Origin of the sequence: Pseudoduganella lurida (assembly GCF_007830455.1) — a bacterium.
GTDB classification, from domain to species: domain Bacteria; phylum Pseudomonadota; class Gammaproteobacteria; order Burkholderiales; family Burkholderiaceae_D; genus Rugamonas; species Rugamonas lurida.
Map to the genome: position 1 here is coordinate 56,484 of NZ_VLLB01000005.1, position 433,019 is coordinate 489,502.

Genomic DNA, 433,019 nt, shown 5'->3' on the forward strand with positions numbered 1-433,019 from the left:
CAGCGTGCGCACGCGGCCGATGTAGGCGGCGCGTTCCGTCACGGAGATGGCGCCGCGCGCGTCCAGCATGTTGAAGCTGTGCGAGGCCTTCATGATCTGCTCGTAGGCCGGCAAGGTGAGCTGCAGTTCGACCAGGCGCTTGGCTTCCGCTTCGTGGTTCGCGAACTGGGCGAACAGCAGGTCGGTGTTGGCGTATTCGAAGTTGTAGGTGGACTGTTCCACCTCGTTCTGGTGGAACACGTCGCCGTATTTCAGCGTCTTCGTTTCGCCGTTCTCTTCCCAGGTGGTCCACACCAGGTCATACACGTTCTCGACGCCCTGCAGGTACATTGCCAGACGTTCCACGCCATAGGTGATCTCGCCCAGCACGGGCTTGCAATCGAGGCCGCCCACCTGCTGGAAGTAGGTGAACTGCGTGACTTCCATGCCGTTCAGCCAGACTTCCCAACCCAGGCCCCAGGCGCCCAGCGTCGGGCTTTCCCAGTCGTCCTCGACGAAGCGCACGTCGTTCTGCTGCAGGTCCAGGCCCAGTGCCGCCAGCGAACCGAGGTACAGGTCGAGGATGTTTTCCGGCGCGGGTTTCAGCACCACCTGGTACTGGTAATAGTGCTGCAGGCGGTTCGGGTTCTCGCCATAGCGGCCATCCTTCGGCCGGCGCGACGGCTGCACGTACGCGGCGCGCCATGGCTCCGGGCCGATCGCGCGCAGGAAGGTACCGGTGTGGAACGTGCCCGCACCCACTTCCATGTCGTACGGCTGGAGCAGGGCGCAGCCCTGCTGGTCCCAGTAGGTCTGCAGGGTCAGGATGATTTGTTGGAATGTCAGCATTGAATGGATACGGTGCAGTGGTCGCGCGCGGACGCGAGCGTGATTGGTTCTCTAAAGCGGCTCAACTGAAGCGACTTCACTGAGGTGGCTAAACTAAAGCGACTTGACTGAAGCGGATTCGCTAAAACGGCTCATTTTAGCGGGTTTTGCGCTGAACCAGTAGAGATCAGGCCGCGGCCTGCTTCCGGCGCGACGTCAGCCATGCCGCCAGCAGGCTCGCGCCGGCCAGCGCGAACAGCAGCCAGTTGCGCAGCACGATGTACGGCGTGCGGCCCGTCATGCCCTGCACGCTGGTGTGCAGCACGCCCGCCTCGTAGTACGGCAGGCTGGCCTTCACGGCGCCATGCGGGTCGATGGCCACCGTGGGCCCCGTGTTGGTGGCGGCCAGCATCGGGCGACCCGTCTCCAGGGTGCGCATCTGCGAGATCTGCAGGTGCTGCGGGATCGCCACCGAGGTGCCGTACCACGCCAGCTCCGAGACGTTCAGCAGTACCGTGCCGCCCGAGCCGTCATCCAGTTGTTCGGCGATCTCCTCGCCGAACAGGTTCTCGTAGCAGATGTTCGGCAGCACGCGCTGGTCCTTCACGGCGAACGCGGGCTGCAGCACCTTGCCGCGCGCCTGGTCGCCCAGCGGAATCTGCATCATGTCCGTGAACCAGCGGAAGCCCGCCGGGATGAATTCGCCGAACGGCACCAGGTGGTGCTTGTCGTAGCGGTACGGCCTGGCCAGCGTGGTACCGAGACCGAGCACGCTGTTCGAATAGCTGGTGGGGCTGTCCGCCATCGGCATGCCCAGCACGATCGCGCTGCCCGTCTTGCGGGCGAAGGTGCCGTACGCGTCCAGGTAGCCGGCCGGCAGCTGCTGCGGGAACAGGGGGATGCCCGTTTCGGGAATCGCGATGAGGTCCGCCGGCACGCTGGTCACGGCGTCGCGGTAGTAACGCAGCGTGTTGCCGATGTGGTCCGGATCGAACTTGTTGGACAGGGCGATATTGCCCTGCACGAGGCGCGCCGTGAGCGGCTTGCCGACAGGCGTGGTCCACGTGATGGATTGCAGGGCGAAGCCGCCGATCCAGATCGCGGCGATCAGGCCCAGTGCAGCCTTGCGGGTACGGTGCATGAGCAGCAGCAGGGCGCCAGCCGTGAGTGCGGCGAGCCCGCCGATACCGTACACGCCCACGATCGGCGCGTACCCCGCCAGCGGCGTGACATTGTGCGCGTAGCCGCTGGACGCCCACGAGAAGCCCGTGAACAGCCAGCCGCGCGACCATTCGGACAGCGCCCACAAGACCGGCAGCACCAGCAGGTTGGCAGCCGGCAGGGACAGCGCCCAGCGCTTGCGCAGCCAGGCCGCGGCCCCCATCGCCACGGCGGCATGGCCGCCCATGTACACGCACAGCAGCACGAGGGCGATCCAGGCCAGCACGGGCGGCAGGTTGAAGCGCACCAGGGTGATCGTCAGCCAGTGCACACCGGCCAGGCACCAGCCGAAGCCGAACGCCCAGCCGACAAAGGCCGCGGCCTTCACGGAATCGGCGCGCAGCACCTGGTAGAACAGGATGGCGAGGGTGATGAGCTGGACCGGCCACCAGCCCCACGGCGCGAACGCCAGCACGCTGGTACCGCCGGCGAGGGCGGCGATCAGCATGCGGCTGCGGGTGCTGCGGGGTGGGGCGGGAGGGGCGTCGGGGGCGGCGCGGCGCAGGCGCATCAGTCCTGCTCGTCGATGGCCGGTGGCAGTTTCTCGACCGTCAGCACATGGATCTGGCGTGCGTCGGCACGCAGCACTTCGAAGCGCAGGTTGTCGATGTCGAAGGTGTCGCCCTTGTGCGGCATGCGCGCCAGGTGCTTCGAGACGTAGCCGCCGATGGTGTCCACGTCGTCGTCCGGCAGATCCGCATCGAGTTCCTCGTTGAACTGGCTGATTTCCGTCAGCGCCTTGATGCGCCAGCGCGGGCCCAGCTGGCCTTCCTTGATGGAGAGGATATTGTCCTCCTCTTCGTCGAAATCGTATTCGTCCTCGATGTCGCCGACGATCTGTTCCAGCACGTCCTCGATCGTGATCAGGCCGGCCACGCCGCTGTATTCGTCGACGACGATCGCCATGTGGTTGTGGTTGGCGCGGAAGTCGCGCAGCAGCACGTTCAGTCGCTTCGATTCGGGAATGAAGATCGCCGGACGCAGCATGCTGCGCACGTCGAACGCCTCTTCCGCGTAGTAGCGCAGCAGGTCCTTCGCCAGCACGATGCCGACCACCTTGTCGCGCTCGCCCTCGACGGCCGGGAAGCGCGAGTGCGCCGTCTCCAGCACCAGCGGCAGCCAGTCCTCGATGGGCTTCGAGATGTCGATCACGTCCATCTGCGAACGGGGCACCATGATGTCGCGGGCCGACAGGTCGGACACCTGGAACACGCCTTCGATCATCGACAGCGCATCGGCGTCGATCAGGTTGCGTTCGTGGGCTTCGTGCAGGACTTCGAGGAGCTCGGAGCGGTTTTCCGGCTCGGGGGAGATCAGGGCGGTGAGTCGCTCGAGGAGGGAGCGGTGGGGTTTAGCGTCATTTCTGACGCTGGTAGAGTGCTCTTGCATGGCAGGCATAAAGCCGTTTGTTTCGAAGGGATACAGGATACACCAAACGGCCCGGTCGGGCCGTTTTTGTCAAAAAGTTATCCCCTGACATCGTCCGGTCATGTTTTTATGCAAGACTGGACCCCGGAGGATGGTCATGCACGCAACAATCAAACCCGCTACCTTGGAATACGGCTCGGACCACAACGGCCTGGTCTGCGGCTACCTGTTCGGCCGCGGCGCGGCAGCGCTGCCGATCGTGGCCGCCGATGCGCTGGCCTGGCTGCAGGAGCGCGCCGCGTACCCGGACGAGTTCCTGTGGCTGCACTTCAACCTGGCCAACGCGGCCAGCGAAAAATGGCTGCGCGAGCACCTGCGCCTGGCCGACGAGTTCTACGACTGCCTGCACGAGGGCTCGCGTTCCACGCGCATCGAGCAGGCCGACGACACGCTGGTGGCCGTCATCAACGACGTGCTGCGCGACTTCTCGTTCGAACCGTCGGACATCGCCAGCCTGTACCTGTCGGTGGAGCGGCAGGTGGTGATCAGCGCGCGGCGCAGCCCCCTGCAGGCCGTCGAGCGGCTGCGCCAGGCGGTGCGGCGCGGCGAACCGATCGCGTCGACCGTGGTGCTGCTGACCCACCTGCTGCGCGACCAGGCCGACGTGCTGACGCGCATCGTGCGCATGGCCACCGGCAAGGTGGACGGCATCGAGGACAACCTGCTGTCCGGCCAGCTGAAGCACCAGCGCGCCGAACTGGGCTCGCTGCGCCGCGTGCTGGTGCGGCTGCAGCGGCTGCTGGCGCCGGAGCCGGCAGCCATGTTCCGGCTGATGCAGCGGCCGCCGTCGTGGGTGTCGGTGGCGGACCGCCAGGAGGTGCGCGAGGCCAGCGAGGAATTCGTCGTCACGCTCAACGACATCGCCTCGCTGCAGGAGCGCATCAAGCTGCTGCAGGAGGAGATCGCCGCGCTCGTCAACGAGGCCAACAACCGCAGCCTCTACGTGCTGACGATCGTGACGGTGCTGGCGCTGCCGATCAATATCATCGCCGGCCTGCTGGGCATGAACGTGGGCGGGATTCCGCTGGCCCAGGACGGCGCGGGGTTCTGGATCATCGCCGGGATCGTGGCGGTGTTTACGTTTGTCGCCGGGTGGATCGTGCTGCGCAAGCAGCGGGAGCTGGCGTAAATGAGTCCCCGATGTTACTTCTCGGCGGCGTAGGGATCGGCGTAGCCGAGCGAGGCGAGGATCTCGGTTTCGATGCCTTCCATCTCGTCGGCCTCGTCGTCGTCCTCGTGGTCGTAGCCCTGGGCGTGCAGCACGCCGTGCACGACCAGGTGGGCAGCATGTTCGGCGACCGTCTTGGACTGCTCGGCAGCTTCGCGCTGCAGCACGTCGGTGCACAGGATGATGTCCGCGCGGGTGGGCTCGTCCTCGGCGATCTCTTCGCCTTCGTTGTAGGCGAAGGTGAGCACGTTGGTGGCGTAGTCCTTGCCGCGGTACTGCAGGTTCAGCGCCTGGCCTTCGGCGGCATCGACGAAGCGGATGGTCAGCTCGGCCGGCGCGAACAGCGCGGCCTTCACCCACTTGCGCAGGTCGGTGCGCGGCACGATCTCCTGCAGCCGCGCATCGGGGTACTGCACGGACAGGGTCAGCTTGTTTGTCGGCTTGTTTGTCAGCTTGTTTGTCACGTTACTTTTTTCGGACATTGCGGGTCTTCACGGTCGTCAGGAGCGGGGCGATGTCTGCGGTGTTCTGCTGCGCCGCGTCGTAGGCATCGACGATGCGCGCCACCAGCGGGTGCCGCACCACGTCTTCGCTGGAAAAATGCGAGAACGCGATGCCGCGCACGTCGTGCAGCACCTGCACGGCGTCCACCAGGCCGCTCTTCTGGCTCTTCGCCAGGTCGACCTGCGTGACGTCGCCGGTGACGACGGCCTTGCTGCCGAAGCCGATCCGCGTCAGGAACATCTTCATCTGTTCGACGGTGGTGTTCTGCGCTTCATCCAGGATGACGAACGCGTGGTTCAGCGTGCGGCCGCGCATGTAGGCCAGCGGCGCGATCTCGATCACCTGCTTCTCGAACATCTTCTGCGTGCGGTCGAAGCCCAGCAGGTCGTACAGCGCGTCGTACAGCGGGCGCAGGTAAGGATCGACCTTCTGGTTCATGTCGCCCGGCAGGAAGCCCAGGCGTTCGCCCGCCTCGACGGCGGGTCGGCACAGGATGATGCGCTTGACGGCATCGCGCTCCAGCGCATCGACGGCGCAGGCCACCGCCAGGTAGGTCTTGCCGGTACCGGCCGGACCCACGCCGAAGCTGATGTCGTGCTCGAGGATATTGCGCAGGTAGCGGATCTGGTGCGGCGTGCGGCCGCGCAGGTCGCTGCGGCGCGTCTTCAGCGCGGGGCTGGCGATCTCGGGATCGTTGAACGGCGGCTCTTCGGCGCCATCGTCGGCATCGGCCTTGGCGGCGCTGGTGCGCTGCTCGACGAGGCCCAGCTGCACTTCCTCGATCGGCACGGCCTTGTCGGCCACCGCATAGAATTTTTCCAGGATCTGCACGGCGCGCTCGGCGTTCGTGCCGGTGACGATGAATTTCTCGCCACGCCGGAAGATGGTCACATCGAGCGCCGCCGAGATCTGGCGCAGGTTCTCATCGAGCGGACCGCACAGGTTGGCCAGGCGCGTATTGTCCAGCGGCTCGGGCGTGAAGTAGTGGGGCTGTACGGGAGTCTTGGTTTTCAATGGGCTTCGCTCAGGGATGCATCGTGCGCGACAAGATTGCCACGCAGGGAATATGACAACGATTCGGTAATCAGGATATCCACCATCTTGCCATGCAGTGCGGCCGGCGTGTCGCCACCATCGAACAGCACGGTGCGCGTATTGCCGGCGCGGCCCGTCAGTTCGCTGCCGCCGTTCTTCGACGGCCCTTCGACCAGCACGCGCATGGTGCGGCCCACCATCGCCGCGCTGTGCCGTTTCGTGTTGGCGTCGATGAGCGCCTGCAGCCGCTGCAGCCGGGCCAGTTTCGCTTCGTGCGGCGTGTCGTCGGCCAGGCTGGCGGCCGGCGTGCCGGGGCGCTTGCTGAAGATGAAGCTGAACGAGTTGTCGAAGTCCACGTCCGCCACGAACTTCATCATGGCCTCGAAATCCTGCTCCGTCTCGCCGGGGAAGCCCACGATGAAGTCGGAAGCGATCGTGATATCGGGCCGCACCGCGCGCACGCGGCGGATGATCGACTTGTATTCAAGTGCCGTGTAGCCGCGCTTCATCGCGCCCAGCACATGGTCCGCGCCGTGCTGCGCCGGCAGGTACAGGTGATCGGCCAGCTGCGGAATGCGCGCGTAGCAGTCCACCAGGCGCTGCGTGAATTCCTTCGGGTGGCTGGTGACGAAGCGGATCCGCTCGATGCCGGGCACCGCGGCCACGTATTCGATCAGCAGTGCGAAGTCCGCGGCCTCGCCATCGGCCATCGCGCCGCGGAACGCATTCACGTTCTGCCCCAGCAGCATCACTTCCTTCACGCCCTGGGCGGCGAGGCCGGCCACTTCGGTCAGCACATCGTCGAACGGGCGCGAGACTTCCTCGCCACGGGTGTACGGCACCACGCAGTAGCTGCAGTACTTGCTGCAGCCTTCCATGATCGACACATAGGCGAATGCGCCTTCCACGCGCGCCGGCGGCAGGTGGTCGAACTTCTCGATCTCGGGGAAGGTGATGTCGACCTGCGCCTTGCCGGTCTGGCGGCGCATCTCGATCATCTTCGGCAGGCGGTGCAGCGTCTGCGGTCCGAACACGACATCGACGACGGGCGCGCGCCTGACGATCGCCTCGCCTTCCTGCGATGCCACGCAGCCGCCCACGCCGATCACCAGGTCCGGATTCTTTTCTTTCAGCTTGCGGAACACGCCCAGGTCGGAGAACACCTTTTCCTGCGCCTTTTCGCGCACCGAGCAGGTGTTCAGGAGGATCACGTCCGCATCTTCCGGGGAACTGGTGCGCACCAGGCCGTCCGTGGCACCCAGCAGGTCGGCCATCTTGTCCGAGTCGTACTCGTTCATCTGGCAACCGAAGGTCTTGATAAATACTTTTTTCTGCATGGCGGGCAGTTTACCGTACTTTGCCGCCCGGAGGCGACGTAGTGGGTTCGCCAAAAATAGCCGATGCCAGCAGGCATGCGCGTTGTACGCTCATCAATATCGGATCGACAACTATGTCTCGAAGAATTTACTGTTGAGTTGTCTGTTGTAACAATTTCCTAAAATCTCTATCGTGCGCTGTCCCTGTGGCGCGTGTGATGAAATGGCATTGTTGTCAAGTTTTTCAGCGAATACTTGATATTAATTAAATATTCGCTTGGCATCGCTAGGCTGGAGCGTGCTTGTTTGGGCATAGAATTTTGCTGCATGTGCAAGTTTGTCCCCAATGGTCGCCGGCCCTTGCGTCCGTTTCTTGGGCGTACTCGTTACGGAGCCGTTTGGAAACCTGTTTTTGACAAATGCGGTCTTTCCTTATGGTCGGAGCAACATCTTTACATCAACTATATAGACGAGGATCAATCATGGCACACCACGCACTGGCTTCCCAAGAAAGCTATAACCCGAATCACCTGCTGGACATCCTGCTGGGCAAGATGCAGCTGAAGAACGATGCTGCCCTGTCGCGCCTGCTGGAAGTGGCGCCACCCGTCATCAGCAAGATTCGCCACCACCGCCTGCCGGTCGGCGCTTCGCTGCTGATCCGCATGCACGAGGTGACGGGCATGAGCATCCGCGACCTGCGCGACCTGATGGGCGACCGCCGCACCAAATACCGTCTGTCGGACGCGCAAGGCCGCCCGAAGCCAGAGGAAAAGGCTGCACAGCAGGCGCAGGCTGCCCAGGCGCAGCAAAAGCCGGAAGGCAACTACACCCACTAAGCAGTCCGGAGGGTGTCGCGCCGGCCGGGGTTCAACGCCCCGGCCGCGTTGCGTTTACGGCCCTGAAATGGCCTTCTCTCCGGCCGGTCTTCCACAAGTGTCTCGCCCCGCATTGCCCTTCTTGCCATAAAGAATCTGTTCGCTTACATTGAGGCATTCACCGGGAGAACCTCATGTTCGGAATCCAGGCCAGGCTGACGTGCGTGTTCGTGATCGTCGTAACGGTGGTCCTGGGCATTTCGGGCGCGTATTCCCAATACCACCTGGCCCATGACCTGGAGAGCGCCGACCGCCAGATGCGCGACGGCCTGCTGATGCGCCTGCAAACGAGCCTGCCGTCGGCCCTGTGGGACCTGGACCAGCCCAAGGTGGACACGCTCGTCGCTGCCGAAATGACGCCGCCGGAAGTGGTGGCGATCCGCGTCTACGATACGTCCGTGGGCCTGTTCGCCGGCAAGCGCCGCCTCGATGACGGCCGCATCGCCACCTTCGGCACGGCCCCCGCCACGCTGGCCGGCGACGTGACGGGCACGCCGGTGGTAGCCGACCTGGCGTACCGCCCCGCAGGCGGCGACGCGCGCCCGGCGATCGTCGGCCGCGTGGTCGTCAACTTCAGCCGCGCGCAGATCGAAGCCCGACTGGAAGCGGAGATCCGCCGCCGCCTGGCCGAGGTGCTGCTGCTCGACGCGCTGCTCGTGCTGGCGCTGGCCCTGTCGCTGCGCATCGTCTTCGACCCGCTGCGCCAGCTGCGCGACGGCCTGGCCGAACTGGCCACGCGCGACAGCGACGAGATCGCCGAGCTGCCCGACAAACGCCGTGACGAACTGGGCGAAGTGATCCGCGGCTTCAACGCCATCCAGCGCCGGGTGCGCGCCATCATCCAGCGCACCCGCGCCGCCGAAGACGCCGCGCGCCAGTCCGCCAGGGCCACCGAGCAGGCGCTGCACGACCTGCGCGACGCCCAGGAGTCGCTGCTGCAGGCGGAGCGCCTGGCCTCGCTCGGCGCGCTGGTGGCCGGCGTGGCGCACGAAATCAACACGCCGGTGGGCATCGCGCTCACCAGCGCCTCCGTGCTGAAGGAAGCAACGGACGAGATGCACGCCGCGATCACGCAGGGCGCGGTGAAGAAGTCCGACATCCTGAAGTACATCGCCACGGCCGGCGAGGGCGCGCGCCTGATCATGAACAACGCCTACCGCGCCGCCCACCTGATCCACAGCTTCAAGCAGATCGCCGTCGACCAGGTCAGCGAGGCGCGCCGCCGCTTCGAACTGCACGAGTACATCGACGAAGTCGTCTCCAGCCTGCAGCCGCGCCTGAAAAAGACGCAGCTGGCGCTGGCCATCGACTGCCCGCCAGGCATCCTGCTCGACAGCTATCCCGGCGCGCTGGCGCAGGTGCTCACGAACCTTGTGCTGAACTGCGCCGACCACGCGTTCGAGCCCGACCAGCCGGGCCATGTGACGATCCGCGCCCGCGCCGATGGCGACTGGGTCGAAATGGCCGTCACGGACGACGGCCGCGGCATCCCCGCCACGCTGATCGACCGCGTGTTCGACCCGTTCGTGACCACCCGCCGCGGCCAGGGCGGCACGGGACTGGGGCTGAACATCGTCTACAACCTGATCGTCAAGCAGTTCGGCGGCAGCATCACCGTCAGCAGCGCAGCGGGGCAGGGCGCATCGTTCATTTTCCGCATGCCGCGCATGGTGGACGAAGCGATGCCGGCCCTGGCGCCCGAGCCGGCGTGACACGCCGAACCGGGCGCCCGCCATGCCGGGCCTGACGCATACTGCGCGACAAAGGAGACCATGATGGACCAGCAGGGCAAACCACCGGCCGCGCGGAAGGCAGCGCGCAAAGACGGCGAGGGAAATGGACAGAAGGTCGTGCCGAAGGATGGGCAGCACGAGGGACGGCAGCTCGCGCGAAAGGATCGAGACGGCGGCGGCCAGCGCCAGATCGCCCTGCTGCGCGGCGTGAACGTGGGCCGCGCCAAGCGCATCGCGATGGCGGACCTGCGCCAGGTGCTCGGCGAACTGGGCTTCACCGGCGCCCGCACGCTGCTCAACAGCGGCAATGCCGTCTTCGACTGCGATGGCCTCGATGCAGCGCAGTCGTCCACCAGCATGTCCGCCACGCGCATCGAGGAAGCATTGGTGCTCAAGCTCGGCGTGGGCTCGCGCGTGACCGTGCTCGATGCGCAGCAGCTCGACGACGTCGTCGCCGACAACCCGCTGGGCGCGATCGCCGTCGATCCCGCCAGGCTGATGGTATCCGTCTTCAGCAACCCGGCCGACCGCGCGAAGCTCGAGCCGCTGGCACACCAGCCCTGGGAACCCGAGGCATTCGCCCTCGGCCGCTGGGCCGCCTACATCTGGTGCGCCGACGGCGTGCTGGCCAGCCGCGCCGCGGCCGCGATGGGCAAGCTCCTCGGCGACGGCGTCACCACCCGCAACTGGGCCACCATCAGCAAGCTCCACGCTCTGGCCCGCGCTGACGCTTGACGCGGCTTCCCACAGCCGAGCTCGTGTCACCTGGGGTCAGGCACCATGCCACGCATGGCACGGTGCCTGACCCCAGGTGACACGGACTCATCAGGACACTTCGGTTAGACTGGAATTTTTCCGGCAACGAAGAACACATGAAACGCATCACACTCGCCGTACTCGCTGCCAGCGTCCTGCTGGCCGGCTGCGGCATGATCAAGAAGGACACGGCCGGCGGCCGCCTGACCGGCATGCAGGAAGCGGCCAACCCGCAGGTGCTCCTGCTGGGCGAGGTGCACGACAACGCGCAGGGCCACAAGCAGCGCTTCGCGGACCTGAAACGCCGCGTGGATGCCGGCTGGCGCCCCGCCATCGCGATGGAGCAGTTCGACCACGAAGACCAGGAGCTGCTGGACCGCGCGCTCAAAGGCTGCCTCGATGCGGGCTGCGTGATCCGCGTGATGGAGAAGAAGGGCTGGGACTGGCAGCAGTACTACCCCGTGCTGCAGCTGGCGATCGATCACGCGCTGCCGGTGGTGGCCGTCAACCTGTCGCGCGCCAACGCATCGAAGGTGGTGCGCGACGGGATCGCCTCCAGCTTCGACCCGAAAACGGTGGCCGAGTACAGGCTGGCCGAGCCGATTTCCGCCGACTGGCGCAAGGCGCAGGAACGCGAGATCCGCATGGGCCACTGCGACATGCTGCCGGAGATGATGCTGCCCGGGATGGTCAACGCGCAGTTCGCGCGCGATATCTGGATGGCCAAGCTGATCCGCGACCAGCAGCCGCGCGACGTGGTGCTGATCGCGGGGAACGGCCATGTGCGCAAGGACCTGGGCGTGCCGCGCTGGCTGAACACCATCGGCAGCAAGCTGACGGTGCGCTCGGTCGGCTATGTGGAGGATGGTGCAGCGAAGGATCAGTTCGACGAGGTGCGGAAGATTCCGGCGCAGAAGCGCGCGGATCCGTGCGCGAAGTTCAAGAAGTAACCTGCGGAAGGCACTTCGGGGGCTTTGTCGGCTCGAAGATGCGCTCTGCGGCCGGGAGGAAGCGCCAGTCCCAGGGCTGGATTTCTTCCGGCGGCGGCAGGGGCTTGCCGGCCCTCACGGGAGGACGCGCTTCGGAAAAGATGCGCCACCGGCGATCCCGTGCGCAGAACCAGCGTTTTTCGCCCGGCATCAGCAGGCTGATCTCGAGCCAGGCATTGCGGATGGTGCCGGTGCACCCCAGTACGAACTTGTTCGGCGATGTGTGTTCGCCCTTGAACACCAGCCGGTCGCCGATCACCTCCGCCTGGCCATACTCCGGATAGCGCCACAGCTTGACCAGCGTGCCTTCCGGCACATACAGGCACTTCCAGTGATACCCCTTCGGCACCAGCCGTGGCGCGCCGGGTGCGGCCCGGTCGCCTTGCCGCTCGAGCCATTGCCGGATCGCTTCATCCGCCACCTGCGAGGCATCGACCGCCCCGCACGCCGCTTCGATGTGCTGCAGAAACGCGATCATTGTCGTGGGGGACAAGTGGATGGTCACTGGAGGAAACATGCTGAAATCTCCGGGGGTGGATTTGGCTTGACTTCGCCGGAAGGCGAAATCCTCGGGGCGTGCGTACCTGTTTGACTTGACGGCGGGGGAAAGGTTCAAAAAAATCAGATGGTTTGCTAAACCGTTTCAGATGATTTGCTAGACGGGGTCGCGGCGGATAACCGCCCCGAGGTGCCAGCTGGCGAGCTCGGCTTTAGTGCGGTCCGAGGTGCCTGCAATGCCCCGCAAATCGCGCTGAACTCTGGCGTCACCAGCGGCGCTAACCCTCGGCTCGGCGCCGCCGCCAATTCAACTGCCAGCGCCACCGCCACCGCCACCGCCACCGCCACCGCCACCGCCACCGCCACCGCCACCGCCACCGCCCACGCCACCGCCCACGCCACCGCCCACGCCACCGCCACCGCCCACGCCACCGCCACCGCCCACGCCACCGCCGACCCCACCGCCGACCCCACCGCCGACGCCGCCGCCGACGCCGACACAACCAACGGCACCGCGCCACGACGCCACCAAGCCACCAAGCCACCAAGCCACCAAGCCACCAAGCCACCAAGCCACCAAGCCACTGCGTTAGCGCCGCCGCCGCGTCAGCACGTCGGCGCACCACCGCACCACTGCATAAGCGCTGCCGTCGTCACGCCAGCACCGTGCCACCGCGCCACCGCGCCGCCTCCACTATCCTGCACCGTCCCCACGGCCGCCCTTCTACGCGACAGTACACCGCCCCGCATCCATTCCCAGGCATCCATCCCCGCAACGCCCGCATACCGCCATCCCTCCTGCCCGCCCAAAGCATGCACACCATCGTCATCGACCCGGCGCCGACCGCCGGCCACGAAAGTCGACCCATCAACCCATGCCGCGCAGGCCCACAAAACACCAGCGCAAAAAAAACGGAGCGCATCAAGCGCCCCGTCCCTTATCCATGCTGTATCAAGCTACCGGCATCAAGCCATCAAGCCATCAAGCCATCAAGCCATCAACCTCAATCCTTGTACATCGGCCCATCAAAGATGAACTTGCCACCATGATAGTTCGCCGACGCATCGTCCTCCGCCGGATACACGCCCGTCTCCGGCACATCGCCGCGGAACTGTTCGGACGAATCCTTCGGCTGGAAGCCCAGGTGCGCAGCCTTGCGGTTGTCCCACCACTGGCGCTTGTTGTTCGAAGCGCCGAACAGGATCGTGTGGCCCACGCGCGGCGTGAGCAGCGACACGCGCAGTGCTTCCACCAGGTCATCGTAAGACAGCCAGGTACTCATCATGCGCGGATTGTTCACGGCCGGGAACGACGAGCCGATGCGCAGGCAGACGGTCTCGATGCCAGCGCGGTCGAAGTAGTAGCGCGACAGCTGTTCACCGAACACCTTCGAGATGCCATACATGCTGTCCGGACGGGGCGGATCGTCCGCATCGATCACCTGCGTCTGCGGATAGAAGCCGATCGCGTGGTTCGACGACGCGAACACGATGCGCTTCACGCCGTGGCGGTGCGCCGCTTCGTAGATGTTGTACGTGCCCTGGATGTTCGCGAACATGATGTTCTCGAACGTGTTCTCGGTGGAGATGCCGCCGAAGTGCAGGATCGCATCCACGCCCTCGACCATCTTCAGCACGGCGGCTTTATCGGCCAGGTCGGCCTGGAAGATCTCTTCGCCTTCGCCGGCCTCGCCCATGTCGCCGATGTCGGAGAGGCGCACCACGTCCGCCCATGGCTTGATCCGCTCGCGCAGGATTTTACCCAGGCCGCCGGCAGCGCCCGTCAGCAGCAGGCGCTTGAAAGGTTTTTTCGTCGTCGTCATCGTCGTCTCTGTTTTCTTTAATCTTGTCGAACATCGCAAAAGGGCATGCTAACCCAATCCGTCCCGGCAAGCGGCTCAACCGCTTGATCAGATGCCTGGATAGATGCCTGGATTTACGTCACCGGCGCCGGGTTGAACAGCACGAGCGCGTTGTACAGCTTCCACTGCTCGGCCCAGGTCTTCTTGCCGCTGGCCGTATCGAGCAGCAGCTGGAACAGTTCCCAGCCCACGCTTTCGATGGTGGCGTCGCCGGTGGCGATGCGGCCCGCGTTCACGTCCATCAGGTCGTGCCAGCGGCGCGCCAGGTCGTCGCGCGTGGCGACCTTGATGACGGGGCACTCGGCCAGGCCGTACGGCGTGCCGCGGCCGGTGGTGAACACGTGCAGGTTCATGCCGGCGGCCAGCTGCAGCGTGCCGCAGATGAAGTCGGAGGCCGGCGTGGCCGTGTAGATCAGGCCCTTCACGCCCTTGGTCGTGAGCTTCTCGCCCGGCGACAGCACGCCGGTGATCGGCACGCTGCCGGACTTGACGATCGAGCCCATGGCCTTCTCGACGATGTTCGACAGCCCGCCCTTCTTGTTGCCCGGCGTGGTGTTGGCACTGCGGTCGACGCCACCGCGCGTCAGATAAGCGTCATACCATGCCATCTCGCGGATCATTTCTTCCGCCACTTCCGGCGTGGCGGCGCGCGAGGTCAACTGGTCGATGCCGTCACGCACTTCCGTCACTTCGGAGAACATCACGCTGGCGCCGGCCCGCACCAGCAGGTCGGTGGCGAAACCGACGGCCGGATTGGCCGTCACGCCGGAGAACGCATCGCTGCCGCCGCACTGCACGCCCACCACCAGGTCGGAAGCAGGGCAGGTCACGCGCTGGCGCTTGTTGAGCACTTCGAGCTGCGCCTCGGCCGTCTTCATGATCGATTCGATCATCGACATGAAGCCCACGTTGCCGGCATCCTGCAGGCAGACCACGGGCGGCTCGGTGGCGATCGTGTCGTCCTTGCGGCGGATCTGGATCGAATTGGCGGGGAACAGGCGCGTCGGCTGCAGCTTCTCGCAGCCCAGCGACACGACCATGGCCTGCCCACCGAAGTTCGGGTTCTTGCTGATGTTGTGGATGGTGCGGATCGGGATGTTGGCGCCGGGCGCCTCGATGGCCACGCCGCAGCCGTAGGTGTGCTCGAGGCCCACCACGTCGTCCACGTTCGGATAGCGCGGCAGCAGCTCGGCCTTGATGCGCTTCACGGCGAAGTCCACCACGCCGGCAACGCACTGCACGGTGGTCGTGATGGCCAGGATATTGCGGGTGCCCACGGTGCCGTCTTCATTGCGATAACCCTGGAACGTGTAGCCTTCCAGCGGCTCGAGCGGCGGCACCTTCACGGTGCTGATCGGCAGGTTGTCCAGCTCGCGCGCCGGCGGCATCTCGATCAGCCCCTCGGCAACCCAGCTGCCCTGCGGGATGTCCTGCACTGCACGCCCGATGATCACGTTGTAGCGCAGGATCGGCTCGCCCTTCGGAATCGCCTTCAGCGCCACCTTGTGGCCCTGCGGGACGTTTTCGACGAGGGTCAGGCCATCTTCGAAGACGGTGCCCGCCGGCAGGCCGCCATCGTTGACGACGATCGCCACATTGTCGTTGACGTGCATGAGGATACGGCGCGGGGTGCTCGCTGAGGGGATGCTGGCTGTCATTTCGTATTCCTGGAGGGAAGGCCGGCCGCGCGTCGTATTTTGTTGTGTTCTGGCAACGAAGGGGAACATGCCGGCGGATTGTCTGTGAGGGCAGTATGCCAGATGCCAAAAAATTTGGCTAGTCCACATTGCGGTTTTGGTCTGACCGCTTTAGAATGGCCTGACCAGATGAAATCTTCAAAAACAATAGCTTCATCCGGAAAATCGTAACACCAGAAGCAAGCCAAAAAAATACGCAAAAAATACCTATAGAACAATGCTGTAAAAGCAGTCTATATAAGTAACGTAAATAAGTAATGCAAAGCGGTGCCCGCCTCGCGGAGCCCGAAGGAGACACGATGTACCAGCGAACCACCCCTCCAGCCAGCCGGTCCTGCGCGCCATTGCGCGACAGAACCGCGCGCTGAGTTCTACCCAACCCCACATTCCCGTCAGCCAGCCAGGCCGCGACTGCACCACCCGGTGCCGCCGACGGCACACGCATGCGCCCGGCGCGGGACCTTTGAAATGCCTCAGGAGACAAGCATGAACAAGCGTGAAACCCTCGGCCAGCCACGGCTGGTACTGACCTCGATCGCCCTGGCCGTACTGGCCATCGCGAACCAGGCCGCCGCACAGGAGGCCGCCCAGGAAGCCTCCATGCAGCGCGTCGAGGTGACGGGTTCCTCGATCAAGCGGCTGGCCAGCGAAGAAGCGCTGCCGGTCACGAGCATCAAGGCGGAAGAATTCACCCAGCGCGGCATGACCACGCTGGCGGACGTGATGATGGCGCTGCCGCAGTCGGCGTCGCTGGCCCCGTCGAACGCGGGCTCCGGTACCAACATCAACCTGCGCGGCCTGGGCGTGAACCGCACGCTGGTGCTGCTGAACGGCCGCCGCCTGGCCAACGAAGCCATCTCGGCAGGCTATGCCAACCTGGACGTGATCCCGTTCTCCGCGCTGCAGCGCGTCGAGATCCTGCGTGACGGCGCCTCGTCGATCTACGGTTCCGACGCGATCGGCGGCGTGGTCAACTTCATCACCAAGCGCGAATTCGAAGGCGTGCAGGTCACCGGCCAGTACGTGACGCCGGAACGCAGCGGCGGTGGCGACGAACGCCGCGCCACCCTCACGTTCGGCAAGGGCAGCCTGAACCGCGACGGCTGGTCGGCCTACGCCACGGTCGATTTCCACGACCGCAACCGCCTGTCCGCCCAGGACCGCGCCGAATTCAGCTCGGACGAGCTGCTGGCATCGCTGGGCCGTCCGCGCACGCTGGGCAGCGGCGGCTACGCCACGCCGGCCAACTTCACCACGCCGACCAACAAGAACTCGCAGAACCCGTACGCCACCACCTGCCTGGAGCCGTACTCCACGATCGGCGCCAAGAACACCTGTACGCTCAACAGCAACGAATACGGCACCGCGCTGTACGAGAACCAGCAGATCAGCTTCTACGCCCGCGCCGCCAAGCAGATCAGCGAAGACCACACGTTCACCGTCGAATACACGCGCGGCCAGTCGTACATCATCGCCGCCCGCAACCCGACGCAATCGGTGGCCGTGAACGGCGTGTCCGCCACGCTGCCGTCGTCGTCCAAATGGTATCCAGGCAACAGCGGCGGCGTACCTGCCGTGGCGGGCCTGAACGGCGCACCGCTGACGGTGCAGTGGTCGGTGGCCGACTACGGCCTGGCCACGCAGAAGGACAAACAGGTCAACCAGCGCCTGGCCTTCGTCGACGAAGGCAAGTTCGGCGAATGGGACTACCGCAGCGGCCTCGTGATCGGCATCTCCGACCGCGAGAACTACTACCAGAACGGCTTCTTCCGCGGCCAGGGCATCCTCACCGGCCTGTCGAACGGCACGCTGAACCCGTTCGGCCTGCAGGACCAGGCCGGCCGCGACTACCTGCAGTCGATCTCGGTCGACGGCCAGAAGAACCGCGATTCGCGCACCACCTACACGGGCCTGGACCTGACCGGCAGCCGCACGCTGTTCGCCATGGCCGGCGGCGACGCCGCGATCGCCGTGGGCGCCGACATGCACCACGAAACCACCCGCGACGACAAGCTGGCGATCCAGAACGAAGTGCAGTACCTGAACAGCACCTCGTCGCATGGCGAAGGCCAGCGCAATGTGTACGCCCTCTACACGGAGCTGGACCTGCCGGTAACAAAAACGCTGAATGTCAACGTGGCCGTGCGCGACGACTATTTCAGCGACTTCGGCAACACGATCAACCCGAAGGCCTCGTTCCGCTGGCAGCCGAACAAGACCGTGATGTTCCGCGGTTCGGCCAACACGGGCTTCCGCGCACCGACGCTGTTCGATGCCTACGGCTACCGCCTGCCGGGCGCCACCGGCAAGACCTCGTCCCGCTGGGATGACCCGGTGCTGTGCCCGGGCGGCCGTCCGGGCGTGACCGGTACCGGTACCGCGCTGCCAGGCTATGTATCGTCGGAAGTGTGCAACGTGCAGCTGCCGAAGCAGGTGGGCTCGAACGCCAACCTGGAGCCGGAGAAGTCGCGCGGCTACACGCTGGGCGTCGTGCTGGAACCGACCAAGTCGCTGACGATGTCGTTCGACTACTGGAACATCCGCATGAAGAAGATGCTGGCGAACCTGCCGGAGCAGGTGTACTTCACCGATCCGGCCAAGTACGCGTCCTACTTCGTGCGCAATGCCGACGGCACGCTGGCGTACCTGAACAACACCACGATGAACCTGGGTGGCCAGAAGGCGGCCGGTATCGACATCTCCGGTGCTTACCGCTTCCCGGCCACGCCATACGGCGACTTCAAGGTGGAGCTGGACGGCACCTACCTGACGCAGTTCGACAACCAGCTGTTCGACGGCGAGGCGTGGGTCGACAACGTGGGCCGCTTCGGCGCCGCGTCGAACGGCACCACGTCGAGCTTCCCGATCATCACCTACCGCTGGAAGCACGTGCTGAAGCTGTCGTGGGCGAAGGGCGACTTCACGGCGCAGGCCACGCAGAACTACAATTCGAAGTACGAAGACCAGAACCTGGTGGCCGAGCAGTACTGGCGCGACATCAACTCGTACAAGCCGTGGAACCTGACCGTGGGCTACAAGGGCATCAAGAACACGCAGCTGACGTTCGGTGTCACCAACGTGTTCGATTCCGCCCCGCCGGTCACGAACCACAGCGGTTACTCGTTCGGCTACCTGTCGAGCGCGGCCAGCCCGATCGGCCGCTCGTACAACCTGCGCGCAACGTATAACTTTTAATTGAGTCTGCGGCCGCCGACCTGCCAGCTTCCGCGGAAGCTGCGCAGCCGGCGGCTGTTTTGCATTCGGCTCCAGTGTCGCAGACCTGGGGTCTGACCCTCCGGGTCTGACCCGATTTTTGCATCCGCGGTTTTTGCGTCCAGATTCAACCTGGCTTTGATCCATCGGGAGGTTCGACATGAAACAGGTTCTCCTCGCGGCCGCCCTGGCCGCATGCTCGTTCGGCGCCACGGCAGCCGATACAAAACCCGTCCGCTTCATTCTCGTGGGCGATTCCACGATGGCCAGCAACAGCGGCTACGGCGATGCGTTCTGCGCGCGCGTGGAACGCGCCAACACCTGCATCAACCTGGCCAGGGGCGGCCGCAGCTCCGGCAGCTTCCGCAAGGAGGGCCGCTGGGACGAGGTGCAGGGCCTGCTCAAAGGGAGCAGCGCCTACAGCACCACCTACATCCTGATCCAGTTCGGCCACAACGACCAGCCCGGCAAGCCGGGCCGCACGACCGACCTGAAGACCGAATTCCCCGTCAATATCGCCCGCTATGTGGACGAGGCGCGGGCGCTGGGCGGCGTGCCCGTGCTGGTCACGCCGCTGACGCGCCGCCGCTTCATCGACGGCACCGTCGAGAACACGCTGGTGCCGTGGGCCGATGTGATCCGCGCCACCGCCAGCGCAAAAAAAGCGCCGCTGCTGGACCTGAACGCGGAGAGCGTCGCCGCCGTGCAGGCCATGGGCGAACAGGAAGCCGACACGCTTGCCGTCGAGCCGAAGCCGCCCGGCTACGTGCCGGGGCCGACGCCAGGTGCTGCTCCTGCTCCCGCCACCGCGCCTGCTCCCGCTCCCGCCACCACGCCCGCCACCGCTGCCGCCCCCGTCATGCCTGCTGCTTCTGCTACCGCCGCGGCCGAACCGCAAGGTGCGCCGAAAAGCGCGTTCGACTACACGCACGTGGGCGCCAAGGGCGCGCAGTATTTCGCCACGATGGTCGAGCGCGAGCTGAAGGCCGCCGTGCCGGCCACCGCGCGCTACTTCAAGCCGGAGGCGCGCTGATGGCCGTCACGCGGCGTGGCGCGCTGGCGTTCGCGCTCATCGCCGGTGCCGTGGGCGCCGCGCAGGCGCAGGCACCGCGCCAGGACAAGCCGGCAAGGCCGCGCCCCGTGGTCTCGGCCGACGTCGCGCAGCGCTTTGCCATTGCCGAGGTGCTGAAGACCACCGGCCGCGCCGGCAGCGAGATCACCGACCCCTGGAATCCACTGGCCGATCCCCTCGTACAGAACAAGCCCTTCAAGGCCGACTACACGGTCGCCACCACCGGCAAGCCGGATGGCATCAAATCCTTCACCAGCGTCCAGCAGGCCGTCAACCGCGCCGTGCTGGATGCGGCAGCGCAGCCGAACGGCAAGCGCCAGTACATCCTCGTCAAGCCCGGTACCTACCGCGAGATCGTCTACATTCCCGCATCGGCCCGGCCCATCACCCTGTATGGCGAAGGCAAGGCCGCGCAGGACACGGTGATCAGCGCCGGCCTCGATGCCGCCGTGCCCGTGGCCGATTACGTGAAGGGGTACGGCGCGCAGTTTGAAAGACTCGATCCATCGATTCGCGACATGCACGCGGTGATCACGGCGCGCGCACCGACCATCTCCACCAGCGGCACGATGACGGTGTGGGTGCGCAACCCGGGCTTCCAGGCCCGCAACCTGACCATCGAGAATTCGTACAACAAGGCCACCGGCAACGGACGCGACGAGTGCAGCGAAAACCGCGATTCGCCGGCCTGCACCATCGCGCCGGGCGGCGCCTCCGTGGCGCGCGTCAGCCACCAGGCCGTGGCTTTGACGGTGGAGGGCGCCGACAAGGCGCAGTTCGAGAACATCCGCCTGATCGGCTTCCAGGACACGCTGTACCTGAAGTCGGCCGAGACGCGCGTGACGGCGCGCAGCTTCTTCCACAAGTCGTACATCGAAGGCGATATCGACTTCATCTTCGGCGACACCACGGCCTACTTCTACCGCAGCGAAGTGCGCTCGCTGGGCGACCGCACCATGTCGTTCGTGGGTGCGCCGAACACCAACTGGAAGACGAAGTATGGCTTCGTGTTCAACGAGGTGCACTTCACCAGCGACGGCAGGAACCATTCGCTGGCGGGCAAGTTCCACCTGGCGCGCCAGTGGTTCCACAACTCGCGCTGCTCGCCGTATGCGCCCGTGAATGTACCGGGCTACGCGTGCACGTTGGGCGAGACGAGCGTGTTCAATGCGCCGAAGGGCACCATCACGCCGACCGTGCTGGAAACGGTGGGCAAGATGGCCGTGCTGAACTCGCGCATCGGCCGGCACATCGACCGCAACGACGTGTGGACGGACTGGAACGCGCCTGGGATGCTGTCGTACCGCCCCGCGCAGTTCGACTCGAACGATTTTTATACCAACTTGAAGAACGCGGGCTTCGACCCCGTCAACGCCCTGGGCTACGGGAAGCAGCCCCTGCCAGCCGAGATCTACCTGGCAGAATTCAACAACGCCGACGAATAGTCGGCAGCATGAGTGGAGACAGCATGAACAATGTAAATCGGGTCGATGCAAATCAGGTCAACGCATCTGAGGTCAATGCATCCAGGGTCAACGACAAGCGCCGCGCGATGATGCAGGCAGCCAGCCTGGCCCTGGCCGGCGGCGGCTTCGGCATCGCCGGAGGCGCGCACGCCGCCATCGCGGACGACCCGTGGGGCCGCGCGCAGGACATCACCAGGCGCCTGAGCAAGCCGCTGAAGTTCCGCGAGCAGGACTTCCCCATCACCCAGTTCGGCGCCAAGCCCTGCAAGGTGGTGCAGGTGAAGGGCTGGATCTCGCACGACGACCAGGAGATGATCGGCACGCACGCGCCGGGCTCGTTCGACTGCTATCCCGCCATCGCGGCCGCCATCGCCGCCTGCCACAAGGCCGGCGGCGGCCGCGTGGTGATCCCGGCCGGGAACTGGTTCGTGGCCGGTCCGATGGTGCTGCTGTCGAACGTGCACGTGCACCTGAAGAAGGGCGCGAACGTGCTGTTCTCGAACCAGCCGACCGATTACGCCAAGTACGGCGAATTCGATTGCGGCAAGAAGGGCAGGCTGGTCATCTCGCGCTGGCAGAGCAACGACTGCCTGAACTTCGCGTCGATGGTCTACGCGTACGGCGCCGACAACATCGCGCTGACGGGCGAGGACTGGACCAGCATCCTGAGCGGCCAGGGCGGCATTCCGTTCAACGGCAAGGATGGCGACTGCTGGTGGACCTGGAAGGGCAAGAACCGCACGATCAACCCGGCCTCGCAGGCCAATACACCGGGCTACAAGGAAGGCCAGCTGACGCAGCGCGTGCCGAACCCGCTGAACCCGATGTCGCTGAAGGACGTGGCGCCGCACCTGACGGAAGAAGAGCGCCTGCACATCCAGGGCGAAGGCGACCGCTGGCGCGCGGACGAGCAGTACCTGCCGGCGCTGTCCGAAGCGGGCGTGCCGCTGGCGCAGCGCGTGTTCGGCCTGGGCCACATGCTGCGCCCGCCGATGATCCAGCTGATCGGCTGCACCAATGTGCTGCTGGAGGGCTACCACGTGAAGGACACGCCGTTCTGGCAGCACCACCCGGTGCACTGCCGTAACCTGGTGATCCGCAACGTGCACTGCAACAGCAAGGGCCCGAACAGCGACGGCTTCGATCCGGAAGCGTGCGACACCGTGCTGGTCGAAGGCTGCACGTTCGACACGGGCGACGACTGCATCGCCATCAAGGCCGGCAAGGACCTGGACACGCAGTACGGCCCGTCGCAGAACATCGTGATCCAGAAGTGCATCATGCAGAGCGGCCACGGCGCCGTCACGCTGGGCAGCGAGATGGCCGGCGGCATCCAGAACGTGTATGCGCAGGACCTGGTGTTCGAGAACATCCACTGGGCCACCGATCCGCTGAACACGGCGATCCGGCTGAAGACGAACATGAACCGCGGCGGCTACCTGAAGAACTTCTACGTGCGCAACGTGAAGATCCCGCATGGCGTGCAGACCAGCCCCTCGTTCTACGCATCGCTGCCCGGTTCGCCGATCGAATCGCGCACGGTGGCCACGGCGGCCGGCGCCGTCGTCACGTTCGACTGCGACTACACGCCGACCGCGGACACGGTGCGCACCCGGCCGCCGGTGGTGCAGAACGTGCAGATCTCGAACGTCACGGTCGGTAACGTGGAGGTGAAGAAGGGCGACAAGAAAGGCCAGAAAGCCTCGTGCTTCCAGGCGATCGTCATCCTCGGCCCCGTCGCCTCCGACTACAACGGCCCGCAGCCGATGCCCACCGTCGTGCCGGTGCTGGACGTGACCATCAGCGACTGCGACTTCGGCACCCCCGTCAACACCGAGCAGCCCTGGTTCCTCTACAACGTGAAGGGACTGAAGCTCAATCGCGTGAAGATCGGCGGCAAGGAGTACAACACCACGCTGTCGGCGTAGCGCCACCGGAGCCGGATGCACATCGGGGACAGGCACCTGCCGCAGGCGGCAGGTGCCTGTCCCCGATTTTGTGGAGTCGCCAGTTTCCCGTGCGTCCGCCACCACGCAATCGCCGGATGTCGCACATGGCGCCGGCGCACCGGGGTCTGGCACCGCCATCCATGGCGTCCGCAGAATCCGCGGCGTCCGCAGCGGTGCCTGACCCCAGCCGTTCCGGTGCGTACACCACGACCGCCCCCATGGTAAGGTTCCATCAAAACCACCGGAGCCCCCACCATGGAACGCACCTACCAAGAGTCCGCCCCCTCCCGCGCCGACATCGACGCCCTGACCGGCCCCGCCCTCCTCGAATTCGGCACCAACTGGTGCGGCCACTGCAGCGCCGCGCAGCCGCTGCTGGCCGAGGCCTACGCGGACCATCCCGACATCAGGCACTTCAAGGTGGAAGACGGGCCCGGCCGCTTGCTGGGCCGTTCCTTCCGTGTCAAACTGTGGCCGACCATGATCTTCCTGCAAGACGGGAAGGAAGTGGCGCGCGTGGTGCGTCCGGCAGATGCGGGCGAAATCCGCGACGCGTTTGCCATGATCGGCTTACCCGGCTGATGGCTTTCACCGCATGACCATGGAGGTCATGTCCCTGCCTGTACCGGAGTCACCATGCAAGAACCCCAAACCGGCCGAGTCAACTCGCCCGGCACCGTGCTGTTCGCCAGCCTGATCGGCACGACGATCGAATTCTTCGATTTCTACATCTACGCGACGGCCGCCGTCCTCGTCTTCCCGAAACTCTTTTTCCCCGCCGGCGATCCCACGGCGGCCACGCTGCAGTCGCTGGCCACGTTCGCCATCGCGTTCTTCGCGCGGCCCGTGGGCTCGGCCGTGTTCGGCCACTTCGGCGACCGCATCGGCCGCAAGGCCACACTGGTCGCGGCACTGCTCACGATGGGCATCTCCACGGTCGTCATCGGCATGTTGCCTACCTACGCATCGATCGGCGCCGCCGCGCCGCTGCTGCTGGCGCTGTGCCGCTTCGGCCAGGGCCTGGGCCTGGGTGGCGAGTGGGGCGGCGCCGTGCTGCTGGCCACCGAGAACGCACCGCCCGGCAAGCGCGCCTGGTACGGCATGTTCCCGCAGCTGGGCGCGCCGATCGGCTTCTTCCTCAGTGGTGGCATCTTCCTGCTGCTGTCCGAAACGCTGACGGACGAGCAGTTCTTCAGCTACGGCTGGCGCATCCCGTTCCTGGCCAGCGCGCTGCTGGTGCTCGTCGGCCTGTACGTGCGGCTGAAGATCACCGAGACGCCCGACTTCCAGAAGGTGCTAGACCAGGGCGAGCGCGTCGAGGTGCCGGCCATGGCCGTGCTGACGCAGCACACCCGCGTGCTGGTCCTGGGCACGCTGATGGCGATGGCCACCTTCGTGCTGTTCTACCTGATGACGGTGTTCGCGCTGAACTGGGGTGTACAGGGCCTGGGCTTCTCGCGCCAGCAGATGCTGGTCCTGCAGCTGATCGCCGTGGTGTTCTTCGGCCTGACGATTCCGGCCGCCGCGCTGCTGGCCGACAGGCATGGCCGGCGCATCACGCTGATCTGGGTGTCCGCCGCGATCGCGCTGTTCGGCCTCGTGCTGGGTCCCCTGTTCGATTCGCACAGCGCCGTGCAGGTGACGGTCTTCCTGTGCCTGGGCCTGGGCCTGATGGGCATGACATACGGCCCGCTGGGCACGATGCTGTCCGAGCTGTTCCCGGCCGAGGTGCGGTACACGGGCGCTTCGCTGACGTTCAACCTGGCCGGCATCCTGGGGGCCTCGCTGGCGCCGTACATCGCGACCAAGCTGGCCACCACCTACGGCCTGCAGTACGTCGGCTACTACCTGTCCGCCGCCGCGCTGCTCAGCCTCGTCGCGCTGGTGCTGACACGCCGCTCGAGCTGATACTTTCGGCATGGGCAGGGCGCGCTCCCTGCCGACTTGGCGAATTCGGCTGATTCTTCCTTTGGGAAGAGGGGAGGCGTGCTCCGTATAGGGATGACGGGGCGCGCCAGCTGCGTATGATGAAGCGGTTCCTTCCTCACTCGCCGCTACCATGCTGATCCTCACCAACGGCCGCTTCCACACGGCCGACAAAGCCAAGCCCTTTGCCACCGCCGTCGCCATCGACGACGGCAAGTTCCTCGCCGTCGGCGACATCGAAGACGTGATGCGCCACGAGTCGGTACGCAACAGCGCGGCCGCCCAGGTGATCGACCTGAACGGCCGCACCGTCGTGCCGGGCCTGAACGACTCGCACCTGCACCTGATCCGCGGCGGCCTCAATTACAACCTGGAGCTGCGCTGGGAAGGCGTGCCCTCGCTGGCCGATGCGTTGCGCATGCTGAAGGAGCAGGCGCTGCGCACACCGAGTCCGCAGTGGGTGCGCGTTGTGGGCGGCTGGAACGAATTCCAGTTCGCCGAGAAACGCATGCCGACGCTCGACGAGCTCAATGCCGCCGCGCCGGACACGCCCGTGTTCGTGCTGCACCTGTACGACCGCGCGTTGCTGAACCGCGCCGCCTTGCGCGCCGTCGGCTACGATAAAAACACACCCGAGCCGCCGGGTGGCGAGATCACGCGCGATGCGCACGGCAATCCGACCGGCATGCTGATCGCGCGGCCCAATGCGATGATCCTGTATGCCACGCTGGCCAGGGGACCGAAGCTGCCGCTCGACCAGCAGGTGAACTCCACGCGCCAGTTCATGCGCGAACTGAACCGCCTAGGCCTGACGAGCGCGATCGATGCGGGCGGCGGCGGCCAGAATTATCCCGAGGATTACGCCGTCGTCGAGCAGCTGGCGCGCGACCACCAGCTCACCATCCGCATCGCCTACAACCTGTTCACGCAGAACAAGGGCCGCGAGCTGCAGGACTTCCAGCAGTGGACCGAGATGGTCAAGCCGGGCGATGGCGACGACTGGTACCGCCACAACGGTGCCGGCGAGATGCTGGTGTTCTCGGCCGCCGACTTCGAGGACTTCCTGGAACCGCGTCCGGACCTGCCGCCGGAAATGGAAGCGCAGCTCGAGCAGGTGGTGCGCCACCTGGCCGAACAGCGCTGGCCGTTCCGCATCCACGCCACCTACGACGAATCGATCAGCCGCATGCTGGACGTGTTCGAGAAGGTCGACCGCGACATCCCGTTCGACGGCATGCACTGGCTGTTCGACCATGCCGAGACGATCAGCCCGAAGAACATCGAGCGGGTCAAGGCGCTGGGCGGCGGCATCGCCATCCAGCACCGCATGGCATTCCAGGGCGAGTACTTCGTCGAGCGCTACGGTGCCGAAGCCGCTGCACACACCCCGCCGATCGGGCGCATGCTGGCGAACGGCGTGCCGGTCGGCGCGGGCACCGATGCCACGCGCGTGGCCAGCCACAACCCGTGGACGGCACTGTACTGGCTCGTCTCCGGCCGCACGGTCGGCGGCCTGCGGCTGTATGACGCCGGTGCGAAACTGGACCGCGAAACCGCCATCGAGCTGTGGACCGCCGGCAGCGCGTGGTTCTCGAACGAGCAGGGGAAGAAGGGCCGCATCCAGGAAGGCATGCTGGCCGACCTGGCCGTGCTGTCCGCGGACTTCTTCCGCATCGACGAGGAAGCGATCAAGTCGATCGAATCCGTGCTGACGGTCGTGGGCGGGCGCATCGTGTTCGGGCAGGCCGAGTTCACGAAGCTGGGTCCTCCGGAGATTCCCGTGCTGCCCGACTGGTCCCCCGTCGCGACGACCGGTGGCCACTACCGCGCCGCGCCGCCACAGGCCGCAAAGTCCACGCTGCCGCACCAGTGCGCCGGCGCCTGCGCCGTCCACAAGCACGCGCACGACGTGGCCCGCAAGTCGACCGTCCCCGTCTCCGACTTCGCCGGCTTCTGGGGCGCCTTCGGCTGCAGCTGCTTCGCGTTCTGAGCGGCGCTGCGACCTCGAGAGCACGAGGTCGCACATAGCGGCAGAGAGCCGGGGTCTGACCCACAGCGCCGCTAGCCTTCGCCCGGGTTGCTAGCTACCCCGCGGGTCTGACCCCAGCAGTAAAAGCCAGCAATCCGGCGAAGCAGGCCCCAGCAGTAAGAGCCAGCAATCCCGCGGCGCAGGCCCCAGCAGTAAAGCCAGCAAGCCGCAGCGCAAACCCCAGCAGCAATGCCCCCAATCCCGCGACCCCAAGGACCCCCATGAACCCCCTGAAAATCCTCGCCGGCCTGATCCTCTCCTTCCTGGTCGGCCTGGCCTGCCGCCACTTCGCCATCCCCGCCGCCTCGCCGCCCGTGTTGTCCGGCGCGCTGCTGGTCTTCATGATGAGCACCGGCTACTGGCTGGTGGACCGCTACGTGGCCCGCCGCGCAGCGCAAAACAAGCAGCACTGCGGCGGTCACGCCATCGAAGCGCCGCGCCGGAGTACCCCATGACCGCGCTCGTCATCGGCGCCGTCCTCGGCCTGGCCCTCGGCGCCATCTGCCGTGCCTGCGACATTCCGTCCCCCGCGCCACCCACGCCGATCGGCGCACTGCTCGTGGTGGCGATGACCAGCGGCTACGTGGTGGGCGGGATGTTCTAGGCCTGTCGTGATGTCACGCCGCCCGCGGACCGGGCGGCACCAGCTGCGCCAGGATGCGTTCGCGGTTGTTCAACATGAAGGTGCGGAACGCCGGTTCCTTCACCGCCAGCCGCACAAGGCCGGGCAGCAGTTCGTAGCAGCAGCGGATGATCGTCTCCATGGCCTGGTCGTTCTGCAGCGCCGCGGTGGTCCATTGGCCCGCGCGCGCGGCGCCCGGGCTGCCATCGATCGCCTTCAGGATCCTGTCACGGTGTTCGCCAATCACGCGCGACACGGGTTGCATCAGGTCAGCCATCACTTCCTCCTGTCGAAAAAACTCCAGTCTCGTCCAGCGCTGGCGGGCAGCAGATGACCAGACGCAACAAGCCGCGTCGATAGCGCAAGGGCCGCAAAGGAAGTCATGGAATGCGCGACAGCCGAGTCCGTGTCCATGTCGGGGTCTGACCCCGACATGGACACGGACTCGGCAGGAAATGAAAAAGCCGCCATTCTCGCGAACGGCGGCTTGTCGATCTGGTGGTGATAGGTGGACTTGAACCACCGACCCCAGCATTATGAGTGCTGTGCTCTAACCAGCTGAGCTATATCACCGGAACGGGGCGCGGCAAAAAACGCCGCAAAGAAAAATGACCTGCACCGTTGCCGGTCAGGCCATTTTGTCTGGAATTTGGTGGTGGTGATAGGTGGACTTGAACCACCGACCCCAGCATTATGAGTGCTGTGCTCTAACCAGCTGAGCTATATCACCGCAACGGCAAGCATTATGGCGGCTCGCCTGCGTGCTGTCAAGGACGGCTCGGAATTTCGGTCGCCCGTGGCCAATCGAACAATATACCTCAAATCGCCACGGTCGCTCAAAATTGCGCGGGCAGGCGGGCCAGGATCTGCGCCGGGGCATCCGGCGCGAGGCAGTCGATGACGATCCGGTCGGGCATCGACCGCAGCCAGGTGAGCTGGCGCTTGGCGAGCTGGCGGGTGGCGATGATGCCCGTCTCGCGCAGCGCGGCGCGGTCGATGCGGCCGTCCAGGTATTCCCACGCCTGCCGGTAGCCCACGCAGCGCATCGATGGCAGGCCGGGATGCAGGTCGCCGCGGCGGCGCAGGTGGTCCACTTCGTCGAGCAAGGCATCGTCTTCCAGCATGAGGTCGAAGCGGCGCGCAATGCGCGCGTGCAGCACGGCGCGGTCCTGCGGCTCCAGCGCGAACGACAGCAGCTCGAACGGCAGTGCCTCGGGTGCGCGCAGCGCCAGCAGTTCCGACATCGGCCGGCCCGTCAGGCGGATGATCTCCAGCGCGCGCTGCAGGCGCTGCGCATCGTTCGGCTTCAGGCGCGCGGCCGTTTCCGGATCGAGCGTGGCCAGGCGCGCATGCATCGCCGGCCAGCCCAGCCGCGCCGCATCGTCTTCCAGCTCGGCGCGGATGGCCGGATCGGCACCGGGCAGGTCATCGAGTCCGTCGACCAGGCCCTTGAAGTACAACATCGTGCCGCCCACCAGCAGGGGCAGCCTGCCGCGCGTCACGATGTCGTCGACGAGCTGCAGCGTCGCGGTGCGGAACTGCGCGACCGAATACGCGTCCAGCGGATCGATGATGTCGATCAGGTGGTGCGGCACGGCCGCCCGTTCCTCGCGGGTGGGCTTGGCGGTGCCGATGTCCATGCCCCGGTACACCAGTGCGGAATCGACGGAGATGATCTCGGCCGGAATGCGTTCGGCAATCGCCAGCGCGGCGGCCGTCTTGCCGGACGCGGTCGGGCCCATGATCGCGACCGCGAGCGGCCGCCGGGGTGTTTCGTTCATTGAGGTTACTGCCCGCGGAGGAAAAGTTTGTCGAGCGCGTTGATCTCGACCTGCACCCAGGTGGGCCGGCCGTGGTTGCACTGGTCGGCGCGCTCCGTGCTTTCCATCTGCCGCAGCAGCGCGTTCATTTCGGGTTGGGAGAGGATGCGGTTGGCGCGTACTGCCGTGTGGCAGGCCAGGGTGCCCAGCAGTTCGTTGCGTCGCTCGATCAGCACGCGCGAGCCGCCGTATTCGCGCACATCGCGCAGCACGTCGCGCGCCAGCGTCTGCGCATCGGCGTTCTTCAGCAGCGCCGGCACGGTGCGCACCGCCAGCGTCGTCGGCGACAGCGCGGCGATGTCGAAGCCCAGCTTGCGCAGCGTGTCGCCATGCTCCTGCACGGTGCCCACTTCCACCGCATCGGCATAGAACGTCACGGGGATCAGCAGCGACTGCACCTGCATGTCCGTGCCGGCGATCTGCGCATCGAGCGCGTTCTTCAGCTGTTCGTACAGGATGCGTTCGTGCGCCGCATGCATATCCACCAGCACCAGGCCCTTGGTGTTCTGCGCCAGGATGTAGATGCCATGCAGCTGGGCCAGCGCGAAGCCGAGCGGGAATTCCTCGTGCGCCAGCGCGGCCGCGTTGGCCGTGTACGACGTCGGCTGCGGCATCGTGTACGGTGCTGGCGCGGGCGCGGCGCCGTCGGCAAACAGTGCGCCGTAACGCTCGGTGCTCTGCGCCACGCCACCCTCCCTGGTAAATGGCGACGGCGAGAACGTTGGCGCGTACGAAGGATTGAGCATCGCGCCGAACGAGGCCTGCTGCTGCGGGCGCCACGCGCCGGGACCGGCATTGCCACCACCTGCGCCCAGGGTATCGGCGGCCGGCAGGGGCGACGGCACGCTGCCGTGCGCCGTGGCGGACGTTTGCGCCAGCGCCCGCTGCACCGCGTGGAACACGAACTGGTGCACCGCGCGCCCGTCGCGGAAGCGCACCTCGATCTTCGACGGGTGCACGTTCACATCGACCAGCGCGGGATCGAGTTCCAGCGCCAGCACGTACGACGGGAAGCGGTCGCCATGCAGCACGTCCTCGTAGGCCGCGCGCACCGCGTGCACCAGCAGCTTGTCGCGCACATAGCGGCCGTTCACATAGAAGTACTGCGAGTCGGGACGGCCTTTCGATGCCGTCGGCAGGCCGGCGAAGCCGTGCAGGCGCAGCACGCCGGCGCCTTCGTCGATGCCCAGCCGCGCCTCGGCAAACGCCTCGCCCAGGATCTGCGCGCTGCGCCTGGCCATATCGCTGGCCATCCAGTGGTCGACCGTGCGGCCGTTGTGCGTGAGCGTGAACGCCACGTCCGGCCGGGCCAGCGCGATGCGGCGCACGACCTCGGCGCAGTGGCCGAATTCGGTCTGTTCGGACTTCAGGAATTTGCGGCGTGCCGGCGTGTTGTAGTACAGGTCCTGCGCGTTGACGGTGGTGCCCGGCGCGCCGGACGACGGCTGCACCGTGCCCAGGTGCGAACCTTCCAGTTCCCAGGCATGCGCGCCATCGGCCGTGCGCGAGGTCAGCGTGACGACGGCAACCGATGCGATCGATGCCAGCGCCTCGCCGCGAAAGCCCAGCGTGTTCACGTTCTCCAGGTCGTCCAGCGAGGTGATCTTGGAGGTGGCATGGCGCGCCAGCGCCAGCGGCATCTGCTCGGGCGGGATGCCCTTGCCGTTGTCGGTGATGCAGATGCGCTTGACGCCGCCTTCCTCGAGCCGCACCGTGACCTGCGTGGCACCCGCGTCCAGCGCGTTCTCCAGCAGTTCCTTCACCACGGCGGACGGCCGCTCGACAACCTCGCCGGCCGCGATCTGGGAGATGAGCTGGTCGGGCAGGGCGCGGATCGGACGCGGCGGGGAGGGAGTGTTCATGCGGGCATTCATGGTGGGCGAAATTATACTAGGCGGCGGCGATAGGCTCGCCCATGCCGCCAAACGCCGCGCCCTGTTCGACGGCGATTGCGTCGGGCCGGCTCAGCGCCGTTGCCACTGCTCGCTGGCCGGCGGGCAGTTCACGGGCACCGGCGTTTCCTTCGAACGTTCGATGGCACGGGGCTGAAACGACTGCGTCCTGAAGCAGCGCACGCCGCCGCGGCCAGAGTGGCGGGCGATGTGCACGCCGTCCGGCGACACGTAGTCGTCGATCGTGAAACCGTTGCTGGCGCCGTTGATGGCAGCATTGTTGGCATCCTCGAAGGCGCTCGTGTTGGCGGCGCCGAAGCGCACGTAGCCGCCGGGCTGGGTCACCTCCGGCACGGGTTCCGGTTGCGGCGGCAGCTCGCGGGCCGCCTGCGCCGCGCTCCGCCTGGCCAGGTCGGCCGCGGACAGCGGTTGCGCGGTCTGCGCGGCGGCCGGCAGCGCGGCCGCCAGCAGCACCAGCGCCAGGCAAAGGGGCCGCATCATTCGGCACTCCGCTGCCGTACCGGGATCGGCACATTGCACAGGTCCACATGGCCGGCCGCCACCTTCGTCCACGGGCCGCCGCGGTTGCGCTGCGCTTCCGCCACCGCCTTGAAGCTGGCCGAGTCGGTGCGCATCACTTCCCACCGGGCGCGCTGTACCTCGGGCACGTCGGCTGCCAGCTTCACGCTGGCGACGGGCACGCGCTGTTCGGCCCTGTCGTAGAAACCCATCGGACCGGGGCCGCGCGGCAGCACGGACAGCAGCGGCATGCCGTCCACCACGCGGCCGACGACGGTGATGTTGCGATCCAGCTGGCGGGGCGCCTGGCCGATCACGGCATACAGCGCGCCGCCGTTGCCGCTGTCCGCGCCCGTGTCGCGGCCCACGCCCACCATGCCGTAGCAGTGCGCCAGCCAGGCCTGGCCCGTTTTCGGATCGCGCGCGGACGGGAAGCCGTTCGAATGGCCCACCTGCGGCGCGTAGCCGTCGCGGTCCGGCAGGCGCGTGAAGGCCGTGTCGTTCCTGAGAGGGATGGTGAATTCGCCGGGCAGCGCAGCCTTTGCTGTCTTCAGCGCGCGCGGTTTGTCTTCATCCGGATCGCCCCACTGCACCACGTAGTTGTCCTGCGCGCGCAGGATCGCCAGGCCGTCGAAATAGCCGTCGCGGACCAGTGCGCGGATGTTGGCCGCGTGATTGGGCGCGAACACGGGCGCCAGCTCGATGACGACGCGGCCGGCCGGGATCTCGAGGTACAGCGTGTTCTGCGGATCGAGCGGGCGCCAGGCGCTATCCGGCGCCGCCTTGACGACGTCCGCGACGCTGGGCCGCGGCGGCAGTTCCTTCGCTGCCAGCGGCAGGGTCAATGCGATCGAGAGTAAAAACAGCGGCCGGCGCGTCATGGGCTCCTCTTTGCTTGCTGGACAGGGATGAAGAATTGTAAACTGCAATATGGACGAATTGGAAAGTCCTTGATCCGCCCGCGCTGTATGATGCCTGCCCATGGTCATAGGCGCCCCCGCCGCTCTTTTTAGGAATGTTATGGATTTCGTTCAATTGCTGGACATGCTGGTCCACGTCGACAAGACGCTGGACACGCTGATCGCGCAGTACGGCCCGCTGGTCTACGCCATCCTGTTTGCCATCGTCTTCTGCGAGACCGGCCTGGTCGTGCTGTTCTTCTTCCCGGGCGACACGCTGCTGTTCATCGCCGGCGCCTACTGCGCCACGGGGCACATGGACCTGGGCCTGCTGATCTTCCTGCTGCTGACGGCCGCCATTCTCGGCAACACCACCAATTACTGGATCGGCAAGGCGCTGGGGCAGCGCGTCTTCACCCATGACTACCGCTGGCTGAACAAGGATGCGCTGCGCCGCACCCATGACTTCTTCGACAACCACGGTGGCAAGACGATCATCCTGGCCCGTTTCGTGCCCGTGGTGCGCACCTTTGCACCGTTCGTGGCCGGCGTCTCCGCCATGCCGTTCGGCCGCTTCCAGATGTACAACGTCACGGGGGCGCTGGCCTGGGTGGTGTCGCTGTGCGTGGCCGGTTATTTCTTCGGCAATATCCCGGCCGTGCGCGACCACCTGACCACGATCGTGCTGGTCGGCGTGGGCGCGGCGGTGGTCCCCGTCGCACTGGGCGGCCTGTGGAAGTTCAGCCGCCGGGTGCTGAACAAGTAGTCAAGCCTTGGATTTTCTGGGGGAAATCAAGTTGGTTTCCCTCAAGTTTTGCCGTACGGCATCCGTTAATCGGGGCAAGTCTGTTTTTACTTTTCCCGATCAATGCGCAAGCTTTTCGCTTTCACACTCTTCTGCCTCGTCATGGGGACGGCCGCGGCCGAGCCGCCAGCGGCGATCGCGGGCGTGCGTCCGTCTTCGCCGGCACGGGACGATGCGATGGCAGTCGGCGACGGCAAGGCCAAGCCGGCCAAGCCGGCCCGCAAGCTGACCGAACGCGAGCAGGAAGAAGAGGCCGAGGCAGCCCTGTCGGCCAGGATCGCCGAGCGCCTGGCGCAGATGAAGGCCAACCAGGCGGCCCGCTATGCCGCCGCGGCCAAGGCCCGGAAAGAGGCGAAGGCGAAGCCGGTTCCCGCTGCCTTCGTGCCGGCCACGCCCCCACCCGCCAGCACCTTCTGGACTTATGAAGGCGAGTTCGGCCCGGCCAACTGGGGCAAGATCAACGCCGCCTGGAACAAGTGCAGCGCCGGCACGCGCCAGTCGCCCATCGACATCCGCGACGGCATCAAGGTTGACCTGGAGCAGATCGCGTTCGACTACCGCCCATCGGGCTTCTCCGTCACGGACAATGGTCATACTGTCCAGGTACAGCTGGGCACCGGCAATTTCCTCACCGTTGGCGGCCGCACCTACGAGTTGCAGCAGCTGCACTTCCACCGGCCGGCGGAAGAGCGCGTCAACGGCAAGACATACGAGATGGGCATCCACCTGGTGCACAAGGATATCGAGGGCCACGTGGCGATCCTCGCGCTGATGCTGCAGCGTGGCAAGCCGCAGCCGGCCGTGCAGACCGTCTGGAACAATCTGCCACTGGAAAAGAAGGACACGTTCACGCCGTCCGTCGTGTTCGACCCGAACGACCTCCTGCCGCAGCGGCGCGACTACTACACCTACATGGGCTCGATGACGGAGCCGCCGTGCAGCGAAGGCGTGCTGTGGCTGGTGATGAAGGAGCCGCTGCAGGCCTCGCCCGAGCAGATGGCGCTGTTCTCGCGGCTATACCCGCTGAACGCGCGGCCCGTGCAGGCGGCCGGCGGGCGGATGATCAAGGAATCGCAGTAACGACGTTTTTGTTGTGGGGTAGTGACTTTCGGGCGCCGCGTGGCGCCCGTTTTTTTTTGCCCCTACTGCCCAGCTCGTGTCACACCCTGGGGTCAGGCGTAGTGACACGAGCTGGGCACTAGGCCCGTTTCGCCGGTTCCGCACGGGCGCGACGCCGCTACGCATGAGTGCGTGTCACTACGCCTGACCCCAGACGGTGACACGAGCTGGACAGTAGCCCGTTTTTCAGCTGCGGGCGGTGAGCGTGTGGAGGCCGGTCCAGCTGGCGCCGGCGGCGAGGGGCTGCTGGTCGACGCGGGCCGGTTCGATGCACACGAAGCGCTGCCACTCGTCGTCGCGCAGGTCGGTCAGCCTGGCGGCCGCTTCGGCGCCGGGGTTCCAGACGACGAATTCCGTGAAGCCTTCCTGCGCCAGTTCGAGCGTGCCGTGGCCGGAGGCGAGGGTCAGGCTGGCGGTCGACGGGTAGATATTGTCCAGCGGGGGGCCGAAATGCAGGGGCGGCTCGTCGCGCAGGCCGCTCAAGCTGGTGCGCGTGAAGTCGTCGACCAGGTAGTAGGTGTGCAGCGCGCAGGCGAAGTCGAATGGTGCGTCGCCCGTGTTCGCGGCATGGAAGCGCATCTCCAGCGCGTCCGGTTTCAGCGTGAAGCGCAGCGTGAGGGCGAACGGATGCGGCCAGGCCGCAGCCAGCGCTGGCGGCACATCATCCTGTGTCAGCGCGAACTCGGCCCAGGCCGTGGTGTCCGTGCTGCCCTGGTCCGCCAGGCGCCAGTGCGACAGCCGCGCGAGGCCGTGCCGCTGGCCGGTACCGCGCGTGGAGAACTGCGGGAAGATGACGGGCACGCCGCCGCGGATCGCCGCGCTGCCGTCGCGGGGCGAGGCCGCGCTCATGAAGAGACGCTCGCGGCCATCGGCCGTCGTCCATGACGCCAGGTGCGCGCCGTACAGCGCGATCAGGGCCTGTGCGCCATCGGGCGCGGTGATGCGGACGGCCGGCAGCTGGCCGAACGTGTCGTTGCTCATGCTTGGATCCTCAGGTCAGCCGGTTCTTGGCGAGCGGCGGGTTCTTGGCGAAATACGAGCGGATGCCTTTCACGATGGCGTCCGCGATCTGGTCCTGGTAGCCGTTGTCGAGCAGGCGCGCTTCCTCGTCCGGGTTCGAGATGAAGGCCGTCTCGATCAGGATCGACGGAATGTCCGGCGCCTTCAGCACGGCGAAGCCGGCCCGTTCCACGGCGCCGTTGTGCAGCCGGTTGATGCCGCCGATCTGCTGCAGCACGGCCTTCCCGACCTTCAGGCTGTCGTTGATCTGCGCCGTCGTCGACAGGTCGAACAGCACGCTGGCCAGCTGCGGATCGTGGCCCTTCGTGTTGACGCCGCCGATCAGGTCGGCCTGGTTTTCCTTGTTGGCCAGCCAGCGCGCGGCGCCCGAGCTGGCGCCTTTTTCGGACAGCACGAACACGGACGATCCCCGTGCCGAGGGCGACACGAAGGCATCGGCATGGATCGACACGAACAGGTCGGCATCGACCTTGCGCGCCTTTTCCACGCGCACCGGCAGCGGCACGAAGAAGTCGCCGTCGCGGGTGAGCATCACGCGCATGTTCGGGTGCTGCTCGATCTTTTCCTTCAGGCGCTTGGCGATGGCCAGCACGATGTCCTTCTCGCGGCTGCCCTTGGCGCCGATCGCGCCGGGGTCCTCGCCGCCGTGGCCGGGGTCGAGCGCCACCGTCAGCATGCGTACCAGCTTGCCGTCCTTCTGTGGGATGGTCGGCCTGGCCTCGGGCTTCGGCGGCTCCGTCTTCAGCTCCGGTTTCGTGGCTGCGGCGATGTCCGGCCGGGGCAGCGCCTGCGAGGGCACGCCCGGCGCGGGAATCTTGTTGTCGGGCAGGGGCAGCGGAATGGCCGGATGCTGTTCCGCCACGGGCGGCTGGCCGACCGGCTTGCCGTCGCTGGACCACTCGCCCTTTTCGATCATCGCCGCGATCGGGTCCACCTCGTGCACCGGATACAGGTCGAAGATCAGGCGGTGCTTGTACTCGGCCACCGGCGCCAGCGTGAACACCTGCGGACGGATCTCCGACTTCAGGTCGAACACCAGGCGCACCACGCCCGGCCGGTTCTGGCCCACGCGCACCTGCTTGATGTACGGGTCGTTGGACTGGATCTTGGCCACCAGCGTCTTGAGCGTGGCATCGAGTTCCAGGCCTTCGATGTCGACCACCAGGCGCGCCGGATCCTTGACGATGAAGTGGGTGGCTTTCAGGTCCGTGTCGTTTTCCAGCGTGACGCGGGTATAGTCGTCCGCCGGCCACACGCGCACGGCGAGGATCTGCGCGGCGCGTGCGGACAGGGGCACCACGACCGACAGCAGCAGCGTGCCGCCGGCCTGCAGGAAGGTACGGCGGTTCTTGCCGCGACGGGTATCGGGGGGCGCACTCACAGGATGGGCGGGAAGTGGAGGCGTTGCAGGCATGACGTACCCAGGGCGGAAAACGCCTGCAATTCTACATCACGGCCCTCGCCAGCCACGCTCAGCGTGATCGCCAGGTCCGGCGGCGGCAGCACGCCTGCGGCCTTGTCCGGCCATTCGACGATGCAGATATTGTGGCCGTCGAAATCCTCGCGGAAGCCCGCGTCGAGGAATTCCTCCGGGCTGCCCATGCGGTACAGGTCATAGTGGATCACGTTCACCGGCGCGCCGTCGAGCGTGATGCGGTACGGTTCGGACAGCGTGTAGGTGGGGCTCTTGACGTTGCCGACATGGCCGGCCGCATGCAGCAGCGCGCGCGTGAGCGCCGTCTTGCCGGCACCCAGGTCGCCGTGCAGGTGGATCGCCAGGCCGGGCAGCAGGGCGCGGGCCAGCGCGAGGCCGAGGGCCGCCGTGTGGGCGTCGTCGCGCAGGTGAGCTTTCATCGTGGATCGCATAGAATGGAGGATTGATGCCTGGTGGATTGCTCCGCCATTGTACCGTCCATGTCGTCTTCCGCAGGGTTATCTTCCGAGGCACTCGCCGCGCTGGCCGCCGCCGTGAAAGGCTGGGGGCGCGAGCTGGGGTTTGCCGAGGTGCGCATCGCGGACGCGGACCTGTCCGCCGCCGAACCCGGCCTGCAGGCCTGGCTGGATGCGGGCATGCACGGCGAGATGGACTACATGGCCAGCCACGGCATGAAGCGCGCCCGTCCCGCCGAGCTGGTGCCGGGCACCGTGCGGGTCATCACGGCGCGGATGAATTATCTGCCCGCATCGCACCAGGGCGACTGGCGCGCCCGCGAACGGGCCCGGCTGGACGATCCGCAGGCCGCCGTCATCTCCGTCTATGCGCGGGGCCGCGACTACCACAAGGTGCTGCGCGCCCGGCTGCAGGGGCTGGCGGAGCGCATCCAGAAGGAAATCGGCGCGTTCGGCTACCGCGTGTTCACGGATTCGGCGCCCGTGATGGAGCTGCCGCTGGCGGAAAAGTCCGGACTGGGCTGGCGCGGCAAGCACACCCTGCTGCTGAACCGCGCGGCCGGCTCGATGTTCTTCATGGGCGAGATCCTCGTCGACCTGCCGCTGCCGGTGGACGCGCCGGCCGAGGCCCATTGCGGCCAGTGCAGCGCCTGCATCGCCGTGTGCCCCACGCAGGCCATCGTCGCCCCGGGCCGGCTGGATGCGCGGCGCTGCATCTCCTACCTGACCATCGAGCTGAAAAGCGCCATTCCCGTCGAGCTGCGTCCCCTGATCGGCAACCGCGTGTACGGCTGCGACGATTGCCAGACCATCTGCCCGTGGAACAAGTTCGCCCAGCGCGCCACCTTGCCGGACTTCGACGAGCGCCACGGCCTGGGCAGCGCCTCGATGATCGAGCTGTTTGCCTGGAGCGAGGATGACTTCAACCGCCGCATGGAAGGCAGCCCGATCCGCCGCATCGGCCACGAGCGCTGGCTGCGCAACCTCGCCGTCGGCCTCGGCAACGCCGCCACCCTGGGCGCCGCCGGCGACCCCGCCATCGTCGCCGCCCTGCGCAGCCGGCTCGACCACCCCTCCGAACTGGTGCGCGAGCACGTCACCTGGGCCCTCGACCAGCACGGTTACTGCTGAGCTCGTGTCCACCTTGGGGTCTGACCCCGACAAAGACACAGCCTCAGCCATGTTCTACAGCCGGGGCCGTGTACAGGTCAGGGTCTGACCCCATGGTGGACACGAGCTGGGCCGTGGTCAGGGCCGGGCGCGCCACTGGCCGCGGCGGCGCGTGAGCGTCAGCAGGAGGACGGTGGCGATGCCCCACGCCAGCACGGTGACAACGGAGGCCTCGATGCCGTACGCGCCCCCGCTCAGCCACGCCGGGCCTGACGATGTCACTTGGATCCAGCCGCGTGCGGCATGGCCGGAGACGGGCACGGCGAACACGGCGTCGAACAGGAAGTTCCACGCGAAGTGCATGCCGACCGGCAGCCACAGGCGCCGGGTGACGAGGTAGGCGCCGGACAGCGCGGCACCCGCCACGGCCGTGGCCAGCGCGCCCAGCATGGTGAAGCTCTCGTTCGGCATGTGCGCCAGCGCGAAGAGGAGCGTCGACACCACCAGCGCGACCGCCGTCCCCCACGATTTCTCCAGCAGCCGGAAGACGATCGCACGGAACAGGATCTCCTCCAGGAAGGCAACGAACACCTGCTCCGGCAGCGGCTTGACCAGCGCCGTCCAGTGCGACGTGCCGGTGATGGTATAGACGCCGGCCCCCAGCAGCACCACGCTGCAGACGACCACCAGCAACGCGCCCAGCCCCAGTCCGCGGCCCAGTTCCCGGCCCATGCCGTTCCGCCCCAGTTCGGCCAGCGGACGCTTCTCGACCCAGCGCACATACGCGCTATAGCCACCGATCACGGAGACGGCCATCAGCAGCATCGGCCACCCGACCCGATAGGCCTTCGGCACCTGTTCCGACAATGCACCGGCCAGCACCATGGTCACCAGCACGCTGAGCACTGCCAGCACGAACCGCACCAGTGGATGCGCCAGCAGGCGCTTGCGCAGCGGCGGCGTGGCGATGGCGGTGTCAGGGGAGGGCGTGGCAAAGGTGGCGCTCATGAAGTCTCCTTGAGATCGGGTGGGGTGGCAGTCGCTTCGAACCCGGCCCGCGCGGCGGCGATGCGGGCGCCGAACGGTTGGCGGTCCAGGGCGAGGATCGCCTGGGCCAGCGTCTCGGACAGCGGAAAGGGCAGGTCGGCATCCAGGCTGGCCGCCGCCTGGGCAGTGGCGGCCCAGCACTGCTGCAACCGGGGCAGCAGTTCGCGACCCCGCTGCGACAGCGTGACTAGTTTCTGCCGGCCGTCATGCGCGGCGGGCGTCGTCGCCACCAGATCTTCCTTCAGCATCAGCGCCACTGTCTGCGTTGCGGCCGGTTGCGTGATGCCGGCTGCCGTGGCGATCTGCCCGACGGTGCGTGCCTCGCCTGACGCCAGCGCCCGCATCACCGGCGTATAGCGGGGGCGGTAGTCGATGCCGGCCGCCACGTAGGCGTCGGCCACGGCACCGTCCAGCAGTTCGATCAAATGGCGCAATTGGGTACCGAGTCCTTGTTTCATGGCGCAATGATACACAAACTACATAAGCACTTATGTATATTTTTGCGCTGTTGTTTTATGGCCGAGTTCGTGTCCGTGGCGGGGTCTGACCCCAGGGTGGACACGAGCTGGGCTGTCAGGCCTTCAGCCGCAGCGCGGACCAGTCGGCGTCGAGGGCGATCATGGCGACGGAGTCGAGGCCGAGCGTGGCAGCAAAGGTGCGGATGGTGTCCCGGTGCAGGCCGGCCGCGTGGGACTTCGAGGTGCCTTTCAGGTAGGCGACCCACAAAGCGCCCTTCGGTGCCAGGCGCGTGCGGGCTTGCGGCAGCAGCGCTTCGAGTTCGGTCGATGCGTGCACGAACAGCAGCACCAGGTCGGCGGGCCCGCTGTCCACCAGCTTCTCGGCCGGCAGCTGGCCGGTGACGAACGCGTGGCGCGCGTCGGCGTTCAGCACGGCGATGGTGGCGGCGTTCTTCACGTACAGTTTTTCGGCGATGGTCTTGTCGCTCATGTCAGTCCTCCTCACCCAGCAGCGCTTCGAGCGCGCGCTGCGGGTCCTGCAGAAAATCGTGCATCACCTGGTATGGCTCGGTGTCCGTATAGTCGGTGCGACGCAGGCCGTCCGGCAGGCAGGCGTAGATGCGCGCGTCCGGATAGGCGGTCAGGATCGGCGAATGGGTGGCGATGATGAACTGCGATCCGGCGCGCACCAGCTGGTGGATGCGGGCGAGGGCGGCCAGCTGGCGCTGCGGCGAGAGGGCCGCTTCCGGCTCGTCCAGGATGTACAGGCCGTTGCCGCCGAAGCGGTGCGTCAGCAGCGCCATGAACGACTCGCCGTGCGACTGTTCGTGCAGCGATGTGCCGCCATAGGAGTTCAGCGCGCCCGGGCCCATCTCGTCCAGGTTGGTCGCCAGGTTGAAAAAGCTTTCGGCGCGCAGGAAATACCCGTCGCGCGGCCGGCGGTAGCCCCGGCTGATGCGCAGGTACTCGTGCAGCACCGAGTGCGAGGCGCGCGTGCCGAAGTTGAAGTTGCGCCCGCCGCCTTCCGCGTTGTAGCCCAGCGCCACGGCCAGCGCTTCGAGCAGCGTCGACTTGCCGCTGCCGTTCTCGCCCACGATGAACGTCACGTTCGGATGGAACGTCAGCACGTCCAGGTGCTGCACGGCCGGCAGCGAAAAGGGATAACGGTCGAAATCCGGCACCGCAGCGCGCCGCAAGGCGGCACTGATGGCGAATGTCGGCTTGAGCATGGCAGCGGTTCGAACGTTATTTCAGCAGCCCGGCCAGCTCCACGGCCGTCTTCACCTGCATCTTGTCGAAGATGTGCGCGCGGTGCACCTCGACCGTGCGCATGCTGATGCCCAGCTCGTCGGCCACCACCTTGTTCATCTTCCCCGCCAGAATGAGGTCGAGCACCTCGCGCTCGCGCGACGACAGCGTGGCCAGCCGCGCATGCACGGCCGCGTTGGCGCTGGCATCGAGGGATCTGGCCAGGCCCTGCTCCACGCGGTCCATCAGCTGGTTGTCGTTGAATGGCTTTTCAAAGAAATCGAAGGCGCCGCGCTTGAGGGTATCGACGGCCATCGGCACGTCGCCATGGCCGGTCAGGAAGATGACGGGCAGCCGTTCCGTCAGGCCGCGCGCGGCCAGCTGGTCGAACACGGCCACGCCGTTCATGTCCGGCATGCGCACGTCCAGCAGCACGCAGTCGCCGTGCGGATCGAATTTGCCGGCCTCCACGTAGGCCAGGAACTTGGCGCCGCGATCGTAGACCGCGGCGGGAATCGCGCGCGAGGCGGCCAGCCACGACAGCGAGTCGCGCACCACTTCTTCATCATCGACGATATGCAGCATGGGTGATTCTCCGGTTTGGCGCCGCTGCCGTCAGGATTCCGAAGCGGGCAGCGTAAAGGTGAATATGGTACCGCCTTGCGGGTTGTCGCGGTGGGTGAGCGTGCCGCCGTGGAACTCGATCGCCGTGCGGCAGATGTTCAGGCCCATGCCCATGCCCTCGGCCTTGGTGGAGAAGAACGCCGAGAACAGCCGCTCGGCCACCTCCTGCGGAATGCCGTGGCCGCAGTCGATCACGTTGACGGCCACCTGGCCGGCATCGACGTCGTGATGGGCTTCCACGCGCAGCACGCGCCGCGCCGGCGGCATGCCGGACATCGCCTCGATGCTGTTGCGCGTCAGGTTCAGCAGCACCTGCTCGATCAGCATGCGGTCGGCCCGCACGTCCGGCAGGTTGGCCGGAATGCTGGTCTGGAACACCACCTGGTGCGGCCGGGCCTGCAGGTCGATCAGCGCGCGGATGCTGTCCACCATCGACACCACCGATACATCCTGCCGTTCCGGTTCGCGCTTCTTCACGAATTCGTGCACGCTGCGGATGATCTGCCCCGCGCGCCGCGCCTGCGCGCCGGCCTGTTCCAGCGCCGGCTTCAGGGTGCCGGCATTGACCGACCCGTCGACACCCGGCCGCTCCAGAAGATTCAGTGCCCCCGTCGTGTAGCTGGAGATGGCGGCCAGCGGCTGGTTCAGCTCATGCGCCAGCATCGACGCGATCTCGCCCATCGTCGCCAGGCGGCTGGAGGCCTGCAGCTTCTCCTGGTGTTCGCGGTTCAGTTCCTCGATGCGCTTGCGGTCGGAGATGTCGAGGATGGAGCCCATCCAGCCCGTGTGCCGGCCCTCGTTGTCGACCAGCGGCGCCTCGAAGATCAGCACGGGGATGCGCGTGCCGTCGGGTCGCTGGAAGATCGTCTCGAACTGCGGCGTCACGGTCCCGGCCAGCACATTGGCCAGGCGGTGCTGGTACTCGGCCATCACTTCCGGCGCCCAGTAAGGCATCGGCGGCGAGCGGCCCACCAGTTCTTCTTCCGGGTAGCCCACCATCTGGCTGAACGCCGGATTCACATACGTGATGCGGCCTTCCAGGTCGCGCGCGCGCAGGCCGGTGACGAGCGAGTTCTCCATCGCCGTGCGGAACGCCATCTGCTGGCGCAGCGCTTCCTCGGCCGCCAGCCGGCGCGAGATGTGGCCCCACAGCGCCAGTAGGCTCCACAGCAGCGCCAGCGACAGCGCGATGACGGAACCGACCAGCAGGTTGGGCAGCAGCTTCGGTTCGCTCTTCACGCTGTCCGTCATCAGCGTGACGGCGGCGCCCGGCAAGTCGAGCGCGCGCTTGTGCGTGTAGACGCCGTGGCCGGGACCGGCCGCCGCGCGGCGCGCCAGGATGCGGTCGTCGCGGTCCAGCAGCGTGATCTGGTTGTCCTGCGCGAACCACCACGGCACCATCTCGTCGAGGATGGCCGACAGCTGGTAGGTCGCCACCAGCGACCCGAGGTAGGTCTCGCCGCGGAACAGGGGCAGGTGGTAATCCATCAGGATCGCGCCCGGCGCGCCGGCCGGGTCGACCGTCTGCGTGCCCGGTTCGCTGTACACGGCATGGCGGCTGCGGCGCGCCCGCTCGGCCGCATCGCGCGAGGCTGGCGTGAGGTTCGCCTGCGGCAGCGGCGCCTCGTCGCTCGACGCGGCCACCATGCCCGCCGGCGTGACCCAGCGCACGCGCTTCAGTTCCAGGCCCGTTTTGAGTTCGCTGGCCATGCGGTCGTGCAGCCGTGCGATCGAGGCGCCGGCCAGGATCTCGTTGCCCACGCCGCGCAGGTCTTCTTCATGGCGGCCCAGCTGGAAGCGGATGGTCTGCTCGACCCACAGCGTGTCGGCGATCAGCTGTTCCTGGCGTTCGCTGCTCTCCATCTGGCGCGCCTGCCAGGGCAGCCAGATCAGGATGGCGAGGAAGAACAGCACGAGCACCACCGGCAGCAGCCAGCGCACGGTGTTGGGGAAGGGAAGGCGCGGGGCGGGCCGGGTCACGGTAGTCATCGTGGCAGGGTAGGTGTTCTGGTCCGGCACGGTATTGTGGTTTTCCACAGTTGCCCCTTGCAAAAGCGTTCTATAGCCTGCAATGGCAGGAATAATAAATGCAATTCTCAGAAATGCAATTTCCTATAACAGGAGACACCATGCAAGTGAAATCCTTCCTGGCCACGGTCGCCGTTGCCGCCTGCTTCACCTCCTCCGCGTTCGCGCAAGCCCCCATCGTCATCAAGTTCAGCCACGTCGTCGCCACCGACACGCCGAAGGGGCAGGCCGCCGCCCGCTTCAAGCAGCTGGCCGAGAAGGCCACCAATGGCCGCGTGAAGGTGGAGGTCTATCCGAACAGCCAGCTGTACAAGGACAAGGAAGAGCTGGAAGCGCTGCAGCTGGGCGCCGTGCAGATGCTGGCGCCCTCGCTGGCGAAATTCGGTCCGCTGGGCGTGAAGGAATTCGAGGTCTTCGACCTGCCGTACATCTTCCCCACCAAGCAGGCGCTGTACAACGTCACGGAAGGCCCGATCGGCAGGAGCCTCCTGAAGAAGCTGGAGCCGAAGGGCATCACGGGCCTGGCCTACTGGGACAACGGCTTCAAGGTCATGTCCGCCAACAAGCCGCTCAACACGCCGACGGACTTCCGCGGCCTGAAGATGCGCATCCAGTCGTCCAAGGTGCTGGACGCGCAGATGCGCGCGCTGGGCGCCAACCCGCAGGTGCTGGCGTTCTCCGAGGTGTACCAGGCGCTGCAGACGGGCGTGGTGGACGGCACGGAGAATCCGCCGTCGAACATGTACACGCAGAAGATGCACGAGGTGCAGAAGTACGGCACGCTGTCGAACCACGGCTACCTGGGCTACGCGGTCATCGTCAACAAGAAGTTCTGGGACGGCCTGCCGGCGGACATCCGCACGGCGCTGGAAGGCGCGATGCGCGAGACCACCACGTATGAAAAGGCGATCTCGCAGCGCGACAACGACCTGGCGCTGGAGGCGATGAAGAAATCCGGCCGCACCCAGTTCACCACGCTGAACGCCCAGCAGCAGGCCGAATGGAAGAAGGCCCTGCTGCCGGTGCAGAAGCAGATGGAGAGCCGCATCGGCGCGGACCTGATCAACGCCATCAACAAGGAAGGCGTGAAGTAGGCACGCGCCGGTAAATCACGGACGGCGTCCTGTCGTCCTCCTTCGCATTCCGCTGCAATCATGGCCAGGGCAGACCCCGGCCGTGATCCGTCACGTCCATCATCGTCACGTCCATGATCTTCGGGTCCATGATCGTTACGTTCATGCGTGGCCCATTGCCGAGAACCGCCCATGAAATTCCTGGATCACCTGGAAGAGTGGCTCATCGCGTCCCTGATGGGCGCGGCCACCCTCATCATCTTTGTCGCGGTGGTGCACCGCTACCTCTCCGGCCTGCCGATCCCGTGGCTGCAGGACCAGCTCATCCGGATCAACGCCAGCTGGGCCCAGGAGCTGTGCATTTACATGTTCGTGTGGATGGCCAAGTTCGGCGCCGCGTACGGCGTGCGCACCGGCATCCACGTGGGGGTGGACGTCGTCATCAACCGCCTGTCGCCGCGGTGGCGCGACAAGTTCATCGTGTTCGGCCTGCTGGCCGGCGCCGCGTTCACCGGCATCGTCGGCGCGCTGGGGGCCTCGTTCGTGTGGGAGATCGGACACACGGACCAGACCTCGGCCGACATGGAAGTGCCGATGTGGCTCGTCTACCTGGCAGTGCCGGCCGGCTCGTGGCTGATGTGCTTCCGCTTCCTGCAGGTGATGGTCACGTTCGTGCGTACCGGCAGCCTGCCGAAGCACGACCACGCCCATGTCGAGGGACTGGACGAAGAACTCGGAGCCAGGGCATGAACGCGCTGGTCATCTTCCTGCTGCTGCTCGTGCTCATGCTGACCGGGATGCCGATCTCGATCTCGCTCGGCCTGACGGTACTGACGTTCCTGTTCACGATGACGCAGGTGCCGGTCGAATCGGTGGCCCTGAAGCTGTTCACGGGGATCGAGAAGTTCGAGATCATGGCCATTCCCTTCTTCATCCTGGCCGGGAATTTCCTCACGCATGGCGGCGTGGCGCGGCGCATGATCAACTTCGCCACCTCCTGCGTGGGCCACTGGCATGGCGGGCTGGCGCTGGCCGGCGTGATGGCCTGCGCGCTGTTCGCGGCCGTGTCGGGATCGAGTCCGGCCACCGTCGTGGCGATCGGTTCCATCGTCCTGCCGGCGATGGTCAAGCAGGGCTATCCGCGCCGCTTCGGCGCCGGCGTCATCACCACGTCCGGTGCGCTGGGCATCCTGATCCCGCCATCGATCGTGATGGTGATGTATTCGGTCACCACCAATACCTCGGTGGGCGCGCTGTTCATGGCCGGCGTGGTGCCGGGCCTGATGCTGGCCTTCCTGCTCGGGCTCACCACCTGGGTGCTGGCGAAGAAGCACAACTATCCGCGCCTGCCGAAGGCGACATGGGGCGAGCGGCTGGTGGCGTTCCGCAAGAGCGCCTGGGGACTGCTGCTGATCGTCGTCGTGATGGGCGGGATCTATTCGGGCGTGTTCACGCCGACCGAGGCGGCGGCGATGGCGGCCGTGTATGCGTTCATCATCGCCGTCTTCGTCTACAAGGATCTGAAGCTGTCGCGCATCGGCAAGGTGCTGCTCGATTCCGCGTCGATGTCGGCCATGCTCCTGTATATCATCACGAACGCCGTGCTGTTCTCGTTCCTGATGACGAGCGAGAACATCCCGCAGCAGATGGCGGCCTGGCTGACGTCGCAGGGCCTGGGCCAGGTGGCGTTCCTGCTGGTGGTAAACGTGCTGCTGCTGTTGGCCGGGAACTTCATGGAGCCGTCGTCCATCGTGCTGATCATGGCGCCGATCCTGTTCCCCGTGGCCGTCGCACTGGGCATCGATCCGATCCACTTCGGCATCCTCATCGTCGTCAACATGGAAGTGGGGATGTGCCACCCGCCAGTGGGGCTGAACCTGTACGTGGCCTCGGGCATCACCAAGATGGGCATCTCGGAACTGACGGTGGCCGTCATGCCCTGGCTGCTCACGATGCTGGGCTTCCTGGCGCTGGTGACCTACGTGCCGCAGATCTCGTTATGGCTGCCGCGCCTGGTCTACGGCACGCCCGGATGAGGCAGATTCTTGTCGGGTTACCACATACGATTGATGAATACCAGTCATTCCCGTAACGTGATTGAAATATTTTATTGCTACAAAAAAACAGGAGAAATGCCGCGATGGATCAGTTATGATCGCTCCTGTTTGGTGCAGCAAATAAGCTTATGCACCAAGGTAGCAAAGGGCTCGGCCCAAGAACATGCAGCGATGAACATCAGAGTCAGTGGGGAGTGGTAAATAAGAACGGGGCCGGAGACGGCAGATAAAGCGAGGAGACACGCGGTTCACAGTATGTTGTTGGATCACTGCTGAAGGCGGCCACAAGCCAGCCGCGGCGGGACCAAACAACCGGGATCGCGACCAGACTTAAAACGCACCTGATGGTGCGTTTTTTTTTGCCCGTACCCTTTGTCGCCACTCCCTGATCTGGCTCAGCGCAAAAGCTTGGTGTAGCATGGATGCCACAGTGTCTTGCCTTGAAAGGGCGTTAAGTGTGATGCAAATACAACAGCCGGACGATCTCTTCGCGGCCATCGTGGCCACGCCGTTTGGCGCACTCGGCATCCGTACCGGCGGCAGCGTCGTCACGGAGCTGGTCTACCTGCCGGCCAGCTTCGCCGAGAAGGCGGCCCAGGATCCGGTAGCAGAGCAAGCCGCGTACCAGGTGCTGCGCTATTGCGACGATGCGGACTTCCGCTTCGACCTGCCGCTGGCCCAGGTGGGCAGCACGTTCCAGCGCAAGGTGTGGGATGCGATCCGCGCCATTCCCCGCGGCGAGGTGCGTACTTACGGCGAGGTGGCGAAACACGTTGAATCGATGCCGCGCGCCGTGGGCCAGGCCTGCGGCGCCAACTACTTCCCGCTGGTGATCCCCTGCCACCGCGTGACGGGTGCCCAGGGCCTGGGCGGCTTTGCCGGCAGCGACGACCGCAACGGCTTCACGCTGGACGTGAAACGCTGGCTGCTGGCCCACGAAGGACACCGCGAGTACGCATGGCAGCAAACGACTCTGCTCTGATCGACGAGTTCTGCGACACGCTGTGGCTGGAGGACGGCCTGTCGAAGAACACGCTGGCCGCCTACCGCCGCGACATGAAGCTGTTCCATGACTGGCTGGCGGAGACGAAGCCGGGGAGCGGGCTGCTGGAGGTGCGGGGAGCCGACATCGCCGCCTACTTCGCGGCCCGCCATGGCGACACCAAGCCCAGTTCCGCCAACCGCCGCCTGTCGGTGCTCAAGCGCTTTTATGGGCTGGCGCTGCGCCAGGCGCGCATCGGCGTGGACCCCTGCCTGAAGCTGGCCTCGGCGAAGCAGCCGGCGCGTTTCGTCCATACGCTGGGCGAGGCGCAGATCGATGCGCTGCTGGCCGCGCCGGACACGCGCGAGCCGCTCGGCATCCGCGACCGCACGATGCTGGAGCTGATGTATGCGAGCGGCCTGCGCGTCTCGGAACTGGTGGCGCTGAAGATCACGGAGCTGAGCCTGAACGACGGCATCGTGCGCATCACGGGCAAGGGCGCCAAGACGCGCCTGGTGCCGTTCGGCGCCGAAGCGCGCCAGTGGATCGCCCGCTACGCCAGCGAGGCGCGCGGCGCGATCCTCAACGGCCAGCAGGACGATGCGCTGTTCGTCACCGCGCGCGGCGGGCCGATGACGCGGCAGATGTTCTGGGTGCTGGTGAAGAAGCATGCGCAGAAGGCCGGCATCACGGCGCCGCTGTCGCCGCACACGCTGCGTCACGCGTTCGCCACGCACCTGCTCAATCACGGCGCCGACCTGCGCGTGGTGCAGCTGCTGCTGGGGCACTCGGATATTTCGACCACGCAGATCTACACCCATGTGGCGCGCGAGCGGCTGAAACAGCTGCATGCGGTACATCACCCAAGGGGATAGCTTTTCCGCGATCCTTGAACTGACGCATAATGGAGGGGAAAGGGAGGCTACCATGGCAAAAACAAATTTCAGCTACGAGAAACGGCAGCGGGAATTGGAGAAGAAGCGCAAGGCGGATGAAAAGGCCCGGCGCAAGGCGGAAGCGAAGAACCGGCCGGAAGGCGAACAGCAGGCGGACGAGGCTGGCGCGGAGAATGCCGACACGGACGCCACCGAGACCGAGGCCGCCGACACGGACAGCACGGTGGCAAGGCAGGAATAGCGCTGCGCCAGCGACGGCGGGCAACGACGAAGAACAGGGGGACAGGCACCCGCCCGGCAATCCGGGCAGGTGCCTGTCCCTTCCTTGTTCCGGCGGCGTTGTTTTTTGGAAATGAAGCGTCGCCCCGAGCATCGGCTGGCGGGGCGGCTTGAGACAGCGCAAGCGCGCGCCGGGGCGGGGCGGGAAGAATGGCACGATGGGCCAGCACCATCTCACCTCCGCCGCCGCCGACGGGCCAGCCGCCACGGACCTGTCCAGCCTGGCGCTGGACGTGGTTGCACGCCTCGTCGCTGCGCTGGAGCGCACGCCGCTGGTGGCCATCTGCAGCATCGACCGGCAGGGCGTCGTCCGCTTCTGCAATGAAGCCTGCGCCGCGCTGTGCGGCCGGGACGCGGCCGACGTGGTGGGCCGCCCCTTGAACGAACTGTTCGAGCGCGGCGCCCGCCAGCCGGACTACGACGCGCTCATCGAGGCCGCCTGGCACAGCGGCCGCAACGCCCCCTGCGGCGACTGGCCGGTCCATGCCGGCGGCCGCGACCTGTGGCTGCAGTCCACGCTGGTGCCCGTGTTCCACGATGGCGCGCTGGCGCAGGTGGTCTGCATGGAGGTCGACATCACGGCCCGCAAGCAGGAAGAGCAGGCGCTGGTGGCGGCCGGCAGCAACTTCCGCCAGATGTTCCTGAAGTCCGGCGACGCCATCCTGCTGGTGCGCGAAGGCCTGATCGAGGAAGCCAATCCGGCCGCGCTGGCGCTGTTCAGGTGCCCGCACCAGGAAACCTTCGTGGGCCGCCGGTTGGCCGACTTCTCGCCCCTGCAGCAGCCGGGCGGCATGCTGTCCGAAGCGGCCGCACTCGATTACCAGACGCAGGCGCACGCGCAGGGCAACTGCCGCTACGACTGGCGCTACCTGGACTGCCGCGGCAACCTGTTCTGGGCCGAGGTGCTGATCACCTCCGTCACGCTGGACCACGAGTTCCTGTTCTACGTGCTGGTGCGCGACATCTCGGCACGCAAGAACGCCGAACGCACGCTGTACCTGGCCGCCCAGGTGTTCGAGAACAGCCGCGATGCGATCCTGCTCACCGACCGCGAGCGCCACATCATCGCCATCAACCGCGCCTATTCCGAGATCACCGGCTTCGGCAGCGACGAGATGCTGGGCAAGCCGCTGTCCGTCTACCGCTCCGGCGTGGAGGACGACAGCTTCTTCCGCGAGGTGTGGAACCAGCTCGATGCCACCGACCACTGGCAGGGCGAGATCTGGTCGCGCCGCAAGAGCGGCGAGCTGTTTCCCGCCTGGCTGGCGCTCACCGCGATCCGCGACAGCGCCGACCATATCAGCAACTACATGGCGATCGTGTCGGACATCACGGAACGCAAGCGTTCGGAGGAGCACACCCGCCACCTGGCCGAACACGACTTCCTGACGGACCTGCCGAACCGCGTGCTGCTGCTGGACCGGCTGTCGCTGGCGCTGTCCACGGCCAGCCGCAAGGGCAGCATGCTGGCCATCCTGTTCCTCGACCTGGACCGCTTCAAGCACATCAACGACACGCTGGGCCACCAGGTGGGCGACCAGCTGCTCAAGGAAGTGGCGGCGCGGCTGCTCAAGTGCGTGCGCAAGGTGGACACCGTGAGCCGCCAGGGCGGCGACGAATTCGTCATCATCCTGGCCGACATCGGCGACATCGACCATGCGGCCCACGTGGCGGCCACGGTGCGCGCGGCGATCTGCCAGCCTTACCACATCGGCACCCATGAACTGAACGTATCGACTTCGATCGGCGTCTCCATCTACCCGAGCGATGGCGACGACATCGACACGCTGGTGAAGAACGCCGACATTGCCATGTACCACGCCAAGCAGAGCGGCCGGAACAACTTCCAGTTCTTCAGCGCCGCCATGAACGAGCGCATCATCGAGCGCGCCACGGTCGAGAACGGCCTGCGCCGCGCGCTGGCGGAAGGCCAGTTCGAGCTGGCCTTCGAGCCGGAGCTGGACATCGCCAGCGGCGCGCTGGTGGGCGCCGAGGCGCTGATCCGCTGGCGCCATCCGGAGCTGGGCGTGCTGCTGCCGGAACGCTTCATCCCGGTGGCCGAGGATGCCGGCCTGATGGTGCCGATCGGCGACTGGGTGCTGCGCGAAGCCTGCCGCCATGCGCGCGCATGGCATGACGAAGGTCACCCGGTGCTGGTGGCCGTCAACCTGTCGCCCGCGCAGTTCGTGCAGCACGACCTGGTCGACAATGTGCGCGCGGCGCTGGAGGTGTCCGGCCTGGAAGCGCGCTACCTGGAGCTGGAACTGACGGAGGCGATCATCATGAAGGGCGGCACGGGCACGGCCGACACGCTGCAGGGCCTGCGCGCGCTGGGCGTGCGGCTGTCGCTGGACGACTTCGGCACCGGCTGGTCGCGCCTGGGCCAACTGAAGGACTACCCGATCGACAAGCTGAAGATCGCCCAGGCCTTCATGCGCAACGGCGTGGACACGACCATCATCCGCACCATCATCGCGATGGCGCGCAGCCTGGAGATGACGGTGATCGCGGAAGGCGTGGAAACGGCCGAGCAGCTGGAATTCCTGCGCGGGCAGGGCTGCGACCAGTACCAGGGCCACCATGCCGCGGCGGCCGTGAAGGCCATCGGCATGGACGGGGTATTACATTGAACGCCTAGAACAGCCGCATGCGCACCAGTACCTGGCCGTGGTCGGACGCCTCGGGCGGCGCCAGCTGCAGGTGCTCGTTGAAGTAGCTGACATCGACGACTTCGCCGATCGCGCGCGGCGAATTGCGGTTGAATTCCTCGGAGACGAGCACGTGGTCGATGGTGGACTGGTGGCCTTCGTGGACGCTGGTGAAGGCGGTCGGCGCATCCTGGCGCAGCTGGATCTGGCGGCTGTCGTACAGGCGGCCGCGGCGCTCCTCGGCGGCGGCCAGGTGCGGATCGGCGGACGTCGCCACGCTGCGCGTGCCGCCGCTGCCGAGCACGATCGTGGTCGTCACCGCATCGGCCGTGTCGTTGAAGTCGCCCAGCACCACGCAGGGACGACGCGATTCGCGCATCATCTTCGACAGCAGCACGCGCAGCGCCACCGCCTCCGTGCCGCGCCACACGAGCGAGCGCAGGCTGGCCATCGCGTAGTGCAGGGGATCCTCGCCGCTGTCGCCGCTGCGGTAGTCGGGGCGGCGCGATTTCAGGTGCACCACGATCACGTCCACCGCCTGCTCGTTGGGCAGCAGGACCTGCACGTGCAGCGGCGCGCGCGCGAAGCGGTCCGAGTCCGGGCTGCCGGTATCGCACGGCACGTCCGCCGGATAATTCACGTAGACATTGGGCGGGCTGGCCAGCGGCAGGCGCGAGACGAGCGCCACGTTCGGCGTCATGCGGGTGGCATGGGGATCGGGATCGAAGCCGGCGTGCACGGCATCGCGGTAATGACGGGTGCGGCTCAACACGTCGCGCAGTGCCGCCTGGGAGAAGATTTCCTGGAAGCCGATCACGTCGGCATCGAGCTGGTCGAGCTGCTGCGCAATCCACTCCACCTTCGCTTCGTAGCCCGCCGGGGTGAGGGGCTCGAGGTTGTCGTACAATTTCGCGCCGGGCGGGGCGAGGTTGCAGACATTGAAGGTGGCAAAGCGAATTTCTTCCTGCATAATGAGAAACTCCTTTTCACTCGATCGTAACACGCATGGCCAGGAAAGAGCATATTTCAGAAACCCCCGCGACGGCGCTGCTCAAGAAGCACAAGGTGCCCTTCAGCGAGCATCCGTACGGGTACGAGGAACATGGCGGCACGTCCGTCTCGGCCCGCGAACTGGGGGTCGACGAGCACCACGTGGTCAAGACGCTGGTGATGCAGGACGAAGCCGCCAAACCATTGATTGTGCTGATGCACGGAGATTGCAAGGTCTCCACCAAGAACCTGGCGCGCAATATCGGCTGCAAGTCCGTCGAACCGTGCAAGCCGGAGGTGGCGCAGCGCCATTCCGGCTACCTGGTGGGCGGCACGTCGCCGTTCGGCACGAAGAAGGACATGCCGGTGTACGTGGAGGAATCGATCCTCGCGCTAGAAACGATTTATATCAATGGCGGACGGCGCGGCTTCCTGATTGGCATCGCGCCGGCGGTGCTGGGGCAGGTGCTGGGGGCGAAGGCCGTCAACTGCGCGCTGGCGGATTGACCGCTACGCCAGCAAAAAATGGGGACAGACCCCATTTTTGAAGCAACGAAAAGAAGCAACCAAAAGAAGCAGCAAAAAGAAGCAGCAAAAAGAATCAACAAAGCACATAGGATTCACGGGGAATGATTACAGTACTGCTGGCGCTTGCCGCCTACCTGATCGGTTCGATCTCCTTTGCCGTCGTCGTGAGCAAGGTCTATGGCCTGTCCGACCCGCGCACCTACGGTTCCGGCAATCCGGGCGCCACCAATGTGCTGCGCAGCGGGAACAAGGGCGCCGCCATCTGGACGCTGGTCGGCGATGCCTTCAAGGGCTGGCTGGCGGTCTGGCTGACGATCCACTTCGCCGCCCGCCTGGGGATCGGCGACGGCACCATCGCGCTGGTGGCGCTGGCCGTGTTCCTGGGCCACCTGTGGCCCGTGTTCTTCCGCTTCCAGGGCGGCAAGGGCGTGGCGACGGCGCTGGGCGTGCTGCTGGCGCTGGATGTCTGGCTGGGCCTGGCCACGCTGGCCACCTGGCTCGTCATCGCGTATGCGTTCCGCTATTCCTCGCTGGCCGCGCTGCTGGCCGCCGTGTTCGCACCGTTCTACTATGGGCTGCTGTTCGGCGTCGAGCCGCAGCTGTTCGCCGTCGTGGTGATGAGCGGGCTGCTGGTGTGGCGCCACGCATCGAACATCGGCAACCTCATGGCGGGCAAGGAGAGCCGCATCGGCAGCAAGAGCAAGGCGGCCGCCGCGGCCGCGAAAAAGAAGTAACCGTCTTGCAAATCGGCGGCCGGCCCATATCATCTGACGATGGGCCGCCGCCGGCGGCCACCGCACTGAAAGGCCGCCATGTCCACACCCCTCCGCATCGACTTCGTATCCGACGTTTCCTGTCCCTGGTGCGCCATCGGCCTGAACTCGCTGGAGAAGGCCATCGCCAGGATCGGTCCCGATCTCGCCGTCGAATTCCACGTCCAGCCCTTCGAGCTGAACCCGAACATGGGCAAGGGCGGCCAGGACATCGGCGAGCACATCGCCGAAAAATACGGCAGCACGCCGGCGCAGCAGGAGCAGTCGCGCGAGATGATCCGCCAGCGCGGCGAGATCGTCGGGTTCCAGTTCGCGATGGACAAGCGCGGCCGCATCTACAACACCTTCGATGCGCACCGCCTGCTGCACTGGGCCGCGGAAGTCGATGAAGAAGAAGTGGGCCAGCAGCGCGCTCTGAAGCACGCGCTGCTGGAAGCCTACTTCACCAACGGCGAAGACCCGAGCTCGCACGAGGTGCTGCTGCGCGCCGCCGAGAAGGTGGGCCTGGACCGCGCCGCCGCGGCGGAAGTGCTGGCGTCGAACGAATATGCCGACGAGGTGCGCGAGCTGGAAGCGTTCTGGCAGGATGCGGGCGTGCGCTCGGTACCGGCCGTGGTCGTCAACCAGAAGCACCTGATCTCCGGCGGCCAGCCGCCCGAGGTGTTCGAGCAGGCGCTCCGGCAGATCATGGCCGAAGGCTGACCGGGCCGCATTCCCTTCCTCCCTCTCCAGTCGAGCTTACCACCTGCTAGCGATTGCGCTACACTGCCGCCATCGACGGCCGTCCTTCGGCGGCCTTGCAGCGCACACAGGAGAACCGCCATGCCGACCGCCATCTGGAACGGAACCGTCATCGCCGAAGCGAGCGACGCGGAAGTGGAAATCGTCGAGAACAATGTCTACTTCCCGCCGCAGAGCGTGAAGCGCGAACTGCTGCGCGACAGCACGCACACGACCATGTGCCCGTGGAAGGGCGTGGCCAGCTACTACGACGTGGAAGTCGATGGCCAGCGCAACCGGAACGCGGCCTGGTACTACCCCACGCCGAAGGACGCGGCCAAGGCCATCACCGGCCGCATCGCGTTCTGGCACGGCGTCGAGGTCTGCCGCTAGGCGGCGTCCGTTCGACTGAGTGGACAACCTTACCCACACCTTCGTCGGCCTGGGCGTCGGCGAACTGGTGCAGCGCTCGCTGCCGGCCGAGGCGGACGCGCCGCGCCAGCGCACCCGCCACCGCCTGCTGCTGACGGCCTGCGCGGCGGCCAGCAACTTCCCCGACCTGGACCTGTTCCTCACGCACCTGCTGCCGGCACCGCTGGGCTACCTGCTGCACCACCGCGGCCACACGCACACGCTGCTGTACGCGATTCCACAGGCCTTGCTGCTGCTGGCGATGCTGTGGGTGTTCTGGCCGAACGCGCGCCAGCTGCTGCGCACCAGCCCTCACGCGCGGCTCGGGCTGGGGCTGGCCATCGTCCTCGGCTTCCTGCTGCACATGTCGATGGACCTGCTCAATTCCTACGGCATCCACCCGCTGTATCCGTTCGATCCGCGCTGGTTCTACGGCGACCTGGTGTTCATCGTCGAACCCGTGTTCTGGGTGGCGTTCGGCGTGCCGCTGGCGCTGGCCATCCCGAACCGCATCCTGCGCGGTCTCGCGCTCGGCGCGCTGACGCTGTTCCTGGCCGGCGCCACGTGGCGCGGCTATTTGGGCTGGCCGTCGCTGGCGGTCCTGCTGGTGCTGGGCGGCGTGCTGGCCGCGCTGCGCATCACGCGCCGGCAGAGCCGCCGGGCCCCGGCACTGGCGGCGCTGCTGAGCGTGGGCTTCATCGCCGTGCAGGGCGGCGCTTCGTCGGCCGCACGCAGCCAGGTGGAAGCCACATTGCACGGCATCGATCCCGCTTCGCGCGTGCTGGACGTGGCGATGACGGCGTTCCCCGCCCAGCCGCTGTGCTGGTCCTTCGTGTCGATCGAGGAGAACGAACAGGCCGGCAGTTACCGCCTGCGCCGGGGCATGCTCAACCTGGCGCCGGGAGCGCTGGCCTCCTGTCCGGCGGGCCTCACCGATCCGGCCGCGACGGAAGCTGCTGCACCGGGCATCGCGCTGGCCGCACCGTGGACCGGCGATCTGGCCATGCTGCGCACGCTGGCCGGGCGCGACTGCCATGTGAACGCGTGGCTGCGCTTCGCCCGCATGCCGGCCGTGGACGGCGACAGCGCCACCGACGTGCGCTTCTCGGCCACCCCGCGGGGCAATTTCGCCACGCTGGACATCGCCGACAGCGCGCGCACGCCGTGCGCCGACGTGCCGCACTGGGGCTACCCGCGCGCCGACCTGCTGGGCCCCGCACTACAATGAGCGCCCCGCATCGTCGCGATCACCCCACGCCACCGGCGCCATGAACGACCGTCCCCAGCCCGCACCGCCCGTCCGCTCCACCGATCCGCACCAGTACTACGGCAAGCCCGATGGCGGCTGGCGCGCCAGCCTGTACGAGATCATCTTCGAATCGGAGACCCGCAAGGGCCAGCTGTTCGACCTGGGGCTGATCGGCGCGATCCTGCTGTCCGTGCTGGCCGCGGTGCTCACATCCATCGCGCCGATCGCGCGCGAGCACGGCACCTGGCTGGTGGCCGCCGAGTGGTTCTTCACGATCCTGTTTACGATCGAGTACGTGGCGCGGCTGCTGTGCGTGCGCCGGCCGGTGCGCTATGCGCGCAGCTTCTTCGGCGTGATCGACCTGCTGTCCATCCTGCCCAGCTATATCTCGCTGTTCCTGCCCGGCGCGCACGTGCTGCTGGACGTGCGGATCCTGCGCCTGCTGCGCATCTTCCGCATCCTGAAGCTCACGCTGTACATCCAGGAATACAGCATGCTCAACGAGGCGCTGATGGCCAGCCGCCGCAAGATCCTGGTCTTCCTGTCCGTCGTGTTCCTGGTGGTGTTCATCCTGGGCACGGTGATGTACGTGGTGGAGGGGCCGGCGCACGGCTACACGAGCATTCCCACGGCTGTCTACTGGGCCATCTCGACGATGACGACGGTGGGCTTCGGCGACCTGGTGCCGAAGACGGACATCGGCCGGTTCATCGCCTCGTTCATGATGCTGCTGGGCTGGGGCATCCTGGCCGTCCCCACCGGCATCATCAGTTCGGAGATCGCCGCGCAGCGGGGCCTGCGCACGGTGCTGGGCCGCAGCTGCACGCGCTGCCTGCTGACGGGACACGACGCCGACGCGCGCTTCTGCAAGGCCTGCGGCGAGGCGCTGCCGCCGGCGCAGGGCTGACCCGGCCGTTGCAAGAACGTTCACGGGCGTTGCAAATTCGTGGCCATGGCACGCGAATTGCTGGTACATTGGCTTGACTAGACATTTCCGCCAGGAGCAAGCCATGAACGAGTCCGTTCCCACCAACCAGCCCGCGATCGATCCGCGCACGGGCAAGCCATGCCGCAGCGAGCGCATGGCGGCACGCGGGGTCGACCTGCAGAAGAAGCATGTGCGCACCGGCGCGGTGGCGGCCGGCGGCCTGCTGGCCCTGGTCGGGCTGGCAGCGATGCTGCTGGGTAGCTGAAGAAGCTTAAATCACGCGCAGTTCATCGAGGGGCCAGCGCGGCCGCACGTTGAACGCATACTCGCGCCGGGCCGCCTGCGGGTTGATCTGCAGGCGCTGGGCACCGGCAAACGCGATCATCGCGCCGTTATCGGTGCAGAACTCCAGCTCGGGATAGTAGACGCGGAAGCGCTTCTTCGCGGCCGCCGCATTCAGCGCGGCGCGCAGCTGGCTGTTCGCGCCCACGCCGCCGGCGATCACCAGCCGCTTCAGGCCCGTCTGCTTCAGGGCCGCGACGCACTTCGCCACCAGCACATCCACGATCGCGTCCACGAAACCGCGGGCGATATCGGCCTTGCTCTGCTCGCAGACGTTGGCGGCATCCTGCTTCTTCACCACCGTCAGCACGGCCGTCTTCAGGCCGGAGAAGCTGAAGTTCAGGTCCTTCGAGTGCAGCATCGGCCGCGGCAGTTTATAGGCCGCGGGGTCGCCGAATTCGGCCAGCCGCGAGATGGCCGGTCCGCCCGGATAGCCGAGGCCCAGCAGCTTGGCGGACTTGTCGAACGCCTCGCCGGCCGCATCGTCCACCGTCTCGCCCAGCAGTTCGTACTGGCCCACGCCATCGACGCGCATCAGCTGCGTGTGGCCGCCGGAGACGAGCAGCGCCACGAACGGAAACTCGGGCGGGTCCGACGCCAGCAGCGGTGACAGCAGGTGGCCTTCCAGGTGGTGCACGCCCAGCACCGGCTTGTCCAGCGCCAGGCCGAGGCTGCACGCGATCGACGAGCCCACCAGCAGCGCGCCGGCCAGGCCGGGGCCCTGCGTGTAGGCGATCGCATCCACATCCCTGGCGGCGATGCCGGCATCCTGCAGCGCCTGCTGGAGAAGGGGGATGGCGCGGCGGATATGGTCGCGCGACGCCAGCTCCGGCACCACGCCGCCATATTCCTCGTGCATGGCCACCTGCGAGTGGAGGGCGTGCGACAGCAGGCCGCGGTCCGTGTCGTACAGGGCCAGGCCGGTTTCGTCGCAGGAGGATTCAACGCCAAGAACGATCATCGCAGGAGGGGAAAGAAAAGGGCAATCCGCCATTGTAATGGAAAGCGGGGGCGGCTTCATCCGGTCACCATGGCCCGATGGCCCTGGATTCTGCGCTGCCGGATCGGGACTGGCCGCAGCAGCGGATTGCGGCCATGCCGGCTTCACTGGCGTCACCTGCGGCCCTGTCGCGGGGCGTGGCCGCACCGTGGCAGTGCGGCGGTCCGCGTGGCGGTGTCCGTTTCCCGCTGCGGGCATGGCATCCGTCTTGCTAATACCTTCCAGCGGCAGGCGCCGCCGAAGGAGAAGCAATGCCCGAACAATGGAAACTGATTTGCAAGCTGAAGGACATCCCGCCCGGCGGCACGCGCCACGTCCCGCGCGGCCTGGCCTGGCAGGAGCTGCCCGGCGTGGCCCTGGTCCGCACGGTGGACGACCGCGTCTTCGCGCTGCTGGACAGCTGCCCGCGTTCGGGCGGCACGCTGTCGGCCGCCGCGCTGTACGCCGGGCCGATGCAGTGTCCGCTGCATGCGGAAACGATCGATCCCGCCACCGGCTGCCAGGGCGCGCCGGAGCAGGGCTGCACGCGGCGCTACAGCGTCAAGCTGGAGGAGGGCAGGATCTACCTGGATGTGCTGGAGCTGAATGCGCCGGCCAGCCGGGCCGAGGCGGCGCTGGCGGGCACGTATGGCGTGGCGCCGCTGGTGCAGGCGTTTGTTTGATGTCCTGGGGCCAGGCCCCGGGACACGCATGCAGCCGCCGCCTCAAGGCCGGCGCCGCAGCTCCGCATCGGCCGCCTTCAGCATCGTCACGGTCGTCTCCCAGTCGATGCAGGCATCGGTGACCGAGCAGCCGTACTGCAGCTGCGACAGGTCCGCCGGGATCTTCTGGTTGCCAGCGACGATGTTCGATTCGACCATCACCCCGACCAGCGACCCGTTGCCATGCACGATCTGGTTGATCACATCGGTCATGACCAGCGGCTGCAGTTCCGGTTTCTTGTAGCTGTTGGCGTGCGAGCAGTCGACCACGATATTGGCCGGCAGCTTGGCTTTCGCCAGCGACTGTTCGGCGATCGTCACGGAGACGGAATCGTAGTTGGGACGGCCATCGCCGCCGCGCAGCACCACGTGGCCGTACTGGTTGCCGCGGGTGCGTACGACGGACACATTGCCGGCGCCATTGATGCCCAGGAAGGCATGCGGGTTGGCAGCCGACAGGATGGCGTTGATGGCGATGCTGATGTCGCCATCCGTGCCGTTCTTGAAGCCGACCGGGGTCGACAGGCCGGAGGACATCTCGCGGTGCGTCTGCGATTCGGTGGTGCGTGCGCCGATCGCGGTCCAGGCGATCAGGTCGCCCAGGTACTGCGGCGAGATCGGGTCCAGCGCCTCAGTCGCCGTCGGCAGGCCCAGTTCGCACACGTCCAGCAGGAACTGGCGCGCCTTTTCCATGCCGATGTCGACGCGGAACGAGTCGTCCATGAACGGGTCGTTGATGTAGCCTTTCCAGCCCGTCGTGGTGCGCGGCTTTTCGAAGTACACGCGCATCACCAGCAGCATCGTGTCCTTCACTTCCTCCTGCAGGGCCTTCAGGCGGCGCGCGTAGTCCAGGCCGGCCACCGGGTCGTGGATCGAGCAGGGGCCCACGACGACGAACAGGCGCTTGTCCTTGCGGTCGAGGATGTTGCGCAGGTCCTCGCGGCCCTGGGTGACGGTGGCGGAGGCCTTGGCCGTCAGCGGCAGTTTGTCGTGCAGCTCGGCCGGCGTGGGCATCGAGGCGAACGAGGTGACGTTGATGTTTTCGAGATCGGGGGCGGTCATGGCTGGCTTGGGTCTGGTGGCGGGTTGTGCTGGTGCGGATGACGGTACTGCTGCTGGGTTTTGTTCGGTTTTTGTCCCGGCTAGCCAAATAGTGTAGCGCAAATGCGGTAAGCTGTTTCCATGAGTACTGAAAACACCACGATTCCATTCCCGGCTGCCGCGTTCATCAAGGAGATCGGCCGGGGCGTCAAGGGCGCACGGAGCATGAGCCGTGCCGATGCGTTCAACCTCTACCAGGCGATGCTGGACGGCCGCGTCTCCGACTTGGAACTGGGCGGCATCCTGCTGGCGATGCGCATCAAGGGCGAATCCGTCGACGAGCTGGCGGGCTTCCTCGATGCCGCCGAAGCGTCGTTCGCGCCGCTGCGGGCCCCGGCCGGCGAGTTCGCGCCGGTGCTCATCCCCACCTACAACGGCGCGCGCAAGATGGCCAACCTGACGGCGCTGCTGGCCCTGCTGCTGGCGCGCGAGGGCGTGCCGGTGCTGGTGCATGGCGTGTCCAGCGACGTGGGCCGCGTCGCCACCGCCGAGGTGCTGGCCGCGCTGGGCATCGCGCCGGCCGCCTCCGCCGATGACGCCGAGCGCGCGCTGGCCGATGGCAACGTCAGCTTCATCACCATCGACACGCTGGCGCCGAAGCTGGCCCACCTGCTGTCGCTGCGCCGCGTGCTGGGCGTGCGCAACTCCACGCACACGCTGGTGAAGATCATGCAGCCGTTCGCCGGGCCGGCGCTGCGGCTGGTGTCGTACACGCATCCGGAATACCTGGAAACGCTGGGCGAATACTTCCTCACCGCCGCCCCGCAGGCCAGGGGCGACGCGTTCCTGATGCGCGGCACCGAAGGCGAGACGATCGCCAACGCTACCAAGGCGCAGAAGATCGACTGGTTCCACGACGGCGAACGCACCGTGCTCGTCGAACGCCAGATGATCGCCGAAGCCCAGCCCGTCCTCCCGGACGACAGGAGCGCGGCCGCCACCGCCGCCTGGATCGGCGCCGTGCTGCGGGGCGAAACACTGGTCCCCGACCCGATCGCCCAGCAGGTCGCCCACTGCCTCGCCGTCTCCCGCGCGCTGCGCACCCGCCACTACAGCTGACCCCGTGTCCACCTTGGGGTCAGACCCCGACAAGGACACGGCCTCATCCATGCGATAAGGCAGAGCTCGTGTCCAAGTTGGGGTCTGACCCCGAAGTTGACACGGGCTGAACAGTAATGCCTCGCGTAGAATGCCCGGTTTGATGCGAAGGATGGATATGGCGGAGCTGGTGGATGTGGTGGTGATCGGCGCGGGTGCGGCCGGGATGATGTGTGCGGCGGCGGCCGGGCAGCGGGGCAGGCAGGTCGTGCTGGTCGACCATGCCGGCAAGCTGGCGGAGAAGATCCGCATCTCGGGCGGCGGGCGCTGCAATTTCACCAATGTGAATACGACGCCGGCCAATTTCCTGTCCGAGAATCCGCACTTTGCCCGCAGCGCGCTGTCCCGCTACACGGCCCAGGATTTCGTGGCGCTGGTGAAGAAGTACCGCATCGCCCACCACGAGAAGCACAAGGGCCAGCTGTTCTGCGACGACTCCGCCGAGCAGATCATCGCCATGCTGAAGGCCGAGTGCGATGCCGGCCAGGTGCAGTGGCACATGCCCGTCAAGGTGGAGGAGGTGACGCAGGAGGCCGACCACTTCATCGTCCACACCAGCACCGGCCCCATCCCGACGCAGGCGGTGGTGATCGCCACCGGTGGCCTGTCGATCCCGAAGATCGGCGCGACCGACTTCGGCTACCGCATCGCCAGGCAGTTCGGCCTGGCGATCGTCGAGCCCCGTCCCGCCCTCGTGCCGCTCACCTTCGACGAGGCGCAGTGGCAGCCCTTCGTGCCGCTGGCCGGCATCTCGCTGGAAGTCGATGTCGAAACGGGCAGCCTCAAAGGTAAAAAGCCCACCGGCGCCCGCTTCCGCGAAGACCTGCTGTTCACGCACCGCGGCCTGTCCGGCCCGGCGATCCTGCAGATCTCCAGCTTCTGGCAGCCGGGCACGCCGATCACGATCAACCTGCTGCCGGAGATGGATGTTGCCGCCACCCTCATCGAAGGCAAGGGCACGATCAAGAAGCAGCTGGACAACGTGCTGTCCCAGTGGCTGCCGTCCCGGTTGGTGGATGGCCTGCTGGGGGCCCACGGCTTCCAGCCCGATGCCCGCCTGGCCGACATGCCGGATGCCCAGCTGCGCCGCCTCGGCCAGGCCATCAATGCGTGGACCGTCACGCCCAATGGGTCAGAGGGCTACCGCAAGGCCGAAGTGACCCGCGGCGGCGTCGACACGAAGGAGCTGTCCCAGCAGACGATGATGGCCAACAAGGTGCCCGGCCTGTACTTCATCGGGGAGAGCGTGGACGTGACGGGGTGGCTGGGCGGCTACAACTTCCAGTGGGCCTGGTCGTCCGGGATGGCGGCAGGGCTGGCAATCTGATATGATTCTGGTCCCCAAGGCGCCGAGGCGCTGCGGTTTCTGATGTAGCTACGCACTTTGTTGTTAGTTAGCGGGTCGACAGGTTTCGGCGTGAAGCCCGCATAAAGCCTATTGTCTGTCTGGACAAATGCTGCTAATATCGCTGTCTTCCTAAAAACCCTCTAACGGTTTGAATTTTTACATGACCACTATTCGCCTTAAAGAAAACGAGCCGTTCGAAGTCGCCATGCGCCGCTTCAAGCGCACCATCGAAAAAACCGGTCTGCTGACCGAACTGCGCGCACGCGAGTTCTACGAGAAGCCAACGGCAGAGCGCAAGCGCAAGCTGGCCGCCGCCGTGAAGCGCCACTACAAGCGCATCCGCAGCCAGCAACTGCCGAAGAAACTGTACTAATTCCGCCGCGTGGGCGGACCCGCCGATGGCGCCTCTCGCCTCCGGTCCGCCCGTGTTCGCGCCCACCCGCTCCGGCTAGTCCGCAGCGGGTTTTCCGTTTTTACGACCCACGATTCACGATCCTATTGGAAGGTGCCGCCATGAGCCTGAAAGCCCAGATTACCGACGACATGAAAGCCGCGATGCGTGCCAAGGAAGCCGGCAAGCTGAACACCATCCGCCTGATCCTCGCCGACATCAAGCGCAAGGAAGTGGACGAGCAGATCGAGCTGAACGACACGCAGGTGCTGGCCGTCGTCGAAAAGATGATCAAGCAGCGCAAGGATTCCATCACGCAGTTCGAAGCGGGCGGCCGTGCCGACCTGGCCGACATCGAAAAGGCCGAACTGGCGGTGCTGGCGGCCTACATGCCGGCCGGCCTGTCCGATGAAGAGATCGCCGCCGCGGTGAAGGCCGCCGTGGCCGAGTCCGGCGCTGCCGGTCCGCAGGACATGGGCAAGGTCATCGCCATCCTGAAGCCGCAGCTGGCTGGCCGTGCCGACATGGGCGTGGTTTCCGGCCTGGTCAAGAAAGCCCTGGCCGGCGCCTAAGCCGATGCCACCGCTGCGTGTTGAGCTGGATCAAGTGTCCAGCAAGCGCAGCGGTATAGCCTGACCTGGCATAAAGCAGCGATCCCAAACAGATGATTCCACAGTCTTTTATTTCCGACCTGCTGAACCGCGTCGACATCGTGGACGTCGTCGGCCGCTACGTGCAGCTGAAGAAGGGCGGCGCCAACTTCCAGGGCCTGTGCCCGTTCCACAACGAAAAATCCCCCAGCTTCACCGTCAGCCCGACGAAACAGTTCTATCACTGCTTCGGCTGCGGCGCGCACGGCACGGCGATCGGCTTCCTGATCGAATACTCCGGCATGGGGTTCGTCGACGCCGTGAAGGACCTGGCCCAGAACGTGGGCATGATCGTGCCGGAGGCGGATGACAAGATCCCGCCCGCCCAGCGGGCCCAGATGCAGGCGCAGAGCATGGCGCTGTCGGACGCGATGAGCACCGCCGCCGACTTTTACAAGGCGCAGCTGCGCAAGGCGCCGAACGCCATCGGTTACCTGAAAGGCCGTGGCCTGACGGGCGAGATCGCTGCCCGCTTCGCCCTCGGCTACGCGCCAGAAGGCTGGGACAACCTGAAGGCCGTGTTCCCCCAGTACGACGCCCCGGTGCTGCTCGAAGCCGGCCTCGTCATCGACAAGGTGGACGAGGAAGGCCGCTTCATCAAGCGCTACGACCGCTTCCGCGAGCGCGTCATGTTCCCGATCCGCAACACCAAGGGCCACGTCATCGCCTTCGGCGGCCGGATCATGGAGCAGGGCGAGCCAAAGTACTTGAATTCCCCGGAAACGCCTTTATTTTCAAAGGGTTCTGAACTGTATGGCCTGTTCGAGGCGCGCCAGGCGATCCGCGACGCAGGCTATGTGCTGGTGACGGAAGGCTATATGGATGTCGTCGCGCTGGCCCAGATGGGTTTCCCGCAGGCCGTGGCCACCCTCGGCACGGCCTGCACGACGATCCACGTCCAGAAACTGTTGCGCCAGACGGACAATGTGATCTTCAGCTTCGACGGCGACAAGGCCGGCCGCCGCGCTGCCCGCCGCGCGCTGGAGGCCTGCCTGCCCCACGTGGCGGACGACAAAACGCTGAAATTCCTGTTCCTGCCGCAGGAACACGATCCGGACAGCTACATCCGCGAATTCGGCGCCCCCGCGTTCGAACAGCAGGTGCACGAAGCGATGCCGCTGTCCCAGTTCCTGCTGCGCGAGGTGGCTGGCGAGCACGACCTGGACGAGCCGGAAGGCCGCGCCCGCGTGCAGTTCGACGCAAAGCCGCTGCTGCAGGCGATGACGCCGTCCGGACTGCGGCTGCAGATCGTCCGCGGCCTGGCCTCGATGACGCAGAGCACGCCCGGCGAGATCGAGGCGCTGTTCGAACTCAGCAAGCCGGTGGCCACCGCCCGCAAGGCGCCGCCGAAAACCAAGCGGCAGGAGCCGGTGGGGCTGGAGCTGAAGATCATCCGCGCCGTCGTCACGCACCCGTCGCTGGCGCTGCAGCTGGACGAGGCCGCACTGGCCGCCTTCCGCCAGTTCGGCCCCGAGCAATGCGAGCACCTGGTGCACCTGGTGCAGCTGGCGCAGGGTCTGGGCGAGCACAGCTCTTTTGCCGCGCTGGCCCAGCAACTGAAGGAACAGGGCGAGGAATACGACGCGATCATCGGCGAAATCGCCGCCGCGCCGGAACCGGATCTGGGCACGGAACAGATGTGGCTGACGGCCACCGTGCGCCAGCTGAAGCTCGATATCCTGAAAGCCGAACTGAACCAGCTGTTCGCGGCCGGATTGTCGTCGGAGGAATTGGGCGTGCGCTATCGCGAGATAACGGCAAAGCAGGAGATGTTATTGCGCGAGGAGCAGTCGGAATTGGCGAATCGTTGAATATCGCCGTCCCCGGCACCATCTGCATTATCCCCGGAAGTACGAAGCCGGGGCAGTACTTCTGGTATTGTAAAAGTGGCGTGCTATAATAAAACGCTAAGTATTTCAATACCTTGGCAAGGTTTTTCAGTTCAGGATTTGTGTTTGTTTTCAGTAAGTTGGGCTCAATGGCCGGCGCTTTGACAGCGTCTCGGCGGCAGGGTTCGAACTTGTGTAAGACGGCGCGAGTTTCTTGTCGCCCGCCAGGCGCAACAGCCTGCGTCCCACACGGTTCATGCCCCTAGCCCCATAGCGCTGTCATACAGTAGAATTTCTGCTAACCATGGTCGTTTGCCTATAAAAAATCTGGCAAACCCGGTCAGCGGATGACTGGTCGCCGCTGTGAGCGGCAGTACGTGCAGCAAGTGATAGCAGTGCCGGATGGGAGGGGCCCGAGCATCGGCCCTTACGGCATCATCCTCAAACCGTAAAGCAAGTCGTTGTGACATCGAAAGCGCCTGTGCCAGCAAAGAAACCTGAAACCCAAGCGGCTGCAAAGCCCAGCAAAGTGACCGCCCGCGCCGCGAAGACGGCCGACAAGGCAGAGACCAGCGCGGAAGCCATTGTGGACGCGGGCGATGCCGCGCGCGCCGCTGCCGCGCCGCCGGCGGTCAGTCAGACCACGGATGCCGCCACCCTGGCCGCCATCGACACGTCCGGCTACGTGCTGCCGAGCGTGAAGGTGCCGGGCCGGCGCGGCCGCAAGCCAAAGGAATTCCAGCCGGAGAACGAAGAGGTTGCCGCCCTGAACGCCGTCGAGCGCGCCGAACTGAAGGCCGTCGACAAGGCGAAGGCGAAGGACCGCAAGGCCAAGGAAAAGGCGCTGCTGAAGGATGCATTCTCGTCGGACACGGAAGCGACGGAAGAAGAGCTGGAACGCCGCCGCCAGAAGCTGAAAACGCTGATCAAGTTCGGCAAGGAGCGCGGTTTCCTCACGTACGCCGAGATCAACGACCATCTGCCTGACAACATCGTCGATCCGGAAGCGATCGAAGGCATCATCGGCACGTTCAACGACATGGGCATCGCCGTCTACGAACACGCGCCCGATGCCGAGACGCTGCTGCTGTCGGACAACGTTGCCACCGTCACCAGCGACGACGAAGCGGAAGCCGCCGCCGAGGCCGCGCTGTCCACCGTCGACTCCGATTTCGGCCGCACCACCGACCCCGTGCGCATGTACATGCGCGAAATGGGGTCCGTGGAGCTGCTCACCCGCGAAGGCGAGATCGAGATCGCGAAACGCATCGAGGACGGCCTGAAGGACATGATCCAGGCGATCTCCGCCTGCCCGGTGACGATCGCCGAGATCATCGCCACCTCCGACCGCATCCGCCACGACGAGATCAAGATCGACGAGATCGTCGACGGCCTGGTCGACGAGATCGAGGAAGCGCCGGCCCCGCCGCCGCCGCCCGCCCCGTCCGAAGATGACGACGAGGAAGAGGAAGAGGAAGAAGAGGCGGAAGAGGAAGGCGAGGAAGCCAACGCGTCCGGCGCCGCCGCCGGCTACTCGGCCGAACAGCTCGAAGCGCTGAAGAACAATGCGCTGGGCAAGTTCGACGAGATCGCCAACCAGTTCGACAAGATGCGCAAGGCCTTCGAGAAGGAAGGCTACAACTCGAAATCCTACGTGCGCGCGCAGGAAGCGATCTCGAACGAGCTGCTGAACATCCGCTTCACGGCGAAAGTCGTGGAAAAGCTGTGCGACACGCTGCGCGGCCAGGTGGACGAAGTGCGCCACATCGAGAAGCAGATCCTGGACGTGGCCGTGAACAAATGCGGCATGCCGCGCGCCCACTTCATCAAGGTCTTCCCGGGCAATGAAACGAACCTGGAATGGGTGGACGGCGAAGTGGCTGCCGGCCACGCGTACAGCGCGATCCTGGGCCGCAACATCCCGACGATCAAGGAACTGCAGCAACGCCTGATCGACCTGCAGGCCCGCGTCGTGCTGCCGCTGCCGGACCTGCGCAACATCAACCGCCAGATGGCGGCCGGTGAAATGAAGGCGCGCAAGGCGAAGCGCGAAATGACGGAGGCCAACCTGCGCCTGGTGATCTCGATCGCCAAGAAATACACCAACCGCGGCCTGCAGTTCCTCGATCTGATCCAGGAAGGCAATATCGGCCTGATGAAGGCCGTGGACAAGTTCGAATACCGCCGCGGCTACAAGTTCTCCACGTACGCCACGTGGTGGATCCGCCAGGCGATCACGCGTTCCATCGCCGACCAGGCGCGCACGATCCGGATTCCCGTGCACATGATCGAGACGATCAACAAGATGAACCGGATCAGCCGCCAGATCCTGCAGGAAACCGGCGCCGAGCCCGATCCGGCCACGCTCGCGATCAAGATGGAAATGCCGGAAGACAAAATCCGGAAGATCATGAAGATCGCCAAGGAACCGATCTCGATGGAAACGCCGATCGGCGACGACGACGACTCCCATCTGGGCGACTTCATCGAGGACAACAACACGCTGGCACCTTCGGATGCGGCACTGCATGCCTCGATGCGCGGCGTGGTGAAGGATGTGCTCGATTCCCTGACGCCGCGCGAGGCGAAGGTGCTGCGCATGCGCTTCGGCATCGAGATGTCGACCGACCACACGCTGGAAGAGGTCGGCAAGCAGTTCGACGTCACCCGCGAGCGGATCCGGCAGATCGAAGCAAAGGCGCTGCGCAAGCTGCGGCATCCTTCGCGGTCGGACAAGCTGAAGAGTTTCCTCGAAGGGAATTGAGGGCTTCGACAGGGCTGCCGTGCTCCTGACAGGCCAGCAAGTAGGCCTTGACGGCAGGCGGTCCAGACCCTATTCTGCCGTGTTCGTTGGCGGATGTTTTGCTAACGAAAATACGGCAGGATAGTGTGTCTTGTCTCAGTAATACGTTGTACGCATTCGGCGCTCGCCGGATGTTCTGGCAGTACTCTGGGCCTCTAGCTCATGCTTGGTTAGAGCAGCGGACTCATAATCCGTTGGTGCCGTGTTCGACTCACGGGAGGCCTACCAATTACGCATCGTCATGATCAATAGATTGGCTGAGTTGCACTCCAAATCTTTCAGCATTCCACCTGGTCGTGATTGCCAGGCCCGGCCGATGCAAATTTCTGACAAATCCGATCGTACGATACCCAGCGCAATACTGCGCGCGCCGAGCATCGTCAGCGCCTAAGCTGGCCGCATCAGAAGCCAGGTTTAAATGGATGACGATCCGGTCGCGATCGCGCGCAACGCCCCTTATTCCCCGCATCAGAAGGCCTGCCGCTGAGCGGTTATCTGAAAACAGGGGCCAATATGGTGGGTGGGGTTGTTCTCATTGCAGGGTCTATAGGCATTCTGTATTTCAGCGGCGGACTTTCCACCCCAGCCAGTGCCGAGGGCGTCGTATTTATAGTGACTGGAGTCGCCGTCCATTCTGCGGCCCAACATCATCCAACCAAGGATAATGAAGCATGAGCACTCTGGAAGAACTTGAATAGCTTGTTGATACACGGTCGCTATCGCCCTCCCGGTTTTGGCCCGGCGCAGGACGACGATGACGATGCACCGCAGGTGGTGTTACTGCCCGGAGACATCGCGCCATACTGGCTCAAACTCGGTCCTCGCGGCGAACACATCGGTCGTGAACCGGTGACATGGGCATTGGCAGCCGAGTTATGACCTACCGGGACGACAAACATTTTTGTGAAGTGCGCGACCGCATCCCTAAGACCCCCCACGCCAGCTCGCCGCCTGACTCTCCAGTACATCCAGAATATTCCCCAGTACCAGACTCATATCCAGCCGATGCAGCCCCCATCCCGGCTGGGCTTCGCGTAGCGCCGCCGCCGGTCCGGCAACCCGCAGTACATTCCCCTGCCGGTCCGCGACGCATTCGGCGCTGTACATGCGCTGAGGTGCGATCCAGCCCGTCCCCGACGGCGCCGGCAAATAGGGCTTGAGCATGCCGGCTCCGCCGGAAGGCGCGGCGGGATTCACGCACACGGTTTCCCCGCCCCCGCTGGCCCGCCGCCCGAACAGCCGCAACCGCGCGGCATTTCCCGCGCCATAGCTGCCCCACACATACACGCACCCCGTGTCGGTGGCCGAGCGGCACGGCCCGATGTGCGAAAACGCTTCGCCCCGCGGCGAGCCGGCGAGGAACGCGGACACGAGCTGCCGTTGCGCGGGCCGGCCATCGATTTCATGCTCGATCAGCTGGCGCAGCAGCATCGTGCCCTGGCTATGGCCGAGCAGGACCACGCCGCGGCCGTGGTTGTCGTGCGCCATGTACCAGCGCCATGCGGCCAGTACGTCCCCATACGGCACGCTCCAGTCGATGCCGGCGCGGTCCCCCATGCGCGTGCCAAGGCCGGTCAGCGTCAGCTGCCGGTACAGCGGTACGTAGAGTCGGCAGCGCGAGGCAAGGCGGCCGGCCTGCGCACGCACGGTGGTCACGATCTCCGGCGCGGCGACGGGCGCGGCATAGGTGCCCTGGTCGCGCGACGCGGTCGGATAAATGTAGAAGCAGTCGATCGAAGCATCCGGCGCCGGCACGAACGGCAGCGGCGTGCGCCGGCCGTCCGCGGACAAGGCCGTCGCATCCAGGCCCGTGGTGCACGCGGCGTCCTGGCCGGGGCGGCACAGCCAGGCGGACGGCTGGGCATAGTCCGGCGCGGCAGGGACATCGGCGCGGGCGTGCAGCGCACAGCAAAGCAGCAGCAGGGTGGCGATCATCCGTTTGGTCATATCGGTTCTCGGTTGATTAGTAACGCCGCCAGTGTGCCGCCCACCTGTTACGCAACGATGTGGAATCCCTGCCCGATTGTTACCAAACGCTGCCATCGGAACGCCGTGTAACGGTTTGTCATGGGTTTGCCGCAAACCGGTTGTGAAGCTTGCGGTAGCATGCACGCATCCCAGCCATTGAACAGAGGACCATGACCACTCCCGCCGGCCACCTTGTCGTGATCGACGACGATGCCGAGATGCGCGCGCTGCTGCAGCGCTATCTCGGCGAGAACGGCTATGCCGTGCGTGCGCTGGCGGACGGCACGGCGCTGGAGCGCGCGCTGGCGCGGCAGCCGGCCGATGTGCTGATCCTCGACGTGATGCTGCCCGGCGAGGACGGCCTGGCGATCTGCCGGCGCCTGCGCGCGGCGGGCGAGCAGACGCCCATCATCATGCTGACGGCGAAGGGCGATCCGGTCGAGCGCGTACTGGGGCTGGAGATGGGCGCGGACGATTACCTGGCCAAGCCCTTCCTGCCGCGCGAGCTGCTGGCGCGGGTGGCCGCGCTGCAGCGCCGCAACCTCAAGGCGGGCTATGTGCGGCAGGGTGGCCGGCAGCTGCGCTTCGGCCAGTTCGTGCTGGACCTCGATGCATTGAGCCTCACGCGCGAGGGCCGGCAGCTGGACATCTCCACGCGCGAATTCCGGCTGCTGGCGGCGCTGGCGCAGCAGGCCGGCCGGCCGCTGTCGCGCGCCCAGCTGATCGACCTGGCGATGGGGCGCGACGCCGGGATCACCGAGCGGGCGATCGACGTGCAGGTGGTGCGCCTGCGCCGCCTGCTGGAAGACGATCCGGCGCGGCCCCGCTGGATCCGCACGGTGTGGGGACACGGCTATGTGTTCGCCAAGGCGGACGAAGCGCCATGACGTGGCCACGCAGCCTGCTGGGCCAGACGCTGCTGTCGACGACGTTGATCGTCGTGGTGGCGCAGGCCTGCAGCCTGGTGCTGTTCTACCTGCTGGCGCTGCGGCCCGCGCTGCTGCAGGTGGCGCAGGTCACGGCGCAGAGCGTGGCGGTGCTGGCCGACACGGTGGCGCGCGTGCCGCCGGCGGAGCAGGGGATGCTGGTGCGCCGCCTGTCCGCAGGATCGGTACTGCGCATCTGGAACGGCGCGGCACCGCCGGACGACCTGGGGCCCCGTCCCCGGCCCGTCGAGCGGTTGTTCATGCGCGCGCTGGCGCGCACGCTGGCCGAGCGGGGGGCTCCGGACTGGCGCATCGACCATGCGCGGCGCCTGTGGGTGCGCGTACCGCTGGGAGAAGAGCGCTACTGGATCAGCATCCGCACCGAGCCGCCGCGCGCCACGGGGGCACTGCTGGGCAGCACCGTGGCGGCCATTCTGCTGGCGCTGGCGGCGTCGTGGCTGGTGTACCGCCGGGTACTGCGGCCCCTGCATGCGCTGAACCGGGCGACGGACAGCTATCGGCTCGGCGCACCCCTGCCGCCGCTGGACGAGGATGGGCCGCGCGAAGTGGCGCAGCTGTCGCGCAGCTTCAACGGCATGACGCGGCGGCTGGCGCAGGCCGATGCCGACCGCGCCATCGTGCTGGCGGGGATTTCGCATGACGTGCGCACGCCGCTCGCGAAACTGAAGCTGGCGCTGGCCATTATGCGGCACGAGGACGAAGCCCTGCGCGACAGCGCGCAGCGCCAGGTGGACGCGATCGATCGCATCCTGTCCCAGTTCATGGCGTTCGCGCGCGGCTTCCAGGCGGAGGCCATCGCGCTGGCCGACCCGAACGCGTTGCTCGAGGAGCTGGCGGCGGATCCGGAGCGGGACATCCGCGTGCTGCCCCTGCAGCCGTCCGTGCTGCTGCGCTGCCGTCCGGAGGCGCTGCGCCGGGCGATGGGCAACCTGCTGGAGAACGCGCTCACATATGGCAACGAGCCGGTGCAGCTGTCCGCGCAGGCCACGGCAACGGAGCTGTACCTGGCGGTGCGGGATCATGGCGGCGGTGTGCCCGCCGTGCTGTTGTCCACGCTCGCCGAGCCGTTCGTGCGCGGCGATCCGGCCCGCGGCCAGGCCGGCGGTAGCGGGGGGACCGGGCTCGGGCTGGCCATCGCCGAGCGCGTGGCGCAACTGCATTGCGGGAGGCTGCTGCTGGAAAATCTCCCGGATGGATTCCGGGCTACCCTGGTGCTGCCGGCGGCCATCGCTAACGCCGTCCAGGTCCCGGGAACAGCATCGACCACCACGGAGCCACATCGCCCGCTGCGCTGATCAAGGCCTGAATCATGTGCGGCGTGATCTCCACCACGGAGTCGCCCAATGCCGGTCTCGTTCAAACAGAACCAAGAGCGCGCGGCGGAACCACATTCATCCCTGGCGCTAGCGGCGACGGGTACTGCGAGCACCCACCCTGACCGCATCGAAGAACCACCCTTTCCAGTGGATTACCAACCGGTCCGGGCCGCGGACAAATGCGATCGTGCAGCCAAGCTGGACCACAGTAACGGGATTCGGCAAATGGATATCGTCGTTGCTGGCATGGGCTTGCTCTCTCAAATAAAGACGAGGCTCGACGCTCATTGCTGCGAGGGAGGGCGGTAGACAGACGTCTTTGCCAAATTGCACTCCGCTTCTGCTGATCGTGAAAACCTTGCCGACGAGAAGCTGCACCTCATTTTCGTCGAGCGCGGTAATCTCCGATGAGTCCAGCGGAACGGTCAGGCGCCACTTACCGAGCACGTCTTTGCTTTCGTCTGCGGCTTGCACAGGAAGTGCAAAAAGCGCGGCAATGATTGTAGCGGTCCCGATGAAGCTGACTCTGCGGGCTGCCGGCTGCAGCCTGGGGAAGCGAAGGAACATTGGTTGGCTCCTATTCACTGGTGGCTTCGAAAGGCTGCTTGGCTTCGGCACGAAAAGGCGCGCTTTCTTCTTTGCGACGTGCAATCAGTCCGGGCGCAACAACTTTCTTTTTTTTGCCGCGGACGACTACCGACACTTTTATGAGCCTTGAAATGTTGTCGGCAGCGCCCGCGAAATCGCCGCGGTTCACGTACCGGAACGTGTCACTTGCTCCCGAGACGCCAGTGTTGTAAGTCAGGCTGCAAAGGGCATCGAATTGCGCCTGGTTTAGCGGCGTCGAAACGTTATCGCGAACGCCCCTTTCAGCCTCAGCTACCCGTCTTTCGAATTCCATCGCCACTTGTGTAGCACTGACCGTTCTGCCCAACTCTTCGATACTGCACACGCCTCTATGCGCAAGTATCCCGGCGCCCCAAGTACAGTGTCCTTTGTTCTTCCCCATGTCGTTGTAATAGCGGTAGACGTCCTGCTCGCGAGCGCGCATTCTGGCTCTCGCTGTTGGACTCATGCGCATGCTTGCGACCTCTTTACTCGGAAGAGCGGGGGGGGGCGTGTCGTGGAATGACCTTTGCCAGTCATGCTCATCTCCTCAATGTTGGGGAGAACCAATCTAGCACCGGAGCCACGGTCAGTTGTTGCGATCAAGCGAACCCTGGCGTATGACTTGTGAACGGAGAATTGGCTGGCCTGGCTTGCAGATGGGCGTCCTGCAGAAGAAAGAACGCCAATCGATAGAGGTACGGGAGCAGGATGAAATCCGAAAGTCGAACCCCACCGCACTCGCCTTCATGGAGTTATACCGCACCATCAGTGCTCAATCTGTGGGCGTTTATTCAACTGCAAATAGTAACGCGAAGAGAGCATCTCTCGTGCTCCAACGATGTTACAGGAAGCCAGATTTTCACATGGGCAGAGAAAATTGCTGGCGAATACCGGCTGGACCGGCTACCTAATGCTTTTGGCGGACGGCTCCGCCATCTCGGGTTTGATCGGATATTCGATGAGCATCATCGCGCGGGCCGCATGGTAAAACCGCCCGCGCGGGTGTTTATTTCTTGCGCCCGCCATCCTGCAATACATCCTTCCTGAACCAGTCCTCCAGCATCTGCCGCTCGTACCCATACAGATCGGTCTTGTACATATTGATCCCCATCTGGTAATTCGGATTGGCCAGCTTTTCCTCGCCGCTCCTCAGCACCTGCCCATCCTGCTCCAGGCTATAACGCAACGTCATGCGCGGCCAGTCGGCCCGGCCCTTCATGATCCGCACATCCTGGATCGGTACGCGGGGAAAAACATCTCCCGCCAGGTCAATATCGAGAAACTCGACCTTCAGATCCTGTCCGGCCGGCAGATCCTTGCCCAGCTTCTCCAAGTGCTCCTTGAAAATCCACTCCATCGATTCCCGGTCGCTCACGAAGCGGGGCACATCGGTCATCTTTTCCGTATTGACGTACGTAACAGTCACCGCAGCAGACGCTGAAGCGCCCGCGACGAGCAGAGCAAGCGCCGCCCCGGTTTTGCGTAACAACGTGTTCATGGCAGTCCCCTCAATATGAAGTCTTATCGGTTGCTCTTGAATATACGCCCAATCGGTCACGCTTCAAGCCCGCGTGGAAACGGCACGTCCCGCCGCCCCAGCGGACGCTTCGTAGAACTGTGCAGGAGACAAAAACGCAACTAACCGGATGAAAGTGGGAGGAGAGTGGTTTCAGCGCCGCGTCGGCACGAACCGCACGAGGTAGACAGTGACGCCGAGCCCGATCAGCACCAGCATCGCAGCCAGGGAAGGGCTACCGACTCTGACCATCGAATACCCCATCGACCCCCACATGAACAGCAGGATGACGACCTTCCCGCGCACCGGCAAGCCGCGCCCATCCTCCCAGTCCCGCAGGTACTTGCCGAACACGGGATTGGTGCGCAGCCAGTTATGCATGCGCACGGACCCGCGGGCGAAGCAGGCGGAGGCCAGCAGCAGGAAAGGCGTCGTCGGCAGCAGCGGCAGGAAGATGCCGAGCACGCCCAGCACCACGGCCAGCACACCGACCACGTTGTAGAGAAATCGCATCCGGCGATCGTACCATCGCCTTGCCATCTGGCTGGCAAGCGGGACGGCACACGACGGGAAGGGCACATGCCCCGGCAGCAGGAAAGATGCACTGCCTTTCTTTTTTATCGTGCCGATTGATGAATCCTGCGCATGAACCCATGCGCCCCAACAGTGTTTATCTTTATAAGGTTATGCACTTATCATGACTCCAGGTTCCCCTGCCGGCCAAGAGCCGGCATCGCGCATTTGGGCCTTTGGGACCATCCCATCCACCAGCCTAAGGATCACCATGCAAGACATCAATCAAACCCGGCGCGACGTCATGATCGCCGGCGCGCTGACGGCCACCGCGGCCGCCGTGCCTGGCATGGCCGGCGCACAGCCCGGACCAGCCAACGCCAACAACAACAGTACGGCGGAAGCCCCGAAACCACCCGTCACGGCCAACGTCACGCTGAAGGTCAACGGCCAGGAGCACACGGTGGCCGTCGATACGCGCACCACGCTGCTGGACCTGCTGCGCGAGCAGATGCACCTGACCGGCACCAAGAAGGGCTGCGACCATGGCCAGTGCGGCGCCTGCACCGTCATCGTCGACGGCCGCCGCATCAACTCCTGCCTGTCGCTGGCCGTGATGCACAACGCCTCGGAAGTCACGACCATCGAAGGTCTCGGCACGCCGGACAAGATGCACCCGATGCAGACCGCCTTCGTCAAGCACGATGGCTACCAGTGCGGCTACTGTACGCCCGGCCAGATCTGTTCGGCCGTCTCCGTCATCAATGAGATCAAGCAGGGCATCCCGAGCCACGTGACGGGCGACATCACCAAGGCACCGCTGCTGACGGAAGCGGAAATCCGCGAGCGCATGAGCGGCAATATCTGTCGCTGCGGCGCCTACTCGAACATCGTCGATGCGATCGTCGAAGTGTCCGGGAGGCCCGCATGAAGGTCTTTACCTACGAGAAGCCGAAGACGCCGGCCGAAGCGGCAGCCGCCGTCGCCCGCGTTCCTGGCGCGCGCTTCATCGCCGGCGGCACGAACCTGCTGGACCTGATGAAGCTGGAGATCGAAACGCCGCCGCACCTGGTGGACGTGAACGGCCTGAAGCTCGACACGATCGAGGCCACCCGCGAAGGCGGCCTGCGCATCGGCGCGCTGGTGCGCAACACGGACCTGGCGTCGGACCAGCGCGTGCGCCGCGACTACGGCGTGCTGTCCCGCGCGCTGCTGGCCGGCGCATCGCAGCAGCTGCGCAACAAGGCAACCACTGCCGGCAACCTGCTGCAGCGCACCCGCTGCCCGTATTTCTACGACACGAACCAGCCCTGCAACAAGCGCAAACCTGGCAGCGGCTGCACGGCGATCGGCGGCTTCACCCGTCATAACGCCATCGTCGGTGTCAGCGATGCCTGCATCGCCACGCACCCGAGCGACATGGCCGTGGCAATGGCCGTGCTGGATGCCGCCGTCGAGACGGTGCAGCCGAACGGCACCACGCGCGTCATCCCGATCGCGGACTTCCACAAGCTGCCGGGGAACACGCCGCACATCGAGAACGCGCTGCTGCCGGGTGAGCTGATCACCGCCGTCACGCTGCCGAAACCGATCGGCGGCACGCATATCTACCGCAAGGTGCGCGACCGTTCGTCGTATGCGTTCGCGCTGGTCTCCGTCGCTGCCGTCGTGCAGGCCGATGGTACCGGCCGCGTGGCACTGGGCGGCGTTGCCCACAAGCCGTGGCGCATGCCGTCGGCGGAACAGCACCTGCCGCATGGCGCGAAGGCCACGGCCGACGCACTGCTGGCCGACGCGAAGCCGCAGCACGACAACGCGTTCAAGGTTCCCCTCGTCCAGCGCACGCTGGCCGGCGTCCTCGCCGAAGCCAAGAAAGGATGATGCGATGAAGTTCACCACGCCCGCCACCACCAACCCGATCGACCAGCTGAAGGTCGTCGGCAAACCGACGGACCGCGTCGACGGTCCCAATAAAACCACCGGCACGGCGCGCTATGCGTACGAGCGCCACGATGTCGCACCGAATGCCGCGTACGGCTACATCGTGGGCGCCAGCGTCGCCAAGGCCATCATCAAGTCGATCGACATCTCGGCCGCGCGCGGTGCGCCCGGCGTGCTGGGCGTCGTCACGTACGAGAACGCCGGCAAGCTGGAAAAGGGCAGCAAGAACACCGCCAGGCTGCTGGCCGGCCCGGAAGTGCAGCACTATCACCAGGCCGTGGCGCTGGTCGTCGCCGAAACGTTCGAGCAGGCCCGCGCGGCTGCCGCGCTGGTGAAGGTGGAATACTCGCCGATCAGCGGCAGCTATGACCTGGCCAAGGAAATGGCGGCCGCCAAGACGCCGAAGAAGGACGAGAAGCCGGCCACGAAAGTGGGCGATTTCGATGGCGCCTTCGCCAGCGCACCCGTGAAGCTGGACGCCACCTACACCACGCCGGACGAATCGCACGCGATGATGGAACCGCATGCCTCGATCGCGCAGTGGAACGGCGACAAGCTCACCGTGTGGACCGCCAACCAGATGATCGACTGGGGCGTCTCCGACATGGCGCAGACGCTCGGCATCAAGAAGGAGAAGGTCCGCTTCGTGTCGCCGTACATCGGCGGCGGCTTCGGCGGCAAGCTGTTCCTGCGTGCCGAAGCCGTGCTGGCCGCGCTGGGTGCCAAGCAGACCGGCCGCGCCGTCAAGGTGGCCCTGCAACGCCCGCTGATGATCAACAACACCACGCACCGTCCCGCCACGATCCAGCGCATCCGCATCGGCGCCACGCGCGAAGGCCGCATCACGGCGATCGCGCATGAAAGCTGGTCCGGCGACCTGCCGGGCGGCCAGCCGGAAACGGCCGTCAACCAGACGCGCCTGCTGTACGCGGGCCCGAACCGCCTGACGCACATGCGCCTGGCGGAGCTCGATCTGCCGGAAGGGAACGCCATGCGCGCGCCCGGCGAGGCACCGGGCATGATGGCGCTGGAAATCGCGATGGACGAACTGGCCGAGAAGCTGAAGATGGATCCGGTCACGCTCCGTATCATCAACGACACCACCGTCGATCCGGAAAAGCGCACGCGCAAGTTCTCGCAGCGCCGCTACGTGGAATGCCTGCGCACCGGTGCCGAGCGCTTCGGCTGGAGCAAGCGCAATGCGGAACCTGCCAAGGTGCGCGAAGGCCGCTGGCTGGTCGGCTACGGCGTGGCTTCCGCCTTCCGCAACAACATCGTCATGAAGTCGGGCGCCCGCGTGCGCCTCGACAGCAAAGGCATGGTCACGGTCGAAACGGACATGACGGACATCGGTACCGGCACCTACACCATCATCGCGCAGACGGCTGCCGAGATGATGGGCGTGACGCTGGACAAGGTGGTCGTCAAGCTGGGCGACTCGGACTATCCCGTGTCCGCCGGTTCGGGCGGGCAGTGGGGCGGCAACAGCTCCACCGCTGGCGTGTATGCGGCCTGCATGAAGCTGCGCGAAGCCGTCACGAAGAAACTGGGCCTGGCGGCCGATGCGGAGTTCGCCGATGGCACCGTGAAGGCGGGCGGCAAGTCGGTCGCGCTGCATGAAGCAGCCAACGGCGGCGAGCTGGTGGTCGAGGACAAGATGGAGTACGGCGACCTCGACAAGAAATTCCAGCAGTCGACGTTCGGCGCCCACTTCGTGGAAGTGGCGGTCGATGCATACACTGGCGAAGTGCGCCTGCGCCGCATGCTGGCCGTCTGCGCGGCCGGCCGTATCCTGAACCCGAAGGCGGCGCGCAGCCAGGTGATCGGCGCGATGACGATGGGTGCCGGCGCGGCGCTGATGGAAGAGCTGGTGGTCGACGAGCGCGTGGGCTTCTTCGTCAACCACGACCTGGCCAGCTACGAGGTACCGGTGCATGCCGACATCCCGCACCAGGACGTGGTGTTCCTCGACGAGACCGACCCGATGTCGTCGCCGATGAAGGCGAAGGGCGTGGGCGAGCTGGGGATCTGCGGCGTCGCCGCGGCGATCGCCAACGCGATCTACAACGCCACCGGCGTGCGGGTGCGCGAGTATCCGGTCACGCTCGATAAACTGATCGAGAAGATGCCGCAGGTGGCTTGAGCATCCTGCGGTGGATGAAAGCGGCGCATTGATTGCGCCGCTTTTTTTTTGGTTTTCTCATCCGGCACCGAAACTGTCGTAGAGTTATGCATGCGGCCCGGCCCATGGCGCGCCGCCTCCAACACTATCGATACGAAAGGCACCGCACCGCATGAAGACCTCCGCTGCCCTGCTGTTCTCCGCCATGCTCTCCGCCCTGTTCTCCGTCTCGTCGCATGCCGCCGCGCAGGCCGCGCCCACCGAAACCGAGGCGATCGCCGCGGCCAGGGAAGCGGCGCAAACCTGGCTGGCGCTGGTCGACGCGAACCAGTACGCGCAATCGTGGCAGCAGGCCGCGGCGCCGCTGCGCAACGCCATCAGCACGGCGCAGTGGGAAAAGGATGCGCGCAATGTGCGCCTGCCGTTCGGCGCATTCCAGGGCCGCGAAGTGACCTCCGCCACGTATTCCACCACGATGCCCGGCGTCCCGAAGGGGAGCTTCGTGGTGATCAAGTACGCGAGCCGCTTCGCCGATCGCGCGAATGCCGTCGAGACGGTCACGCCGATGCTGGAACCGGACGGACAGTGGCGCGTGTCCGGCTACTTCATCCGCTGACGACAAAACGGGGAAAAACGGGGGACATCGTGCGCAAACCGAACCAACTGGCGTGGACGGGCGCGCGGCACGACTTCCCCGGCACCACCTACATCCATCCCTACGGCTACTTCGGCGGCATCACGTCCGAACTGGAATTCGAGGACGACACGCGCACGCTGTTCCTGATCGACTGCAACCAGTGGCCGCCCGCGGAAGTGGATTTGTCGGAACTCCGGCCGGACGTGGACGGCGCCAACCTGCTGCTGGTCGGTGCCGAGGGCGAACGGCGCTACTGGCGCCGGCTGCTGCAGGAAGGGGCGCCTGGCACCGGCGACGTGTTCCAGTATGAGGTCTCGACCGGCGCGCACTTCGAAAACCTCGGCCCGCCGGTGCGCGGCGATTTCCATCACCTCGACTGCATCGTGGACGCGGGCGTGCTGTATGGCCTGCACCGGGTGGACGACAGCGCCGACTGGCCGGTGCGCCGCTGCGTGGCGCGGATCGATGGCGCCGGCGTCACCACGGTCCTCGTGCCCGGCCAGGACGTGGTGCTGACCGGTCTCGGTCCCGGCCGCATACTGGTCAGCGCGAGCAACCAGCACATGGCGTCGCTCGACGAAGCCGTGTACTGGCTGTGGGACGAGGGCAGGGCGGAAGCCCTGACCGGCCCCCATCGCTATCCGGCCATTCCCGTGCAACCCTACGAAGCGCTGGCCTGGCTGGGTGGCGACGGGATCCTGTTCTGTTCGAAGACGAGCGTGCCGCACGAGCACAATATCGTCGGCCATGAGCACACGCTGCAGCTGCACCGCTTCGACGTGCTGACCGGCGCGCACGCGGCCGCGGCGCTGGAAGGCTTCGGCAGCACGCTGAAGGTTCCCACCACGATCTACAAGACCGAGCCGCGCCAGACTGCCCTGCTGCAAAGCTTCGAGGGCAAGATCGATATCGTCGCCGGCGGTGCCGGCTGGTGGATCCTGAACTACGGCACGCAGATGCCGGGCAAGAAAACGGTGTGCTGGCTGTGGCACCAGCACACCAACGCCGTCGTGAAGATCATGGCCAGCGACCTGCCGGGACTGGACGTGCTGGCGGTGCTCTACGCCCCCGGTATCGACCGCTACTTGGTATCCGTGCCGAACGCGATCCTGCAGCTCGCCGGCATCGATGCGATCACTGAAAAGCAAGGCACCGCCACGCTGTCATGGACGTGAATCACGCGTGCGTCATGGCGGCAGGAATTCCGGTAAAAGAGTCGCCTCGACGTTGAAACAATGAAAACATGTCACGCCCGGGCCGCATCGTCATCTCCCTCGCCATCGTCGTTGCCTTTGCTTCTGCATTGCCCGTCACCGCGGCTGCCAGCGATCCCGCCGGCACGCACTTCAGCGACCTGGCGCAGGTCACCGCCGCCAATGTCCGCCAGCTGAAACCCGCGTTCACGTTCGACGTGGGCGTGCAGCGCGGCCAGGAAGCGGCGCCGCTGGTCGTTGGCGACACCATGTATGTCGTGACCCCCTTCCCGAACTACCTGTATGCGCTGGACCTGCGCCAGAACGGTCGCCGCAAGTGGACGTTCGAGCCGCAGCCGGACGTGGGTGCAGAAGGCGCCGCGTGCTGCGATGCCGGCACCGCGGGCGTCGCCTATGACAATGGCCGTGTGTTCATGGTCACGCTCGACGGCCAGGCCATCGCCATCGATGCGGCGAGCGGCAAGGAACAGTGGCGCGCCAGGCTCGCCGACGTGGCGAAGGGCGAGACGGTGACGATGGCGCCGCTCGTCGTGCGCGGCAAGCTCCTGGTGGGGAACAGCGGTGCCGAATTCGGCGTGCGCGGCTGGCTCGCGGCGCTCGATGCCGCCACCGGCAGGGAAGCCTGGCGCGCCTACAGCACGGGGCCGGATGCCGATGTGCTGATCGGCGCCGATTTCAAACCCTATTATGAAACACAGCGCGGCCGCAACCTGGGCGTCACCTCGTGGCCGACCGATGGCTGGAAGACCGGCGGCGGCACGGTGTCCGGCACACTCTCGTACGACGCGGCGGCGGACCTGGTCTACTACGGCACCGCCAGTCCCGCGCCGCGCAACCCGGAGCAGCGCGCCGGCGACAACCAGTGGACGGCCGGGATCTTTGCCCGCCAGCCCGATACCGGCGCGGCGCGCTGGTTCTACCAATGGAGCCCGCACGACCTGCATGGCCATGACGGCACGAACGAAAACGTGCTGGTCGACCTGCGGGTCGGCGGCAGGCCGCGCAAGGTGCTGCTGCACCCGGACAGCAACGGCTACCTGTACGTGCTGGACCGCCTGAGCGGGCAGGTGCTGTCCGCCGATCCGTTCGTCGATGCCAACACGATCCAGCGCGTCGATCTGGTCACCGGCAAGCCGGTACGCAATCCCGGCAAGGACCTGCGGGTGGGCGAACCCACACGCCACGTCTGCCCCGGCGCGGCCGGTGCCAAGGGGCGGCAGCCGTCGGCCTGGTCGCCGCGCACGGGGCTGCTGTACATCCCGCACCAGCATGTCTGCGAGGATGTGTCGCCGTATGACGTGGCCTACATTGCCGGCACCCCATACCTGGGCGTCGACAGCGAGATGTACGCGGCGCCGAACCGTTCGCGCGGTGCGCTCACTGCATGGGACCCTCTGGCGCGCAAGCCCCGCTGGTCGGTTGCGGAACGCTTCCCCGTCGTGAGCGGCGCGCTGGCCACGGCCGGCGGCGTGGTCTTCTACGGCACAATGGATGGCTGGTTCAAGGCCGTGAACGCGGCGGACGGCAAGCCCCTGTGGCAGTACAAGGTCGCCTCCGGCGTCGTCGGCCAGCCGGTCACCTACCGGGGCCCGGACGGCCGGCAGTACGTGGCCGTGCTGGCCGGCGTGGGCGGCTGGGCCGGCGCCATCGTGTCGAACGAGCTGGATGCCCGCGATGGCACGGCGGCGCGTGGCTACGTGAACGCGATGAAGGATTTGCCCAGCTTTACGCGCAAGGGAGGAATGCTGTATGTCTTTGCGCTGTAGCCTGATGATCGCCCTCGCTTTACTGGTGGGCTGCGAGCGCGAGACGCGGCCGCTGTCGCCGCCGGCCGCGGCATCGATGCTGCCGGGCGGCGCGCCGGAAGGGATGCGCGATGCGGCGCCGGGCGGCCGCAGGACGCCGGCGCCGCAGGCCGCGCTGCCGCCGATGGCGAACCACTACGAAGACAACGCGTATGCCGTCAACCAGGGCAAGCGCCTGTACCGCGCCTACAACTGCAATGCCTGCCATGGCCAGGGTGGCGGCGGCATCGGTCCCGCGCTGATGGACCGGGAATGGCGCTACGGCGCCGATGCCGCCAGCGTCTTCGCCAGCATCGCCCATGGCCGCCCGCGCGGCATGCCGGCCTATGGCGCCCACGTGCCGGCCGAGCAGCTGTGGCAGCTGGCGGCCTACGTGCGCTCGATGAGCGGCCAGGTCAGGGCGGACGTGGCACCGTCGCGCGGCGACACGCTGCAGGCGTCGCCACCGGAAGGGCGGCGCGAGAAGCAGGTCCCGAAACAGGAAACACCCGCCACACTGGAGCCGAGCAAATGACGGGAACCGCAGTATCCACCCAGACCGCCGCCACCCAGCAGGTGCTGCAGAATGCGCTGCAGCCGGAAGGCCCGCAGGCGCAGGCGATCTTCGGCCTGTGGAACTTCACGCTGGCGCTGTGCACGGTGGTGTTCGCCGTGATCGTGCTGGCCTTCCTGTATGCGCTGTGGCGCGCGCCGCGCGGCCATGCCGGCACGGCGCCGGACCTGGGCTCGCTGGCCCGTCCCGAACGGCGCGTGCACGGCATCGTGCTGTGGGGGACCGTGATCTCGGCCGTCGGCCTCGTGATGCTGCTGGTGGCCGATGTGTGGACGGCCCGTGCGCTGGCCCGGCTGCCGCTGAAGGAGGCCGTCAACATCGAGCTGGTGGGCCATATGTGGTGGTGGGAAGCGCGCTACCTGAGCGACGATCCCACGCAGCGGTTCACGACGGCCAACGAGCTGCGGCTGCCGGTCGGCCGCCCCGTGCTGGTATCGCTGAAGAGCCGCGACGTGATCCACACGCTGTGGGTGCCGAACCTGGCGGGCAAGCGCGACATGATCCCCGGCCGCAGCACCACGATCGCACTGCAGGCGGACAGGCCGGGCGTGTACCGCGCCCAGTGCGCCGAGTTCTGCGGCCTGGAACACGCGCTGATGGCGCTGCCGGTCACGGCGCAGGCGCCGGCCGACTACGAACAATGGGCCGCCGCGCAGCGCAAGCCGTCCGTCGAACCGGATACCGACCGGCGCCGCCGCGGCCGGGATGTGTTCCTGGGCACCACCTGCGTGATGTGCCACACGGTGGCCGGCACTACGGCGCGCGGCACGCTGGGACCGGACCTGACGCACTTCGCCAGCCGCCCCACGCTGGCCGCCGGCGCGCTGAAGAACGACCGCGCCAACCTGCAGGCGTGGATCGTCGATCCGCAGCGCTTCAAGCCGGGCGCGAACATGCCCGCGCACCCGTTCCCGGCCGATGACATGACGGCACTGCTCGATTACCTGGAAAGCCTGAAATGACGCCGTCCACCAATGCACAACAACGCGAAGCCGAGCTGCTGGAGCAGTCCTGGCGCGATCCACCCGGCTGGTGGGGCTGGCTGTGCGCCGTCGACCACAAGGCCATCGCCGGGCGCTTCATCGTCACCACGTTCGTCTTCTTCGTCCTGGGCGGCATCCTGGCGCTGCTGATGCGGCTGCAGCTCGCGAAGCCGGACAGCAGGTTGATCAGCCCGGACATGTACAACCAGCTGTTCTCGATGCACGGCACCACCATGATGTTCCTGTTCGCCGTGCCGGTGATGCAGGCCGTGGCCCTGTGGCTGCTGCCGCTCATGCTGGGCAACCGCACGGTGGCGTTCCCGCGCATGAACGCCTTCAGCTACTGGATCTTCCTGTTCGGCGGCGTGATGATCTATGCCGCCTTCTTCGTCGGCATCGGGCCGGACACGGGCTGGTTCGCCTACGTGCCGCTGTCCGGCCCGGATTACTCGCCCGGCAAGCGCGTGGACTTCTGGGCGCAGATGATCACGTTCACGGAAACCTCCGCGCTGATGGGCGCCATCGTCATCATCGTCACGATCTTCAAGATGCGCGCGCCGGGCATGACGCTGAACCGCATGCCGCTGTTCGTGTGGACGATGCTGGTGCAGTCGTTCATGGTGCTGTTCGCCATGCCGGCCGTGATGCTGGCCAGTACCGCCCTGATCACGGATCGTCTCGTCGGCACGCAGTTCTACAACCCGGCCGAGGGCGGCGACGTGCTGCTGTGGCAGCACCTGTTCTGGTTCTTCGGCCACCCCGAGGTGTACCTGATCTTCATTCCGCCGCTGGGCTTCATCTCGTCCATCATCGCCACGTTCGCGCGGCGTCCCGTGGTGGGCTATCCGGCCATGATCCTGTCGCTGATCGCCACCGGCTTCCTGGCCTTCGGGCTGTGGGTGCACCACATGTTCGCCACCAACCTGCCGGAGCTGGGCAAGACGTTCTTCACGGCGGCCAGCCTCGTCATCGCCATCCCGACGGCCGTGCAGATCTTCTGCTGGATCGCCACCTTGTGGACGGGCCGCCTGAACCTGCGCACGCCCCTGCTGTTCGTGCTGGCCTTCTTCGTGATCCTGCTGTGCGGCGGTTTGACGGGCCTGATGCTGGCCTCCGTGTCGCTCGACACGCAGCTGCACGACACCTACTTCGTCGTGGCGCACCTGCACTACGTGCTGATGGGCGGCGCCGTGTTCCCGCTGTTCGGCGCGTTCTATTACTGGTATCCGAAATTCACCGGCAGGCTGCTGGACGAAACGCTCGGCAAATGGCACTTCTGGCTGTTCTTCGTCGGCTTCAACGTCGCGTTCTTCCCGATGCACGTGCTGGGCCTCGAAGGGATGCCGCGGCGCGTCTACACCTACCCGGCCGGCATGGGCTGGAGCGGCATGAACTTCGGCGCGACGGTGGGCGCGGTGATGATCGCCGCGAGCGTGCTGCTGTTCATCGTCAACGCGTGGCGCACCCGCCGGCATGGCGCCATTGCGGGAGCGGATCCCTGGGGCGCGGGCACGCTGGAGTGGGGCACGTCGTCGCCACCGCCAGCTGCCAACTTCGAGAAGCTGCCGGTGGTGCATGGACGCTACCCGCTCTGGCAAGCTGCGGCGCTCCCTGATCACGTGGCCGGCATCGATCCGGCACTGCGCGAAGTGCTGCTGACGAGCGTGACGGAGGCGCATCCCGAATCGCGCATGCTGTCGCCGTCGCACACGCCGTGGCCGTTCCTGACGGCGATCGCGACGACGGTGCTGTTCGTCGGCTCCATCTTCACGCCGTGGGCCGTGGTGTGGGCGATGATTCCGGTGGCGATCGGCGCCACGCTGTGGTTCTGGCCCGTGAAGAGCGAAAGCGACACGCGGCGCGAACGCGAGGTGGCACCATGAGCGACGAGCGCAAGGACCCGGGCGCGCTGCAGGTCGGCCACCTGCCCACCTTCGTGTTCGGCCACCGCAGCCCGATGTGGTGGGGTTCGATGGGCCTGATCGCCATCGAGTCCACCGTGTTCGGGCTGGCGATCATGATGTACTTCTACCTGCGCAGCCATGCGGACGTGTGGCCGATGACGCACAGCGGCGATGCGCCGGACCTGTTGTGGGGAACGCTGAACACGCTGGTGCTGCTGCTGTCGATGATCCCGAACGAGATCGCGCGGCGCGCCGCCTGCCGGATGGACCTGCGGCTGGTGCGCATCAACCTCGTGCTGTGCCTGCTGTTCTCGATCGCGTTCCTGGTGCTGCGCGGGTTCGAATTCACCACGCTGAACACGCGCTGGGACAGCGACGCCTACGGTTCCGCCGTGTGGATGCTCATGGGCCTGCACACGCTGCACCTGCTCACCGACACCTGGGATTCCGCCGTGCTGACGGTGCTGATGTTCACGGGTCCGATCGACGGCAAGCGCTTCGTCGATGTCAGCGAGAACGCGGTGTACTGGTACTTCGTGGTGGCGAGCTGGCTGCCGATCTATGCCACGGTCTATTTCGGCGCGAGGATCTGATGGCGCGCGTTCCACTGTGGCTGAGCGGATTCCCGAACTGGCCGGCGATGCTGGTGGCGCCGTCGCTCGCGCTGGGCAACCTGTCGGTGGTGTACGCGCTCGTGACGCCCTCCTGCGCGTTGCAGACTACCACGCTGCTGCATGTCCTCTCGGCGATTGCGGTGGTGCTGTGCGTGCTCCTGTCGCTGCCGCCGTTCCTCCGCTGGCGGCGGCGTGGCGGACACACGGGCTCCGACGATCCCGCCGTGCGCGACCGCTTCATGGCGCTCATCGCCTGGGTGGTCGGCGCGCTGTCCGCGTTCATGGTACTGGCGCAGTGGCTGCCGGTGTGGGTGCTGTCGCCATGCTTCGCCTGAAAAGTTGCCTGAAAAATGGGGTCTGTCCCTATTTTCTGCTGGCGGCGCCGGTCCAGGCCCACGTCATCACGACCGGGCAGCCGGCCCCTTTGAGCTGGGGCGCGGAGCCGTGGGTGCTGGCCTGCCTGCTGCTGTCGCTGGGCTTCTACATCGCCGGGCTGCTGAAGCTCTGGCCCCGCCAGGCGCTGGGCAGGAAGGCCATCCTGGTCCGGGCCGGCTGGTTCGCGGCCGGCTGGCTGGCGATGGTGGCCGCGCTGGTGTCGCCGCTCGATCCGGCCGGCTCGATGATGTTCTCGGCGCACATGGTGCAGCACGAGCTGCTGATGATCGTGGCCGCGCCGCTGCTGGTGATGGGCCAGCCGTTCGGGCCTTGGCTATGGGCGTTGCCGGCGGCGTGGCGCAAGGGTGTCGGCCGCGCCGTGCACTGGCGGCCGTGGGCGGCGGTGTGGGACTTCATCACGCTGCCATTGCCCGCCTGGCTTGTCCACTTCGCCGCGCTGTGGGTGTGGCACGCGCCGCCGCTGTTCCAGGCCGCGCTGCGCAGCGAGACGGTGCACGCCTGGCAGCACGCCAGCTTCCTGTTCCCGGCACTGCTGTTCTGGTGGGCCGTGCTGGGGGCGCGCGGGCCGAAGCTGGGGCCCGCGCTCGTCTACCTGTTCACGACCATGATGCACACGGGCGCACTGGGGGCGCTGTTCGCCATGTCCGCCACCGTGTGGTATCCGGCCTACGGCGACGGGCCGCTGGCGTTCGGCCTCACGCCGGTGGAAGATCAGCAGCTCGGTGGCCTGATCATGTGGGTGCCCGGCGGCCTCGCTTACGTGATTGCCGGGCTGGTGCTGTGCCTGCGCTGGCTGACGCCTTCCGTGGCGACTAGAAATGCCGCGACAGGTAGTTCGCCCCTGAATCCGGAAAGATCGTCACGACCCGTCCCGTGATGCGCGGCAGCAGCTGCGCGATGCCGGCCGTGACGCAGCCGGACGAGCCGCCGGCCAGGATGCCTTCCTCGCGCGCCAGGCGGTGCAGGTACGAGAGCGCATCGTCGTCGTTCACGCGGATCACATCGTCGACCACGCTGGCATCGAAGGAGGCGGCCACCTTGCGCTTGCCCACGCCTTCCAGCGCGGTGCGGAATTCCCCTTCGTCCGCTTCGCCCGTGACGGCTTCCCGATAGGCGGAGTGGGGCGGCTCGACGCCGATCACGATGATGTTGGGGTTGCGGTCCTTCAGGAAGCGCCCGACGCCGGAGATCGTGCCGCCCGAGCCGATGCCGCACACGAAGTAGTCGATGCGGCCGTCCAGCTGGAACCACATCTCCGGCGCGGTATCGGTATAGTGGGCATTGCGGTTCAGGCCGGAGCGGTACTGGTCCAGGTGCAGCGCGCCCTGTTCGGCGGCGATGCGGGTGGCGAGGCTCTGGTAGCTGTCCGCGTGCGCTTCCGGCAGGCTGGCATCGCAGACATGCACCGTGGCGCCGTACGCCTCGATGCGCTTGATCTTTTCCGGACTGGTGCGGTCGGGCACCGTCACGTCGCAGCGCAGGCCCTGCACGGCGGCGGCCATCGCCAGCGCAGCGCCCGTGTTGCCGGACGAGCTCTCGACCACGTGGGTGACGCCCTCGGGGCGATGGCGCAGCATGTAGCGCACCATGCGGTCCTTGATGCTGCCGCCCGGGTTCATGAACTCCAGCTTGGCCACCACGTCATGCCCGCCGAAGAGGCGGCCGAGCTGCACGACGGGCGTGTTCCCGATTGCGTCCAGCACGGAACCACGGATCTGGGACGAATATTGAAAAGCAGTCATCGCTACTCCTCGTTTATTGTTCTCGCTGACGAAAAGGCTATCAGCTTTGTATCCGGGGTAGCGCCCGCTTGCATGCGGATGCAGGAAGGCCGTTGACGTTCAGGCAAGGACTGGCCCTGGCGCAGCCGGCGCGCACAAGCTGCGTTAGAATGGCCGGTTTCGGCATTCCTGAGGTAAGCGCAATGAAATGGGCCGTCATCGGTTTTTATATCTTGTCCGTGCTGCACATCCACTTCCGCGGCAAGGTGCGGCTGCCGATCGGCCGCCAGCTGTTCGACCACTCGTCGTTCATGGCGCCGATTAACATCTTCATGCACTTCTTCTCGCGGGTACCATCCACGCCCTACCTGCCCGTCGCCGAGTTCAAGGACCTGGTGCCGCTGCAGCAGAACTGGCAGGTGATCCGTGAAGAGGCCGAAAACCTGATTCGGCTGCAGAAGATCAAGGCGTCGGAGAAGAACGACGATGCCGGCTTCAATTCCTTCTTCAAGGCCGGCTGGAAGCGCTTCTACCTGAAGTGGTATAACGCCAGCCACCCGTCCGCGGCCGAGCTGTGCCCGCGCACCTATGCGCTGCTGCAGGCGATTCCGTCCGTGAAGGCCGCCATGTTCGCCGAGCTGCCGCCGGGCGGCAAGCTCAATATCCACCGCGATCCGTTCGCCGGCTCGCTGCGCTACCACCTGGGCCTGGCCACGCCGAACGACGACCGCTGCTTCATCGATGTCGATGGCGTGAAGCAGAGCTGGCGCGATGGCGAGGGTTTCATTTTCGACGAGACCTACCTGCACTGGGCCATCAACGGCAGCGAGGGCGACCGCATCATCCTGTTCTGCGACGTGGAACGCCCGATGCGCTACCGCTGGGCGCAGGCCGTGAACCGCTTCCTGGGCCGCACGATGATGACGGCCGCCGCCTCGCCGAACGAGACGGGCGACCAGGTGGGACTGGTGTCGAAGCTGTTCCGGGTGTCGTACTACGCGGGCATTTACCGCCGCCGGTTCAAGGCGTGGAACAAGACCGTGTACAAGATCACCAAGGTGGCGCTGATCGTGGCCGTTGCGGCGCTGATCTACTACATTTGATTGGATGGGGGAGAGCGGTGCCGGATGTCGCGTTGGCGGCGGCGCACCGGGGTCTGACCATAGCGCCCGGGACCTTTGCCCTCGTTGTTAACGGGATCGCGGGTCTGACTCCAGCCGTTTGCCGGCGTCATCGAAACGCTGGTCAAAGGCTGGGGTCAGACCCGCGATCATTTGATCGACCGGGATGACCGCGGCGCTATGGGTCAGACCCTGTAGCTCGCCAGCCGCGGGCGGACCCGAGCTCAATGATGTCAGACACCACGCAGCCGCCGATGGCACGTTGACGGCGGCGCACCGGGGTCTGACCCACAGCGCCCGGGACCTTTGCCACGTTGTTAACGGGATCGCGGGTCTGACCCCAGCCGTTTGCCGGCGTCGTCGAAACGCTGGTCAAAGGCTGGGGTCAGACCCGCGATCATTTGATCGACCGGGATGACCGTCAGCGGCGCTATGGGTCAGACCCCGTAGCTCGCCAGCCGCGGTCAGCCCCCGTAGCTCTCCAGCCGCGGGCAGACCCCGTAGCGCGCCAGCGCGGGCAGACCCGCAGCTCGGCGGCGGCGGGCAGTCAGCCCGCAGCCCACCGCATCAACTCAATCCTCGCCCAGCAGCACCTTGTCAGGCGTCATCGGCGTGCTGCGCAGGCGCCTGCCGGTGGCATGCCAGATGGCGTTGCTGACGGCGGCCGACACGCCCACCAGCCCGATCTCGCCGACGCCTTTCGCGCCCAGCCGGCTGACGATCCGGTCATCCTCTTCCGCGAAGATCACGTCCAGCGCGTGGATGTCGGCATTGACCGGCACGTGGTACTCGGAGAAGTTGTGGTTCATGAAGCGGCCCAGCCTGTGGTCCGTGTAGCTTTCCTCATGCAGCGCCTGGCTGATGCCCCATACCACGCCGCCCACGATCTGGCTGGTGGCCGTCTTGGTGTTCATGATGCGGCCGGCGGCGATAGCGCTCGTCACGCGCGTCACGCGTACCGTGCCCGTCTCCTCGTCCACGCGCACTTCCACGAACACGGCGGAGTGCGTGAGGCGGCGATACTTGCGCTGCTTGAGCATGTTCGGCAGCATCAGGTACTTTTCCTCCAGCCGCACCATGCCGGCATCGTTCAGGATCGCCGTCAGCGCCATGCCGGTGGCCGGCGAGCGCTTCAGCCGCAGCATGCCGGCCACGAATTCCACGTCCTTGAACTTGGCGTCCTCGAACGGCGAGCCGGCGACCTTCTTCGCGTGCTTGAACAGCGTCTTCTGCAGCTTCTCGCACACGCCCGCCACGGCCGAACCGACGGTGGCCACGTGCGACGAACCACCTTCGATCGGCGCCACCGGCAGGGTGGAGTCGCCCAGCTGGAACGTCACGTCCTCCAGCGGCATGCCCATCGCCTCGGCGGCGATCATGCCCATCACCGTGTACGTGCCGGTGCCGATGTCGGTGGCGGCGCTGGAGACCACCAGCTTGCCGTCCGCATGCAGCACGGCGCTGGCGCGGGCGAACATCTGCATCGCATCCCACACGCCGGTGGCCATGCCCCAGCCGATCCACTCCGTGCCTTCCTTGCGCGAACGGGGTTCCAGCGGACGCTGGTCCCAGCCGAACTTCTTCGCACCCAGCTCGTAGCATTCGCGCAGCGCCTTGCTGGAGAACGGCTTGTCCTCGACGGGGGCGCGCTCCGCGTAGTTCTTCAGGCGCAGCGCCAGCGGGTCCATCTTCAGCTCGTACGCCAGTTCGTCCATCGCCACTTCCAGGGCGTGCACGCCGTGCGCCGCGCCCGGCGCGCGCATGTCGATTGGCGTGTACTGGTCGAGTTTCACGAGCTTGTAATCGAGCTTGATGTTGTCGCACTTGTAGAGCAGGCCGGACCAGTTGACGACGACTTCCACGTAGTCCTCGATCGGCGACGTTTCGGCGATCGCCTGGTGCCAGATGGCGCGCAGCGTGCCGTCCTGTTCGGCGGCCAGCTTGACGCGCTGCACCGTCTCGGGCCGGTGGCCGAAGGTGAACATCTGCTGGCGCGTGAGCACCACGCGCACCGAGCGCTTCAGGTGCAGGGCGCCCATCACGGCCAGCGTCAGCTGGTACTGGGGACGCAGGCCGGAACCGAACGCACCGCCCACGTACGGATTGCGCACGGTGACCTTGTCTTTCGACAGGCCGAACGCATGCGACACGTACCAGCGGCTGTTCTGCGAGCTCTGCGTCTTGTCGTAGATGGTGAGGTGGCCGTCTTCATCGCGGATGACCGTCGAGGCGAACAGCTCCATCGGATTGTGGTGTTCCACGCCGCTGTAGAACTGCGCATCGATCTTCACCGGCGCGGCGTCGTACGCGGCATCGGTGTCGCCCTTTTCGTCCGGCGGCGGCTCGTAGCCGGCCTTCAGCGGCTTCGGCTTGTAGGCCCGGTCCAGGTGCGACATCAGCGCCGTTTCATGCGGCTCCTCGGCGATCTCGAAGGTCACGAGCGAGGCCGCATAGCGCGCCGCTTCGAAGGTCTCCGCCACCACCAGTGCCAGGGGCTCGCCGCTGTACATGATGCGGTCCGTGTGCAGCGGCTTGAATGGCGAGCCGGCCGGCGCCGTCATGTCCTTCCAGGCGATGTCGAAGGAGCGGATCTTCGGGCGGTTGGCGTGGGTCAGCACGTCGATCACGCCCGGCACGGCCATGGCGGCGCTGGTGTCGAGCGAGACGATGCGGCCCTTGGCGGCCGGCGAGCTGACGACCACGCCATAGGCCAGGTCTGTGGCCGGGTATTCGGCGGCGTACTGCGCCTGGCCGGTGACCTTGGCGCGGCCGTCCACGCGCGAGACGGGCGTGCCGGTGCGCACCTGGCCCGTGCCGGCGTCCGCGGACGGGGCGCGCAGTGCTGGGATCAGATCGGTCATTGGGTTCCTCCATCGTTTTCAAGGATGGTTTGATTGGTTCGGGTGCCCTCGGCCGCCACGGTCAGTGCGCGCACGATCGTGTTGCGGGCCAGGGGAATCTTGAAGTCGTTGGCGCCGCGGCCCAGCGCGCCGGCCAGCAGCGCGTCGGCCACCTGGCCGAACACGGCCTCGCCGGGCAGGGCGCCGACCAGCAGCGCCTCCGCTTCCGGCTTGCGCCATGGCTTGTGCGCGACGCCGCCCAGCGCGATGCGGGCAGCGGCGATGCGGCCGTCGGCACCGATGTCCAGCGCAGCGGCCACCGAGACCAGTGCGAACGCATACGACAGGCGCTCGCGGATCTTCAGGTAGGCGGAGTGCTGGATGAACTGTGAAGCATCGGGCAGTTCGATGCCGGTGATGAGTTCATCGGCGGCCAGCGTGGTGTCGATGTCCGGACGGTCGCCCGGCAGGCGGTGGAATTCCGCGAACGGGATGCTGCGCTTGCCGCGCGACGATTCCACGTGCACCACGGCTTCCAGCGCGGCGAGGGCCACGCACATGTCGGAAGGGTGCGTGGCGATGCAGTCCTCGCTGGTGCCCAGGATGGCGTGCTGGCGCGTGATGCCGCCATTGGCGGAGCAGCCGCTGCCCGGCTCGCGCTTGTTGCACGGCGTGGCCACGTCATAGAAGTACCAGCAGCGCGTACGCTGCAGCAGGTTGCCGCCGTTGCTGGCCATATTGCGCAGCTGCGGCGACGCGCCGGCCAGGATCGCGGCCGCCAGCAGCGGGTAGCGCTCTTCGACGATCGGGTGGTACGCCGTGTCGGCATTGCGGGCGAGGGCGCCCAGCAGCAGGCCGCCCTCGGGCGTCGCTTCGATCCTGTCGAGCGGCAGGCGGTTGATGTCGACCAGGTGCGGCACGCGCTGCACGCCTTCCTTCATCAGGTCGAGGATATTCGTGCCGCCGGCGATGAAGCGGATTTCTTGTTGATTCGCGACGCCGGTAGCGCTGTCATTTCCCGCGATGGCCTGCAGCGCGGCGCCGACTTCGGTCGGACGGTCGTAGGCGAACGGGTTCATGCTGGCACCGTGCCGATGGTGATGGCGTGTTCGGCGTTCTCGCTGTCCGGCGCGATGCCGGCCACTTGCGAGACGGCGCGCAGGATCTGCGGGTACGCGCCGCAGCGGCACACGTTCCCGCTCATCAGCTCGCGCACATCGGCCGAACATCGGGCGCGGCCTTCGCTGATCAGGCCCACGGCCGAGCAGATCTGGCCCGGCGTGCAGTAGCCGCACTGGAAGGCATCCTGCTCGATGAACGCCTGTTGCAGCGGATGCAGCTGGTCGCCCTTGGCGAGACCCTCGATCGTCTGCACCTCGCGGCCGTCGTTCATCACGGCCAGCGTCATGCAGGAGTTGATGCGGCGGCCATCCACCAGCACGGTGCAGGCACCGCACTGGCCGTGGTCGCAGCCTTTCTTGGTGCCGGTCAGTCCCATGCGCTCGCGCAGCAGATCGAGCAGGGTGACCCAGGCTTCCACTTCCATGGTGTGCTGTTGGCCGTTGACGGTGATCGTCAGCGGGCAGCGCGCGGGAGCTTGCATGATGGCCCTTTTAATATCAGTGTTAAAAGAGCCACGGTAACGTGTCACATGGAAGCACTGCCGTGCGTTCGCCAACATAGCGCGGGAAATATGGCAGGGTCGTGCAGACAGCGCCCATAAAAAAGCCCGCGGCTTGCGCTGCGGGCTCGAGGGTAGTGCTGAGTATTGTTGCTGTTATCCGGCTGGTTGCCTGTTGGGGATACACGGCGACCGATGGGATGATCTTAATCAAGCGGGTAAATAATTTCAAGGAGGAAACGTGGATTGTCCTTTCTGAATGTCTGTTGTGCGCAACAGCCGGGGGTTACAGCCCGTTCGGACACCAGCGCCAGCATTATGCCGCCGGGAGCTTCTGCTTCGCTTCCTCGGCCGTGAGGATCCACACACGGTCGATGTCCCCGTCGCCATTCACGGTGTAGTTGACGAGGATATTGCTGCCTCGGATCGCGGCGGGCAGCTCCACCATATTGTCCGCATTGAAGATGCGCGCCGCGGGCGACAGCCGCCGCACCTTGCCGTCGATGACGATCTCGGGGAAGTACCCGGGCGTCATCTTGCCGCGGCGTACACCCGGCGGAAATTCGCGCGGATCGGCCAGCGCGATGGCAGGGGCGATGGCCGCCAGCGTGGCGGCAAGGCAGAAGGTTCGACGGTTCATCCCCACAGCTTACACGCGACACCGCCAGCAAGGCCGGTCGGCCGCGCATTCCATTCCTTTTTTGCAATGATCTGCCCCCAAGTTCGTGGTTTCTGTGCGTATCACGGCTGAAACGGGTATCATCCGGGGTTGGCCGTTCCGGCCATTTTCAATCCGGAAAGCATCTGAGCCTGAGGTCCCGGCTCTCACCAATCATCTATGTCCGACATCGAATCAACTGTCCAGCCCGCGGCACCCGCCCAGGTGCGCTTCTCCGACTTCGGCCTGTCCCCCGACATCCTGCGTGCGCTGACCGACCAGGGTTACGAGCACCCGACGCCGATCCAGGCGCAGGCGATCCCCGTGGTCCTGCAGGGGCGCGACGTGATGGGCGCGGCCCAGACGGGCACCGGCAAGACGGCCGGCTTCTCGCTGCCGATCATCCAGCTGCTGCTGGCGCACGCCAATGCGAGCATGAGCCCGGCGCGCCACCCGGTGCGCGCGCTGATCCTCACGCCGACCCGCGAGCTGGCCGTGCAGGTGGCCGAGAACGTGCAGGCCTATTCGCGCCACACGCCGCTGCGCGCCACCGTCGTCTACGGCGGCGTCGACATCAAGCCGCAGGCCGCGATCATGCGCGGCGGCGTGGAGATCGTCATCGCCACGCCGGGCCGCCTGCTCGATCACGTCGAACAGAAGAACATCTCGCTGTCGCAGGTGCAGATGCTGGTGATGGACGAAGCGGACCGCATGCTGGACATGGGCTTCCTGCCGGACCTGCAGCGCATCATCAACATGCTGCCGAAGGTGCGCCAGAACCTGATGTTCTCGGCCACCTTCTCGCCGGAGATCAAGCGCCTCGCGTCGACCTTCCTGACCGATCCCGTCACCATCGAAGTCGCGCGCAGCAATGCCACGGCGGACAAGGTCACGCAGGTGGTCTACAAGGTGAACGAGGAGCACAAGCGCGATGCCGTCGCCCACATCCTGCGCGCGCGTGAACTGAAGCAGGTGATCGTGTTCTCGAACACGAAGATCGGCGCCTCGCGCCTGTCGCGCGGCCTGGAACAGGAAGGCATGAAGGCCTCCGCGATCCACGGCGACAAGACGCAGCAGGAACGCATGGCGGCACTGGAAGCGTTCAAGCGCGGCGAGATCGACGTGCTGGTGGCCACCGACGTGGCGGCCCGCGGCCTGGACATCTCCGACCTGCCGTGCGTGATCAACTACGACCTGCCGTACAACGCGGAAGACTACGTGCACCGCATCGGCCGCACCGGCCGTGCCGGCGCCTCGGGCGACGCCATCTCGATCTATTCCGAGAAGGACGAGCGCCTGCTGGCCGATATCGAGAAGCTGATCAAGCAGACCATCAAGCGCGGCGAGCTGGAAGGCTTCCGGCCCGGCGCATCCGCACCGCGCAGCTTCGAGGATCGTGGCGAACGCCGTCCGCCGCGCCGCGATGCGGAACGTGCCGAACGTGCGGACCGCGGCGCCAGTGCGCCGGCCTCGAATGGTCCGGCCGGCCGCCCCTCGGAACGCGGCCCCCGTCCCGGCGGCCCGCGCCGCGACAAGGTCGATCCGTGGTTCCTGAAGCCTTACGAGCCGGTGCGTTCGAGCAGCCCCGCGCCGGTGGCCACCACCTCGTCCAGCCCGTCGAAGCCGAAGGGCCAGGTGGCGGCCTTGCTGGGCGGTTTGCGCAAGGAGTAAAAGAGCAGCGAGGAGCAGGCAGCTTCGACGCATCACGCTGAAAAAAAAGGCCGCCCGGTTTTCGCCGGGCGGCCTTTTTTGCGTGGAAGGGCAGTCGTTGTTACAGCGCTTCCGTCAGCGCCGTCACCACGCGCTGCAGGTCCGGCTCCAATCCCACCCACAGCGGCAGGCGCAGCAGCCGGTCCGCGATATCGTCCGTGACGGCCAGCGTGCCGTGCGCGCGGCCGTGGCGCAGGCCCGCCGGGGCGCTGTGCAGCGGCACGTAATGGAACACGCTGAGGATGCCCTGCTGCTTCAGGTTGGCGATCACGCGCGAGCGGTGCTCCAGCGAGTCGAGCAGGATGTAGTACATGTGCGCATTGTGCACGCAGCCTTCCGGCACGCGCGGCCGGCGCAGGCGGCCCTGCGCTTCCAGCGGCGCCAGCAGCTCGTGGTAGCGGTGCCACAGGGCCAGCCGGCGCGCCGTGATCGCATCGGCTTCCTCCATCTGCGCCCACAGGAAGGCGGCGATCACTTCGCCGGGCAGGTACGAGGAACCGATGTCGACCCAGGTGTACTTGTCCACCTGGCCGCGGAAGAACTGGCTGCGGTTGGTGCCTTTCTCGCGGATGATCTCGGCGCGCTCGGCATACAGCGGGTCGTTCACCAGCAGTGCGCCGCCTTCGCCGGCGATGATGTTCTTCGTTTCGTGGAACGAGTAGGCCGCCATGTGCCCGATCGAGCCGAGCGGCCGGCCCTTGTAGGTAGACATGATGCCCTGCGCCGCATCCTCCACTACCACCAGGCCATGGCGCGCGGCGATGTCCATGATCGTGTCCATCTCGCAGGCCACGCCGGCATAGTGCACCGGCACGATCATGCGCGTGCGCGGCGTGATGGCCGCCTCGATCTTCGTCTCGTCGATGTTCATCGTGTCGGGCCGCACGTCCACGAACACCGGCACGGCGCCGCGCAGCGCGAACGCGTTGGCGGTGGAGACGAAGGTATACGAAGGCATGATCACTTCGTCGCCTTCCTTCAGGTCGGCCAGCAGCGCGGCCATCTCCAGCGCGGCGGTGCAGGAATGGGTCAGCAGGGCGCGCCGCGTGCCGGTGGTCTGTTCCAGCCACGCGTGGCACTTCTTGGTGAACATGCCGTCGCCGGACAGGTGACCATTGGTGTGCGCCTGGGCGATATGCCACAGTTCCCGGCCGGTCATGAAGGGCTTGTTGAAGGGGATCGGTTGCATGGAAGGTTCCGGTCAGGTGACGATGCGGTGATAGATGTCCTGCGGAGCGTCGAAGGCAAAGCCCAGCGAGGCATACAGGTTCAGGACGGCCACGTTGGCGGCCGAGATGGAGCTGGTGACTTCGGCATGGCCGGCATCGAACAGCGCGGCCGCGGCCAGGTGCCACCAGTGCCGTGCCAGGCCCTGGCCGCGGAACTGCGGCGCCACAGCATGCAGCACCAGCGAAGCGCCGTTGCGGGCGATGAAGCCGGCCGGCACGCCGTCGGCATACAGGCCCCACACGCCGTCCGCCGCGAGCAGCTGCGCCAGCCAGTTGTCGTAGCGGCGGTCGGCGCCGGCCCGGTCCAGCCGGAAGTCGCGGTGGAAGCGCCCGTGCGCGAAGGCGCCGTGGCAGATCGCCAGTAGCGCCGCCGCATCCGGGTGCTGGGTGTCGACGCGCCCGATCGACAGGCCGGCGCGGGCCGGCACGTCGCGCAGCCGCTGGCGCGTGGCGCGGGTGGCGAGCAGCGTGTCGCAGTAGTGGAAGCCGTGCCGCTGCAGCAGCGCCTTGTCGGCCAGCGGATCGACCTTGATCGTCTGCAGGCCCGGCTGGCCGTCGGCCGCGGCCAGTGCCGGCGCCGAGTACTCCGTCAGCTCCCAGGCCGGCATGCCGAAGGCCGCGGCGTCGTAGGGCGAGGGCCTAATCATCGAGCGTTCCCGCATTGGAGGTCAGGCGGCGCACGATGTACAGCGGGCGTTTCTTGGCCTCGTCGAACGCCTTGCCCAGGTAGATGCCGATGATGCCGAGAATGCCGATGATCAGGCCGCCGATGAAGTACAGCGAGATGATCAGGCTGCTCCAGCCCGGCACCGGCGAGCCCTGCAGCAGCGAGCGGCCCAGGATGAAGCTGCCGAGCAGGAAGGAGATGCCCGCCATCGTCAGCCCCAGCCGCGCCGCCATGCGCAGCGGCTTGTCGGAATAGGCGATGATCGTGTCGGCCGCCAGCTTGAACAGCTTGGCGAAGGTGTAGCTGGACGTGCCTTCCAGGCGCTCGGCATGCTGCACGCGGATGCCGGTGGTGGGAAAGCCCATCCACTGCACGTGGCCGCCGAAGAAGCGCAGCTGCTCGCGCATCTTCGTGAAGTTCTTCACGACCTTGCGCGACATGATGCGGAAGTTGCCGCTGTCGCCGTCGAAATCGATGTCGGCCAGGTAGCTGAAGATGCGGTAGAACAGCCACGAGGTGGCGCGCTTGAGCAGCGGGTCGCTGCGTGCGCCGCGCAGGGCCAGCACCACGTCGTAGCCTTCCTGGGCCTTGGCATACAGGCGCGGGATCTCTTCCGGCGCATCCTGCAGGTCGCAGTCCATCACCACCACCCAGTCACCGCGGCAGATGTCCAGGCCGGCCGTGATGCCGTAGTGCTGGCCGAAGTTGCGCGAGAACTGCAGGCCGACCACGCGCGGGTCGGCGGCGGCCAGGCGCTCGATCACGTCCCAGGAACGGTCCGGGCCGCAGTCCTCCACCAGAACGATCTCGAAGTGGGGCGACACGGTCTCGATGGCGTCGCGCAGGCGGGTGTACAGCTCGTCGAGCATCTTCTCCGCGCGATAGACGGGGATGACGACGGAAATCAGGGGAGGGGTCATGCAGGCTCCTGCGGGCCGGCGCTGGCGCGGGCCACGGGTGGTTGGGATCGCTGCGCAGCAGGCGCAGGGGCAGGGACCGGCGCGCGGGCGCGCACCAGTTCCACGCCGCGCATCACGACCGTGCCCTGGCCGCTGGCAAAGACGCGGAACTCCACGGCCTGCAGCGCCTTTGCAGCGCTGAACGTCAGGCTGATGCGCTGCCTGCCCGTGCCCGTCAGGCTCTGGCGGGCCAGCACGTGCTTGCCACCGTCAGCCGTGACGTCCAGCGAGCCGAAACCGGCCGTGGCAGTGCCGCGCGTGTCGATATCGAAGGTGGCGGTGTAGGTGCCGGGCGCCAGCGCGCGGAACGGGCCGAAATACAGCGTCCCCGCTTCGCCGGGGCCGGCAAGCAGGCCGCCTTCGGCCAGCCGGCCGATCTGGTGCGGCGTGGTGGCCGAAACCGGATAGGCGAGCGGCAGGCGCACCAGCGGGTCCCATTCCGGCAGCATCGCCAGGTTGCGCGGGTAGACGATCACCTGCCAGTCCTCGAAACGCAGCACGCGTGACGGCGCGCCAAGGCGTTGCGCCAGCGCGGCAAGGTCGGCCTGCTGCTGTTCGCTGTCCTGCAGCAGGAGGAAGGCGGGCCCCTGGTAGTACTCGCGGGTGTACCACCGGTCCGACGACAGCTTGCGCATCGGCATCGGCAGGCCCTGCTCGAAGTTCACCGCGCGGATACGGACCTGGTGGTCGGCCAGCACCGTCAGCTTGCCCGCGTTCCAGAAGGTGGCGTAGCCGTAGCGCAGGCCGTTGTCGCGCAGGAACGTGGTCAGGCGCGCGCTCTGCGTGGGCAGCTTCAGTGCCGGCGGCACCTTGAAGAACAGCCGGTAGGGGAAGGTATAGCTGACCAGGCTGCTCGTGGCCAGCAGCGTCACCACCAGCAGGCCGGCCACGCGCTCCGGGCGGCGCAGATGCAGGCCATCCACGGCGGCAGCGGTGAACAGCAGCAGCAGGCACACCAGCGACGGCACCAGGTAGCGCACCGCACCGTCCGGACTGGCGCCGTCGATCAGCGTGGTGGTGAGCAGCACCAGCAGGTTCAATCCGGCGGCAGTTACGGCAAAGGTGGCACAGAACAGGCGTCCCGGATGGTCCGGTCCCAGCAGGCGCAGCACCGCGCGCGGCAGCAGCCATGCCAGCGCCAGCGCGCCAAGGAGGCGCAGCACGCGATAGGCGCCCATCGGGCTGGCCACCGCCGAATCCCAGCGCGGCATGCCGTCGAACAGGATCAGGAGTCCCTGCACGGTCAGCTTGATGTTGTTCAGCACGCCGTCATAATCGAGCCACAGCAGCGGCGGGGCGGGGTGGTTGTGGACCGAACGCAGCACGGCTGCATTGAGCAGCGCACCGACCGCGCAGGCGGCCAGGAACAGCAGTGCCGTGCGCCAGTGGCGGCGGGTGTCGCCCCGTGCCGGCGCGGCCAGCTTCAGTGCCGCGGCCGCGCACAGCAGCGGCACGGCGTAGAAGATCGCGCCGCGCAGCGGGTTGGCCCAGAACAGCACGATGGCCAGCAGTGCCGTGCCCAGCGCCCAGAGCCAGTAGCCGCGGCCCGCGCCATGCAATTGCTGCCAGTAGCAGTACAGCAGGAAGGCGCCGCAATAGAACATGGAGCCGTAGGCAGCCTGGCCGAACACGTGTTCCGCCATCAGCACGGAGATACCGCCCGTGAGCACCGCAAGACCGGCCAGCCGAGCCAGGCGCGATACGCCGAGCAGCCCGGTAAAGGTCCAGGCACCGGCCAGGATCAGCAGCGCACAGAGAATATCGGACAGGACATGCAGGCCGATGCCATTCGGCAGGAATGGCAGGAACAGCAGCACGAAGGTGTGCGTGAAGAATACCCACAGGTCGCCATTCGCATAATTCCAGTCACGCGGGAAATACTGCCCCGTTTCGGCGATTTCCTGTGCCAGCTGATTACGGACCGCTGCGTCCGAATGGAAGATCACCTGGTAATCGAAGGCCAGGAAAAACAGCAGCATTGCCAGGTTCACGGCAAGCAGCCATGGCAGCACGCGGTGCGCCAGCTGTCGCAAGTCGGTGGAAGTGGTAACTCTCATTGTTTTAGTTATTCGTGCTGCCGTCACGGCGGTTTCCAGCGGTTTCAATCACCGCATGCCTGGCGGAAAACGCCCGGCAATACGCCGTTTCATGCGGAGTTTCAAAGCCGGCAAACGCGCGCGCAGCCGGAACCGATAACCCGGCAGTATAACACCGGGATTATGGAAATAATAAGCGGGAGGGAGGCCAATAAAATGCGGCCGCGGGTTTTATTATGCCCGCGGCAACAGGAACGGCGCGGTAACGGGCAGGTTGCCGTCAAGGCAGTCGAGGAATGCCCGGGCGCTTTCTGCCCAGGTCAGGCAGGGCATGCCGGCCGAAGCGGGTGCCATGCCCTGCGCGTGCAGATCGAGCCAGCGCTCCAGTGCATCGGCCAGGGAAGCAGGGTCGCCTGCATCGAAATACCAGGCGTGCGGGCCACCCACTTCGCGGAACACGGGCAGGTCGCGAGCGATCACGGGCAGGCCGTGCTGCGCCGCTTCGATCAGCGGCAGGCCGAAGCCCTCGCCAGCGGAGGCGGCCAGCAGCGCGGTGGCATCGCGGTACAGTGCCAGCAGCAGTTCGTCCCCGGCGCGTTCCAACCAGTGCAGCAGGCGCCCCCGGTGCGGGTGCCCGCGCAGACGTTCGGCCAGCCCCTCGACGTTCCAGCCCAGCTTGCCGACGATGACGAGGTTGACCTCCACGCCGCGCTGCCACAGCAGTTCGAAGGCATCCAGCGCCTGCGCATGCATCTTGCGCGGCTCCAGCGTGCCCACCATCAGCAGGGTACGGCGGGCGTGCACGGCATCGAGCACGGCGCCATCGGCCGGTGCCATGTCACGTGCCGCTTCCAGCGGGGGCATGGTCGCCTGCAGGTCGGCGCCAAGCCGGGCATGACCGAGGCGCAGCGGTGCAGTCCGGCGCGGCGGATGGCGCTCGAGCCAGTCGGCCAGGTCGTCCACGGTGGCCTGCGCATTGCAGATCAGGCCGTCCGCCAGCTGCGCGGCGTGGCCGAGCCAGCGCTCGAACCAGGGCTGGGCACCGGCAAAGAACCATTCCGGATGCAGCGCCGGCAGCAGGTCGTAGACGACAAAGTACAGGCGCACGCCGTGGCGGCGCAGGCTCTCCAGCAGTGCCGCGTTGCGTGGAATCTGCTCGGGCGCCAGGTCCAGGCCCAGGAAGATGTCGCCGGCGCGCACGGCGATCGGCTGTTCCGTGCCCGGTGCCGCCGGCGCGAAGCGGCCTTCCGCATCGGCTGCCGGCGCATGGGCATAGAATCCATCCGCGTCATAGACGGGCACCACCCGCAGGCCGGCCGGCGGGGCCGCCAGCAAGGCGCCCAGCACGCCGCGGGTAGCGCGCTGGATGCCGGAACGGGCGTCGGTGCGGATCAGCTCGGAGAGGTCGACCAGCAGCTGCCGCTCGCCGCCCCCGCTGCCGGCCCCGCTACCATTCCCCGTTGGGTGGTCACTGAACATGCTCGGCACCCTCGCTGAACGCGGCCGGCAGTTCTGCGACCAGCCCGTGCAAGGCGGGCGGCAGCAGCCGTGCCAGGGCGGTGGCAGCGGCGGCATCGGCCACGGCGCCCGGCGCCGTCAGCAGCGTGAACTGGGCAATGCCGCGGTTGCTCACGGCGCGGTCAGCCGGCAGTGCGCTGTCCGTGCCGGGCACCAGCAGCACATCGCCGGGCTGCAGCACGGCCACTGCGTCGCCCAGCGCCAGGTCGTCCCGCCCGATCACCGCCAGTGCCTGGCCGCGCGCGTAGCGGTAGCGGCCGTCGTCCAGCCGCACGGGTTCCACGCGCCAGCCCGGTACCGGTGCCTCCAGCAGGCGTTTGAGCAAGGGCGTCACCGGCCCGTCCTGCGCGAGCGTGCCGGTCACATCGACCAGCAACTGGCGCGCCCCGCGCACCGGCGCGTTGGCGGCGATGCTGTCGGCCACCTGCAGCCAGTCCTGCTCGCCCGGCGCCATCGGACAGGCGATGTGGCCCAGGCCGTCCAGCAGCGCCGCGTAATGGCTGTGCCGGCCACCCTGCGCAAACGCTTCGATGGCTGCGTGGTAGAGCTGCGCCACGCGGGCCGGATGGTGTTCGGTGGACATGTAGGCGTAGCCGGCATCGCCTATCGTGCGGGCCAGTTCCGGGTCGCAGCGCAGGCGCGTCATGGCCTCGGCCAGCTCTTCGGTGGTGAAGGCATCCGGCAGGCGGATGGCCACGTGTTCCGGCATCTCGGCCGCGGAACCGTGGCGGTTGATCACCGTGGGGATGGCATACGACAGGCAGTCGAGAATGGTGCCGGACGTCTCACCGCGCGTGCGGGTGCGCAGCTGTACCGCCACATCGGCCGCGGCCAGGTAGGTGCGGTACAGCTCTTGCGAGGCGAAGCCGGTGATGCGGATGCGCGGGTGGCCGGCCATGCGGCCCGTCAGCGCGTCGCCGAACGGGCCCACATGGTTTTCGCCCACGAACACCAGGTGGCACTTGGCATCCCGGTGCAGGGCCGATTCCAACCAAGCTTCCAGGATGCGTTCGTTGCACTTGGTGACCGACAGCAGGCCGAAGCTGCAGACCAGGAATTCGTCGTCGGCGATCCCCAGGCGGGCCCGCGCCGCGGCGCGGTCGACCGGCCCCGGCAGCAGGCGCGGCAGGGCCACCAGCTGCCAGTCGTCGGCGCGCTGCGGACCGTACCAGTGCTGCGCCAGCTCCTTCGAGTGTGCCGAGTGGACGATGATGCCGGCCGCGTTGTCGAGTACCGCGCGGTTGCACGGGTAGGCGTAATACGAGGCTTCGCGGCCTGCATCCCGTTCATGCGCCAGTGCCGCGTAGCCATGCGAGTGGTACAGCGCGCCCGGATAGGCTGCCGGGTCGCCGCCTGCGGCCGAGATGTAGTGCAGCGCGCCGCTCAGGTAGAAGTCGTGCAGCGCCACCACGCCGGGATGCCGCTCGAGCAGGCCGAACATGTGTGCGTGGTAGGCCGAATTGCCGAAGTGGTAGAGGATGCGGTCGTAGCTGGCCGCGTTCTCCTCGAACCAGGCCACGCTGCGCTGCGTGAAATTAGCCAGGATCCAGCGGTCGTTCACTTCGAACTGCTGCTGCACGATCACGTCGATGTCGTAGTAGCGCGCCAATTCCGGCAGCATTTCGCCGCTAGTATCGGCGATGCCGGTGCGTTCCGGCGGCAGCGGCGACAGGTAGGCCAGGCGCGGCCGGCGCGGTCCGGCCACGGGCACGCTGACGGCGGCCGCTGCCATCTGGCGCTCGTGGGCCGCCTCGAAGGCGCCCAGCGCCTTGCGCGCGCTGGCATCCCAGGAGAATTCCTTCGCCTGCACCAGCCCGTGTTCGCACAGGCTGGTGCGGAAGTCCGCGTCCGTCAGCACGTGCTGCATCTTGGCCGCGATGGCCTTCACGCTGGTCGGATCGAACAGCGCGTCGGCCCGGCCGATCACTTCCGGGATGCTGCTGTTGTTCGAGCCGATCGTCGGCACGCCGCAGGACATCGCCTCCAGCGCAGGCAGGCCGAAGCCTTCCTGCAGTGACGGGAAAACGAACAGCGCCGTGCTGTTGTAGAGCGAGACCAGGTCGTCGTCGGACACGAAGCCCGTCATCACCATGTCGCCGGCCGGAATGCCGAACGAACTGGCCAGGGCCAGCAGGCGCTGGCGCTCATGGTCGGGCACGCTGCACACGACGGCCAGTTGATACTGGCGGCGCAGTTCGCCCGGCAGCAGCGAGTAGGCCTCGATCAGGCCTTCGATGTTCTTGCGGTAGTCGATGCCGCCGGTGTACATGATGTACGGGCGCGGCAGGCCGAATTTCTCGCGCAACGCGGCCTCTTCGCCTGCCGTGAGCTGTTTCGGCACGAAGATGTCGTCCACCGCCGACGAGATGTTGACCACCTGGTCGGGCGGCAGCTGCAGCGCGTCGATGGCTTCCTGGCGCGAGTGGCCGGAGATCGCCAGCAGGATCTGCGCGTTCTTCAGGCTCTGCAGCTTGCGGTGGTACCAGTTCGCCACATGGGGATCGGTCAGGTAGGTTTCCTTGCGCACCAGCGGGATCAGGTCGTACAGCGTCACGGCCGTGTTGTGGCGGTGCCGTTCATGCAGCACCGAGACGCAGGCATTCTCGCCCAGCCCCTCGAACAGGCTCGAGACGTGCACCACGTCCGGCGCCAGGCCGGCCAGGTAGGCTTCGCGCACGCGCTCGGCCGCGCGCACCCGCCAGGCATTGGCGACCTGATGCTCCCAGATCGCGTCCGGCAGCTGGTAGGCGCTGATGTGCGACTGCGGCACCAGGCCGTCGAACGTCCTGCGCAGGTTGGCCACGCTGTCCGGGAAATGGTTGTTGACGGCGATGCGGAATTCATGGCTGCCGCCCTGGCGCAGCATGCCCAGTGTCAGGGCCATCGAATAGCGGCCGATGCCGCGATGGGTGCTGGAGCCCTGGCAGGCCTGCAGGTCAAGTACGATACGCATAGAGTCGATTCAGGTAAAAGGGAACGGCCGCGGAAGATCAGCTGCGGCGCTGCAGGTCGCGCAGCACGCGCAGCGCGGTATCGGGCAGGTCGTGGGCGGCGGCGGCCGGCGGCACGTCCGGTACCGGCGCGGGACCGGCGGCACCCGGCTGGCTGCGCAGCAGCACGCGCCGCGCCAGGTTGACGAGGCCGGGGAAGCGGTTGATCTGGCGGCGCACGAAGAACGCCAGTTTCGGGCGCGACAGCACGAACAGCACGCCCCGGCGCAGCACGCCACGCACGATGCGCACCGCCACGCGGCGTGCGCGGTGCGGCTGGCTGCGCAGCCAGTGCCGGGCGCGGCGCGTGAACGTCACGCCATCGCGCAACGGCCGCGTGATGCGCCACGACGTGCTGTCGTACACGCTCCACAGCTGGTGCTGCACGGCCGCGGCGTCGCGCTGGCTGCCTTCGAGTGCCGTCTGCAGCTGCGCCAGGTCCGCGCGGACCTGCGCCAGTTCCGCGCGGACCTGCGCCAGGTCCTTGCGGCTCTCGCCCAGCTGCGCTTCGGCCACGCCGGCCTGGGCGGCCCGTGCGCTGAGCGGCGGGATCTGTCCTTCGGCCTTGGCCGCCCGTTGTGCCATGCCGCCCAGCTCGCCCTGCAGGCGTACGGCCTCCTGTTCGAAGTGTTCCAGCTGGGCGTATTTCTCGCGCCATTCGCGCACGTGCGCCTTGGCCCATTCGCGCGCTTCGGCCGCATCGGCTTCCGCCGCGGCGGTGCGGGTGCGCCATTCGTCGAGCGGGAACGCGTAGTGGTGGCCTTCGCACAGCACGAAGCCGTCGGCCGGGTGGGGCGGCAGCGCCAGCGCCTGGCGCAGGTCGTCGTGGCCGGGTGCCGTGTAGAACACGTTCCTGCCGTCGGCATAGGCAAGCGCATAGCCGGCCGCCTGCAGCTGCGCATCGATGCCGGCGCCGGCATCGGCCACCACGACCCAGGGCCGGCGGCCGGCCAGGTCGAAGCCTTCCAGCACCGCCGCTGCGGGCGCACCGGTGTCGATCTTGAGCAGGTGGATCACGGCCGGTGCATGGGCTGCGCAGACCGCTTCCAGCGTGTCGATGCCGGCGCGACGCAGCAGCACGTCGCGGCCGGCCGCGCCCAGGGCTTCGGCACGCGCCGCGTCGAACGTGGAATCGGGCTGGCCCGGCGTTTCGTAGAAGGGCGCTTCGCCAGGCCGGGCACCGGCGGCCACGGCCAGGTTGATGTCGGCCGGGCGTTCGATGCGCAGGCGCCGCAGCAGGCCCTGGGCCGGTTCCAGGTTGATGCCGTGCCAGCCGGCGTCGTACAGGGCCTGCGTGACCGAGTGCCGGTGCGGGTCGCCCGCGCCCACGTCCACGTAGAAGCCCTGCGGCAGGTGGCGCAGCGCGCGCCACAGCAGCACGTCCTCGAAATTCTCGGCGTAGCTGGTGATGTTCTTGCTCATCGTCGTTTGGCTCATGGTGTCGCGGCCCCCTCATGCAGCACCACCTGCGGATCGAGCCAGGTGCTGCCTTCGAAATAGCTCTGTTTCAGGTTCATCACTTCGAACACGAGCGCCAGGTCGCGCCATTCGTAGTTCGCCAGCAGGTGGTTGTCGGAGCTGTGCAGCGCGGTCGCCACCGAGTAGGTGCCCGGGCCGAGCCGCAGCGGGAAGGCGAAGTCGAACACCAGGCGCCGGCCCGCCTTCAGGTCGCGCACCTGCAGGCCCTTGTGGAAGGTGTTGGTGCCGAAGATGTTCTGGCCCAGCCGGTCCTTGATGCGAAAGCCCAGGGTCAGCTCGGGCAGGTCGGCGTTGATGTCGACCTCCACGCGCAGCGTGACCGGATTGCCGGTGCCATGCACCTCGGCCGGCTGGCCCGCCGCATCGAGCAGCGCGATGGCCGCCACGGTGGCCTCGCCGGTGCCGGAGATGGTGCGCGTCTTGCCATTGCCGTCGGCTTCCTGGCGCACGTTCTCGCCTTCGCGGTCGGCCAGCATGGCGTTGTAGTAATCCATGATCTCTTCCGGCGTGCCTTCCTTGCGCACGCGGCCGGCATCCAGCAGGATCGCGCGGTCGCACACCGACTGGATCGCGCCCTTGTCGTGCGAGACGATCAGCAGCGTGGTGCCCTGCTGGCGGAAGGAACGGATGCGCTCGAAGCTCTTGTGCTGGAAGTAGGCATCGCCCACCGACAGCGCCTCGTCGACGATCAGCACGTCCGGCCGCCGCGCCGTGGCCACGCTGAAGCCGAGGCGCATCTGCATGCCGCTGGAGTACACGCGCACCGGCTGGTCGATGTATTCGCCGATCTCGGCAAAGGCCTCGATCTCCGGCATCAGCGCGTGCAGCTCGTCCATCGTCAGGCCGATCAGCTGGCCGGCCATGAACACGTTCTGGCGCCCCGTGAAGTCGGGATGGAAGCCCATGCCCAGTTCCAGCATCGCCGCCACGCGGCCGCCGATCTGCACGCTGCCGGCGGACGGCATGGCCGTGCCCGTGATCAGTTTCAGCAGCGTGCTCTTGCCGGCGCCGTTGATGCCGATGATGCCGAGCGCCTGGCCCGGTTCCACGGTGAAGTTAATGTCCTGCAGCACGTGCACCACCTGGTGGCGCGGCTTGCCGCCCGGGAGGATCCACTCGAGCAGGCGGGCCCGGTGGGTGGGGTAGCGCTTGTAGGCTTTGCCAAGCCGGCTGACATGAATACGGCCGTTCACAGTTCGTCCACCATTTCTCCCGCACGCTTGCGGAACAGATGCATGCCCAGCAGGCACAGCAGGATTGCCAGCACGGCGGCCGGCAGCAGGCTGCCCCAGTGCGGCAGGGTTTGTTTTACGAGGATGTCCTGGTAGCCCATGATCACCGGCGCCATGGGGTTCCACAGCAGCAGGGGTCGCACGTTCTCCGGCAGCGCGGTGACCGGATAGACCACCGGCGTGAACCAGAACCAGAACTGCAGGCTGATGTTGAAGAACTGGCCCACGTCGCGGAAGAACACGTTCAGCACGCCCAGCACCATGCCCAGGCCGATCGCCAGCAGCACCTGCAGCGCCAGCAGCGGCACCAGGGCCAGGAACGGCCAGCCGGGGAAGTTGCCCGACACCAGCAGGAACAGCGTGAACAGGCCGAAGATGATGCCGAAGTTCAGCAGCGCATTGAGCACCACGATGATCGGCAGGCACAGGCGGGGGAAGTTCAGCTTCTTGATCAGGCCGGCGTTATCGATGAACACGCTCTGGCCCTTGGTGGCGATTTCCGTGAACAGGTTCCAGGTCAGCACGCCGGCGCACAGGTAGATGCTGTACGCGTAGGCCGAGCCGGCGCCCGGCAGGCGGTTGCGCATCACCTGCGAGAAGATCACCGTGTAGACGACGATCATCGCCAGCGGATTGAGCACGGTCCACAGCGCGCCCAGGATGGAATTGCGGTACTTCGATTGGAATTCGCGCTTCACGCTGCCGGCGATGAAGCCGCGGTATGCCGCGATGTTGCGCAGCCGGCCCAGCACGATCATGGCTGGACTCCGGCGCGGCGGGATGGGAAAGGTCGTTGCATGGATGATTTTGTTGTCGTTTGGGCCATAAGCGGGGCGCGCGATTATACTGCACGCGCCCGTGCGATCGCTGTGGATGGCGGGTTCAGGTGGCGCCGTCGACCAGCTTCTGCAGGTCCTGCGGCTTGAGGATGATGAGGCGGTGCGTGTCCTTCTGGATGATGCCCTGCTGGGTCAGTGCCATCAGCGCGCGGGTCACCGTTTCGCGGCTGGTGTTGATCATGTTGGCGATGTCCTGGTGGGTCGGCAGGTTTTCCACCACGTCCGGCGCCCCCGGCTGGCTCTTCTTCATCTGCACCAGGAAGGTGTAGATGCGCCGCGTGGTGTTGTTAATCGAGAGCAGCGAGCGGAATTCCGAATCGCGCTGGATCTTCTCGGCCAGGTGCCGCAGCATCTTGTTGGCCACCGACGGCGCGTGCGAGAACAGGTGCAGCGCTGCCGGCGCCGGCAGGAACGCTACCAGCACCGGGCTCATGGCCACCACCGAGGCGGTGCGCAGCGAGCCGCTGATGACGGCGATCTCGCCGAAGAAGTCGCCCGGTGACAGCATGCGCAGGCCGATCGCGCGGCCGTCTTCCGTCACGTCGATCACCTGCAGCTGGCCGGACAGCAGGAACAGCAGGCCGTCGCCGGCGGCGCCCTTCTGCAGCACGATGTCGCGCTTGGCATGCTGGCGGAAGCGCAGCTGCGTTTTCACGCGGGCCATGTCGTCCTCGCTGAGCTCGGCCAGCAGGGGAATCTTGCGCAGGTGGACCTGGACGTTCTGGGCCGGCACGGGCTCGTCGACCGGCTGGGCTGCAGGCACCTCGGGGGCCACCGGTTGATCGGAATGCGTTGTCATTTGGCTATATTACAGAAAGAAGCGGCCTGCGCCGGTCTGGCGCAGCAGGCCGGTGGCCAGCATCGCACAGCCGATGCCCGCGGCATTGGCCAGCTGGTCGCGCCAGCTGAAGCCCCGTCCCGGCACCAGCCGCTGCAGGCATTCCACCAGCCACCCGGCCACGGCCAGCGCGGCCGCCCAGCACGCAAACTGGCCCCAGCCGTCCGCGATGCGTGCCGCCAGCAGCGTCAGGCCCGCGTAGGCCACGAAATGCAGCAGCTTGTCGTTGGGCAGGGTGGGCAGCCATTCGTTCGGCACGAGACAGCCCGCGAAGACGCACAGCAGGGCAACGCTGAACAATATCATTTCTGGCAGCATGGGGATAAACCGACAACGTAAGCAAATGTAAGACCCATCAGCGGCCTTCCCAGCGCCAGTTCAGCGAAACCTGCCGGCTGTCGTACTGGAAGATCGAGATGTTTTCGTGGTTGCGCGTGGCGCGCCATTCCAGCACCAGCGACTGGTTGGCCGCGAAGCCGTAGGAGAGGGCGGCGCGGGCCGTGCTGGTGCGCTGCTGCCGCGTCACGTCGATCAGGCCGGGCGAATAGGCGCTGTCGCCGTGCCAGCGCTGGCGGCTCCAGTCGAGTTCGCCGTCCAGCGCACCCGCCAGGTTGCCGCGCACCAGCATGCGCACGTTCCAGCCGGCCCGGTCGCCGCCCGGCCGCGTGCCGGTTGCCCGGTCGTCCAGGTAGCCCAGGCTGGCCTGGCCCCAGCCGCGCCTGGCGCGGTAGCCGAGGATGCCGCGCAGTTCCAGCGTGGCAGCGTTGAAGTTGCTGAGGGTGCGGTAGTGCGAGTAGCCCACGCCGCCCAGCAGTGCGAAGTCGACGTTCTTCGGCAGGGCCAGCGGCGGCGTGGCGCGCAGCTGCAGCTGCGCCTGCTCCTGGTACAGCTGGCCGCCCAGCGTCAGCAGGCCGCCCAGCGCCACGCTGCGCATGCGCCAGCCGCCGGCGCGCCACGGGTGCTCCACGCCACCCAGCAGCGACAGCGTGTCGTAGTCGGATACATGGTCGTTGCGGCGCAGGTGCACCTGCACGAAGCCGATGTCGCCGCGCTCGTTCAGGTCGGCCAGGTAGTCGCCCGCCACCACCGTGTAGTGGTCGGCGCGCGGCAGGTATTCCGGCAGCAGCTGCAGCGGCGTGCCGTCGCCGGCGGCAAATTCCGGATTGGCCGCGCCCTGGTTGACGTTGCTGTCGTAGCCGCGCTGCGCCTGTACCGACCAGAGCCGCACGCGCTGGCTGTTGCGGCAGCCCTGCCGGCGCTGTTCCTCGATCAGCTGGCGCACCCCGGGTGGCGGGTCGAACTGCGCCTCGATGCGGGTGAACAGCGCGAGCGCCTCGGCGGACCGGCCCAGCGAGCACTGCAGCATCGCCAGGTCCAGCCACTGGGCCGGGCTTTCCGGGCCGGCGGCGATCATGCGGTCGAGCGCCTCCGTGGCGTCGGCCATGCGGCCTTCGCCGAGCGCGCGCATGGCTTCCATGTACAGGTCCGGGCCCGCGGGCGCGGCGGGAGCCGGCGCTTCCTGGGCCTGCCCGCCCACCGCGAGCAGCAGCGACAACAAGACAAACAAGACGTTCTTCAAATCGTTCCTTTGGCCGCCAGCGCGGTCAATGTGTAAAGCATCGTGAGGCTGTCTCGCCCGCGCAGCACCACCTGGCCGACCGGCGCCAGCGCATGCCGGCGCGCCAGGGCGAACGTACCCGGCCCCACCAGCACGTCGCAGGGCAGGTCGCGCGCTGCCGTTTCCAGCCGCGAGGCCACGTTGACGCTGTCGCCGACGGCAGTATAGATGCTGCGTGCGCTCGAACCGAAATCGCCCGCCATCGCCTCGCCGCTCTCGATGCCGATGCGCACCCGCACCGGCGCCTGGCCCGCTGCCCTGCGCGCTGCGTTGAATCCGTCCAGCGCCGCCATGATCGCCAGGGCCGCACCGAGCGCCTGGTCGGCATGGTCCGGCACCGGCAGCGGCGCGCCCCAGAAGGCCACCAGGCCGTCGCCAGTGAATTTGTCCAGCGTGCCGCCGGCATCCAGCACGGGACCCGTCAGGCAGTTCAGGAAGTCGCGGGTCAGCCGCGCCGCCTGCTCCACCGGCAGGGAGGCCACATGCGTGGTGTAGCCCTCCATGTCGGCAATCAGCGTCGTCACCTGGCAGCGGGTCGGCGCCAGCGGGTCGGCCAGGTTGCTGCGCAATAGTTCATCGACCACGGCGTCGGCGACATACTGGCGCAGCGTGCCCAGCAGCTTGCGCGACTGCTGCTGGGCCTGTTGCCAGGCGAGCGGCACGGCGATCGCCAGCAGCAGCAGGCAGGACAGCAGCGGCCCCACCGGCGAAAACGCCGCATCGTGCGGCACCAGCAGCCACACCAGCGCCAGCCACGCCAGCGCGGCCACGGCCAGCAGCGCCACGTTGGCCCATGCCGCCAGGCGCGGCAGCGTATATAAAGTGAGGCCGGCCAGCAGCGCGGCGAATGCCACCGCCACGGTCCGGCCGGGCCAGGGAGCCGGCGCGCTACCGTCGCGCACGTCCAGCAGCGCGGTGAGCGCCTCGGCATGCACCAGCAGCCCGCTCGTGTTCGGGCTGAGCGGCGTGGCCACCCGGTCCGCCAGGCCCAGCGCGGAGGAGCCGATCAGCACGTACTTGTCGCGCAGCCATTCGGCCGGGACGGCCAGGTCGAGGATGTCCGCCGCCGGCACCACCGTGTAGGCTTCCAGCTGCCGGGCGTAGGGAATGCGGCGCAGTCCATGGCCGCTCTGCATGCCCGCCACCGGCCCGGCACCCGCCACCGCGCCACCCAGCATCGCCAGCGACAGGGCCGGGTAGGTGCGGCCCTGGTAGAAGGTCTGCATCGGCAGGCGGCGCAGCATGCCGTCCATGTCCGGCAGGAAGCCGATATTGCCGAAGCGCGCCGCACCGGCCAGGCCGGCATGGTTGGCCACGAAGCCCCGCGCCGGCACCGCATCGCCGGCGGCAGCCGGCCGTCCGCCGCCCAGCGTGCCGACCTGCAGGCTGCCGCTGCCGTCGAACACGAACGACTGCGGCAGCACCAGCGGGCCGAACCGGCCCAGCAGCGCCAGCCGCTCGTCGCCCGCCGCGTCGGCCCGCTCGGGCAGCACGATGTCCAGCCCGACCACGCGCGCGCCATACGGCCCCACCAGGTTTTCCACCATGTGCGCCAGCCGGTCGCGCGGCCAGGGCCAGGCGCCCGCGCGGCGCAGGCTGGCCTCGTCGATATCGACCACCACCAGCCGTTCTTCCGGCACGGGGCTGGCCTGGGCCCGCACGATCACGTCCCGCAGGCGTTCGTCGCCGGGCAGGGTGGCGCCGGGCCACTGTGCCGCCGCCGCGATTGCGACTGCGAACGCAGCCACGCACCAGCGCGCCAGCAGGGCGGCGGCACCGTCGCGACGGGAGGCACGCAGGAGCTTCATCGACGGGCTGGGGAGCGCAAAATGTTTCGCATAACCTATAAGTATAACCCCCGCACCCTCTCCGCGCCGCCCCATCGGCCCGGCGCCGGCCATGTGTGGCGGGCGTTCCACGCTATAAGCCTTCATTGGTAACATCGCGTAACAGCCATGCGTGTGGTATTTCCTGTGCGTTACAGTTCGGGTGTCGGGATACGTCCGTGCGGATGTGACGGCTGTCACAGCTTTCCCCGCGCAGTGCCGCACAATAGCAAGCTCAAGGAGTCCACCATGCCGTTCCCAATGCCCGTCCACCGCCGTTTTTCCCCCCTGCGTGCCGCCTGCGGCGCCGTGCTGCTTGCTGTCGCGGCCTGTGCCACCCCGGCCTGGGCGGGCGAAGCCGGCCGCGCCGTGTTCGTCAGCGGCGACGTGCGGATCGGCCGGGCCCCGGTGGCGCTCAACGGCGTGGTGCAGGAAGGTGACGAGATCACCACTGGCCGCGACGGCTATATCTATGTGAAGACGGTCGATGACGGCCTGCTGGTGCTGCGCCCTTCGAGCCGCGCGCGCATCGCCGCCTATCATATCGACCGCGAAACGCCCGCGAACACGCGCGTCAAGCTGGAGCTGCTGGAAGGCGTGGCGCGCAGCGTCTCCGGTAACGGCGTCAAGGCGGCGCGGCAGAATTTCCGGTTCAACACGCCCGTGGCGGCGATCGGCGTGCGGGGCACCGACTTCACGGTGTTCACGGACCAGGAAACGTCGAACGTGACGGTGCTGTCCGGCGCGATCGTCGTCAGCGGCTTCGGCGGCAGCTGCCAGCCGGGCGGCGCAGGCCCATGCGAACACCCGGCCAGCCGGGAACTGGCCGCCAGCCAGGCGGGGCAGATGCTGCAGGTGCGCCGCGGCCGCGCCGAACCGAACGTGCTGCCAGGCGGCCCGCTGGCGCCGGATGCGGTGACGCCGCCGCGCGGCGACGAGCCGGGCAAGGGCGCCACCACCCCCGTCGCATCGGCCGAGCCGAGCCTGGATCCGCAGAAGGCCAGCAACGTGCTGCAGCAGGGCCTGACGGTGCGCACGCCCGTGCTGCCGCCCGAGCCGCCGCCGGTGCCCCCGGTGCAGGCGGCCACGCCGGAAGATCCGCTGGTGTCGGCCCCGGCCGAGCAGCCCGTGGTGTCCGTGCCGGTGGAGACGGTGCCGCCGCCCCTGCCGCCAAGCAATCTGGTATGGGGCCGCTGGGCCGCCGTGGCGGGCGCCGCCGGCACGGTCGACGGCACCAAGCTGGTTGCTCAGGGTGCGCGGCTAGTGGGCTCGAACGCGTATTACTCGGTGTACCGCGATGCCAGTACGGAGTACCAGATGCCCCAGTCCGGCGCCGCCGGCTTCTCGCTGAGCCAGGGCGAGGCGCTGGTCAGCACGAGCGGCAGCCTGACCCCGAGCGCTGCGGCGCTGACCAACGGCCAGCTGAACGTGGACTTCGGCGCACGCACCTTCACCACCGGTTTCGACCTGACCACCGGCAAGGACACGTTCCGCCTGCAGGCGGAAGGCAACCTGGGCAGCAATGGCGACATGTCGGCCATCAACCGCTTTACGCCGGCCAGCAACATGACCGTGAGCGGCAGCCTGGGCACGCGGAACGACGCCGCCTATATTTTCACGACGCGGCTGGATGAGCGCCGTACTGCGAATGGCGTGACTTACTGGGTTAAGTGATCATGCTGCAGGTGATCATGCTGCAAGTGATCACGTTGGGAGTGATCTGGCGGATCGAATGGCCACTGAATAAATAGCAGGCGAACGGATGTTTTAAATTCCTGTACTTGCCGATTCGTCATTGACTGAATATCATTATAAAAGCGCCGCATATGCGGCGCTTTTTTTTCGTGCGCCACCCCGGCAGCAGTTCCCCTACACTCATGCGCAAGGCGGGCAGACCCGCTTTAATTCCCCTGAGTCCGCATTGCCTGATTCCGCGATAATGCGGGCCGGTCCACCATGATTACCGGAACGTGATGCTATTGCATTCCAAACAGTCATCTCTGATAATGTGTCGCGGAGTTTTCTCAATATATTTGCGAAAAAAAACGACAAAAGCTCAAGGCGTGTGACGAACGTCACATTCCGAGGCATTCGTCTTCTGCCATCATGGCTGCCGTAGTACTGCGAACAGTGCAACGCCAGCAGCTAATCTTAATCCCTAGGAGAGTACCTTAATGACCACCGCTACCGAAATTCAACAACTGTACGTTGCCTATTTCAACCGTCCAGCTGACGTGCTGGGCCTGTCGTTCTGGCTGGACCGTGCCAACAAGAGCAGCATCTCTGCCGTGGCCAACGAATTCGCGAACTCGACCGAGTACACCGACGTGTACGGCGGCAAAACGGCTGCTGAGCAAGTCAACGCCATCTACATGAACCTGTTCGGCCGTCCTGCAGAAGCCGCTGGTCTGGTCTACTGGGCCAACAAGCTGATCGCCGGTACCGAAACGTTCGGTTCGATCGCCCTGACGATCGCTGGCGCCGCCCAGAACGCCGACAAGATCGCCATCGACTCCAAAGTCGCTGCCGCTTCCGCATTCACCGCTTCCCTGACCGATGGCGCCGAAATCGTCGGTTACTCGGGTGATGCCGCCAACTCCGTCGCCCGTGCCTTCCTGGCCGGTGTGACCGACGCAGCTACCCTGGCAACGGCAACGACCGAAGCCAACCTGAACGCCGTTGCTGCTGCTGCTGTTGCTGCGCACGATGGCACCGCCACGACGACGACCAACCTGACCGCTGGCGTTGACACGCTGACCGGCACCGCTGGCGCCGACATCTTCAACGCACTGAGCGTGACTGCAAGTGGTGCAGCTGGTTCGACCCTGGGCAACTTCGACTCGATCGATGGCGGCGCAGGTAACGACACGCTGAACATCTACACCGATGCTGGCGCTACGACCCCGATCAACACCACGATCGGCTCCAACACGACCATCCGCAGCATCGAAACGATCAACATCTTCAACAGCAATGGTGCTGTCGCTGCTCTGGCCGATGGTTCGAAATTCACGGGCGCAACCGCTCTGTGGCAAATCGGCGCAGCCGCCAACGTCACGAACCTGGAATCCAGCACGACCGCCGGCTTCCGTGGCCTGACCACCGCTGCTGCCCGTTCCGTGACCGCTACCGACGCAGCTACCAGCGCTTCGATCGCTGTTGATGGCGTGGTTGAAGGTTCGACCTTCAACGTGATCTCCGGCACCAGCGGCAAGCTGGCCGCTGTAAACCTGTCCGGCGTCGTGACCGACTCCACCGGCGGCGACGGCGTGATCGGCAACACGAACCTGGGCGTGACCGTCGGTAAAGACGTGCAGACCCTGACCCTGAACACGTCGGTTGCAACCAACCTGTCGATCACCGACAACGCTGGCAGCGCCACGACCAAAAAGCTGACCACGATCAACGCTGCTGCAAGCACCGGCGCGATCACCTACGCTGACAGCGAAACCACCGTTGCCAACATCACCACCGGCTCGGGCAAGGACGACATCACCCTGGTCACCGTGACCGCCAAGGACAACGCCACGACGACGACCGTTGACGAAACCGTGACCGCCACCGTCAACACCGGCGCAGGCGACGACACGATCCGCATCAACGTTACCGGCAACGGCATCGTTACCGTCAACGCCGGCGAAGGCAATGACACCGTCAACATCATTGGCCGTGACGCTGCAACGCTGAACATCAACCTGGGCGCAGGCGACGACATCTTCACGAGCGCTGTTGCAATCAACGGCACCGACTCGATCGATGCTGGCGAAGGCTACGACACTCTGCTGCTGAACCTGGTTGGCTCCGCCAACGTGGGTGCCTTCAGCAACTTCGACGCATTCGATGCGAAGAACCTGGCGAAAGCCCTGGACGTCGAAATCCTGTCGCAGAAAAACACCGTGTCCGAAATCATCACCACCGGTGACGTCGGCACGGGCGCAGTCCTGCAAAACGTGGGTGCTGGCGTTGGCTACCGCATCACCGGCGACACCGGTACCGTCGTGGGTGGCGTTGAAACGGCGCTGAGCGCACTGACGATCAACCAGAAGGTCGCTGGCGACCTGACCGTCACGCTGGACATCGACGAAACGGCAACGACCGCTGCTACGACGACGGCAACCTCGGCCAACGCATCGGTCATCACCAACGCGACCGGCGTCAAGGCTGTGTTCGATTCTTCCTTCGTGGGCGAAGCTGTCAACGCAACCGGCGACAACGTTGCTGCGCTGACCGTCGCTGGCACGGCTCTGAAAACGATCGCTATCACGTCCGGTGGCGACAATGCTCTGAACACGCTGAACGTCGCTAACGGCGCGGGCGAACTGACTGCCATCACCTCGAGCGGCGATCAGGACGTAGTCATCAACGTCGGTACGGGCGCTGCCAAACTGGCATCGATCACCGCAACGGGCGAAGAGCACGTGACGGTCACCGTCGGCACCGGCGCAATCAAGCTGGCAACGATCGACACGTCCGGCGCAACCGGCGGCCTGACGGCTTCGCTGGCCAGCGTCATCGACGGCGGCACGATCAAGCTGGGTTCGGGCGCTGACCTGATCTCGGTGACCAGCGCTTCGTCGATCGCTGGTGTCGAGTCGATCCAGGGCTTCGAAAAAGCACTGGCCGTTGCAGTCAGCACCGCAACTGGCGACGCTTCTGCCAAGGCCGATGCAATCGCCGACGCAGACATGATCTCGCTGGGTGCTGCTGGTGACACGTACACCGTCGCTGCCAACGCCACCAACCTGACGAACGGCGTTCTGACGTTCACGGGCGCTGGTCCTTCGACGCTGGCTGATGCTGCTGGCCTGGCCGACACCGCAACGACCGCTACGGCTGGCGCCGCTCTGGTGTTCGAATACACCGGCAGCACCTACCTGTTCGTCCAAGGCGGCGCAACCGACACCCTGGTGCAGCTGACCGGCGTGACGGGCGTGACCAACCTGGTCGAAAACGGCACGACCAACCACTTCTTCATCGTGTAAGAAGTCTTCCCTCACCATCCGCCCCGGCGGATGGTGTCCGGATCAAAAAGCCCCGTCCCCGGACGGGGCTTTTCCATTTATGCCACCGCAACCGTTGTTTCTGTAAGAAAATGTGATGCACATCACATTTGAAGTGGCTTTTGATGGATAATGTCACGTTCCTAGACGTGGCGCCGATACCCGCGCGCCGTTCCCGCAGGGTTTTATCGGCATATCAATGAAAAATCTCCTCACCAAACGTAACGAGATCGAGCAGATCCTGCTGGGTTTCAAGCGCACCTTCTATACCGTCGGCGCCTTCAGCGCGATCACCAATCTGCTGATGCTGGCGCCATCGCTGTACATGCTGCAGGTGTACGACCGGGTGCTGCAGAGCCGTAACGAATACACGTTGCTGATGCTCACGCTGCTGATGCTGGGCGCGTACATCCTGATGTCCACTCTGGAAATGATGCGCAGCTTCGTGCTGATCCGCGTCGGCGCCAAGTTCGACATGCAGATGAACAAGCGCGTCTACACGGCCGCCTTCGAGCAGAACCTGAAGCGCGCCGGCACCAATGCCGGCCAGTCGCTGGCGGACCTGACGAACCTGCGCCAGTTCCTGACCGGGAACGCACTGTTCGCCTTCTTCGATGCGCCGTGGTTCCCTATCTACCTGATCGTCATCTTCGTGTTCGAGCCGTCCCTCGGCCTGTTTGCCCTGGGCGGCACGGCCATCCTGGTGATCCTGGCGATCGTCAACGAAAAGGTCACGCGCAAGCCGCTGGCCGAGGCGAACGGCATGTCCATCGTGTCCGGCACGCTGGCCACCAACAACCTGCGCAATGCCGAAGTCATCGAGTCGATGGGCATGCTGCCGAACCTGCAGAACCGCTGGTTCCGGCTGCACAGCAAGTTCCTGAACCTGCAGGCCGAAGCAAGCGAGAAGGCCGGCCTGATCGCCGCCATCACCAAGTTCGTGCAGGTGTCGCTGCAGTCGCTGGTGCTGGGCTTTGGCGCGCTGCTGGTGCTCGAGAACAAAATGACGCCGGGCATGATGATTGCCGCGTCGATCCTCGTCGGCCGTGCGCTGGCGCCCGTGCAGCAGGTGATCGGCGTGTGGAAGAGCTGGTCCAGCACGCGCAGCGCCTACGAGCGCCTGACCAGCCTGCTGCAGACGAATCCGCAGCGCGAAGCCGGCATGGAACTGCCGAAGCCGACCGGCCACCTGGCCGTTGAAAACGTCTCCGCCGCGCCGCCGGGCGTCACCGTGCCGGTCGTGCGGGGCCTCAGCTTCGCGATTGCCGCCGGCGACGTGCTGGGCGTGGTGGGCCCGAGCGGTTCCGGCAAGTCCACGCTGGCGCGGCTGCTGGTGGGCGTGTGGCCGGCGCAGGTCGGCAAGGTGCGCCTCGATGGCGCCGACATCTATCACTGGAACAAGGCCGAGCTGGGCCCGCACCTGGGCTACCTGCCGCAGGATATCGAACTGTTCAGCGGCACGATTGCCGAGAACATCGCCCGCTTCGGTGAGGTGGATTCAGCCAAGGTCGTGGAAGCCGCCAAGCGCGCCAATGTGCACGACATGATCCTGCACCTGCCGGCCGGCTACGACACGCAGCTGGGCGAGGGCGGTGCCGGCCTGTCCGGCGGCCAGAAGCAGCGCCTGGGCCTGGCCCGCGCGATGTATGGCGATCCGTCGCTGATCGTGCTGGACGAACCGAATTCGAACCTGGACGACGTGGGCGAAGCCGCGCTGGTGGCGGCCATCAACGACCTGCGCCAGCGCGGCAAGACGATCGTGCTGATCACGCACCGCACCAGCGCGATCAGCGCCACCACCAAGCTGCTGGTGCTGCGCGACGGCGGCGCGGCCATGTTCGGCCCGACCCGCGAGGTGCTGAACGCCCTCAACGAAGCCAACCAGAAACAGCTGCAGACGCAGCAGGCACAACAACAGGCACAGCAGCAGGCCCGCGCGCAGGCGCAGGCCCAGGCCGAAGCCCAGGCGCGCGCCGCCGCTGGCGTCCCGCCGGTTCCGGCCGCACCGAAAGCTGCCGATGATGCCGCCACCGCACAGGAGCAAAAATGAGCGATCTGATTACCAGGACTGCACCAACGGACGTGATCAGCCATGACGTGAGTCCGCTGGTCGTCAATACCGACGCCTCGAAGTTCGCCCGCATCGGCTGGTTCGTCGTGATCTTCGGCGTGCTGGGCTTCATCCTGTGGGCCAGCTTCGCGCCGCTCGACAAGGGCGTGCCCATGTCCGGCTTCGTGTCGAAGGAAGGCAACCGCAAGGCGATCCAGCACCTGGCCGGCGGCATCGTCGACGACATCCTCGTCAAGGATGGCGACGTGGTCAAAAAGGGCCAGGTACTGGTGCGCATGAACAGCACGCAGGCCCGCTCGGCCGCCGAATCGACGCGCGCCCAGTACATCACCTCGCGCCTGATGGAAGCGCGCCTGCTGGCCGAACGCGATGGCAAGTCCAGCCTGGAATTCCCCGCCGCCCTGGAACAGTTCAAGAGCGACCCGCGCGTGATCGAAGGCTTCGAGCTGCAGAAGCAGCTGTTCTCGTCCCGCCGCATCTCGCTGCAGAGCGAGCTGGCCGCGGTGGACGAGAACATCGCCGGCCTGAAGGTGCAGATGAAGGGCCTGCAGGAATCGCGCGACGCCAAGAAGGAACAGCTGGCGATCCTGAAGGAACAGCTGGACAATATGCGCGACCTGTCGAAGGAAGGCTACATCGCCCGCAACCGCATGCTCGACCAGGAGCGCACCTATGCGCAGCTGACCGGCATGATCTCGGAAGACATCGGCAATATCGGCCGTTCGCAGCGCCAGGTCACCGAACTCACGCTGCGCCGCATGCAGCGCGTGCAGGACTTCCAGAAGGAAGTGCGCGCCCAGCTGTCGGACACGCAGCGTGAAGCGGGTGCGCTGGAAAGCCGCATCCAGGGCCAGGACTACGACCTGTCCAATACCGAAGTGCGCGCGCCCGTCGATGGCACGGTCGTCGCACTGAACGTGTTCACGCGCGGCGGCGTGGTCGGTTCCGGCGCGCGCATGATGGATATCGTGCCCGCCAACGATCCGCTGGTGATCGAGGGCCAGCTGCCGGTGAACCTGGTGGACCGCGTGCACGACGGCCTGCCGGTGGAGCTGATCTTCTCGGCCTTCAATACCAACCGCACGCCGCACGTGCCGGGCGTGGTCACCACGGTCTCCGCCGACCGCACGGTGGACGAACGCACCGGCAATGCGTTCTACAAGGTGCGCGCCCACGTGTCGCCGGCGGGCCAGAAGATCATCGCCGAGAAGAAGCTCGACATCCAGTCCGGCATGCCGGTGGAGATGGTCGTCAAGACGGGTGAGCGCACGATGATGAGCTATCTGCTCAAGCCGATTTTCGATCGCGCCAAGTCCGCGATGTCGGAGGAATGATCTGATGAAGTTCACCAATACCAGGCTGCGTGGTGCGCTGGCTGCCGCCCTGCTGGCGGGCTTCGGTGCCGCATCGGCGCCGGCCAGCGCGCTGGGCCTGATGCAGGCTTACCAGGCCGCGCTGGCCAACGACCCCACGTTCCGCGAGGCCGTGCAGGATGCGGCGGCAGGCCGCGAGAACCGCATCATCGGGCGCGCCAACCTGCTGCCCAATGTATCCGCCAACTACGGCGCCAACAAGAACTTCGCGGACCTGGTGGTCACGACCCAGCAGGGCCAGCGCGTGCCGAGCGAGCCGGAATACATCAGCCGTACCGCCAGCGTGCAGCTGCGCCAGCCGTTGTTCAACCTGGATGCGCTGGCCCGCTACAAGCAGGGCAACGCCCAGGCCAACTACAGCGAAGAGCAGTTCCGCCTGCGCGGCCATGAGCTGATCCTGCGCGTGGTCTCGGCCTATGTCGACGCGCTGTTCGCGCGCGAGCAGGTACGCCTGAGCAAAGTGCAGCGCGATATGTATGCCGAGCAGCGCGCCGTCAACGACCGCCTGTTCACGGGCGGCGAGGGCACGAAGACGGACATGCTGGAGACCCAGGCACGCCTGGACCTGTCCGAAGCGCAGCTGCTGGAAGCGCAGGACAACGAGCAGGCGGCCCTGGCCACGCTGTCCGGCGTGGTGGGCCAGCCGGTCGAAGGGCTGGACGAACTGGCCGAGCGCTTCCGCATCGCGCCGCTGCCGGAAGGCGGCTACGAACAGTGGCGCAAACTGGCCTTCGACAACAACCCGGACCTGGTGAGCCAGACGTTCGCGATCGAGGCAGCGCAGCAGGAAGTCAACCGCAGCAAGGCCGGCCATTATCCGCGCGTGGACATGGTGGCCAGCGTGAGCAAGAACACGGCGGAAACGCTCAATACCTACAACCAGGAATCGAAGAACCGCGCGATCGGCATCCAGGTCAACGTGCCGATCTATGCGGGCGGCCAGATCAGCGCCGTCAGCCGCCAGTCCGTCGCCGGGCTGGAAAAGGCCCGTGCCGAATACCAGGTCAAGACGGACAAGATCACCGTCGAACTGAAGAAGCAGTATGCCGCGGTCACGAGCAGCACGGCGCGCATCCAGGCGCTGGACAAGGCGGTGATTTCCGCGAAACTGCTGGTGACGGCCACCACCCAAAGCATCCGCGGCGGCGTGCGCATCAACCTCGACCTGCTGAATGCGCAGCAGACGCTGTTCACCAGCGAGCGCGACCTGGCGCAGGCGCGTTACAACTACCTGTTGGCGAAGCTGCGGTTGCGCGCCGCGGCCGGTACGCTGGGCGATGAGGATGTGCGGGACATGGCTTCGTACTTCCGCTGATGCGGGCGTTGCGCTGTTAAAGAACCCCGGCAGCTCGCGTTGCCGGGGTTTTTGTTTGGTTGCGCGAGGGCGGTGCGTGCCGGGCTGCCGGCACCGGGCGGCCGCGATGGGTGGCTGGCACGCTGCAGACCGCCGCATCCTCCGCACCGCAGTTCTCGCGTGCCGCAACCCGTCGCACCGTGCGCACACGGTGCTGAGGGCTGCAGACTATCGCAGCATGCGCCCCTTGGCTTACGGCGCCGTGGCCGCGCCATACGCGCCAGCCTGGCCCTTCGAAAACCGGCTCCCCAGCCGCTTGCCCAGCGCATTGGTCGGCCCCTCGACCGCCTTGTGCACCAGCCATGCCAGGCCGATGGTGGCGGCCATCGTCACCAGTACCGCGGCGCCGAACGGCAGGCCGCGGTGCATCAGCACCTTCAGCAGGCTGTAGCCGAACAGCGGATGCACGCAGTACAGCGGGTAGCTGATGCTGGCGAGGAAATCGAGCACGCGGCGCTGGCGGAACGCGCCGCGCCAGCGGTAGCACAGGCCGAACACCAGCACGGCGCTGTAGTACCACACCGTCACCCACGGGAACTGGCCGGGCTGGGGACCGAAGGCCCAGGTGCCGGTGAAGGCGGCCAGTACCAGCAGCACGCGGGCGTACAGTGCGCCGGTCGACAGCTGGCCGGTGGCGTGGTGATGGAACTGGGTGCCGGCCACCATGAAGGTCAGGTAATTGGCCTCCATCGCCAGCAGCGTGCCGTGGCCGGAATGCTGGTGCCACGCGGTGGCCAGCAGCGCGCCGCCCAGCAGCGCCAGCAGCCAGCCCAGGCCCGGGCGCAGCAGCGCCATGGGTACCAGCGCCGCCAGCAGGTAGAACTTCAGCTCGATGGAGAGCGTCCAGTTGACTTCGTCGAGCGTGGGCACGCCCAGCAGGTTGTGCACCAGTGCCGCATTGGCGGCGTAGTCGTGCCAGGTGAACGGAAATGGCTGCTGCCAGTAGCGCGCGTTCAGCCACACGGCCAGCAGGCCCAGCCCCAGGCAGCAGGCATAGGTGGGGAAGATGCGGAAGAAGCGGTTGACGAGGAAGCCCGCGCGCGACAGGCGCCGCAGGCTGAAGGGAATCACGAAGCCGCTGATCAGGAAGAACACGGCCACGCCGGTGGGGCCCTGGTAGGGCAGCTCGAAGGCCCGCACCCAGGGGGGCGGCGTGAAGCCTAGGTCGGGCGACGCCGTCATGCGGCCGATCATCGGCTGTGCCGCGAAATAGACGCCGAAGTAGTGCGCCATCATCACCAGCAGCGCCGCGATGCCGCGCAGCTGGTTGGCGAAGATGAAGCGGTCCACGCCGTCAGGCCGGCTGGCTGGCGGGGGCTTCGGGCCGGTCGGCCGGCTGGTCCGCGCAATGCGGGCAGGAGACTTCGTACACGTACTGCGGGGAGAGCTGCTGGCGCGGCGTGACCACGGCTCGGCACGCGAAGCACTGCACGGTCTCGGTCGGCTGCAGCTGCGGGTTCAGCGCGGTGCGGTAGTCGAACACGAAGCAATCGCCCGTGTAGTGCGCGCCGCCCACTTCCTCGAAATACTTCAGGATGCCGCCTTCGAGCTGGTAGACATTGTCGTAGCCGATGTTCTGCATGTGGATGGCGGCCTTCTCGCAGCGGATGCCGCCGGTGCAGAACGTGACCACCGTCTTGCCGTCGAAATCGGCCTTGTGCTTCTCGATCACCTGCGGGAACTCGGTGAACTTGGCGATGCGGTAGTCCACCGTGTTGTCGAACGTTCCCACGTCCACCTCGAAGTCGTTGCGGGTATCGACCATCACCACCGGCTTGCCCGTGTCGTCATGGCCCTGGTCCAGCCAGCGCTTCAGCGTCTTCGCCTCGACGAACGGTGCGCGGCCTTCTTCCGGCTTGATCAGCGGCATGCGCATGGTGATGATCTCGCTCTTGATCTTCACCAGCATGCGCTTGTGCGACTGTTCGGCCGACAGGCTTTCCTTCACCTCGATATCGGCGAAGCGGGGATCCTCGCGCAGCCAGGCCAGGTACTCGTCGATGTGGGCGCGCGTACCGGACAGGAACATGTTGATGCCTTCGGGCGTCAGCAGGATCGTGCCGCGCAGGCCGAGGCGGGCGCAGATATCCTGGAAGCGCGGGCGCTGCGCTTCGGTGTCGTCGAAGGTGATGAACTTGTAGGCGGCGATGTTGACGAAGGCCGGTTCCCCGCCCGTGACAGGAGCGGCGGCAGCGTGGGTTGGTGTGGCGTTGGACATGATAATTCAGTACAGTGGGAAGCCTCCATTATAAAGCACGGCCGTCGCTGCAAGCGCCAGGCCGGCCCGCCGCCAGCCGATGAAATCGCTCAATATCGCCTACAACCCGCGCATCGACCAGCTCCGCTGGCTGGCCGCGCTGATCGTCTTCCTGTTCCATTTTCATATCGAAGCGCGTGGCCACGGCGCGCCGCCGCTGGCCGGTTCCTGGTGGGGCATCGTCACGGAAGGGCAGACCGGCGTGGGGCTGTTCTTCACATTGTCCGGCTTCCTGTTCATGCAGATCGCGCAGCACCAGAAGACCATCGTGTACAGTGATTTCCTGCGCAACCGCATCCTGCGCATCATGCCGCTGTTCCTGGTGGTGTTCCTGCTTGCCACGTCGATCGGGCGCGACCGCTTCCAGCCGCAGGATGTGCTGTACCTGCTCACGACGAATCTCGGCAATTCGCCCACGTCGGCCAGTGTCGTGACGGGCGCCGCCTGGTGCATCTCGCTGGAGTTCCTGTTCTACCTGGTGTTCCCGTTCATCGCGCGCTTCACGCTGGAGCAGGGGCCGCGCTACCTGGTGCGCCTGCTGGTGCTGATGCTGCTGTTCAAGCTTGCCGCATATGGCGAGAACGGGCGCAGCACGCTGATGTACTTCAGCACCTTCGTCGGCCGCTTCGACCAGTTCCTGGTGGGGATGCTCGCCGCCACGCTGTACCCGCGCGTGCAGCCGTGGCTGGAACGGCACGCGGCCTGGCTGGCGCCGCTGGCCCTGTTCCTGGCGGTGGCCAATACGGCACTGCAGGCCCGCGTGGCCCCGTTCGGCGACACGCATGCGCCGTTCTGGATCACCTGGTCGCTGCAGGAAAGCGTGGTGTGGGCGGGGGTGATCGTGGCGTGGGTGTCGCTGCGGCGCGCGCTGCCGGGCTGGCTGGAACGGGCGCTGTGCCATGGCGGCAAGGTGAGCTTTTCCTTCTACCTGCTGCATGCGGCGGTGATCCACACGCTGGGCCGCACGTTTGGGCTGCCGGCACTGACCGGCAATGCGGCGGCCGATACGGTGCTGCTGGGGATACTCGTGTATGCGCTCACGTGGGCGATCGCCACGCTCTCCTACCGCACGGTCGAGGAGCCGTTCCTGCGCATGCGGCGCAGCTACGGCGTGGCGGAAGGGGTGCCGCGCAGCAGCATGTAGCGGTTCAGCAGGAACGAGACAGGGATCATCACCACGCTCACGATCAGCGGCGCGACCGTCGCCGGCACGTGCAGCCATTCGACCAGCACGGCCAGCATGGGCGCCGAAATGAAGTACTGCACGATGTAGATGGCCGGATAGGCCAGGAACGTGCGCCACGCCAGCCGGGTGCGGAACACGAACAGCGTGTTCAGGCAGTAGGCGCCCACCACGCCGGCCACGAACGCCAGGAAATAGGCCACCTGGTACGGCAGCACGAGTTGCAGCAGCAGGTACAGCAGATAGCCGCCCAGCGTGTTGACGGCACCCGCGACGAGAAAGCGCAATTGCGGGGCGTAGCGGAGGGCGAACGTGCGGACTGGCATGGGAATCGGTGCGGGATGGCGGAGCAGCCGACATTATAGAGCAGGCCGGCGCCGGTCCCGCTGGCTGGCCGACGTGCGCGCGGAAGGGGAAAACTAAGCCGGCAGTGATTGGCCGGCCGGCGTTAAAATAGCAGGTCCACCCGCATCACCAGCCACCGAGCGTTAGCATATGAGCACTGAAATCCTTGATCCGCATCTAGCCGAACCCGTTGTGCAGCCCGACGATACGTCCACCCCGACGGGGCCGGCCTTCGTCCACCTGCGCGTGCACTCGGAATACTCGATCGTCGACGGCCTGGTGCGCATCGACGACGTGGTGAAGGCGGCGGCGAAGGACCAGCAGGGCGCGCTGGCCGTCACCGACCTGTCGAACCTGTTCGGCATGGTGAAGTTCTACAAGACGGCGCGCGGCAAGGGCGTCAAGCCGATCATCGGCTGCGAAGTGTGGATCACCAACGACGACAACCGCGAGAAGCCGTGCCGCCTGCTGCTGCTGGCGAAGAACCGCATGGGCTACCTGCAGCTGTGCGACCTGCTGTCGCAGGCGTGGCTGACCAACCAGTACAAGGGCCGCGCCGAGGTGCGCGTGGAATGGCTGGAAGCCCTGAAGGACCGGACCTTCGACGTGATGCCGGGCGAGAGCGGCGCCAACGGCCTGATCGTGCTGTCCGGCGCGCAGTTCGGCGACATCGGCTGCGCCATCGACAACGGCAACCTGGAACTGGCCGAGAAGCACGCGCGCAAATGGGCGGCGCTGTTCCCCGGCCATTTCTACATCGAGATCCAGCGCGCCGGCCAGCCGAACCAGGAAGCCCAGGTGCGCCAGTCGGTGGCGCTGGCGGCCAGGCTGCGCCTGCCCGTGGTGGCGACGCACCCGGTGCAGTTCATGTCCGAGAAGGAGTTCATCGCGCACGAGGCGCGCATCTGCATCGCCGAAGGCGAGATGATCGCCAATAACAAGCGCCAGAAGCGCTTCAACGAGCAGATGCGCTTCATGACGCAGGAAGAGATGGCGATCCTGTTCGAGGACCTGCCGAACGCGCTGGAAAACTCGGTGGAGATCGCCAAGCGCTGCAACGTCACGCTCACGCTGGGCAAGCCGCAGCTGCCGAACTTCCCCACGCCGGGCATGACGATCGACGAGTTCCTGGTCGCCGAAACGAAGAAGGGCCTGGAAGAACGCCTGCTGCAGCTGTTCCCCGATCCGGTGAAGCGCGAGCAGCAGCGGCCCCGCTACGAGGAGCGCCTGGCGTTCGAGAACAACACGATCATCAACATGAAGTTCCCCGGCTACTTCCTGATCGTGGCGGAGTTCATCCAGTGGGGCAAGAACAATGGCGTGCCGATCGGCCCGGGCCGGGGTTCGGGCGCCGGCTCGCTGGTGGCCTACGCGCTGAAGATCACCGACCTCGACCCGCTCAAGTACAACCTGCTGTTCGAGCGCTTCCTGAACCCGGAACGGGTCTCGATGCCCGACTTCGACATCGACTTCTGCCAGGAGAAGCGCGAGCTGGTGATCCAGCACGTGAAGGACCTGTACGGCCGCGACGCCGTGTCGCAGATCGCCACGTTCGGCACGATGGCGGCCAAGGGCGCGATCCGCGACGTGGGCCGCGTGCTGGACTTCGGCTACAACTTCTGCGACGGCATCTCCAAGCTGATCCCGTTCAAGCCGGGCAAGCCTGTCTCCATCGCCGAGGCGATCGAGGAGGAGCCGCAGCTGAAGGAGCGTCTCGAGAACGAGGAGGAAGTCAAGCAGCTGCTGGACCTGGCGCAGCAGGTGGAGGGCATCACGCGCGGCATCGGCATGCACGCCGGCGGCGTGCTGATCGCGCCGGGCAAGCTGACCGACTTCTGCCCGCTGTACACGCAGTCCGGCGACACCGGCGTCGTGTCGCAGTACGACAAGGACGACGTGGAGGCCGTGGGCCTGGTGAAGTTCGACTTCCTGGGCCTGACCACGCTGACGATCCTGGACCGCGCGGTGAACTACATCCGCGAGCTGGACCCGGCCGACAAGGACTTCAACCTGGAGTCGCTGCCGCTGGACGACCGCGGTTCCTACGACCTGCTGACCAAGGCCAAGACGGTGGCCGTGTTCCAGCTGGAGTCGCGCGGCATGCAGGGCATGCTGAAGGATGCGCGGCCCGACCGCTTCGAGGACATCATCGCGCTCGTCGCGCTGTACCGTCCGGGCCCGATGGACCTGATTCCCGACTTCTGCAAGCGCAAGCACGGCGAGAAGTTCGACTATCCGGATCCGCGCACCGAGGGCATCCTGTCCGAGACCTACGGCATCATGGTCTACCAGGAGCAGGTGATGCAGATGGCGCAGATCATCGGCGGCTACTCGCTGGGCGGCGCCGACATGCTGCGCCGCGCGATGGGCAAGAAGAAGGCCGAGGAGATGGCCGAGCACCGCGAGATCTTCCGCAAGGGCGCGGGCGAGCGGGGGCTCACCACCGAGAAGGCCGACGAGATCTTCGACCTGATGGAGAAGTTCGCGGGCTACGGCTTCAACAAGTCGCACGCCGCCGCCTACGCGCTGCTGTCGTACCACACGGCCTACCTGAAGCAGCACCACACGGCCGCGTTCATGGCGGCCAACATGTCGCTGACGATGGACGACACCGAGAAGGTCAAGATTCTCGTCGAGGACTCCATTGAAGTTTGTGGTTTAACCATCCTGCCGCCGGACATCAACCTGTCCGCCTACCGCTTCCGTCCGGACGGCCAGCCCCGCTCCGTCACCGGCAAGAAGGTGATGGCGATCCGCTACGGCCTGGGCGGCGTGAAGGGCGCCGGCCAGAACGCCATCGAGGCGATCATCGCGGCGCGCGAGGCCGATGGTCCGTTCACCAGCCTGTTCGACTTCTGCAAGCGCGTGGACAAGCGCCAGATCAACCGCCGCACCATCGAGGCGCTGATCCGTTCGGGGGCGTTCGACTGCTTCAAGGTCGATCGCGCTGTGCTGTTCGCCTCCGTCGGCTTCGCCATGGAGTGCGCCGAGCAGGAACTGAAGGCCGCCAACCAGGTCAGCCTGTTCGGTGGCGACGACAGCGACCTGGTGGCGCCGCCCGAGTACGTGCAGGCCACGCCGTGGACCGACCGCTACAAGCTGAAGGAAGAGAAGATCGCGCTCGGCTTCTACCTGTCCGGCCACATGTTCGACGGTTATGCGGCCGAGGCGCGCCGCTTCGCGCGCACCAAGCTCGCCGAACTGGAGCCGTCGCGCGAGCCGCGCATGATGTGCGGCGTGATCACCGGCATCCGCACGCAGCTCACGCAGCGGGGCAAGATCCTGATCGTCTCGCTGGACGACAAGAGCGCCGTGGTCGAGGTCACCGTCTACAACGAAGTCTACGAGGCGAACAAGAAGGCCTTCACGGAGGACGAGTTCCTGGCCGTGACGGGCAAGGTGTCGGAAGACCGCTTCACGGGCGGCCTGCGCATCTCGGCCGAGAAGGTATACGACATCGTCTCCGCGCGGCTGCAGTTCGGCCGCCAGATGGGCTGGGTGCTGCCGAACGCCGTGCCGCCGGCGAAGCTGCAGGAAGTGCTGACCCCGCACCGCGACGACTACGGCCTGCCGGTGCAGATGCGCATCCGCCCGCAAGGCATCGACTGCACGCTGCAGCTGGGCGACGACTGGCGCGTTGCCCCGTCCGACGAGCTCACGCTGGCGCTGGAGCGGGTGCTGGGCGCGCAGGAAGTGGCGGTCGAGTACTAAATTTCCAAAAAAATAGGGACAGACCCCATTTTTCTGGCAACTTTGCAGGTAAGCTGAACGCCGGTCCGCCCACGCGGTGCACAACTTTCGGCTCCTTCCATGCATTCAAATCTTCTCGTTTCAGGCGGTATCGGTCTGTTGATCGCGTGGCGCCTGTTCGCCCGCATCCGGCGCAACTTTGGGCGGCAGACGCTGTCCGTCGCGCGCCAGCGTTTTTCGCTGTTCTTCATGCCGCTGCTGGCGCTGGGGATGGGCTGCGGCGCCGTGGCGCAGGGCGCCGTGCCGTACGGCCTGGTGCCCGGCATCGCGGCCGGCCTGGCGCTCGGCTGGTATGCGCTGGCGAAGATGCAGCTGCATGCGCCGGCACCGGGCGGCGCCTTCTGCTACACCCCCAATCCCTACATCGGCACGGCATTGACCCTGGCGCTGGTGGGCCGCATGGCCTACCGCTTCGGCCCGATGCTGCTGGGTGGCGAGGCGCCCACCGGCACGTCGCAGCTGACCTTCACCACGCTGGCGATGGTGGGCATGCTGCTGGCCTATTACTGGACGGTGGCGTTCGGGCTGCTGCGCTGGCGGCGCCAGGTGCTGGCTGGCTAAGCGTCGCCGCCGATTTCATTGCTGCGATTTCGTTGCTTTAAAAATGGGGTCTGTCCCTATTTTTGAACGCGGGATTTATTGCCGGTAAACAGGGGTCTGGCCCTATTTTTGGCTGCGGATCGCGGCAACCAGGTTGCGCACGAAGGCCTTCATGCAGAAGCGCTCGTCGAATGCCGCCATCGCGCGGTCGGCCATCTGCGCCGTGTACGCGGGATCGTCGAGCAGGCGCACGATCGCGGCGCGCATGGCGGTCGCGTCGCCCTGCGGCACCAGCAGCGCTTCCACGCCGTCCGTCGCGTAGTCCGCCACCGTGAGGGTGTGCGTGATGACGGCCGCCTTGTGGAACGCCATCGCCTGCAGGAGCACCATCTGGCCGGCCGAGATGTCCGCCACGCCCAGCGGCACCACCACGAAGCGGGCGTTCTTCAGCTGCTCGACATAGTCGCCGTCATAGCACTGGCGCAGCACCGTCACGTTGGCCGGCACATGCAGGCCGGCCAGCGGCGCATCGCTGTCGCACACCACGTGCAGCGCCACCGGCAGGCCGTCCACCGCCGCGAACAGCGTGCCGTAGTCGCGCCCGGAGCGGCCCGCCGTCAGGATGTACGGCTCCGCGGCAGGGGCGGGCGCTTCCTCGCGGCCGTGGATGTGCGTGCCGTGCGGGATGTAGAACACTTCCGTGCGGCCGTTGGCGAACAGCGCCCGGTAACGCTCGCGCTCCGTGGACGAGTGGCAGATCAGCTTGTCCACGAAGGCCATCACGCAGCGGAAATAGGCCAGCCGCAGCCGGTTGGCCAGCGGCGTGGTGCGCGGCGTGAGGATGAACCCCAGCAGCACGATCTGCGTGCGCCGCGAGAACAGGGCGCGCAGGGGCGCGAAGATCAGCACTTCGATGTCCGAGCCCAGCACCACCGCCTCGGGCCGGGTACGGCTGGTGACCAGGGAACGGATGCCCGCACGCAGCGCGAACCAGGCCAGCTTCGGCCAGCCGACGAACAGCAGTTTCAGGCGGGAGCGGTAGCGGAAGCGCACGTCGTCCGCGAACAGCCGGTAGTCGACGCCGAGTTCCTGCAGCCCGAGGGCAAACGGGGAGCGCGTGCCGTCCTTCGTGTAGGTGGGGAAGAAGTGGATCACGCCAGGCTCCCGGTCGGGGTGGGATGATCGATTATACAAGCTGGTGCGGCCGTAAAATCGGCCCGGTCTTTCGCGATGCGCAAATGTGGCGAAGCCGCCGCGCAGGTCCAAAACCCGGGCGGCGGCTTCGCAAGAAACCGGGTCCGGCAGCGCGCCGGACCTTACATATCCTTACATGTTTTACATGTCTTTCAGGCTCGTGATCGCATAACCCTTCAGGCTGATCTGCTGTGCAGCGCCTTCGATATGGAATTCGGGCAGGGCATCGGCATCGTCGGCGACTTCCAGCGACTTCTGCTGGGGTTCCCAGTCGGTGTTGATGGCTTCCTGCGGAATGGGCTTCCCTTCGGGGACAGCCAGATAGGAAAAGATGCCGTCGTGTTCGGGTCGTCGGTAAATATCCAGGCGCATCGCGTTTCCTCCGTTTTGATAGACAAGTCGCCAGCTTGGCAGCACCGGCCCGCGAGCTCCGTACGGTACCGCACATGCGCGGGGCTTAGCCGATTGTACGCCGCCCGTTTTGCGGAGCGGACCTAGGCGACGGCGGCCAGTTCGCGCAGTCCGGCGCTGGCCTGGGTGGTGCCGTCCACGGCGCGCTGCAGCACCACCTTGCGGTTGCTGGTGGCCTGGTCGCGCAGGTTCTGCTGGTGCCACAGGTGGTAGACCTCGGTGGCGAAGGCGCCGTCCTTGCGCAGCACGCCGGCATTGAACAGGCGCACCACCAGATCGGAATCCTCGTGGCCCCAGCCGGTAAAGCTTTCGTCGAAGCCGTTCACCTTCTCCAGGTCGCTGCGCCAGACGGCCAGGTTGCAGCTCTTGATGCGCCGCCAGCTGAACTTGCGGCGCACGCGGCCCACGTCCGGCAGCACCAGCACCGTCTGCAGGAACTTGTTGAAATGGCCCGCCAGGCGCAGCCGCAGGCGGGTGAGGGCGCCCAGCGCCTGCAGGTTCAGGTGGCGCGTCAGCACCGCCTGCGTGTATTCCTCGGAGAGCAGCACCCGGCTGCCGGAGACCAGGAAGCCGGGCCGGGCCAGCCGCCGGTGCTGCGAGACGAAGTTCCTGGCCGGCACGCAGTCGCCGTCGAGGAACACGATGTAGTCGCCGCTGGAGGCCAGCGTGCCCAGGTTGCGCACGCGCGCCGCGCGGAAGCCGGCATCCTGCTGCCAGACATGCCGCAGGGGCACGGGGGAGCGCGCCTGCAGGGCCGCCACGCATTCCCTCGTGTTGTTCGCGGAGCCGTCATCAGCGATAATGATTTCGAAATGGTCATCATCCTGCGTGAAGCAGCCCTCCAGCACCGCGGCGAGCGCATCCGGGCGGTTGTAGGTGGTGATGATGACCGAGATTGTCGCCGCTTGTTGCATGAAGTCGTGAACCGAAGGAACGTGGAATATGACGAAAGTGATGGGGAGCGTCGACCGGCATCGCTCGAATGATTTTGATGAATAATACTTTAACCAAGAATGCCCACGTAAAACTTGTAACCGTCACCTGCCTGGTTTTCCTCCTGCCTTTCCTGTCCCTGATCGCCGGCGCCGGCGTTGGCCTGTGCAGCTTCGGGTTCCTGCTGGCCGCCATCTGGTGCCGCGAACCGGGCTGGCCGCGATTCCGGCGCCATGTTAGCGAACTCCGTCCGGTTTTGACAGCTTTTGCCGCCGCCTGCGTCTTCAGCGGCCTGGTGGTGCTGCTGCACGATGGCGTCAGCCTGCGCGTCTGGGAGAAACCCACCCGCATGCTGCTGGCCTTCACGGCACTGGTGGCGGTGGTGGCCTGCCGCCCCAGCCGCAAGGCGCTGTGGTGGGGCCTGATCGGCGGCACGGTGGCCGGCGCCTGCGTGGTCGGCTACCAGCGCGTGATCGAAGGCATCGACCGCCCGGGCGGCATGATGAACGCCATCACCTTCGGCGACATCGTGCTGTGCATGGGCCTGATGTGCCTGGCCGCCGTGCTGGACTTCCGCGGCCGCCAGCGCCTCTGGCCCGCGCTCGGCGTGGTGGCCGGCCTGGCCGGTTCGCTGGCCACGGGCACGCGCGGCGGCTGGGTGGCCATCGTGTTTGCCGCGCTGCTGTTCCTGAAGTATGGCCATTACCTGCGCGGCGTGTTCGCCAAGAGCGCCGCCGCGCTGGTGGGCGTGCTGGTGGCCGGCGCCTTCCTGGTACCGCAGACGGGCATGGGCCAGCGCCTCGAGCAGGGCGTGAGCGACGTGCAGACCTACTTCAATGGCGGCAGTGCCTACACCAACGTGGGCGTGCGGCTGGAGCTGTGGAAGGGCGCCACGCTGCTGATCGCGCAGCACCCGCTGGTGCCGGTCGGCCCCGTGCAGGTGCACGAGGAACTGGGGGCGCTGGTGAAGGCCGGCACGCTGCAGCCCTTCGTGCTGGAAGCGGAGCATTTCCACAACGATGCGCTGCAGGCGCTCGTGTACGGCGGCGTGCTGGGCCTCCTGATCTGGTTCGGCACGCTGCTGATGCCGTTCCTGTTCTTCCTGCGCATGCTGCGCTCGCACGAGTCGGCACCGGCCGGCCTGGTGGCCACCGCGCTGGCCGGCATGCTGCTGGTGCTGGGCTACTTCGGCTTCGGCCTGACGGAAGTGATCTTCTATTCCACCCGCAGCGCGATGTTCTACGCGCTGATGCTGTTCGTGCTCATGGGCCTGTGCCTGAACGCGCGGGAAGAACAAGCATGATGGCGGGGCAGCGCATCCTCGTCATCTCGCCGAACTGGATCGGCGACGCGGTGATGGCGCAGCCGCTGCTGCAGCGCCTGCGCGCCGCGCATCCCGAGGCGCCGATCGACGTGCTGGCGCCGCCCGCCGTGGCCCCCGTCTGGAAGCAGATGCGCGAAGTGGCCGAAGTGCTGCAGACGCCGTTCCGCCATGGCCCGCTGCAGCTGCGCGAGCGCTGGCGCTACGCCCGCCTGCTGAAACGGCGCGGCTATGGTGCCGCCTACGTGCTGCCCAATACCCTGAAATATGCGCTGATTCCCTGGCTGGCCGGCATCAGGCGCCGCGTGGGCTACAAGGGCGAGAGTCGCTATGGCCTGATCAACGTGATGCACCACGACGACGTGCCGCCACGGCCGATGGTGCCGTTCTACGCGGCGCTGGCCAACGCGCCGGAGGCGCCCTTGCAGCCGGCGCCGCGGCCCGTGCTGCAGGTGACGGCGGAGCAGATTGCCGGCGCCTGCGCGAAGGCCGGCCTGGCGCTCGAGCGGCCGCTGGTGGTGTTTGCGCCCGGCGCCGAATTCGGCTCGGCCAAGCGCTGGCCGCCCGCCCACTTCGCCGCGCTGGCGCAGGCCATCGTGGCGCAGCAGCCGGCCGCGCAGGTGGCGCTGCTGGGATCGCCGAAGGACCGCGCGGTGTGCGACGAGGTGCTTGCCGGCGTGGCCGGCAGCGCCGCGGCCGTGCACAACGTGGCCGGGCAGACCAGCCTGGCCGAGGCGGTGGCGCTGATCGGCCATGCCGCCGCGGTGGTCAGCAACGACTCCGGCCTGCTGCACGTGGCTTCCAGCCTGAACCGGCCGGTCGTCGCCATCTACGGCCCGACCGATCCGGACCACGCGCCGCCGTTCTCCGACCTGGCGGCGGCCCTGTCGCTGCGGCTGGACTGCTCGCCCTGCCGGCAGCGCGAATGCCCGCTGGGCCACCACGACTGCATGCGCAAGCTCGACGCGGCCACCGTGTGGCGCACGCTGCAGCCGATGCTGGGTGCGGCGTAAGCGGCTGCCATGAAGCGGCTGCCCATCACCTTCTGGACGGGCGCCTTCGTGGCGCTCGTGTGCGTGGCGATGGTGGTGCTGGAAGCCTCGCGCAGCTGGGGTGCGCGCACCGCGCTGCTCGACCAGGCCGAACGCAGTGCCACCAACCTGGCGCACGCGATGAGCGAGCATGCGGACGACACGCTGCGCACGGCGGACACCTGCCTGTTCGACCTGGAAGAACGCATCGAGACGGACGGCATCGGCCCGGCCCAGTTGGAACGGCTGCACCGCCTGATGGTGGACGACGCCCGCCGCCTGCCCCAGATCGACGTGATCTCGCACTACGACGAGCGCGGCAACTGGGTCGTCAATTCGCAGGCCACCAAGGTCCGCAACATCAATATCGCCGACCGCGAATACTTCGTGCGGCATATGCAGGTGGCCGATGCCGGCACGTATATCGGCCTGCCCGTGATCAGCCGTGCCAGCGGCCGCTGGATCATCCCCATGACGCGCCGCATCGACAAGCCCGATGGCAGCTTCGGCGGCGTGGTGATGGCGGCGGTGGACATGGGCTACCTGAGCCGCTTCTCCGGCCGCTTTGACGTGGGCCGCAACGGCGCCATCGGGCTGCTGTCCGACCGCGGCGTGCTGCTGCTGCGCCAGCCCTACAGCGCGCGCAGCATCGGGGCGGACGTGCGCAGCTCGCAGCTGTTCCAGGCCTACCAGCGCGGCGGCCGCGTGGCCGGCACCGGCACCTTCGTTTCGCCGCAGGATGGCCAGCTGCGCCTGAACAGCTACCGGCCGGTGGAAAACTATCCGCTGTTCGTGACGGCGGCCCTGTCGCGCGAGGACATCATGGCGCGCTGGCGCCACGACACGCTGGGTCGCTCCGCCGCCGTGCTGGTGCTCACCGCGCTGCTGGCGCTGTTCGGCAACCGGCTGGTGCGCCAGATGCGGCGGCGCCTGCAGGTGGAGGCGGAACTGCGCCAGACCCGCGACGCGCTGGCCACACTGAACGCCACGCTGGAAAAGCTGGCGCTGCAGGATGGCCTGACAGGCCTGGCCAACCGGCGCCAGTTCGACGTCTCGCTCGGCAATGAATTCAGCCGGGCGATGCGGCAGGGCGCGCCGCTGGCGCTGGCCATGATCGATGTCGACCACTTCAAGGCCTACAACGACCGCTACGGCCACGCCGCCGGCGACGACTGCCTGCGCGCCGTGACCGAGGCGGTGCGCCTCCAGACGCCGCGCCGCGCCGGCGACCTGGCGGCCCGCTACGGCGGCGAGGAACTGGCCGTGCTGTTGCCGAACACGGATGGGGAAGGTGCCCTCGCGGTCGCCGAACGCATCCGCGCCGCCGTCGAAAACCTGGCGCTGGAACATGCCGGCAGCCCGCTGGGCATCGTCACCATCAGTGCCGGGGTTGCCACGCTGGTGCCGCGCCGCGGTGCCGACCATGCCAGCACGCTGCTGGAAGCGGCGGACCGGGCCCTGTACGCGGCCAAGGCTGCCGGGCGCAATCGCGTCATGCGGCATGGCGATACCGCGACTCCTGGCTGACGATTCCGCCCCGTCGACGTGCAAGGCGCTGCTTTCCTGTTACCTACGCCCGGACTTAAGCTTTACTTATAGTCGCTATTTGGCGACGTCTCAGCCCGCCTCAGGGCTACGTAGGATAAATCCTACGTAAAATGCAATACCATTTTCACGCATGGGTAAGTGCCTGATTTTACTGACTCAACGGCGGCGAAAATGCTCCCAAAACACGCCAAATACAGCCGAACAACTTGTAAGTAGTTGTATCCGAAAAGTTTGCGGACGGATTTTTCTTGCTACCTTGTCCATGCCTCGACGGCCCCCGACCCCCTCAAAGCAGACTATCTATTAGGAGCAAGGAATGATGAAGACCAAGCAACTCGCAGCATCGCTGGCGCTGGCATGCGCCGCCCTCACGACCGGCGCGGCGTATGCTGCCGATGTCAGCACCCCGTCCTCCACCGTGGATGTGGCGGAAGGCAGTGCCTTCTTCGGCCGCTGGGTGCAAGGCGTGGCAGGGGACAGCTTTGCCGACCGGTATGCCTTCACGCTGACGAGCAGCAGCAACATCACGGCCGACCTGTTCTCGTATACCAACGGCCCTGGTACCGGCCTGGACATCACTGCCCTGGGCCTGTACAGCGCGGACGGCACGCTGGTGCTGGGCGGCACGCAGATTGGCGATGCCGCCACCACCAGCCACTGGCAGCTGACCACGACCAACCTGGCGGCCGCCAGCTACTACGTGCAGGTAAGCGGCAACGTGCTGGCGCAGCCGGCGATCTATTCGGGCGGTGTCGTCTCCGTCAGCGCCGTGCCGGAACCGGCCACCTACGGCATGCTGCTGGGCGGCCTGGGCCTGGTGGGCTTCATGGCGCGCCGCCGCAAGGCCGCGTAACACCGCAGCTCTCGCGGTACCGCAGTTCCACCGCAATACCATCGCTCGCAGCACACGCTGCAATGTCCGCGGCCGCGCCGGCATCCTGCCGTCGAGAGGCCGCGCCGCGGACCGTCTTATCGCGCTGCCTGCTCTCCCATGCTTCTTTTCTCCCATGTCTTCTTTTTGGCGGCCATCCCCGCTTCCCGGCCGACGCGCCTGCGCAGTGCTGCCCGCCGGTCCGACGAATAGGGGATCCGCGCGCCTGCCAGAAGGCCGGCCGGCGCGGTATCGCCCAGATCGCGGTCATTTCGCTGCTAGCATCGGTGCCAGGTACTGACCTGTCGACCGTTCACTGGAGCTTCCATGAAAAAACCGTTCATATCACTGGCGACCACGCTGCTGGCCGCCGTGCTGGCCGCTCCCGCGGCCGGTGCCGCCGACGCCAAGCCCACCATCATCCTGGTCCATGGCGCATTCGCCGATTCGTCGAGCTGGGACGGTGTCATGGCCAGGTTGCAGAAGGATGGCTACCCCGTCATCGGCGCCGCCAATCCGCTGCGCAGCGTGAAGGGCGACGCGGCCTACGTGGCCGGGATCGTCAAGAGCGTGCCGGGTCCCGTGATCCTCGTCGGGCACTCGTACGGGGGCTCCGTGATCAGCGCCGCAGTGCAGGGCAATGCCAACGTCAAGGGACTGGTCTACGTGGCGGCGTTCGCGCCGGAGAGCGGCGAGTCGGCCGCCGGGCTGTCGGGCAAATTCCCGGGCAGCACGCTCGGTCCTGCACTGGCGCCGCCGGTCGCGCTGGCCGATGGCGGCAAGGATCTGTATATCCAGCCAGCCAGGTTTCGCGACCAGTTCGCCGCCGATGTGCCGGCGCCGAAGGCACAGCAAATGGCGGCGGGGCAGCGTCCGATCACGGACGCCGCATTGAACGAAGCTTCGCCGGCACCGGCCTGGAAGACGCTGCCATCGTGGTTCATCTACGGCAAGGCGGACAAGAACATTCCGGCCGCGGCGCAGGACTTCATGGCCAAGCGGGCCAGGTCGAAGAAAACCGTGGTCGTCGATGGCGCCTCGCACGTGGTGATGACGTCGCATCCGACCGAAGTCGCTGCGCTGATCGAAGAGGCGGCAAGCAGCGCGAAATAGCGGGCCTGCATGGCTGGCTCGCCGTCCTCAACGCGATTCAGTGCGAGCCAGTTCTCCTCGACGCGCAGCGATGGCGGAAGGTGCCGGACGAAATACGGCCAGGCCGCGCTGGCAGACGGCGACAAAGATACGGATGGCGGGGCTGCGCCCGTCGCTCCCGCAACGGTTTATAGTTCAGCTCCCGTTACGCTTCCTTCAGCCCATGAAACGTTCAACCCTGCGCGGACTGCTGCTGCTGCCTTTCCTTGCCCATGTCGCCGGCGCCGCCGTTGCCGGCCCCGAAACCATCGCCACATGCCAGGACGACAAGGTGCCGGTCATTCGCTGGTCGCCGCCAGGTGCCGACACGGTGGTCTGCCACCAGCGCGTGTTCGGCGCCGGGCTGGACCAGGGCCTGACCAGCCGCGATGGCGAGATGATGGCGGCCCTGAAGAACAATGTGCTGGTGGGCGTGCGTCCCGGCGACGAAGCCACCCCCGGCCCGCTGCGTGCGGCGGAGTACCAGCCAGGCGACTGGCTGGAGAAGGGCAGCACCGGCGTGCCGGGCGAGCTGTGGTGGGGCCGTACGGCCGACCGGCACATCTTCGTCGGCCAGGAGTCGCCCGTGCGGCTCAGGAAGGCGACGACGCAGGTGCCGGCTGCCGTACGCCCCGCGCTGCAGGACTTCCACATGCGGCGGATGATGGCGCTGGTACAGAAGAAGCCGATGGTGGCCAAGCCGGGCGACGAGCGCTTCAAGGTGTTCCCGAAGGCGGTGATGAACTACGGCCAGCATGCCGCCACCATGGCCACCTTCGACGGCGGCCTCGGCGGCGATGGCAAGATCCCGCCGGGTCAGGTGTCGAATGCGCGCCTCGAACTGGCCACCTCGCCCGGGATCAAGGGCACGCTGCAGTTCGACCTCGTCATCGACGGCCAGACGCGGCATTTCTCCTTGCCGGTGGCTGTGGAATCGGAAGAGCAGCACCTGCGCGCCACGCAGGCCGGCGACCCCAGGGTTCAGTGCAACCTCGGCTGGGAGGCGCTCAATGTCGTTTCGCGGAACGACTGCGTGATCCCCAACGGCGCGACGTTCAAGGAAATGTACGATGCCACCGGCGCGTTCTTCGGCGACCAGGCAGCGCTGGCCGCCGTGCACTTCAAGCTGCGCGTGAACTCGCCCTCGCGCCACCGCACCGGCGCCAACGCGATCGGGGTGATCGTGCTGAAGGTGCAGTGAAGTCGGCCGGGCCGCAGTGCGTCACATCAGAATGACGTCGTACTGCTCCTGCGGATAGCTGGTCTCGACCTGCAGCGAAATCTTCTTGCCGATGAAATCCCCCAGCATCGCCAGGTGCTGGGATTCCTCTTCCAGGAACATGTCCACCACTTCCTGCGAGGCGAGGATGCGGAATTCGCGCGGGTTGAACTGCTTCGCTTCGCGCAGCAGCTCGCGCAGGATCTCGTAGCAGATGGTGCGCGAGGTCTTCACCTGTCCCTTGCCGGCACAGGCGGGGCAGGGCTCGCACAGGATGTGGGCCAGCGATTCGCGCGTGCGCTTCCGCGTCATCTCCACCAGGCCCAGGGCCGAGAAGCCGGAGACGGACACCTTGGTGCGGTCGCGCGACAAGGCTTTGCGCAGCTCCGCCAGCACGGCGTTGCGGTGCTCGGCGTTCTCCATGTCGATGAAGTCGAGGATGATGATGCCGCCCAGGTTGCGCAGCCGCAGCTGGCGGGCGATCGCGTGCGCCGCTTCCAGGTTGGTCTTGAAGATCGTGTCGGCGAAATTGCGGCCGCCCACGTAACCGCCCGTGTTGACGTCGATGGTCGTCATCGCCTCGGTCTGGTCGACGATCAGGTAGCCGCCCGACTTCAGGTCCACGCGCCGGCCCAGCGCGCGCTGGATTTCTTCTTCCACGCCATACAGGTCGAACAGGGGCCGCTCGCCCGTGTAGTGCTGCAGCCGCGCCAGCACGCTGGGCGTGTAGGTCTTGCCGAATTCGGTCAGGCTCAGGTAGTTCTCGCGCGAGTCCACCTGGATCGTCGCCGTCTCTTCATGCACGAAGTCGCGCAGCACGCGCTGGGCCAGCGACAGGTCCTGGTGCAGCAGGCTGGTGGGCGGCCGCGTCTTCGCGCCGTGCGTGATGGCGCCCCAGGTCTTGCGCAGGTAGTCGATGTCGGCGGCCAGGTCGGCGTCGCTGGCGTCTTCCGCCTGGGTGCGCACGATGAAGCCGCCTTTTTCTTCCTTCGGCAGCAGGGCCTGCATGCGCGTGCGCAGTGACTCGCGTTCGGACTCCTTCTCGATCTTCTGCGAGATGCCGATGTGCGCATCCTGCGGCAGGTAGACCAGCATGCGGCCGGCGATCGAGATCTGCGTGGACAGGCGCGCCCCCTTGGTGCCGATCGGGTCCTTGATCACCTGCACGGTGAGCACCTGGCCGTCGAACAGCAGCTTCTCGATCGGCGTGGGGGTGGCACCGGTACCGTCGTGGGGACGGGCTTCCCAGATGTCGGCCACGTGCAGGAAGGCGGCGCGTTCCAGGCCGATGTCGATGAAGGCCGACTGCATCCCCGGCAGCACGCGCACCACCTTGCCGAGATAGACGTTGCCGGCCAGGCCGCGCGTGAGGGTGCGTTCGATGTGCAGTTCCTGCACGGCGCCCTGCAGCACCAGCGCCACGCGGGTTTCCTGCGGCGTGATGTTGACGAGGATGTCTTCGTTCATGGCAGTTTCAGGCCGGCCTGGCGCAGCAGCTGCGCCGTCTCGAACAGGGGCAGCCCCATGATGCCGGAGTGGCTTCCTTCGATGTGTTCGATGAACACGGCGGCCAGGCCCTGGATGCCGTAGCCGCCGGCCTTGTCGAACGGCTCGGTGGTGCTGCAGTAGGCCAGGATGTCGGCCGGGCTCAGCGTGGCGAAGCGCACCTGCGAGACCTGCGTGATGCTGTCGCTGAAGTCGTGCGTGCGCACGGCCACGGTGGTCAGCACCTCGTGCGTGCGGCCGGACAGTCGCGCCAGCATCGCTTCGGCTTCGGCGCGGCCGGTGGGCTTGCCGAGGATGGCGCCATCGACCGCCACGGTGGTATCGGCCGACAGCACGGGGCGGGGCTTCAGGTGGCGGCGCCGTACCAGGTCGAACGCGTAGTCGGCCTTTTCGTTGGCCACGCGGCGCACGTAGTCCTCGGCGCTTTCGTCAGGGCGTACTTCTTCCGTCACGTCCGCACCGCGCGGACCGTCGCTGCGCAGCAGCATCAGTTCGAAATCGACGCCGATCTGGCGCAGCAGTTCGCGCCGGCGCGGGCTTTTGGAGGCAAGGTAGATTTTGCGTTCGACCAGTTTCATGGCGTTGTTCTAGTTTTGTCAGACGCGATGGTAGGGATGATTCTGCGTGATGGTGTAGGCGCGGTAGAGCTGCTCGGCGAGCATCACGCGCACCATCCCGTGCGGCAGCGTCATGCTGGAGATACGGATCAGGCCTTCGGCGCGGGCCTTCAGGCCGGGATCGAGGCCGTCCGCCCCGCCGATCAGGAAGGCCGTGTCGCGGCCGTCCTGCTGCCAGAGTTCCAGCTGCTGGGACAGGCCCACGCTGGTGAGATCCTTGCCGCGTTCGTCGAGGGCGATGATGCGCACGGACTTCGGCAGCGCGGCCTCGATCCGTTCGCGTTCCAGCGCCATCGCGGTGGCGGCAGTCTTGCTGCCGGACCGCTCGACGGGCTTGATCTCCTTCAGCACGATGCGCAGCTCGGGCGGCATGCGTTTCACGTACTCGGCATAGCCGGCTTCGATCCACGCGGGCATCTTGTGCCCGACCGCAGCGATGATCAGCTGCATGCTCGACCTTTTCGCTTACTCTTCGGCGGCAGGCTTGCGGATCCGCTTGATCACGGTCTTGGCAGGCACTTTCGGCTCGGCCGCTTTCGCTTCCTTGGCGGCGCGGGCGGATGCCACGGACGCTTTCGGCGCGGCGACTTTCACCTTCTTGCCTTCGGGCGCCACGACTTTCGGTGCGGCCTTCTTGGCAGCGGCCTTCTTCGCCACGGCGCCGGCAGCAGCGGCAGCCTTCACGGTGCCGGGCTTGCGGGCCGCGACTTTTTTCTCGGCCTTTTCGATCACCGGCTCGGCGGACTTCTGTGCCTGGTTGGCGGCGAGGTGGCCCGATTTCTTCTTCGGCGCCGCATCCAGCTCTTCGGCAGCCTTGCCCTCGGCGGAGGTCTTGCGCTTGGCGGCGCCCAGCTTCACGGGCTTCTCGCCCCAGATCTCTTCCAGGCGGTAGTAGGCGCGGATCGGCGCCTGCATGATGTGCACGATCATGTCGCCCAGGTCGACCAGCACCCATTCACCGGTGTCCTCGCCTTCCACGCCGATGACGTCGCCGCCGGCTTCCTTGATCTTGTCGCGCACCGATGCGGCCAGGGCGCGGGTCTGGCGGTTCGACGTGCCGGAGGCGATGGCAATGCGGTCGAACAGGCTCGTGAGCCCCGTGGTGTCGAACACGACGATGTCCTGGGCCTTCACATCTTCCAGCGCGTCGACGACGAGGGATTGCAGTTTTTTGATTTCCATTCAGTTGTACTTCTTATAAAGTTTGTGTTGTTCGATATAGTCTAGCACCAGGGGGGGCAAAACCCCCGGAATCGGTCCGCCGGTATTGTGCCGATGGTCCTTCCCATCCTCACCCGCGTCCTCTTCTCCATGCCGTTCTTCCAGTGCCGTGCGAATCCGGGTGGACGAGATGTCCATGGCCAGCTCCGCGGCGATGCAGGTCAGTCCGGCCGGCTGGCTGCATAATTGTTCGGGTGGCGCCCTGCGCGCCGCGAATTCCGCCGCCACGGCGGCGGGAATGCCGGGTCCGTCGAGCGAGAAGCCGGGGCGCGCCGCCACGCACAGATGGGCCAGCGCGAACAGCGCGCGCCAGTCGCGCCAGGTGTCCAGCCGCGCCAGCTGGTCCGCGCCGATCAGGAAGCACAGCGGCGCGTCGTCGCCCAGCTCGGCCCGCAGTTCGCGCAGCGTCTCGACCGTGTAGGAAGCGTGGCCCCGCTCGATCTCTCGGCGGTCCACCACCACGCGGTAGGGCTGGCCCCGAAACGCCAGCTCGGCCATGTCCGCGCGCTGCGCCGGCGTGGCCACCAGCGCGCTTTTCTGCCACGGCACGGTGGGAATCACGCGCAGTTCGCTCGCGCCCAGCAGGGCCATGAACGTGCTGCCCAGCGCCACGTGGCCGGCATGGACGGGATCGAAGCTGCCGCCCAGCAGCAGGGTGCAGCCGACGTTGCCGCTGCGGTTTCTGCCCGGGTCACTGCCGGGGTCACTGCCGGTCATGCCAGCCAGTCGCGGTGCGGCAGGAAGTCGGTGTACAGCGCCGCTTCCGGCGTGCCGTCCGCCGGCTGCCAGTCGTAGCGCCACTTCACCACCGGCGGCATCGACATCAGGATCGCTTCCGTGCGGCCGCCCGACTGCAGGCCGAACAGCGTGCCGCGGTCGAACACCAGGTTGAACTCCACATAGCGGCCGCGCCGGTAGGCCTGGAAATCGCGTTCCCGCTCGCCGTATGCGGTATCGCGGCGGTTCTGCACGATCGGCAGGTAGGCGCCGAGAAAACCGTCGCCCACGCTCTGCAGCATGGCGAAGCTGGTGGCGAAATCGGCGTCGTTGAAGTCGTCGAAGAAGATGCCGCCCACGCCGCGCGCTTCCTGGCGGTGCTTCAGGTAGAAGTAATCGTCGCACCAGGCCTTGAAGCGCGGGTGCAGGTCGGCGCCGAACGGCTCCACCATCGCCTTGCAGCTGCGGTGGAAGTGCCGCACGTCCGCCAGGTTGCCGTAGTAGGGCGTCAGGTCCAGGCCACCGCCGAACCACCACACCGGCGTGCCGTCCTCCATCGAGGTGGAGAAGAAGCGCACGTTCATGTGCACGGTCGGCACGTACGGATTACGGGGATGCAGCACGAGCGAGACGCCCATCGCTTCCCACGCACGTCCGCCGATGCCGGGCCGGTGCGCCGCGGCCGATGCCGGCAGCTTGGCACCCGTCACGTGCGAAAAATTGCAGCCGCCCCGTTCGAACAGGTTGCCTTCCTCGACCAGCCGCGAGATGCCGCCGCCGCCTTCCGGCCGCTGCCACGCATCGCGCAGGAACGGCGTGCCGTCGGCCTCCTCGAGCGCGGACACGATGCGCTGCTGGAGGTCGATCAGGTAGGCCTTGACGGTGTCGGGAGCGGGCAGGGACATGGGTTCTCGAAAAGGGAAAATCGGGGACAGGCACCGATTTTCCGGAAATCTTTCTGGAAAATCGGTGCCTGTCCCCGATGTCGGGTCAGTGTTTCAGGCCGCGCCAACCGATGTCGCGGCGGTACTGCATGCCGTTGAAACGGATCTTGTCGACCACCTCGTAGGCCTGCTTCTGCGCCAGTTTGACCGAATCGCCGAGACCGACGACGCACAATACGCGTCCGCCCGAGGTCAGCAGCTGGCCATCGCTCTCCACCGTGCCGGCGTGGAAGGTGACGGATTCCGGCGTTTCGGCCGGGATGCCGTCAATGGCATCGCCCTTCACGGGATTGTCCGGATAGCCGGCGGCGGCCAGCACCACGCCCACGGCGGTGCGGCGGTCCCATTCCAGGCCCACGGCGTCCAGCGTGCCGTTCACGGCATGTTCCATCACGCCCACCAGGTCCGTCTTCAGGCGCGCCATGATGGGCTGCGTTTCCGGGTCGCCCATGCGGCAGTTGAATTCCAGCGTCCTCGGGTTGCCGGCCGCGTCGATCATCAGGCCCGCGTACAGGAAGCCGGAGAACGGAATGCCGTCCTTCGCCATGCCGGCAATCGTCGGGTTGATGATTTCGCGCATCACGCGGGCATGCATCGCCGGCGTGACGATCGGGGCGGGCGAATACGCGCCCATGCCGCCCGTGTTCGGGCCCTGGTCGGCATCCTGCAGGCGCTTGTGGTCCTGGCTGGTGGCCAGCGGCAGCACGTTCTTGCCATCGCACATGACGATGAACGACGCTTCCTCGCCGGCCAGGAATTCCTCGATGACGATGCGCGCGCCGGCGTCGCCGAAGCGGTTGTCCGACAGCATGTGCTCGACCGCCTGGTGCGCTTCTTCCAGCGTCAGCGCCACGACCACGCCCTTGCCGGCGGCCAGGCCGTCGGCCTTGATGACGATCGGTGCGCCTTTCGCGTCGATGTAGGCATGGGCCGGTGCCGCCTCGCTGAACGTTTCGTATTCGGCGGTGGGAATGCCATGGCGCTTCATGAACGCCTTGGCGAAGTCCTTCGACGATTCCAGCTGCGCCGCTTCCTTCGTGGGGCCGAACACCTTCAGGCCCCGCGCACGGAACAGGTTGACGATGCCGCCGGCCAGCGGCGTTTCCGGGCCGACCACCGTCAGCGCCACGTGTTCGCGGATCACGAACTCGGCAAGCTCGTTCAGGTCCGTGATGGCCACGTTCTGCAGCCGGTCATCGCGCGCCGTGCCGCCATTGCCGGGCGCCACATAGACGATCTGCACCCGTTCCGATTGGGCCAATTTCCACGCCAGCGCATGCTCGCGGCCGCCGGAGCCGACTACCAGGATTTTCATAAGAATTGATGGTTTGGGTGTTGGGAAGCTGCTTGCGGATGGCGGCGGGGCGGGTGCGCATCCGGAAACGGCCTCGGTGTGGATCGGGTTGGGCCTGTCCGGCAAGGACAGGCCCGGGCAGGTCATCTGCCGCGTCAGTCTTCGATGACGGCGTTGGTATAGACTTCCTGCGTGTCGTCCAGGTTCTCCAGCGCATCGAGCAGCTTCTGCATCTTGATGGCCTCGTCGCCCGTGAACGTGGTTTCGGTGGCGGGCTTCATGATGATCTCGGCCACCTCGGCCTTGAAGCCGGCCGCTTCCAGCGCTTCCTTGACGGGGGCGAAATCGTGCGGTGCGCACAGCACTTCGAAGCCGCCTTCGTCGTCCGTCACCACGTCTTCGGCACCCGCTTCGAGCGCCGCTTCCATCAGCTTCGCTTCATCGGTGCCGGGGGCGAACAGGAACTGGCCGCAGTGCTGGAACAGGAACGACACGGAATTTTCCGTGCCCATGTTGCCGCCGAACTTGCTGAACGCGTGGCGCACTTCGGCCACGGTGCGGACGCGGTTGTCCGTCATGCAGTCGACGATGATCGCGGCGCCGCCGATGCCGTAGCCCTCGTAGCGCACTTCCTCGTAATTGGCGCCGTCGTCGCCGCCGGTGCCACGCGAGATGGCGCGCGCCACGTTGTCCTTCGGCATGTTGGCGTCTGCCGCCTTGTCGATCGCAAGACGCAGGCGCGGATTGGACGTGACATCGCCGCCACCCATGCGTGCGGCGACGGTGATCTCCTTGATCAGGCGTGTCCAGATCTTGCCGCGCTTGGCATCCGTGGCAGCCTTTTTATGCTTGATGTTGGCCCATTTGCTGTGTCCAGCCATGTTCGGTCTTCCTTGGAGGGTATGCAATCGAGGGCGGTATTCTAGCATACCGTCCCTCGGCATTTCCGCCGCCGGGAAGCCGCGGCCGGGGGCTCCGGCCCCCGTCAGGAAGTGGTCAGGCCGGGGTGAACAGCGTGTACTCGATGCCATCCTTGATGGCGCCGATCACCTGGGCCTGGTTCTCCGCACTCTCGGCAAAGCCCAGCAGGATGTTTTCCCGGGTCTGGCCCAGCGAGATGGCATGCAGCCAAGAATCCAGGCCCGGCTGGTCCGGCTCGCGGTGCAGCGCGTTATGGTACAGCTTGGTCAGGAATTCCGTATCGGTGGCATTGCCGTACTCGGCGCGGAATTCGTCGCTGTTGAAGAAGCCGGAAGCGATGTCGTTCATGCTCCAGCCGCGGTCCTCGCGGATGCTCATCCAGAAGCCCTGGCCTGCCAGGTCCGGTTTGCGGTCGAACGCCGCCTGGTACAGGCGGTAGATCTGGCCGGCGTTGCCGTCGATGTCATAGGCGATCGACACGTTGTCGAAGCTCACGCGTTCCACGGAAGTAAGGCTGTCGCTCACTCCGCTGCCGTTGACACTGACCGGCATGCCGTTCTGGCGGGCGATCGTGTAGTCGGCCATATTGCCGGCATAGATGGCGGTGTCGTAGCCGCCGCCGCCGATCAGCTGGTTTGCACCGGCGCCGCCGATCAGGAAGTCGTGGCCCGAGCCGCCCGTCAGCACGTCGTTGCCGTTGCCGCCATCGAGGCGGTCGCCCATGTAATCCGGCACCGAGACACCGTTGACGCTGTATTCCGTGCTGTTCAGGTTGTCGTCGCCGCCGAGGCCGATCAGCCAGTCGTGGCCGCCCTGACCATACAGCACGTCCGTGCCGTCCGTACCGGTAATCTTGTCGTCGCCACTCGTACCGCCTGCCACCAAGCCTTCTGCCATGATCGTTCCTTTAAATGAGGTAATAAAAGTGCAATGACACTTTTGTAATAAAAAAATGCTACGCTGAACCGGCCGCGTTGTCGAATGGCGGTATTCAATCGTGCGCGGCCCGGCAGTCGGTGCAACGGCATGCCGCTCGGCCACCACAATTGCCGCGGTTGAATAGTTGAGCAGTCGGCAACACCACGGGTTTCGCCGTACAATGGGGGGATGGACAAAACGATCACGAGCACGCCGGCGAGCGTGCGCACGGCGTACCTGGGCGGGCTGGCGATCGCCGTCGGCGGGGCCGTGCTGTTTTCCACCAAGGCCGTGGTGGCCAAGCTGCTGTACCGCTACCACATCGACGCCGTTACGCTGATCGCCTTCCGCATGCTGTTCTCGCTGCCCGTGTTTGCCGCCGTGGCGCTGTGGCAGATGCGCACCGCGCCGCCGCTGTCGAACGGCGACCGCTGGCGCCTGGTGGCGCTGGGCCTGGTTGGCTACTATCTCTCCAGCTTCCTCGATTTCCTCGGCCTCCAATACATTACGGTGGGCCTCGAACGCCTCATCCTGTTCCTCACGCCCACCTTCGTGCTGCTGATCTCGGCGACCTTCCTGCGCCAGCACATCGGCCGCGTGCAATGGCTGGCGCTGGCCGTCTGCTATGTGGGCATCGTGCTGGTGTTCGTGCACGACCTGGTGGGCGGCAGCCCGAACGTGATGCTCGGCTCGCTGCTGGTGCTGGGCTCGGCCGCCGCCTATGCGGCCTACCTGTTGATGTCCGGCGAGATGGTCAAGCGCATCGGCTCCCTGCGGCTGGTGGCGTATGCGATGTGCGTGTCGAGCGCCGCGTGCCTGCTGCAGTTCTTCGTGCTGCGGCCCGTTTCGGGGCTGGTGCAGCCGCTGCCCGTCTATGGCCTGTCGCTGGTGAACGGCCTGCTGTGCACCGTGGCGCCCGTGTTCATGACGATGATCGCCGTGCAGCGCATCGGCGCCGGCGTGGCCTCGCAGGCCGGCATGATCGGCCCCGTCTCCACGCTGTTCCTCGGTGCCGTGATCCTGGGCGAGCCCGTCACCAGCTGGCAGCTGGGCGGCACGGCGCTGGTGCTGGCCGGGATCTATTTGCTGTCCCACGCCAAACCTACGCAGTCCAAACCCGGATAACAAGAGACAAAGACATGACCGCTCCCCGCATCGCCCTGATCGCCCACGACCGCAAGAAGGACGACATGATCGCCCTGGCCGGCCAGTACGTGGACTTCCTGCGCCGCTGCACGCTGACGGCCACCGGCACCACCGGCGGGCGCCTGGCTGCCGAACTCGGCCTGACGGTCGACCGCAAGCATTCCGGCCCGCTGGGCGGCGACCTGCAGATCGGCGCACTGCTGGTGGAGGACCGCATCGATGCCGTGATCTTCCTGCGCGACCCCATGACGCCGCAGCCCCACGAGCCGGACATCAACGCGCTGGTGCGCGCCTGCGACGTGCACGACGTGGCCTGCGCCACCAATGTATCGACGGCGCATCTCGTGCTCGATCAGCTGCAACTGCAGTTTGCAAACGAATCCACTGCGAAGGAGTCACCATGAGCAAGGCAATCCGCGTAGCCCGGACCGGCGGCCCGGAAGTGATGGAGTATGTCGACGTCGAGGTGGGCGCGCCCGGTCCCGGCGAAGTCACCGTGAAGCACGAGGCCATCGGCGTCAACTTCATCGACGTCTACTTCCGCACCGGCCTGTATCCGCAGCCGCTGCCGAACGGGCTGGGCATGGAAGGCGCCGGCACGGTGGAAGCGGTGGGCGAGGGCGTCACCCACGTCAAGGTGGGCGACCGGGTGGCGTATGCGGGCCGCCCGAACGGCTCCTATGCGCAGGTGCGCAACATGCCGGGCGACCTGCTGGTGGTGCTGCCGGACCATATCGCCTTCGACACGGCCGCCGCCATGATGCTGCAGGGGATGACGGCCCAGTACCTGCTCCATCGCACCGCGCACCTGAAACCGGGGGACACGATCCTGTGGCATGCGGCCGCCGGCGGCGTGGGCCTGATCGCCTGCCAGTGGGCCAGGGTGATGGGCGTGAACCTGATCGGCACCGTGGGCTCCGAGGAAAAGGCCGCGCTGGCGATCGAGAACGGCGCCACGCATGTCATCAACTACCGCAAGGAGAACTTCACGGAACGGGTGAAGGCGCTGACGGGCGGCGAGGGCGTGTCCGTCGTCTACGACTCGATCGGCAAGGACACCTTTACCGGGTCGCTCGACTGCCTGAAGCCGCTGGGCCTGATGGTCAGCTTCGGCAACGCCTCCGGCACCGTGCCGCCGTTCGCGCCGAGCGAGCTGCAGTCGCGCGGCTCGCTGTTCCTGACGCGCCCCACGATGATGCATTACACGGCCAAGCGGGAAGACCTGGAAGCCACGGCCAAATCGCTGTTCGGCGTGGTCTCCAGCGGAGAGGTGAAGATCGCCGTCCACCAGCGCTACCGCCTGCAGGACGTGGCGCAGGCGCACAGTGACCTGGAGTCGCGCAAGACGACGGGTTCTTCCATCCTCATCCCGCACTAAGCATGGGCGGCCCCACCGACGATGACGACGGCAGCCCCAAGTTCGGGCGCCTCTTGATCGTGCTGCTGCTGGCCGTCGCGCTGGTCGGCGTGCTCACCTTTGCCAGCGAGGCCTATTTCTCGTGAGGCGCCTGCTGCTTGCCCTGGTACTGCCGGGTGCAATGGCTGCCACGCCGGCCGCCGAACCCGTCCTGCCCGCCACGCCAGCCGCCTGGCAGGCCGCCGCCATGCGCGACATCGCGGCCGGCTACGAGGTCACGCTGGCCAAGCATGCCGGCGCGCTCGATCCGCACAACCCCGCGTTCACGGCCGACCTGGCGAAGGCGCGCGACCATGGCCTGGCGCTGGCCGCGCGCGTCACGAATGCGCAGGGCTATGCCGCGGCGCTGCAGGGGTTCACCGTGCGCATCCACGACGGCCATGCCGGCCTGCGCGAGCGGTTCGACCTGGCCGCCAGCGTACCGCCACGGTGGCCCGGTTTCGTGGCGGCCTGGCGCGGCGACCTGTTCGTGTATGCGGCCGAGGGCGATGCGGCCCGGGCCGGCGAGCGCATCGTGTCATGCGACGGCAGGACCGCGCGCCAGCTCATGGAAGACAACGTGTTTGCCTTCCAGGGCCGCAGCGACGAGGCGGGGCAGTGGTGGAGCGAGGCGCCGTACCTGTTCAGCGACACGCACAATCCCTTCGTGGCGCGGCCGCAGCGCTGCGTGTTCGAACAGGCCGGCCGACGTGTCACGCGCGAGCTGCACTGGCGTCCGGCCACGGCTCAGGCCCGCACCTGGCAGGAGGGCACGATGACGGCCGATACGCTGCCGGTGGGGCTGACGGAACCCCGCCCGGGCCTGTTCTGGATGGCGATGCCCACGTTCAAGCCGAACGATGCCGAACGCGCCGCCTACCACGCTGTGCGGACACGCATCGCCACGGGGCGTGACGCCTTCCTGCGGGCGCAGGCGGTGGTGGTCGACCTGCGCCGCAACAGCGGCGGCAATTCCACCTGGAGCCGCGATTTCGCCATGGCCCTGTGGGGCGAGGACCGGGTGCGCCGGCGTGCCGCTGCCGCCACGCGGGACGAGCGCACGTGGTATCGCGCGTCCGCCGGCAACATCGCGCACTACCGCCAGGCGCGGGACATGTTCCAGGCACAGGGCGAAACGGCGACCGTGCGCCTGCTGGAGGAAATCGGCACGGGCATGCTGGCCGCGCAGGCAGCCGGCCAGCCCTACTGGATCAAGGGTGATGCCGGCGACGACGCGCCCCCGCCCCCGGCGGACCCGGCGAGCGACCAGCCGGGCGACCCCGCGCCGTTCACCCGGCCCGTGTACGTGATCGTGCCCGGCGACTGTGCCAGCGCCTGCCTGGATGCGGTGGATGTGTTCAAGCTGTTCGCGAACACGAAACTGGTCGGCGCCCCCAGCTCGGCCGATTCGACCTACATGGACGTGCGCCGCCAGGAACTGCCGGGCGGCCTGGCCCGCGTGCTGGTGCCGACGAAGCTGTATGTGAACCGGCCGCGCGGCAATGGCCAGTTCTACCGGCCGGACATTCCCGTCACCACCGTGCAGTGGAACCGGGCGGACTTCCAGCGCGTGATCGAGGATGACCTGAAACGCTGAACGCGGCAGGCACGGACAAAAAAAATGCCTCCGCTGGCGGAGGCATTCGATACGGCTGGCAGGCTTACTGCAGGTCGAGATCGACGCGCTTTTCCTTGCCGCTCTCGCCCGGGAACCCCGTGAAGGCACTCTGCACCAGCAGGGGCATCACGGCCGGCGTGGACTTCTTGCGGCTGGTGTTCTGCACCGTCACGTCGTACAGCTTCTTGCCGTACTTGTCGTTGATCTTCACGTTCAGCTTGCGCTCGTAGTCGTGATAGATCACTTCGCGATAGTCGGTCGGGCCGTACATCCACGGATCGTAATACGGCCGGAAGCCGTAGTAGCGGTAGCCGAAGCGGCTCGGGTAGAAGCCCCGGTAGCGCGGGCCGTAGAAGCCGCCGCCGTACATGCCCCAGTAAGGGCTGGTCATGAACGGATCGCTGGCGACCAGGCGGCGCGACTGGCGGTCGATGGTGGAAAAGCCCATGTCCACCGTCAGCTTGGCCTGCTCGATCGATGGCGCCTGCGCGAAGCCCAGCTTGGCCAGCTCATTGGCCACCAGGCCCTGGTAGCTGCGGTATTCCAGCGTGTCCTCGCTCGGCGTGGGTGTATCGAATACGTAAGTCTTGTCCTGCAGTTCCGCCGGCCACTGGTGGAACACCGTGACATCGCTGCGGATCGTCGTTGCACACCCGCCGAGCAGCAGGCTGCCCGCTGCGACGAGGATGGCTAAGGATTTCATGTTTCGCTCCCAGAAAATTTATTTTCCCACGTTCCAGTGTAGGCCCGCCGTGGTGCGACCGTTCGATTATTACAGAATGTTACGGGGTGCAACGTTCAGGAAAAGATTCAGGCACCGCCGGACGAATCGGCACGATTGGGGCCATGCCCGTACCCGGTGTTGGTAAAATATTCTTTTGTCCCCATCGAAGGTGACTGCCTCATGAGAACCGACAGCCCGCAGACGATCTACCGTAAAGATTACACCCCGCCCAGCTATCTGGTCGAAACCGTGGAACTGGGCTTCGACCTCGATCCGGCCCGCACCATCGTCGCCAACCGCATCACGCTGCGCCACAATCCGGAAGCGGCGCAGGACCACCGCGACATCGTCCTGCACGGCGAGGACATCGAACTGGTGGCGCTGCGCCTGAACGGGACCGAGCTGAACCCTGGTCAGTACATAGTGGGGACGAGCACGCTCACCATCAAGAAGGCGCCATTGAATGTGGTGCTGGAAATCGAAACGACCTGCGCGCCGGAACAGAACACCACGCTGTCCGGGCTGTACGTGTCGAACAACAGTTTCTATACGCAGTGCGAGGCGGAAGGTTTCCGCCGCATCACCTATTTCCCGGACCGCCCGGACGTGATGGCGAAATTCACCGTCATGCTGCGCGCCGACAAGCAGAAGTATCCCGTGCTGCTGTCGAACGGCAACCTGGTGGAAGAGGGCGACCTCGACAACGGCCGCCACTACGCCAAGTGGGAAGACCCGTTCAAGAAGCCGTCGTACCTGTTCGCGCTGGTGGCGGCCAGGCTGGTCTGCCAGGAAGAGACGTTCCGCCTGGCCGATGGCCGCAATGCGCTGCTGCAGGTGTGGGTGGAAGAGGGCAACCTGGACAAGACCGACTACGCCATGCAGTCGCTGAAGAATTCCATCCGCTGGGACGAGGAGCGCTGGGGCCTGGAGCTGGACCTGGACCGCTTCATGATCGTGGCCGTGGGCGACTTCAACATGGGCGCGATGGAGAACAAGGGCCTGAACATCTTCAACACCAAATTCGTGCTGGCCAATCCCGCCACTGCGACAGACGTGGACTTTGCCGGCATCGAGGCCGTGGTCGGCCACGAGTACTTCCACAACTGGACCGGCAACCGCGTGACCTGCCGCGACTGGTTCCAGCTGTCGCTGAAGGAAGGCCTGACGGTGTTCCGCGACCAGGAATTCTCGGCCGACATGATCGGCACGGACAGCGGCCGCGCCGTCACCCGCATCGACCAGGTGCGCACGCTGCGCCAGGCACAGTTCCCGGAAGACGCCGGCCCGATGGCACACCCGGTGCGTCCCGACTCCTTCGTCGAGATCAACAATTTCTATACGGTGACGGTGTACGAGAAGGGCGCCGAAGTCGTCCGCATGTACCAGACGCTGCTGGGCCGCGATGCCTTCCGCAAGGGCATGGACCTGTATTTCGAACGCCATGATGGCCAGGCCGTGACTTGCGACGACTTCCGCGCCGCGATGGCCTCCGCCGCCGGCCGGGACCTGGCGCAGTTCGAGCGCTGGTACAGCCAGGCCGGCACGCCGATCGTGACCGCCAGCGGCACGTATGACGAGGAAGCGCAGCGCTACACGCTGACCCTGGCCCAGCGCTGCCCGCCGACGCCAGGCCAGGCGGAGAAGCTGCCGTTCCACATCCCGGTCGCCGTCGGCCTGCTCGATGCTAAGGGCCGCGACCTGGCGCTGAACGGCGAAGGCGACACCACCGTCGTGCTGGAGCTGACGGAAGCCGAGCAGACCTTCACGTTCGACGCCATCGCCGAACTGCCGGTGCCCTCGCTGCTGCGCGACTTCTCGGCCCCCGTGGTGCTGGAATATCCGTACACGGACGAAGAGCTGCTGCACCTGTTCCGCCACGACAGCGACCCGGTGAACCGCTGGGAAGCCGGCCAGCGCCTGGCGATGGCGCGCCTGCTGCGGCTCACGGCCGCCGTGCAGAACGGCGAGAAGCTGGAGCTGGACTACACCTTCATCGCCGCGCAGCGCGCCCTGCTGGTGGACGAAACGCTGGAAGCGGCGTTCCGAGAACAGGCGCTGATCCTGCCATCCGAATCGCTGATCGCCGACCAGATGGAGGCGGTCGACCCGCAGGCCATCCACACGGCGCGCCGCTTCATGCGCGAGACGATCGCCAAGGTGCTGCGCAACGAACTGCAGAATGCCGTGGCCGCGAACGCCACGCCGGGCCCCTACAGCCCGGACGCCGTCTCGGCCGGCAAGCGCGGCCTGAAGAACCTGGCGCTGAGCTATCTGCTGGCCGCGCCGGACGACTTCACGCTCGACCTGGCCACCCGCCAGGTGGCAGAGGCCACCAACATGACGGACCGCGCTGCAGCACTCGTCGCGCTGATCCACAGCGGCGCCGACGTGGAAGCGCAGCTGCAGTCGTTCTACGACGAGTTCAAGGGCGAGGCGCTGGTGGTCGACAAGTGGTTTGCCATGCAGGCCAGCGCACCCACGACGGACGTGGCACGCATCCGCGAACTGATGACGCACCCGGCCTTCACGCTGAAGACGCCGAACCGCGCCCGCAGCCTGATCTTCAATTTCACCAACGCCAATCCGTCGCAGTTCCACGCGCCGGACGGCAGCGGCTACGAGTTCTGGGCCGAGCACGTGATCAAGCTCGATGCGCTGAACCCGCAGGTGGCCGCGCGGCTGGCGCGCAGCATGGACCGGTGGCGCCGCTACCTGCCGGACCTGCAGCCGCACATGCGCCGCGCGCTCGAAACGGTGGCCGCCGCGCCGAAGCTGTCCAATGACGTGATGGAAGTGATCTCCAAAGCGCTCGCAAACTAAGTAGTCCAACCAGGGAAATCCATGAAACGTATCAGCCTGACCCAATACCTCGTCGAGCAGCAGCGCGAGCACCACAACATCCCCGCCGAGCTGCGCCTGCTGATCGAAGTGGTCGGCCGGGCCTGCAAGACCATCAGCCACTCGGTGGGCAAGGGCGCGCTGGGCGACGTGCTGGGCGCGCTCGAGAGCGAGAACGTGCAGGGCGAAGTGCAGAAGAAGCTGGACGTGATCAGCAACGAGATCCTGCTGGAGGCGAACGAGTGGGGCGGCCACCTGGCCGCGATGGCGTCCGAAGAGATGGAATCGATCCACCTGATTCCGAACCGCTACCCGATGGGCGAATACATGCTGGTGTTCGATCCGCTGGACGGCTCGTCGAACATCGACGTGAACGTTTCGATCGGCACGATCTTCTCCGTGCTGAAGGCCCCGGACGGCATGACGACGCCGACCGAGCAGGACTTCCTGCAGCCGGGCAGCAAGCAGGTGGCCGCCGGCTACGCCGTGTACGGCCCGCAGACGATGCTGGTGCTCACCACCGGCCACGGCGTGAACTGCTTCACGCTGGACCGCGAGATGGGTTCGTGGGTGCTCACGCAAAGCAATATCCAGATCCCCACGACGACGAAGGAATTCGCCATCAACATGTCGAACCAGCGCCACTGGCAGCCGCCGGTGCAGCGCTACGTCAGCGAACTGCTGGCCGGCAGCACGGGCCCGCGCGGCACCGACTTCAACATGCGCTGGATCGCCTCGATGGTGGCGGACGTGCACCGCATCCTGAACCGCGGCGGCATCTTCATGTACCCGGCCGACGTGCGCGACCCGTCTAAGCCGGGCAAGCTGCGCCTGATGTACGAAGCGAACCCGATGGCCTTCATCGTCGAACAGGCCGGCGGCATGGCCACCGATGGCAAGCACCGCATCCTGGACATCCAGCCCGAGAAGCTGCACCAGCGCGTGCCGGTGTTCCTGGGCTCGCGGGATGAGGTGGCGCTGGTGACGGGGTACCACCACGAGTGATCCTGGCTGAGTTCGTGTCAACTTCGGGGTCAGTCACCAAAGTTGACACGGGCTCTGCCGTCATACGCGGTGTCGAAGGCGTTCAGGCGGCAAGCTAAAATTTTCTCGGAAGATACCCTAGTCAACCGTGAAAACCGTTGCTATAATGTGGCCTCTTTCGGCGCGGTGCAGCTCAGTTGGTAACGAGATGCAGCAGTCGGAACAAGGTTAAATCGTTGTACAGGTTTAGCCGCTGTAGCTCAGTCGGTAGAGCAGCGCATTCGTAATGCGAAGGTCACCAGTTCGATTCCGGTCAGCGGCACCAAGTTGTTGTGTTAGGTAGTCCAAAGATGTTTAAAAAACCCGCTTCCTCATAGGAGAGCGGGTTTTTTTTTGTCCAATGCCGTCCCGTGGTGTACGCTGAAATCTCGGAAAAGTACCGTCGGATTACACGGTATCTGCCTGCAGAGCTCGCTCGGAGATACCGTCACGGAGGCAGCCATGGCTCTCACTGATCTTTTCATCCGCCGTTTAACGTCAAGCAAGCCAAACGGTGAGAAGCACGCCGATGGCGGCGGGATGTATCTTCTGGTCAAGGGCGACAGCAAGTATTGGCGGATGGCTACATTTACTTCGGCAAGCGCAGGACGTTGGCCCTTGGGGTCTACCCGGCCGTGACGCTGGCCAGCGCCCGCAAGCGACGCGATGAGGCCCGCACCCTGCTGGCCGAAGGCATCGACCCGAGCCAGGCGAAGCAGGAGGCCCGGCGTGCGAAGATTCTTGCGGTCCGCGAGACGTTCGAACTTGTCGCCAGGGACTGGCTGCGCAAGATGGCGGCCACCCGCTCCGTCAGCACGCAGGACAAAATCAAGGGCTGGCTAGAGAACAACATCTTTCCCGTCCTGGGGAGACGACCGATCTCCGAGATCAAGCCACGCGACGTGCTGCTCGCTGTCCAGAAAATGGAGGCGCGTGGTTCAGTCGAGTCGGCCCACCGCGTCAAGCAGGTGTGCGGCCAAATCTTTCGATATGCAGTGGCGACAGGCCAGGTCGAGCGTGACGTCACCATCGACCTCCGTGGCGCAATCGCCCCGCCCAAGAAAGGAAATTACGCTGCCATTACCGACCCCGAGGACGTCGGCCCGCTGTTGCGTGCGATTTATGGCTACAACGGTTATCCCGCTGCGGTGGCAGCCCTCAAGCTGGCGCCCTTGCTGTTCGTGCGCCCAGGTGAGTTGCGGGCCGCCGAGTGGACGGAATTCGATCTGGAGGCCGCGGAGTGGCGCATCCCGGCGGCGAAAATGAAGATGAAGATCGATCACCTGGTGCCATTGGCCACGCAGGCCGTTGCGATCCTGCGCGACCTGCAGCTGATCACCGGGGATGGCCGTTATGTGTTCCCCAGCCTGCGCAGCAAGGCCTGCATGAGCGAAAACACGGTCAACGCGGCCTTGCGCTATATGGGGTATGAGAAGGAGGTCATGACGGGGCACGGCTTCCGTGCCATGGCCCGGACCATCCTCGATGAGGTCCTGGGCGAGCGCCCGGAGCTGATCGAGCACCAGCTCGCGCATGCGGTCCGCGATCCGCTGGGCAGGGCTTATAATCGCACGTCGCACCTGCCGGCGAGACGCGCGATGATGCAGCGCTGGGCGGATTATCTTGACCAGCTTCGATTGGGAACGGAGGTCACTGCCTCTCCAACTGATCCGAAATAGGAAGTAGCAAGCGACTTCACGGGCACTGGATGCCATCTTGATCGCTGGGCTTGCCGGGGTACGGCCGCGATGGCACTCGGCCCTGTCCAGGAATATTCATTCGGCGCCGAACCGCATGATCGATATAAATCGTATAAACGATTTATTATTTTATGAGCACGCCCGCCGATTCGCCTGCGGCAATGAGCTGGCAAATCAATTTCTGCTATGCGATGCACTTGAATTGCCTATCGTAGAAGGCGTCCGCAGGCACTGATGTCCAGCGTCTGCGCTTGACGAGTGGGGCAGGGCTTACATGTCGATTCGGTCCAGCTGCTGGAAGATCGCATCCCTTGTCATCTTCAGGCGCTGCCGCGGCATGATGTGAAAGTCCTCCGATTCCAAGGCTTCCTTGAATGTCATCTTCCGCACCAGCATGAGCTCCAGGTCTTTGGCGAACGTGTCGGCATTTCCCCTGCCGATCCTGACGATGCCCCTGATCCGTTCGGCGTGATTCGCGTAGAGCTGCGACTGCTCGAACGACCGTCCTTCACGTTCAACCGGGCCGAAATATTCGTTGACCCAAACGACCGCCGGCGCATCGTAGGCCGACAACAGCGTCTCGAGTCCGTGACAGGTATCCGCGAATGCCTGACCGCCAGCCAGGACCGAATGCAGGATCACCGGACGGGCCGATGCCTGCAGCAGCTCCACCACCCGGTTTTCGACCATGTAGGCCATCAGTGGGACGAACGTCGCCGCGCCGTTGTCGATGACCGTGACGCGATCGCTTCCCAGTAGCGCCTTGATCAGGCCATCGAACACACGCGGGTTGATGTCGCTGGCAGTGCGGAGAATTTCGCAACGCGCCACGTTCAGGGCGGCGTACTGGCTGAAGGTGTCGTTGACAGGATCCGTGTCATAGCAATCGACCTGCACGCCTTTGTCGACCAGGTATTGGGCCAACAACGTGGCGGCGAGGGATTTGCCAACACCGCCCTTGCCCTGCAAGGTGATGTGGATTGGTTTTGCGTCTGAGTTCATGGTGATCTCCTACCAACTTGAGTTAGGGTCGGCCCGCGGATTCCACTTGAATTCGGGCAGCCCGTCGGGACCAATCGACGCTCCTGGCGTATCGGATATCGGAGAGGGGGCTGGCGATCTGGCGATGGTCAGTTTGTTGCGACCGCAGCGGTGCATATAGGCGTGAACTTCGGCCGGCGTCGCGGTCACGCCGCATTCGGCGAGGTAGCGGCAAACCGCTCGGTAGGACGCACCTTTTTTACGCAGCTTGACGATGTCGTCCAGCCAGGGCGCTAGCTTGCCGTGCCCCTTCTTATCGCGTTTCAGGAATTCGTCGACATGGCTCATGGGTGCTCCTGATTGCAGCCTCACTGTAGGTTGCAGGGATGACGCTGCCTTGAGCGCGCTCAGGCACGAAAGGTGGCTTTTTCGGGTTGGACAATGCTGGAGGACCCTGGACTAAAACATTGAAGAATTAGGCGGTAGCGCTTTGCGAAGGGATGTCAGCAGTTGCTGCATGGACCTAATTCGACCCCATGGAAGAGCTCGTTGGCGGTTTGTTGGCGGTTTTTCCACGTTCGTCTACCCGACGTTCGCACTTCGTCAGTCGAACCGTTTCTGGTTGTTCGTTATCCTGTATGTGTTTATCACTGAATTCGTCTCTAAAATCGGATGGGGCAACTTAAAAATGCCGGTAGGAACTTAAAACCTTAATGTAAGACAACAATTGGATGTGCGGGGACACCCCACAACCCCATTAGGCTGTCTCACACATCACGCAACCTGCGGTTGCTGAACGGCGCCTTTCGGCGTCTTAGTAGACGGGTGATACGCTGCCTTCGTCCTTAGGGGATTTAGCTTGTTCCGCTTGGGGAAGTACTAAGTGAGTAGCGGTCTTGCAAAAGCGATGAAAATCGCGGTTGTAGCTATTGCAGAGATAAGCGCGCACGTATAAATTGCGGCAGCTGCAACACGCAGCGCGGGCGAACTCAGCTGTGCTAACCTAGCGACGTTATTTGATGGCCAACATGTCGATCCAGAACCCGACTTTGCCGCTCCCGATCCATGCTGCGCTTGCCGAATTCGATCTGATCGCCCAGACTTATGTCCTTGAAAATACCGCTTCGGCAAAGCCCGCGAATACCTGTAGCGCGACTCTGTCACGGGACGTTTGTACGATTTAAGGCAATTGTCGGCCCCCAATATGGCCCGGCCTTTCCGATCGCAAACCCTTAGGTCCAGAAGAATTCTCTGGCGGCAAGGCGACGGTTGAGCGCCTGCTTTTTTCGCCGGGCTGGCGTTGTTTGACAGGCCTGGCATTAGGCTGGGGTCGATGGGACATCACCTCGGTTGAGTGTGTCGTCGCTGGGCAGCTTCGAACCCATCGCAGTGAGACGTGCTAGGCAAACGCCGACAGTTTCTGCAGAGGCACCTACATGGCATGCTCACTCTCAGGAGTACAGATACGAAGGCTGTTCGATGCGGATATTGGGACGAGCAGCATTGGAACCCGCTTAGCGACTCCTTGGCGCCTGTAGGAAATGTGTACCAAACAGTGGTAGCAGAAGTGAATAGAAGATCAAGCTCAAGCGCCAGACTTTTGCAACGTTTGACAGGCACTCCGGCCGTCGAGTCTTTTGGTAGTTGGAGCTGACGTGCCTGTGCATGCTACTTTTGAATCAATACTTCATATTATCGTCACGCAGGTAGAAAGCCAGGGCAGTTTTTCTCATCTTTGTCAAGGTCCGCTGCTTAGCGTTCGAGATGCCAGTTTCCTCCGCCTAAACTCGTCGTTCTAGCGATGCATCTTATTGACAATAGGCAGTTTTAACAAAATACTTAGAGCGTAGTTGCGATATGAAGAATCTAAGTAGGATGAAATATTTCTATAATGCAATATATTTGAAGAAATTTAGATCTTCGGATGTAATTCATAGTTAACAGCTCATTGAGTAGGCCAACGAGCATAATCAGACCAATATGTAAGGAATAAGAATGGCGACGGCTGCAGAAATGTTACACGGTAAAGTCATCAACGGCTGGACTGTCATTGGTCAACTAGGAACTTATGTAGGGATGAGCGGGGGAAATTTCTCGACTGGTTATCAAGTCACCAAGGAGGGCAAGATAGCATTTTTGAAAGCTATGGACATCCAAAATGCATTTGTCAGAGGTATCGGGGCAATGGGAGAGGCCATAAACCAGTACTTATTCGAACGAGATGTGCTGCAGTTTTGTTCTGATGCTCGTTTAAGTGGCATTATTACCCTGCTTGAGTCAGGGCAGTTCGATGCATCTCCTCAAGCTAATCCGATGACAACGATTTATTACCTCGTATTTGAGTGGGCAGACGGGGATATCCGCCGTGCAATCGCTACCGGCGGCGATAAAGCGAGTTCTTGGAAACTGCGTGTGCTGCACAAGTCAGCGGTGGCGCTCGTTCAACTGCACAGCAATGATATCGCACACCAGGATCTCAAGCCCTCCAATGTGCTTGAATTTAATGCGAAATCTGACTTCAAGCTCGGGGACCTTGGCCGTTGCAGGACTAAGCGTTTTGTAGCCCCGACGGATGCCCTTGATTACCCAGGCGACTATAGCTATGCGCCGCCTGAATATCACTATGGCGAAGTGCCAACCTCGTTCGTCAACGGTAAAATTGGCAGCGATGCTTACCTCCTCGGGAGTCTGATTTCATTCCTGTACACGGGTCTGGGCGCATTGCCGTTGACGGTTTTCAATTTGCCTCAAGCGTATCAACCCAAAGCATGGCAAGGTACGTATAGAGACGTGTTACCCTTTCTCGTGAGGGCGCATACTGATGCGACCGAACAGTTGACCAATTCGCTACCTAGCGAGGCGCGTATACGTGCTGAGCTGCTCGAGGCGTATTTCCGGCTGTGCCATCCTGATCCTGAACAGCGCGGCCATCCTGCTGCGCGCATGCAGAGCGGAACGCCGATTGGGCTAGATCGTTACCGGTCAATTTTCGACCGGATGAGCAGACAGGCGGAAGTATACGAACGCATCGAAGCAAAGAAAGCAAGTAATGGATAATCAATGGTCCCGCCAAGTCATTCCACGCTGGCGATCATCGTCAACATCATCGCGACTACCTGAAAGCCTGCCGACCGCAGTCAATCCTGCCGCTCCGGCGAATACCCCTGTCCCTCAACACGTCAAGGCGTATTTCGATGAGCAGCTCAAACAATGGCACAGCGCACCTAATTTTGGTGGTGCTGCTGACCTGCTCAATTACGGACACGATCCGGAATTTCGTGAAAAGCTCATCGAGCCTGCAAAGTTCATCTTGCAAGAGCAGGATGGGGTATCGGCGCAATTGCACTCAGTCGCCAGTCTAGTTCTTGGCACACCGTTCTTTGCGGAATATATGCCGCAAAAGGAGTTCCAACAGAAGGAGATCGCTAGGCTGAAAAGGCATTTATCCATAAATCCTCGTAATTCTATTGCATTGATAGACATGGCGAGGATGTATGCCATTTTGGGCCAGAACGAACAGGCGGGCGAAGCAATCATGATGGCATGTGCGCTTGAGCCGAATAATCGATTCGTACTGAGATCGGCCGCAAGATTTTACACACATCTTAAGCAGGCCGACCGTGCACTATTCGTTCTTCAGAAGTCGGCACGAACCCAAGAAGATCCTTGGCTGCTGGCCGCGCTGGTCGCTGTCGAAACTGTCCTTGGTAAATCTCCATCCCTATTTAAAAAAGCTCAGCGAACGGTGGAGGGCAGCCGCTTCGCCCCAATGCACTTGGCAGAGTTAGGAGCGGCGCTTGGCACCTTGCTTATGGAAGAGGGACATGCAAAGGAGGCCAAAAGAACTTTCAACGTTGCCTTACGATCGCCCAATGACAACGCAGTAGCGCAAGCCGTATGGTTCGTTAATCATCATTCTATACAGATGAACATTATGCCGGAATGGCTGACCGACAAATACTCGTCCGAAGCCCAGTATTACGATCTGGAAAAGCGTGGTGATTACGCCGGAGCACTAACGGCTGCGCATAATTGGTTTGAGGATGAGCCATTTTCCAGTCGCCCTCTAAGGGCATCCTCACATGCCGCATCGATCATTGGCAAGTACTCCACTGCGGAAGACTGTATGCGTCGCGCCCTTTTCCTAGGACCTTATGAAACAGAGTGCGAAAACAATTTGGTATTCGCACTGGCAGCGCAAAACAAAATGGAGGAAGTTGGAAAGCGGCTACAAAATATTATTCAGCTGGAGATTGCTGAGACCGGGGTTGTATCGGGACATACTCTGGCTAATCTAGGTTTGTACTATTACCGACTCGGAGTTCACGATAAGGGCTATGACTTTTACCAAAGTGCCTACGAACTACTCGATTCAAAAAAAGAAAATAGTTCAAAAGCGCTTGCCATGGCTTTTTGGGTGCTAGCTGCTAAGGAGGCAAATGATCCGCGGGCTGAAGATGTGATCGAATTAGCCGAGAGTAGGATAAAGGGGGATCACAGCCAAGGGGCTCAAATTGTTCTCAGTCGTGCAAAGAAGGAGGCTCTAACGAAAGATAAAAATTTAGGCTATTTGAAATCTGCTGTTATATGGGAATATGATAAAATTGAAAATACATTGGTATCTAGCAAGGCATTGCCTTTCAACGTCGTCTCGAAAAAATAAATGATTCATGATGCATTTCGGCGTTGCGTAGCATTTCTTAGCGTGGAGCTAATCCGCAAAAGCTTATCGAATATTTTTCGCATTCGCGGTTCCTATACTTCTACTCAACTTTTGCACCATATTATTTTCCCATCTCGGACCCAAAAATGAGACCGGCATCCTGTTTTGAGCCAAACAGAGGGCGATAGGGTTGGCCTTTCTTTATTTATTGTGAGAACCCAGTGCGGTGTTGCATCCGGTATAAGAAGTAATTCAATTGTTCGAAAACAACCGCACGGACATGCAAAGCCAACGCTCCAATCTTGGTTTCCTTCTCGCAACAAAACTATATTGCGTGTTGGCATTTTAACGGGTAGGATTTCGCTATTGCAAATTTCTATTCGGCGCGTGTAATATCGATTTTCGCAATATGATTTGAGGCGGCGCCACCACAGTTTGATCATAGATTACCACTGCAGGTGGGTTCGGTCAGTTTTGCTGCGAATGGCTCCGACAGCGACGGCAAGCCGATCAAAGGCTCTTGAAGCCCCCGCGCCAATACGAAGTTATCTCCAAGCGTGAAAGTATTTTCGGAAAAAAATTCTTCTTCACCTGCCCCAAGTCTTAGCTCACGGCGAGCGCATTCGCTATTAGAGTAGTGCCGAAAGGGATGTATGCGTGCAATTAGTTCGAGCATGAGATCAGAGGCCGCACGCATGTTCAGGCTGATCACTGACGGCGCTTCTTCCGGCACGCCTTTAATATAGCCGTCCAGAAGTTCCTGTTGATATTGAAGAGGCGCGCTGCGCTTGAGACTTTCAGCGCGTAAGCTCGCGTGTGAATAAACACCGCGATCTCTGAGAGTGGGGCCGCCTGGTCGAATGTAGTCGATACGAGCGTACACATCCAAGATTGCAACGCCATTAGGTGCCTGACGGGTTGGCACGCTGACGCCTACGTCGAACAACGGAATCAGAAAGGCCGAGGCAATCAGATCAGCGATCTGACGCCCTTCTTTCGTGTCTACGCAGCACAGGATGACATCTGCCTGACTGACTGCTAGCACGGCGTCGCGGTTCAGAATCGTGGTTGGAATCGTAACGGCGACATCTTTGCCACGATAGGCCTCAATCGCCTCTGAGAGTACCTTCACTTTGGATACGCCCACATCCTTAGAGCGGCTATTGAGGATTCGATTCAAGTTTTTTGTCTCAACCTCGTCGAAGTCCACCATGGTAATCCGGCCGAAGCCCAATCGGGCAGCCTGCTCTATGACAATGGATCCGGTACCAGACGCGCCTATCACTGCTACGCTCAAGCGATTTAATTCGCTGCGCGCCTGTGCGCCAAAAGCCATCGGCCGGTCGCGGAAGGCGCCATCTGCCCAGTAAAGATAAATGTCGTCGGCAGCGACCTGGACAAGTTCAACATCCCGTGCCCGCATATCCGCCGCGTATATTCGAGCGCGCATCTCGCCTGAGGGGACCATGATGGCCGTACCGTGCAATGACCCAAGTGCCTGGAAAATGGCGGGAATGGTCGCTTGGTCGCTACGGTTGTCCTGCTGGGAGAACGCAAGATAGCCACCGGGGTGGGAATGCAGCAATATCAGGCACAAATCATCTGCGCTCGCAGCGTCGATGGCGTTTTCAATTGCCATTCCTGGCCAGCGGAGGAAGTCCGCCTCTCGGATGCAATCAGCGTGGGCAACCAGCATGGTGCTGCGAACGAGCAGCCTACGTCGGGGCCCGGGCCCTTGTGCGCACAGGAGAATCGCTGCAGCTTCGAGACCGTCGCCGGGAAACAAGTGACGATGCAGTTGCTCATGCTGGTCTTTTGTAAGCACCAGTGTGGATGACGGCATCATTGCTGTATCTCCTTGAGCAACGCCGCTTCGACCAGGGCGAGGTGGCTTATCACGTTATCGATTCCGGGGCGCCACTGCGAGCGTCCGCCGCGGTGTCGTGACCAGCGTTGATACGGCAGTCCCTGAATTGTCTCCATCATCTCTGTAGCTGGAATAGTTGCGCCGCTGGCGAGAGTGGCTGGTGGGTTCACGTAGAACATATCGAGTTGCGTCATGGGGTACGTCTGCGGCACTTCCACAGCCAACGAAGTAGCGCTGGTCAGGTATCCAGTCGGCATATCGTACGTGGGCAGTAACAGCCATTGACGACCGTTTTCGACAATCGCCATCCATTCCGGGTGGTTAGAGTCGAGATACGTTTCGTCAGAGGGCAGGAGCCTGAACTGCCGGACCGCCGAAGGACTTGCTTCGCCGTTGTCGACATCCTTGGGGGTAAGGCGTAACTTCTCGATGCCAGGCGTGGTCAGGTCGATGACATCGTCGAGTTGCACCTCGCGTTTATCCTGATCTTGAACGATCAGAAAAATGTGCCAGCCTTGGTCAGTGCTAATGCCTGCCAACTGCAGTGCATTACGTACCACCACCGTGGGCGCATTGATAGACAACAGAACCCCTTGCACATTGAGTTTGAAGGATGGCGCATGGGTTACCAACGCCTCGACCCCAGGGGCAGTCAGGTCGAGTTCGGTGTCATCGGCAAGGTAAATTTCGCCTTGGTCGGGGTCGGTCAGAAAGATGCTCTTCGTTGTCGGAACGGCGGCCAGCGTACGTAACACCGAGACCAGGATACGTGGCGACGGCCAGTCGAAGCGGATGCCATCGATGATCAGGCGCCAGGTAGCTTCGCTTTCCGCAATGATGAAGCGATTAAGGCCATCACGCAGGTTGACCACCTCTGTCGGCCGTACGTCCTCGAGTCCGTGCATCAGCCATTGCAGCACTGAGATAAGGGGAGTGGGCGCGTAGCCGGCGGCCTCTGCAATCTGCATACCGGTCGGAGTCGTATCGTGGATAGCAACCGGGCGAAGGACCAAGTCGAGACCACAGACTTCAATCGCCCCCACACCAGGATGTTGCGAAAGTTGTTTAGTTTCCATCTAGCTTACCTCGTCGTTTGGAAGTTACGTTCGGTCCGTCACGGGCAATGAGGACCGCTTGACCGATACCAAAGCACCTTTCCTGTTATTGCATTAGAAAAAGTTCGGAATTGCGGTAGTTCCTAGTGTCATTTTTTTCTTCCGACGTGTCAAGAGAAAAAGTTCGGAATAGTGTTACAATGGTGATATGTTAAACTTGGAGGAATCCGTCTATGGCCACCCAATTAGGAGAAAAGCTACGCGCGTTACGTAAGGAACGAAAGCTGACCCTCGAACAACTCGCTGCCCAAGCGAAGCTCAGCAAGAGCTATTTATGGGAGCTCGAAAACCGGGAATCCCAACGTCCTTCAGCCGAGAAGCTGACGGCATTGGGCGATGTGCTAGGTGTGACAACGGCCTACTTTCTGGAGGAAGACGTGCGGGCTCCAGAGGAAAAGCACCTTGACGAGGCCTTCTTTCGTGGCTATCAGCAATTGAATGCTGAAGGCAAAGATCATCTGAGAAAGATTCTTGAGACATTCAAACGATCGTGAGTCTGGATACGTCAAGTCCGCAACGAGCGGCGATTCAACTGTATAAATTCATTGAAGCGTTCCACGCGGCGTTCAATTCCTCGCCGTTTCCAGTCGCGGTGGAACAGATTGCGTTAGCAATCGCGGAGCAGTTTGGTTGGCCTGATCCAATCGTCGCAGTGGAGCCGGCCGATGTTCCAACGTTCGAAGGCGCTCTGATGGCCAACGATCGTCGTGACAAGTGGATGATTCTCTACAACGGCAAGCTCGGCTCGCCCGGCCGAATTCGCTTCACGCTGGCTCATGAGCTTGGTCACTATGTGTTACATCGGGTTCGCCGACCGACGTTTGAATGTGGCGAAAAGGACATGTTGAGCGGGAGGACTGATGATAAGGACCTCGAGGTGCAGGCCGACAAGTTTGCCTCGTACCTGTTGATGCCGCTGGGAGACTATCGTCAGCAAATCACAGCGCCTGTGGATTTCGATTTGCTAGGTCGATGCAGTGACCGATATGGCGTGTCATTGACTGCCGCGGCACTGAAGTGGATTGATTTCACAGATGAGAAAGCTGTGCTAATTCGGCACAACGACGGTTTTATCGATTGGTCGTGGTCGAGTGAATCGGCACGCGAGGTGGGCGCGTTTTTCAAAGCCAGCGCGGGACCTGTAGAGATTCCCGCAGGATCGGTGGCTGCCGACGCTACGGTCCGCCATCACCGCGCTGGTATTCAGTTGCCATTATCGGTCTGGTGGCCGAAGGCGGAAGAGGACGGGATGCTACGGGAAATGAAGATCTCTGCGGACCAATATGGCAACGTCCTAACTTTGCTGGTCTTATCTCGGCACGCCAAGGTGTGGCCGCAGTGGAAGCCCCGATAGCGCAAAGGTGCGATGCAGTATCGTTAGCGGGGGTGCCAGCGAACTTTGCGATTGTAGTGCCGATTAAATTGTGGCTGAAGATATTCTCGTCCAGATCCGACGAAGTTGTTTGAACCAGCACAACGAACTCGACGAGCAAAATGTGAATCGAACTCAGTAACTTAGCGTATCTCGACGGTACTCCTGCCGGTATCTTAAGGATGAGCTCGCCTTGCGCACTCTGCCGTAGGATTCCGGTCAGCCCTCCTAAGAGCCTAGTTGTACGGCGTCCACGTCGTCTCCTACTGCAAAATTTCACGCCCTGGCGTGTTCTGACTGCTATTCCCGGTAAAATGCTTCTTTCCTTTAGGAAGCTTTGTCCTCGGCAACGTGGAACCATTCTGCTGACACTGAGCGTTGTCGCATAGAGCCTTCTAGCTCAGCAAACGCATTGCCTCCCCCGCCATCTCATGCCCCTCCCTCGACCTCGCCAAACCCCCACCCAACGCGGTTTCACGCTAATCGAACTAATCGTCGTCCTGGTCATCCTCGGCATCCTGGCCGCCACCGCGCTGCCGAAGTTCGTCAACCTCGGCAGCGATGCGCGCCGGGCGGCTGTCAAAGGGGCGCGCGGCGCGCTGGCGACGGTCAGCGCCATGGCACGTGGCAAATCGCTGATCTCTGGCTCCCAGAACGCGGCGGTGGACATGGATGGCACCAGCGTGGCGATGGTCAACGGCTACCCGTCATCCGCGGTCACCACTGCCACGGCGGCCGGCCTGATCGCGGAGGAGTGGACCATCACCGTCAATGGCCGTGACCTGCACGTGTCGCCGAAGAGCGCGGCCACGGCGTCGACCTGCCGGGTGACCTACTCGGAAGCAGTGCTGGCAAGCGGCGTGTTCACGCCTGCCGCATTAACGCTTGTCGATACCGGCTGCTGAGCAACATCTCCCGGCACCCGACCTGGCAGCGTTGCCGGCTTTTTCGTCCAGCCTGAACATCAAACCACCTCCCAACCGGGCCCCACAAGCGATGGAACTTGCGCCGAACAGCGCGCGCACCGCCTTCGTTCGTTCCGGCACCAACGCCGCCGTTTTTCAGCGTTGTCGTCAAGATGTGGACCTTTGCGTCCAATAATCGTGCGTACGCGCAACTTTCGCCGAAATTCTGTCTCGAAGTGTGAGTTTCTGTGAGATAAATATTGGGTAGCATCAATTACAATACTCGATTGCCCTGGACATGGGGCCTGGTACAGGAGGAGCGGTGTCATTTCCGGTAAGCGACGCGGCCTTCGCGATTTCTCCCCTGACGGCGGAATTCAGGGACAGGACAGTGGAGGCGCACTTCAGCCACCACCTGCTTCCTCAGAGCAAGGCCCAGCTGCGAATGACCGTGATGTTCTGCGCTTCGTGCTTCGTCCTGTTCGGCATCACGGATGTGATGTCGCTGGGCTGGAACGAAACGACGATGCTGCTCGTGGCGTGCCGCATCCTGGTTTTCTTCATCGCTGCCGCCGGCTGCGTCGTCAACTACCTGCATCCCCATTCGGTCGGCAAGGCCTACCTGACGGCCAGCGTGACCGAGATCATCTGCCTGCTGGCCTTTGCCCTGGCGGTCGTGTCCCGGCCGGCCGAACTGCCGTGGCACGCGATGGCCATGTCCATCATGGTGCTCGTCATCTACCTGTACATCCCGAACCGGCTGATCTACGCGATCGCGATCGCGATCGTCTCCACCATCGTGTTCGTCATCGTCGCACTGATCCTGGACCGGCTGAAGGGCGAGGAGATGCTGACGATGACGATGCTGCTCACACTTGCCAACGGCTTCGGCTGCATCGCCGCGCGCCGCTACAGCCTGATCCGGCGCGAGGAATTCCGCGTGCAGTCGGTGCTGAAGAACCTGTCCGAGCGCGATCCGCTCACCGGCTGCCACAACCGCCGCTACCTGCAGCAGGAACTGCTGAACATGGAGCTGTCGCGGGCGCGCCGGTTTCGCCTCAGCCTGGCCGTGATCGTGTGCGACATCGATTACTTCAAGTCCGTCAACGACAACTATGGCCATCCGGCCGGTGACCGGGTGCTGGTGGCGTTCGCGAACATGATGCGCGGGATGATCCGGGAGAACGTCGACAGCCTGATCCGCTTCGGCGGCGAGGAGTTCCTGCTGGTGCTGCCGGAAACGGACCTGGCGGGCGGCATGCACCTGGCCGAGCGCATGCGCGCGGCGCTGTCGGCCATGTCGACGCAGGTGGCGCCCGGCGAGCACGTGGGCGTGACGGCCAGCTTCGGCGTCACCGCCGTCAACTTCGCCACCGTTTCCGCGCGCTTCCCGCAGGAGGCACTGATCGAGCTGGCCGACCAGTTGCTGTACGCCGCCAAGAACGGCGGCCGCAACACCGTCAGGGCGCTGGACTTCCATGGCCGGCAGGGCGTGCACGCGCCGCGCCGCATCGGCAACGGCACCACCAGCTGACGCGGCCGGCGTCGCGCCGGCGTCACATTAGCGTCACACCTGCCCAATGGCAGAGGCACTGCCATTCCACGCCGTGCTACCTTGGTATTTCATCGTCGTCCGCTTCGCGTTCCAGCACGCCCGTGCCTGACAGGAGGTCGCCACAGTGGAAGCCGTTCGCCCGGTCCTGTTGCGGGTCTGCCGCGTCGTACTGGTGGCCACGCTGCCTGCCACAGCTTGGCTGAACGCCCCTGAGGCGCGCGCGCAGGCGCCTGCCGCCGAACGTGCGCCGGACACGTTGGAGGAGCGCGTGCGCGCCTGCATCGGCTGCCACGGCGTGCAGGGGAGAGGGGTCGAGAACGTGTACTTTCCCCGCCTGGCCGGCAAGCCCGCCGGCTACCTGTACAACCAGCTGGTGGCCTTCCGCGATGGCCGCCGCAAGTACGTGCCGATGAATTACCTGCTGGCCTACCTGCCCGATCCCTACCTGATGCAGATGGCGCAGCACTTCGCGCGGCTCGATCCGCCGCCGCTGGCGCAGCCGGCCGTCGATCGTCCCGCGCAGCAGCTGGTGGACGGGCGCCGCATCGTCACGCAGGGCATCCCGGCGCGGAAGATCCCGGCCTGCGCCAGCTGCCACGGCGCAGGCCTGGGCGGACGCGAACCGGGCATTCCCGGCCTCCTTGGCCTGCGCGCCGATTACGTGAGCGCGCAGCTGGGTGCGTGGCGCTACGGCCTGCGCACGGCACTTGCGCCGGACTGCATGCAGGTGATCGCGGCCAGCCTCACGGAGCCGGAAGTGGCGGCCGTGTCGGCCTGGCTCGCGTCCTTGCCGGTCGATCCCGGCGTGCGGCCGGCGAAGACGGGCGGTGCGCTGCCGATGGGCTGCGGCAGCCAGGCACGCTAGGAGGCGGCATGCACCTGCTGCGACCCTCCCGCCTGCCCTTGCCGGTACTGCTGGCCGCCTCGCTTGCCGGGCCGATGGCGCAGTTGGCCATGCCCGCAGCCGCGCAGGCCCGCCCACCGGCCGCGGCACGGGCACCGGCAGCGGCCCTGCTGGAGCGGGGCCGCTATCTCGCCCAGGCCGGCGACTGCATCGCCTGCCACACGCAGCCCGGCGCGAAAATCTTCTCCGGCAACCGGCCGATGCCCACGCCCTTCGGCACCCTGTACGCGCCGAACATCACGCCGGACGTGGCCACCGGCATCGGCCGCTGGAGCGCGGACGATTTCTACAGGATGATGCACACGGGCCGCGGCCGGGACGGCAAGCTGCTGTACCCGGCCATGCCGTTCGCCAGCTACACGAAGGTCACGCGCGCCGACTGCGACGCGCTCTTCGCCTACCTGCGCTCGGTGCCGCCGGTGCGGCTGGCCACCCGCGAGCACGACCTGCGCTTCCCCTACAACAACCGCAACCTGCTGATCGGCTGGCGCACGCTGTTCTTCAGCGAAGGCGAGTACCGGCCGGACAAGGGGCAGTCGGCCGAATGGAACCGCGGCGCCTACCTGGTCGAAGGGCTGGGCCACTGCGCCATGTGCCACACGCCGATCAACGCACTGGGCGGCTCGTCGCAGGAACAGGCGTTCCGCGGCGGCCTGATCCCCATGCAGAACTGGTATGCGCCCTCGCTCACGTCGAACCGAGAGGCAGGCCTCGGTACCTGGGAGATCCGCGATATCGTCGACCTGCTGCAGGCGGGCGTGTCGCAGCGCGGCACCGTCTACGGGCCGATGGCGGAGGTCACCTACAACAGCCTGCAGCACCTGAGCGATGCCGATATCCGCGCCATGGCGGTGTACCTGAAAAGCCTGCCCGCGGACCAGCCGGCGCAGCCGTCACCGGCCAATGCGCCGCAGCGCGCGGACGTGAGCCAGCTGTTTGCCGAAGGCCGTGGCCTGTACGCGCAACAGTGCGCCAGCTGCCACGGCGCGGCGGGGAAGGGCAAGCCGCCGCACTATCCGCCGCTGGCGAACAACCAGTCGATCATCATGACGTCCGCCGTCAACCCGGTGCGCATGGTGCTCAATGGCGGCTACCCGCCGGGCACGCGCAGGAACCCGATGCCGTACGGGATGCCGCCGTTCGCGCACGAGCTGACCGATGCGCAGGTCGCCGCCGTCGTCACCTACATCCGCAACGCGTGGGGCAATCGCGCCGGGGCTGTCGGCCCGCGCGATGTCAACGCGCTGCGGTCCGCCACCGTCGACTAGGAGAGAGCAGATGTTCACCGAACCGGACGAGTCTTCGGACCAGCAGGCCCGCGTGGAGGCCGTCGTCGCGCGCGGGCCAGCTGGCGCGTTTGCCGTGGCCGGTGCTGCCGTCGCCATCGTGCTGGCCCTGTGGCTGGCGTTCTACCTGTTCGTGTTCCTCGCACGGGGAGGGGCCTGAGATGGACGGCCACGCCATGGCGGTGGGCGCCGAGCGCCGCTGGGCGGTGGTCACGGGCGCCATCATCCTGTTCCTGACGGGGATGCTGGCATATATGAGCCTGCACTGGGCAACCATGCCGCCGGCGCGCATGGAGACCATCGATCCGGCCACGCTGCACCTGTCCGGCGAATTCGTCGAGGCCAACCTGGGCACGGCGCGCGAGGCGGATGGCGCCGTCACCGTGCGGCTGCTGGCGAGCCAGTATGCGTTCACGCCGCAGTGCGTGCTGGTGCCGCGCGACACGCCGGTGCGCATCCGCGCCACCAGTTCCGATGTCGTGCATGGCTTCTCGGTGGCCGGAACCAACGTCAACATGATGCTGGCGCCGGGCTATGTGTCGCAGTTCGCCACGCGCTTCCAGCGGGGCGGCGAGTTCCTGATGCCGTGCCACGAGTTCTGCGGCATCGGCCACGCGGCCATGTGGGCGAAGGTGCGGGTGGTGGAGCCGGCGGCGTTCGCGGCGGCGCTGCAGGGCGGGAGGGCCAGCTGTGTCGGACCTTGATCCCGCTGTCGGGCCGCGAACGGGGTTGCCCGCCGACGCGCGCACCGATCCGCTGTTGTCGTCGCGCCGCCTGGTGCTGTGGCACTTCTGGGTCGCGTTCATCGCCTTCTTCGTCGCGCTGCTGCTGGGCGAGTGGCAGATGTACGTCCGCAGCCCGCTGCGCGACTGGATCGGCAATCCGGAGCTGTACTACCGCTCCGTCACGGCACATGGCACGGCGATGGGCTATGTGTTTCCCACGCTGGTGGCAATGGGCTTCGGCCATGCGATCGTGGCGCTGTCGCTGAAGCAGCCGCTCGTCGGACGGCGCTGGGCCTGGGCCGGTTTTGCCCTCGTCGTGCTGGGCACCGTCACGGCGATGGTGCCCGTGTCGATGGGACTGGCGTCGGTGCTGTACACGTTCTATCCGCCGCTGGTGGGCAATCCGTTCTACTACATCGGCGTGGTGCTGGTGGTGGCCGGTTCGTGGATCTGGGTGGCGCTGATGGCGGTGAACCTGCGTGTGTGGCGCAAGGCCCATCCCGGCGCGGTGGTGCCGCTGCCGATGTTCGCCAACTTGGCCGGGGCCTATCTGTGGGCGTGGACGTCGCTGGGCGCCGCCATCGAGATCCTGTTCCAGATCCTGCCGGTGGCGCTGGGCTGGCGGCACACGATCGATGCGGGCCTGGCGCGCGTGTTCTTCTCGTGGACGCTGCATGCCATCGTCTATTTCTGGCTGATGCCGGCCTATATCGCCTTCTACACGCTGGTACCGCGCGCGATCGGCGGGCGGCTGTACAGCGACACGATGGCGCGGCTGTCGTTCGTGCTGTTCCTGGTGTTCTCGATGCCGATCGGCGTGCACCACCTGTTCCAGGATCCGCAGGTGGGGTCCGGCGTGAAGTTCCTGCATGCCGTCTTCACGGGCATGGTGGCGGTGCCGACGCTGCTGACGATCTTTACCATCACCGCGTCCGTGGAAATCGCCGGACGGCTGCGGGGCGGCACGGGACTGGTCGGCTGGGTGAAGCGGCTGCCGTGGCACAACCCGATGATGCTGGCGCTGGCGTTCTCCTTCGTGCTGCTGGGCTTCGGCGGCGCCGGTGGCCTGATCAACATGAGCTACCAGCTCGACTTCGCCATCCACAACACGCAGTGGATCACGGGGCACTTCCACCTGATCTTTGGCGGCGCGATCGTCATCATGTATTTCGCCGTCGCCTACGACCTGTGGCCGCACCTGACGGGCCGCGAACTGGAAAACGGCCGTGCAATCCGCTGGCAGCTGTGGCTGTGGTTCGTGGGGATGATCGTGCTCACCTTCCCGTGGCACGTGGTCGGCATCCTCGGCATGCCGCGGCGGATGGCGTATTTCGACTACGCCGATCCGGCCATCGCGCCGCAGGCCATCACGGTCATCATCACCTTCCTCGGCGGGCTGCTGCTGGTCGTCTCCGGGCTGCTGTTCCTGCTGGTGCTGGCGCGCGGCCATCGCGGCGCCACCGTCACGCTGCCCGAATTCACGTTCAGCCGGAGCGCGCATGCCGAGCACACGCCGGCCGCGCTGAACGGCTACGGCATCTGGCTGGCGCTGATGATCGGGCTGTCGGTCGTCAACTACGGGTACCCCATCAGCCAGCTCATGCTGCTGCCGCAGACGTCCGTGCCGGCGGTGCCGATCGGCGGACCGCCATGAGCGCATTCTCTTTTCGGAATAGCTGGCGCTCGGGCAGGGTGCCGTCGGGAGGGCCGCCATGAGGACGTTCCCTTCCGGACGTGGCTGGTGCGGGGATGGGGTCCCGTCGGGAGGGCCCCCATGAGCGAACGGACCTTCTCGCTGAAGAACCGCTGGTTCACCGGCAGCGTGCTGGCGGTGCTGGCGATCGCCCTCGTCGCTGCGCTGATCGGTTTCGTGTGGATGCCGCGTGCCCATGCGCGCGATGCGCTGGCCGGCATGTGGGAATCGATCTGCCGCGCGGCTGGCGTGCCGGTGCCGTACACGGGTCCCGGCCTCGACATCGACACGGCGCAGCGCTCCACCGGCGTGATCGTGATGGCGCAGATGATGGCGCCGGCGGACGGTGCGTCGATCGGCCGCGGCGCCACGCTGGCGATGCGCTGCACGATGTGCCACGGCGCGCGCGGCATGAGCCCGGCCGGTTCGCCGCACCTGGCCGGACAGCCGGCCGCCGCCACCTACAAGCAGCTGCGCGACTACCGGTCCGGCCACCGCGCCAGCGCCATCATGCGTCCCCTGGTCGAAGAGCTGTCCGACGCCGACATGCGCGACCTCGCCGCCTACTACGCCTACCTGCCGCGCGAACGGCTGGCCGATCCGATCGACCAGTCCACGCCGCGCCTGGTGCGCCACGGCGACCCGCTGCGCAACGTGGGCGCCTGCGCTTCCTGCCACGCGGTCGAGATCCGCAAGCCCGCCTCGCCGTGGCTGGACGGCCTGCCGGAATCCTATCTGCACCAGCAGCTGCTCGCCTTCCGCAACGGCACCCGCCACAACGACGTCAACGCCCAGATGCGCAACGCCGCCCGCCACCTCACCGACCAGGAAGTCGCCGACCTCGCGCGCTACTACGCAGCCCGGTGATCTAAGGCCGAGCCCGTGTCCACCTTGGGGGTGGAGCAGGGAATTCGCGAAATATATTTCGCGCCTGCGCAACGGAGCTGCCTTGCAAGGCAGCTCTCCTTCCTGACCCCAAAATCGGACACGGGCTGGACCGTGGGGCGTATCAGTAGCTGGTGATGGCCACCGGCTGCCCGCCCTTGAAGGAGAAAATCGTGACCGGCGAGGATTTCATGTCGCCCTTCGCGTCGAAGGCGTAGGTGCCGGCGACGCCCTGGTAGGTGCCGGCGGAGATGGCAGCGCCCACCTTGGCGGGGTCGAGCGAGTTCGTCTTCTGCATCGCCTGGGCGAACAGGTTGGCGGCGTCGTAGTAGGAGGCGGCGTAGACGTCCGGCTCGGCGTTGAAGCGCTTCTTGAACCTGGCCTTGAAGGCCGGGCCGCTGGCGGCCTTGTCGAGCAGCGCGCCGCCCTGCGAGCACAGCACGTTGGCGCCGACCGCATCGCCACCCAGCTTGCCCATTTCGGACGTGCAGATGGTGTCGCCGCCCAGCAGCTTGGCGTTGATGCCCAGCTGGCGGATCTGGCGTGCCATCGGGCCGCCCTGCGGCGCATAGCCGCCGAAGAAGATGGCTTCCACGTTCTTCGATTTCAGCGTGGTGAGGATGGCGGTGAAGTCCACGGCCTTGTCGGTCGTGTACTCGTGCGCGACGACGTTCATGCCGGCCGCGCGGGCGCTCTTCTTGAATTCCGCCGCCAGTCCCTGGCCGAAGGCGGTGCGGTCGTCGATCACGGCCACCGTCTTGAGCTTCAGTTCCCTGGCCGCGTACAGCGCCATCTTCGATCCCAGCTGCGTATCGCTGGCGTTCACGCGGAACAGGTTTTTATAGCCCTGTTGCGTGAGCTTCGGATTCGAGGCCACGCTGGCCACGACCACGCCACTGCCCGCATACACGCGGGAAGACGGGATCGCCACGCCGGAGTTGTACGGCCCGACCACGTACTTGACGCCGCCGTCGGCCAGCTTCTGCGCCACGGCCACGCCGGCTTTCGGGTCGCCCTGGTCGTCCTCGGACACCAGTTCGAACCTGATCTTCTTGCCGCCGACCGTGACCGGCTTCGCGTTCAGATCTTCCAGCGCGAGACGCGCGCCGTTTTCGTTGTCCTTGCCCGAAAACGCCTGCGCGCCGGACAGCGGGCCGCTGTGGCCGATCTTCACCACCGTCTCCTGCGCCAGCGCGGACGATGCCAGTGTTGACGATGCCAGCGCAATGGCGCCGAGGCCCGCGAGCACGGTGCGCAGGCAATGGTGCTGGTTCTTCTGATTGTTCATGGACTGCTCCCGTCATGGTCGAGTAGCGTGGATTATCCACGTTTTCGTCCCGGCCGCCAGCCCTGCGGCATGCAGGGAAGGAGCAGGGCGCGGCTAGTCCGCCACGGCGGCATTCATGCCGGGCTGGTAGAACTGGAAGTTGTGCTTGCCCAGCTCCTTGGCGTGGTACATGGCGGCGTCGGCGTTCGTCATCAGCGTGCGCGGATCGTCGCCGTCGCGCGGGTAGACCGCCACGCCCATGCTGCAGCCGACCGAGGCGGCCTGGTCGCCGATCTGCACCGGCTCCGCCACGGCCGACAGGACGCGTTCGAGCAGCGGGCCGATGGCCGGCACGCTGTCTGCCACGCTGTCCGCCACATCGGGCAGCAGGATCACGAATTCGTCGCCGCCCAGCCGGCCCAGCGTCTGGCCCGGGCCCAGGCAGGCCTGCATGCGCTGGCCGATCACCTGCAGCAGCACGTCGCCGGCCTGGTGGCCCAGGCTGTCGTTGACCGCCTTGAAGCCGTCCAGGTCGATGAAGGCCAGCGCCAGGTGCGTGCCGCCCCGCTGCGCCTCGTGCACGGCCGCGTCGAGGCGCTCGCGGATCAGGCTGCGGTTCGGCAGGCCTGTCAGCTCGTCGTGCTGGGCCATGTGCCGTGCGCTTTCCTCGGCCTGCTTGCGCTCCGTGATATCGCGCACCATCAGCACCGCGCCATCCTGGACCGGCACGATCTGGCGCTGCAGCCAGCGGCCCGTGTTCGGTCCGCTGCCGGCCTGCCATTCCGTTTCCACCGCCACCTTGCCCGTCACCACGCGGGCCAGTTCGTCGTACATGCCGTTCGTGCGTGAATAGGGCAGCAGTTCCACGAGCGGCCGGCCCCGCTGGGCGGCTTTCGGCACGCCGGTGAGCAGCTCGGCGCGCCGGTTGCTGTCCTCCACCAGGAAGTCCGCGGCGTGCCCGTCGTGGCCGGCCACGCCGCGCAGCACGAACACGGCATCCAGGCTGGCTTCCGATGCGGCCTGGTAGGTCTCCTGCGCGCGCCGCTCCCGCCGGCGGGCCTTGGCGAGCTGCCAGGACCAGGCGCTGATCAGTGCCACGACCACCAGCAGCAGCGCGCTGGCCGCCGAAGCCGCCAGGATGTAGGTCCTGCGATGCTGTTCGAACGCGGCCATCTGCTCGTCGGCGGCCAGGCCCACCACCGCCGTGAGCGGGAAGCCATGCAGGCGGTGCGCGCCGCCGTAGCGCACCACGCCGTCCGGTGCCGTCGCACGCGGCGTCAGCACGTCCAGTCCATCGATCGCGAAGCGCCCGCCGGCCGACACCTTGTCGCCGATGCGCACCGAGCGTGCCGTGCCGTCGTCGCCCACCAGCGCGAGCAGTCCCCGTTCGCCGGCGCGCGAACGTTCGTAGGCGCTGGTGAAGTACGCCGGATCGACGGCGACGATGGCCACGCCGGCAAACCGGCCGCTGCCGTCCTTGATGCCGCGCGTGAAATACAGCAGGGCCTCCTGTCCGGCCACGGCGTGGATCGGCGCACTGACGAAGGACGCTCCCGCCTTGCCGGTCGCATGCGCGGTGAAATAGGCTTCCTGCGAAATATCGGGTGCCGGGGTGGGTGGATTGCTGTCGACGATGCGGCCGTCGCGGTCGCTCACGCTCACCTGGAACAGCAGGCCGGGCGGCAGCAGGCCCTGCGTGCGCAGCGCGGGCAGGGCGGCGCGCGGGCCGTTCATCTGCACCGAATAGGCCACCACCTTCAGCGTCTGGTCGATCGCGGTCAGGCTGCGCACCATCTGCGCTTCGTAGGTGTCGAGCTGCTCGCGCGTCGCATCGCTGGCCGCATTGCGGGCCGCCTCGCGCTCCACGTCCACGAAATGCAGCGTGGCGATCCAGATCGCGGCCAGCGACAGCAGCGCGAACAGCGGCAGCGCGACGTACGTCTCGAGCGTGCGCGCGAAGCGGCCGAACCGGCTGCCGGGTGTCACTGCACCACCAGGACCGCGCGCACGCTCGGGTCGAGCAGGCTGCTGTCGATGTAGCCGATGGCCGCCGGGTCGCCGGCCACGCGGCGCCGGATGGCGGCACCATCGGGCAGTTCGGCGGGCGGCTGGCCGCGGCCGGTGAACACCAGCTTCGACCAGTGCGCCTTGACCAGGGCCCGGTTCTTGTTGGTGAGGCGCAGGTAGAACTGGTCGCGCAGCGGCGAACCGATGGTCTGGTCGAGGGGCGCCGCTTCGGTGCCGTCCGGCAGGCGCGTGGTCTGGCCCAGGAAGATCGCGGCGGCCTGGTCGGCACGCAGCGTCGTCACGGGACTGGTGGACGACACGATGACCACCAGGTCGAACGCGGCGGCGGGAACGGCAGCCGCGACGGCGCCGAGCAGGAAGGCTGCGCGCAGACAGGCTGAAGGCTTGAGCATGCGCATCCTAGTAAACGAAATCGACGGTGACACTGCCGACCTGGAAGGCGCGGCCCTGGCGGAAGGCCGGTGTCGTGTTGATCAGCGTGCCGCGCGAGCCGGCCAGCGGCTTGACCCGGTCCAGCTGCAGCTTGAAGGCGACATTGTTGTAGGCATCCCAGCGCACGCCGATGGCGGTGGAGGTCTGGTGCGGCGCCGCCTGCAGCAGGCTGCGCAGGCCGGCGTTGAGCGCCGCCGTCTGCGCGGCCAGCACGGGCGGCAGCCCGGCCAGCGGCAGGCCGGCATCCGCGGTCGAGCCGGCGGGACGCACGCCCGACACGGTGGCATACGGGGTGAGCGCATGCCAGCGCCAGCCGGCGGACAGATAGGCGTTGCTGATCTCGCCCAGCAGCGAATGGGTGGTGAGGTGGCCCACCTCGCCCATCACGAACCAGTTGCCGGGATCGTAGTTGACGCCCACGTTGAGCAGGGTGGCCTGCTTGTGGTCGACCGCGTAGCGCGACGTCAGCGCCTGGCCCGCCGGGCCGAACCGGTCGAGGATGGCGAACAGTCCGCTGCCGATATTGGTCGTGATCTCGCCGCGCATCATATTTACCCGCACGTTGAGGGCGCCCCAGTCGCTGGAGTTGGACAGGCCGAGCAGCTTGCGGCCATACGCTTCCAGGGGCTCGGGCACGGCCACCTTGTCGTGGCCCACGAACACCTGCGAGATATTGCGCACCGGACCGAACTCCCAGTGGAGCGTGGCATCGACGCCATCGCTGCTCGACAGCGGCAGGCTCGCATAGCCTTCCACGGGCGGGCGCACCCAGGGGTAGGCATAGCCCACCTTGCGGTAGTCGGCGGTCAGGAACATCGGCAGCGCGATCCGGCCGATGCGCAGTGCCAGGTCCGGCGTGGCCTGGTACTTCACGTTGGCCCACTCGACCTGTGGGCGGTAGCCGTGTTCGAGCCGCTGCTCGCTCACCAGCTGGATCACCGCCGACCAGCGCCGGTCCAGCTTCACGTCCAGCTGCGCGCCCAGGCGGCTGTCGACATCGGGGCTCCAGGACCGCGTGGCACCGGCGCCCGACCGTTTCAGCACCGAGGTGTTGTAGTCGGCATCGCGCGACGTGCTGTGGGCGGCGCCCAGCGTGCCGAAGCCCGACACCGCCCAGCTGCTGGTGCCATCCGTGCTGCCGTCTTCCTCTGCCTCGACACCGGTCGGCGACGCGGCCGGCTGCTGCGCGTGCGCGCTGCCGGCCAGGGCGGCAAGCAACAGGGGAATGGCCCAGCGGTGGGCGGGATGAGGGCTCGGCATGTGCGTCTTGAGTGGCGCCCGCCCGGCATGCCGGAACGGATCCGGAATGCCGCGCGGGCTATAAGTTGTCCTGAACATCGCCGCAAAGTCCGGCGGGGGCGCTCGACTTTAATGGGCCCGGCGAAAGATGTCGACAGTTTTTGACGCGTGCGGGTATCAACTGACCATATTGTTGCCGTAAGCCAACGAAAGTTGTCTTCGTTTCAGTACGGCGGATGCTGTTGATCGCATGCTTGCGCCGAATGCTGCCGCTGCCCGCTCCGGGACGCCAAGACCATTCCGGGGCAGGGCGAGGCCACGCGGGATGGAATGCCAAGGCGGCCAGCTCGCAGGAAATCGCCCTGGACAAGGGGATGACAGTGATGACGAACCTTGATGACGAACCTTGATGACGAACCTTGAAGACCAGCCGTGAAGTCGAGCCGTGACGATGAGCCGTGAAGACGCCCTGAACCCGCAGCCATGCGGCGGGCGCGCGTGGGCGGGCCCGTGCACCGATCCGGAAGTGGCGGCGGCGCTTGCGGCTGCCGCCGCGGGTCCCCGGGATGCCGCCGCCGGTCCCTGAGCTGCCGCCGCCGGACCGTGATTTCCCCCATTACACCGGCGGCACCGTCCCCGTGCGCACGACCGGCCGTACCGCCGGATTGAGTTCCTCGCGCGGCGCCGCCCCACCGCCGCCGCCGCCACCGCCACCGGCAATGCCGCCGGCCAGGTGCTGCGCCGCGATGGCTGCCGCGATGGCAGGATCGGCCGAATTCGGTGGCGGTGGGGCGGCGCCGGGCGTTCCGGCAGAACCGGGTGCCGGTGCCGCTGCGGTTGCCGGTTCCGTCCCGGCCGGCAGGCCGTTGGCCGTGGTGCCCGTGGCCGTTGGCGTGCCGCCTGCCGTGGTGCCGGCCGCCGGATTGGCCGGGGTGGTGAGCGATGCCTGCGCCGCCGCGGCCGCATCGGCGGCCACCGCGGCATTGCCCGCCGTGGCCGCGCTGGCGGCGATCTGCGCATCGGCCGCGGCGCCGGCGGCCGCCTGTTCGTTCGCCAGACCCGTGGCCGTCGTCGCGCCGGCCGTGGTACCGAAGCCCGCGGCCGCTGCGGCCTGCTGGGTGCGCAGTGCCGTGCGCTGCTGCTCCAGCGTGGCTTCCGCCCGTGCCGTGGCCTGTTCCTGCAGGGCACGCAGGGCATCCTGCTGGCGTCCCGTCTCCGCTTCCGCCAGCTCGGCATTGCGCTGCGCCGTGGTGGCCTGCTGTTCGACGGCGAGCTGCATCGCCGCGCGGCGCGCCTGCTGCAGCCGCTGGTCCAGCAGCGCTTCTTCCTGGTTCGCCGCCAGTTGCCCGCTGGCCGTGCGGCGGGCCGCCAGCAGCTGGTCCTGCGCCACGCGGTCGGCCTGCGTGAGCGCCTGCTGCTGTTGGACGGTGCGCTGGTCCGCGGTGTTCTGGTCGATGATGTTCTGGTCGCTCCTGCGCGCGGCATCGAAACGGTCCGCCAGCTGCTGCGCGGCGGCGTCTTCTTCCCGGGTGGTGTCCAGCTGGCGGGCCGCGGCGGCGCGCGCTTCCTGCAGCCGCTGGTCCTGCGTTACCGTGTCCTGTTGCGCAGCCAGCTGGGCATTGGCGGTTTCGCGCGCGATCGACAGCCGTTCGTTGGCCTGGCGTGCCTGCTGTGTCAGTGCGGCCTGGCTGACGGCGCTCTCCTGGGCCGCCAGGCGCTGCGCATCGATGCGGGCCTGCTCGGTACGGATTGCGTCGTCGCGCTGCGCCTGCAGCTGGCGGTCGGCGGCCAGGCGTTCCGTCAGCGCCGTCTGGTCGCGCAGCGCCTGGGCGCTGGCTTCGAGCGCTGCCCGGTTGGTGGCGGCGCGTTCCAGGGCCAGCTGCTGCGCGCGCGCGTCGGCGTTGGCCTGGTCGATGGAGGTGGTGGCGGCCGGCGGCGTCTGCACCGTGTTCACGGCCGCGGCGCCCGGTGCATTGGTGAGGTTCTGCGCCGGCGGCTGCACCTGGTCGCGCACCGCCTGCGTGGCCGCTTCCGTCTGCGAGGCCGTGCGCGTGCCGGGATCCTGTTCGTTGACATTGAGGTTGCCGGCACCATTGTCATTGGCCGGGCCGATGGCGCCGCTGGCGCTGTTGCGGGCCTGCGCGGCCGTCAGCTCGGCGGCCTGGTTGTTGACGAAGGCGGCCGGCGTGCCGGAGCCGGCGATCAGCGGCGCTTCCGGCGATCCGGCCGTGCCCTGGTCGTTGTCGGCAGCGCTGGTGGCGTTCTGCTGGCTGGCCTGCACGGTGCTGCTGTCGCGCAGCGCGTTCTGCAATGCGGCGTCGCTGATCGCGCTGGGCGGCAGGCCGCTGGTCTGCGGCGTCTGCAGGGTACTGCCGCCTTGCCCCGCGATCTCCTGTTGCTGCGCCAGCGCACCGCCCGCCGCGTCGAAGCTGCCCGCCGCGCGCGTCAGCGTGTCCAGCGTGCCCTGGCGGTCCGTCTGGAACGCGGCCAGCAGCCGTTCGCTGTCCACCGACAGGATGTCGCCGGCATCGGCCAGCAGGGAAGGGGAGAGGTCGATGCCGATCTGCGCGAGCGCCGTACGCTGGCCGTCGAACGCCTGTGACAGGCCATTGGCCAGCGCCGAGGCCGTCATCGGTTGCGAGGAGGGCGAGGTGAGCGTATCGATCGCCCGGCCCACATTGAACGCTTCGACCAGTTCGCCGGCCGCGGTGCCCAATTCATCGAGGTCGGCACGCGGATCGCGCCCGCCGGCGGCCGCCGCCAGCTCGCCCAGCCGTTTCTGCGACAGGGCCAGCGTGCCCATGAACTGGCCCAGCGACGACACGGCCACGTCCGAACTGGGCGCCACGGCCTGCTCGGCCCGTGCCGCGCTCACGCTGCCCATATTGAAGAGCGGCGACATGCCGGACGGTTCGGAAACGGACGAGATCGGGAACATGGCGCACCTCGGAGCAAAACCCCACCTTGCCACAAAGCGCGCCTCGGCGGCGCCCGCCGTGCGCACGGCGGGCGCGCAGATTGATTCCACGGTCGCGTAACACATTGTTAAGTGCCGCACTGTGAAGGGGCGGTCCGGGGTCTATTGTTGTTCACGCAAGCCTTCATTCACCAACACAGAGGATCCGATCATGGACAACGACAAACAGAACACGAACGCAACCGGCACCGTCACCCCGATCGGCAACGGTACCCGCAACGACGCCCACAACTCCATCGACAAGGCCGCCGACAAAGTCGCGGACAAGGTCCAGCCGGCTGCCGACAAGGCCGCTGCCACCGCGCACGCCGCCGTCGACAAAGCCGCCGAGAAAGTCCCGGCCGCTGCCGACAAGGTGCACAGCACCGTCGACAAGATCGCCGACAAGGTGCCCGGCGCCGTCGACAAGGTGCACAGCACCGTCGAGAAGCTGGCCGACAAGGTGCCGGCCGCTGCCGACCGCCTGGTGGACAAGGCCCATGAAACCGTCGACAAGGTCACCGACACCGCCAACGATGTGTCCGGCCGCCTGAGCCAGAAGGCCGCCGACCTGAACGTGGCCTACCAGAAGATCGCCGAAACGGGCCGCGGCTACGTGCGCAACAGCCCGGCCACGTCCGTGCTGGTCGCCCTGGCCGCCGGCTTCGCCGTGTCGAAGCTGCTGGGTTCGCGCCGTCACTGATCCGATCTGCCATACCGCCCGCCATCGCTGAGGTGGCAAGGGAGACCCGGCCATGTGTCCTGCGACGCATGGCCGGCTCGCGTTATGGCGCCGAAAATATAGAGAAGGGGAAATAGATGATCACATCCGGAAATACCGTCGGCACGTCCGGCATCGCGGCTGCGGAGCTGTCGGCCGCCGCGCCCGCGTCCGCTACGTCCTGGGGCGCCATCATTGCCGGCGCGCTGGCCGCCGCGGCACTGTCGTTCATCCTGATCATCCTGGGCCTCGGCCTGGGCCTGTCGTCCGTGTCGCCGTATTCGTACAACGATGCGCCGCTGGGTACCGCCGCCATCGTCTGGCTGGCCTTCACGCAGCTGGCCGCGGCCGGCATCGGCGGCTACATGGCGGGCCGCCTGCGCACGCGCTGGGCCGGCGTGCATACCGATGAAGTCTACTTCCGCGACACGGCGCATGGCCTGCTGGCCTGGGCCGTTGCCACGCTGCTGACGGTGGCCCTGCTGGCCGGCGGCGTGCGCGCTGCCCTGAGCGGCGCGATCGATGCCGGTACCGCGGTGGCCGGTGCGACGGCAGCCGGCGCCACGGCTGCCGGCAAGGCTGCAAGCAACGGCGACGCAGGTCAGGGCGTGGCCAGCTACTACGGCGACATGCTGCTGCGCGGCGACGGCACGGCTGCGGCCGGCGACGACGGCACCCGCGCCGAAGTGAACCGCATCGTCACCGCGGCCCTGCAGGGCAATGCGCTGCCCCCGGACGACCGCCAGTACCTGGCCACCATCGTGGCCAAGCGCACCGGCATCGCCCAGCAGGACGCGGAACGCCGCGTCGACGACGTGTACAACCGCACGACGAAAGCCGTCGCCGATGCGAAGGCCAAGGCCAAGGCCGCGGCGGAAGAAGCCCGCAAGGCTGCCGCCCACTCCGCCCTGTGGATGTTCGTGGCCCTGCTGCTGGGCGCGTTCGTTGCCAGCCTGGCGGCCACCTTCGGCGGCCGCCTGCGCGACCGCATCAACTAATCAGTACCTAGACAAGGAGACTCACATGCGCTCGATTCTTTTGTGGATGCTGGGTGTGCCGCTGCCCATCATCATCCTGATCGCCCTGTTCCGATAACTGTTCAACCTCTGACGAGAAAACGCAAATGACCAAACCAAAGAAGGGTAACGGCGTCGACGGCGCCGGTTCGATCCTGTCCACCGTGAGCGGTCCGTCCACCGCCACGCCGCCCGCTTCGCTGGGCAACGGCAATCCGCAAGGCGACGTGCTGCTGGCCAAGCAGGCCGGCGGCATGGACCTCGCCGCCAAGGTTGGCTACAACGCCAACAAGGCCGGCGAATATGGCGATGCCGCGCGCACGCCGCAGCCCGGCCAGACGGCCAAGCCGGATGCCGACATCGTGACCGCCAGCACGGCCGTCGAGAACGTCGCGTCGCCAAAGACGGGCAGCGGCCAGCCGCCGATCGGTGTCAACAACACCATCGCCCCGCTGGACCGCGTGCGCGCCGATTCGAACGACCGCGTGCTGACGACCAACCAGGGCGTGCCCGTCGCCAGCAACCAGGATTCGCTGAAGCAGGGCCTGCGCGGCCCCACGCTGATGGAAGACTTCATCCTGCGCGAGAAGATCACGCACTTCGACCATGAGCGCATTCCCGAGCGCATCGTGCACGCACGCGGTTCGGCCGCGCACGGCTATTTCGAAGCGTACAAGGACCTGTCGGACATCACGCGCGCCGCGCCGTTCCAGCAGGCCGGCAAGAAGACGCCCGTGTTCGTGCGCTTCTCCACCGTGGCCGGCGAACGCGGTTCGACCGATACGGCGCGCGACGTGCGCGGCTTCGCCGTGAAGTTCTACACGGACGAAGGCAACTGGGACCTGGTGGGCAACAACATCCCCGTGTTCTTCATCCAGGACGCGATGAAGTTCCCGGACCTGGTGCACGCACTGAAGCCGGAGCCGCACAACGCCATGCCGCAGGCGGCCAGCGCGCATGACACCTTCTGGGACTTCGTCTCGCTGATGCCGGAATCGATGCACATGCTGATGTGGGCCATGTCCGACCGCGCCATCCCGCGCAGCTACCGCACCATGCAGGGCTTCGGCGTGCACACCTTCCGCCTGGTGAATGCGGCGGGTGCATCCGTGTTCGTGAAATTCCACTGGACGCCGCTGCAGGGCACGCACTCGCTGGTGTGGGACGAAGCCGTGAAGATCAGCGGTGCCGATCCCGACTTCCACCGCCGCGACCTGTGGGAAGCGATCGAAGCGGGCGAATTCCCGGAATGGGAACTGGGCCTGCAGGTGTTCACGGAAGAACAGGCCGACAGCTTCCCGTTCGACGTGCTCGATTCGACCAAGCTGGTGCCGGAAGAACTGGTGCCCGTGCAGCCGGTCGGCAAGATGGTCCTGAACCGTAATCCGGACAACTTCTTTGCCGAGACCGAGCAGGTGGCCTTCTGCACCGCGCACATCATCCCGGGCATCGACTTCACCAACGATCCGCTGCTGCATGGCCGTATCCACTCGTATGTGGACACCCAGCTGTCGCGCCTCGGCGGTCCGAACTTCCACGAGATCCCGATCAACGCGCCCGTCACGCAGGTCCACAACAACCAGCGCGACGGCATGCACCGCCAGACGATCAACCGCGGCCGCGTGTCGTACGAGCCGAATTCGCTGGGCGGCGGCGTGCCGTACCAGGCCGGTACGGCGGGCTTCACCAGCTACCCGCAGACCGCGGTCGGCGAAGACAAGGTGCGCGGCCGGCCGGAACTGTTCGCCGACCACTACTCGCAGGCGCGCCTGTTCTATCACAGCCAGACGCCGGTCGAGCAGGCGCACATCGTGGGCGCCTTCCGCTTCGAGCTGACGCGCGTGACGGTGCCGGCGATCCGCGTGCGCACGCTGGCGATGCTGGCCAACGTGGATGCCACGCTGGTCAACGCGGTGGCCGATGGCCTGGGCCTGGAAGTGCCGGAACCGCAGCCGCTGGCCACCACGCGGCCGCTGCACGACTACGAGCCGTCGGCGGCGCTGTCGCTGCTGGCCCGTCCGGGCAGCACCGGCGTGCACACGCGCCGCGTGGCGATCCTGGTCGGCAACGGCACGGACCTCGATGGCGCCCGCGCGATCTACGCAGGCCTGCTGGCCGATGGCGCCGTGCCGCGCTATGTCGGCCAGAAGCTGGGCAAGATCACTGGAGCCGCGGGCGACACGCTGGACGTGGAAATCACGCTGGAAGCCGGCCCTGCCGTCATCTACGACGCGATGGTGATCCCGGGTGGCGAGGCGGCTTCCGCCGCGCTGGCCATGGATGCGCATGCGCTGGAGTTCGTGCGCCTGCAGTACCGCCACTGCAAGCCGATCATGGTGGTCGATGGCGGCGGCAACCTGCTGGCCAAGGCCGACATTCCGGCCAACCTGCCGGACGGCACGCCGGATCCGGGCATCATCGGCGCCACGCCGGCCGATGCCGCCGCCGCGCTGACCGCGTTCAAGCTGGCCATCGCCGGCCACCGCGTGTGGGTGCGCGAGACCGATCCGCCGATGGTGTAATCCGCCGTTAGCATCGCGCAGCAGGGCCGCTCTCCGCAGGGAGGGCGGCCCTGCTGCATTGTGGCGGACCGGGCTCCGGCTCTGCCATAAGCACCGGTTCCCCTGCCGGCAGCCAAGCGGGCCCGAAGATGGCGCCCGCCGGTGCTATGCTCATCCTGCTCGTCATCACATCGTCATTCAATTTTTCATCACGCATGGACGTCTACGCTCCCCAGGCCTGGAAGCCGCACGAACGCCCCAATCTGCCGGGCTCCCCGTCCACGCCCCTGCATTCCACGCCGCGCCGCATCGCCTACCTGATCGTGGGCTTCATCGTGGCGATCACGGGTGGCCTGGGCAATGCGCTGGTCTCCGTCAACCTGCTGTATGCGCAGGGATCGCTGGGCGTGTTCCAGGCGGAGATCCAGTGGCTGCCGGCCGCCTACGTGATGGCCAATGTCTCCATGAACCTGCTGCTGGTGAAGTTCCGCCAGCAGTTCGGCCTCCGGCTGTTCACCGAACTGTTCCTGGTGCTGTATGCGATCGCCACGCTGGCCCACCTGTTCGTGCACGGGCTGGGATCGGCGATCTTCGTGCGTGCGGCCAGCGGCGTGTGCGGCGCCGCGCTGACGGTGCTGGGCCTGTACTACACGCTGCAGGCGTTTCCTGCCCAGCACCGCCTGAAGGGCGTGGTGCTGGGCGTCGGCTTCTCGCAGCTGGCGCTGCCGGTGGCGCGGCTGTTCTCCACCGAGCTGCTGGAGATCGCCGAATGGCGCGGCCTGTATTCGTTCGAGCTGGGCATGGTGCTGCTGTCGCTCGGCTGCGTGCTGCTGCTGAAGCTGCCGCCGGGCGACCGCATCCGCGCGTTCGAGAAAATGGACTTCCTCACGTTCGCCCTGTTCGCGCCGGGCGTGGCGCTGCTGTGCGCCGTGCTGGCGATGGGCCGCGTGTACTGGTGGTTCGAAACGCCGTGGCTGGGCTGGTGCCTGGTCGGCGGCATCATCCTGTTTACCGCCGCCGTCACGATCGAGCACAACCGCCGCAATCCGCTCCTGAACATCCGCTGGCTGACGACGGCAAACATGGTGCGGCTGGCGCTGGCCGTGCTCCTGATCCGCATCGTGCAGTCGGAGGCCACCGGCACCGTCGGCTTCCTGCAGGCGCTGGGCCTGCAGAACGACCAGATGCGGGGGTTGTGGCTCGTCACGCTGGTGGCCAGCGTCGCCGGCATGGCGGCCAGCGCGCTGACCATTTCGCCCGGCCGCATCAACGTCTCGCTGATGTTCTCGCTGGTGCTGATGGCGATCGGCGCCTGGATGGATTCGCATGCCACCAATCTTACGCGGCCCGCGCAGATGTACGTCAGCCAGGCGCTGCTGGCGTTTGCCGGCGTGTTCTTCATCGGCCCCGTGTTCGTCTCCGGCTTCGGCGCCATCATCGCGCAGCCGAAGAACCTGATCAGCTTCTCGCTCATGTTCTCCATGACGCAGAACCTGGGCGGCCTGCTGGGTTCGGCCATCGTCGGCACCGTGCAGGTGCTGCGCGAAAAATACCATTCCAGCCAGCTGGTGGAACACCTCACGCTGATGAACCCCCTGGTGGCGGCGCGCGTGCAGTCGGGCGGGGCGGCCTATGGCGGCACGCTGATGGACCCCACGCTGCGCAGTGCCGAAGGCGTGGCCGTGCTGGGCGCGGCGGCCACCCGCGAAGCCAATATCCTGGCCTACAACGACGTGTTCCTGCTGATCGCCATCGTGGCCGTCGGCACGCTGGCGTGGATAGTGCTGCAGCACCTGTGGCAGCTGTTCACGGCGCGCCGCGCCGCCGCGCCCGTGCAGAACGCCCAGACGGGCATGGCCAAGGTCTCACTTAACAACTCCGGATCCTGATAAAACGAGCACCAATGAGCGCCAACGACACCACCAACACCACCGACACCAAGGCACCGCCCATCATCACGCCCGTCTCGCCGGCCGAGCCGGTGGCGCCGCCCGCCCAGCCGGACCGGCCGCACCAGTGGTTCGCCATCGTCGGCTTCGCGCTGATCGCGCTGATCGGCGTACTGGTCGTGCTGTACGCGTGGCGGCTGCCGCCGTTCACCAGCCCGATCGTGTCGACGGAGAATGCGCTGGTGCGGGGGCAGGTGACGGTGATCGGCACGCAGCTCTCCGGCTATGTCACCGAGGTCCATGTGCAGGACTTCCAGTTCGTCAGGAAGGGCGACCTGCTGGTGGAGATCGACCGCCGCATCTACGAGCAGCGCTACGAACAGGCCGAAGCGCAACTGGCGGCGCAGCAGGCCGCGCTGGCCAACTGGCAGCAGACGCGCCGCAGCGCCGCCGCCACCATCGCACTGCAGGAAGCCGCTTTGGCCAATGCGCGGGCGCAGGCCAGCCGCGCCAACGCCGACCTGGGCCGCGTGGAGCAGCTGGTGGAAGACGGCTCGCTGTCGCAGCGCGAACGGGATGCGCAGCGGGCTGCGCGGGCACAGGCCGTGGCGGCCGTGGCGCAGGCACAGGCCAATGTGGAGATCTCGCGGCAGCAGTCGACCTCCGTGACCGTCAACCGTGCCTCGCTGGAAGCCGCGGTGGAGAATGCCGAGGCGGCGCTGAAGGCGGCCAGGGTGGACCTGGACAACACGCGCATCGTCGCGCCCGGTGACGGCCAGCTGGGCCAGGTCTCCGTGCGGCGCGGCGCCTTCGTCAATTCGGGTGCGCAGCTGATGGGCCTCGTGCCGCGGCAGATGTGGGTGATCGCCAACCTGAAGGAGACGCAGATGAACGGCGTGCGCGTGGGCCAGAGCGCCACGTTCAAGGTCGATGCGCTCGACGGTGCGCTGCTGACGGGCCAGGTGGAGCGCATCTCGCCGGCCACCGGCTCGGAATTCTCCGTGCTGCCGGCCGATAACGCCACCGGCAACTACGTCAAGATCGCCCAGCGCATCCCGGTGCGTATCCGCATCGATGGCGGCCAGAAGCTGGCGGAGCGGCTGCGGCCCGGCATGTCCGTCATCGTCAGCATCGACACGTCGGCCGTGCTCAATGACGCGGAGACCAATCCGGCACCGGCACCTGCCACGGGGACGAAGCGATGAGGGCAGTACCACTGCTGCTGGCAATGCTGTCCCTGGCCGGCTGCGCCGCACGGGTCGCGCCGCCGCCCGCGTCCACGCTGCAGGTGCCGCAGCAGTGGCGCGCACCGCTGCCCGATGGCGGCAGCGGCCTGCCCGTCGATGCCGCGTGGTGGCAGTCGTTCGACGATCCCGCGCTGGCGGCCCTGGTGAGCACGGCGCTGGCCAACAATGGCGACCTGCGCGTGGCGCGCGAACGGATCGAGGATTTCCGCGCGCGCGTGCGGGCCGCTTCGGCGGCGCTACAACCCACGCTGTCGTTCGATACGAGCGCCACGCGCACGCGCACGCTGTCGGCCGTGACGGGCCAGCCGTACGTGACGAACGTGTTCCCGCTGGAAGTGCAGGCGGCGTATGAACTCGATGTGTGGGGCCGGCTGGCCAATGCCACGGCAGCGGCGGCCGCCACCTTGCGCGGCGAGCAGGCGAACCTGGAGGCGGTGGGGCTGTCGATCGCGGCCAATGTCGCCAGCGGCTACCTGAACCTGCGCGGGCTGGATGCGCAGCTGGAGCTGGCCCAGGCCACGCTGGCACTGCGCGCCCGTTCGCGCGACCTGGCGCGCCGGCAGTTCGAAGTGGGCTACAGCTCGCGGCTGGAATGGCTGCAGGCGCAGGCCGAGTACGACACGGCGGCCGAGCAGGTGCCGCAGCTGCAGCGGCAGATCTTCGAGCAGGAAAATGCGCTGGCGCTGCTGTCCGGCGCCTCGCCCGGCCCGATTGCACGGGGCCGCACGCTGGCCGAGCTGGTGCCGCCGCCGGTGCCGTCCGGCCTGCCGTCGGACCTGCTGCGGCGCCGGCCCGACATCGCCCGCGCCGAGCAGGCGATCGTGGCCGCCAACGCGCAGCTGGCCGCCACGCGCGACCAGCTGCTGCCCACGTTCCGGCTGACGGCTGCGGGCGGCATCCAGTCCGGCGAGCTGTCCGACCTGCTGCATGCGCCGGCGCGGCTGTGGCGCCTGACGGGCACGCTGGCCGCGCCGCTGTTCGATGCCGGGCGCGTGCAGGCGGCCACCGATTCCGCCGCGGCCGTGCGCAACCAGGCGCTCGTCACGTACGAGAACACGGTGCGGCAGGCGTTCGTGGAAACGGAAAACGGCCTCGATGCCGTCACGCGCCTGCGCGAGCAGGTGGTGCAGAACGACGCGCGCCGTGCCACGGCGGCCGAAACGCTGCGCATCGCGCACAACCGCTATGCCAACGGCTATGCGGCCTATCTGGAAGAACTCGATGCGCAGCGCAGCCTGTATGCGGCGGACGTGGCACGGTTGCAGCTGCGGGCGCGGCTGCTCACGGCATCCGTCGATCTGTATCGGGTGATGGGGGGCGGGTACAGCGCGCCGGCAGGGACGGCCCGCTGATACAGCCCGGCCCGTGTCCACCGTGGGGTCAGACCCCGACATGGACACGGCCTCGACAATTAGCCGGTAGGCGTGTCGCTGCTGGAAAAGCTGGGGCCAGAGGTTAGCGCACACTTTTATGCATGCGTTCGCTTGTCAAGGTGCCTGGGACCAGGACAACGCTATCTAGGGGGTTGGAAGGAGTGCATCCTCGTATGGATGCACCGTTCGGCAGGCGCGAAATAGATTTCGCGAATTCCCAGCCTCACCCCCAAAGTGGACACGAACCCGGCTGCAGTGAAAATCAGGCTGCTTCGAGCTGGAAGGTGTGCACGACGCCGGCCAGCTGGTCGGCCTGGGTCTGCAGCGACTGGGCGGCGGCGGCGGCCTGTTCGACGAGGGCCGCGTTCTGGATGGTCATGTCGTCGAGCTGGGCGATGGCGGTGTCGACGGAGTCGATGTCCTCGCTCTGCGCGCGGCTGACGCTGGAGATGTCCTGCACGATCTGCGTCACCCGGGCAATGCCGTCGACCACATTCTTCATCGTCTGGCCGGCGTCGTCGACAAGGGCGGTGCCGGTGTTGACCTTGCTGACCGAATCCTCGATCAGCGCCTTGATCTCCTTGGCGGCGGCGGCCGAGCGGTGCGCCAGGCTGCGCACTTCGGTGGCGACGACGGCAAAGCCGCGGCCCTGTTCACCGGCCCGCGCGGCTTCGACCGCGGCGTTCAGCGCCAGGATATTGGTCTGGAACGCGATGCCATCGATGACGGCGATGATGTCGACGATCTTCTTCGACGACTCGTTGATCAGGTTCATCGTGGTGACGACGCTTTCCACCGCCTCGCCCCCCTGGCGCGACGTGGCCGATGCCTGCTGCGACAGCTGGCTGGCTTCTTCGGCGAAATCGGCATTGGCGCGCACCGACGTGATCAGCTGCTTCATGGACGTGGCCACCTGCGACAGCGCGGCGGCCTGGGCTTCCGTGCGGTTCGACAGGTCCAGGTTGCCGGAGGCGATTTCGGCGGAGGCGGAAGCGATGGCATCGGTGCCGCCGCGCACATTGGTGACGATGCCCGACAGGCTGTCGCGCATCGTGCGCATCGCCGCCAGCAGGCTGTTGCCATGCGCCGTGCCGGTGTCGACCTGGCGATGCAGTTCGCCGCGGGCGATGGCACGCGCCACGCTGGCCGCATAGGCCGGTTCGCCGCCCAGCTGGCGCGCCAGGCTGCGCACGATCGTCATGCCCACGGCGATGCACAGCACCACGCAGACGATGGACAGCGTGGCGATCCAGTAGCTGGCGTGATCCGCCTCGGCCTTCGCGCTGGTCGTGGCGTTGGCATTGATGCGGGTGAGTTCCTGCATCAGTACGGCCATGTCGGCCACGATGCGGCGGCGCAGCGGCGTGCATTCCTCGACGAGGAACTTGCCGTAGCCGGCCTTGTCGCCCGCTGCCACATAACGGCGCGGCCGTTCCAGTTCACGCGCCATCGACAGCAGGCCTTCGCGCACCACGCGGTATTGGGCATTGTCCTGCATCAGCGGATCGGTCTTCTTCAGCACTGCCAGGTACTGCGCCTTGTGCTTGTCCACCAGGTCCAGCTCGCGCGTGGCCGCGGCCACGTCGTCGAAGATGTAGGCATTGCGCGCCGAGATGCCCGTTTGCGCAAGCTGTTCGCGGGCCTCGATCAGCGGATCGAGCTGCGTGCGGCGCAGCGTGCTCGCGGCGTCGAGGGCCGCATCGATGGAATTGACGCGCGAAATGGCAAACACTGCCAGCACGACCGTAAAGAGGAGAACGAGGGCGAATGCCGAATACAGCTTGGTGGCGATGCGCGCGTTGCGATAGGCGTCCATGGGACTTTCGAAATAGAAAAGAGTGGAATTTGATGAAATCAGTTGGCATAATGCCCTAAATTTTTCCGCAACGCAATAAGATCTGACGAATTTACCGATGTATTCGCGCAAATACATCAAATTCGTCAAATTCAGCCCGCTGCTGTGACACAGGGGCGACAGCGGCGGCTATACTGGCGCCCAAAGGAACATTTCATGCCAAATTCCAAGGATCCGATCCTGACCACCACCGCCGCCGCCCGCATGCTGGGCGTGGCCACCAGCACCGTCCAGATGTGGATGGAGAACGGCGCCATCGCGTCCTGGAAGACGCCGGGCGGCCATCGCCGCACGCGCATGTCGAGCATCCGCAGCCTGATGGACCGCACGCCGTCGCAGAACTCGACCGTCGGCCAGGCCGTCGAAGCGGCGCTGTCGCACGTCTCGCCGCTCGAGTTCCAGCCCGCCGCCACGCCCGACTATCCGGTCGGCCGGGAGGAAGCGGCGCGTCTCGTGGCGCTCGAGTCGTCGCGCCTCGTCGACACGCCGCCGGAAGAGCGCTTCGAGCGCATCGTCCGTCTCGCCTCCCTCGTGACCGGTTCGCCGATCGCGCTGGTTTCCCTGTTGACGTCATCGCGGCAGTGGTTCAAGGCGAAGGTCGGCCTGGAGACGGAAGAAACGCCGCGCGCCTGGGCCTTCTGTTCGCACGCCGTGCTGCATGACGAGCCGTTCGTCGTCGAGGACGCCGCCATCGATCCCCGCTTCCGCGACAATCCGCTGGTGCAGGGCGATCCGCGCATCCGCTTCTACGCGGGCGTGCCGCTGCGCGACGGGAACGGCCAGGCGCTCGGCACGCTGTGCGTGATCGACCGCGAACCGCGCCGCCTCCGTTCGGCGGAGCTGCAGGCGCTGGTGGACCTGGCGGAGATCGCTTCAGAGGAAGTCCAGCACAAGGGCTGAAGGCGATGGGCCAGCGGGGCTGCGCCCCAAAAAAAAGCGGCGCCGGAAATCCGGCGCCGCTTTTTTATCGGGAGCGCATCGCTCCCTTTCCCATCACACCACTTCGGGCCGCGTTTCCGCATGCTCCGGATGGCTGCCATGACTATCCTTGTGAGAGCCATCTTTATGCCGCAGCTTTTGCACCATGCGGCCCAGCCAGTGCTCGGCATCGTCGATGTAGGTGAACACGGCCGGCACCACCAGCAGGCTCAGTAACGTCGAGGTGATCAGGCCGCCGATCACCGTGATCGCCATCGGCGAACGGAAGCTCGGGTCGGCGCCCAGGCCGAGCGCCAGCGGCATCATGCCGGCACCCATCGCAATGGTGGTCATCAGGATCGGGCGCGAGCGCTTGTGGCAGGCATCCACCAGCGCATCGAAGCGGCTCATGCCCGCCTCGCGCGCCAGGATCGCGTAGTCCACCAGCAGGATCGAGTTCTTCGTCACGATCCCCATCAGCATGATCAGGCCGATCATCGACGGCATCGACAGGGCCCGGCCCGTGATCAGCAGCAGCACGATGGCGCCACCGATCGACAGGGGCAGGGCGGCCAGGATCGTCACGGGCTGCATGAAGTCCTTGAACAGCAGCACCAGCACGCCGTAGATGCACAGCACGCCGATGGCCATGGCGATGCCGAAGCTGGCGAACAGCGACGCCATCTCCTGCGCATCGCCCAGTTCCGCGATCTTCACGTTGGGCGGCAGGTTGCGCAGGGCCGGCAGCGCACGCGCCTCCGTGTTCAGCTCACCGAGCGAGCGGCTGCCCAGTTCCACGTCGAGCGTCACGTTGCGGCTGCGGTTCAGGCGGTCGATCTGCGCCGGGCCGCTTTCCATCGTGATGTCCGCCACGGTGCCCAGCAGCACGGGGCCGTTGCGGCCCGGGACGGTCAGGCGGCCGATCGCATCGAGGTCGGCGCGCACGGCGTCCGGCAGCTTCACGCGGATCGGCACCTGGCGTTCCGGCAGGTTCATCTTCGTCAGGTCGAAGTCGTAGTCGCCGGCGGTGGCCACGCGCACCGTTTCGCCGATGGCATTGGCCGTCACGCCCAGTTCCGCCGCGCGGGCGAAGTCGGGCCGCACGATGATTTCCGGCCGCACCAGCGAGGCCGACGACGTGACGCCGCCGATGCCGTGCAGCGAGCGCAGTTCGCGTTCGGCCTGGCGCGCCGCGGCATTGAGCGCCACCGGATCTTCCGACTGCAGCACCAGCTGCATCTTCACGCCCGTGTCCGGCGGACCCACCGTGAAGCGGGCGCCGGGGATGTCCACCAGCTTCGCCCGCAGCGCACTGTCGATCTCGGCCATCGTTTCATGACGGTCGGTGCGGTGCACGGTGGTGATTGTGAGCACGGCGCGGCGCGCTTCGGCCGAGGCGCCCGGCGCGAACGCGTCGCCCGACGAGCCGCCGCCGATCGAGCTGAAGACGCCCGTGATGCCCGGCACGGCCATCGCTGCCACGCGGGCCTGTTCGGCTGCCGCCCTGGTCTGCGCCAGGGTGGAGCCGGGCGGCAGTTCCAGGTTGATCTGCGTCTGGGCGCGGTCGGCGGCCGGCACGAAGCCCGTCGGCAGCAGGCCCACCAGCATGATCGAGCAGACGAAGAACACCAGCGAGGCAATGGCGGTAACGAGGCGGTGGTGCAGGCACCACTTCATCGTGCGCATGTAGCGCTGCATCAGCCATCCATCCTTCTCCTCCTTGTGCTTCAGGGGCTTCAGGATGTAGGCGGCCATCATCGGCGTGAGCAGCCGCGCCACCACCAGCGAGGCCAGCACGGCCAGCACGGCGGTCCAGCCGAACTGCTTGAAGAACTTGCCGGGGATGCCGCCCATGAAGGCGGTCGGCAGGAACACGGCCACCAGCGCGAACGTGGTCGCGATCACGGCCATGCCGATCTCGTCGGCCGCTTCCAGCGCCGCCTGCATCGGCGTCTTGCCCATCTTCAGGTGGCGCTCGATGTTCTCGATCTCCACGATCGCATCGTCCACCAGCACGCCCACCACGAGCGCCAGCGACAGCAGCGTGACCGTGTTGAGCGTATAGCCGAACCAGTAGATGCCCAGGAATGCGGGCAGCACCGACAGCGGCAGCGCGGCGGTGGCCACCAGCGTGGCGCGCCAGTCGCGCAGGAACCAGAACACCACGATCACGGCCAGGATGCCGCCTTCGTACAGCAGCTCCATCGAGCCGTCGAAGTTTTCCTCGACGGGGAAGGCGTTGTCGATCGACTGCTTCAGTTCCAGGTTGGGGTTTTCCTTGCGCAGCTGGTCCACCGCGGCGCGCACGCCTTCGGCCACCGCCGTTTCGCTGGCGCCCTTGGTGCGGAAGATCTCGAAGGCCACCACCGGCACGCCGTCCTGCGTGGCGATGGCGCGCGGTTCGGCGATCGTGTCCGTGACGGTCGCCACCTGGTCCAGGCGCACGTGGCGGCCGTCACCGAGGGGGATGTCCATTGCCGCCAGCGCCTGCGCCGACTGCACGGTGGCGATGGTGCGCACCGACTGCTCGGCACCGGACACGTCGCCGCGCCCGCCCGGCGCTTCCTTCTGCGTCAGGCGCAGCTGGCGCGACACGTCCAGCGCCGAGACGCGCAGCGCGGCCATGCGTTCGTCGTCGAGCTCCACGCGGATCTCGCGGTCGACGCCGCCCACGCGGCCGACCGAACCCACGCCGGGCACCGTCAGCATGCGTTTCGACACGGTGTTGTCGACGAACCAGGACAGGTCGGCATCGTCGATCTTCGACGCGCTGCCCGCCTTGTTGGCGACGGTGAAGGTGAGTACCACGCGGCCGGCCGTGGAGACCTTGCTGACCACGGGTTCGCGCACTTCGGCCGGCATGTCGGCGCGCACCTGCGAGACGGCGTCGCGCACTTCGTTGACGCCGTCCGAGATGTTCTTCTCGAGGATGAATTCGACGGTGACCGTGGCCACGCCATCGAGCACCTTGGTGTAGATGTTCTTGACGCCTTGCAGCGTGGCGACGGAGTCCTCGATCTTGCGGGCCACTTCCGTTTCCAGCTGCGCCGGCGCGGCACCGGGCAGCGAGGCGCTGACGGTGACGATGGGCAGCTCGATGTCCGGGAAGTCCTGCACCGGATTGGCTTTATAGGCCAGCAGTCCGGCCAGCGTGAGCAGCGCGAACAGCATGATCGCCGGAATGGGGTTCCGGATCGACAGGGCGGAGAAATTCATTGCAGCTCCTTATTTCGCGGCGCGCACCGGGGCGGCGGCTGGCGAAGCCGCCTGTGCACTGACAACCTTGACCAGGTCGCCATCGTTCAGGAAGCCGGCGCCGTTCAGCGCCACGGTGGTCTCGCCCGGCACGCCGGAAACCTCGATGCGGTCACCCACGCGGCGGCCCGTCTGCACCTTCACCTGGCTGACGCGCGAATCGGCGTTCAGGCGGAACACGTACGGGAAACCGTCGCGCACGACGATGGCCGGCTGCGGCAGCGTGAGTGCGCCGGAGTTGCCCAGCTCGAAGTGGCCGCTGGCATACATGCCGGCCTTGAACGGCGCGTTGCTGCGCAGGTCCGGCGGCAGGTCGACGTAGACCAGCGCGGAGCGCGTCTGCGTGTCGACGGTCGGCGCGATCATGCGCACCTTGCCCGTCAGTGCGCTCCCATTGGCGGCCTTCACGACGGCGGTGGAGCCCACCTGGATCGTCTTCAGGTCCGCCGCCGTCACTTCGGCGCGCCATTCCAGGCGGCCCTGGCGGATCATGCGGAACAGTTCCGTGCCCGTGCCGACCACGGAGCCCACGGTGGCGGTGCGCGCCGAGATCACGCCCGCATCCGGTGCCACGACCTGCGTGTACTTCAGGCGCAGCTGCTGCGACGACAGGGTGGCGCGCGCCGATTCAATGCGCGCGTTGGCGGTCTGCTCGGCTGTCAGGTACTGCGAGATCTGCTGTTCGGACAGGGCGCCGCTGGCCTGCACGGCGCGGGCGCGCTTTGCATTGGCCTGCGCCTCGGCGGCATTGGCCTGCGCCTCGGCCAGCGCGGCACGGGCCTGCGCCACGTCGGCGTTCACCGTGTCGGCGGAGAACACGGCCAGCACCTGGCCCTTCTTCACCACGTCGCCCACGTTGACGCGCACTTCCGTCAGGCGCAGGCCGTTCGATTCGCTGCCCAGCGACGCTTCCTGCCAGGCAGCCACGTTACCGTTGGCGGTCAGGCGCACCGGCAGCGAGGCCGTTTGCGGGCGGGTCGTGGTCACCGTCAGCGCCGGACGCTGCACGGGCTTCTTCTCCTCCGCGGCGTTCGACGCTGCACTGGCGCCGTACAGGGCGATGCCGCCGGTGGGCAGGATGCAGGCGGCCAGCAGCGCAAAGGCGAGCGGCCTGGTCTTCAGCAGCGGGGCGGGTTTTTTATCGGTCTTCTTCATGGTCTCGGTGGCTCTCGGTTGCTCAGTTGCTCTCGGTTGCGCTCAGTTGCTCGCAGAGGTGGATGCGGTGGCGGTCAGGTCGTTGCGGTTCCAGCCGCCGCCGGCCGCGCGGTACAGGGCGATCCAGGCGGCGCTGCGTTCGCGCTGTACCGCCACCATCGCGTTCTCGGCCGCCAGGCGGGTGCGGCGCGCGTCTTCCAGTTCGAACAGCGTGGCCATGCCATTCCTGTAGCGGTCGTCCACGGCGGTGAACGCGGCGCGGTAGCCTTCCAGCGCGGTCTGCGCCTGCACGGTGCGCAGGTCGGTGCTCTGCAGGTTGACCAGCGCTTCCTCCACTTCGCGCACGGCCTGGCGCACGCTGCCGCGGTAGGTGGTCACGGCCGCTTCGTAGCGTTCCTGCGCGGCCTCGACGGACGCGCGGCGGCGGCCTGCGTCGAACAGCGGCAGCGACACCTGCACGGGACCGATGTTCCACGTATTGGCCGTGACGCTCTCGCCGCCGGCGCGGATCTGGCCGCGGCCGATGGAGCCGGCGATCGACAGGCGCGGATAGCGCTGCGCGCGGGCGCCGCCCACTTCGAAGCTGGAAGCCGCCACTTCCCGTTCGGCCGTGAACACGTCCGGCCGCTGCGCCAGCGTCTGCGCGGGCAGGCTGTCGATGGCGATGCCCTGCGCCGGCGTGAGGTCCGACGCTGCCGCGGCCAGGCTGCTGCGCAGTTCCGGTTCGGCGATGGCCGTCAGGGCGACGAGGGCTTTCACGTCCACGTCGCACTGGGCGCGCTGGGCCAGTTCGCGGTTGGCGGCATCGGCCGCGCTGGCGCGCGACAAAGCCGCATCGGCCGGCGCCTGGAAGCCTGCCTTGGCGGTGAGTTCCGTCAGGCGCGCCGTATCGGCGCGCGAGGCGGCATCCTGGCGCGCCACGTCCAGCAGGCGCTCGCAGGCGCGCAGGTCGTAATAGGTGTTGGCCGTTTCGGCCGCCACGGATACGCGGGCATCGTGCCAGCCCGCCTGCGCGCCTTCGAGGCGGGCCTGCGCCGCATCGCGCACGGCGCGGTTGGCACCGAACACGTCGATCTCCCACGAGGCCTGCAGCAGAGCCTGCGACGTGGTGTTCACGGGCAGCGATGTGCTTTGCTGGCTGGTACGGCTGGACGTGACGATCGCATCGAGCGATGGCGCCAGCGCGGCCCCGGCGGCCACGCGCTGTTCGCGGGCGCTGGCGATGCGCGTGCGGGCCGACGCGATGGTGGGGCTCACGGCCTGCGCCGCATCGACCAGCCGCGCCAGCAGCGGATCCCCCTGGCTGCGCCACCAGCCGGACAGCTGGTTGATGCTGCCCTGGTGCGGCAACGGTGCCTGCCACTGGGGCGGCTGCTGCGCATCGACCTGCGGCGCGGGACCGGACACGGCGCACGCCGACAGCGCCATGGCCACCGCCAGCGCGGTCGCTGCGGCTCGGGGGAGATACCTCATGCTGTTCCTTTCGTTCTTCTGTTGCGTTCGGCCGCGACGATGGCCTCGGCGTAGTCGGCCAGTCGCGGAATCCATCCGGCCAGTGCATCCGGCCCTTCCAGCAGGTACGGCGTGACGGCGGCGATGATGTCGCGCGAGATCATCAGGTGCGCACCCAGCGCCGCCACCGCATGCACCAGGCGGTACACCTCGTCGTCCGCCGGGCATTCGAGGTGCCGCGCCAGCACGCCGGCCAGCGCGATGAATTCGGGCCGGATGCCGTTGTCGACCTCGTTCTGCCAGATGCCGGTGGGCTCCAGCACCTCGCGCAGCCACATGCGCAGCCGCAGGTCGGCGGTGTCGCCCTCCATCATCGGCGCCAGCATCTGCTGGTAGTAGCCTTCCAGCGCCTGGCGCAGCGTGAAGCCGGGATCGTCGTACTGGGCGATGTTCTGCTCCGGCGACGGCATGCAGTCCATCAGCGCTTCGCGGTACAGGCCGGCCTTGTCGCCGAAGTAGTAGCTGATGGCCGCCACATTGGCGCCCGCGCCCAGGGCGATCTCGCGCGTGGAGGTATTGGAAAACCCCTTCGCGGCAAACAGCTGGCGGGCCGCGTTCAGCAGCCGGTCGCGCGATTGCTCGCCGTCGGCACGGGGTTTCCGGGAAGGGGATTTGTCGATCATCCGGTTATTAAATCATAGAATTAAAACGATTGATATAAGTAAATCGGCCGTTTGAAGTGATCTTCCAGGAAATGTTCCAGATACATTCGTTACAAACCCGGCTTTGGCAGCGCGGCCGGGCAGGGGTATAACGTTGGTTTCGATCCCGGAGGCGCCATGCGGACCTTCCCACGCAGCCTGATCGCCCTCGGCGCGATGCTTTCAGCCCTGTCGCAGCCTGTTCTGGCCGCGCCGCTGGCCGGCGAAGCGGCCGCTGCGCACGTGCTGAACCGGCTGGCGTACGGGCCCCGTCCCGGCGACGTGGCGCGCGTCACGCAGCTCGGCGCCGCACGCTATATCGAGGAACAACTGGATCCTGCGGCGATCCCGCTGCCGGCCGATCTGGAAACGCGCCTGGGCGGGCTGACGACGCAGGCCGAAGCGCCCGGCGTGGCGCTGCGCCGCCTGCTCGATGCGCGCGCGGCTGACAAGCTGGGCGACGGCAGCAATCCCCGGCAGCGTGCCGTCAACAAGCAGCTGACGGACGAAGCGGCCGAAGCCCGGCTGCTGCGCGCGGTAAGGAGCCCGCGCCAGCTGGAAGAGGTGATGACGGATTTCTGGTTCAACCACTTCAACGTCTTCGCCGGCAAGGGCGATGTGCGCGCGCTGGCCGCGAGCTTCGAGCGCGATGCCATTCGCCCCCACGTGTTCGGCCGCTTCCGCGAGCTGCTGGGCGCCACCGCCCATCATCCGGCCATGCTGGCCTACCTCGACAACAGCGTGTCGAAGGCGAATGGCCTGAACGAGAACTACGCGCGCGAGCTGATGGAGCTGCACACGCTGGGCGTCGATGGCGGCTACCGGCAGGCCGACGTGACGGAACTGGCGCGCATGCTGACGGGATGGACCTTCCGGCCGAAGCAGCTTGCCGACGCGAACGAGATGTTCTACTTCGACCCGAAGCGCCACGACGGCGGCATGAAGACCTGGCTGGGCCGCTCCGTGGCCGGCAGGAAGGAGGGCGACAAAAGCGGCGATGGCCTGCGCGAAGGCGAGATCGCGCTGGACATCCTGGCGATGCACCCCTCGACCGCCCGTTACGTGAGCACGAAGCTGGCCCGCTACTTCGTGCGCGACGTGCCGCCTCCCGCGCTGGTCGAGCGCATGACGCGCGCCTGGATGACTTCCGATGGCGACATCCGCACGGTGCTGCGCACGCTGTTCGCCAGTCCCGAATTCCTGGACGACGGCGCGGCCGGTGCCAAGTTCAAGACGCCGTACCAGTACGTGGTCTCGGCCGCGCGCGCCAGCGCCGTGCCGATGGAAACGGCGGAGGCGAAGAAGCTGGCCGGTGCGCTGTCCCGCCTGGGCATGCCGCTGTACGGCTGCCAGACACCGGACGGCTATGACGACACCGAGGCAGCGTGGCTGAACCCGGACGCGCTGGGCATCCGCATCGGCCTGGCCAGCACGCTGGGCAAGGATGCCGATGCGGCCGCGGTGGCCGGGGCGCTGGGCCCGCTCCTGTCGCACCGCACGCGCGAGATGGCCGCCGCCGCCGCGCCGAAGCTGCATGCCGCGCTGCTGCTCGGCAGTCCGGATTTCATGCAGCGCTAGCGCTGAAAGGAGTTCCCATGCATCGCCGTACCTTCCTCCATGCGCTGGGCGCCGGCCTGGCGATCCCCGTCGGCCGGACTGCCTGGGCCTTCACGGGCGATGGCCAGCCGACGCAGAAGAAACTGGTGGTCGTGATGCTGCGCGGCGCCGTCGACGGGCTGAGCGTCGTCGCGCCGGTCACCGATCCCCATTACGCGGCGCTGCGCCCGACCATCGCGCTGGGACTGCCCGGCAGCGAAGGCGGCGCGCTAACGCTCGATGGCCGCTTCGGGCTGCATCCCGCGCTGGCACCCCTGCTGCCGCTGTGGGAAGCGAAGAAGCTGGCTTTCGTCCATGCCAGCGGCTCGCCGGACACCACGCGCTCGCACTTCGATGCGCAGGACTACATGGAGTCCGCCACGCCAGGCGTGAAGGCCACGCAGGATGGCTGGATGAACCGCCTGGTGGCCACGCTGCCCGGCACCTCCACGCCCACCCGCGCGCTCGGGATCGGGCCCGTGATGCCGCGCATCCTGGCGGGGCGGGCCGCCACCGTCAACCTGCCGAACGGCGCGGCCGCCGTGAAGCCGGGCGCGCTGGAATCGCCGGCGCTGGCGGCCGCGTTCGACCAGCTGTACCTGGACCACGCGCGCTTCGGGGGCGCCTACCGGGCCGGCCGCGAGGCGCGGCGCGAAGTGATCGATGCGGCGGCGTCGCCGATGGCCGCCCAGATGATGGCCGCGAACAACGGTGCGCCGCTGCCGAACGGTTTTCCGGACGATGCCGCGCGCCTGGCCACGCTGCTGCGCAATGACCCGAAGATGCAGCTGGCCTTCATCGCGCTGGGCGGCTGGGACACGCACGCCAACCAGGGCGCCGCCACCGGCCAGCTGGCCAACCGGCTCGCGCCGCTGGGGCAGGGCCTGGCGATCCTGGCGGAGCGGCTGGGGCCGATGCTGGACGATACTGTGATCGTGGTGATGTCCGAATTCGGCCGCACGGCGCGCGAGAACGGCAACCGCGGCACGGATCACGGGCACGGCAATGTGATGTGGGTACTGGGCGGTGGCGTGAATGGCGGGCAGGTGCTGGGCGACTGGCGGGGTCTGGCGCCCGATGCGCTCAACGAAGGCCGCGATTTGCCGGTAACGACCGATTTCCGCGCGGTGCTGGCACAGGTGGTGGAGCGGCACCTGCGCCTGCGCGACGCGCAGCTGGCGGCGATTTTCCCTCACATGCCGAAGGGGCAGGGCGTGGCGTTGTTCCGGCCTACGGCCTGAACGCTGGGGGCTTATGCCCGGACCCGGGAGCGACGTGTTCGCCCTGGACCGATGCGCCACGGGGTCTGACCCATTGCGCCCGGGGCTGTCCATCCGGTTGCTGTCGATGCCGCGGGTCTGACCCCGGACTTTCGCATGCGCGGTGACTGCGCCAGCAAAAAGCTGTGGTCAGACCCGCGGGCCTGCCGGCTTCCGAGCTCCCGGTCCCGGGCACTGTGGGGCAGACCCGGTGCGCCGCTGTTCTCCGCGACATCCGCCGCAGCAATTTCCCCACCGCGCCACCGTTTTCAGCGACATCCGCCGCAGCAAATTCCCCGCCGAACCAAATTCTCCGCCGCACCGCCATTCTCCGCGGCATCCGCCGAACAAATTCGACACACCGCCGGCTTCCGTGACCTCACGGATACCGACCGGCCAAAAAAAAGCCCGCGAGCCAGGGGCCGCGGGCGAGTTCCAATTGTTCGGAGAACGCTTGGAGGAGACAGTTCCACTATAGCGGCGTCCATGTTGCGGTGCAATACCGTAAATCTACGGTGCGCGGGCCACGTTGCGGCGGAACCGTTTCCAATGTCCATGTGCACTGCAACAATATTTGGCCAGGACAGGATTTGGCCGAAATGAATCAGCTTCTGAAGAGAAATCCCGCCAGTTCTTCAGCAGAGCAGCCTGCAAGTCACGAAATTGATCACTTCGAAAAATTTTTCGATGGTTGTGAAAACCCCACTCGGCTGTCGAAGGGCAGCAACCACCTGAGGCGCGGCGTGCCGACGCGGGTCGGAAGGGGGATGTCGACACGGCACGCGCATCGTCAAGGACGCCGCAGACAAGACGCCGCACACCGGCCGGTCCCGCCGCTACCGCCCAGCTCGTGTCTCCTTCGGGGTCAGGCACTAGAGTGGACACGGACTGAGCCGTAGCACGCGCGATCCATGGCTTGAAGATGAGCTGGCACGTGGAACTGCGGTATCTCCAGCCAAAACCGATCGCTATAGATCAGGCCGTGTCCACTTCGGTGACTGACCCCGAAGTGGACACGGGCTGAGCAGTGAGGCCCAGGCGCCCGGGCGCCGCTGCGCGGCGAAAGTGAGGAGTTACTTCTTCAGCTGGAGCGTGAACACGCTGCCCTTGCCGAACTCGCTGGTGAACGTCAGCGCGCCACCCAGCACATTGGCCAGGTTCTGGCACAGGTACAGGCCCAGGCCGGCGCCTTCGGCATGGCGGGTCGACGTGGAGTCGAGCTGCGAGAAGGCCTGGAACAGCTTGGCCTGGTCTTCCTCGCGGATGCCGGCGCCCGTGTCGGCCACGGAGAATTCGACGACGGGCGTGCCGTCGTCCTGCCGGCCCTGGGCCAGCGCCACGCGCACCGACCCCTTCTCGGTGAACTTGATGGCGTTGTTGGCCAGGTTGATGAGGATCTGCTTCAGCGCGCGGCGGTCCGTACCCAGCACGATCGGCTGCTCTTCCAGCGCGATCTCCAGTTCCAGGCCCTTCTGGGCGGCGAGGGGCCGCAGCGTCTCGCCCACTTCCCGCACCAGTTCCTGGCACTGCACGGATTCGATCGTCATCGTCACCTTGCCGGCCTCGATCTTGGCCACGTCGAGGATGTCGTTGATCAGCGAGAGCAGGTGGCGGGCCGAGGAGCGGATCGTGTTCAGCTGCTTGTCCTGCTCGTCCGTCAGCGGGCCGGGCAGCTTCATCAGCAGCGCGCCGGTGAAACCGATGATGGCGTTGAGCGGCGTGCGCAGCTCGTGGGACATATTGGCGATGAAGGCGGACTTCATGCGGCTCGCTTCGGCCAGCTCCACGTTCTTCAGCGCGATCTCGCGGTTGATGGTTTCCAGCTGGCCGGCATGGTGGGCCAGGCGCATGTTCAGCTCGATGACCTGGCGTTCGCGCGCCTGCAGCTCGCTGTTCACCTGCACTGCCTGCTCGTAGGTGGAGATCAGCAGGTCCAGGATCTGCTGGCGTTCGGCGTTGATGAAATGCTTCTGCTCGCCCAGGTACAGGGCGATGCCCACTTCCATGTTCTGGTTGCGGCGCAGCTTCTGGTTGACCAGCATCTGGCCGATACGGTTGAGCAGGTAGTCTTCCGCATACGGCTTGCGGATGAAATTGTCCGCGCCGCATTCGATGCCGCGGATGATGTCCTTCGGATCGTTCAGCGAGGTGACGAGGATGACGGGAATGTCGCGCAGGGTCGGATCGGCCTTGATGGCGCGGCACAGCGCGTAGCCATCCATTTCCGGCATCACGATATCGGACAGCACCAGGTGCGGCTTGTGTTCGCGGATCGCTTCCATCGCCAGGCGGCCATTGCCGGCCACGCGGGCCTTGTAGCGCACCGACTGGATCAGGCGGCGCAGCCGTTCGGCCTGGGTCGGGCTGTCCTCGACGATCAGGATCTCGATTTCACCGGGTTCGATTTCGTAGCTGGAGTCCACAGGATGTCCCTTGTATTGATTATTTTTGACTATAAAGGAAACGCTGGCGCCGTGGCGCCCGCGGTCGCAATTTTGCCGGATTGAACGGTGGTTCAGGCCTGCGGCTCGCCCTGGAAGGCGCCGCCGCGGTAGGTGATCACCAGCGTGTCGCGGTGGCCGTGTTCGCCCAGCGGCTGGATCGGCGTGGATTCGTGGATGACGGTGGCGTCGTCCAGCAGCAGCATCGACCACGGTTCGGTGAGCGTGAAGCGCTTGCCGTTCGGGCCGTGCGCTTCGAAGATGCGCGTTTCGCCGCCCTTGATGGCGTGCCGGCCGACGAGGATCACGGCCACGAAGTCGACGCCGTCGCGGTGCGCGCCTTCCGGGGTGGGGCGGCCGATGCCGTCCGCCGTGTCGATGCGGAACTGATGGGCTTCCACGTACCAGGGCGCGTGGGAAGCATCGGTGCGCACCGCCGTGAACAGGCGGCCCAGCGCCGTCAGCAGGCCCTGCCAGACCGGCGCCGCGACGGTGTCCGGCAGCACGGGCGCGAACAGCCGGTGCATGCCGCCATGCAGCGCGTTGTACTCCACGCTCTGCCAGTGCGCGCGGTGCGCCGTCTGCGCCAGCTCGTCTTCGCGCTGGATGAAGCAGGAATGGCGGCGGCGCCGGTAGCGCCCGCCGTCCTTCAGGTAGTTGTCCAGCTCCAGGTCGTCCCAGCTGGCGGCGAGCGCACGCAGCTGCGCCAGCGGCGTGCCGGACAGCGCCGCCACCTCGTCCGGCGCCAGCAGGGCCCAGCCCTGCGTGCGCAATGCGTGCGTTACCTGGTCGGGCGGAGTGAAGTCGGGAGCCATGGGAAAAGTGGATGCGTCAATAAACAATTCCCTATTGTACGACCTGGGCCGGCAGGTGTGGGTCTGACGTCCCGATTCAGAAATTGTGAGTCAGGGACAAGCGGACCGAGCGCGATTCGAGCGGGTGGAAGTGGTAATCGTCCGCCTGTGCCGTCTCGCCCTTCAGCTGCGACGCGTAGTAATAGGTGATGGCGGCATCGCGGCGGTTGGTCAGGTTGAACGCTTCCAGCTCAAGGTGCGTGCGGCGGCCGAACTGGTAGGCGACGCGGCCATTGAGCGTCATGCTGGCGGCCGACCGTACGCTGTTGTCCTCCACCAGGGGGCGGGGGCCGAACCAGCGCGCCCGGATCGCGCCGGACCATGGCCCCTCCGGCGTGAACGTGGCGGCAAACTGCGCCACGCCTTCCACCGCGCCGGGGATATGGTCGCCGGCCGGATCGCTGTCCTTGTAGCGGCCGCGCGCGTAGGCCAGGTCGGCATCGAGCGACAGCCATTTGACGGGCTTGTAGTAGTTGGAGAACTCGATGCCGCGGCGGCGGCTCGGCCGGCCCGCCTCGGTGGTGCCGGCATCGCCCACGAATACCAGCTCGGAATCGAAGTCCAGGCGGAACAGCGACAGGGACGTCTGCAGGCCCGGAATGATCTCGGTGCGCACGCCCAGGTCCATGCCGCGCGAGCGGGCCAGCGGCGTCACGCGGTCCACCGCCTCGTTCGTTTTCGGATCCACGCTGATCACGGTGCCGCGCGCATCGTTGCTGTGGAAGCCCTGGCCGGCGTTGACGTAGAACTCCGTCTTCCGCCACGGCCCGAAGATCAGGCTGCCGCTGGGCGAGACGAGCGTGTCGTTGGCCTTGCCGGAGTTCTCCGCGCGGTCGCTCGCCACGTCGAAGCGGTAGCGGTCGGCGCGCACGCCGGCCACGCTGCGCAGCCACGGGTTCCAGCGCGTCTGGTTTTCCAGCCACAGCGCGGCGCTGGTTTCCACGATATGGTCCTGGCGCGTGGTGGCCGTGACCTGGCGCGCCTTCGTGTTGTACAGGCCGTTATGGATATTGTCGTTCTGCGCCGTGACGCCCAGCGTGGTGGTGGACGTGGTCGTGTCGGTGTGCGTGTGCCAGGCGTGGCTGGCATCGAAGCCGGTGGTGACGCGGCGGTCCGGCTGCGCGAACTGGTCGCCGTTGACCGGGTCGTCCAGGTAGTAGGTGAAGTTCGAGAACAGTTCCAGGCGGTTGGCAATGGCGTAGGCCGACACGCGCGTGGTAGCTTCGTCCGTCGTGCGCTGCCACGCGCCGGACAGGCTGTAGCGGTGAGCGCCGCCGCCATCGGTGGGGTCGACGGCATCGAAGCGGCCCAGCGTGCCGTTGTCGACGGCGCGCTGCGGAATCTGGTCCGTCGAATTCCACTTGGCGCGGTAGGCCATCGCCGAAATGTGGAAGCCGTTGTTGGCATAGCCCTCGCTGTAGCGCAGCACGCCGTTCACCTTGCGGTAATTGTCGCCCTGCGTGAACGGACCGTCGTTGTGCATGGTCTCCAGCGCATACAGCAGGTTGCCCCCGCCCGCTGCGAGCGAGTCGGCGATCAGCCCCCGGCCATAGCCGTTCTGGCCCACCGACAGGTTGGCGATGCCGCTGGTGAGGCGGTTGGCGTACGTCAGGTCGGTGGCGCCGGCCGAACCGAAGTCGCCCGTGCTGGCCGAATACGGCCCCTTCTTGTACGACAGCGTGGTGGCCAGTTCCGGGATCACGAAGTTCAGGTCCGTCCAGCCCTGGCCATGCGCATGGCTGCGCTGGTTGACGGGCATGTCGTCCACCGTCGTGCGCAGGTCGGTGCCGTGGTCGAGGTTGAAGCCGCGCAGGTAGAACTGGTTGGCCTTGCCCTCGCCGCTGTGCTGCGACACGATCAGGCCGGGCGTGGCCTCCAGCAGTTCACCGGGGCGGTACGTGGTGCGCGCTTCCAGCTGGCGCTGCGTGACGATGCCTTCGCTGGCCGAATCGGCGATGCCGAGCTGGCTGATGCGCGAGGCATCGATCGTCACGCGGGGCATGAACGGGTCGTCGGCATGGGCGGGGGAGGAGAAAGCGGCGAAGGCGGAGGCGAAGGCGGCAGCGAGGCGGGTTTTTTTCATCGATCGACCGGTAGGCGGGCAGGGCACCCTCCCCAAGGGAGGCACCCGTTCCATTGAAAGGCAGGCACGGATGCAATCGGGGCCGATCCCGCAGGACCGGCCCCGATTGCACTGGGATGAGAGCATGCCCGAGTGACGCGGTGATGACAAGTGGTTATCACCCGGACGGGTGAAATGCGGCACGGCTGTCAGGGCAGGCGCTGTTTTTCCTGCTTTGCCGTGAACACCAGCGTGACCGCCGGGCGTCCGTTGCGGGCGCCCACGTTGACGGTATTGACCTGCGTGGCGATGAAGTCCGACAGCACGCCGTCGAACAGCAGCGCGCCGGCCGGCAGTGCGGTACGTTCGACCTGCTGGAAGATGGTCAGCACGTCCGCATCGGCCTTCACGCCCACCCATTGCAGCGGCAGCGGCTTGCCGTCCGCCGTGATGGTGAAGCGCTTTTCCAGGTAGCGGCGCAGCACTTCCTGGTCCTCTTCCATGCCCATGTCGAACTGGCGTCCGTACAGGTTGGTCAGCAGCGTTTCCAGATCGTGCGCCGTGTAGGTGTGCACGATCTCCGTGTTGCCGGTGGCCGCGTTGTAGCCGATGTCCGCCATGCCCATGTGGTAGTTGTGGGCGCTGGCGGTGCCGCAGCAAAGCAGCACCGCCAGCCAGGCACCGGCCAGGACGCGAGGCAGGCGCATTACTTCTTCAGGTCCGTCGCCGGCCGCGCAGGCGCCTTGTCCACTTCCGGCTTCAGGTTCTGCGTTTCCGCCTGCTGCTTGGCGGCGGCGCCGTTCAGGCCACCGTTGGCATTGGCCGATTTATCGTCGGCCTTCACGGCTTCGTCACCCTTCAGTGGCGTGTTGAAGTCCTTCATCAGGTCCGGGTTCTTGCGCTCCATCTTGAACAGCTCCAGGCGCGACGGTGCGGCCTTGCGCGGCCACGAGTTGTTGCTGGTGTCGACGTCGGCCGTTTCCCAGTAAGGATCCTGCGTCAGCGCCGTGATCGGCTCATCCGTCACCAGCAGCTTGGTGATCTTCGTGGGCGAGTAGCGCCACACTTCCGCCGGCACGCGCTCGATCGTCTTCTTGCCGGACTTGAGCGTGATCTCCAGGATCAGCGGCGATACCAGGCCGCCCTTGTTGGAGAAGTCCACCAGGTACAGGTACTTGCCCTGTTTCAGCAGGTCCTTCTGCCACGGCTCCAGGCCTTCCATCGTCTCGCGGTACTTGTTGCGGTCCGCGTTGGTGACGGTGAAGTCGTCGTGCTCGTTGTAGAAGTCCTTCAGCGCCGGCTGCTGGTCCACCTTGCGCACCATGCCTTCGTTGCGCTGGTCCGTCACGGACACCGGTTCCTCGGCGTGGCGGGCACGGGCCCAGGCCTTCTCCACTTCCGGATCCTTGGTGTTCAGGTTGAATTCGCTGATGTTGTCCAGGCTGACATCCACGGCATCCGTCGTGTAGAACCAGCCGCGCCAGAACCAGTCGAGGTCCGTGCCGGAAGCATCTTCCATGGTGCGGAAGAAGTCGGCCGGGGTCGGGCGCTTGAACTTCCAGCGGCGCGCGTATTCCTTGAAGGCGTAGTCGAACAGCTCGCGGCCCAGGATCGTTTCACGCAGGATGTTCAGCGCGGTAGCCGGCTTGGCGTACGCGTTGTTGCCGAACTGGAGAACCGATTCCGAGTTCGTCATGATCGGCACCTGGTTCGTCGAACGCATGTAGGCCGTGATGTCGCGCGGATCGCCGCGGCCGATCGGGAAGTCCTTCTCCCAGGCCTGCGCGGCCAGGTATTCGACGAAGGAGTTCAGGCCCTCGTCCATCCAGGTCCACTGGCGCTCGTCCGAGTTGACGATCATCGGGAAGTAGTTGTGGCCCACTTCATGGATGATCACGCTGATCAGGCCATACTTGGTGCGCTTCGAGTAGGTCAGCTCGCCGGTCTTCTTGTCCTTCGTCGGACGCGGGCCGTTGAACGAGATCATCGGGTACTCCATGCCGCCCACCGGGCCGTTCACGGAAATCGCCGTCGGGTACGGGTAGTCCAGGCTGTACTTGTTGTACTGCTCGATCGTGTGGATGATCGCCGCGGTGGAATACTTCTCCCACAGCGGATTGCCTTCCTTCGGATAGTAGGACATGGCCAGCACGTTGGTGCCGTCCTTCCTGTAGCCCTGCGCATCCCAGATGAACTTGCGCGACGAGGCGAACGCGAAATCGCGCACGTTCTTCGCCTTGAAGTGCCAGGTCTTGGTGGCCTTGCTCACCGACTTTTCTGCTGCCTCGGCATCGGCCTGGGTGACGATGATGACCGGCGTCTTCGACGTCCTGGCTTTTTCCAGGCGGTCGCGCTGCGCGGCGGTCAGCACGTCGCCGGGATTCTGCAGCTCGCCCGTGGAGGCCACCACGTGGTCGGCCGGCACGGTGAGCTTCACGTCATAGTCGCCGAATTCCAGCGTGAATTCGCCGGAGCCGAGGAACTGCTTGTTCTGCCAGCCCGCCACGTCGTAGTAGGCCGCCATGCGCGGGAACCACTGGGCGATCTCGAACAGCACGTTCTTGTCGTCCTCGAAGTACTCGTAGCCGGAACGGCCGCCGAGCACCTTCGCGTCGTTGATCTTGTAGTTCCAGTCGATGGCGAAGCTGAACTTGTCGCCGGACTTGAGCGGCGCCGGCAGGTCGATGCGCATCATCGTGCCGTTGACCACGTATTTCAGCGGTGCGCCGCCGGCGGTGCGGATGTTCGACAGCTTGAAGCCGCCGTCGAAGTCGCGGCCGGCCAGCACGTTGCGCAGGCCTTCGAACTTGGCGCCGTCCGCGCCGTCGCCCTGCGGCTTGGTCCAGGCTTCGCGCGATGGCGCGGTCTGGATGCGGCGGGTGTCGGAATCGGGCTTGAACAGGTTCTGGTCCAGCTGGATCCACAGGTAGGTGAGCGTGTCCGGCGAGTTGTTGTGGTACGTGACCTGTTCGCTGCCCGTCAGCGTGCGGTTCGCTTCGTCCAGCGTGGCGCGGATCGTGTAGTCGGCGCGCTGCTGCCAGTACTGGTGGCCCGGCGCGCCGGACGCGGTGCGGTAGGCGTTCGCGGTCGGCAGCAGTTCGTCGAGCTGGCGGAATTTGTCATCGAACGGTTCGGCGGCCAGGGCGGCGGTGCCGAACGACAGGGCGGTGAGCGAGAGGGCGAAGAATCGGGCGGCGATGCTGGCAGGTGTGCGCTTCATTGGGTTCCCAGGGCAGTTGATGGTCATCCCGCGCGGCCGGTGGACCGGTGGGTTGCCGTCGTGTTTTTGTGTAAAACAACAGGCTATTCTAAGCGCCCGCGGGACGCCCTGCGAGGCGTGCATTTGTAACATTGCTGAAATATGCGGGCGTGCGGACGTCCGGCCGGACAGTGGCCGGACAGTTCCACGCGGGAAGGCTGCTGTTGCAGGGTGTTAAGGAATCAGGCGGGCGGACAGATGGTGTCCGCCCATGTCGCGCCGATACGACTTTGTTCGGCGCGAACCGCTCAGTCCTGCGCCATCAGGCTGGCGCGCAGCGTGTCGAGCTGGGCTTTCAGGCCCACCACCTGCTCCAGGCTGCACTGGCTGGCGGCCAGCACGCAGCCGGGAATGTCCTTGGCCTGCTCGCGCAGCGCGCTGCCGGCCGGGGTGAGGGCGATGATGACCTGGCGCTCGTCGCTGGCGCTGCGCGTGCGGCTCAGCAGGCCGGCCGCTTCCATGCGCTTGAGAAGCGGTGTGAGCGTGGCCGAATCGAGGAACAGCTTGTCGCCCAGTTCGCTCACGGACAGCTCGTCGCGCTCCCACAGCACCATCATCACCAGGTACTGCGAATAGGTGAGATCGAGCTTGCGCAGCAGCTTGCGGTACAGCTTGTTCATCGCGAGCGAGCTCGAGTACAACGCAAAGCACAGCTGCTGGTCGAGCACCGGCACGTGCGGCGCGACGGTAGATTGGGTGGCATCCATGCGTCCAGTATAGATAGCGCGCGATCTAATGGCAAGCTACTTTGTACGGCACGAATGTGCTTGCCATGGGGTGGCGATTTGGCTATCGTATTCGGGCCCGTCCATCCGCGTGGCGGGTCAGGAGGCTCAGATGAATCGTGCAGCCCATCCAGGCTCGGATACGCCCGCCCCCGCCGAGCAGCGCAGCGGCGCGGCGCCTCTCCACCTCGTCCAGCTCGATCCCCAGGCCGTCATCGACGGCGAGCGTTGCGACGACACCTACCTGGCCGACGACGTCCACACCTGCGGCACGATGCGTGAAACCTGCCCGGTGTGTACGGAAGGCCGGCTGCAGCTGGTACTGCGACAGAAGAACGTGCGGGTGCCGCACCTGTTCTGCCTCGAATGCACGCGCTGCTTCGGCGCTTTCCTCGAAGACGGCACCCCCGCACTGATCGAATGACGCCCGCGCCGGTCTCCGCGCCGGTCTCCGGTAAGCTGTGATGATCTTGCTGTAAAGTATCATCGACGCACACCGGGAGACCAGCCATGAAGGGCCAGCACCAGACCACCGTCCTGATCTGCGACGGCGCGGCGGAACGACGCCATCGCACATCGGCGATGCTGCGCGAACAGCACGACATCGACGAGGCAGCCGATGGCGCCGCCCTGCTGCGGCTGGCACGCGGGCTGCCGCGGCCGGATGTCATCGTGCTCGATGCGGCGGTGGCCGAGCCGTTCGCACTGGTGCGCCAGCTGAAGGCCGATCCCGACACGGCCGGCATCCCGCTGCTGCTGGCGTTCGATGCGGTCGAGGCGCCGGCGCTGGAAGCGCGCGCCCTTGCCGCCGGCGTGGCGGACGTGCTGGTGTACCCGTTCGCCGCCGAGACGCTGCGTGCCCGCGTGGCCCGCGAACTGCGGCTGCGCGAGGCGCAGGCCCTGCTGCGGCACGAGGTCCACCTGGTCGACCATCTGGTGGCGGAGCGCACGCGCACGGCCACACAGATGGCCGATGCCGTGATCTGGGCGCTGGCCACGCTGGCCGAGCGGCGCGACAGCGAAAGCCCGAACCACCTGCACCGCATCCAGCATTACGTGGCGACCCTGGCGCGGCATCTGCAAACGCAGCCGCGCTTCGCACACGAGCTGACCGATGCGCACATCGAGCTGCTGTTCCAGGCCGCGCCGCTGCACGACATCGGCAAGGCCGCCATTCCGGACGCCATCCTGCAAAAGCCCGGCCGCCTCACCGCCGAGGAATTCGAGACCGTCAAGCTGCACACCGTGTACGGCCGCGATGCGATCGACAGCGTGGCGCAGGCGGCCGGCAGCGACAGCACCTTCCTGCGCTTCGCCCGCGAGATCACCTACAGCCACCACGAGCGCTTCGACGGCTCCGGCTACCCGCAGGGCCTGGCCGGCGACGCCATCCCCGTCGCCGCACGCCTGCTGGCCGTGGCCGACGTGTACGACGCCCTGATCTCCCGCCGCGTCTACAAGCCCGCGTTCACGCACGAAACGGCGGTCGAGCTGATCCGGCAGGGCAGCGGCGAACACTTCGACCCCGACATCGTCGACGCCATGCTGGCCACCGAAGCCGACTTCCTGGCCATCACGCAGCGCTTCCACGATCCCCACTGATCAGCCCGTGTCCTGGTGCCTGGCTCCGAGACACGGACTCAACAATGTCCTGGTGCCAGGCACCAGGACACGAGCTCCGCAGGACCTTTGTCATTTCCGGGTAACGAATGCAGAAAGTTGCGTCCGGCTGGATGAGCGCGCTCAGCATCGAGAGGGCCTTGTGCGATAGCGTGAACGCATGAGCCGACCGACCAGACACCCCTTCCACGGGGCCGTGTATCACGTGACGGCCCGTGGCAATCGCCGCGCAAACATGTTCGTGGATGCGTACGATCATTCTATCTGGCTGCGCATTTTCGAAGAAACAGTCGACCAGTTTCACCTTCTGGTCTACGGCCTTTGCCTGATGCCGAACCATTTTCACCTCCTTGTCGAAACCCCCGATGCCAATCTGTCCGCGGCGATGCATTACCTGAACGGGAAGTATGCGAAGAAGTTCAACTGGCGACATTCGCTTAGCGGACATCTGCTGCAGGATCGGTTCCACGCAGTCCATGTCGACAAGCAGGAATACCTGCTGGAGCTGCTGAGGTATATCGTCCTGAACCCGGTTCGGGCCGAATTGACCCACCATGCCGACCACTGGCGCTGGAGCTCGCATCGCTACCACTGTCGGCTGGCACCATGTCCCGCGTGGCTCGCATCCGACTGGGTCATCGACCAGTTCCCAGGGCCGACTCGCGCTGCGCGCATCCACGCCTACAGGAAGTTTGTCGATGCGGGCCATGTGCGCCATGTCAGAACGTCGGGTCAAATTGATGAAGCATTGGCGTTCGCCGGGGATGCTGACATTCCCATGCTTGCCATCATTCAAAGCAGCCATCCCCATCGGGACATGGCAATTCGCGCTGCATGGCAATGTGGCGCTTACACTCGTGAGCAGATAGCGCGGCATTTTGCGCTCTCGGTGCGAACAGTAAGCAGAGTTATCAATGCTGAAGCGTCTGCCGAGTCTGTGTCCCGGAGCCAGGCACCAGGACATGTCAGCGCCGCAGGGCGAGGTCGATGAGCAGCGCGAGCAGCAACGCGAACGCGATGGTTTTCCAGAACGTGACGGGGCTGCGCTCGATCAGCGGCGGGCGGGCGCTCTGCTGGAATGCGCGGTTCGGGTGGTGCAGGTCGTAGACGAATTCGGCGGCATCCTGGTAGCGCTCGTGCGGGTCGATGCGCACGGCCTTGCGCAAGGCGGCGTCGACCCAGGCGGGGATGGCGGCATCGTGGTCGCGTGCCGGCGTGTACTTCAGCTTGCGCTGCGCGGCGCGACTCTTCGCCTGCGGAATGCGCACGTCGTAGGGCAGGTGGCCGGTCAGCAGCTGGTAGGTCAGTATGCCCAGCGAGAACACGTCCGACTGCACCGTGCCCGGCTCGCCGAGGAAGTATTCGGGCGCCGCATACAGGGCCGCGCCGGCGAGCGTGGTGGCGGGGGCGTCCGGTGCCATCTCGCGCACGCCGGCCACGCTGGCCGCGCCGAAGTCGATGAGCTTCACGGTGCCTGTCCCGTCCAGCATGACGTTCTCGGGGCGAATGTCCTGGTGCAGCATCTCCAGCCGGTGGAAGGCGCGCAGGCCCTTCGCCACCTGGTCGACGATGCGGCGCACCGCGTCCAGGCCGGGGCGGCCGCGGTCGCGCACCAGCTGGGCCAGCGTGGTGCCTTCGATGTATTCGGTGACGAGGTACATGCTGCTGCGCGGCCGGTCCTGCAGCACCGGCTTCACCACATGCGGACTGTCGATGCGGCGCGCGATCCATTCCTCCATCAGGAAGCGCTCGACATAGACGGGATCGTCGCGCAGGTCGATCGAGGGCGCCTTGATGGCCACACTTTGGCCGCTGGCCAGGTCGAGCGCCAGGTAGAGGTGGCTGCGGCTGCTGCCGTGCAGCGTGCGCAGGATGCGGTAGCCGTCGAACTGCGCGCGCGGTTCGAACTGCGGCGGGAAGGGCAGGGCCGCCATCTTCTGCAGCAGCTCGTCGGCTCCGTGGTCCTGCAGCGACTCGATGCGGACCAGCTGCACGGTCAGGTTGTCGGTGCTGCCGTTGGACAGCGCGCGCGCCACCAGCAGGCGCGCCGCTTCATCGAGGTCCGCGCCATCGGCCAGCGCACGCTGCACATCGGCCGCCGCGACGTGTTCGTGGACGCCGTCGCTGGCCAGCATGAACAGGTCGCCCGGCTCGAGCGGCTCGCTGCGGTAGTCGATCTCCAGGTGCGCATCGACGCCCATGGCACGCGCCAGGTAGCTCTGGCCCGGCGCGATCGATACACGGTGGTCGGTGGTCAGCTGTTCCAGGGTGCCGCGGTGCACGCGGTAGATGCGCGTATCGCCCACATGAAACAGGTGCGCCGTGTTCGACTTGATGACGAGGGCGGAGAAGGTGCACACATAGCCGCGGTCCTTGTCGTAGCGGCCCTGGCTCTGCTGCGTCTGCGAATACAGCCAGGCGTTGGTGGCCGCGAGCACGCGCTCGACCGAGGTCCTCACCGACCACGCATCGGATGTGCAGTAATAGTCCTCGAGGAAGTAGGCGACGGCCGTCTCGCTGGCGACCTGGCTGACAGCGCTGCTGCCGATGCCATCGGCTACAGCCAGCGCCACGCCCTTCACGGACAGCTGCGGCTCGCGCGGCACGCAGCTGCCGTGGAAGTCCTGGTTGACGATCTTGTGGCCGCGCTCCGTGTGCTGGCCGATGGCGAGCGTCAGGCGCGAGGACATGGGGAACGTCCCGCGCCCGCGCGCCGATCAGCGGAACGAACGCCTGGCCGCGGTCTTGATATGGGTGGAGTACAGCGTCAGGCCCGTGAAGGCGAGGCCGCCCACCAAGTTGCCCAGCACGGTGGGGATCTCGTTCCAGATCAGGTAGTCCATGACCGTGAAATTCCCGCCCATCATGAGGCCGAACGGGAACAGGAACATGTTCACCACCGAGTGCTCGAAGGCCATGAAGAAGAACAGCATGATCGGCATCCACATCGCCACGACCTTGCCGCCGACGGTGGTGGAGATCATCGCGCCGACCACGCCCATCGACACCATCCAGTTGCACAGCATGCCGCGGATGAACAGCGTCAGCATGCCGGCCGCGCCGTAGGCCGCATAGCCGGTGGTGCGGTTCTCGCCGATATGCGCGACGGTCTGGGCGATCTTGCCGCCATCCGTGTTGAAGCCGAACGTGAACATGTAGGCCATCAGGCAGGCCACCGTCAGCGCGCCGAGGAAATTGCCGACGAAGACCACGCCCCAGTGCTTCAGGATGCGGCCGATGGTGACGCCGGGACGCTTGTCGATCAGCGCCAGCGGCGTGAGCACGAACACGCCCGTCAGCAGGTCGAAGCCCATCAGGTACAGCATGCAGAAGCCGACCGGGAACAGGATCGCGCCGATCAGCGGCACGCCCGTCGCCACGGAGACGCTCACCGCGAACACGGCGGCCAGCGCCAGGATGGCACCGGCCATGTAGGCGCGGATCAGCGCATCGCGCGTGGCCATGTAGATTTTCGATTCGCCCGCGTCCACCATCTTGGTGACGAATTCCGAAGGGACCAGATATGCCATGCAGCTTCTCCTTTGCGGCCCGCGGGCCCTGTCAATAGTCTATGTATTGAGCAAGAGCAAAAAGAGTGCCTGCCGAGCCGTCATCCCATCGCACCCTGCGCCCGTCCCACGACGGTGCGCCGCACCGCAACGGACGCCACCCTGACGCAGCCGCCCGCCCTTGGTGCGGAATAGTCACGCACGCCACTGCAGGGCCTGTGTCCACCTTGGGGGTGAAGCAAGGGTTTCACGAAATATATTTCGCGCTTGCGCAACGGTGCGGCCATGCCGGGCCGCACTCCATCCAGACCCCGACACGGACACGAACTGGACCATTCGGTATTGCCGAGCCTGTGTCCATGTCGGGGTCTGACCCCAGGGTGGACACGAGGTCAGCAGTAGCGGCTGCGCAGCAGGGCGGCCATGGCCACGTTGAGGTCCCAGGGATCGGTGACGAGCTCCTGGGTGTACGGCTGCCGGAAGGTGTAGGGCGCGGGGCCGAATTCGGGCGTGATCGTCAGCACCGGTGCGCCGGCGGCGTGGCGCAGCGTGACGATGCGGTCCCACCATGCCAGGTGGGCGGCCAGTTCGGCGGCGTATTCGGGCGCGCGGAAGTCCGGCACCTGCGGGCCCTGCGCATGGCCGATGCGGGCGTGGATGTGGCGCACGCGCGGCAGCACCGCGTCGAGCGTGGCCGGCTGGTCTTCCAGCAGCGATTCGCAGGCGGTGCACCAGTGCGACAGGTCGGCCGTCAGTTCCAGTGCCGGCAGGCGTTCCAGGTAGGGCAGCAGCAGCATCGGGTGGCCGGAGAAGCGGCTGCGGTGGATCTCGTGGACGATCGCCACGCCGTGCTCGCGCGCGATTGCCTCGGCCAGCTCCAGCAGCTCCTCGTTCTGCGCCGGCGTATAAAAGTCCTTGCCGGTGTGCGAGTTGACCAGCAACGGGCGCGCCGCGCAGGCCTGCGTCAGCAGGCGTTCGAGTGCCGCGCGATGCTCGGCGAAGCCGGCATGGAACACCGTCTGCCATTGCGACACGACGAGGTCCAGCTGCGCTTCGGCGATCTGCCGCAGCCAGCGGTCCGCTTCGGCGGCATCGTCCGGCAGCGACATCTCGATGCCGTCGAAGCCCGCTTCCTGCACGCGGGCGATGAAGACCTCCGGCGCCAGCTCGTTATTGCCCCACTGGGGCGCCAGGATGCGGATCGCCGTCACAGGAAACCACGCACCGGCAGCGAGGCATCGCGCTGGATCCAGTTGCGCGGCGAGTACGTGGTGCGGCCATCCGTCACGTGCAGCGTGTAGGCGTGGCGCGAGACGGCCGAGCGGTTCGGCGCGCTGTAGTGGGGCAGCAGGCCATGGAAGCACACCAAGGCGCCGGCCTTGCATTCGAGCGGCACGGCGGTGCTGTCGTCGGGCCACGGCATGGCATCGAGCTTTTCCACCGCGATGTCGTCGCCGTGACGGACGAAACGCTCGCGCAGCGGCGTGCGGTGGCCGCCCGGTTCGGCCCACAGGCAGCCGTTGTCCAGCGTGGCGTCTTCCAGCGCGAACCAGAAGGTGGTCACGGAGATCGGATCGCTGTCGAAGTAGGTCGCGTCCTGGTGCCAGCGCACCTCGCCGCCGATGCCGGGCTGCTTGAAGATGTACATCGACTGCCACACCTGCGGCTCGGCCAGGCCCAGGTCGCGCGCCACTTCTTCCAGCTTCGGATCGGCCGAGAAGGCGCGGAAGGCCGGGTCCAGGTCGTGCATCGCGTGGCCGATCTTGTTGATCGACAGCGCCTTGGCCTGGCGCAGCTGGCCGTCCGCGCCGAACGCCTCTTCCTCGAAGAAGCAGCGCACCGTGTTGTCGGAACGGAGGAAGTACTCGTCCGCCTTCTTTTCCTGGTCTTTCGTCGTGAAGATGCCGCTGGCGGCGGCCGGGTCGAATTCGTCGACGATCTGTGCGGCGCGGGCCCGCAGCGCGGCGATCTCTTCGGGCGACTTGAAGTTAGGGATGACGATGTATCCGTCGCTACGGTACTGTTCCTGTTGCGCTGCGCTCAGCATGGTGGCTCCTCAATGGTGATACCGCCATTCTAAGGCAGGCCAATGTCTGCAAATAGCCGGCAGGTGGTTGACACATTGTCGCCAAACTGAAGACAATGCCCGGATGGACCAGCTGCGCGCAATGGAGATTTTCGTGGAAGTGGCCCGGCAGCGCAGCTTCTCGGCGGCGGCGCGCCGGCTGGGCATGTCGCGCGCGCTCGTGTCGAAACATGTGCTGCAGCTGGAGGCGAAGCTGAACGCGCGGCTGCTGCACCGCTCCACGCGCGAGGTGAGCCTCACCGATGCGGGGCAGGCGTACCTGGAGCCCTGCGCGGCCGCGGTGCGCCAGGCCCAGGAAGCGGCGCAGGCCGTGGCGCAGGGCGGCGACGAGCTGACGGGCACCCTGCGCATCCAGGCGCCATCGAGTTTCGGCGTGACGTGGCTGGCCGATGCGCTGGCCCGTTTCAGCCTGCCGCATCCGCGCCTGGCGCCATTGCTGCACGTGGACGATGCGCTGCTCGACCCGATCGGCCACGGCTTCGACCTGACGATCCGCGTGGGCGGCATTCCGGACAGCCGCGCGCTGGCGATCCGGCCGCTGGCGCCATGCCACGCCGTGCTGTGCGCCGCGCCGTCCTACCTGGCGCAGCACGGCACCCCGGCCGAGCCGGAAGACCTGCACGCGCACCGCTGCCTGCACTTCTCGCACCTGACGGACGGCACCGCGTGGCACTTCGAACGGGAAGGCGAGCGCCGCACGGTGAGCGTGGCGGCCGGCTTCACGTCGAACAACGGCCTGGTGCTGCAGCATGCGGCGCTGCAGGGCCTGGGCATCGTCTACAGCACCACGTTCCTGGCCTGGCGCGAGCTGCAGGCCGGCACGCTGGTGCCCGTGCTGCCGGACTGGCAGCTGCCCCTGAACCACCTCAGCGCCCTGTACCCGGCCAGCGGCAGGCCGTCCCCGAAGGTGCGCGCGCTGATCGATTTCCTCGTTGCCGAGTACCAGCCGGTCCCGCCCTGGGACCTGCTGCTTCAGACGCGCCAGGCGCCGTCCGCGTAAATCCGCTCGCCGTCGAGATAGACGCCTTCCGTCACCGCGAACACGTCCACGTGATAGCGCGCGTCCTTGCGCTTGAACTGGGGCTTCTGGTACTGGCCGTGCTTGGCGCCCAGCGACAGGTGCACGCCGCACATGCGCTCGTACGTGCCGATGTCGTCCACCGTGCGGGTGGCGGAAAACGCGCGGTTCATGCCGAAGCCCAGCTCGCGCACCCACACATCGCCTTCGTGCGCGCGGATGATCGCCAGCATTTCATCGAATGCGGGCGTGCTGTCCTCGACGCCGACGACGCGGCCCCGCTCGACGATCATCGTCACCGGCGTGGCAGGGCGGTTGACGCGGAAGGCCGTGTCGCCGAACACGAACACGCGCACGCGGCCGTTCACCGCTTCCAGGTCGCGCGCCTCCGTGAACACTTCGCCGATCGGGAACAGGCCGCCCACGTTCTTCATCTTCGAATAGTCGCCGATGTTCAGCTTCGCTTCCTCGAACGGCGAACCGAACACCAGTTGCGCGCCGTTGCCGCTGTCAACGGTGCCGCCCTGTGCCCGGTCCAGGCGCGCCTTCAACGCATGGCCCACGCCGCGGAAGTAGGCGGGGTCGTAGGCCAGCGCGTCGATGTACACGAGCGCCTGCTCGCCTGGCATGCGCGCCAGGTGCAGGTGCTCGATCACCTTCAGCCCGCGCGCGAACAGCTCCATGCGGATGCGGTAATCGTTCAGGCGGAAGCTGGTCGTCTGCACCAGCACCACCAGGTCGCGCGGCGCCAGCCCGGCAAATGCAGACAGCACCTCGTCCGGCCCCGTCGCGTCGAAGTCGATGAACGTGGCGTCCGGCAGCGATCGGCGGTAAGCTGCCGTCAGCACCGCATTGAGCTCGCTGCGCCGGTCGAACACCACCAGCGCGCGCTGCGCCGGACCGTGTTCGATCGCATGCGTGAGCAGGTCGGCAATATTGCGGGCGGCGAGATCGGCGGAGGCGGGCGGAATGGCGTTCATGGCATTGGTTTGGAATCAAGCTGTTGCATTAACTTGTTGCGGCCCGCGCATTATAAAGGGCGGGTTCCGCCGCCCAGGCGCGAAATTCCTTGACGATATAGCCGGATGGCAACATTATTGAAGCTGACGCAACCACGGAGCAGAGATGAGCATTACGTTTGGCCAGGACTTGCCGCAGGAGCGGCCGGATGCGGATGGCCGCGGGGCGCTGTTCGTGCCAAAGGCAGACATCAAGGATGAAGTACTGCAAACGTTGCGCCTCGGTGCCGCGGTGGTCGGCTTCGGCAATCACGACCGTTCGCTGACGATCTACTACGAAAGCAACCGCTTCAACGAACCGACGCTGGCGAAGTGGGAAAACAAGGCCCGCAAGGCCTACGAGCGCCTGGTGGACAACCTGCCGACCACGTCGAAGATGCAGACGAAGATGGAATACTTCGAGCAGGTGGGCTACATCAGCGGCAAGGGCATCACGATCCGTCGCATGGACAGCCTGAAGCGCTGGCTGGCGTTTTCCGATGCGCTGGCGACCTGTCCGGAAGCGGAAAGCGTCACCTGGGCGCCGCCCGCGCCCCCCAAGAAAAGCACCGCCGATATCTGAGCGGCTCCGCTGCCCCTGAAACGCCCCGTCCCGCACGGGGCGTTTGCATTTCCGGCGCCGGTTTTCGCGGGCAACGGGGGCGTGTCCGGTGTGGCATATGCGTTATGATTGTCGCAATGGCCACGCCTTCGCGCGGCCTTGATGACGGAGGATGAATGGTGGACAGGTGGCAGGCCGGCAGCAGCGTGTGGCGCGAGGACGCGGCAGCGTCACCCCGCTTCGTGCTGGAGACGGCGGCGGGCGTGCCAAGGGTCGACTGGCCGCTGGTGCGCGCGCGCCTGCCGGACGTGGCGCTGCTGCTGGGCGCCGCGCTGCCAGGGAGCTGCACGCATGCGCCGATCTTCCCGGAAGGCTTTGCGTTCTGTCCCGAGTGCGGCGCGCCCGTGCACACCATGCGCGAGGCGCCGCGCGCCGGCTGGTGGGGCAGCACCAGTGCGCAGCTGCCGCCGGATGCGGCGCCGCTGCCCCGCCACGTGCCGCACGGCCTGCCGCAGACGGCGCTGCCATTGGCCGCCGCGCTGGAGACCCGTCCTCCCGAACCGTTCGTCGGCCAGCCGGACCTGCGCATGCCGGCGCCGCCGAACGCCGTCTGCGTGTTCGTCGCCGCGCAGTTCGGCTTTGCCGCGCAGCGCCTGCTGGCGCTGGCCTACACCCGCAACGTGCTGCAGTACTGGGATGCGCCCGGCGCCCGCTGGCATGTCTTCACGCCCGACGAGGGCGCGGCGGACCTGGCGTTCATTGCTTCCGCCTATGCCTGGTTGCCGCCCGCCGATCCGGCCACCGCGCGCCGCGGCGAAGTGGGCATCGTGCCCACCGCACAGGGCCTGGTACGCCTGATCGCCAATCCGCTGGCCGAGAGTTTCACCACCGAGCCCGTGTTCAGCGCGCCGCTGGCCGCCAGTCCGGGCGCCGTGGGCCGCCGCATCGCCGTGCCGTTCACGCATCCGCAGGGCCTGCGGCTGTGGACCGCCGGAGCCGATGGTGCCGATCCGGAGGTGCTGGAGATCGAGGGCGCGTCGGTCCCTGTAAAAGGCTGGGCGCGGCCGTTCAGCTACGACGGCCGCCTGCACTGGCTGCACGAGGAGGGGCAACTGCTGTGGCGCCCCGGCCAGCCGCCGCGCTTTGTCACCTGGCCGTTCCCGTGGACGCCGCGGCTGCAGTTCGGCGGCCCGGTACGCAGCCGCGACGGCCGCCTGTGGCAGATCGGGAACGACGGCGCGGGCTACTCGTTCCGCGCGCTCGATCCCGACAGCCCGCAAGTGGAGAACATCGACGGCGCCCGTCTGGGCTTCGGCACCCTGCTGTTCCGCCGCGGCCACCAGGTGAAGGACGATCCCTGGGCCGATGAAGACGTGGAAGACCAGGCCCGTGGCGACGCCCTCGTGCTGCCGCTGCTGGAAGCGGTGGCCGGTTCGCGCAGCCAGCCATCCGGCCTGATGCTGCGCTTCGAGGGCTTTACCGGCCGCGCCGAAGCGGCACTGGCCGGCGACATCATCCCGCGCACGCTGGTCGAATGGATCGGCCAGCGCAACGTGCTGCTGGACGATATCGCGCGGCTCAGGCACCCCGGCGACTGCGTGCCGTTCGTGTGGCAGGGCAGCCTGTGGCTGCACCATCCGTCGTGGAACGAACTGCGCGGCTGGCGGCTGGACGGGCTGGCATGATCCCGCAGCGCGTGCTCGTGCCCTTGCTGCTTGCCGCGTCGTGCGCGACTGGTAGCGCCCATGGTGCGTCCCACGTGTTCCTGGTGCAGAACTCCGGCTGGATGGAGCCGTTCTACACCGACCCGGGCTCGCCGTACAAGGCGCTGGTGACGGAAGTGGTGGAAGCGGCGATGGCGCCGGACGATGCGCTGGTGCTGGCCTCGTTCAACCAGGGCCTGCCGGGAGCACCGTCGCCACACGCGCTGCTGGCGCAGAAGGGCCGGCCGGAGCGCGACAAGTTACGGGCCACGCTGGCTTCCCTGGCCGTGGCGAAGAAGCCGGGCAGCAGCACGCTGGCGGATACGGACCTGGGCGAAGCAGTGGGCAGCGCGATCGAGGGGGCGCTGGCCGGCAAGCCGGGCCTCGTCTGGCTGTTCACCAACAACCGCAACAGCCCGAACAACGACCAGGCCACGGCGCGCCGCAACCGCGAGTTCTACCAGCTGATCCACGAGGGGCAGGCGATCCGCAAGGCGCTGGCCTTCCCGCTGAAGATGCCGGTGCAAGGTGAACGCTACAAGGCGAACGGCCTGATGGTGTACGTATTTGCCGTGCAGCCGCAGGGCGTGCGCGAGCTCGATGCGCTGCTGGCCAGCGGCCGCCTGCAGAAGGTCATCACGGAAGCGCCGGCGCGCCTGAAACCGCTGGACCAGGACACGGTGCGCCTGATCCCCGCCAGCGTCGGGAACACGCCGGGCGTGCGCTACTCGGTGCTGCCCGGCGGCCGGCTGCGCGTCGAGATGGATGCGGGCCACCATGGCACGCCGCCGGCCACCAACGTCACGTGGCGGCTGGAGAATGCCATGTACCCGTACACGATCAGTAGCGCGCGCATCGATGCGCAGGCCGTGCTGGCGGGCGGCGCGCAGCCGGTGCTGCTCAAGCCGGACCAGGTGCGGGACCTGGCGCCGGGCCGGCCGCAGCCGCTGGCTTCCACGCTGGCGCTGCCGGTGGCCAACGTGCCCTCGGCCTGGTCGCTGGCGGCGCTGCAGTCGGCCGGTTCGGCGCACGTGCTGCCGGGCCGGGTCGAGCTCACGCTGTCGCAGCAGAAGCTGGAGCTGTCGGGCGCGTTCCGGCAGCGCATGGCCGAGCTGTTTCCCGGCGATCCGCTGCCCGACATCTTCACGCCGCCGCGCGACATCCAGGGCTCGCGCGCCGCGCTGCCCGTCGAGGTGCGTTTGCAGTATGGTTCGGGGCCGCTGCTGGCCGCGATCGGCGGCCTGTTTGCGCTGCTGGCGGCAGGTGCCGCGGCCCTGGTTGCCGGCACGCGCGGCCGCAAGGCGATCGTCACGATCGACGGCCAGCCCCGCACGGTGCACACCAGGGCCGGCAAGCGCACCCCCTTATATGACGCGGCCGGCGAGCAGGTCGCCGAGCTGCACACCACGATGTTCGGACACACGCTGGCCAACGTGCGCGCAGGCGCCAACGTTCGCCTCGGTCATTGAAACGACAAGAGGATCTCATGCAGGCAAACGAAAAGAACAGCGACCCGGGCTTCCGGATCCCCGACGACAAGGTGAAGAACGAGGCGCCGCAGCCGGCCCCCGGCCTGTCGACCACGCCACCGGCGGACGGCACGGCTGCCAGCAATGGCGTTGGTAACAGCGCCAGCGGCATCGAGATCGCGCCCGATGGCCAGGTGCCAGCCACCGACACGTCCACGCGCGACATCGCCATCGGCGGGGCCGTGTTCCTGTTCCTGCTGGTGATCTTCTTCTTCGCCCGCAATGCGTTTGCCAACTACCTGGTCAAGCGTCGCGTGGCGCCGTCGTCCGCGGACACCGCCGGCTGGCTGCTGTTCTTCGGGCTGGCATTCCTGAGCGCCGCGGTGGTGCTGGGCTTCGTCAATTCGACCAAGTTCCTGAACGTGGCCATCACCGGCACGCTGCTGGTGTTCGGCATTGCCGCGATCGGCGGCGCGCTCGTCACCGGCCGCCGCTAGGAGATGCCCGTGGACCCGATCGGCAAGAAGAATGAAGTGAAGGTGGACCTGCGGCCCACGCTGTTCATCGGCGCGGGCGGCACCGGCATGGAAGTGATGATGCGCATCCGGCGCCGCATCCTGTCGGCCGTGTGGAACCGCCACCAGCCCACGCGCGTGGAATCGATCGGCGAATTCCCGGTCGCGCGGTTTCTACATATCGACCTGGATAACGGCGCCATCATCGACGAAGGCAAGTCGCAGCGCACCGACCCGTGGTACGAGCTGGTGAAGCTGGGCGACGAGGAGCGCCTCGTCGAACCGCTCGACCTGCTGCAGTACCACGATTCGGACGACAGCCTGGCGCGCTTCCCGCTGATCGAGAACTGGATGCCGCTGCGCCCCAAGAAACTGCGCTCGCTGGGCATCGATCCGTCGCGCGGCGCGGGCCAGATCCGCGCCGTGGCGCGCCTGTACCTGTTCGACAAATACAGCAAGCTGCGCGGCCGCATCAAGGGCGCGCTGAACTTCCTGGCCTCCAACGCAGGCATCGAACGCAAGGACAATTACCAGCGCCTGGGCTTGCAGGTCGACACGTCGAAATTCCGCATCGTCGTCATCGCCTCGAACGCGGGCGGCACCGGTGCCGGCACGGCGCTCGACCTGGGCTGGATCGCCAAGGCCATCGCGCGCCAGGAAGTGGCGGACAGCCAGGTGGACCTGGTGATGCTGATGCCCACCGGGTATGCGCGCGCCAACAAGGAGCGCACGGAAGCGAATGCCTACGCCACGCTGATGGAACTGGAGACGGCGATGCGCGACATGGATGCGCAGGTGCGCTGGGCCGATCCGGACAGCCTGACGGGCCGCGGCGCGCCGTTCGACGACGTCTACTTCGTCGACACGGCCAACCTGGCGAACAAGGCCACGCAGGACGTGAAGGACGTGTACCAGATGGTGGCCGATTCGCTGTTCGAGGATTTCGCCTCGGCCGATTTCGCCAACCGCAAGCGTTCGGTGGCCGTCAACCAGCAGCAGCACAAGCTCGGGCCGTTCAATCCGAAGGTGCCGGAAGGGCGCTTCGGCGACATGCGCCTGTCGTACTCGAAGGTGTATTCCGCGTTCGGCCAGTCGGTGCTCGACACGCAGCAGGGCCTGCGCGACGATATCCGCGCCTATGAACTGGCAGCGCTGATGGTGAAGGCGTTCTTCGGCATCGTCGGCAAGGATGGCGCGGGCGGGTCGGGTGGAGCCATCGCTTCGCACGGCCTGCTGCGGCGCGCCGGCGACCAGGAACGCGACACCTTCATGCGCGAGCAGATGTGGCTGACGGAGCGGCCGTTCGACGAATTCCCCGACTTCCGGAAAGGCACTGTCGATGTCACGCCGTTCCTCGAATACGCGCTGACCGACCAGCTGCTGATGGACAAGGACCAGCGCTCGCTGCTGGAACGCGTGGAGTCGAAGGTGCAGATGGAGGTGGACCGCATCACCAACAGCTACGACCTGAAGGAATGGCGCGCCAAGATCGCCGACCTGCTGCCGCAGCTGGAACGCGATGCGATCCGCGAAGCCGGCGCCACGGCCGAGACGAGCGAGGACCGGCTGAAGCGCCACACGCAGGAACTGGCGGGCCGGCTGAAGGGCCGCGTGCGCGAGCGCCTGTATGCGCTGCTGGACGACCGCCGCCAGGGCGGCCTGGAATTCGTGCTGTCGCTGCTGGAACAGATCAAGGCGCGCATCGCCCAGCGCGACATCCCGCGCATGGAGCACAACGAGCGCCGCTACCGCGACATGCGCGACGCGCTGCGCACCCGCCAGGTGGAGGAGTCGCTCAACAACCTGAACCAGGCGGCCAACAAGTGGATCAATGCGTCGGCCCAGGCGCGTGAAGTGATCGTGCATGCCAAGCGCGATATTGCCGACTACCTGCGCTTCCACCTGCTGGCCGTCGCGGCCGGGCAGTCCACCGAGGTGCTGCGGCAGGTGTCCGCCTGGCTGGGCGATCCGCAGGCCGTCGACGAACAGGGCCAGGCCGTGTGGTCCGGCGTGGCGGGCGAATTCCAGGAAGGGCGGCGCAGCGTGGAAGCGATGCTGGGCGCCGTCGACCAGCGCGTGGCGCAGCTGCGCGCCGATGCGCAGCACGAACACGCCACCTACATGAAGCTGGCCAGCGACGAACCGCCGCAACCCGTGAAGCTGACGGGCGACGTGTCGGCCTGGAGCGAGGAAGTGCTGCTGGAATTCGGCGGCTCGGCGCGCCTGTTCCCGCAACTGAACGACGAGAAGCTGCGCTCCACCTTGCTGCTGAAACTGTTCCGCCGCGCGCAGACGCAGCTCTCGACCGAAGAAGTCGGCAGCGAGCCGCCCGATCCGCTGCTGGAACGGCTGCTGTCGCTGTCGGTGCAGGAGCGCCAGCGCATCTTTACCGAATGGCTGAACAGCGCAATGCCCTGGGTGAACGCGCGCTTCTCGGCCGAATTCACGCCGTCCGCCGACCAGTTCAAGTGCTTCATCGGCGTGGGCGACGTGAATGCCTGGAAGCGGCTGGAAGGCGAGATCCGTGCGGCCGCGCCCACCGGCTACTTCCACGGCGACCTGGTCAACATCGTCAACACGGGCGTGCGCGGGCGTGCCGTCTGCTACGTGGAGCTGTCCGGCTACCCGATGACGGTGCTGCGCGGGCTGCCCACCTGGCGCACCTCGTACCAGATCGAGAACCCGAAGATCCCCACGCACCTGCACTTCGATGCGACGCGCTTCCGCCATCCGATCGCACCCGGCATGGATGAACTGAACCGGCTGGCCGACGACTACGAGTGGTTCCTGCAGGCGGTGGCGACGGGCGTGCTGAAACGGAAGGCCGACCTGGCCGACCGCGAAGCCTCGTTCCAGCCGCGCGGCCAGTACCTGTTCGAGGTGGAGGGGGGATCGGGCGAATGGCTGCAGGTGGGGAACGAGTATGCGATCCGCTCCAATGGCCTGCCCGCGTTCTACCGCGAGCAGATCGTCACGACCGTGCAGCAGCGGCTGGCGCGCCTCGGTGCCCACCAGTTCCTGCTGCTGGCCGCGCTCATGCGCCACACGCAGCTGCGCGTCTACCAGCCACGCCTGGAAGTGGACGAGACGGGTGCCGAGCTGCCGTCGCCATCGCTGCCGAACATCACGGCCAAGCGGCTGCACGATGCCTGGCTGCGGCGCGCGGTCGCCGCGGAACCGGCCCTCGCGAACGCCGAGGAACGCGCGCTGGAACTGCTGCCGCAATGGAGCGAGCCGGTGCCGGGATCGGCCTCTGACGCGTATCCATGGGAAGTGCAGCAGCCGGTCGACAAGCGCGTGCTGCGGCCCGAATATCTGGCGGGCGATGCGGCCGCTGCCGCGCTGTTCGGCGCCGGTGGTATCGGTATTGCATCCGCGTCCGCATCGGCATCGGCAGTGGCTTCTGCTGTAACGGCGGCGCCGGCGCTGTACAAGGTCTTCGTCGACCGGACGCAGCAGGGACCGTTCACGGTGGTGGAGCTGGCGCAGCGCATCGCGCGCGGCGAGATCACGGCCGGCACGAAGGCCTGGAACATGCGCTGGGTGCCGCACGTGGACCAGTGGCAGGCCGCCGGCACGCTGCCGGAACTGGCTGCGCTGTTTGCCGCGGCGATTCCCGATCCCGTCGACGACATTCCCGATCCGGAGTAAGCGTTGAACGAGATCCACCGCTGCATCAACCCGGCGTGCGCGCGCACCTTCCCGCGCGCCGTCGCGTATTGCCCGTATTGCGGCACCCGGCAGGGCAGTGCTGCCGCCGCGCCGCGTTCATCTGCTCCTGCCGCCGCCGCCGCCGCTGCACCTGCACCCGCGCCTGCACCGGCTCCGCCTGTCGCCGCGGCAGCACCAGCGCCTGCACCGGCTACGCCAGTCGCCGCGCCAGCACCAGCGCCGGCACCGGCACCGGCACCATCTCGTCCCGGTCCGACGACGCCGCCACCGGCCACGCCGCGCTACCGCCAGCCGGAAGCGGCCGCCGGCGTACCGCGGCCGCCCGCATCGTCACCGTCCGCACCGGCGCGCCCGCCGCTGCGCAAGCCCGTCGGCCTGGGTACCTGGGTCGTGGTTGGCTTGCTGCTGCTGGGGTTGTGGTACCTGGTCAAGCCGAAGGACGCGGCGCACCGGCTGGAGAGCCGCGTCGACGATGCCGTGGCATTGACGGAAAGCTGCCGCCTCGACGAAGCGCGCGACGAGCTGGCCGCGCTGCGCAAGGTACCGGCCAGCGCCGCGCAGATCAGGCGCGTGCAGCAGGCCATCTCGTCCACCACGGCGGCCTGCGGCAAGAAGGGCCAGCGCGCCAGGGCGTGGAGCGATGCCCGCGCGGCGATGGAGACGTCGCTGGCCGCGGGGGCGCTCGACAAGGCCACGTCCCGCCTGGGCACCTTCGAGAAGAAGTGGGGCGCGGATGACACGACGCAAGAGTGGCGCGACCGCATTGCCGCGCGCCGCGCCGAGAAGCTCCTCGACGAAGCCAATGTGTGCCTGGCGAAGAAGGACCGCGCCTGCATGGAAACGAAGCTGGATGCGGCCGAGAAGCTGAAGCGCCCGGAAAGCGCGGCCCGCATCGAAACCCTGCGTGGCGCGCTGTCACGGCTGCTGGAGACGACGCTGCTGGAAGGCGCCGGCAGGCCTGCACCGGCTTCCTCGGCTAACGCGGTCGTGGCACCGCTGCGCCCGTCCGCGCCGCCGCCACTGACCACCGGCACGGCCGATGCGGACGAAGCCCGCAAGCTGAAGACGGAGGCGGAACACGAACTCGCGCAGGGCAATTACCGCGCCGCGATGGGCCGCGCGGCCCAGTGTGCAACGATGCTGCCAGGGGAATGCCAGCCGCTGCGCGAGAAGGCCACGCGGCTCGACCGCGAGTTCCAGACCTGCATGAAGGCGGGCCGCGAATGGGTGTCCGAGCGCTGCGAATGAAGCGGTGCCAGCATTGCGCGGCGCGGTCCTGCGCCGATTTTTGTTAAGCTGGCCCTTCGAGGAGGGAAGCATGCACACCACACTGAAGCATATCGTCACGATGCTGGCAACGGCCGGCGTGCTGGCCCTGGCCGGCTGCCACAAGGAAGACGACCGCCGCGTCGACGGTCCGGCCGAGCACGCAGGGCGCGAAATCGACCAGGCGGCGGACAAGGCGGCCGTCCATCTCGACAAGGCACGCGAGGAATTCCAGCAGGCCGCGCAGGATACGGGCCGTGAACTGGACCGGGCCGCCGACCAGGCCGGGGAAAAGCTGAACGCGGCGGCCGAGGCGATCGGCGAAAAGCTGGAGCGGGCCGGCGAAAAGGTGCAGGCCAATGCCCGCGCCGCGCGCGAGGAAGACGAGCGCGCGCACCGGACTGACAAAACCGCCAAATAAGCGGGACCGCGGTCGCACCGGGGCTGGCCCTGAGCTGGCCCGCAGCGTAACCTCAGCCGGCCATCACCCGCATGCTGGCTGGGGAGCAGCCGGACCTCATCTGCTACCTCATCCGGCACCTCATCTGCCTCCTCCACCGGCGTCGGCGCTCGCACCTCGGTCCTCCCGCCCGTCATAAGCCTGCTGCGCCTGTGCGATGCGGCCGCCATGGCCCTTCGCCCACGCGACCAGCGCCACGAACGGATCCTGCAGCGTGCGCCCCAGCGGGGTGATCGAATACTCGACGGCCACCGGCGACGAAGCGATCACCTTGCGGTGCACGAGGCCATTGCGTTCGAGCCGGCGCAGCGCTTCCGTCAAGGCCTTGTGCGTGATCGGGTCCAGCCGCCGCTTGATGGCGTTGAAGCGCGACGGTTGCGAGCAGAGCACCGTCAGGATCAGCACCGACCACTTGTTGGCCACCTGTTCCAGCACCGGGCGCGTGCTGTTGATCTCTGCCAGCACGGGGTTCAGTTCGTCGTCCAGTTTGTCCTTCGTTTCGCCGTGCAAGGTATCCCTCCGTATATCTACGCTAGACATGGTGCGTAATTGACACTAAATATACGGAATGTATCATCGGCCGTCCAGACCACTCGATAGGAACAACCATGTTGAAACTCGAAGGAAAGACCGCCCTCGTCACCGGCGGCAGCAGCGGCATCGGCCTTGCGATCGCCCGGCGTTTCGCTGCCGAAGGCGCCCGCGTGTTCATCACGGGCCGCCGGCAGGCGCAGCTCGACGAAGCCGTGGCGCTGATCGGCGCCGGCGCGCAAGGCATCCAGGGCGACGTGACGCAGGCTGCCGACCTGGATCGCCTGTTCGCCACGGTGCGGGAGGAGGCCGGCATGCTGGACGTGCTCGTGACGTCGTCCGGCGTGGCGGAATACGCCCCGCTCGAGGCCACCACGACGGCGCATTTCGACCAGGCCTTCGACCTGAATGTGCGCGGCATGGTGTTCACGGTACAGCGGGCAATCGCGCAGATGGCGGACGGCGGCGCGATCGTGCTGATCGGCTCCATCGCGGGCAGCATCAGCAATCCCGGCTATGGCACCTACTCGGCCACCAAGGCGGCGGTGCGTTCGTATGCACGGACCTGGACGAGCGAACTGGCGCCGCGGCGCATCCGGGTCAACACATTGAGTCCCGGGCCGATCGATACGCCGATGTTCGATGGGGTCAGCGAAGAGCTGCGCGCGACGGTGACGGCGCAGATTCCGTTCAAGCGGCTGGGCCGCCCCGAGGAGGTCGCGGCAGCGGCGCTGTTCCTGGCCAGCGCGGAGAGCAGCTATGTCGCCGGTGCCGAGCTGGCGATCGACGGTGGCATGACCGCCTGAAGGCTGGCGGGAACGCCCGCGCTCAGGCCTGCGTTGCCGCTGCCGGTGCCGCAGCCGGTGCCGCTTCGCCCTCGACCACGGCCAGATCGACGAACCCGGCGCGCCAGGCGTGCTCCAGGTTCTTCTCCACCGCGAGCAGCGTTTCCGCACTCGGATTGGCGAAGCCGCGCAGGCCGTAGGCGCGGTTGCGGCCATTGCCCTTGGCGAGATACAGCGCCATGTCCACCAGGTTGACGGCGCGCTCCCAGGACAGCGGCGTGCCGCCCGGCGCGAGCGGGAAGGGCGCGAACCCGACCGAGACGTTCACGCGCAGCGACTGGCCCTGGTGGTCCAGCACCTGCGCGGAGATGCCGTGCAGGATGCGGCGCGCCACTTCCTCCAGGCCGCCGCGGGGCACGGCCGGCAGGAAGGCCAGGAATTCCTCGCCGCCCCAGCGCACGATCATGTCCGTCTCGCGCAGCGTCACGCGCAGGTTCTCGGCAATCATCTTCAGCACCATGTCGCCGGCCGCATGGCCGTAGGTGTCGTTGACCTGCTTGAAGTGGTCGACGTCGAGCAGGAACAGTGCACCGGCCGGCGTGCTGTCGGTCTGCGTGTGCGCCCTCATGAATTCCTGGAAGTGCCGGCGGTTGTACAGGCCGGTGAGCGGATCGCGCGCGCTCTGCTGCGCCAGTTCCAGGTTCTTCACCTGCAGCTGCGCGTTCGCGTGGCGCACCTTCCGGTACAGCAGCCCGACGATCACGGCGGCCAGTGCAAACACCACGGCCAGCAGCCACCAGATGCGCTGCTGCAGCCTGCGGTTGTCCAGTTCCGCGCTCTTCACGCGGTTTTCCTGGCGCAGCGCTTCCATCTGCCGCTGGTTCTTCTCGGTGTCGTACTTCTGCTGCAGCTCCAGCACGTCCTTCTGGCGCTGGGCGGCGAACAGCTCGACCGAGATGCGGCGCTCGCGGTGATACGCGTCGATGGCGCCGGCAAAATCGCCGGCCCGTTCGAGCGCCGGACCATATTCGCTCAGCACCGACTGCAGTTCCGGCTTGTTGCCGTTCTTTTCATAGACGGCCAGGCCGGCCTCGAACTGGCGCTTGCCCTCGGCCAGCCGGCCCAGGTTGATGTAGGCCTGGCCCAGGTTGATGCGGGCGGTGGCGATGTACAGCGTGTTCTTCACGGCGGAAGCGGCGGCCACGGCCTGCTGCGCGTAGCTGGCCGCGCGCGCGTAATCGCGCTCCTTCAGGTAGCAGTCGGACAGGTTGCCCAGCGTGCCGGCCACCATCTGCCGCGCACCGAGGCGCCGTTCCACCGCCAGTTCATCGAGCAGCGCGCGGCGCGCCCGTACATAGTCGCCGGAGCTGATCGCCAGGCCGTATTCCGTGTTCAGCGCGATGGCCAGGCGGCCGGGCGATGGCAGCGTGCGGGCCAGCGCCAGCGATTCGGCCTGCACTTCCCAGCCCTTGTCGTACTGCTGGAGGGCGGTGTACAGCACCGCCAGCGCATTCAGGGCGCCGGCGAGGGGCAGCCGGTCGTTCTTCACGCCGCGGGCGGCATCCACGGCCGCCTGCAGTTTCGCCAGCGCCGCCGGGTAATTGCCCTGCTCCTGGCGGCACTGGCCCGCCGTGAGCATCGTCAGCACGCGCAGCGACATGTCCCTGGTATTGGCCGCGCGCCCTTCCGCCTCGAAGCAGGCGAGGTGCGAAGCGGGCAGGTTGTTCAGCGAGTACAGCGAATAGGTGCGGGCCAGCATGCCCTTGGCAATGGCGCCATCGTCGCGCACCTGGCGGCCGTAGGCGACCAGCTCGTCGGCCAGCGCCAGGGCACGCCGCAGTTCGCCCTGGCGGCGCAGGGCGATGCTGTACAGGTAGAAGAATTCGGCGCGGGTGGCCACTGGCGCCTTGCGGGCGGCTGGCTCCATGGCCTGCAGGCGCCGGGTGGCATCGTCCGGCACGAAGCGGACCGTTTCGCGGGTGGCCGCCAGTTCCGCGTCCAGCGCGGGCTGGGCGGCCGCCGGCAATGGCGCTGCCAGCGCAAGGCATGAAAGCAATGCAACAGCGCTGCGGCGCCACAGCCGCACGGACATAGCGAGAGGGATTCGACCAGCCACGGATTTCCTTGGGACCGCCGCGCGCGAAGAGCGTGCGGCGCTTGATTATAAACTCACCTGCTTTCGATGTTGCAATCCGGAACGAAAATACCACGGATATTTGTTTCGCGGCGTTTTAACCAGAATTTAACGTTAGCGGTGTTCCACGGACTCATGCCGCCAGCTGCTGCAGCAGGTACAGCCGCTGGTACAGGCCGCCGTCGATGCGCATCAGGTCCTCGTGCGGGCCGGCCTCCTCGATGCGGCCGTGGTTCAGCACGATGATGCGGTCGGCATCGCGGATCGTCGACAGCCGGTGCGCGATCGCCACGATCGTCACCTGGCCGCGCAGTTCGTCGAGCGCTTCCTGCACCACCTGCTCGGTGGCGCTGTCGATGCGCGAGGTGGCTTCATCCAGCAGCAGGATGCGCGGCTGGCCGGCCAGGGCGCGGGCAATCGCGATCAGCTGCTTCTGGCCGGAGGACAGGCGTGAACCGCCTTCGCCCAGCAGCGTGTCGTAGCCGTCTTCCAGCGCCGTGATGAAGTCGTGCGCATGCGCCGCGCGCGCCGCCGTCTCGATGCGTTCGCGCGGCAGGCCGCGGCCCATGTCGATGTTCTCGTAGGCCGAGGCGGCCAGCAGGAACGGGTCCTGTGGCACCAGGCCCACGCGGGCGCGGAAGGCATCGTGGCCGATCGATTCGAGCGGCGCGCCGTTCATCAGGATGGCGCCGGGCCGCGCCGGATAGTAGCGCAGCAGCAGCGACAGCAGCGTGGACTTGCCGCTGCCCGTGTGGCCGACGATGCCGTAGAACGCGCCCTGCGGAATGCGCAGCGACAGGTCGTGCAGCACGTTCTGGCCGGCGTGGTAGGCGAAATCGAGATGGCGGATGTCGATGGCGGGCACGCCGGGGTCGGCCTCGCGCGCGGCATCCATGCCGGCATCCTTGCCATGCTCCGGCGCACCGGGTTCCTCCACCAGCGCCTGCACGCGCGCGGCCGCGACCACGGACTGCTGCAACTGGCTGAACTGCATGGTGATCTGGATGAGCGGCTCGATCACGCGCGCGATGTAGCTGATGAACGCGTACAGCACGCCCACTTCGGCGGCGCCCAGGGCGGCCGTTTCGGCGCGCAGGCCGAACACGTAGACGACGGCGGCCAGCAGGACCACGTTGAGCATGTCCAGCGCCGGGCGCAGGAAGCGCGCGTTGGCGCGGATCTCCGCCACGCGCTGCGTGTACTGGTCTTCGTTGGTGCGCGTGAAGCGGCCGGCGAAGCGTTCCTGCGCATTGTTCGCCTGCAGCACGCCCATGCCGCCGATCGATTCGGCCATCTGCGCGTTGATGTCGCTGCGCAGCTGGCGCGCCCTGGTGACGGCCGGCGCCGACTGGCGCTGGTACAGCCACACGATCAGGAACACGAAGGGCATCAGCGCCACCACGATGATCATCAGGCGCCAGTCCAGCCAGGCCATGGCGGCCACGGTGCCGACCAGCACGATGGTGCTGTCCAGGATCACGAACAGCACCTGGATGTACAGCGCCTTGACGGCCTCCGTGTCGTTCGTCACGCGCGACACCAGCTGGCCCGTGATGGCGCGGTCGAAGTAGGCCATGGGCAGGCGCAGCACATGGTTGTAGACCTGCTCGCGCAGCCGCTGCACGGAACGCATCGCCAGGCCGGACAGGCGCACCAGCTGCAGGTAGCGCAGCCACGAGGCGGCCCAGCCGGTCGCCAGCACGCCGCCCAGCAGCAGCGCCATGGCCTGCCAGTCCAGCACGCGGGGCAGCAGGTGCTCGTCGATCAGGCGCTTGCCCAGCAGCGGGCCGAGCACCTCCAGGCCGGCGGCCAGGGCCAGCCACAGGATGGCCCATCCGAGGTGACCCCTGTCCGGTGCGGCGGCGTGGCGCAGCAGGCCGAATGCCTGGCGCATCTGCTGCCTGTGCATTAACTTGTCGTGGGGCGTAGCGCCTGGTTTTCGTGAATCGTCAGACTGCATCGAGGCTGGCCTCCAGTTGTTGGTAGCGCCACTGGCTGGCATACCAGCCGTCCCGCGCCAGCAGCTCGTCGTGCGTGCCGCGCTCCGTGATGCGGCCCTGGCGCAGCACCACGATCAGGTCCGCGTTCACCACGGCCGACAGCCGGTGGCTGGCGATGATCGCGCTGCGCACCGGCCGGGCGCGGCGCAGTTCTTCCAGGTGGTCGAGGATGCGTGTTTCGGTGCCCGTGTCGACGGCGGACAGCGCATCGTCGAGCAGCAGCAGGTCGTTGTCGGACAGGAGGGCGCGGGCGATCGCCACGCGCTGGCGCTGGCCGCCGGACAGCGTGATGCCCCGTTCGCCCACTTCCGTTTCGTACCGGTGCGGGAACAGCAGGATGTCGTCGTGGATCGCCGCCAGGTCGGCGGCATGCTCGACCTGCGCGCGGGTGGCATCCGGCCGGGCCAGCGCGATATTGTCGGCGATCGTGGCGGAGAACAGGAACGACTCCTGCGGCACCCAGCTGATGGCGCCGCGCAGCGCGGCCAGCGTGTAGTCGTCCAGCGCGTGGCCGCCCCAGCGCACGGCACCGGACTGCGGCACCAGCTGGCGCAGCAGCACGCGCAGCAGCGTCGACTTGCCGGCGCCGGTGGGGCCCACCAGGCCCAGCGTCTGGCCCGGCTGCAGGCGCAGCGACACGTCGTGCAGCGCCGGTTCGGCCTGGCCCGGATAGGCCACCGTCAGGTGCTCCACGGCCAGCTCGCCCGGCGCCAGGCTGGCGATCGTGCCACGGTCGGCGATGGTCAGCGGCGCGTCCAGCATCGGCTGCAGGCGCGCCAGGGCGGCTCGGCCCCGTTCGATCAGCGACAGCACCCAGCCGGCCGCGAACATGGGCCAGATCAGCTGGCCCAGGTACATCGAAAAACTGGTCAGCGCACCGATCGTCAGCTGGTTCGTCCACACCAGGTAGCCGCCCAGTCCCAGCGTCAGGCCGGTGGCGGCCGTCAGCGTCAGGCCCACGGCGGGTTCGTATGCGGCTTCCCAGCGCTGCGCCGTGAGGGCCGCATCGGAAGCCTTGCCGGCCAGCTGGCCGAAGGTGGCGCCGCTGCGCTGTTCGAGGCCGAGCGTGCGCAGCGTGCGTACGCCGGACAGCGTTTCCTGCACATGTTCGTTCAGGGCGGAGAAGCGCTGCAGCGCATCGGCGGCGGCGGTGTGGATCTGGCTGGAGATGCGCCAGAACGCATACGCCATCAGGGGGAAGGGCAGCAGCGCGAACAGGGCCAGGCGCCAGTCGACGCCGAGAATCATGATGCCGACCACCATCACCAGCGACAGCGCGCCATCGAAGCCGGCCAGCATCGCCTCGCCGGCGGCCTGCTCGATCGCGTCGATGTCGTTGGTGGCCAGCGCCATCAGGTCGCCGGTGCGCTGCTTCTGGTAGAAGGCGGGACCCTGCAGGGTCAGGCGGCGGTAGAAGCGCGTGCGCAGTTCCACGCCGAGGCGGTAGGCGGCGGAATACAGCCGCACGCGCCACGCCACGCGCAGCACGTAGTTCGCCACGCCCACCAGCAGGAGCAGGCCGATGTCCCACAGCAGCTGGTCGCGTGTCATGCGGTGCGCCGCCAGCGCATCGATCATGCCGCCGATCTTGCGGGGGATCCAGACACCGATGACGGCCACCAGTACCAGCATCGCGCCGGCTGCCGCATAAGCGCGCCAGTGCGATCGCACGAAGCCGCCGATCAGCCTCGATAAACTCATGACGTATCCTTTATGAAGGCCGAAAGGATACCTCATGCCCGCCTGCGGTGTCGGCCGGATGGGTACGGCGCCGGACGGCGGTGGACCGACGAACAACGGGCCGCGGAGGACGCGGCCCGTTTTGCTATCATCCGGCGGCCAGGCCGGCTTATTTGCGCGACTTGCCCGGCAGGTTCTTCAGCGTGGTGGACGGCTTGTCGGCCAGTGCGGCCACGGCTTCGGCGACGGGCTTGCTGGCCGGCTTGGCGCGCACGTTCTTCGTGGTGGCGGCGCCCTCGCCGTCGAACAGCGCGGCGGAGCCCGCGGCGGGGGCCGATTCGGCCACGGCGGCGGCGATCTGTTCGACGGTTTTCTCGGTCGTGCCGGCCGCCTGCTCCACCACCGTACCGGTGACCGCCTGGGCCGAACCGGCGGCATTGGCGACATCAGAGACATTGGCGACATCGGCGACGGCCTGCGAGGCGGCGTCCACGGCCTGGCTGCCCGCTTGCGCCGCCGTGTCGGCCGCATCGAGCGTCTTGTGCGCAGCTTCTGCCGTGGCGTCGGCCACGGCGTCGCTGGCCTGCGCGCTTGTGTCCGACATTGCCTGCGCTGCCGCGGTGGTGGACCGGGCAGCCTGGCTGGCGGCGTCGATGGTGGCGGCGGCAACGGCTTCCGTGGCCTGCCGCGCTGCGGCTGCCATCTGTGCGGTGGCTTCCTGCGTCGCGGCCGCGGCGCTGTCGATCACGTCCCTGCCGGCCGCTGCGGCCTGCGGGAAGGTGGGCAGGCTGGGCAACTTCGGCAGCAGGCCCGCTGCCGCGCCGGTGGCGGCTTCGGTGCGGAACTGGTCGCGCGCCGTCTGCAGCAGTTCGGCATGCGTGGTGGCGGCGATCGAGAACAGCTCACGGCCGTACGAGGACAGCCCTTCCAGCGCCGAGAACGGGCGCGCCAGGTCCAGCGCCGCGCGGGGATCCTTCGCGTCGATCAGCTGGCGTGCCGCCGCGGTACCGCGTTCCGCCACATTGCGCGCGGTGCTGATGTTCAGCGCCAGCACCTGGCCGGCGCTGTCGAAGGTCTTTTTCAGGACGCTGTTCAGGAAATTCAACTGGCTTTCCAACTGGGACTTGCTCGTGGCGGAAATCTGCTCTGCAATCGAAGACATAAGCTCTCCCGATGATAGGAAATGTGGGGACGAATAAGAATGGATGAAGAACGGATGGTGCATTGCAATAAAGTCATTCTAGCGATGAAAACTGGCCTTGCAAAGCGCTTTATACACTCTTTATTTTGGGAGTGATGCATTGCAACATAAGCTGCTTACAAGCTTTTCCGGCTGGCGGGGACGGCAAGTTCGCCATTGCGCACGGGCCGCCGCGCTGACTACAATCGGCTTTCAGCCAGCCGAAAGAATGCCCCGATGGATATCGTCCTCCGCAATGCCGCGCTGCCCGATGGCCGCACGGGTATCGACATCGCCGTCGCCGACGGCCGCATCGCCGCCGTGGGCGAACGCCTGCCCGTGCAGGGCGCGCGCGAGATCGACGCGGCCGGCGACCTCGTCACGCCGCCGTTCGTCGACGCCCACTTCCACATGGACGCCACGCTGTCCTACGGCCTGCCGCGCGTGAACGACAGCGGCACGCTGCTGGAAGGGATCGCGCTGTGGGGCGAGCTGAAGCCGCAGCTGACGCAGGATGCGCTGGTGCAGCGGGCGCTCGACTATTGCGACTGGGCAGTGGCGCGCGGCCTGCTGGCGATCCGCACCCACGTCGACGTGTGCGACGACCGCCTGCTGGCCGTCGAGGCGCTGCTGGACGTGAAGCGCCGCGTGGCGCCCTACATCGACCTGCAGCTGGTGGCCTTCCCGCAGGACGGCCTGCTGCGCAGCGCCACCGCGCTGGCCAACCTGAAGCGCGCGATCGGCATGGGTGTCGACGTGGTCGGCGGCATCCCGCACTTCGAGCGCACGATGGCCGATGGCGCCGAGTCGGTGCGCATCCTGTGCGAGTACGCGGCGGCGCAGGGGCTCATGGTGGACATGCACTGCGACGAGTCGGACGATCCCCTGTCGCGCCATATCGAAACGCTGGCGTACGAAACGCACCGCCTGGGCCTGGGCGGGCGCGTGACGGGCTCGCACCTGACCTCGATGCATTCGATGGACAACTACTATGTCAGCAAGCTGCTGCCGCTGATCGCGGAGAGCGGCGTGGCGGCGATCGCCAACCCGCTCATCAACATCACGCTGCAGGGCCGGCACGACACGTATCCGAAGCGGCGCGGCATGACGCGCGTGCCGGAACTGATGGCGGCCGGCGTGACGGTCGCCTTCGGCCACGACTGCGTGATGGACCCGTGGTACGGCATGGGCTCGGGCGACATGCTGGAGGTGGCGCACATGGGCCTGCACGTGGCGCAGATGACCAGCCAGCCGGCGATGCGCGCCTGCTTCGCCGCCATCACCGCCAATCCGGCGAAGATCCTGGGCCTGCAGGGCTACGGCCTGGAGCCGGGCTGCCACGCCGACCTGGTGCTGCTGGACGCGGCCGATCCCGTGGAGGCGATCCGCCTGCGCGCGGCGCGCCGGCTGGTGCTGCGGCGCGGCCGCGTGGTGGCCGAGGCGCCGCCCGCCGTGTCGCGCCTGGACCTGCCGGGCCGCCCGGCGTCGGTCGCATTCCGGCACCGCCGCGCCATGTGACCGGCCGCCGCCGATGAAGATCCTGGAGACGGAGCGCCTGCTGCTGCGCACGCTGGCCACCAGCGACGCGGCGTTCTTCCTGGCGCTCGTCAACGAGCCTTCCTGGCTCGCCAACATCGGCGACAAGAACATCCGCACGCTGGAGGCGGCCAGTGCGCACATCCTGTCCGGTCCGATGCAGATGCAGCGCCGTCTCGGCCATTCGCTGTACCTGGTCGAACGCAAGGGAGATGGCATGCCGCTCGGCCTGTGCGGCCTGATCCGCCGCGAAGCGCTGCCCGACACGGACATCGGCTACGCGCTGGCACCGCGCCACTGGGGGCAGGGCTATGCGTTCGAGGCGGCGGCCGGCGTGGTGCGCCACGCCCGGAGCGTGCTGGGCCTGCGCCGGCTGTTCGGCATCACGGACCCCGGCAACGCTGCCTCCATCGCGCTGCTGCACAAGCTGGGCATGCAGTTCGTGCGCCGCACCCACCTGCCGCCGGCGGGGCGCGACACGAATGTGTACTGCCTCGAGTTCGGTCCGGCCGAAGCGTGCCGGACGCCCCCGCACGATCCGACGCGCTAAGCTCGAATGTTAAGATTCCTGAAACATCACAGCGGAGCAGACATGGCAATCCAGACGATCAACACGACGCCGATCGCCGGCCAGCGCCCGGGCACCTCGGGCCTGCGCAAGAAGGTGGGCGTCTTCCAGCAGCCGAACTATCTCGAGAATTTCGTGCAGGGCGTGTTCGACACGCTTGCCGCCAATGAGGGTGGCCTGGCCGGCCAGACGCTGGTGCTGGGCGGCGACGGCCGTTACCACAACCGCGCCGCCGTGCGCACCATCCTGGCGATGGCGGCGGCCAATGGCGTGGGCCGCGTGCTGCTGGGCCGGGGCGGCATCCTGTCCACGCCGGCCGTCTCCTGCGTGATCCGCAAGCACGGCGCGCTGGGCGGCATCATCCTGTCGGCCAGCCACAACCCGGGCGGCCCGGACGGCGACTTCGGCATCAAGTACAACATGGCCAACGGCGGCCCGGCACCGGAATCGGTCACCGAGGCGATCTACCAGCGCACCACCACGATCACGCAGTACCGCATCAGCGACGCGGCCGACATCGACATCGACCGCCTCGGCAGCGGCCAGGTCGAACAGATGGTCGTGGAAGTGATCGACCCGGTGGCCGACTACGCGCAGCTGATGGAAAGCCTGTTCGATTTCGATGCGATCCGCAAGCTGTTCGCGGGCGGCTTCACGATGCGCTACGACGGCATGAGCGCCGTCGGCGGCCCGTACGCGAAGGCGATCCTGGAAGGCATGCTGGGCGCGCCGGCCGGCACCGTGATCAACGGCGAGCCGCTGGAGGACTTCGGCGGCCACCATCCGGACCCGAACCCCGTCAACGCGGCCCAGCTCATCGAGCTGATGGCGCGCGACGATGCGCCGGACTTCGGCGCCGCCTCCGATGGCGATGCGGACCGCAACATGATCGTGGGCCGCAAGTTCGACGTGACGCCATCGGACAGCCTGGCGATCCTGGCCGCCAATGCGCAGGTGGCGCCGGGCTACCGCGCCGGCCTGGCCGGCATCGCCCGCTCGATGCCCACCTCGCGCGCGCCGGACCGCGTGGCCGAGGCGCTCGGCATTCCCTGCTTCGAAACGCCCACGGGCTGGAAGTATTTCGGCTCGCTGCTCGATGCCGGCCAGGCCACGCTGTGCGGCGAGGAGAGCTACGGCACGGGCTCGAACCACGTGCGCGAGAAGGATGGCCTGTGGGCCGTGCTGTTCTGGCTGAACCTGCTGGCCGTGAAGGGCCGGTCGGTGCAGCAGATCGTCGAGGAACACTGGCAGCGCTTCGGCCGCAACTACTACTCGCGGCACGACTACGAAGGCATCGAAAGCCATGCGGCCAATGTGCTGATGGACGACCTGCGCATCAAGCTGGCCAACCTGAAGGGCCAGCAGCTGAACCTGTACACGGTGGACTATGCCGACGACTTCGAATACACCGATCCGGTCGACGGTTCGCAGGCGACGAAGCAGGGCATCCGCATCGTGATGACGGACGGCTCGCGCATCGTGTTCCGGCTGTCCGGCACGGGCACCGAAGGTGCCACGCTGCGCGTCTACCTGGAGCGCTACGAGCCCGATCCTTCGCTGCACCATTCGCCCACGCAGCAGGCGCTGGCGGCCCTGATCGCGATCGCCGAGAGCGTGGCCAATATCACGGCCAATACGGGGCGGGCCGCGCCGAGCGTGGTGACCTGAGGGCCGGCGCCGGGCCGGGTGGCCGGCACCGGCGCGCGATCAGAACTCTTCCCAATCCGCTTCGCTGGTGCTGGCGGGTGCCTTGCGCGCGGCGGCGCTGGCCGCAGGTGCCGGCCGCGCAGGTGAAGGCGCTGCTGCAGGCTTGGTAGCGGTCGCGGGCTTGTGTTTCGCAGCCGGCAGGGCAGGGCGGGCGGCCGCGGCCGGCGCGTGCACGGCCCTGGCCGCGAGCCGCGAGGAAGAGGCCACCCCCTGCGCGACCGTAAACGTCCCCACCAGCTCCGCCAGCCGGCGCGCCTGCTCCTGCATCGCTTCCGATGCGGCGCTGGCCTCCTCGACCAGCGCGGCGTTCTGCTGCGTCACTTCGTCCATCTGCGTGATCGCCTGGTTCACCTGCTCGATGCCGCTGGACTGCTCGCGGCTGGCGGCCGAGATCTCGGACATCAGGTCCGTCACGCGCTGCACGCCTTCCACCACCTCGGCCATCGTCATGCCGGCCTGGTTCACCAGCTGCGTGCCGGTGCCCACCTTGCCGACCGAGTCGTCGATCAGTTCCTTGATTTCGCGGGCGGCCGTGCTGGAGCGGTGCGCCAGGTTGCGCACTTCGCCCGCCACCACGGCAAAGCCGCGGCCCTGTTCGCCGGCGCGCGCCGCTTCCACCGCCGCGTTCAGCGCCAGGATATTGGTCTGGAAGGCGATGCCGTCGATGACGGAAATGATGTCGACGATCTTCTTCGCCGAGGCATCGATCGCGCCCATCGTATCGACCACCTGCGCCACCACCGCGCCACCGCGCACCGCCACCTCGGAAGCGGATGCAGCCATCGCGCTGGCCTGCTGCGCGTTGTCGGCGTTCTGGCGCACCGTCGACGTCAGCTCTTCCATCGACGACGCGGTTTCCTCCAGCGAGCCGGCCTGCTGTTCGGTGCGCGAGGACAGGTCCATATTGCCGGCCGAAACCTGCGCGGCGGCGGTGGCGATCGTGTCGGTCCCGCTGCGCACCTCGGTGACGATGGCGGCCAGGCGGTCGCGCATGTCGCGCATCGCATGCATCATGCTGCTCGTGTCGCTGGCCTTCACCGGTACCGCTACCGTCAGGTCGCCGGCGGCGATGCTGGCGGCGATGGCCGCCGCGTCGGCAGGTTCGCCGCCCAGCTGGGCCAGCAGCGTGCGCGTCACGTACACGGCCGCGCCCACGCCGGCGGCCAGCGCGATCGCGGCCAGCACCAGCATCGACGTGACGGCCGTGTGGTAGGCGGCCCGCGCTTCGCCCGCTTCCTGCGCGTTGAGCGTGACTTCGAGCGCGGTGAGCTTGTCCATCGCATCGAGCCACACCCGCTGCACCGGACGCACCTTGTTCATCAGCGTGTCGGTGCTGGCATCGGCCTCGTTGGCGAGACCCTGCCGTTCCGCATCGGCCATCGGCGCCTTGGCCAGCGCCTCCTGCTGCACGATGGTGGCCCACAGCGTCTTCTCTTCCGCCTCCGTGCTCGGGTCGGCAAACATGGTGGCCAGTTTTGCCGCGTTTTCCGCATACACCGTTTCCTGACGGCGGATGCGTTCCACCTCCGGGCGCATCGCGTTCGTGTCGGTGAGCAGCGCCAGGTTGCGCAGGGCGATCATGCGGTCCATCACGCTGTTCTGCAGCGCGGTGATGCGGGCGATCTGCACGTTGTTGAATTCGGTGATGTTGTCGGCGCGCTCCTGCATCTGGCGCATCTTCAGCACGCCCGTCGCGACGATCACCACCAATAGCAGCAGCACGATCGCATAGCCGAGGGCGAGGCGGGTACCGACTTTCATGTTCTTCAGGTTCATGGATGTTCCGTTCAGTGACCGTGCGGTCGGTGGGCGTGGGACGGTTGCCGGGAAAATGCACGCGTGCCGGCACCGCGACTGCGTTGTGCCGTGGGGCAATTATATGGAAGTGGGAGCGGATGCGCAGGGGGGTGTTGCGCGTGCGCCGCGGCGTTGCGGTACCCCGCGCGCGGCCACTGACAATCGCAGCCGATTGGGGGATGGCGGGCTCCCGCACGATACGGCATCGCGGCGGGAGCCCTTGTGGCTGCTGTGCTTCTTCGTTGCGATCAGGCCTTGCGCGGGATGGTGCCGTGGCAGCCCGGCTCAGGATCGGACCGGTAGTTGTCGACCATCTTGTAGCGCAGCGCATACAGGCCGAAGGCCACCGCCGTGAGCAGCGCGAAGCCGGCGAAGAAGAACATCTGGAAAGCGATCACGGAGAGCCCGGTGCCATCGATATGGCCGAGCACCGCCTCGTTCTTCACGCTCGAATTCACGATCAGCACCCACAGGTTGCCGACCGTGACGGCCAGCGTCCAGAAGCTCATGATCGCGCCCTTCATCGAACGGGGCGCCTGGCTGTACGCGAACTCCAGGCCGGTGGCGGAGACCAGCACTTCGCCCATCGTCAGCAGGATGTACGGCAGCAGCTGCCACAGGATGGACATCGGCGTGCCGCCATCCATCGACACCTGGATCCAGCCGATCACCAGCCAGGCGGCGGCACTGAACGCGATGCCGGCCGTCATGCGGCGCAGCGCCGTGGGCTCGATGCCGAGCGCGCGCAGCAGCGGGAAGATGGCGAAATTGTTGAACGGGATGAGCAGCATCACCAGCGCCGGATTGACGGCCTGCATCTGCGCCGGCAGCACCTGGAATTCCCAGCCGAACAGGTTCAGCACGGGCGACGTCATCGCATTGGCCTGCACGATCCAGGTGGAGGCCTTCTGGTCGAACAGCGACCAGAACGGCGTGACCAGCGCGAACACCACGAGCAGGCGCAGCACGGCGCGCACGCCGTCCACCGCTTCGTCCGGATGATGGCCGCGGGCGCGTTCCAGCTGCATGGCCGTACCGATGCCGCCGAATGCCAGCAGCAGCACCAGCGCCGTGCAGGCGGCGATCACGAAGCCGCACGAGAACGACATCGCCAGCGACATGACGGCGCCGACGGCACCGATGACGGCCACGGCGAGGCCGGGCCGTCCTTCGCCCGGCTGCTGCGCCAGCAGGGCGGTGCGCGCCACCCGCGTCAGCGAATCCGGATTGGGCGGCGCGACCGGCACGTGCACGTACTTGCGCTTGCCCAGCCAGAAGATCAGCACCGCGAACGCCATCAGGATGCCGGGCACGCCAAAGGCGACCGAGGGGCCGTAGTTCTTCAGCAGCAGCGGCATCAGCAGCGAGGCAAAGAACGAGCCGAAGTTGATCGACCAGTAGAACGCGTCGTACACGAGCTTGGCGCGGTTCTTGTTGGTCTGGTCGAACTGGTCGCCGACGAAGGCCGAGACGAGCGGCTTGATGCCGCCGGCGCCCAGCGCGATCAGGAACAGGCCGAAGTAGAAGCCGTGCAGGTTGTCCTCGAAGACCGCCAGGCAGGCGTGGCCGCCCACGTAGAACAGGCTGAGCCAGAAAATGGTCTTGTACTTGCCAAAGAAGCGGTCGGCCAGCCAGCCGCCCAGCAGGGGCGTGAAGTAGGCACCGATGACGAAGGTGTGGAACACGTGCTTCGCCTCGCCGGCGCGGTCTTCCAGCGGGACGAACAGCAGCAGCGTGCTGATCAGGAATGGCGTCAGGATGTTGCGCATGCCGTAGAAGGAAAAGCGTTCCGCCCCTTCGTTGGCGATGATGTATGGAATCTGGCGCGGCAGCGGACCGTTGCCCGCTTCGTGGGTGGCGTTGACCATGGTTTCCCCAAAATTGTGGTGGACGCGATGCTAGGGGATTCCTGTCGGGCTGGCAACCTTCATCGGTGAAAGAGCATCCCGGACGGCAAAACGCCGGATGCAGGCACCCGGCGTTTCCTCACGAACTACACCGTTACCTTCAGTAGCGGCGCGGCGGCTGGGCAGCCTGGCGGTTCAGCGCCCGTGCCTGGAACTTCTTCCAGAGAAAGCCCGCGACTGCCATCAAGATCATCTTGCGCATACATCCTCCGTTTGGTTGATTGACACTGCACCTTACCCGAAGCTGCCGAACGGTGGCGCCTGCCTGCGCAGCGCTACGGCAGAGCCCGTGTCCACCATGGGGTCAACCCCAAAATCAGACACGGACTCATCCTTGGCTGTCACGCGGAGCCTCATGTACGGACGAGCTCGTGTCCGAAAACGGGGTTGACCCCAAGGTGGACACGGGCTCGGCTGTAAAAAAAGCTTGCGGAATTCTGTGGAACGTTTACGATATATCTCACTGCGATATATCTTAAGGAGTTGAAGCATGTTTCATGGACTGAAAAAACACGGCTGCCATATGCACGAACATCATCATCCCCGCGGGGGCGGGGGACGTCCGGCGCGGATGTTCGATGCGGGCGCGATGCGCTACGTGGCGCTGCAGCTGATTGCCGAGAAGCCACGGCATGGCTACGAAATCATCAAGGAGCTGGAAGGGCGGGTCGGAGGCGGCTATGCGCCGAGCCCGGGCGCGATCTATCCGCTGCTGGCGATGCTGGCCGACATGGGCCACGTGTCGATCGCCAGCGACGGCAACAAGAAGCTGCATTCGATCACGCCGGAAGGCCAGGCGTTCCTGGACGAGAACCGCCAGATGGTGGAAGCGCTGATGGCGCGGCTGGGCGAGGGTGGCGGTGCGGGACGCGGCCACGGGCGTGACGACCTGCGCGCCGTGATGCACGGGCTGAAGGAGGCGGTGGTGGAAAAGGCGCGCGACCGCGAAGCGCCGGAGGGCCGTCGCGAACAGATCGCCGCGATCCTGCGCCGGGCCGAAGAGGAAATCCGCAAGCTGGCCTGATGCCCGTGTCAAGGCGCTGTCACCGCAGGCTGTGGAATCGGGGCACGCCACCGGGAACGCCGCGAGTCATTCCACGGCTTGCGGTGACAGCGCCACTGCGAAAAGCCCGCGGCGCCAGGCAGGGCGCCATCGACGATCGCCGTTCAGGAACCCTGCCGCACGACGGTATCGAGCAGCCGCTGCGCCTGCTGCAGCACGGGCTTGGCGAGCGGGTCGCGGTCGATCTCGCCGAAGCTGCCTTCGCGCACGTGCAGGCCGTCCGCCGCCAGCAGGGATAGCCGGACATTGCCGAACGCCGGCGGCGGCGTGCGTTTCTTCACGGCGCCTTTCGCGGCCAGCCCGATGCCGGCATGCACCAGCAGCTTGCCGTGCTGCGCCACTTCCTCCGGCGCGCCTTCGAACACGGCCAGCCGGCCCGTCTGGTTGATGTACTGGACGCTGCCGTCCGCATACGCGGCCAGCACGTCGAGCCCCCCTTCCAGCGGCACCTCCACGACCACGCCCAGCAGCTCGCGCGATGCCACCGGCTGGCCGGCCGCGCGCAGCCAGTGCCAGGCCAGCAGCCGTACGCGGCTTTCCTCGGCGGGATCTTCGCCGATCGTCTGCACCACGCGGGGGTCGGGCGCCGCGCCGAACAGCGCATTGGACGCCGCACTGGCCTGCATCAGCTGCGGATCGTCGCAGAACAGCAGCTGGTAGACGAGATTGAGCTCGTCCTGCCGGTAGGGCTGGGCAGCGGACGCCTGGCGGCGCGAGGTGAGGGCGGCAAGCAGTTTCTTGAACATGGCATGATGATACGCCATCCGGCACGCGGGGCGGAGCCCTGCAAGCGATACCGGCTGAACTTACGGGCGTCCGGTCGCGCCGGCAGTGCGCTGCATGGGCTGCTGTTCGCTGCGCCAGCGCTGCAGGGTCAGCGTCGTGCCGCGCTCCGCATCGTCGACGAGGATTTCGCCATCGGCGGCGCCCACCAGGAAGCGGCCCCACGTCACGGCCGCATCGGGCCGGTTCTCGACGAAATCGAGCTGGTGATACCGCTTGCCACCCACGTCGCGCAGGCCGGCATCGAACGCCACGACGGCGCCATGCACCTTGCCGCCGGACGACTGCTCGATATGTTTCGCCCATGCCTGCAGCTCGGGCAGCGCCATCAGGCGGGCTTCGGCCTGTTCCCGGTTGAGGGGCGATGCTGGCACGGCGGGTCCCTTCGGAGTGGTTTGCCGGACGGCCGATGCGGCGGCCGCCTTGTCGGCCTGGGCGGGCCCCAGGTGCTGCGGATACAGGAACCACGCGCCCAGTGCGGCGGCCAGCAGTCCGAGTGTCGTGCCGGCCACGGCGGGGAAACGGGAAGGGCGGCGGGAAGGGGTGTGCATTGCAACGAACTTTTCGACCATGAATGTTGCGATCATGTTAAACGAAAGAGGCACGTTCCGGCGTTCCCCGACACCCCATTATTTTGGTCAGTCCTTCTTCGGCGGGAACCAGCCTTCCCAGGTTTCCTTGATGCTGGCGCGCACGGTGGCCAGCGCATCCGGGTCGCCCTTCAGCATCGCCTTCAGGTAGGCGGCCGCCTGCTTCACCGGCACGTCCGGCGGCAGGGGCGGCACGTTCGGATCCGTCACCATCTCCAGCACGCATGGCACGTCGGACGCCAGCGCCGCTTCCCAGCCGCCCGCCACCGCGTCGGCGCTGTCGATGCGGATGCCTTTCAGTCCGATCAGCTGCGCGTACTGCGCGTACGGGAAGTCCGGCATCTCCTGCGACGCCTCGTATTTCGGATTGCCGCCCATGACCCGCTCTTCCCACGTGACGAGGTTCAGGTCCCGGTTGTTCAGCACCATGATCACCAGCTTGCCGTTGCCCCAGCTTTTCCAGTACTTGGCGATGGTGATCAGGCCGTTGATGCCGTTCATCTGCATCGCGCCATCGCCCACCAGCGCGATCACGTGGCGCTCCGGATGCGCGAACTTGGCCGCCACCGCATACGGCACGGCGCAGCCCATCGTCGCCAGGCCGCCGGAGACACTGGTCATCATCCCGCGGCGCATTTTCACGTCGCGCGCATACCAGTTGGTGGCGGATCCCGAATCGCCCGTGACGATGCAGTTGTCCGGCAGGCGCGGCGACAGTTCCCAGAACACGCGCTGCGGATTGATCGGATCGGCCTCGTTCATCGCGCGGCCTTCCAGCACGCGCCACCAGCGTTCGATGCCTTCGCGGATCCCGTCCTGCCACTGGCGGTCGGTTTTCCGCTGCAACAGCGGGATCAGCGCGCGCAGCGTCTCGCGCGCATCGCCGATCAGGTTGAACTCCATCGGATAGCGCACGCTGGCGCGCCGCGCATCGATGTCGATCTGCACGCCGCGCGCCTGGCCTTCCTTCGGCAGGAATTCGCTGTACGGGAAGTTCGAGCCCACCATCAGCAGCGTGTCGCAGTCGTTCATCATGTCGTGGCTGGGCTTCGTGCCCAGGAGGCCGATGGAACCGGTGACGAAGGGCAGGTCGTCCGGCACGGCGGCCTTGCCCAGCAGCGCCTTGGCGATGCCGGCGCCGAGGATGTCGGCGATCTCGATCAGTTCATCGGTGGCGTGCAGCGCACCGGCGCCGGCCAGGATCGCCACTTTCTTGCCTTCGTTGAGAATGCGCGCGGCCTGCTGCAGCGCATCGAGCGGCGGCACGTGGCTGCGCGTCAGCTGGCCGATGCCGGAATGGACGGCGCCATGTTCGCGTGGCGGCGTCGGTACCGCATCGAGGTCCTGCACGTCGTTCGGGAACACGATGCAGGTGACGGTGCGCTGCTCCTTGGCGATGCGGAAGGCGCGGTCGATCAGGTGGCGTACCTGCGACGCATCGGTGGCCATGTGCACGTATTCGTGGGCCACGTCCTTGAACAGCGCGGTGAGGTCCACTTCCTGCTGGTAGTCGCTGCCGATCGCGGAACGCTTCTGCTGGCCGACGATGGCCACCACGGGCTGGTTGTCGAGCTTGGCGTCGTACAGGCCATTGAGCAGGTGCACGGCGCCGGGCCCGGACGTGGCCACGCAGACGCCCACCTCGCCGGTGAACTTGGCGTGCGCGGTGGCCATGAAGGCGGCCATCTCTTCATGGCGCACCTGGATGAAGTCGATGTCCTCCTGCCGCCCGAACGCGCCCATGATGCCGTTGATGCCGTCGCCCGGATAACCGAAGACGCGGCGCACGCCCCAGTCCTTCATGCGTTGCAGGAGAAAATCGCCGACCGTATCTGCCATGGTGAATCCCGTCGATAGTGGAAGGGCCATGATAGTTCCGGCAACCGTGCGCAGGCGCACGCGATCCCTGTCGCACGCCTGCTGCGCTTGCGTATGGATGAGAAGGCGGTAGTTCGCGCTCGGAGGTACCGTGCCGTGCCACGTTCCCGAGGTGCTTTCGACTGTCGGGTCTGCTGCTGCGCACCATCTGAAAACGTTGTTCATGCGGGACAGCCCGCCCGAAAAAACAGCAGCGCCTGCGTCAAACAGGACTATATTGGCTTCACAACAACCACGAAACAGGAGACGCAAATGGATATGGAACCGGACGACCGCACCGGGCGCTATGTTGGCTTCGGGATCAGCCTGGGTGCAGCGATCGGCTGCGCGATCGGTGTTGTGATGGGCAATTTCGCGATGGGCATCGGCCTCGGTGTCGGCCTCGGCAGCGCCGCCGGGGCGGTGCTGGCCCAGCGGCGGCCCTGAGCCGCACTGGTCGGCAATGAAGAACGGCTGCCCGGGGCAGCCGTTCCGCGTTTACGGCCGCAGCGACCAGGTGGCCACGAACTCGCGCGTGCCGTGCGGATGCGCGGCGAGCCAGGCATCCAGGTCGGCGCGATAGGCTTCCCGGTAGCGCAGGAACAGGATCCCGGCATCGAGCTGGTTGCGGTGATACAGGTCCTGCATGGCCAGCAGGCTCGGATCCTGCAGCCGCGGTCCGCCATTTTCGGCGATCTCGTCCGCGACTTGCAGCGCCTTGCGCCAGCGTTCCAGCTCGCGCGCATAGGGAGTGACGGATGCCCTGGTGTTCTGCGGGTTGGCATCGAATACCGCGAGTGCCAGCCACACGGCACCGTCGGCGGCGTCCTTGTTGTCCAGCGTCCCCTGCGCGAGTTCGATGTGCGGCTTGCCATCCTTGATGCTGGTGCGGGGCACCCGTGACAGGTTCACCACCGTCAGCGGCGGGGCGCCGGTCGCCTTGCGCAGCCCGCCGAGCTTGTCCCAGTTGGGCTTCTGTGCGGGATGCGCCGCGATGGCCGCCAGCAGCGCGTCTTCGGCATCCTGGCGCTTGCCCTGCTGGACCAGCGCGTCGGACAGGAAGCGCCAGGCCTGCGCATTGCGCGGGTCGGCGGCGGTGGCCTGCCGGAACAGCCGCTCGGCCTCGCCCCACTGCTGCTGCATGTAGGCGCAGTCGGCGGCGCCGACCCAGGCGGCGGAATACTGCGGATCCGCGGCCAGTGCGGCATCGTAGAGCCGTCGCGCCGCCACGTAGTCGCGTTGCGCGAAGGCGGTTTCGGCGTCGGACAGGGCTTTTGCTGCCGCGCCCTTCGGCACGTAGGCCGGAGCAGCGCCCTCGTCCTCCAGCTTGCGCAGCACTTCCTGCGCGATCGGATCGTTGGCGGCTTTTTGCAGGGCGGCGTGCGCGGCCGCGCTGGCCTGCTCCCGTATTTGCTGGCGAAGTTCCGGCTTGGCACCCTCGATCAGGTTGTACAGCAGGTCTGCCATCGACGATAGCGGTATGGAGGCTGCAGGATCCGCGCTGGCGGCCTGCTGGTATTTTTCGAAGGCCTCCTTGTTGCGGCCCTGGCTCTGGAGCGTGAATCCCTCCTGCACGAGCGCGCGCGAGGCGGGATTGCCTTCCAGGCTGGCCCGGGCAGGGGAACTGGCGGCGGCAGCCAGCACGATGCCGGCGATGAGTGGTTTCAGCATGGGATCTCCGTCATGGTCCGGGATACTAACCCGGCGCCCGGTCCGGAAAGTTCACGAAATGTCACGCGGAAATAAAAAGGCCGCTTCCGAAGAAGCGGCCTTTCGCGTTCGGCTGGCGCCAGACGGTGATTACATCATGCCGTCCATGCCGCCCATGCCACCCATACCGCCCATGCCACCCATGCCGCCGGCCGGCTTGTCTTCGGCCACTTCGGCCACCAGGCAGTCGGTCGTCAGCATCAGGCTGGCGATCGATGCGGCGTTCTGCAGTGCCGAACGGGTCACCTTGGCTGGATCCAGCACGCCCATTTCGACCAGGTCGCCGTAGGTGCCGTTGGCGGCGTTGTAGCCGTAGTTGCCGGTACCGGCCAGCACGTTGGCGACGACCACGGAGGCTTCTTCACCGGCGTTCTGCACGATCATGCGCAGCGGCTCTTCCATCGCGCGCAGCACGATCTTGATGCCGGCATCCTGGTCAGGGTTGTCGCCCTTGATGTCGATCGCGGCGCGGGCACGCAGCAGGGCGATACCGCCGCCTGGCACGATGCCTTCTTCAACGGCTGCGCGGGTGGCGTGCAGCGCGTCTTCCACGCGGGCTTTCTTCTCCTTCATTTCGACTTCGGTGGCTGCGCCAACCTTGATCACGGCAACGCCGCCGGCCAGCTTGGCCACGCGTTCCTGCAGCTTTTCGCGGTCGTAGTCGGAGGTTGCGCCTTCGATCTGGGTGCGGATCTGTGCCACGCGGCCTTCGATGTTCGACGCTTCGCCCGCGCCATCGATGACGATGGTGTTTTCCTTGCCCACTTCGATACGCTTGGCCGAACCCAGTTCTTCCAGCGTGATCTTTTCCAGCGTCAGGCCGATTTCCTCAGCCACGACCTGGCCGCCGGTCAGCACGGCGATGTCTTCCAGCATGGCCTTGCGGCGGTCGCCGAAGCCAGGGGCCTTGACTGCGCAGGTCTTCAGGATGCCGCGGATGTTGTTGACCACCAGGGTTGCCAGCGCTTCGCCTTCGATGTCTTCGGCGACGATCAGCAGCGGACGGCCGGCTTTTGCCACCTGTTCCAGTACCGGCAGCAGATCGCGGATGTTCGAGATCTTCTTGTCGCACAGCAGGACGAACGGGTTCTCCAGAACGACCGTCTGCTTTTCCTGGTTATTGATGAAGTAAGGCGACAGGTAGCCGCGGTCGAACTGCATGCCTTCCACGATGTCCAGCTCGTCGTTCAGGGACTTGCCGTCTTCCACGGTGATGACGCCTTCCTTGCCCACTTTTTCCATCGCTTCGGCGATGCGCTCGCCGATCGACGAATCGGAGTTGGCGGAGATCGCGCCGACCTGGGCGATTTCTTTCGACGTGGTGGTTGGCTTGGCGATTTTCTTCAGTTCTTCGACGGTGGCGCTGACGGCCTTGTCGATGCCGCGCTTCAGGTCCATCGGGTTCATGCCGGCGGCCACGAATTTCATGCCTTCGCGAACGATGGCCTGGGCCAGCACGGTCGCGGTGGTGGTGCCGTCGCCGGCGTTGTCGGAGGTCTTCGATGCGACTTCCTTGACCAGCTGCGCGCCCATGTTCTGCAGCTTGTCCTTCAGTTCGATTTCCTTGGCGACCGAGACACCGTCCTTGGTGACGGTCGGCGCGCCGAACGAGCGTTCCAGCACCACGTTGCGGCCTTTCGGGCCCAGGGTGACCTTGACGGCGTTGGCCAGGATGTTGACGCCTTCAACCATTTTGGCGCGCGCTGCGTCGCCGAAGATTACTTCTTTAGCTGCCATGTTTGTGTTCTCCGTGAATTCTGTAAAGGTGCTTGATTACTTGTTGACGATGGCCATGATGTCTTCTTCGCGCATCACCAGCAGCTCGTCGCCGTCGACCTTGACAGCCTGGCCGGAGTATTTGCCGAAGAGAACGCGATCGCCAACTTTCACTTCCAGTGCACGCAGCGTGCCGTTGTCGGCAACTTTACCGTTGCCAACTGCCAGCACTTCACCCTGGTCCGGCTTTTCAGCGGCGGCATCAGGAATGATCAGGCCGGACGCGGTCTTGGTTTCCTGGTCCAGGCGTTTGACGATGACGCGATCGTGCAGAGGGCGAAGGTTCATACAAAACTCCTTATGTGTACGGTGAGGTTGAAACGTTGTTAGCACTCTCGGCTAACGAGTGCCAATGATTATAGGGATGCCACTACGCGATTTCAAGAGAATTCATATTTGGAAATTCACCGGGCGGCGATCTGACCCTTTGCGAGAGCGCAAGGATGGCGCCGCTGACAACGTTTGCGAGGGTGCCATGTGCCGTAAGCTGGCGGCGAGTGAAGGCAAAACAGCGCATTTTCGTTGACACAACATGCCGCGCCACAACGCTCTCTTTGTGTTTTGACAAAGACAAAGCGCGGGTGCACACTGTGTTTTCGGCCTCCGCCTGCGTGCGGCAGGGGGCAAGGGGCAGGTGCGCAGCGGTCAGCAACGGTGATATCAGCGGAGGCTACGATGTTCCAGACAAAATTCCCCAGGGATGTCCACGCGCCGAACTGGGTGCGGGTGGCGATCAATGTGGCGGCCGGCGCGGCACTCGGCGCGGTGGCGGGCGCGGTGCTGCTGCTGGCACTGGGCGCGGTAGGCTGAGCCCTTTCTTCTTCATGCCGGGCGCGACAAACTGCTGGCGCCCCTGCATGAAACGCTTGCCATTAAGATGCCTTTAAGTGTAGATCGACAGCAATTCTGTTGACCACGCTATCGTGCACCCCTATAGTGGCGGGATGATTTCCGACTTCCAAGACCTCGCCGACAAGATCGAGCAGCTCGCCGAACTGACGCTCTCGCTGCGCCGCGAGAACGCGCAGCTGCGCCGGGCGAACGCCGCGCTGGTGGCGGAAAACCTGGGTTTCCAGGGCCGCCTTTCCGAAGCCCACCAGCGGGTCTCCGCGCTGCTGGAACATATCCCGCCGCTGGAAACGCCGAAGCCGGAAGAAGAGGACGCGCAGCCATGACGAACGTCGACGTCAACATCATGGGTTCGGCCTACCGGCTGGTCTGCAAGGAAGGCGAGGAGCGCGCGCTACGCGAGGCGGCCAGCCTGCTGGACAAGAAGATGACCACCATCCGCGACACCGGCAAGGTGAAGGGCAACGACCGCATCGCCGTGATGGCGGCGCTGTCGATGGCGGCGGAATTCCTGACGGCGAAAGCGCCGGCCGGGCCGCTGTCCGAAATCTCGCTGCTGGAAGTGCAGCAGAAGCTCGCCGCCATGCACCGGGTGCTCGACGGTGCGCTCACGCCGCAGGAAAATCTGTTCTAGCGCACGATTGACCTTTCGCGGAATGCGAATGAGGAGTAAACTGCGTCTCACCCTGCGGTGTTCGAGATTGCCATATATTCCTTGAACCATTTACACGCATAGGTTGCGGGATATTGTTTGGCGGGTGTGAGCGTCGCTAGTCCGATGAACCCGAAGTTGAACTGACTGTGACCGCCTTGAACCGTAAGGTTCAGGATGCCGGTAAAACGGCACAGGCGGGGCCTTACAAGTAGTAGCATTAGTGGAAGCGGTTGTTGTACCGGAAGGTGCAGCAGCCGTTTTTTTACGTCCACGTTTTCTTTCCGAGCGGAGCGTCGCATGGCGAAGCAGTACTGGCTGATGAAGTCCGAACCCGATGACGTCAGTTTCGACGACGTGCTGGCAGCAAAAGACCAGACCACGTCATGGTACGGCGTGCGCAATTACCAGGCCCGTAACTTCATCCGCGACGGCATGCAGGTCGGCGACGGGGTGCTGTTCTATCACTCCAGCTGCGCGGTGCCGGGCATTGCGGGCATCGCCGAAATCGTCAGCGCGCCGTATCCGGATGCGTCGCAGTTCGACCCGAAAAGCCCCTTCCACGATCCGAAGGCCACGCCGGAAACCCCGCGCTGGACGGGCATCGACGTGAAGGCGGTGAAGAAGGGCCGCTACCTGGACCTGAAGGAACTGCGCAGCCACCCGGAACTGGAGCACATGCGGCTGCTGGCCAAGGGCAGCCGCCTGTCCGTGATGCCGGTCGAACCGGCCGAGTGGCGCTTCATCCTGAAGCTGATCGGCTGATGACGACATCAAGGCTGGTGTCTCGGTGCCAGGCACCAGGACATGTCACGGTGCCTGGCACCGAGACACGAACTCATCAGCGGTGTCAGGCCGTGACGGGTGCCACGCCGTAGGCCTTGCGGCGATACGACCACACGAGCATCGCGATGGCCGCCACGATCATCGGCAGCGACAGCACCTGGCCGGACGTGATGGGCAGGCCCAGCACCGTGGTCTCCCAATCCGGCGTGCGGAAGTATTCGGTGAAGAAGCGCGCGCAGCCATACAGCAGCGTGTACATCGCACCCACCGCCAGGCGCGGGCGGGCGTGGCGGGCGAACAGCCACAGGATGATGAACACGAGCAGGCCGTCCACCAGCATCTGGTAGATCGGCGACGGATGGCGCAGGCCTTCCAGGAACACGGGATCGGGCCACAGCGGATAGCGCGTGTCCGGCCACAGCATCGCCCAGGGCAACGTCTGGTCGCCGGCCACGCGGCCCGGCAGTTCGGCATTGATGAAGTTGCCCAGGCGGCCGCACGCATACCCCAGCGGCACCATTGGCGCGATGAAGTCATACACGTCGAGCAGGTTGCGCTTCGCCTTGCGCGACCAGAACCACATGGCGATCAGCACGCCGATGAAGCCGCCGTGGAAGCTCATGCCGCCGTGCCAGACCTGCAGGATCTCGATCGGGTTGGCGAAGAAGTAGCCGGGCCGGTAGAACAGCACCTCGCCGAGACGGCCGCCGACCACCACGCCCAGCATCCCGTAGAACAGCATGTCGTCCAGGTCCTGGTTCTTCCAGCCCAGCGCGGCGATGTGCGGCTGCCTGATGCGCACGCGGCCCAGCGCGATGAACAGCGCGAACGCCAGCACGTACATCAGGCCGTACCAGTGGATCGCCACCGGGCCGAGCTGCAGGGCGACGGGATTGGGCATCGGGTGTATCAGCATTCAGAGTCTCTTTCTCATCAAATCCAGGAAGCCCTTCAGCACGGGCGAGGGGTTGTCGCGGCGCCAGGCGAGGCCCGTTTCGACCAGCGGCGTCGCCTGGGCGAGCGGGCGGTATTCTACTCCCGGGCGCCGCAGGTTCGACACCGATTGTGGCACAAGTGCGATGCCCATGCCCGCCGAGACGAGGCTGACGATCGTCTGCATCTGGATCGCTTCCTGGCCGATCACGGGTGTGATGCCGGCCGCGCGGAACACGGACAGGATCGCGTCGTACAGGCCGGGCGAGATCGCGCGCGGGAAGATAATCAGGGGCAGCGGCGGCAGCGTCTTGAGGTCCGCTTCCTGCCTGCCGCGCAGTTCCGGCAGGTTGGCCGGCGCGGCCAGCACCAGCGCCTCCTTCAGCACCGGCAGATACTCCAGCTCCGCGCGCGCCCGCTCCGGCAATGGCGGGATGAGCAGGCCGGCATCGACGCGGCCGTGCAGCAACTCGTCGATCTGCAAGTCGGACGTGGCTTCCTGCAGCGTGATCTGCACCTGCGGATAGGCGGACCGGTAAGCGCGCAGCGATGGCGGCAGCACGCTGTAGTCGGCGGACGAAACGAAGGCCAGCACCAGCCGGCCTGCGGCGCCGGACGCGGCCCGCGCCACCAGGCCCGGCAGCTCGGCCGCCTGCGCCAGCAGCCAGCGCGCTTCGGGCAGCAGCGCCGCACCGGCCGGCGTCAGCGCCACGCCGCGGCGGTTGCGGTCGAACAGCGCGGCACCCAGTTGCTCCTCCAGCGCCAGGATGGCCTGCGACAGCGGCGGCTGCGTCATGTGCAGGCGCTTTGCCGCCCGGCCGAAGTGCAGCTCTTCGGCCACCGCCGTGAAGTAGCGCAGCTGGCGCAGTTCGATGTTCATCGCAGTGTCATTCTTGATATGCAAAAGGTCTCACAGACCATTAAATCATATATTTGACAACTGATGTGGCAGGGCGCAAGCTGATGCCCTTTGCTTTGACGCCGACGTCCAGGAGACACCATCATGCCAACCTACCGTTCCTACACCACCACCCAGGGCCGCAACATGGCCGGCGCCCGTGCCCTGTGGCGCGCCACCGGCATGAAGGATGGCGACTTCTCGAAGCCGATCATCGCCGTCGTCAACTCGTTCACGCAGTTCGTGCCGGGCCACGTGCACCTGAAGGACCTGGGCCAGCTGGTGGCGCGCGAGATCGAGGCGGCCGGCGGCGTGGCGAAGGAGTTCAACACCATCGCCGTCGACGATGGCATCGCGATGGGTCATGGCGGCATGCTGTACTCGCTGCCGTCGCGCGACCTGATCGCCGACTCGGTCGAATACATGGTCAACGCGCACTGCGCCGATGCGATGGTGTGCATCTCGAACTGCGACAAGATCACGCCGGGCATGCTGATGGCCGCGATGCGACTGAATATTCCCGTGGTGTTCGTGTCCGGCGGCCCGATGGAAGCGGGCAAGGTCCTGAAGGTCGTCAACAACAGCCAGAAGATCATCAAGCTGGACCTGGTCGATGCGATGATCAAGGCCGGCGATACCACCGTCTCGGATGCCGACGTGGCGGAGATCGAGCGCTCGGCCTGTCCTACCTGCGGCTCGTGCTCCGGCATGTTCACCGCGAACTCGATGAACTGCCTGACCGAGGCGCTGGGCCTGTCCCTGCCGGGCAATGGCACCGTGCTGGCCACACACTCGGACCGCAAGGAGCTGTTCCTGCGCGCCGGCCGCCTGATCGTGGAGATCACCAGGCGCCACTACGAGCAGCACGACTACTCGGTCCTGCCGCGCAATATCGCCACCAAGGCCGCCTGGGAAAACGCCATGGCGCTGGATGTGTCGATGGGCGGTTCCACCAACACCGTGCTGCACCTGCTGGCCGCCGCGCACGAAGCGGAAGTGCAGTTCACCATGGCCGACATTGACCGCATCTCGCGCAACGTGCCGTGCCTGTGCAAGGTCGCGCCCATGACCGACAAATACCACATCGAGGACGTGCACCGCGCCGGCGGCATCTTCTCGATCCTGGGCGAACTGGCGCGCGCCGGCCTGCTCGACACGTCGCTGCCGACGGTGCACAGCCCGACGATGGGCGACGCGATCGCGAAGTACGACATCCGCGTGAGCGATGACCAGGCGGTGCACCAGCTGTACCGCGCCGCCCCGGGTGGTGTGCCGACGCAGACGGCGTTCTCGCAATCGGAACGCTTCGAATCGAATGACCTCGATCGCACGGCCGGCTGCATCCGCGACCGCGAGCATGCGTATTCGCAGGATGGCGGCCTGGCGGTCCTGTACGGGAACATCGCCGAGAAGGGCTGCATCGTGAAGACGGCCGGCGTGGACGAGAGCATCCTCAAGTTCTCCGGCAAGGCGCGCGTGTTCGAGAGCCAGGATGCGGCCGTGGAAGCCATCCTCGGCGACACGGTGCATGCGGGCGATGTCGTCATCATCCGCTACGAAGGGCCGAAGGGCGGGCCGGGCATGCAGGAGATGCTGTACCCGACGTCGTACATCAAGTCAAAAGGGTTGGGCAAAGCGTGCGCGCTGTTCACCGACGGGCGCTTCTCCGGCGGCTCGTCCGGCCTGGTGATCGGCCACGCGTCGCCGGAAGCGGCGGAAGGCGGCGCCATCGGCCTGGTGGAAGAGGGCGACCTGATCGACATCGACATCCCGAACCGCACGATCAACCTGCGCGTGACGGTCGAGGACCTGGCGCACCGCCGCGCCGCGATGGAAGACAAGGGCGCCGCCGCCTGGCAGCCGGTGGACCGCGAGCGCTACGTCTCGCAGGCCCTGCGCGCCTACGCTGCGCTGACCACCTCCGCCGACCGGGGCGCCGTCCGCGACCTGTCGCAGCTGAAGCGCTGATCCGCACGGCTACAGCCGAGGCCGTGTCCACCATGGGGTCAACCCCGTTTTCGGACACGAACTCAACCATATAACTGTCGGGCTCGTGTCCGATTTTGGGGTTGACCCCAAGGTGGACACGAGCTCGGCTGTGGCTATTTCTTCCGGTCGCCGAAGCGCTGCTTGAGGCGGTCCTGGCGGCGCTTGGCGTCTTCGTCGTGGGCCTTGCGCTTGTCGAGGCCCAGCATCGGTTCGACGAATTCGAACCACATGAAGGCGGCGACCATCAGGCCGGCGATCCACCACCAGGACAGCTCGGCAAAGCGCCAGACTTCGAACCAGCGCAGCGCGCACAGGGCAAGGATGATGAGGATGATCGGCATGGTGGGCTCCCGGAAGGTTCCATCCTAACGGCGATGGTTACATGTGGCAACAACTGCGCGGCGTGGCGGGTCAACGCCAAACCCGAGCGCTTCGTTGTGGAATAGCCGCTATATGTCCGCCCTTATGGGAAAAAGGTTAGAATCAGCGGCAAATTAATCTGGAGAAATCAATGAAACGTTTCGTGATGGGTGCAATGGTACTGGCTTCCGCCCTGGCGTCGAACGCGGCGCTGGCGAACGCTGACCTGGCGAAGGCGAAGAACTGCATGGCATGCCACGCGGTCGCCAACAAACTGGTGGGCCCGGCCTACAAGGACGTGGCGGCCAAATACGCGGGCCAGAAGGATGCCGAAGGCAAGCTCGTCACGAAAGTGATGAAGGGCGGCTCCGGCGTGTGGGGCGCGATCCCGATGCCGGCCAATCCGCAGGTGAGCGAAGCCGAAGCGCGCACGCTGGTGAAATGGATCCTGACGCAGAAATGAATGTGGCCGCACATGCGGCGCAGGCAGGGGTAAAAAAACCGGGCAAAGGCCCGGTTTTTTCATGGTCGGCTCGATCGAGCACCTTGTTTGATCACCTTATTTGATTACCTCGATCAGGCTCTTCTTCCCGCCCTTGAACGTGTACAAGGTCAGCGCGCCATCCTTGATGTCGCCGAACTGGTCGAACGCCACGGTGCCGATATTGCCCTGGTAGCTCACCTTGAACAGGCTGGGCAGGTATTTCTTCGGATCGGCCGATTTCGCATCGGCCATCGCGGCCGCCATCGTCATCACGGCATCGTACGAATACGCCGCATAGATCTGCACATCCTGCCCGAAACGCTTCTTGTAGCGCGCGCCGAATTCGTCGACCTTCTTCTGCGATGCCGCCGTCACGCCGCCCGCTTCCGCGCAGACGATCGCTTCGTCGCCCACGGTCGGACCGGCCAGCTTCGGCATCGCTTCCGTGCAGATGCCGTCGCCGCCCGCCAGCTTCGTCTTGATGCCCAGTGCCTTCATCTGGCGCACCAGCGGGCCGCCGACCGAATCCATGCCGCCGAAGAACACCAGGTCCGGATTCTTCGCGCGGATGCTGGTGATGATGGCCGAGAAGTCGGTGGCCTTATCGTTGGTGAACTCGCGCGCGACGATCTGCACGCCGCCGCCGGACTTGCGCACGCCCTTGGCGAATTCGTCCGCCAGGCCCTGGCCGTAGGCGGTGCGGTCGTCGATCACGGCGATCTTCTTTGCGCCCAGCTTCTTCACGGCGTAGTCGCCCAGGCTGGCACCGAGCTTGTTGTCGTTGGCGACCACGCGGAACGTGGTGTTGAACTTCTGGTGCGTGTAGACGGGGCTGGTGGCCGATGCGGAGATCTGCGGAATGCCGGCGTTGTAGTAGATGCGCGATGCGGGGATCGACGTGCCGGAGGTCTGGTGGCCGATCACGCCGTTCACCTTGGCGTCCGCCAGCTTCTGCGCGGCGGCCGTGGCCTGCTTCGGATCGGCCGCATCGTCCTCGGCCTGCAGCACGAACTTGACGGCCTTGCCGTTGATCCTGAAGCCCTTGGCGTTCAGGTCTTCCACGGCCAGGCGCGCGCCGTTCGACGTGTCCGTGCCCAAGTGGGCGGACTGGCCGGACAGCGGGCCGACGTAGCCGATGCGTACCACTTCCTGCGCCAGTGCGCTGCCGGAGACGAGCACGGTCGCGGCGACGGCGAGGGAAATCAGCTTCTGTTGCATATGTGTTTTACTCCAATCGATATGCGGCCACATCATAAGGGCCGCAGCAAAAACAAAAGGCCGTCCAAGGACGGCCCGCTCGGGGTGTCTCCCTGAGTATTCTTTTAATGGACCACTTCCAGCTTGGTCTTCTTGGCGCCCGGATAGGTGAACAGCGTGAGGGAACCGTTGTTGATGTCGCCGAACTGGTCGAACGTGATCAGGCCCGTCACGCCCTGGTACTTCACCTTGGCCAGGAACGGCAGGTATTTCTTCGGATCGGCCGAACCGGCATCCTGCATGGCCTGCGCCATCGTCATGACCGCATCGTACACGTAAGGCGCGTACAGCTGCACTTCCTGGTTGTAGGCCTTGCGGTAGCGGGCGTGGAAGTCGTCCATGTTCTTCTGCAGTTCCGCCGGCACGCCGCCCGCTTCGGCACAGGTGACGACGCCTTCGACCGCCGTGGCGCCGGCCAGGCGCGGCAGCGCATCGGTACACACGCCGTCGCCGCCCATGAACTTGGCCTTGATGCCCAGCGCCTTCATCTGGCGCAGCAGCGGGCCGCCCACGGCATCCATGCCGCCGAAGAAGACCAGGTCCGGGTTCTTCGCCTTGATGCTGGTGAGGATGGCGTTGAAGTCGGTGGCCTTGTCGTTGGTGAACTGCTTGTCGACGATCTGCGCGCCTTTCGCGCCCTTCACGAATTCGGTGGCCACGCCCATGCCGTAGGCGGTGCGGTCATCGATCACGGCGATCTTCTTCGCGCCCAGCTTGGTCACGGCGTAGCTGCCCAGCGTGCCACCCAGTTTGCTGTCGTTGGCCACCACGCGGAACGTGGTGTTGAACTTCTGCTTGGTGAAGATCGGGTTGGTCGAGGCGGGCGAGATCTGCGGCAGGCCGGCGTTGAAATAGATGCGCGAGGCCGGCACCGTGGTACCCGAGTTCAGGTGGCCGATCACGCCATTGACCTTGGCATCGACCAGCTTCTGCGCCACGGTGGTGGCCTGCTTCGGATCGGCGCCGTCGTCCTCGAGCTGCAGCACGAACTTGACGGGCTTGCCGGCGATCTTGATGCCTTTCGCATTCAGGTCGGCCACGGCCAGCTTGGCGCCGTTCTCTTCATCCTTGCCGAGATGGGCCTGGGCGCCGGAGATCGGACCCACGTGGCCGATCTTGATGATTTCCTGCGCATGGGCGACACCTGCCGCAGCGGACGCCGCGAAGGCGGCGGCGGTGGCAACTGCGATGAACTTCGTCTGCATACTCGTTCTCTCCGATGAATTGATTGGGGCACCTCGTGAGCGCCGTCAGTGCGAGAAGGTACAACAATTCGCGTGACGGGGAAAGGCGCCGCGATGGAATTTTTGCAGGGGCGGCGTGGCTTGCACCGGAGGAGGGCAGCCTTGCACCGCGCGAGCCGCTTCCTTCACTCTTTTCGTGCCTGCGCCAGCTGCCCGGCGACACTCTCGGCCACGCTCGCCGCGATGGTCTCGCGCAGCCCGGCGCGCAGTTGACCGGCCAGATCCTGTGCAAGCTGCCCAAGTGCCTGGGCCACCTGCGCTTCGATGGCGGCCTCCACGCGTGCCGTCAGCTGCTGCACGACCGCCTCGTTCAGGCGCTGTTCCAGCGCGGCCCAGTCCTGCTCGGGCTTGTCGATGATCGGCGCAGCGGCCGGTGCACTGACGGCCGGCGGCAGGGCCGTGACGATGACGGCCGCGCCGGTGCGCCAGACTGCCGGCGTGACAGCTGCCGGCGCCACCGTGGCAGGTGCCGCAGCGAAGGAGACCGCTGGCGCTGGTGCTGGCGCGGCTTCGGGCACGATCGCCGGCTCGGCACCCGTACGCCAGACTGCTGGCGTGGGGGCTGCAAGGGAAGGTGTTGCGGTTACGGGTTCAGGCTTCGGCGCCACGCCGGTGCGCCAGACTGCGGGCGCAAAAGCCGCTGTCAATACGGCAGCAGGTGCCGCGGCAAACGATGGCAGTGGCGCGGGATCGGACTGGGGCTCGGACGCCAGCCCAGGCCCCGCTGCGAAGGATGGCTCTGGCGCTGGTGCCGAAGCTGGCTCCGACGGGGGCTCGGACCCGAGCGCCGGCTCGTGCTTCAACCCGGGTGCAGGTTCGGTGGCCGCTGGCCCGGTTGCCGGCACATCCTCGCGCAGCACCTCGGTCAGGACGGGGATGCCCGGATCGAACGATGCGGCGGACGTCATGCCTTGCCCACGGTGAGGTGGGCGGGCTGGAATTCCTGCCGCTTGTAGGCCACGAAGCGCAGGCGTCCCGCCGCCACGTCCGCTTCGTCGGTGGAGACCACTTCGATCAAACGGGGGAAGTTCTCGAACTGCGCCGGTGCGCGGCGTGCCAGGTTCACCAGCAGGTCGGCCTGCGGCAGCTCCACGCCATCGCTGTCGGCCAGCACGATGGGCGTGTCCGGCGCCAGCGGATCGTTCACGTGCGCGTGCGGCAGGAAGTCGGTGGCCGAGAAACCCCACAGCGCGTCGTCCAGCTGCGCCAGCTGGCGGGCATCTTCCGCCAGCACCACGATGCGGTTGCGCGCGCCGTAGGCCTTGCGCACCAGGCGGCAGGCGTACAGGATCTTGTCGGGGACGTTGGTGTGGAAGTCGATGCGGGTCATGCGGGTATTGTAGCGTGGGCGGACATCGGGTGAAAAATGGGGTCTGTCCCCATTTTTCAGGCAACCAGGTTGCCGCTTTGCTGTTTCCCTTTACGCGGCCATGCCGGAGTGGCGCAGCAGCGCGTCGATCTGCGGTTCGCGGCCGCGGAAGGCGGTGAACGATTCCAGCGCCGGGCGCGAGCCGCCCACGGACAGGATCTCGCTCAGGAACTTGCGGCCCGTGTCGACCACCCTGTCGTCCGCGCCATCGAGTTGCGCCGCTTCCTCGAATGCCGCGTAGGCATCGGCGGACAGCACCTCGGCCCACTTGTAGCTGTAGTAGCCGGCCGCGTAACCGCCGGCGAAGATGTGGCCGAACGAGTTCTGGAAGCGGTTGAACGACGGCGACTTGATGACGGCGAAGCGCTGGCGCACCTCGTCGATCACGTCCTGCACCGACTTGCCCGAGTCAGGGGCATAGTCGAAGTGCAGGTGCATGTCGAGCAGCGAGAACTCCACCTGGCGCAGGGTCTGCAGGCCGGACTGGAAGTTCTTCGCCGCCGTCATCTTGTCGAACAGCGCGCGCGGCAGCGGCTCGCCCGTCTTGTAGTGCGCCGTCATGTGCGACAGCACGTTCCACTCCCAGCAGAAGTTCTCCATGAACTGGGATGGCAGTTCCACCGCATCCCACTCCACGCCGGCGATGCCGGACACGCCCAGCTCTTCGACGAGCGTGAGCATGTGGTGCAGGCCGTGGCCGAATTCGTGGAACAGCGTGATCACTTCGTCGTGCGTGAACAGCGAAGGCTGCACCTTGCCATCCTTGACGGCCGGTTCCGTGAAGTTGCAGGTCAGGTAGGCGATCGGCGTCTGCAGCTGGCCATTTTCCAGCCGGCGGCTGCGCGCGTCGTCCATCCACGCGCCGCTGTTCTTGCCGGGGCGGGCGTACAGGTCCAGGTAGAACTGGCCCACCAGGTCGCCATCGCGCTCGATGCGGAAGAAGCGCACGTCCGGATGCCACACGGGCGCCTGGTCCGGCAGGATCTGCACGCCGAACAGGTTTTGCACGAGCTTGAACAGGCCGTCGATCACCTTGTGCTCGGGGAAGTACTGCTTCACTTCCTGCGCCGAGAACGCATAGCGGTGCTGCTGCAGTTTTTCGGATGCGTACGGCAGGTCCCAGGCCTGCAGGTCCGTCAGGTTCAGGTGCTCCTGCGCAAAGGTGCGCAGTTCTTCCAGGTCCTTCTCGGCGAACGGGCGGGCCCGTTTCGCCAGGTCTTCCAGGAACTCGATCACGTGTTCCGGGCTCTGCGCCATCTTCGGCACCAGCGACACCTCGGCGAAGTTCTTGTAGCCCAGCAGCTGAGCTTCTTCCGCGCGCAGCTTCAGCAGCTTGACGATGTTGGCGCTGTTGTCCCACTTGTCGCGCTCGCTGAACACCTCGCCCAGCTCGGAGGCCTTGGTGGCGTTGGCGCGGTAGACCGTCTCGCGTAGCGCGCGGCTGTCGGCGAACTGCAGGATCGGGTAGTACGATGGGAAGTGCAGCGTGAACTGCCAGCCCGCCTTGCCGTTCTTTTCGGCCAGCGCCTGGGCAGCCGCCTTCACATCGTCCGGCAGGCCGGCCAGTTCCGCTTCGTCCTCGACCAGCAGCTTCCAGTCGTTGGTGGCATCGAGCACGTTTTCCGAGAAGCGCGTGGACGTGACCGCGTGTTCTTCCTGGATCTGCGCGAAGCGTTCCTTCTGTGCCGGCGGCAGCTCGGCGCCGCCCATGCGGAATTCGCGGATCGCGTTCTCGATGATGCGCTTGCGGGCCGGCGACAGCGTTGCGAACTCGGGCGACGCCTGCAGCGCCTTGTATTGGGCGAACAGCGCCTCGTTCTGCGCCAGCTCCGTGAAGAACTCCGTGATCTTCGGCTGGTTCTCGTTGTACACGGCGCGCAGCTCGGGCGTATCGGCCACGTTGTTCAGGTGACCGACGATCCCCCAGGCGCGGCCCAGCAGCTCCGTCGCGTTTTCCAGCGGCGTGACGAAGTTCTGCCACGTGACGGCGTCGGTGGCCGCTTCCAGCTTGGCGACCACGGCGCGGTTCTGCGTCAGCAGCTCGTCGATGGCCGGCGTTACGTGTTCCGGGCGGATCGCGTCGAAGCGCGGCAGGCCGCCGAAGTCGAGCAGGGGATTGTCAGTCATCGTCATAGTATTTTTCCGGTCTAGAGTTTTGCGAACCATCGGCTTCGCGGATCGTTCAAAGCGCCTCGGGCTAGGCGCAGCGTCGCAGTCAGTGCTTCAGCACCGAATTGACCAAGGGCTGGCGCTGCAACAACGCCCCAGGCGCCTTTTAACGATCTCAGCGTTCCGCCGATTGGATCGTGTTCATTAACAGCATCGTGATCGTCATCGGACCCACGCCACCCGGCACCGGCGTAATGTGCGCGGCCACTTCGCGGATGGCGGCAAAATCCACGTCGCCACACAGCTTGCCATTATCGTCGCGATTCATGCCCACATCGATCACGATTGCGCCCGGCTTCACCATGTCGGCCGTCAGCGTGTTGCGGCGGCCGACGGCGGCCACGATCACATCCGCCTGCTTCGTGTACACCGACAGATCCGGCGTAGCGCTATGGCAGATGGTGACGGTGGCGTTGGCCTGCAAGAGCAGCAGCGCCATGGGCTTGCCCACCGTGTTGCTGCGGCCGATGACGACGGCGTGCTTGCCGCGCAGGTCGGTGCCGGTCGATTCGATCAGCTTCATGCAGCCGTACGGCGTGCAGGGACGGTAGCCGTCCAGGCCCGTCATCAGTTCGCCGGCCGACAGCACCGAGTAGCCGTCCACGTCCTTGGCGGTGGAAATCGCCTCGATCACCTTGTGGGGGTTGATGTGCTTCGGCAGCGGCATCTGCACCAGGATGCCGTGGATGGCCGGATCATCGTTCAGCCCCGCGATGCGCTCGAGCAGCGCCGCCTCGGTCAGGTCGGCCTCGTACTTTTCCAGCACGGAGTGGATGCCCACGTCGCCGCATGCCTTCACCTTGTTGCGCACATAGACCTGGCTGGCCGGATCTTCGCCGACCAGGATCACGGCCAGGCCGGGCTGCTTGCCCCTGGCGGTGAGCGCGGCGGCGCGCGCGGCGATTTCCGAGCGCAGTTGTTGGGAGAGGGCGATTCCGTCGATCAGTTGTGCAGACATGGTGTGGTCAGTGATGGGAGGATGGAAGACCGACATTATAAAGGGTGGCCGCTCATGTGCCCCGGTCGGATGCTCGCGCAGGCAATCGGGCCACCCGGCTTGCATGCGCATGCAAATGCTGCGGTGCCCAATCCCTGCGATCCCAATGCGATCTCCCGAAAGTCGGGAATTTATGCGGCAACGCAGCATTTTCTCATAGGAGAATTTCATAATGTGGAAAGACCTTCCGCATTTTGAAAAGGCCGATTTCACTGTTAGAATCCTCACACTTAGCCAAAGTCTTAGTAAATAATCCAGTACATTCGCACCCCAGCGTCCGCCGCCAGATGTTCCGGTTGGGCCCTCATCGATCACTAAGGAGACTCGTTACATGTCAGCTCAACTAGACCAGGTCACGGCCCAAACCGCCAACGATCCGGACGCGCAGGAAACCAAGGAATGGCTCGAGGCGCTGGACGCCGTACTGCAGAACGAAGGCCCGGAACGCGCCCAGTACCTGATGGAGCGCCTGGCCGACCTGGCGCGCCGCCGCGGCGCCGACATCCCGTATTCGGCCAACACGGCGTACGTGAACACCATTCCTGCCGACGTGGGCGCACACTGCCCGGGCAACCTGGAATACGAAGAGCGCCTGCGCTCGTGGATGCGCTGGAACGCCATGGCGATGGTGGTCAAGGCCAACCGCGCCGATGGCGACCTGGGTGGCCACCTGTCCTCGTTTGCCTCGCTGGCGAACATGCTGGGCATCGGCTTCAACCACTTCTGGAAAGCGCCGAGCGAAGAGCACGGCGGCGACCTGCTGTACATCCAGGGCCACTCGTCGCCCGGCGTGTACGCGCGTGCCTTCCTGGAAGGCCGCCTGACGGAAGAGAACCTGCTGAGCTTCCGCCGTGAAGTCGACGGTGGCGGCCTGTCGTCGTACCCGCACCCGAAACTGATGCCGGACTTCTGGCAGTTCCCGACCGTGTCGATGGGCCTGGGCCCGCTGATGGCGATCTACCAGGCACGGTTCCTGAAGTACCTGCACGCCCGCGGCATCGCCAATACCGACGGCCGCAAGGTCTGGGCCTTCTGCGGCGACGGCGAGATGGACGAGCCGGAATCGCTGGGCGCGATCGGCATGGCCGCCCGCGAGATGCTCGACAACCTCGTCATCGTCGTCAACTGCAACCTGCAGCGCCTGGACGGTCCGGTGCGCGGCAACGGCAAGATCATCCAGGAACTGGAAGGCGAGTTCCGCGGCGCCGGCTGGAACGTCGTGAAAGTCATCTGGGGCCCGGGCTGGGACGAGCTGCTGGCCAAGGACAAGGAAGGCATCCTGCAGCGCGTGATGATGGAAACCGTCGACGGCGAATACCAGAACTACAAGGCCAAGGACGGCGCCTACGTGCGCAAGCATTTCTTCGGCAAGCATCCGAAGCTGCTGGACATGGTCGCCAACATGAGCGACGACGACATCTGGCGCCTGACCCGCGGCGGCCACGATCCGCACAAGATCTACGCCGCCTTCAAGGTCGCCCAGGAAGCCCAGGGCAAGCCGACCGTGCTGCTGGTGAAGACCGTCAAGGGCTACGGCATGGGCAAGTCGGGCGAGGCGCGCAACACGGCGCACCAGACCAAGAAGCTGGACGACGAGGCGATCCGCGAAATGCGCGACCGCTTCAACATCCCCATCCCGGACGACAAGCTGGCCGAGATCCCGTTCTTCAAGCCGTCCGACGACGCGCCGGAAATGAAGTACCTGCACGAGCGCCGCAAGGCCCTGGGCGGCTACCTGCCGCACCGCCGCATGAAGGCCGACGAGACGCTGGTCGTGCCGCCGCTGGAAGCGTTCAAGAACGTGCTGGACGCGACTGCGGAAGGCCGCGAGATCTCGACGACCCAGTCGTTCGTGCGCATCATTACCGCACTGCTGCGCGACCAGAGCCTGGGCCAGCGCGTGGTGCCGATCCTGGTCGACGAATCGCGGACCTTCGGCATGGAAGGCCTGTTCCGCCAGATCGGCATCTTCAACCAGCAAGGGCAGCTGTACGAGCCGGTCGACAAGGACCAGGTGATGTACTACCGCGAGGACAAGGCCGGCCAGATCCTGCAGGAAGGTATCAACGAAGCGGGCGGCATGAGCTCGTGGATCGCCGCGGCCACGTCGTACTCGACGAACAACCGCGTGATGATCCCGTTCTTCACGTACTACTCGATGTTCGGCATGCAGCGCGTGGGCGACCTGGTATGGGCCGCCGGCGACATGCGCGCCCGTGGCTTCATGATGGGCGGCACGGCCGGCCGCACGACCTTGAACGGCGAAGGCCTGCAGCACGAGGATGGCCACAGCCACCTGTTCGCCGCGGCGATCCCGAACTGCCTGCCGTACGACCCGACCTTCGGCCACGAGCTGGCGGTCATCATTCATGACGGCCTGCGCCGCATGGTGACGGAACAGGAAGACGTGTTCTACTACATCACCATCATGAACGAGAACTACGCGCACCCGGGCCTGAAGGCCGGCCAGGAAGAGGGCATCCTGAAGGGCATGTACCTGCTGCAGGAAGGCACGGCGAATGCTGGCCAGCGCGTGCAGCTGATCGGCTCCGGCACGATCCTGCGCGAGTCCATCTTCGCCGCCGAGCTGCTGGAAAAGGACTGGGGCGTCGCCGCCGATATCTGGTCCGCACCGTCGCTGACCCTGATTGCCCGCGATGGCCAGGATGCCGAGCGCTGGAACCTCGTGAACCCGACCAAGGAACAGCGCGTGCCGTACGTGACGCAGCTGCTGAAGGACACGCAGGGCCCGATCGTGGCCACGACCGACTACATGCGCCTGTACGCCGAGCAGATCCGCGCCTTCATGCCGAAGGACCGCACCTACCGCGTGCTGGGCACCGACGGCTTCGGCCGTTCCGACAGCCGCGCCAAGCTGCGCGAGTTCTTCGAGGTGAACCGCTACTACATCACGGTGGCGGCATTGCGTTCGCTGGCGGAAGAAGGCAAGATCGAGATGGCCGTCGTCGAACAGGCCGTCGTCAAGTACGGCCTGAACCCGAACAAGCCAAATCCGGTGACCCAATAACGAGAATACGGAGCGAACGCTATGAGCATTGTGGAAGTCAAAGTCCCGGACATCGGTGATTTCAAGGAAGTCGAAGTCATCGAGCTGATGGTGAAGGTCGGCGACACGATCAAGGTCGACCAGTCGCTGGTCACCGTGGAATCGGACAAGGCATCGATGGAGATCCCTTCGTCGACGGCTGGCGTGATCAAGGAAATCAAGGTGAAGGTGGGCGACAAGATCGCCGAAGGCTCGCTGCTGCTGACCGTGGAAGCGGAGGGCGCCGCTGCTGCTCCGGCGGCCGAAGCGGCGCCGGCTGCTGCCGCTCCTGCTCCGGCCCCTGCTGCCGCCCCGGCGCCAGCGGCTGCCGCCCCTGCTGCATCGGGCGGTCCCGTGGAAGTGAAGGTGCCGGACATCGGCGACTTCAAGGAAGTGGAAGTCATCGAGGTGATGGTCAAGGTCGGCGACACGATCAAGAAGGACCAGTCGCTGGCCACCGTCGAATCGGACAAGGCGTCGATGGAGATTCCGTCGTCGCACGAAGGCGTCGTCAAGGAACTGCGGATCAAGGTCGGCGACAAGGTAGCCGAGGGTTCGGTGGTGCTGGTGGTCGAAGCCACTGGTGGCAGCGCTGCACCTGCTGCTGCTCCTGCGGCCGCTCCAGCTGCTGCCGCGCCTGCACCAGCTGCGGCATCCGCTCCTGCTCCGGCACCTGCTCCGGCACCTGCCGCGGCGGCGCCGGCCACCGCTGGCGTCTCCGGCAAGCTGGCGCACGCCTCGCCGTCGGTCCGCAAGTTCGCCCGCGAACTGGGCGTGGATGTATCGAAGGTGCCTGGCACCGGTCCGAAGAACCGCGTCACGCAGCAGGACGTGCAGAACTACGTCAAGGGCGTGGTGGCCGGTGCCGCGTCGGCACCGACGGCTGCTCCTGCCTCGGCTGGCGGTGGTGCGGGCCTGAACCTGCTGCCATGGCCGTCGCTGGACTTCTCCAAGTTCGGCGAAACGGAACTGCAGCCACTGCCGCGCATCAAGAAGATCTCCGGCCCGAACCTGCACCGCAACTGGGTGATGATCCCGCACGTGACGCAGTTCGAGGATGCCGACATCACGGACCTGGAAGCATTCCGCGTCGACACCAACAACGCCAACGCGAAGAACAAGGATGCCGCCAAGCTGACGATGCTGGCCTTCGTCATCAAGGCCTCCGTCGCCGCGCTCAAGAAGCACCCGACGTTCAACTCCTCGCTGGACGCCGAGGGTGCGAACCTGATCCTCAAGAAGTACTACAACATCGGCTTCGCTGCCGATACGCCGAACGGCCTGGTGGTACCGGTGGTGAAGAATGCCGACCAGAAGAGCGTGTCGCAGATCGCCCGCGAGATGACGGAACTGTCGCTGGCCGCGCGCGAAGGCAAGCTGAAGCCGGCCGACATGCAGGGCGCCACGTTCACGATCTCGTCGCTGGGCGGCATCGGCGGCTCGCACTTCACGCCGATCGTCAATGCACCCGAGGTCGCGATCCTCGGCCTGTCGAAGGCATCGATGAAGCCCGTGTGGGACGGCAAGCAGTTCGTGCCGCGCCTGATGATGACGCTGTCGCTGTCCTACGACCACCGCGTGGTCGATGGCGCGACCGGTGCCCGCTTCGCAGTCTACCTGGCAGAAGTGCTGGGCGACATGCGCAAAGTGCTGCTGTAAGGAGATGACCCGATGAGCACTGTCGAAGTAAAAGTACCGAATATCGGCGACTTCAAGGAAGTCGAAGTCATCGAGCTGATCGCCAAGGTGGGCGACACGATCAAGGTCGACCAGTCGATCGCCACCGTGGAATCGGACAAGGCATCGATGGAGATTCCATCGACGCACGCCGGCGTGATCAAGGAACTGAAGATCAAGGTGGGCGACAAGGTGTCGGAAGGTTCGCTGCTGATGGTCGTCGAGGAAGCTGCCGGCGCTGCTGCTCCTGCTTCGGCCCCTGCTGCTGCTGATTCCACCACCACCCCCGCCGCGCCGGTGGCCACGGCGGCCGAGAGGGGCGCTGCGCCGGGCCAGGCCGCGCCGGTGTATGGCGGCCCTGCCGTTCCTGCGCCCGCTGCGGCACCGGCTTCCGGTCCTGCACCGGCCGCCGGTTCGTATGCCGGCAACGTCGATGTGCAGTGCGACATGATGGTGCTGGGCGCCGGTCCCGGCGGCTACTCCGCCGCGTTCCGCGCCGCGGACCTGGGCCAGAGCACCGTGCTGGTCGAGCGTTACGCCACGCTGGGCGGCGTGTGCCTGAACGTGGGCTGCATCCCGTCGAAGGCGCTGCTGCACCTGGCGTCCGTGATCGACGAGACGTCGCACCTCGGCAAGCACGGCGTGAAGTTCGCCAAGCCGGAAGTCGACATCGACGAGGTGCGCAAGTACAAGGACAGCGTCATCGGCAAGATGACGGGCGGCCTGGCCGGCATGGCGAAGGCGCGCAAGGTGCAGGTGGTGCAGGGCGTCGGCCAGTTCCTCAGCCCGAACCACATCGAAGTGACGGGCGCCGACGGCACCAAGAAGGTCGTGCAGTTCAAGCAGGCCATCATCGCGGCCGGTTCGGCCGTCGTGAAGCTGCCGTTCGTGCCGGAAGATCCCCGCATCGTCGATTCGACGGGCGCGCTGGAACTGCGCTTCATCCCGAAACGCATGCTGGTCATCGGCGGCGGCATCATCGGCCTGGAGATGGCCACCGTCTACTCCACGTTCGGTGCGCGCATCGACGTGGTCGAGATGATGGACGGCCTGATGCAGGGCGCCGACCGTGACGCCGTGAAGATCTGGCAGAAGTACAATGCCGCCCGCTTCGACAACATCATGACGAAGACGAAGACCGTCGGCGTGGAAGCGCTGCCGGAAGGGATCAAGGTCACGTTCGAAGCCGCCGAAGCCGGTGCCGCAGCGCCGGAACCACAGGTCTATGACATGGTGCTGGTGGCCGTGGGCCGCAGCCCGAACGGCAAGAAGATCGCTGCCGACAAGGCCGGCGTGCAGGTGTCGGACCGCGGCTTCATCGCCGTCGACAGCCAGATGCGCACCAACGTGCCGCACATCTTCGCCATCGGCGACCTGGTGGGCCAGCCGATGCTGGCGCACAAGGCGGTGCACGAAGGCCACGTGGCGGCCGAAGCGGCTGCCGGCCAGAAGTCGCACTTCGACGCGACCGTGATCCCGTCCGTCGCCTACACCGATCCGGAAGTGGCATGGGTGGGCCTGACGGAAGACGAAGCGAAGGCCAAGGGCATCAAGGTCGAGAAGGGCCACTTCCCGTGGGCCGCCTCGGGCCGCGCCGTGGCCAACGGCCGTGACGAAGGCTTCACGAAGATCCTGTTCGACGCCGAAACGCACCGCATCGTGGGCGGCACCATCGTCGGCACGCATGCCGGCGACATGATCGGCGAGATCGCTCTCGCCATCGAGATGGGCGCCGACGGCACCGACATCGGCAAGACGATCCATCCTCACCCGACCCTGGGCGAGTCGATCGGCATGGCCGCCGAAGTGTACGAAGGCGTCTGCACGGACCTGCCGCCGGCCCGCAAGCGCTGATTCTGCGGTGCTTGCCCGGAAACGCCACCCCGTGTGGCGTTTTTTTTCGCCAATATTTCCGCAAAAATGGGGACAGACCCCATTTTTTTGGCAATATTTCCTGGAAAATGGGGTCTGTCCCTGTTTCTGAATCCGCCGATGCTCACGCTCCAGCAAACCCTCGCTTTTTTGGCCGCCGCCATCCTGATCACGGCGTCGCCCGGGCCGGACAACCTGATGGTGCTCAGCATGGGCATCTCGAAAGGCCGCCGGCAGGGCATCGCGTTCGGTCTGGGCTGCGCGGCGGGATGTCTGAGCCATACGCTGCTGGCGGTGATCGGCGTGAGTGCGCTGATCGCGGCGTCGCCGACGGCCTTCACGGTGCTGAAGGTGGCCGGTGGCCTGTACCTGGTCTGGATGGGCTTCAACGCTTGGCGTTACGCGGGCGTGGTCCGCATCGACGAGGTGGGGATGGCCGACCAGCCGCTCGGCCAGCTGTTCCGCAAGGGGATGGTGGCCGCCATGATCAATCCGAAGGTGATCCTGTTCTTCCTGTCCTTCCTGCCGCAGTTCGTCATTGCCGCCAATGGCCATGTGGCGTGGCAGCTCGGCGCGCTGGGCGTGCTGTTCGCCGCGCAGGCCGCCGTACTGTTCGGCCTGATCGGCTACTTCTCCGGCGCCGTCGGCCAGTGGCTGTCCAAGCGGCCGAAGGCGGGGCCGGTGCTGGACCGCATCGCCGGCACCGTCTTCATCGGGCTGGGATTGCGGCTGATCGTTTCACGATGACATGGAAGGGAATGCCGATGCTGGAACTCCGTCCCACCTGCGAACACTGCGACAAGGCGCTGCCGCCCAACGCGCCCGACGCACGTATCTGCTCCTACGAATGCACGTTCTGCGCGGATTGTGTGGACGAGCTGCTACAAAACGTCTGCCCGAACTGTGGCGGCGGATTCACACCGCGCCCCGTCCGGCCGGCGAGTAACCGGAAAAACAACAACTATCTGGGCAACGATCCCGCCAGCACGGTGCGCAAATACCGTCCCGTCGACCTCGTCGCTCATGCCGTTTTCGCTGCGCCGCTCCAGCAAATTCCCCCGGCAGAGCGCTGAACGCCGCACCCCTCAAAAAGTTTCCAGAAATCGGGGACTGTCCCCAATTCCAGGAAATATTTCCAAAAAACGGGGACTGTCCCTGGTGTTGAACTGTGGCGGAGGATTCACACCGCGTCCCCTCCGGCCGGCATGGAACCGGAAAAAACAACAACTATCCACGCAACGATCCCCGTGGCATGGCGCATAAGTATTTCCCGTTGACCGCGCCGCTTACACTGGTTTTGCCGCGCTGCTCAGTAAATCCCTCGGCAGAGCGCTAAGCCCCTCTCTTTCCAGAGCAAAAAATTTCCAAAAAACGGGGACTGTCCCCAATCCCAGGAAATATTTCCAAAAAAAGGGGACAGTCCCCGAGTTTTGGAAATTACGCGCGGCAGAGGGTGGTCTTCATGCGCGGCGCAAGGCGCCTTGACGCTTGCAGAAGTGCTCGACGAGCGTGCGGTGCGGCGGCAAGTCAGCCACCGCGTGGCGCGCGAGCCCGGCGATGGTCTGGAACTCGCGGCGCGCCGCCTCGAGGTCGGGCAGGGAGGTAGCGTTCGCGTGCAGGCGCGTGGCGTACTCCATCCCGTACAGCACGTACTGCCAGCTGGACGGCGGGTACATCTCCAGGTCCGTGACGAAGTCGAGCCGGTGCGGCGGCCGCGCGCGCCACATGGCCAGCTGGTCGCGCAGCGTGTCGGGGATGGTCGCCGGATCGGCGTTGTCCGTCCAGAACGCGTGGTCGGTGCGCTGCGTGAGGCAGTAATGCAGCTTCACGAAATCGACGATGCGTTCATAGCGCGTCTTCATCTGCGCGTTGAACAGCTTTGCTGCCGGCGCCAGGTTGCCATCGTGCGGGAACAGGTAGCTCACCAGGTAGGTCGCCGCTTCGATCAGCCCGATACCGGACGATTCCAGTGGTTCCAGGAAGCCGCCGGAGAGGCCGATCGCCACGCAGTTCTTCACCCACTGCGTTTCCCGGTAGCCCACGTTCAGCTTCAGCATGCGGGGTTCCCGGTCGTTGGCGGCCGGGCCGATGTAGGCGCGCAGGATCCGTTCGGCGCGCTCGTCTGACGTGTGCCGGCTCGAATACACGTAGCCGATGCCGCGCCGCTCGTGCAGGCCGATGTCCCAGGTCCATCCTGCTTCGTGCGCGGTGGCGATGGTGTACGAAGGAATCGGCGCATCGACGCGTGCGTAGGGCACCTGCATGGCGAGGGCACGGTCGACGAACAGCGTGTCGCTCACGCTGCGAAACGGCGCGCCCAGTGCCTCGCCGACGAGCCGCGCGCGAAAGCCCGTGCAGTCGATGTACAGGTCGGCCGTGAGCGCGCCCGCTTCGCGCGTCATGACAGACGCGATGGCGCCATCGTCACCGAGCGTGACCCCATCGACGGTCGCTTCGATGCGGTGCACGCCGAGCGTCTGTGCATGGCGGCAGAGGAGGGCGGCGAAGCGGCCGGCGTCGAAGTGGTAGGCGTAGTTCAGCGGGCCCAGATAGTCGCCGTCGGTCAAGCGCTTCGGCCCGTGCGACTGGTCCGCCACGTGCTTCTGCAAGGTGGCCGCGGCGGCGAACGGCACGTTGGCGCCGGCAGCACCCATCAGCCAGTAGGGCAGCAGCTCCGGGCCGCCCGGTCTCTGGCTCGGCTGGCTGAAGGGATGGAAGTAGTGATCGTGTCCCGGCGTGCCGGATGGGCGCACCCAGTGGTCGAAGCGGATGCCCTGCTTGAACGTGGCGCTGCAGTCGCGGATGAAGGTGGCCTCGTCGATGCCGATCGCCGACAGCGTGCCGCGGATCGACGGGAACGTGCCTTCGCCCACGCCGATGATGCCGATCTCCTTCGATTCCACCAGCGTGATGCGGATCGCCTGCGCATCGCGCGCGCCCAGCGTCTTCGCCAGGAAGCATGCCGCCAGCCAGCCGGCCGTCCCGCCACCGACGATGAGGATATTGCGGATGGGTGCCATGGGTCTCCTCGTTGCATGTTCTAACTGCTCAGCCCGTGTCTACTCGGGGTCAGTCACCAAAGTTGACGCGAGCTCGGCTGTAATGATCCTTCGCTGTCGAGCTCGTGTCCCGTTTGGTGCCTGACCCCGAAGTTGACACGGGCTCGGCCGTATTGTCGTCCGTTGCCATTTTGCTACAGGCCGGCATGGTGAGCCCGGGCACGTGTGCTCTCGGATCACGTCGACGATCGCAAGCACTGCCGCCCTTGCACCCTGCATTCCAATGCCTTGAATGCATTTTTTTGTTGACAGCCCAAATCCCGAATGACTACTATGAAAACGGTTTCAGAAGCTTTGCAATCGTTTTCACTCTACTTGAAATCGATTTCAATCTCAACAGCATCATTTCTAACAATATATCGCACTGCCACGCAGCAGTGCAGCAACGAAGGAGACTCATGATGACCCGCACCCTCCGCGCGCGCCGCCTCGGTACGCCCATTCAGCTCGCCGTTTTGACCCTGCTGGCCGGCCTGAATGCCGCCCAGGCACAGACGGCCGGCGTCAATGCCACGCCGGAAGTTCCCAAGGACGAGCAGCAGTCGCAGAAGGCCGCCGAAGCCAATTCCACCGTCATTCCCGAGGTCTACGTGACGGCCACCAAGCGCAGCACCTCGCTGCAGCGCACCCCCGTTGCCGTCACGGCCATCAGTGCCGCCACGCTGGACGACAACCACGTGCAGACCATCCAGGACGTCGTCAACCTGGTGCCGGGCTTCTCGGCCACCAGCCAGGGCGACCACGGCGTGATCACCATGACGATGCGCGGCATCGGCAACGACAGCGCGAAGACGGAATACGCCGACCCCGAAGTGGCCATCTTCGTCGACGGCATCTATTCGCCGCGGCCGGAAGGCGCCACCACATTGCTGTTCGACCTGGAAGGCATCGAGGTGCTGCGCGGCCCGCAAGGCACGCTGTGGGGCCGCAACTCCACCGTCGGCGCCGTGAACATGCAGACCGCCAAGCCGTCGCTGGGCAGCACGTCCGGCTACGTGGAAGCAGGGCTCGGCGACTACAGCCGGGTGGGCGGCCGCGGTGCATTCAACGTGCCGCTGTCCGACAAGGCCGCGCTGCGCGTCGCGTTCGTGCACGAGCAGCATGACGGCTATGTCGACTACCAGGCGCCGCCGAACATCCCGCTGGCGCAGCAGCAGGCCGCCGCCGCACCGGTGATCGCTGCCTGGAACGCTGCGCATCCCGGCAACCCGATCGCCTTCCAGCCGATCAACACGAACCTGTTCGTGCAGGGCGGCGACAAGTACAACGCGCAGGACCAGACGGCGCTGCGCCTGTCGCTGCTGTGGGAGATCACGCCGGCGCTGCACTGGAACCTGTCGTACGAGCGTTACCAGGACCGCGGCACGCCCGGCATGAACCTGATGCAGACGCCGCGTCCCGGCCAGGACCGCTGGTCCGCGCTGATCGACACGGCCCCTTCGCTCAAGCGCGATTCGAACTCCGTGCGCAGCCGCGTGGACTGGGCGATCAGTCCGGACCTGGCGCTGGCCTACATCGCGGGCTGGTCGTCGTTCCACGGCTCGTCCACGTACGACCAGGATGGCGGCGTGCTGCCGCCCACCAGCTTCACCACCGGCGGCAGCGCGCAGGCCAACAACACGGTCTACTCGAAGTACAAGAACTACAGCCACGAGGTGGAGCTGCAGTCGGTCGGCAAGAAGGATGTCGATTGGCTGCTCGGCCTGTACTACGCCAACGAGAACAACGGCATCCGCTTCGACATCCCGATCATCAACGGCACCCAGCAGGGCACCGTGAACTGGCAGGGCTCCTTCATCCAGCCGAAGGAAACGGTGGAGTCGAAAGCCGTGTTCGGCCAGGCCACGTGGAACGTGAACGACCAGCTGCACATCACGGGCGGCGCGCGCTACACGGACGACAAGCGCGCCAACATCGGCGGCACCGGCAATGGCTGGACGGGCGATGCGACGGTGCCGCAGATCCCGCTGAACCCGAGCGTGAATCCGTTCGCACCGGGCTCCGGCTACAAGACCGATTCGTTCAACTCGGGCCGCTTCAGCGGCAGCAAGGCCACCTGGCTGGGCCGCGTCAGCTACGACGTGACGCCAAGCTCGATGGTCTATGCCAGCGTGTCGACGGGCTACAAATCGGGCGGCCTGCAGGATGGCGGCAAGCCGTATGGCCAGGAGACGCTGACCAACTACGAGGTCGGTTCGAAGAGCACCTTCTTCAACGGCATGGTGCGCATGAACAACGCGCTGTACTACGAGAGGTTCAAGGGCTTCCAGTTCAGCGCCCCCGTCACGAATCCGGACGGCAGCCACAGCCTCTCCACCTTCAACGCGGAAGGCGCGAAGATCTACGGCTTCGAGACGGAAATCGCGGCCAAGCTGACGAAGGCCGACCGCCTGCAGTTCACCGGCACCTACACGCACGCGGAACTGGGCCAGCTGATCGGCGGCTCGAACGACTACACGCTGCCGCCATGCCCGATCAGCGGCATCAGCACCTGCCTGGACGTGACGGGCAACACGATGCCGCACTCGCCGAAGTGGAGCACGCAGCTGATGTACCAGCACGTGTTCCAGCTGCCGGCCGGTACGCTGACGCCGCGCCTGTCCGCGCACTGGGAATCGGCCAGCTGGCTGTCCGTGTTCAACCTGGGCGAGCCGGACCGCCAGGGCTCGTACGGCAAGCTCGATCTGGGCCTGCGCTACGACGCGGACCAGAAGTACTACGTGGACCTGTTCGTGCGCAATGCCACGGACAAGGAAGTCAAGACCAGCGCGCAGAATCCGCAGAACATCTGGCAGGCCCAGTACCTGCCACCGCGCACCATCGGCTTCAACGCCGGCTACACGTTCTAGGTTCCCAGGCCTTCACCGGTCTCTCCTTCACCCCGGCGCTCCCCCGAGTGCCGGGGTGTTTTTTTTTGTGATGTCGTTGTCATAACGCGGTCATCCTGCGTCCCTACACTTTGCGCCTCCGACTCCACCGCGCAGAGCATGAACCAGATCCGCTTTCCCTTTCCCCGCAAGGCCCTCTTCCTCGCAGCAGCGCTGGCCGCATCGGCACTGAGCGCCTGCGGCGGGGGCGACGACGACGACCTCCCGGCCGTCCCCACGCTGGCCGGTTTCGCCAGCCTGCCGGCCGATTCGTATGTCGATGGTCCCACGTCGGGCCAGTTCGTCAACGGCGGCGACCTGACCAATGCCGTCACGAACTACGGCTACACGCTGCCGTTCACGAACCGCCAGCCGATGCAGGGCTTCTCGGCGTTTGCCGCGGCACCCGCGGGCGGCTGCTGGTACGTCATGCAGGACAACGGCTTCGGTTCGAAAGCCTCGTCGCCGGACGCGCTGCTGCACGTGTATGCCATCCAGCCCGACTGGGCCAGCGGCAAGGTCGTGCCGGCCAGTTTCTCCACCTGCGCCACGCTGGCCGGCTTCAATGCCGACAGCTACATCCGCCTGCGCGATCCCGACCGCAAATTGAGCTATGCGCTGGTGGCCGATGGCGCGAACTATCCCGGCACGAGTTCCAGCCCGGCCGGCAGGACGGTCGCGGTCGACCCGCTGATCAGGTCGAACCGCCTGTTGACGGGCGGCGACCTGGATGTCGAATCGTTCGTGCTCGATGCGGACGGCAATTTCTGGTTCGCCGACGAATTCGGTCCCTTCCTCGTCAAGACGGACCGCACCGGCAAGGTGCTGGCAAAAGAGGTGGCGCTGCCGAACACGCAGAAGCTGGGCAGCAACCCGCTCGTGCAAAGCCCGAACAACCCGCTGCTCGGCACGGCCACGGCCAACCTGCCCAACTCGGGCGGCCTGGAAAGCATGGCGATCGACCCGGCCGGCAAGCGCATCTACACCCTGCTGGAGCGCGAGCTGTCGGCCGATACCGACCCGCAGCGCCGCATCATCAATGTGTTCGACATCCGCACCAACGCCTTCCTGCCCACTTCGTACTCGTATCGCGTGGGTAGCGGCACGTATGTGAACGCGGCAGGCGTCACGGTCAACGAGGTCTACTCCGTCAACGACATGACGGCGATTAACGACCACGCCTTCCTCGTCGTCGAGAAGGACCGCGGTGCCGGCGATGCCCGTTCCGGTCTGTTCCCTGCCACGAAGGCGGACCGGGTCGCCGCGAAGGTGAAGAAGGTCTACCGGATCGACCTGAACAAGGTCGACGCCAATGGCTACCTCGTAAAGGAGGAGGTGGTGGACCTGATGAATATCGCGGACCCGAAAGGCCTGGGCGGCGCGGCCACGATCGGCGGCGTGTTCACGTTCCCGATGGAGTGCGTGGAAGCGGTGCGCATCGTGGACCGCCACACGCTCATGCTCGTCAACGACAACAACTATCCGGGCGGCGCCGGCTCGCGCAATCCGAAGAAGCCGGACAACAACGAGTTCATTCTCGTGCGGCTGCCAGTGGCGCTCGATCTCTGAGGCCACGACGATAGTGGCAAGGCGGCGCATGGCACCGCTTTTTTTGCTCACGATTCTGGTGCCTTCAACGGGCGATTCTGCAATACGGGCGAGAACACGCAGGTGCGCTTCGCGGGAAACGTGACGCCGGCCAAACAGGAACAGTTGCGCGAGGGCGTGATGGCGCAGCGACACGGTGAACGGGAGCGCAACGCAAAGCCGCTGGGCGAGCGCGAGTTCGATGGCGTGACCGGCAACCGGCCACGAGAATCATGCGCAATACCCTACGGATGCCGCGGGCGGTACCGTCGACGTGGTCAGCGAGTCCTGGTACTCGAAGGACCTGTGCGTGGGGGTCTCCTGCAAGCTGGACGACCCGCGCCGGGACAGCTGGGAGACGACCATGTCGAAGATCGATCGCAGCGAGCCCGATGCGGAGCTGTTCGACATCCCGCGCGGCCACGGGCGGCTGGACGTCACGTGGGCGCCGGCCGCTGATTCGCGTTAATGCCGAGCTCGTGTCCGTGCCGGGGTCTGGAAGGAACGCGGCCGTGCATGGCCGCGTTCCTTCACAGGCGCCGGGCGATGCTCGACGAGTTCCCTGTTGCGCCCCAGGGTGGGTACGGGCTCAGCCTTCCGCGTGATGGAAAGGCGCGAACCACGTGACGAGGAATGACGGAATCGTGGCCGCCATCACGAACCAGAAATAGTGGACGTAGCCGAGATATTCCTGCAGGTGGCCGCTGACGCTGCCGGTGACCAGCATGCACAGGCCCATCAGGCCGGTGCCGAACGCGTAGTGCGTGGTGGTGTACTTGCCCGGTGCCAGCTGCTGCATCAGGTAGATCATGAAGCCCACGGAGCCGAAGCCGAAGAAGAATTTTTCGATGGCCACGCCGGCGCTGATCACCAGCAGGTCGGTGGGCTGGTAGATCGCCATCAGCAGGAACGTCACGTTCGGGATGTTCACCGCGCAGCACAGCAGGAACAGCGTGGGGCGCAGGCCGCGCCTGGCCACGAACAGGCCGCCCAGCAGGGAGCCGAGCAGCACGGCCGCCAGGCCATAGGTGCCGTACACGATGCCCAGCAATTCGTTCGACAGCCCCAGGCCGCCTTCCACCTTCGGGTCGACCATGAAGAACGGCCCGATCTTTTCCAGCAGCCCGATGGACAGGCGGAACAGGAACGCGAAGCCGATCATCAGCCACACATCGCGCTTCTGGAAGAAGGTGATGAACGAATCCTTCAGGATGGCTTTTGCTTCGTCGATCGACTGCGGCGCGTTCGCCGCTTTCGCGCCTTCCGGCATCGTGCGCAGGTGCCACAGCGCCATCAGCAGCGTGATGCCGGCCACGATCCAGAACACGATGCGCCAGCTGTCGATCCAGTCGGGCCCGAACACTTTCGGGTCGTGGTGGAAGGTGTTGGTGTGCAGCCAGCCGGACAGGTAGACCAGGCCACCGGAAGCGACGATCGGGCCGATGTTCCAGGACAGGCTCTGGATGCCGCAGTACAGCGACTGCGAGCGGGCATCGAGCGCGGTGACGTAGACGCCGTCCGACGCGATGTCCTGCGTGGCGCCGACGAAGGACAGCACCACGAACAGCGCCACCATGATCGCCATGTAGCCGGGCAGCGACATGGCCAGCGCCACGGCGCCGAAGCCCATGGCGATGGCCAGCTGCGCGCACAGCACGAAGAATTTCTTGGTCCGGTACATCTCCACGAACGGCGCGAACAGGGGCTTGATCGTGTAGGCCAGGATCAGGTAGCTGGCGTATTCGGCCGCCTTGCCGTTGTCCATGCCCAGGTTCTTGAACATGATGGCCGTGACGCTGGTGAGCATCACGTACGCCAGCGCCATCGTGAAGTAGCCGGTCGGTACCCACAGCAGCGGATGGGAGCGGCGGGTACCGCCGCGGGTATCGGCAGGCAGGCTGGCGGAGGGCAGGGCGTCCGGCGTGCTGCCGGCGGCGTTCGTGGTCATGTCGTCTCCTCGATTCTCGATCATTATCGCCGCGGCTATGCTGCCGCTTGGCGGATTGTGCACGTTCCTGCGTGGCGCTGTGCGAACCCTTCAGCGCTGCTGGCTGTCGATGAAGTCGCGGTACCACAGCGCGCTGGCCTTCGGCGTGCGCTTCTGGGTCGCGTAATCCACGTGCACGATGCCGAACCGTTTCGCGTAGCCGGAGTTCCATTCGAAATTGTCCAGCAGGCTCCACAGAAAATAGCCGCGCACGTCGACGCCGCTGCACATCGCCTCGCGCAGCGCCGCCAGGTGCCATTTCACGTAGTCGATGCGCTGCGTGTCGGCCACCTCGCCGCCGACTGGCCGGTCGGCGCTGGCCATGCCGTTTTCCGTGATGTAGATCGGCGGCAGGTCGTATTCCTCCTTCAGCTTGAGCAGCAGCTCGAGCAGGCCGATCGGGTAGATTTCCCAGCCCATGTCCGTCGTGCCCAGCTCGGCCGGGGCCTGGCGCGGCGGGTCCTCCGCGCTGCAGTAAGAGCGGAAGTAGTAGTTCACGCCCAGGAAATCGATCGGCTGGCGGATGATGTCGAAGTCGCCGTCGCGCACCTCCGGCGCATTGGCACCGTGGCCGCGCAGCGCGTCTACCGGGTAACGGCCCTTGAAGATCGGGTCCATGAACCACTGCACCGAGCGGGTGTATTCCCATGCCGCCAGCGCGCGGTCGGCGGCGCTGTCGGTGGCCGGGTCGGCCGTCCACTGGTTCAGCACGATGCCCAGCTCCGCGCTGGACGCCACGGCGCGCATCGCCTTCATGGCCAGCCCGTGCGACAGCAGCAGGTGGTGCGAGACCTGCACGGACTGCCTGACGTCGCTGACGCCCGGCGCGAACTGGGCGTTGCCGTAGCCCAGGTTTGCCGTGCACCACGGCTCGTTGTGCGTTGCAATCGTTTTCACGCGATGGCCGAAACGGCGCGCCACTTCCGCAGCGTATTCGGCGAAGTGATAGGCGGTGTCGCGGTTCAGCCAGCCGCCTTCGTCCTGCAGGCCCTGCGGCAGGTCCCAGTGGTACAGCGTGATGTGGGCGGCGATGTTCTTGCGGTCCAGCTCGTCCAGGAGGCGTTCATAGAAGGCGAAACCGGCCTCGTTCCAGGCACCCTTGCCGGCCGGCTGCACGCGCGACCACGCCATCGAGAAGCGGTAGGCCTGCAGGTGCAGGTCGGCCATGATGCCCACGTCCTCGGCGTAGCGGTGGTAGTGGTCGCAGGCCACGTCGCCATCGCTGCCGTCGATGACATTGCCCGGCGTGCGGCAGAAGGTATCCCAGATGGACGGCCCCTTGCCGTCGGCGCTGGCGCCGCCCTCGATCTGGAACGCACTGGTGGCAACGCCCCACACGAAGGAGGGCGGGAAATGCAGTTGGTCGGTCATATGGTCTCTGGAATTTGAAAACGATTTCATGCTTCTCGGGCATTAAACCGCAAGGGCGAAGCCGTGTCAATCTCGGCAATGAAAAGGTCGGGGAGGGGGCTGCAGGGCGTGGGGGAAGGCCGGGACGGCGATGAAACAGGTGAGAAGCGCGGCATCAGGGGAAACGCGCGGCGTCAAGAATATGCGCGGTATCAGGAGCGACGCGCGGCATCAGGAAAGACGCGCGGTAAGAAGAGAATCGCGCGGCATCAGGAAAAACGCGCGGTGAAGAGAATCGCGCGGCATCGAGAAAAAAGCGCGGTATGAAGAGAATCGCGCGGCATCCAGAAATACGCGCGGCATCGGGAGAGACGCGCGCATCAAGAAAGACGCGCGGCATCGGAATCCCGCGCGGAGGCCTGGTCACGGCGCCATGTATTTGTCGAAGTTCTTCTCGTAGTCGGTGACGTTCTCTTCCATCATCTTTTCGAACTGGCCGCGGAAGTATTCCAGCGACTCGGCGCGGCTGGCCGCCAGCTGCTCGGCGCTGCCGGCATTGTGGGCCAGCAGGTAGGCATTGAAACGGGTGGCGGCAAACAGCAGGGCGGCGCCGGCCACGTGCGGCGGGGCGCCGCTGGCCTCGCCCTGTTCGTTGGCGTGGCGGATGAACTGGTCGATCAGCTGCCAGAACTGCTGGTCGTGGTTTTCTTCACTCATGGGATCTCCAAATAAAAAAACCGGGCACAGCCCGGTCGTCATGTGTCGGTGGCGGTCAGCTGGCGATGAAGCGCTCGGGGATTTCCATCCCGTCGTTGGCGGCATCGGCATAGGCGCGCAGTTCGCTGATCGCCAGTTCCAGTTGTTCGGGAGTGGGGTTCGCCTGGAAGCCGCGGATGCGCTCGTTCAGCGCCGCGACTTTCTGGCTCCATTGCAGCCGGTCAAACTTGCTCATACAGTTCCCCTGTCGATTCTGATTTAAGGTCGCCAGTATCTCTGGCGGTAACACTGTCCTCTGTACGGTAGCGTACGGAAGAGCTGTCCCCAAGGATGGGCCCGCGCGCCGCCGTCGTCAAGCATTGTCAATCGAGCACTACCACTAAGCCGGTCACGAAGATGCGGGCCCGAGTTTTGCCCCGCCGAGGAACAGGTCCACCCGCTGGCCCAGCAGGGCCGGATCGATGCCGTCCGCGCAGGGCAGCATGAACAGGTAGCGCTTGAGCTGGTCGCCCATCAGGCAGTTCATCAGGTGGATGGCCAGCACGTCGGCCGGCAGGTCGCGCAGCTGGGCACGCACGTCCGGCCGCGAGAAATAGCGCTGCAGCGCGGCGCGCGTGCGCTGCGGGCCGCCCTCGAAGAACGCTTCGGCCAGTTCGCGGTCATGGTGCGCCTCCGCGATCACCATGCGGTGCAGCTGGATGACGGGGCCGGACGAGATCAGCTCGTGCATGCGCAGGCCGAAGTCGAGCAGCACCTCGCGCATCGGCGCCTGCGTCGTGGCCAGGTCCTCCATGGACTGGAAGGCCGCGTCGCGGCCCGTCTTCAGGATCTCGCGGAACAGGCCGCTCTTGCCGCCGAACTTCACGTAGATGGTGCGCACCGCCACGTGGGCCTTGCGGGCGATCATTTCCAGGCTGACCTTCGAATAGCCCTTTTCCAGGAACAGCTGGAACGCCGTCGTCATCAGCTCCTGGGTGCGGGCTTCGCTCTCGCAAGCCTTCGGACGGCCGGCACGGGCCACCGGGCAAGGCTCCTGCTCGGGCTCCTGTTCAGTCGGTACTGCGGGGTCTTTTGATTTGCTGGCCATTGATACGTGGAAATACCTAAAGCGTTGGATGGCATCACTGTAAGGCACATCAAAATGAAATGCAACCGTTTCATTTCTTGACTTCCCCAAACCTTTATCCAATAATGCGCGGATACCATTTCATTTCTCGGAGTGCCCCCATGTCCACCCAGCCAGAACAAAAAGTGCTCAACGCCGTGCCGCCAGCTGCCGCTGCTGCGCCTGCCGCGCCAGCGAAAAAGCCGAACCGGCGTGTCCTCATCATCGCCGGCGTGATCGCCGTGGCCGCGCTCGCCGCCGGCGGCCGCATGTGGTACCGCAGCGCGCACTTCGTGGAAACCGAGAACGCCTATGTGACGGGTCACGTGCATCCGGTATCGTCCCGGATCGCCGGCACGGTCACGAAGGTGCTGATCGAGGATAACCAGTATGTGAAGGCGGGCGACGTGATCGCCGAGCTCGACCCGTTCGACCAGCGCGTGAAGGTCGACCAGATGCGCGCGCAGATTGCCAGCGCGGAAACCCAGGTGCTGCAGGCCGAGGCGCAGATCGCCCAGGTGAAGGCACAGGCTGCCGCTGCGGCCGCGCAGGTGAAGCAGTCGCAGGCACTGCAGGTGCGTGCCAACCAGGATGCCGACCGCTACAGCCAGCTGTACACGAACCAGATGAAGGCCGTGTCGAAAGCCGAGCTCGATGCCGCCAACGCGGGCCGCGCCAGCGCTGCCGCCGACGTGGCCGCGCGCAAGGACAGCGCCACCGCCGCCAATGCGCAGATCGCCGCCGCGCAGTCCGCACGCGACGTGCTGAAGTCGCAGATCGACGTGCTGAAAGTGCAGCTGAAGGACGCCGAGCAGCAGCTGGCGTACAACCAGGTGCTGGCACCCGTGGCCGGCCGCGTGGGCCGCCGCACCGTGGAAGTGGGCCAGCGCGTGACGGCGGGCCAGCAGCTGACGGCGCTGGTGCAGGACGACGTGTGGATCACCGCCAACTTCAAGGAAACCCAGCTGGCCGACATGCACGTGGGCCAGCCGGTGCACATCAGCGTCGATGCGATTCCCGGCCATGAAGTGACGGGTCGCGTGGACAGCTTCGCGCCGGCCTCCGGCAACCAGTTCGCGCTGCTGCCGGCCGATAACGCCACCGGCAACTTCACGAAGATCGTGCAGCGCGTGCCGGTCAAGATCACGCTGAAGCCGGAAGACCAGAAGGCGCTGGCCGGTCGCCTGGTGCCGGGCATGTCCGTGATCGCGGAAGTGGCGATCGGCGACGACACCCGCGCCCCGGCCCAGCAGCAAGCCCGCGTCAACTAAGCGGCGCCCGCAATGAGTTCGCAGACTACCGCCGCCGCGCCGCCGGGCGGGCCGGCGATGGGCCAGGCCACCGGCGCCGTGTCGCCGCGTACCTGGATCGCCGTGGCCGCCGGCATGCTGGGCGCCTTCATGGCGGTGCTGGATATCCAGATCACCAACTCCTCGCTGAAGGACATCCTCGGTTCGCTGTCCGCCACGCAGGAAGAGGGCTCGTGGATCTCCACCGCCTACCTGGTGGCGGAGATCATCGTGATCCCGCTCACGGCGCTGCTCACGCGCGTGTTCTCGCTGCGCGGCTACATGATGGGCACCACCGCGCTGTTCCTGCTGTTCTCCACGCTGTGCGGCTTCGCCTGGAACCTGGAGAGCATGATCGCCTTCCGCATGCTGCAGGGCTTTACCGGCGGCGCGCTGATACCGATGGCTTTCACGCTGGTGATGTCCAAGCTGCCGCCGCAGAAGCGCGCGACGGGCATGGCGCTGTTCGGCCTGACGGCCACGCTGGCGCCGGCGATGGGCCCGACCTTGGGCGGCTACCTGACGGAGCTGTATGGCTGGCCGTCGATCTTCTACATCAACTGGGTGCCGGGCGTGCTGCTGATCGCCGGCATCGCATATGGCCTCGACAAGGAAAAGAAGCAGCTCGACCAGCTGTGGAATGCCGACTGGCTCGGCATCGGCCTGATGGCGCTGGGCCTGGGCTGCCTGACCGTGTTCCTGGAAGAGGGCAACAGCAAGGACTGGTTCGATTCCGCCTTCATCGTCACGTTCGCGGGCCTGGCGATCTTCGGCCTGCTGGGCTGGATCGTGACCAGCGCGACGCGCGCGCAGCCGTTCGTCAACCTGGGCCTGTATGGCCGGCGCAACTTCCTGGTGGCGACGGGCCTGTCCGCCGTGCTGGGCATGGGCCTGTACGGCTCGGCGTTCCTGCTGCCGCTGTTCCTGGGCCAGATCGCCGGCTATTCGCCGATGCAGATCGGCGAGGTGATCATGTGGGTCGGCCTGCCGCAGCTGTTCATCATGCCGTTCGTGGCCAAGCTGTCCTCGAAGATCGACAACCGCATCCTGTGCTCGTTCGGCCTGCTGCTGTTCGGCGGCTCCTGCCTGATGAACGCCTACATGGATGCCACCACGGGCTACGACCAGCTGATGCTGTCGCAGATCATCCGCGCGCTGGGCCAGCCGTTCGTGATGCTGACCCTGTCGAACTTCGCCATGAACGGCATCGCGCCGAAGGACATGGCGTCCGCTTCGAGCCTGTTCAACATGACGCGCAACCTGGGCGGCTCGATCGGCATCGCCCTGCTGGCAACGGCGCTCACGCAGCGCGAGCACTTCCACTCGGCTCGCCTGGGCGAATCGGTGACGAGCTTCTCGCTGGCCACGCAGGAACGGCTCAATGCGATGACGCAGGCCTTCATCGGCCAGGGCTTCGATCCGGCCAACGCGGCGGATAAGGCCTTGAAAGCAATTGACGGCATCGTGCGGCGCGAATCGTTCGTGATGGCCTACAACGACGGCTTCTTCCTCGTCGGCTGCATCCTGCTGTCCTGCATCGCGATCCTGTGGCTGTCCGACAAGGTGAAGTCCCCGTCCGGCCCCGGCGGCGGCGGACACTAAAATTTTCGAGGTAACTATGTTCTTCAAGAAAAACATGACCCTGGCGGTGGCTTCGGCCGCACTGATCCTGTCCGGCTGCGCCACCGTGGGCAGCGACTTCAAGGCGCCGGCCAATGTCGCCGAGGCGAGCTTCCGCCATGCGCAGGGCACGACCGACGCCGCGGCGCACCTGCCGCAGCAGTGGTGGAGCGTGTTCGGCGACGCGACCCTGAACCAGCTGGAGCAGCAGGCGCTGGCCGACAGCCCGAGCGTGAAGGCGGCGGCGCAGCGGCTGTTGCAGGCCGAGGCCCAGCTGGGCGTGGTGCGGGCGAACGACCGTCCGCAGCTGAACGTGAGCGCCGGCATCTCGAACTCGCGCACCTCGGCCAATACGTCGCAGGGCATCGCGCTGGGCCGCCGCGCCATCGAGGGCAACAACTACTCGGTGGGGACGTCGTTCTCGTACGAGCTGGACCTGCTGGGCCGGGTGCGCCGTGCCATCGAGGCCGCCGATGCGCAGGCGCTGGCCGCGCAGGCCGACCGCGATGGCGTGATGCTGGTGCTGACCTCGCAGGTGGCCACCGCCTACTGGCAGCTGCGCGGCCTGGATGCCGAGACGGCGATCCTGCGCGGCGCCCTCGACACGCGCCGCGAGACCGAGCAGCTGGTCAACGCGCGCTTCGATGCGGGCCTGACGAATGAGCTGGACACGGCCCGCGCCCGCATCGAGCGCGCCAATGCCGAAGCCGATCTGGAAGAAGTGCAGCGCCAGCGCAACGCGCTGGAGCATGGCCTGGCCGTGCTGCTGGGCGCATCGCCTTCGTCGACCGTGCTGCCCGCGGTTGCCGGTACCACGACCGATGCCGCGCTGCCGCAGCCGCCGGCGATTCCCGTCGGCCTGCCGGCCAGCCTGCTGGGCCAGCGTCCCGACCTCGCGGAGAGCGTGGCCAACCTGAAGGCGGCCAATGCCAATATCGCCGTCGCGGAAGGGGCGTTCTATCCGTCGCTGAGCCTGACCGGCAACTTCGGCTTCGCGTCCGAGAGCCTGTCCGAGATCGCGAAGGGCGGCTCGCGCCAGTTCAGCTTCGGCCCGCTGGCCCTGTCGCTGCCCGTGCTCGATGGCGGCCGCAACAAGGCCAACCTGGCGGTCGCCCAGGCGCGCTACGACGAGGCGCTGGCCAACCACCAGAACCGCCTGCTGACGGCGCTGCGCGAAGTGGAAGATTCGCTGTCCGACGTGCAGCAGCGCCAGCGCCAGGGCCAGGCGCAGGCCGTGTCGCGCGAAGCGGCGCAGCGGGCCTACCTCGTCGCCCGCGCCCGCTACGAGCGCGGCCTGTCGACCTACCTGGACGTGACGGATGCCCAGCGCAGCTCGCTCTCCGCCGACCGCGCCGCCGTGCAGATCGACACGCAGCGGCTGCTGGCCGCCGTCGCCGTCGCCCGCGCCCTCGGCGCCGGCTGGCAGCCGCAGGGCGGGCTCGCCACGCTGGCCGCGCAGTAAGCCAGCCGTACAGCCGAGCCCGTGTCCACCTTGGGGTCAGACCCCGACATGGACACGAGCTCAGCCGTGTAGCGGCCGAGCTCGTGTCCGAAAACGGGGTTGACCCCAGGGTGGACACGGGCTCGGCTTTAACATTATCGAGCCGGGCCCGGCAAGGTTGGCGGGGATCGTGTAGCGTTACGGGTTCGGGCATTTGCCCACATCAATCAAGGAATCACAATGGAACTGCTGGACAAACTGCAATGGCGCTACGCCACCAAGAAAATGGATCCGAGCCGCAAGGTGCCGCGCGAGAAGGTCGACCGCATCATCGAGGCCGCACGCCTCGCGCCGACTTCCAGCGGGCTGCAGCCGTTCGAGATCTTCGTGGTCACCAACCCGGCCATCCGCGAGGAGATCAAGGCCGTCGCCTGGAACCAGGGCCAGGTGGTGGACAGCTCGCACCTGCTGGTGTTCGCCGCATGGGACAACTACACGGCCGAGCGCATCAACCACATGTTCGACCTCACGAACGAAGTGCGCGGTTTCCGCAACGAAGGCTGGGAAGCCTACCGCCAGCAGCTGCTGTCGTCCTACCCGCAGCGTGACGCGGAAACGAACTTCAGCCATACGGCCCGCCAGGCGTTCCTGGGCCTGGGCGCGGCGATCATCGCGGCCGCGTTCGAGGAAGTGGACTGCGTGCCGCTGGAAGGCTTCGATCCGCCGTCCGTCGACAAGATCCTGAACCTGCGCGAGAAGGGCCTGCGCAGCGTTGCCATGCTGCCGCTGGGCTATCGCCAGGAAGAGGGCGACTGGCTGGTGAACCTGCCGAAGGTGCGCCGTCCGCTCGACCAGTTCGTGACCGAAGTCGCCTGATCACGGCGCCAGGCGCGCCAGCAGGAAGTCGACGAACGTCGTCAGCTTCGGCATGGCGCGCCGGTCGCGCGGGTACACCAGATGCATCGGCCGGGGTGCCGGCAGCCAGTCCCGCAGCAGCGGCACGAGGCGCCCGGCCGCGATGTCGTCCGCCAGCATCAGCTCCGCCTGCATCACGATGCCGAAGCCGTGCAAGGCGGCCATGCGCAGCGCCGCCGTGCCGTTCGAACGGAAACGTCCGGACGGCACGTGACGGCCATCCTTGTCCCCCTTCAGTTTCCAGCGCGCCCCCGGCAGCCAGCCGGTGAACTCCAGGCATTCGTGCCGCGCGAGATCGGCCGGCGTGCGCGGCGTGCCATGCTGTTCCAGATACGCGGGCGACGCGCAGACCGCCATCGCATACGGCTGTAGAGGCCGGGCCACCATGCCGGAATCGGGCAGCGCGCCGATGCGCACCGCGACATCGAATCCTTCTTCGACCAGGTCGACGGTGCGGTCGTTGAGGTTCAGGTCGACCGTCACCTCCGGGTGCACCGCCAGGTAGTCGGTGAGCGCGGGCGCCAGCCACTGCGAGCCGAAGGAGACGGGCGCGGTCACCTTCAGCAGACCGCGCGGCGCCGCGCGCATCGTCTCCGCCCCCGATTCCGCGGCGCTGATCTGCGCGAAGATGGCGCGGCACTCGTCCGCATAGCGCCGGCCGATCTCCGTCAGCGCATGGCGCCGCGTGGTGCGCCGGAGCAGCGCCGCGCCCAGCATCTGTTCCAGCGCGCGGATGTGCTTGCCCACCATGACGGCCGACATCCCGCAGCGCTCCGCCGCCGCCGCGAAGCTGCCGGCGTCGACGGCTGCGACGAATACTTGCATGCTGCGCAATTTGTCCATTGCGAACTCCTGGTTTCGAATGCCCGTCATGCTAGCGCATTTATTGTTGCGACACGGAAGCCGATACTGGGCTTCCCAAACGGACAGGAGCTGCAAATGAAGATCATCGTCATCGGTGCCGCAGGCACCATCGGCCGCGCCGTCGTGGAACGGCTGGGCGGCCATCACGACATCATTACGGCCGGTCGCGGCAGCGGGCAGGAACGGGTTGCCATCGAGGATCATGCCAGCGTGCAGGCGCTGTTCCGGCGCACCGGCGCGGTCGATGGCGTGGTGGTTGCCGCCGGAGCGCTGCATCTGGCGCCTTTTCACGCGATGACGCCGGCGCAGTTCCGGATCGGCGTGGACAGCAAGCTGATGGGCCAGGTGCACGTGGCACTGGCCGCGCAGCATGCGCTGAACGACGGCGGCTCGATCACGCTGACCTCCGGCATCGACGCGTGCCATGCGATCCGGCACGGCGCCAACGCGATGGCGGTGAACCTGGCGCTGGAAGGCTTCGTGGCCGGCGCGGCGCTCGATCTGCAGCGGGGCGTGCGCATCAACGTCGTCGCGCCGACCGTGCTCACGGAATCCGCAGCCGTTTATGGCCACCTGTTTCCCGGCTTTGAACCGGCCGACGGCACGCGCGTCGCGCTGGCCTACCAGCGCAGCGTCGATGGCCCGGAGACGGGCAAGGTGTACCGCGTCTACTGATCCGGGCGACACGAGCCCGGCAGTGGCAGCGTGGGGATTACAATGGGCGTCTGTTCCACGGACCCTACGCCATGAAAAATCTCCTGATCCCGCTGATGCTGGCAGCATGCGCCGCCACGCCCGCATCGGCCAGCGCAGCGCCGGCCACGCTGGCGGACCTGAACCGCATGACGCAGCGCTACGCGCCCGTCGAGCTGAAGGCCGATACATCGGCGCTGTCGGCCGGCGACCGGGCGGCGATTGCGAAGCTGATCGAAGCCGCAAAGATCGTCGATACGCTGCAGCTGCGCCAGCGCTGGATGCACAACGAAGCGCTCTGGAACGTGCTGCAGAAGGATGCCTCGCCGCTGGGCAAGGCGCGCGCCGATTACTTCTGGCTCAACAAGGGGCCGTGGTCCATCCTCGATGGCAACGCGTCTTTCCTGCCTGCGCAACTGGGCGGCATCGCGATCCCCGCGACGAAGCCCGATGCCGCCAACTTCTATCCGGAGGGCGCCACGAAGGGGGCACTCGAACAGTGGATCGAAAGCCAGCCCACGCCGCAGAAGGGGGAGGCGCAATGGTTCTTCACCACCATTCGCACGGGGCCCGATGGCAAGTACCGCACCGTGAGATACGCGGAGGAATACAAGGCGGAGCTGACGCAGCTTGCCGGCCTGCTGAAGGAAGCCGCGGCCGCCACCGATAACGCGTCGCTGAAAAAATTCCTGACCCTGCGCGCGGCAGCGTTCCTGTCCAACGATTACCTGGCCTCCGATTTCGCCTGGATGGACCTGGACTCCCCCGTGGACGTGACGATCGGTCCCTACGAGACCTACAACGACGAACTGTTCGGCTACAAAGCCGCGTTCGAAGCCTACGTGAACATCCGCGACCAGCAGGAAACCCGGAAGCTCGACTTCTTCGCCAGCCACATGCAGGAAATCGAGGACAGCCTGCCGATCGATGCGAAGTACCGCAATCCGAAGGTGGGCGCGGTGGCGCCGATGGTCGTCGTCAACCAGGTGTATGGCGCCGGCGACGGCAACATGGGCGTGCAGACGGCCGCCTACAACCTGCCGAACGACGAGCGCATCATCAGCCAGCGCGGCTCCAAGCGCGTGATGCTCAAGAACGTGCAGGAAGCGAAGTTCCGCGCCACCTTGAGCCCGATCGCCAGGCTGGTGCTGCGTCCGCAGGACCAGGCGGACGTCGACTTCAATTCCTTCTTCACGCACATCCTGGCGCACGAGATCACCCACGGTCTCGGCCCGCACAGCACGCAGGGCGGCAAGTCCACGCCGCGCCAGGACCTGAAGGACACCTACGCGACGATCGAGGAAGCCAAGGCCGATGTCACGGGCCTGTACGCGCTGATGACGATGCTCGACAAGGGCCAGCTGAAGGACACGCTGGGCCAGGGCGAGGCGGCCGAACGCAAGCTGCACACGACGTTCCTGGCCTCGGCCTTCCGCACGCTGCACTTCGGCCTGACGGATTCGCACGCGCGCGGCATGGCCATCCAGGTCAACTACCTGCTCGACCACGGCGGTTTCGTGTCGCATGGCGACGGCACCTTCTCGGTCGACTTCGCGAAGATCCGCCAGGCCGTGACGGACCTCGACCGCGAGTTCCTGACGATCGAAGCCACCGGCGACTATGCGCGCGCCCAGGCGATGATGACGCAGTACGTCGTCATCCGTCCGGATGTGCAGAAGGCACTCGACCGCATGAAGTCCGTGCCGCACGACATCCGCCCTGCGTTCCCCACCGCCGCCGCGCTGCTGGCGAAGTGAGCGGGGACGCCACCAAGGCCGAGCTCGTGTAATGCCGAGCCCGTGTAAGGCCCAGCTCGTTTAAGGTCGAGCTCGTGTAAGGTCGAGCTCGTGTCACTTGGGGTCAGCACCGTGACACGAACTCGGCCTTCGTCAAGCTATGACTCCGGGTCACTACACCTGGAAGGTGACCGGCCTTGCAAGGCTGGACCGCTTCGCCGCGCGGAGCAGGTTCCGCGAAACCCCGGCTGCCCCCGGGATGTGACGAGCCCGGCCTTGGCGACGGCAAGGTTTGTTGGCGGACGCCACGTGCTCGCGCAGGAAGTGCGCACGGGTTTGGCCCGCCTCAAACCGTAGTGATTCACGGCAATTCCAGCCGTCTGCCCATGCTACCGTTGCCCTGTTTCCTCTCATAAACAGGGACCTCGCATGAATCTCCACCGCACGACCGTCCGCACCCGCCTGGCGCTGGGGTTCGGACTGGTGTTCGTCCTGCTGATCGCCGTGACGGCCATCGCCATCCACCGCGTCGACGCGATCGACCGCTTCCTCATCCATGCCGCCGCCCACCCGCAGGAGCACGCCACCGACCTGGCATCGGCAGGGCGCCTGTCGCATGGGTTTGCCGCATTGCTGGCGTCTTTGTGCTTCAGCGCGCTAACGGTGGGCAGCGCCGCCGTCTACCTGATCCACCGCGGCCTGCAGCGGCAGCTGGGGGGAGAGCCGCGGCAGGCATCGGAGATCGTGGCTGCCATCGCGGCCGGTAACCTGGCCGTGCGCATCGACACGCGCGACGGTGACGAAACCAGCCTGCTGCACGCGCTGTGCGGCATGCGCGACAGCCTGGTGGAGATCGTCAGCGAGGTGCGGCAGGGCACGGGGGCGATGGCGACGAATTCGCGCGAGATCGCCGCCGGCAACCGCGACCTGTCGCAGCGCACCGAACAGCAGGCCGGCAATATCGAACAGACCGCCGCGGCGATGGAGGAACTCACCGGCACGGTGCGGCAGAACTCGGATCACGCGCGGCAGGCCAACCAGCTGGCGCTGTCCGCCTCCGAAGTGGCGACCAGGGGCGGCACGGTGGTGGCCGAGGTGGTGCAGACGATGGCGTCCATCAATGCTTCCTCGCGCAAGATCGTCGACATCATCGGCGTCATCGACAGCATCGCCTTCCAGACCAATATCCTGGCCCTGAACGCCGCCGTGGAAGCGGCGCGGGCGGGCGAGCAGGGCCGCGGCTTTGCCGTGGTGGCCGCGGAAGTGCGCAACCTGGCGCAGCGCTCGGCCGGCGCGGCCCGCGAGATCAAGGAGCTGATCGACGACTCCGTGCAGCGCGTGGAAGGCGGTGCCCGGCTGGTCGACCAGGCCGGTGCAACGATGGCGGAGATCGTCCGTAGCGTCCAGCGCGTGACGGACATCATGGGCGAGATCTCCACCGCCAGCATCGAGCAGACCGCCGGCATCGAACAGGTCAATGCCGCCGTGGCCGAGATGGACCAGGCGGTGCAGCAGAACGCCGCGCTGGTGGAGCAGGCCGCAGCGGCCGCGCTGTCGCTGGAGGACGAGGCGGGCCACCTGGCCGGCCTGGTGGGCGTGTTCCAGCTGGCCGACAAGCCGGCAGCGCCGGTCCTGGCCATCGTTCCCTCCCGCCCCATCAAGGAAGCGCCACCGTCCCGTGCCAGGCCGCCTGCCGAAACAGCGGGGAAACCTGCCGTCGCACCTGCGATAAAACCTGTCATACAACCTGTCGCGATCGGCCCCGCCCGCCGCAAGACGATCAACGCCCGTAGCGAACCGGACGACGGCTGGGAAGAGTTCTGAGCGCGTCACCGGTCCGAGCGATTAACTTTCACGCAAAGATGTCGATTTCTACAAGGCAAAATTTTGTAACAGCACCGGTTTCGATGGTTTAAATTGCCAAGTGGCATGTATAGTGACTTTTCCCGCCGGAGTTTGTCATGCCCAAGTTTCTGCCTCTGCTGCTGTCCTCTTGCCTCATCGGTTCCGCTGCCGCCGCCGATCTGACGTCCACCGAAATCCGCTGGCTGAACGCTGCCTCGCCGGTGCTGGAATTCGCCAAAACCCTGCAACTGCCGATCGATATCATCGCCCAGCCGAAGGCCGGTCCGAACGACGTGCCGCTGGCGATGGGCTTCAAGGAAGGCCGCTGCAAGCTGGTGCTGTCGATGCGTGGCAACCCGAATGCGGAGGGCGTGCTTGCCAACGTGCCCGATGGCGGACGGGACGTGCTGATCGAAGCGATGACGGCACATGAAGTGGGCCACTGCTGGCGCTACGCACAGGGCAACTGGCATGCGCTGCCGGCGGGCTTCACGGAGACGGGGCATGAGTCCGGCGAGAATCCGCGGCTGCTGGCGTTGTCGAAGCAGCTGCGCGAAACGCGCCGCGAGGAGGGGTACTCGGACCTGGTCGCACTGGCCTGGACACAGCAGCGTCATCCCGCAGAATACGGCCGCGTTTATGCATGGCTGCGCCAGGTCCGTGACGACCAGCCGGCCAGCCACGGCTCCCACGACACGCGCGCCTGGCTGAAGCTGGCGCGGCAGGGCAGCGCCTTCCCCGCTGGCAGCAATCCCTTCGACCAGGCGGCATCGCTGTGGAGCACCGGCCTGCTCATGCCTGAGTGACATTTTGGCAACGTTGGCCCTTCTGCGTTCGCTCGCGCACAGATGGATGGGCCACGGCAGCGTTTAATCTTCCCTGTCAATCAACTTCAGGGGACCTACCATGCAAAAAGCAGCTTTCATCACGCTGGCGCTGGTCAGCGCAGTAGCCTTCGGCCAGAACAACGACAGCGCAGCTTACAAGGCGGCGCATGACAAGGCCGAAGCCACCTACAAATCGGCGAAGAAGCAGTGCGACACGCTGAAGGACAACGCCGAGGACGTGTGCACGGAAGAGGCGAAAGTCGCCCGTGCCCAGGCCGAGCGCGATGCGGTGGCCCAGCACAAGAACACCGGCACCGAACTGCAGAAGGCCGACCGCAAGCTGGCCGATGCGAAGTACGAGCTGGCCAAGGAAAAATGCGACGACCTGGCGGGCGACGCCAAGAATTCCTGCCAGGCCCAGGCCCGTTCCATGAAGGCCAATGCGACGGCATCGGCCACGGCGGACGGCCGCACCGCCGTGCTGGTAAATAACGCCGACGGCAGCGCCGTGGCCGCCAGCGCCGCCGACGTGCGCGACCGTACCGCCGTCGCCGCGCAGAACGCCAAGGAAAAAACCGTCGAAGTCGCCCAGGCCGCCAAGGAGAAAACCGCCGAGATGGTCGCCGCGACGAAGGAAAAGACGGCGGAGATGACGCAGCGCGCGAAAACCTCCGAGACCGCCCAGGAAACGAAGGCGAAGACGGCTGAACTGGCACAGGCCACGAAGGAAAAGTCGTCGGAGATGGCCCAGTCGGCCCGTGAGAAAACCGCCGTGGCTGCCGGTGGCGCCCAGGCCGTGATGTCCGACACGATGATCACCGCCAAGGTCAAGGCCGACATGGCTGCCGACCGCAACGTGAAGGCGATGGACGTGCACGTGGAAACGGAAAAAGGCGTGGTGATGCTGAGCGGCTTCGTGCCGTCGAAAGCGGAAGCCGACCGCGCCGTGGAACTGGCCCGTGGCGTCAACGGTGTCACGGAAGTGAAGAGCTCGATCCAGGTGAAGTAAGCTGCACCGGCTCCATCGGACCCGCCTCGTGCGGGTCTTTTTTTTGGGAGGTGCCGCCCCTGCCGGCAAAGCTGTGCGACCGACTGCCGCCCGTTTATACTGGCCGGCAAAGGAGAGCACGAATGATCGAACAGGTACGAAGGATCGCGGCGTTCTGCGCCGGCGACAGCGGCGGCAATCCCGCCGGCGTGTGGATCGGCACGGCGTTGCCGGATGACGGGACGATGGGGCGTGTGGCCGCCGCCGTGGGCTATTCCGAAACGGTGTTCGCGGCACCGCTGGATGACGGCTGGCGGGTGCGCTACTTCTCGCCCGAATCGGAGGTGCCGTTCTGCGGCCACGCCACGATTGCCCTCGGCGCCGCACTGGCGCTGGAGCGGGGCGCCGGCACCTATGCGCTGCAAACGAACCATGCGCAGGTCACCGTCGAGGGGGCCGAGGCCGGTGGCGCCATCACGGCCAGCCTCGTCTCGCCACCGGCCACCGGCAGCGCCGCACCAGCGGCCATCGTGAACGAGGCGCTGGCGCTGTTCGGCTACACGCACGACGATCTCGATCCCCGCATGCCGCCGGCCCTGGCCAATGGCGGCGCCGGCCACCTGATCCTGGCACTGAAGACGCGCGCTGCACTGGGCGCCATGCGTTACGACCTCGATGCGGGCCGCACGTTGATGCGCCGCGAAGGCTGGGCCACCATCGCCATCGTGCATGCCGAATCGGCCACGCGCTTCCATGCCCGCAACCCGTTCGCATCGGGCGGCGTGTACGAAGACCCGGCCACCGGTGCCGCGGCGGCGGCGCTGGCCGGCTACCTGCGCGAGATCGGCTGGCCGGCCACGGCGATCGACATCGTGCAGGGCGAGGACATGGGCGTGCCGTGCCACCTGCATGCCGAGGCATTGCCGGGGCAGGGCAGTGCGGTACGTGTTTCCGGCAGCGCGCGGGTGATGGCGTGAACGGCGCGGTGCGTGCGCTCGCGGTCGGCCTGCTTGCGTGCGTGGTGAACGCGGCTGCTGCCGCGCCGGCGCAGTGCCCGGCGAACCTGCCGGAGCCGCAAATGATTTCCGAAGGCTTCGAACGCTGCAGCCCGATCGGCTCGTATTACGAACAGCTCAGGCGCGGTGCCACGGCGGACTGGCAGGGCGTGCGTGCCTGCGCCGAGAAGGAAAAGAACGACGCGGTGCTGATGATGCTCTACGCGAACGGCCTGGGCGTGGGGCGCGACCTGGACCGCGCGATCGCGCATGCCTGCCGTGTCGATGGCGCGGCGATGGAAACGAAGTATCGCGTGGAGCACCTGCTGGCGATGAAGGCCGGGAAGGACAGCAAGCGCTTCGACCTGTGCGACGACATCACCAGCGGCTACATGGGCGGCTTCTGTGCCCGCATTACCGAGGAGGCGCACGGCCGGCAGCGCGACACGCGCTACGCGACGATCGAGAAGGCCCTGACGGCAGCGCAGCGTCCTTCCTACGACAGGCTGCGCAAGGCCACCACGGCCTTCGCAAAGCATGTCGGGAACGACGAAACCGACCTCTCCGGGACCGCGCGCGCCGCGTTCGCGATCGAGGCGACAGCCGCGGTGGAAGACCAGCTGCTGGACGACCTGCGCACCGCGGATAAGGGCGAACTGCCGAAGGCTGTCGATGTCGCCCGCGCCGACGCGGCGCTGAACGCGGCCTACCGCAAGCTGATGGCCCTGCCCGCGAACGAGAAGGGCGAAGTGGGCGACGGCACCGTCACGAAGGACGGCATCCGCGCCACGCAGCGGTCCTGGATCGCCTACCGCGATGCGTGGGTGGCGTTTGCCAGGCTGCGCTACCCGTCGGTGCCGGCCGCCGCATGGCAGACCCGCCTGACCGACCGTCGCACCGACGAGCTGAAAGGCTGGCTGCCGTAGCAGGACGCAATCGCAAGGCTCAACGCTAAGGCTCAATGCTGAGGCTCAACGCTAAGGCTCAGTGGCCGGTCGTCTTCGAGAACACCTGCATGACGACGACGCCGGCCACGATCAGCCCGATGCCCACCAGCGCCGGCGTATCGAGCCGCTGGCGATACAGCACGTAGCCGGCCAGCGTGATGAGCACGATGCCGGCCCCGGACCAGATGGCGTACACCACGCCCATCGGAATCGTGCGCAGTGTCTGCGACAGCAGGTAGAACGCCAGCCCATACCCCACCACCACGACTGCGGATGGCCACGGCCGCGCAAAGCCTTCGGACGCCTTCAGCGCGGACGTGGCGATCACTTCGGCCACGATCGCGATCGCCAGGAACAACCAGTTCATCCCGTCTCCTTCGAAAAGCGGCACTGTAGCAGACCCCGATTCGCTACCCTGCCGAAACATCGACCCGCTGTGCGATCATCGGCTTCACCCATTTTCGCGGCCCGGCGTTGCCGGTGCCCGCTCTCGAAAGGACTTGTATGCCATCGCGTTCTCCGTCATCGCTCATCCGCAGCGCCATCCTGCTGGCCTTTGCCGGCGTCGTTGCTGCCGCTCCCGCCACGGCGCAGAACCGCAGCGCCACGCTGGAAAAGGTCGCGGACTTCGGCCACCAGGTCACCGGTGTCACGGTCGCCGAGGACAACCGCATCTTCGTCAACTTCCCCCGCTGGACGGAGGATTCGCCCGTCTCCGTGGCCGAAGTGAAGAACGGCGCCGCGGTGCCGTTCCCGAACGCGGAGTGGAACGCGTGGCGCAACGCGAAGAAGGATGAGCTGTCGGCCGGCGAGCACTGGGTGTGCGTGCAGAGCGTGGTCGCGGACAGGAAGGGCAACCTGTGGGTGCTCGATCCGGCCGCGCCGGCGCAGGCCACCATCGTGCCGGGCGGGCCGAAGCTGGTGCGCCTCAGCCTTGCTTCGGGCGCCGTGCAGCAGAACATCCGCTTCCCGGAAAGCGTGGCGCTGCAGGGTTCCTACCTGAACGACGTGCGCTTCTCGCCGGACGGCAAATGGGCCTACATCACCGACTCCGGCGTGCGCGGCGCGATCGTGGTGGTCGACCTGGGCACCGGCGAGGCCAAGCGCCTGCTGGACGGCGACCCGTCCACGCAGGTGAAGAAGGGCCTGGTCGTGAAGGCCGATGGCAGGCCGCTGCGCCGTCCGGACGGCAAGGGCGTGGAATTCTCCGCCGACGGCATCGCGCTGTCGCCGGACGGCCAGTACCTCTACTGGCAGGCAATCAAGGGCGACACGCTGTACCGCATCGCCACCCGCACGCTGACGGAAGAAGGCTGGAAGGGCGGCGACATCGCCAAGAAAGTGGAAACGGTCGGCAAGAACGGCGTGGCGGACGGCCTGCTGATCGACCGCGACGGCAAGCAGATGTACATCACGTCGCCGGAAGACAGCTCGATCAAGGTGCGCGACCTGGCGAAGAAGGATGCGGCGCCGCGCGTGCTGGTGCAGGACGAGCGCCTGCGCTGGCCCGATACCTTCGGCCAGGGTGCCGACGGCAGCCTGTACGTGACCACGTCGCGCATCCAGGACTCGTCGTTCTTCAAGCCGGATGCGCCGATCGCGCTGCCCACGTCGCTGTGGCGGCTGAAGATGGGCAAGTAGAAGGCCAGATGCCGCAAAGCGCGGCGTTCATTCCGCGGACTGCTGCTGCGCGCGGTGCAGCGCCAGGCCGGCGCACGCCGCCAGCAGGAATTGCGAGATGCGCTGCAGGTCGCCTCGCAGGCGCGCATCGGCTGCCCAGGCGAACGGCTGCGCCGGCAGCACCTGGTGGGCCGCGGGACTTTGCAGCGCAGCTTCGAAGCGGTCCACATGCCGCGCATCGATGGCGCGGAACGGGGCGAACCGCTCGTCGTCGACGACGATCCTGCCGAGGATCGCGTACATGCCGATCTCGGCCCGTACATAATCGGTATGGACGCCGAGGCTCGCCCGTTCCAGCCGTGTCGCCTGCAGCGCCGCGGGCATGGGTATGCCGACATACGGTAACCGTGCGCTGTCCTGCACCAGTGGCGGCACGAGAGTGTCGAGGGTCGGCAGTCGCGCCGCTTCCAGGAGCGTATCCAGAGCGCCCAGCACAGTGCAGATCCCGTCCGCTACCATGTCGTTCATCTGGTCCGGGTGCCGGCGCACCAGGAGGGCCTGTTCATGGTACGACTGCGAGGCTGCCAGCAGATTTTCCTCGATGGCCTGAGCCTGCTCGTGATGGTTGTGCTGCAGGGTGTGCAGAGCGCCCAGCAAGCGTGCCGATCCCAGCACCGCCTGGTCGATGTCGTCGAACAGGGCCTGGATTGGCGCGGCAAGCTCGTCTTCGATGAAGCTGGCCGAGACATCTTCCCAGTCCTCGCCCTGGCAGGCCAGGTACAGGTCGACCGGCAGTGCCTTGTTGTCCTGCTGGTCGTTCAACGGCGCGCCCGCTTCGCGATAGGCATGCGCCACGAGGCGCGAGCAGAACTGGGTCGTATCCTCCGGCTGTTGCTCGCGCAGGTGGGTGAGGAAGGAATAGCGCTGGCCGAAGTAAGCCTGCGCATGCTGCGTGACGGCGGAGAGCGCTGAGTCCTTGAGGCCACGCTTGCGGTACACCTTGAAGCTGTACGCATCGCCGCGATCGAAATGCAGGGCATCGTGGAAGACTTCGACCGCGACCGAGGTACCGTCTGCATGGATGATGCAGCCATTGCCCAGGCCGAGCATCACGTGCGAATAATGCGGCAGCTTTTCCTGCAGGTCGATCTGGCCGTCCTCCCGCATTGACGCGAGCACGCGCTGGCCATGAATATTAATGGTCTGCCTTAGTTTGCCGGCAAGGTCACGGGGATTGCCAAGTACGAAGATCACATCGCCGGGCTGCACCGCCAGCAGGTTGAAACGGGTAGGTTGGGCCGGCTTGGCGCTCGTCACTGAATGCCTCGCTAATGCATTGATAAAAAAATATCTTACATCATGGGCCGCAGTGAAACGGCGCCGGAAAACAAAAAAGCCAACCGCGAACGGTTGGCTTTCCTGATTCTATTCGTGGTAGGCCGTGCGGGGCTCGAACCTGCGACCAACGGATTAAAAGTCCGCTGCTCTACCAACTGAGCTAACGACCCATCGTAAGACTGCTTTACTGCTACAACGACTGCTTCTTTCGAGTGGTAGGCCGTGCGGGGCTCGAACCTGCGACCAACGGATTAAAAGTCCGCTGCTCTACCAACTGAGCTAACGACCCGAAAGAGGCCGCATTATATACAGCCGTGCCGGGTTTGCCAAGCGGTGCGTGCGCGATGACACAAATGCCCCGACTAGCCCAGTGCGGCCGTCACCTTCAGCACTTCCTCGGCCGTGGTCACGCCTTCCATCACCTTCCACGCGCCGGCGATGCGCAGCGGCTTCATGCCGTCCGCCATGGCCTGCTTGCGCAGCGCCGTGATGTCCGTCGCTTCCTTCACCAGCGCGTTGAACGGCTCCGTCACCGTGAGCAGTTCATAGATGCCGGTGCGGCCGCGGAAGCCCGTCTGGCGGCATTCCGGGCAGCCGACCGGGCGGTACACGTGGTCCGGCTTCGGCAGGTTCCAGATGCCGCCGATACCCTGCCACAGGTCGTCCGCCAGCTCGCCGCCCGGTTCCTTGCAGTCCGGGCACAAGGTGCGTACCAGGCGCTGCGCCATGATGCCGATCACCGTTGCCTCCAGCAGGTAGTAGGGCACGCCCAGTTCCAGCAGGCGCATCACGGCCGATGGCGCATCGTTGGTGTGCAGCGTGGAGAGCACCAGGTGGCCCGTCAGCGCGGCCTGGATCGCCATCTCGGCCGTGGCCAGGTCGCGGATCTCGCCGACCATGATGATGTCCGGGTCCTGCCGCATCAGCGCGCGCACGCCATCGGCGAACGACAGCTCGATGCCCGGCTGCACCTGCATCTGGTTGAACGACGCTTCCACCATCTCGATCGGATCTTCCACCGTGCACACGTTGACCTCCGAGGTCGCCAGCGCCTTCAGCGTGGTGTACAGCGTCGTGGTCTTGCCCGAACCGGTAGGGCCGGTAACGAGGATGATGCCGTGCGGGCGCTGCGTCAGCGCATCCCAGCGCGCCGCGTCGTCGGCCGGGAAGCCCAGTTCCGGCAGCGTCTTGACGACGACATCCGGATCGAAGATGCGCATCACCAGCTTCTCGCCGAATGCGGTGGGCAGCGTGGACAGGCGCAGCTCGATCTCCTGGCCGCCGGCCGTGCGGGTCTTGATGCGGCCATCCTGCGGGCGGCGCTTCTCGATGACGTCCATGCGGCCCAGCAGCTTGATGCGCGCCGTCATCGCGATCATCACGACGGCCGGCACCTGGTACACCTGGTGCAGCACGCCGTCGATGCGGAAGCGGATGTTGCCGATGTCGCGCTTCGGTTCCAGGTGGATGTCGGAGGCGCGCTGCTCGAACGCGTACTGCCACAGCCAGTCGACGATATTGATCACGTGCTGGTCGTTGGCATCGACCTGGCGGTTGGTCTTGCCCATCTCGACCAGCTGCTCGAAGTTGTTGCGCAGCGCCAGGTCCTGGCCGGTCGACTTGCTGGCGTTCTTGATCGACTTGGCCAGCGCGAAGAACTGCGCCGTGTACTGGGCGATGTCGAGCGGGTTGGCGATCACGCGGCGGATCGAACGGCGCGAGATGCGGGCGATCTCCTGTTCCCATTCGAGCGCGAAGGGATCGGCCGTGGCCACCGTGAGCGTGTCGGCCGTGATCTCCACGGGCAGGATATTGAAGCGCGCCGCATAGCTGGCCGACATCACATCGGCCACGCGCGTGAAGTCGATCTTCAGGGGATCGATGCGGTACAGCGGCAGGCGGGCGCGCTGCGCCAGCCATTCGGTGAGCACGTCCAGGGTAAGCTGCTTGTGCGGCGGTTTCGAGGAGAGGATCTTGCAGTGGGCGACGGCGCACAGCGGATGCATCGAGCCGGCGGTGTTGCGCAGGATGCCCTGCGCCTGGGTGTAGAAGGCCTTCACGCCGGGCTTCTCGACCATGCCGTCGGCGAGGAGCCAGCTGAAGATCTGTTGCAGGTCGAGATTTTTCGTCATGGGTCCCTTGTCAGGTGCTTGCCGCCAGCAGGCCCTTGACCCAGGACTTCGCGGGCAGCTTCGTTTGCGCGACGATATCGACGGCACGCGCGCCCAGTGCCAGCGGGTCGATCGTGCGGCGGCGCTTGAACGCCAGCGCGACGACGTTGCCATCATGGACCTCGGGCAGGCTGACCACTTGCGGGAACGCGTATTTCATCGCCTTCAGGTTCTTCGCGTAGCTGGGATGGTCGCCGAACAGGTTCACCGTCATGATGCCATCGTCGTTCAGGCAGGCGGCGCAGGCCTCGTAGAACTCGGCCGAGTCGAGCACCGGGCCGCGCGCGGTGGCGTCGTACAGGTCCACCTGCAGCGCATCGAGCGTGCCGTGATTGGCGGGATCGTTGACGAAGTCCAGCGCATCCATCTCCAGTACCTGCAGGCGTGCGTCGTCCGGCGGCAGCTTGAACATCGACTGGCAGATGGCGATCACGTGCGGGTTCAGTTCCACCGCCGTCACGTGCGCTTCGGGGAACAGCTTGTAGCAGCACTTGGTCAGCGCCGCCGTGCCCAGGCCCAGCTGGGCGATGCGGCGCGGCGCGGCGTTCCACAGCATCCAGGCCATCATCTGCTGGGCGTATTCCAGTTCCGGCCAGTCCGGCTTGCGCAGGCGCATCGCACCCTGGACCCATTCGGTGCCGAAGTGCAGGTAGCGCACGCCCTCCTGTTCGGACAGCGTGACGGGCGCGAACTTCGGCTTGTAGGCAGTGGCCGGCTTGGACGGCGGCTTCGGCAGCGGCTTGGCGGTGACGCGGGCCGCAGGCTTGCTGGCGGGGCGCGACGACTCGACTTGTTCGATGGATTTACGTTTGATGAGCATGATGCGATCCGTTGACGCCTTCTTAATCGCCTATTATCCCGCGCCGCTTTGCCGTGAAGCAAGCGCGCAAATGAAAACTGCCGGCGCGAGGCCGGCAGTATCGGTACAGCAGATAAGCGGATCAGCGGATCAGCGTTGCAGCGGATCAGCGGATCAGCGTTGCAGCGGTTCCACCGACACGCGCAGGCGGATGTTTTCGCCCGGGTCGTAGTTCATGTAGCTGGTGTAGTTGCGGCCGCGGTAGTCGTACACGACTTCGTAGCCGGTGGTGCGGCTTTCCCAGCTGTCCACGGTGCGGCACTGTTTCACTGCCTGTTCCTGCACGCCCGGTGGCGGCGCGTTCTGGTTGTCGACGCGGTCGCCGACCACGGCACCGCCGATCGCACCGGCCACGGTGGCCGCGGTGCGGCCGCCGCCACTGCCGATCTGGCTGCCCAGCACGGCGCCGGCGATGCCGCCCAGGATCGAGCCGCCGGCGCTGCGCTGCTGCGGCTGCTGGACCTGCACGTATTCGGTACGGCATTCCTGGTGCGGGCGATTGACGCGTTCAACCTGCGGCGTGACGCGCACCACGCGGGCGGAATCCTCGAAATCGGCGGCCTGCACGGCCGGGAGAGAGCCGAGCAGCAGCGCCGAAACCATCAGTTTTGCTTGCAGCTTCATTTGGGTACCTCGATTTAAATGTGGTTTTTCTCAGTGTGACAGCAAGTGGGCCGGGCCTGCGCACGCAACCCCTCGCGTCTATGGTAACGCCGGCGCACCGCGCTTGATCCCGCTCATGGCAACAAAATGTAACCTGGAGAATGGCTGCCGTGGCCAGGGGATTGTCGGCAAAACATCTTAACGGGCGCTGAAAATGACCGCGTTTTAACAAATCTTGCGCGGGGAGCCACATTCAAGTTGATTCATGCTGGACAACACGTTACCCTTATAGCCTAGGGATCGAATTGTCGTATGGAAATGGTCTGGTTCGGTATAAGAGCACAGATGCCAACGGCGATGGAACCAGAAGCATTGACGCAACGCTGCCGGCGCAGTGACCCGCCCGCAGCCAGTGCCGTCGACATCGAACAGGATTCGGCACGCAAACAGGGAGACCCTCGAAAACCGTCGCGCCGCGGCGCCTTGCACGGAACCTGCAGCCCGAACGGCGCATGGATTTTCGGGCATCCCATAGGTCGATTTGAGGGAAAAATGAGTTTGTTCTTAACCGTGCCGCCCCACCTCGTTCAGTCCATCAGGGCCTTTCGTGTCGCTGAGCTGCAAGAGGAGGCCGGCCGCCTGGGCCAGCATTTTCTGTATGCGCATTGCAACGCGGGCCTGACCAAGCAGCAGGTGCTGGGCATCATCGCGGAATCGTTCCGGTTTCCCAAGCCCTGCGGCAAGAACTTCGACGCGCTGCGCACCACGCTGACGGAAACGCTGGCCAATGCCGGCGAGCAGCCGGGCTTCGTGATCGTGCTGGAACAGCTGCCGAATACCCAGAAATTCGACCGCGAAGCGCGCGAAACGCTGCTGGACGTGTTCCGCGATGCGGCCGATTACTGGGCCGAGAAGAAAGTGCCGTTCCGCGTCTTCTATTCGTTCGAATAAGCCCCATCGGCCCCGCGGAGGCGGCCGGCATTTGGTGGGCTGACCGGCCGCTGCGGTTACAATGTCGGCCATGAAAAATATCGTCATCCTGATTTCCGGCCGCGGCAGCAATATGGAAGCGGTCGTGCGGGCCGCCGAGGCCGAGCAGTGGCCGGCGCGGATCGCCGCCGTCATCAGCAACCGTGCCGATGCCAAGGGGCTGGACTTCGCGGCATCCCGCGGCATTCCCACCGCGGTGGTGGCGAACAAGGAATACCCCACGCGCGAAGCCTTCGACGCGGCACTGCAGACCGTGATCGACGGTTTCGCGCCGGATCTGGTGGTGCTGGCCGGTTTCATGCGCATCCTCACGCCCGCGTTCGTGGAACATTATGCGAACCGCATGCTGAACATCCACCCGTCGCTGCTGCCCCTGTTCCCCGGGCTGCACACGCACGAGGCGGCGATCGCGGCGGGCCACGCGCAGCATGGCGCCACCGTGCATTTCGTGACGGCCGAGCTGGACCATGGCCCGATCGTGAACCAGGCCAGCGTGCCGATCCTGCCGGGCGACACGCCCGACACGCTGTCGGCCCGCCTCTTGGTCGAAGAACACAAGCTGTACCCGCGCGCCATCCGCTGGTTCATCGAAGATAAACTTACCGTCGAACATGGACGGGTCATTACACCGGATCACCCGGCCGGCACACCGCTGTAGCACGCGGTCCGGCCGTTCGGTCTTATTCATCACCAGGATTCCCATGAGATTGCCTCCAGCAGTACTCGCCAGCACCGAAGAAGTGCTGCGCGAGATCTTGCGCTTTACCGCGCCCGCCGACACCACCCTGTCGCGCTACTTCAAGGACCACCCCCGCCTCGGCGGACGCGAGCGCGGCGCCATCGCCGAGTGCGTGTACGCGGTGCTCCGTAACAAGAACTTCTTCACCGAATTCTCCGAGCCGAACGGCGGCGCCACGATGCGCCGCTTGATGCTGCTGGGCATGGCCGACACGGTAGGCGTGGACGCGCTGCCGGGCCTGACGCCGGACGAGCTGGAGTGGGTGACGCGCATGACGGCCATCGACCGCTCGCTGCTGCACAAGTCGCTGCGCACGAACATGCCGAAATGGCTGTGGGACAAGCTGGTCGAGCAGTATGGCGAGGAAGAAGCCCTGCAGCTGACCGATGCGCTGAACGCACCGGCCCCGCTGGACCTGCGCGTCAATGCATTGAAGGCGGACCGCGACAAGGTCATCGCCCAGCTGGCCGAAGCGCCGATCACGGCCAAGGCCACGCCGTATTCGCCGATGGGCCTGCGCGTGCTGCGCAAACCCCAGCTGCAGAACCTGCCGCTGTTCAAGGAAGGCGCCATCGAGGTGCAGGACGAGGGCAGCCAGGTGCTGGCCCAGATCCTCGGTGCGCGCCGCGGCGAGATGGTGGTGGACTTCTGCGCCGGTGCCGGCGGCAAGACGCTGGCGCTGGGTGCGCAGATGCGCAACACGGGCCGCCTGTACGCCTTCGACGTGTCCGAGAAACGCCTGGCCAAGCTGAAGCCGCGCCTGGCCCGCTCCGGCCTGTCGAACGTGCATCCGGTCGCCATCGCGCACGAGCGTGACGCCAAGATCAAGCGCCTGGCCGGCAAGATCGACCGCGTGCTGGTCGATGCGCCGTGTTCGGGCATGGGCACGCTGCGCCGCAATCCGGACGTAAAGTGGCGCCAGCCGGAAGGCGCCATCGCCGAGATGCACGAGAAGCAGGTCGCGATCCTGGACGGCGCCGCCCGCCTGGTGAAGAGCGGCGGCCGCCTGGTGTACGCCACCTGCAGCCTGCTGAAGGAAGAAAACGATGCGGTGGCCGAGCAGTTCATTGCCTCGCACGCCGACTTCCAGCTGGTGCCGATGAGCCAGGTGCTGGCGGAACAGAAGATCGACCTGGAGATGGGCGACTACCTGAAACTGCTGCCGCACAAGCACCAGACGGACGGCTTCTTTGCCGCCGTGTTCGAACGCAAGCCGATGGCCAAGGCCGCCGCCGCCGAGTCCGACGACAGCGCCGAGGCCTGATGAAGCAGATTCCCCTGTCCGCACTGCTGAACGACCTGCTGGGCGACCTGCGCGACCCCGGCCTGCTGTGGCAGTTGGGCGCGCTGGTGCTGTGCATCGTGCTGGGCTGGGGGATTTCGCGGCTGCTGCGCGCGCAACTGGCGCGGCGCCAGGCCGCAGGGCAGGGCGCCGCCGCCCGCTTCGGCGTGGAAAGCTTCGGGCGCGTGATCGGGCCGCTGGCCATCGTCTGCCTGCTGGCGATCGCGCAGGAGGTGCTGCGGCGCTGGTACCACGTCAACCTGCTGAAGGTGGCCCTGCCCATCTTCGGTTCGCTGGCCGTGATCCGTTTCGTGTTCTACCTGCTACGGCGCGTGTTCGCGCGGCGCGGCGAGGTGGGCGCGGCCATGCTCACGTTCGAGAAGATCTTCCAGGTGATCGTCTGGGCCGTCGTGGTGCTGTACATCACCGGCTTCTGGGACGATATCTATCACTACCTCGATTCCATTGTCATCCGCCTCGGCAAGAACAAGGTGACGGCGGCCGAGATCGGCCAGGGCATCGTGTCCGTCGTCATCACGCTGGTGCTGGCGATGTGGGCCGGCGCGGCGCTGGAAGAGCGCCTGATGACGGTCGACACGCTGAACTCCAACCTGCGCGTGGTGCTGGCGCGGGTGGGCCGCGCGCTGCTGATCATCGTGGCGATCCTGTTCAGCCTGAACATGGTGGGCATCGATCTGACCGTGCTGTCCGTGTTCGGCGGCGCGCTCGGTGTCGGCCTCGGCTTCGGCCTGCAGAAGATCGCCAGCAATTACGTGTCCGGCTTCATCATCCTGCTGGACCGCAGCCTGGCCATCGGCGACATGATCACGGTCGACAAGTACACCGGCCGGGTGGCGCGCATCAACACGCGCTACACGGTGCTGCAGGGGCTCGACGGGGTAGAGGCGATCGTGCCGAACGAGATGCTGGTCTCGGGCGCCGTGCAGAACACCACGCTGTCGAACAAGCAGGTGTGGATCGGTACCAAGGTCTCGGTGTCGTACGACACGGACCTGGATTTCGTGCTGAAGCTGCTGGAAGACGCGACCGCCGCCGTGCCGCGCGTGCTGCAGGAAAAGCCGCCGGGCGCCACGCTGCTCAGCTTCGGTGCCGACGGGCTCGAACTGCAGGTGGGCTTCTGGATCGGCGATCCGGAAAACGGCCGCGGCGGCGTCACGTCGGACGTCAACCGGGCCATCTGGAAAGCCCTGAAAGACAACCGGATCTCGGTGCCGTTCCCGCAGCGGGAAATGCGTATTGTCGGAACATTACCGATCCCCGAAATACCACAAAACAATCCGTGACGGGCCATGGTTTCCGGTTGAATCCGCGTACAATGTGATGTTGCACCGCGTAGTGACTACATGCTTCTGTGTAACTTGGCAGATGCATCACAGCAGTGCAGTGAAGCAGAGTAACAGCTGTTGCGTACATTCCCGCGCGATAGGGAATCACTTTCTTGAAATGGATTGAGCTTGAACGCTGTATTGGAATTCCTGACGCATGGCCTCACCGGCTTGTCGAACTGGCAAACCGTCATCTACACGCTGATCGTTACCCACATCACGATCGCCGCCGTCACGATCTACCTGCACCGGCACCAGGCGCACCGCGCCCTGGAACTGCACGCGATCCCGAGCCACTTCTTCCGCTTCTGGCTGTGGCTGACCACGGGCCAGGTCACGAAGGAATGGGCTGCCATCCACCGCAAGCACCACGCCAAGTGCGATACCGAAGAGGATCCGCACAGCCCCGTCACGCGCGGCATCAAGAAGGTGTTCTGGGAAGGCGCCGAGCTGTACCGCGCCGAATCGAAAAACCAGGAAACCATGGCCAAGTACGGCCACGGCACGCCGGACGACTGGATCGAACGCAACCTGTACACGAAGTACAGCTGGCAGGGCGTGGCGCTGCTGCTGATCGTCAACGTGATGCTGTTCGGCGCCAAGGGCATCACCGTGTGGGCCGTGCAGATGCTGTGGATTCCCGTCACCGCCGCCGGCATCATCAACGGCATCGGTCACTACTGGGGCTACCGCAACTTCGACTGCAGCGATGCGGCCACCAACATCATCCCGTGGGGCATCCTGATCGGTGGTGAAGAGCTGCACAACAACCACCACACGTATGCCACGTCGGCCAAGCTGTCGTCCAAGTGGTACGAGTTCGACATCGGCTGGGGCTATATCCGCATGATGGAAATGGTGGGCCTGGCCAAGGTGAAGAAGATGCCGCCGAAGCCGAAGTTCGCCGACAACAAGGCGCATGCCGACCTGGACACGCTGCATGCCGTGATCGCCAACCGCTATGACGTGATGGCGAAGTACGCGAAATCGGTGAAGCACGCCTGGAAAGAAGAAGTGGCGCACCTGAAGGACAAGGCGCAGCTGGGCGACGGCTTCCTGAAGTCGAGCCGCAAGCTGATGCAGAGCGAGCCGGCCAAGCTGGGCGCACCGCAGCAGCAGCAGCTGGTCGAGCTGTTCCAGCACAGCAAGGCGCTGGAGACGATGCACACGATGCGCGTGGAACTGGGCGTGATCTGGGAACGTTCGCACTTCACCCGCGAAGAACTGGTGCACAAGCTGCAGGACTGGTGCCAGCGTGCCGAAGCCTCCGGCATCAAGGCATTGCAGGAGTTCTCCCTGCGCCTGCGCAGTTACGCCTGATGCTTCGATAAGTAGTTACAATGAAAACGGCCCTGCGGGGCCGTTTTGTTTTGGAGACGACATGAAACGACTTTATACCGCGGCGCCGCTTCTACTTCTGCTGCTGCTGCTGCTGCTGCTGTCGATGGCAGGCAGCGCGCTGGCCGAGGACTGGACGGTGCGCGCCGACGGTGTCGGGCCTTTGAGGGTGGGCATGGACTTCGACACCGTCAACCGCGTGCTGGACGACCACCTGCAGCGCGCGCCGCTGGCCCTGCAGGGCAGCCGCGCCTGCTTCTACGTGTCGCCCGCCGCGGAACCGCGCGTGGGCCTGATGTTCGTGAAGGATGTGCTGCAGCGGGTCGATGTGCAGGAAACCGGCGTGGCTTCCGACCGCGGCATCCGCGTGGGCGATCCGGTGGCCGACGTGGCGCAGCGCTATGGCGACGCACTGCACACCGCGCCCAGCGTCGAGAATCCGGCCGAGAAATACCTGACGGTGCCCAGCGCCGACAGCCGCCACGCCATCCGCTTCGAGACGCGGCAGGGCACGGTCGCCACCTTCTACGCGGGCGCCTGGGAGCAGGTGCAGTACGTGGAAGGTTGCCAATAAGTGGGGACAATAAATGGGGACAGACCCCATTTTTTAGGCAATCTTTCCAATAAAATGGGGACAGACCCCATTTTTCAGGCAATTTTTCCGGCTAAGTTTCCAGGGCCAGCAGCGCTCTGATGCGCTGGGTATCGGCCGGCGTGGCGGGGTTGTAGACGATCATGCCCAGGTCGGGCCGGCCGTCCACCGTGAACGCCGAGTAGTCGAAGGACAGCACGCCATCGCCATGGCGCAGCTGCTTGACGCCTTCACCCCAGTTGCGCACCGTGCTGTCGCGCCAGAATGCCTCGAATTCCGGGCTGGTACGGCGCATCTCGTCGACGAAGGCATCCACCGCCGGCGTGGACCCCAGCCGGGCCGCATCGGCGCGGAACACGGCAACCACGAAGCGCGCCACCGCTTCCCAGTCCACCTGCCGGGCCCGCGTGTGCGGGTTGGTGAAGATGAGCCGCACGATATTGCGCTGCGCCGGCGGCAGCAGCGAATAATCCGTCAGCAGCCGCGCCGCGGCGCGGTTCCAGGCCACCACATCCCACATCATCGTCCGCACGATCGCCGGGCTGTATTCGAAGGCATCCAGCACGCGTTGCAGGCGCGGCGAGACGGCTGCCGCGGCCTGGTAGCGCACGTCGGGCGGGCGGCCCAAGCCCAGCAGGAAGGCGTGCTCGCGTTCGGCATCCGTCAGCAGCAGGGCGGTGGCAATGCGGTCCAGCACGGCTGCCGACGGAGCACCGCCGCGCCCCTGTTCCAGCCAGGTGTACCAGGTGGTGCTGATGCTGGCGCGCTGCGCCACTTCCTCGCGGCGCAAGCCCGGCGTGCGGCGGCGCGTGGAGGTGAGCCCCAGTGCCGCCGGGTCGAGGGCGGTACGGCGGCGCTTCAGGTAGGCGCCGAGGCGGGTTTCGTTGGGGATGACGGCGATGTCCATGGAGGCAGGTGGTCGTTATACCGGGATAATATCACTGCTTTACCTGGGTAAGCGGAGCGTGGACACTGGCCTTCTGTTCAACGGAGGGTGATTCCATGCGTGTATTTGTTACCGGAGCGACGGGCTTCGTCGGCTCCGCCATTGTCAAGGAACTGCTGGGTGCGGGGCATGAAGTCCGCGGCCTGGTGCGTTCCGAAGAAGCCGCCACAGCGCTCTCGCGCACCGGCGCCGAAACGTATCGCGGCAGGCTGGAGGATTTGGATGGCTTGCGGCGCGGCGTCGAAGGTGTCGATGCCGTCATCCACACGGCGTTCAACCATGACTTTTCCCGCTTCGCCGACAGCTGCGCGGAGGATGCACGCGTCATCGCAGGACTGGGCGTGGCGCTGGAAGGGCGGCCGCTGATCGTCACCTCCGGCCTGGCACGTCTGGCGCAGGGTCGGCCCGCCACCGAGGACGATGCGCCGGCGCCGGGCTTTCCGCGCCAGTCGGAAGCGGCCGCGGCGGCGGTGCGGGCCGAGAGTGGGAAGGCCTGGGTGATGCGGCTCCCGCCGTCCGTGCACGGTACCGGCGACCACGGCTTCGTACCGATGCTGATCGACGTGGCGCGGCGCACGGGTGTCTCCGCGTTTGTCGGCGATGGCGGCAATCTGTGGTCTTCCACGCACCGGTTCGATGTCGCGCGGGCGTATCGGCTGGCGGTGGAGAGCGGTGGCAGCGGGCCGTGGCATGCGGTGGCGGAAGAGGGCATTGCGTTCCGGGACATTGCCGCCGCCATCGGGCGCGGGCTGGGTCTGCCGGTAAAGGCGCTGGCCAAAGAAGAAGCGGCTGCGCACTTCGGCTGGCTGGCCCATTTCGTCGCAGACGACATGGGAGCGTCGAGTGCCAGGACGCAGGCGGCGCTGGGCTGGGTGCCGGAGCAGGTGGGGCTGTTGCGGGACATCGACGAGGGCGGGTATTTCGGGTAGTAGCGAGGCAGGCCCGGCATGGTGCAGACAAGTGCCGGGTCAGCATGCGGCGAGGCATCGCGGAATGTTTCCTAAAAACGGGGACTGTCCCCAATTTTTGGCAATATTTCCTAAAACGGGGGACAGTCCCCTTTTTTTGCTTTTTTTGGAAATAGTTTCCTGAAAAATGGGGTCCGTCCCCATTTTTTGGGCAATAAAAAACCGCTCCGAGGAGCGGTTTTTCGTGGAACGCGATCAATTACTTGATCTTCGTTTCCTTGTAAGCCACGTGCTTGCGGGCTTTGGGATCGAACTTCATGATCTCCATCTTGCCCGGCATCGTGCGCTTGTTCTTGGTCGTGGTGTAGAAGTGACCCGTGCCAGCGGTCGATTCCAGCTTGATTTTGTCGCGGCCAGTTTTTGCCATGATAGCTCCCTATTAGACTTTTTCGCCGCGTGCGCGCATGTCAGTCAGGACGGCGTCGATGCCGACCTTGTCGATCACGCGCAGGCCGGCGTTGGACAGACGCAGGGAGACCCAGCGGTTTTCAGATTCGACGAAGATGCGGCGGTTCTGCAGGTTCGGCAGGAAACGGCGCTTCGTTTTGTTGTTTGCATGGGAAACGTTGTTGCCGACCATCGGCTTCTTCCCAGTGACTTGGCAAACACGTGCCATGGTGCACTCCTTAGATAACTTCCAAAATTGGAAAAACAGGAGTGTAGCGAAAAAACTGAGGTTTTTCAATCACTTGGGAAAAACAATTGTGTCACGAAGTCGAGAAATAATTTAACATTATGCGACATGAAGCGAAATCAGTTTGTGGCCACGAGCGGAAGTCCTTGATCTGTATAGGTAAACCGGCGCATATCTGAAAAGCGCCCACACCTGAAATGTCACATCTGCCCGTGCTCGGCAAACGAATGCACGCGATGTCCCGCCACCACGAAATGGTCGAGGATGCGGATATCGACCAGCGCCAGCGCCTGGACCAGCGAGCGGGTGAGCAGTAAATCGGCCTCGCTGGGCTCCGGCGTGCCGGACGGGTGGTTGTGGGCCAGCATCACGCTGGCGGCATTGCGCTCCAGTGCCTCGCGCACCACTTCGCGGGGATACACGCTGGTGTGCGTGAGCGTGCCGCGGAACAGCTCGCGCGCCGTGATCAGCCGGTTCCTGACGTCCAGGAACAACACATGGAACGATTCGTACGGCCGGCCCGCCATCGCGAGGCGCAGGTAATCCTTGGCCGCCTGTGGCGAACAGATCGCCTGTCCTGAAATCATCTCGTCGCCGATCGCGCGGCGCGCCAGTTCGATGACGGCGTTCAGCTGCGCATACTTGGCCGGCCCCAAGCCCGGCACGCGGGTGAATTCGCGGACGTTGGCGCGCAGCAGCGCCTGCAGCGAGCCGAAATGCCGCACCAGGTCGCCGGCCAGCTCGACGGCGTTCTTGCCGCGCAGCCCCACGCGCAGGAAGACGGCCAGCAGTTCCGCATCCGACAGGGCCTGCGCGCCTTCGCGGATCAGCCGCTCGCGCGGGCGCTGGTGGGCCGGCCATTCCGAAATGCTCATCTTGCCTCCTGGTCGTGTGGGAATCACGGGGTGGAGGTTCATTATGGAGCGGGCCCGGCGCCCGGTACTGATGTGCTTCCAGCGGGCGGCGGGCGGGCCGCAATCAGCCGCCGCGCGCCAAGCTGGCTTACAATACCGGTTTGCCCAACCGGCCCTGCCACATCATGTCGAACGTCGTTACCTCTTCCGCTTATCTCACGCTGCATTACCGTCTGGCCCAGCTCGACGGCACGGACATCGTTTCCACTTTCGGCGGCAACCCTGCCACGCTGATGCTGGGACAAGGACAACTGGCACCGGTGCTGGAAGAGCTGCTGCTCGGCCTGCCGGAAGGCACGCAGAAGGCCTTCGACCTGGCAGCGGGCGTGGCGTTCGGCCCGCGCAATCCGGAGCTGATCCGTCCCGTCACGCGCGCCACGCTGGACGAGAACTCGGTGCCCGGCGCCGAATACCGCGTGGGCGACCTGGTGGACTTCGCGGCGCCCGGCGGCGGCCGCTTTTCCGGCATCCTGCGCGAGCTGCATGACGATGCCGCCCTCTTCGACTTCAACCACCCGCTGGCCGGCCAGCCGGTGCGCTTCGAAGTCAACCTGATCTCGGTGCTGTGATGACAATCGCCATCCAACAAACCTCGCTCGCCTCGATCGACGCCGACAAGGAAATCCTGCTGGCCCAGCCGCGCGGCTTCTGCGCCGGCGTGGACCGCGCCATCGAGATCGTCGAGCGCGCCTTGAAGCAGTTCGGCGCGCCGATCTACGTGCGCCACGAAATCGTTCACAACGCCTATGTGGTGGCCGACCTGCGCGCCAAGGGCGCCATCTTCATCGAGGAACTGGACGATGTCCCGGCCGGCAACACGCTGGTGTTCTCGGCGCACGGTGTCTCGAAGGCAGTGCGGGCCGAGGCGGAAGCGCGCGGCCTGTCGATCTTCGATGCCACCTGCCCGCTGGTCACCAAGGTGCACGTGGAAGTGGCCAAGATGCGCAAGGCCGGTTGCGAGATCATCATGATCGGTCACGATGGCCACCCGGAAGTGGAAGGCACCATGGGCCAGGCGGAAGAGGGCATGCACCTGGTGGAAACCCTGGAGGACGTGGCCAACCTGCAGGTGAGCAATCCCGAACAGCTGGCCTACGTGTCGCAGACCACGCTGTCGGTCGACGACACGGCGGAAATCATCGCCGCCCTGAAGGCGCGCTTCCCGGCCGTGCAGGAGCCGAAGAAGGGCGACATCTGCTACGCCACCACCAACCGCCAGGAAGCCGTCAAGTTCATGGCGCCGCAGGTGGAAGTGGTGATCGTCGTCGGCAGCCCGAACAGCTCGAACTCGAACCGCCTGCGCGAAGTGGCGCGCAAGATGGGCACCCCGGCCTACATGGTGGACAACGCCGACCAGATCGACCCGACCTGGCTCGATGGCCACCAGCGCATCGGCGTCACGGCCGGCGCCTCGGCACCGGAAGTGCTGGTGCAGGCCGTCATCGACCGCCTGAAGGCCCTGGGCGCGAAGAGCGTGCGCCCGCTGGAAGGCGTGGAAGAGCACGTGACGTTCCCCCTGCCGAAGGGCCTGGCCTGACCGTTCGATCTGAACATTATTTTGTGTATTCACCATTATTCCGTGCGCCGTTTGCTGCGCGAGTCGTTATGATGGAGGGCGCACAGGATTAGGCGAATCCATCCGAACGTTGGCCGACCAGACTATGTTTGGCGCCCTGTCGGATGGAAACGAACCATAGTAGGATGCTGGCCGTTGTCAAAAGCGACGCCACATCCGGCAGTGTCTGGCAAGGTCGGATTGTCGAGCCCGTGTCCTGGTGCCTGGCACCAGGACACGGGCTCGACCGTAATCGGATTCGATCGGATTCAATCGGCATCATGCGGCGGCACTGCGGGACGAACTCCCGGGTGCCGTTTTTGTTACGCGCCGGCGCAGGCCGGCCCAGAAGGGGAGTGATGGATACCTTTATCCAACAAATCATCAACGGGCTCGTGCTCGGCAGCATGTATGCGCTCGTCGCGCTCGGGTACACGATGGTGTACGGCGTGCTGAACCTGATCAACTTCGCCCACGGTGACGTGCTGATGATCGGTGCGATGGCCGGCCTCACGATCCTGAACCTCCTCGGTGCCCACTTCCCCGAAATGAATGGCTGGCTGCAGCTGGCCCTGGCCATCGCCGGCGCGATTCCCGTCTGCATGGTCGTCAACGTGCTGATCGAACGCATCGCCTACCGCCGCCTGCGCAACGCACCACGCCTGGCGCCGCTGATCACGGCGATCGGCATGTCGATCCTGCTGCAGACCTTCGCGATGATGATCTGGGGCCGCAACCCGCTGCCGTTCCCGCAGCTGCTGTCGGCCGAGCCGATCGCCGTGGGCGGCGCCGTCATCAGCATCACGCAGATCCTGCTGCTGGCCCTGGCCGCGCTGTCGATGTGCGCGCTGGTGCTGCTGGTGGAAAAAACCAAGATGGGCCGCGCCATGCGCGCCGTCGCCGAGAACCCCCGCGTCGCCGGCCTGATGGGCGTCGATTCGAACCGCGTGATCGTCTACACCTTCGCCATCGGTGCGGCACTGGCCGCCGTGGCCGGCGTGATGTGGGGCGCGAACTACGCGTCGATCCAGTTCGCGATGGGCACGATCCCCGGCCTGAAGGCGTTCTGCGCCGCGGTGCTGGGCGGCATCGGCAATATCTATGGCGCGATGATCGGCGGGATCGTCCTCGGCATCATCGAAAGCCTGGGCGCCGGCTACATCGGCGACCTGACGGGCGGCTTCCTCGGCAGCCATTACCAGGACATCTTCGCGTTCGTCGTGCTGATCCTCGTGCTGACGGTGCGTCCGTCCGGCATCATGGGCGAGCGCGTGGCCGACCGCGCCTGAGGAGAACACGATGGCACTGCTCAATTTCGACAAGTCGCGCGATCCGAAGAAGGCCTTCGTCAGCATGGGCGTGGTGCTCGTGCTGATGCTGGTCTTCCCGTTTGTCGCGCAGCACTTCGGCAACTCCTGGGTGCGCATCGCCGACCTGGCGCTGCTGTATATCATGCTGGCCCTGGGCCTGAACGTGGTGGTCGGCTTTGCCGGCCTGCTGGACCTGGGGTACATCGCCTTCTATGCGCTGGGTGCCTACATGACGGGCCTGTTCGCCTCGCCACAGTTCGCGACGCTGCTGGAGTCGCTGATCAGCCTGCATCCCGGCTTCGGCGAGACGCTGGTGGCAATCCTGGGCGAGGATATCCGCACCAACGGCATCCACCTGTCGGTATGGTTCATCGTGCCGTTCGCGGCAGCGCTGGCCGGCATCTTCGGCGCGATCCTGGGTGCCCCCACGCTGAAGCTGCGCGGCGACTACCTGGCCATCGTCACGCTGGGCTTCGGCGAAATCATCCGCATCTTCATGAACAACCTGAACGACCCGATCAACATCACCAACGGGCCGCAGGGCATCAACCTGATCGATTCGATCCGCGTGTTCGGCGTGGACCTGGCCGGCGCGCCCGGTTCCAATTCCACGGTCGAGGTGGCGGGCTTCCAGCTGCCGTCAGTGAACGCCTACTATTTCCTGTTCCTGCTGCTGACGATCGCCACGATCTTCGTCACGTCGCGCCTGCAGCACTCGCGCCTGGGCCGCGCCTGGGTGGCGATCCGCGAAGACGAGATCGCCGCCAAGGCCATGGGCATCAATACCCGCAACGTGAAGCTGCTGGCGTTCTCGATGGGCGCCACGTTCGGCGGCGTGTCGGGCGCCATGTTCGCCTCGTTCCAGGGTTTCGTGTCGCCGGAATCGTTCTCGCTGACGGAATCGATCGCCGTGCTGGCCATGGTGGTGCTGGGCGGGATCGGCCACATCCCGGGCGTCGTGCTGGGCGGCGCGCTGCTGGCGGCACTGCCGGAAGTGCTGCGCCACGTCGTCGAACCGGTGCAGCAGCAGCTGTTCGGCAAGGTGCTGATCGAGGCGGAAGTGCTGCGCCAGCTGCTGTACGGCCTGGCGATGGTGGTGATCATGCTGTACCGCCCGGCGGGCCTGTGGCCATCGCCGAAGCACGAGGATCGTCCTGACGGCGACTCCGATACGAAAGAACAGTCGACGGGCGTGGTGGCGGCATGAGCGACATGAACGAAACGATCCTGAACATCGAAGGTGTCAACAAGCGCTTCGGCGGCCTGCAGGCGCTCACCGATGTGCGCATCAACATCAAGCGGGGCCAGATCTACGGCCTGATCGGTCCGAACGGCGCGGGCAAGACCACGTTCTTCAACGTGATCACGGGCCTGTACCAGCCGGACACCGGCACGTTCGAGCTGGCCGGCAAGCCGTATTCGCCATCGGCACCGCATGCGGTGGCCAGGGCCGGCATCGCCCGCACCTTCCAGAACATCCGCCTGTTCGGCGAGATGACGGCGCTGGAAAACGTGATGGTGGGCCGCCACGTGCGCTCGCACCAGGGCGTGTTCGGCGCCATTTTCCGCCACAAGGCCGCGCGGGAAGAGGAAGCGTCAATCCGCCAGCGCGCCCAGGAACTGCTGGACTTCGTCGGCATCGGCCAGTTCGCCAGCCGTACATCGAAGTTCCTGTCGTATGGCGACCAGCGCCGCCTGGAGATTGCCCGCGCGCTGGCCACCGATCCGCAGCTGCTGGCGCTGGACGAACCGGCCGCCGGCATGAACGCCACCGAGAAGCTGGCGCTGCGCGAGCTGCTGGTGAAGATCAAGGCAGAGGGCAAGACGGTGCTGCTGATCGAGCACGACGTGAAACTGATGATGGGCCTGTGCGACCGCCTCAGCGTGCTGGAATACGGCAAGCTGATCGCCGAAGGCCTGCCGCATGAAATCCAAAGCAACCAGGCCGTCATTGAAGCCTATCTGGGAGGATCGCACTGATGGTCGCGAATGTATTGAAGATCGCCGGCCTGAAGGTGGCGTATGGCGGCATCAAGGCCGTCAAGGGCATCGACCTGGAAGTCAATGAAGGCGAGCTGGTGACACTGATCGGCGCGAACGGCGCCGGCAAGACCACCACGCTGAAGGCCATCACGGGCACGCTGCCGGCCTGCAAGGTCGAAGGCACGATCTCGTACCTGGGCCAGTCGCTGAAGGGCACGCAGAGTTTCCACCTGGTCGAGCGCAAGCTGGCGATGGTGCCGGAAGGGCGGGGCGTGTTCACGCGTATGACCATCCAGGAAAACCTGATGATGGGCGCCTACACGCGCGACGACAAGGCCGGCATCGACGCCGACATCGCCAGGTGGTTCGACGTGTTCCCGCGCCTGAAGGAACGGGCCAACCAGCTGGCCGGCACCTTGTCCGGTGGCGAGCAGCAGATGCTGGCGATGGCGCGCGCGCTGATGTGCCACCCGCACCTGCTGCTGCTCGACGAGCCGTCGATGGGCCTGTCGCCGATCATGGTCGAGAAGATCTTCGAAGTGATCCGCGATGTGTCGAAGCAGGGCATCACGATCCTGCTGGTGGAGCAGAACGCCAAGCTGGCGCTGCAGGCCGCCGACCGCGGCTACGTGATGGACTCCGGCATCATCACGATGACCGGCAACGCCGCCGCCATGCTGGACGACCCGCGCGTCAAGGCCGCCTACCTGGGCGAGTAATACCGCCGTACATCGGGGACCACATCCCCGAATCTGCCGCTGAATCTGGCGGACAACACCACCAGACAAAAAAACACCCCGGTCAGGCCGGGGCGCGGGAAAGACATCCGCTGAGAGGATCCACGGATGCCGAGGAGACCTGAGACAGCGATGCTTCAGGCGTTGCTTCCGCGTGGAAGCCGCGCCCTGCCGGCCTGGGCCGGCACAATCCATTACTTGGCGACAGCGGCAGCAGCAGCAGCGGCCACCGGTGCCGACTTGACGGCGGCGGTGAACTGGCTGACGGCGGCGTTCACGTTGGCTTCGATCGCGTCGGTCGCCTGCTTCGTGGTGCGGGTGAACTGCTCGTAGCCGGCGTTGGCGCTGCCCAGAGCAGACTTGAACAGGGCGACGGCGTTTTCGCTGCCGGCCGGGGCGTTCTTGCTCACTTCGTCGACCAGCGAGATCACCTTGCGGTTCGTTTCCAGGATCTGCGCTTCGGCGGCCTTCGAGAACTCGGCGGCGGTGCCGGAAGCGATCGATGCCAGGTGACGGTTGTAGGCGATTGCTTTCTCGGCGGCCGGCTGGGCCTGGGCGGCGCTCAGCGAGAAGAACTCCTGCGGATCCTTGGCCGACAGCAGCTGCTTGGCGGTGCTCGAGGATTCTTCCAGCGAGGCCTTGGCGGCCGTCAGGTTCAGGTCGACCAGCTTTTCAACGCCTTCGAAGGCCTTGTTGGTCAGCGCCGAGAAGATTGCGAACTGGCTCTCGAAGTTGGCCTTCGTCGCATTGGAAAATTGCTCAGGAATCGAAAACATGTAGTTCTCCATTAAAATAATGTGGAATGAAAGCTTGTTGTAACCGGCTCCGAACGGCCATTGTGCAACGCAACATCGGCGATTTTACGGGTGCCATCGATTAAGTCAAGCGAATTTTGTGCGTTGCACAAAGCAACGATTCCAGCAAATGTAGGCGATCGATCCGGTGGCGACAAGGAGCAAACGGATTTTCTCACGCGGACGACTGTTATTTGTTTCCTAATGGAATTGATAGCGTTTGCAAGCCGTGTTTTGCATTGCACAAAAGCATTTTTAAGACTCATCCTGAACAGGAAAACAACGGTGATCACGAACTCCGCCCAGCAGGCCGTCGATGCCGCCATCACGTCGCGCCGTTCCATCCGCGCTTTCCTGCCCACGCCGGTCGCGCGGGAAGATATCGCCGCCATCCTGGAAGTGGCCAGCAGGGCGCCATCCGGCACCAATACGCAGCCCTGGAAAGTCCATGTGCTGACCGGTACCGCGCGCGAGGGTCTGTGCGCGGCCATTACCGCGGCCTACCAGGACCCGGAGCAGAACGGCCAGCACCAGGAGGAATATCCCTACTATCCCCGCGAATGGAAGTCGCCCTATATCGACCGGCGCCGCAAGGTGGGCTGGGACCTGTATGCGCTGCTGGGCCTCACGCGCGAGAACAAGGCGGGCATGGCGGCCCAGCACGCGCGCAATTTCACATTTTTCGACGCACCGGTGGGTTTGATTTTCACAATCGACCGCATCATGGAGCAAGGGTCGTGGCTGGACTACGGCATGTTTTTGCAGAATGTCATGATCGCGGCACGGGCCCGTGGGCTCGACACCTGCCCGCAGGCAGCGTTCACACAATTCCACCGCATCATTGCGGAACGGCTGGCATTGCCCGACAATGAAATGGTGGTGTGCGGGATGGCGCTCGGGGTTGCCGACCCGGACCGGATCGAGAACTCGCTGGTCACGGAGCGCGCGCCGCTGGCGGCCTTCGCCACGTTTGTCGGCGATTAGCGCCGGCAGTGCCGAAGGTGATGAACGGTTGCCAAGCTTCGTTGCAGCGACGCGTCAACAGGGGCGATTTCGTTTTCAGACTGGACACACTTCGTGCCCGGCAATGTGAATTCGCTTGCGGCCCCATCGCATTTTGCTACACTGCAACGACTGTTTTGGTGCTGAATCGGGGAAAAACTCATGTACAAGATGATCGTGACGGCGCTGATTTCCGCCCTGTGCGTGTCGGTGCCGGTAACTGCCGTGCAGGCAGCCGATGGCGCGAAAGCGAAGAAAACCGTCGTCAAGAAGGCCAAGGCTGGCAAGGTGAGCAAGGGCGGCGTGCGCCGCCTGGCCGCGGCCGAACCGCGCGACAAGGTGGTGCGCCGCACCGTGACCGTGCGCGGCAAGAAGAAGGTGGTGTACCAGCGCGTCACCACGGTGGCGGCGGCTGCCGTGCCCGTGGGCCGTCCCACGGTCGGTGACCTGGCCGGCCTGAACCTGACGCGCGATCCCCTCGACCTGAAATCGAACGTGGCCCTCGTCGTCGACCAGAACAATGCCGAAGTGCTGTTCGAGAAGAACGCCGGCGTCGCGTTGCCGATCGCCTCGATCACGAAGATGATGACGGCGCTGGTGGTCGTCGAGGCAGAGCAGGATCTCGATGAAGTCCTGACCGTGACGGACGAAGACGTCGACCGCGCCAAGTTCTCCAGCTCGCGCCTGACGGTGGGTGACCGCCTGACCCGCCGCAACATGCTGCATATTGCGCTGATGAGCTCGGAAAACCGTGCCGCCTCGGCGCTGGGCCGCAACTATCCGGGCGGCCGCGCGGCCTTCGTCGAGGCGATGAACGCCAAGGCGCAGGCGCTGGGCATGACGGACACCCATTACCATGACTCCACGGGCCTTTCCACGCAGAACGTGGCCAGCGCGCGGGACCTGGCCAAGCTGGCGATGGCCGCCTACGAACACCCGATGCTGCGGGAATTTTCCACCGACCCGAAAGCGGTCGTCGAGCGCAATGGCCGTCCGGTGCAGTTCGGCACCACGAACGGTCTCGTGATCCCCAGCTCGGGCTGGCAGATCGGCCTGCAGAAAACCGGCTTCATCAACGAGGCAGGGCGCTGCATGATGATGCAGGCCGTGATCGAAGGCCGCGCCGTGATCATGGTGCTGCTCGATGCGAAGGGCACCGCGGCGCGCGTGGCCGATGCAGTGCGCATGAAGAAATGGCTGACGGCGCTGCGCCCGGCGCAGTTCTCCACGCCATTCGCGCCGCAGTTCCCGGCAGCCGTCGGTGCGGCCGTGGGCAGCGCCGGCGCGATGACTCAGTCGGCTGCCGGCATGTAGCCGAGCGTGGCGGAGATCTGGTTGGCGGTATTGACCAGGTCGTCCAGCCAGTCTTCCTGCAGGCGGTCGGCCGGCGCCGAGATCGACAGGCCGGCCACCAGTTTGCCGCCATCGTCGCGAATGCCTGCCGCCATGCAGCGCACGCCCAGTTCCAGTTCCTCGTTGTCGCGCGCATAGCCGCGCGCCCGCACCAGCGACAGTTCGCGCTCCAGCCGCGGCAGGTCCGTGATCGAATTCTTGTTGTGTCCCGCCAGGCCCGTGCGCGTGGCATAGGCGCGGATCGCCTTCGGTTCGTCCACCGACAGGAACAGTTTCCCCGTGGACGTCAGGTGCAGCGGCCCGCGGCCGCCGATAGCGCGCACCACCTGCATGCCCGACCGTTCCGAGAAGGCCCGGTCGATGTAGACGATCTCGTCGCCCTGGCGGACCGACAGGTTGATCGTCTGCTGGGTTTTCTTGTGCAGTGCGCGCATGAAGTCCAGCGCCGCCTCCCGCACCGACAGCCGGCTCTTCACCACATTGCCCAGTTCCAGCAGCCGCATGCCGAGGCGGTAGGTGCCCGGTTCGATGCGGTCCACGAAGCGGGTGAGCACCATGTCGTTCAGGATGCGGTGCGCCGTGGAAGGGTGCAGGCCGGATTCCTTCGACAATTCCTTCAGGCTGACCGGATCCGGATAGCGGGCCAGCGCGTCGAGCAGGCTGACCATCCGTTCGATGACCTGGATCGTCGTCTTTTGTTCCCCAACGGGTTCGATTTTCATGATGTGGTTGGTGCGCTGCAGTAAGTACCTGGAAGCTTTATACCATGATGTGAAAAAATTTGAAATTAGGGGAGGCCCGGGGACGGTTGCACGCGCCATTCGCGACATCGGCATCCCGTAGCGGTACCCTCGCAACGCTGCACTATAATAAGCTCCCATTTCCCGAGCTTCTCCCATGACCCAACCCGTCAGCGAATTCAAGAGCAAGAGCGGCCTGCAGCGCATCGTTGCGGCCTGTGGGTATTCCATGCAGGGCCTGCAGTCGGCCTGGCGCCATGAACATGCGTTCCGCCAGGAGCTGATGGTGGCCGTGCCGGGCACGGTGATCGCCCTGGTGCTGCCCGTCTCCAGCTTCCAGAAGCTGCTGCTGATCGGGATGCTCGTGTTCGTGCTGATCGTCGAGCTGATCAATTCGGCCATCGAGGCCGTCGTCGACCGCGTGTCGCTGGAGCGCCATCCGCTGTCGAAGAACGCCAAGGACTTCGGTAGCGCCGCCGTGCTGCTCGCGTCGCTGCTGGCGGCCGCCGCGTGGGCCGTGGTGCTGTTCAACAGATTCTATTGATCCGGTGAACCTGATATAAGGTTTCGGCATAAGGAACGAACGAAATGTTCGTTCTTTTTTATAAGACTAAGGGCTACTCTGCGGTTTCCAAACATAAGGGGATTCAGATGCTGTCCAAGAAGCTTTCCGTACTTACCGCGGCCATCACCTTCGCACTGGGTGCCCAGGCGGCCGACATCACGCTGCTGAACGTGTCGTACGACCCGACGCGCGAGCTGTACCAGGACGTCAACACCGCCTTCGCGAAAGAGTGGAAAGCCAGGACGGGCGACAACGTCAAGATCAAGCAGTCGCACGGCGGCTCGGGCAAGCAGGGCCGCGCCGTGATCGACGGCCTGGAAGCGGACGTCGTCACGCTGGCGCTGGCCTACGACATCGATGAAATCTCGCAGAAGGGCCTGGTGAAACCGGACTGGCAGAAGCGCCTGGCGAAGAACTCCACGCCGTACAGCTCGACCATCGTGTTCCTGGTCCGCAAGGGCAACCCGAAAGGCATCAAGGACTGGGCCGACCTCGTCAAGCCGGGCATTGCCGTCATCACGCCGAACCCGAAGACCTCCGGCGGCGCACGCTGGAACCACCTGGCCGCCTACGGCTACGCGCTGCGCCAGCCGGGCGGCAGCGATGCCACCGCGCGTGACTACCTGAAGAAGCTGTACAAGAACGTGCCGGTGCTGGACTCCGGCGCGCGCGGCGCCACCACCACGTTCGTCGAGCGGGGCATCGGCGACGTGCTGATCGCCTGGGAAAACGAAGCCCTGCTGGCCATCAAGGAACTGGGTCCGGAGAAGTTCGAGATCGTGGCGCCGTCCGTGTCGATCCTGGCCGAACCGCCGGTCGCCGTGGTGGACAAGGTGGTCGACAAGCATGGCACCCGCAAGGTGGCCGAGGCCTACCTGCAATTCCTGTACACCGATGCGGCGCAGGAGATCATCGCCAAGAACTACTACCGTCCCACGGTGGAAAAGGAAGCGAAGAAGTACGCTTCCCAGTTCCCGAACGTGAAGCTGTTCACGCTGGCCGACGTGGCGGGCGACTGGACCAAAGCCCAGAAGACCCACTTCGCCGATGGCGGCGTGTTCGACCAGATCTACCAGAAATAGGCCGGGAGACGGCATGCCGGCAAGCCTGACGCCGTTTCGCGTGCTGGTCGCGCCGGGCCTGGATGACAGCGGCCCGGAACACTGGCAAAGCCGCTGGCAGCGCCTGTATCCGTCCTTCGAGCGAGTCCGGCAGGACGATTTCTCGCAGCCGGACCTGCCGAAGTGGAGCGCGCGCGTGGACGATGTCCGGCGTGCCTCTTCCGCCAGCCGTAGCCAGCCTGGCGGCACGCTGATCGTCGCGCACAGCTTCGGCTGCCTCGCCGCGGTGCACAGCGTGGCCCGCAACCCTGCCGGCATTGCCGGCCTGCTGCTGGTGGCACCGGCCGATCCCGACAAGTTCGGCGTGGCCGCGCTGCTGCCGCAGTCGCCGCTGCCTTGCCCCACCATCGTCATCGCCAGCACGGACGATCCATGGATGCCCATTGAACGCGCGCAGCGCTGGGCGGACCGCTGGGGCAGCACGTTCATCGACGCCGGCGCCCTCGGCCACATCAACGCCGACTCCGGCCTGCACGACTGGCTGTTCGGCCAGCAGCAGTTGCAAACGCTGGCCGAAGCGGCGCACAATGCAGGTCCGTTGTCTGCTTAACCAATCCGGAGACTTTCATGACCTTACGCCTTGGCGATATCGCCCCTGACTTCGAGCAGGACTCTTCCATCGGCCGCATCAAGTTCCACGAATGGGCGGGCGATTCCTGGGTGGTGCTGTTCTCCCACCCGGCCGACTTCACGCCGGTCTGCACGACCGAGCTGGGACTGACGGCGAAACTGAAACCCGAATTCGACCAGCGCAACGTGAAGGCGATCGCGCTGTCCGTCGATCCGGCCGACAAGCACAAGGAATGGATCAAGGACATCGAGGAGACGCAGCAGACGGTGGTGGGCTTCCCCATCATCGCCGATGCCGACAAATCGGTCGCCACCTTGTACGACATGATCCACCCCGAGCAGTCCGCCACCGCCACGGTGCGCTCGCTGTTCGTGATCGACCCGGCGAAAAAGATCCGCCTGCAGATCACCTATCCGATGAGCACGGGCCGCAACTTCGACGAGATCCTGCGCGTGATCGATGCGCTGCAGCTCACCGACAAGCACACCGTCGCCACGCCGGGCAACTGGAAGGATGGCGATGACGTGATCATCCCGCTGACGGTGCAGGATCCGGAAGTGCTCAAGCAGAAGTACCCGAAAGGCTTCACGTCGCCAAAGCCTTACCTGCGCCTGACGCCGCAGCCGAACAAGTAAGCACCGCGCAGCCGGCCCTCGACATCGGGGACAGCCACCTATTTCCGGGCAATCTTGCCCGGAAATAGGTGGCTGTCCCCGATTTTTCCTTATCTGTCCATTCATCTAAGCAAATGACTAAAGGTTCGTTTGGTTTATAACGACCAGATGCGAAACTTCGGGCCCAATATCCGAAAATGTAATAAGAGGGCCCCCATGTCTGCAGTACTGCCGGCCACAGCGCCGCAGCCGATACCGTTCGAAGCGAGGAAGCGGGCACCGTACCGGGTGATGCCCGGTTTTAACCTCTCGCTCGGCTTCACCATTTTCTACCTGACGCTGATCGTCCTGATCCCGCTGTCGGCGCTGTTCCTGAAGACCTTCACGATGACGTGGGAGGCATTCTGGAGCGCCGTCACGTCCGACCGCGTGATGGCCTCGTATCGCCTCACGTTCGGCGCCTCGCTGATCGGCGCCGCGATCAATGCCGTCTTCGGCTTCATCGTCGCCTGGGTGCTGGTGCGCTACCGCTTTCCGGGCAAGCGCTTCATCGATGCGCTGGTCGACCTGCCGTTCGCGCTGCCCACCGCGGTGGCCGGCATCACGCTGACGGCGCTGTATTCATCCAATGGCTGGATCGGCAAGTTCGTCGAAGGCACGCTGGGCATCAAGGTGGCATTCACGCCGCTGGGTGTGATGCTGGCGCTGACGTTCATCGGCCTGCCGTTCGTCGTGCGCACGGTGCAGCCGGTGCTGGAGGATGCCGAACGCGAACTGGAAGAAGCGGCCGCCTCGCTGGGCGCCTCGTCGTGGACGACGTTCCGCCGCGTGATCTTCCCGACCGTGCTGCCATCGCTGCTGACGGGCTTCGCGCTGGCGTTCGCGCGTGCCACCGGCGAATACGGCTCCGTGATCTTCATCGCCGGGAACATGCCGATGGTCTCCGAGATCACGCCGCTGTTCATCGTCACCAAGCTGGAACAGTATGACTACGCGGGCGCCACGGCGATCGCCGTGGTGATGCTGGTCGTGTCGTTCCTGATGCTGTTGGGGATCAATCTGCTGCAGGCCTGGGCGCGTGGCAAGGGCGGGAAAAAATGAGCACTGCGAATGTGGTAACCCCTGCCGTGCAAAAACGCGGCGAGCTGCCGACCGTCTCCGATGTGCTGGAGCCGCGCTGGGTGCGCTGGCTGCTGATCTTCGTCGCGCTGGCCTTCCTCACGCTGTTCCTGTTCGTGCCGCTGGTCGCCGTGTTTGCCGAGGCGCTGAAGAAGGGCACCGAGGTGTACCTGGAAGCGATCGTCGAGGACGATGCCATCGCCGCCATCAAGCTGACCTTGATCACGGCCGCCATCGCCGTGCCCCTGAACCTCGTGTTCGGCATCGCCGCATCGTGGGCGATCGCGAAATTCGAATTCCGCGGCAAGAGCCTGCTGCTGACATTGATCGACCTGCCGTTCTCCGTGTCGCCCGTGATCTCCGGCCTGATCTACGTGCTGCTGTTCGGCGCGCAGGGCTGGTGGGGCCCGTGGCTGGCCGAGCATGACATCAAGATCCTGTTCGCCGTGCCGGGCATCGTCATCGCCACCGTGTTCATCACGTTCCCGTTTGTGGCGCGCGAGCTGATCCCGCTGATGCAGGCGCAGGGCAGCGAGGAAGAGGAAGCGGCCGTGGTGCTGGGCGCCTCCGGCCTGCAGACCTTCTTCCGCGTGACGCTCCCCAACATCAAGTGGGGCCTGCTGTATGGCGTGATCCTGTGTAATGCCCGCGCGATGGGCGAGTTCGGCGCCGTGTCCGTCGTCTCCGGCCACATCCGCGGCGAGACCAACACGATGCCGCTGCAGGTCGAGATCCTCTACAACGAATACAACTTCGTCGCGGCCTTTGCCGTCGCCTCGCTGCTCGCGCTGCTGGCGCTGGTGACGCTGGCCCTGAAATCCTTCATCGAGTGGCGCCTGCACGAATCGCGTGCGGACGACACGGACAACTAATACGGCGGGAACCAACATGACGATCGCAGTCAAGAACATCAACAAGCGCTTCGGCGACTTCGTGGCACTGAACAATGTCTCGCTGGACTTCCCGGCCGGCGAACTGACGGCGCTGCTGGGCCCCTCCGGCTGCGGCAAGACCACGCTGCTGCGCTGCATCGCCGGCCTGGAACACCCGGACTCGGGCCAGGTGCTGCTCGATGGCGAGGATGCGTCCGACCGCCACGTGCGCGAGCGCCAGGTGGGCTTCGTGTTCCAGCACTACGCGCTGTTCAAGCACATGACCGTGTTCGAGAACGTGGCGTTCGGCCTGCGCGTGAAGCCGCGCGCCCAGCGTCCTTCCGAAGACCAGATCCGCCGTAAAGTGAAGGACCTGCTGGAGCTGGTGCAACTGGACTGGCTGGCCGACCGCTATCCGCCGCAGCTCTCCGGCGGCCAGCGCCAGCGGATCGCGCTGGCCCGTGCCCTCGCTGTGGAACCGCGTGTTCTGCTGCTGGACGAGCCGTTCGGCGCGCTGGACGCGAAGGTGCGCAAGGAACTGCGCCGCTGGCTGCGCCGCCTGCATGACGACCTGCACGTGTCGTCGATTTTCGTGACGCACGACCAGGAGGAAGCGCTGGAAGTGGCGGACCAGGTAGTGCTGATGAACAAGGGCACCGTCGAGCAGATCGGCACGCCGGACCAGGTGTACAACCATCCCGCGTCGCCGTTCGTCTACGGCTTCCTGGGCAATGTGAACGTGTTCCATGGCCGCGTGAATGGTGGCGTGCTGGCCAGCGAAGGCGTACAGCTGGACGTGGCGGGCCACGATGGCGTGCGCGATGGCGTGGATGCGAAGGGCACGGCGTACGTGCGGCCGCACGAGATGGATGTCGAGCGCTATGCGGCCGGCGCGGAAGGCATCGTCGTCAAGCTGCGCCGCGCCCATGCGATCGGTCCGCTGGCCCAGCTGGACCTGGAACGCGCCGACAACGCGCAGATGATCGAGGCCACGATTTCCAACGAGCGCTTCACCAGCCTGGGGTTCAAGGAAGGCGAGACGCTGGTCGTGCGGCCGAAGCGGCTGCGTGTGTTCGTCGATGAAGGAGCGTCATCATGAATTTCCAGCAGCTGCGATCCATCCGCGAGGCGGCCCGCCGCAACTACAACCTGACGGAAGTGGCCAACGCGCTGTTCACGTCGCAGCCGGGCGTGAGCCGCCAGATCCGCGAGCTGGAAGATGAACTGGGTGTCGTCATCTTCGAGCGCAACGGCAAGCGCCTGACGGGCCTCACCGAGCCGGGCAAGGGCATTTTGAAGATCATCGACCGCCTGCTGATCGAGGCGGAGAACCTGCAGCACGCCAGCATGGAATACAAGGGCCAGAGCACCGGCACGCTGACGGTGGCTGCCACGCACACGCAGGCCCGCTACGCGCTGCCGCGCGCCGTGTCGCACTTCCGGCATGCGTTTCCGGACGTGCGCATCGCCCTGCAACAGAGTTCGCCCGAGCACATCGCCGAGTGGGTCCTGTCCGGCAAGGCCGATATCGGCATCGCCACCGAGGGCCTGTCGCAGTTCCCGGACCTCGTGTCCTTCCCTTGCTACCGCTGGAGCCACCTGATCGTCGTCCCCGACAACCACCCGCTGCTGGCGCGCACGCCGGTGCGGCTGGAAGACCTGGCCGAGTTCTCGCTGATCACGTACGACGTGGGCTTCACGGGCCGCGGCCACATCGACGATGCCTTCGACAAGGCCGGCGTGCGGCCGGACATCGTCCTGACGGCGATGGATTCGGATGTGATCAAGCAGTACGTGTCGCTGGGGCTGGGCGTGGGCATCGTCGCCTCGATGGCGTTCGACCACGGTCGCGACAAGGGCCTGCGCGCCATCGAGGCTTCGCACCTGTTCGCGTCGAACACCACGCGCCTGGCCGTGCGGCGCGGCGCCTATCTGCGCCAGTATGCCTACGAATTCATCTCCCAGTTCGCGCCGGAGCTGAAGCGCGGCGATATCGAGCAGGCCCTGCTGGGCAGCGAAGCCGCTTGACCGTTGCATCTCCACCACGGCTCCCCACGGGGACTGTCCCCTTTTTCCGGAAATATTTCCTGAAATCGGGGACAGTCCCCTTTTTTAAGAAATATTCTTGCAACAATGCGCGGCCGCCGGCTCAAAGGAGACCGTGCAACGTCGCGTCTGACCACGTTGCTTAAGGCTTCAGACTACATGCTGAAATCGTCGTTTTGGGGCTAAAAACAACAAGGGGACAGTCCCCGTTTTTTGGAAATATTTCCTGAAAAAGGGGACTGTCCCCGAGTTGGGGAAATGTTTGAAGGATGAAAAAAATCCCGCGCGAGCGGGATTTTTCGTTGCGGCGGACGCCGGTTACCAGCTGTAGCCGACCTTCGCGTAGTAGAACCGGCCATTGAAGCCCGCTGGCGAGAAGTTCGAGTACGGGTAGATGCCGTTCGTGTTCAGGTTGCCGGCGGTGGTGGTGTCGTCCGGGTAGCTGTCGGTCACGTTGTCGATGCCGGCCGTGACGCGCCAGTTCTTCGCGAAGCGCACCGTGCCCGACACGTCCAGCACCCACTGGCGGCCGTATTCCTGGTCCAGCGCCGCGTTGTTCTGCGGGACCGTGAACTTGCCGTAGTTGGTGGCGAGGGCGCGCGCGCTCCAGGTGGCGGCCGTGTAGTCGGCGCCCAGGCTGAACTTGTCCTTCGGCGAGCCGACCGTGTTGCGCAGGATCGACTGGCGGTCGATCAGCAGCAGGTTGTTGGCGGTCAGGACGGCCGGGTTGGCGGCCACGTTTTCCACTTGCGTCTTGTTGTGGTTGTACGCGGCCGTGAAGTCCACGCGGTCCGTGTTGGCCAGGTTCCAGCGGTAGGTGCTGACGATGTCCACGCCCGTGGTCTTGGTGTCGATCGCGTTCGTGAAGTAGCGGCCCGCGCCCACCTGGATGCCCTGCGTGGCCAGCACGTTGCGCAGCGCCTGCGGCAGCGTCATGTTGGCCGACAGCGCGATGCGGTCGTCCACGAAAATGCGGTAGACGTCGACCGTGGTATTGAAGTTGCGGGTCGGTGCCAGCTGCAGGCCGATGCTGTAGTTGCGGGCTTTCTCGGCCTTCAGCGGCGTGGCGCCGAGTGCCCGAGCGGCGGCGCTGTCGACGGCGAACGTGCCCGTCTCGATCGGCGTATTGGTGCCGTTCACGACCGCGAAGTTGGTCGTGGTGATGGTGTAGAACTGCTGCGCCAGCGACGGTGCGCGGAAGCCGGAAGAGGCGGTACCGCGCAGCGACACCTTGTCGTTGAACGCGTAGCGCGTGGACGCCTTGGCGGACGTGGTGCTGCCGAAGTCCGTGTAGTGCTCATAACGGGCAGCCAGCGCGCCGGACCATTGCGGCGTGATCTGCGCTTCCAGGTTCAGGTACGCGGACTGGTTGCTGCGGCTGTTCTTGCCCGCGTTGACGGGGCGGAAGCCGGAGAAGCCCTGCGAGCCGGAACCCATGTACGACGCGGCGTCGCCCGCTTCGATCTCGTACGATTCATGACGCACTTCCAGGCCGGTCGCTACCGTCAGCGGACCGGAGAACGCGGCGACCGGAATCTCGCGCGCCAGGTCGAAGTTGGCGACGGACTGCGTGTTAATCAGCTTACCGAGGTGGAAGTGGGTCGGGCTCTGCGCGCCGAGGTCCTGGTTGACGGTGTTGTCGATGTCGAGCCAGAAGCTGTTGCGGCCGTAGTCCAGGCTCGCGTCCCAGCGCCAGCCGGCCAGGTCGCCCTTGAAGCCGGCGACCAGCGATTCGTCCGTGGCCGTGCTGTTCTGCAGCGGCAGGAAGCCGTTCGGAAACAGCGGGGTGCGCCGCACGCCGCCGTTCAGTGCCGTGCGCCACGTGGCGGCGGCTTCCGAATCGCGCTCGCCGTACTGGCCGAACGCGTAGAAGTCGGTGTTCTCGCCGACCTGGATCTGCGAGTTGAAGAAGATATTGCGCGGCTTGGTGTCCGAATCGCCGTAGCGCTGCGTGACCTGGCCGTACAGCGGCTCGGCCGGATTGCGGGTGTCCGCGCCGGCGCGATTCGTCGGCTTGCGGTTCGCGGCTTCGACGGCCAGGCGCACCCAGCCCTTGTCGCCGATCGCGAAGCCGCCGTTGGCCTTGACCGTGGTCTGTTCGCCGTCGCCTTCCTTGTACTCGCCGTAGCCGATTTCGACGTCGCCGCCGTTCGGCCCTTTTTTCAGGATGATGTTGACCACACCGGCGATCGCATCGGAACCGTATTGGGCGGCGGCGCCATCGCGCAGCACTTCGATGTGGTCGATCGCGGCCAGCGGGATCGCGTTCAGGTCGACCGGCGCGGAGCCGCGGCCGGCCGTGCCGTTGACGTTGACGACGGCGGAGGCATGGCGGCGCTTGCCGTTCACCAGCACCAGCACCTGGTCCGGCGCCAGGCCGCGCAGCTGCGCCGGGCGCACTGCATCGGAGGCATCCGTGCCGGAAGGGCGCGGGAAGTTCATCGACGGCAGCACGCGCGACAGCACGGTGGCCAGTTCGGACGAGCCGGTCGATTGCAGTTCTTTCGTGCCGATGATGTCGATCGGCGATTCGGAATCGGCGGTGCGGCGATTCTTCGCATACGTGCCGGTGACGACGACGGTCTGCAGGTCATCGGCCGGTGCTGCCTGCTGCTGTGCCGAGGCGGGGACTGCGGTGGCTGCGGCGATCAGGGAAAGAACGAGGAGGGAATGCGGGGAATGCTTGTAGCGAGTGCTCATCAGGGTGGGGTTCGGATTGACGAAAGCTCTATATTAATCGTTGCACCTCATGGCACGAACGATTTGTATGCGCTTTGCTTATGCCCGAGTCGCATATGGGAGACACTTGCTTGCATCGTGAAAGTTTAAAGGGGACAGGCACCTATTTCTGAGCAATACGCGTGTTGCTCAGAAATAGGTGCCTGTCCCCGATGTGGTCGCCGATGTATTTACTGCCCCGGATTGGTGATGCGGGCGTGGATCGCGTCGATCGCTTCGAGCACCTGCTGCGGCAGCTGCGTGTCGTAGGCGTCGATGTTTTCCTTCAGCTGGTCCAGCGTGGTGGCACCGATGATGGTGGAGCCCACGAACCAGCGCGAGTAGCACCAGGCCAGCGCCATCTGCGTCGGCGTGAGGCCGTTCTCGCGCGCCAGCTTCGCGTACTGCGCCACGGCTTCCAGCACGGCGGGCCGCAGGTAGCGCGGGCTCCAGGTCGGCGGATACAGCGTCAGGCGGCCGGCGGCATTCGGGTTGTCCAGGTACTTGGCCGTCAGCTGGCCGAACGCCAGCGGGCTGTAGGCCAGCAGCGTCACATCTTCGCGGAAGCAGGTCTCGTCGAGGAAGCTGGTTTCGTAATGGCGGGCCGTCAGGTTGTACAAGTTCTGGATGGTGGCGATGCGCGGCAGGCCTTTCAGTTCGGCCTGTTTGATGAATTCCGAGACGCCCCAGTTCGATTCGTTCGACACGCCGATGTGGCCGATCTTGCCCTCGTCGACCAGCTTGCCCAGCGCGGCCAGCGTGTCCTCGATGGCAACCGATGCACGTTCTTTTGCCGGATCGAACGCGTTCGCGCCGAAGATCGGCACGTTGCGGCTCGGCCAGTGCAGCTGGTACAGGTCGATGTGGTCCGTCTGCAGGCGCTGCAGGCTCGTCTCCACGGCGGCGCGCAGGTTCTGCTCGTCGAAGTTCTGCTGGCCGCCGCGGATCCAGTGGATGCCCGGGTTCGGGCCGGCCGCCTTCGTGGCCAGCACGATGTTGTCGCGCTGGCCGCTCTTCTTCAGCCACGTGCCGATGTAGCGCTCCGTCGCGCCCTGCGATTCGGCGCTCGGCATCACCGGATACATCTCGGCGGTGTCGATGAAGTTGATGCCCCGTTCCAGTGCATAGTCGAGCTGCGCGTGCGCATCGGCTTCCGTGTTCTGCCGGCCCCAGGTCATGGTGCCCAGGCAGATCTTCGTCACGTCGACATCGGTGCGGCCCAGTTTGATCTTGTCCATCTTGTTCCTTTTATCAGGGTTGACGCAGTGCGTTGGCGCAGTCGCGGATCAGCGCGGGGCCGGCGTAAATCAGGCCGCTGTACAGCTGCACGAGCTGGGCGCCGGCGGCGATCTTGGCCTGCGCATCCTGGCCGCGCATGATGCCGCCCACGCCGATGATCGGCAGCGCGTCGCCCAGCTCCGCCTTCAGCAGGCGGATCACGCGGTTGGAACCTTCGAAGACGGGCGCGCCGGACAGGCCGCCCGCTTCGGCGCCATGCTGCATGCCTTCCACGGCCGTGCGCGACAGCGTGGTGTTGGTGGCGATCACGCCGTCGATGCGGTGGCGCACCAGCGCATCGGCGATGTTCTTCACCTGCTCTTCGTCCATGTCCGGCGCGATCTTCAGCGCCAGCGGCACGTAGCGCTTGTGCTGGTCGGCCAGGCGCGCCTGTGCATCCTTCAGCTGGGCCAGCAGGCCATCGAGTTCGGAGCCGCCCTGCAGCTGGCGCAGGTTCTTCGTGTTCGGCGACGAGATGTTCACCGTCACATAACTGGCATACGGATAGACCTTCTGCAGGCAGTGCAGGTAATCGTCGGCGGCGCGCTCGATCGGCGTGTCGGCGTTCTTGCCGATGTTCAGGCCCAGCACGCCGTCCTTCTTCTGGAAGAAGCGCGACGACTGCACATTCGCGACGAAGGCATCCACGCCGCCGTTGTTGAAGCCCATGCGGTTGATGATGCCGTGCGCGGCGGGCAGGCGGAACATGCGCGGCTTCGGGTTGCCCGGCTGGGCGCGCGGCGTGACCGTGCCGATCTCGATCGAGCCGAAGCCCAGGTCGGCCAGCGCGTCGATGTAGGTGCCGTCCTTGTCCAGGCCCGCGGCCAGGCCCACCGGATTCTTGAACAGCAGGCCCATCACCGTACGCGGATCGGGCTTTGGCGGCTGCACGATGGCGCGCGTGAGGCCCAGGCGGGACAGGCGTTTCAGGTTGTCGAGCGTAAGATGGTGGGCGGCTTCGGCGTCCATCGAGAACAGCGCCGGACGCGCGAGGGAATACAGGAATTTGTCGGACATGGGCAATCGGAAGTAAGCCGGGAACGACCCGGCGAGAGAATTGCCCGCCATTCTACCTTGCCGGAAGATTATGCCGGCGAGCCGTCGTCCATTCGCGGCATCACCGCCCACACGCCCTTGCGGCGCGCTTCCAGCGGCTGGAACTTGATTTTATAGCTCATCTTCGGGCTTTCCTCGATCCAGTAGCCCAGGTACACATAGGGCAGGCCCAGCTCGCGCGCCTGCTCGATCTGCCACAGCACGTTGTAGGTGCCGTAGGAGGCGGCCGGCACGTCCGGATCGAAGAAGGTGTAGACGGAGGACAGGCCATCGGACAGCACGTCGATGATGGACACCATGCGCAGCGTGCCGTCCGGCTCGCGGAACTCGACGAGGCGCGTGTTGACGCGGCTCTGCAGCAGGAACTGGGCATACTGGTCGCGGCTGTCCTGGTCCATGCCGCCGCCGGCGTGGCGGGTGCTCTGGTAGCGCAGGTACAGCGCGTAGTGCTCGTCCGAGAAGGACAGCGTGGCCACGCCGGTGCGCAGGTTGTCGTGGCGGGACCAGGCGCGGCGCTGGCCGCGGGTGCGCACGAATTCCTGCGCCACCACACGCACGGGAATGCAGGCCTGGCAGCCGTCGCAGTACGGGCGGTACGTGAAGATGCCGCTGCGCCGGAAGCCGTTGCGTACCAGTTCCGAATAGACATCGGCATTGATCAGGTGCGAGGGCGTGGCGACCTGCGAGCGGGCCTGGCGCGTGTCCAGGTAGCTGCAGGGGTAGGGCGCCGTCGTGTAGAACTGGAGCGCGGCAAAAGGAAGGTCGTTCAGCTGCGTCATGCAGAACCTGTTATCGGTGGCGTTGTCACGGATGGAGGAGTGCTCACATCATAGCGCTTTCGCGCCAGGCCTGCGTGGCAGGGCCGTGCGCGGACCGTTCAGCTGCCGGCCACCACGGGCGGCACCGGCTGCCAGTCGCGGATGCGCGGCCTGGCGATGGCGTGCTTCAGGTGCGCCAGGAAGGCGGCGCGGGGAATCGGGCGGGCGCCCAGCGAGGCGAGGTGTCCCGTCTCCTGCTGGCAGTCGATCATGCGCACGCCGTGCTGGACGAGGAAATGGACAAGGTAGGCGAGCGCGATCTTCGATGCGTCCGTCACGCGCGCGAACATCGATTCGCCGTAGAACATGCGGCCGATCGAGACGCCGTAGGCACCGCCCACCAGTTCGCCATCGAGCCACACTTCCGACGAGTGCGCGAAGCCCAGCCCGTGCAGGCCCGTGTAGCCGCGGATGATGTCTTCCGAGATCCACGTGCCGGGCCCGTCGCGGCGCGGTGCGGCGCAGGCCCGCATCACCTGCTCGAACGCGCTGTCGAAGCGCACCTGCCAGCGGCCGTCGGTGCGGCCGCTTTTCTCCACTTTCTTGAGCGTCTTCTTCAGGCTGTCGGACAGCTTGAACTCGTCCGTATGCAGCACCATGCGGGGATCGGTGCTCCACCACAGGATTGGCTGGCCTTCGGAAAACCACGGGAAGATGCCGCGCTGGTAGGCGGCCAGCAGCCGCTCCGGCGACAGGTCGCCGCCGGCCGCCAGCAGCCCCGGCGCCTCGGTGGTCAGCGCCTCGGAAACGTCGGGGAAGGGCGTGTGGGCGCCGAGCCAGGGAATCATGGTTCGATGCGCATGGGCCGCGTGATGTCCTGCGTGTGGAAGCCGTAGCTGCCGCCCTCGCGGATGCGGGCGCGGTCCGCAAAGAAGCATTCGAGCGTGGTGCGGATGGTGGGGAATGCCAGGTCGTCCCAGGGGATCTGGCTCTCCGTGAACATCTGCACGTCCAGGCTTTCCTCGCCTGGCGCGAAATCGAGGTCGCGCAAGGTCGCCAGGTAGAACATGTGCACCTGGTGGACGTGCGCCACGTTCAGCAGCGCGTACAGGGGACCGAGTTCGATGTTGGCACCGGCTTCCTCTTCCGTTTCGCGCTGCGCCGCCTGGGCGGTGGTCTCATCGTTTTCCATGAAGCCGGCCGGCAGCGTCCAGTAGCCGTAGCGTGGTTCGATCGCGCGTTTGCACAGCAGTACCTGCAGCTCGCCGTCGCCCTCCCACACGGGAATCGAGCCGATCACCATCTTCGGATTCTGGTAGTGGATGGTGGCGCAGTGCGGGCACACGTAGCGGGGGCGGTTGTCCCCGGCCGGGACCATCAGCTCGACCGGATGAGCGCATTCGGAGCAGAATTTCATAGTTCGACGTCGGTTGTGGTTTGCTTACTTTACACCGTTTGGCGGGGTGCGCGGAACGCCCGGGACGGCGCGGCTGACGAATATAGCAGGTCTATCATGCGCAATTCGAGGATCAATATTGCCTAAATGCGTTATGTGCCGTATAATTCGTTTCATCAGACGCGGGGTGGAGCAGTCTGGCAGCTCGTCGGGCTCATAACCCGAAGGTCACAGGTTCAAATCCTGTCCCCGCAACCAGAATTCGAAAAACCGCCGGTGTTCCAGCTCCAAGCTGAACCCGGCGGTTTTTTTTCGTGCGTATTTTTCGTCCTGCTTTTGCATCGATCGGGACAATTCGTTCTACACTTGCCAATCCGTAAATCTTTCGGGGCCGGCATGCATCCTCTCATGCAGCATCGAATTTCTCCTTCACCCTGGGAGGCGGCCTGCTGCATGCTGCAATATTCTTCGCGGGATCAAGGCAGCTGCCTGAAACTGCATCGTCTTCGCGCCAGCGTTATTCGCGGCTGATATTCATTGCCTTGCCACCACCGCCCGCACCGGCATCGACGGCCAATAATCAGGTCAAGGCTCCGAAACCCAAATCGCCCTGGAATGAGCCACCACCCGCAAAGACGGCGTTGATAGCGTCTGTTTCCACGCAGGAACCACTTGAGCAGGCGCCGGATCCATTCGAAACCCAACCCCTGCTCGATATCGGGCGTCTGGTAAAGGCGCTGCCCGCGCGGAACGCGAAACGCGCCCGGCCGACGACAGGCCGGTATATGGCCGCTCGCGTGAATCGATGAAAGAGGTTTTGGATCGGGCATTCACGAAAGCCAGGCTGGCCGTGCCGCCGAAATGGTGTGAAGCGGCGCGCATCGAACGGATCAGCGCGCCGAACGATCCGAAGGAGGTCTATCAGATCACCACCGCCTTCGGGATCTACTGCATGTATTACCCGGACAAGATCAACGATATCGGCGGGGCCGGCGCCAATCGAGTGCAGACGTCGCCCATCGTCGTGCACTGTGTCCTCGCACCATCAATTAATTCATGCCAATCTCCGGTCTGTTCAAGCTCGGATTTGGCATGATCGACGGCCGACCACCCCCCTGGATCGCTGCCGGTTAGCGGTGGATGCGCAGCCAGCCGACCATCTCCGCCGTCATGCCGCGCCCGATTTGCAGCAGCGGCTCATTGTCGAGCGCAGCCCGGAAACGCGGCAGCGTGGCGGGATCGTCGCCGATCATGTCGTGGAATAAGGCCTGCCATTGCTGCGCAATATGAACCGACTCCGGTGCCTGGCCGCCGGGGTCGGCATTGAATTGCCGACGTATTTTCTCGATGAGCGGAAACCATTCATTGCCGCGGCTGCGCTGGTGACGCCGCATGCGCTCCACTTCATTCGGCTGCAGGTATTTGGCATAGGCATCGAGTTTCAGTTCGCCGATTATCTCCGCGACATAATGTCGTAACGCCGGACTGATGCCCGTGCTTTGCTGGATTGCCGGTTCATTCATGTGCATGATATCGAGCCGCGCAATGATCGAAGCATTGCCATGGGTGCCGCGATCGAGCAATGTCAGCCAGCGCTGGCCCAATTGCTTTGCTTCGAGACTGGCCGGCAAAGCGCCTTCGCCCCTGATTTTCTCGACCTGCGCCACCAGCGCCGCCCATTCGGCGCGAATCGCCTCGTCGTGATAAACGGGCAGGTTGGCCAGTTCTTCCTTTGAAAAATAGTTGTCGTACATTTTCATCTGCTCCAGTGTGGTCAGCCAGTCGGCCAGTTCCGGTTGTTCGCCACGGGCCAATTGCGCATGCAGCTGCTGGAGGTGCGTGCGCATGCGCGCCGCTTCCTGCAATTGCCGGTCGAGCGCCGCCAGCTGGCGTTCGACGATGGCGAGGGCGGAGGTGCCGGAATGGTCGATGAAATGTCCGATGTCGGCCAGCGGCATGCCGAGCTGGCGCAGCGCCTGGATCTGCTGCAGGCGGGCCACGTCGTCGCGGTCATACAGCCGGTAGCCGGCATCGGAACGGCCCGAAGGTTGGAGCAGGCCGATGTCATCGTAATGGTGCAGCGTGCGGACGGTAATGCCCGCGTGGTGTGCCAGTTGGCCAATCTTCAGCATCGTCAGCTCCTCGTTCGGTCAGGCGATCGTGAAGCCTGACGTGGCGTGAGGGTCAAGGACTATCTTTGTCGGGGTCGGCCAGGCTGGCCCACAGATGAGCCGCCGCCATCGTACGGTGCGGCCGGTATTGCTGCAAGAGCTGCTCGGTGCGCGGGATGGTGGGCTTGCTGTCCTCGCCCAGCAGGTGCTGCAGGGCGGCGCGGATCGCCACATCGCCATGCAGCGAGCAGTCGGCATGGCCATAGCCGCGCAGGAGGGCATAGTTGACGGTCCACGGGCCGATGCCTTTCACGGCGAGCAGTTGGGCGGCGATGTCTTCGATGCTGTGAGTCGGCCCCGGATCGAGATCGAGTTCGCCGCCGGCGACGAGGGCCGCCAGGCGCAGCAGCGTTTCCGCTTTCGCGCGCGAGAATTTTCTGCCGGTGAGGTCGTCGACCTGAAGACGCGTGACATCGGCGGCCTCCGGATAGCACCACAGGCCGCTGCGATGCTGCCGGCCCGCCAGCAGGATGAACGTGCGGCGCAGCGCGATGGCAAACGACAGGTTGATCTGCTGGCCGATGATGGCCCAGGTAAGCGCTTCGAACACGGTGGCCGACTGCACGATGCGCAGGCCGGTCTGGCGCTGCACGAGCGTCCCGAGCAGCGGATCGGCCGCGGCAAACGCGCAGAACGGCGCCGGGTCGATGCGCAGGCCCAGGATGCCATCCAGTGCAAGTTCGATGTTACGGCGCAGTCGCGGCGTGACCTTGCCATCGATATCGGCTTCACAGACCGCCTCGCAGACCGCTTCAGTCGCATCGAATGTCACGCCCAGCACCACCGGCACCCCACCCAGCATCACCCCCTTGCGCAGCGAGCGCTCGCCCACCTGCTCCGCCACGCTCTCCGTATCGCGGCGGTGGAAGGCCAGCACGTCTTGCACGCGGTAGCCGGGAGGAAGGGGAATGCGGTAATTCATCTACGTATGGCTGAGTTCGTGTCCACTTCGGGGTCAGGCACCGAACGAGACACGGCGCGACTGTGGCAAACGTTCTCCTGCCAAGTGACTGATCAGCTCGTGTCAACTTTCGTGACTGACCCCGAAGTTGACACGAGCGCGGCTGTTAGTGCAAGCCGGATCTTGCGCGCCAATTCAGACGGCGCAGGCGGACGGCGTGGGGGCTTCGAGGGCGGCGGCGTGGTTCACCTGCAGCGACGCGGGCACGCTGTTCTTCACCGCCGTCATTTCGGCCAGGATGGAAATGGCGATCTCGGACGGCGTCTTGCTGCCGATGTACAGGCCGATCGGGCCGTGCAGCCGGTCCAGCTGGGCGGGCGACAGGTCGAAGTGTTCTGCCAGGCGGGCGCGCCGCTTGGCGTTGTTCACGCGCGAGCCGATGGCGCCCACGTAGAACGCCTCCGACTTCAGCGCCTCCATCAGCGCCAGGTCGTCCAGCTTCGGATCGTGCGTGAGGGCGACGACGGCGCTGCGCTGGTCCAGCTGCATGTCGGCGACGAGGTCGTCCGGCATCGCGTGCACCAGCGCCACGTCCGGCAGCGTCCAGCCGGCGCGGTATTCCTCGCGCGGGTCGCAGACGGTGACGTGGTAATCCATCGCCGTGGCGATCTGGGCGACGAAGCGCGACAGCTGGCCGGCGCCGATGATCAGCAGGCGCCAGCGCGGGCCGTGCTGCGTGACGAGCGTGTCATCCGCCAGTGTCAGCACATTGGCCGACGTGGCCTTGCCCAGTTCCACGGCGCCCGTGCGCAGGTCCAGGTGGCGTTCCACCAGCTGGTGCTGCTCCAGGCGCTGCAGCAGCTCGGCGATGCGACTGCGTTCGTCCAGCGGCTCGATGGCCAGTTCGATGGTGCCGCCGCAGGGCAGGCCGAAGCGGTGCGCTTCGTCGGCCGTGATGCCGTAGCTGACGATGTCCGGCAGCGCGCGCGTGATGCCTTCGCGCCGCACGCGGTCGATCAGGTCGTCTTCGATGCAGCCGCCGGAAACGGAGCCGACGACGCGGCCGTCGTCGCAGATGGCCAGCGTGGCGCCGATCGGGCGCGGGCTGGAGCCCCAGGTCTTGATGACGGTGACGAGTTCGCAGCGGTGTCCCGCGGCGATCCAGGCGGCGCTGGTCTTGAGTACTTCGAGGTCGATGCTATCCATGCAACGACTATACTATGCGGCCGCGTTTCGCGTCGCCGGACTCAGTGTTTCCGGCCGCAGACGGCGACCATGGCTTCGGCGTAGCGGCTGCCCGCTTCGACCGTTTCGGCATCGAACGCTTCGTACTTGTAGGTGCCCACGGCTTCGCCCTTGCCCATCGCCTCGGGATAGAAAGTCTGCGCCTGCAGGGTCACGCTGCGCGCCGCGCAGTCGTACAGGTGCAGCGCCTTCACGGAGAGGTACTGCTTGCCGTCCGGCGCCGTCTGCGGTTTGCCGAACGATTCCAGCGTGGCCGCGCGGCGGCCGTCGTCGCCCCGCCTGATGGAGGCCTTGTCGAGGTAGACGGCGCTGTCCGGCGTGCTGCCGGCGCGGGTCCATGCTGCCGCGTGCGCCAGGGCGGGCAGGGCGCACAGCAGCAGGACGGCGCGCTGTACCCTGCTCATGCTCACGGTACCAGCGGCTTCTTGGCGGCCTGCTTCGCCTTCACGGCGGGAATTGCCCGGTCGAGTGCCATCAGGCGCGGGCCCACGTTCGGGTGCAGGGCCACGTAGCCGTTCTGCACGGACGCCGGATACTGCGCGGCCAGCTTCTGCCAGAACGCCTTGTAGCGGTCGATGCCGTAGCCGGCGCGCACCAGCATGTACAGGGCCAGGTTGTCGGCGGCGATTTCCATGTCGGCCGACAGGGGACGGATGCCGGCCGTCCCGGTCAGCATCGTCTGGTCCGGCTGGACGCGCGTGACGTTGTCGATGACGGCGCCGATGGCGGCCGTGTTGCGCGACGCGGCCGCGTGGCCCAGCACGTTGTGGGCGATGTCCTTGGCCAGCACGTAGGCGATGGTTTCGTCGTTCTGCGCGAAGTTGATCATGCCGCGCGTGACGGAGATGCGCGCGCCGTCCGCATACGAATTGACGTTGTCCGAGTTGCCCAGGTCGATGCGCATCGCGCAGGCCCGCGTGACGGGCACCTTCAGCACCTGCGTGCTGCCATCGCGCGAGATCGTCATCGACAACTGCGTGCGGCTCGAGACGAGCGGACCGAACACGGAGGCCGCGCCCGTTTCCGCGCCGGCGCCGGTGGGCAGCGCCTTGCCGTCGGCGGCGATCAGGCCGTCACCCTTGCGCAGGCCGGCCCGCGCCGCGCCGCTGCCGGCCAGCACGCCGGACACCTGCAGCATGTCGCCATACCCCAGCACCGCGGCGGAAGCATCCGCGTATTCGCCCGGGTAGGACCACTTGTTCTTGGCCGTGAAACCGAGCAGCCCGCGCGCCTGCGTGCGGCACAGTTCCACGTTGTTGATCAACAGGGGCGCGGCCACGCGGTACAGGCGGTCCTGCTGCGTGACGACGCTGCGCAGCGTGTCGCGCGCGGCCTGCATGCGCGGCGTGACCACCTGTGCTTCGGGCAGCGGGGCCTGCGTGGTTGCGGGCGCGTCCTGCGACGCGGGAGGGAGGGGCACCGTGGCGCAGGCCGAGAGAAGCGAAGCCGCAGCCAGGGCGGTCAGGGCTGACCGCGTATGAGGGGACGTGCGTGGTGTAACGGTTCCTGCCATAGATCCTTCCCGAGTGTTTGTTGCGCCGCTGCCGGTCACTGGCTGCCGGTGCTGCCGAAGCCACCCGCGCCGCGTTCGCTGGCACCGAATTCCTCCACCACATTGAAGCCCACCTGCAGCACGGGGACGACGACCAGCTGCGCCAGCCGGTCCATCGGTTGCAGGGTGAAACTGGCCTGGCCGCGATTCCACGTGGAGATCATCAGCTGGCCCTGGTAATCGGAGTCGATCAAGCCTACCAGATTCCCCAGCACAATGCCGTTCTTGTGGCCCATGCCGCTGCGCGGCAGGATCATCGCCGCGTAGCCCGGATCGGCCAGGTGGATCGCCAGGCCGGTGGGCACGAGGACTGTCTGGCCCGGCGCGATCGTCAGCGGCGCATCGATGCAGGCGCGCAGGTCGAGGCCGGCGCTGCCTTCGGTTGCATAGGCCGGCAGCTGGTCGTGCATGCGCGGGTCGAGGATCTTGACGTCGATGGTTTTCATTTTTCTCTGGTGCCTGCTGCTCTTACTGGAACAGCGATTGCGAGTTGATGCGCTTGGAAATTTCGGAAATCAGCTGGCGCGCCAGCGTGAGCTTGTCGGCACGGGGCAGCAGCGTGTGGCCCTGGTCGTCGAACAGCACGATCTCGTTGTCGTCCGCGCCGAAGGTGTGGTGGCCGATATTGCCGACCAGTAGAGGGATGCCCTTGCGTTCGCGCTTGGCCGCGCCGTACTCCATCAGGTTCTCCGACTCGGCGGCAAAGCCCACGCAGTAGGGATGGCCGGCCAGCGTGGTGCGCGCGGCGATGGTGGCCAGGATGTCCGGGTTCTGTTCGAATTCAATGCGGGGAGCGCCACCATCCTCGGTCTTCTTGACCTTCTGCGTGCTGGGGTTCGTCACGCGCCAGTCCGCCACGGCGGCCACCGCCACGAACACGTGCTGGCCGTCGATGCTGCGGTTCACCGCATCCATCATCTGCTGCGCGGTCTGCACGTCGATGCGGGTGACGCCATGCGGCGTGGCCAGCGCAGTGGGACCGGAGATCAGCGTGACGTCGGCCCCCGCTTCACGCGCCGCGCGGGCCACCGCATAGCCCATCTTGCCGGACGACAGATTGGTGATGCCGCGCACCGGATCGATGGGCTCGAAGGTGGGGCCGGCCGTGATCAGAAGGCGCTTGCCGGCCAATACCTTCGGCTGGAAGGCGGCGACGATTTCTTCGCACAGTTCCGCCGGTTCCAGCATGCGGCCCATGCCCACTTCGCCGCAGGCCTGGTCGCCGGCCGCCGGGCCGAGGATGCAGATGCCGTCGTCGCGCAGCTGCTGCACATTGCGCTGCGTGGCCGGGTTGGTCCACATCTCCACGTTCATCGCCGGTGCGACCAGCAACGGTACATGCCGCGGACGCGCGATGCACAGCGTCGACAGCAGATCGTCGCAGGCGCCGTGCGCCAGCTTGCGGATGAAGTCCGTGGAGCAGGGCGCGATGACGATCGCATCGGCGTCGCGCGTGACGTCGATGTGGGCCATGTTGTTGGCCACGCGCGGGTCCCACTGGTCCGTGTAGACGGGCCGGCCGGACAGCGCCTGCATCGTCACGGCCGTGATGAAGTGCGTGGCCGCTTCCGTCATCACCACCTGCACGGCAGCGCCTTCCCTGCCCAGCGCGCGGCACAGTTCCGCGACCTTGTAGCAGGCCACGCCGCCCGTCAGGCCCAGGACGATTTTCTTGCCGGTCAGTTGCATGCTGGCTCCCGCGATGGTTGGACGTTAGCGGTTCACGCGGCGCAGTTCGTCGAGGATGAACAGCGCGGCACCGATGCAGATCGCCGAATCGGCGACATTGAAGGCCGGGAAGTGGCCCAGGCCGCGCCAGTGGAAGTCCAGGAAGTCGATCACGTGGCCATGCACCACGCGGTCGATCACGTTGCCCACCGCGCCGCCCAGGATCAGCGCGAGCGCCCAGCAGAACATGCGCTGGCCGGCGTGCTTGCGCAGCAGCCAGACGATGTACAGCGCCGCGCCGATGCCCACGGCCGTGAAGAAGTGGCGCTGCCAGCCGCCGCGATCGGCCAGGAAGCTGAACGCGGCGCCCTTGTTATAGGCCAGCACCAGGTTGAAGAAGCTGGTGACGACGAGTTCCTCGCCATACGTGAACAGCTTTTCGATGGTGATCTTGGTCAGCTGGTCGAGCAGGATGACGACGGCGGCGATGCCCAGCCAGGGCGTCATGCTGGCGGAATTGCTGGAGAAGGTTTTTTTGCTTTTGGCCATGGTCTTGTTGTTGTGGGTTCGGACCATGGCCGCGCACGAGGCGCGGCCATGCATGGTGGTTCAGCGCCTGCCGGTCAGGCGTACTTGCGCACTTCGCCCGGTCCGAACAGGTTGCTGTAGCAGCGGCCGCACAGCGTCGGATGGTCGGCATGCGCGCCCACGTCGGCGCGGTAGTGCCAGCAGCGCTCGCACTTCGCTTCGTTCGAGGCGGCCACGTTCACCGCTTCGTCCGTTTCGGCCGCCACTTCGGTTGCCCTGGCGAGCGACGTGATGAACACGAACTTCAGGTCGTCTTCCAGGCTGGCCAGCAGGCGGTACTTCTCGCCGGCAGCCTTCACTTCCAGCTCGGCCTGCAGCGACGAGCCGATGGCGCCGGAACCGCGCAGGTCTTCCAGCTGCTTCGTCACGTCGGCACGCACGGACAGGATCACGCCATACTTGGCCAGCAGCGCCTCCGCGTCGGCAATGGCCGGCAGCTCCCAGAACGTCTGCGTGTAGATCGTCTCGTCGCTGGCGGCGAACTGCTCGGCGCCGGCAAACATGGCCCACGCTTCTTCAACCGTGAACGACAGCACCGGGGCCAGCAAACGCAGCAGGCTTTGCGTGATGTGCCACAGCGCCGTCTGCGCCGAACGGCGCGCGCGCGAATCGACGGCCGTCGTGTACAGGCGGTCCTTCAGGATGTCCAGGTAGAAGCCGCCCAGGTCTTCCGAGCAGTAGTTCTGCAATTTCGCGATCACCGGCTGGAATTCGTAGTGCTCGAAGTGCTTCAGGGCCGTGGCCTGCAGCACCGCCAGGTTGGCCAGTGCGTAGCGGTCCGTTTCCAGCAGCTGGTCGACGGGCACGGCATGCGTCTTCGGATCGAAGTCCGACGTGTTCGCCAGCAGGAAGCGCAGCGTGTTGCGCAGGCGGCGGTATGATTCCGTCACGCGTTTCAGGATCTCGTCCGAGATCGACAGCTCGCCCGTGTAGTCGGTCGAGGCGACCCACAGGCGCAGGATGTCGGCGCCCAGCGTGTCGGAGATCTTCTGCGGCGCCAGCGTGTTGCCGAGCGACTTCGACATCTTCTTGCCTTCGCCATCGACGGTGAAGCCGTGCGTCAGCAGCGCCTTGTACGGCGGGCGGCCATTGAGCATCGAGGAGGTCAGCAGCGAGGAGTGGAACCAGCCACGGTGCTGGTCCGAGCCTTCCAGGTACAGGTCCGCCGGGAAGGCCGATTGTTCGGCGTGCGAGCCGCGCAGCACCGTCTGGTGCGTGGAGCCGGAGTCGAACCACACGTCCAGCGTGTCCTTGTTCTTCACGTAGTTCGCCGCGTCGTCGCCCAGCAGTTCCTGCGGGTCCAGCGCCAGCCAGGCGTCGATGCCGCCTTTTTCGATACGCTGCGCCACCTGTTCCAGCAGTTCGGCCGTGCGCGGATGCAGCTCGCCGGTTTCCTTGTGCACGAAGAAGGCCATCGGCACGCCCCACTGGCGCTGGCGCGACAGCGTCCAGTCGGGCCGGTTGGCGATCATGCCGTGCAGGCGCGCCTTGCCCCAGTCCGGGAAGAACTGCGTGGCCTCGATGCCTTCCAGCGCCGTTTCGCGCAGGGTGGAACCGCCGTCGATCGGCTGCACGTCCATGCCGGCGAACCACTGCGACGTGGCGCGGTAGACGATCGGCGTCTTGTGGCGCCAGCAGTGCATGTAGCTGTGGTCGAACATCTTCAGTTCGAACAGGGCGCCCGCTTCGCGCAGCGCCTCGCAGATCGGCTTCGACGCTTCCCAGATCGTCAGGCCACCGAACAGCGGCAGCGTGGACGCGTAGCGGCCGTCGCCCATCACCGGGGTCAGCATCTCGTCGTCCTTCATGCCGTGCTGGCGGCAGGAGATGAAGTCGTCCAGGCCGTAGGCGGGCGCGGAGTGCACGATGCCGGTGCCGCTGTCGGTCGTCACGTAATCGGCCAGGTAGACGGGCGAGTAGCGGTCGTAGAACGCGTCGCGCGCATGCAGGGGGTGCTTGAAGCGGATGTTTTCCAGCTGCGCGCCGGTGGTCGTGGCGATCACCTTGCCTTCCAGCTTGTAGCGCTGCAGGGCGGATTCGACCAGGTCCTGCGCCAGGATCAGCAGCAGAGGCTCGCCATCACGGTTCGTTTCAACGAGTGCGTACGTCACTTCCGGGTGCACGTTCAGCGCCTGGTTGGACGGGATGGTCCATGGCGTCGTGGTCCAGATGACGATGAAACCGTTGTTGGTGGACAGGGCAGGTAGGCCGAAGGCGGCCGCCAGTTTTTCCGGCTCGGCAAACGGGAAGCCGACGTCGATCGCCGGGTCGCGCTTGTCCTGGTATTCCACTTCCGCTTCGGCCAGCGCCGAGCCGCAGTCGAAGCACCAGTTCACCGGCTTCAGGCCGCGGTACACATAGCCCTTTTCCAGCAGCTTGCCGAGCGCGCGCAGTTCGTCCGCCTCGTTCCCGTAGGCCATCGTCATGTACGGGTTGTCCCATTCGCCCAGCACGCCCAGGCGGATGAAGCCGGCGCGCTGGCGGTCGATCTGGTCGAGCGCGTAGGCGCGGGCCTTCGTCAGCACCTCGGCCGTCGGCAGGTTCTTGCCGTACAGTTTTTCGATCTGGATCTCGATCGGCATGCCGTGGCAGTCCCAGCCCGGCACATACGGCGCATCGAAGCCGGCCAGCGTGCGCGACTTGACGACGATGTCCTTCAGGATCTTGTTGACGGCGTGGCCCAGGTGGATGTCGCCGTTGGCGTACGGCGGGCCGTCATGCAGGATGAATTTCGGACGGCCCTTGGCGGCCTTGCGAACGCGTTCGTAGACCTTCTTCTGCTGCCATTGCTGGACCCAGTTCGGCTCGCGCTTGGCGAGGTCGCCGCGCATCGGGAACGGGGTGTCGGTCATGTTGACCGGGTACTTGCTGGCCGCCTTGGTGTGGCCCTTGCCGGCATCTTTGCCGGGCTTGCTTGCGGTGTTGTCGGACATGGGAATCTTCAAATGATCAATCGGTGAGTGACAGTGCCGGGCGCTGTCGCTCAAATTCGGTCGGTGGCGCTTTTCGGCGCGCTGCGCGGTGCCGTGCGTGCGTGGAAGAAGGCGCGGGCGATGGCCGCGTCGCGGTCGATCGCCTCGGTGAGGGTCTGCAGGTCGACGAATTTTTCCTCGTCGCGGATCTTCTGCAGGAATTCCACCTGCACGCGGCGGCCGTAGCAATTGGCGGCGAAGTCGAACACGTGCACTTCGAGCAGCACGCGGCCCGCATCGACGACGGTGGGGCGCACGCCCAGGCTGGCCACGGCAGGCAGCGGGCCATCGGCCAGGCCATGCACCTGCACGATGAAGATGCCGGACAGGGCAGGGCGGTGCGGCACGCGCAGGTTCAGCGTGGGATAGCCCAGGGTGCGGCCCAGCTTCTGGCCATGCACCACATGGCCGGAAATCGAATACGGGTGGCCCAGCAGCTGCTCGGCGCGGTCGAAGGCGCCGTCGTGCAGGGCCGCGCGCACGGCGGACGAGGAGATGCGCGTGTCGCCGTTCATCACGGTGGGCAGCGTCTCGACCTGGAAGCCGTAGCGGCGGCCCGCCTCGTGCAGCATCGCCACCGTGCCGGCGCGCCGGGCGCCGTAGCAGAAGTCGTCGCCCACCATCAGCCACTTCACGTGCAGGCCGTCGACCAGCACGCGTTCGGTGAATTCCTGCGGGGTGAGGGCGGCAAAGCTGTCCGAGAAATGTTCGACGATGACGCGGTCGATGCCGTTGTCGCCCAGCGAGGCCAGCTTGTCGCGCAGGTTGGCGATGCGCGGCGGCGCCTTCGACGGGTCGTTCAGCTTCTGGGCAAAGAATTCGCGCGGATGGGGCTCGAACGTCATCACGGCCGCTTCCAGTCCCAGCTGCGAGGCGGCAGCGCGCACGCGGGCCAGCAGCGCCTGGTGGCCGCGGTGGACGCCGTCGAAATTGCCGATCGTGAGGGCACAGGGCGCGCGCGCCGCTGCGTTGGGAAGTCCGCGAAATACCTTCATGAGAGATCGAAATCCATTGCCTGAACCAGCGATTATACGGACTGTTTTACAGATTCACATGGGAAATGGCCCCGTCCGCCGGAGCGGCCGGCTGCCGGACGAAAAAAAACGCCGCCTGCAGGGCAGACGGCGCTTTCGGCATGGCCTGCGTAAAAGCTTAGGCCTTGTTGATGTACAGGAGCCAGTAGCGGGCCAGGTCGGCTTCGCCGGCGGTGCCCTTGACGGCTTTCAGTGCCGTCACGGCCTGCGCCTTCTTGCCGGCCTTGAACAGGGCGATACCGTAGTGCAGCTTCTGCTCTTCCGGACGACGGGCCGTGCCCAGCTTCATGCCCTGGTCCATCAGTGCAATGCCCTTGTCGGCATTGCCGCCGGAGACCAGTGCGTAACCCATGTTGAACAGGCCGTCGGAATCCTTTTCCTTGATCAGCGTGGCTTCCTGGGTGGCCTGGTTGGCCGTGTTGTCGGCCTGCGTCTTGGTCGCCAGGTCCTTCAGGCGCTGGTGACGCGGCGCATCCGTGCCGGTGCCCAGCGCGCCGACCTTGTAGCCCTGGTCGATGATCTTGATGGCTTCCGGTGCGTTGCCGGCCTGCAGGGCCAGCTGGGCCATTTCCATGAACTCGGCCGGCTTCTTCAGCTGGTTCAGGGCCAGGCGCAGGCGCAGCACGTCCAGGTTCAGCGTGCGCGAGAAGCCAGGCTTGCCCTGTACGCGGTTCAGCAGGTCGGCCCAGTAGCTTTCCTTCGGATAGCTGCCGGCCAGCTTTTCCAGGGTGGCCACGTAACCGGCCTTGTCGTTCTGCTTGAGCTGGATGTTGGCCAGCATCTGCAGGCTTTCTTCCGACTGCTTGCCGTTCTTCAGCGCGGCGGCGGCTTCGTTGTAGCGGCCGCTGATGTAGTAGGTCTGCGTGAGCAGCTGCTGCATCGCCGTGTTGTTCGGATTGTCCTTCAGCACGCCCTGGATGGCGGTGATGGCTTTCGGGTAGTCCTTGGCGCGGTAGTACATGCCGGCCAGGCCTTCGTTGAATTTCACTTTTTCGCTGGCCGGCGTGCGGCTCGAAGCGATCAGGGCCTCGAACGACTTGGCGGCCACGGCGGTGTCGCCAGCGGTGGCGGCGGCGGAGGCGCGCACGCGTTCGATCTGGTACTTCTCGAAATCGGTCTTGTTGCCGACATTGTCGGCGTCTTTCAATTTGGCCAGCGCTTCACGGGCTTTGCCGGCGCCGAGCAGGCGCTGGGCTTCCTGCAGGGGCTTGCCCACATCGGCGCGAACCGTGTCGGCGGCGTGCGCGGCGGACACCAGGCCAGCCAGCGGCGCGCCAGCGGTGAAACCGACGGCGGCCATCACCAGGCCGAGATGGGCGAGACGGAACTTGGACATATGCGAGCTTCTTTCATTAAAAAACAAGAACAGGCAGCATAACCCGCCTATCGGGGAAAATAAAGGGCCGTACTCTTGAGTTCGTCCCTGCGGCTGTTCCAGCGTCGGGAAGGGGCGCGAAAAACGGTCGCCCTAACAAAAATCGCGGTACCGAAGTACCGCGATTTTCATGTGTCGCCAGGACACCGGGCCATCACCAGCAATGCCTCTTACTGGAACTGCTCGTTGCCGACCAGGCCGATCTTCGTCACGCCCAGGCGCTGGGCCGAAGCCATCACGCCTGCCACGGCCGCGTACTCGACCAGCTTGTTGGGACGCAGGTGCACTTCCGGCTGGTCAGCCTGTGCAGCCACGGCCATCAGCTTCTGTTCCAGGCTGGCGCGGTCCGGAATGGCAGCGCCATCCCACAGGATCGTGCCATCGAAGTCCACGTCGATCGTCACGACGACCGGTTCGGTCGTCGGTGGCGGCGGCGTGCCCACCGGCATGTTCAGGTTCACCGAGTGGTTGGCCTTCGGGATCGTAATAATCAGCATAATGATCAGCACCAGCATCACGTCGATGAGCGGTGTCATGTTCATTTCCATCATTGGTTCCGGATCTGCAGCTGGGCCGCCTCCCGAACCGACATTCATACTCATGGGTGTGTTCCTTATAGAAGACTGCCCGGCCAAACCGCTGGCCGGGCAGGTGCTTTACACCTTGTCAGGCGGTTCGGTAATGAAACCGACCTTCTGGATGCCAGCGCGCTGGGTGGTGAAGATGACGCGGCCGATGGACTCGTACTTGGCTTCCTTGTCGCCACGCACATGCACTTCCGGCTGCGGCAGCTTGACCGCCTCGACCTTCAGAAAATCGAACAACTCATTCGTGTCCCGCATTTTCTTCTGATTCCAGTAGATGTCACCATCCTTGTTGACGACGATGTTGACATTTTCCGGCTTCGTCTGGATCGCCTGGTTGATCTCTTCCGGCAGAGCAATCTTCTGCAGTTTGAGAACGACCGGGCTGGTGATCAGGAAAATAATCAGCAGAACCAACATGATGTCCACGAGGGGCGTCGTATTGATCTCTGACATTACCTGGTCTTCACCTCCGCTATCGTTGCCTACGGACATCGACATAGTATTAGCCTACTTTTTTGGCAGTGCGAGCTGCGGAATCAGCGGTGGACATGGCGCCCGAGATCAGCACGGAGTGCACGTCAGCGGAGAACGAACGCACGTCTTCCATGACGGTCTTGTTACGACGCACCAGCCAGTTGTAACCCAGAACGGCAGGAACTGCGACTGCCAGACCGAATGCCGTCATGATCAGTGCTTCACCGACCGGACCTGCAACCTTGTCGATCGACGCGTTACCGGTCATACCGATGTTGGTCAGTGCACCGTAAATACCCCACACCGTACCGAACAGACCAATGAACGGTGCCGTGGAACCAACCGTTGCCAGGAACGACAGGCCGTCCTGCAGGCGCGATTGGACCTTGTCGACAGCGCGCTGGATGGCGCTCGTCACCCAGGTGGACAGATCGATCTGTTCCAGCAGGGCGCCGTCGTGGTGGGCGGTGGCTTTCGTGCCCGATTCGGCGATGAAGCGGAATGGCGAGCCTTCGGCCAGGGTGGTGGTGCCGGCGGCGATCGACGACGATTTCCAGAATTTAGCGGAAGCTTCTTTGGCTTGACGCATGATCTTCATCTGGTCGATCAGTTTGGTGATGATGATGTACCACGAGCCGATCGACATGATCGACATGATGACGATCGTGCCGCGGGCAACCCAGCCCGATTCCCACACTGCCTTGATGCCGAACGGGTTTTCCACTTCTTCTTTACCTGCAGGCGCGCCAGCTGCTGCTGGTGCTGCTGCGTCGGCTGCCGGGGCTACTGCTGCGTCGGCTGCCGGTGCTGCGGCCGCATCCGCTGCCGGCGCTGCTGCAGGTGCGTCAGCGGCTGCCGCGGCAGGAGCGTCGGCCATGGCCGGCGCGCTCACCAGGGCGGTTGCTGCGGTCACCGAGAACAGCACAGCGGCCAGTACAGCGGACAAACGGGTATTCTTAAACATGCTTCCTCCAAATTGATAAAAGATCAGTTCGCTGAACGTAACGACAACGAATATTACTAGATGAGACGATGCTGTCTCGGGTTATTCCAGCGTCCAGACGTATTGCATTTGCATCCACGCTTGTTCCGGCTTGCCGTCAACCATGGTCGGCTTGAACTTGCACTTGCCGATACCATTCACCGCAGCTTTATCGAGATCCCTAAAGCCACTGGATTTCACAATCTTGGAGTCGGCCACGCGACCGTCGACCCCAATCAGGAACGATAAGGTTACCGTACCCGTTTCTTCGTTACGCAGCGACGACTTCGGCCATTCCGGCTTGGCGCAGGTGCTGAAATCAGCCACTGCGGCAACACGGACGGACTGGGCCGGAGGCGCAGGCGGTGCTGGCGGCGCTGGCGGTGCCGGCGGTGCCGGTTTTGCCAGTTCGTTCGTCGCCGGCTTCTGGTTCGTCGCGTTCTGGATGACGTTCTGCGGCGGCGGCGGTTGCTGCACGTTGACTTCAACCGGCGGAATGAACGGCGGTGGTGGTGCCTTCATTTCCGGAGGTGGCGGCGGCGGTGGCAGTTCCTGCGGCGGAGGTGGGGCGACCTCTTCGATGATCTTGGTCTCCACCGGCTCGATCATCTTGTTGATCATCTTCTTGCCCAGGCCGGAGACGATCCCGTAAGCAGCCAAAATGTGCAAGGCCACTACTACCACGATGCCGGTATAGTTCTTTTTGACCTTCCCGTTATCACTAAAATTCATGCCTGCTTTCTCCAATACCTACTCTACTTAAACCCCAAAAATGGCGACACAAAGCTACAGCCGCATCCGGGACGTCGGCGAATTATACATACGAATTCTTCATTTTTGCATAGAATTTTGACCTCGAAAAACCGGTTAAATTTCATGCGCTTAGCCGCATCTACGCACCGTTCCGGCGCCCATTGTGGGGCATCGGGCGCTACGGTTGTGCAGGCAGTGCGGGCACTGCAAGGAAGTTTTTCGATCGCCATCCAAAACTGAATTTTCTAAGTGCTAGACCCCCTATTGCTAAAATAAATTTGGTATCGGCACCTTGTTTTTTCAAAACGTGGCCACCATACCTCCCCCGGTCCAGTATATGCAATTTACGTGCGCGGTGGCGCGCGGGCCTGTAAAAAGTATCTCCTTGAAACTTCACTACAAGTCATGGGCGGCGACAGCGAGCTGGTCGGGCCGGCTCACAGGTGGTCAGACCAATAATGAACTGCCTGTGGAGAGGGTTTCAATCAGAAAGTTGATTGTTTGGACGAGCCGCGGCCCTGGCGCCAGCGCCGGGGCCGTTCTCCTCAGATGAAGCGGCCGCGCTTCTCGCGCTTGCACTCGAGGGTGCTGATCAGCTTGCCCTCCGGCGAGACGGTATCGAGATGCACGTCGAAGCCCCACAGGCGCGCCACGTGTTTGAGTACCTCGTGGGCCTGCTGGTTCAATGGGCGGCGGTTGAACTGCGTATGCCGCAGGGTGAGGGCGCGGTCGTCCCGCGTGTTGACGGACCAGACCTGGATGTTCGGTTCGCGGTTGCCCAGGTTGTACTGGTCCGCCAGCTGCTGGCGCACGTAGCGGTAGCCCATCTCGTCGTGGATGGCCGAGACGGACAGTTTTTCGTTACGGTCATCGTCCAGGACAGCGAAGAAGTGGAACTCGCGGATCAGCCGCGGCGACAGGTACTGGGCGATGAAGCTCTCGTCCTTGAAGTTGCGCATTGCGAAGTCGAGCGTCTTCTTCCAGTCGCTGCCGGCGATGTCGGGGAACCATTCGCGGTCCTCGGCCGTGGGGTTCTCGCAGATGCGGCGGATGTCCGTCATCATCGCGAACCCAAGGGCATACGGATTGATGCCGTTGTAATAGGGACTGTGCACGGGCGGCTGGTACACCACGTTCGTGTGGCTCTTCAGGAATTCCATCATGAAGCCGTCGCCGATCACGCCTTCGTCATACAGCTGGTTCAGGATCGTGTAGTGCCAGAACGTGGCCCAGCCTTCGTTCATCACCTGGGTCTGGCGCTGCGGATAGAAGTACTGCGAGATCTTGCGCACGATGCGCACCAGCTCGCGCTGCCAAGGTTCCAGCAGCGGCGCATACTTTTCGATGAAGTACAGCAGGTTCTCTTCCGGCTCGACGGGGAAGCGGGCAGGGGCCTGGGCCACGGCCTCTTCTTCCGCGCGCTTCGGCACCGTGCGCCACAATTCGTTGAGCTGCGACTGCAGGTAATCCTCGCGCTCGCGCTGGCGGTGCTTCTCCTGGGCCAGCGACAGCTTGGCCGGCCGTTTGTAGCGGTCCACGCCGTAGTGCTGGATCGCATGGCAGGAATCGAGCAGCAGCTCGACGGCATCGATGCCGTGCCGCTGCTCGCATTCGGCGATATAGTTTTTCGCGAACACCATGTAGTCGACGATCGCCTCGGCATCCGTCCAGGTGCGGAACAGGTAGTTCCCCTTGAAGAAGGAGTTGTGGCCATAGGCCGCATGGGCGATCACCAGCGCCTGCATCGTCAGGCTGTTTTCCTCCATCAGGTAGGCGATGCAGGGATTGCTGTTGATGACGATCTCGTAGGCCAGCCCCATCTGGCCGCGCTTGTAGCCCTTCTCGGTGGCGAGGAAGTGCTTGCCGAACGACCAGTGGTTGTACGAGACGGGCATGCCGACGGAAGTGTAGGCATCCATCATCTGCTCGGCCGAGATGATTTCCAGCTGGTTCGGATAGGTGTCGAGGCCGAAGCTCTCGGCCACGCGGCGGATTTCCTCGTGGGCCTGCTCGATCAGCTCGAAGGTCCACTCCGACTGCTCCGGCAGCGCACGGGGATGCGGCGGTCGTTTCGTCATCTGGTTCATTATTTCGGCTGCTTCTTGAACAGTTCACGGAACACCGGATAGATGTCGGCCGGCGTGACTATCTTCTGCATGGCGAAGTGCTGGTGGTGATCGGGCACCTGCGCATACTGTTCCCACAGGTTCTGCGCCGGGCCATCGGTGATCTCCACGTACGTGTAGTACTGCACCTTCGGCATGATGGTGTTGGTGAGCAGCTGGCGGCACAGCACCGAGTCGTTGTCCCAGTTGTCGCCGTCGGACGCCTGGGCCACGTAGCTGTTCCACTGGCCCGCGCCATAGCGCTCGTCGATGATCTTGTTCAGCAGGTTCAGCGCGGACGACACGACGGTGCCGCCCGACTCGCGCGAGTGGAAGAACTCGTGCTCGTCGACCTCGGCCGCGGCCGTGTGGTGGCGGATGAAGACGACCTCGATCTTGTCGTACACGCGCTTGAGGAACAGGTACAGCAGGATGAAGAAGCGCTTGGCCGTGTCCTTGCGGCCCTCGTCCATCGAGCCGGACACATCCATGATGCAGAACATCACGGCCTGCGTCATCGGTTTCGGGATCTTGATGCGGTTGCTGTAGCGCAGGTCGAACGGGTCGATGTAGGGGATGGCCAGCAGGCGTGTGTGCAGCGCGTGGATCTTCTTCTTCAGCTCGACGACGTGGTGATCGTCCAGCGGCGCGCCGTCCAGCAGCAGCGCCTCCAGTTCCTGCTCGGCCTCGGCCAGCGCCTTGCGCGACGAGCCGCCGACGGCGATGCGCCGCCCCAGCGCACCGCGCAGCGAGCGCAGCACGTGGATATTGCTGGGCGTGCCCGACACCGTGTAGCCGGCGCGCTGGCTCTTGAAGTCGGTGGTGGCGGTGAGCTGGGTCTTGACGAGGTTGGGCAGTTCCAGGTCTTCGAAGAAGTAGTTCATGAATTCTTCGCGCGACAGTTCGAAGATGAAGTCGTCCTCGCTCGTCTGGTCGCTGTTGCCGGCCTTGCCGCGGCCGCCACCGCCGCCGCCTTTCGGCCGGGCGATCTGGTCGCCCTTGGCGTATTCCTGGTTGCCGGGATTGACGACTTCCCACACGCCGCCATGGGCATGGCCGAAGCTCGGCTCGTTCACGTCCTTGACGGGAATCGAGACCTTCTCGCCATTTTCGATGTCGGTGATGGAACGGCCCTTGATGGCGCGCCCGACCGCGTCCTTGATCTGGGCCTTGTAGCGCCGCAGGAACCGTTCGCGGTTGACCGCGGACTTGTTTTTGCCCTGCAAACGACGGTCGATAAGGTAAGCCATATCACTCCTGCTGCCTGGAACGCGGCCGGCCCGCCAGGCGCGGCGTGTTCCCTTTGCAATGAATCCGGCGCCGCGGCCGGGTGGCAGGCTTCACAGGCCTGCACGGCCGCCGCTTTCACGGAGTAAGTCTCATTAGGTACATCTTCATTATGCACCGCTTACGTCACGAGGACTTCCGCACGCGCAGATACCATTCGCACAGCAGCCGCACCTGCTTGGCGGTGTAGCCTTTTTCCACCATGCGCGCCACGAAGTCGGCATGCTTGTTGGCATCCTCGGCCGATGCCTTCGCATTGAAGGAGATGACCGGCAGCAGCTCTTCCGTGTTGGAGAACATCTTCTTCTCGATCACCGTGCGGAACTTCTCGTACGAGGTCCAGGCCGGATTCTTGCCGCCGTTGTTGGCGCGCGCACGCAGGCCGAAATTGACGATCTCGTTGCGGAAGTCCTTCGGATTGCTGATGCCGGCCGGCTTCTCGATCTTCTCCAGCTCGGCATTGAGCGACTCGCGGTCGAAACTCTCGCCCGTGTCCGGATCGCGGTATTCCTGGTCCTGGATCCAGAAGTCGGCAAACGTCACGTAGCGGTCGAAGATGTTCTGGCCGTACTCGGAATAGCTCTCCAGGTAGGCCGTCTGGATTTCCTTGCCGATGAAGTCCACGTAGCGCTGCGCCAGGTGTTCCTTGATGTACGAAAAATACTTCTGCTCCGTCTCCGGCGGGAACTGCTCGCGCTCGACCTGCTGCTCGAGCACGTACAGCAGGTGCACGGGATTGGCGGCCACCTCGGTCGAGTCGAAGTTGAACACCTTCGACAGGATCTTGAACGCGAAGCGGGTCGACAGCCCGTTCATCCCTTCGTCCACGCCCGCGTAATCGACGTATTCGTGGATCGACTTCGCCTTCGGATCCGTGTCCTTCAGGTTCTCGCCATCGTAGACCAGCATCTTCGAGAAGATCGACGAGTTCTCCGGCTCCTTCAGCCGCGACAGAATGGCGAACTGCGACATCATGCGCAGCGTGCCCGGCGCGCAGGGCGCCTCGGCCAGCGACGAGTTGCGCAGCAGCTTGTCGTAGATCTTGATCTCGTCCGACACGCGCAGGCAGTACGGCACCTTGACGATGTAGATCCGGTCCAGGAAGGCCTCGTTGTTGCGGTTGTTGCGGAAGCTCTTCCATTCCGATTCGTTCGAGTGGGCCAGCACCACGCCGTCGAACGGGATCGCGCCGAAGCCCTCGGTGCCCTTGTAGTTGCCTTCCTGCGTGGCGGTCAGCAGCGGGTGCAGCACCTTGATGGGGGCCTTGAACATCTCCACGAATTCCATCAGGCCCTGGTTGGCCAGGCACAGGCCGCCGGAGTAGCTGTAGGCGTCCGGATCGTCCTGCGCGTAGTCCTCCAGCTTGCGGATGTCGACCTTGCCGACCAGCGAGGAGATGTCCTGGTTGTTCTCGTCGCCCGGTTCGGTCTTCGAGATGGCGACCTGCTTGAGCACGGAGGGGTAGCGCTTGACGACGCGGAACTGGTTGATGTCGCCGTTGAACTCGTGCAGCCGCTTCACCGCCCACGGACTGGGGATGCTGCGCAGGTAGCGGCGCGGGATGCCGTAGTCCTCCTCGAGGATCACGCCGTCTTCCGCCTCGTTGAACAGCCCCAGCGGCGATTCGTTGACGGGCGAACCCTTGATGCAGTAGAACGGCACCTGTTCCATCAGCGATTTGAGCTTTTCCGCGATCGACGACTTGCCGCCGCCGACCGGTCCCAGCAGATACAGGATCTGCTTGCGTTCCTCGAGGCCCTGCGCGGCGTGGCGGAAATAGGACACGACCTGCTCGATCACTTCCTCCATGCCGTAGAACTCGCGGAAGGCGGGATAGATCTTGATGACCTTGTTCGCGAAGATGCGCGACAGCCGGGTGTCGTTGCGCGTATCGACCAGCATCGGTTCGCCGATCGCGGCCAGCATGCGCTCCGCCGCCGACGCGTAGGTCAGGTGATCCTTCTTGCAAAGCTGGAGATAGTCGGAGAGGGACATCTCCTCTTCCTTGGTGCGCTCGTACCGGGCTGCGTAGTTGTCAAAGATCGTCATGTGCGTGTCCTCTGATGTAAACCTGCATGTCGCGGGCGGCCCGGCGCTGCCTTGCGCAGGCTGCTGCCAATGGCAGCGCCTGCCGGCAACGGCGTTCGGGCTCCCCTACAGTGGCCGGCAGTCGTCGCTGGGGCTGCTGGCCTGGTCCTGGGTGCAAACTCCCTGATGATTATTCTTGTCTTTGATGTCGTGCGCAGCTTCTCTGGCCGGTGCGCGTTGCGCGCACCTGTGAGCTGCGTTTTTATTGGCCGTGCCGCGGGTCGGGTGCCGGCTTGCGTGTGTGTGCGCCGTAACGCATCTTACGCATGTGAAATTGATTATTGCGCTAACCGTGCTGGAAGTCAAAAGATTATCCTGCATCGTCAATCTCTCTGATAAGGCGCTGATTCACAAGGCGAAAGGTGCGCACGGTTGATGCCACTCACAGCACTGTTACCAATTCGCTTGCCCTTTGCGCCACAGTAGCACGCCTGCGCGAGCCGTGCTGAGCGCCCTGCAAACCGTGCGGCGTCGGGGCCGGCTGGCAAAGGCGCGCCGCTCCCGCCTGAAATTCTTGCGTTAAGATGAACAGAATTCCTGCGCCAAGCCGTGCGCAAACCCTGTCCTTGAAAGAACACCATGAACGTCCAACTGCAGCACATCGTGCGCAACATGCCGAAAGCCGAACTGCACATGCACATCGAAGGTTCGCTGGAGCCCGAGCTGATCTTCGCGCTGGCGCAACGCAACGGCGTGCAGCTGCCTTATCCGTCCGTCGAGGCGCTGCGCGAAGCGTATGCCTTCCAGGACCTGCAATCCTTCCTCGACATCTACTACGCCGGCGCCAGCGTGCTGCTGAAGGAACAGGATTTCTATGACATGACGGCCGCCTATCTGGACCGCGCCAAAGCTGACCACGTGCGCCACACGGAGATCTTCTTCGATCCGCAAACCCACACGGCACGCGGCGTGCCGATGGGCGACGTGATCCACGGCATCCACCGCGCCTGCGCCGACAGCGAAGTCTCCGCCACGCTGATCCTGTGCTTCCTGCGCCACCTGTCCGAAGAGGACGCGCTGGCCACGCTGGAAGCGGCACTGCCGTACCGCGACCGGTTCATCGGCGTGGGCCTGGACTCGTCCGAAGTGGGCCACCCGCCGGAGAAATTCGCGCGCGTGTTCGCCCGTGCCCGCGAGCTGGGCCTGCACCTGGTGGCGCACGCGGGCGAGGAAGGCCCGCCGGCCTACATCGCGTCGGCGCTGGACGTGCTGCACGTGGAGCGCATCGACCATGGCGTGCGCGTGCTCGAGGATGCCGCGCTGACGCGCCGTGTCGCGGCCGAGAAAATCGCGCTGACGGTATGCCCCCTGTCGAACGTGAAGCTGTGCGTGTTCGACGACATGGGCGGCCACAACCTGCTGCAGCTGATGGATGCCGGCCTGGTGGTGACGATCAATTCCGACGATCCCGCCTACTTCGGCGGCTACGTGAACGCCAACTACGAAGCCGTGTTCGCATCGCTGCCGCTGGGCCTGCAGCATGCCTACGACCTGGCGAAGAACAGCTTCACCGCCTCCTTCCTGCCGCAGGCCGACAAGCAGAAGTTCATCGACGAACTCGACGCCTACTTCGCCGCCTTCAACGTCGTCTGAGTCCACCCGCCAAGACATCATGTTCCTGCAAGCTCTCCGCATGACCGCGCGCGACTGGCGCGCCGGCCAGCTGCGCTTCCTGCTCGTCGCGCTGATCGTGGCCGTGGCCGCGCTGTCCTCGGCCGGCTTCTTCATCGACCGGCTGCGCGCCGGCCTGAATCGCGATGCGCACCAGCTGCTCGGTGCCGATCTCGTCGTCGGCGGCGACCAGCGCCTGCCGCAGGCCTGGCGCGACGAGGCGGCCAAACGCGGCCTCGTGCTGGCCGATACCGCCGTGTTCCCCAGCATGGTGCAGGCCGGCGAAGGCGACCAGGCGCAGTCGGTGCTGGCCTCACTGAAGGCCGTCAGTCCCGGCTATCCGCTGCGCGGCCGCGTGAAGGTGACCACCGATCCGGCGCAGGCCGGCGACAGTATCGGCACGCCGGCGGCGGACATTCCGGCACCCGGCACCGTGTGGCTGGACGTGGCGCTGCTGCGCGCGCTCGATGCGAAGGTGGGCGATGCCGTGCGGCTGGGCGACGCAACGTTCCGCGTCGCCCAGCTGATCGCCTCGGAACCGGACCGCGGCACCGGATTCATGTCGTTCGCACCGCGCGCGATGCTGCGCGCGGACGAGCTGCCGGCCACCAATCTCGTGCAGCTCGGCTCGCGCGTGACATACCGCCTGCTGGCGGCGGGGCAGGGGCCGCAGGGGCGGCAAGCCGTCGAGGACTACTCGGCCTGGCTGCGTGCGCGCATCGATGCCGGTGACTTGCGCAACGTGCGCATCGATACGCTGGAAGACGGCCGCCCCGAGATGCGCGCCACGCTGGAACGGGCCGACCGCTTCCTGTCGCTGGTGGGGCTGCTGTCGGCCGTGCTCGCCGCCGTGGCGGTGGCGATGGCGGCGCGCCGCTTCATGCTGCGCCACCTGGACGCCTGCGCGATGCTGCGCTGCCTGGGCCTGACGCAGAACGAGGTCACGGTCATGTACCTCGTCGAATTCCTGCTCGTCGGCCTGGTGGGCAGCCTGCTCGGCGTGCTGATCGGCTTTGCCAGCCACTACGTGCTGCTGGAACTGCTGGGCCGCCTCGTCTCGGCCGACCTGCCGCCGGCCACCTTCGGTCCGGCGCTGCAGGGCCTCGCGGTCGGCATGCTGCTGCTGGCCGGCTTCGCGCTGCCGCCGATCCTGCAGCTGCGCAACGTGCCGCACAACCGCGTGATCCGCCGCGAGCAGGCCGCGCCGCAGCCGATGGCGCTGGCCACCTATGGCCTGGGCCTGGTGGCGTTTGCCGTGCTGCTGCTGTGGCAGGCCGGCGATCCGAAGCTGGCCGGCTGGACGGCGCTGGGCTTCGCCGGCGCGTTCGGCGTGTTCGCGCTGGTGGGCTGGCTGGGCCTTGCCGCGCTGCGCCGCCTGCGCACCTCGGTGAACCACCAGGCATGGCGCTTTGCCGTCACCTCGCTGGGGCGCCGTCCCGGCGCCACCATCGTGCAGGTGGTGTCGCTGGCGCTGGGCCTGATGGCGCTGCTGGTGCTGACGATCGTGCGCGAGGACCTGATGACGTCCTGGCGCAGCGCCACGCCGCCGGATGCGCCGAACCACTTCATCATCAATATCCAGCCGGACCAGAAGGCCGACATCGCGCGCCGCCTGCGCGAGGGCGGCGTGGCGGAAGCGCCGCTGTACCCGATGATCCGCGGCCGCCTCACCGCCGTGAATGGCAAGGCCATCACGGCCACCACCTACACGGAAGACCGGGCGCGCGGCCTGGCCGAACGGGAATTCAACCTGTCCACGATGGCGGCGCCGCCGGCCCAGAACCGCATCACGGCGGGCCAGTGGTACACGGATGCGCCGGGTACCGCGGAAGCGTCGGTGGAGGAGGGACTGGCGAAAACGCTGGGCCTCAAGCTGGGCGACACGATGACCTTCGATATCGCCGGCTCGCCGGTGGCCGCGAAGATCACCAGCCTGCGCAAGCTCGAATGGGGCTCGATGCGGGTCAACTTCTTCGTCGTCATCAACCCGCGCGCGATGGCGGAAACGCCGCAGACCTGGATCACCGCATTCCACCTGCCGAAGGCCTCCGTGGCGCTGGCCACCCGGCTGTCGCGCGACTACCCGAACCTGACGGTGGTGGACGTGGGCGGCGTGCTGCGCCAGATCCAGTCGGTGCTGGACCAGGTGATCCAGGCGGTGGAATTCCTGTTCACGTTCACGCTCGCTTCCGGCGTGCTGGTGCTGTATGCGGCGCTGATGGGATCGCAGGACGAGCGCACCCGCGAGGCGGGATTGCTGCGCGCGCTGGGCGCCACCCGCAAGCAGCTGTCGCAGGCGCAGCTGATCGAGTTCGTGCTGGTGGGCGGCCTGGCCGGCCTGCTGGCCGCCACCGGCGCCGCCGCGATGGGCTGGGGCCTGGCCACCTTCCAGTTCAAGTTCGACTGGGTGTTCAGCCCCGTCGCCTGGCTGGCCGGCGTGGCCGTCGGCGCGCTGTGCGCCGTGATCGGCGGCTGGCTCGGGCTGCGCAACGTGCTGCGCCAGCCGCCACTGCAAACGCTGCGCGAGGCCTGAGGCGAAGTCTTGATCGCCAGCGGTTGCGTCACGGGGTCTGACCCACAGCGCCCGGGACATCGCGCCCTGTCGTTGACAATCCCGCGGGTCTGACCCCAGCCCTTCTTCGGAACCATCGACGCGCATGCGAACTGCTGGGGTCAGACCCGCGGGAACCATCGCAGCCAAGTCAATGGCCGTGGGCGCCGTGGGTCAGACCCCGGTGCGCAAACGCTCTTTGCAACATCCTGTTCTGCCTTTGATGCGTAAAAACGATCCGGCTCTGCCGGTCGTTTTTTTCTGGCCCCACAAAAAAGCAGGGGTGCACTTTTGTGTGAGCGACTTACGCCGCCAGCGGCGCATGCCGCGCATTGAGGAACTGTTCGAAGGGCACCGGCGGCGCATCCAGGTACAGCTCGGGAAAATCGAACAGCGCCCAGTAATACTTCTCGCGCCCCTGGCACACCTGCGGCGCGCGGCAGTGGCGGTGCCATTCGTCGCCCGCCTCGTTGGAGTACATGCCGTCGCCGGCCGTGGGCGGGAAGAACGGCAGCACGCGCCGTTCGGAGAGCGCCAGCAGCAGCGAGTGGGGCGCATCGCTGTCGCGCGCCACTTCGTACTGGGCGCACATGCCCTGTTCCGTCTCGATCACCATCAGCTTGCCGCGCCCGTAGCGGTCGAAGAACAGGATGCCGGCCGGGCTGGGATACAGATAGTGCTCGACGAAGCCGTGCTTGCGGTACAGCTCCTGCACGAGCGTGGCCATCGCCTGGCAGCGCAGGAAGCTGAAGTCGTGCAGCGCCAGCATGTCCGACAACGTTTGCGCGTGGTCGAGGAAGAAGGCGCGCTGCATGGCACCGATCTCGATCTCCAGCCGGTCCAGCGCATCGTCGTCGCTTTTCTTGATGTAGCGGTCGATCAGCCCGCGATTGAATGCCTCGACGGCGATCTTCTCGTCGGCCGCGCCGGTGAACAGGATCTTCTTGGTGGGCAGGTGCTGCAGGGCCTGGCAGAACTCGATGCCGTTCATCTGCGGCATCGAGTAGTCCACCACCAGCACGGACGGGATCGAGAAGCGCTGGCCCTGTTCGCACACGCGGTGGATGCGGCGCACGTCCACGGCCACGTTCGGCAGGTCCGGCGCCTGGTTGACGTTATCGAAGTTGACATGCAGCGGCAGGTCGTCGCGCCGGTTGCTTTGCGCGAACCATTCCAGTGCCACGGCCGTGTCGTGGAAGGTCTTGCTGGGCAACAGCGGGTCGAGCTGGAACGACAGGCTTTTCAGGAACGAGTCGCTGTCGTCGACCAGCACCACGGTGCTGGGATGCGAATAGATCGGCAGTTTCATGAGTCACCTGCGGTGGAAATGCGCTGGACCGGGAATTCGAGGATGAAGATGGCGTAGCCGTTTTCGCGCGACACGCAGCGGATGTCGGCCTTCCACGCCCGCATGATCTGGCGGCACAGCGCCAGGCCCACGCCGGTGCCGTTGTGCGCCGGGTAGGCATAGAAGCGCTGGAAGATCAGCGGCAGACGCCGCGCCGCGATGCCACAGGCGGTGTCGATGAACAGCAGGCGCGGCATGCGGCGGTCGCCATCGACGACGATGCGCACGCGGCCCTTGCCGGCACGGTGGATCGCCTTCAGCGCATTGCGCAGCAGGTTGAGGAGGATCACCACCGTCAGCTCGTACTGCCCGGCGAAGCGGAAATTGGCCTTCACCTGCACGGCCACGGCTTCGCGCTGTTCCGGGCCCGTGAACGGATAGCGGCGCAGCACGGCATCCACGGCATCGGCCATCGACACGGATTCGAACGGGTCGAGGCGGCGCCGCACGGCGCTGGACGACATCAGGAACAGGTCGATCAGGTGGTTCATGTGCCGCACTTCGTACTGCACCCGCACCATGGCCTTGCCGATTTCCTCGGGCACGCCGGCCGGCAACGCCTGCAGCATGCGCGTCAGCCCGCGCACATTGGCATCCATCGCGGCCAGCGGCGTGCGCATCTCGTGCGCCACCGAGCCCAGGCCCTCGCCGATGCCGGCCAGCTTTTCCTGTTCCAGCGCCGTGCGCGAGAAGCGCGCCGCGCACAGCAGGCCGATGAGCATCCAGTGCACCGGCAGCTGCTGCAGCACGGCCTGAGCCAGCAGGATGTGGCCATGGCCCTGGACGATCACGGCAAGGCAGGCCAGCACCGTACCGGCCAGGTAGGCCTGCAGCGCCAGCACGCTGGAGAAGTGGAACAGCGCCACCAGCATCACGATCAGCAGCTGCACCCAGGCGCCGGCCGCATCGTTCATCAGGAACATGTAGCTGCCGAAGAAGGGCAGCTGGAAGGCCAGCGCGAACGGCACGTACCATTCGCACCAGTGCATGCCGGTGCGCGCCACCAGGATGCCGGCCACGCCGATGGCCATGCCCAGCAGCCGGGCGGCCACGCTTTCGTACACTTGCGGGAACAGCCAGGTGAATAGCGCGAAGAACAGCGGGTGCCACAGCACGCCGAGCCAGCCCAGCACGAAGGCCTGGACGACGGCGCGTTCGCCGCCGCGGTGGCGCCGCACCAGATTGCCGACGAAGCCGCCGGTCGCGCGTTCGGTTCGATCGTGGTGCATGATAGGAATTGACGCAGAACAAGCGTGCATCTTCCTACCAAACCCGGCTATCTTGCGTGGTATCGCTAACGTAATTGATTTAGATCAATCAGTCGGCTTTCAGTGCGATATCATGGGCGCCATGACTGAATCACGCACTTTATTCGAGGTTATCGGCGGCGCAGGAAAGCTGCGCGAGATGGTGGACCGCTTCTACGACCTGATGGAACTGGAGCCGGAATTCGCCGGCCTGCGCGCCCTGCATCCCCCCGCCACGGACGGCTCGCGCGACAAGTTGTACTGGTTCCTCACCGGCTGGATGGGCGGCCCGGACCTGTACCAGGAACAGTTCGGCCACCCGCGCCTGCGCGCCCGCCACCTGCCGTTCGCCGTGGGTACCAGCGAGCGCGACCAGTGGCTGCGCGCGATGGCGTGGGCGATGGAAGATGTCGGCATTGCCGAGGACCTGCGCCTGCGGCTGATGCAGTCGTTCTACCAGACGGCCGACTGGATGCGCAACAAGGCGGATTGAGGCCGACGCCATGGAACTCTACGCATTGCTGGCGCTGGCCATCGCCATTCTCGCCGTGCAGATCGTCATCCTCCTGCGGGGGCAGGGCGGCACCGACGCCACGGCAGCCCATGCCGCGCTGGCCGAACGCATCGAGCGGGTGGAGCGCGAAGTGCGCATGCAGCTGCAGGCGACTGCCCAGGCGCAGCGCCAGGAAATGAGCCACACGCTGGCCCAGTCGCACGCCGCCACCATGCAGGGGCTGGACGCGATGCGCCGCCAGATCGAGGGACTGACCGAATCGAACGCGCGCCGCATGGCCGAAGTGCGCGTCACGCTGGAGACCCGCATCCGCGACCTGCAGTCCGACAACGGCGCGCGCCTGGAAGAAATGCGCCAGACCGTCGACGAAAAGCTGCATGCCACGCTGGAGTCGCGGCTGACGGAATCGTTCAAGCAGGTGTCCGACCGCCTGGAGCGCGTGCACCAGGGCCTGGGCGAGATGCAGCAACTGGCGCTGGGCGTGGGCGACCTGAAACGCGTGCTGACCAATGTGAAGACGCGCGGCACCTGGGGCGAGGTGCAGCTGGAGATGCTGCTCGAGCAGGTGCTCACGCCGGACCAGTACGCGAAGAACGTGGAGACCGTCGCCGGCACCAACGCCCGCGTCGAATTCGCGCTGAAGCTGCCCGGCCAGGCGGAAGGGGGGCCGCCGATGTGGATGCCGATCGATGCCAAGTTCCCCAAGGAGCAGTACGAGCGCCTGCTGGAAGCGGCCGACCGGGCCGATGCCGATGGCGTGGCGCTGGCCGGCCGCGAGCTGGAACGGGCCGTGCGCACGGAAGCGAAGACCATCGCCGACAAGTACCTGTGCCCGCCGCAGACGACCGATTTCGCCATCCTGTTCCTGCCCACCGAGGGCCTGTATGCGGAAGTGATGCGCCGCCCCGGCCTGGCCGACGAGCTGCAGCGCCTGCACCGCATCAGCATCGCCGGTCCGTCGACATTGTCCGCACTGCTGAACAGCCTGCAGATGGGCTTCCGCACGCTGGCGCTGGAGAAGCGCTCGTCGGAAGTGTGGCAGGTGCTGGGCGCCGTGAAGACGGAGTTCGGCAAGTTCGGCGACGTGCTGGCCGCCACCAAGATGACGCTGGAGCGCGCCGCCAAGAACATCGAGTCCGCCGAGGTGCGCAGCCGCCAGATGGCAAGGAAGCTCAAGTCCGTCGAGGCGCTGCCGGCCGACGCGGCGCAGCGGCTGCTGGGCGGCGGCCTCGAACAGGAGCTGGACGTCACGGACAATTAAGCCGTTGCCGAGGTCAAGGTCCGGCGGCCCTTGACCTCGGAAAGCGCGCATCAACGGGCGGTAGCGCCGGCCTGGATGACGGCGCCGCCGCCCATCCGGACGCGGCGTCCGCTCGCTAGACCAGCCCCTCGAACAGCAGCACTTCCACCGTGTCGCCGGCGGCCACATTGCCTTGCTCATCCGGCAGTACGACGATGCAGTTCGCTTTCGTCATCGAGCGCAGGATGCCGGAGCCCTGCGCGCCCGTGATGCGCACCGTGCGGCTGCCATCGGGTGCCACTTCCAGAATGCCACGCTGGAATTCGGTGCGGCCCGGCCGCTTGCGGATCGCACCGGCGGCGCGCGCCTGCACCAGCAGGTCGTCCGGCACGCTGGCGCCCATCATGCGCAGCAGCGCGGGGCGGGCGAAGAAGTAGAACGACACCATCACGGCCACCGGATTGCCGGGCAGGCCGAACAGGAAGGCTTCGCGGCCGCTGCCGGTATCATGTTGGGTATCGCTGCGGGCACCGATGCGGCCGAACGCCATCGGCCGGCCGGGCCGCATGCCGATCGTCCAGAAGGCCACCTCGCCCAGCCGGGCCATGATGTCGCGCGTGTAGTCGGCGGCACCGGCCGATACGCCGCCGGAAGTGATGATCGCGTCAGCGCTCTCGCATGCATCGCACAGCGCCGCTTCCAGCGCGGCCGGATCGTCGCGCACGATGCCCATGTCGACAATCTCGCAGCCCAGGCGCGTGAGCATGCCGAACAGCGTGTAGCGGTTGCTGTCGTAGACGCTGCCCTGGCCGAGCGGTTCGCCGATCGAGCGCAATTCGTCGCCGGTGGAGAAGAACGCCACGCGCAGGCGGCGGCGCACGGCCACTTCGGCGATGCCCAGCGAGGCGATCAGGCCCAGGTCCGCGGGCCGCACGATGCGCCCGGCCGCCAGCGCGGCGCGTCCCGCCATCAGGTCCTCGCCGGCCAGGCGGCGGTTGTCGCCGGCGCGCACGCTGCGTGGCGCCACGGTCACGCTGTCTTCCGTGATGCCGGCCGCGTGTTCCTGGGCCAGCACGGTGTCGCAGCCGGCCGGCATCACGGCGCCCGTCATGATGCGCACGGCTTCGCCGGCGGCCGGCTGCAAGGCCGAAGGGCGTCCCGCGTAGACCGTGCCGATGACTCTCAGGGTGGTGGGATGCTCGGTGCTCAGCTGGGCACCGCCAAAGGCAAAGCCGTCCATCGCGGAATTGTCGTGCGCGGGCACGCTGATCGGCGAGACGATGTCGCCGGCCAGCACGCGGCCCAGCGCAGCGCGCAGCGCCACCTTTTCGGTGCCGCGCACCGGCTGCACGAAGTCGCTGATGATCTGGCGTGCCTGGCGCACGGGCACCGCATGGGGATCGTAGCCGGCATGGGCTGCGGCGACCTGCCGCAGCGTGGCGCGGGTGCCCTCGGCGTCGCGCAGCTCGTCGGGCGTATTGATGTTGCGGAAGGCGCCCGCATCGGTGAACAGCACTTCGGCCACCTTCAGCGCGCCATGCCAGCCATCCATGCGGCGGCCGCCTTCGGCCAGGTAGCTTTCCAGCTGTGGCAGCACGGCGCGCTTCATCAGCGCGAAAACCGGGTGCGACTGCTTGCGCGCGGCGCCGGTGGCATCGGCCTCCAGCGTGACGGCGATGGCGATGTCGGCATCCTGCGCCAGCAGCGCGGCATGCAGCTTCGCGACCAGGTCGTCCGGCAGGAAGGGCGAATCGCAGGGCACGGTGGCCAGCAGCGGCGTGTCGGCGTGGCGCAGGGCTGTCTGCAGGCCGGCCAGCGGACCTTCGTAGCCCGCCAGCTCGTCGGCCAGCACGGGCACGCCCAGCGCCGCGTAGTGCGCCGTGCTGCGGTTGGCGCTGATGGTGACGTGGGCGACCTGTGGCGTGAAGCGCTGCAGTACATGGCCGGCGAGGGTGCCGCCGCGGAACGGCTGCAGGCCCTTGTCGACGCCGCCCATGCGGGTGCCGCGGCCGCCGGCAAGCAGCAGGCCGCTGATCGTGTCCGTCATTTATCCCCCGATATAGGACATTTCGACGCGGCGCTCGCCCACGCGCGACAGGCCGTCCGTGTTGATGGTGCGCAGTTCCGAATAGCGGTCGCCGCGCACGCGCCACAGCGCGCCGATGGCGGCGGCCAGTTCCTCGTCGCTGCGGCCTTCGCGCAGCAGCGCGCGCAGGTCATGGCCCTGGGTGGCGAACAGGCAGGTGTACAGCTTGCCTTCGGTGGACAGGCGCGTGCGCGTGCAGTCGCCGCAGAACGCCTGCGTGACGCTGGAGATCATGCCGACCTCGCCGCCGCCATCGGCGTAGCGCCAGCGGGTAGCCGTCTCGCCCGTGTAGTTCGGGTTGACCGCCACCAGCGGCATCTCCGCGCCGATGCGGCGCACGATCTCGGCGGACGGGATCACGTCGCGCATGTTCCAGCCGTTCGAGGCGCCCACGTCCATGTATTCGATGAAGCGCAGGATGTGCGGCGTGCCCTTGAAGTGGCGCGCCATCGGCAGGATTTCCTGCTCGTTGGTGCCGGCTTTCACCACCATGTTGACCTTGATGGGGCCGAGCCCCGCTTCATGGGCCGCGTCGATCCCGTGCAGCACGTCGGCCACGGCGAAGTCCACGTCGTTCATGGCGCGGAAGGTGGCATCGTCGAGCGCATCGAGCGATACCGTCACGCGCTGCAGGCCGGCATCCTTCAGGGAACGCGCCTTGCGGGCCAGCAGCGAACCGTTGGTGGTCAGGGTGATGTCGAGCGGCTTGCCGGATGGCGTGCGCATGTCCGCCAGCATCTCGATGAGGCGTTCGATGTTCTTGCGCAGCAGGGGCTCGCCACCCGTCAGCCGGATCTTTTCCACGCCATGCGCCACGAACTGGCGCGCCACGCGGGCGATCTCCTCGAAGGTGAGCAGCGAGGAATGCGGCAGGTACTGGTAATCCTTGTCGAACACTTCCTTCGGCATGCAGTACACGCAGCGGAAGTTGCAGCGGTCCGTGATGGAAATGCGCAGGTCGCGCAGCGGCCGGTCCAGGCGATCGCGCACCTCGCCGGTGGGCGCGTCGATATGGGCAGGCACCGACAGCGGCCGGTGGCGGCTGTCGGACAGGATGATGATCTTCTCGTTCATTACTAAAACTGCATCGGGGGCATGGATTTCATCCGCATACGATAGCACGGGGCCCGTTCCCTCACAGGCCGCGCTCTGGCAGACGGGAGCGCGAGCGCCTGGACCTTGCGGCCCAGCTCGTGTCACATGGGGTCAGGCACCATGACACGAGCTCATCACTAGCGTGGTCAAGGGCAGGCGATCAGGCCAAGGGCAATTGACTGTTCTGTTCGTGTCACAGTGCCTGACCCTATGTGACACGGGCTCGGCAATAAAAAAGGGAAGCCGAAGCTTCCCTTTTGGGTGGCACCGGCGCTGGATCAGCGGCGGGTGTCCACCTGGACAAGCGGTTCGTCGGCGATCACCGGCGCGGGCTTGCGGGCGCGGCCGACGCGGACGGGGGCCTCTTCCTGCACGGCTTCCTGCGCGGCGCGCAGTTTGGCCGGGTCGGTCGAGGCCATCTGCAGGCCGGCGGCGGCCAGCACCGATTCCAGGTCGGCGGGTGCCGGCGCCGGGGCAGGTGCTGGAGCCGGCGCGGCAGGCGACGGTGCGGCGACCGGCGCGGCAACGGCTGCCGGCTGGGTCGCAACGGCTTCTTCCTTCACGGCCTCGGCGGTAGCGACTTCGGCCGCGGCCTGGGTCACGACAGGCTCCGGTACGGCTGGCGCGGCCTGCGTTTCGTCGACCGGCGCTGCGGCGACTGGCGGCAGCGGCTCGGCAGCTGGCGCGTCGACGATTTCCGCTTCGGCGGGCTCGGCGGCGACGGACTCGGCGGCGACCGGCTCGGCTGCAACCGGCTCGGCAGCGGTCGGCTGGGGAGCCGCCTCGACCGGCGCAGCCGTCGCCACCGCGAACGGCGTGGCTTCGGCGGGCTCGGCCTGCACCGGTGCCACCTCGGCGCGGTCCGCGTGGGACTGGGCACCGATCACGTTCACCTGGGCGTTCTCCGCCCGGGCTTCGGACGAAGCTGCTGCCGGCACGCTTTCCGGCGCGGCGGTCGAAGCATCGGTCGATGCAGCGGCCGGGGCATCCTGCCTGGCAACTGCATCGGTACGGTACGAGATCTGCACCTCTTCCGTGACCACGGCAACGGTCACCGCAGTGATGCGTTCCGCCTCGGCCGACACGCCACCGCTGGCACCGTCGGCAACTGCTTCATTGCCTTCCAGGCCCTCGGCACCTTCTTCGCGCTCGCGGCGGTTGCGGTTGCGGCCACCGCGGCGACGGCGGCGGCGCGGTTCGTCGCCGTTCTCGCCACCTTCCAGTTCCTCGCCTTCCGGACCGTTGGTACCGGCCGATTTCACCAGGCCCTGGGTATCGCCAGCCGGGATATCGACAACCGGTGCACCGGTCCCGGTGCCGACCGGGCCCACGCCCGCTGCGGCCAGTGCCAGTTCATCGGCCTTCGCTTCGGCCGGCTGTGCCTTCGGTTCACGGGCTTCACGCGGCTCGCGTGGCGGACGCGGCTCGCGCGGCGGACGCTCGCCACGCTCGGGACGTTCACCACGCTCCGGACGCTCGGCGCGTTCCGGGCGCTCGCCACGTTCCGCGCGTGGCGCAGCGACGGCACCTTCGACGCCCTCAGCGCCTTTGAAACCTTCGCCCTTGACGCCATCAACGCCCTTGAACCCTTCGCCTTTGACACCATCCGTCTTCTCGCGCGGTTCCCGCGGCGGACGCGGTGGCCGCGGCGGACGGGCTTCCGCGGCCGGCTTCACCAGCGACTCGTCGCGGGCACCCGGTTCGCGTTCTTCACGCGCGCCTTTCGGACCACGGCCACGGCCCCGCGGGCCACGGGCATGCTTGTCGCCACGCTCGCCGGCGGCGGCAGGCTTCGTCACGATGGCGGGAGCGGCCGGCGCCGGCGCAGGCTGTTCGGTCTCGCCCGTGAAGAAGGCGGCCAGCTTGGCAAAGAAGCCTTTCTTCGCGGGTGCCGGGGCGAACACCGGTGCGGCGGCAGGCGCGGCTTCCGGGGCTGGCGTGCGGTCGACGATCGGCGCCGGCTGGTCCGGCGTGATCGACTTGACGACGGCTTCCTGGCGCGGCTTCTGCTCTTCCTTCTGGCGCTTGGCGAAGCCCATGTCGGTTTCCGCCGTGTCGGCCATCGTGTAGCTGGCGGCCACGTCTTCCAGGCGCGGATCGTCGTGCTTGATGCGCTCGAGCTTGTAGTGCGGCGTGTCCAGGTGCTTGTTCGGCACCAGGATCACGGTGATGCGGTGGCGGTTCTCGATCTTCAGGACCTCGCCGCGCTTCTCGTTCAGCAGGAAGGCGGCCACGTCGACCGGCACCTGCACGTGGATGGCGGCGCTGTTTTCCTTCATCGCCTCTTCCTGGATGATGCGCAGCACCTGCAGGGCGGACGATTCGGTATCGCGGATGTGGCCAGTGCCGGAGCAGCGCGGGCACGTCACGTGCGAGCCTTCCGACAGGGAAGGGCGCAGGCGCTGGCGCGACAGTTCCATCAGGCCGAAGCGCGAGATCTTGCCCATCTGCACACGGGCGCGGTCATGGTGCAGCGCGTCCTTCAGGCGCTGTTCCACTTCGCGCTGGTTCTTCGACACTTCCATGTCGATGAAGTCGATCACGATCAGGCCGCCCAGGTCGCGCAGGCGCAGCTGGCGGGCCACTTCCTCGGCCGCTTCGCAGTTGGTGTTGAAGGCGGTCGTTTCGATGTCCGAGCCGCGCGTGGCGCGGGCCGAGTTGACGTCGACGGAGACCAGCGCTTCGGTGTGGTCGATCACGATGGCGCCGCCCGATGGCAGCGGCACGGTGCGGCTGTAGGCCGTCTCGATCTGGTGTTCGATCTGGAAGCGCGAGAACAGCGGCACGTCGTCGCTGTAGCGTTTCACGCGGTGCACCATGTCGGGCATCACGTGGCTCATGAACTGGTGGGCCTGGTCGTAGATCTCGTCGGTATCGATCAGGATCTCGCCGATGTCGGGCTGGAAGTAGTCGCGGATCGCGCGGATCACGAGGGACGATTCCTGGTAGATCAGGAAGGCGCCGTTGGCCGACTTCGACGCGCCTTCGATCGCGCGCCACAGCTGCATCAGGTAGTTCAGGTCCCACTGCAGTTCTTCGACGTTGCGGCCGATGCCGGCCGTGCGGGCGATCACGGACATGCCCTGCGGCAGGTCCAGCTTGTCCATCGTCTCGCGCAGTTCCTGGCGTTCTTCGCCTTCGACACGGCGCGACACGCCGCCGCCGCGCGGGTTGTTCGGCATCAGCACGAGGTAGCGGCCGGCCAGCGAGATGAACGAGGTCAGGGCGGCGCCCTTGTTGCCGCGCTCCTCTTTTTCCACCTGGACGACGATTTCCTGGCCTTCGCGCAGCGCTTCCTTGATGGTGGCGTTGCGGACATCGCAGCCTTCACGGAAGTAGGTGCGGGCCACTTCCTTGAACGGCAGGAAGCCGTGGCGGTCTTCGCCGTAGCTGACGAAGCAGGCTTCCAGCGACGGCTCGATGCGGGTGATGACACCCTTGTAGATATTCGACTTGCGCTGTTCGCGTCCGGCCGTTTCGATGTCGATGTCGATCAGTTTCTGACCATCGACAATGGCTACGCGCAGCTCTTCCTGCTGCGTAGCATTGAACAACATGCGTTTCATTTTTATGTGACTCCGCGACCCGTGGGCCATGTAAAGCCGCTCCCGAAAGAACGGCAACCATACAGGGATATACGCGGGAACTAAGGAGGCTGCGGGGAAATGCCTCGTCGTGCAGCAGCGTCGCACGACCAATAAAAGCGCGCGGCGGCCGCAGTGGGCGCATGAAGCCGATCGTCATGCCGAGTTCGCACCACCTGCATGGGCCGGTCCGGCCCGGGTCGGGCGGACGCGCGACTGGCGATCAACAAGGTTCATCGACAGCGCGATTCAATCGCGGACATGCAGGCGTGCGCAATGCGTCAGCCAGGGCATCTTGTGTGGTGCCTGGCGAAACGGCAAGCGTTATCAGCTCCATCATGGGCAAGCACGACTTTTGAGACTGCCGGTCTGCCGGTGAGGGCTTGGCGGCGTCCGATTTGTGCTTGCCTGTTTATCCTAACGTTCCAGCCAGTCTAATTCCAACATCCGGCCACCCGACCCGATGACGACAGTGGTCGCCACCCTGATCCGCAGCCGTACGTGCGTATACATTTCTTTCCGCTGAATTTGCAATCGGCGAGGCCAGCGGAGACGCCCCTGTGTAAAATTGTGGTTTTCTTCTTACACTGCAGTTACCCGGCATGTGCTGTGTTATAAGCACCGCATTGCAACGGCGAATTGATTATATATTCAAAATGAAGGACTTAGAGAGAAATTCTGGGAAGGCAATCCAAAAGCCCCGCGGTGCCACCCCGCCACCGGCCGGCAGCGCTTCCCCCAACACAGTCCCGCCGCAAGCACAATTCGTCACGATCGGCGAAGAAGAGGCCGGTCAGCGTATCGATAACTACCTGTTGCGAATTTGCAAAGGTGTACCGAAGAGCCATGTGTACCGGATCCTGCGCTCCGGCGAAGTGCGCGTCAACAAGGGCCGCATCGACCAGTTGTACCGCCTGGTGGCCGGCGACGTGGTGCGCATTCCACCGGTGCGTATCGCGGAGAAGCCGGACAATGCCGCCCCGGCAGCGGAATTTCCCGTCATTTTCGAGGATGCGCACCTGCTCGTCATCGACAAGCCGGCCGGCGTGGCCGTGCATGGCGGGTCCGGCGTGTCGTTCGGCGTGATCGAACAGCTGCGTGCGTCCCGCCCGGATGCCAAGTTCCTGGAACTGGTGCACCGGTTGGACCGCGAAACCTCCGGCCTGCTGCTGCTGGCCAAGAAGCGCTCGGCACTGACCAGCCTGCACGAACAGATGCGCGATGGCAAAACGGACAAGCGCTACCTGGCGCTGGCGGCGGGCGACTGGAAGAACAAGCGCCAGCACATCAAGCTGCCGCTGCACAAATATACGACCGGCGACGGCGAGCGGCGCGTGGCCGTGCAGGCCGATGGCATGGCTTCCCATACGGTGTTCACGCTGCTGAAGAAATACCAGGCGGGTTTGCAATACTACGCGCTGCTCGAGGCCGAGCTGAAAACCGGCCGTACCCACCAGATCCGCGTGCACCTCCAGTCGACCGGCTGCCCGATCGCCGGCGACGACAAATACGGCGACTTCCCGCTGAACAAGGCGCTGCAGAAGCCGGACGGTAACCGCATCGCCCTGAAGCGCATGTTCCTGCACGCGCACCAGATCACGTTCCGTCATCCGGAGTCCGGCAAGATCGTCACGCTGAACGCGCCGCTGGCCCGCGAGTGCGAAAGATTCTTGGTAAGCTTGGGGCCGCCCGTTGTGGGCGAGCACTGATTATCGGCACGTTCGCACCGCAACCACTACAAGAACAGGAGCCGGCCACGCCGGAGACATGGCAAGAAAGCAATTCGACCTGATCGTGTTCGACTGGGACGGCACGCTGATGGACAGTACCGCAACCATCGTGAAAAGCATCCAGGCCGCGGCCCGCGACCTGGGCCTGCCCGTTCCCAGCCGGGAAATCGCCGCGCACGTGATCGGCCTGGGCCTGGCAGAAGCCATGCAGAAGGTGCTGCCGCCGGATGTGGACCCGAAATACCATGGCCGCATGCTGGAACGCTACCGCTACCACTACCTCACGAAGGACCACGAACTGGTGCTGTTCGACGGCGTGCCGGAGATGCTGTCCGAGCTGTTCCAGCAGGGCTACTTCCTGGCCGTCGCCACCGGCAAGAGCCGCGTGGGCCTGAACCGTTCGCTGGATGCCGCAAAGCTGCTGGGTACCTTCCATGCCACGCGCTGTGCGGACGAAACATTCTCCAAGCCCCATCCGGCCATGCTGCAGGAACTCACCCGCGAACTGGGGCAGGACCTGCGCCGCACCGTGATGATCGGCGACACCACGCACGACCTGCTGATGGCGCAGAACGCCGGCGCGGCCGGCATCGCCGTCGAATACGGCGCCCATCCGGTCGAGCAGCTGCAGGCCTGCCGCCCGCTGTTCTCCGCGAAGAACGTGCCGGAACTGCACGCGTGGCTGGATGCCCATGCCTGAGCCGACCGCCATGACCGGGGACCGCTTCGTTTGCGCGGCCGATGCGGTGGCCGATGGCGGCCGGGGCGTGCGCTTCGACGTGCTGGCCGGCGGCGCACCGGCCACGGCGTTCGTCATCCGGCACGGCGGCAAGGCGTATGCCTACCTGAACCGCTGTGCCCACGTGCCGGTGGAACTGGACTGGGCCGAAGGCGAATTCTTCGAGTCCGGCAAGATGTACCTGATGTGCGCCACGCACGGCGCCGTGTATGTGCCCAGCACGGGTGCCTGCGCCGGCGGCCCGTGCCGGGGCGGCAGGCTCACCCCCGTGGCGCTGGCCGAGCGCGACGGCAATCTCTACTGGCAACCGGATCACTATCTGCGCCCGCGGGCGGACTGAAAACACATGAGCGACGATCTCCACCCACCGTCTCCCGACACCTCCAGTGCCGCCCGGCGCGCCGGCGACCCACCGATCAAGTGGGAGCGCGAGGTGCTGGAAAAGCTCGTCTTCGCCACGATCAAGGAACAGCGCGCCAACCGCCGCTGGGGCATCTTCTACAAGATCGTGCTGCTGCTGCTCGTGGTGCTGGCGGTGGCGAGCTATTTCGACATCAACCCGTTCGCCGGCGAAGGCGAAGTGGGCCGCCACACGGCGCTGGTGGAAATCGAGGGCAATATCGAATCGGAAGGCAGCGGTTCGGCCGCCGTCGTCATCCCGGCATTGAACAAGGCGTTCGCGGACAACGGCTCCGTGGCCATCGTGCTGCACATCAACAGCCCGGGCGGCAGCCCCGTGCAGGCCGGCATGATCGTCGACGAGATCCGCCGCCTGCGCCACGGCTATCCGGACAAGCCCCTGTTCGTGGTGGTGGACGAGATCTGCGCCTCGGGCGGCTACTACATCGCGGCGGCGGCAGACCGCATCTACGTCAACAAGGCCAGCATCGTCGGCTCGATCGGCGTGCTGATGGACGGCTTCGGCTTCACCGGCGCGATGGACAAGCTGGGCGTCGAGCGCCGCCTGATCACGGCCGGCGTCGACAAGGGTTTCATGGACCCGTTCAGCCCGCAATCGGAACGGCAGAAGAAGCACGCCCAGGCGATGCTGGACGAGATCCACCAGCAGTTCATCGACGTGGTGCGCACCGGCCGCGGCAAGCGCCTGCACGAGACGCCGGACATGTTCTCGGGCCTGTTCTGGACCGGCGCGAAGGCCGTCGACATGGGCCTGGCGGACGATTTCGGCAGTGTCGACAGCGTGGCGCGCGACATCGTCAAGGCCGAGGACATCATCGACTACACCCAGCACGAAGGCCTGCCGGAACGGGTGCTGAAGAAATTCGGCGCCGCCGTGGGCAGCGCGGCCGTGAAGACGGCGGTGCAGGGCGGCGCGCCGTCGATCCGCTGAGCCGCACCATGGCGGGATGGGTATTCGGACCCGCGTACGATTGAAGCGAGCTTGAATATTCCGGGGGAAGGCCTATGATGGACCTGTAGTTATTCGATGGAGGAATGATCGGCAGTCTATCCAGCACGCCTTCCGTCCCGTAGCGACAGGTACCAGCGGTAAAGCAGCAAGGCAGTACGTAGTAAAGCGGTACGCAGTGAAGCAGTTCGCAGTGTGCAGTACAGCAGTAGAAGAAGATCAGTAGCAAGTAGCCAGGTAATGAGCAGATGCACCGGCAGCAAGTCCGCCGGGCCACCGCCGATCGGAACACGGACACGGCGGCCGGCAGAAGCAGAAGCAGAAGCAGAAGCACGCAGTACCACCTGTCCCGCGCAACGGATCACCGACGCACAAGATGCGCATCCGAGAGAATTACGATTCCTCGCTGACGTCTCCCGTGGAGACCAGAAAACGGCGGCCCAGTGCCGCTGTTTTCACGTGGGCGGCGCGCAGGTTGCTGGCTTCCTCGCCCGCCATGCCGCCTTCCAGCAGCCACTCGCTCAGGCCCTGCGAAGTCGCCGCCAGCCACTGGCCGCGCAGGCGGATGGCCCGGGAAGAGGGGGCGACGAAGGCATCCTCGGCCGCGCGGCAACGGGCCAGCGTGAGGGTCATGGCGAGATGGGCAGCGGCATCGCGGGCGACGGCGGAGCGGATGGTCTGCAGCGGCATGGCGTTCTCCTTGTGAGGGCGAATGACAATTCGGTTTCTATCGGGTTTACTAGGAATGACATCGATATCTGCTAAGAACCTGCTTGTTAGCATTCAGCAGATTCCTACATTTGTTTCAGTCTAACAATCCGCCTCCCGGCCGGGTTGATCTTTCTCAAGTGATCGGCGGCATCGTTCTCCTTTCCGGTAAAATGCCGGCCCATGAGCAAACAATCGCTGGACCGCCTCCTGCAATCGCAGGGTTTCGGCACCCGTAAATACTGCCGCACGCTGATCGAGGATGGCGAAGTGGCCGTCAATGGCGCCGTGCACGACAACTACAAGACCCTGTTCGACACGAACGACCTGGTCTTCACCGTCTTCGACGAGGAATGGCGCTACCGCGAGCACGTCTACCTGGCCCTGTACAAGCCCGCCAATTTCGAATGTTCGCGCAAGCCCAGCCACCACCCCGGCGTGCTGACCCTGCTGCCCGAACAGTTCACCTGGCGCGACGTGCAGCCCGTCGGCCGGCTCGACCACGACACGACGGGCCTGCTGCTGATGTCCGACGACGGTCCGTTCATCCACGCCCAGTCCTCGCCAAAGCGGCACGTGCCGAAGGTCTACCAGGCCACCACCGCCGAGCCGGTAACGGACGAGCTCATCGCCCAGCTGCTGGCCGGCGTGCAGCTGCACGACGAACCGGCGCCGCTGGCGGCGCTCGTCTGCGAGAAGCGTGGCGAGAACCTGCTGGAGATCGTGCTGGAGCAGGGCAAGTACCACCAGGTGAAGCGCATGCTGGCCGCGGCCGGCAACCACTGCGCCGCCCTGCACCGCTCGGCCATCGGCAGCCTGGAGCTGGCATCCCTCGGCCTGCAGGAGGGCGAATGGTGCTTCCTGGAGCCCGAGCAGCTGGCCCTGCTGGCACCCACCGCGCAGTCCGGAGTGTAATTTCCACATAGAAACTTCGATGTAGCCCCGGTTTCCCCGTCTGTTTCCCCGATGACGGGGCGGGCCGGCCGCCGATAATGTCTCCTGGGTATAGAAAAGCACCAGGAGCGGGAACGTGGCGGAAGACAGCGAAGCCGAGAAGACAGAACCAGCCTCAGAGAGGCGCCTCACGCAGGCGCGCGAAGAAGGCGACATTCCCCGTTCCCGGGAAGTTTCCACGTTTACCGTGCTGATGGCGGCCGGCGCGGGCCTGTACATGATGGGCTCGAGCATGACGCGCCAGCTGTCGGCCACGCTGACTTCCGGCCTCACGCTCACCCGCGAGCAGGCTTTCGATCCCGACGTGCTCATCCAGCGCATCTTCGCCGACCTGGTGCAGGTGCTGATCACCTTCCTGCCGCTCGGCGTGGGCGTGATGATCGTGGCCATCGTGTCGCCCATCTTCGTGGGCGGCTTCATGTTCTCGGCCAAGGGCTTCATGCCCAAGTTCAGCAAGCTGAACCCGGTCAACGGCCTGACCAACATGATTTCCAAGAACGCGCTGGTCGAGCTGCTGAAAGCCGTCATGAAGACCATCCTGGTGGGCGCCGTGGCCTACATGGTCATGATGCGCTACAAGGACGCCATCTTCGGCCTGCCCAACGAGCCGGCCAACGAGGGCTACGCGCACATGCTGGACATGCTGGCGATGTGCTTCCTGTTCCTGGTCGCCTCGCTGGGCTTCATTGCCGCCATCGACGCCCCGTACCAGATCTGGCACTACGGCGACAAGATGAAGATGACGCGCCAGGAAATGATCCAGGAATCGAAGGAATCGGACGGCAATCCCCAGATCAAGGGCAAGATCCGCCAGATGCAGCGCGAGATGGCCAAGCGCCGCATGATGTCCGACGTGCCGACGGCCGACGTGGTGGTCACCAACCCGACCCACTTCGCTGTCGCACTGAAATACACCGACGGCGCCGGCGGCGCGCCGAAGGTCGTGGCCAAGGGCACCGATGCCGTGGCCGCCAAGATCCGCGAGCTGGCCAAGGAACACAAGGTCGCCATCCTGGAAGCGCCGGCACTGGCCCGTGCGCTGCACAAGCACACCGACATCGGCGACGAGATTCCGCAGCGGCTGTATGCGGCCGTGGCCGAGGTGCTGGCGTATGTGTACCAGCTGCGCGCCTACCGCCCGGGCGGCCGCTACCCGGACCGTCCGACGAAGCTGGAAGTGCCGGCCGACATGGACCCGAACAACAAACCCGCAGCGTAACGAGGGAAGAACACAATGCAAGCGCTCAGAATGCCCGCCTGGACCAGCGTCATCACCGGCGGCAATGCCAACAGCCTCGCGGCACCGATCCTGATCATCATGCTGCTGGCGATGATGATCCTGCCGCTGCCGGCGTTCATCCTGGACCTGTTCTTCAGCTTCAATATCGCGCTGTCGATCATCGTGCTGCTGACCAGCCTGTACACGGTGAAGCCGCTGGACTTCATGGCCTTCCCGACCGTGCTGCTGCTGTCGACGATGCTGCGCCTGGCCCTGAACGTGGCCTCCACCCGCATCGTGCTGACGGAAGGCCATACCGGCCCGGATGCGGCCGGCAAGGTCGTCGAGGCGTTCGGCCACTTCCTGATCGGCGGGAACTACACGGTCGGTATCGTGGTCTTCATCATCCTCACCATCATCAACTTCGTCGTGGTGACGAAGGGCGCGGGCCGGATCGCCGAAGTGGGCGCCCGTTTCGCGCTGGACGCGCTGCCGGGCAAGCAGATGGCGATCGACGCCGACCTGAACGCCGGCCTGATCGGCGAAGCGGATGCCCGCAAGCGCCGCAGCGAAGTCTCCCAGGAAGCGGAATTCTACGGCGCGATGGACGGTGCGTCGAAGTACGTCCGCGGCGACGCCGTGGCCGGCATCATGGTCACCGTCATCAATATCGTCGGCGGCCTGCTGGTGGGCCTGATCGCCCACGACATGCCGTTCGCGGACGCGGTGAAGAACTACACGCTGCTGGCCATCGGCGACGGCCTGGTGGCACAGATCCCGTCGCTGATCATCTCGCTGGCGGCCGGCGCCGTGGTGTCGCGCGTGGCATCGGAAGTGGACATCGGCTCGCAGCTGATCGGCCAGCTGTTCGCCAAGCCGCAGGTGCTGTTCATCACGGCCGCCATCATCGGCGGCCTGGGCCTGATCCCCGGCATGCCGAACCTGGTGTTCCTGCTGCTGGCGGGCTCGCTGGGCGGTGCCGGCTACATGATGATGAAGAAGGAACGGCTGGCCGAGGAAAACGGCACGGCGCGCGGCCCGTCCGGCGGCGGTGGCGCGGCAGCGGGTGCCTCCGGTGGTGGCGCTGGCGCTGGCGGTGGCGCGCAGGGCGGCCCGGCGGCCGAGAGCGAGGAGGCGACCTGGAACGACGTGCTGGCCGTCGACACGCTGGGCCTCGAGGTGGGCTACCGCCTGATCCCGCTGGTGGACAAGGCGCAGAGCGGCGAACTGCTCAAGCGCATCAAGGGCATCCGCAAGAAGTTCGCGCAGGAAGTGGGCTTCCTGGCGCCGCCCGTGCACATCCGCGACAACCTGGAACTCAAACCCTCAGCCTACCGCATCACGCTGAAGGGCGTGGAAGTGGGGACCGGCGAGGCGTTCAACGGCCAGTACCTGGCGATCAATCCGGGCATGGCCAGCGGTGCGCTGCCGGGCCTGGCCACCACCGATCCCGCGTTCGGCCTGCCCGCCACGTGGATCGACGCCAGCCTGCGCGACCAGGCGCAGGGCATGGGCTACACGGTGGTCGATGCCGGCACCGTCGTCGCCACGCACCTGAACCACCTGATCACGTCGCACGCCTCGGAACTGCTGGGCCGCAACGAGGTACAGGCGCTGCTGGACCACCTGGGCAAGGAAGCGCCGAAGCTGACGGAAGACCTGGTGCCGAAGATGCTGTCGCTGTCGGCCCTGCAGAAGGTGCTGCAGAACCTGCTGTCCGAAGGCGTGCACATCCGCGACATGCGCTCCATCATCGAGGCGCTGGCCGAACACACGGCGCACACGCAGGATCCGAACGAACTGACGTCGCTGGTGCGGATCGCGCTGGGCCGCGCCATCGTCCAGCAACTGTTCCCGGGCAATGGCGAGCTGTCCGTGATGACGCTCGACAACCGCCTGGAACGCCTGCTGATGGGCGCGCTGGCCACCGGCGGCGCCGACGGCGCCGGCATCGAGCCCGGCCTGGCCGATACCATCGCCCAGCAGGCCGCGCAGGCCACCGCGCAGCAGGAAGCGCTGGGCGTCACGCCGGTGCTGCTGGTGCCCGGCCCGCTGCGCCCGCTGCTGTCGCGCTTCCTGCGCCGCGCGCTGCCACAGCTGAAGGTCCTCTCGCACGCCGAGATCCCCGAAGCCAAGACCATCCGCGTCACCGCACTGGTGGGCAATACCTAAGCCCACAGCTCAGTCCGTGTCCACCATGGGGTCAGACCCCGACATGGACACGGACTCATCCATTTGCCGGTCCCGGTACGCCAAGTGATCAATTGCGATGTGAAGAAGGGTACCCACGTTCGCATGTTATTGACGAGCTTGTGTCCATGTCGGGGTCTGACCCCTAGGTGGACACGAACTCGGCAGCGGCGATGAATTGTGAAATGCACGTGTTTTCCCCGCCTGTTCGGTTGATGCTTTCTCTGCGGCATCGTCAATAATTTCAACATCGAGAATATCTCTGTGTATGACGACAGGAGCAGTGCAATGAACGTCAAGAAATTTACCGCGCCCACGTCGCGTGAGGCGCTGCGCAAGGTGCGCGAGGCGCTGGGCCCGGATGCCGTGATCCTGTCGAACCGGCCGATCGATGGCGTGGTCGAAATCCTGGCGCTGGCCAACGACGATGCCGCCTCGCTGGCGCTGCCGGTGGACGATGCGCCGCAGGGTGCACCGCACCTGGACATCGACGACGGCTACGTCGCGCACTTCTCCGAGCCGGCCCGCCAGGCACAGCAGCCCCGTCCCGCGTTTGCGCCGTCGATGCCACCGCAGCCCGCCCCCCAAGCCGCCATGCCGATGCGCGCCCCGGCACCAGCGGCACCGGCCGCCCAGCCGCGCCCGGCAGCAGCACAGCAACAGCAACAGCCACAAACACATCAGCAGGCCCCGGCACCATCGCTGGACATGGACCGCATCACCGCGCTGGTCGCCGATGCCGTCAATGCCGCCAAGTCGAATGCCGCCGCCGAGATGAACGGCATGATGAGCGAGCTGCGCGCCATGCGCGGCATGATGGAAACCCAGCTGGCCGAACTGTCGTGGGGCAGTGCCCAGCAGCGCGAGCCGCACAAGGCCGCCGTGCTGCGCGAACTGCTGGCGGCCGGCTTCTCCGCCACCCTGGCGCGCCGCCTGCTCGACAAGCTGCCGGCCGGCCGGGGTGCCGAGGAATCGCTGCAGTGGATCCGCACGGTCCTGGCCCGCAACCTGAACGCCATCGCCAACGAAGACGCGCTGATCGAGCGGGGCGGCGTGTTCGCGCTGGTCGGCCCGACCGGCGTGGGCAAGACCACCAGCACCGCCAAGCTGGCCGCGCGCTGCGTGATGCGCCACGGCCCGGAAAAGCTGGCCCTGATCACCACTGACGCCTACCGTATCGGCGCGCACGAACAGCTGCGCATCTACGGCAAGATCCTCGGCGTGATGGTGCACTCGGTGAAGGATGAAGCCGACCTGCGCATCGCCCTGAAGGAACTGCGCAACAAGCACACGGTGCTGATCGATACGGTCGGCGTCAGCCAGCGCGACCAGATGGTCACCGAGCAGGTCGCCATGCTGCAGGGCACGGACGTGAACGTGCAGCGCCTGCTGTGCCTGAATGCCACGTCGACCGGCGAAACGCTGACCGAAGTGGTGCGCGCCTACCAGGGCAGCGGCCTGGCCGGCTGCCTGATCACGAAGTTGGACGAAGCCGCCTCGCTGGGCAATGTGCTGGACGTGGTGATCCGCCAGAAGCTGCAGCTGTTCTACGTGTCGAACGGCCAGCGCGTGCCGGAAGACCTGCATCTGGCGAAGCCGGCGGAACTGATCGAGCGGGCCTTCGGTCTGAAGAAGGATGCCTCCCAGTTCGCCGACGGCGACCTGCCGATGCTGATGGCGGCTGCCGCGAACGGCCAGAATGCCCACCACGATGCCATGCGCGAGGTGCACCTTGGCTGATTTCGATGTCGACCAGGTTGGGTTGGGCTCACCTGTCTGCGCCGCCGGCGCGGCAGTAAATGGATACGTGATGACGGGAGTGCTCCGTGGCTAATTTCGATTTCGACCAGGCCGAGGGACTGCGCCGCATGCTGGCGGGCCCGCCGCGGCCCCGCATCGTCACCTTCCTCTCCGCCACGCCGCAGGACGACAAGGGCGCCATGCTCGTCAACCTGGGCGCCTCGCTGGCCCGCGCCGGCAACGACGTGCTGCTGGTCGATGGCTGCGCGAGCGCACACGGTGTCGCTTCGCGGCTGGGCATCGACAACGGCGCCAGCCTGATCAACGTGGCGCGCCAGGAATGCGGCCTGAACGAAGTGATCCACGCCGTGCCGCAGGGCTTCAACGTGGTGTCGATGACGCGCGGCGAGATGCGCCGCGGCCCGGAGGAGGCGCGCCGCCTGGCCAAGGCCTTCGACGTGCTGGCCGCGCAGGCCGGCATCGTGCTGGTGGACGGCGAGTTCGATGGCGAAGCGTTCCCGGTGCCCGTGATGGCCAGTTCGGAAATCGTCGTGCAGGTGTCGAACAGCGCCACCTCGATCACGAATGCGTACATGATGATCAAGCGCCTGAACCACGAACTGGGCCGCCGCCCGTTCGGCATCGTCGTTACGGGTGCTTCCGAGAAGGAAGCCCGGGTGGTTTACGATAATATGGCACAGGCGGCAAGCCGTTACCTGGCCGTGAATCTCGTATCGATGGGATCCGTGCCGGCCGATGAGTACCTGCACCGCGCCGCGCGCCTCGGTCGCGCCGTGGTGGATGCGTTCCCGCTGGCGGGCGCATCGGTGGCGTTTCGTCAACTGGCGGGGCGGTTTGCGCTGGCCGGCTCGCCGTCACATTTCGCAGGGAGCGGCAACCATTTTTAGCGCCATATAAAAAGAATTTATGTACACGGTCAAAGGGAAGGTAAACAAGGATTCGCTGCTGACGGAGCACATGCCCCTCGTGAAGCGCCTTGCCCACCACATGAAGGCGAAACTGCCGCCCAGCGTGGAAGTCGATGACCTGGTACAGGCGGGCATGATCGGCCTGCTGGACGCGATCAACCGCTACGAGGAAACCCACGGCGCCCAGTTCGAGACCTATGCCGTGATGCGCATCCGCGGCGCCATGCTCGACGAGCTGCGCAGCAGTGACTGGATGCCCCGCACGATGCGCCAGGACATGCGCAAGATCGAGAATGCGATGACGGTGCTGCAGCAGAAGCTCGGCCGTCCGCCCTCGGAATCCGAAGTGGCGAAATCGCTCAAGCTGTCGCTGGCCGACTACCAGGAAATGCTGGGCGAAGGCGGCGGCCACCAGCTGGTCTACTACGAAGACTTCAAGAACGAGGATGGCAGCGACAACTTCCTCGACCGCTACGCGCAGGACGAGGATGCCGATCCGCTGCGCGCCCTGATGGACACCGATTTCCGCCAGGCCGTCATCGACGCGATCGATGCGCTGCCGCCGCGCGAGAAGCTGCTGATGGGCCTGTACTACGAGGAAGAGCTGAACCTGAAGGAAATCGGCGCCGTGCTGGGCGTCTCCGAATCACGCGTGTCGCAGCTGCACACGCAGGCCGTGGCGCGGCTGCGCGCCACCTTACGGGAGAACGCATGGACTGGTCCAGCGTAGCGGGGATCCTGCTGGCGCTGGCCGGCCTGGTGGTGGGACAGGCGCTCGAGGGCGGCAAACCGTCCTCGCTGATCCAGCCCGCCGCCTTCGCGATCGTGGTCATCGGCACCTTCGGCGCCGTGCTGCTGCAGACGCGGCCCGCCACGCTGCGCCGCGGCGTGACGATGCTGCGCTGGATCGTGCGCCCGCCGGCCGATACGCGCGTGCTGCTGGCGCGCGACATCCAGGCCTGGAACCAGACGGTGCGCCGCGAAGGCCCGCTGGCGCTGGAACGACACATGACCAACGCGCGCAACCACTTCCTGCAGAAGGGCCTGCGCATGATCATCGACGGCATCCAGCCGGACAAGGTGCGCCAGGCGCTCGACATGGAGATCACCGCCTTCGAGACGGCCGAACGGCAGGCCGTGCGCATCTGGGAGTCCGCAGCCGGCTATTCGCCCACGATCGGCATCCTGGGCGCCGTGCTGGGCCTGATCCACGTGATGGAAAACCTCAGCGACCCGGCCCGCCTCGGCCCCGGCATTGCGGTGGCCTTCGTCTCCACCATCTATGGCGTGGGCCTGGCCAACCTGTTCTTCTACCCGATCGCGAACAAGCTCAAGAACATCGTCATCGCCCAGGTGCACCAGCAGGAGATCGCCGCCGCCGTGTTCCACGACATCGCCACCGGCGACTTCTCGCGCATCATGGACGAGCGCATCGCCACGCTGATGCGGGATCACTGACATGAGCGCGCGTTATGGGTGACCTGTCATGAGCGTTCAATATCGCCGCGCCCGCAAGCCGTTCGACGACGAACCGGAAAACCATGAGCGCTGGCTGATCTCGTACGCCGACTTCATCACCTTGCTGTTCGCGTTCTTTGTCGTCATGTATGCGATCTCGTCGGTCAACATCGGCCGCTACCGCATCTTCTCCGATTCGCTGGGCGAGGCGCTGGGCGGACAGGGCGCCAACGTCAAGCCCAACACGGAAGTGCTGAACCAGCCGATCCCGAACCCGAACCTGAAGAAGCGCACCGAGCTGATGCAGCGCGAGAAGTCCTCGATGACGAAGCTGGCGCAGGACCTGCAGTCGACCATGGCGCCGCTCGTCAAGGAAGGCAAGGTGCGCGTGACGCAGAACAGCCGCGGCGTGTCCGTCGAGATCAATGCCAGCGTGCTGTTCGACCCGGCCGCGGCCAAGCTCACGCCGGAATCGCAGGAGGCCCTGCTGGCCGTGGCCACGCTGCTGAAGAACGATCCGCACGCGGTGCAGGTGGAAGGCCATACGGACGACCAGCCGGTGCGCAACCTGTATGCGTCGAACTGGGAACTGTCGTCGGTGCGCGCCGCCACCGTGGTGCGGCTGTTCATCGAGGCGGGCGTGGCGCCGGAACGGCTGACCGCCGTCGGCCATGCATCGAACCATCCGGTGGCGTCGAACGACGACCCGATCGGCCGCGCCCGCAACCGGCGCGTGGCGGTCACGATCCTGTCGGCCGTGCCGGATCCGGATGTGGAGATTCCCACCACGCCGCCAGTCGAGCCGCCGGCGGTGGGGCAATAAACGAAAGTTGCCTGAAAAATGGGGTCTGTCCCCATTTTTCAGGCAACAAAAAACCGGGCAATGCCCGGTTCTCGGATGACGCAAGCGGCGTGTGATCAGCCGGCCAGGAAACCGCGTGACGTGGTGTTCGGCGTGGTGCGGCCCGAGGGACCGTAGACGCCACCTGTCTGTGCCGGCGGGCGCAGCGCCTGCAGGCCCGATTGCGTGTGGGCCAGCTGCTTGTTGATCAGCATGCCGTTCAGGCGGTTCAGTTCCTTCGCTTCGCGCGTTTCGGCCAGCACCTGCTGCCACAAGCTGCCGTCTTCCGGCGTGCCATGCGCGGCCAGCCAGGTTTCCATGCCGGCCTCGCGTGCCTCGAAGCCCGCTTCGCCCAGCGCCGCGTGGCGCTCGCCGGACAGCGCCGCCATGCGGCCGATCAGGTCGGACTTCTGCGGCGTGAGCGCCGAGAGCTTGTCGATGTCGGCGGCCACCAGCGACTGCTGTTCTTCCTTCAGGATGTCCAGCAGGGAGGTGATCAGGCGCAGTTCTTCGCGCAGGACCAGGATGGGGGCGCCGTCATGCATGGTATAGCCTTAACGTTGGCGGGAATGCAGCAGATCCTTGACCGTGTCCAGCAGGCCGTCTGCCACTTTCTCCGAGTTGACCTGGAACTCGCCATCGGCGATGGCAAGCTTGATACGTTCCACTTTCTTCGTGTCGAACACGCCACTGCTGCTGCTCGTGGCCAGTGCCTGGCCCTGCGAGGACAGCTTCACGCTGTCGGTATTGGTGCCGGCGGCAGTGGTGGCCGCGGCCTTTTCGGCATTGCGCGCATTCGACGCGGATGAGTTCGCCGCCGTGCTGGTCGCCGGCAGGCCCGCGTTCTTCACTGAATCGTTGATTTTCACAGCATCTTCCTCGTCTGGTGGGAGCTAGTACTCCGCGCTTTTTTCAAGCATACGAGTTCTTAACGGCGTGGACGATGCAAACTTTAGCATGGCGTGCCGAAATAATCAGAACGCCACTTCCACCAGTCCGCCGGCCCGCGCGATGCCGCTGACGGCCTGGCCGGCGGCCGTGCGCACCTGCACCACCTGGCCATCGGCGGCGTTGGCCACGGCCTTGCCTTCCGACGATACCGAGAAGCCATTGCCGCTGGAAACCAGCCTGACCTTCTCGCCGTTCTTCACCACCGGCTGGCTGCGCAGCGCATCGAGGCGCAGCGGCGTGCCGGCCGAAATGGAAACATTGCTGGTACGGCCAAGCACCTGCGCCTTGTCGGTGGCGATGCTGGCCGGCAGCGTCGCCAGGTCGCCCTGCATCGTCACCAGCTGGCCTTCCGTGATCGCCTGGCCCTGCGACAGCGGCGTGGCGGCGGCGATGTAGTTGCCGAGCACGCCGACATTGGCCTGGATATAGACCGTCCACGGCGTCGGTGCCGCGCAACGCACGCCCACCGTCGTCTTGCCCCACGCTTTGCTGCCGGGCATCAGGAACGCTTCCGGCGCGGGGCAGGCCGCCAGCTTCATGCGCGCATCGATATTGCCGACCGTGACCGTCACCTTGCCGGGCAGGCCGGCGCTCTGCACCTGCAGGAACTGCTCGACGGTCTGGCGCAGCGCGGCCGGGTTCATGGCATCGGCCTGGGCGGTGCCGGCAGCGAAGGCGGCGATGGCGAATAACAGGGATTTCTTGGCGGCTCGATTCATGGCGGCTTGATTCATGGCGACTCGATTCATGGCGATCTATGCGGGGCAGGACAACGGTGCATGGCCGCCATGTTACGCGCGAGACCGCCCCGGAAAGCCGAGAACAGGCGCGAAAAGCCGTTCCTGTTTGGCCGATCATTTGCCGTACGGCATACGTATGATGAATCCTGTCACCGATGGAAGGATGCCGTCATGCTGGGAAAACTCGACAATCACCTGCGCTTCAACGAACTGGCACTGAGCCTGCGTTCCACGCGGCAGAGCGTGCTGGCATCGAACATTGCGAATGCCGACACGCCGAACTACAAGGCGCGCGACATCGACTTCACGTCCGCGCTGCAGAGTGCGCTGGCCAATACGAATGCCACGGGCTCGCTGAACACGACAGCGGCGCGGCATTTCCAGAATCCGGCGCCGGACGGCAGCACGCTGGCCGACGGCACGCCCCTGCAGTACCGCGGCGTGGTGCAGGGCGCGGTGGATGGCAACACGGTCGACATGGATGTCGAACGCAACCAGTTCGCCGACAACGCCTTGCGCTACGAAGCGGGCGTCACGTTCATCAACAGCCAGATCAAGGGCCTGATGACGGCGATCCAGGGTCAGTAAGCGGTATTAGAGAGAGGAGGGCGTCATGTCACTGTTTTCGATTTTCAATGTGTCCGGTTCGGCCATGAGCGCGCAGTCGCAGCGCCTGAACGTCGTTGCCAGCAACCTGGCCAATGCGGACAGCGCCACCAGCGCGTCCGGCGAGGCGTATCGCGCCAAGCAGGTGGTGTTCGAAGCGACACCCTCGGCCAACAACGCCTCCACCGGCGTCAAGGTGCAGCAGGTAATCGAGGATCCGTCGCCGATGAAGCTGGTGTACGACCCGAAGAGCCCGCTGGCCGACGAAAAGGGCTACGTGACGATGCCCAACGTGAACGTGGTCGACGAGATGGTCAACATGCTGTCCGCCTCGCGCTCCTACCAGAACAATGTCGAGACGATGAACGCGGCCAAGAGCATGCTGCTCAAGACCCTGACCATCGGTCAGTAACCGGATTACAGGAAAACACCATGGCCGTTACCGCCACCAACACCACGCCCGTCTCGCAGTCGCTGCTGGACACGATGAACACCAAGTCCACGTCCGGCAGCAGCGACATCTCGGCCGACCAGGACAAGTTCATGACGCTGCTGCTCGCGCAGCTGCAGAACCAGGATCCGCTCAATCCCCTGGACAACGCCCAGGTCACCAGCCAGCTGGCGCAGCTCAATACCGTCACGGGCATCAACAAGCTGAACGACACGCTGGAAACGCTGAAGACGGACATGGCCGCCTCGCAGTCCACGCAGGCCGTGAACATGATCAACCACGGCGTGCTGGCCGCCGGCAAGGGCATGCAGGTCTCGGAAGGCAAGGCCATCTTCGGCCTGGAGCTGGGCTCGGCCGCCGACACGGTGCAGGTGGACATCAAGAACAGCAGCGGCAAGGTGGTGCATTCGATCTCGATGACGAACGTCGATGCGGGCGTGCTGCCGCTGGCGTGGGACGGCAAGCTGACCGACGGCACCACCGCGGCCGATGGCACCTACACGCTAGCCGTGACGGCGACCAGTGCCGGCAAGACGCTGACCGATGCCCAGACGCTGTCGTTCGGCACCGTGGCCAGCGTGTCGACGGGCCCGACGGGCGCAAAGCTCAACGTGCCATCGCTCGGCCAGCTGACGATGGACGACATCAAGCAGGTGCTCTGAGCACACCGGAATCACCGGCCACACTTTTTTCAGTACCTAAGTTAGTACCTAACTTAGTACCTAACTTAGTACCTAACTTAGTACCCAACATTTTCAAGCAGAGGACATCATGTTCCAGCAAGGTCTCAGCGGCCTGAGCGCCGCCTCCACACAGCTCGACGTCATCGGCAACAACGTGGCCAATGCCAGCACGGTGGGCTTCAAAAGCACGGAGGCGCAGTTCGCCGACCTGTATGCCAATTCCCTGAACGGCATCAGCGGCAACAATCCCGGCATCGGCGTGACGGTCGCCCGCCTGGCCCAGCAGTTCACGCAGGGCAATATCGAAACGACCAACAACCCGATGGACATCTCCATCAACGGCAGCGGCTTCTTCCGCATGGTCGTCGACGGCGCCGTGCAGTACAGCCGCAACGGCCAGTTCCTGCTCGATAACACGGGTACCATCGTCAATGCCCAGGGCGCCGCGCTGACGGGCTACCTGGCCGACAAGAATGGCCAGATCCTGTCCGGCGCGCCGGTACCGATCACCATCGATTCCTCCGACCTGGCGCCGGTGCAGACCACCAAGGCGAACCTGCAGATCAACCTGTCGTCGAACACGGCGCTGCCGACGGTGCAGCCGTTCGACGCTTCCGATCCGAACAGCTACAGCAAGCAGACCGTGATCCCGGTGTACGACTCGCTGGGCAACGAGCACACGATGGGCACCTACTACGTGCGCACTGGCGGCAGCACGTGGGATGTGTATGTGGCCAACGACGGCGTGCAGGTCGACTCGCAGGAAGTGATGCAGTCGATCCTCACCGACCAGGGCGTGATCGATGCGCGCACCGCCTACAACACCGCGGCGGCCGGCACCGATCCGGCCGCGCTGGTCGCCGCGCGCCAGGCCTACGCCGCGGCTGTCGGCGCCGCCGTCACCACCGCGGCCACGGCCGCCGGTGCCTCCCCGGCCGCGCTGGCCCAGATCGCCGCGCTGTACGATCCGGCCACCAGCGTGGGCAATGTGTCGTCGAACACGCCGGCGCTGATCGACGCGGCGTTCCAGGCCGCCGTCAACGTGCCTGCCCAGAAGGCCGGTTCGCTGATCTTCACGAAAAATGGCCTGATCGACTCGGCGGCGATGCAGACGGCCGGCTACACGCTGCCGTTCACCGTCAACCTGCCGATCTTCCCGGACAACGGCGCCATCCTGGACATGCCGATCAACCTCACGTTCGACGGCACCACGCAGTACGGCACCGCCACCAGCGAAAAGGCGTCCACCCAGGACGGCTACTCGTCGGGCAGCCTGCAGCGCTTCGCCACGGATTCGAACGGCGTGATCGTGGGCCAGTACAGCAACGGCAAATCGCGCGCGCTGGCCCAGGTGGTACTGGCCGACTTCGCCAGCGTGGACAACCTGATCCCGCTGGGCGGCAATGCCTGGAGCGAGAGCTCCGGCTCCGGCATCCCGCAGATCGGCACGCCCGGTTCGGGCGGCAACGGCCAGCTGCGCTCCTCGTCGGTGGAATCGTCCAACGTGGACCTGACGGAGCAGCTGGTGGACATGATCACCGCCCAGCGCGTCTACCAGGCCAATGCGCAGACGATCAAGACCGAGGATTCGCTGCTGCAGACCATCGTCAACCTGCGTTGATGCCGGTTTAAACCCTGTTCACCGCGCCGGCTCGAGTACAGCTGGCGCCGCCGTTTTCGGAGAGCCCCATGGACCGACTGATCTACACCGCGATGACTGGCGCCAGGCACATCCTGGACCAGCAGGCCACCACGTCGAACAATCTTGCCAACGCCACCACGACGGGCTTCCGCGCCCAGCTCGACGCGTTCCGCGCCGTGCCGGTCGTCTCGGAGGGGCTGGCCACGCGCACCTTCGTGGTCGATTCCACGGTCGGTTCGGACTACCGGGCCGGCGCCATGGAAACCACCGGCCGCGCGCTGGACGTGGCGATCCGCGGCAACGGCTGGTTCTCCGTGCAGTCGACCGACGGCTCGGAAGCCTATACCCGCGCCGGCGCCTTCAAGGTGAGCGAGAACGGCCTGCTGCAGACGGCCGGCGGCCTGACCCTGCAGGGCGAGAACGGTCCCATCGCCATTCCGCCCAACACCAACGTGGCGATCGGGGCGGACGGCACCGTGAGCGGCATCGACCAGAACCAGCTGCAGGGCGGCCCCACCAATGTCATCGGGCGCCTGAAGCTGGTCAATCCGGACGTGGCGGGGCTGGTGCGGGGCGACGACGGCCTGTTCCGCCAGCAGTCCGGCCTGCCCGCCAATCCCGACCCCACGGTGCGCGTGGCGGACGGCGTATTGGAGGGCAGCAACGTCAATCCGGTCGATGCGATGGTCAACATGATCAGCCTGGCAAGGTCGTTCGACACGCAAATGAGCCTGCTGAAGAACGCCGAGAATAACGCCGCGAAAGCCACCCAGATCCTGGCTTTGAATTGATGCCTGCCGCCGCATAATGCTCCCATCGAAAAGGGTTTTACCCTGAGGGAGAAGGCAGATGATACGTTCGCTCTGGATTGCCAAGACGGGCATGGAAGCGCAGCAGACACAGATGGACACGGTGTCGAACAACCTGGCCAACGTCAGCACCAACGGTTTCAAGAAATCGCGCGCGGTCTTCGAGGACCTGCTGTACCAGAACCAGCGCCAGCCCGGCGCCAGCTCCTCGCAGCAGACGCAGCTGCCTTCGGGCATGCAGCTCGGCACCGGCGTGCGCCCGGTCACGATCGAGCGCATCCACACGCAGGGCAATCCCCAGGCCACCGGCAACGACAAGGACCTGATGATCAACGGCAACGGCTTCTTCACCGTGCTGCTGCCGGACGGCACCACCGGCTACACCCGCGACGGCTCGTTCCAGCGCGATAACAACGGCCAGATGGTCACCTCCAGCGGCTACGTGCTGCAGCCGCCGATCTCGATCCCGATCGATGCGGACGAGATCAATGTCGCCAAGGACGGCACGGTGACCGTGCAGCTGCCCGGCCAGGCCGCCGCCCAGCAGATCGGCAACCTGCAGCTCAATACCTTCATCAATCCCACCGGCCTGGAATCGATCGGCGAGAACCTGTACCTGGAAACCGGCTCCTCCGGCGCGCCGCAGGCCAATGTGCCCGGCACCAACGGCACCGGCCAGATCCTGCAGGGCTATGTGGAGACCTCGAACGTGAATATCGTCGAGGAAATGGTGAACATGATCCAGACGCAGCGCGCGTACGAGATCAACAGCAAGGCCATCACCACGTCCGACCAGATGCTGCAGCGCCTGACGCAGCTGTAAGAGGGCAGTCATGAACCGTTCCGCTTTCCTCGCCCTCGGCGCCGCCGTGCTGGCCCTGGCCGGTTGCGCCAGCACGCCGACCACCATCGTGGCTGGCCCGACCACGGCGCGCCCGATTCCCGTTCCGCCGCTGACCACGGCGCCGAATGGCGCGATCTACCAGGCGCAGTCGTTCCGGCCCGTGTTCGAGGACCGTCGCGGCCGCATGATCGGCGACATCATCAATGTCGTCATCACCGAGCGCACCACGGCCAACAAGAACGGTTCCAGCTCGTCCAGCAAATCGGGCAGCGTGAACTTCGGCGTGCCCGGTCCGCTGCAGGGCCGCTTCGGCGCCACCGTCGGCACGTCCGCGGACAACAAGAATGCCGACGCCGCCGCCCAGACGGCCAGCAACACCTTCACGGGCACGATCGGCGTGACGGTCGTCGAGGTGCTGCCGAACGGGAACCTCGTCATCGCCGGCGAAAAGCAGGTGGCGATGGACAAGGGCACCGAGTTCATCCGTATTTCCGGCACCGTCAACCCGGACACGATCGGCGCCGGCAATTCCGTGCCGTCGACGGCGATCGCCGATGCGCGCGTCGAGTACCGCACCAATTCGCACCTGGACCGCGCCGAGCTGTCGTCGATGGCGTCGCGCTTCTTCCTCAGCCTGCTGCCGTTCTGATATGAAAATCCTCCTCTCCACGCTGGGGCTGCTCTTGGCCCTGATCGTCCCCGCCGCCCAGGCCGAGCGCCTGAAAGACCTGGCGTCGATTGCCGGCGTGCGGGAAAACCAGCTGCTGGGGTACGGCCTCGTCGTCGGCCTCGATGGCAGCGGCGACCAGACCACCCAGACGCCGTTCACGATCCAGAGCGTGGCCTCGATGCTGCAGCAGCTGGGCGTCACGCTGCCGTCCGGCACCAGCCTGCAGCTGAAGAACGTGGCGGCCGTGATGGTCACCACGTCGCTGCCGCCGTTCTCGCAGCCCGGCCAGCAGCTCGACGTGACCGTCTCCTCGCTGGGCAATGCGCGCAGCCTGCGTGGCGGCACGCTGCTGATGACGCCGCTGAAGGGGGCCGATGGCCAGGTGTACGGCATGGCACAGGGCAACCTGGTAGTGGGCGGCGTCGGCGCGCAGTCGCCCGGCGGCGGCGCCTCCACCGTGGTAAACCACCTGTCCGTGGGCCGCATCAACAACGGCGCCACCGTCGAGCGCGCCGTGCCGACGGCCGTGGGCGATGCCGGCCAGATCCGCCTGGAACTGAAGAACGCCGATTTTTCCACCACCAGCCGCGTGGTGGCTGCGATCAACGCCCGCTATGGCGCCGGTATCGCCTATGCCCTCGATGGCCGCGTGATCCGCGTGACGGCCCCGGCCGCCTCGGACCAGCGCGTGACCTTCATCGGCCAGCTGCAGGAGCTGGACGTTGCGCCGGCCGCGCTGGCCGCGAAAGTCATCATGAATGCCCGCACCGGCTCGGTGGTCATGAACCAGGCCGTCACGCTGCAGACCTGCGCCGTGTCGCACGGCAATCTCACCGTGTCGGTGGCCGCCAATCCGCAGGTGAGCCAGCCGAACGCGCTGTCCGGCGGCCAGACGGCCGTCACGCAGCCGGGCAGCGTCGACATCCAGGCTGCGCCGGGCAAGGTGCTGATGCTGCAGGGCGGCGCCAACCTGGCCGACGTGGTCAAGGCGCTCAACGCGATCGGTGCCTCGCCGCAGGACCTGCTGGCCATCCTGCAGGCCATGAAGGCTTCCGGCGCGCTGCGCGCCGAGCTGGAAATCATCTAAGCGGGGCCGCCATGATCCGCCAGACCAGCACGCCAACCGACCTGTCCGCCAACCTGGCCCTCGACAACAAGGGCCTGGCGGAACTGCGCCAGGGCGCCCGCGCCGGCTCGGCCGATGCGACGAAGGCGGCCGCCACGCAGTTCGAGGCCATGTTCGTCAACATGATGCTGAAAAGCATGCGCGACGCGACACCGAGCGAAGGCATGCTGGACAACCAGCAGACCAAGATGTTCACCACCATGCTGGACCAGCAGACCAGCCAGAACATTGCCAAGAAAGGCATCGGCCTGGCCGACGTGCTGGTACGCCAGCTGTCGAAATCGACCGGCATCGACCCGGCCGCCAGCATCGGCACCGACAGCGACGTGCCGGATGGCGGGTTCACCAGGTCGATGCTGGATGCGGCCAGGCTGCAGCGCTCCATCGAGGCGGCCGGCGGCGCCACCTCGTCGTCGACGACGGGAGCGACGGCGACCGCGCCAAGCACCTCCCGCCACGCCCACGTGCGCGCCTTCCAGGACAAGCTGTCCAGCCATGCGGACGAGGCCAGCAAGGCCACCGGCATTCCCGCCAAGTTCATGCTCGGCCAGGCCGCGCTGGAGAGCGGCTGGGGCCGCCGCGAGATCAAGGGCGCCGATGGCACGAACAGCAACAACCTGTTCGGCATCAAGGCCGGCAGCGACTGGAAGGGCAAGACCGTGGACATCACCACCACGGAATACGTGAACGGCCGCGCCCAGCGCAAGGTCGAGAAATTCCGCGCCTATGACAGCTATGCGGACAGCTTCAAGGATTACGCCAAGCTCATCACGAGCAACCCGCGCTACGAGAAGGTGCTGGCCAGCGCCGGCGATGCGTCCGCCTTCGCGCAGGGGCTGCAGAAGGCCGGCTACGCCACCGATCCGAACTACGCCAGCAAGCTGTCCGCCATTATCAAGAAAACACTGGTCTGAGCACGGCCTGATACGATTGGGCGTATTTTCAAGTTCTGCCCGCATCTGCCGTAAACTAACCGACACCAGGAAAGAATCGACAGCATGAGCAATCTCCTCAGTATCGGCAAGACGGGCCTTCTGGCGGCGCAGACAGGCATTGCCACGACCGGTCACAACATCACCAATGCCAGCGTGCCCGGCTATTCGCGGCAGGGCATCGTGCAGGCCACGTTGCCGCCGCTGAGCCAGGGTGTCGGCTATGTCGGCTCCGGCACGCAGGTGGCCCAGATCAAGCGTTACTACGACGATTTCCTGAACAAGCAGGTGATGAACGCGCAGTCCACGCAGGGCTCGGTGGATGCCTACCTGGGCCAGATCAGCCAGATCGACAACCTGCTGTCCGATTCCTCGATCGGCCTGTCGCCGGCCCTGCAGGATTTCTTCAATGGCGTGCAGACGGCCAACTCGACGCCGTCGCTGCAGGCCTCGCGCGAATCGATGCTCTCCTCGGCCGAGACGCTGACGGCGCGTTTCCATGAAGTGTCCGGCCGGCTGCAGGAATTGCAGGATGGCGTGAATACCTCCATCACCAGCACCGTCAACTCGATCAATTCGTACGCCACGCAGATCGCCGACCTGAACAACAAGATTGCCTCGCTGACCACCGATCCGGCCAACCCGCCGAACGACCTGCTGGACCAGCGCGACCAGCTGATCCGCGAACTGAACCAGCAGGTGAAGGTGACCGTGCTGCCGAGCGATAACAATATGCTCAACGTCACGTTCGGCACCGGCCAGCCGCTGGTGGTGGGCACCAGCCACCTGGAAATGGCGGCCGTGCTGTCGCCGACCGACCCGGGCCGCACCGTCGTGGCGTATCCCGCCACGGGCCGCCAGACCATTCTTTCCGAGAGTTCCTTTGCCGGCGGCGCGCTGGGCGGCCTGATGGACTTCCGCCGCGAAACGCTGGACAAGGTGCAGAACCAGATCGGCCAGGTTGCCGCCAGCATGACGGAGGCGTTCAACGACCAGCACAAGCTGGGCCAGGACCTGAACGGCGATCCGGGCGGCAATTTCTTCACGCCGCTGAAGGCGTACATCGGCTACGACACGCGCAATTCGTCGCTGAGCACGGCCACGATCGACGGCGCGATCAGCGATGCGTCGGCCCTGACGGGCGCCGACTACAGTTTCACGTTCGATGCCGCCAACAACCGCTACAACGTCACGCGGACCGATGGCGCCGCGGTGAACCCGGGGTTCATCGACCTGAACAATCCCGAGCCGCAGACGATCGACGGCGTCACCTACACGATCACCGGCACGCCGGCCGATGGCGACCGGGTGCAGGTGCGGCCCACGTACACGGCGGCAGCCAGCATGGACGTGGCCATCACGGATTACCGCAAGATCGCCCTGGCCGCGCCCGTGTCGACCTCGGTACCGTCCGCCAACAAGGGCACGGCCACGATCAGCCCCGGCACGGTGGATGCCAACTACCTCGCGGCCGGCAACACGCTGACCACGCCGCTCACGCTCACGTACCAGCAGACCGATCCGGCCGATCCCGCCACCCGCGTCATCACCGGGCTGCCGGGCGATGCCGTCATCAAGCGGCAGGATGGCACGACGGATACCTATCCGGCGGGCACGCCGATTCTGTATTCGGATGGCGCCAGCATCACGTCCGGCGGCATCACGTTCGCCATTTCCGGTGCGCCGGTCAATGGCGACACGTTCGTCATCGGCCCCAATACCAGCGGCGTGGGCGACAGCCGCAACGGCGTGCTGCTGGCCGGCCTGCAGACGAAGAACGTGCTCAATGGCGGAACGGCCACGTTCCAGGGCTCGTACGCAGCCACCGTCAATTTCGTCGGCAACAAGACGCGCGAGATGCAGATCGGCAGCGCGTCCAGCGAGACGGCGGTGGCCCAGGCCGTGGCGCAGCAGCAGAGCGTGTCCGGCGTGAACCTCGACGAGGAAGCGGCCGACCTGCTGCGTTACCAGCAGGCCTACCAGGCCGCCGGCAAGGTGATGCAGGTGGCCGGCCAGCTGTTCGACACGCTGCTGTCGATTTCCAACTAATTCCGGAGCAATCCATGGTAGCCCGTATCAGCACCCAGATGATGTACGACCGCGGCGTGTCGCAGCTGTCGACCCTGCAGTCGAACCTGCTGAAGACGCAGCTGCAGCTGTCCACCGGCCGCCGCGTGCTGACGCCGGCGGACGATCCCGTGGCGTCCGCGCGGGCGCTGGAAGTGGGGCAGTCGCAGCAGCTGAACGAGCAGTATTCGATCAACCGCCAGACGGCGTCGTCCACGCTGGCCCAGGCCGACACGGTGCTCGACACGCTGAACGACATCATGGACGACGTGCGCGGCACCGTGCTGCAGGCCGGCAGCCCCACGCTGTCCCAGTCCGACCGCGACTCGCTGGCGGCCGACCTGGAGGCCAGCCTGCAGGACATCCTGGGCCAGGCCAACACGGCCGACGGCACGGGCGGCTACCTGTTTTCCGGCTACAAGACCAATACGCAGCCGTTCGCGCTGACCTCCACGGGCGCCAACTACTATGGCGACCAGGGCCAGCGCGAACTGCAGGTCGGCTCGGGCCGCCAGATGGCGATCAGCGCCTCCGGCAGCGAGATCTTCGAGCAGAACCTGACCGGCAACGGCACGTTCCTAACCCAGGCCGATGCCGGCAATGCGGCACGCGGCGGCACCGGCGTGATCTCGCCGGGCACGGTCGTCAACGCGAAGGAATGGGTGCCTGGTACGTACTCGATCACGTTCTCGAAGACGGCCGAAGGCGTCACGCAGTATGCCGTCACGGATGCCGATGGCGCCGAGGTTGTGCCCGCCACCGACTTCAAGTCCGGCGAACCGATCCAGTTCCGCGGCATCTCGTTCGACATCGCCGGCGTGCCGGCCGCGGACGACCAGTTCACGGTCGAGCCCAGCAAGAACCAGTCCGTGTTCCAGACCATCCGCGACGTGATCACGGCCCTGCGCACGGCCGGCTCCGGTCCAGCCGTGAATGCCGACCTGACGAACAAGCTCAACACGGCCAACCAGAACCTGCAGAACGCCCAGGACAATATGGTGGCCGTGCGCGCCTCGATCGGGGCACGCGGCCGCGAACTCGATTACCTGGATTCCTCCGGCTCGGCGCTGAACATCGAATACGAATCGCAGATCAACGACCTGATCAACGTCGACGAAATCGAGGCCGCCTCCCGCTTCGTGCAGCAGACCACCAGCCTGCAGGCCGCCCAGCAGACCTTCAAGACAGCCACCGGGCTGTCGCTCTTCAACTACATCTGAGGCCCGGGGACAGCCCCCACCGCCAGGCTGTCGTTCTTTAGCCACGCCTGAGGAACGGGGACAGTCCCCTGTGGTGGTTTAGCCACGTTTGAGTCATGGGGGCAGGCCCCTATGGTGTCTCAGGAACGGGGACGGTCCCCTGTGGTGACATCTGACGCCCGGGGACAGTCCCCACCTCCAGGCTGTCGCTCTTTAGCCACGTCTGAGTCATGGGGACAGTCCCCTGTGGCCGTTTAGCGACTTTTGAGCCATGGGGATAGCCTCTGTGGTGTCTGAGGAACGCGGACAGTCCCCTGTAGTGGTGTCTGAGGAACGGGGACAGTCCACTGTAGTGGTTTAGCCACGTTTCAGTCATGGGGACAGTCCCCTGTGGTGAGCCACGTTTCCGTCATGGGGACAGTCCCCTGTGGTGGTTTGGCCACGCCTGAGCAAAGCGAGCAAAGAGCAATCCCCGTCCAGAAGCTGTCGCTGTTTCGCTACATCCTAGCGGGCCGGGGACGGTGCGGGAGCCGGCACAGCCGGCCGCGGTCCCAGATTGCCCTGTCCCTGCAATACCCGCGGTACCAGCCGCGCTTTCTCGGCGCCCTGGGCCAGCAGGTTCGTCAGCGGCGTGGCGAGGTAGGGCAGGGCGATCATCAGTACCAGGAAGCCGGCTGACAGCGTGATCGGGAAACCGATGCCGAACAGGTTCAGCTGCGGTGCCGCGCGCGTCAGGATGCCCAGCGCCACGTTGGTGATCAGGAGCGCCGCCACCACCGGCAGGGCCAGCTGCACGCCGGCCGAGAAGATGCGCGCGCCCCATAGTGCCACGTCCCAGAAACCGCTGCCGTTGAACAGCTTCGCGCTGATGGGCAGCGTGACGAAACTTTCCGCCAGCGCTTCCAGCAGCAGCAGGTGCACGTTCGCCACCAGCAGCGTGAGCGTGGCGATCCAGGTGAGGAACTGCGAGATGGCCGACGAGCGGCCCTGCGACATCGGGTCGAAGAAGCTGGCGAAGCCGAGGCCCATCGTCAGGCTGCTGATCTCGCCGGCCATCTCCACGGCGGCAAACACGATGCGCAGCGCGAAGCCCATCATCACGCCCGTGATCAGCTCCTTGGCAAGGATCAGCAGGCCTTCGTAGGAAGAAGGATCGGCGGCGGGAATCGCCGGCACCAGCGGGGCGATGGCGATCGACACGACCACCCCGAACGCCAGCCGGGCGGTGCGCGGTACGCGGGCATTGCCGAACACGGGCGAGGCGGCGATGAGGCCCAGCACGCGGGTCAGCGGCCAGAGGAAGCTGGCGATCCACGTGTTGATCTCGGCCGCGGTCAGTAACAGCATGCGGGAGCGGAACGCCGGTCAGCTGACCATGTTCGGGATGCCGCCGAAGACTTCGCGCATGTAGTCGAGCATCACGGACAGCATCCACGGCCCGGCCACCACCAGCGCGACGAACACGCCGACCAGCTTCGGGATGAACGATAGCGTCGATTCATTGATCTGCGTGGCGGCCTGGAAGATCGACACGATCAGGCCGATCACCAGCGCCACCAGCAGCAGCGGCGCGGCCACCATCAGCGTCACTTCCATCGCGTGGCGGCCCATCGTCATGACGGTTTCGGGGGTCATGGCGCGCCCGGGGTATACGGTTGAGCTTGTGTCCATGTCGGGGTCTGACCCCAACCTGGACACGGACTGGGCAGTATTGTGGTGTGATCGTCGTGCATCGCGGCGCCCCTACGCAAAGCTCTGGGACAGCGATCCCAGCAGCAGCTGCCAGCCGTCGACGAGGACGAAAAGCATCATCTTGAACGGCAGCGAGATCACGGCCGGCGACATCATCATCATGCCCATCGACATCAGCACGGAGGCCACCACCATGTCGATGATGAGGAACGGGATGAAGATGGCGAAACCGATCTGGAACGCCGTCTTCAGCTCGCTCGTGATGAAGGCCGGCACGAGGATGCGCATCGGCACGTCCTCCGGGCCCTGCAGCGCGGGGCTGCGCGAGATCTTCACGAACAGGGCCAGGTCGGCCTGGCGCGTCTGCTTCAGCATGAAGCCTTTCAGAGGGGCGGAGCCGCGGTCGAGCGCCTGCTGCATCGTGATCGCGTTGGCCTGCAGCGGCTGCCAGGCTTCCGTGTAGATGCGGTCGAAGGTTGGGCCCATCACGAAGAACGTCAGGAACAGGGCGAGGCCCACCATCACCTGGTTCGGCGGCGCCGTCTGCGTGCCCAGCGCCTGGCGCAGCAGCGACAGCACGATGATGATGCGCGTAAAACCCGTCATCATCAGCAGCACGGCGGGCAGGAACGTCAGCGACGTCATCAGGATGAGCGTCTGCAGCGTCAGCCCGTACTGCGTGCCGCCGCCCGGTGCCGGACCGCTCGTGAACGCGGGGATCGTGGGCTCGGCGCCGGCAAGGAGCGGTAGCGCCAGCATCAGCGCAGGAAGGGCCCGGCGCCACATCGGTTTATTTCGCATTGCCGCCGCCGCCCCGCTTTTCGATCGTCTGCTTGAACCACTCGGCGAAGTTCGGCGCCTGCAGGCCCGGCTGCCCGGCCAGGGTGGCGGGATCGGCTTCCTGCCGCGGCAGCGTGGCCAGTGCGTTCATGCGGCCCGGCGACGCGCCCACGACGATCCACTGGTCGCCGACTTCGACGACTAGAATCCGTTCGCGTGTGCCCACCGACAGCGCGCCCACCAGCTTGACGGTGCCGCCGCCGGCCACGTGGCGCGGCCCGAAGCGCTTCAGCAGCCAGGCCAGGCCCACCACGATCGCGAGCACCACCGCCAGCGCAAACACCGTCTGCAGCAGGCTGCCTGCGGCGGATGGGGCCGTCGACAAAGCCGGCGCGGGCGCGGCCGTGCGGGCACCGGCCAGCGCGGCCTGCTGCTCGGCCGTCGGCGTGACGGGGGCCGCGGGCAGCACGGGGCCGGGTGCGGGCGCCACAGTGGGCGACACGACGGTGGCCGGTTCGCCCGCCTTCACGGGTGCGACGGTGCGGTCGGCAGGGTTGGTGATGATGGGAGCAGGGGCCGGGGTCGAGGCAGCAGCCTGCCCGGCCACCTGCGCCAGGGCAGGCATGACGAGGCTGCCGGCCACCAGGAAGGCGGCCAGCAGCGCTGGAACGAAAGCACGCTTCATTTATTCAGTTTTCGGATGCGTTCGGACGGCGTGATGATGTCGGTGAGGCGGATACCGAACTTGTCGTTCACCACCACCACCTCGCCCTGGGCGATCAGGCAGCCGTTCACCAGCACGTCCATCGGTTCGCCGGCCAGGCCGTCCAGTTCCACCACCGAGCCCTGTGCCAGCTGCAGCAGGTTCTTGATGGCGATCTTGGTGCGGCCCAGCTCGACCGTCAGCTGGACCGGGATATCGAGGATGAAGTCGATATCGTTGTGGGTTTCCGTCTTCGACGCCGTCTTCGAGAAATCCTTGAACACGGCCGCCGAAGCTGCCTGGCTCTGCAATGCTTCCGCTTCCGCCTTGGCCTGCTCGGCAATGGCCGCGCCCCAGTCGTCGTCGAGGTTCTGGTCGTCCTGGTTGTCCGCCATGATGTGCTCCTGCCTGTTGATTACGTCACTTGCTTAGATTATCGCTGTTGGCGAGCAGCCGCTCCACCATCAGCGCGTATTGTCCGTTCAGCACGCCGTACGTGCAATCGAGCACCGGCACGCCGTCCACGGTGGCCTCGATGGTTTCCGGGATCGTCAGCGGGATCACGTCGCCCACGCGCATGTTCAGGATCTCGTCGAAGCTCACCTTCGCCGTGCCGAGCCGCGCCACCATTTCCACTTCGGCGATCTGGATCTGCTGCGTCATCAGGCGGATCCAGCGCTTGTCCACTTCCAGCGCCTCGCCCTGCAGCGACGAGGTGAGCGCATCGCGGATCGGCTCGATCATCGAGTAGGGCATGCAGAAGTGGATCTGGCCCGACACGGAGCCTAGTTCCACCGTGAACGTGGACGCCACCACCACCTCGTTCGGCGTGGCGATGTTGGCGAACTGCGTGTTCATCTCGGAACGGATGTATTCGAACTCGACCGGGAACACCGGCTCCCACGACTTGGTGTAGGCCTCGAACACGATATCGAGGATGCGCAGGATGATGCGCTGCTCGGTCGCCGTGAAGTCGCGGCCTTCCACGCGGGTATGGAAGCGGCCGTCGCCGCCGAACAGGTTGTCCACCAGCAGGAACACGAGGCCCGGGTCGAACACCATCAGCGCCGTGCCGCGCAGCGGCTTCATGTGGACCAGGTTCAGGTTGGTGGGCACCACCAGGTTGCGGATGAATTCGCTGTACTTCGACACCCGCACGGAACCCACCGACACCTCCGCGCTGCGGCGCAGGAAGTTGAACAGGCCCACGCGCAGCAGGCGCGCGAAACGCTCGTTGATGATCTCCAGCGTGGGCATCCGGCCGCGCACGATGCGCTCCTGCGTGGCCAGATTGTAGGTCCGGACGCCCGCAGCTTCCTCCGGCGCCTGGACATCGTCCTGGTCGCCATTGACGCCCTTTAACAGGGCATCGACTTCTTCCTGGGAGAGAAAGTTATCCGCCATGGCTCAACTGGATGCTCACTGAATTCTTCAAAGGCTTACTGGATGATGAACGAGGTGAACAGCACCTCGGCCACTTCCTGTTCTTCATCGCCATCGGCAAACGGCTCGTTGACCTGGACGAGGATGTCCTTGGCCAGCTGCTGCTTGCCTTCCGGCGTGTTGATCTCGGAAGCTTTCTTGGAGGATAGCAGCAACAGGATGCGGCTGCGCACCTTCGGCATATTGCTCTTGATCGCCTCTTCCTGCTCGGCGCTCGGCACCTGCAGCGTGAACGCCAGCTGCAGGTACTGCTCGCCTTCTTCCGGCTGCAGGTTGACGGTGAACGCTTCCACCGGCACGTAGACGGGCGGGCCCTCGGCCTTCTTCTTCTTTTTCTTCTTCTCGTGCTTGACGGGTTCCTCGTCGTGCTCGGCGTCCGCGCCGCCCTTCATCATGAAGTAGGCGGCCGCGCCGCCGCCGCCCAGTACCAGCACGAGGACGGCAATGATGATGATGACCAGTTTTTTCTTGCCACCGCCGGCGGCAGGGGCGGCTTCGGCCTTGGGATCGGCTTTCATTGTCGGTTCGCTTTATTGTTTTCGGATCAGGCCGGTGGGATGGCCCGGTACGCCATTATGTCATTATCGGTCAGAGGGGCGCGTCGGGATACGGGGAACAGCGGGCGGAACCTCCGCCAGCTCATCCGTTAAGGGCGCAGGACCGCTCAGGCAAACGTGTCGACGGCGCCCAGCACCGTGCGGCGCACCACCGGCTGCAGCGTGTCCTGCGGCGCACTGTCGCCCGCTTCGCCGTAGCGCGGACCGCCGGCGCGGCCGCTACCGCTGCCGCCGTTCTTCGCCTGCTCGGCAAACGCCCGCTGCTGCTCCTGCGACCCGGCGGAAACGCTGGCGTCGCCCAGCTGGATGCCGGCCTCGCTCATCATTTCACGCAGCTTCGGCAGCGCGTTCTCGATCGCCTGGCGGGTTTCCGGCTGGTGCGCCGTGAAGGTGGCGGTGGCCGAATCGTTCGACACGTTCAGCACGATCTGCAGCGGTCCCAGGTCCGGCGGATTCAGGGTCAGCGAGGCGCTCTGGTCGCCGCCGGCCACCATCCACACGACCTTCTGGCCCAGCTGCTGTTCCCAGGCATTGCTGCCCACGCGCGCCTGCAGCTGGCTGGTGGCCACGGCCTGGGCGGCCTGCGTGGTGGCGGCCAGGGCCTGCGCGGCCTGCGGCAGGGCAGGCTGGACATTGGCGCTGGCGGCCTCGGCCAATTTCGCGGCGAATGCTTCGGCCTTCTGTTCGGTGCTCAGCACTTTCGCATCGGGCGTGGCGGCGGGTGCGCCTTCGGCGGCGGCGGCTTTGGCCTGCAGCTGCTGCAGGGCCGTGGTGTCGCCGGCCGTTGCCGCACCGCGCGACTCGGCCGGGACATCCTTCGGGGCTGCCTCGGTGCGCGCCGTTGTTCCGGCCAGCTTGTCCGCACCGGCCTGCAACGCCGCCAGGGTGGCGGCATCGCCGGCTGCGCTGCCCTTGCCGTCGGCCACGGTGTCGGCCAGCGCGCCATCGTCCGGTGCGGCTTCGGCCGGCACCCTGGTTGCCGGTGTCAGCTGGTTGTAGGCCGCCAGCATGGCCAGCATATTGGCCATCGGGTCGGCCGCTGCTGCCGCGATGGCTTCGTCGGTGGCGTCATCCGCCGCCGCATCCGTGGCCGCGCTGTCGGCCTTGCCGTCCGCGGCCGCAGTCTGGGCGGCCTGGGCCATTGCGGCCGGGGCGGGGGCTTCGCCTGCCGGGCCGGCATCCTGCGCCGCCGCATTGCTTTCGGCGGCCTGCCTGGCATCCCTGGCCTGCTGCGCCTTGTTCGCCTGCGCGGCCTGGCTCGGCTGTGCGGAAGGTTTTGCGGCCTGCGGCGTTTTCACCTTGGCCGGCACGTTCTGCGACGTATTCTGCGACGTTCCTGCTGCCGGCTGTTCCGGCGCGGTGGAGGCGGGTGCGCGCTCGATCTCGCGCGACAGCATGTTCTTGAAGTCGGGGCCGGACGATGACGTGCCGGTGGCTGCCTGCGTCTTGGCCGTCTGCGTCTTGTTCTGCTGCTGGAGCTGGATTGCCTGGGTCTGCATGGGAGCGCCTGGTGGATGAAGTGTAGGGCGCCGTTCAGCGCTTGAAGAAAGCCTGGCGCGAAGCGTGCTCGTCCATTGCCTTCTGGTCGCGCTTCGCCTCGACCTTCTGCAGCCGCGCGGCTTCGCGTTCGCGCAGCGTGGAATACGACACCCGCTTGCGTTCCGCCGCCTGCCAGGTGGCCTTCTCGTGCTCGCCGCGCTTCTGCGTGTGGCGCACCACCTCTTCCTGGCCGTGGATGGCACTGTCGAGCTTTTCCATGAAGGCCTGGAAATTGCGGTAGGCCATCGGCGTGATGCCGGCCTGCTGCGAGGCCTGGAACTTGCGGCCGTATTCGTCGCGGTAGCCGATCAGCATGTTGAGCTTTTCTTCCGCGTCGTTGACGGCCTTCAGGGCCGCGCCGAGCCGCTTGGCCGCGTCGTCCGTCTCGCGGCTTGCCAGGTCGATCAGCGTTTCAAGTTGGGATGTCGAGGCCATGATGGTGAATTATAGGCAGAGCCTGCATGTTTCAATCAGTCGAACAGCGTGGCCAATTGGCCCAAGCTCTCCAGCATGTCGACCCGTTCCGTGATCTTCTGCTGCAGGAAGTGCTCGATGCGGTCGTGCAGCTCGATGGCCTGGTCGATCTTCGGATCGGTGCCGGGCGTGTAGGCGCCCACGGCGATCAGGTCGCGCGACCGTTCGTAGACGGAGAACAGCTGCTTGAGCTGGCGCGCCTTGGTCTGGTGGTCCGACGAGGTGATCGAGTGCATCGCCCGGCTGATCGACTGCTCGATGTCGATGGCGGGGTAGTGGCCCGCCTCGGCCAGGCGCCGGTTCAGCACGATGTGGCCATCGAGAATCGCGCGCGCCGAGTCGGCGATCGGATCCTGCTGGTCGTCGCCCTCGGTCAGCACGGTGTAGAAGGCCGTGATCGAACCGCCGCCTTCCTCGCCGTTGCCGGCCCGTTCCACCAGCACCGGCAGCTTGGCGAACACGGACGGCGGATAGCCCTTGGTGGCGGGCGGTTCGCCGATCGCCAGGGCAATCTCGCGCTGCGCCATCGCGTAGCGGGTCAGCGAGTCCATGATCAGCAGCACGTGCTTGCCCTTGTCGCGGAAGTGCTCGGCAATGGCGGTGGAGTAGGCGGCGCCCTGCATGCGCATCAGCGGCGGCGTGTCGGCGGGCGCGGCCACCACGACCGAGCGGGCCAGGCCTTCCTCGCCCAGGATGTGCTCGATGAATTCCTTCACCTCGCGGCCCCGTTCGCCGATCAGGCCGACGACGATGACATCGGCCTCCGTGTAGCGTGCCATCATGCCCAGCAGCACGGACTTGCCCACGCCGGAACCGGCGAACAGGCCCATCCGCTGTCCCCGGCCCACCGTCAGCATCGCATTAATGCAGCGCACGCCCACGTTGAGCGTTTCGATGATGGGGGCGCGGCCGAGTGGATTGGCGGGGCGCACATTGATCGGCGCCGATTCGGTGCAATTGATGGGCCCCAGGCCATCGAGCGGGCGGCCGGCCGCATCGACCACGCGGCCCAGCAGTTCCGGCCCGGCCGGCAGCTGGCGCGCGCGGTCGCTGGTGCGGCGGCGGCGGTGCGTGACGGAGCCCGGCTTCGGGATCGACGGTTCGATGGGAAACACGCGGGTGCCGGGAATGATGCCCTCCACGTCGCTCTGCGGCATGAGGAACAGCCGGTCGCCCTCGAAGCCCACCACTTCGGCCTCCACCTTGCCACCGGCCGGCAGGGGCACGGTGCAGGCGGAACCCACCGCCAGGCGCAGGCCGACGGCCTCCATCACCAGGCCGGCCACGCGCGTGACGCGGCCCGACACCTGCATCGGCTCGACGAAATCGAGCAGCGTGTTGCAGTCGTTCAGGTAGGAACGCCAGCGGCCGGCATGCAGTGCGGGACCTTCGACAGCGGCATCCATGGTCAGCTTCGCTCCTGGCGCTCGCGCCGGCCGTCATCCACATCGAGCCAGTCGAGATTCTTGCCGACGGCCTGCGTGAGGCGCGCCCAGCGTGCCTGGATCTGCGCGTCGATCTGGTTGCTGGGGGTGTCGATGCGGCAGCCGCCCCGTTCCAGCGTGTGGTCGTCGCTGACGATCCAGCCGGACTTGTCGAGTTCCTCGCCCATCGCGTCGCGCACGATCACGGCATCGGCCGGGTTCAGCATCAGGATGGCCGGCTTCTGGATGGTCGGCAGGTAGGCGATGGCATCCTGCACGATCGGCAGGATCAGTTCGGGAATCACGGGCAGTGCCTGCTTGAGCATGTTGCGCGACAGGTGCAGCGCCAGGTCCAGCACGTCGTTGGCGATCAGGTTGTCGGCGCCGCGCAGCGCTTCCGAAAAACCCTCTGTCAGTGCGGCCAGCGGTGCCAGCGCGGCGGCCGTGGCTTCCTGCGCCTCGCGGAATGCCTCGTCCTCGCCGGCGCGGTGGCCCTGCTCGTAGCCTTCCTGGTAGCCCTGCTGGCGCGCTTCGGTACGGATCGCTTCCAGCTCCTCTTCGGTGGGGTAGAGGGGCGGCGGCGGCACGTTCAGCTCGCGTTCGTATTCGGCCTGCCGGGCTGCCGCCGCGGCCGCCTGCGCAGCCTGTTCGGCGGCGGCCCGCTCGCGCGCCTCGGCCTCTTCCTTCTCGCGGGCGGCCAGCGTGCTGGGCCGCAGGTCGCCGAACGATTTCAGCTCCCAGCGCTGGAAGGCGGGTTGCGCGTCTTTCGGAAAATTAGCCAAGCTCTACCTCTTTCTGACAAACGGTACGGCCGCATTCTAGGGGTTTTAGACGAACGAGTCTTCTCCCTTGCCACCCAACACGATCTGGCCTTCGTCGGCCAGGCGGCGCACGATCTGCAGGATGCCTTTCTGCTGCGTTTCCACTTCCGACAGGCGCACCGGTCCCTTCGATTCCAGGTCCTCGCGCATCATCTCGCTGGCGCGCGCCGACATGTTCTTGAAGATCTTCTCGCGCAGCTCCTGCGAGGCGCCCTTCAGCGCGATGATCAGCATTTCCGACTGCACTTCGCGCAGCAGCAGCTGGATGCCGCGGTCGTCGATCTCGATCAGGTTGTCGAACACGAACATCTCGTCCATGATCTTCTGCGCCATGTCGTTGTCGTAGTTCTTGATGTTCTCCATCACCGAGTTTTCCTGCTCGCCGCTCATGAAGTTCAGGATCTCGGCCGCCGCGCGCACGCCGCCCAGCGTCGATTTCTTGATGTTCTCGTTACCGGAGAGCAGCTTGGTCAGCACGTCGTTCAGCTCGCGCAGCGCGGCCGGCTGCACGCCGTCCAGCGTGGCGATGCGCAGCACCACGTCGTTGCGCAGGCGGTCGGTGAAGTTTCCCAGAATTTCGCAGGCCTGGTCGCGCTCCAGGTGGACGAGGATGGTGGCGATGATCTGCGGGTGCTCGTTGCGGATCAGCTCGGCAACGGACTGCGAGTCCATCCACTTCAGGCTCTCGATGCCGGAAGCGTCCTTGCCGCCGAGGATGCGCGACAGCAGCACGGAGGCCTTGTCGTCGCCCAGCGCCTTGGTCAGCACCTGGCGGATGTATTCGTCCGAATCGAGGCCGACCGTGGAGGCGGCCGCGATCTCGTCGCGGAAGTCGTCCAGCACGGACACCACCTGCTCGTGCGGGATGTTCTTCATCGTGGCCATCGAGGCGCCCAGTTTCAGCACCTCGCGCGGGCCGAGGAACTTCATCACCTCGGCCGCTTCGGCCTCGCCCAGGGCGAGCATCATGATCGCCGCTTTCTGCAGTCCGGTATTCTCAGTCATTGTTGCCTATCCATGCCTTGATGACGTTGGCGACGATGCGCGGGTCGTCGTTGGCCAGCTTTTTCGCCAGCATCAGGTTGTCGCGGTACGTGCGCGCCACGTTTTCTTCCATCTCGGCCATCTGCTGCGCCAGGATCTCTTCCTGCGTCGGGCCGGCCGGCTCCTCGACGATTTCCTCTTCCGGCTCGGGCTCCGGCGCGTTGATCTCGTCGATCTTCTTGAACACGGGCCGCATCATCGGCCGCACCACGCGCAGGATGATGTACAGCAGGATCAGTGCCACGATCAGGAACTTGGCGATCTCGGCGGCGAGCGGCAGGTTGGCCGGGTCGCGCCACCAGTCGAGGATCGGGTCGGCCGGCTTGTCGATGCCGTCGAACGGGGCATTGGCCACGCTGACGGAGTCGCCGCGGTCCTGGTTGTAGCCCATCGCCTCGCGCACCAGGCTGTTGATCTTGGCAAGCTCGTCGGCCGTCAGCGGCTTGACCGTGACCTTGCCGGCGGCATCGACGGTGCGGCGGTAGTTGACGACGACGCCGACCGTCATGCGCTTCAGGCCAGCAATCGCCTTCTGCTCGTAGCGCACGGTCTTGTCGACTTCGTAATTGGTGGTCGATTCCTTGTGGCCTGGCGGCGCCGTGGCCGGCGCGGTGCCGGCCGCCGTGCCGGATGGCGCTGCTTCGCCGGGCGGCGTGGTGGTCAGCGGGGCCGTGGCGGTGCCGGGCGGCTGGTTCGACAGCGCGCCGGGCACGCCGTTCGGGTTGGCATTGGCATTGCCGGTGCTCTCGCTGCTCTGCTGGCTGCGGATCGCCGACGGGGCCGGCGCCGAGTTCGGCTTGAACGATTCGGCCGCCTGCTCGATGGCGGAAAAGTCCACGTCCGCCACCGCTTCGGCGCGCACATTGCCTTCGCCGACGATCGGTTTGACGATGTTCTCGACCTGCTTGATGATCTGGTTCTGCAGCTCCTGCACGTATTTCAGCTGCGTGGCATCGAGGCCCTTCAGCGCCGTTTTGCTGTCGCGGTTCTGGTCCGACAGCAGGTTGCCCTGCTGGTCGACGACGGTGACGTTGGCCGGCATCAGTTCCGGCACGCTGGAGGCGACCAGGTGCACGATGGCGCTCACCTGGCCCGGGTCGATGGCCCGGTTCGGGTGCAGCGTGAGGACCACGGAGGCGGTGGGCTTCTGCTGCTCCCGCACGAACACGGAAGGCTTCGGCATCGCCAGGTGCACGCGGGCGCTCTGCACGCTGCCCAGCGATTCGATCGATTTCGCCAGCTCGCCTTCCAGCGCGCGCTGGTAGTTCACCTGCTCGAGGAACTGCGAGATGCCCAGCTTCTGGTTCTCCATCAACTCGAAGCCCACGTTGCCGCCCTTGGGGAGGCCCTGCGAGGCCAGGCGCAGCCGCACGGCATGCACCTGCGATTCGGGAATCATGATGGCGTTGCCGCCTTCGGAGAACTTGTAGGGCACCTGCATCTGGTCCAGCGCGGCCGTGATGGCGCCACCGTCGCGGTCCGAGAAATTGGCGAACAGCACCTTGTAGTCGGGCTGGCGCTGCCACAGCCAGACGATCAGGATGACGGCGAGAATCCCCGCCACGGCCGCGCCGCGCAGGATGTTCTTGCCCATCGGCGTCTTGTAGAACGGCACGCGGCCTGCGGTGTCGGCAGGGGCGTCGAGATCGAGTGTGTCGGCGGCTGCAGCCATGGATGGATTTTCCGGAACGAATGGTAGATGGCACGGAACGCGCCTGATTGAACGCCATTATCGAAGCACGACCACTTTTTCGATCCGGTGAACAGACGCCCCTTTCCGGGCCTGCTCGAAGCTGCCGCTGGCGCGGGCGCTGCTATCCTGCAAGGGTGAGCAGTGGGGAACGCAGCGCGTGTTTCCCGCCCCGTATTGTAGCGCGGCAACGTCCCTGGGGGCGATTTCTGTTCCGCTACAGCAACAAGAATGCAGCTTCGAAGAGGTCCCTTATGCGTACAGGCGGTATCGACAGCAGCCAGATCCAGTCCATGATCGCGCAGCTGAAAGCGGCGGCGACGCGGCCGCAGGCCACCGTGCCGGCCGTCCAGACGGAACAGCCGGCCAGCAAGGTCGATTTTTCGGATGCGCTCAAGGGCGCGCTGGACTCCGTGGCGGAAAGCCAGAACAAGGCGCAGGCCCTGTCGCAGCGTTTCCAGATGGGCGACGATTCGGTGAACCTGTCGGACGTGATGATCTCGATGCAGAAGGCCAGCATCAACTTCCAGGCCACCGTGCAGGTGCGGAACAAGCTCGTGCAGGCTTACAGCGACATCATGAACATGCAGGTGTAACAAGGGTAGCGGCAGCAAGCGCAGCGCCCGCGGGCAACGGCAGCGGCAAGGCGCATGTCCCCGATCCAGGCGGCGAAGCCTACCTCGCCAGCCCGTTGATGCGGGCATTGCGCTCCCGCTCCAGCTTGGTGATGTAGCGCTGCACGGCCGCCGCGGCACCGCGCCCCATGTCGATGAACTGGCAGCCGAGCCGGCGGTTGGTCTTGTTGTTCAGCAGCGTGATGTCGTGCGTGTTGCGGATCTGCAGGCTGGTGGTGACATTGCCCAGGTCGGGCAACTCGATGCGGCACTCCACGTAGTTCTTGCCGATCGTGTCGCCCAATAAAAACTGGTTGTCGAGGATGGCGATGCCGCCCACGCTGATGTCGGCCAACGGGAACACGCCCTGGCCGCCGCCCAGCTCGGCCGGCATCGGGATGGTGATGCGCACCGGATTCGTCAGCGGCGTGGCCATGCGGTAGTACTCGCGGCGCTGCAGGCGGATCAGGCTGTCCGGCACGGCCATCTTCAGGGCCGGCAGGCCGTTGTGCAGGACCGGCTGCAGGCGGCCGCCGCCGAAGAAGATGCGCACCTTGTCCAGCGAGGTCTCGAACGACAGCGTGCTGCTGCCCAGCAGGCGCTGCACCTGGGCCGCATCGGCGGGCTGGTCCAGCAGCAGGGTGCCGGCATCGCCATCCACCTCGAGCAGCGTGGTGACGGCGATCTCCTCGCCCTCCTGCGGGGCGACCAGCACGCCCTGTTTTTTCTCGGCGATACCGCGCAGCAGCGCGATGATTTCACGACGCGATCCCACCTCGAAATCGTGCCAGTTTTCCGTGTCGGCATTCTGGATAAAGGGCTGCATCAGGGGTCTTCTTGTGAGGTGGTGGGGGAGGAGTCGGCTGCCGCTTCGGGCGCTGCCGGCGTTGGCACCGCCAGGGGTGGTGCGGGCGGCGGGGGCAGGCCGGTCTTCTTGGCCGATTCAATATGATAAAGCCAGGCAAGCAGTTCGGCAATCACGCGGTACAGGGCGGGCGGGATCTGCCGGTCCAGGTCGATGTCCATCAGCAGCGACACCAGTTCCTTCGATTCGTGCACGTACACGCCCGCCTCGGCGGCCACGGCGATGATCTGCTCGGCCACCAGGCCGCGGCCCTTGGCCACGACCTTCGGCGCGCCTTCGCCGTCGCGGTAGGCGAGGGCGACGGCGCTCTGCAGCGGCCGGCGCGGCGGATCGTCAGGACGCATCGGCACCTTTCGCGGCGGCGTCCGGCTGCAGGCCGATCGACAGCGAGGACAGCGGCATGCCGGCCGCCTCCAGTGCGCCCTGCAGCGCGCCGGACCAGGCCTTCAGCGTGGCGGCCGTGTCGTCGGAGCCGGCCTGCATCTGGATCTGTACCTGGTCGCCCACCAGGGTGACGCTGGCATTCACCTGGCCCAGCAGCGGGAAGCGGAAGCGCACGCCGCTGCGCCACACCGGCTGCTCGTCCGGCGTGTCCCGGCCACCGCCCCGCGAGCGGCCCTCGCTGTCCTCGCGCGCCACTTCCCATTCCATGCGCTGGCCCGGCCACGCTTCGCCATGCCACTGCACCTTGCCCTGTTCCTGCGTGTGCAGCTGCAGGTTGATCATCTGCGCCGCCGACAGGTCCGGGCCCGCCATCGCCTTGGCCAGCGATTCGGTGGACGCGCCCTGGTTCGGCGCCGTCATGCGCTGCATCTGCGGCTCGCGCGCCAGATCCTGCAGGCTGCGCTTGCCCTCGGCCCAGTCGGCCACATGGGATTCGTAGAACAGCCCCGATTCACCCAGCACGTTCTTCAGCGCAGACTCCAGCTTCGCCGGATCGGGCGCACCGGCTGCCACGAGCGGGCCCTTGCCATGGATGGTGACGGGCGCGCCGGGCGCCGTGTAGGCCTGCGTGAGCGCGCTGGCAATGGCCCGCGCGGCCGGGCTCAGCGTGGCCTGGGCGGCGGAACGGTCGAGGGTGGGGAGCTGGTCGGCAGCAACCAGGGGCGCGCTGTTCAGCAGCACCGCTGCCGCGCTCATGGGACGGGCCTGCGCGCCGGCGGCGGGTGCGCCCTGCGGCAGTGCGGCGGCCGGCGCATCGGCTTCGCCGGGCGGGGTGTAGACGGTGGCGGGCTGGGCCTGGCCGGTGCCCACCTGCAGCAGCGGGCGCGGCTGTGCCGCAACGACATTGAGCGGCACGTCGACGCCCACCTGGGTGCCGCCGGGCAGCATCATGCGGGCATTGGTATCGGCCACGCGCACCAGGTAGCTGCCGTCGGACAGCTTGGCGAGCACCTCCCCTTTGACGGACTGGCCGACGAGCGGCGCCAGCGTGCGCTGGAAGGCGGCCTGGCGCGGGTCGGCAACCGCCTGGCCGGCGCCGGGAAGGAGGGGCCGCAGCCCGGGAAGATCGAGCCGCGTCTGCACGTCCAGAACTCCTCAGTGACTCACGATCGCTGACCGCGGCCGGATCAGACGCCGCCGTAGGCGTTGACGAGGCGCCGCTCGGTGCCGGTGCTGTTGATCAGCCGCGCCAGCTGGGCCATCCAGGGTGCGATCAGGTCGCGCACCTTGCGGTCGTCGTCCAGCATCTGCTTGATCAGCGTGGCCTTGCGCTGGCGCTCCTCGCCTTCCAGCCGCACCATCGCTTCATTCGCCTTCAGCACCGCCACGTGCGCCGAGACGCGCTGCTCCAGCGATTCCAGCCCTTCCCAGTCCGACTCGTTGGCAGCCGTCACCATCGCGCGGGTCAGGTCGCTCATCGCGGCGTACACGCCCAGCACATCGTCTTTCGTCATCGTCATCTCTTATACACTCGCCAGGAGGGGGGATTGCTTCTGGTTGGCCAGCGGCGCGCCGCCGCTCGCGGCCGGGGCGTTCGCGTTGTCGCCGATCTGCTTCCACGTGTCGCGCAGGTCGGTGAGCAGGTTGCGCACCTCGTCCAGGATGTCGACCTGGTTCTGCAGGTTGGCGGTCAGCAGGCGCGCGCTCATGTACTCGTACAGGGCGTCGAGGTTCTTGGCGATCTCGCCGCCCACATCCTTGTCGAGGCTGGCACGCAGGCCGTTGTCGATGATCTGGATGGCATGCGAGATGGCCTTGCCCTTCGCTTCGACATTGCCGGCCTTCATCTGATTGGTGGCATTGATCAGCGCGACGATCGCGCCGTCGTACAGCATCATGATCAGCTTGTGCGGCGAGGCCGCGGCGATGCCTGTTTCCAGGCCGACCTTGGCATAGGCGTTGACGCCGCGTTGTGGACTTCCGAACATAATGATCTCCTTGCTGCTCTAGTGTCTGTGCTGTTACGCGTTCGCTCAGCTGTTGGCGGCCAGTGCCGCCAGCTGCTGCGTCAGGTAGCTGGACGTGGTCTGCATCTGCGCCAGCGACACGTCCAGTGCGCTGTACTGCTTGCGGTAGCGCGCCTCGATGGCCGTCAGCTTGTCCGAAAACGCATCGCTCTGCTTCTGGATGTCCTTGATCGACTTGTTGATGCCATCCGTGCGGCTGGTGATCTGGCCCGTCTTGCCCAGCATCGTCGTGGCCAGGTTGTTCAGCTGGTAGGCATAGCCCTGCGAGAAGCTGACGGTGCCGCGGTCGCCGGCCTTGCCGCCCGTGACATCGATCTTCAGGCCTTCCACCGGCGTGCCGGCCTTGCCCGTCAGCGTCTGGCCGGAACCGACCACGGCGTAGCCGCCCAGCGTGCCGGCCACGTCCAGGCCGGCCACCGCCGTCGAGCTGCCGAACATGCTGTCGGGCGCCGTGCCGGCGCTCGAACTGAGCGACACGTTCGACAGGGAACCATACTTCGCCGAGGACAGCACCAGCTTGCCATCGTCGTCGATCGTCGCCACCACCGACTTGCCGGCGCTGGAGAAGGCCGACGTGCCGTTGATCGACGACTGCACCACCTTGGCCAGCTCGGCCGGGGTGTAGGTGCCGGCCGGCAGCGTGACGGTGGCCGTGTTCTTGCTGCTGCTGGGCGTGGTGTCGTTCAGCGTCACGGCCCAGGTGGTGCCGGCCGCGATGGTGGTCGTGTCGGCGACCTTGGCCGCGCTGGTCAGCGCGCCCTGCGTGGCCATCTGCGTGATCGACAGGTCGTAGGTGCCCGGCTTGGTGGCGGACGTGGAACTGCCGAACGTCACCTGGTTGTCGGTGGTGTTGCCGATCGCGCCGAACAGGGCGCCGATGTCGGCGAAGTTGCTGTCGATGGCCTTCTGGAACTTGGTGGAGTCCAGGCTCAGCGTGCCGTCCTTGGCGAAGCTGATGCCCACCTGGCCCAGGTTCGTGAAGGCGCCGGCGATGCCCGACACGTTGGACGTCAGCATGCGCCGCACCTGCGACTGCACCGACTGCGCGGTGGCATCGCCCTGCAGCGCGCCGGCCACCTTGGTGTCGGCATCGTAGCCGGTGAGTTTCTTCAGCGTGGTGTTCAGGTCGTTATAGGCCTTGACGAACGCCTCGACGTTGGTCTTCACGGCCGAGGTGTTCTTGCTGATCGACAGCGTGCTGGCGCCCACCTTCGACACGTTCAGCGTCACGCCCTGGATCGCCTCGCCCACGTTGTTCGAGTGGCTGGTCACGGCGATGCCGTTCACGCTCAGCTTGGTATCCTGGGCGGCCGACGTCTGCGTCATCTTCTGCCCGCCCGCCACGCTCGGGTCATAGCCCAGCAGGTTGGCCAGCGCGGCATCGGGCTCGTCGCTGTCGGCGCCGGACAGCGAGATCTTCATCGATGCGTTGGCACCGGTGGCGTTCGACGAGAACACCAGGTGGTACGGGTTGGCGCTGCCGTCCGAGACGATAGTGGCGGTGACGCCCAGGCCGGCCTTGTTGACGGCATCGCGGATGCCCTCCAGCGAGTTGTTGGTGGCATCGATCGTGACGATGCCCGAGGCAATGCTGGCATCCTGCGTGAACGTGCCGCCGAGATAGCTGCCGCCGGTGCCGGCGGTGAGGCCCGCCGCGGCCGGGTTGCTGCCGCCGACCGTGATCGGGCTGGCATCCGTGGAACTGAGCGACAGGCTGCTGATGGCGGTGGTGTTCGAGCCGACGTTGACGGCCTTGTTGCCGATGCCGCCGCTGACGGTGCCGGTCACCGTTTCCTCGACTTCGAGGTTGGCGCCATCGGTGCGGGTGAACACCAGCGTGCCGTCGGCCGCCTTGCCGGAGACGGTGATGCCGGCATTGGCCAGCGCCGTCAGCGCCGTGCTGGGCTCGGTGAGGGCCGCATCGATCGCATCGGCCGAGAGGCCCGTTTCGCTGGCGCCCAGGGAAGCGATCTCCACGCCGCCCACTTTCAGGGAATAGCTGCTGTCCGCATCGGTCGTCACCTCGCCGAAACCGGCGAACAGCGCGGTGGCGGTCTTGGCCGGCGTGGCCGTGGCCGTGACGTTGGTGGTGGTGCTTTTCGCATTGATCGCTTCGGCCAGGGCGCGCGCGCTGGTGGTGGTGCTGTCGGTGGCGATGGCGGTGCCGTTGATGGTCAGCGAGCCGTTGCTGATGCCGTCCGAGGAGACCGCGTTGCCCAGCGTGGTGCCGGCCAGGCCGAAGCCGCCGCTCACGCTGCCGAACTGGAAGGAAATGGTGGTCTTGCCGCCCAGGCCGACGGCCGACTTGCTGCTGTTGATGCCGGGCGTGGTCAGCGTCTGGCTCTGCGCCATCTGCGTGACATTGACCTTGTAGTTGCCCGCCACGGCCTTCGACGTGGCGGAGGCGCCCAGCACCGTGGAATCGCTGGGGGTGGCGCTCAGGGCGTTGAAGTCCGACGCTTTCGTCAGGCCGCCGAGCGAGGACTGGAACACGCCGATCGCGCCGCTCAGGGAGCCGTAGGCGCTCAGCGTGGACTGGTAGGCCGCGGTTTTCTGGGCGTATTTGGTCAGCGGCGCCTGTTCCACCGCCATGAGCTGGGAAACGATGCTGTTGACGTCGAGTACGCTGCCAGTCGTTGAAATGGATGCCACGGCTTTTCTCCTGAGGAAGCGATAATGTAAGTGATTATCGGCAGAATCAAACCAGACTTGAGAGACGGAAACATCTGTCAGTTTCGGCGATGCCCCGGCGCTCGTGCAATGCCTGCGGTGTTCATCCTTCCTGAATGCTCGATCGTAAGGGGACACGGCCGCGGCGAACGTGCCTTGCACCACATAACGGGGATTCACCATAAAAAAAGCCGCCCCGGAGGGCGGCCTGGCCGATATGGCACCGCGTGGCAATGAGCGCCGATGAGTGTCGACCTCAGGCTTCCTGGTCGATCAGCAGGCCGGCCATCTTCTCCAGCGATTTGGAGATCTGCAGTGCCTGCTCGGTGGGGATCTGTCGAACCACTTCCTTCGTGCCCAGGTCGATCACCTTGACGATGGTGCGCTTGCTGTCTTCGTCGATGGAAAATTCCAGGCTCTGGTTCCGCACCGAGTCGTTCAGTTTGCCAACTGCGTCCTTCAGCTCGTCCATCGATGCGGTACCGGCGGTGCCGGAGACGGCCTGCGCCGTCACGGCCGCCGTGGCGGGCGCGCGCCCGACAGCTTGCGCCGCCGGTTCGCTGGAGGGATAGGTGCGGTCCGCGCGCGCGGTGGACAGCGACCCCAGCGTATCGATAGTCATGATGTGCTCCTAATGAAAATTCCCCGCCAGGAAAATCCGGGCGGGGAACCGCTTCAAAGCAGGCTAAGTACTACCGCGGATTAACGCAGCAGGCTCAGCACGCCGTTCGGCAGGGAGTTCGCCTGGGCCAGCATGGCGGTACCGGCCTGCTGCAGGATCTGGCCGCGGGTCATGCTCGCGGTTTCCGCTGCGAAGTCGGTATCGACGATACGGCTGCGCGATGCCGACAGGTTTTCCGTCGTGGCGGACAGGTTCGAGATCGCCGACGAGAAACGCGACTGCAGTGCACCGAAAGCTGCGCGCTGCGTGTTCACGGTTGCCAGGGCTGCATCGGCGATCTTGATCGCTTTCTGCGCGCCTTCGAAGTCCGAGATGTCCAGGTCGGACACTGCCTGCAGCGTCGAGGTGGCGCCACTGGCCAGGCCGGTATCGTCGGTCACTTTGAATGCACCTTCCGAGTCGTAGGAGATCTGGCCGTTGACGGTCGACGAAGCACCTGCACCTGCCAGGTCCTGCGCTGCCGTCTTGATGCCGTCCGTGTCGTACGTGGACGCCTTCAGGGCCGCGGTGTTGCCACCGTCACGGTTCTGTTCGATCTTGATGTCGTTGCCGGCGGACTGGGTCAGCTTCAGGCCCTTGTTCTCGGCATCGTATTCGGCGGTCACGCCGGTCTTGGCCGACTGCGCGTTGATCGAGTTGATCGCGGCGGAGAAGTCCGAGGCGCTGCTGCCGTCGCCGGACACGGAGAAGTTCACTTCCACGGCCGTCGAGTTATCGCTGGTCAGTTTCAGGGAATAGTCTTCCTTGCCCATTTCCAGGAACACTTCGGTCTTGGCCGATGCCGTCACGCCCGTCTTGGCGGTCTGGGCATTGACCTTGGCAGCCAGCGTCTTGGCCGTGTCGGTCGCGGTGGCCTTGATGGTGTCGCCCGAACCACGCACGCCGGCGATCTTCAGTTCGCCGTCGACGGTCACGTTGCTGCCACCGGCGGCATCTTTCACGACTGCAGCGTCCTGCTTCACGCTGTTGTTGCCGTAGGTGTTGGTCAGGAAGTTCGAGCCCGTTGCGGAGATCAGCTGGTTGGCATCCGCGCCCACCTGGAAGTTCGCCGTACCCATCGTGCCGTCCAGCAGTGCCTGGCCGTTGAAGGTGGTGGTTTGTGCGACGCGGTTCAGTTCCGACGACAGCTGGGTCACCTCGGTCTGCAGGGCCTGACGGTCCGAAGCCGAGTTGGTGCTGTTCGAGGACTGGACCGCCAGTTCACGGATACGCTGCAGGATGTCGCCGGACGAGGCCAGCGCGCCTTCGGCGGTTTGCGCCATCGACACGCCGTCGTTGGCATTGCGGGTTGCCTGCGTCATGCCCTTGATCTGCGCGTTCATCCGGTCGGAGATCGCCAGGCCTGCCGCGTCGTCCTTGGCGCTGTTGATGCGGAGACCGGAAGAGAGGCGTTGCAGCGACGTTGTCAGTGCGGACTGGGACGACGTCAGGTTACGCTGCGAGTTCAGGGATGCGACGTTGGTATTGATTACGGAAGCCATGGTATTACTCCAAAGGTACTGCTGATTTCGGCGATTTGCTCTTTGACGTTGGCCCGCCTCCGTGTTCCGAGACGATCAAGCCGCTGTTGTTTTGGGTAACGGTTGCCGTACGGGAAGCTTTAGGTGGTTTTCGGTGGGAAATTTATGTTCTTGGGACTCAAGTGTTTTTATTGTCGAGCGCTAAGTCGGCTGCTCTGCAATAAACTTGAGGGCGAATAAAAATATTTTTCTACGTAAATATTTTCGGTGCGCGAGACCTGGCGCGGGTTTCCGGTGTCAGCTCGACAATAGTGGGGTGGCCAGCGGAGGCGGGGCGGCGGGGCTGGTGTCTGGCATCATTCCCGCCAGCTATCGGTTTCGGCCATCGGCAGTGCCCGGGGAGGGGGGACAGCGGTGTGTGAGCGTCCTCGCGAATATTGTCAGAGACTTGTTCCACTCCACCGCCCCGTCTTGGGACCAGCGGCTCCGAAAACCGGTGTCCGACCCCATTCCAGGGCATGAGGACACGTTGCGGGCGGAATGACGTCAGGCACCAGTTCTTACCACGCACGTAAAAAAACCCGGCCAGGTTGCCCCGGCCGGGTTTTCAGAAAACTACCCCGATGTCGTTTAACGCAGCAGGCTCATCACGCCGTTCGGCAGCGAGTTGGCCTGGGCCAGCATCGCGGTACCGGCCTGCTGCAGGATCTGGCCGCGCGTCAGGCTGGCGGTCTCGGCAGCGAAGTCGGTGTCGACGATGCGGCTCTTCGAGGCCGACAGGTTTTCCGTCGTTGCCGTCAGGTTCGAGATCGCCGACGAGAACCGCGACTGCAGGGCACCGAAGGCAGCGCGCTGCGTGTTCACCGTGGCCAGCGCGGCATCGGCGATCTTGATGGCTTTCTGGGCACCGTCGAAGTCGGAGATGTCCAGGTCCGCCACCGCCTGCAGCGTCGAGGTCGCGCCGCTGGCCAGGCCGGTATCGTCCGTCACCTTGAAGGCGCCTTCCGAGTCGTACGAGA

The 433,019-nt window shown here is 65.9% G+C and carries 380 protein-coding genes, 7 tRNA genes, 1 other RNA gene and 1 pseudogene (1 of these 389 only partly in view); 197 read left to right on the forward strand and 192 right to left on the reverse strand.

The genetic code is table 11. From position 1 onward, the window contains the following. The 3 genes from glyQ to IP91_RS15035 form a co-directional block, all read right to left on the reverse strand. Positions 1-828, reverse strand: partial view of a glycine--tRNA ligase subunit alpha gene (glyQ, locus tag IP91_RS15025; protein WP_145649903.1) — the 5' portion only. It extends 108 nt beyond the left edge of the window; only the first 828 of its 936 coding nucleotides appear in the window; the start codon lies at positions 826-828; its stop codon lies off the left edge, out of view. A 166-nt stretch (positions 829-994) separates the two neighbouring features. Then, positions 995-2,539 carry an apolipoprotein N-acyltransferase gene (gene lnt, locus IP91_RS15030; protein ID WP_145649904.1) on the reverse strand — a complete coding sequence of 515 codons (1,545 nt, stop codon included), beginning with the start codon at positions 2,537-2,539 and terminating at the stop codon, positions 995-997. Beyond that, positions 2,539-3,417 carry a CorC family transporter gene (locus IP91_RS15035; RefSeq protein WP_145649905.1) on the reverse strand — a complete coding sequence of 293 codons (879 nt, stop codon included), beginning with the start codon at positions 3,415-3,417 and terminating at the stop codon, positions 2,539-2,541. Before IP91_RS15035 ends, lnt begins: the two co-directional genes overlap by 1 nt. A gap of 136 nt (positions 3,418-3,553) precedes the next feature. On the opposite strand from IP91_RS15035, the gene IP91_RS15040 reads away from it, so the two are divergent. Continuing rightward, positions 3,554-4,585, forward strand: coding sequence for a transporter (locus IP91_RS15040; protein ID WP_199754609.1), 1,032 nt, complete (start codon positions 3,554-3,556; stop codon positions 4,583-4,585). Positions 4,586-4,599: 14 nt separating this feature from the next. On the opposite strand, the gene ybeY is transcribed toward IP91_RS15040, so the two are convergent. Genes ybeY through miaB form a run of 3 tightly spaced genes read right to left on the reverse strand, consistent with a single transcriptional unit; the run spans position 4,600 to position 7,500 of the window. Further along, the gene (ybeY, locus tag IP91_RS15045; RefSeq protein WP_145649906.1) at positions 4,600-5,106 is read right to left on the reverse strand and encodes an rRNA maturation RNase YbeY; all 507 of its coding nucleotides are present in this window, start codon (positions 5,104-5,106) and stop codon (positions 4,600-4,602) included. Then, positions 5,090-6,142, reverse strand: coding sequence for a PhoH family protein (locus IP91_RS15050; RefSeq protein ID WP_145649907.1), 1,053 nt, complete (start codon positions 6,140-6,142; stop codon positions 5,090-5,092). Before IP91_RS15050 ends, ybeY begins: the two co-directional genes overlap by 17 nt. Beyond that, a complete protein-coding gene (gene miaB, locus IP91_RS15055) occupies positions 6,139-7,500 on the reverse strand; it encodes a tRNA (N6-isopentenyl adenosine(37)-C2)-methylthiotransferase MiaB (protein WP_145649908.1) in 1,362 nt (453 codons plus the stop codon). Before miaB ends, IP91_RS15050 begins: the two co-directional genes overlap by 4 nt. A gap of 461 nt (positions 7,501-7,961) precedes the next feature. Between miaB and IP91_RS15060 the strand changes: the two genes are divergently transcribed. From IP91_RS15060 to IP91_RS15075, 4 genes are all read left to right on the forward strand, one after another. Then, entirely contained in the window at positions 7,962-8,318 is a 357-nt protein-coding gene (locus IP91_RS15060; protein WP_145649909.1) for a hypothetical protein, read from the forward strand. A 173-nt stretch (positions 8,319-8,491) separates the two neighbouring features. Further along, on the forward strand, positions 8,492-10,069 hold the full coding sequence (locus IP91_RS15065; protein WP_145649910.1) for a sensor histidine kinase: 1,578 nt from the start codon (positions 8,492-8,494) through the stop codon (positions 10,067-10,069). Positions 10,070-10,129: 60 nt separating this feature from the next. Continuing rightward, positions 10,130-10,825: a DUF1697 domain-containing protein gene (locus IP91_RS15070; RefSeq protein ID WP_229474474.1), complete on the forward strand. Its 696-nt coding sequence runs from the start codon at positions 10,130-10,132 to the stop codon at positions 10,823-10,825. Between the two features lie 137 nt (positions 10,826-10,962). Continuing rightward, positions 10,963-11,796: a ChaN family lipoprotein gene (locus tag IP91_RS15075; protein WP_145649911.1), complete on the forward strand. Its 834-nt coding sequence runs from the start codon at positions 10,963-10,965 to the stop codon at positions 11,794-11,796. Here IP91_RS15075 and IP91_RS15080 read toward each other — a convergent pair. From IP91_RS15080 to garD, 3 genes are all read right to left on the reverse strand, one after another. Next, positions 11,786-12,451, reverse strand: coding sequence for a hypothetical protein (locus IP91_RS15080; protein WP_145649912.1), 666 nt, complete (start codon positions 12,449-12,451; stop codon positions 11,786-11,788). The two genes, IP91_RS15075 and IP91_RS15080, sit on opposite strands and share 11 nt — an antisense overlap. An 886-nt stretch (positions 12,452-13,337) precedes the next feature. Then, positions 13,338-14,156 (reverse strand): NAD-dependent epimerase/dehydratase family protein, encoded by an 819-nt coding sequence (locus IP91_RS15090; protein ID WP_145649913.1) that lies wholly within the window; start codon positions 14,154-14,156, stop codon positions 13,338-13,340. A gap of 113 nt (positions 14,157-14,269) precedes the next feature. Then, entirely contained in the window at positions 14,270-15,853 is a 1,584-nt protein-coding gene (gene garD, locus IP91_RS15095; protein WP_145649914.1) for a galactarate dehydratase, read from the reverse strand. 525 nt (positions 15,854-16,378) lie between these two features. Here garD and IP91_RS15100 point away from each other — a divergent pair. From IP91_RS15100 to IP91_RS15140, 9 genes are all read left to right on the forward strand, one after another. Next, positions 16,379-19,087: a TonB-dependent receptor gene (locus IP91_RS15100; RefSeq protein WP_145649915.1), complete on the forward strand. Its 2,709-nt coding sequence runs from the start codon at positions 16,379-16,381 to the stop codon at positions 19,085-19,087. 178 nt (positions 19,088-19,265) lie between these two features. Then, positions 19,266-20,138, forward strand: a complete 873-nt coding sequence (locus IP91_RS15105) for a rhamnogalacturonan acetylesterase (protein WP_145649916.1) — start codon at positions 19,266-19,268, stop codon at positions 20,136-20,138. Then, positions 20,138-21,622 (forward strand): pectinesterase family protein, encoded by a 1,485-nt coding sequence (locus IP91_RS15110; protein WP_145649917.1) that lies wholly within the window; start codon positions 20,138-20,140, stop codon positions 21,620-21,622. The genes IP91_RS15105 and IP91_RS15110 overlap by 1 nt, the downstream gene beginning before the upstream one ends. Before the next feature lie 107 nt (positions 21,623-21,729). Then, the gene (locus IP91_RS15115) at positions 21,730-23,571 is read left to right on the forward strand and encodes a glycoside hydrolase family 28 protein (protein WP_145650248.1); all 1,842 of its coding nucleotides are present in this window, start codon (positions 21,730-21,732) and stop codon (positions 23,569-23,571) included. Between the two features lie 276 nt (positions 23,572-23,847). After that, positions 23,848-24,174, forward strand: a complete 327-nt coding sequence (locus IP91_RS15120) for a thioredoxin family protein (RefSeq protein ID WP_145649918.1) — start codon at positions 23,848-23,850, stop codon at positions 24,172-24,174. Positions 24,175-24,228: 54 nt separating this feature from the next. After that, positions 24,229-25,500, forward strand: a complete 1,272-nt coding sequence (locus tag IP91_RS15125) for an MFS transporter (protein ID WP_145649919.1) — start codon at positions 24,229-24,231, stop codon at positions 25,498-25,500. Between the two features lie 151 nt (positions 25,501-25,651). Further along, positions 25,652-27,508, forward strand: coding sequence for an amidohydrolase (locus tag IP91_RS15130; protein ID WP_145649920.1), 1,857 nt, complete (start codon positions 25,652-25,654; stop codon positions 27,506-27,508). Positions 27,509-27,768: 260 nt separating this feature from the next. Then, positions 27,769-28,002 carry a DUF1427 family protein gene (locus tag IP91_RS15135; RefSeq protein ID WP_145649921.1) on the forward strand — a complete coding sequence of 78 codons (234 nt, stop codon included), beginning with the start codon at positions 27,769-27,771 and terminating at the stop codon, positions 28,000-28,002. After that, positions 27,999-28,151, forward strand: a complete 153-nt coding sequence (locus IP91_RS15140) for a XapX domain-containing protein (protein ID WP_145649922.1) — start codon at positions 27,999-28,001, stop codon at positions 28,149-28,151. Before IP91_RS15135 ends, IP91_RS15140 begins: the two co-directional genes overlap by 4 nt. A gap of 13 nt (positions 28,152-28,164) precedes the next feature. On the opposite strand, the gene IP91_RS15145 is transcribed toward IP91_RS15140, so the two are convergent. The 7 genes from IP91_RS15145 to IP91_RS15175 form a co-directional block, all read right to left on the reverse strand. After that, positions 28,165-28,446: a hypothetical protein gene (locus tag IP91_RS15145; RefSeq protein ID WP_145649923.1), complete on the reverse strand. Its 282-nt coding sequence runs from the start codon at positions 28,444-28,446 to the stop codon at positions 28,165-28,167. 219 nt (positions 28,447-28,665) lie between these two features. Further along, positions 28,666-28,742: transfer RNA gene (locus IP91_RS15150), tRNA-Met, on the reverse strand. Positions 28,743-28,822: 80 nt separating this feature from the next. Then, positions 28,823-28,899, reverse strand: a tRNA-Met gene (locus IP91_RS15155). A 106-nt stretch (positions 28,900-29,005) separates the two neighbouring features. Further along, on the reverse strand, positions 29,006-29,950 hold the full coding sequence (gene miaA, locus IP91_RS15160) for a tRNA (adenosine(37)-N6)-dimethylallyltransferase MiaA (protein ID WP_145649924.1): 945 nt from the start codon (positions 29,948-29,950) through the stop codon (positions 29,006-29,008). 5 nt (positions 29,951-29,955) lie between these two features. Continuing rightward, positions 29,956-31,851 carry a DNA mismatch repair endonuclease MutL gene (gene mutL, locus IP91_RS15165; RefSeq protein ID WP_145649925.1) on the reverse strand — a complete coding sequence of 632 codons (1,896 nt, stop codon included), beginning with the start codon at positions 31,849-31,851 and terminating at the stop codon, positions 29,956-29,958. Between the two features lie 102 nt (positions 31,852-31,953). Further along, positions 31,954-32,382, reverse strand: coding sequence for a hypothetical protein (locus tag IP91_RS15170; RefSeq protein ID WP_145649926.1), 429 nt, complete (start codon positions 32,380-32,382; stop codon positions 31,954-31,956). Next, entirely contained in the window at positions 32,379-33,281 is a 903-nt protein-coding gene (locus IP91_RS15175; RefSeq protein WP_145649927.1) for a peptidylprolyl isomerase, read from the reverse strand. The genes IP91_RS15170 and IP91_RS15175 overlap by 4 nt, the downstream gene beginning before the upstream one ends. A 139-nt stretch (positions 33,282-33,420) precedes the next feature. On the opposite strand from IP91_RS15175, the gene IP91_RS15180 reads away from it, so the two are divergent. Continuing rightward, a complete protein-coding gene (locus IP91_RS15180) occupies positions 33,421-34,065 on the forward strand; it encodes a VTT domain-containing protein (protein ID WP_145649928.1) in 645 nt (214 codons plus the stop codon). Positions 34,066-34,281: 216 nt separating this feature from the next. Further along, a complete protein-coding gene (locus IP91_RS15185; RefSeq protein ID WP_229474478.1) occupies positions 34,282-35,184 on the forward strand; it encodes a carbonic anhydrase in 903 nt (300 codons plus the stop codon). A gap of 225 nt (positions 35,185-35,409) precedes the next feature. On the opposite strand, the gene IP91_RS15190 is transcribed toward IP91_RS15185, so the two are convergent. Genes IP91_RS15190 through tsaE form a run of 3 tightly spaced genes read right to left on the reverse strand, consistent with a single transcriptional unit; the run spans position 35,410 to position 38,097 of the window. After that, positions 35,410-36,204, reverse strand: coding sequence for a D-hexose-6-phosphate mutarotase (locus IP91_RS15190; RefSeq protein WP_145649930.1), 795 nt, complete (start codon positions 36,202-36,204; stop codon positions 35,410-35,412). Positions 36,205-36,214: 10 nt separating this feature from the next. Further along, positions 36,215-37,657, reverse strand: coding sequence for an N-acetylmuramoyl-L-alanine amidase (locus IP91_RS15195; protein ID WP_145649931.1), 1,443 nt, complete (start codon positions 37,655-37,657; stop codon positions 36,215-36,217). Then, on the reverse strand, positions 37,621-38,097 hold the full coding sequence (gene tsaE, locus IP91_RS15200) for a tRNA (adenosine(37)-N6)-threonylcarbamoyltransferase complex ATPase subunit type 1 TsaE (protein ID WP_145649932.1): 477 nt from the start codon (positions 38,095-38,097) through the stop codon (positions 37,621-37,623). The genes IP91_RS15195 and tsaE overlap by 37 nt, the downstream gene beginning before the upstream one ends. Positions 38,098-38,157: 60 nt before the next feature. Between tsaE and queG the strand changes: the two genes are divergently transcribed. Beyond that, positions 38,158-39,264 carry a tRNA epoxyqueuosine(34) reductase QueG gene (gene queG / locus IP91_RS15205; RefSeq protein ID WP_145649933.1) on the forward strand — a complete coding sequence of 369 codons (1,107 nt, stop codon included), beginning with the start codon at positions 38,158-38,160 and terminating at the stop codon, positions 39,262-39,264. A 117-nt stretch (positions 39,265-39,381) separates the two neighbouring features. On the opposite strand, the gene IP91_RS15210 is transcribed toward queG, so the two are convergent. The 6 genes from IP91_RS15210 to IP91_RS15235 form a co-directional block, all read right to left on the reverse strand. Then, positions 39,382-40,251, reverse strand: coding sequence for a CPBP family intramembrane glutamic endopeptidase (locus IP91_RS15210; protein WP_145649934.1), 870 nt, complete (start codon positions 40,249-40,251; stop codon positions 39,382-39,384). After that, the gene (locus IP91_RS15215) at positions 40,248-40,748 is read right to left on the reverse strand and encodes a MarR family winged helix-turn-helix transcriptional regulator (RefSeq protein ID WP_145649935.1); all 501 of its coding nucleotides are present in this window, start codon (positions 40,746-40,748) and stop codon (positions 40,248-40,250) included. The genes IP91_RS15210 and IP91_RS15215 overlap by 4 nt, the downstream gene beginning before the upstream one ends. A gap of 115 nt (positions 40,749-40,863) precedes the next feature. Further along, on the reverse strand, positions 40,864-41,238 hold the full coding sequence (locus IP91_RS15220) for a DUF3052 family protein (RefSeq protein ID WP_145649936.1): 375 nt from the start codon (positions 41,236-41,238) through the stop codon (positions 40,864-40,866). Position 41,239: 1 nt separating this feature from the next. Then, the gene (locus IP91_RS15225) at positions 41,240-41,977 is read right to left on the reverse strand and encodes an AAA family ATPase (protein ID WP_145649937.1); all 738 of its coding nucleotides are present in this window, start codon (positions 41,975-41,977) and stop codon (positions 41,240-41,242) included. Positions 41,978-41,993: 16 nt separating this feature from the next. After that, the gene (locus tag IP91_RS15230; RefSeq protein WP_145649938.1) at positions 41,994-42,581 is read right to left on the reverse strand and encodes a response regulator transcription factor; all 588 of its coding nucleotides are present in this window, start codon (positions 42,579-42,581) and stop codon (positions 41,994-41,996) included. A 30-nt stretch (positions 42,582-42,611) separates the two neighbouring features. Continuing rightward, the gene (locus IP91_RS15235) at positions 42,612-44,609 is read right to left on the reverse strand and encodes a two-component system sensor histidine kinase NtrB (protein WP_145650249.1); all 1,998 of its coding nucleotides are present in this window, start codon (positions 44,607-44,609) and stop codon (positions 42,612-42,614) included. A 140-nt stretch (positions 44,610-44,749) separates the two neighbouring features. Here IP91_RS15235 and IP91_RS15240 point away from each other — a divergent pair, with 140 nt between their 5' ends. The 7 genes from IP91_RS15240 (at position 44,750) to IP91_RS15270 (ending at position 52,565) form a co-directional block, all read left to right on the forward strand. Further along, positions 44,750-45,742 carry a TRAP transporter substrate-binding protein gene (locus IP91_RS15240; protein WP_145649939.1) on the forward strand — a complete coding sequence of 331 codons (993 nt, stop codon included), beginning with the start codon at positions 44,750-44,752 and terminating at the stop codon, positions 45,740-45,742. Between the two features lie 171 nt (positions 45,743-45,913). Beyond that, positions 45,914-46,471 (forward strand): TRAP transporter small permease, encoded by a 558-nt coding sequence (locus IP91_RS15245; protein ID WP_145649940.1) that lies wholly within the window; start codon positions 45,914-45,916, stop codon positions 46,469-46,471. Further along, positions 46,468-47,757 carry a TRAP transporter large permease gene (locus IP91_RS15250; protein ID WP_145649941.1) on the forward strand — a complete coding sequence of 430 codons (1,290 nt, stop codon included), beginning with the start codon at positions 46,468-46,470 and terminating at the stop codon, positions 47,755-47,757. Before IP91_RS15245 ends, IP91_RS15250 begins: the two co-directional genes overlap by 4 nt. Positions 47,758-48,238: 481 nt before the next feature. Next, positions 48,239-48,760, forward strand: a complete 522-nt coding sequence (locus IP91_RS15255) for a methylated-DNA--[protein]-cysteine S-methyltransferase (protein ID WP_145649942.1) — start codon at positions 48,239-48,241, stop codon at positions 48,758-48,760. Continuing rightward, positions 48,736-49,635 (forward strand): site-specific tyrosine recombinase XerD, encoded by a 900-nt coding sequence (gene xerD / locus IP91_RS15260; RefSeq protein ID WP_145649943.1) that lies wholly within the window; start codon positions 48,736-48,738, stop codon positions 49,633-49,635. The genes IP91_RS15255 and xerD overlap by 25 nt, the downstream gene beginning before the upstream one ends. A 52-nt stretch (positions 49,636-49,687) precedes the next feature. Beyond that, positions 49,688-49,897 (forward strand): hypothetical protein, encoded by a 210-nt coding sequence (locus IP91_RS15265; protein WP_145649944.1) that lies wholly within the window; start codon positions 49,688-49,690, stop codon positions 49,895-49,897. 148 nt (positions 49,898-50,045) lie between these two features. Then, complete coding sequence (locus IP91_RS15270; RefSeq protein ID WP_229474480.1) at positions 50,046-52,565, forward strand: sensor domain-containing protein; 2,520 nt, start codon at positions 50,046-50,048, stop codon at positions 52,563-52,565. A gap of 4 nt (positions 52,566-52,569) precedes the next feature. Here the strand turns inward: IP91_RS15270 and IP91_RS15275 are convergent, their stop codons facing one another. Beyond that, a complete protein-coding gene (locus tag IP91_RS15275) occupies positions 52,570-53,553 on the reverse strand; it encodes an endonuclease/exonuclease/phosphatase family protein (protein WP_145649945.1) in 984 nt (327 codons plus the stop codon). Positions 53,554-53,588: 35 nt separating this feature from the next. Between IP91_RS15275 and ybaK the strand changes: the two genes are divergently transcribed. From ybaK to IP91_RS15310, 7 genes are all read left to right on the forward strand, one after another. Further along, positions 53,589-54,080 carry a Cys-tRNA(Pro) deacylase gene (ybaK, locus tag IP91_RS15280; protein WP_145649946.1) on the forward strand — a complete coding sequence of 164 codons (492 nt, stop codon included), beginning with the start codon at positions 53,589-53,591 and terminating at the stop codon, positions 54,078-54,080. A gap of 122 nt (positions 54,081-54,202) precedes the next feature. Next, on the forward strand, positions 54,203-54,835 hold the full coding sequence (gene plsY, locus IP91_RS15285; protein ID WP_145649947.1) for a glycerol-3-phosphate 1-O-acyltransferase PlsY: 633 nt from the start codon (positions 54,203-54,205) through the stop codon (positions 54,833-54,835). A 78-nt stretch (positions 54,836-54,913) separates the two neighbouring features. Continuing rightward, entirely contained in the window at positions 54,914-55,576 is a 663-nt protein-coding gene (locus tag IP91_RS15290) for a DsbA family oxidoreductase (RefSeq protein ID WP_145649948.1), read from the forward strand. Between the two features lie 120 nt (positions 55,577-55,696). After that, a complete protein-coding gene (locus IP91_RS15295) occupies positions 55,697-55,987 on the forward strand; it encodes a DUF427 domain-containing protein (RefSeq protein ID WP_145649949.1) in 291 nt (96 codons plus the stop codon). Between the two features lie 19 nt (positions 55,988-56,006). After that, positions 56,007-57,233, forward strand: coding sequence for a metal-dependent hydrolase (locus IP91_RS15300; RefSeq protein ID WP_145649950.1), 1,227 nt, complete (start codon positions 56,007-56,009; stop codon positions 57,231-57,233). Positions 57,234-57,273: 40 nt separating this feature from the next. Then, the gene (locus IP91_RS15305) at positions 57,274-58,161 is read left to right on the forward strand and encodes an ion transporter (RefSeq protein ID WP_145649951.1); all 888 of its coding nucleotides are present in this window, start codon (positions 57,274-57,276) and stop codon (positions 58,159-58,161) included. 103 nt (positions 58,162-58,264) lie between these two features. Then, positions 58,265-58,447 carry a hypothetical protein gene (locus IP91_RS15310; RefSeq protein WP_145649952.1) on the forward strand — a complete coding sequence of 61 codons (183 nt, stop codon included), beginning with the start codon at positions 58,265-58,267 and terminating at the stop codon, positions 58,445-58,447. 6 nt (positions 58,448-58,453) lie between these two features. Here the strand turns inward: IP91_RS15310 and tsaD are convergent, their stop codons facing one another. Continuing rightward, complete coding sequence (gene tsaD / locus IP91_RS15315) at positions 58,454-59,485, reverse strand: tRNA (adenosine(37)-N6)-threonylcarbamoyltransferase complex transferase subunit TsaD (protein ID WP_145649953.1); 1,032 nt, start codon at positions 59,483-59,485, stop codon at positions 58,454-58,456. A gap of 290 nt (positions 59,486-59,775) precedes the next feature. Between tsaD and IP91_RS15320 the strand changes: the two genes are divergently transcribed. Then, positions 59,776-60,186 (forward strand): Rieske 2Fe-2S domain-containing protein, encoded by a 411-nt coding sequence (locus IP91_RS15320; RefSeq protein WP_145649954.1) that lies wholly within the window; start codon positions 59,776-59,778, stop codon positions 60,184-60,186. Between the two features lie 42 nt (positions 60,187-60,228). Here the strand turns inward: IP91_RS15320 and IP91_RS15325 are convergent, their stop codons facing one another. After that, positions 60,229-61,287, reverse strand: coding sequence for a 3-deoxy-7-phosphoheptulonate synthase (locus IP91_RS15325; RefSeq protein WP_145649955.1), 1,059 nt, complete (start codon positions 61,285-61,287; stop codon positions 60,229-60,231). A 120-nt stretch (positions 61,288-61,407) separates the two neighbouring features. Here IP91_RS15325 and ybiB point away from each other — a divergent pair, with 120 nt between their 5' ends. From ybiB to IP91_RS15360, 7 genes are all read left to right on the forward strand, one after another. Beyond that, a complete protein-coding gene (gene ybiB, locus IP91_RS15330; protein WP_145649956.1) occupies positions 61,408-62,385 on the forward strand; it encodes a DNA-binding protein YbiB in 978 nt (325 codons plus the stop codon). A 157-nt stretch (positions 62,386-62,542) separates the two neighbouring features. After that, positions 62,543-63,751 carry a BaiN/RdsA family NAD(P)/FAD-dependent oxidoreductase gene (locus IP91_RS15335; RefSeq protein ID WP_145649957.1) on the forward strand — a complete coding sequence of 403 codons (1,209 nt, stop codon included), beginning with the start codon at positions 62,543-62,545 and terminating at the stop codon, positions 63,749-63,751. A gap of 181 nt (positions 63,752-63,932) precedes the next feature. Further along, positions 63,933-64,145, forward strand: coding sequence for a 30S ribosomal protein S21 (gene rpsU, locus IP91_RS15340; protein WP_005665410.1), 213 nt, complete (start codon positions 63,933-63,935; stop codon positions 64,143-64,145). A 140-nt stretch (positions 64,146-64,285) separates the two neighbouring features. Then, positions 64,286-64,735: a GatB/YqeY domain-containing protein gene (locus IP91_RS15345; RefSeq protein WP_145649958.1), complete on the forward strand. Its 450-nt coding sequence runs from the start codon at positions 64,286-64,288 to the stop codon at positions 64,733-64,735. Between the two features lie 92 nt (positions 64,736-64,827). Further along, a complete protein-coding gene (gene dnaG, locus IP91_RS15350; RefSeq protein ID WP_145649959.1) occupies positions 64,828-66,624 on the forward strand; it encodes a DNA primase in 1,797 nt (598 codons plus the stop codon). Between the two features lie 499 nt (positions 66,625-67,123). After that, positions 67,124-69,406, forward strand: coding sequence for an RNA polymerase sigma factor RpoD (rpoD, locus tag IP91_RS15355; RefSeq protein WP_145649960.1), 2,283 nt, complete (start codon positions 67,124-67,126; stop codon positions 69,404-69,406). Positions 69,407-69,594: 188 nt separating this feature from the next. Continuing rightward, positions 69,595-69,673: transfer RNA gene (locus IP91_RS15360), tRNA-Ile, on the forward strand. A 696-nt stretch (positions 69,674-70,369) separates the two neighbouring features. On the opposite strand, the gene IP91_RS15365 is transcribed toward IP91_RS15360, so the two are convergent. After that, positions 70,370-71,392 carry a DUF3089 domain-containing protein gene (locus IP91_RS15365; RefSeq protein WP_158643153.1) on the reverse strand — a complete coding sequence of 341 codons (1,023 nt, stop codon included), beginning with the start codon at positions 71,390-71,392 and terminating at the stop codon, positions 70,370-70,372. A gap of 191 nt (positions 71,393-71,583) precedes the next feature. Here IP91_RS15365 and IP91_RS15370 point away from each other — a divergent pair, with 191 nt between their 5' ends. Continuing rightward, on the forward strand, positions 71,584-72,300 hold the full coding sequence (locus IP91_RS15370) for a response regulator (protein WP_145649962.1): 717 nt from the start codon (positions 71,584-71,586) through the stop codon (positions 72,298-72,300). Then, a complete protein-coding gene (locus tag IP91_RS15375; RefSeq protein WP_145649963.1) occupies positions 72,297-73,655 on the forward strand; it encodes an ATP-binding protein in 1,359 nt (452 codons plus the stop codon). Before IP91_RS15370 ends, IP91_RS15375 begins: the two co-directional genes overlap by 4 nt. A gap of 108 nt (positions 73,656-73,763) precedes the next feature. Here IP91_RS15375 and IP91_RS15380 read toward each other — a convergent pair whose 3' ends face one another. The 4 genes from IP91_RS15380 to IP91_RS15395 form a co-directional block, all read right to left on the reverse strand. Continuing rightward, positions 73,764-74,243, reverse strand: coding sequence for a hypothetical protein (locus IP91_RS15380; RefSeq protein WP_145649964.1), 480 nt, complete (start codon positions 74,241-74,243; stop codon positions 73,764-73,766). A gap of 10 nt (positions 74,244-74,253) precedes the next feature. Beyond that, positions 74,254-74,727 (reverse strand): lysozyme, encoded by a 474-nt coding sequence (locus IP91_RS15385; RefSeq protein WP_229474482.1) that lies wholly within the window; start codon positions 74,725-74,727, stop codon positions 74,254-74,256. Positions 74,728-75,291: 564 nt separating this feature from the next. Further along, positions 75,292-75,783, reverse strand: a complete 492-nt coding sequence (locus IP91_RS15390; RefSeq protein WP_145649966.1) for a DUF3016 domain-containing protein — start codon at positions 75,781-75,783, stop codon at positions 75,292-75,294. Between the two features lie 171 nt (positions 75,784-75,954). Further along, a complete protein-coding gene (locus IP91_RS15395) occupies positions 75,955-76,314 on the reverse strand; it encodes a YbaN family protein (RefSeq protein WP_145649967.1) in 360 nt (119 codons plus the stop codon). Between the two features lie 271 nt (positions 76,315-76,585). On the opposite strand from IP91_RS15395, the gene paoA reads away from it, so the two are divergent. The 12 genes from paoA to IP91_RS15455 all read left to right on the forward strand — a co-directional run bounded on the left by paoA (position 76,586) and on the right by IP91_RS15455 (position 89,360). Further along, positions 76,586-77,245, forward strand: coding sequence for an aldehyde dehydrogenase iron-sulfur subunit PaoA (gene paoA, locus IP91_RS15400; RefSeq protein ID WP_145649968.1), 660 nt, complete (start codon positions 76,586-76,588; stop codon positions 77,243-77,245). Beyond that, a complete protein-coding gene (locus tag IP91_RS15405; protein ID WP_145649969.1) occupies positions 77,242-78,195 on the forward strand; it encodes an FAD binding domain-containing protein in 954 nt (317 codons plus the stop codon). The genes paoA and IP91_RS15405 overlap by 4 nt, the downstream gene beginning before the upstream one ends. A gap of 4 nt (positions 78,196-78,199) precedes the next feature. After that, positions 78,200-80,398: an aldehyde oxidoreductase molybdenum-binding subunit PaoC gene (gene paoC / locus IP91_RS15410; protein ID WP_145649970.1), complete on the forward strand. Its 2,199-nt coding sequence runs from the start codon at positions 78,200-78,202 to the stop codon at positions 80,396-80,398. Positions 80,399-80,549: 151 nt separating this feature from the next. Further along, positions 80,550-80,993, forward strand: a complete 444-nt coding sequence (locus IP91_RS15415; protein WP_145649971.1) for a DUF4019 domain-containing protein — start codon at positions 80,550-80,552, stop codon at positions 80,991-80,993. Positions 80,994-81,022: 29 nt separating this feature from the next. Beyond that, positions 81,023-82,189 carry a hypothetical protein gene (locus IP91_RS15420; RefSeq protein WP_145649972.1) on the forward strand — a complete coding sequence of 389 codons (1,167 nt, stop codon included), beginning with the start codon at positions 81,023-81,025 and terminating at the stop codon, positions 82,187-82,189. Between the two features lie 68 nt (positions 82,190-82,257). Further along, a complete protein-coding gene (locus IP91_RS15425; RefSeq protein WP_145649973.1) occupies positions 82,258-83,994 on the forward strand; it encodes a PQQ-dependent dehydrogenase, methanol/ethanol family in 1,737 nt (578 codons plus the stop codon). Beyond that, positions 83,978-84,547: a c-type cytochrome gene (locus tag IP91_RS15430; protein ID WP_145649974.1), complete on the forward strand. Its 570-nt coding sequence runs from the start codon at positions 83,978-83,980 to the stop codon at positions 84,545-84,547. Before IP91_RS15425 ends, IP91_RS15430 begins: the two co-directional genes overlap by 17 nt. After that, entirely contained in the window at positions 84,544-85,548 is a 1,005-nt protein-coding gene (coxB, locus tag IP91_RS15435; protein ID WP_229474490.1) for a cytochrome c oxidase subunit II, read from the forward strand. The genes IP91_RS15430 and coxB overlap by 4 nt, the downstream gene beginning before the upstream one ends. Further along, the gene (gene ctaD, locus IP91_RS15440) at positions 85,545-87,452 is read left to right on the forward strand and encodes a cytochrome c oxidase subunit I (RefSeq protein WP_145649975.1); all 1,908 of its coding nucleotides are present in this window, start codon (positions 85,545-85,547) and stop codon (positions 87,450-87,452) included. The genes coxB and ctaD overlap by 4 nt, the downstream gene beginning before the upstream one ends. Further along, on the forward strand, positions 87,449-88,066 hold the full coding sequence (locus IP91_RS15445; protein WP_145649976.1) for a cytochrome c oxidase subunit 3: 618 nt from the start codon (positions 87,449-87,451) through the stop codon (positions 88,064-88,066). The genes ctaD and IP91_RS15445 overlap by 4 nt, the downstream gene beginning before the upstream one ends. After that, positions 88,066-88,422, forward strand: a complete 357-nt coding sequence (locus tag IP91_RS15450) for a hypothetical protein (protein ID WP_145649977.1) — start codon at positions 88,066-88,068, stop codon at positions 88,420-88,422. The genes IP91_RS15445 and IP91_RS15450 overlap by 1 nt, the downstream gene beginning before the upstream one ends. Before the next feature lie 89 nt (positions 88,423-88,511). After that, entirely contained in the window at positions 88,512-89,360 is an 849-nt protein-coding gene (locus tag IP91_RS15455) for a cytochrome c oxidase assembly protein (RefSeq protein WP_229474492.1), read from the forward strand. On the opposite strand, the gene IP91_RS15460 is transcribed toward IP91_RS15455, so the two are convergent. Further along, positions 89,296-90,225 carry a PLP-dependent cysteine synthase family protein gene (locus tag IP91_RS15460; RefSeq protein WP_229474494.1) on the reverse strand — a complete coding sequence of 310 codons (930 nt, stop codon included), beginning with the start codon at positions 90,223-90,225 and terminating at the stop codon, positions 89,296-89,298. The genes IP91_RS15455 and IP91_RS15460 overlap by 65 nt on opposite strands. 182 nt (positions 90,226-90,407) lie before the next feature. On the opposite strand from IP91_RS15460, the gene lpxO reads away from it, so the two are divergent. Beyond that, positions 90,408-91,307 (forward strand): lipid A hydroxylase LpxO, encoded by a 900-nt coding sequence (gene lpxO, locus IP91_RS15465; protein WP_145649979.1) that lies wholly within the window; start codon positions 90,408-90,410, stop codon positions 91,305-91,307. A gap of 590 nt (positions 91,308-91,897) precedes the next feature. On the opposite strand, the gene IP91_RS15470 is transcribed toward lpxO, so the two are convergent. The 4 genes from IP91_RS15470 to IP91_RS15485 form a co-directional block, all read right to left on the reverse strand. After that, positions 91,898-94,186, reverse strand: coding sequence for a xanthine dehydrogenase family protein molybdopterin-binding subunit (locus IP91_RS15470; RefSeq protein WP_145649980.1), 2,289 nt, complete (start codon positions 94,184-94,186; stop codon positions 91,898-91,900). Then, positions 94,183-95,244 (reverse strand): FAD binding domain-containing protein, encoded by a 1,062-nt coding sequence (locus tag IP91_RS15475; RefSeq protein WP_145649981.1) that lies wholly within the window; start codon positions 95,242-95,244, stop codon positions 94,183-94,185. The genes IP91_RS15470 and IP91_RS15475 overlap by 4 nt, the downstream gene beginning before the upstream one ends. Next, on the reverse strand, positions 95,241-95,768 hold the full coding sequence (locus tag IP91_RS15480; protein ID WP_145649982.1) for a (2Fe-2S)-binding protein: 528 nt from the start codon (positions 95,766-95,768) through the stop codon (positions 95,241-95,243). The genes IP91_RS15475 and IP91_RS15480 overlap by 4 nt, the downstream gene beginning before the upstream one ends. A 334-nt stretch (positions 95,769-96,102) precedes the next feature. Further along, on the reverse strand, positions 96,103-96,426 hold the full coding sequence (locus IP91_RS15485) for a hypothetical protein (RefSeq protein ID WP_229474496.1): 324 nt from the start codon (positions 96,424-96,426) through the stop codon (positions 96,103-96,105). A gap of 198 nt (positions 96,427-96,624) precedes the next feature. On the opposite strand from IP91_RS15485, the gene IP91_RS15490 reads away from it, so the two are divergent. Further along, positions 96,625-98,115, forward strand: a complete 1,491-nt coding sequence (locus IP91_RS15490; RefSeq protein WP_145649983.1) for a DEAD/DEAH box helicase — start codon at positions 96,625-96,627, stop codon at positions 98,113-98,115. A 100-nt stretch (positions 98,116-98,215) separates the two neighbouring features. Here the strand turns inward: IP91_RS15490 and rffA are convergent, their stop codons facing one another. The 13 genes from rffA to IP91_RS15555 all read right to left on the reverse strand — a co-directional run bounded on the left by rffA (position 98,216) and on the right by IP91_RS15555 (position 115,367). Continuing rightward, on the reverse strand, positions 98,216-99,343 hold the full coding sequence (rffA, locus tag IP91_RS15495; RefSeq protein ID WP_145649984.1) for a dTDP-4-amino-4,6-dideoxygalactose transaminase: 1,128 nt from the start codon (positions 99,341-99,343) through the stop codon (positions 98,216-98,218). Positions 99,344-99,355: 12 nt separating this feature from the next. After that, a complete protein-coding gene (locus IP91_RS15500) occupies positions 99,356-100,030 on the reverse strand; it encodes a GNAT family N-acetyltransferase (RefSeq protein WP_199754610.1) in 675 nt (224 codons plus the stop codon). After that, a complete protein-coding gene (locus IP91_RS15505; protein WP_145649986.1) occupies positions 100,023-100,970 on the reverse strand; it encodes a glycosyltransferase family 2 protein in 948 nt (315 codons plus the stop codon). The genes IP91_RS15500 and IP91_RS15505 overlap by 8 nt, the downstream gene beginning before the upstream one ends. Then, on the reverse strand, positions 100,967-103,066 hold the full coding sequence (locus IP91_RS15510) for a hypothetical protein (protein WP_145649987.1): 2,100 nt from the start codon (positions 103,064-103,066) through the stop codon (positions 100,967-100,969). Before IP91_RS15510 ends, IP91_RS15505 begins: the two co-directional genes overlap by 4 nt. Before the next feature lie 213 nt (positions 103,067-103,279). After that, on the reverse strand, positions 103,280-104,524 hold the full coding sequence (locus tag IP91_RS15515; protein WP_158643154.1) for a glycosyltransferase family 4 protein: 1,245 nt from the start codon (positions 104,522-104,524) through the stop codon (positions 103,280-103,282). After that, a complete protein-coding gene (locus IP91_RS15520) occupies positions 104,514-107,516 on the reverse strand; it encodes a glycosyltransferase (protein WP_145649989.1) in 3,003 nt (1,000 codons plus the stop codon). Before IP91_RS15520 ends, IP91_RS15515 begins: the two co-directional genes overlap by 11 nt. A gap of 37 nt (positions 107,517-107,553) precedes the next feature. Beyond that, positions 107,554-108,990 (reverse strand): FkbM family methyltransferase, encoded by a 1,437-nt coding sequence (locus IP91_RS15525; protein ID WP_145649990.1) that lies wholly within the window; start codon positions 108,988-108,990, stop codon positions 107,554-107,556. After that, positions 108,987-110,225 carry an ABC transporter ATP-binding protein gene (locus IP91_RS15530; RefSeq protein WP_145649991.1) on the reverse strand — a complete coding sequence of 413 codons (1,239 nt, stop codon included), beginning with the start codon at positions 110,223-110,225 and terminating at the stop codon, positions 108,987-108,989. Before IP91_RS15530 ends, IP91_RS15525 begins: the two co-directional genes overlap by 4 nt. Next, positions 110,222-111,022 carry an ABC transporter permease gene (locus tag IP91_RS15535; protein ID WP_145649992.1) on the reverse strand — a complete coding sequence of 267 codons (801 nt, stop codon included), beginning with the start codon at positions 111,020-111,022 and terminating at the stop codon, positions 110,222-110,224. Before IP91_RS15535 ends, IP91_RS15530 begins: the two co-directional genes overlap by 4 nt. 124 nt (positions 111,023-111,146) lie before the next feature. Then, complete coding sequence (locus tag IP91_RS15540) at positions 111,147-111,902, reverse strand: Crp/Fnr family transcriptional regulator (protein ID WP_145649993.1); 756 nt, start codon at positions 111,900-111,902, stop codon at positions 111,147-111,149. A gap of 9 nt (positions 111,903-111,911) precedes the next feature. Further along, positions 111,912-112,241 (reverse strand): VanZ family protein, encoded by a 330-nt coding sequence (locus IP91_RS15545; protein WP_371860623.1) that lies wholly within the window; start codon positions 112,239-112,241, stop codon positions 111,912-111,914. 55 nt (positions 112,242-112,296) lie between these two features. After that, positions 112,297-113,508 carry a tetratricopeptide repeat protein gene (locus IP91_RS15550; RefSeq protein WP_145649995.1) on the reverse strand — a complete coding sequence of 404 codons (1,212 nt, stop codon included), beginning with the start codon at positions 113,506-113,508 and terminating at the stop codon, positions 112,297-112,299. Between the two features lie 8 nt (positions 113,509-113,516). Next, on the reverse strand, positions 113,517-115,367 hold the full coding sequence (locus IP91_RS15555) for a CHASE2 domain-containing protein (protein ID WP_158643155.1): 1,851 nt from the start codon (positions 115,365-115,367) through the stop codon (positions 113,517-113,519). A 267-nt stretch (positions 115,368-115,634) separates the two neighbouring features. Here IP91_RS15555 and IP91_RS15560 point away from each other — a divergent pair, with 267 nt between their 5' ends. The 5 genes from IP91_RS15560 (at position 115,635) to IP91_RS15580 (ending at position 125,144) form a co-directional block, all read left to right on the forward strand. Beyond that, on the forward strand, positions 115,635-117,059 hold the full coding sequence (locus IP91_RS15560) for a FecR family protein (RefSeq protein WP_158643156.1): 1,425 nt from the start codon (positions 115,635-115,637) through the stop codon (positions 117,057-117,059). A 500-nt stretch (positions 117,060-117,559) separates the two neighbouring features. Continuing rightward, positions 117,560-120,367, forward strand: a complete 2,808-nt coding sequence (locus tag IP91_RS15565; protein WP_145649998.1) for a DUF4214 domain-containing protein — start codon at positions 117,560-117,562, stop codon at positions 120,365-120,367. A 217-nt stretch (positions 120,368-120,584) separates the two neighbouring features. Further along, a complete protein-coding gene (locus tag IP91_RS15570) occupies positions 120,585-122,435 on the forward strand; it encodes a type I secretion system permease/ATPase (RefSeq protein ID WP_145649999.1) in 1,851 nt (616 codons plus the stop codon). Next, positions 122,432-123,790, forward strand: coding sequence for an HlyD family type I secretion periplasmic adaptor subunit (locus IP91_RS15575; RefSeq protein WP_145650000.1), 1,359 nt, complete (start codon positions 122,432-122,434; stop codon positions 123,788-123,790). The genes IP91_RS15570 and IP91_RS15575 overlap by 4 nt, the downstream gene beginning before the upstream one ends. A gap of 4 nt (positions 123,791-123,794) precedes the next feature. Then, positions 123,795-125,144 carry a TolC family outer membrane protein gene (locus IP91_RS15580; RefSeq protein WP_145650001.1) on the forward strand — a complete coding sequence of 450 codons (1,350 nt, stop codon included), beginning with the start codon at positions 123,795-123,797 and terminating at the stop codon, positions 125,142-125,144. Positions 125,145-125,375: 231 nt separating this feature from the next. Here IP91_RS15580 and IP91_RS15585 read toward each other — a convergent pair whose 3' ends face one another. Both IP91_RS15585 and IP91_RS15590 read right to left on the reverse strand, forming a co-directional pair. After that, on the reverse strand, positions 125,376-126,473 hold the full coding sequence (locus IP91_RS15585) for an acyltransferase family protein (protein ID WP_145650002.1): 1,098 nt from the start codon (positions 126,471-126,473) through the stop codon (positions 125,376-125,378). Positions 126,474-126,477: 4 nt separating this feature from the next. Then, positions 126,478-127,401: a sulfurtransferase gene (locus IP91_RS15590; RefSeq protein WP_145650003.1), complete on the reverse strand. Its 924-nt coding sequence runs from the start codon at positions 127,399-127,401 to the stop codon at positions 126,478-126,480. A 79-nt stretch (positions 127,402-127,480) separates the two neighbouring features. Here IP91_RS15590 and IP91_RS15595 point away from each other — a divergent pair, with 79 nt between their 5' ends. After that, positions 127,481-128,584, forward strand: a complete 1,104-nt coding sequence (locus IP91_RS15595; RefSeq protein ID WP_145650004.1) for an acyltransferase family protein — start codon at positions 127,481-127,483, stop codon at positions 128,582-128,584. Here the strand turns inward: IP91_RS15595 and IP91_RS15600 are convergent. Continuing rightward, positions 128,545-128,949, reverse strand: coding sequence for a GtrA family protein (locus IP91_RS15600; protein WP_145650005.1), 405 nt, complete (start codon positions 128,947-128,949; stop codon positions 128,545-128,547). The genes IP91_RS15595 and IP91_RS15600 overlap by 40 nt on opposite strands. A gap of 211 nt (positions 128,950-129,160) precedes the next feature. Here IP91_RS15600 and dnaE point away from each other — a divergent pair, with 211 nt between their 5' ends. After that, the gene (dnaE, locus tag IP91_RS15605) at positions 129,161-132,679 is read left to right on the forward strand and encodes a DNA polymerase III subunit alpha (RefSeq protein WP_371860624.1); all 3,519 of its coding nucleotides are present in this window, start codon (positions 129,161-129,163) and stop codon (positions 132,677-132,679) included. Positions 132,680-132,778: 99 nt separating this feature from the next. Next, entirely contained in the window at positions 132,779-133,279 is a 501-nt protein-coding gene (locus tag IP91_RS15610) for a CcdC protein domain-containing protein (protein ID WP_145650007.1), read from the forward strand. 102 nt (positions 133,280-133,381) lie between these two features. Here the strand turns inward: IP91_RS15610 and IP91_RS15615 are convergent, their stop codons facing one another. From IP91_RS15615 to IP91_RS26450, 4 genes are all read right to left on the reverse strand, one after another. After that, positions 133,382-134,413: a glycosyltransferase family 4 protein gene (locus IP91_RS15615; RefSeq protein ID WP_145650008.1), complete on the reverse strand. Its 1,032-nt coding sequence runs from the start codon at positions 134,411-134,413 to the stop codon at positions 133,382-133,384. A gap of 180 nt (positions 134,414-134,593) precedes the next feature. Continuing rightward, positions 134,594-134,824 carry a DUF6139 family protein gene (locus tag IP91_RS15620; protein ID WP_145650009.1) on the reverse strand — a complete coding sequence of 77 codons (231 nt, stop codon included), beginning with the start codon at positions 134,822-134,824 and terminating at the stop codon, positions 134,594-134,596. 122 nt (positions 134,825-134,946) lie between these two features. Then, on the reverse strand, positions 134,947-135,777 hold the full coding sequence (locus IP91_RS15625; RefSeq protein WP_145650010.1) for a glycosyltransferase family 2 protein: 831 nt from the start codon (positions 135,775-135,777) through the stop codon (positions 134,947-134,949). Positions 135,778-135,866: 89 nt separating this feature from the next. Then, positions 135,867-136,031 (reverse strand): hypothetical protein, encoded by a 165-nt coding sequence (locus IP91_RS26450; RefSeq protein WP_229474501.1) that lies wholly within the window; start codon positions 136,029-136,031, stop codon positions 135,867-135,869. A gap of 21 nt (positions 136,032-136,052) precedes the next feature. Here IP91_RS26450 and IP91_RS15630 point away from each other — a divergent pair, with 21 nt between their 5' ends. The 6 genes from IP91_RS15630 to IP91_RS15655 all read left to right on the forward strand — a co-directional run bounded on the left by IP91_RS15630 (position 136,053) and on the right by IP91_RS15655 (position 142,899). Further along, positions 136,053-137,099 (forward strand): O-antigen ligase family protein, encoded by a 1,047-nt coding sequence (locus tag IP91_RS15630; RefSeq protein WP_229474503.1) that lies wholly within the window; start codon positions 136,053-136,055, stop codon positions 137,097-137,099. Beyond that, a complete protein-coding gene (waaF, locus tag IP91_RS15635) occupies positions 137,099-138,130 on the forward strand; it encodes a lipopolysaccharide heptosyltransferase II (RefSeq protein ID WP_145650253.1) in 1,032 nt (343 codons plus the stop codon). The genes IP91_RS15630 and waaF overlap by 1 nt, the downstream gene beginning before the upstream one ends. A gap of 9 nt (positions 138,131-138,139) precedes the next feature. Further along, on the forward strand, positions 138,140-139,675 hold the full coding sequence (locus tag IP91_RS15640; protein WP_145650012.1) for a GGDEF domain-containing protein: 1,536 nt from the start codon (positions 138,140-138,142) through the stop codon (positions 139,673-139,675). A gap of 337 nt (positions 139,676-140,012) precedes the next feature. Next, entirely contained in the window at positions 140,013-140,549 is a 537-nt protein-coding gene (locus IP91_RS15645) for an FxDxF family PEP-CTERM protein (RefSeq protein WP_145650013.1), read from the forward strand. Between the two features lie 345 nt (positions 140,550-140,894). Next, positions 140,895-141,680: an alpha/beta fold hydrolase gene (locus tag IP91_RS15650; RefSeq protein ID WP_199754611.1), complete on the forward strand. Its 786-nt coding sequence runs from the start codon at positions 140,895-140,897 to the stop codon at positions 141,678-141,680. Positions 141,681-141,882: 202 nt separating this feature from the next. After that, positions 141,883-142,899 (forward strand): hypothetical protein, encoded by a 1,017-nt coding sequence (locus IP91_RS15655; protein WP_145650014.1) that lies wholly within the window; start codon positions 141,883-141,885, stop codon positions 142,897-142,899. Positions 142,900-142,920: 21 nt separating this feature from the next. On the opposite strand, the gene rng is transcribed toward IP91_RS15655, so the two are convergent. The 9 genes from rng to IP91_RS15700 all read right to left on the reverse strand — a co-directional run bounded on the left by rng (position 142,921) and on the right by IP91_RS15700 (position 151,034). Then, on the reverse strand, positions 142,921-144,384 hold the full coding sequence (rng, locus tag IP91_RS15660; protein ID WP_145650015.1) for a ribonuclease G: 1,464 nt from the start codon (positions 144,382-144,384) through the stop codon (positions 142,921-142,923). Next, positions 144,381-145,001, reverse strand: coding sequence for a Maf family protein (locus IP91_RS15665; RefSeq protein WP_145650016.1), 621 nt, complete (start codon positions 144,999-145,001; stop codon positions 144,381-144,383). The genes rng and IP91_RS15665 overlap by 4 nt, the downstream gene beginning before the upstream one ends. 18 nt (positions 145,002-145,019) lie before the next feature. Further along, positions 145,020-145,490 (reverse strand): 23S rRNA (pseudouridine(1915)-N(3))-methyltransferase RlmH, encoded by a 471-nt coding sequence (rlmH, locus tag IP91_RS15670; RefSeq protein ID WP_145650017.1) that lies wholly within the window; start codon positions 145,488-145,490, stop codon positions 145,020-145,022. A gap of 15 nt (positions 145,491-145,505) precedes the next feature. After that, the gene (gene rsfS, locus IP91_RS15675; protein WP_145650018.1) at positions 145,506-146,222 is read right to left on the reverse strand and encodes a ribosome silencing factor; all 717 of its coding nucleotides are present in this window, start codon (positions 146,220-146,222) and stop codon (positions 145,506-145,508) included. Next, positions 146,223-146,978 carry a nicotinate (nicotinamide) nucleotide adenylyltransferase gene (nadD, locus tag IP91_RS15680; protein ID WP_145650019.1) on the reverse strand — a complete coding sequence of 252 codons (756 nt, stop codon included), beginning with the start codon at positions 146,976-146,978 and terminating at the stop codon, positions 146,223-146,225. It abuts the gene before it with no gap. After that, entirely contained in the window at positions 146,975-147,883 is a 909-nt protein-coding gene (gene hemF / locus IP91_RS15685; protein ID WP_145650020.1) for an oxygen-dependent coproporphyrinogen oxidase, read from the reverse strand. The genes nadD and hemF overlap by 4 nt, the downstream gene beginning before the upstream one ends. Before the next feature lie 85 nt (positions 147,884-147,968). Further along, a complete protein-coding gene (gene purD / locus IP91_RS15690; RefSeq protein ID WP_145650021.1) occupies positions 147,969-149,237 on the reverse strand; it encodes a phosphoribosylamine--glycine ligase in 1,269 nt (422 codons plus the stop codon). Positions 149,238-149,371: 134 nt separating this feature from the next. After that, the gene (locus IP91_RS15695; protein ID WP_145650022.1) at positions 149,372-150,097 is read right to left on the reverse strand and encodes a YebC/PmpR family DNA-binding transcriptional regulator; all 726 of its coding nucleotides are present in this window, start codon (positions 150,095-150,097) and stop codon (positions 149,372-149,374) included. Positions 150,098-150,212: 115 nt separating this feature from the next. Beyond that, positions 150,213-151,034 (reverse strand): DUF4214 domain-containing protein, encoded by an 822-nt coding sequence (locus tag IP91_RS15700; protein WP_145650023.1) that lies wholly within the window; start codon positions 151,032-151,034, stop codon positions 150,213-150,215. A 210-nt stretch (positions 151,035-151,244) separates the two neighbouring features. Here IP91_RS15700 and IP91_RS15705 point away from each other — a divergent pair, with 210 nt between their 5' ends. Genes IP91_RS15705 through IP91_RS15720 form a run of 5 tightly spaced genes read left to right on the forward strand, consistent with a single transcriptional unit; the run spans position 151,245 to position 155,194 of the window. After that, positions 151,245-152,180 (forward strand): DMT family transporter, encoded by a 936-nt coding sequence (locus IP91_RS15705; protein ID WP_145650024.1) that lies wholly within the window; start codon positions 151,245-151,247, stop codon positions 152,178-152,180. Between the two features lie 14 nt (positions 152,181-152,194). Beyond that, on the forward strand, positions 152,195-152,605 hold the full coding sequence (locus IP91_RS15710; protein WP_145650025.1) for a methylglyoxal synthase: 411 nt from the start codon (positions 152,195-152,197) through the stop codon (positions 152,603-152,605). After that, a complete protein-coding gene (locus IP91_RS15715) occupies positions 152,602-153,579 on the forward strand; it encodes a quinone oxidoreductase family protein (RefSeq protein WP_145650026.1) in 978 nt (325 codons plus the stop codon). Before IP91_RS15710 ends, IP91_RS15715 begins: the two co-directional genes overlap by 4 nt. Positions 153,580-153,581: 2 nt before the next feature. Then, on the forward strand, positions 153,582-153,704 hold the full coding sequence (locus IP91_RS26635) for a hypothetical protein (protein ID WP_259772461.1): 123 nt from the start codon (positions 153,582-153,584) through the stop codon (positions 153,702-153,704). Positions 153,705-153,739: 35 nt separating this feature from the next. Beyond that, positions 153,740-155,194 (forward strand): S41 family peptidase, encoded by a 1,455-nt coding sequence (locus IP91_RS15720; RefSeq protein ID WP_145650027.1) that lies wholly within the window; start codon positions 153,740-153,742, stop codon positions 155,192-155,194. Positions 155,195-155,258: 64 nt separating this feature from the next. Here the strand turns inward: IP91_RS15720 and IP91_RS15725 are convergent, their stop codons facing one another. Continuing rightward, on the reverse strand, positions 155,259-155,918 hold the full coding sequence (locus IP91_RS15725; RefSeq protein ID WP_145650028.1) for a DUF4136 domain-containing protein: 660 nt from the start codon (positions 155,916-155,918) through the stop codon (positions 155,259-155,261). A 201-nt stretch (positions 155,919-156,119) separates the two neighbouring features. Between IP91_RS15725 and pepN the strand changes: the two genes are divergently transcribed. The 4 genes and pseudogenes from pepN (at position 156,120) to IP91_RS15745 (ending at position 161,479) form a co-directional block, all read left to right on the forward strand. Beyond that, positions 156,120-158,759: an aminopeptidase N gene (gene pepN, locus IP91_RS15730; protein ID WP_145650029.1), complete on the forward strand. Its 2,640-nt coding sequence runs from the start codon at positions 156,120-156,122 to the stop codon at positions 158,757-158,759. A gap of 21 nt (positions 158,760-158,780) precedes the next feature. After that, on the forward strand, positions 158,781-159,782 hold the full coding sequence (locus IP91_RS15735; protein ID WP_145650030.1) for a class 1 fructose-bisphosphatase: 1,002 nt from the start codon (positions 158,781-158,783) through the stop codon (positions 159,780-159,782). Positions 159,783-160,010: 228 nt separating this feature from the next. Beyond that, positions 160,011-160,086 (forward strand) — tRNA-Thr (locus IP91_RS15740). 176 nt (positions 160,087-160,262) lie between these two features. Beyond that, positions 160,263-161,479 (forward strand): annotated as a pseudogene (locus tag IP91_RS15745) (tyrosine-type recombinase/integrase). Between the two features lie 291 nt (positions 161,480-161,770). Here the strand turns inward: IP91_RS15745 and IP91_RS15750 are convergent. Beyond that, on the reverse strand, positions 161,771-162,502 hold the full coding sequence (locus IP91_RS15750) for a nucleotide-binding protein (protein WP_145650031.1): 732 nt from the start codon (positions 162,500-162,502) through the stop codon (positions 161,771-161,773). A gap of 9 nt (positions 162,503-162,511) precedes the next feature. Beyond that, the gene (locus IP91_RS15755; protein ID WP_145650032.1) at positions 162,512-162,829 is read right to left on the reverse strand and encodes a hypothetical protein; all 318 of its coding nucleotides are present in this window, start codon (positions 162,827-162,829) and stop codon (positions 162,512-162,514) included. Between the two features lie 1,647 nt (positions 162,830-164,476). Between IP91_RS15755 and IP91_RS15760 the strand changes: the two genes are divergently transcribed. Together IP91_RS15760 and IP91_RS15765 are read left to right on the forward strand one after the other, a co-directional pair. Next, positions 164,477-165,538: a protein kinase domain-containing protein gene (locus IP91_RS15760; protein WP_145650033.1), complete on the forward strand. Its 1,062-nt coding sequence runs from the start codon at positions 164,477-164,479 to the stop codon at positions 165,536-165,538. After that, positions 165,531-167,144, forward strand: a complete 1,614-nt coding sequence (locus IP91_RS15765) for a tetratricopeptide repeat protein (RefSeq protein ID WP_145650034.1) — start codon at positions 165,531-165,533, stop codon at positions 167,142-167,144. Before IP91_RS15760 ends, IP91_RS15765 begins: the two co-directional genes overlap by 8 nt. Before the next feature lie 104 nt (positions 167,145-167,248). Here IP91_RS15765 and IP91_RS26455 read toward each other — a convergent pair whose 3' ends face one another. Genes IP91_RS26455 through IP91_RS15780 form a run of 3 tightly spaced genes read right to left on the reverse strand, consistent with a single transcriptional unit; the run spans position 167,249 to position 170,087 of the window. Next, positions 167,249-167,587: a ubiquitination-like system serine protease family protein gene (locus tag IP91_RS26455; RefSeq protein WP_145650035.1), complete on the reverse strand. Its 339-nt coding sequence runs from the start codon at positions 167,585-167,587 to the stop codon at positions 167,249-167,251. Continuing rightward, positions 167,584-168,990, reverse strand: a complete 1,407-nt coding sequence (locus IP91_RS15775; RefSeq protein ID WP_145650036.1) for a ThiF family adenylyltransferase — start codon at positions 168,988-168,990, stop codon at positions 167,584-167,586. Before IP91_RS15775 ends, IP91_RS26455 begins: the two co-directional genes overlap by 4 nt. Further along, on the reverse strand, positions 168,987-170,087 hold the full coding sequence (locus IP91_RS15780; RefSeq protein WP_145650037.1) for a multiubiquitin domain-containing protein: 1,101 nt from the start codon (positions 170,085-170,087) through the stop codon (positions 168,987-168,989). Before IP91_RS15780 ends, IP91_RS15775 begins: the two co-directional genes overlap by 4 nt. 212 nt (positions 170,088-170,299) lie before the next feature. Between IP91_RS15780 and IP91_RS15785 the strand changes: the two genes are divergently transcribed. The 10 genes from IP91_RS15785 to IP91_RS15825 all read left to right on the forward strand — a co-directional run bounded on the left by IP91_RS15785 (position 170,300) and on the right by IP91_RS15825 (position 179,433). Further along, positions 170,300-170,620, forward strand: coding sequence for a helix-turn-helix domain-containing protein (locus tag IP91_RS15785; RefSeq protein ID WP_145650038.1), 321 nt, complete (start codon positions 170,300-170,302; stop codon positions 170,618-170,620). Further along, positions 170,617-171,480, forward strand: a complete 864-nt coding sequence (locus tag IP91_RS15790; RefSeq protein WP_229474505.1) for an ImmA/IrrE family metallo-endopeptidase — start codon at positions 170,617-170,619, stop codon at positions 171,478-171,480. Before IP91_RS15785 ends, IP91_RS15790 begins: the two co-directional genes overlap by 4 nt. A 449-nt stretch (positions 171,481-171,929) precedes the next feature. Continuing rightward, positions 171,930-172,403 (forward strand): prepilin-type N-terminal cleavage/methylation domain-containing protein, encoded by a 474-nt coding sequence (locus IP91_RS26705; protein ID WP_145650039.1) that lies wholly within the window; start codon positions 171,930-171,932, stop codon positions 172,401-172,403. A gap of 322 nt (positions 172,404-172,725) precedes the next feature. Then, positions 172,726-173,937 (forward strand): GGDEF domain-containing protein, encoded by a 1,212-nt coding sequence (locus IP91_RS15800; protein WP_229474507.1) that lies wholly within the window; start codon positions 172,726-172,728, stop codon positions 173,935-173,937. A gap of 145 nt (positions 173,938-174,082) precedes the next feature. Beyond that, positions 174,083-174,823, forward strand: a complete 741-nt coding sequence (locus IP91_RS15805) for a c-type cytochrome (RefSeq protein WP_503826404.1) — start codon at positions 174,083-174,085, stop codon at positions 174,821-174,823. 8 nt (positions 174,824-174,831) lie between these two features. Continuing rightward, on the forward strand, positions 174,832-176,130 hold the full coding sequence (locus IP91_RS15810; RefSeq protein ID WP_371860625.1) for a c-type cytochrome: 1,299 nt from the start codon (positions 174,832-174,834) through the stop codon (positions 176,128-176,130). A gap of 10 nt (positions 176,131-176,140) precedes the next feature. Then, positions 176,141-176,308, forward strand: a complete 168-nt coding sequence (locus tag IP91_RS26255) for a hypothetical protein (RefSeq protein WP_199754612.1) — start codon at positions 176,141-176,143, stop codon at positions 176,306-176,308. A gap of 1 nt (position 176,309) precedes the next feature. Continuing rightward, complete coding sequence (locus tag IP91_RS15815; protein WP_145650041.1) at positions 176,310-176,852, forward strand: cupredoxin domain-containing protein; 543 nt, start codon at positions 176,310-176,312, stop codon at positions 176,850-176,852. A gap of 52 nt (positions 176,853-176,904) precedes the next feature. After that, on the forward strand, positions 176,905-178,527 hold the full coding sequence (locus tag IP91_RS15820) for a cbb3-type cytochrome c oxidase subunit I (protein ID WP_145650258.1): 1,623 nt from the start codon (positions 176,905-176,907) through the stop codon (positions 178,525-178,527). A gap of 120 nt (positions 178,528-178,647) precedes the next feature. Further along, entirely contained in the window at positions 178,648-179,433 is a 786-nt protein-coding gene (locus tag IP91_RS15825; RefSeq protein WP_145650042.1) for a c-type cytochrome, read from the forward strand. A 142-nt stretch (positions 179,434-179,575) separates the two neighbouring features. Here the strand turns inward: IP91_RS15825 and IP91_RS15830 are convergent, their stop codons facing one another. The 4 genes from IP91_RS15830 to IP91_RS15845 form a co-directional block, all read right to left on the reverse strand. Beyond that, positions 179,576-180,739 (reverse strand): branched-chain amino acid ABC transporter substrate-binding protein, encoded by a 1,164-nt coding sequence (locus IP91_RS15830; RefSeq protein ID WP_145650043.1) that lies wholly within the window; start codon positions 180,737-180,739, stop codon positions 179,576-179,578. A gap of 93 nt (positions 180,740-180,832) precedes the next feature. Then, positions 180,833-182,704: a sensor domain-containing diguanylate cyclase gene (locus IP91_RS15835; RefSeq protein WP_145650044.1), complete on the reverse strand. Its 1,872-nt coding sequence runs from the start codon at positions 182,702-182,704 to the stop codon at positions 180,833-180,835. Further along, positions 182,701-183,138 carry a type 2 periplasmic-binding domain-containing protein gene (locus IP91_RS15840; protein WP_145650045.1) on the reverse strand — a complete coding sequence of 146 codons (438 nt, stop codon included), beginning with the start codon at positions 183,136-183,138 and terminating at the stop codon, positions 182,701-182,703. Before IP91_RS15840 ends, IP91_RS15835 begins: the two co-directional genes overlap by 4 nt. Positions 183,139-183,145: 7 nt before the next feature. Then, positions 183,146-184,438, reverse strand: coding sequence for a hypothetical protein (locus IP91_RS15845; protein WP_145650046.1), 1,293 nt, complete (start codon positions 184,436-184,438; stop codon positions 183,146-183,148). A gap of 430 nt (positions 184,439-184,868) precedes the next feature. Here IP91_RS15845 and IP91_RS26640 point away from each other — a divergent pair, with 430 nt between their 5' ends. Beyond that, positions 184,869-185,003, forward strand: a complete 135-nt coding sequence (locus tag IP91_RS26640) for a hypothetical protein (protein WP_259772462.1) — start codon at positions 184,869-184,871, stop codon at positions 185,001-185,003. Positions 185,004-185,033: 30 nt separating this feature from the next. Here the strand turns inward: IP91_RS26640 and IP91_RS15850 are convergent, their stop codons facing one another. Beyond that, a complete protein-coding gene (locus IP91_RS15850; protein WP_145650047.1) occupies positions 185,034-187,355 on the reverse strand; it encodes a coiled-coil domain-containing protein in 2,322 nt (773 codons plus the stop codon). A 190-nt stretch (positions 187,356-187,545) separates the two neighbouring features. Here IP91_RS15850 and IP91_RS15855 point away from each other — a divergent pair, with 190 nt between their 5' ends. The 6 genes from IP91_RS15855 (at position 187,546) to IP91_RS15880 (ending at position 196,099) form a co-directional block, all read left to right on the forward strand. Continuing rightward, a complete protein-coding gene (locus IP91_RS15855) occupies positions 187,546-188,076 on the forward strand; it encodes an ElaB/YgaM/YqjD family protein (protein ID WP_145650048.1) in 531 nt (176 codons plus the stop codon). Between the two features lie 116 nt (positions 188,077-188,192). Further along, positions 188,193-189,092, forward strand: a complete 900-nt coding sequence (locus tag IP91_RS15860) for a hypothetical protein (RefSeq protein ID WP_229474509.1) — start codon at positions 188,193-188,195, stop codon at positions 189,090-189,092. A gap of 125 nt (positions 189,093-189,217) precedes the next feature. After that, the gene (locus IP91_RS15865; RefSeq protein ID WP_145650049.1) at positions 189,218-191,632 is read left to right on the forward strand and encodes a catalase; all 2,415 of its coding nucleotides are present in this window, start codon (positions 189,218-189,220) and stop codon (positions 191,630-191,632) included. Between the two features lie 194 nt (positions 191,633-191,826). Next, positions 191,827-193,500: an MFS transporter gene (locus IP91_RS15870; protein WP_145650050.1), complete on the forward strand. Its 1,674-nt coding sequence runs from the start codon at positions 191,827-191,829 to the stop codon at positions 193,498-193,500. A 14-nt stretch (positions 193,501-193,514) separates the two neighbouring features. Continuing rightward, entirely contained in the window at positions 193,515-194,705 is a 1,191-nt protein-coding gene (locus IP91_RS15875) for an HlyD family secretion protein (RefSeq protein WP_145650051.1), read from the forward strand. Next, the gene (locus IP91_RS15880) at positions 194,702-196,099 is read left to right on the forward strand and encodes an efflux transporter outer membrane subunit (RefSeq protein WP_145650052.1); all 1,398 of its coding nucleotides are present in this window, start codon (positions 194,702-194,704) and stop codon (positions 196,097-196,099) included. Before IP91_RS15875 ends, IP91_RS15880 begins: the two co-directional genes overlap by 4 nt. Before the next feature lie 283 nt (positions 196,100-196,382). Here the strand turns inward: IP91_RS15880 and IP91_RS26815 are convergent, their stop codons facing one another. Then, positions 196,383-197,936, reverse strand: coding sequence for a methyl-accepting chemotaxis protein (locus IP91_RS26815; RefSeq protein WP_145650053.1), 1,554 nt, complete (start codon positions 197,934-197,936; stop codon positions 196,383-196,385). A gap of 195 nt (positions 197,937-198,131) precedes the next feature. Here IP91_RS26815 and IP91_RS15890 point away from each other — a divergent pair, with 195 nt between their 5' ends. Further along, positions 198,132-198,875, forward strand: a complete 744-nt coding sequence (locus tag IP91_RS15890) for a GAF domain-containing protein (protein ID WP_145650054.1) — start codon at positions 198,132-198,134, stop codon at positions 198,873-198,875. A gap of 93 nt (positions 198,876-198,968) precedes the next feature. On the opposite strand, the gene IP91_RS15895 is transcribed toward IP91_RS15890, so the two are convergent. The 4 genes from IP91_RS15895 to IP91_RS15910 are packed head-to-tail and all read right to left on the reverse strand — an operon-like array spanning position 198,969 to position 205,438. Beyond that, positions 198,969-202,109 carry an efflux RND transporter permease subunit gene (locus tag IP91_RS15895; RefSeq protein WP_145650055.1) on the reverse strand — a complete coding sequence of 1,047 codons (3,141 nt, stop codon included), beginning with the start codon at positions 202,107-202,109 and terminating at the stop codon, positions 198,969-198,971. A gap of 9 nt (positions 202,110-202,118) precedes the next feature. Beyond that, positions 202,119-203,303: an efflux RND transporter periplasmic adaptor subunit gene (locus IP91_RS15900; protein ID WP_145650056.1), complete on the reverse strand. Its 1,185-nt coding sequence runs from the start codon at positions 203,301-203,303 to the stop codon at positions 202,119-202,121. A 42-nt stretch (positions 203,304-203,345) separates the two neighbouring features. Further along, on the reverse strand, positions 203,346-204,776 hold the full coding sequence (locus IP91_RS15905; RefSeq protein ID WP_229474511.1) for an efflux transporter outer membrane subunit: 1,431 nt from the start codon (positions 204,774-204,776) through the stop codon (positions 203,346-203,348). After that, positions 204,773-205,438: a CerR family C-terminal domain-containing protein gene (locus IP91_RS15910; protein WP_145650057.1), complete on the reverse strand. Its 666-nt coding sequence runs from the start codon at positions 205,436-205,438 to the stop codon at positions 204,773-204,775. Before IP91_RS15910 ends, IP91_RS15905 begins: the two co-directional genes overlap by 4 nt. Positions 205,439-205,594: 156 nt before the next feature. On the opposite strand from IP91_RS15910, the gene IP91_RS15915 reads away from it, so the two are divergent. Both IP91_RS15915 and IP91_RS15920 read left to right on the forward strand, forming a co-directional pair. Then, the gene (locus IP91_RS15915) at positions 205,595-207,034 is read left to right on the forward strand and encodes a DUF1800 domain-containing protein (protein WP_145650058.1); all 1,440 of its coding nucleotides are present in this window, start codon (positions 205,595-205,597) and stop codon (positions 207,032-207,034) included. 17 nt (positions 207,035-207,051) lie between these two features. Beyond that, positions 207,052-208,293, forward strand: a complete 1,242-nt coding sequence (locus IP91_RS15920; RefSeq protein WP_145650059.1) for a DUF1501 domain-containing protein — start codon at positions 207,052-207,054, stop codon at positions 208,291-208,293. 1,091 nt (positions 208,294-209,384) lie between these two features. Here the strand turns inward: IP91_RS15920 and IP91_RS15925 are convergent. The 6 genes from IP91_RS15925 to IP91_RS15950 all read right to left on the reverse strand — a co-directional run bounded on the left by IP91_RS15925 (position 209,385) and on the right by IP91_RS15950 (position 217,634). Continuing rightward, complete coding sequence (locus tag IP91_RS15925; RefSeq protein ID WP_145650060.1) at positions 209,385-210,734, reverse strand: hybrid sensor histidine kinase/response regulator; 1,350 nt, start codon at positions 210,732-210,734, stop codon at positions 209,385-209,387. A gap of 92 nt (positions 210,735-210,826) precedes the next feature. Beyond that, positions 210,827-211,567: a 2OG-Fe dioxygenase family protein gene (locus IP91_RS15930; RefSeq protein ID WP_145650061.1), complete on the reverse strand. Its 741-nt coding sequence runs from the start codon at positions 211,565-211,567 to the stop codon at positions 210,827-210,829. A gap of 76 nt (positions 211,568-211,643) precedes the next feature. Continuing rightward, positions 211,644-213,689 carry a TonB-dependent receptor gene (locus IP91_RS15935; RefSeq protein WP_145650062.1) on the reverse strand — a complete coding sequence of 682 codons (2,046 nt, stop codon included), beginning with the start codon at positions 213,687-213,689 and terminating at the stop codon, positions 211,644-211,646. A gap of 188 nt (positions 213,690-213,877) precedes the next feature. Further along, entirely contained in the window at positions 213,878-214,375 is a 498-nt protein-coding gene (locus IP91_RS15940; RefSeq protein ID WP_145650063.1) for a DUF6702 family protein, read from the reverse strand. Continuing rightward, the gene (locus tag IP91_RS15945) at positions 214,375-216,888 is read right to left on the reverse strand and encodes a M1 family aminopeptidase (protein WP_145650064.1); all 2,514 of its coding nucleotides are present in this window, start codon (positions 216,886-216,888) and stop codon (positions 214,375-214,377) included. Before IP91_RS15945 ends, IP91_RS15940 begins: the two co-directional genes overlap by 1 nt. 287 nt (positions 216,889-217,175) lie before the next feature. Continuing rightward, positions 217,176-217,634: a MarR family winged helix-turn-helix transcriptional regulator gene (locus tag IP91_RS15950; RefSeq protein ID WP_145650065.1), complete on the reverse strand. Its 459-nt coding sequence runs from the start codon at positions 217,632-217,634 to the stop codon at positions 217,176-217,178. Between the two features lie 130 nt (positions 217,635-217,764). Between IP91_RS15950 and IP91_RS15955 the strand changes: the two genes are divergently transcribed. The 3 genes from IP91_RS15955 to IP91_RS15965 all read left to right on the forward strand — a co-directional run bounded on the left by IP91_RS15955 (position 217,765) and on the right by IP91_RS15965 (position 220,263). Further along, positions 217,765-218,076: a hypothetical protein gene (locus IP91_RS15955; RefSeq protein WP_145650066.1), complete on the forward strand. Its 312-nt coding sequence runs from the start codon at positions 217,765-217,767 to the stop codon at positions 218,074-218,076. Positions 218,077-218,162: 86 nt separating this feature from the next. Then, complete coding sequence (locus IP91_RS15960) at positions 218,163-219,254, forward strand: HD-GYP domain-containing protein (RefSeq protein ID WP_145650067.1); 1,092 nt, start codon at positions 218,163-218,165, stop codon at positions 219,252-219,254. A gap of 178 nt (positions 219,255-219,432) precedes the next feature. Then, positions 219,433-220,263: a transposase gene (locus IP91_RS15965; protein WP_145650068.1), complete on the forward strand. Its 831-nt coding sequence runs from the start codon at positions 219,433-219,435 to the stop codon at positions 220,261-220,263. Here the strand turns inward: IP91_RS15965 and IP91_RS15970 are convergent. The 4 genes from IP91_RS15970 to IP91_RS15985 form a co-directional block, all read right to left on the reverse strand. Then, entirely contained in the window at positions 220,238-221,962 is a 1,725-nt protein-coding gene (locus tag IP91_RS15970) for a bifunctional protein-serine/threonine kinase/phosphatase (RefSeq protein ID WP_145650069.1), read from the reverse strand. The two genes, IP91_RS15965 and IP91_RS15970, sit on opposite strands and share 26 nt — an antisense overlap. Before the next feature lie 27 nt (positions 221,963-221,989). Then, positions 221,990-222,802 (reverse strand): formate/nitrite transporter family protein, encoded by an 813-nt coding sequence (locus IP91_RS15975; protein WP_145650070.1) that lies wholly within the window; start codon positions 222,800-222,802, stop codon positions 221,990-221,992. 371 nt (positions 222,803-223,173) lie between these two features. Beyond that, entirely contained in the window at positions 223,174-223,992 is an 819-nt protein-coding gene (locus tag IP91_RS15980; protein ID WP_229474513.1) for a sugar phosphate isomerase/epimerase family protein, read from the reverse strand. Then, a complete protein-coding gene (locus IP91_RS15985) occupies positions 223,989-224,828 on the reverse strand; it encodes a phytanoyl-CoA dioxygenase family protein (protein WP_145650071.1) in 840 nt (279 codons plus the stop codon). Before IP91_RS15985 ends, IP91_RS15980 begins: the two co-directional genes overlap by 4 nt. Before the next feature lie 103 nt (positions 224,829-224,931). Between IP91_RS15985 and IP91_RS15990 the strand changes: the two genes are divergently transcribed. Further along, a complete protein-coding gene (locus IP91_RS15990; RefSeq protein ID WP_229474515.1) occupies positions 224,932-225,867 on the forward strand; it encodes a LysR family transcriptional regulator in 936 nt (311 codons plus the stop codon). On the opposite strand, the gene IP91_RS15995 is transcribed toward IP91_RS15990, so the two are convergent. Then, entirely contained in the window at positions 225,840-226,865 is a 1,026-nt protein-coding gene (locus IP91_RS15995) for a M29 family metallopeptidase (protein ID WP_145650072.1), read from the reverse strand. The genes IP91_RS15990 and IP91_RS15995 overlap by 28 nt on opposite strands. Positions 226,866-227,010: 145 nt before the next feature. Here IP91_RS15995 and IP91_RS16000 point away from each other — a divergent pair, with 145 nt between their 5' ends. The 7 genes from IP91_RS16000 to IP91_RS16030 all read left to right on the forward strand — a co-directional run bounded on the left by IP91_RS16000 (position 227,011) and on the right by IP91_RS16030 (position 236,491). After that, on the forward strand, positions 227,011-227,466 hold the full coding sequence (locus tag IP91_RS16000; protein WP_145650073.1) for a hypothetical protein: 456 nt from the start codon (positions 227,011-227,013) through the stop codon (positions 227,464-227,466). A 155-nt stretch (positions 227,467-227,621) separates the two neighbouring features. Continuing rightward, the gene (locus IP91_RS16005; RefSeq protein WP_145650074.1) at positions 227,622-229,130 is read left to right on the forward strand and encodes a hypothetical protein; all 1,509 of its coding nucleotides are present in this window, start codon (positions 227,622-227,624) and stop codon (positions 229,128-229,130) included. Further along, a complete protein-coding gene (locus IP91_RS16010; protein ID WP_145650075.1) occupies positions 229,127-230,617 on the forward strand; it encodes a hypothetical protein in 1,491 nt (496 codons plus the stop codon). Before IP91_RS16005 ends, IP91_RS16010 begins: the two co-directional genes overlap by 4 nt. A 17-nt stretch (positions 230,618-230,634) precedes the next feature. Continuing rightward, the gene (locus IP91_RS16015; RefSeq protein ID WP_145650076.1) at positions 230,635-231,114 is read left to right on the forward strand and encodes a hypothetical protein; all 480 of its coding nucleotides are present in this window, start codon (positions 230,635-230,637) and stop codon (positions 231,112-231,114) included. A gap of 3 nt (positions 231,115-231,117) precedes the next feature. Then, on the forward strand, positions 231,118-234,783 hold the full coding sequence (locus IP91_RS16020) for a tubulin-like doman-containing protein (protein WP_145650077.1): 3,666 nt from the start codon (positions 231,118-231,120) through the stop codon (positions 234,781-234,783). Between the two features lie 3 nt (positions 234,784-234,786). Then, positions 234,787-236,052, forward strand: coding sequence for a hypothetical protein (locus IP91_RS16025; protein ID WP_145650078.1), 1,266 nt, complete (start codon positions 234,787-234,789; stop codon positions 236,050-236,052). 70 nt (positions 236,053-236,122) lie between these two features. Further along, entirely contained in the window at positions 236,123-236,491 is a 369-nt protein-coding gene (locus tag IP91_RS16030) for an apolipophorin (protein WP_145650079.1), read from the forward strand. A 120-nt stretch (positions 236,492-236,611) separates the two neighbouring features. Here IP91_RS16030 and IP91_RS16035 read toward each other — a convergent pair whose 3' ends face one another. Next, complete coding sequence (locus IP91_RS16035; protein ID WP_229474520.1) at positions 236,612-237,040, reverse strand: winged helix-turn-helix transcriptional regulator; 429 nt, start codon at positions 237,038-237,040, stop codon at positions 236,612-236,614. A 98-nt stretch (positions 237,041-237,138) separates the two neighbouring features. On the opposite strand from IP91_RS16035, the gene IP91_RS16040 reads away from it, so the two are divergent. After that, positions 237,139-237,867 (forward strand): SDR family NAD(P)-dependent oxidoreductase, encoded by a 729-nt coding sequence (locus IP91_RS16040; protein ID WP_145650080.1) that lies wholly within the window; start codon positions 237,139-237,141, stop codon positions 237,865-237,867. A gap of 22 nt (positions 237,868-237,889) precedes the next feature. Here the strand turns inward: IP91_RS16040 and IP91_RS16045 are convergent, their stop codons facing one another. The 4 genes from IP91_RS16045 to phaP form a co-directional block, all read right to left on the reverse strand. After that, complete coding sequence (locus tag IP91_RS16045) at positions 237,890-239,902, reverse strand: GGDEF domain-containing protein (RefSeq protein WP_229474522.1); 2,013 nt, start codon at positions 239,900-239,902, stop codon at positions 237,890-237,892. A gap of 211 nt (positions 239,903-240,113) precedes the next feature. Then, positions 240,114-241,889 carry an ABC transporter ATP-binding protein gene (locus IP91_RS16050; protein ID WP_145650081.1) on the reverse strand — a complete coding sequence of 592 codons (1,776 nt, stop codon included), beginning with the start codon at positions 241,887-241,889 and terminating at the stop codon, positions 240,114-240,116. Positions 241,890-241,929: 40 nt separating this feature from the next. After that, positions 241,930-243,681 carry an ABC transporter transmembrane domain-containing protein gene (locus tag IP91_RS16055; protein WP_145650082.1) on the reverse strand — a complete coding sequence of 584 codons (1,752 nt, stop codon included), beginning with the start codon at positions 243,679-243,681 and terminating at the stop codon, positions 241,930-241,932. A gap of 148 nt (positions 243,682-243,829) precedes the next feature. Continuing rightward, positions 243,830-244,822, reverse strand: coding sequence for a TIGR01841 family phasin (gene phaP, locus IP91_RS16060; protein WP_158643158.1), 993 nt, complete (start codon positions 244,820-244,822; stop codon positions 243,830-243,832). A gap of 255 nt (positions 244,823-245,077) precedes the next feature. Between phaP and IP91_RS16065 the strand changes: the two genes are divergently transcribed. The 3 genes from IP91_RS16065 to IP91_RS16075 are packed head-to-tail and all read left to right on the forward strand — an operon-like array spanning position 245,078 to position 248,612. Then, positions 245,078-246,358, forward strand: coding sequence for an amidohydrolase family protein (locus IP91_RS16065; RefSeq protein WP_145650084.1), 1,281 nt, complete (start codon positions 245,078-245,080; stop codon positions 246,356-246,358). A 13-nt stretch (positions 246,359-246,371) separates the two neighbouring features. Then, positions 246,372-246,926, forward strand: coding sequence for a GNAT family N-acetyltransferase (locus IP91_RS16070; protein WP_145650085.1), 555 nt, complete (start codon positions 246,372-246,374; stop codon positions 246,924-246,926). A 42-nt stretch (positions 246,927-246,968) separates the two neighbouring features. Further along, a complete protein-coding gene (locus IP91_RS16075) occupies positions 246,969-248,612 on the forward strand; it encodes an alpha-D-glucose phosphate-specific phosphoglucomutase (protein WP_145650086.1) in 1,644 nt (547 codons plus the stop codon). 39 nt (positions 248,613-248,651) lie between these two features. Here the strand turns inward: IP91_RS16075 and IP91_RS16080 are convergent, their stop codons facing one another. Further along, entirely contained in the window at positions 248,652-250,427 is a 1,776-nt protein-coding gene (locus tag IP91_RS16080) for a methyl-accepting chemotaxis protein (RefSeq protein WP_229474524.1), read from the reverse strand. Between the two features lie 269 nt (positions 250,428-250,696). Further along, on the reverse strand, positions 250,697-252,316 hold the full coding sequence (locus IP91_RS16085) for a POT-type proton-dependent oligopeptide transporter (protein WP_145650087.1): 1,620 nt from the start codon (positions 252,314-252,316) through the stop codon (positions 250,697-250,699). Between the two features lie 610 nt (positions 252,317-252,926). Here IP91_RS16085 and IP91_RS16090 point away from each other — a divergent pair. Continuing rightward, positions 252,927-253,379: a PadR family transcriptional regulator gene (locus IP91_RS16090; protein WP_229474526.1), complete on the forward strand. Its 453-nt coding sequence runs from the start codon at positions 252,927-252,929 to the stop codon at positions 253,377-253,379. Between the two features lie 143 nt (positions 253,380-253,522). Here the strand turns inward: IP91_RS16090 and IP91_RS26080 are convergent, their stop codons facing one another. The 3 genes from IP91_RS26080 to IP91_RS16105 all read right to left on the reverse strand — a co-directional run bounded on the left by IP91_RS26080 (position 253,523) and on the right by IP91_RS16105 (position 256,630). Further along, positions 253,523-254,164 carry a hypothetical protein gene (locus IP91_RS26080; protein ID WP_158643159.1) on the reverse strand — a complete coding sequence of 214 codons (642 nt, stop codon included), beginning with the start codon at positions 254,162-254,164 and terminating at the stop codon, positions 253,523-253,525. Between the two features lie 60 nt (positions 254,165-254,224). After that, positions 254,225-254,752: a hypothetical protein gene (locus IP91_RS16100; RefSeq protein ID WP_229474528.1), complete on the reverse strand. Its 528-nt coding sequence runs from the start codon at positions 254,750-254,752 to the stop codon at positions 254,225-254,227. Positions 254,753-254,839: 87 nt separating this feature from the next. After that, positions 254,840-256,630 carry a thiamine pyrophosphate-requiring protein gene (locus tag IP91_RS16105; protein WP_145650089.1) on the reverse strand — a complete coding sequence of 597 codons (1,791 nt, stop codon included), beginning with the start codon at positions 256,628-256,630 and terminating at the stop codon, positions 254,840-254,842. Positions 256,631-256,921: 291 nt separating this feature from the next. Between IP91_RS16105 and IP91_RS26085 the strand changes: the two genes are divergently transcribed. After that, positions 256,922-257,095 (forward strand): glycine zipper domain-containing protein, encoded by a 174-nt coding sequence (locus IP91_RS26085; protein ID WP_158643160.1) that lies wholly within the window; start codon positions 256,922-256,924, stop codon positions 257,093-257,095. A gap of 51 nt (positions 257,096-257,146) precedes the next feature. Here IP91_RS26085 and IP91_RS16110 read toward each other — a convergent pair whose 3' ends face one another. The 3 genes from IP91_RS16110 to groES all read right to left on the reverse strand — a co-directional run bounded on the left by IP91_RS16110 (position 257,147) and on the right by groES (position 260,422). Then, positions 257,147-258,319, reverse strand: coding sequence for a tetratricopeptide repeat protein (locus tag IP91_RS16110; RefSeq protein ID WP_145650090.1), 1,173 nt, complete (start codon positions 258,317-258,319; stop codon positions 257,147-257,149). A gap of 129 nt (positions 258,320-258,448) precedes the next feature. Then, positions 258,449-260,095, reverse strand: coding sequence for a chaperonin GroEL (gene groL / locus IP91_RS16115; RefSeq protein WP_145650091.1), 1,647 nt, complete (start codon positions 260,093-260,095; stop codon positions 258,449-258,451). Positions 260,096-260,131: 36 nt separating this feature from the next. Further along, positions 260,132-260,422 carry a co-chaperone GroES gene (groES, locus tag IP91_RS16120; protein WP_145650092.1) on the reverse strand — a complete coding sequence of 97 codons (291 nt, stop codon included), beginning with the start codon at positions 260,420-260,422 and terminating at the stop codon, positions 260,132-260,134. A 387-nt stretch (positions 260,423-260,809) separates the two neighbouring features. On the opposite strand from groES, the gene IP91_RS26645 reads away from it, so the two are divergent. From IP91_RS26645 to IP91_RS16140, 5 genes are all read left to right on the forward strand, one after another. Then, positions 260,810-260,944, forward strand: a complete 135-nt coding sequence (locus IP91_RS26645) for a hypothetical protein (RefSeq protein ID WP_259772463.1) — start codon at positions 260,810-260,812, stop codon at positions 260,942-260,944. A gap of 134 nt (positions 260,945-261,078) precedes the next feature. Further along, entirely contained in the window at positions 261,079-261,309 is a 231-nt protein-coding gene (locus IP91_RS16125) for a hypothetical protein (RefSeq protein ID WP_145650093.1), read from the forward strand. Further along, positions 261,306-261,617: a cell division protein ZapA gene (locus IP91_RS16130; protein ID WP_145650094.1), complete on the forward strand. Its 312-nt coding sequence runs from the start codon at positions 261,306-261,308 to the stop codon at positions 261,615-261,617. The genes IP91_RS16125 and IP91_RS16130 overlap by 4 nt, the downstream gene beginning before the upstream one ends. A gap of 46 nt (positions 261,618-261,663) precedes the next feature. Beyond that, positions 261,664-261,843: non-coding RNA, 6S RNA (gene ssrS, locus IP91_RS16135), on the forward strand. 92 nt (positions 261,844-261,935) lie between these two features. Further along, complete coding sequence (locus IP91_RS16140) at positions 261,936-262,400, forward strand: EVE domain-containing protein (RefSeq protein ID WP_145650095.1); 465 nt, start codon at positions 261,936-261,938, stop codon at positions 262,398-262,400. 85 nt (positions 262,401-262,485) lie between these two features. On the opposite strand, the gene lgt is transcribed toward IP91_RS16140, so the two are convergent. Continuing rightward, positions 262,486-263,337, reverse strand: a complete 852-nt coding sequence (gene lgt, locus IP91_RS16145) for a prolipoprotein diacylglyceryl transferase (protein ID WP_145650096.1) — start codon at positions 263,335-263,337, stop codon at positions 262,486-262,488. After that, the gene (locus IP91_RS16150; RefSeq protein WP_145650097.1) at positions 263,338-264,234 is read right to left on the reverse strand and encodes a LysR family transcriptional regulator; all 897 of its coding nucleotides are present in this window, start codon (positions 264,232-264,234) and stop codon (positions 263,338-263,340) included. It lies immediately after the preceding gene. A gap of 123 nt (positions 264,235-264,357) precedes the next feature. Here IP91_RS16150 and ilvD point away from each other — a divergent pair, with 123 nt between their 5' ends. Further along, complete coding sequence (ilvD, locus tag IP91_RS16155; protein ID WP_145650098.1) at positions 264,358-266,220, forward strand: dihydroxy-acid dehydratase; 1,863 nt, start codon at positions 264,358-264,360, stop codon at positions 266,218-266,220. 134 nt (positions 266,221-266,354) lie between these two features. Here the strand turns inward: ilvD and IP91_RS16160 are convergent, their stop codons facing one another. Then, complete coding sequence (locus IP91_RS16160; RefSeq protein ID WP_145650099.1) at positions 266,355-266,582, reverse strand: TIGR04438 family Trp-rich protein; 228 nt, start codon at positions 266,580-266,582, stop codon at positions 266,355-266,357. Between the two features lie 170 nt (positions 266,583-266,752). Here IP91_RS16160 and IP91_RS16165 point away from each other — a divergent pair, with 170 nt between their 5' ends. Beyond that, entirely contained in the window at positions 266,753-267,064 is a 312-nt protein-coding gene (locus IP91_RS16165) for a c-type cytochrome (RefSeq protein ID WP_145650100.1), read from the forward strand. Between the two features lie 96 nt (positions 267,065-267,160). On the opposite strand, the gene IP91_RS16170 is transcribed toward IP91_RS16165, so the two are convergent. The 6 genes from IP91_RS16170 to folD all read right to left on the reverse strand — a co-directional run bounded on the left by IP91_RS16170 (position 267,161) and on the right by folD (position 274,082). Further along, positions 267,161-268,303, reverse strand: a complete 1,143-nt coding sequence (locus IP91_RS16170; RefSeq protein WP_145650101.1) for a branched-chain amino acid ABC transporter substrate-binding protein — start codon at positions 268,301-268,303, stop codon at positions 267,161-267,163. 104 nt (positions 268,304-268,407) lie between these two features. Then, entirely contained in the window at positions 268,408-269,547 is a 1,140-nt protein-coding gene (locus IP91_RS16175) for a branched-chain amino acid ABC transporter substrate-binding protein (RefSeq protein WP_145650102.1), read from the reverse strand. A 164-nt stretch (positions 269,548-269,711) separates the two neighbouring features. Then, complete coding sequence (locus IP91_RS16180; RefSeq protein WP_145650103.1) at positions 269,712-270,104, reverse strand: hypothetical protein; 393 nt, start codon at positions 270,102-270,104, stop codon at positions 269,712-269,714. A 386-nt stretch (positions 270,105-270,490) separates the two neighbouring features. Further along, positions 270,491-270,916 (reverse strand): DNA polymerase III subunit chi, encoded by a 426-nt coding sequence (locus IP91_RS16185; protein WP_145650104.1) that lies wholly within the window; start codon positions 270,914-270,916, stop codon positions 270,491-270,493. 90 nt (positions 270,917-271,006) lie between these two features. Then, positions 271,007-273,088 (reverse strand): M3 family metallopeptidase, encoded by a 2,082-nt coding sequence (locus IP91_RS16190; RefSeq protein WP_145650105.1) that lies wholly within the window; start codon positions 273,086-273,088, stop codon positions 271,007-271,009. Positions 273,089-273,239: 151 nt separating this feature from the next. Then, positions 273,240-274,082 carry a bifunctional methylenetetrahydrofolate dehydrogenase/methenyltetrahydrofolate cyclohydrolase FolD gene (gene folD, locus IP91_RS16195; RefSeq protein ID WP_145650106.1) on the reverse strand — a complete coding sequence of 281 codons (843 nt, stop codon included), beginning with the start codon at positions 274,080-274,082 and terminating at the stop codon, positions 273,240-273,242. 370 nt (positions 274,083-274,452) lie between these two features. Between folD and aceE the strand changes: the two genes are divergently transcribed. The 5 genes from aceE to IP91_RS16220 all read left to right on the forward strand — a co-directional run bounded on the left by aceE (position 274,453) and on the right by IP91_RS16220 (position 281,789). After that, entirely contained in the window at positions 274,453-277,149 is a 2,697-nt protein-coding gene (aceE, locus tag IP91_RS16200; protein WP_145650107.1) for a pyruvate dehydrogenase (acetyl-transferring), homodimeric type, read from the forward strand. A 21-nt stretch (positions 277,150-277,170) separates the two neighbouring features. Beyond that, on the forward strand, positions 277,171-278,826 hold the full coding sequence (aceF, locus tag IP91_RS16205) for a dihydrolipoyllysine-residue acetyltransferase (protein ID WP_145650108.1): 1,656 nt from the start codon (positions 277,171-277,173) through the stop codon (positions 278,824-278,826). A 12-nt stretch (positions 278,827-278,838) separates the two neighbouring features. Beyond that, positions 278,839-280,698, forward strand: a complete 1,860-nt coding sequence (lpdA, locus tag IP91_RS16210; RefSeq protein WP_145650109.1) for a dihydrolipoyl dehydrogenase — start codon at positions 278,839-278,841, stop codon at positions 280,696-280,698. 138 nt (positions 280,699-280,836) lie between these two features. Continuing rightward, positions 280,837-281,463 carry a LysE family translocator gene (locus tag IP91_RS16215; RefSeq protein WP_145650110.1) on the forward strand — a complete coding sequence of 209 codons (627 nt, stop codon included), beginning with the start codon at positions 280,837-280,839 and terminating at the stop codon, positions 281,461-281,463. A 17-nt stretch (positions 281,464-281,480) separates the two neighbouring features. Next, positions 281,481-281,789, forward strand: coding sequence for a DUF1272 domain-containing protein (locus IP91_RS16220; protein ID WP_145650111.1), 309 nt, complete (start codon positions 281,481-281,483; stop codon positions 281,787-281,789). A 387-nt stretch (positions 281,790-282,176) separates the two neighbouring features. Here the strand turns inward: IP91_RS16220 and IP91_RS16225 are convergent, their stop codons facing one another. Next, entirely contained in the window at positions 282,177-283,736 is a 1,560-nt protein-coding gene (locus tag IP91_RS16225; protein WP_145650112.1) for a tryptophan halogenase family protein, read from the reverse strand. A 440-nt stretch (positions 283,737-284,176) separates the two neighbouring features. Between IP91_RS16225 and IP91_RS16230 the strand changes: the two genes are divergently transcribed. From IP91_RS16230 to IP91_RS16240, 3 genes are all read left to right on the forward strand, one after another. Then, positions 284,177-286,624, forward strand: a complete 2,448-nt coding sequence (locus tag IP91_RS16230) for a TonB-dependent receptor (RefSeq protein WP_229474530.1) — start codon at positions 284,177-284,179, stop codon at positions 286,622-286,624. 138 nt (positions 286,625-286,762) lie between these two features. Continuing rightward, complete coding sequence (locus tag IP91_RS16235; RefSeq protein ID WP_145650114.1) at positions 286,763-288,211, forward strand: esterase-like activity of phytase family protein; 1,449 nt, start codon at positions 286,763-286,765, stop codon at positions 288,209-288,211. A gap of 292 nt (positions 288,212-288,503) precedes the next feature. Beyond that, positions 288,504-288,698, forward strand: coding sequence for a hypothetical protein (locus tag IP91_RS16240; RefSeq protein WP_145650115.1), 195 nt, complete (start codon positions 288,504-288,506; stop codon positions 288,696-288,698). A gap of 120 nt (positions 288,699-288,818) precedes the next feature. Here the strand turns inward: IP91_RS16240 and IP91_RS16245 are convergent, their stop codons facing one another. The 6 genes from IP91_RS16245 to IP91_RS16270 form a co-directional block, all read right to left on the reverse strand. Beyond that, on the reverse strand, positions 288,819-290,177 hold the full coding sequence (locus IP91_RS16245; RefSeq protein WP_145650116.1) for an MFS transporter: 1,359 nt from the start codon (positions 290,175-290,177) through the stop codon (positions 288,819-288,821). A 90-nt stretch (positions 290,178-290,267) separates the two neighbouring features. Then, the gene (locus IP91_RS16250; protein WP_145650117.1) at positions 290,268-291,587 is read right to left on the reverse strand and encodes a GH1 family beta-glucosidase; all 1,320 of its coding nucleotides are present in this window, start codon (positions 291,585-291,587) and stop codon (positions 290,268-290,270) included. 154 nt (positions 291,588-291,741) lie between these two features. Continuing rightward, a complete protein-coding gene (locus IP91_RS16255; RefSeq protein WP_145650118.1) occupies positions 291,742-291,966 on the reverse strand; it encodes a hypothetical protein in 225 nt (74 codons plus the stop codon). Between the two features lie 23 nt (positions 291,967-291,989). Next, positions 291,990-292,283, reverse strand: a complete 294-nt coding sequence (locus IP91_RS16260) for a DUF3144 domain-containing protein (RefSeq protein ID WP_158643161.1) — start codon at positions 292,281-292,283, stop codon at positions 291,990-291,992. Positions 292,284-292,338: 55 nt separating this feature from the next. Beyond that, positions 292,339-292,518, reverse strand: coding sequence for a hypothetical protein (locus IP91_RS16265; RefSeq protein ID WP_145650120.1), 180 nt, complete (start codon positions 292,516-292,518; stop codon positions 292,339-292,341). Positions 292,519-292,671: 153 nt separating this feature from the next. Further along, positions 292,672-293,304: a TetR/AcrR family transcriptional regulator gene (locus IP91_RS16270; protein ID WP_158643162.1), complete on the reverse strand. Its 633-nt coding sequence runs from the start codon at positions 293,302-293,304 to the stop codon at positions 292,672-292,674. A gap of 206 nt (positions 293,305-293,510) precedes the next feature. Here IP91_RS16270 and IP91_RS16275 point away from each other — a divergent pair, with 206 nt between their 5' ends. The 4 genes from IP91_RS16275 (at position 293,511) to IP91_RS16290 (ending at position 298,614) form a co-directional block, all read left to right on the forward strand. Beyond that, positions 293,511-294,659 (forward strand): HlyD family secretion protein, encoded by a 1,149-nt coding sequence (locus IP91_RS16275; protein ID WP_145650122.1) that lies wholly within the window; start codon positions 293,511-293,513, stop codon positions 294,657-294,659. Positions 294,660-294,671: 12 nt separating this feature from the next. Beyond that, on the forward strand, positions 294,672-296,279 hold the full coding sequence (locus IP91_RS16280; protein ID WP_145650123.1) for a DHA2 family efflux MFS transporter permease subunit: 1,608 nt from the start codon (positions 294,672-294,674) through the stop codon (positions 296,277-296,279). Between the two features lie 16 nt (positions 296,280-296,295). Beyond that, positions 296,296-297,759, forward strand: a complete 1,464-nt coding sequence (locus IP91_RS16285) for an efflux transporter outer membrane subunit (protein ID WP_145650124.1) — start codon at positions 296,296-296,298, stop codon at positions 297,757-297,759. Between the two features lie 219 nt (positions 297,760-297,978). Next, the gene (locus tag IP91_RS16290) at positions 297,979-298,614 is read left to right on the forward strand and encodes a nitroreductase family protein (protein WP_145650125.1); all 636 of its coding nucleotides are present in this window, start codon (positions 297,979-297,981) and stop codon (positions 298,612-298,614) included. Here the strand turns inward: IP91_RS16290 and IP91_RS16295 are convergent, their stop codons facing one another. After that, the gene (locus tag IP91_RS16295; RefSeq protein WP_145650126.1) at positions 298,615-299,496 is read right to left on the reverse strand and encodes a LysR family transcriptional regulator; all 882 of its coding nucleotides are present in this window, start codon (positions 299,494-299,496) and stop codon (positions 298,615-298,617) included. It lies immediately after the preceding gene. 96 nt (positions 299,497-299,592) lie between these two features. Here IP91_RS16295 and IP91_RS16300 point away from each other — a divergent pair, with 96 nt between their 5' ends. The 7 genes from IP91_RS16300 (at position 299,593) to IP91_RS16330 (ending at position 307,527) form a co-directional block, all read left to right on the forward strand. Then, positions 299,593-300,192 (forward strand): short chain dehydrogenase, encoded by a 600-nt coding sequence (locus tag IP91_RS16300; RefSeq protein ID WP_145650127.1) that lies wholly within the window; start codon positions 299,593-299,595, stop codon positions 300,190-300,192. 71 nt (positions 300,193-300,263) lie between these two features. After that, positions 300,264-301,967 (forward strand): DUF8614 domain-containing protein, encoded by a 1,704-nt coding sequence (locus tag IP91_RS16305; protein ID WP_145650128.1) that lies wholly within the window; start codon positions 300,264-300,266, stop codon positions 301,965-301,967. Between the two features lie 408 nt (positions 301,968-302,375). Beyond that, positions 302,376-303,770, forward strand: coding sequence for a methyl-accepting chemotaxis protein (locus tag IP91_RS16310; RefSeq protein ID WP_145650129.1), 1,395 nt, complete (start codon positions 302,376-302,378; stop codon positions 303,768-303,770). A gap of 137 nt (positions 303,771-303,907) precedes the next feature. After that, on the forward strand, positions 303,908-304,597 hold the full coding sequence (locus IP91_RS16315) for a hypothetical protein (RefSeq protein WP_145650130.1): 690 nt from the start codon (positions 303,908-303,910) through the stop codon (positions 304,595-304,597). Positions 304,598-304,697: 100 nt separating this feature from the next. Beyond that, positions 304,698-305,627, forward strand: a complete 930-nt coding sequence (locus tag IP91_RS26470) for a BON domain-containing protein (RefSeq protein WP_145650131.1) — start codon at positions 304,698-304,700, stop codon at positions 305,625-305,627. Positions 305,628-305,749: 122 nt separating this feature from the next. Then, positions 305,750-306,583, forward strand: coding sequence for a PhzF family phenazine biosynthesis protein (locus IP91_RS16325; protein WP_145650132.1), 834 nt, complete (start codon positions 305,750-305,752; stop codon positions 306,581-306,583). Between the two features lie 101 nt (positions 306,584-306,684). Beyond that, the gene (locus IP91_RS16330) at positions 306,685-307,527 is read left to right on the forward strand and encodes a lysozyme inhibitor LprI family protein (protein WP_145650133.1); all 843 of its coding nucleotides are present in this window, start codon (positions 306,685-306,687) and stop codon (positions 307,525-307,527) included. Positions 307,528-307,585: 58 nt separating this feature from the next. On the opposite strand, the gene IP91_RS16335 is transcribed toward IP91_RS16330, so the two are convergent. Beyond that, entirely contained in the window at positions 307,586-307,915 is a 330-nt protein-coding gene (locus IP91_RS16335; RefSeq protein ID WP_145650134.1) for a DMT family transporter, read from the reverse strand. 137 nt (positions 307,916-308,052) lie between these two features. Between IP91_RS16335 and IP91_RS16340 the strand changes: the two genes are divergently transcribed. Beyond that, entirely contained in the window at positions 308,053-309,189 is a 1,137-nt protein-coding gene (locus IP91_RS16340; protein ID WP_145650135.1) for an SMP-30/gluconolactonase/LRE family protein, read from the forward strand. A 27-nt stretch (positions 309,190-309,216) separates the two neighbouring features. Here the strand turns inward: IP91_RS16340 and IP91_RS16345 are convergent, their stop codons facing one another. From IP91_RS16345 to IP91_RS16370, 6 genes are all read right to left on the reverse strand, one after another. Continuing rightward, positions 309,217-310,485 (reverse strand): hypothetical protein, encoded by a 1,269-nt coding sequence (locus tag IP91_RS16345; protein WP_158643163.1) that lies wholly within the window; start codon positions 310,483-310,485, stop codon positions 309,217-309,219. A 115-nt stretch (positions 310,486-310,600) separates the two neighbouring features. Then, positions 310,601-310,676, reverse strand: a tRNA-Lys gene (locus IP91_RS16350). Positions 310,677-310,719: 43 nt separating this feature from the next. Continuing rightward, positions 310,720-310,795 (reverse strand) — tRNA-Lys (locus IP91_RS16355). Between the two features lie 73 nt (positions 310,796-310,868). Beyond that, positions 310,869-312,638, reverse strand: a complete 1,770-nt coding sequence (tfpB, locus tag IP91_RS16360; RefSeq protein ID WP_145650137.1) for a type IV pilus assembly ATPase TfpB — start codon at positions 312,636-312,638, stop codon at positions 310,869-310,871. A 10-nt stretch (positions 312,639-312,648) separates the two neighbouring features. Next, positions 312,649-313,497 (reverse strand): spermine/spermidine synthase domain-containing protein, encoded by an 849-nt coding sequence (locus IP91_RS16365; protein ID WP_145650138.1) that lies wholly within the window; start codon positions 313,495-313,497, stop codon positions 312,649-312,651. Between the two features lie 153 nt (positions 313,498-313,650). Next, the gene (locus IP91_RS16370; protein ID WP_145650139.1) at positions 313,651-314,160 is read right to left on the reverse strand and encodes a glycine zipper 2TM domain-containing protein; all 510 of its coding nucleotides are present in this window, start codon (positions 314,158-314,160) and stop codon (positions 313,651-313,653) included. A 291-nt stretch (positions 314,161-314,451) separates the two neighbouring features. Here IP91_RS16370 and IP91_RS26475 point away from each other — a divergent pair, with 291 nt between their 5' ends. The 6 genes from IP91_RS26475 to IP91_RS16400 all read left to right on the forward strand — a co-directional run bounded on the left by IP91_RS26475 (position 314,452) and on the right by IP91_RS16400 (position 320,408). Beyond that, a complete protein-coding gene (locus IP91_RS26475; RefSeq protein WP_229474532.1) occupies positions 314,452-315,090 on the forward strand; it encodes a barstar family protein in 639 nt (212 codons plus the stop codon). Positions 315,091-315,160: 70 nt separating this feature from the next. Further along, positions 315,161-315,787 carry a phosphoribosylglycinamide formyltransferase gene (gene purN, locus IP91_RS16380; RefSeq protein ID WP_145650140.1) on the forward strand — a complete coding sequence of 209 codons (627 nt, stop codon included), beginning with the start codon at positions 315,161-315,163 and terminating at the stop codon, positions 315,785-315,787. Between the two features lie 43 nt (positions 315,788-315,830). Continuing rightward, the gene (locus IP91_RS16385; protein ID WP_145650141.1) at positions 315,831-317,132 is read left to right on the forward strand and encodes an RsmB/NOP family class I SAM-dependent RNA methyltransferase; all 1,302 of its coding nucleotides are present in this window, start codon (positions 315,831-315,833) and stop codon (positions 317,130-317,132) included. Next, on the forward strand, positions 317,132-318,454 hold the full coding sequence (locus IP91_RS16390) for a mechanosensitive ion channel family protein (RefSeq protein ID WP_145650142.1): 1,323 nt from the start codon (positions 317,132-317,134) through the stop codon (positions 318,452-318,454). The genes IP91_RS16385 and IP91_RS16390 overlap by 1 nt, the downstream gene beginning before the upstream one ends. Positions 318,455-318,619: 165 nt before the next feature. Beyond that, entirely contained in the window at positions 318,620-319,816 is a 1,197-nt protein-coding gene (locus tag IP91_RS16395; RefSeq protein ID WP_145650143.1) for a DesA family fatty acid desaturase, read from the forward strand. Positions 319,817-319,877: 61 nt separating this feature from the next. Continuing rightward, on the forward strand, positions 319,878-320,408 hold the full coding sequence (locus IP91_RS16400; RefSeq protein ID WP_229474534.1) for a hypothetical protein: 531 nt from the start codon (positions 319,878-319,880) through the stop codon (positions 320,406-320,408). A gap of 91 nt (positions 320,409-320,499) precedes the next feature. Here IP91_RS16400 and IP91_RS16405 read toward each other — a convergent pair whose 3' ends face one another. Further along, positions 320,500-321,333 (reverse strand): helix-turn-helix transcriptional regulator, encoded by an 834-nt coding sequence (locus IP91_RS16405; protein ID WP_145650144.1) that lies wholly within the window; start codon positions 321,331-321,333, stop codon positions 320,500-320,502. A gap of 95 nt (positions 321,334-321,428) precedes the next feature. Between IP91_RS16405 and IP91_RS16410 the strand changes: the two genes are divergently transcribed. Further along, positions 321,429-322,301: an SDR family oxidoreductase gene (locus IP91_RS16410; RefSeq protein WP_145650145.1), complete on the forward strand. Its 873-nt coding sequence runs from the start codon at positions 321,429-321,431 to the stop codon at positions 322,299-322,301. Between the two features lie 238 nt (positions 322,302-322,539). Here IP91_RS16410 and rpmG read toward each other — a convergent pair whose 3' ends face one another. The 3 genes from rpmG to radC form a co-directional block, all read right to left on the reverse strand. After that, entirely contained in the window at positions 322,540-322,707 is a 168-nt protein-coding gene (rpmG, locus tag IP91_RS16415; protein ID WP_134384802.1) for a 50S ribosomal protein L33, read from the reverse strand. A gap of 12 nt (positions 322,708-322,719) precedes the next feature. Next, entirely contained in the window at positions 322,720-322,956 is a 237-nt protein-coding gene (rpmB, locus tag IP91_RS16420; RefSeq protein WP_026637479.1) for a 50S ribosomal protein L28, read from the reverse strand. Positions 322,957-323,174: 218 nt separating this feature from the next. After that, positions 323,175-323,849 carry a RadC family protein gene (gene radC / locus IP91_RS16425; protein WP_145650146.1) on the reverse strand — a complete coding sequence of 225 codons (675 nt, stop codon included), beginning with the start codon at positions 323,847-323,849 and terminating at the stop codon, positions 323,175-323,177. Between the two features lie 164 nt (positions 323,850-324,013). Between radC and IP91_RS16430 the strand changes: the two genes are divergently transcribed. The 6 genes from IP91_RS16430 (at position 324,014) to IP91_RS16455 (ending at position 329,455) form a co-directional block, all read left to right on the forward strand. Then, complete coding sequence (locus IP91_RS16430; RefSeq protein WP_145650147.1) at positions 324,014-324,457, forward strand: FKBP-type peptidyl-prolyl cis-trans isomerase; 444 nt, start codon at positions 324,014-324,016, stop codon at positions 324,455-324,457. Beyond that, positions 324,457-325,425: a 4-hydroxy-3-methylbut-2-enyl diphosphate reductase gene (ispH, locus tag IP91_RS16435; RefSeq protein WP_145650148.1), complete on the forward strand. Its 969-nt coding sequence runs from the start codon at positions 324,457-324,459 to the stop codon at positions 325,423-325,425. Before IP91_RS16430 ends, ispH begins: the two co-directional genes overlap by 1 nt. Positions 325,426-325,802: 377 nt before the next feature. Beyond that, positions 325,803-326,732, forward strand: a complete 930-nt coding sequence (locus tag IP91_RS16440; protein WP_145650149.1) for a branched-chain amino acid ABC transporter permease — start codon at positions 325,803-325,805, stop codon at positions 326,730-326,732. A 10-nt stretch (positions 326,733-326,742) separates the two neighbouring features. Beyond that, a complete protein-coding gene (locus IP91_RS16445; protein WP_145650150.1) occupies positions 326,743-327,960 on the forward strand; it encodes an ABC transporter permease subunit in 1,218 nt (405 codons plus the stop codon). Positions 327,961-327,965: 5 nt separating this feature from the next. Continuing rightward, the gene (locus IP91_RS16450) at positions 327,966-328,733 is read left to right on the forward strand and encodes an ABC transporter ATP-binding protein (RefSeq protein WP_371860630.1); all 768 of its coding nucleotides are present in this window, start codon (positions 327,966-327,968) and stop codon (positions 328,731-328,733) included. Next, positions 328,733-329,455 carry an ABC transporter ATP-binding protein gene (locus IP91_RS16455; RefSeq protein ID WP_145650152.1) on the forward strand — a complete coding sequence of 241 codons (723 nt, stop codon included), beginning with the start codon at positions 328,733-328,735 and terminating at the stop codon, positions 329,453-329,455. The genes IP91_RS16450 and IP91_RS16455 overlap by 1 nt, the downstream gene beginning before the upstream one ends. A gap of 212 nt (positions 329,456-329,667) precedes the next feature. Here IP91_RS16455 and IP91_RS16460 read toward each other — a convergent pair whose 3' ends face one another. Next, the gene (locus IP91_RS16460) at positions 329,668-330,249 is read right to left on the reverse strand and encodes a phasin family protein (protein ID WP_145650153.1); all 582 of its coding nucleotides are present in this window, start codon (positions 330,247-330,249) and stop codon (positions 329,668-329,670) included. Between the two features lie 303 nt (positions 330,250-330,552). Between IP91_RS16460 and IP91_RS16465 the strand changes: the two genes are divergently transcribed. Together IP91_RS16465 and IP91_RS16470 are read left to right on the forward strand one after the other, a co-directional pair. Continuing rightward, complete coding sequence (locus IP91_RS16465; protein ID WP_145650269.1) at positions 330,553-331,251, forward strand: nitroreductase; 699 nt, start codon at positions 330,553-330,555, stop codon at positions 331,249-331,251. Between the two features lie 180 nt (positions 331,252-331,431). Next, positions 331,432-332,583, forward strand: coding sequence for a serine hydrolase (locus IP91_RS16470; protein ID WP_145650154.1), 1,152 nt, complete (start codon positions 331,432-331,434; stop codon positions 332,581-332,583). On the opposite strand, the gene IP91_RS16475 is transcribed toward IP91_RS16470, so the two are convergent. Beyond that, on the reverse strand, positions 332,562-333,344 hold the full coding sequence (locus IP91_RS16475; protein WP_145650155.1) for an IclR family transcriptional regulator: 783 nt from the start codon (positions 333,342-333,344) through the stop codon (positions 332,562-332,564). The genes IP91_RS16470 and IP91_RS16475 overlap by 22 nt on opposite strands. A 175-nt stretch (positions 333,345-333,519) precedes the next feature. Here IP91_RS16475 and IP91_RS16480 point away from each other — a divergent pair, with 175 nt between their 5' ends. From IP91_RS16480 to IP91_RS16515, 8 genes are all read left to right on the forward strand, one after another. Beyond that, positions 333,520-333,906: a diacylglycerol kinase gene (locus IP91_RS16480; RefSeq protein WP_145650156.1), complete on the forward strand. Its 387-nt coding sequence runs from the start codon at positions 333,520-333,522 to the stop codon at positions 333,904-333,906. Positions 333,907-334,013: 107 nt separating this feature from the next. Next, positions 334,014-335,009, forward strand: a complete 996-nt coding sequence (locus tag IP91_RS16485) for a sulfate ABC transporter substrate-binding protein (protein WP_145650157.1) — start codon at positions 334,014-334,016, stop codon at positions 335,007-335,009. 13 nt (positions 335,010-335,022) lie between these two features. Then, positions 335,023-335,598: an RBBP9/YdeN family alpha/beta hydrolase gene (locus tag IP91_RS16490; protein ID WP_145650158.1), complete on the forward strand. Its 576-nt coding sequence runs from the start codon at positions 335,023-335,025 to the stop codon at positions 335,596-335,598. A gap of 17 nt (positions 335,599-335,615) precedes the next feature. After that, complete coding sequence (locus IP91_RS16495) at positions 335,616-336,254, forward strand: peroxiredoxin (RefSeq protein ID WP_145650159.1); 639 nt, start codon at positions 335,616-335,618, stop codon at positions 336,252-336,254. Between the two features lie 270 nt (positions 336,255-336,524). Next, positions 336,525-337,334: a sulfate ABC transporter permease subunit CysT gene (cysT, locus tag IP91_RS16500; RefSeq protein ID WP_199754627.1), complete on the forward strand. Its 810-nt coding sequence runs from the start codon at positions 336,525-336,527 to the stop codon at positions 337,332-337,334. Further along, on the forward strand, positions 337,331-338,224 hold the full coding sequence (gene cysW, locus IP91_RS16505; RefSeq protein WP_145650161.1) for a sulfate ABC transporter permease subunit CysW: 894 nt from the start codon (positions 337,331-337,333) through the stop codon (positions 338,222-338,224). Before cysT ends, cysW begins: the two co-directional genes overlap by 4 nt. A gap of 16 nt (positions 338,225-338,240) precedes the next feature. Continuing rightward, positions 338,241-339,323 carry a sulfate/molybdate ABC transporter ATP-binding protein gene (locus tag IP91_RS16510; RefSeq protein WP_145650162.1) on the forward strand — a complete coding sequence of 361 codons (1,083 nt, stop codon included), beginning with the start codon at positions 338,241-338,243 and terminating at the stop codon, positions 339,321-339,323. After that, the gene (locus IP91_RS16515) at positions 339,320-340,252 is read left to right on the forward strand and encodes a CysB family HTH-type transcriptional regulator (protein WP_145650163.1); all 933 of its coding nucleotides are present in this window, start codon (positions 339,320-339,322) and stop codon (positions 340,250-340,252) included. The genes IP91_RS16510 and IP91_RS16515 overlap by 4 nt, the downstream gene beginning before the upstream one ends. Positions 340,253-340,588: 336 nt before the next feature. Here IP91_RS16515 and IP91_RS16520 read toward each other — a convergent pair whose 3' ends face one another. From IP91_RS16520 to IP91_RS16545, 6 genes are all read right to left on the reverse strand, one after another. Further along, positions 340,589-342,970 (reverse strand): TonB-dependent receptor plug domain-containing protein, encoded by a 2,382-nt coding sequence (locus IP91_RS16520; RefSeq protein WP_145650164.1) that lies wholly within the window; start codon positions 342,968-342,970, stop codon positions 340,589-340,591. 209 nt (positions 342,971-343,179) lie between these two features. Further along, positions 343,180-344,226: an aldo/keto reductase gene (locus tag IP91_RS16525; protein ID WP_145650165.1), complete on the reverse strand. Its 1,047-nt coding sequence runs from the start codon at positions 344,224-344,226 to the stop codon at positions 343,180-343,182. A 13-nt stretch (positions 344,227-344,239) separates the two neighbouring features. Next, on the reverse strand, positions 344,240-345,283 hold the full coding sequence (locus IP91_RS16530; RefSeq protein ID WP_145650166.1) for a quinone-dependent dihydroorotate dehydrogenase: 1,044 nt from the start codon (positions 345,281-345,283) through the stop codon (positions 344,240-344,242). A gap of 68 nt (positions 345,284-345,351) precedes the next feature. Continuing rightward, a complete protein-coding gene (locus IP91_RS16535; RefSeq protein WP_145650167.1) occupies positions 345,352-346,101 on the reverse strand; it encodes an arginyltransferase in 750 nt (249 codons plus the stop codon). A 98-nt stretch (positions 346,102-346,199) separates the two neighbouring features. Next, positions 346,200-346,928 carry a leucyl/phenylalanyl-tRNA--protein transferase gene (aat, locus tag IP91_RS16540; RefSeq protein WP_145650168.1) on the reverse strand — a complete coding sequence of 243 codons (729 nt, stop codon included), beginning with the start codon at positions 346,926-346,928 and terminating at the stop codon, positions 346,200-346,202. After that, entirely contained in the window at positions 346,925-347,497 is a 573-nt protein-coding gene (locus IP91_RS16545) for an NUDIX hydrolase (protein ID WP_145650169.1), read from the reverse strand. The genes aat and IP91_RS16545 overlap by 4 nt, the downstream gene beginning before the upstream one ends. Before the next feature lie 160 nt (positions 347,498-347,657). On the opposite strand from IP91_RS16545, the gene IP91_RS16550 reads away from it, so the two are divergent. Together IP91_RS16550 and IP91_RS16555 are read left to right on the forward strand one after the other, a co-directional pair. Beyond that, a tRNA-Met gene (locus tag IP91_RS16550) sits at positions 347,658-347,734 on the forward strand. A gap of 547 nt (positions 347,735-348,281) precedes the next feature. Beyond that, positions 348,282-348,572, forward strand: coding sequence for a hypothetical protein (locus IP91_RS16555; RefSeq protein ID WP_145650170.1), 291 nt, complete (start codon positions 348,282-348,284; stop codon positions 348,570-348,572). Positions 348,573-348,606: 34 nt separating this feature from the next. Here the strand turns inward: IP91_RS16555 and IP91_RS16560 are convergent, their stop codons facing one another. The 18 genes from IP91_RS16560 to IP91_RS16645 form a co-directional block, all read right to left on the reverse strand. After that, positions 348,607-349,608 (reverse strand): MerR family transcriptional regulator, encoded by a 1,002-nt coding sequence (locus IP91_RS16560; protein WP_145650171.1) that lies wholly within the window; start codon positions 349,606-349,608, stop codon positions 348,607-348,609. A gap of 52 nt (positions 349,609-349,660) precedes the next feature. Then, positions 349,661-350,569, reverse strand: a complete 909-nt coding sequence (locus IP91_RS16565; protein WP_145650172.1) for a DNA-3-methyladenine glycosylase 2 — start codon at positions 350,567-350,569, stop codon at positions 349,661-349,663. A 174-nt stretch (positions 350,570-350,743) separates the two neighbouring features. Continuing rightward, complete coding sequence (locus IP91_RS16570) at positions 350,744-351,754, reverse strand: XdhC family protein (protein ID WP_145650173.1); 1,011 nt, start codon at positions 351,752-351,754, stop codon at positions 350,744-350,746. A 41-nt stretch (positions 351,755-351,795) separates the two neighbouring features. Beyond that, the gene (locus IP91_RS16575) at positions 351,796-352,197 is read right to left on the reverse strand and encodes a surface-adhesin E family protein (protein ID WP_145650174.1); all 402 of its coding nucleotides are present in this window, start codon (positions 352,195-352,197) and stop codon (positions 351,796-351,798) included. Between the two features lie 2 nt (positions 352,198-352,199). Then, on the reverse strand, positions 352,200-353,213 hold the full coding sequence (locus tag IP91_RS16580) for a M48 family metallopeptidase (protein WP_229474537.1): 1,014 nt from the start codon (positions 353,211-353,213) through the stop codon (positions 352,200-352,202). A gap of 128 nt (positions 353,214-353,341) precedes the next feature. After that, a complete protein-coding gene (gene dut, locus IP91_RS16585; RefSeq protein WP_145650176.1) occupies positions 353,342-353,791 on the reverse strand; it encodes a dUTP diphosphatase in 450 nt (149 codons plus the stop codon). Positions 353,792-353,813: 22 nt separating this feature from the next. After that, entirely contained in the window at positions 353,814-355,034 is a 1,221-nt protein-coding gene (gene coaBC / locus IP91_RS16590; protein WP_145650177.1) for a bifunctional phosphopantothenoylcysteine decarboxylase/phosphopantothenate--cysteine ligase CoaBC, read from the reverse strand. Between the two features lie 24 nt (positions 355,035-355,058). Then, on the reverse strand, positions 355,059-355,562 hold the full coding sequence (gene lspA, locus IP91_RS16595; protein ID WP_145650178.1) for a signal peptidase II: 504 nt from the start codon (positions 355,560-355,562) through the stop codon (positions 355,059-355,061). A 74-nt stretch (positions 355,563-355,636) separates the two neighbouring features. Then, entirely contained in the window at positions 355,637-358,534 is a 2,898-nt protein-coding gene (gene ileS / locus IP91_RS16600; protein WP_145650179.1) for an isoleucine--tRNA ligase, read from the reverse strand. 50 nt (positions 358,535-358,584) lie between these two features. After that, positions 358,585-359,568 (reverse strand): bifunctional riboflavin kinase/FAD synthetase, encoded by a 984-nt coding sequence (locus tag IP91_RS16605; RefSeq protein WP_145650180.1) that lies wholly within the window; start codon positions 359,566-359,568, stop codon positions 358,585-358,587. A 157-nt stretch (positions 359,569-359,725) separates the two neighbouring features. Further along, on the reverse strand, positions 359,726-360,943 hold the full coding sequence (locus tag IP91_RS16610; protein ID WP_229474539.1) for a tetratricopeptide repeat protein: 1,218 nt from the start codon (positions 360,941-360,943) through the stop codon (positions 359,726-359,728). A gap of 209 nt (positions 360,944-361,152) precedes the next feature. Continuing rightward, complete coding sequence (locus IP91_RS16615) at positions 361,153-361,584, reverse strand: ExbD/TolR family protein (RefSeq protein ID WP_199754615.1); 432 nt, start codon at positions 361,582-361,584, stop codon at positions 361,153-361,155. Between the two features lie 54 nt (positions 361,585-361,638). After that, complete coding sequence (locus IP91_RS16620) at positions 361,639-362,067, reverse strand: ExbD/TolR family protein (RefSeq protein ID WP_145650181.1); 429 nt, start codon at positions 362,065-362,067, stop codon at positions 361,639-361,641. 4 nt (positions 362,068-362,071) lie between these two features. Beyond that, positions 362,072-363,007, reverse strand: a complete 936-nt coding sequence (locus IP91_RS16625; protein ID WP_199754617.1) for a MotA/TolQ/ExbB proton channel family protein — start codon at positions 363,005-363,007, stop codon at positions 362,072-362,074. A gap of 81 nt (positions 363,008-363,088) precedes the next feature. Continuing rightward, positions 363,089-363,757 carry an energy transducer TonB gene (locus IP91_RS16630; RefSeq protein WP_145650273.1) on the reverse strand — a complete coding sequence of 223 codons (669 nt, stop codon included), beginning with the start codon at positions 363,755-363,757 and terminating at the stop codon, positions 363,089-363,091. Between the two features lie 566 nt (positions 363,758-364,323). Then, a complete protein-coding gene (locus tag IP91_RS16635) occupies positions 364,324-365,865 on the reverse strand; it encodes a SpoVR family protein (RefSeq protein ID WP_371860626.1) in 1,542 nt (513 codons plus the stop codon). Continuing rightward, positions 365,865-367,133: a YeaH/YhbH family protein gene (locus IP91_RS16640; RefSeq protein WP_145650183.1), complete on the reverse strand. Its 1,269-nt coding sequence runs from the start codon at positions 367,131-367,133 to the stop codon at positions 365,865-365,867. The genes IP91_RS16635 and IP91_RS16640 overlap by 1 nt, the downstream gene beginning before the upstream one ends. Positions 367,134-367,296: 163 nt before the next feature. Next, entirely contained in the window at positions 367,297-369,219 is a 1,923-nt protein-coding gene (locus IP91_RS16645; RefSeq protein ID WP_145650184.1) for a PrkA family serine protein kinase, read from the reverse strand. 618 nt (positions 369,220-369,837) lie between these two features. Here IP91_RS16645 and IP91_RS16650 point away from each other — a divergent pair. Continuing rightward, a complete protein-coding gene (locus IP91_RS16650; protein ID WP_145650185.1) occupies positions 369,838-370,851 on the forward strand; it encodes an adenosine deaminase in 1,014 nt (337 codons plus the stop codon). A gap of 19 nt (positions 370,852-370,870) precedes the next feature. Next, positions 370,871-373,402 carry an ABC transporter permease gene (locus tag IP91_RS16655; protein WP_145650186.1) on the forward strand — a complete coding sequence of 844 codons (2,532 nt, stop codon included), beginning with the start codon at positions 370,871-370,873 and terminating at the stop codon, positions 373,400-373,402. Positions 373,403-373,724: 322 nt separating this feature from the next. Here IP91_RS16655 and IP91_RS16660 read toward each other — a convergent pair whose 3' ends face one another. Then, positions 373,725-374,729 (reverse strand): response regulator, encoded by a 1,005-nt coding sequence (locus IP91_RS16660; protein WP_145650187.1) that lies wholly within the window; start codon positions 374,727-374,729, stop codon positions 373,725-373,727. Next, complete coding sequence (locus IP91_RS16665) at positions 374,726-375,997, reverse strand: sensor histidine kinase (protein ID WP_145650188.1); 1,272 nt, start codon at positions 375,995-375,997, stop codon at positions 374,726-374,728. Before IP91_RS16665 ends, IP91_RS16660 begins: the two co-directional genes overlap by 4 nt. 112 nt (positions 375,998-376,109) lie before the next feature. Here IP91_RS16665 and IP91_RS16670 point away from each other — a divergent pair, with 112 nt between their 5' ends. Together IP91_RS16670 and IP91_RS16675 are read left to right on the forward strand one after the other, a co-directional pair. After that, complete coding sequence (locus tag IP91_RS16670; RefSeq protein WP_145650189.1) at positions 376,110-376,508, forward strand: group II truncated hemoglobin; 399 nt, start codon at positions 376,110-376,112, stop codon at positions 376,506-376,508. 10 nt (positions 376,509-376,518) lie between these two features. Further along, positions 376,519-377,790: a DNA recombination protein RmuC gene (locus IP91_RS16675; protein WP_145650190.1), complete on the forward strand. Its 1,272-nt coding sequence runs from the start codon at positions 376,519-376,521 to the stop codon at positions 377,788-377,790. A gap of 115 nt (positions 377,791-377,905) precedes the next feature. Here the strand turns inward: IP91_RS16675 and moeA are convergent, their stop codons facing one another. From moeA to IP91_RS16690, 3 genes are all read right to left on the reverse strand, one after another. Beyond that, on the reverse strand, positions 377,906-379,816 hold the full coding sequence (gene moeA / locus IP91_RS16680) for a molybdopterin molybdotransferase MoeA (RefSeq protein ID WP_145650191.1): 1,911 nt from the start codon (positions 379,814-379,816) through the stop codon (positions 377,906-377,908). Further along, on the reverse strand, positions 379,817-380,929 hold the full coding sequence (gene moaA, locus IP91_RS16685; RefSeq protein ID WP_145650192.1) for a GTP 3',8-cyclase MoaA: 1,113 nt from the start codon (positions 380,927-380,929) through the stop codon (positions 379,817-379,819). It lies immediately after the preceding gene. A 299-nt stretch (positions 380,930-381,228) separates the two neighbouring features. Further along, the gene (locus IP91_RS16690) at positions 381,229-384,516 is read right to left on the reverse strand and encodes an Rne/Rng family ribonuclease (protein ID WP_145650193.1); all 3,288 of its coding nucleotides are present in this window, start codon (positions 384,514-384,516) and stop codon (positions 381,229-381,231) included. A gap of 674 nt (positions 384,517-385,190) precedes the next feature. On the opposite strand from IP91_RS16690, the gene IP91_RS16695 reads away from it, so the two are divergent. Genes IP91_RS16695 through IP91_RS16710 form a run of 4 tightly spaced genes read left to right on the forward strand, consistent with a single transcriptional unit; the run spans position 385,191 to position 388,354 of the window. After that, a complete protein-coding gene (locus IP91_RS16695) occupies positions 385,191-386,243 on the forward strand; it encodes an RluA family pseudouridine synthase (protein WP_145650194.1) in 1,053 nt (350 codons plus the stop codon). Between the two features lie 58 nt (positions 386,244-386,301). Beyond that, positions 386,302-386,964 (forward strand): HAD-IIIA family hydrolase, encoded by a 663-nt coding sequence (locus IP91_RS16700; protein WP_145650195.1) that lies wholly within the window; start codon positions 386,302-386,304, stop codon positions 386,962-386,964. Then, positions 386,957-387,343 (forward strand): Rieske (2Fe-2S) protein, encoded by a 387-nt coding sequence (locus IP91_RS16705; protein ID WP_199754619.1) that lies wholly within the window; start codon positions 386,957-386,959, stop codon positions 387,341-387,343. The genes IP91_RS16700 and IP91_RS16705 overlap by 8 nt, the downstream gene beginning before the upstream one ends. Before the next feature lie 6 nt (positions 387,344-387,349). After that, positions 387,350-388,354, forward strand: a complete 1,005-nt coding sequence (locus tag IP91_RS16710; protein ID WP_145650196.1) for a S49 family peptidase — start codon at positions 387,350-387,352, stop codon at positions 388,352-388,354. 411 nt (positions 388,355-388,765) lie between these two features. On the opposite strand, the gene IP91_RS16715 is transcribed toward IP91_RS16710, so the two are convergent. Further along, positions 388,766-389,062 (reverse strand): hypothetical protein, encoded by a 297-nt coding sequence (locus IP91_RS16715; RefSeq protein ID WP_145650197.1) that lies wholly within the window; start codon positions 389,060-389,062, stop codon positions 388,766-388,768. Between the two features lie 201 nt (positions 389,063-389,263). On the opposite strand from IP91_RS16715, the gene IP91_RS16720 reads away from it, so the two are divergent. The 8 genes from IP91_RS16720 (at position 389,264) to motD (ending at position 398,393) form a co-directional block, all read left to right on the forward strand. Next, the gene (locus tag IP91_RS16720) at positions 389,264-389,995 is read left to right on the forward strand and encodes a pseudouridine synthase (protein ID WP_145650198.1); all 732 of its coding nucleotides are present in this window, start codon (positions 389,264-389,266) and stop codon (positions 389,993-389,995) included. 115 nt (positions 389,996-390,110) lie between these two features. Then, positions 390,111-391,253, forward strand: a complete 1,143-nt coding sequence (flhB, locus tag IP91_RS16725; protein ID WP_145650199.1) for a flagellar biosynthesis protein FlhB — start codon at positions 390,111-390,113, stop codon at positions 391,251-391,253. 15 nt (positions 391,254-391,268) lie between these two features. Beyond that, positions 391,269-393,425 carry a flagellar biosynthesis protein FlhA gene (gene flhA / locus IP91_RS16730; RefSeq protein ID WP_145650200.1) on the forward strand — a complete coding sequence of 719 codons (2,157 nt, stop codon included), beginning with the start codon at positions 391,269-391,271 and terminating at the stop codon, positions 393,423-393,425. Between the two features lie 306 nt (positions 393,426-393,731). Then, positions 393,732-395,183 (forward strand): flagellar biosynthesis GTPase FlhF, encoded by a 1,452-nt coding sequence (gene flhF, locus IP91_RS16735; RefSeq protein WP_145650201.1) that lies wholly within the window; start codon positions 393,732-393,734, stop codon positions 395,181-395,183. Between the two features lie 86 nt (positions 395,184-395,269). After that, positions 395,270-396,091 (forward strand): MinD/ParA family ATP-binding protein, encoded by an 822-nt coding sequence (locus tag IP91_RS16740; RefSeq protein ID WP_145650202.1) that lies wholly within the window; start codon positions 395,270-395,272, stop codon positions 396,089-396,091. A 19-nt stretch (positions 396,092-396,110) separates the two neighbouring features. Further along, the gene (locus tag IP91_RS16745; RefSeq protein WP_145650203.1) at positions 396,111-396,842 is read left to right on the forward strand and encodes an RNA polymerase sigma factor FliA; all 732 of its coding nucleotides are present in this window, start codon (positions 396,111-396,113) and stop codon (positions 396,840-396,842) included. Continuing rightward, positions 396,824-397,570 (forward strand): flagellar motor protein, encoded by a 747-nt coding sequence (locus IP91_RS16750; protein WP_145650204.1) that lies wholly within the window; start codon positions 396,824-396,826, stop codon positions 397,568-397,570. The genes IP91_RS16745 and IP91_RS16750 overlap by 19 nt, the downstream gene beginning before the upstream one ends. Before the next feature lie 28 nt (positions 397,571-397,598). Continuing rightward, complete coding sequence (gene motD, locus IP91_RS16755; RefSeq protein ID WP_145650205.1) at positions 397,599-398,393, forward strand: flagellar motor protein MotD; 795 nt, start codon at positions 397,599-397,601, stop codon at positions 398,391-398,393. 95 nt (positions 398,394-398,488) lie between these two features. On the opposite strand, the gene IP91_RS16760 is transcribed toward motD, so the two are convergent. From IP91_RS16760 to flgA, 3 genes are all read right to left on the reverse strand, one after another. Beyond that, a complete protein-coding gene (locus tag IP91_RS16760) occupies positions 398,489-398,956 on the reverse strand; it encodes a flagella synthesis protein FlgN (protein WP_145650206.1) in 468 nt (155 codons plus the stop codon). Positions 398,957-398,965: 9 nt separating this feature from the next. Next, positions 398,966-399,280 (reverse strand): flagellar biosynthesis anti-sigma factor FlgM, encoded by a 315-nt coding sequence (flgM, locus tag IP91_RS16765; protein ID WP_145650207.1) that lies wholly within the window; start codon positions 399,278-399,280, stop codon positions 398,966-398,968. A gap of 105 nt (positions 399,281-399,385) precedes the next feature. Beyond that, positions 399,386-400,081, reverse strand: coding sequence for a flagellar basal body P-ring formation chaperone FlgA (gene flgA, locus IP91_RS16770; protein ID WP_145650208.1), 696 nt, complete (start codon positions 400,079-400,081; stop codon positions 399,386-399,388). A gap of 192 nt (positions 400,082-400,273) precedes the next feature. Here flgA and flgB point away from each other — a divergent pair, with 192 nt between their 5' ends. From flgB to flgL, 11 genes are all read left to right on the forward strand, one after another. Then, positions 400,274-400,690, forward strand: coding sequence for a flagellar basal body rod protein FlgB (flgB, locus tag IP91_RS16775; RefSeq protein ID WP_145650209.1), 417 nt, complete (start codon positions 400,274-400,276; stop codon positions 400,688-400,690). Positions 400,691-400,715: 25 nt separating this feature from the next. Next, positions 400,716-401,120, forward strand: a complete 405-nt coding sequence (gene flgC / locus IP91_RS16780) for a flagellar basal body rod protein FlgC (RefSeq protein WP_145650210.1) — start codon at positions 400,716-400,718, stop codon at positions 401,118-401,120. Positions 401,121-401,140: 20 nt separating this feature from the next. After that, positions 401,141-401,821 (forward strand): flagellar hook assembly protein FlgD, encoded by a 681-nt coding sequence (locus IP91_RS16785; protein ID WP_145650211.1) that lies wholly within the window; start codon positions 401,141-401,143, stop codon positions 401,819-401,821. 109 nt (positions 401,822-401,930) lie between these two features. Beyond that, complete coding sequence (locus tag IP91_RS16790) at positions 401,931-403,463, forward strand: flagellar hook protein FlgE (protein WP_145650212.1); 1,533 nt, start codon at positions 401,931-401,933, stop codon at positions 403,461-403,463. A 68-nt stretch (positions 403,464-403,531) separates the two neighbouring features. Further along, a complete protein-coding gene (gene flgF / locus IP91_RS16795; RefSeq protein ID WP_145650213.1) occupies positions 403,532-404,275 on the forward strand; it encodes a flagellar basal-body rod protein FlgF in 744 nt (247 codons plus the stop codon). A gap of 58 nt (positions 404,276-404,333) precedes the next feature. After that, positions 404,334-405,116: a flagellar basal-body rod protein FlgG gene (gene flgG, locus IP91_RS16800; RefSeq protein WP_145650214.1), complete on the forward strand. Its 783-nt coding sequence runs from the start codon at positions 404,334-404,336 to the stop codon at positions 405,114-405,116. 10 nt (positions 405,117-405,126) lie between these two features. Further along, a complete protein-coding gene (locus IP91_RS16805; protein WP_145650215.1) occupies positions 405,127-405,786 on the forward strand; it encodes a flagellar basal body L-ring protein FlgH in 660 nt (219 codons plus the stop codon). 1 nt (position 405,787) lies between these two features. Continuing rightward, on the forward strand, positions 405,788-406,894 hold the full coding sequence (locus IP91_RS16810; RefSeq protein WP_145650216.1) for a flagellar basal body P-ring protein FlgI: 1,107 nt from the start codon (positions 405,788-405,790) through the stop codon (positions 406,892-406,894). Positions 406,895-406,905: 11 nt separating this feature from the next. Next, positions 406,906-407,847: a flagellar assembly peptidoglycan hydrolase FlgJ gene (gene flgJ, locus IP91_RS16815; RefSeq protein ID WP_145650217.1), complete on the forward strand. Its 942-nt coding sequence runs from the start codon at positions 406,906-406,908 to the stop codon at positions 407,845-407,847. An 84-nt stretch (positions 407,848-407,931) separates the two neighbouring features. Continuing rightward, positions 407,932-409,914: a flagellar hook-associated protein FlgK gene (gene flgK, locus IP91_RS16820; protein ID WP_145650218.1), complete on the forward strand. Its 1,983-nt coding sequence runs from the start codon at positions 407,932-407,934 to the stop codon at positions 409,912-409,914. 14 nt (positions 409,915-409,928) lie between these two features. Further along, on the forward strand, positions 409,929-411,152 hold the full coding sequence (flgL, locus tag IP91_RS16825; protein ID WP_145650219.1) for a flagellar hook-associated protein FlgL: 1,224 nt from the start codon (positions 409,929-409,931) through the stop codon (positions 411,150-411,152). Positions 411,153-411,635: 483 nt separating this feature from the next. Here flgL and fliR read toward each other — a convergent pair whose 3' ends face one another. The 13 genes from fliR to fliF form a co-directional block, all read right to left on the reverse strand. After that, entirely contained in the window at positions 411,636-412,478 is an 843-nt protein-coding gene (gene fliR, locus IP91_RS16830; protein WP_145650220.1) for a flagellar biosynthetic protein FliR, read from the reverse strand. An 18-nt stretch (positions 412,479-412,496) separates the two neighbouring features. Beyond that, a complete protein-coding gene (fliQ, locus tag IP91_RS16835; RefSeq protein WP_145650221.1) occupies positions 412,497-412,766 on the reverse strand; it encodes a flagellar biosynthesis protein FliQ in 270 nt (89 codons plus the stop codon). A gap of 108 nt (positions 412,767-412,874) precedes the next feature. Further along, a complete protein-coding gene (gene fliP / locus IP91_RS16840) occupies positions 412,875-413,624 on the reverse strand; it encodes a flagellar type III secretion system pore protein FliP (protein WP_145650222.1) in 750 nt (249 codons plus the stop codon). Beyond that, the gene (gene fliO, locus IP91_RS16845) at positions 413,614-414,288 is read right to left on the reverse strand and encodes a flagellar biosynthetic protein FliO (protein WP_229474541.1); all 675 of its coding nucleotides are present in this window, start codon (positions 414,286-414,288) and stop codon (positions 413,614-413,616) included. The genes fliP and fliO overlap by 11 nt, the downstream gene beginning before the upstream one ends. Further along, on the reverse strand, positions 414,285-414,701 hold the full coding sequence (gene fliN, locus IP91_RS16850) for a flagellar motor switch protein FliN (RefSeq protein WP_145650223.1): 417 nt from the start codon (positions 414,699-414,701) through the stop codon (positions 414,285-414,287). The genes fliO and fliN overlap by 4 nt, the downstream gene beginning before the upstream one ends. Positions 414,702-414,726: 25 nt before the next feature. Continuing rightward, the gene (gene fliM / locus IP91_RS16855; protein ID WP_145650224.1) at positions 414,727-415,710 is read right to left on the reverse strand and encodes a flagellar motor switch protein FliM; all 984 of its coding nucleotides are present in this window, start codon (positions 415,708-415,710) and stop codon (positions 414,727-414,729) included. 35 nt (positions 415,711-415,745) lie between these two features. Further along, the gene (gene fliL / locus IP91_RS16860) at positions 415,746-416,267 is read right to left on the reverse strand and encodes a flagellar basal body-associated protein FliL (RefSeq protein WP_145650225.1); all 522 of its coding nucleotides are present in this window, start codon (positions 416,265-416,267) and stop codon (positions 415,746-415,748) included. 146 nt (positions 416,268-416,413) lie between these two features. Next, the gene (locus tag IP91_RS16865; RefSeq protein WP_145650226.1) at positions 416,414-417,805 is read right to left on the reverse strand and encodes a flagellar hook-length control protein FliK; all 1,392 of its coding nucleotides are present in this window, start codon (positions 417,803-417,805) and stop codon (positions 416,414-416,416) included. Positions 417,806-417,839: 34 nt separating this feature from the next. Further along, positions 417,840-418,280, reverse strand: coding sequence for a flagellar export protein FliJ (gene fliJ / locus IP91_RS16870; RefSeq protein ID WP_145650227.1), 441 nt, complete (start codon positions 418,278-418,280; stop codon positions 417,840-417,842). A gap of 35 nt (positions 418,281-418,315) precedes the next feature. Continuing rightward, positions 418,316-419,725, reverse strand: coding sequence for a flagellar protein export ATPase FliI (gene fliI / locus IP91_RS16875; RefSeq protein ID WP_145650228.1), 1,410 nt, complete (start codon positions 419,723-419,725; stop codon positions 418,316-418,318). Between the two features lie 2 nt (positions 419,726-419,727). Beyond that, complete coding sequence (locus tag IP91_RS16880; RefSeq protein WP_229474543.1) at positions 419,728-420,525, reverse strand: flagellar assembly protein FliH; 798 nt, start codon at positions 420,523-420,525, stop codon at positions 419,728-419,730. 45 nt (positions 420,526-420,570) lie between these two features. Further along, complete coding sequence (gene fliG / locus IP91_RS16885) at positions 420,571-421,569, reverse strand: flagellar motor switch protein FliG (protein ID WP_145650229.1); 999 nt, start codon at positions 421,567-421,569, stop codon at positions 420,571-420,573. Continuing rightward, the gene (gene fliF / locus IP91_RS16890) at positions 421,562-423,280 is read right to left on the reverse strand and encodes a flagellar basal-body MS-ring/collar protein FliF (RefSeq protein WP_229474546.1); all 1,719 of its coding nucleotides are present in this window, start codon (positions 423,278-423,280) and stop codon (positions 421,562-421,564) included. Before fliF ends, fliG begins: the two co-directional genes overlap by 8 nt. A 272-nt stretch (positions 423,281-423,552) precedes the next feature. Here fliF and fliE point away from each other — a divergent pair, with 272 nt between their 5' ends. Beyond that, on the forward strand, positions 423,553-423,894 hold the full coding sequence (gene fliE / locus IP91_RS16895; RefSeq protein ID WP_145650230.1) for a flagellar hook-basal body complex protein FliE: 342 nt from the start codon (positions 423,553-423,555) through the stop codon (positions 423,892-423,894). A 79-nt stretch (positions 423,895-423,973) separates the two neighbouring features. Here the strand turns inward: fliE and IP91_RS16900 are convergent, their stop codons facing one another. The 9 genes from IP91_RS16900 to IP91_RS16940 all read right to left on the reverse strand — a co-directional run. Then, positions 423,974-424,738: a flagellar brake protein gene (locus IP91_RS16900; RefSeq protein ID WP_145650231.1), complete on the reverse strand. Its 765-nt coding sequence runs from the start codon at positions 424,736-424,738 to the stop codon at positions 423,974-423,976. Then, positions 424,738-425,121, reverse strand: coding sequence for an EscU/YscU/HrcU family type III secretion system export apparatus switch protein (locus IP91_RS16905; protein WP_145650232.1), 384 nt, complete (start codon positions 425,119-425,121; stop codon positions 424,738-424,740). Before IP91_RS16905 ends, IP91_RS16900 begins: the two co-directional genes overlap by 1 nt. Further along, complete coding sequence (fliK, locus tag IP91_RS16910) at positions 425,111-426,304, reverse strand: flagellar hook-length control protein FliK (RefSeq protein ID WP_145650233.1); 1,194 nt, start codon at positions 426,302-426,304, stop codon at positions 425,111-425,113. Before fliK ends, IP91_RS16905 begins: the two co-directional genes overlap by 11 nt. Before the next feature lie 44 nt (positions 426,305-426,348). Beyond that, positions 426,349-426,675 (reverse strand): flagellar protein FliT, encoded by a 327-nt coding sequence (locus IP91_RS16915; RefSeq protein WP_229474557.1) that lies wholly within the window; start codon positions 426,673-426,675, stop codon positions 426,349-426,351. A gap of 9 nt (positions 426,676-426,684) precedes the next feature. Then, positions 426,685-427,149 carry a flagellar export chaperone FliS gene (gene fliS / locus IP91_RS16920; RefSeq protein ID WP_145650234.1) on the reverse strand — a complete coding sequence of 155 codons (465 nt, stop codon included), beginning with the start codon at positions 427,147-427,149 and terminating at the stop codon, positions 426,685-426,687. Between the two features lie 45 nt (positions 427,150-427,194). Continuing rightward, a complete protein-coding gene (gene fliD, locus IP91_RS16925; protein WP_229474559.1) occupies positions 427,195-429,840 on the reverse strand; it encodes a flagellar filament capping protein FliD in 2,646 nt (881 codons plus the stop codon). Between the two features lie 274 nt (positions 429,841-430,114). Next, positions 430,115-430,480: a flagellar protein FlaG gene (locus IP91_RS16930; protein WP_145650236.1), complete on the reverse strand. Its 366-nt coding sequence runs from the start codon at positions 430,478-430,480 to the stop codon at positions 430,115-430,117. Positions 430,481-430,560: 80 nt separating this feature from the next. Beyond that, positions 430,561-432,021, reverse strand: a complete 1,461-nt coding sequence (locus IP91_RS16935) for a flagellin N-terminal helical domain-containing protein (protein WP_145650237.1) — start codon at positions 432,019-432,021, stop codon at positions 430,561-430,563. Between the two features lie 609 nt (positions 432,022-432,630). Beyond that, on the reverse strand, positions 432,631-433,019 hold a 389-nt coding region (locus IP91_RS16940; protein WP_259772464.1), incomplete at its 5' end, for a flagellin.

Excerpts from the sequence above, each read along its gene's own strand:
- IP91_RS15060 (WP_145649909.1), top strand. The coding sequence starts at position 7,962 with ATGGCACACCACGCACTGGCTTCCCAAGAAAGCTATAACCCGAATCAC.
- IP91_RS16455 (WP_145650152.1), top strand. The coding sequence starts at position 328,733 with ATGGTCGCGAATGTATTGAAGATCGCCGGCCTGAAGGTGGCGTATGGC.
- IP91_RS16000 (WP_145650073.1), top strand. The coding sequence starts at position 227,011 with ATGAGCATTACGTTTGGCCAGGACTTGCCGCAGGAGCGGCCGGATGCG.
- IP91_RS15785 (WP_145650038.1), top strand. The coding sequence starts at position 170,300 with ATGGCCACCCAATTAGGAGAAAAGCTACGCGCGTTACGTAAGGAACGA.
- mutL (WP_145649925.1), bottom strand. The coding sequence starts at position 31,851 with ATGAACACTCCCTCCCCGCCGCGTCCGATCCGCGCCCTGCCCGACCAG.
- IP91_RS15335 (WP_145649957.1), top strand. The coding sequence starts at position 62,543 with ATGGCGGAGCTGGTGGATGTGGTGGTGATCGGCGCGGGTGCGGCCGGG.
- tsaE (WP_145649932.1), bottom strand. The coding sequence starts at position 38,097 with ATGAAAGCTCACCTGCGCGACGACGCCCACACGGCGGCCCTCGGCCTC.
- IP91_RS15390 (WP_145649966.1), bottom strand. The coding sequence starts at position 75,783 with ATGAACACGTTGTTACGCAAAACCGGGGCGGCGCTTGCTCTGCTCGTC.
- tfpB (WP_145650137.1), bottom strand. The coding sequence starts at position 312,638 with ATGACGAAAAATCTCGACCTGCAACAGATCTTCAGCTGGCTCCTCGCC.
- IP91_RS15370 (WP_145649962.1), top strand. The coding sequence starts at position 71,584 with ATGACCACTCCCGCCGGCCACCTTGTCGTGATCGACGACGATGCCGAG.
- paoA (WP_145649968.1), top strand. The coding sequence starts at position 76,586 with ATGCAAGACATCAATCAAACCCGGCGCGACGTCATGATCGCCGGCGCG.
- IP91_RS15625 (WP_145650010.1), bottom strand. The coding sequence starts at position 135,777 with ATGCAACAAGCGGCGACAATCTCGGTCATCATCACCACCTACAACCGC.
- phaP (WP_158643158.1), bottom strand. The coding sequence starts at position 244,822 with ATGTCTTCGATTGCAGAGCAGATTTCCGCCACGAGCAAGTCCCAGTTG.
- IP91_RS26635 (WP_259772461.1), top strand. The coding sequence starts at position 153,582 with ATGGGCGGCCCCACCGACGATGACGACGGCAGCCCCAAGTTCGGGCGC.
- IP91_RS16660 (WP_145650187.1), bottom strand. The coding sequence starts at position 374,729 with ATGAAACTGCCGATCTATTCGCATCCCAGCACCGTGGTGCTGGTCGAC.
- IP91_RS26640 (WP_259772462.1), top strand. The coding sequence starts at position 184,869 with ATGAGCCGTGAAGACGCCCTGAACCCGCAGCCATGCGGCGGGCGCGCG.
- IP91_RS16490 (WP_145650158.1), top strand. The coding sequence starts at position 335,023 with ATGCCGGCAAGCCTGACGCCGTTTCGCGTGCTGGTCGCGCCGGGCCTG.
- IP91_RS16140 (WP_145650095.1), top strand. The coding sequence starts at position 261,936 with ATGGCGAAGCAGTACTGGCTGATGAAGTCCGAACCCGATGACGTCAGT.
- queG (WP_145649933.1), top strand. The coding sequence starts at position 38,158 with ATGTCGTCTTCCGCAGGGTTATCTTCCGAGGCACTCGCCGCGCTGGCC.
- fliI (WP_145650228.1), bottom strand. The coding sequence starts at position 419,725 with ATGGATGCCGCTGTCGAAGGTCCCGCACTGCATGCCGGCCGCTGGCGT.
- IP91_RS16330 (WP_145650133.1), top strand. The coding sequence starts at position 306,685 with ATGATTTCCGAAGGCTTCGAACGCTGCAGCCCGATCGGCTCGTATTAC.
- IP91_RS15815 (WP_145650041.1), top strand. The coding sequence starts at position 176,310 with ATGGACGGCCACGCCATGGCGGTGGGCGCCGAGCGCCGCTGGGCGGTG.
- IP91_RS15485 (WP_229474496.1), bottom strand. The coding sequence starts at position 96,426 with ATGAACCGTCGAACCTTCTGCCTTGCCGCCACGCTGGCGGCCATCGCC.
- waaF (WP_145650253.1), top strand. The coding sequence starts at position 137,099 with ATGGCGGGGCAGCGCATCCTCGTCATCTCGCCGAACTGGATCGGCGAC.
- IP91_RS15650 (WP_199754611.1), top strand. The coding sequence starts at position 140,895 with ATGAAAAAACCGTTCATATCACTGGCGACCACGCTGCTGGCCGCCGTG.
- IP91_RS16480 (WP_145650156.1), top strand. The coding sequence starts at position 333,520 with ATGACCCAACCCGTCAGCGAATTCAAGAGCAAGAGCGGCCTGCAGCGC.
- IP91_RS16050 (WP_145650081.1), bottom strand. The coding sequence starts at position 241,889 with ATGCACAGGCAGCAGATGCGCCAGGCATTCGGCCTGCTGCGCCACGCC.
- IP91_RS15830 (WP_145650043.1), bottom strand. The coding sequence starts at position 180,739 with ATGAACAATCAGAAGAACCAGCACCATTGCCTGCGCACCGTGCTCGCG.
- IP91_RS16690 (WP_145650193.1), bottom strand. The coding sequence starts at position 384,516 with ATGAAACGCATGTTGTTCAATGCTACGCAGCAGGAAGAGCTGCGCGTA.
- IP91_RS16470 (WP_145650154.1), top strand. The coding sequence starts at position 331,432 with ATGTACAAGATGATCGTGACGGCGCTGATTTCCGCCCTGTGCGTGTCG.
- IP91_RS16215 (WP_145650110.1), top strand. The coding sequence starts at position 280,837 with ATGCTCACGCTCCAGCAAACCCTCGCTTTTTTGGCCGCCGCCATCCTG.
- IP91_RS16385 (WP_145650141.1), top strand. The coding sequence starts at position 315,831 with ATGAGATTGCCTCCAGCAGTACTCGCCAGCACCGAAGAAGTGCTGCGC.
- IP91_RS15560 (WP_158643156.1), top strand. The coding sequence starts at position 115,635 with ATGCCGTTCCCAATGCCCGTCCACCGCCGTTTTTCCCCCCTGCGTGCC.
- moeA (WP_145650191.1), bottom strand. The coding sequence starts at position 379,816 with ATGACGGACACGATCAGCGGCCTGCTGCTTGCCGGCGGCCGCGGCACC.
- pepN (WP_145650029.1), top strand. The coding sequence starts at position 156,120 with ATGAGAACCGACAGCCCGCAGACGATCTACCGTAAAGATTACACCCCG.
- IP91_RS15040 (WP_199754609.1), top strand. The coding sequence starts at position 3,554 with ATGCACGCAACAATCAAACCCGCTACCTTGGAATACGGCTCGGACCAC.
- IP91_RS16515 (WP_145650163.1), top strand. The coding sequence starts at position 339,320 with ATGAATTTCCAGCAGCTGCGATCCATCCGCGAGGCGGCCCGCCGCAAC.
- IP91_RS15760 (WP_145650033.1), top strand. The coding sequence starts at position 164,477 with ATGGCGACGGCTGCAGAAATGTTACACGGTAAAGTCATCAACGGCTGG.
- miaA (WP_145649924.1), bottom strand. The coding sequence starts at position 29,950 with ATGAACGAAACACCCCGGCGGCCGCTCGCGGTCGCGATCATGGGCCCG.
- IP91_RS15940 (WP_145650063.1), bottom strand. The coding sequence starts at position 214,375 with ATGCGCCTGCCTCGCGTCCTGGCCGGTGCCTGGCTGGCGGTGCTGCTT.
- IP91_RS16160 (WP_145650099.1), bottom strand. The coding sequence starts at position 266,582 with ATGCCGATCATCCTCATCATCCTTGCCCTGTGCGCGCTGCGCTGGTTC.
- IP91_RS15765 (WP_145650034.1), top strand. The coding sequence starts at position 165,531 with ATGGATAATCAATGGTCCCGCCAAGTCATTCCACGCTGGCGATCATCG.
- IP91_RS15295 (WP_145649949.1), top strand. The coding sequence starts at position 55,697 with ATGCCGACCGCCATCTGGAACGGAACCGTCATCGCCGAAGCGAGCGAC.
- coaBC (WP_145650177.1), bottom strand. The coding sequence starts at position 355,034 with ATGCAACTGACCGGCAAGAAAATCGTCCTGGGCCTGACGGGCGGCGTG.
- IP91_RS15865 (WP_145650049.1), top strand. The coding sequence starts at position 189,218 with ATGACCAAACCAAAGAAGGGTAACGGCGTCGACGGCGCCGGTTCGATC.
- IP91_RS15185 (WP_229474478.1), top strand. The coding sequence starts at position 34,282 with ATGGCAGTCGGCGACGGCAAGGCCAAGCCGGCCAAGCCGGCCCGCAAG.
- lpdA (WP_145650109.1), top strand. The coding sequence starts at position 278,839 with ATGAGCACTGTCGAAGTAAAAGTACCGAATATCGGCGACTTCAAGGAA.
- fliE (WP_145650230.1), top strand. The coding sequence starts at position 423,553 with ATGCGTACAGGCGGTATCGACAGCAGCCAGATCCAGTCCATGATCGCG.
- IP91_RS15655 (WP_145650014.1), top strand. The coding sequence starts at position 141,883 with ATGAAACGTTCAACCCTGCGCGGACTGCTGCTGCTGCCTTTCCTTGCC.
- IP91_RS16485 (WP_145650157.1), top strand. The coding sequence starts at position 334,014 with ATGCTGTCCAAGAAGCTTTCCGTACTTACCGCGGCCATCACCTTCGCA.
- fliR (WP_145650220.1), bottom strand. The coding sequence starts at position 412,478 with ATGCTGTTACTGACCGCGGCCGAGATCAACACGTGGATCGCCAGCTTC.
- fliO (WP_229474541.1), bottom strand. The coding sequence starts at position 414,288 with ATGAAGCGTGCTTTCGTTCCAGCGCTGCTGGCCGCCTTCCTGGTGGCC.
- IP91_RS15775 (WP_145650036.1), bottom strand. The coding sequence starts at position 168,990 with ATGATGCCGTCATCCACACTGGTGCTTACAAAAGACCAGCATGAGCAA.
- IP91_RS16275 (WP_145650122.1), top strand. The coding sequence starts at position 293,511 with ATGTCCACCCAGCCAGAACAAAAAGTGCTCAACGCCGTGCCGCCAGCT.
- IP91_RS15275 (WP_145649945.1), bottom strand. The coding sequence starts at position 53,553 with ATGCAGGAAGAAATTCGCTTTGCCACCTTCAATGTCTGCAACCTCGCC.
- IP91_RS15470 (WP_145649980.1), bottom strand. The coding sequence starts at position 94,186 with ATGACCGATCTGATCCCAGCACTGCGCGCCCCGTCCGCGGACGCCGGC.
- IP91_RS16810 (WP_145650216.1), top strand. The coding sequence starts at position 405,788 with ATGAAAATCCTCCTCTCCACGCTGGGGCTGCTCTTGGCCCTGATCGTC.
- IP91_RS15505 (WP_145649986.1), bottom strand. The coding sequence starts at position 100,970 with ATGACCCCTCCCCTGATTTCCGTCGTCATCCCCGTCTATCGCGCGGAG.
- IP91_RS15490 (WP_145649983.1), top strand. The coding sequence starts at position 96,625 with ATGTCCGACATCGAATCAACTGTCCAGCCCGCGGCACCCGCCCAGGTG.
- IP91_RS15720 (WP_145650027.1), top strand. The coding sequence starts at position 153,740 with ATGGCTGCCACGCCGGCCGCCGAACCCGTCCTGCCCGCCACGCCAGCC.
- IP91_RS26705 (WP_145650039.1), top strand. The coding sequence starts at position 171,930 with ATGCCCCTCCCTCGACCTCGCCAAACCCCCACCCAACGCGGTTTCACG.
- IP91_RS15265 (WP_145649944.1), top strand. The coding sequence starts at position 49,688 with ATGGCAAAAACAAATTTCAGCTACGAGAAACGGCAGCGGGAATTGGAG.
- IP91_RS16065 (WP_145650084.1), top strand. The coding sequence starts at position 245,078 with ATGGATATCGTCCTCCGCAATGCCGCGCTGCCCGATGGCCGCACGGGT.
- IP91_RS15210 (WP_145649934.1), bottom strand. The coding sequence starts at position 40,251 with ATGAGCGCCACCTTTGCCACGCCCTCCCCTGACACCGCCATCGCCACG.
- IP91_RS15910 (WP_145650057.1), bottom strand. The coding sequence starts at position 205,438 with ATGATCGACAAATCCCCTTCCCGGAAACCCCGTGCCGACGGCGAGCAA.
- IP91_RS15750 (WP_145650031.1), bottom strand. The coding sequence starts at position 162,502 with ATGAACTCAGACGCAAAACCAATCCACATCACCTTGCAGGGCAAGGGC.
- flgF (WP_145650213.1), top strand. The coding sequence starts at position 403,532 with ATGGACCGACTGATCTACACCGCGATGACTGGCGCCAGGCACATCCTG.
- motD (WP_145650205.1), top strand. The coding sequence starts at position 397,599 with ATGAGCGTTCAATATCGCCGCGCCCGCAAGCCGTTCGACGACGAACCG.
- paoC (WP_145649970.1), top strand. The coding sequence starts at position 78,200 with ATGAAGTTCACCACGCCCGCCACCACCAACCCGATCGACCAGCTGAAG.
- IP91_RS15570 (WP_145649999.1), top strand. The coding sequence starts at position 120,585 with ATGAAAAATCTCCTCACCAAACGTAACGAGATCGAGCAGATCCTGCTG.
- IP91_RS16655 (WP_145650186.1), top strand. The coding sequence starts at position 370,871 with ATGTTCCTGCAAGCTCTCCGCATGACCGCGCGCGACTGGCGCGCCGGC.
- groES (WP_145650092.1), bottom strand. The coding sequence starts at position 260,422 with ATGAACCTTCGCCCTCTGCACGATCGCGTCATCGTCAAACGCCTGGAC.
- IP91_RS16110 (WP_145650090.1), bottom strand. The coding sequence starts at position 258,319 with ATGCTGAAACCACTCATCGCCGGCATCGTGCTGGCTGCCGCCGCCAGT.
- IP91_RS16605 (WP_145650180.1), bottom strand. The coding sequence starts at position 359,568 with ATGAAGGTATTTCGCGGACTTCCCAACGCAGCGGCGCGCGCGCCCTGT.
- IP91_RS15090 (WP_145649913.1), bottom strand. The coding sequence starts at position 14,156 with ATGACGACGACGAAAAAACCTTTCAAGCGCCTGCTGCTGACGGGCGCT.
- lnt (WP_145649904.1), bottom strand. The coding sequence starts at position 2,539 with ATGCGCCTGCGCCGCGCCGCCCCCGACGCCCCTCCCGCCCCACCCCGC.
- IP91_RS16090 (WP_229474526.1), top strand. The coding sequence starts at position 252,927 with ATGTTCGATGCGGGCGCGATGCGCTACGTGGCGCTGCAGCTGATTGCC.
- IP91_RS15950 (WP_145650065.1), bottom strand. The coding sequence starts at position 217,634 with ATGGATGCCACCCAATCTACCGTCGCGCCGCACGTGCCGGTGCTCGAC.
- IP91_RS15600 (WP_145650005.1), bottom strand. The coding sequence starts at position 128,949 with ATGCCAGTCCGCACGTTCGCCCTCCGCTACGCCCCGCAATTGCGCTTT.
- IP91_RS15850 (WP_145650047.1), bottom strand. The coding sequence starts at position 187,355 with ATGTTCCCGATCTCGTCCGTTTCCGAACCGTCCGGCATGTCGCCGCTC.
- moaA (WP_145650192.1), bottom strand. The coding sequence starts at position 380,929 with ATGAACGAGAAGATCATCATCCTGTCCGACAGCCGCCACCGGCCGCTG.
- IP91_RS15955 (WP_145650066.1), top strand. The coding sequence starts at position 217,765 with ATGAATCGTGCAGCCCATCCAGGCTCGGATACGCCCGCCCCCGCCGAG.
- IP91_RS15320 (WP_145649954.1), top strand. The coding sequence starts at position 59,776 with ATGCCCGAACAATGGAAACTGATTTGCAAGCTGAAGGACATCCCGCCC.
- IP91_RS16555 (WP_145650170.1), top strand. The coding sequence starts at position 348,282 with ATGAAAGAGGTTTTGGATCGGGCATTCACGAAAGCCAGGCTGGCCGTG.
- IP91_RS16295 (WP_145650126.1), bottom strand. The coding sequence starts at position 299,496 with ATGGACAAATTGCGCAGCATGCAAGTATTCGTCGCAGCCGTCGACGCC.
- IP91_RS16560 (WP_145650171.1), bottom strand. The coding sequence starts at position 349,608 with ATGCTGAAGATTGGCCAACTGGCACACCACGCGGGCATTACCGTCCGC.
- IP91_RS16905 (WP_145650232.1), bottom strand. The coding sequence starts at position 425,121 with ATGCGTCCTGACGATCCGCCGCGCCGGCCGCTGCAGAGCGCCGTCGCC.
- IP91_RS15195 (WP_145649931.1), bottom strand. The coding sequence starts at position 37,657 with ATGCCTGCAACGCCTCCACTTCCCGCCCATCCTGTGAGTGCGCCCCCC.
- IP91_RS16610 (WP_229474539.1), bottom strand. The coding sequence starts at position 360,943 with ATGTCCAAGTTCCGTCTCGCCCATCTCGGCCTGGTGATGGCCGCCGTC.
- IP91_RS15825 (WP_145650042.1), top strand. The coding sequence starts at position 178,648 with ATGAGCGAACGGACCTTCTCGCTGAAGAACCGCTGGTTCACCGGCAGC.
- IP91_RS16370 (WP_145650139.1), bottom strand. The coding sequence starts at position 314,160 with ATGAAGCTGCAAGCAAAACTGATGGTTTCGGCGCTGCTGCTCGGCTCT.
- IP91_RS26455 (WP_145650035.1), bottom strand. The coding sequence starts at position 167,587 with ATGATCAAACTGTGGTGGCGCCGCCTCAAATCATATTGCGAAAATCGA.
- IP91_RS16190 (WP_145650105.1), bottom strand. The coding sequence starts at position 273,088 with ATGACGATGACTGACAATCCCCTGCTCGACTTCGGCGGCCTGCCGCGC.
- IP91_RS16005 (WP_145650074.1), top strand. The coding sequence starts at position 227,622 with ATGGTGGACAGGTGGCAGGCCGGCAGCAGCGTGTGGCGCGAGGACGCG.
- IP91_RS16325 (WP_145650132.1), top strand. The coding sequence starts at position 305,750 with ATGATCGAACAGGTACGAAGGATCGCGGCGTTCTGCGCCGGCGACAGC.
- IP91_RS16535 (WP_145650167.1), bottom strand. The coding sequence starts at position 346,101 with ATGACGCAGCTGAACGACCTTCCTTTTGCCGCGCTCCAGTTCTACACG.
- IP91_RS16525 (WP_145650165.1), bottom strand. The coding sequence starts at position 344,226 with ATGGACAAGATCAAACTGGGCCGCACCGATGTCGACGTGACGAAGATC.
- IP91_RS16400 (WP_229474534.1), top strand. The coding sequence starts at position 319,878 with ATGAAACGACTTTATACCGCGGCGCCGCTTCTACTTCTGCTGCTGCTG.
- IP91_RS16710 (WP_145650196.1), top strand. The coding sequence starts at position 387,350 with ATGAGCGACGATCTCCACCCACCGTCTCCCGACACCTCCAGTGCCGCC.
- IP91_RS16715 (WP_145650197.1), bottom strand. The coding sequence starts at position 389,062 with ATGCCGCTGCAGACCATCCGCTCCGCCGTCGCCCGCGATGCCGCTGCC.
- IP91_RS16745 (WP_145650203.1), top strand. The coding sequence starts at position 396,111 with ATGTACACGGTCAAAGGGAAGGTAAACAAGGATTCGCTGCTGACGGAG.
- flgC (WP_145650210.1), top strand. The coding sequence starts at position 400,716 with ATGTCACTGTTTTCGATTTTCAATGTGTCCGGTTCGGCCATGAGCGCG.
- IP91_RS16670 (WP_145650189.1), top strand. The coding sequence starts at position 376,110 with ATGGGCGCCATGACTGAATCACGCACTTTATTCGAGGTTATCGGCGGC.
- IP91_RS15970 (WP_145650069.1), bottom strand. The coding sequence starts at position 221,962 with ATGTCCTCGCGCCTGACGCTCGCCATCGGCCAGCACACGGAGCGCGGC.
- IP91_RS16030 (WP_145650079.1), top strand. The coding sequence starts at position 236,123 with ATGCACACCACACTGAAGCATATCGTCACGATGCTGGCAACGGCCGGC.
- IP91_RS16805 (WP_145650215.1), top strand. The coding sequence starts at position 405,127 with ATGAACCGTTCCGCTTTCCTCGCCCTCGGCGCCGCCGTGCTGGCCCTG.
- hemF (WP_145650020.1), bottom strand. The coding sequence starts at position 147,883 with ATGTCCCTGCCCGCTCCCGACACCGTCAAGGCCTACCTGATCGACCTC.
- IP91_RS16915 (WP_229474557.1), bottom strand. The coding sequence starts at position 426,675 with ATGACGAAAGACGATGTGCTGGGCGTGTACGCCGCGATGAGCGACCTG.
- IP91_RS16165 (WP_145650100.1), top strand. The coding sequence starts at position 266,753 with ATGAAACGTTTCGTGATGGGTGCAATGGTACTGGCTTCCGCCCTGGCG.
- IP91_RS16020 (WP_145650077.1), top strand. The coding sequence starts at position 231,118 with ATGCCCGTGGACCCGATCGGCAAGAAGAATGAAGTGAAGGTGGACCTG.
- IP91_RS16650 (WP_145650185.1), top strand. The coding sequence starts at position 369,838 with ATGAACGTCCAACTGCAGCACATCGTGCGCAACATGCCGAAAGCCGAA.
- groL (WP_145650091.1), bottom strand. The coding sequence starts at position 260,095 with ATGGCAGCTAAAGAAGTAATCTTCGGCGACGCAGCGCGCGCCAAAATG.
- IP91_RS15130 (WP_145649920.1), top strand. The coding sequence starts at position 25,652 with ATGCTGATCCTCACCAACGGCCGCTTCCACACGGCCGACAAAGCCAAG.
- IP91_RS16750 (WP_145650204.1), top strand. The coding sequence starts at position 396,824 with ATGGACTGGTCCAGCGTAGCGGGGATCCTGCTGGCGCTGGCCGGCCTG.
- IP91_RS15250 (WP_145649941.1), top strand. The coding sequence starts at position 46,468 with ATGAACGCGCTGGTCATCTTCCTGCTGCTGCTCGTGCTCATGCTGACC.
- IP91_RS16520 (WP_145650164.1), bottom strand. The coding sequence starts at position 342,970 with ATGAGCACTCGCTACAAGCATTCCCCGCATTCCCTCCTCGTTCTTTCC.
- fliS (WP_145650234.1), bottom strand. The coding sequence starts at position 427,149 with ATGTTCGGAAGTCCACAACGCGGCGTCAACGCCTATGCCAAGGTCGGC.
- IP91_RS16310 (WP_145650129.1), top strand. The coding sequence starts at position 302,376 with ATGAATCTCCACCGCACGACCGTCCGCACCCGCCTGGCGCTGGGGTTC.
- rpmB (WP_026637479.1), bottom strand. The coding sequence starts at position 322,956 with ATGGCACGTGTTTGCCAAGTCACTGGGAAGAAGCCGATGGTCGGCAAC.
- IP91_RS15710 (WP_145650025.1), top strand. The coding sequence starts at position 152,195 with ATGACCGCTCCCCGCATCGCCCTGATCGCCCACGACCGCAAGAAGGAC.
- IP91_RS16015 (WP_145650076.1), top strand. The coding sequence starts at position 230,635 with ATGCAGGCAAACGAAAAGAACAGCGACCCGGGCTTCCGGATCCCCGAC.
- IP91_RS15475 (WP_145649981.1), bottom strand. The coding sequence starts at position 95,244 with ATGAACCCGTTCGCCTACGACCGTCCGACCGAAGTCGGCGCCGCGCTG.
- nadD (WP_145650019.1), bottom strand. The coding sequence starts at position 146,978 with ATGACCGGCAGTGACCCCGGCAGTGACCCGGGCAGAAACCGCAGCGGC.
- IP91_RS16285 (WP_145650124.1), top strand. The coding sequence starts at position 296,296 with ATGTTCTTCAAGAAAAACATGACCCTGGCGGTGGCTTCGGCCGCACTG.
- IP91_RS16335 (WP_145650134.1), bottom strand. The coding sequence starts at position 307,915 with ATGAACTGGTTGTTCCTGGCGATCGCGATCGTGGCCGAAGTGATCGCC.
- flhA (WP_145650200.1), top strand. The coding sequence starts at position 391,269 with ATGCAAGCGCTCAGAATGCCCGCCTGGACCAGCGTCATCACCGGCGGC.
- IP91_RS16250 (WP_145650117.1), bottom strand. The coding sequence starts at position 291,587 with ATGACCGACCAACTGCATTTCCCGCCCTCCTTCGTGTGGGGCGTTGCC.
- IP91_RS15480 (WP_145649982.1), bottom strand. The coding sequence starts at position 95,768 with ATGCAAGCTCCCGCGCGCTGCCCGCTGACGATCACCGTCAACGGCCAA.
- IP91_RS15845 (WP_145650046.1), bottom strand. The coding sequence starts at position 184,438 with ATGCCGAGCCCTCATCCCGCCCACCGCTGGGCCATTCCCCTGTTGCTT.
- IP91_RS15070 (WP_229474474.1), top strand. The coding sequence starts at position 10,130 with ATGATGGACCAGCAGGGCAAACCACCGGCCGCGCGGAAGGCAGCGCGC.
- IP91_RS26255 (WP_199754612.1), top strand. The coding sequence starts at position 176,141 with ATGTTCACCGAACCGGACGAGTCTTCGGACCAGCAGGCCCGCGTGGAG.
- IP91_RS15810 (WP_371860625.1), top strand. The coding sequence starts at position 174,832 with ATGCACCTGCTGCGACCCTCCCGCCTGCCCTTGCCGGTACTGCTGGCC.
- cysW (WP_145650161.1), top strand. The coding sequence starts at position 337,331 with ATGAGCACTGCGAATGTGGTAACCCCTGCCGTGCAAAAACGCGGCGAG.
- rng (WP_145650015.1), bottom strand. The coding sequence starts at position 144,384 with ATGAACGAAGACATCCTCGTCAACATCACGCCGCAGGAAACCCGCGTG.
- coxB (WP_229474490.1), top strand. The coding sequence starts at position 84,544 with ATGACGGGAACCGCAGTATCCACCCAGACCGCCGCCACCCAGCAGGTG.
- IP91_RS16040 (WP_145650080.1), top strand. The coding sequence starts at position 237,139 with ATGTTGAAACTCGAAGGAAAGACCGCCCTCGTCACCGGCGGCAGCAGC.
- IP91_RS15855 (WP_145650048.1), top strand. The coding sequence starts at position 187,546 with ATGGACAACGACAAACAGAACACGAACGCAACCGGCACCGTCACCCCG.
- IP91_RS15580 (WP_145650001.1), top strand. The coding sequence starts at position 123,795 with ATGAAGTTCACCAATACCAGGCTGCGTGGTGCGCTGGCTGCCGCCCTG.
- IP91_RS15990 (WP_229474515.1), top strand. The coding sequence starts at position 224,932 with ATGGACCAGCTGCGCGCAATGGAGATTTTCGTGGAAGTGGCCCGGCAG.
- IP91_RS16460 (WP_145650153.1), bottom strand. The coding sequence starts at position 330,249 with ATGTTTTCGATTCCTGAGCAATTTTCCAATGCGACGAAGGCCAACTTC.
- ybeY (WP_145649906.1), bottom strand. The coding sequence starts at position 5,106 with ATGTCCGAAAAAAGTAACGTGACAAACAAGCTGACAAACAAGCCGACA.
- IP91_RS16085 (WP_145650087.1), bottom strand. The coding sequence starts at position 252,316 with ATGGTCAACGCCACCCACGAAGCGGGCAACGGTCCGCTGCCGCGCCAG.
- IP91_RS16665 (WP_145650188.1), bottom strand. The coding sequence starts at position 375,997 with ATGCACCACGATCGAACCGAACGCGCGACCGGCGGCTTCGTCGGCAAT.
- IP91_RS16865 (WP_145650226.1), bottom strand. The coding sequence starts at position 417,805 with ATGCAGACCCAGGCAATCCAGCTCCAGCAGCAGAACAAGACGCAGACG.
- garD (WP_145649914.1), bottom strand. The coding sequence starts at position 15,853 with ATGACAGCCAGCATCCCCTCAGCGAGCACCCCGCGCCGTATCCTCATG.
- IP91_RS15380 (WP_145649964.1), bottom strand. The coding sequence starts at position 74,243 with ATGTTCCTTCGCTTCCCCAGGCTGCAGCCGGCAGCCCGCAGAGTCAGC.
- IP91_RS15590 (WP_145650003.1), bottom strand. The coding sequence starts at position 127,401 with ATGTCCAACGCCACACCAACCCACGCTGCCGCCGCTCCTGTCACGGGC.
- IP91_RS15985 (WP_145650071.1), bottom strand. The coding sequence starts at position 224,828 with ATGCTGAGCGCAGCGCAACAGGAACAGTACCGTAGCGACGGATACATC.
- IP91_RS16510 (WP_145650162.1), top strand. The coding sequence starts at position 338,241 with ATGACGATCGCAGTCAAGAACATCAACAAGCGCTTCGGCGACTTCGTG.
- ispH (WP_145650148.1), top strand. The coding sequence starts at position 324,457 with ATGACAATCGCCATCCAACAAACCTCGCTCGCCTCGATCGACGCCGAC.
- flgG (WP_145650214.1), top strand. The coding sequence starts at position 404,334 with ATGATACGTTCGCTCTGGATTGCCAAGACGGGCATGGAAGCGCAGCAG.
- IP91_RS15965 (WP_145650068.1), top strand. The coding sequence starts at position 219,433 with ATGAGCCGACCGACCAGACACCCCTTCCACGGGGCCGTGTATCACGTG.
- IP91_RS16450 (WP_371860630.1), top strand. The coding sequence starts at position 327,966 with ATGAACGAAACGATCCTGAACATCGAAGGTGTCAACAAGCGCTTCGGC.
- ileS (WP_145650179.1), bottom strand. The coding sequence starts at position 358,534 with ATGTCCGACAACACCGCAAGCAAGCCCGGCAAAGATGCCGGCAAGGGC.
- IP91_RS26450 (WP_229474501.1), bottom strand. The coding sequence starts at position 136,031 with ATGGCGCCGGAATCGCGGCCAGCCCGGTTCGCGGCACCAGATGGCGGC.
- IP91_RS15115 (WP_145650248.1), top strand. The coding sequence starts at position 21,730 with ATGATGCAGGCAGCCAGCCTGGCCCTGGCCGGCGGCGGCTTCGGCATC.
- fliF (WP_229474546.1), bottom strand. The coding sequence starts at position 423,280 with ATGGCTGCAGCCGCCGACACACTCGATCTCGACGCCCCTGCCGACACC.
- tsaD (WP_145649953.1), bottom strand. The coding sequence starts at position 59,485 with ATGATCGTTCTTGGCGTTGAATCCTCCTGCGACGAAACCGGCCTGGCC.
- IP91_RS16125 (WP_145650093.1), top strand. The coding sequence starts at position 261,079 with ATGATTTCCGACTTCCAAGACCTCGCCGACAAGATCGAGCAGCTCGCC.
- IP91_RS15540 (WP_145649993.1), bottom strand. The coding sequence starts at position 111,902 with ATGACAACGCATTCCGATCAACCGGTGGCCCCCGAGGTGCCTGCAGCC.
- IP91_RS16630 (WP_145650273.1), bottom strand. The coding sequence starts at position 363,757 with ATGAATTTTAGTGATAACGGGAAGGTCAAAAAGAACTATACCGGCATC.
- IP91_RS16080 (WP_229474524.1), bottom strand. The coding sequence starts at position 250,427 with ATGAACCTGAAGAACATGAAAGTCGGTACCCGCCTCGCCCTCGGCTAT.
- ilvD (WP_145650098.1), top strand. The coding sequence starts at position 264,358 with ATGCCAACCTACCGTTCCTACACCACCACCCAGGGCCGCAACATGGCC.
- IP91_RS16280 (WP_145650123.1), top strand. The coding sequence starts at position 294,672 with ATGAGTTCGCAGACTACCGCCGCCGCGCCGCCGGGCGGGCCGGCGATG.
- aat (WP_145650168.1), bottom strand. The coding sequence starts at position 346,928 with ATGATTCCCTGGCTCGGCGCCCACACGCCCTTCCCCGACGTTTCCGAG.
- cysT (WP_199754627.1), top strand. The coding sequence starts at position 336,525 with ATGCCCGGTTTTAACCTCTCGCTCGGCTTCACCATTTTCTACCTGACG.
- IP91_RS26080 (WP_158643159.1), bottom strand. The coding sequence starts at position 254,164 with ATGTTCAAGAAACTGCTTGCCGCCCTCACCTCGCGCCGCCAGGCGTCC.
- folD (WP_145650106.1), bottom strand. The coding sequence starts at position 274,082 with ATGTCTGCACAACTGATCGACGGAATCGCCCTCTCCCAACAACTGCGC.
- IP91_RS16565 (WP_145650172.1), bottom strand. The coding sequence starts at position 350,569 with ATGAATTACCGCATTCCCCTTCCTCCCGGCTACCGCGTGCAAGACGTG.
- fliM (WP_145650224.1), bottom strand. The coding sequence starts at position 415,710 with ATGGCGGATAACTTTCTCTCCCAGGAAGAAGTCGATGCCCTGTTAAAG.
- IP91_RS15860 (WP_229474509.1), top strand. The coding sequence starts at position 188,193 with ATGATCACATCCGGAAATACCGTCGGCACGTCCGGCATCGCGGCTGCG.
- IP91_RS15245 (WP_145649940.1), top strand. The coding sequence starts at position 45,914 with ATGAAATTCCTGGATCACCTGGAAGAGTGGCTCATCGCGTCCCTGATG.
- IP91_RS15555 (WP_158643155.1), bottom strand. The coding sequence starts at position 115,367 with ATGAAGCTCCTGCGTGCCTCCCGTCGCGACGGTGCCGCCGCCCTGCTG.
- IP91_RS15235 (WP_145650249.1), bottom strand. The coding sequence starts at position 44,609 with ATGACTACCGTGACCCGGCCCGCCCCGCGCCTTCCCTTCCCCAACACC.
- IP91_RS15880 (WP_145650052.1), top strand. The coding sequence starts at position 194,702 with ATGAGGGCAGTACCACTGCTGCTGGCAATGCTGTCCCTGGCCGGCTGC.
- IP91_RS16265 (WP_145650120.1), bottom strand. The coding sequence starts at position 292,518 with ATGAGCAAGTTTGACCGGCTGCAATGGAGCCAGAAAGTCGCGGCGCTG.
- IP91_RS15610 (WP_145650007.1), top strand. The coding sequence starts at position 132,779 with ATGCATTCAAATCTTCTCGTTTCAGGCGGTATCGGTCTGTTGATCGCG.
- IP91_RS15125 (WP_145649919.1), top strand. The coding sequence starts at position 24,229 with ATGCAAGAACCCCAAACCGGCCGAGTCAACTCGCCCGGCACCGTGCTG.
- flgJ (WP_145650217.1), top strand. The coding sequence starts at position 406,906 with ATGATCCGCCAGACCAGCACGCCAACCGACCTGTCCGCCAACCTGGCC.
- IP91_RS15425 (WP_145649973.1), top strand. The coding sequence starts at position 82,258 with ATGTCACGCCCGGGCCGCATCGTCATCTCCCTCGCCATCGTCGTTGCC.
- IP91_RS15870 (WP_145650050.1), top strand. The coding sequence starts at position 191,827 with ATGGACGTCTACGCTCCCCAGGCCTGGAAGCCGCACGAACGCCCCAAT.
- flgB (WP_145650209.1), top strand. The coding sequence starts at position 400,274 with ATGCTGGGAAAACTCGACAATCACCTGCGCTTCAACGAACTGGCACTG.
- radC (WP_145650146.1), bottom strand. The coding sequence starts at position 323,849 with ATGAGCATTTCGGAATGGCCGGCCCACCAGCGCCCGCGCGAGCGGCTG.
- IP91_RS26645 (WP_259772463.1), top strand. The coding sequence starts at position 260,810 with ATGTTCCAGACAAAATTCCCCAGGGATGTCCACGCGCCGAACTGGGTG.
- dut (WP_145650176.1), bottom strand. The coding sequence starts at position 353,791 with ATGAAAACCATCGACGTCAAGATCCTCGACCCGCGCATGCACGACCAG.
- IP91_RS16340 (WP_145650135.1), top strand. The coding sequence starts at position 308,053 with ATGCCATCGCGTTCTCCGTCATCGCTCATCCGCAGCGCCATCCTGCTG.
- IP91_RS16900 (WP_145650231.1), bottom strand. The coding sequence starts at position 424,738 with ATGCAGCCCTTTATCCAGAATGCCGACACGGAAAACTGGCACGATTTC.
- IP91_RS16695 (WP_145650194.1), top strand. The coding sequence starts at position 385,191 with ATGAAGGACTTAGAGAGAAATTCTGGGAAGGCAATCCAAAAGCCCCGC.
- IP91_RS15255 (WP_145649942.1), top strand. The coding sequence starts at position 48,239 with ATGCAAATACAACAGCCGGACGATCTCTTCGCGGCCATCGTGGCCACG.
- IP91_RS15620 (WP_145650009.1), bottom strand. The coding sequence starts at position 134,824 with ATGCGCCTGGATATTTACCGACGACCCGAACACGACGGCATCTTTTCC.
- fliL (WP_145650225.1), bottom strand. The coding sequence starts at position 416,267 with ATGAAAGCCGATCCCAAGGCCGAAGCCGCCCCTGCCGCCGGCGGTGGC.
- IP91_RS16075 (WP_145650086.1), top strand. The coding sequence starts at position 246,969 with ATGGCAATCCAGACGATCAACACGACGCCGATCGCCGGCCAGCGCCCG.
- IP91_RS26085 (WP_158643160.1), top strand. The coding sequence starts at position 256,922 with ATGGATATGGAACCGGACGACCGCACCGGGCGCTATGTTGGCTTCGGG.
- IP91_RS15700 (WP_145650023.1), bottom strand. The coding sequence starts at position 151,034 with ATGGCAGAAGGCTTGGTGGCAGGCGGTACGAGTGGCGACGACAAGATT.
- IP91_RS16185 (WP_145650104.1), bottom strand. The coding sequence starts at position 270,916 with ATGACCCGCATCGACTTCCACACCAACGTCCCCGACAAGATCCTGTAC.
- IP91_RS15430 (WP_145649974.1), top strand. The coding sequence starts at position 83,978 with ATGTCTTTGCGCTGTAGCCTGATGATCGCCCTCGCTTTACTGGTGGGC.
- IP91_RS15365 (WP_158643153.1), bottom strand. The coding sequence starts at position 71,392 with ATGACCAAACGGATGATCGCCACCCTGCTGCTGCTTTGCTGTGCGCTG.
- flgL (WP_145650219.1), top strand. The coding sequence starts at position 409,929 with ATGGTAGCCCGTATCAGCACCCAGATGATGTACGACCGCGGCGTGTCG.
- IP91_RS16790 (WP_145650212.1), top strand. The coding sequence starts at position 401,931 with ATGTTCCAGCAAGGTCTCAGCGGCCTGAGCGCCGCCTCCACACAGCTC.
- IP91_RS15515 (WP_158643154.1), bottom strand. The coding sequence starts at position 104,524 with ATGTTCAGTGACCACCCAACGGGGAATGGTAGCGGGGCCGGCAGCGGG.
- IP91_RS15725 (WP_145650028.1), bottom strand. The coding sequence starts at position 155,918 with ATGAAATCCTTAGCCATCCTCGTCGCAGCGGGCAGCCTGCTGCTCGGC.
- IP91_RS15445 (WP_145649976.1), top strand. The coding sequence starts at position 87,449 with ATGAGCGACGAGCGCAAGGACCCGGGCGCGCTGCAGGTCGGCCACCTG.
- IP91_RS16930 (WP_145650236.1), bottom strand. The coding sequence starts at position 430,480 with ATGACTATCGATACGCTGGGGTCGCTGTCCACCGCGCGCGCGGACCGC.
- IP91_RS15135 (WP_145649921.1), top strand. The coding sequence starts at position 27,769 with ATGAACCCCCTGAAAATCCTCGCCGGCCTGATCCTCTCCTTCCTGGTC.
- rsfS (WP_145650018.1), bottom strand. The coding sequence starts at position 146,222 with ATGGAAATCAAAAAACTGCAATCCCTCGTCGTCGACGCGCTGGAAGAT.
- ctaD (WP_145649975.1), top strand. The coding sequence starts at position 85,545 with ATGACGCCGTCCACCAATGCACAACAACGCGAAGCCGAGCTGCTGGAG.
- flgA (WP_145650208.1), bottom strand. The coding sequence starts at position 400,081 with ATGAATCGAGCCGCCAAGAAATCCCTGTTATTCGCCATCGCCGCCTTC.
- flgK (WP_145650218.1), top strand. The coding sequence starts at position 407,932 with ATGAGCAATCTCCTCAGTATCGGCAAGACGGGCCTTCTGGCGGCGCAG.
- IP91_RS16430 (WP_145650147.1), top strand. The coding sequence starts at position 324,014 with ATGTCGAACGTCGTTACCTCTTCCGCTTATCTCACGCTGCATTACCGT.
- IP91_RS16410 (WP_145650145.1), top strand. The coding sequence starts at position 321,429 with ATGCGTGTATTTGTTACCGGAGCGACGGGCTTCGTCGGCTCCGCCATT.
- purN (WP_145650140.1), top strand. The coding sequence starts at position 315,161 with ATGAAAAATATCGTCATCCTGATTTCCGGCCGCGGCAGCAATATGGAA.
- IP91_RS15780 (WP_145650037.1), bottom strand. The coding sequence starts at position 170,087 with ATGGAAACTAAACAACTTTCGCAACATCCTGGTGTGGGGGCGATTGAA.
- IP91_RS16675 (WP_145650190.1), top strand. The coding sequence starts at position 376,519 with ATGGAACTCTACGCATTGCTGGCGCTGGCCATCGCCATTCTCGCCGTG.
- IP91_RS15395 (WP_145649967.1), bottom strand. The coding sequence starts at position 76,314 with ATGCGATTTCTCTACAACGTGGTCGGTGTGCTGGCCGTGGTGCTGGGC.
- fliQ (WP_145650221.1), bottom strand. The coding sequence starts at position 412,766 with ATGACCCCCGAAACCGTCATGACGATGGGCCGCCACGCGATGGAAGTG.
- xerD (WP_145649943.1), top strand. The coding sequence starts at position 48,736 with ATGGCAGCAAACGACTCTGCTCTGATCGACGAGTTCTGCGACACGCTG.
- IP91_RS16055 (WP_145650082.1), bottom strand. The coding sequence starts at position 243,681 with ATGAGTTTATCGAGGCTGATCGGCGGCTTCGTGCGATCGCACTGGCGC.
- IP91_RS16405 (WP_145650144.1), bottom strand. The coding sequence starts at position 321,333 with ATGGACATCGCCGTCATCCCCAACGAAACCCGCCTCGGCGCCTACCTG.
- IP91_RS15510 (WP_145649987.1), bottom strand. The coding sequence starts at position 103,066 with ATGAGAGTTACCACTTCCACCGACTTGCGACAGCTGGCGCACCGCGTG.
- IP91_RS15145 (WP_145649923.1), bottom strand. The coding sequence starts at position 28,446 with ATGGCTGACCTGATGCAACCCGTGTCGCGCGTGATTGGCGAACACCGT.
- IP91_RS15105 (WP_145649916.1), top strand. The coding sequence starts at position 19,266 with ATGAAACAGGTTCTCCTCGCGGCCGCCCTGGCCGCATGCTCGTTCGGC.
- IP91_RS16645 (WP_145650184.1), bottom strand. The coding sequence starts at position 369,219 with ATGACGATCTTTGACAACTACGCAGCCCGGTACGAGCGCACCAAGGAA.
- IP91_RS16010 (WP_145650075.1), top strand. The coding sequence starts at position 229,127 with ATGATCCCGCAGCGCGTGCTCGTGCCCTTGCTGCTTGCCGCGTCGTGC.
- IP91_RS15180 (WP_145649928.1), top strand. The coding sequence starts at position 33,421 with ATGGATTTCGTTCAATTGCTGGACATGCTGGTCCACGTCGACAAGACG.
- IP91_RS15310 (WP_145649952.1), top strand. The coding sequence starts at position 58,265 with ATGAACGAGTCCGTTCCCACCAACCAGCCCGCGATCGATCCGCGCACG.
- IP91_RS15385 (WP_229474482.1), bottom strand. The coding sequence starts at position 74,727 with ATGCGCGCTCGCGAGCAGGACGTCTACCGCTATTACAACGACATGGGG.
- IP91_RS15375 (WP_145649963.1), top strand. The coding sequence starts at position 72,297 with ATGACGTGGCCACGCAGCCTGCTGGGCCAGACGCTGCTGTCGACGACG.
- IP91_RS16620 (WP_145650181.1), bottom strand. The coding sequence starts at position 362,067 with ATGTCGATGTCCGTAGGCAACGATAGCGGAGGTGAAGACCAGGTAATG.
- purD (WP_145650021.1), bottom strand. The coding sequence starts at position 149,237 with ATGAAAATCCTGGTAGTCGGCTCCGGCGGCCGCGAGCATGCGCTGGCG.
- IP91_RS26470 (WP_145650131.1), top strand. The coding sequence starts at position 304,698 with ATGCAAAAAGCAGCTTTCATCACGCTGGCGCTGGTCAGCGCAGTAGCC.
- IP91_RS15220 (WP_145649936.1), bottom strand. The coding sequence starts at position 41,238 with ATGAGCGACAAGACCATCGCCGAAAAACTGTACGTGAAGAACGCCGCC.
- IP91_RS16220 (WP_145650111.1), top strand. The coding sequence starts at position 281,481 with ATGCTGGAACTCCGTCCCACCTGCGAACACTGCGACAAGGCGCTGCCG.
- IP91_RS15935 (WP_145650062.1), bottom strand. The coding sequence starts at position 213,689 with ATGAAAAAAACCCGCCTCGCTGCCGCCTTCGCCTCCGCCTTCGCCGCT.
- IP91_RS16070 (WP_145650085.1), top strand. The coding sequence starts at position 246,372 with ATGAAGATCCTGGAGACGGAGCGCCTGCTGCTGCGCACGCTGGCCACC.
- IP91_RS16760 (WP_145650206.1), bottom strand. The coding sequence starts at position 398,956 with ATGCATGACGGCGCCCCCATCCTGGTCCTGCGCGAAGAACTGCGCCTG.
- lgt (WP_145650096.1), bottom strand. The coding sequence starts at position 263,337 with ATGCTGATACACCCGATGCCCAATCCCGTCGCCCTGCAGCTCGGCCCG.
- IP91_RS16635 (WP_371860626.1), bottom strand. The coding sequence starts at position 365,865 with ATGAACCAGATGACGAAACGACCGCCGCATCCCCGTGCGCTGCCGGAG.
- IP91_RS15415 (WP_145649971.1), top strand. The coding sequence starts at position 80,550 with ATGAAGACCTCCGCTGCCCTGCTGTTCTCCGCCATGCTCTCCGCCCTG.
- IP91_RS15840 (WP_145650045.1), bottom strand. The coding sequence starts at position 183,138 with ATGCTCAAGCCTTCAGCCTGTCTGCGCGCAGCCTTCCTGCTCGGCGCC.
- IP91_RS16625 (WP_199754617.1), bottom strand. The coding sequence starts at position 363,007 with ATGTTTAAGAATACCCGTTTGTCCGCTGTACTGGCCGCTGTGCTGTTC.
- IP91_RS16640 (WP_145650183.1), bottom strand. The coding sequence starts at position 367,133 with ATGGCTTACCTTATCGACCGTCGTTTGCAGGGCAAAAACAAGTCCGCG.
- flhF (WP_145650201.1), top strand. The coding sequence starts at position 393,732 with ATGAACGTCAAGAAATTTACCGCGCCCACGTCGCGTGAGGCGCTGCGC.
- IP91_RS15900 (WP_145650056.1), bottom strand. The coding sequence starts at position 203,303 with ATGAAGAAGACCGATAAAAAACCCGCCCCGCTGCTGAAGACCAGGCCG.
- fliJ (WP_145650227.1), bottom strand. The coding sequence starts at position 418,280 with ATGGCCTCGACATCCCAACTTGAAACGCTGATCGACCTGGCAAGCCGC.
- fliP (WP_145650222.1), bottom strand. The coding sequence starts at position 413,624 with ATGCGAAATAAACCGATGTGGCGCCGGGCCCTTCCTGCGCTGATGCTG.
- IP91_RS16230 (WP_229474530.1), top strand. The coding sequence starts at position 284,177 with ATGACCCGCACCCTCCGCGCGCGCCGCCTCGGTACGCCCATTCAGCTC.
- IP91_RS15945 (WP_145650064.1), bottom strand. The coding sequence starts at position 216,888 with ATGAAGCGCACACCTGCCAGCATCGCCGCCCGATTCTTCGCCCTCTCG.
- IP91_RS15175 (WP_145649927.1), bottom strand. The coding sequence starts at position 33,281 with ATGACGCGCCGGCCGCTGTTTTTACTCTCGATCGCATTGACCCTGCCG.
- IP91_RS15065 (WP_145649910.1), top strand. The coding sequence starts at position 8,492 with ATGTTCGGAATCCAGGCCAGGCTGACGTGCGTGTTCGTGATCGTCGTA.
- IP91_RS15705 (WP_145650024.1), top strand. The coding sequence starts at position 151,245 with ATGGACAAAACGATCACGAGCACGCCGGCGAGCGTGCGCACGGCGTAC.
- IP91_RS16100 (WP_229474528.1), bottom strand. The coding sequence starts at position 254,752 with ATGCACACCCCTTCCCGCCGCCCTTCCCGTTTCCCCGCCGTGGCCGGC.
- IP91_RS15305 (WP_145649951.1), top strand. The coding sequence starts at position 57,274 with ATGAACGACCGTCCCCAGCCCGCACCGCCCGTCCGCTCCACCGATCCG.
- IP91_RS15140 (WP_145649922.1), top strand. The coding sequence starts at position 27,999 with ATGACCGCGCTCGTCATCGGCGCCGTCCTCGGCCTGGCCCTCGGCGCC.
- IP91_RS15215 (WP_145649935.1), bottom strand. The coding sequence starts at position 40,748 with ATGAAACAAGGACTCGGTACCCAATTGCGCCATTTGATCGAACTGCTG.
- IP91_RS15640 (WP_145650012.1), top strand. The coding sequence starts at position 138,140 with ATGAAGCGGCTGCCCATCACCTTCTGGACGGGCGCCTTCGTGGCGCTC.
- IP91_RS16570 (WP_145650173.1), bottom strand. The coding sequence starts at position 351,754 with ATGGATAGCATCGACCTCGAAGTACTCAAGACCAGCGCCGCCTGGATC.
- fliG (WP_145650229.1), bottom strand. The coding sequence starts at position 421,569 with ATGACTGAGAATACCGGACTGCAGAAAGCGGCGATCATGATGCTCGCC.
- IP91_RS16150 (WP_145650097.1), bottom strand. The coding sequence starts at position 264,234 with ATGAACATCGAACTGCGCCAGCTGCGCTACTTCACGGCGGTGGCCGAA.
- IP91_RS16300 (WP_145650127.1), top strand. The coding sequence starts at position 299,593 with ATGAAGATCATCGTCATCGGTGCCGCAGGCACCATCGGCCGCGCCGTC.
- rffA (WP_145649984.1), bottom strand. The coding sequence starts at position 99,343 with ATGCAACCGATCCCCTTCAACAAGCCCTTCATGACCGGCCGGGAACTG.
- IP91_RS15535 (WP_145649992.1), bottom strand. The coding sequence starts at position 111,022 with ATGATCGTGCTGGGCCGGCTGCGCAACATCGCGGCATACCGCGGCTTC.
- IP91_RS15190 (WP_145649930.1), bottom strand. The coding sequence starts at position 36,204 with ATGAGCAACGACACGTTCGGCCAGCTGCCGGCCGTCCGCATCACCGCG.
- rlmH (WP_145650017.1), bottom strand. The coding sequence starts at position 145,490 with ATGCAGCTGATCATCGCTGCGGTCGGGCACAAGATGCCCGCGTGGATC.
- IP91_RS15240 (WP_145649939.1), top strand. The coding sequence starts at position 44,750 with ATGCAAGTGAAATCCTTCCTGGCCACGGTCGCCGTTGCCGCCTGCTTC.
- IP91_RS15170 (WP_145649926.1), bottom strand. The coding sequence starts at position 32,382 with ATGATGCGGCCCCTTTGCCTGGCGCTGGTGCTGCTGGCGGCCGCGCTG.
- IP91_RS16700 (WP_145650195.1), top strand. The coding sequence starts at position 386,302 with ATGGCAAGAAAGCAATTCGACCTGATCGTGTTCGACTGGGACGGCACG.
- IP91_RS16495 (WP_145650159.1), top strand. The coding sequence starts at position 335,616 with ATGACCTTACGCCTTGGCGATATCGCCCCTGACTTCGAGCAGGACTCT.
- IP91_RS15525 (WP_145649990.1), bottom strand. The coding sequence starts at position 108,990 with ATGAGCCAAACGACGATGAGCAAGAACATCACCAGCTACGCCGAGAAT.
- rpsU (WP_005665410.1), top strand. The coding sequence starts at position 63,933 with ATGACCACTATTCGCCTTAAAGAAAACGAGCCGTTCGAAGTCGCCATG.
- IP91_RS15565 (WP_145649998.1), top strand. The coding sequence starts at position 117,560 with ATGACCACCGCTACCGAAATTCAACAACTGTACGTTGCCTATTTCAAC.
- IP91_RS15755 (WP_145650032.1), bottom strand. The coding sequence starts at position 162,829 with ATGAGCCATGTCGACGAATTCCTGAAACGCGATAAGAAGGGGCACGGC.
- ybaK (WP_145649946.1), top strand. The coding sequence starts at position 53,589 with ATGGCCAGGAAAGAGCATATTTCAGAAACCCCCGCGACGGCGCTGCTC.
- IP91_RS16545 (WP_145650169.1), bottom strand. The coding sequence starts at position 347,497 with ATGAAATTCTGCTCCGAATGCGCTCATCCGGTCGAGCTGATGGTCCCG.
- IP91_RS15595 (WP_145650004.1), top strand. The coding sequence starts at position 127,481 with ATGAAATCGCTCAATATCGCCTACAACCCGCGCATCGACCAGCTCCGC.
- IP91_RS15100 (WP_145649915.1), top strand. The coding sequence starts at position 16,379 with ATGAACAAGCGTGAAACCCTCGGCCAGCCACGGCTGGTACTGACCTCG.
- IP91_RS15575 (WP_145650000.1), top strand. The coding sequence starts at position 122,432 with ATGAGCGATCTGATTACCAGGACTGCACCAACGGACGTGATCAGCCAT.
- IP91_RS15975 (WP_145650070.1), bottom strand. The coding sequence starts at position 222,802 with ATGGCATATCTGGTCCCTTCGGAATTCGTCACCAAGATGGTGGACGCG.
- IP91_RS15225 (WP_145649937.1), bottom strand. The coding sequence starts at position 41,977 with ATGCTCAAGCCGACATTCGCCATCAGTGCCGCCTTGCGGCGCGCTGCG.
- IP91_RS15890 (WP_145650054.1), top strand. The coding sequence starts at position 198,132 with ATGCCAAATTCCAAGGATCCGATCCTGACCACCACCGCCGCCGCCCGC.
- IP91_RS15905 (WP_229474511.1), bottom strand. The coding sequence starts at position 204,776 with ATGAGGTATCTCCCCCGAGCCGCAGCGACCGCGCTGGCGGTGGCCATG.
- IP91_RS16615 (WP_199754615.1), bottom strand. The coding sequence starts at position 361,584 with ATGAGTATGAATGTCGGTTCGGGAGGCGGCCCAGCTGCAGATCCGGAA.
- IP91_RS15915 (WP_145650058.1), top strand. The coding sequence starts at position 205,595 with ATGCGGACCTTCCCACGCAGCCTGATCGCCCTCGGCGCGATGCTTTCA.
- IP91_RS15695 (WP_145650022.1), bottom strand. The coding sequence starts at position 150,097 with ATGGCTGGACACAGCAAATGGGCCAACATCAAGCATAAAAAGGCTGCC.
- IP91_RS16575 (WP_145650174.1), bottom strand. The coding sequence starts at position 352,197 with ATGAGCAGGGTACAGCGCGCCGTCCTGCTGCTGTGCGCCCTGCCCGCC.
- IP91_RS15520 (WP_145649989.1), bottom strand. The coding sequence starts at position 107,516 with ATGCGTATCGTACTTGACCTGCAGGCCTGCCAGGGCTCCAGCACCCAT.
- IP91_RS16225 (WP_145650112.1), bottom strand. The coding sequence starts at position 283,736 with ATGGCACCCATCCGCAATATCCTCATCGTCGGTGGCGGGACGGCCGGC.
- IP91_RS16445 (WP_145650150.1), top strand. The coding sequence starts at position 326,743 with ATGGCACTGCTCAATTTCGACAAGTCGCGCGATCCGAAGAAGGCCTTC.
- IP91_RS15110 (WP_145649917.1), top strand. The coding sequence starts at position 20,138 with ATGGCCGTCACGCGGCGTGGCGCGCTGGCGTTCGCGCTCATCGCCGGT.
- IP91_RS15665 (WP_145650016.1), bottom strand. The coding sequence starts at position 145,001 with ATGAAACTGGTCGAACGCAAAATCTACCTTGCCTCCAAAAGCCCGCGC.
- IP91_RS16785 (WP_145650211.1), top strand. The coding sequence starts at position 401,141 with ATGGCCGTTACCGCCACCAACACCACGCCCGTCTCGCAGTCGCTGCTG.
- IP91_RS16305 (WP_145650128.1), top strand. The coding sequence starts at position 300,264 with ATGAAAAATCTCCTGATCCCGCTGATGCTGGCAGCATGCGCCGCCACG.
- IP91_RS16440 (WP_145650149.1), top strand. The coding sequence starts at position 325,803 with ATGGATACCTTTATCCAACAAATCATCAACGGGCTCGTGCTCGGCAGC.
- IP91_RS16235 (WP_145650114.1), top strand. The coding sequence starts at position 286,763 with ATGAACCAGATCCGCTTTCCCTTTCCCCGCAAGGCCCTCTTCCTCGCA.
- IP91_RS15035 (WP_145649905.1), bottom strand. The coding sequence starts at position 3,417 with ATGCAAGAGCACTCTACCAGCGTCAGAAATGACGCTAAACCCCACCGC.
- IP91_RS15075 (WP_145649911.1), top strand. The coding sequence starts at position 10,963 with ATGAAACGCATCACACTCGCCGTACTCGCTGCCAGCGTCCTGCTGGCC.
- IP91_RS15290 (WP_145649948.1), top strand. The coding sequence starts at position 54,914 with ATGTCCACACCCCTCCGCATCGACTTCGTATCCGACGTTTCCTGTCCC.
- fliN (WP_145650223.1), bottom strand. The coding sequence starts at position 414,701 with ATGGCGGACAACCAGGACGACCAGAACCTCGACGACGACTGGGGCGCG.
- aceE (WP_145650107.1), top strand. The coding sequence starts at position 274,453 with ATGTCAGCTCAACTAGACCAGGTCACGGCCCAAACCGCCAACGATCCG.
- IP91_RS16720 (WP_145650198.1), top strand. The coding sequence starts at position 389,264 with ATGAGCAAACAATCGCTGGACCGCCTCCTGCAATCGCAGGGTTTCGGC.
- IP91_RS26475 (WP_229474532.1), top strand. The coding sequence starts at position 314,452 with ATGGAAATGGTCTGGTTCGGTATAAGAGCACAGATGCCAACGGCGATG.
- IP91_RS15995 (WP_145650072.1), bottom strand. The coding sequence starts at position 226,865 with ATGAACGCCATTCCGCCCGCCTCCGCCGATCTCGCCGCCCGCAATATT.
- IP91_RS15645 (WP_145650013.1), top strand. The coding sequence starts at position 140,013 with ATGATGAAGACCAAGCAACTCGCAGCATCGCTGGCGCTGGCATGCGCC.
- IP91_RS16290 (WP_145650125.1), top strand. The coding sequence starts at position 297,979 with ATGGAACTGCTGGACAAACTGCAATGGCGCTACGCCACCAAGAAAATG.
- IP91_RS16260 (WP_158643161.1), bottom strand. The coding sequence starts at position 292,283 with ATGAGTGAAGAAAACCACGACCAGCAGTTCTGGCAGCTGATCGACCAG.
- IP91_RS15325 (WP_145649955.1), bottom strand. The coding sequence starts at position 61,287 with ATGACCGCCCCCGATCTCGAAAACATCAACGTCACCTCGTTCGCCTCG.
- lpxO (WP_145649979.1), top strand. The coding sequence starts at position 90,408 with ATGAAATGGGCCGTCATCGGTTTTTATATCTTGTCCGTGCTGCACATC.
- IP91_RS15715 (WP_145650026.1), top strand. The coding sequence starts at position 152,602 with ATGAGCAAGGCAATCCGCGTAGCCCGGACCGGCGGCCCGGAAGTGATG.
- IP91_RS15450 (WP_145649977.1), top strand. The coding sequence starts at position 88,066 with ATGGCGCGCGTTCCACTGTGGCTGAGCGGATTCCCGAACTGGCCGGCG.
- lspA (WP_145650178.1), bottom strand. The coding sequence starts at position 355,562 with ATGGCCAAAAGCAAAAAAACCTTCTCCAGCAATTCCGCCAGCATGACG.
- IP91_RS15960 (WP_145650067.1), top strand. The coding sequence starts at position 218,163 with ATGAAGGGCCAGCACCAGACCACCGTCCTGATCTGCGACGGCGCGGCG.
- IP91_RS16365 (WP_145650138.1), bottom strand. The coding sequence starts at position 313,497 with ATGCTCATCAAACGTAAATCCATCGAACAAGTCGAGTCGTCGCGCCCC.
- IP91_RS15895 (WP_145650055.1), bottom strand. The coding sequence starts at position 202,109 with ATGAATTTCTCCGCCCTGTCGATCCGGAACCCCATTCCGGCGATCATG.
- IP91_RS15500 (WP_199754610.1), bottom strand. The coding sequence starts at position 100,030 with ATGATTAGGCCCTCGCCCTACGACGCCGCGGCCTTCGGCATGCCGGCC.
- dnaG (WP_145649959.1), top strand. The coding sequence starts at position 64,828 with ATGATTCCACAGTCTTTTATTTCCGACCTGCTGAACCGCGTCGACATC.
- ybiB (WP_145649956.1), top strand. The coding sequence starts at position 61,408 with ATGAGTACTGAAAACACCACGATTCCATTCCCGGCTGCCGCGTTCATC.
- IP91_RS15460 (WP_229474494.1), bottom strand. The coding sequence starts at position 90,225 with ATGACTGCTTTTCAATATTCGTCCCAGATCCGTGGTTCCGTGCTGGAC.
- IP91_RS15120 (WP_145649918.1), top strand. The coding sequence starts at position 23,848 with ATGGAACGCACCTACCAAGAGTCCGCCCCCTCCCGCGCCGACATCGAC.
- IP91_RS15230 (WP_145649938.1), bottom strand. The coding sequence starts at position 42,581 with ATGCTGCATATCGTCGATGATGAAGAAGTGGTGCGCGACTCGCTGTCG.
- IP91_RS16530 (WP_145650166.1), bottom strand. The coding sequence starts at position 345,283 with ATGTCCGACAAATTCCTGTATTCCCTCGCGCGTCCGGCGCTGTTCTCG.
- IP91_RS15920 (WP_145650059.1), top strand. The coding sequence starts at position 207,052 with ATGCATCGCCGTACCTTCCTCCATGCGCTGGGCGCCGGCCTGGCGATC.
- IP91_RS16390 (WP_145650142.1), top strand. The coding sequence starts at position 317,132 with ATGAAGCAGATTCCCCTGTCCGCACTGCTGAACGACCTGCTGGGCGAC.
- IP91_RS15345 (WP_145649958.1), top strand. The coding sequence starts at position 64,286 with ATGAGCCTGAAAGCCCAGATTACCGACGACATGAAAGCCGCGATGCGT.
- IP91_RS16105 (WP_145650089.1), bottom strand. The coding sequence starts at position 256,630 with ATGGCAGATACGGTCGGCGATTTTCTCCTGCAACGCATGAAGGACTGG.
- IP91_RS16935 (WP_145650237.1), bottom strand. The coding sequence starts at position 432,021 with ATGGCTTCCGTAATCAATACCAACGTCGCATCCCTGAACTCGCAGCGT.
- IP91_RS26815 (WP_145650053.1), bottom strand. The coding sequence starts at position 197,936 with ATGGACGCCTATCGCAACGCGCGCATCGCCACCAAGCTGTATTCGGCA.
- IP91_RS16245 (WP_145650116.1), bottom strand. The coding sequence starts at position 290,177 with ATGACCACGAACGCCGCCGGCAGCACGCCGGACGCCCTGCCCTCCGCC.
- aceF (WP_145650108.1), top strand. The coding sequence starts at position 277,171 with ATGAGCATTGTGGAAGTCAAAGTCCCGGACATCGGTGATTTCAAGGAA.
- plsY (WP_145649947.1), top strand. The coding sequence starts at position 54,203 with ATGATTACAGTACTGCTGGCGCTTGCCGCCTACCTGATCGGTTCGATC.
- IP91_RS16175 (WP_145650102.1), bottom strand. The coding sequence starts at position 269,547 with ATGCAGACGAAGTTCATCGCAGTTGCCACCGCCGCCGCCTTCGCGGCG.
- IP91_RS15930 (WP_145650061.1), bottom strand. The coding sequence starts at position 211,567 with ATGGCTCCCGACTTCACTCCGCCCGACCAGGTAACGCACGCATTGCGC.
- IP91_RS15875 (WP_145650051.1), top strand. The coding sequence starts at position 193,515 with ATGAGCGCCAACGACACCACCAACACCACCGACACCAAGGCACCGCCC.
- IP91_RS16255 (WP_145650118.1), bottom strand. The coding sequence starts at position 291,966 with ATGCCGCGCGTCTTTCTTGATGCGCGCGTCTCTCCCGATGCCGCGCGT.
- IP91_RS15735 (WP_145650030.1), top strand. The coding sequence starts at position 158,781 with ATGAAACGTATCAGCCTGACCCAATACCTCGTCGAGCAGCAGCGCGAG.
- IP91_RS16475 (WP_145650155.1), bottom strand. The coding sequence starts at position 333,344 with ATGAAAATCGAACCCGTTGGGGAACAAAAGACGACGATCCAGGTCATC.
- IP91_RS16705 (WP_199754619.1), top strand. The coding sequence starts at position 386,957 with ATGCCTGAGCCGACCGCCATGACCGGGGACCGCTTCGTTTGCGCGGCC.
- IP91_RS15405 (WP_145649969.1), top strand. The coding sequence starts at position 77,242 with ATGAAGGTCTTTACCTACGAGAAGCCGAAGACGCCGGCCGAAGCGGCA.
- IP91_RS16130 (WP_145650094.1), top strand. The coding sequence starts at position 261,306 with ATGACGAACGTCGACGTCAACATCATGGGTTCGGCCTACCGGCTGGTC.
- IP91_RS16315 (WP_145650130.1), top strand. The coding sequence starts at position 303,908 with ATGCCCAAGTTTCTGCCTCTGCTGCTGTCCTCTTGCCTCATCGGTTCC.
- IP91_RS16170 (WP_145650101.1), bottom strand. The coding sequence starts at position 268,303 with ATGCAACAGAAGCTGATTTCCCTCGCCGTCGCCGCGACCGTGCTCGTC.
- rpmG (WP_134384802.1), bottom strand. The coding sequence starts at position 322,707 with ATGGCAAAAACTGGCCGCGACAAAATCAAGCTGGAATCGACCGCTGGC.
- miaB (WP_145649908.1), bottom strand. The coding sequence starts at position 7,500 with ATGCAGAAAAAAGTATTTATCAAGACCTTCGGTTGCCAGATGAACGAG.